The organism is Ferruginibacter sp. (assembly GCF_049840995.1).
In the GTDB taxonomy this organism is placed as follows: Bacteria; Bacteroidota; Bacteroidia; order Chitinophagales; family Chitinophagaceae; genus Ferruginibacter.
This window is the reverse complement of sequence record NZ_JASGIP010000003.1, coordinates 865,074-1,326,446: the sequence shown is the minus strand read 5'-3', so window position 1 is coordinate 1,326,446 and position 461,373 is coordinate 865,074. Positions and strand designations below refer to the sequence as shown.

The following is a 461,373-nucleotide window of genomic DNA, read 5'->3' as shown; positions in this document are numbered from 1 at the left end:
GTAACAATGATCACGAAACGCTCGAACCACATACCGATGTTCACAATGATACTCATGAAGAAAGTAACCGTGATATTCCTTCTTAATTTACGGCTCCAGAATAACTGTGGCGATACCACGTTACAGAACATCATCAGCCAGTAGCTCCATCCATAAGGGCTGAAAAGATTGGCCCTGTTCTGGCTGAATGCATACCATTCGTATTTGTTCTGTCCGTACCATGCAATGAACAACTCGGTAAGGTAAGCGCAACCCACAATACTACCCGTCAATACAATTACCTTGTTCATGGCCTCAATATGGCCCATGGTGATATAATCTTCTAGATATAAAACTTTACGTACCACGATCATCAGTGTTTGCACCATCGCAAACCCGCTGAATACCGCACCCGCCACAAAGTAAGGAGGGAAGATGGTGGTATGCCAGCCCGGAACTACTGAAGTGGCAAAGTCAAAAGATACGATGGTGTGTACCGAAAGTACCAGTGGTGTACTTAAACCTGCCAGTACCAACGATAAAGATTCGTGGCGCTGCCAGTGTTTGGTACTACCCGTCCAGCCGAAAGCCGCAATACCGTACAGCATTTTGCGCAGCTTTGTTTTAGCCCTGTCACGTACAGTAGCCATATCAGGCAATAAACCCGAATACCAGAATAATAAAGAAACAGTGAAATAAGTTGATATCGCAAATACGTCCCACAACAGTGGTGAGTTAAAGTTCACCCATAAAGGTCCACGGCTGTTAGGATAAGGCATTACAAAGAAAGCCATCCATACACGGCCCATGTGCCAGATAGGGAACTGACCGGCGCACATTACCGCAAAAATGGTCATCGCTTCTGCAGCACGGTTCACACCTGTTCTCCATCCCTGGCGGAACAGTAGCAGGATAGCGGAGATCAACGTACCGGCGTGACCGATACCTACCCACCATACGAAGTTGGTGATATCCCAGCCCCAACCGATTGTCTTGTTCAGGTTCCACTGACCGATACCGTAGGTAACCTCGCGGTATACACTGTACACCCCGAATAACAGCAGTCCAACACTGATCCAGAAACCAATATACCAAAGGCGGCTTGGCTTCATTTCAATCGGACGTACTATGTCTTCCGTTACCTGGTGGTAATCTTTGTCACCATCTACCAGTGGTTCCCTGATTTGTGATTCGTACTTTAATAATGACATATCTCTTTATCTAAGCTTTTTGCCGTACCGGTTTTTTGATGCGGCTTTAATTTTGTTTTATGTCGAATGGTTGAATGTCGAATTTCGAATGTTCCTCAGTTTGAAAAATATTCACTATTCGATATTCGCCATCAATTAAGCGTGTTCTTTTACTGCTTGTTTTTCGCCTTCTTTCTTCTCTTCTACCACGGCAGTTACTTCTCTTTCTGTGTTCCTTACTTTTACCATGTAGCTCACATTCGGTAACACGTGCAGTTGCTCCATTACATAGAAAGTACGGTTCTTATCACCTCTTGCTTTGCTTACTTCACTTTCAGGATCGTTCACATTACCAAAAGTGATACAGTCTGAAGGACAAGCCTGTGCACAAGCCACTTTTACGTTGCGGATCAATGTTGGATCCTGTGCTTTTTTAGCATTCAGCTTGCTTTCCTGTAAACGCTGTACGCAGAAAGAACATTTTTCGATCACACCACGGCTACGCACAGTAACATCGGGGTTCAGTACCATCCTGGTAAGATCGTCGTTCATCTGCATTACAGATTCGTTCATATCAACACCCACCAATGGTTGCTGGTTATCAGGGAAGCTGTCTGCACCGGTATAATCCAGCCAGTTAAAACGACGTACTTTATAAGGACAGTTGTTGGCACAATATCTTGTACCGATACAACGGTTATAGGTCATCTGGTTCAAACCTTCGCTGCTGTGGTTGGTTGCTGCAACCGGGCAAACGTTTTCGCAAGGTGCGTTATCGCAGTGCTGGCAAAGCATGGGCTGGAACACCACATCCGGGTTGGTTGGATCTTCGCCGGTAAAATAGCGGTCGATACGCAGCCAGTGCATTTCGTGCGCCCTTTGTACCTGTATCTTGCCTACCACGCTCACGTTATTTTCAGCTGTACAAGCCACTACGCAGGCGCTGCAACCGGTACAGGTATTCAGGTCAATGCTCATACCCCATTTGATACCCGGTTTTTCCTTCATCAGGTCGGGATAAATAGTAGCGTCTTTCCTGAAATCAGTGCTGCCGTTGGCAGTGATATTTAATTTTTCTTCTCTTATTTCTTCTAAAACAGCTTCCGGGTTGGCAACAAAGCTGGAAAGACTGGTTTCGTAGATCACAGGCCTGTTCTCGTTGGAACCGTGTACCTGCGTTTGTGCCAGCGGGTAAGTGTCCGTTGTTTTATCCAGTGTGGCTTTTGAACTGTACAGGTTGCTGACACCATCAAAAGTTACCAAAGGATAAACGTTCTTACCGGCGCCTGCTGCAGACCTTCCGATATTTTCAGAAGTTTTGGTTTTATCAGCACTTTCTCTACCATATCCAACAGCTATTGCAACCGTGTTTTTCTGTACACCTGGGATCAGCAATACCGGTAATTCTACCGATTTACCATTCACGGTGATCTTCACCACAGGTTTTTCAGGATGTACTTCATAAGCATCCGAAGCGCCTTTATCTGTAATTACATCTTTTCCGTACAGTGATTTGTACATTTCTGTACCCATCATTACATAGTTATCCCAGGTTACTTTCGTAATGGGATCAGGTAATTCCTGCAGCCATGGGTTATTGGCCTGGCCGCCGTTACCAATAGATATTTTTTGATACAGCACCACTTCCACATCACCGCCGTTCACTGCTGCAGCTTTTGTTTTGGCTTCTTCCACTTTTGTTGCTACAAACGGAGCACCGGCAGCAGCCACCGCTTCAGCAGGTTCTATCACGCCATCCTGTAATGCTTTATCGTAATTATCAGGCGTAGCCAGTTTGGTACCCCAATAGTTCCTGAAATAAGTTTCGTAATCCGTAGCACCCACGCCTGTAGCTGTGGTACTGGCACCGCCCCATTTTAATAAAGAGGTCTGGAAGGCCCTTGTTTTAAACAGTGGGTTGATGGTCGGTTGCAGTAAGCTGGTATAACCGGTTTTCAATTCTGCATCGCCCCAGCTTTCCAGCCAGTGGTGTGCAGGTATCACGTATTTACAATTCTCGGTGGTTTCGTCCATGCTGGCATTGAATGAAATGCCCACGGCTTTCTTTAAACCATCCGTGAATAGTTTGCTGTCCCTGTAAGTATAAGAAGGGTTTACACCATACACCAGCAATGCCCCTACAGCGCCGCTGTTCAGGTCTTTTACCAGCGTATCCATATCAGCGTCTACACCCTTACGATAGTTGGAAGTAGCTGCCCAGTTGATGGTTTTACCCACAGCGCCGATCGCTTCGTTGATAGCATTTACCACTATCTGTACATTTACATCGTTGCTGCCGCAAACTACCAATGCATTTCCACCGGCAGCTTTTAATTTATCAGCAGCCAGCACAACACCCTTATTTAATTTCTCGTCTTTGAAAGAAGGAGCTGTTCCATTCAGTTTATTCAGGATGGCTACTGCAACCGCACCGGTTTCTGATGGTTTGTGCATATAGCGGTCATCCGCGTTACTACCGGTCATGCTCATCATACTTTCAAAATGAATATGACGGCTGATCTCGGGCTTTTCGCCGCTGATCTTTCTGCCCAGTGAATATTGTTTGCTGAATTCGGTAGGGCTCAACCAGGTACCGAGGAAGTCGGCGCCCAGGCTCACTATTACTTTAGCATTATCGAAGTGGTAAGATGGAATGGCTTTTTTACCATAAGTGGCTTCGTTGGCCAGTATCATACCGCTGTAGCTGATCGCATCGTATTGTACGTGGCGGCTACCGGGATTCTTCGCTAAAAATTCGTTGATTATTTCCTGTGTTGTAGCAGAGTTAACTGTGGCAGTCAATAAAGCGATGGTCTTGCCGGCTATTGCTGCAGCCACCATTTTATCAAACGCATCAAAAGTGGTTACTTCTTTAAACCCGTTGCCATCTTTCTGCATCGGGTAACGCAGGCGGGTGGTATCGTACAGGTCCAGAACGGAAGCCTGTGATTGTGCACTGGTACCGCCTTTGGTAATGCTGGATAGTTCGTTACCTTCTATTTTGATAGGACGGCCATCCCTTTGTTTTACCACTACCGGTATGGCATCGCCGCCATTGATATACGTAGAAGCATAGTAATTGGCAACACCCGGTATCACGTTATCGGGCCTTTGTAAATAAGGCACCGCCTTACGAACGGGCATTTCGCAACTGGCAGCCAAAGTAGCAGCAGCGGTACTAAAGCCCAGGTATTTTAAGAAATCCCTGCGGGGAGTTTTAGCATCCAATATGCCTTTATCATCCAGGTCTGCCAGGGGCAGCAACTCTTCTTTAAATTCTTTTTCGGCAGATTGCTGATAACTTTCTGTTTGGTTGAGTTCTCCGAAACTTTGCCAGTACTTTTTGTTACTCATAGTATTCTAATGTGCAAATGATAATAAATTTTTAAACCGCTCTCCATTTCCCCTTCGGGATTGGGGTTTAATAGTGACATTTCTGACATTCCGTTCCACCAATGTTCTCCACGGTTACGCTGTCCATTTTAGCTTTCCTGATCTCCTTGATATTACCATATTTATCTTTAATGGTATCAGGTTTCAGGTCGTTATGGAATTTTTCGTAAATGCTGTAGAATTTGTTGCCGGTGCCGTTTTCTTTATTGTAGAAATCAACTTTGGTTTCCCTGTGGCAATTGATACACCAGCCCATGCTCAGGTCGGCAAACTGGTACACTTCAGGCATTTCCTGTATGTTGCCATGGCAGGTCTGGCACTGTTGTTTACCCACTTTTACGTGCTGGCTGTGGTTAAAGTACACATGGTCGGGCAGGTTATGGATCTTGGTCCATTCAATTTCGTGTGCGCCATCGGGTTTGCCGTCGCCGTTGTTATCGGGATTGTAAGTTTTGGTAGCGGCGTTAAATCCGGCGTAAGCGTATAATTTTTGTATTTCGGCAGTACCATCTACAGCGGTACCGTCTTCTCTTACCAGTTTATCTTCCCCTTCATAATGGTTAATTCCTTTATGACAGTTCATACAAACATTCACCGAAGGAATGCTGGCCTGTTTGCTATCCTGTGCACCACCATGGCAGTACAAACAGCTGATCTGGTTGGTACCGGCATGCACCTGGTGAGAATAGAAAATGGGTTGTTCCGGCTGGTAGCCTTTCATACGGCCCAGGCCGATAGCTGCATTGGTGAAGAAGTAACCTGAGATGCAGAACAGCACCAGGATACCCACCATTAAATAAGTTTTGTTTTTATAAGCAGGAACCGGTTCACCACGAACCACGCCTTCTTTATCATCGGATAATTTGCGGAGGTTGCTGTTAACCTGTAATAAGATGAATGCTATAAGTGCAAGTACCAGTGTGAGGATTCCGAATAAGAGAGAATTGTCTTCAGTTCCCGGAGTTTTAGTAGGATCAACAACTGTAACCGGGGGAGCATCAGCATAATCAAGAATGGCTTTGATCTCGTCTTTTTTCAGGTTAAACTGCTGCATGTTGGACTTGAACTTTTCTTTCAGTCCTTTAGCATAAGCATCAGTTTCCAGCATCGTGTTCACATTGTTCACCCACCTGTAAGCCCAGTCAGCATCCGGCTCCCTGTCCCTTGCTCCTTTAAGTGCCGGACCGGTAAAGTCCTTGTCCACTTTGTGACAGCTGGCACAATTAGCCTTAAAAAGCGCTTCGCCGTTCTGAGCAAAAATATTACTGGTAGATGAAAGTAGTGCAATGAAGAATAGAGATGCAAATACTTTGTTAAAGATTTTTCTATACCGACTCATACAGTTGTTACGGGGCTAATGTGGAAAAATATCCGGTTTCGGGTGCAAATTTAAGTCACGATGCTGACATAATATCAACATTGTTAAAATTTTTTTTCGCTGATTGGGCGTGGGTTTCAGCCGATTGTACCATATTTTCTACAGCCATTGTCACATATATGTAAACAATATTTAAGGCCCGATTTTTTTCGTTGGGCGTTGTTAATTCACAAAATTTTCCTTCACTTTTGCCAAATGTTTCAAAAACTTAAACAGCGCTGGAAGGTGAACGGGCTCAACCTGGCCCTCATTATCACCACCTTTGCACTGGGCGGCAGCCTTTGTGCCTATGCAGGCCGCAAACTGCTGTTATTAATGGCTATTGATAAGACCACTTTCTGGGGTATTATACTTTATATATTATTAATAACTTTACTATGGCCGCTGGCTGTTCTGCTGGTGAGCATACCCCTGGGCCAGTTTCCCTTTTTTAAAAGATATATTACCCGCATCTTCAGCAGGTTTGGCTCCAAAAAAACGGGCAACAACCCTGCAGGTCCATCTACCAGGATCGCCATTTTTGCCAGCGGCGCCGGCAGCAATGCCAGGCAGGTGATCGACCATTTTTCAGCTTCTTCCACCGTTGAAATTGCATTACTGGTGTGCAATAACCCCCATGCCGGGGCAATTGCCATAGCAAAAGCAGCCGGTATACCGGTATTGCTCATTGAAAAAGAACGTTTTTTAAATGGGGATGCCTACTTGCCCGAGTTAAAGCAATATGACATTGATCTTATAGTGCTTGCTGGTTTTTTATGGAAAGTACCTGCACAACTCATCCGCTGCTATCCGCAAAAAATAGTGAATATACACCCCGCCCTGCTGCCGGCCTATGGCGGCAAAGGCATGTACGGCCATCATGTACACGAGGCTGTTATCCTGCATAAAGAAACCGAAAGCGGTATCACCATTCATTACGTGGATGAGATCTACGATCATGGCGCCATCATCTTCCAGGCCAGGTGCCCGGTTGATGCAGCCGATACTGCCGCCAGCCTTGCCAAAAAAGTGCATGCGCTGGAACACCGGCATTATCCCACCGTAATAGAAGGGCTGATAAAAAAGTAAAAGTGCAGTTAAAACAATGCAGTATTGCTTTTGTATAAATTTGTTGGCGTAATATTATGCCTTTAAAATATCGTTGTTGAGGTCTTCTTTAAAAATATCTTTACTGCTGCTTTGTTGTATCGTACTGGGAAAACTATCCCATGCACAACAGTTTGTGCTCAGCGGTACGGTATACGATTCCTCCAAGATAAATTATGTGCCCGGTGTTACAGTGTCCAATAAAGCAGGCCAGTTCACCATTACAGATTCCATGGGGCGTTACAGCCTTACGGTAACAGAAAAAGATTCTGTCACTTTCATCTTCCGCAATAAAGCCACCCAAAGGTTTTCGGTGCACAGCATACCCGATCCTTCGCGTTTTGATATTTCATTAAGAGTGCCCTACAAAGGCAAGTACAGCACCTTAAAAGAAGTGGTGGTTTTTGGTAAGACCTACAGGGAAGATTCCCTTGAGAACAGGGAAACCTTTGCCAAAGCGTTCAATTACCAAAAGCCCACGGTACGCAGTACCATTTCGCCCGATGGTGTTGCCGGCGCCGACCTGGATGAGATCATCAATATGTTCCGTTTTAAAAGGAATAAGCGCATGAAAGCCTTCCAGGTAAGGCTGGAGCAGGAAGAGCAGGACAAGTATGTAAACTTTCGCTTCAACAAAACACTCGTGAAAAAACTCACCCACCTGGAAGGTACGCAGCTGGATGTTTTTATGGCCCGCTACCGCCCCGGTTATGATTTTGTAAGCAATGCCGGCGAACTGGAACTGAGCCAGTACATACTCAATTGCAGTTATAAATACAAAATAGAATTATTGCAGAACGACGCCAAGCAGTAATAAACCGCCGTTTTCTTTTTATCTCCCCTTATTAAAAATTGGACTGTTTGATTATTTTTATGCAACAGCAGGTTTTCTGCAAGTTCCCATTTTAAAATAAGCTTATGGCCCAGCAACTGCACAACGAATTAAAAAAAGAATTCCAGATCGAACGCATGATCCTTTTCAGCGATGCCATTTTTGCCATTGCTATTACATTGATGGTCATCGAGATCAAAGTGCCCGTGATTGAACAGGATGTTACGGACAAAGCATTGCTGAAAGCGTTGGGCCATCTTGTTTTTAAGTTCACTGGCTTTCTCATCAGCTTTTTTATCATTGGTTTATACTGGACGGTGCACCACCGCATGTTTAGTTTCGTAGAAAATTACAACGGCCGCTTGCTCTGGCTGAATTTATTATTCCTTTTATCTATTGTATTAATGCCTTTCAGCTCGGGCCTGTACGGCGAATACTCCAATCATATCGACGTGGTGGTGCCTTATGCCTTTTATGTTTTTAATATCTGCCTTACCGGTTATTTGAATTACCGTTTGTGGAAATATATCGGCGATCCAAAGCATCAAATTGCCAGCCATGCGCTTACGCCCGACCTGCTATCGATGTCGGTTAAACGCTCTTTAGTTACGCCAGCCATGTTCCTGCTGTCGCTTACTGCCGCCTTCTTTGCATCAGTCAGTTTATGGATACCGGTGCTGGGCAGGTATCTGCCCATGTTCATTCCCGTTATCATGCGCATCATCAAGAAAAAACACGACCGCAAAACAACCCCAACAACATCGGAATAAATAGTAATTTGCAGCGCAAAAACCACCACCATGGAAGCAGAACAATTAACCTTAGGCATTGGCACCCGTTTACAGCACACCCAGTTTGGCCCCGGCGTAATTGTGGGCGTACGCTATGCCACCTACCTCATCTCTTTTATTCATCATGGCATTAAAGAAATAGACAAGACCGATAACAACCTCGACGAGATCATTGCCGAAAATGTAACCGTGGAAGTGGAAACCGTTTCCGCCACCGAAAGATCTTTATTAAAAATTTTACGCCAGTGGAGCGATGTTACCGAACTGGTTCCCCTCGGCGATAAATGGATCGGCGGTACCCTGCTGTTGCAAGCTGCCGATAAAAGTTTAAAGCCAAAAGAAATTCCTATCGACGACTTCTTCCATAAAATTGTGATGCTCCGTGACCGGTTACGGGTACTGGAACAAAACATCAACAGCAATAAAAAACTCAGCGACGAAGAAAAAGTGAATATCCAGCAATACATCACCCGCTGCTATGGCTCACTTACCACTTTTAATGTGTTGTTTAAAAATAAAGAGCATTGGTTTGTGGGGGAGAAGGGTGGGAAGGAGGAGTGATTTTTTCCTCTGCTATCTTTTGTGATCTGGTACAATTTTTTAGACATATCGACCCTTCAAAGTTGAAGAGGTAAAGTGATTTAAGATGGCCTTGCTGATTTCTTAATCCTTATTCCTTTTCTTCTAATATAATTAAACCAATAAACTAATTCCGGTTTTCTCTGCTGCTTATACCATTTACTTTTATTTTTAAATACTTCATATCCTGAAGCATCTCTTTGAGTGAATTGGTACAATAATAAATTAGTTGCGTAAGAAAACGTAGAATCATTTAATAATTTTAACCAGTCATTTTTTTCGAATTTTGCCAGGCTATCAACTACTAATAAAGGTGTATTTGTTAATATTATATTATTGCCACTAACAACAAACTGTTTTTGTTTATCAAATTTACTTGAGATTCTAACCTCAAAATTTATAGAACCTTTCAGGAAAGAAGTGAGCATTTGTCCTTTAGATGGCTGATGAATTGCCAGCATGAAAAATAGCAAAATACTTTTCATACTAAAGCAAGATTACAAATATATTTTGCCATTATTATTACTTTTCTTATCGTTATCATATTTATTTTAGACCAATAAATTATTAATAATTCAATTTTCCAATACTCAATGATCCACATACAAGATACCTGTTAGAAAAATAGATCTTTTTAATCTCATTTGCATTAAGCGAAATATTAAAATTGCCTTTATCATCAGTTTCATAAAGCTGCTTTTTCACAACTAAACGAAGGCTTTCTATATACCCTGCCTTAATTAAGGCAGAGTCTGTAACTTCTCCAATATTTTCACAAATACAAATCTTTGTTTTTAAACTGGAATAATTGCGAATTCTATTGTTGTTACTTACCTTACCTTTTAGATTTATTATATGTGTAGAATCATTATAACAAGCTTCAAAAAAATCGAGCTTAACTGCTCCTTCCACCATATGTTCTGCTCCAATCATATAAGTGATGCTATCAATGGGCGAATATTGTTCATTCCTGAAAATTTTTATCAATTCTGCTTTTTCAATTTTTTTTGACTGCGATTTAACGCTCAATGAAATACAGAATATAATGCTCAAAATAATTATTGAAATATACTTACTCATTTTTTTAATAACTAGTTGTTCTGAATCTTTAAAAAGGTCCATATGGTTGTTGCTATATTTGCACCATTATTCCAAAGCACCCATGAAATCCCACTTATGGTTTTGAAAGGCTTATCTTACTTACATTTAAGGAACCGCATACCAGGTATTTATTAAAAAAATAGATCTTCTCAATTTCACTCACATTAACAGATATATCAAAATTACCCTTATCATCTGTTTCATAGAGTTGGGTGAGTATTTTTAGCGTATCGCTTTCCGGGCGCCAGGCCCTTATACTTTTAAGAAGTTCCTCGTCTTTTACTATGTCAATATTTTCACAAACACATATCCTTGTTTTCTTACTATTTGTACTTTTATGTCCCGCATTGCTGTTAATAATTTTGCCACGAATGGATAGATTATTGCTTGAATCATTGAAACAGCTGGAGAGAATAACGATTTTTATCGCTCCTTCATACATATCGCAATCGAGCCCGACAACGTAATTCATACTGTCACGTGGACTATATTGTTCATTCTTAAATTGTTTTTCTATTTCCCGCTTATTAATTTCTCTGCATTGAGAAATGCTGTTTTCGGAAAAGAAAAACAAAAAGCTTATAATTATTAAAGTATGTTTTTCCGTTTTTCTTTTTGTCTTTATCCATCTTGAAATATTACCTGCTTCTCTTTTGAAGGCGAAGCATTTATTATAACGACACAGAAAATCTGGTTTTAGATATCTCATACTATTTTAGCAAAGCTTTTATATTTAAAGAGCTGGGCAAGATGTGATTTTGAGGATGGTCGTATAAAAAATATATTTTCTCGATATCTTTGGTAGAAAGCTTAAAATCAAAATTCCCTAATGAATCCGTTACATATATTTTCTGATTAAGATGCAAATCTTTATTTGCTAATAAATCACAAGTCCATATTGAAACTGTAATTGGAGAGAGTTTATAGTTTATATCTGAGCTCTTTACATTTCCAATTAAATAAATGCTATCTTTTGCCTTATTTATCAGCACCCTACTAAATTTAATATCGAGAACTTCGAGATAGTACTCCATTTCGATTCCTATATGCATATTTGCACTATCAATATCATAAGTATAACGAACGTATTCTAATGCCCTTTTTACTCTGGCGGGTTTAATTTCTCTAAAATTCTGGCCTTTAGCTATACTATTTAAAAATATAATAAGTAACAATACTAAATTTACCTGTTTCATAATCATTATTAAGATTTAGTAATTTTCGCCAGGGTGATTGCTGGGTTGGTAAAAATTTTGCTCCTGTAATTCTGCTAATTCTCAATCACGCTTTCCGTTACCATAATCATTAAGTGGCTTCAATTATAGCTGTAGGATATTGGTTTCCCTACTGTACTTCTGTCAGCACTATTGGTACATTTCCCATGTCATCTTGCAGCATATAATCGTATTTAAAATTCTATTGCTTAAGCTTTAACCACCCTTTAAATGATCTCAATTTTTTAAATAATAGTGATGTTTTAAACTCTGGGTAATTAAACATTAATGGAGATAAACTGTTGCTGAAAAAATAAATAGGATGCTTTGTAATTAAATGTATCGCTAAAATAAAATCACCTTTGCTTTTAGATTTGCCATAATACTTGGCAAGTTTATACTCCTTATGTTTTTTTATTGTATCAATTGTCCAAAATTCTGTAGATAGATCTCTATTGCTACTCACTTCACAAGCATTTATAATCATCCCCTTAACGTAAATTGTATCAGTTACAATCTTAAAATAAATATTTTTAGACAATTGCATTACACATGAATAGTAATCCAAGGGTAACCCATATCTAACTATGCTATCCTTTTGCATAATAGCATAGTCTAATACTACAGGCGTAAAAAAAGGATTATCGCTTTTTTGCTTTTTTGATTGTGCCATTAAGTTATTACTCAAAAAAAAGAGGGCCACAACTAGTGCTCTTTTCATAAATGCTTTTATTGAATTGGTACAAAGATTTGAGGCAGAATATTACCTGGCTTTTTTCTTTTTATACTTGCATTTCTTGTCAACTTTTCTCTCATTTTTAATTTTACTTGTTTCAATAATTGAATGAAAAATAATTTTTTTCGAAATTTTCAACTCATAAATTATATCTTACCCACCCTTTTGATTGCTGCACTCTTCTAAAAAAAACAGATTTTTTAAACGCAGGATAATCGAATGAGAGAGGGAACATGCTATTGGAAAAAAAGTAGACTGACTTTTCTAACGTAGCTGGTATTTTTAAAATAAAGCTCCCGTCTTTCTTTGATTGCCCATAATATTCCTTTAATTTGAATTCATTTTTTTGTTTTGCAGTGTGTCGAAAGTCCAAAAATAAACTACTAAATCATGTACGTTTATTTTATACTTATAGCCTACGTTGATTTTTCCTTTTATATAAAAGCAATCATTTTGGTATTTGATAGAAATATGGTCAATTAAGTCAACATAAGCTAAATAAAAGCCTTCTCCAGCATCGTTTACTACTGAACTATCAATCTTTCCTAAGTCCAACTTGTGATAGTAAAGATTCTTGTTTGTAAAATAAGAAGGAAATAATTTTTTTTGTGTGTTTTGCCCATAGCTTATAGTATTGATTATGCAAAAAAATATAAGGCAAATTGATTTCATACGGACTTTCTTTTGTTACCTGAATATAAAGTCTATGTTACGGGGTACTGACATTTTTTGTAAAATATTTCCCTTTCATTAGCTTCTACATATGTTCTACTAGGTAAATCTCTGCCCTGTCCTTCTTCATAATCATTTCTTCGAATCTCTATTCCCTTATGCTCGCCAGTTATACGTAGAAGCTATTTATCTCTGAATTACTTGAGTTTACAATAAATATTTCACCCATCCTTTTGATTGCCGTATTTTTCTAAAAATAGCCGACTGCTTGAACGCTGGATAATTAAATACTATCGGCACTAAGCCCTCACTAAAAAAGTAAAGAGGATGTTTTGTATTTACCGGTATTGCTAAAGTAAAATTTCCGTCTGGTAAAGATGTGCTATAATATTTCGCTATTTTATATATCTCCTGTTTAAACTCATCTTCCTTAAAATCTGATCTTTTCTTAATCGTATCTAGTGAGCAAATCGCAGTTGGCAATTTAACTATTAAGTGAGTTTCATTTTTTACTTTTGATTTTATATAAAGAGTATCATCCCTGTATTTGAAATTTGCTTCCTTATTTAACATTAGCCAACCAACATATCGGCCAGCAGCATAATACTCTTCTATTGTTGTATCTTTCCCATATATTGAAAATGTCATATTAGCACCCGGTTTAAAGTAATTCGATAAACGCCCGCTTTTCATGTTTTGACCATTTGCATTTACACAAAATAGCAGGAATGGAATAAGTAAAGTTTTCATAGTTATTGTTTTATAAGTATAGGAATAAGATTTCCTGGATTTTTACTTTTTTTATAAAACTTCCTTTCATCAGCTTTAGACTCCTCATGCGCTCCATCTGCCTGCCTATATCCATAATCTTTACCGTCAATTTCAATCTTTCCTGCCTCATCGATTTCATGGAATACTGCTGCTTCTCTATTCTTGAGTTCTGCTTTATTTGTTTCTGGATTCGTCTCTGACATTTGACCTGATGTAACACTAATTTGAACATCATACCCACCTTTGGGAGCATAATCGTTTCTATTTCCATCAGCTGGATGATTCTGATTTCACTACATTAGTAGCGCCGCCATAGCTCATCGCTGACTCTGTTATGCTTTTTCCTGTTGCTTTTTCTATATGGGTTACTTTTTCGGTAACTTCATACAGTATTTTTTTTGTGTCAGCAACAAGTTTATTTAGCTTATCTAAACCAATGTCTGTTTTTCCATCCAGTTGCTTTTTTGCTCCTGCATAGTCTACCTTTACATGCGTCAGCCCCTTTTTGTCAGTAGAGAAGGAAATAAATTTTCTTAACTCTTTGGGCACCTGGTTTTGCATATCGAGTTTAGCTTGTTTTATATTGCCGCCAAGTATTATATCTTTACCGTCAGGATCTATATATTTAATAGGGTTATTGGCAACATAACTATATGGAGATAAATGAAAGTATTTTTCAGCCAATGGGTCACAAACGTACCATCTTCCTATTTGTGGATCATAAAATCTTGCCCCAAAGTCGTATTCTTCTAACCCGCTACCATCACTAAATTCGTGTGATTGTAACTCTTTTCCGTTTAACCCCTTCTTATTGGCCATAGTATTCGCAGCTTTAGAAGAAATCCCCGCCATCGTCAGTCCAAAAGGATAATAACGTATTTGTGTCAAGGTTGGTGTTTTGCAATTTATTTATAGAGATTAGCAAAACAATATGTTTTATGAATTCCTATTGTGGGTTCCTTTGTTTGCTTAAAGTTGATAATTGGTATGCATTTTAGCAAAAATTGTTGTACTTTTTGTCGTTGTTCTTTTAAGAGGTCAGGAAATTTATAACCGGCACTCTTCTTATTATTATACAATGCGCATTCAATTAATTCTATTCCGCGAATTACTTTGTTTTGGTCTATTAGTACATAAAATTCCACACCGCCTTTAATTTTTCCTTTTAAAATACTATCTGGCAGCTTTAAATATATATTTTTCTGCAATACCTCGTAATCAAATGTTGTATCAAGCTTATTCTTTTCTAATGCCAAATAAGGTAATATTGGCATGTCGCCGTGAGTAGACGTCGATTTTTTTGTTATCTCACGGCTTGCGCTCAAGCATGATTGCAAAATAAAAGCTATCACCAAAATAATGGAGAATAACCGCATAATAGTTTAATTGGTTTTTATGAGTGGATATAATCTTATTAAAGCATTTACTTCATTCTTTGATTTAGTAGATAAATCATTGTAAATGCCCGTCATATTCATTACTGAGCCTTTCTTGAAAGTTTTTACAGCGTTATTATAAGCATCTTGATCAAAAGTTGGCGAGTATAAGGCTTTTTGAAAACTTGCTACGAATTCTCCACCTTTTTTTGCCTGTTGCCCTGCTCTATTAAAAGAACCTAAGGAATGCGAAATGTCTTCGCCATATACTTTATTTAAAACTGCTTGCGCAAATAATTCTGCACCAACCTCACGACTTATATCGTCTTTCCCCTCTCCATTATTTTGCTGATAACCGTGAAATGTATCATGTGAAAAAGCATCTAATTTTTTTGCTTCAGATTTATCACTCATTATAAAACCTGCTTTTATTGTTCCTCCCTTATTGTCTTTATTCGCCGCAAATGCTACTACATCTATTGCTTTCCCTTTATCATTTTTCACAACTTCATTCGTATATGTATAAACGTTTTCAGAACCAGTCAAATTGCTGACAACTTCTTTTCCTACATCACTTTCATTCATCATTCCTAAATATTGAACAACTGCGTTTGCAAATTTATCATCAGTCTTAACTTCTTTTCCGTCTGTTCCATAGAGTTTGCCGTCTTTGTATTGTGCTCTTTGATTGTCCCCGTAGTTTATCCAAATTTCCTGTCCGTTCGGGTCGATAAATAATATAGGATTGTTTGCAGCGTAAGTATAAGGAGTTGTGGAATTGAATTTTTCAGCAAGCGGATCTATTATATTCCATCTTCCAATTTGTGGGTCTTGGAATCTTGAACCATAATCATATTCTTCTAACCCACTACCATCAGAGAACTCTGCAAATTGTAATTCCTTTCCGTTGTATTTGATTTTGTTTGAAGTAATGTTTGCCACTTTCGAACTAATACCACTCATTGTTAACCCAAACGGATAATAATGCGTCTCCTCTAATATCGCCCCCCTTGTATGCACCACCTGCAAATTATCAAAGAACACATTCACGGGTGTTTCATTGCTGCAATAAATGTACACAAACCCATTTTTAGGCACGGTTAAATTCTGCAGATCGGCAGCATGGTCTTTCAACTGACTGTTACTACCCACCATACTTATTTTATAATCCACTGCTTTAAATTGTTCATCAAAAAAGATAATATTAATAAAAGCACGGGGTGCGCTGCTGTTGGTATTGTTTTGGGTAGTTTGTGCATTCATCATACTGTTGATACCACTGGTGCCTACAGCTGTATTGATATCTGCCGGCATAAGGCTGCCGTGTACACTGGTAGCACCTGCCCCCGGACTGCCTAAAAATCCATTCAGCAGGTCGATGATGGGTACAGTATTGTTATAGCTGCTGCCGGGGTTATTGGTAAAATAATAACTTTTTCCATACACATTCAGCCTGTCGCCGGCCATCACCTTTAAGGTCATACCCAATCCAGTTTTGTTACTATTGCTGTTAAGCATATACATATTCTCACTATAGTCGGTAGTGCATATTGAACCGGTTGCACAGCCAGGATTATTATTAGGGATTATATTATTATTGGTATAATTAATATTACTCATACCTGTAATACTGATCTTCGGAACAATTTTGTTAGCATCAATTGTATAAAAGCTATTTTCGGTTGTTACCAATGATGGCTCAAGGGTGGCAGCAGGATAAATATCTTGTTGTTGCTCCTCCGTCAATACCATCCTTACATTCCCTAAATGATCTTTCAGCATATAGTCATATTGCAGGCTGGCAGCTACAGTTATATTATTATTGTCATCTAATACTGCGGGCTTAAACCTTATCCTACCCTCTTCATGAGGGATGAATTGTAATACATCTGTATAATTCTCTTTGGGGTCATAATCGCCACCGGCATTGGTGGTTTTGCTTTCGTACACAAAGCCATTCATATAAGTGGTGGTAACATTCCTGTTGGTACCGGGGCCCGAAGTTTCCGAAACGATCTTCTGCAGTTTATTGCCCGCTGCATCATACACATAGCTGATCGACCTGGCGGCGCCGAATGGCCAACCCGGGGGTGTTTGAAAAGTAATGGTTTCCGGCAGGTTTAAATAATTGTAGCTGATAGAAGCAATGTCTTTATTATTATCTGCATTTAGGTTACCATTATCATCATAACTATAATCCGTTATAGCATCAAACTGTGCCGGCGAGCTGAATGGGGTAAGTGCCGATTTGGTGCCACTTTGCGGGTGATTGGCGCTGGTTTTAAAATCGCCCAAAGCAGTGTTTTCATCATTATTAAAATCAGTTACGCTTTTTAGCTTATTACTACCTGCTATATAAGTGTATTTAAGATTGTCGATCTGTGCGCTTGCATTCAGCTTTAGTCCCCATTGCTGCATTTGCTTAATGTTGCCATTGTCGTCATAAGCAGTGGCCGGGTCTATGGTACCGTCAGACAATAGGCTGCCGTCTCCCATTTTCATATTAAAGTTCAGTCCTGCAGACTGATTGAACGCAGTTCCTGTATATTGTGTAAAATCAGCCTTCAGCAAGCGGTTGGCAGCATCGTAAGCAAAATCGTACCGGCGCTTCTCCCCGTCTCCTTTACTTTTCCATACCATACCTTCTATATTACCATTGTATTGGGGCGTAGTATAGTTTTGGTTGCCGATGATATTATTGTTGGCTTTATCATATCCAAGGTCAAACCCAAAGTAGCTTCCGCCGGTTCCGCCTGAAGCAGGAGGGATATCTTTTGCATAATCACGGTTCATCCCCAACAGCCAGCCGCGGATATTATAATCATACGCAAGTGTTTCCAGGTTATTATTACCCAGTGTTTTTGTTTTTACTTGTCCCAGTGCATTGTATTGATTTTGCACGATCAACTGTTCGGGTTTGTTGATGGCAACACCATTTACAGTACTATTGATCGTTTTCTTTACATTCAATACACGCCCCAACTCATCGTACTGCATTTTGGTTATCACGATATGTTGCTGAGGGTTATCGCCACTTTTCTCCTGTCGCACTACAGTTATTAGTGGCTGGCCTGCCCAGGTATATTGCGTAGTAGCTATATCTGTGCCACCGGAAATGTTGGTGCTTTGTGTTTGTATCACCCTGCCTTTATCATCGTAAAAATTTGCAGTGTATAAATACGTTGCTGCTGTTCCCAATACCTTTATCCTGCTGCCCGTGATCATGCCTTTGATGAGTGATGAAGCTGCGTTTGCCTGCGGGTAAGGCCATGTATTAGAGGCAGTTTGTAAGTAGCTATTGTATGCACTGCTGTAAACTGATGATAAAGGATTGCCATAGTTATTAAGCCAGCTATAATCATTATAAAAAGTATGCGTTAGCTCTTCATTACTGTAAAGGGTAACTGAGGGGTATACACTGCTGTAGTAAGCAGCGCTTAAATGATAATTGTGATTAGAATAATTAGCAGGGTCATAAATCAAGCCTGTAGCTACAGGCCTGTCCAGGTTGTCATATTGCGTATACAGCCATTTTTGCTGGTTGCGCATGTTAGCATCCTGGCTCATTACCAGCCTGTCGCGGTTATCATATACCATCCATACTTCGCCGGCCCCCGGTACTTTTTTAGTTATCATACGGTTGCGCTGGTCGTATTCATATCGGAAGCATTGTTCATCTGCAAGGCCCCCTGCTGCATAATTGAGCACCCATCCGTTTGTATTAAGCGCCTTCACGCCTTCCGGCTGTACTACGCAGCGCAGGTTATCCCAGTTATCATATATATAATAAGTACATAGCCATCCGGGGTAGCCGCTGCCGTTACCATCGTCGGTTGCGGTGCTGCCAAGCTGTACCTTCTTTAAAATCACTTTTCCGTCCTTATCCTTAAATTCAATCACCTGCTTTTTATGTTCATCGGTGGTAATGGTTTTATATAACACATCAGCCGCGTAGGTGGCTACGGTGCTATAAGTTGCAAACACCCCAGGCGTACTATTATCATTTACCGTCCAGATGCGAACAGCATCTGTTACAGTATTAGCAGCATACTTTACCTGTACGTTTCTTCTTGTTGCCACATCAGGATTGCCTTCGCTGCCAACCCAGCTATTACCTGTTGCATAAGTATCGGATACACGATTTAAAGGAGAGGATTCAAAATTGGTTTTACTGTAAAAATAAGTTTCACCCTGCCCTGCCAACTGCGTGTTATAAAAAGATTGCTGCTGCTGAAATGCATCATACTTAAAAAATCCGCTTTGCCTGCTGGCATCATTAGCTGTTGATGCAAAGGGCATAAATTTTAATGACTCACGGCCAAATTCATCATATATAGCCGGCATTACAAAATCAGCTTTCAAATTACCGGAAGTAACCAGCGATCCTTCTTTTGCAACAGTTTGTATGGGTCTGCCAAGGCCATCAAAAAAAGCGGCTGTTTGTTTTACCTCACTGAGTTGCTTACCCGAAATAGTACCCGCATCCGTTTGTGGCGATGTGGCATCCCAGGTACGGATACAGTTTATAGGAGATCCATACCAATAGGAAGATGGCAACACTTGTGCCTGTAGGGCACAGCTTGCAAATATTAAAATGATCCAACAGCAACCGGTTTTGTATTGTAACATACTAAGTGTTTTAAAAGATTAATTTTTGCCGGAGTTTTGCATTTGCTTACTCCGTTCTGAAAGCTTATCCTTAAATTTTCTTGCCTGCTCTTCCATACCGCTCCTGTATATTTTATACTGGTCAACCGTCAATATTTTTTTCATCGCATCTTCCTTTTTTTGCACCGCTTCGTTTATTGATTTCGCTCGGTTTTCGGGTGACAGGTTCGGGCTTATTTTTTGCAGATCCTCTTTAAGGTCATTGTTAACCTTGTTTATCTTATCCACCTGGGCAGTTGTTAACTGCAGGCGGGGAGTGCCTGTTGTTGTCTGGGCTTTAAGTGCAAACAGGCTTACAGAAAAAAGAATGCTTAAAAAAAATGATCTGGCTATTTTCATGGTGTCTTTTTTATTGATTAATAAACAATGGTGTAGCCGGCATTGGCTTGTAAATAAAGATATCGTTCGGTACACTGCCCCGCTGTTTCGCAGCCTGTAGTTAAAATACCGGGATACAATACAATAGCATTTGCATTTACATTAAACGATGGATAAGTGTAAGTATATTGGTTGGTGGCGCAGCTGTATTCCTGTTTTTGAATATTAAAACTGCCTGCAAAATTTACAGGAATGGTACAGCTGTAATCCTGGTAGAATCTTACAACTATATCAGCATAATAATTATAGCAGCCTGTTCCCGGATCATAATAACTGGCTACATTTTCGTATTGAAGTTTTGCATAAGGCAAGCCTGTAACAATACACTGACCGTTTTGGTTGGCATAATTTTGCCCGTTGGAAGCAATATCTGCAAGGGCCATCTGGTTGGCATCTGCAACACTGATGGGTGAATGGTATGAACCTGCGGGTACGCCATAGGTTATACCGGTACCAAAATATCCTGATCCGCAATTGTTCCTTGTAAATGTTTGAGATTGATACGTATTTGAATAGATACCTATACACAGCCCATTTTGATTAGCATAAGCCTGGGCATTGGTATTGATGTCGTTAACAGCTTTGGCATTGGCATCTGCTGCGCTGATCGTTGAATTGTACCTGCCTGGTGGTACCGTATATGTTACATTCGTTCCACTATAACCTGTACCACAATTATTTCTTGCCAGGTTGATACTCTGCAGGTCGTTATAAAATAAACCGGAACAATTTTCGACCTGTCCTGCATAATTGTAACAGATCTTTTTAATGATATTATTGTCCTTATCTCTTATAAGTGTAAGCCGGTTAGCAAAATCATATTCATAATAGATCGTTTTGCCATTGGCATCTGTCTCGCTGGTTACCCCTGTAAGTGGTTTATAGGTGTACGTATAGATCAATGCATCAGCCGGCAGAACAGTACGGAGCGTATTCAGGTGGCTACGTAGTGCAGCATCATTAGCAGGATTATTTAATATTGGTTGATTCAGGTACTGTGCCGCTGTAGTTGCCATTGATCCATAAGGGCTCACAATTTTTACAACTGGTAATGTTGAATTATAACCGTAGATATATGCCTCATGTATATCACCTTCTTTAGATACATCTGTTATATTTCCATATGCATCGTAACTGTTGTAATGCAATCTTATTTCTGCATTATTGTTACCCTTTTTTGTCTGCACAAAGTCAGGCACGATCATTCCATTGGTGCCTGGTACTATAGTATAATTTGTTTTAACTGAATTTAGAAAGCTGGTACCTGCAAAATTTTTCATTTCTATCACCGGCGAAACCATATTTGCCTGTTGCATGTACCAGGCAAAACCATCGGTAGTATTATCAGGCGCATACTGGTAAGTTGTTTTCATCGTTTGCCCATCGCTGCCCGTTACTGTCTTTTCAGTGGGGAATAAATGATTGCTGTTTCCATAAGTATAATTGGTAGTGGCAGCCAGGTATGATGCACCATCAGGGTTATAATGTTTTTCAACAGATTGTGTTAATTGATAGGTTTTTTCTGAAGCCTTTTCATCAGTATATTCAAAGCTTTTTACATAGCCGGGATATATATTACCATTACCATCTGTTATACTGGTGGCTGGGGCTTGTATAAAGTCAAGATTGTAGGGTGCAGAGACCGGGCTGCCGGAAACAGTTTCAGTAAAAGTTTTAACCACATTTACACCTGTTGAAAATTCATTGTTCCGGAATAGACTGTAACTATTATCGGTTTCACTTACTGGCTTATAAACACCGTTGTCATTTTTGAAGGTCTTTTTATAGACCAAAAGCGGTTGATACCTGCCGTTATCTCTCCAATCATTTGTGAAAAAGCGGTTCCAGGTTTCGGGTTGTGGTTCATCGGGCCCGCTAAACAAATATTCATTTTTTCCTGTGTTGGCGGTGGGTGATCCAATGATCTCTGTTACATTGGTATACACTACAGGGGCACCGTTGCTTAAACTTACCGGGGAAAATGAAGAGGACTGAGTTAGGTAACTATTAACTATCAGGCTTTGGTTAGATAGCCCGTTATAGCCATTACCACAATCAACAGTAGGATAGTAGTAAAGATATTTTTGTATATAGCTGAACTGGTCCCAGTTAATACTTTTTACTGTACCCGTTCCATAAATATAGTTTTTCTCAGTAGTGTTATTTACCCAATCATTGTTCACAATTCTTTTTACCCGGAAGCCACCTACATTACCATCTACATAGCCATAAGGATTATTGGAAGCCGGGTAAACCAATCTTCCGTAATTAGGTTCAAATTCAAAACTGGTAGTGCCTCCTGTTGGATATGTGATCTGGTTAAGTAAATAAGCCCTCGCAAAATTATGATCAGGTCTTCTGCTGCCACCATAGGATGATCCCCAGCCTTGTGAAGCAGACATTCCGGGAGAAGGGATCAATTCGGTGGGTATCAACCCTCCGTTAATGCTTCCATTATAATATCCCCAATAATCCTCACTGAAAGTGGGTGTGACACCCATTTTATTATAGGCCGGCAATGCAGTAAAACCCGGGTCATAATTAAAACTATAGTTTTGATCAGTAGTACCGTTGTTTCCTTTAATGGTTACCCCGCTTAGTTTAAGCCTTTGGGCATCGAAATAGGCATTATTGTTCAATACTATTTCTTTAACAAGCTGGTTGTTCAGTTTGTCGTACACTTTTATAGAAGAAAGCCGGTACGGCGCAGTTGACCAATCTGTCCTGTCTGCTGCATATACGAATTCAACAATAGTGGTGGCTGTGATGATCTTATCTAAAAGCGGTTCGTAAGTGGTAATAAAATTTACAGCCTGGTTATTCTCCACAAAATTATTATCTCCGAACAGGCCGCAGATACCTAAAAAATATTCCGGCTTCGCCTGCAGGTGGCGTACGCTGTGACTATAATAACCAAGGGTAAACGTATTTTCTTCTGTACGGTATAAATACTGTATCTGGTCACTACCATCGGCAGTTTCAATACCGGTAATGTACCACGAGGTAGTAGGGTTAACTGCATATCCATTACAATTGGGGTTAGTACTGGATTGAGTGGAACTCACCATGGCTTTGGCAAAGCTGTATTTTACCCCGTTTTCGTCAGTAATTGAAAAAGCTTGTATAGGGGTACTGGATGAATAATTGTTTTTATAATTGGTAATTATAATTGGTTTGTAGGGAGTCTGGATACAATTACCAGAATTAAAATCATACCGGAAAGCGCCGCTGCCACCGGCTGGCAATGAGTAATTGAACCGATCAGATTTTTTATCTCTGAACATAAGATCATTATTGATCGCTGTTCCCATAGTGATCTGATCCGCCCGGTTTTGCGCAAGGGCCAAAGCGTCTGTAAATACCTGTTTAGAAGAATAGGTAGCTTTACCTCCGCAATAATTAGATGATCCAGATAATTCATCGGGCAGGTCCAATACCGTACGGCTCACTATTCCCATACCACTTAATACCCAGCCCAGGCCAACAGGTGTAGAAATATCATTTACCTTAATGCCGGATGCATGATAGCTTAGCGAAAGAGGTACCGATAGTTTGCGGGAAGTAACTGTGTATACGGGTATCTCAATAGAAGGCACTCCTGTACTAATATCTACAGGTATTTCACCATACCTTGCAAATGCAGCAGCCGTTGGAGATGGAGGTGTGATCTTTGGCATCGCATAATCCGGGTTGGGTAATGAAGGTTGTGCATACATCGTTACAGATGACAAAACCAACATCGTAAAAAATAAATACTTGTTTAATACTTTACACATCTTAAAATGTTTTTTAAAAATTATATCCTACTCTAAATACCACCGGCTGGCTCACCGGCACATGCCTCCCCGCCAGCATATCATACAGCAAACTCAGCTTGGTGCCTTTCGTAAATTTTGTTTTGATATTTAGCTTCTTACTCAATCCTATCAACCCGCTTTGCTGCCAGTTATCATATCTTTTCGGCTGATCAATATTTTTAAACGCGGCATTGTAATTCATTTCGTAGCCGCCGCTGATATAGAATTGTTTTTTCAATTGCCAGTCAATAAAGCTGCGCAGGCCTACGCCCTGGTGGCTGAAGCTGATGCGTTGAATGCTGCCAAGCCCAGCCTTATAGCTGGCACCAATACCCGCAATGCCTTTGCTGTTGAGCTTATAGCCCAGGCTCAGCCCGATATCGGCCGTGGTGGGTACCAGGCTGTTGTTCTTGGCAAACTGCAGGTTGCTGCCAAATTCCAGCCTTTGCAAAAAGGTTTTTGTTTTTTGTTCGTTGGGTTTAAAGTCGGGCATTTGCAGGTCGCTGTTACTACCGCCGGCTTTCAGTACTTTGTCTTTTAATTGGGAGAGTTGCGCCTGTGCAGCCTGTATGTTCTGCATGATCTGCGCCTGTGCATTGGGACCACCGGCTGCGATCTGGTTTTGTATCAATGCGGTTACACTGGCACGGGTTTGCAATCCTGCAAGATTGGCCGTAGAGCCTGCTCCACCAGCACCGCCAAACAGTGCTGCCAGCATACTGTTCTGCTGAGAGAATTTTTTAAATGCAGGAATTTTATTCAGCAGCGTAAGCGCAGTTTGTTCTGCCTTCTTTTTATCGTGAAAGAGTTCTTTGTAATTACGGATAGTCTCCACATAATAATATGCTTCCTTATCCATCTTTGCCAGCCATTTGCTGTTGCCTAAATATTTCAAAGATTGGTCGATGAGTTGCTTTTTTCTTTCTTTAATAAAAGCTTCCATCGCCTGCTGTTGCTGTTCATCATCTTCCAGCTCCGCCAGTTTTTTATTGGCCTTGCTTACAGGTTGTACCAGCTTATCATCAATGTTTTGCTTTTGTGTTTCCAGGTATTTAATACTTGTACTTAGCTTATCGCGGTATTCATCATAGCGGGCTCTTTGCGCAGCAATAACCGCTTCCCCCTTTTTATATTTCTCTAATGCTGCAGTAAAGGTTAATTGGTTGGCGCCGAATAATTGTTGTGCAGTGGCAGGGCTTGCTTTTTCTAAAATGGCTTTGATCTTGTTCTCCCACCTGCTGAGTTTGGTGAGTGTCTTTTCTGTTTTGCTCGTAATGCGGTTAGTATAAGTGCTGATCTTTTTATTAGTCTGGTCAATATATTTTACCGGCACCTGTTGCAGGGCCTGCAAAGTGGAGTCTGTTTGTGCATCGCTGGTATAGCAGGCACTTAGCAGCAGTAATAATATAAAGAGCCGGGTACAGCTCATAACAGGAAATTTTATCCGCCTGCAATGCTGCAGCCGGGGTTGATAATTTAATACCGTCCTGTTTTAGTTAGGTTGTATCGTTTTGTATAACCGCTTATAATTGCCGGTATACAAATACCTGCTGTAAATTGCCTTTTTAACAGTTACCCGTAAACGCAATACAATAAAATGGTTTATGTAAAATAAAGGAGAAGGTGCTGTGGTATTATCGGGTACTCATTAACGTGCTGCACTTGGTAGAACAAACCTAAAACAAGTTTTTGAATTCTGCAAAAAAATTATGGCGCATTTTTTATTGGTATAACGGCCCGCAGTTACTATACTGTACTTATACTGTGCTATGTGGCAGCATACGCCGCAGTAAACTACCTTCAGCTTGCAGGCTAAAGCATACTTACTCCGTTGCTGTTCCATACTAACCTTATAGCATACCCGTAGTATCGCCCTGCCATACCCGTAACACCTGCGTAGCATACCCGTTACAACCTTATCAATACCCCGGTCATCCTTCGGTCTCCCTTCGGACGTGGTTCGGACATTATTCGGTCTGACGTCGGTATTGCTGTGCATAAAATATTTACTGCAGCATCGTGCAGCCCCTCCCCTACCCCAACTCTTATTAATTACCCGCAACATCAAAACCATGCCGGTAAGCAGGCCCTCAAAATAACACCCATAGCCCCTTACATTTTAAATATTATAGTTTATATTGCAGTACAAGAGTATGGGTTGCAGTTATTAAACTATATCCCCTGCTGTTGTAAGCAGTTTAAACCTGGCCCGCAGCTGATGCTGTACTGACCTGTTAAGTATTTTAGCAATACTCCATCCTGCTTTATTACCCCTCAAAAAAACAATGCTTTAACCGGCAAAAGCATTTCGTTTAAACCTGATAAGCTAAATATAATTTCTGCATGAAAGTGAGTTTAAGCCAGAAGATCCTGACAGGGTTTATTGCCTGCGCTATTGTGTTGGCCGTAGTGGCATTCTTTTCGTTCCGCAACAGCGAAAGATTTATTGATACCAACAAATGGGTGAACCATACCTACGAAGTGATCGACGAATTCAACCAGGTATTGGCCGCCAGCGTGGATGCCGAAACAGGTGTAAGAGGTTTTGTGATCAGCGGCAATGAAGAATTTCTCAAGCCCTTTAACGATGCACAATTAAGCATCAACAACCACCTGGACAGGGTTAGAAAACTCACGGCCGATAATGCTGCCCAGCAAAAAAATATCGACCTGCTGCAGCAGCAGCTGGCCGTACACCTGAAGTATTTTACCGAACTGATCACTGTACGCAGAACAGATTTTGAAAAAGCCAAACAGATGATCAGTGAAGGGCAGGGCAAAAGGATACAGGATGAGATAAGAAGAATGGTGAACAGCGATAAGGAAGTGGAGAACAATTTATTGGTAGAGCGCAAAAGAACCAGCGAGGAAGATGCCCGCAATTTCAACATGATCTTCCTGCTGCTGCTGGCGGTGATAGCGGTGGTACTCATCAGCGTTTATTTTATCATCAATACCAACCTGCGGGCACTCAGAAAAGCCGAGCAGGAAAGCAGTAATAAGAACTGGCTTTTATCGGGCAGTTTTGAGCTGAACGAAAAAACAAGGGGCGAAAGGGATGCGGTGGAACTATCGCAGGCCGTGATAGAACAGCTGTGCAATTATATCAAAGCACCTATTGGGGCCTTGTATCTTTTTGAGAACGGGCAGCTATTGCTTTCCGGCGCTTATGCGTTCCCGTTCGATAAGAATAATGCACCGGCCATTAAACCCGGCGAGGGCCTTGCGGGCCAGGCCGCAGCAGAAGGAAAGATGATCGTTTTTAATGATGTACCGGCCGATTATACCCGTATCAGTTCGGCATTGGGCAGCGCAACACCCAAAAATATTGTAATGCTGCCGCTGCTACTGGATGATACGGTGAAAGCAGTAGTGGAAATTGGTAAGGTCACCCCATTTTCAGAACTGGATATACAGTTCCTGCAAACGGTGGCAGAAAATTTAGCCATTGTATTGAATGCTGCACAATCCAGGACCAAACTGAAAGAATTGTTGGAAGAAACCCAGCGCCAGGCCGAAGAACTGGAAACGCAACAGGAAGAATTGAAACAATCCAACGAAGAGCTGCAGGAAAAAACAGAGCTGCTGGAAAACTCCGAATCGGAATTAAAAGCACAGCAGGAAGAATTACAGCAAACCAATGAAGAGCTGGAAGAAAAGGCCAACCTGTTGGAAGAACAGAAAGAAAAACTGGAAGTGGCCAAAATGGATATTGAGAACAAAGCAAGAGAGCTGGAAGTTACCGGTAAATACAAATCGGAGTTTTTGGCCAATATGTCGCACGAACTGCGTACGCCTTTGAACAGTATTCTTATCCTGTCGCAATTACTGGCCGAGAACAAGAACCGTTCGCTGGGCGAAAAAGAAGTGGAGTTCTCGAAAAATATTTATAATTCAGGCGCCGACCTGTTAAGCCTGATCAACGAGATTCTTGATCTTTCGAAAGTGGAATCGGGTAAAATGGAGCTGGATGTGTATGAATTTAAACTGGCAGAGATCAGTGCAGAAATGACCGCGATGTTCTCCGAAGTGGCTAAAAACAAATCCATCGATTTTACCATTCAGCATAACGAGCAGGATGCCAACAGCATCAGCTCCGACAAAGAAAGGCTGGAGCAGGTGTTGCGCAATCTTTTATCCAATGCTTTTAAGTTCACCCCCAAGGGTGGCAAAGTAAATTTGAGCATTCAAAAAGTGATACCCGGTACCGTTAGTTTCAGGAACAGTAAACTGAATGCTGTTACCAACATGATCGCTATTGCTGTAAAAGACAATGGTATTGGCATTGCGGCCGATAAGCTCGGCATTGTGTTTGAAGCTTTTCAGCAGGCAGATGGTTCCACCAAAAGAAAATATGGCGGCACCGGTTTGGGGCTTTCTATCAGCCGCGAACTTTCGGGTGCTTTGGGGGGCGAGATACAGGTGGAAAGCCAGGAAGGTACCGGCAGCACTTTTACATTGTACCTGCCGCAGTACTTCAACGCTGCCACTATCACCGAACTGGAACGCTCAGTAGAAGTGAAAGAACGTACCGTTGCCGAAGTAAGCAGGCAGCAACAGGCGGTTGAGAAATTTGCGGTGGAAGAAACCGAAACGGATGACGACCGGTACAGCCTACACGAAAATGACAAGATCATTTTAATAATGGAAGATGATGCCGAATTTTCCCGTATTCTTTTAGATTTTGTAAGAGAAAGGGATTATAAAGGTATTGTGGCCACGCAGGGTAATACCGGGCTCAGTTACGCACGGCATTACAAACCCGATGCGATATTGCTGGATATGAAACTGCCGGTGATGGATGGCTCGGAAGTGCTGAAGCATTTAAAGAATGATCCCGGCCTGCGGCATATTCCGGTGCAGATCATTTCCGGCTACGATAAACGTAAGGAAAGTATGGAGCTAGGCGCTTTTGATTTTATCCGTAAACCCGTGATAAAAGAAGACCTGCGCAGCGCTTTTGATAAGATCGAGGATTTTGTAAATAAGAAATTAAAGAAGCTGTTGATCGTTGAAGACAATGAACTGCAGAATAATGCCATCCGCGAATTAATAGGCAATGGTGATGTAAAAACAAGTTCTGCTTATTCGGGTAAGGAAGCATTTGATATCATGAGCCGGGAGAATTTTGATTGCGTGATCATTGATCTTGGCCTGCCGGATATGCCGGGTTTTGACCTGTTGGAAAAAATAAAAACGGATGAAAAGCTGAATAAAGTGCCCATCATTATCTACACGGGCAAAGATCTTAGCAGGGAAGAAAATTCCCGCCTGATGCGCTTTGCCAATACGGTGGTGCTTAAAACGGTGGATTCGCAGGAACGCCTGCTGGATGAGACCATGCTGTTCCTGCACCGGGTGGAATCGCGGCTGCCAAAGGAAAAACAGCATATCATCCGCAAGCTGCATAAAACGGATGAAGTATTGAAGAACAGGAAGGTATTACTGGTGGATGATGATATACGCAATATCTATTCGCTTACCAATGTGTTGGAAGAGGAAGGCATTGAATGCCTTACTGCCGAGAATGGCAAGATTGCGGTGAAAACACTGATGGAGAATGATGGCATTGAATTGGTACTGATGGATATTATGATGCCGGAGATGGATGGATATGAAGCCACCCGGGAGATCAGGACCATGAAGAAATTTGATAAAGTGCCCATCATTGCATTAACTGCCAAAGCCATGAAGGGCGACCGGGAAAAATGCCTTAATGCAGGCATGTCGGATTATATTGCCAAGCCCGTGAATGTGGACCAGCTTTTATCGCTGATGAGGGTATGGTTGTACCAATAGATAGCAGATTGCTTTTCATTATTTAACGGCTTGTTTAAATGCATGTTGAAAAATGAACTTTGATAATAAAGAATTCAGGGACTTGCTGGAATCCATACGTTTTGTGTATGGATACGACTTTACTGATTATGCCGAAGCTTCGGTAAAGCGGCGCATCACCCAGTTCATGACCACCAGGAAGATACCCGCATTGGAAAAACTGGGCAAGATGATATTGCAGGATGAAAAGATATTTGAAGAGTTCATCCAGGAAGTATCGGTTACCGTTACCGAAATGTTCCGCGATCCCATTTTTTACAAAAGCCTCCGCGATAATGTAATGAAGCGGCTGGCCACTTATCCTTTTATTAAAGTATGGATAGCGGGTTGTGCCACGGGCGAAGAGATCTATTCCATTGCAGTGCTGCTGCAGGAAGAAGGTTTGCTCAACCGCTCTGTTATTTATGCCACCGATATCAACCAGCGTTCTTTGCAGATAGCCAAAGATGCAGTGTATCCCTTGCAGCACATGAAGGCCTATACCGCCAATTATCAAAAAGCCGGTGGCACCCGTTCTTTCTCGGAGTATTATAAAGCCAAATACAATTCGGTGATATTTGATAAATCGTTAAAACAGAATATTGTTTTTTCGGCGCACAACCTTGCGGTGGATAAATCTTTCAACGAATTCCAGCTCATCATCTGCCGCAATGTATTGATCTATTTTAACCAGCAGTTGCAGAATAAAGTGATCGATCTTTTTTACGAAAGCCTCTGCACTTTTGGTTTCCTGGGCCTGGGCAATAAAGAATCCTTATTGTTTTCCGCCAAAAGAAAACACTTTGAAGATGTGGACCGCAAGGAAAAGATATTCATGAAAAAATAAAACATTGAGCGAAGCTGCATCATATAAAGCCATCGTGATCGGTACATCCGCAGGTGGTTTATATGCGTTGATCGCTATTTTAAGAGACCTGCCCGCTACTTTTCCGCTGCCCATCATTGTGGTGCAGCACCGCTCTAAAGATCAGCGGGAGCTGTTGGAAGAAGTGTTGCAAACCAGGTGCAGGCTGGCTATTAAGCAGGCAGACGAAAAGGAAGCAATTGAAGGCGGTGTGGTTTATATTGCCCCGCCCGATTATCACCTGCTGGTGGAAAATGATCATACACTTTCTTTATCAGCCGATGAGCCGGTGCGTTTCAGCCGGCCTTCTATTGATGTATTGTTTGAAACCGCGGCTGCTGCATTTTCGGGTAGCCTTATAGGTATGGTGCTTACCGGCGCCAGTAATGATGGTGCTGCCGGCATCAGCGCTATAAAAAAAGCGGGCGGCCTTACCATTGCGCAGGACCCCAACGAGGCCCTGTTTGCAGTAATGCCTTCGGCAGCTATTGAAACAAAAAACATAACTTTTGTAAAAACCTTGCAGCAGATACACGATTTTCTGCTGCAGCTTACCAATACCTCGTATGAAAAAAAATAACAAACCGGTTATCCTCATTGTGGATGATAAACCCGCCAATATCCTGGCGCTGGAAAGCCTGTTGGCCGATAAGGAAAGAATATTACTGAACGCCACCAGTGGCGAAGCGGCATTGAAGATCATACTGGAAAAAAATATCGACCTTATTATACTGGATGTGCAGATGCCCGATATTGATGGCTTTGAAGTGGCGCAGATATTAAAATCGAACAAGCGCACTAAAAACATCCCCATCATTTTTGCCACTGCCGAAAGCAAGGAGCGGCACATGATGATGAAGGGATATGATGAAGGCGCGGTGGATTATCTTTTTAAACCGCTCGACCCCGAAATTGTAAAAGCAAAAGTAAAAGTGTTGTTGCAGATACAATTGCAACAAAAGGAACTGCTGGAAAAAAATCTTTCTTTACAAAAAAGCGAATTGCTGATCAATAATTCTGCGGATATCATCGGCATTATTGATGCCACCAGTTTTAAAATAGAGGAGATCAATTATGCTTTTACTGCCATACTGGGTTATTCTTCCGAAGAGATAAAAGGAACAGCACTGCCTTTCTTTTTAGCCAATGAAGACAGGGTACTGGTAAATGAACTTGCCAAAGAAAAAAAGGAACGATTGGTTTTTGAAACAAGAATATACTGTAAGGATAGGAGCATTAAATGGCTGCAATGGAACGTAGTGGTAAAAGATGGAAAATGGTTTGCCAATGCCAGGGATATCACCGAAGTAAAACAGGTGGAAACGATCCGTAAATATCTTTCTACCGTAGTAAAACAATCCAGCGATGCCATTTATATTTACGACCGGCAGGGAAAGATCATTTCGTGGAATGACGGCGCAGAAAAAATTTATGGTTACAGCGAACAGGAAGCGCTGCGTATGAATATCCGCAATATCATTCCGCCTTACCTGGAGCATGAAATGGAAGATACCACCAGCAATGTACTTAATGGTATACGGGTGGAAGCCATGGAAAGCAGGCGCATTACCAAACACGGTAAGCTGATAGACGTGGTCTTCTCTGCCGCAATCATTACCGACAGCAACCGGGAGATCACTTCTGTTGCAATCACCGAAAGAGATATCACCGAACAGAAGCTGGCAGATGAACAGATCAAACTGCTGCACGCCAATTTGGAAGCCAATATCCTGCAGCTGGAATCGAGCAATAAAGAGCTGGAATCTTTTTCTTATTCTGTATCGCACGATCTGCGGGCGCCTTTGCGTGCATTGAATGCTTACTCCAGCATTATTGAAACAGATTATATGCAGGAAATGAATGATGAAGCAAGAGAACTAATGAAAAAGATACAGGCCAATACTTTAAAAATGGGCGTGCTGATAGATGACCTGCTGGAGTTTTCGAGGTTAGGGCGCAAGGAAGTGCGGCGCACAAGGATCAATATGCAGGCCATGGCAGAAGGTATACTAAGAGAGATCGAAAAAACAAACCAACACCATGCTGCTATTAAAATAACCGACATGCCCGATGCCAATGCCGACCCTGCATTGATAGAACAGGTGTGGATCAATCTTATTTCCAACGCCATAAAATACTCCGCAAAAAAACAACAACCAGAAATACATATCGGCGCCAATACTTCCATTAACGAAACGGTGTATTTTGTAAAAGATAATGGAGCCGGTTTTGATATGAAATATGTACACAAACTGTTTGGTGTTTTTCAACGCCTGCACGCCGTGGATGAGTTTGAAGGTACCGGCGTGGGCCTTGCTATTGTATACCGCATCATTACCAAACACGGCGGTAAAATATGGGCCGATGCAAAGTCTGGTGAAGGCGCTGCATTTTATTTTACCCTGCCCGGTTAAAATAATTGCACAATAAACCCTGTTCGCCGGTTATTTCCTGCAAATTCATCGGTATAGTTTATTATCTTACAAGGGCTTTCCAATCTCCTGTCAATTCCCTGTCTGCAGCCCGTCAATCATTACAACCCCGTCAATATGCAAAATTTAGCGCCTGTACAATCAAGCGAAAGGGAGATCTTTATGGATGTATTGCGTGGCTTTGCCGTGCTGGGCATTTTTATTGCCAACCTGGGCAGTGGTTTCACTTGGTACAACGAAAGTGCTCATTTAACCGGGCCCATGCTGCTGCCGGAATGGGATCATAAAATGAAGTACCTGCACGAAATGTTCATTGAAGGAAAGTTCTATTCCATCTTCAGCCTTTTATTTGGATGGGGTATAGCATTGCAGGTTAAAAGAGGTATGGACAAAGGAACCGATGCCATACCCACGGTAAAGAGAAGATTGGTGTTCATGCTATTGCTGGGCGCTTTTCATTTACTCATCTGGCCCGGCGATATTGTTTTCTTTTACGCCATGCTGGGTTTTTTATTATTGCCCTTTCGCAAATTCTCCAATAAAACACTGCTTATCATCGGCGGTATACTGATCTTATCACCTATCGTTCTGTATGCTGCCAAAATGCAATGGCCGGTACTGAATGCACCGGCAGGATTTTTATATGATACCGGCGCTAAAGTAGATCATTACCTGAACCATATCAACTCCGAGGAAGATTTTAAAAACCTGCTGCGCCATGGCAGCTGGTGGGATCTTTTTAAAGGCGACCTTGCCGGTTTCTTTATGCGGTATGGCTACCTGTTTTTTGTAAGCAGGATACCCAAGGTACTGGGTATGTTCCTGATAGGCTATGTAGTAGGCCGCTCTGATTTTTATAAAAACATCCTGCAGTATAAAAAAGTATTGTACGGCATTATTGCAGTGGGCCTGGTGGTCGGGCTGCCTGCTAATTATTTTTTGGCCCGTTACATGTCCTGGTACGAAGCTGATTATTATATGCTCAAGCAAAACGGGTTGTATCAAACCATTGCCTATGCATTGGGCGTGGTGCCACTGGCAATGACCTATGTAGCTTTGTTCATGCTGGCTTTTCAAACCGGTACCGGCAAAAAAATATTATCGGTATTTGCGCCCGTGGGCAAAATGGCTTTTTCCAACTATATTTTACAATCCATCACGGGCAATTTTGTTTTCCTGGGCACCGGCCTGGGCTATATGGAAAAAGTAGGGCCTGTGTATTTCACCCTGTTTGGTATTGGTTTTTTTATCATCCAGGTATTACTCAGCACCGCCTGGTTAAAATATTTTAATTACGGCCCATTGGAATGGCTGTGGCGCAGCGCCACTTATAAAAAATGGCAGCCGATGAAAAGAACCACTCAAAACTGATCACTATGCAGGCATCACTAACGATAAAGAATAAACGAATTGAGTCGATCGATCTGCTGCGGGGTATTATCATGATCATTATGGCGCTGGACCATACCCGTGATTTTTTTCATAAAGGCGCTCTCACCGGCGATCCGCTGAATGCTGAAAGCACCACCTCCATCCTGTATTTTACCCGCTGGGTAACACATTTTTGTGCGCCTACTTTTGTGTTCTTGTCAGGGCTTTCGGCCTGGTTGCAGAGTGGCCGTAAATCAAAAAAAGAGCTGAGTTTGTTTTTGATCACCCGTGGGCTCTGGCTGATATTCATTGATCTTACCATCATGTCGTTGGTGTTCAGCGCCGATATTCATTTCAGCATTTTTACTTTGGAAACCTTATGGTCCATTGGTGCAGGCATGATATTACTGGGCATTGTGTTATACCTGCCCTACTCTATGATCCTTGCACTGGGTCTGCTGATAGTTTTTGGTCACAACCTGATGGATTACGGCGAACAAGCCAGGAATGGTGCGGTGCCGCTTTGGTGGAGTTTTTTACACCGGCCCACCTTTCAGCCTTTGTGGGGCGATCACAATCTTTTTATTTTTTATCCATTCCTGCCCTGGGCGGGCCTTACCCTGCTGGGCTATTGCTGTGGCAAGCTGTTTACTGATATGGATTTTGAAAAAAGAAAAAAGATCTTATTAAGTATGGGTATCGGTGCTATTGTATTTTTTGTGGCATTGCGTTTCAGCAACAGTTATGGTAACCCAACTCAATGGGTACCGCAAAAAAATGCACTCCGTACTTTCTTTAGTTTTATGAATGTGCAGAAATATCCGCCTTCCCTGCTTTTTATGTGCGCCACCATTGGCCCCATACTGGTATTTTTAGCGTTCATTAAAAATACCGGCAGTGTATGGGTAAAGCGGGTAAGTGTATATGGCAGGGTGCCGCTGTTTTATTTTATCGTGCATTTTTTTGTGCTGCATGTAGCGGCTATCATCGTGTACCTGCTGCGTGGGCACAGTGTAAGCGAGGGTATGGCGGGCGCACCAGGGGTACCTTTTAAATTTGCTGCGCCGGGAGAAGGTGTGCGCTTACTGGCCGTGTACGGTATATGGATAGTACTGGTATTGCTGATGTACCCTATCTGTAAATGGTACGATGCTTATAAGACCAGCCACAAAGAAAAAAAATGGCTGAGTTATTTATAGGTTGCCTTAACATGCGCTTCGTAAATCATTCCCCCGAAAATCAAAATAGAGTGCTAACTTACAAGCACAAATAAACCGTTTTTGTTATAATGAACAGGAAGCATAAAAATGACCGGGTGGAGTGGAAGCATGTGAAGGATCCTAAAAACCTTTTTTTAATATTACTGGGCACTTCGCTGGCGGTACTGGCCATGAAGGGTTTTATGATACCCAATAGTTTTATGGATGGTGGCATTACCGGAATCTCTATCCTGCTGTACGAGTTATTTCATTTCAATATCAGCTTTCTTGTTATCATCCTCAACGTACTTTTTATTTATTTAGGTTATAAAAGAATTGGTAAAACCTTTGCGGTGCAAACCACCATTGCGGTGATATTGTTATCCATTGGTTTGCTTTTTATCGATATCCCAGCCATTACCAAAGACAAATTACTGATCGCCACTTTTGGTGGCATATTAATGGGTACCGGTGTGGGCCTTGTGATACGTGGCGGCGCAGTGATTGACGGCGCCGAAGTGATCGCTGTATTCACCGGCAGAAAAAGTGGTTTTTCCAACAGCGAGATCATTATGCTCATCAATACCATCATTTTTGCGGTGGCGGCATTTGAGCTGGGTATTGAAACTGCTATGTATTCCATCATTACTTATTTTACGGCCACCCGTGCCATTAATTATGTAGTGGATGGTATTGAAGAATATACGGCCATGAACATCATCTGCTCCCAGCAGGAAGAAGTAAAGAGTTACCTGGTGAATGAACTGGGCAAGGGTATTACCGTGTACAAAGGAGAACGGGGTTACCTGCCCGGCAGTTTTGAGGTAAGAACGGAGGCCGACATTATTGTAACCATTATAACGAGGCTTGAAATAAAACAGATACAGGAAGCTATTATGGAAATAGACCCTAAGGCATTTATTTATGTACAAAGTATAAAAGAAGCTAGCGGCGGCATCTTAAAAGCAAAAGCCCATGCCAAATAAACTGTACATGAAAGATTTTGTGGTGGCACTTTTAAAAGATAATATCCCCACCGGGTATTATTATCACAACCACGAACATACTTTGTATGTACTGGCCAAGGCCATACAGATAGGCAGACACGAGAATTGCAATGAAAAAGAAATAGAACTGATGAGCGCTGCCGCACTATGGCACGACACCGGTTTTATACGCACTTATGCCGGGCACGAAGAAGTAAGCTGCAGTTTTGCAGCAAGATACCTGCCGGAGTTTGGTTTTACAGATGAAGAGATCGCCGTTGTTTGCGGTATGATAAGGGCCACCAAAATTCCGCAATCGCCTAAGAACAAACTGGAAGCCATTGTTGCCGATGCCGACCTCGAATACCTGGGCACCACACTGGCTGCAGACAATGCCGAACTGTTATTTAAAGAATTACAATCCCTTACCCCATCATTATCGAAAGCTGCGTGGAACAGGATGCAGGTAGCGTTTTTACAACAGCATCATTACTTCACCCATTTTTGTAAGCAATACAGGGAACCTGTAAAACAGGCTTACCTGGATGAATTGCTGAAAGCTGGCGAAGAAGTGTAGGGATGGTATTGCAAATACGTCTTAAGCACCTGCAATAAAATAGCAGCGCAAGCTGAAAACCGGCTGCAGTATCGATATCCACCAAAAGCCACTACCCCTTACCGTAAGTATCCCAAATAAAATGGCAGTGAAATTAAAATTATTACTGGCAGGTATCATAGCTGTGGTGCAGTTAAATGCACAGCAATATAAACGTATACACCGCAAAGCCATTGTAGTGGATACCCACAATGATATATTGATGAAAACGGTGGAGAAAGGGATGGTATTTGACCAGGACCTTACCGGTAAAACGCACAGCGACCTGCGCAGGTGGAAAAAGGGCGGACTGGATGTACAGTTGTTTTCCGTGTACTGCGATGGTGATAAAAAAAATGCTTTTGCTTTTGCCAACCGCGAAATGGATAGCCTGGATGCCGTGATAGCACGCAATCCTTCAAAAATTATCAAGGTAAAAAATTATGCTGCGTTGATGGCCGCAGTAAAGCAGCATGCCATTGCTGCTATGTTTGGTGTGGAAGGCGGCCACATGATAGAAGATGATCTTGGTAAACTGGATGCCTTGTACCAGCGGGGCGCCCGCTACCTTACACTTACGCACAATATTGCCCCCTCCTGGGCCAGCAGCGCTGCCGACGAAACCAGCGGGAAAGTATTACCGCATAAAGGCCTTACAGATTTTGGCAAACTAGTAGTGCAGCGCATGAACCAGCTGGGCATGCTGATTGACGTGAGCCATGCAGGTGACCAGACTTTTTGGGATGTAATTAATTTAAGTACCAAGCCCATCATTGCCTCTCACAGTTCCGTATACACGCTGGTGCACAGCAGGCGCAATTTAAAAGACGACCAGATAAAAGCCATTGCTAAAAATGGCGGTGTGATACAGGTGAACTTTAATCCCGGTTTTATCGACAGCAGTGTAAATGCAAAAGAAGCTGCTTTTTTAAAAAGGCACCAGGCCGAGTATGACAATATGATAAAGAACGGCATCGGCGATTTTTATGCCATGGATTCGCTGTATGGTAAATATGTTGCGGAAAGAGACAGTATCCGTCCACCCATGGAAATGCTGATCGATCACATCGATTATATCGTTCGGCTGGTGGGTGCAGATTATGCAGGACTTGGCTCCGACTTTGATGGTATCAACATCACCCCCCTGCAATTGAATGATGTAACCACTTACCCTTTAATAACAAAAGCTTTATTGAAAAGAGGCTACAGCAAAGTAGATATTGATAAAATTTTAGGGGGTAATTTTTTACGGGTATTAAAAGCCAACGAAACACCATAACACTTTTAAAGAGCAGATAAAAAATCAATCATGAAAAAGATCTTAAAAACCATTCCATTCCTGCTGCTTACGGGTAGTTTGTTATTCACTGCCTGCCGTCATTTTGAAAAAATGGCAGGTGACAACTCAAAACCTGCAGACCTTGAGGCAGAGCGTACACAGATCAACACAATGCTCGATTCACTTAACATAGCGGCGGGTAAGGCTGATTACAACAAGTACTTTAGTTATTATGCCGATGATGCCATCTTTACCGGTACTGATGCTACTGAACGTTGGGATAAAAAAGCATTTATGGCCTGGGCCAAACCCATTTTTGATAAAGGCAAGGCCTGGAATTTTACTTCCCTGGAACGCCATATATATTTTGGTAAAGATGGCGGCCTGGCCTGGTTTGATGAAATGCTGAATACGCAAATGAAGGTCTGCCGCGGATCGGGCGTTGTGGTAAAGGAGGGTGATAACTGGAAACTGAAGCAATATATTTTATCCACCACAGTGCCCAATGATCAACTGGATGCGGTGATCAAACTGAAAACGGTGCAGGAAGATTCTATCATCCACACACTGCAAAAAAAATAAGGTGAAAAAAAGCTTTGTAAAAATACCTGTTGCAGCCTTACTGTTATTATTTACAGTACAGGTAAAAGCGCAAAGCTCTTCCGATTATTATGTGCAGGGTAACGGCAACAGGATGGCTGCTGAATGGGAGCCTGCACTGGGCACCCTTATTACCTGGCCGCTGTGTATACCATATAAACTTGCGGTGGAGCTGGCAAAAGATGATCACCTGTATGTATTGGTGGATAATGACAGTACTAAAAAAGATGCCCGGCAATGGTTCCACAAATGGGGCATCAAAGAAAATACAGTCACATTCATATTTGCACGACAGGGTATAGATGCCTGGTGGGTAAGAGACTGGGGGCCCGGCGCCATATTCAATAAAAGTAAAAAAATGCAGCTGGCAGATGGAAAGTATATCTATTCCACACCGGTAAGCAATATGGGTTGCAGCGATACATTGATGTTCCTGTATACAACAACTGACAATAAAATTATCAAAACAGAAACCGACGATAGTTTAACCCTTGCTGTTGGTAAAGGATTGAATATTCCTGTATTGGACCTGCCTTTTATAACCACGGGGGGTAATGTTATCAGCGATGGTTTGGGCAATGCCTTTTCCACCTGCATCTTACTGAATGAAAATAAATTTTATGGTGTGGGGGAAGACCGTTTCTTTAAACTCAACAATGAATTAGCGGGGCTAAGAAACTATCATATCATTTCAAATTTTGAGCACCGCGGTATCCAGCATATCGATTGCTACATGAAACTGCTGGATGAAGAACGTTTACTGGTATGTGAGCCTCCGGCTGATCATGCTTTATACCCGGTTTATCAAAATATCATCGATAATGAATTATCAAAATTAACCAGCGCTTATGGCCGGCCTTACGAAATACTGCGGATCAAAAGCGATCGCTACAAAGGACAGGCATTAGCTGCTTACACCAATTCCATCATCATTAATAAAACCATTTACGTGCCGCTGTTTCACATCAGGCAGGATAGCCTTGCATTAGAAAGATGGCGGGAAGTGATGCCGGGTTATACCATAAAAGGTTTTGAATATGCCTTGGCAGACGAGCCGGTGGTTTCGGAAAAAATAAAAGAGCAGTATAAAGTATATGGCTGGAATAATGGCGATGCATTGCATTGCCGCACCCGGGCAATATGGGATGATGCGATGCTGTTCATGTCTGTAAAAAGAATAGATAAAGAAGTGGATGAAAAGAACAGTAATACGGTACATGCCAGCATCATTGATTACAGTAATAAAGGACTTGTAAAAAATAAAGCGGCCGTACTGTGGAGAATAGCCGGTGAAAAAAACTGGAAGCGGATCGCATTGCAACAGGATGGCAATGAAAATAATTTTTCAGCCACGATCCCTTTTCATAAAAAAGGGGCAGTTGTGGAATATTATGTTACAGCCAGTTCACGATCGGGAAAAACAGCAACCATGCCCCGTACGGCTCCGCTGGGTGTTTATACATTTTCAATAAAGTAAATCTTTTATCATACAAAATGAAAGCAAGATCGATCAGTACAATAAATTAAAGATAATCTTATGACAAAAGTGGCACAACTTGTACAAAATGTAGCGGCAGTACGAAATGAATTTATTGATAGCATTAAAAATATTAATGAGGGACAGGCTGCAACAAAACTATCGACGGAAGAATGGAGCATTATTGATATTACCGAACATTTGTTCTGGGCAGAACAGGGCGCTTTGTTTGGTATGTGGAAGATTTTATATGCCATGCGGGAAGGAAAAGCGGCCAAAACATTTGAATCGGAACACAAGAACTGGACGATAGAAAAACTTATTGAACAAACCTGGAAAGAAAAAGAGATCGTTCCTCCCATGGCAGCACCAAGATTGGGCGGCACTTTGATCTTCTGGCGTTCTTCATTGGCAGGACTGCAGTCATTATTAGAAAAATTTGGTAATGACCTGCAGGAAGATGAGCTGCGTTTACTGGCACACCCCCATCCTATTTCGGGTGATATGGATTTTCAGCAGCGGTTGGAGTTTCTTTCTTTTCATATAAAAAGGCACCAGGCGCAGGTGCAAAACATTATTGATTCTTTTAACGGGCATGCATGAACATTTACCTGGAAAATATAAAAAGATTATTGCAGGATGCAACATTAACTGAAAACGAAAAACAGTTATTGCTGAAAGCCGTAACCGATGCCGATAAGCAGTGGAGCATTACCGATTTTAAACTGGACCGTACCGAAAAAGTAAAAAAGACAACCGCTATTCTTTTGGAAGAGACGATCGAGGAACTGGAGCAGAAGAGAAAAGCAGTGGAAGCACAGAACCGGGAGCTGGAAATTGAATCATCGCTGGAAAGGGTAAGAACCGTGGCCATGGGCATGAGCAAACCGGATGACATGCTGGATGTTTGCAAAACGATTGCTGAACAATTGGCTTTGCTGCATGTAAAAGAGATACGCAATGTTCAAACGGCCATTTTTTATGCGGAAAAGAGCACTTACATCAACTATGAATTTTATGTAAAGCATCATCAGCCGCTGGTAACCGAGGTGAGTTATAAAACGCACGATGTGCAAAAAGAATTTGCAGAGCGGATGATGAAGGGCCTCAATGAATTTTATTCACGTGAGTTTTTCGGTAAAGAAGTACAGGACTGGTATGAGTATCAGAAAACAACCAATGTTTTTCTTGATTCGTACCTGGAGCATGCCGATTCGCTAACTTATTACTGGTTTTCGTTGGGGCCGGTTGCATTGGGTATGTCTACTTATAAACCATTGCAGGAAGAACAACTGAATTTATTCAGGCGGTTTAGAAATGTATTTGAACTTTCCTACCGGCGTTATCTTGATATTGAAAAAGCTGCAGCGCAGGCAAAAGAAGCACAGCTCGAATCCTCACTGGAACGGGTACGTGCACAAGCGTTGGGTATGCGTACCCCGGGCGACCTTCCGGATATTTGTGAAGTATTGTATGCTGAATTACAAACGCTCGGCTTTGCCGAACTGCGCAATACCATGATCAATATTTTTGATGATGATAAAAGGTCTTTTCTGAATTATGATTATGCTCCGCATGCAGGCAAAACCATCAGCAATCTTTTTTATAATACACACCCGGTAATTGAAAAACAGGTACAGCAGGCAAGAAGTGCAGCAGATGCATTTTCCGAAGCTGTTTTTGCAGGCAAAGACCTGGAAGAATGGAAAGCTTTTAGAAAAAAGGGTGGCGAAGCTGATGACCCCAAAGTAGATACTATTGAAGCGTTGTATTATTATTTTTATTCCATCGATACCGGTGTAATTGGTATTTCAACGTATGCTTCTATCCCTGAAGAAAAGCGGGAGGTACTAAAACGCTTCCGCAATGTATTTGATTTTGCGTACCGCCGCTATATTGATGTGGCGCAGGCAGAGGCGCAGGCACGTGAAGCAAGAATTGAAACAGCGCTTGAAAGGGTTCGTGCAGTTGCTATGGCCATGAGGGCTTCGGATGACCTGCTGAGTATCTGCGAAGTATTATTTAAAGAATTGAGTAGTCTTGGTTTTAGTGAACTAAGAAACGCGTTGATAGTTTCTTTCGGAGAAGGAAAAGATCACTTTGATGATTATGATTATGCTGATGCAACAGGTGGAAGTATTACCTATGTACCTTATAACTCCCATCCCATTGTTGAAGGATTTGTAAAAAGGATCAGGTGTACTCCTGGTATGTTTTCAGAATTAGTAGTTGACGAAAGCGAACTCAATAGCTGGAAAGAATACAGGAAAAGAAATGGGCAGCCGGAAGATCCAAGTCTTAACAATTGCTCCTCCTTATACTATTACATGTATTCCATCGGCATCAGCTCTATTGGTATCTCTGCATTCAGGCCACTTGCTAAAGATAAAATAGCAGTTTTAGAAAGGTTTGCCAACGTATTTAAATTGGCTTACCAGCGGTATACTGATATTACATTTGCCGAAGCACAAACAAGAGAAAGCCAAATTCAATTAGCATTGGAACGTGCCCGTGCACAAAGCATGATGATGCAGCATTCTACAGAGCTGGGCGATACTTTGCGTGTGTTTCATCAGCAGTTACAATTGCTGGGCATCAATTCAGCATTTTCTTTTTTGTGGTTGCCTGATGAAGAAAAAGAGCAGCATATATTCTGGGCCATTTGGGAAGAAGATAAAAATGGGGTTACCGATTTTGAAAATAAAGCCATCAAATATCCGCTCGATAGAAATGAACCTGCCACTGCACAATGTTTGATTGACTGGAAAGGCGATGAACCTGTTGTTTCCTATGCAGTGCCACCCGAAGGAGTAAAAAATTATTTTGCCGCATGGCAGGAATTGATTGATGGTGTTGAAAAATTAACGCCGGAGCATTTTAGCAACGGATTATATTATGTGGAAGCCTTTATGAAATATGGTTGCTTTGGTGTGATGTTTGAAAATGATCTTACTGCAGATGAAAAGAAAATATTGGGCCGCTTTGCTGTTGAATTTGAAAGAACGTACACCCGCTTTTTAGACCTCCAAAAAGCAGAAGCACAGGCAAGAGAGGCTTTAATAGAATCCACATTGGAACGAGTTCGTGCCAAAACAATGGCCATGCACAGAACTTCTGAATTGCAGGAGGTGATCCACACCGTTCATAAGGAGTTGCTTATTTTGAACCTTTCGGTTGACGGAGGATCGTTTGTTGTGATTAACGATGATGTTGGGCCGGAGCTGCGTTGCTGGGGGTCGGGTGGTACAGCTAATACATCAGAAGAAGTGTTGGTACCGCATTTTGATATGCCTTTTTGTACAAACCTTATTAAAGGTATTAAAGAAGGGCCAGGATTTTTTACAGAAGAATTTTCTGAAAAGGAAAAAAGAGCATACTTCGTAAAATTATTTGAATGTAAGCCCTGGTCAAATCTTAGTAGTGAACAAAAACATGAGACCCTTTCAGATTCGAATGGGTATACCCGGTCTGTAGCTGTTTCAAAACATACCAGCATTTTTATCATTAACCATCACGGAAGAAAGTTTACTGAAGCTGAAAATGATGTTTTAAAACGTTTTGCTAAAGTATTTGAACAAACCTATACCCGGTTTCTCGATCTGCAAAAAGCAGAAGCGCAGGCCAAAGAAGCACAGATAGAAACTTCGCTGGAAAGAGTGCGGGCCAAAACAATGGCCATGCATAATAGTACTGAACTGGCGACTGTGGTAAACGTATTGTTCCGTGAACTCCGCGATCTGCAAACCGCAGATGAATTGAAGATCATGAGCCGGGGATTTATTACCACTGTTAATGAAGAGGCAAAACTTTTTGAGTTGTGGATCACAGAGATTGATGGCAGCGAAATTAAACAACAATTTGTAATCGCTTTTGATGAACCAACAACAGGCCGGATGATCTATGATGCATGGCTTAACCGCAAACCATATATCATCAGCGATCTCAGCGGAAAAGAGCTGGATCAATGGCTTGATTATCTTGAAAGCCTCAACTTTAAAGTGGCCCCGGGTATCAGGGGCAGCAGAAGGGTGAATTCTTTTATTTATTATTCCAGGGGCTTTATTGGCGTTACTTCTTCCTCCCCGCTTTCAGAGGGTAATATCCAGCTTTTACAACGTTTTGCAAAAGTATTTGAACAAACCTATACCCGTTTTCTTGATCTGCAAAAAGCAGAAGCACAATCAAGGGAAGCACAAATTGAAGCCGCATTGGAACGTGTAAGAAGCCGCACACTCGCCATGCAAAAAAGTGATGAACTGGCAGAAACCGCTGCTGTTTTGTTCCAGCAATTAATAACACTGGGTATGGAACCCAACCGCCTGTATATCGGCATTGTTAATGGTGAAACCAGGGATATGGAAATGTGGGCCACCGATGAAGATGGCAGTGGTGTGGGGAAAAAATTCACCTTTAATGCCGCGGATAACGAGTCTGTAAAAAAATTGTATGATGGGTGGGCAAATAAAATAGGCTCGGTGACTGTTGACATGCAGGGAGCTGAACTTGATAGCTATATCGCCTACCTGCAAAAATTACAAATTCCCCTAACCTATGCCCTTAGTCAAAAGAGAAGAGTACAAAGTGTAGCTTATTTTGATAAAGGCTTTATTGGTATGGCATCCCCTGATGATCAATCGGCAGCCAGCATTAATTTGCTCGAACGTTTTGCAGCAGTATTCAATCTCACTTTCACACGTTTTAACGATCTGAAGATTGCTGAAGCACACGCATTGCAGGCAGAGCAGGATCTTATTGCCATTAAAGAAGCCAAACAAAAAGCAGAAGATACCTTAACAGAATTGCAGGCCACTCAAAAGCAATTGATACAATCCGAAAAAATGGCTTCGCTGGGTGAACTGACTGCAGGCATTGCACATGAAATTCAAAACCCGTTGAACTTTGTAAACAACTTTAGTGAAGTAAGTAAAGAGCTGCTGGATGAAATGAAGGAAGCTGTAGAAAAAGGCGATACAGAAGAAGCCAGAGAAATAATGAACGATGTTATTCAGAATTTAGAAAAAATCAATCATCATGGCAAGCGGGCCGATGCCATAGTAAAGGGGATGCTCCAGCATTCCCGCAGCAGCAGCGGGCAAAAAGAATCGGCAGATATCAATGCTTTGTGTGATGAATATCTACGCCTCGCTTATCATGGCTTACGTGCCAAAGACAAATCATTTAATGCTACACTGAAAACTGATTTTGACCAAAACATCGGCAATATCCATATCATTCCGCAGGATATGGGAAGAGTGATCTTAAATCTTATTACCAATTCGTTTTATGCTGTTGATGAAAAAAAGAAGCTAATAGCTAATGGCCAACAGTCATTAGCTATTTACGAACCAACCGTTGCTGTAAGCACAAAAACAATTAGTGGTAAAGTAGAAATAAAAGTGGCCGATAACGGCAATGGTATTCCGCAAAATATCATTGATAAAATATTTCAACCTTTCTTCACCACTAAGCCAACGGGGCAGGGAACGGGGTTGGGATTATCGTTGGCGTATGATATTGTAAAAGTGCATGGTGGAGAATTGAAAGTAGAAACGAAAGAGAACGAAGGCTCAACATTTATTATTCAATTACCAATTTAAAACAATGCAGTACAAAAAATTGCTTTGGAAATTATTGTTTGCGTTTCTGTGGTGCTTGTCTATACACACTACAACTGCCCAGCAAAGCACTGTAGATTCTATAGTAGTCATATTGAATACAATGCATGTTTCAAAAGGAATTGATACCAATAGGTTGGATGCTTTAATGGTAACGCTTGAAAAAACGACAATAAATGATGCCAACATTTCTGCGTTGGAAAAAGCTGCCGATAATTTAATAAATGGAAATGATGTTTTTTTGATGTACCGGGTAAGGTATAGCATCATGACCAGTTTGATTGCTACCGATAAAAAAAAGGCTATCGATTATGGTAAGTATAATTATGAAACAGTAAAGAAAAGTAAAATACCGAATACCTCATTTATAAGCTATAGTTTTTTAAAGCAGTTAAGATTACCTTATCGCAACTCTAATTTTCTTTCAGAGGGCTTTCAATATTTCAATGAAAAATTAAAAGCATTTAAACTTACTAAAGACTCCGCTGGCCTTGCCAGTTGTTATTATGTATTAGGTGGATTTTACAGAACTACAGGTTTGCTTGACTTTGCTATTTATAACATGAAAAAGTCAATAAGTTATATGGATAGTACAGGAAAAAATGATAAGATGCCTTATCCTTTTGCAAACCCTGTAGGAAAAGGTTTCTGGTTGAATAATATGGGTGTATTGGGTTTATACTATTTACAAAAGGGTGATAATGAAGAAGCACTAAAATATTCGAGAATTGTATTTAATGAGATGGAGAATACCAAAATAACATCGCTTGGTAATACACCTATATACATTGCCCAGGTAAAAATACAGATGAGGCAGTTTGATAGCGTAGAGTATTTTATTAATTATGTGTTTAATTATAAATACAACCTAAATCAGTTTGACTTTATTACCAATGCCTTTCTGGTAAAAGCCCAGTACAAAATTGCTACAGATTCTTTAGCTGCTGCCGAAGCGCTGATTAATAAAGCCTGGCAATTGATTAATGAATATAAAGTAACTGCCAATGCCAGGGCAGGTACTATATCTCCTGATTATTATTTAGCATTGGTAAGATTTAAGCAAAACAAAAAAGCGGAAGCTGTGGCGTTGTTACAAAAAGATATAGAGCGAATTAAAGGTATTCGTTTAGATGTATTGAGAGATTATAAATTAATGGCAACATTGTATGAGCAATTAGGCAATTATGAAAAAGCGGCACAAGCTTATACATCTTATATAAGCTTGCAAGATAGTTTACAGGCCGACCAAAGTAACTACCGCTCTTTAAGTTTTGAAACCGAACAGGAAATGAATGACAAAGAAATTTCCATTACAAAATTGCAGGGTGAAAATAAAATATCCTCCCTCACCCGAAATTTTTCTTTTGGTATTGTAGCGTTGGTGTTACTCTTGGCTGGTGGTGTTTATTATCGTTTTAAAGCAAAACAAAAAGCCAATGCAGCATTAGAAAAAACATTGTCTGATTTAAAAAATACGCAATCGCAATTGATTCAGTCAGAAAAAATGGCTTCGTTGGGTGAACTCACCGCAGGCATTGCACATGAAATTCAAAACCCTTTGAATTTTGTCAATAATTTTTCTGAAGTAAACAGAGAGTTATTGACAGAAATGAATGAAGAAATGGAGAAAGGGAATTATGATGAAGCAAAAGCGATTGCAAAAGATATTACTGATAACGAAGAAAAAATAAATCATCATGGCAAGCGTGCCGATGCCATAGTAAAGGGAATGCTCCAGCATTCCCGCAGCAGCAGCGGCCAAAAAGAACCAACAGATATCAATGTGCTGTGCGATGAATACCTACGCCTCGCCTATCACGGCTTGCGGGCAAAAGATAAATCATTTAATGCTACTTTAAAAACAGATTTTGATACAAGCATTGGTAACATTAATATCATTCCGCAGGATATGGGAAGAGTGATTTTGAATTTAATTACGAATGCGTTTTATGCTGTTGCGGAAAAGAAAAAGTTAATAGCTGGCATCCAACAGCTATCAGCTATATACGACCCAACTGTTTCAGTAAGTACCAAAAAACTCCAGAACAAAGTTGAGATCAGGGTAACAGACAACGGCAATGGCATTCCGCAAAACATCATTGATAAAATATTTCAGCCCTTCTTTACTACTAAGCCAACGGGCCAGGGAACAGGTTTAGGTTTATCGCTGGCCTATGATATTGTAAAAGTACATGGTGGAGAATTAAAGGTGGAGACCAAAGAAGGGGAAGGAACAACATTCATCATTCAATTACCGGGCTAACCTAGCAAAAGGTTGTACGATCAGATATTTTTTTTATGCAAAGACTTTTTATATTGTTTTTTTTCCTGCTGTTGCAACATTCCTCTTTTTCACAAAGCAGGGTGATCGACTCTCTTACTGCATTATTGAATACAGCAAAAGAAGATACTAAAAAGCTGGATATTTATAATGCACTGATCGATGCCTGCGATGCAAAGGATAATCTTTTGTACGCGGATCCCGGTCTTGATATTGCCAATAAGCTTTTTGTAAAAACAAATAACGAAAAAGAAAGAGAAGCGTTGTTTTTTAAAGAACAACAACTGTTATCTTCCATACCGCTGTATTTTAAATACAACGACACTACAGACTGGAAAAAAGTATTTAATTATACCGGTAAACGGTTAAAAGCTATTGAACAAACAGGCAATCAAAAAAGAACTGCTGAATTTCTTTTACAAATAGCCTATATATCGCTGGATCTTAAAAAGGACTCTGCCCTTTTTTTCATTAACATACAAAAGAGCGCCGACATGGCTACAAAGATCAAAGACAGCGCTTTGATAGTAAGCTCCTACAAATATCTCTTTTCGTTCAGCAGGTCGGCAGGAAATTATGCCAAAGCTTTTGAGGTGGTTCAATCTATCATCAGCATTTCAAAGCAGCTTGGCTATTCAAAAGGTGTTACCAGCGGGTTACTTTTCCTGGGGGATCTGTACAGGGACTTTGGCGAATATAACCAGGCAAAAGAAAACTACCAGGCTGCACTGGATATTGCACAACAATCAAAAGATACCAACGGGATCTTTAATGTATTAGCTGCTTTGGGTGGATTTTATTATAAACAACACAACACTGCCAAAGCACTTGAATATTATAATAACCTCATTGAAATATATAAAAAACAAAAAGACCCCGAACATAATATTGGATCGGTTTATAAGTGGATAGGCAAAACTTACACTGATGCGGGTGATTATGTTACTGCACTACAAAATTTTCAGCAAAGCAGGTTGGCGTTTGATTCAGCCGGTGATATTTCTGAAACAGCTGATGTGCTGAATGAAATAGGTTCGATGTATAATAAACAGAAAAATTTTGCACAGGCCCTTGCTTATCATGAACGTACCGTAAAAATTGCGGACTCATTAAAATGGTATACCGGTAAACCCATGTGGTTGTATTTATTGGCGCTGGATCATTATGGATTAAAAAATTATGATAAAGCAAAAGAAATAAATGCCGTGGCGCTTATCAATTTTAAGAAATTCTGGTACGACGCAAAGATCACCAGCGACATGGAGCTGCTGGCATTTCAGATAGATTCAGCAAGAGGCGATTGGTATAGTGCTTTTGGACATTACAAAGAATTTAGTTCACTGAACGAAACCCTTAAAGGAGACGAGATAAAAAAACAGGCGCAAAAGGAAAAGTTTGAAGCTGAAATTGACAAACAAAAACTGGAACAGGAAAAGAAAGATGCTGTTGCCACACGTACAAGAAACCTGCAGTATGCAGTGATCGGTGCATTTTTATTGTTAGGTATATTTCTTTTTTGGGGTTATCAAAGCAAGAACAAGGATAAGCGAAGGATCGAAAAAGCTTATGCCGAACTAAAAGCAACCCAGGCACAATTAATACAAAGTGAGAAGATGGCTTCACTCGGCGAATTAACTGCAGGCATTGCACACGAAATTCAAAACCCATTGAATTTTGTCAATAATTTTAGTGAAGTGAGCAATGAACTGATCGATGAATTGCAGGAAGAAAGGAGTAAGCCGCAAGCCGCAAGGGACGAGGCTTTGGAAACTGATATCTTAAACGACATCAAACAAAACCTGGAAAAGATCAATCATCATGGCAAACGGGCCGATGCCATTGTAAAGGGAATGCTCCAGCATTCCCGCAGCAGCAGCGGCCAAAAAGAACCAACAGGTATCAATGCTTTGTGTGATGAATATCTGCGCCTTGCTTATCATGGCTTGCGGGCAAAAGACAAATCATTTAATGCTACACTGAAAACTGATTTTGACCAAAACATTGGCAATATCAATATCATACCACAGGATATGGGAAGGGTGATCTTAAATCTTATCACCAATTCGTTTTATGCTGTTGCCGAAAAAGGAAAGCTATTAGCTAATAGCCAACAGCTATCAGCTAATTATGAACCGGCTGTTTCTGTAAGTACCAAAAAACTACATGATAAGATTGAGATAAAAGTAAGCGACAACGGCAACGGCATTCCGCAAAACATCATTGATAAAATATTTCAGCCCTTTTTCACTACCAAGCCAACGGGACAGGGAACGGGTCTTGGTTTATCATTGGCCTATGATATTGTAAAAGCACATGGCGGAGAATTGAAAGTGGAAACCAAAGACAAAGAAAGTACAACATTCATTATACAATTACCTTTTAATGTGTAGTATTTTAAAAACAATAATAACACTGGTTTGCACGGCATTGGTTTTATCGAGCCGTGCACAATATACCAACAACGACAGCTTTCAAAAAGCATTGGCAGCGGCACCTCCGCTTCAAAAATTTGATTTGCTTAGAAAACAAATGGAATATCAAATTTTAGAAGTGAATGGTAATACTGATTCTGCTTCATGCATTCAAATGTTAAGCATTGCACAGCAATTAAAAAATGATTCTTTATTAGCTATCAGTTACAATTGGATCGGTGCTTATTTTTCATTTACTAAGGGCGATGATCTGGCCGGTATTGAATATTATTACAAAGCCATTCCACTTGCAGAAAAAGCAAAAGACAAACGACGCATCAGTTCACTATATTTTGATATGGCTTTTGTATATGCCAACAGTAAAAATTATACTGCCGCTTTTGATAACACCATTAAAGGCGGAGAGAATTTACCCGATCCATCATCGCCGCAATACGATTTTATGCTGGTACAGTACCAGCGTAACCTTGCCAATTATTATTTAGCCATAAAAAATGCTGATTCAGCGATATACTATTCCCAATTAGCTTCTGTAACGGCCCAAAGAACAGGCATCAGCAATTTTATTGCATCTGCTACTTTTTTTTCTGGCGCATCTTATGCTTTGGCTAAAGATACCGCGAAGGCAGACAGTATATTTAAAAAAGCCATTCCTTTGATCCCCACCATAAAACTCAATTCATTAAGAACATTGTTCTACACAACTTATATCCAGTTCTTACTAAACACGTCCAACATACAGCAGGCAAAAATATTTGCCCGTCAATTTTTAGAGGTGGGTAATACTTATCAAAACAATCAAATAAAGTTAGAAGGCGCAAGTTTTATGCAGCAAGTGTTTGATTCGTTGCATCAAACAGACAGCGCATATTATTATTCCAAAATGATGGCGAAAATTAATACGGATATTTTTGATGAAGGGAATATGAATAAAATTGAGGCGCTCTCCTTTCATGAAAAATTGCGTAACATAGAGGAAGCAACCAAACAAACAGCTTACAAAAATCAACTTAGGCAATACGCCCTGGCGGCCGGGTTGCTTTTTTTTATATTGATAGGAATATTGCTGTATAGAAATAACAGGCAAAGGAAAAAAACCAATACCATATTGGAAACAACATTGGCCAATTTAAAATCCACACAATCACAACTCATCCAATCCGAAAAAATGGCTTCGCTGGGAGAACTCACTGCAGGCATTGCACACGAAATTCAAAACCCGTTGAATTTTGTAAATAACTTTTCTGAGGTAAACAAAGAGTTATTGACAGAAATGAATGAAGAAATGGAGAAAGGAAATATAGAAGAAGTAAAAGCTATTGCAAAAGATATTAGCGATAACGAAGAAAAGATCAATCATCACGGAAAACGTGCAGATGCTATTGTAAAGGGAATGCTCCAGCATTCCCGCAGCAGCAGCGGTACCAAAGAACCCACGGATATCAATGCGCTGGCAGATGAATACCTGCGCCTTGCTTATCATGGGCTGCGTGCAAAAGACAAATCTTTTAATGCTACTTTAAAAACCGACTTTGATGACAGCATTGGCAACATCAATATTATTCCGCAGGATATGGGAAGGGTGTTGCTGAATTTAATTACCAATGCTTTTCATGCAGTGCAAGGCAAGGCAAGTCTTAAAGACCCTCTTTCCCCGTACGAACCTGTTGTTGCTGTAGCTACAAAAAAAATGTATGATACAATTCAGATCAGGGTAAGCGACAACGGCACCGGTATTCCGCAAGATATCGTCGATAAAATATTTCAGCCTTTCTTTACCACCAAACCTACAGGGCAGGGAACGGGCTTAGGATTATCATTGGCCTATGATATTGTAAAAGCACATGGCGGAGAATTAAAAGTAGAAACAAAGAAAAATGAAGGGTCAACATTTATAATACAAATACCCATCAATTAAAATAAATATGAAACGCCTGGTTAAACTATTGCTGTTTTTATTTTTACCTGTATTGGTGCATGCACAACAGTCACTTGATAGTTTACGAAATGCGTATCTGAATGCAACCAGCGATTCGGCACGCTATACAACCGGCAAATACATATATGATTACTACGAAGAATCCAACAAGGATTCTGCCCTTTATTACGCACAGCAGTCGCTGTTGCTTGCCAGCAGAAACAATGAGATACTTGCCAAAGCTTATTATATGGATAATACTGCCTATCAATTAATTGGATTGGGCAAAGATGCTGAAGCGCTTAAGTACGTACTGGAAGCATTTAATATTGTGGAAGATCCCAAAAATGAAAGACCATTAACATGGATATTATTCTCTACCTCATTTAATGGAAGTCACAGGCTTTTATTACAGGCATACACACATCACATGTTTGCTATATTAATGCGGGAAACACAAAATACAGAGCAGGAGATCTTTCATTACAAAGAAGCCAGGAGGATAGCTTCAGAGATCAGTCACCCGATAAGACAAATGCTTGCTTCTATGAACCTGGGAAGGAGTTATATGACCATTAACAAACTGGATTCTGCCATGATGTACGAAAAAGAAGCCGAGCAAATGAATCTGCAATCCAACTTTAGAAAATACCTCGGACAAATTTATCTCACACTGGGAAATATTTATTTCGAAAAGCATGACCTTTCGCAAACGTTGGAAAATTATTATAAAAGTATGGAAGTGTCTAAAAAAGAAAATAACCTGAATGGATTAAACAACAGTTACTTTTTTCTTGCGAAATATTACCTGGCCGCCGAGAATAAAGATTCGGCACTTTATTATTCTATGCTGAGCCTGAAAACCATTCAGCAACTGGGCGTTGTAAGATGGTTCAGAGTAAACCTGGGAACTGTGTACGAGAACGTGTACCTGTCTTATAAGATGGGTAACCAAACAGACAGTATATTAAAATACCAGGGGCTTACTTTGATTGTTAAAGACAGTTTGTATAAGGCCCGTATCAAAAATCTCTCCGACTTCCAGGCAGTAACGTTGAATGAGCAACTGCGTTTGCAGAATGTAGAAAAAGACAAGATCAATTACCAGAATAAAGTAAAAACCTATTTTTTCCTGGGAGGCATTGCTGTATTATTGTTGCTTGCTATTATCTTTTACAGGAACAACAGGCAAAAACAAAAAGCCAATATTGTATTGCAAAAAACATTGGGCGATCTTAAAGCTACCCAATCCCAACTTATTCAATCCGAAAAAATGGCTTCGCTGGGCGAACTCACTGCAGGCATTGCACACGAAATTCAAAACCCATTGAATTTTGTCAATAATTTTAGTGAAGTGAGTAATGAGTTGATAGACGAATTACAGGAAGAGAGAGGCAAGCCACAAGCTGCAAGGGATGAGTCTTTGCAGGATGATATTCTAAATGATATCAAACAGAATCTTGAAAAAATAAATCACCATGGCAAGCGTGCTGATGCGATTGTAAAGGGCATGCTCCAGCATTCCCGCAGCAGCAGCGGCACCAAAGAGCCTACCGATATCAATGCGCTGGCGGATGAATACCTGCGCCTCGCTTATCATGGCTTGCGGGCAAAAGACAAATCTTTCAATGCTACTTTAAAAACAGACTTTGACAACAGCATTGGCAACATCCATATCATTCCGCAGGATATAGGAAGGGTTTTGTTGAACCTGATCACCAATGCCTTTTATGCAGTTGGAGAAAAGAAAAAGCTAATAGCTGACAATCAACAGCTATCAGCCACATACGATCCCACTGTTTCTGTAAGTACAAAAAAAATGCACGATATTATTGAGATCAGGGTAAGCGACAACGGTACCGGCATTCCGCAAAATATAGTCGATAAAATATTTCAACCCTTTTTTACCACCAAACCCACCGGGCAGGGTACGGGCTTAGGCTTATCGTTGGCTTATGACATTGTAAAGGCACACGGTGGTACATTAAAAATTGAAACGAAGGAGGGTGAGGGAACAACTTTTTTAATACTATTGAATGTATAAGCTGCTATGAAAAAAATACTCATTTTATTTTACCTGTTATGTTCCGGCATCTTCGCTAAAAGCCAGAACACGCAGGAGCAGGTAATAAGGGCAAGACTGGATTCGATCATTTCATTGATCGTAAAAGAAAACAACGAGGAAAATAAAGTGGACCTGGTATTGTCTATCTACACCATATCAATAGATGGTTATCCCGTATTGTTACTGGAAGCCTATAAAAAATTATACTCCTTAAGCCAGGAAAAGAAAGACATCATTTTAGAATCCAGCGCATGGAGCCTTGCAGGGCAGGCCTATCGCTTATCGGGTAGTTATGTAAAGGCATTGGAATGCCATTATAAGGCCATTGGTTTAGCAGAAAAATCGGGCAACATGCGCTTACTGAGTTATGCAAGAAACCAGAACGCACATATTTATAAAGACCGGCAGGAAAATGAAAAAGCCCTTGAGTTGTACCGGCAGGCCAGTTTGTATGATAATAAAACCACGGACCGTTTTCACCACAGCTGGTGGGCCTACATGAATATTGGCGCTGTTTATTTGAATATGGGTATGCTGGATTCTTCATTGTTTTATTCGTTAAAAGCACAGTCGCTGTTGCCGCCGCATAGCAGCGAAACAAGCTATACGTATATACTTGCCAATATTGGCAGTGTGTACAGCCAGCAGGGAAACCTGGTAAAGGCAAGAGAATATTTTTCCAATGCATTACAAAAGGCTGAAGAATTTCAATCGGAACGTTTTATCAGCAATGTATGCCTGGCAATGGCCGAACATTTTAACCGTATACACCAGGTTGATTCCAGCATTTACTTTGCAAAAAGGGCTGTTACGCTGGTACAGGGCAGCATGATCGCTAACCTGGCGCTTAAGCCTGCTAAATTACTGGCAGGGATATACGAAAACAGCAATGCAGACAGTGCGCTTAAATACTGGAAAGTGTATATGGCAGCCAACGACAGCCTTAACAGCATCCGCACCAGCCAGCAAATGATGGTGATGGCTTTTGATGAGGATCAGCGCAAACTGAATATTGAAAGAGAGCAGGCCAGTTACAGGAATACCGTAAGAACCAATTTATTAATAACAGGCCTGGGATTATTTTGTATTGTGGCTTTGATACTGTACCGCAATAACAAACAAAAACAAAAAGCCAATGTGCAACTGGAAAAAACATTGACAGAATTAAAAGCAACCCAACAGCAGTTGGTACATGCAGAAAAAATGGCTTCACTCGGTGAACTTACTGCCGGTATTGCACATGAGATACAAAACCCACTGAATTTCGTCAACAATTTTTCAGAGGTAAGCAATGAGCTGATCGATGAAATGAATACAGAACTCAATAAAGGCGATATAGAAGAAGCAAAAGCCATTGGCAATGATATCAGGCAAAACCTCGAAAAAATAAATCACCATGGCAAGCGGGCCGATGCCATAGTAAAGGGCATGCTCCAGCATTCCCGCACATCTTCCGGCCAGAAAGAGTCCACCGATATCAATGCATTATGCGATGAATATTTAAGGTTGAGTTATCATGGTTTAAGAGCAAAAGATAAAAGCTTTAATGCAACTTTAAAGACAGACTTCGATCCGTCCCTTGGAAAAATAAATATCATTCCGCAGGATATGGGCAGGGTGATCATGAATTTACTGACCAATGCCTTTTACGCTGTTGCTGAAAAGAAAAAGCTGTTAGCTGACAGCCAACAGCTATCCGCTGATTACGAACCTACGGTTTCTATCAGTACCAAAAAGCAACTCAATAAAGTAGTCATAACGGTAACGGATAACGGCAACGGAGTTCCGAAAAACATCATCGATAAGATATTCCAGCCCTTCTTCACTACCAAACCAACCGGCCAGGGAACGGGTTTAGGATTATCGCTGGCTTATGATATAATAAAAGCGCATTCAGGAGAATTACAGCTCGAAACAAAAGAAAAGGAAGGAACCACCTTTATTATTCAATTACCAATAGTGTAAAGCAATGAAGCTGATCATAAAAATATTATGGCTGTTTTTACCTGTGTTTGCAAAAGCCCAATCCGATCCCAGCTGGGGCTATGTAACATTACAACAGGCAGATAGTTTGCGGCATGCCATTACAACCGAAAAAAATGACACTGTCTTAATGGCTGCATACCGGAGCCTGGGTTTTTATTACCAGGATGGCAAGCAGGACAGCTCCGTTTACTTTCACCATTTACAACTTGAGCTTGCAAAAAAATTAGGCCTTAAAATGTGGGAAGCAGATGCTTATTCGCAATTAGGTTATATGTACGAGGAAAATGTTTCAAAGTCGTATGATATGATCCGTGAAGCGATCCGTTTGGCAGATAACGATAAAAACGAAACCAGCAACTGGCATCCCTGGGTATTTTCAAATGCAAAAGATCTTCATGATGCAAGAATTGCCATCCAGGCCATTAACAGCCATGCGTTAGGAAATCTTTATGGCGCAGTAAATGAAGTGGCAAAGCAAAGGCAGGCCTATTATGAAACGATCCGGCTGGGAAAGATGATCAATAATGGAAAGATCGTTTCACTGGGTTATGGAAACCTCTCGGATACTTATAACAATGATTCGGCGATCCTGTTTACAAATGAAGCCATCAATTATTCTGCTGAGGCCGGGTATAAAAAATATGTAGGCAGAAGGATCATGGGATTGGCCAGGCTGTTTTTCTTAAAAGGGGCTATGCCTTCTGTCAAGCAATATGCTTATGCTGCCATCCCTGCCAGCGTTGCAGAAAATGATCTTTTCGGTATCATGCAAGCTTATTATGCATTGTCTTTTGTGTACGGTTCCGAAAACCAAAAAGACTCTGCATTATATTATGCAAAAAAGTCGCTGCAGGTTTCTGATCTTACACAATCGATGAGAGACAGGGTGGTTGTACTTAGAAATATGTCCAATGCATATATACTGTTTCAAAACAAGGACAGTGCTTACAAATATGAAAAGCTATCTAACATACTCAACGACAGCCTGAAGAACCTGAAAATAAAACAACTCAGCGATTATCAAAAGTTTGCTTTTAATGAACAGCTGCGGTTAAAAAAGATAAACGATGATAAAACGGCTGCGGAGAATACACTAAAATTGTATGTTGCCATCGGCGTATTAACCGTTATTGGTATTGTTGCATTGATATTATATAAAAGCAATCGGCAAAAAAATAAAACGAATAAAATACTCGAAAGCACATTGACCGATCTTAAAGCCACGCAAAGCCAGTTGATACAATCCGAAAAAATGGCATCATTGGGCGAACTCACCGCAGGTATTGCACACGAGATACAAAACCCGTTGAACTTCGTTAATAATTTCAGCGAAGTAAGTAACGAGCTGATCGATGAGCTGAAGGAAGAAAGAAGCAAACCTCCAACTGCAAGGGATGAAGGTTTGGAAAATGATATCCTGGATGATATCAGCCAAAATTTGGAAAAAATAAATCATCATGGTAAACGGGCTGATGCTATTGTAAAAGGCATGCTGCAGCATTCCCGCAGCAGCAGCGGGCAAAAAGAGCCCACAGATATCAATGCCTTGTGTGATGAATATTTGCGACTGGCCTATCATGGTTTGCGGGCAAAGGATAATTCTTTCAATGCCACGCTAAAAACTGACTTCGATGCCAGTATCGGCAACATCAATATTGTGCCGCAGGATATGGGCAGGGTGATCCTGAATCTTATTACCAATGCATTTTATTCGGTTGGGGAAAAGAAAAAGCTAACGGCTGACAGTCAACAACTATCGGCTATATACGAGCCAACGGTTTCAGTAAGTACAAAAAAGGTCGGTAGCCAGGTAGAGATAAGAATAAAGGATAACGGTAACGGCATTCCGCAAAATGTTATTGACAAAGTGTTTCAGCCATTTTTTACCACCAAACCCACGGGGCAGGGCACCGGGCTGGGGCTTTCGCTGGCGTATGATATCATTAAAGCACACGGCGGCCAGCTGAAAGTGGAAACTAAAGAAGGGGAATTTGCCGAGTTTATTATTACTTTGCCGGTGTGATGCTAATCTTTGAATTTATATGATCTTACAACCCATACTGGCCATTATACTTTTAAGTAATATCCGCAAATCTTTAAAGGATACGGAGCAGTATGCTAAGTGGAATAAACTTATCATCGGCGCCATTGTGCTGTCGGCCTTTTTTTTATTGGTGTACGCCGGCTTTAAAGATTACCGCGCCATTGGCATCTGGGGATCGCATGCCGTTACAGCGGTATTAGTTTATTTTATTTTTACCCAAAAGGAATTCGGTATTGCCAGGTCTATTTTATACGCTTTTATTCCGTTACTCATTATTGATTTTATAGAAGATACCACCCGGCTGATCGATCCTTCTTTTTACAAAAACTGGGAGGATTATTTTGAAGTAGGTGGCCTTTTTGGTTTTGTGTGGATGATAGCCATGTTGTTCATCGGCAGAAAGCAGAGAAAGGCGCTGGAAAAAGAACGGCAGCTGGCCATTGAAAAAGAAAAAGAATACCAGCTGAGCGAAAAAATAAAGGCCGAACTGGAAGTGCAGGTAAAAGAACGTACGGCCGAACTGCAGCAGCAAAAAGAAGAACTGCAGCAAACACTCAACGAATTAAAATCGGCACAATCGCAACTGGTACATTCGGAAAAAATGGCTTCGCTGGGTGAGCTTACTGCAGGTATTGCACACGAGATACAAAACCCGTTGAACTTTGTGAACAATTTCAGTGAAGTAAGCAATGAGCTGATCGATGAAATGAATGATGCTATCGGTAAAGGCGATACAGAAGAAGTAAAAGCCATTGCCAATGATCTTAAACAGAACCTGGAAAAAATAAATCACCATGGCAAGCGTGCAGATGGTATTGTAAAAGGCATGCTGCAGCACAGCCGCAGCAGCACGGGCCAGAAAGAACCGACCGATATCAATAAGCTGGCCGATGAATATTTCCGCCTGGCTTATCATGGATTGCGTGCAAAGGATAAAACCTTTAATGCCACCATGAAAAGCAATTTTGATGAAGCCGTTGGCAATGTAAATGTTATTCCGCAGGATATGGGCAGGGTTATTTTAAACCTGATCACCAATGCGTTTTATGCAGTTACAGAAAAACAGAAAATAATAAAAGGGAAGGCAGCTGTTGGAGGCTTACCGGCTGCGTATGAGCCAACAGTTACCGTTAGTACTAAAAAGGCAGGCAATAAAACCATCATAACGGTGGCGGATAACGGCAATGGCGTTCCACAAAAGGTACTGGACAAGATATTCCAGCCTTTTTTTACCACCAAGCCTACCGGCGAGGGCACGGGCCTGGGATTGAGCATGAGTTACGATATTGTTACCAAGGGCCACGGCGGCGAGTTGAAAGTGGATACGAAAGAGAACGAAGGCGCTACATTCAGTATTATTATTCCATCATAAACCTTATACTATGCAGGCAAAAAAAATTTTAGTGGTAGACGATGAAACAGATGTGCAGGTATTGTTTGAACAACGTTTTAGAAAAGAGATCCGCAGCGGCGAAATGAATTTTGCCTTTGCATTTTCCGGCGAAGATGCACTGGCTTATCTTACCGAGCACGAGCACGAAGCTGTGCTTATTCTTTCGGACATTAATATGCCGGGCATGAGCGGGTTGGAATTGCTGGGGCATATCAAGCAGAAATACCATAAGCCGCCGCCCGTGGTAATGATGATCACTGCCTATGGAGATGCAGAAAACTACAACAGCGCCAAACAACTGGGTGCAGATGATTTTTTAACCAAGCCTGTTGACTTCACCTTATTAAAAGAAAAACTTAAACCTGTAAACTGATGGCAAAGATACTGGTAGCTGATGATGAGGCCGACCTGGAAGTATTGATCAAACAAAAGTTCCGGCAAAAGATCCGCGACCGGCAATATGAATTCATATTTGCCATTAACGGTAATGATGCGCTGGAAAAAATAAAGGAGCACCCCGATGTGGATATTGTACTCAGTGATATCAACATGCCCGAAATGGATGGCCTTACCTTACTGAGCCGCCTGTCCGAAAACAACCCGCTGATCAAAGCAGTGATCGTTTCTGCCTACGGCGATATGGATAATATACGCACGGCGATGAACCGCGGTGCTTTTGACTTTGTTACCAAGCCCATCAATTTTGAAGACCTTACGGTTACCATGGAAAAAACTTTGAAGCATGTGGAGCAGATAAGGGATACACTCAAGGCTGTAAAAGAAAATAATATCCTGCGCATGTACGTGGATGAGACCGTGCTGAATTTTATGGGCAGCAGGGAATTTGAAACTTCACTAATGGCCAACGAAACCGTGGAAGCTTCGGTGGTGTTCATCGACATCTGCAGCTTTACTTCCATCAGCGAAACCGAAGCGCCTGATACCGTGGTGAAATTATTGAACACGTATTTTGATGTAATGGTAAAAGAGATCATTGCGCAGGGTGGTTATGTAGATAAATTTATTGGCGATGCCATCATGGCGGTGTTCCGTGGCGATTATCATTTAGATCGTGCCATTGATGCCTGCCTTGCTGTAAGGGCGCAGATAGAAAAAATGCCTTCCATAACAATGCACACGGAGTTTTCGCCCAGGGTTTCTGTGGGTATCAATTGCGGCGAAATGATCTCGGGCAATATCGGTTCAGCCAATCTTAAAAGGCTGGATTATACCGTGATCGGCGACACAGTGAACACCGCACAGCGCTTACAGGCCGCTGCCAAAGCCAGCCAGATCATCATCAACGAAACGGCTTACCAAAAAGTAAAAGAATCTTTCAATTGCCAGAAAGTGGGCGAAGTAAGTTTAAAGAACAAGGCCAACCCTGTAAGCATTTACGAAGTAATGGATTGATCATCATTTATAACCAGTAGCCGTTACATGAAAAATACAGTTGTACGGATCTTTAGCAGGTTAACAGCCACTGTTGCACTGTGCAGCGCTGTATTTATTTTGCAGGCACAGTTCACTGCAGAAAAAATAAGAAAAGACCTGCAACAATTATTGCAACGTCCCGCTGTTGAACCCCGCCCCTCTTTTACCACGCTTACAACCGATTCTGTTATTATCGAAAAAGGATCCTTTTACAGCGAAGCTACCGAAAAAGTACCCGTACTTATTTATAAGCCTTTGAACAGTACCGGTAAAAAACTGCCGGTTGTTATCTGCCTGCACGGCACCGGCGGCACTAAAGATGAAGCCACCATCAAGTCATTGCTGTACGAATGCTCTAAACTGGGTTTTATGAGCGTGGCCATTGATGCCCGCTTTCATGGAGAAAGAGTTAGCAAAACTGCCGGCCGCAACTTTTATGTAGAAGCTATTATTAACGCCTGGCATAATGAAGACCCTGCAAAACAAACGCATCCCTTCTTCTTCGATACCGTTTATGACCTGTGGCGATTGGTGGATTACCTGGATACCCGGCCCGATGTGGACAGCAGCCGCATCGGCATGACGGGCATTTCAATGGGGGGTATTGAAACCTGGATGGCTGCTTCGGTAGATACCAGGATCAAGGTAGCCGTTCCCGTTATAAGTGCACAAAGCTTTAAATGGTCGCTGCAAAACGACCGCTGGCAAGGCAGGGCAAAAACCATCTGGGGCGCTCATGTGCAGGCGGCCAAAGACCTGGGCGATACTGGTGTGAACCAGCAGAATGTAAAAGCGGTATGGAATAAAATACTACCGGGCATTTTGGATGAATTTGATTGCCCCTCCATGATACAGCTTTTTGCACCAAGGCCCCTGCTTTTATTGAGCAACGAAAAAGACCAGAACTGCCCCCTGCCCGGTGCACAAATAGCATTTGATGCTGCCAGCAAAGCTTACAATGCCGCGAATGCAGGTAATAAATTCAAGTTCAATATCACGCCCAATGAACCACATCGTTTTTTGCCCAAGCATGCCACATTGCTGTTGGCCTGGTTTAAAGAATGGTTGTAACTATACCGGCTTTTAAAAGAAACTTATGCAATTACAAAAAAGATACTTTTTACAAATATTTTTATGTTTCGTGTTGCCGCTGCAGTTAGTAGCTCAGGATTTTTCGCAGGCAGAAATTGCCAGCTGGCAAAAGCGTGCCAAGCAGGTCAATATCATCCGTGACAATTATGGCGTGCCGCATATTTATGGTAAAACTGATGCGGATGCGGTATTTGGTTTGATGTACGCACAATGCGAGGATGATTTTAAAAGAGTGGAACTGAATTATATTGAAAAGCTGGGGCGTATGGCAGAGGTAAAAGGTAAGGAAGAATTGTACAACGACCTGATGATAAAAATGCTGATCGATACCACCGATGCAGTGAATGATTATAATAAAGCGCCGGCCTGGCTGCAGCATTTATGCAATGCTTTTGCCGATGGTATCAACTTTTATTTGTACAACAATCCCGGCAAAGCTGTTTTACTGAAACGATTTCAACCCTGGTATCCCTTGTTGTGGACCGATGGCAGCATCGGCGCTATTAATACCGCCGGCATCAGTGCTGCAGAATTAAAGAACTTTTATTCCGGCGAGCCGCCGGTTGCTGTAAACAAACCCGATGAAGAAATGCTGACCGGCTCTAATGGTTTTGCCTTTGCACCTAAGATCACCGAATCGGGCCATGCTATTTTATACATCAACCCGCATGTAACTTTTTACTTCAGGCCCGAAGCGCATATGGTAAGCGATGAGGGCTTGAATGTGTATGGCGCTGTAACCTGGGGACAGTTTTTTATTTACCAGGGCTTTAATGAACATTGCGGCTGGATGCATACTTCCAGTGGTGTGGATGCCGCCGACCTGTATGTTGAAAAACTATCCAAACAAAATGATGGTTGGGTGTATGAATACGATAAAAAGAAAAGACCGGTGATCACAAAAGATATATTTATCAATTACAAAATTGGTGATTCCATACTGTCAACAGAACACGTTAAAGCATTGTACACACTTCATGGGCCCATTATGGCTAACCGCAATGGCAAAGTACTAAGCATGCGTGCCGATAACCGCCTGCTGGAAGGACTGGAGCAATGCTGGCTGCGTACCAAGGCCAATAGTTTTAAGGAATTTAAAAATACACTCAGCTTAAGGGGCAATATCTCCAACAACACCGTGTATGCCGATGCCGAAGGCAATATTGCTTACTGGCATGGCAATCGTATACCGGTAAGGGATACCCTGTTTAACTGGAACCAGCCCGTGGATGGTACTATCAAAGCCACCGAATGGAAAGGCTATCATACTATCAGCAGTATTGTACAAAGTATTAACCCCACCAATGGCTGGCTGCAGAATTGTAATTCCACGCCTTATACTGTGGCAGGCGCCGCCAGTCCTAAGCAAAAGAATTATCCTGTATACATGGCGCCGGATGCAGAGAATTTCCGGGGCATTAATGCGGTACAGGTATTGGCAGCAGAAAAAAAGTACACGCTTGATAAAGTGATCAAGGCCGGTTATGATACAAGATTATCTGCATTTGAATTACTGGTACCAGCTTTGATCGATCGTTTTGAAAAAAGTACAGACACCGCATTTGTCAATTGCAAGGATGCCATTGCCGTTTTAAAAAACTGGGATTACCGTTGCGGCGAAAACTCTGTTGCCACTACCCTTGCGGTGGAATGGGGTTATCGTATAGTACCCGTTATCAACCGCATTAAATTCAATACCGATCACAATGTAGGTTTTGTGGAGCAGGTAAAACAATTTATCAGTACTGCATCAGCAAACGATCTGCTGTTGCCTTTTTTACAAACCCTGCGGGAGCTGGAAACCAAATTTGGTTCCTGGCAAATTGCATGGGGACAGGTGAATCGCTTTCAACGCGTCAGCAGTGATATCGATAATAAGTTTGATGATAATAAGGAAAGTATTCCCGTAGGTTTTGCTTCTTCCACCTGGGGCATGTTGCCTTCTTATACCAGCCGCAGTTTTGCAGGCACCAAAAAAAGATATGGTGTTAATGGCAATAGTTTTATCTGTGCCGTGGAGTTTGGAAAGACCGTTAAAGCAAGATCTTTACTGGCCGGTGGCGAAAGCGGCGATGAAAAATCTCCTCACTTCTTCGACCAGGGCGCTATGTATGCCAAAGGTGTTTTTAAAGACGTATGGTTTTACAAGCCCGATGTGGTGCAGCATGCGGAGCGCTGGTACCACCCGGGTGAATGATGCACCGGCCTGTTAAATTATATGCTCTTCCAGTTTATTAAAACTGGATTGCCAGCCTTTGATACAATCTTCGTACATTTCTTCGGGTATGCCTTCATGTTGTAACCACATCTGCGTCTTGCCGTCTACTTCTTCCAGCGTTACCGTTACCAGCAATTCCAGCGGCATTTCAGGCATTTTATAAAAAGTACTTTCTACTATTTTACCTGTGCTGTCGGCAAAGCTGTCGGTGTATACTATCTTGTGCTGCGGTACTATGTCTGTATAAGTTCCGGTACCCCATACATCTGTCCCATCAGGGTTTCGCATGGCATTCAAAAACCTGCCGCCTATTTTAAAATCAATGGTGCAATAGGGGCAACTGAAGCCTTCGGGCCCCCACCATTTAATGAAATACTCGGGTTCGCTCCAGGCCTTCCATACTTTGTACAAGGGCAGATTGAATACCCTGTTGATGGAAATGGTCTTTTGTTCTGCTGCTATTATGCTGTGTGCTGACATGATTGTTGTTTTTAAATGGCAGAAAATAATTGCTTTAAAAAAGCAGCGCATTTATTCCCTATCCGTGCAACGGATGTTTGGGGTGCCGTCCGCATCCTGATGATCCTGGCTTTTCCATCGCTTATTTTTTGTTTCTTTTCCTGCTGCCTGTTTTTTCCGGCAACCAGGTAAACCAATTTGCCACCCTGTTGAATCTCTTCCGGTATTTGTTGTTGTAATTGCATGCTGCGTTCTTTATTATTATTATTATTGGTACTGCAAAGTGTGCGCCAGTATATAAACACATCAAAATCAGCTTTGTTTGCGCAAACTGGGGAAAGATTTACCGGGTTTGCTGCGTGTTTGCGTACGGTTTTTTAAGATGTTTTATTAAATTTATACAAGGTTACCATCCTCCCCCTGATCACTGTTGCTGTACTCCCCACTTATTTAACCAGCTTCACTGCATTTACAGTCATTCAAAATATTTTTATGGCAAAAGAATCCATCTTCGGTGTGTTTGAAAAGATCATCAGCCCTTTTCATCACATGACCATTGCACTTACTTCTATTGCAGCTTTATCGGTGCATGCTTTTTTTACGCAATTGTTCGAACCGCTTACACACATGTATTACAGCGTGCTGCTCACTTTTCCTTTAACGGCTACGCTGCTGGTCATCTTTTTGGTATTGTACAATACCAACTGGAAGAAGGTGGGGTTTTTTCATGTGATATTATCGGTAATGCCTATTGCCCTGCTATTGATGCTGTTTACTTTTATTTCGGAAAAATATGGTTTGGAAAAAATGGGGGCTGAAGGTTTGCACGAAAAGGGCGAAGTGGCAGAGCCGGTTAAAAAAGATACGCCTGTTTATAAGATCGATCCTTTGGCTACGCCTTCTTCAGCCTTTGACCCTACGGGTATCCAGAAATTACTGGCGGCTGATTCGCTGCGGCGGTATAATGAAGCGCATCCTGCATGGTACGAGAAGATCGCTATTACTAAAAGCATTGCTTCGGCTATTGGTTTTTTGTGGGAGCAGGGCAAAACCATGTATGCGAATTATGGGCGCATCCGTTTTATTTCGGGTATACTGGTGGCGCTTTTTTTAGCCTGGTATATACAGGTAAAGGGGATCAATAAATTATCGCGGCCTAAGAATAGTGATAAAGAATAGATCTTTTGTTGAAGGAGCTTCGCTCTTCAAGACGGGAAAGCAGATTATTAAGATGATTATGATTTGATAAGATTTTGATGAAAGAGCTGCGCTCTTCACAGGGAACACGGATTGGACTGATGAAAAGGATTGAATAGGGATCTTGTTAAAATAATAACAGCATCTGGTGATTAGGGTTTGAATGCGTGGCGGATACTTTAAAGTCGTAGCTGCCGATGATCTGGAAGCCGTTTTTGCCATAGAAGTTTACAGCCCGGTTATTTTCTTTCCATACATACAGCCACATGCCTGCCTGCTGCTGTTGCTTTGCCAGGTTGATATTGTACTGCAGTAATGGCTGGCCGAGTTTGTGTTCGAAATAGGTGTTGAGTATATAAATGCGTTCCAGTTTGCAGATATTATTTGCAGTACTGCCGGTAAAGGGATGATCGTATATGATCTTGGAAAAACCCGCGGGTGTTTGGTTGTAATACAGGATATGGTAGATATTGGCGGACTCGTTTAATTCCTCCTGCATTTTTTCTTCGGTGTATTTTTCGGCAATGTAGCTGTTGATATCGGCTTGGGGTGCACTATGGCCGTGCGACTGGAGGAAGGTTTGGATGGCAAGGGGGGATAATACTGCGGCATCATTGAGGGAGGCTTTTTGTATCTGATACATGGGAGGTATTTAGGAACAAAATTAAGAAAGCGGAGGGAAATTGAACCACATAGGCACATAGAGAACATAGGGTTTATAGAGAAGAAAAAAATGTTCAACATTCAATGTTCAACACTCAATTCTCAAGTGTAAAATACACTTGCCTTTAAAAATTGTCTTACTTGAACATTTCTTTCTGCGTATTCTGCGTCATCTGCGGGCTTATTTTGAGTATAATAATCCACGGGTTGTAGTTTTTTGCATACAGATATTTGTAAAATTGCGCTGTTTTTTTCTGGCAGGATTTTAGAATTATGGTTGCTAAAATGTCAATCATGAAAAAGATAATCAGTAACCTGGCCATCTCAATCTTCGTTTTGCTGGGTGTAGGCTTTGGGCTTTCAGGCTGTTACGAAACGCATTATTACCACCAGTACAATCACCACACCAGGGGCTGGTACGAACACCGGCACAGAACCCCTCCTGCTAATGTAAATTTTGAAGTGGATATTGAAACGAGGCGCCACAGGCATTAATAATGAATAATGGGATAATGAATAATTGATAATTAGTAATGGCCTGGTTATAAAAATAGCTGCGGCTTTAACGGGGGTTAGGGTTGCAGCTATTTACTTGTACTTTTTATATTTCTTTTCTGCATCGGCGGCTGCGGTGGTGTTGCCTGCTTTCAGGTAGAGTTTTTCCAGGTTCTTCCAAAAATAAGGTTCTCTTAGTTTTCCAACCCGGTCGGCATAGGTAGCGGCTATTGTTATTACTTTTTGTAATAAAGCGGCATCTTCCATGGCAATAATACTGTCTACCACCGGGTGATCATTATATTTCATCGACTCCAGTAATTCCGATGCGTTGGAATGTAAGGTTAAGCATTGCATGGACCGCTTTAATATGTTACTTCTTATTGCTGCTGTAAAAAACTCATCCGGGTGAAACTGCAGGTACTGGTATATTTTGTACAGATCATTGGACCGGTCGTCAATGCTGCTATCCGCCATTACGGGATCGCCCAATGCTATTAATACATAGGGCATTTTCAGCAACGTGGTATCGTAGCTGTAATTATCCTTGTACAAATGCAGCATATCGGTTGCTATGTTGAATATACTGGTATAATTATCGTGCTTTGCTATTTCCAGGCGTATCAATGCCGAAGCTATAAGATAGCGATTAGGCGAAGTAACCCCCACAGAAAACCGCTGCTGTTTTACATGCGCATATAATGCCTCCGCTTCTTCCCGTTTATCCAGCTGGCAGCATACCAGCATATATATCTTATAATAGTCCAGCGCCACCGTTTCATATTGGGTGTAATTGGTAATATTATGTGTTCCGTTTGCTTTATCGCAGATGATGTAAAAGGTTTCTTTTAAAAGCGCACTGTCCAGCGTGTAAGCTATATTTTTTACCGGCTGTACTATATCGTACAATTGCTGGTAAGAGGGTGCGATACTGTACCAGGCTATATATGCTGCCAGTTGCTCTTTAATATATACGGTACAATACTGGTATTGCAGTTGCGTGGTTTTATCCGTGTTGCCGGCAATCAGCCTGTCCAGTTGCGTGGCTGTTTCTTTAAATATGCCCACCAAGTAATCCTGGTCTGCCTGGCTGATCTTTTTTTTATCTTTTACAATGGCGGCGGTTTTATCTGCCAGCCCTTCCACCACCTCCTGCATTTTTTCACATATCGTTTGTGCGTGTACGTTACTTATCAGCAGCAATGCCACTATGCAGCATACTACCCGTTTTATTATCGCTTTGCTTTTATACAATTTGTTTTCCATCGGTTTATAATATAAAAAACACGGCTATTAAAAATGCAGCAAATACAATTAAAAAATACTGCAGCGACTTTTTGATGGTGGCTTTTAATACCTCTTCCGGCAACTGCTCCCACTGGGCTATCATTTTGAATATAATTCTTTTCGCTGCCAATGGTAAAATTGATGACACCACCTACTACTGCAATGCCAACTAAGCCCAGCACCTGGCCCACGGCTTTGCCGGATATGCCGGTATGCGAGGGTAATTGCCAGGGTATATACTTTCGCCCCAGTATCACCACTACGGCCAATAGCAGCAGCAGCATTACGGCTGTTAACAAAGTACCGTTCAGCCGGGCCTTCATGGGGTCGCGGCCTTTTTGTTTCAGCTCGTACCACTGGCTGCAGTAAATGGTTTGTATCCAGTTCATTAATATATTGATGATCGGCTGTAATGATAGCGATAAAAAAACATCCGGGTGTACCCGTAGCAGGGTATTTTACCCGCTGCTGTAAAGATGCTGTGCCGTGAGTAGGCTTTGTACAGGATACGGCGGTGGTGCAAACGGTGCCCGTTGATATATTGAATTTGCAAAGGCTTTCATTTTTTGTTATTATCTTCATGCCTCTTGATCCCTTTAATAGTTTAAATCCCTTTTAATGAAACAGCTTTTATTTTTTCCGTTCGCCCTTTTATTTTTTTGCTTAAATACCTTTGCCCAAACAAAAGAAGTCCGTTACAAAAATGCCTCCGCCCTGTATGATAAGGGAGATTATGCCAGTTCTATAAGAGAGAATCAATGCCGCATTAAGACTTGATTCCACCAATGCACAGTATCTTTTTTTAAAAGCCAATGCATTGGAAAAATTAAAAGATTACCAGGAAGCATTCAATACTTACACCAAACTGATACAGTTTTATCCTAAAAGTTCTTACGCTTACAGTCAGCGGGGGATACTGCTTACCAGTATACAGGAGCCGGAATACGCCATTAAGGATTTTTCTGAAGCGCTGGGCTTTGAAACGGTGGATACCGTAAGGCTCACCCTGTATATTAACCGCGGCGCCGCTAAGGTGAATATACGGGATTTTCAAGGCGCTTATGATGATTTTTTTGCTGCTTATAAGATCGACTCATTGAATGTAGGTACGCTTAATAACCTGGCGGCCGTTTGTGATGAAGTGGGCAAGGGCGACCAAACACTGGATTACCTGTACCGGATTTTAAAGATCGATCCTACTTTTGTGGGTACTTATGCCAATATTGGTTTTAAATACCAGGAAATGGGCGACTATAAAAAGGCCATTGGTTTTTTTGATAAAGTAATTTCCATGGACCCCAAAGAGGCGCTGAGTTATAACAACCGTGCTTTTAATAAATACAAACTGGGCGACCTGCAGTCTGCACTCACCGATGTAAACACTTCTATTAAATTATACCCCGCTAATTCCTACGCTTTCCGCAACCGGGCACTTATCTATATTGCTATGAAAAAAACCGGGCAGGCCTGCAATGATATCAAAGAAGCGCTGCGCCTCGGTTATACTAAAATGTATGGCGAAGAGGTGGAGGAGCTGCAAACGAAAAACTGTAAGGCTGCGGGGATGTGATAGCTCCGGGTTCTCTTTTAATATATAGACTCTCTTGTAAAAACATGCCTGCACATTGCTGGTACTGCTGCTGGTAATAGGGCTTTGCATAACAGATGCACCAGTGATATATTGGAGTTGCTATAGGGTTGGTACAGGGATGGTATTGGTTTGGTATTGAGTTGCCCTGGCTTAGCGGTAAGTTGCTGTCGGTATCTGCGTATATGCTGCGGCAAGTTCTGTCCCGCATGGGTCCCGTTAGTGTCCCGTAATGGTCCTGTTAATGTCCCGTAAGTGTCCTGTAATGTTCCTGCAATTGTTCCGCGGGGATGGGTGGTGCGGGGGCAGGTTTTTTTGTGTTGTGGCTTGTAGTGTGAAGATAAGGAAAAAAGGTGAGTGGTGAGTAGTGAATGGTGAGTTTGTAATTGGGAGGGTTGTACATTTAAACCACTAAGGCGCGGAGGCAGGAAGGAACACTAAGGGGTCTTTGTACGGCTTTGTGGCTTAGTGCCTTTGTGGTAAAGAAAACCGCTGTTGATACCACATTAGTTTCCGATCATTTTCGTGGCGTCACGAAAATGATAACATTAGTCAAGGGTGCTCAGCGGGAAGTGGAAGATATTGCGCTTACAAGGTATGCCTGCTACCTGGTAGCGCAAAATGGCGATCCCAATTTTAGCCACAAAGACACTAAGGCACGAAGTAACACTAAGTTTTCTTTGTGCAGCTTTGTCCAAAGGACTCCTTAGGAGTGGCTTAGTGCCTTTGTGGTAAAGAAAATCGCTGTTGATACCACTTTTGATCATTTTGTTAACGCCACCGAAATGATCCCTGTTGTAAATATCTTTTTAGCCCTGCTGCAATCTTTCTTTCCGAAAAAACCTCTTTTCTTATACAACCATTTACCCTTTATTTGTTACTATATTTGTAAGCACGCAACACTACTTGTTATGGAAAAAAACAATACACCAGGGCCGCAATGTAAAAACGTCCCGATTGCTATCGGGAAGAAATGATGGGCATTAAGCAGGAAGGCCTTGCCTTTGAACTGGGTGATGACTGGAACCAGCAAAAAGTTTCGCTGCTGGAAGCTAAAGAAGTGATTGATGATAAATTACTGGTGCAGATTGCGGGGTATTTGAAGGTGCCGGTGAAGAGCATTAAGAACTTTGATGAAGAAGCTGCAATAAATATTATCTCTAATACTTTTACCGATTTTAAGGATAATGCAATTGCAAACGCCAATCATTACAATTTTAACCCGCTGGATAAGTTTGTAGAGGCGATGGAGGAGAATAAGAAATTGTATGAAAGGTTGTTGGAGAGTGAGAAGGAGAAGGTGACGTTGTTGGAGCGGATATTAAAAAGTACTAGTTAAAGCAACTACATTCCTTATAGGCTTTAAAATACAAAACTAATGCAAGTAATTTAAGGCATTTTATTTTTTAGCTTTATGTCCTCTTTAACACCTTTAGGATTATTAGAATAGACTTAGATAAAGAGATTTTTATCAAAGGCTGTAGCCGATAATGTCTAAATTGACCAATCTAATTCCCATTGCCTTAGGGTTAACATCAAATTCCACAGATAGCTTACGAATTAAAGTTTTATTATCTCGTTCACTCAATTCATTTATTTTTTTTATCACAAGTTTTCTCGGCATTAGTAAGGCTGCTGCAAAGGCATTTGCTTCTCTTTCCTTTATCAATTCTCCTGTACTAGAGTTGTAATCCCTATTTAATCTACTTTCTTCTTTGTCTATAAATAATGGCGTTTCTTTAGCATGCAAAATATAATGCCCTAATTCATGCCCGATTGTAAAGCGAATCCTTTGGGCGTTATTTGCTTTGTTAACACCTATATGTGCCTTTTTATTCTTGATAGCAAAAAAGCCAGATATATCATCTTCTAAATCTAATGATGTTATCTCCACGCCTAAATATTCAGCACACTTGTAAACATCAATTGGTATATTAAAGCAATTTGAATCTAATAAAATCTTTTCTGCTTTTTCTTCGACATAACTATTGATCATAATTCTACTTTATTAAATTTAGAATTTGTTGTCTGGTTTCGTCATTAATATCAGAGCTTTTAAGATGTTCATTAAATTTATTATCTCCTTCTTCCAGATAGTGATTTAATTCTTGAACTGTTGGAAGCAATGAAAAAATTTCAGATTGATATACTTGTGAGATTTCATATAATAAACTCAATGAAGCTGCCTGTCTACCAGCTTCAATATTGGAGATTGATGATCTACTAATTTTAATTTTTTCAGAAAGATTTACCTGACTATCCTCATTTAATTTTCTAAGATTACATATTTTTCCTCCAATTATTTCATTGAGAATTGAAGTGTTATCAATCATATATGGTTTGTTTATTTATAGTTCCTTAGTAGAATTTTCAATTACCGGGGCAAGGAATACTGCGAATTTGAGTGATTAACTTTGTGATTAATCACAAAGTTAAAAAGTTTTTCACAAAGAAAAGCAACAATGTGGATAAATTGTTTACTTTTATGCGCTATGCTTGTTTTGCAAACATGCTTGTTATTTAAACAATATCATTATATTTGTACTGACACTAGTTCTTTAAATAAAAAACCAAGCAAGGAAAATCCTCACCTGGCTTTTGTTTTAAAAAAGTTAAACAGGTTAGCGCCCTGTTTCCCTAATTTGTTTCTGGAAATTCAAATATAGCGACTCATTTTTAAAACGTAAAGCCTTTACTAAGTTTTTTTGATTTTTCCTCTTGGGTATTCTTAACCTATTTAACTGTATTAAGGCTAAATCAATTCTTCAACAATAATGTAATCAGCAAACTCATAATGCTGAGTTTTTTTCATGTTTAACATGAGTAGGGATTTTATTTTAAAAATTTTAAATTATTAAAAATGTTAGTTGAAAATTCATACAAGTTTATTTTAGATGGAAGGACCATCGAATGGAACAAGTTTATCACAGGAGCTGAAATAAGAAAGGCAGCTTCAATCAATGAAGATTTTTTAATCTTTTTAAAAGTAGAAGGATTGGACGAAGAGATTAAAAATGATGATAAAATTGATTTGGCAAGGTTTGGTATTGAACACTTTTATACAGTAAGTCGTCACCCCACTTTTAAATTGACAATTGACGGAAAAGATTACAAGTGGACAAAGTTCATCACCGGCAAAGAGTTGAGAAAACTTGGAGATATCCCTCCGGATTCTTTAGTCTTTTTGAAAGTGCAGGGAAAAGATGAAGAGATAGCAGACAATGAAAAAGTAGATCTGGCAAGAATAGGCATTGAACACTTTTATTCAAAGCATAAGCAACCTAAATTAGTTGAAATTAAAATCAACAATAAAGGCTACGAAGTAAAGCCAGGGATTTATACTGTTGCAGAATTGAAGAAACAAGGAAATATTCCAGCTACGCATGAGCTTGAACAGCTTGTTGATGGAAAATTGGTGCCGTTGGCCGATGATGCAAAAGTTGAAATTAAAGGATGTGAACAGTTTTTTAGCCACGTAAGAGACGGCGCTTCATCCTAAAATTTACTGCTATGCAATTTCCTCAAGATCAGATTGATGAACTAAAGCAGATTGCCCCTATCCTCAGTTTTATTGAGGATGGGGGTCATTCTTACTTTTTAATTAAGCAACATCAATTACCCGAAGGGTGTAATCCATCGGAAATGGATTTGCTTCTTTGTCCTACTACTCATACAGGTTACAATTCAAGGTTATTTTTTAGTCAAATAGTTACTGGATGCCCTGCTCGCAATTGGAATGGAAACTTACGTTTATTAGATAAAAATTGGGTTGCAATTTCCTGGAATGTCCCAGCAGGATTAAGGTTGGCCGAAACACTTCTTGTTCACTTAAAAGCTTTTAGAAAATGAAAAATCCAAAAATAAAAGTCAGAATACCGAAGGCTATTTATGAGCAAGCTTTTCGAGACCTTTTGAGACCCCACGAATTTGCATTTGAGCGTATTGGTTTCTTTTGCTCTAAGAGTAAACGATTGAAAAACGAAACTATTTTAATAACCATTACAAAGTATTTAATCATAGATGATAAGAATTATATTGAAGATGGTAGTGTTGGTGCTAGAATTAACTCCGCAGCAATAAGATCTGCTATGCAAAGTGCTTTAGATAGCAGTTCTGGGATATTCCATGTACATATGCATGATCATACAGGCAAGCCCGGGTTAAGCTATACAGACAGGAAAGAAATACCTGATGTAATTGATAGCTTTTATAATGTTGTTCCGAATCAGGCTCATGGATTAATAATCCTAAGTCAAAATTCTGCGATAGCAGAAGTAAAACTTCATGAGAAAAGGCATAGAATAATTCCTGAATCAATAAGTATAGTAGGATATCCAATGAAATCAATTTTCCTTTTTCCTATAAAACATGTAAAAAGCAATCTTTATGATAGACAATCTTTTTTAGGCCCAGATTCTCAAATGTTTTTTGAAAACGTAAAAGTAGGTATTGTAGGTTTTGGCGGTGGTGGTTCTCATGTTGGTCAGCAGCTAGCTCATATAGGAATTAAGAATGTTACTGTTTTTGATGATGATAAAATCGAGCATACAAATATGAATCGTCTAATTGGTGGATGGTTTAGTGATATTAAAAACAAGATGCTTAAAACTTCCATAGCAAAAAGGCTTTTCAAAAAAATACTCCCTTCCTCTAATATTAAATGTATAAATGATAAATGGCAAAATAAACCAGAAGATCTGCAAGAATGTGATTTCATAGTTGGTGGTGTTGACACTTTTATTGGGCGTGAACAGTTAGAAGCAGAATGCAGGAGGTATCTAATCCCTTATTTAGATATTGGAATGGATGTTTATCAAATACTTGAAGAAGCGCCATCAATACATGGGCAGGTAATTCTATCAATGCCAGGAATGCCATGTATGAAGTGCATTGGGTTTTTAACGGATGAGAAATTAAAAAAGGAAGCAGCTAAGTATGGCGATGTAGGTGGTCATCCACAAGTTGTTTGGTCAAATGGTGTATTAGCTTCTACAGCCGTAGGTATTTTGATCGATTTAATTACCGGATGGACAAAGCAAAAAGATAGGCTTATTTATCTTTCATACGATGGAAATTCTGGAAGTGTTCAAGACCATGTAAGAATTGGTTTCGTCGAAAAAACTTGTGTGCATTATAATTTGGGAAATACAGGTGAGCCACAATTTATTTCTTTATAAAATTATTTTATAACAATTAAAAAAGGAGGATATAATGGCAGATGATTTAACAAAACGTCGGCCTCAAGATTCAAGTAAAGTTAATGTACATGAACCTTGGGAAGTTAACTGGTGGTGCGGAGAATTAAATTGCACCAAAGCTCAATTAGTAGCGGCAGTTAATGCAGTAGGTGTTTCAGCAGCTGCAGTCAGGAGGTATTTAGGTAAATGATACTTCTGCAATCTTAAACAGCATAGTTGTTACTATGCTGTTTAATTTTTCTCCCTACCTTTGAATTTCGCAAACACACGCAATCATGAAAACTTCCACACTCGAAGATTTTTATAAAGAAGTAGCACCGCATCTTACCGCAGGTATCAATAAGGAGATCGGGCATTTTAATGTGTTCAATATTGCCGATACTATTGCGATGGTAAAAAGCAAAAACCAGATGCCGTATAACCGGCGCAGCTATTATAAAATAAGCCTTATCAAAGGCCGCAATAAGGCGGAGTATGCCGATAAGGTGATAGATATTGAAAAGCATGCGCTGCTGTTTGCCACGCCCAAAGTGCCTTACCACTATGTGCCGCAGGATGATAAACAGGGCGGGGTTTTCTGCATTTTTACCGGTGAGTTTTTAAGCCGCAATATCAGTGGCCTGCAGCTGGATGAACTGCCTATTTTTAAGCCGGGCGGCTACCCGGTGTTCCAGTTAAGTGCCAGGGAAGCGGCGGAGCTGAGCGTGATTTTTGATAAGATGCAAAAAGAAATTGCCGGCGACTATGCTTTTAAGTACGACCTGCTGCGCAACTATGTAATGGAGCTGATACATTATGGGCAAAAGCTGCAGCCTGTGGCCGCCATGCCCAGCACACATACGACTTCGGCCAGGGTAAGTTCGCTGTTTATTGAATTGCTGGAGCGGCAGTTCCCCATCGATTCGCCCCGGCAGCAACTGCAGCTGCGCACAGCCAAAGACTATGCCGGCCGCCTGGCGGTGCATGTAAACCATTTAAATAAGGTACTGAAAGAAACCACGGGCAAAACCACTACTGAATTGATCAGTGCCAGGGTTACACAGGAGGCCAAGATTTTACTAAAGCAAACCGACTGGAATGTATCGGAGATCAGCAGCAGCCTGGGCTTTGAGGAGGTGGCGCATTTTTCTAATTTTTTCAGGAAGCAGAGCGGGGTGGCGCCGGGGGTGTTTAGGGCTTAGAAGAGAGTTGCGGGTTATGAGTTACGGGTTGCGGGTTACGGGTTACGGGTTGAGGGGGGATATTTGAATTTTGCAAAGAAGGGATTGATGAGCGCAACAGTGGGGTGGGATTGTTGTTGCAACTTTGTGTTTGAAATTTAAATTCAAATACACAATGACAACAACTAACAAAATTGCCCTGGTTACCGGTGGCAGCCGTGGGCTGGGCAAAAACATGGCGCTGCAACTGGCGCAAAAGGGCACCGATATTATTATTACCTACAACAGCAATAAAACTGCTGCCGACGAAGTGGTGGCTGCTGTACAGCAACTGGGCCGCAAAGCCGCTGCGTTACAATTAAACACAGGCGATATTAAAAGCTTTGATGCTTTCTGCACGGCGCTTTCCAGCACTTTACAATCTACTTTTAATGCCAGCCGCTTTGATTTTTTGATCAACAATGCCGGCATTGGTATGCACGCTTTAATTGCCGATACCAGCGAGGAGGTTTTTGATGAACTGAACAATATCCATTTTAAAGGCGTGTTCTTTTTAACACAAAAAACGCTGCCGCTGATGAATGATGGCGGCCGCATTATCAATCTTTCCAGCGGACTGGCCAGGTTCAGTATGCCGGGCTTTGCTGCGTATGGCGCTATGAAGGCCGGTATTGAAACATTGACCCGCTATATGGCTAAAGAACTGGGCAGCCGTGGTATTGCAGCCAATGTGGTAGCCCCCGGCGCTATTGAAACCGATTTTGGTGGCGGCCGCGTAAGGGATAATGCCGATATGAATAAAATGGTGGCCAGCATTACCGCACTCGGACGGGCAGGCGTACCCGATGATATCGGCGGCGTGGTAGCATTTTTGTGCAGCGAAGAAGGCAGATGGGTGAATGGGCAGAGGATTGAGGTATCGGGAGGAATGAATTTGTAGGCAGGAGCCCGCAGATAGCGCGGATGACGCAGAAAGGCAAAAAAGAAGAATGCTCAATTTTCAATATTCAACACTCAATGCTCAAGTGGAAAATGCACCCAAATTTATTGGTTCCTTTACTTGAATATTGAACACTGAGCATTGAATATTGAACATTTGTATTTTTCATCAGCGCAATTTGCGTGATCTGCGGGCTACTTCTTTGCGAGGATGAGTGTGGATGGTATATCAGCTAGCCACTCTGCTTTTGATTCCACCAGTTTGCGCCAGCTTTCTTCGCTGATGAGCATGAGGTGCTGGCCCTGTAGAAATGTTTTTTCTATTTTGCCTTCGGTAATGAACTGCACGGCGTTGCCTTTGTTTTTGGCAGCATCGATAGGTATGGGTAGTTTTTTAAAGATGGTTTTTGTATCGGCCACAGTTATGGTGGCGCCATTGTTTACCCGCAGCTTTTCCATGTAGGGCAGCAGCCAGCCATCATTTTCGGACAGGCCCGGCACAAATACCTGCTGCACTTCTTTTAATCCCTTATCTATATACACCCCCACCGGTATATTGGTGCGGGATAATATCATCCGGGTATGCTCATCAAATGGTGCATCTTCAAAAATATTTTCTTTACCAGTTACTTTATCCAGCAGCCACTCGGGGTTGATGATCTTTGCTGTAAAACCGAGTATGCGTCCCAGTAAGCTGCCTTCGTATATAGAGCGGGCCACGCCAATGAGTAACAGATCGAAATGCCCTTCGTTGGCCACTTCCACTATTTCGGTATCCACATCGGCGGCAGCTTTAAAGTAAGGCCTTATAGGCTGGCCGATATTTTTACTTTCATCTATAATGGGTGCAAAACTGTCTTTTTTATATTCATCCACATTGTACAGGTGCAGGTCGTTCACCCGGGCCAGGTGCATGGCTGTTACGCTGGCATTGCCCCTTGTTTTCCTGATAAAGCTTTGCGCCACCCGCAACAGGGCACGTGCCCGCTCGGCATTATTAAAGGAGATCAAAATATTGTATTGCCCTACTGCCTTTATCTTTTTTTCTGCTGCCAGTTTATTGCGGAAGAACCAGCCGATAATATTCAGCGCAGGGCCCGTCATAAAAGTGGTTACCAGTGCCATGATCACCATCATGGCAAACAGTTCGGGTTTTAATACACCCAGGTCGTAACCAATGTTCAGTACCACCAGTTCCATCAGCCCGCGGGTATTCATCAATGCGCCAATGATCAGGCTGTTCTTCCAGTTTTGCCCTACAAACCGTGCCGCCAGTGTACTGCCCAAAAATTTACCGGTTACGGCTACCAGTATGATCAATCCTGTTATCTTCCACAGGTAAATATCATTCAGCAATCCGATTTGCGTACGCAGGCCGGTAAATACAAAAAACAGCGGCAGCAGCAGTACCAGTGCAATATCTTCCACCTTTTCGGTGAACATGCTTCTGAACCTTGCTTCCTGCGGCATGATAGCACCGGCCATAAAGGCGCCAAACAAGGCGTGTATGCCTATTACTTCTGTGGTATAGGCAGAGATGATGAGTGTTAAAAAGAAGAGGGCAATGATACCCTTGCTTAAGTGTTCTTTGGATGTATACAGGTCGCCCACCCGTTTTAAAAATGGGCGAACGATCTTTATCATCAGCAGCACATAAGCCGCCGCCAGTGCAATGGTGTACAATGCGCTTATGAACGAGCCTGCTTTTACAATGGCTATTACGGCTGCCAGTATACACCATGCCGTTATATCGTCGGCCGCTGCGCAGGTAATTACAATAGTGCCCAGCCGGGTTTTATGTATACCCCGCTCCTGTATAATGCGTGCCAGCACCGGGAATGCAGTAATGCTTAATGATATACCGGTGAAGAGTGCAAAGGAGGCAAAGTTGATACCCGCCGGTGCAAAGCCGGGATAAATAAAATAGGCAAGCCCTACGCCCAATGCAAAGGGAATGATGATGCTGGCATGACTGATAACTACAGCTTCGTGCGCTTTATTCTTGAGCACTTTCAGGTCCAGCTCCATACCTATCACAAACATAAAAAGTATCAATCCTATCTGGCTGAGGAATTGCAAATTGCCCAACGATTGCGGTGGAAATAAAAATGCACTGAAGCCCGGGAAATATAAACCTACCAATGAGGGGCCGAGTACTATACCTGCCACTATCTCACCTATCACCGACGGCTGCCCGATCTTTTTACAGATCCATCCAAACAAGCGGGCCACCAGTATAATGGTGATGATCTGCGCCAGCAGCAATGCCAGCGGGTGTTGCAGGTTGTGTACAAGTGCATCCAGGAAGTCGTGCCACCTGCTGGTATTTGCCGAAGGTGTAACCGTCTTTACATTTTTTTGCAATGTTGCACCCAGCAGCAGCCCCCAATAAATGAGCGCCGAAAATCCCCCGATGACGAGGAAATAAAATATGCTGTTCTTTAATTTTTTCATTTTGCTGCTTGCGGAAACAAATTATAAGCCACGTTTGCAACATAATAAAAAATTAATGGACTGCTACCGATTATTTCGGTAATCGTTTGTGAAAATGGAAAATTATGCTGTACAAATGCAATAAAAAAAGATCGTTCACCCTGCAGCTTTGTAAATACATTACCCGGGTGAACGATCGCTGGTTTTTACAATTATATTTTTTCAAATGTCAGGTAGTCTGTTCCGCTGCCGCCGCCACTCACATCTTCCAGTTTTATCAGCGTGCTGGTTTGCTGTGTTACATGCCAGTCGTCGTTGAGTTCGGAAAAAACGGCGGTTGCGCCAAAGCTTAATACCAACTTGAGTGTGTGATCGTCGTTGCCACTGCTCCAGGTACCGGAAATGGTACTGCCGGTTTTAGCAGCAGTTACGGTACCATTGCTGCTGAACTGGAATTCGTAGCCGGTATAGTGATTGGTTTGATCGGTACCATTATCATTATACAGGGTTACTTTCCATTTGCCCTGCACGGCCGCAGCATTCAATGCGCTGGCCTGTGCCGAAACGGAGTTATCATCTTTTTTACAGGATACAAAAATGGACAGGATGAGGATGGATAAAGCGGGAATATTTACAATCTTTTTCATTTTATTTGTTTTTGGCGGATAGGTATATAATGCTGCTGCAAACGCAAACGTTTGGCTCATCACCGGTTAAGGGCATACCATGCAATGGAAGGCACTTACCAACAGTTGCAGTTAACCAACTGTTGCGGTGCAGCATTTAAAATTAAAGCGGGGTTGAAAAGGGCAACCTGGGAGGGTTCCATACAGCGCCATAATAATGAGAAAGGATGGCGGGGTTACTGTAACAGTACAGTTTATCTTGTTGTTCAATAAAGGGTTTTAAGGTAAACTCTTCGGTGCGCTGCAGGATAAACGGCGCCGAAGCGGCGGCGGCTACACTGGTAGCCGATTTAAAGGGCAACTGTTCATCGCGGTCATTATCGTTCTTGTTGCCATCATCAGTTACGTAATGCATCACCAAAAAATCAACAAAGGAAATATTGCCCTGCCGGGCTTTTGTTTCTTTATAATGTTCCAGCAGCACATCCACCTTCAGCAGCTCGTACAGCTCGGCTGTGGATACCAGGTAAATACTGAACAATAAAATGGCGGCTGCTTTTCTCACGCCTGCAAAATAAGCAAATATTGTGCTGGGTTTTGTTAATTAATGGATGAAAGGCTTTACTGCACTGCCATTGGGCGCATCAGTTGCTGAACTCCTGCACCACCATCATTCCTTTTGACTGGCTTACCAGTACTGCAATGCCTGCTTTACCAAAATGGCCATTGAGTATATTGGCACGATGGCCGGGCGAGTTCATCAATCCGTTGTGCGCCGAATCGAGGTTGTAAGAATGTGCCAGGTTCTCGCCTGCACTGGTATAGGTAATACCCAGTTTTTTCATGCGCTGAAAGGGATCGATGCCTTCGGGTGTGTTGTGCGCAAAATATCCTTTGCTGAACATATCGGCTGCATGATTGTAGGCTGCAAGGTATAAAGTGGCGTCGGGCACCAGTGGTTTTAATCCGCGTTTGGTTCTTTCTGCATTTACCATGCTCAGCATTTGTTGTTCCAGTTCATGTACGGGCTGGTAATTATCACTTTTAAATTCGTCGGAGAATACGTAATCTATCTCGTGTGCACCAGATATTTTTTGCGGCTGCGGCGGGTTGAACACCCGGCTCATTTTACTATCCAGCCAGTTGCTGGAGTTTACAATGGATGACAGCAGGAAACTTTTATTTTCTTTTTCGGGTGTGGCAAACCATACAGATGCGGCTAATATATTGGCCATTATCACTGCTATGCCAATGCCGGTTAAAAAGCCCGGTATTATTCCTGTAAGTTTGTTGGCATAAGAATACCTGGCCTCAGGCGGAATGAGTTTTTTAAGACTGGTAAACAGGAACAGCAGTAATAAAAAGCCCAGTAAAAAAACCAGTGCAAATGCCAGTGGCCGCTGCCAGCCTTCTTCTATTAAAAAATACCGGTTGAGCAAAGCGGTAACGGGCTGGTAAAATAATACTGCCATTGTTAATGCGCCGCCCCATTGCAGCAGGCCCAGGAAGCTATTGATAAACCCGCTTTTGTAACCCAGCCAGGTAAACAGCACAATGGTTACGATCAATATTATATCAGCAAAATTCAATTGGTTTGTTTTTAAACAGCTTATAGTAAAAAGCGGAACCCGTTTAAAGGTTCCGCAATAATGTACAATTTTTATCTGCCATCTTTTTTATCCTGGCTCCTTCCTATTCCATATCCAATACCACCGCCCAGTACACCACCGATGACTGCACCCACGGCCCTGTTCTTTTTATTGATGATGGCGCCAGCTATGGCTCCTGCCCCGGCACCTATCACAGTACCTTTTGCAGCTTTGCTCCATCCTTTCTTTTTAGGGGCGCTTGCTACTGCAGGTGCTGCAGCGGTTGCTTTTGCAGGCACGTATACTACTTTGGTAATGGTTTTTGTTTCGGCAGCTTTTTCTTTTGCTTCGTTGGCTGCTTTCCATTTTACAAATTCATTGTAGTCTGCCTGCTCTGTGGCTGATAATACCTGTGTTTGATCCGGTTGTTTGTTTTTGCACGACACCATAATAGTAGCCGCTGCAATAATGAGTAATAAGTGTTTCATGTTTGTAAGTTTTTCAAAATGATAAAATATAATTTCTACTACCCTGTTTACAATACCGTGCCAGCTTTGCCATAAACTGTTAAAGAAATGTATAAACAAAAAGGGGCCTTGAATAAAGATGCATAACCGCTTATAAATCATAAGCGGTTATTATCATTTTAACAAACTGTTGATAGAGTTGTAGCGGGTGTTATTGAGTAGTTGTAAGCTGCATGCCATTGCTGTATGCAGTAATGTCGGGGCGGTACATGCACTGTAATTGTGCTATGCCATTGGTAAATACGCCTTCGTGGGCCACTTTCATTTCGTATTCAATTTGGTGCTTGCCCGAGGGGATAAGATCAATAAAGAATTGTGTGCCTGCATCCCTTACAGAACGGTAAAAGCCAATGCCATCATTGTAATCATAACCACTGCTGTTGTCTATTGGCTCCAGCGCTGCGGCCCGTTTATCGTTGATAAAAACATAGCGCAATGGTTTTGCCGATTGTATGCTGATGACCACTTTTATTTTATCGGCTATTTTTAAACTGCTGCCTGTGGTTATTGGTTCCCAGGCACCGGTACTGCTTAATTTATACCATTGCTTTGTCAGTTCCACCTGGTGGTTCAGGTAGCTTAAATTATTGGCCGCCGTAAAATAGTACCGGTACAGGTTACCCGAAATTGCTGCTTCATTTTCTTTTTTAAGTTGTACGCTTGTTATGTTTGTTGCAGTGGCCGCATAGCCAAAGGTGCTGCCCTGCAGCAGGTCGTCGGATACGGATAGTGCAGCGGTGCCGGTTGTTGCTTTTATTGTTTGCGTGGGGCCGCTCACGGTTTTATTTTCATTGGCCAGTACATTTATTACGGCTGCAGTGGCCTTGGTACTGCTCCAGCTGTGTTCGTTCTTTGCGGTAAGCAGCCATTTAATGATGCCTTTGTTCACCTTGCTGTTATTATCCAGTGCAAATGCTTCGGCCAATAGTGCAATGGTTTCTTCGGCACTATTGGTAAGGTCGTCATCATCGGCCAGTTCTTTCCAGCGCAGGCCGTTTTGTTCATCTTCAATCGCCAGTTGTTCTATCGATTGTAATTGTGCCACTGCATTGCTGTACAGACTATCCTGTTGGTTATTGGCAAATTTGATGGATGCTATTATCAGCAGCGCCCGGTTGTACAGCGATAGGTTCAGGTGCCTGGCGTTGCTTTGTTTGTTCCATTGGCTCAGCAGCATGTTGTGTACCCGTTGCTGCAGGCTGTCTTTTAATGGATACTGCGCAAGCGTATAACTGCGGCTGTAAGCATAGTACAAGCCATTGTACCAGGGATTGTTCTCTTTAAGCGAAGCGGCAAAGGCGGCATCGCAGTAGCCGGACAGTTTATTTAAAAACGGAACGGCTGTGTTATTAAATACTTCGGCCGGGAAGTTTTGTTTTTCTGCATACAGTTTACCCATTCCCTTTAAAACATAACTGGAGATATAGTCGTTGCTTTTGCCATTCTCGAACCAGGTGATACCGCCATCGGCATTCTGCAGTTTTTGCAGCCTGTCCATCAATGTTATTATCATAGCGCCGGCATGGGCCGTGTCCAGCAGGTTGAATAATTTTTTCTGTTGCTGTGCTGTTTGGTTGCCCAGGTTCAGCCAGGGCATTGCTTCCTGGTTCAGCTCATCAGGCAGTTTTTCTATTATGGCATTCTGTTTTTCCACGTACTGCTTTGCCGAGTCGTACGATGTTCGTGTATCCTTATCCGTACGCATCAGTTTATAAGCCGTGGTATAGGCAAATAATTTATTCATGGTTTGCTCGGCACAGTCGTAAGGGTAATTTGCCAGTTCAGGCAGCGAATAGAGTAAGGCCGCCTGCGGTCTGGAAGGCATGGATACGCCTATACCATACATGGCAGCATCGGCAGGCAATGCGGCCAGCTGCAGGCTGGTATCTTTGTGTTGCTTAAAATAAAAGGCCGTATTATCTCTTACAAATACTTTGGGGCTCAGCACCGGTATGGTATGTTCTTCGCCATCGGCAAAGTTTTGTGTGCGTACAGTAATACTGATCTTTAACGGGTTTACCTGCGTGGATGGAACGGTGAGCACAAATGCAGCAGCGGTATTTGCTTTTGCCGCTACTGTAAAATTATTTTGCGTGGCTGCTAATAATTTTGCTGTAATGTCTTCGCCGGTTACGGCGTCTTCTATTTTGCATTGTATCTTACCGCTTGCATTGCTGCTGTCCAGGTTACTGATGCGGCTTTGCAATACCATCTTATCGCCCTGGTACAGCAACCGCGGCATATTGGGTTGTACCATCAGCGGCAATTGTGTATTCAGTTTTCTTTCGGCGTAGGCAAACACTGCATTTTTAGTGTGTGCCAGCAATTTCCAGTTCCATTCCGTTACCGATTCGGGCATAGTGAAATTAAAACTATAATACCCTTTTTTATCGGCGTATATGGCCGGGAAGAAGAAAGCGGTTTCATTGAAATTTTTACGCGGCACTATTACGGGCTCGGGTTCTTTTGGTAAAATCACCGGGCCTTTTGTACTCAATACCAATACACCTGTTGCTCCCCTGGCGCCATACACAGCAGATCCATCAGCGCCTTTCAATATAAGGCCATCAGTAAGGGTCTTCGGGTCCAGTTTTGAAAGATCGCCTTCGTAAATAACACCGTCTACTATTATCAGTGGCTGGCTGTTGGCCAGTAAACCTGCTGTTGAAAAACCTCTTATACGTACACTGCTCATAGCCCCGGTATATTCACTTCTCTTACTGGTGCCATAACCCACTACCACCACCTGGTCCAGCCCCTGTGTGGTAGCAAGGCTGAGGCCGGGCAATTTTTTCAGTACATCTTCCACGCCATCATCATTACTATTGTTTGACCAGTTGTAAATATAATTGTTATCGGGTCCAAAATTTGCAGAAAAAGACCTCGCAAAATATTGTGTATTATTCCTTGTATTCCCAGCATTCCAGTCGCCCATTACATCTTCTTCGCTATAGTCCAGCGGGTTTATCCACCACAAAGGCGCTGTACGTCCTTTTTTTGCTTTCGGGCTATAGGACAGCTGCGGAAAATAAGGCACATTGTAACTATAGCTTTCATTATTGATACTGCTGGTCCAGTCTGCATAAATATACCCCCCACGGTCGTCCTTTTTATTCGGAAAATCCCATTTGTGTTTTTCCAGTTTATCCAGCGATGCGTCGTACATCGTGGTCATCAGTTGTGCTGCGGTATTTACATTTTTTGTTTTGATGGATACGGTAAAGGTTTCTTTACTGCCCGGCGTAAGCTGCTTGCGGTATTTTTCTATAATGATCTCAGGCTGGTCTTTCGGTGGCTCTGGTATATACATGGTTTCCGTGTGGGTAAACAGCTGGTTATTTAGTATATACATTTGCGTTAGTTTCACTTCGCCGGTTATATTGGCGGGCAGCTGCAGGTTGTACTGCTGCAATCCTTTTGCATACAGTTGTTCTTCGTAAACAGAGCGGATCGTTTTTTTCTTACCGCCGGAATAATACAACAGCTGAAAAACAGTATAGGCTTCGCTCCACGAATTGCCGAAATAATATTTTACTTTTTCGCCTGCAGCGGGTGCGTTGTTGGGCAGTTGTGTAAATGACCAGCCGGTGCCGGGCAGTTTATTATTTTGTGCATCAAATACTAAGAAACCCCGTTTCCATTCGCCGGTAATTTTCCCGTTCTCAGTACAGTTTGCTTCTATGGTATAATCGCCTGCAGTCAACAGGTCTTTATCCAGCAGCAGCTTTTCTTTTGCCGCGGTATTGATACTCTTTTCATATACCAGTTCTTTCTTTTCCTGCGGTTCTTCTTTCAGCAGGTTATCATACGGAAATTGTTGCTGCAGGTTGTTCTTATCATACAGCCAGGTATCGGCGCCGGTGAAATCCCTGTTGTTGAACAGTTTTGTTTCTTTGGTAACACGATACACTTTTACACTCACCTTTTTACCTACTTCACCGGCATTATCATCAATAGTGGATACAAGCAGGGCAGCCAGGTTGCTGCGCTCGTAGCTGTTGTTCAATGGTATTTTTATTAAAATGGGCTTAGCCCTTACCGTTATATCAGCGGATTTATCGTACGATTCACCGGTGGCATCAACCGCTTCCACATCCACGTCGTAACCCATACGCCAGCTGTCTTTCGGGCTGATGGACTTTCGCAATACTGCCGTATCATATACAACTATCTGCAGTTCGCCATTGCTGCCGGTAAAGCCGGTGGTGTCGATGATCGTTTCGTGCGATGGCTGGCTGGTAATGGCGGCGGCGGCTGAATCATATTCAAAAAAATCGGCGGCCCGGGTTACGGTATAATTGATCTTTACATTATTTAAAGCGGCACCGGCAAAGGAGCGCAGCTTTACTTTAAACACTATGCTGTCGCCCATTTTCAATTCTTTCTGTGGTTTTTCCACCTGCACTTCGTAAGAGGGCCGCTTATATTCTTCCACCTTAAAGCTGCCGGTATTCATTTCCACATCTATATAATCGGGCTCTATATTCCATTCGCCGGTGGCTGCTGTTTTGGGTATTTTAAATGAACCGGATACGGCGCCATATTCATCCGGGCTTATTTTTACCGAATCCATTTCTTTATCAAATGCATCTTTGATATAGAGCAGTGGTTCTTCTTCCTTCAGTAGTTTTTTAAATACACTGCCCAGCAGTTTGCCCTTCAGGTTCTCTTTATTCATCACCAATGGTTCGCCGGTATTTTTATCTTTAGTGATAAAGATGGCTTTATAAAAAACCGTCTGGCCCGGCCGGTAAATACTCCTGTCGGTATAAATATAAGCAACTGCATTTGTCATATAAAAGTCCACCAGGTCGTCGTATTCATCTTTCGAGTACACGTCATCGTCATCATCGCTGCCATTGGAATGGTATTGTACATTTTCCACCAGTGTATCATTGCCATATACCACAGTAAGATCTTTGTAGTTGGCATCTTTTACTTTAAAAAAGCCCTTGTCGTTCACCGTATATTTTTCTTCGTGGCGGATGTAGGTGCTTGCGCCGTTCTTCCATACCGATTCGTTATAAATGGCCGTTACGGCTGCCCCGCTCAGTGGTTTACCTGTTTTGCGGTGCAGCACATATACCTGTTGTTCATTATTCACTACGGCTATATTGGTAATGTTAAAGTACAGGTTGCTTCTCCATACCGAAGAGTCCTGCAATTGCCTTGGCGAAAGAATGATACAGTAATTGCCCGGCAGCATTGCATCCATAGGGATGTATACATTGTGATAATTACGATCATCCTGCCGGGGCAGTATTATAAAACTGTCTTTTACCAGCGGCATTTTCAGCAGCACATCGGTCCATTGGTTTTTTGTGGGATATGTGCCAAAGCTGGGGTACCTGCCCGAGGGCCTTACGATCCTGTAATAAAAGGTATCGGTATTCTTGAATTTCAGTTCGGCCAAAAAAGTTTCGCCGGGTAAATTGTGCTGTTGCAGGGTGAGTGTAATGTCGGGGTTCTTTATTTTTTCCTCCATTCCTGTCAATATATTTTTCAGGTACACAAAGCTGTCCATCACCTGCCGGTTGGCATTGAATAGTTGCAATGCTTTTACCGGATGATAGCGGTAAGTGGTATCAAAACCCTCCGTAGTGTACGACGCTGTTTGATAATTGTAAACAGGCCTGTTGGATGCGGGAAAATAACGGGCTGCCTGGCTGTTCCACAACAGGCACAACTGGTATACACTATAAGCTTTTACAATATTGTACCGTGAATTTGTCAATTGCTGCAGGTACGATTCGTATAATGGTTCAGCTTCTTTATTTTGCAGCCTTACCAGTTCGTACAGGTACTTGCGCAATATGGTTTCTACAAAATAATAGTTGGGGCGGTTGTTTTGATAATAGCTCAGCCATTCCTTATACAGTTTTATATCCCGCAATGGCCATTCCTGCTGGCTGTTGAGCGTATCCAGTTTTGTAATAAAATCATCTGCCGAAAGGCCCATCCATTTTGCTGCACGGGTGCCATAAGGCAGCTGGTAATAATATTTCCATTTTACCGAAGCCAGTTGTTCTGTTATGGCTATATCGTACAGGCCGGGCTGGTACAAGAACTGCAAAGCGTCGGATGACAACCATAGTGCATCGGCTACTTTATAACTGCTGATCGTTTTTGCGATTGTTTTGGCCGTTTCAAAATGCAGTTGCACCATACTGTCCAGCGAAATATTTTTATAGCTGGCGTAATTGACAGGGATATCCTTCCGGTAATAGGTATTTTGCTGAAAGCGGTTGTAGCGGGTAATAAAATTTTTGAGTCTTGCCGCCTGCATCAAATGCAATGCATACTGCATTTGCGGGTGCTGTGGCTGCTGCAGCAGGCTGTCTATAAATGCGGAGTTCTTAAAATAAAGACTGTCCTCATTCTTCAGGTCATCTATCCTGAGCCGGTAGTTGAGGCAGCGGGCGGCGTGCAGGTACTGGTTGTTCAGCAATGCCTGCAGGTAAAGGCCTGTTACCCTTAGCCGCAGCGTGGTAAGGTTGCTTTTTCTGGCAAGGGAACTGTCGATCTCAAACCATGTTTTTGCGTTCAGTTCTGTCTGGGCATGAATATTTAATGAAAAAAGAATAGCAAGGGAAAGAATTACATACCGTTTTGTAGACATAAGCAGCTCTTTTAAGCCTGATGATGCGTTGCGGTTGTAAAATACACAACTTCTTCGTGTGCCGAAATTTCTTTTCGGCTTTGCTCGAAATGAAATTTCGAGATACCGATCGAAATGAAATTTCGATGTACTGATCGAAATGAAATTTCGATACACTATCGAAAAGAATTTTCGATGCACTACCGAAAAGAATTTTCGGTGCACTAATACTTCGCCTTGCCTTTCAGTACGATCTTCTTCTTTTGTGTCTGCTGCTGAATTTTGGAGAATATGATGCCGTTAAAACTGTTCTCCACTTCTGTTTTATTTCTTTTGGAGAGTTCGGCTTCCACGTAGCTGTTCCTTTTGGCAATAACGGCGTTCAGTTCTTTCTGCAGGCTGTCGCGTAACAGTGTTTTTTGTTTGATCACAATGGCAAGTGAGTCTTTGCTGAGGTTTTTAAATTCATCCGGCAGTTCCTCCTGTTTCAATGAATCAAGGCGTACGTTTTTTGATGCAATGTCGCCCAACAATTCATTTTGCTTTACACTGCTTTTTTTAAGGTTGTAATAACTGTTGTATTCGGCCCTTTGTGCTTTTACGTTTACTTTAGATACCAATGCCGTTTGTTTGCTTTTTATTTTATACGTATTGGCATACGTTTTTGCAGCAGTGCTGCCATAGTAGTAGCGCATATCATCCAGCTTATCGCTGATAAGGGCTATTGCTGAATCGTACGGCGTTTCCACTGTGATATCATTCACGTTCATGTCTACATTTACATAAGCCCCTTCGTTGCAGGCGGCTATTTCCCGCCATACTCTTTCTGCATTTTTATTACTGCCCATCAATATGGTGTTTAAAACAATGTCGCGGCTTTTGGCAATTTTGCAGCTTTCGTAATAGGGTACATCGTTTTTATAATTCATGTGCGGTTCAAAATCGCCCACTAAAAAAATAGCTTTGTAAGTACTGGTATCCTGGTCCCATTTAAATAATTCCACCGCTTCATTCAATCCCTGGTTCACACTTTCGGGGCCGTCGCCGCCGCCTTCTGCTCTTATCTTCATCAGCTCGTTGTATACCATGTCCATACTATCGGTAAGCTGTACACGCTTTGTTATAAAGGCATCGCCCCTGTCGCGGTAAAATACCAGGCCCACTTCAATATCGGGTGTGGTTTGGGTTTGGGTAAGGCTGCTTACTATGCTCCATATCTTATCTTTTGCGGCATGTATCAGCCCGCTCATACTGCCGGTGGCGTCCAGCGCAAATACCACCTGCATTTTGGGCTTTTTTAAATTGTTCGAGTCTACAATGTTTTCTTGTATCTGTGCCCCGGCGCCCAGCGCCAGCAGCAATAACAGGCTTAATAGAGGAAGTTTTGTTTTCACCGTCAGTAAAGTTTTAATAAAACTACTGCTGCTGCCCGTTCTGATCCGGCCTACATGGTGAAACCGCGTTTTGACTTGGTGAGTTTTACATTTTGGCACTTCCCGAAATAAAAAAGTGCTTTGCCCTTATTTAAAAAGGCAAAGCACTCCTGGTTATTTTAAACTTATTGTTTTATGATCTTCTCATTCAGCACAAATGCTTCCGATGTTACCTGCAGGTAATAGACGCCTGCCGCAAGCTTTTCAATGGGTAAAGTAATAACAGTGGTTCCTGCAGCAAACTGTTTATTATCCTGGAATACCAGCCTTCCGCTTTCGTCGGTAATGCGGTATTCTGCCTTTACTGCTTTGGTTACAGCCAGGCTCATGCTGGCGGTTGTTTTAGCAGGGTTAGGATATACGCTGAACAGCACAGCAGCACTGGTATTGCGCAGTTTTAAGATATCGCTGTAGCTGATATTACCATTCTTATCTGTTTGTTTAATGCGGTAATACTGCAGGTCGGTTGCCACGCTGCTTTCTGTAAAGGAATAACTGTGCTCGCCATCTCCACTGCTGTTCACAGTACCGGATGCGGTAAAGTGTATGCCATCGGCCGAACGCTGCACTTCATAGTTCACGATATTCTGCTCCTGCACCCTCCAGCTGATCACCGCCTGTTTTTGTACATTCAATTGCGCCTGCACCAGCAACCACTTAACAGGTAAAGTAGTGGTAGCATTTACGACCATATCATCGGTGCTGGATGCACAAGGGGAGTTGCTGATCGTCCATCTGAATGTGTAATTACCGGGGGTTGTCATACCACTTATTGCGGTAGTAGGCGAAGAGGGTGATGCTATGGTTGCTGTAACAGGACCACCTACCTGCGACCAGGTACCTGTTCCTACGGTAGGTGTATTACCTGTCATGTATGCACGACCAGACAGGTAACTTGCCTGTTGGTCGGCACCGGCATTGGCTGTAGTAGGTGCTGCTGTTACCGCTACAGTTGTAGTAACGGTGGCGGTTACACAGCTGCCCAATGTGTAATTAAGATTGTATGTACCCGCTGCTGCTGCTGTAACACTTGCTATGGAAGGATTTTGTGAAGCACTGCTGAAAGAGTTAGGCCCTGTCCATGCGTAAGTAGCACCTGTAACTGTTGGTGTGCCTGTAAGGTTAAGCGTTGAGCCCACACATACCGGTGAGCCGGAGCCGGCAACCGGCGCACTCAGCGCAGGTAATGTGATGGCTGCTGCAGCCTGGTTTTTTACGCCACCGCCACCCGAAGTGGCGCTGAATGCCAGGTTGGATGTAGTGGTGATACCATTGGCACCACCGGCTACAGAGCTGGCTGCTGCCACAGCTGCATTGGTATAGATCATACCACCGGCACCACCGCCGCCAGGACCATGCTCCGGGTTACCGTCATTTGCTGATCCTGCGTCGGCCTGTGTTGCCCAAGCATTTCCACCACCGCCTCCTATTGCGTTTAATACTAAAGTTGCTATAGAGGCTGTTGTTGTTGCACTGATATAAATTGTTCCCCCGGCGCCACCACCACCACCACCATCATTATCCACGCTGCCGCCTGCAGTGCCATTGGCGCTTATACTACCAGGGTTGGTCATTGTACCTAATTTTATAAAAATAATACCGCCGCCTAACCCACCGCTGGAACTTAAACCACTGGCCAATGCACCGGTACCATCATTGGATGATCCTGCACCGCCGCCGCCGCCCATAATGATGCGGCTGGTTGCTAAAAAACCCGGCGCTACGCCACCATAACCACCTATATTCTGTGCGCTGTTCCATGATCTTCCCCCGCGGCCACCCGAGCCACCATTGGCACCACCGCCACCACCGGCATTTTCGTCGTTATTTGCCGGGTCAGCATCCGTAGCGCCACCGCCGGCATTGCCCGGCGCACCGTTACCATTACTTCCGTTGGGATAGCCTTCCACCGCTGTGTTTACCAGGGCGGTACCGCTAAAAACATACCTTGGTGTACCGCAGATACCTTCGCCTTTTGCGCCATTGGTATTTACAGTGGCATTGGTGCGTATATCTGTATTGGCGCCACCGCCGCCGCCCAACTGGCGACCGCCACCACCACGAAAACCAGCAGCATTTGCACTGATCGTACCCGTGGTATTCATATTTAAAGTACCATTCACGTCCAGGGCAATTATACCGCCACTGGTGCCATTCCATGCACTTGCAATTATACTGGTGGCAGCATTAATAGTAAGATTATTAAAACGTGCCACCCTTACCACCTGGAAGCTTGACTTTCCCTGGGTGGCTGTAGCAGCTGAGGTCGTGTAGGCGTTAGTGGTACCACTGTAAAGTGTTAGTGTACCCCCGGCAACTGCAACAGCGCTGGTTGCCAGCGCAAATTCGTAAGTGCCCGCGGCGGATGTAAGCAGGCCCGAAGCAGGCGCACCTGCTACACCATCTCCATAAGAAGTGGTATTAGTGGAATTAAGTGTTGCATCCTGCATTTGTATTATAAGTACAAGATCCCCTATTGCAATAGGCGTTGTAGAACCGCTTGCTGCACTCAGTGTAATAGATGTGGCACCCGAAGCTATACTTGCACTGCCGGGATAATAGGTATTTAATACCGTATTGGCGGCAGCTACCGTTTGATTGGAAAAAGTACAGCTCTGTGCTTTTGATTGAAGTGAATACAGGAATAGAAATAGTGTTGCCGACGCAACAAGTAAGGTGTGCTTAAACATGTGTAGATTTATTACTATAAGGTGTAGAAAACTGTCGACGCAAAGGTAACAAAAATAATATTTCTGTAATGTATTGGCGTCGCTCTTTTAACCTATAACTTTTCCACTACCTGTTGAAAGCCAAGGATTTTGTAGTATATATACTACAAAAATGCCTGTTTGCGTAGATCACAAACAGGCATTAAGGTTAATTATTATGTTACTTTCTTGCAGATCAGAAGTTGATCCTTGCAGAAAGGTTGATCACCCTTCCATCAATTGGCGCCCATAATTGTTTGAATACCGGGTTTACAGGAGAGCCGGATACGATCGATTCCTTACGGGTTTGCCGGTAGTCGAATAAATTCTCGCAGTTCAATACCAGGGCTACATTTTTTATATCATACCGCATCATTGCTGCTGCGAATAAATAGCCCTGCGTGGTGCTGCCATCATCCAGGTATTGTTTACCGGTATAGGATGCTTCCACACCTGCACGAAAATGCTCTGAGAATTCGTAGGCTATTACTGTGGCAAATTTATTTTTTGCGCTCAGGCTTACATGTGGATGTGTTGCATCATATTTCTGACGGGCATCGGTATACGTATAACCAAAGTACAATTCCAGTTCATCATGCGTGGCGGCTATATAGGTTTCAAAACCTTTTGTATCAAGCGGCTTAGTAGCGCTGGAATAAGTGTAGATGCTATTAGGCAGTACCGTTTCCACCAGCGGGTCTTTGATATTGGTGATATAGAACATCTGGTTTACGGTAAGATGCCAGCCATTGCTTACTGTTTTATAATTGATATCCCAGTTCAATCCTATGGAGCGTTCGGCTTTAATATTGGTTGCAGGATAATACTTCATGTAATCCCGTTCATCCACATCGCCGGAGAATTGTGATGGTATCTTGTAACCATATCCGCCGCCCAGCCTCGATGTAAAGTGATTGCTGATCTTATACAATAAGGAAAGCCGGGGCAAAACAAAATTGCCATATACATTATGATGATCCCAACGCAGGCCTGCTTCTGCAATAAAGCGGGGCGCCAGTTTCCAGTCATCCTGTATAAATACACCTGCAGTATTGTAGCGGTAATTGCTGAACTGTGTGGAGTCGGGTTGTTTTTTAGTAAAGTTCTCACCGGTAAAATTAATACCGGTCACCAGGTCGTGGTGCGGTAGTTTTTTAAAGTAAGACAGTTCGGAATAATACGACAATTGGTTTGCCTTCATCCCAAATACATTGCTGGTAATATCCCGGTTAAAAAAGCTGGTAGTACCTTTTAGTGTAAGCCTGTCTGTTGTATTGAGTTTTGTTTCCAGTTGCCCGTCGATGGTATTTCTTATTGACTTGTTTTGAATAAAGAACTGGTGACTGGCATCTGCTGTATGATGCAGTACCTGCATATCGCCCCCATTCCTGTCTTCGTACATAAGGTTATACCCCAGCGTAATGGTTTGCTTTTGATTGGGATAAATGAATAACCTTGGATGGAAGAACACGGTCTTAAGATCAGGTACATCGCTGTAATTGTCTTTATTTACATCCACCGCCCGTTGATAAGTACCGCCTGCAAATAATGTGTAACCCGCTTTTTTATTACGGTTGCTTAAAAATAAGTTCAGGTTGCTTTCTTTTAAAGTAGACTGGTTGATGGTAATGCTTCTTTCCGGTTTGCCCAGTTGCGGCGATTTGGAAACCAGGTTCAGCATACCCGCAATGGCACCGCCACCGTAAAGTGTGGAAACAGATCCTTTTACGATCTCTATCTGTTTCAGATCGAGCGGTGGTATCTGTAATATGCTGAAGCTGCCGCTGTAGCCGCCAAACAGTGGCAATCCATCCCGTAATATCTGTGAGTATTTGCCGGGCAGGCCCTGTATCCTCGCGTCTGCGTTACCGGTAGTAGCCGATGTTTGCTGAATCTGTATACCGGCCACATCGCCCAGCAGGCTGGCGATATTACCGGGCTTGATGCCATTTTCCTCTCCCACTTCTTCACTGCCCAGCACTTCTACTTTGGTAGGCAGGTCTTCAATGCGGCTGTTGGTACGGGACGAGGTTACGATCACTTCCTCTTCTTTTACTTCTGCTTTTTTTAAAAACACGGTATCCACTGTGCTTGCAGGAATTTGAAATGTTACTGACTGGTTCTCATAGCCAGCCATCGAGAAGTTGATCTTTATTGTGCCTGCTGGAATATTCTGGAATACTACTTTGCCATCCTTATCGGATGCAATTGCTTTAATGCTGTTCTCTATTTTTGCGGATACGCTTTGTAATAGTTCTTTACTGTCGGCATCTTTTACATAACAACTGAAGTTGTATTGCGCAAAAATGTTTGCCGACAGGAATAATAATATAATGGTGCTTACGATCTTCATGGTACAAATTGCTTATTTACTGATCACTAAAACCTGGAAGGTGCCGGGTTTCATTTTAGGTCTTCCTTTCTGTCCTGCTTCCATGGGTTCAAACTCTGCGGTAGGCAGGTACAGCTGGTGCGATGCTGCATCGAGTGTAATAGTACGGGCGCCTTTTTTTGTTACGGCAGTTTCTACTATGGTGAACTTGCCTGCATTTTCTTCGTGCACTACGGTCATGGTTCCTTCGCCGTTGGCGGTATAGATATTTTTTGTTGCTGCATCAAATGCCACACCATCACAATCTGCGCCGATAGTTATTTTATCCACGATCTTTCCTGTTACCGCATCCAGCACTATCAGTAATTTATCGCAGCCTGCAAATAATCTTTTGGTGGTTTTATCCATTGCCAGCCCTGTAGGCCCATCGCCGGGGGCAATGCTCCAGTGCTGCAATACTTTAAATGTTTTGGTATCCACCACCACTATCTCGTTCTTATCTTCTATGTTCACATATAATTTTCCTTCGCCATCGCTTACGGCTGTTTCGGGTTTGCCGCCTACATCCACACTGTCCAGCAGTTTATTATTTACCGGGTCGATGATGCTGAGATTTTTACTGCGTCCATTACAGGTGACCAGTTTTTTAGAATAGGTTTCATAAATGATGGCATCGGGGTTTTGCCCTGTTGGGATCTGCGCCAGCACTTTATTGGTATTCATATCAAACACGGTCACGCTATTCAGGCGGCCATTGCTGGTAAAGCCTTTTTTCTCCTCCACATCAAAGGCAATACCGTGTACGCCGGTGGTGTTCTCAATTACTGCTACAGAGTCACCCGTTTTTTTATTCAGCACATTCACCTGCGTGCCATGACTTACATACAGCCAGTCGTTTATCGGTCCAACGGCAAGATAATCCCAGCCGCCGGCGCTGGCAATATGAAAAGTGTTGGTAACATGATAACCCTGCTGTGCCCTGGTTATAATTGCAGTGAGCGCAACAATAACAATAAGTGTTAGTTTTTTCATTCCTGTTTTTTTATTGGTTTAAAGCGGAAGAATGTTAATCTTTTACTTCTTTTAAAAATTTACCGGCAGCATCAAATATCACATCCATACTGTTCACTTCGGCTTCGTAATTAACGGTGCCGTCGGTCTTGGTGATCTTTGCAGCTTCTTTTATAGTCTTGCCTTTGTAATGTTCTTTTACATAACTCAATACCGTTGCAGGTAATTCAGTTACAGCAATATCCATTTCCACTTCCATTTTAGTGCCATCGGTATTGTACAATACAGAAAGCGTTTTGCCATTTTGCTTAAACCCGGCTTCTATCATACCATCTTCTTTTTCCCATTTAGCTGTAATACCGGGATATTGTTTTGCGAAAGCTTCTTTTACAGCCTGCGGAACTTTTGATGCGGCTATTTTTTGTGCATTGGCCATGGTTGCAATACCTGCAACGCATACAGCAATAAGGATGAGCTTTTTCATTGTATATGGTTTTGTGATGAATGAAAAGCAAACCTAAAAACCGATTCTGAAGCGAATTTGAAGTTGTATGTTATTAAATTATGAACCGGTAAAAAGAATGGTTACTATATGCTGGTTGCCGGCATAATGATAGGTGGCGGTAAAATTATATTGTTCGCAGATCTTTTTTACAATCGATAACCCCAGGCCTAATGATTCCGACTGCACTTTGTCTTTTTTAAATCTTTCAAACAATTGCTGTGGATCGGTGTTTAATGGCTGCCCTGTATTGCTGATCTGCAGCTGCTGTTCATTCAGCGTAATATCGATACTGCCTTTTTCAATATTATGTTTGATGGCATTGGTAATTAAATTGGTTACCAGTACGGCGGCCATGGTTTCGTTCATGTACACCAGTACTGCATCATCGATGTTTTTTGTAAGTGTGATGTGCTTGGCTGCCACCAGTTCTTCATAATTACTCAACTGGTTACTGATGATCTTTGCCAGTGATACCGCCTCTTTACCGGTAAACTGCTGGTTGTCTATCTTGGTTAGCAGCAGCAGGGATTGGTTGAGTTTCGACAGCCGGTTCACTTCGCCCTGTATGGACTGGATATATTGCATTTGTGTTTCGGTAAAATTCTCCGATTGCATCAGTAACTCCAGTTTGGAGTTTACAACGGCCAGTGGTGTTTGAATTTCGTGCGAAGCGTTTTCGGTAAAGCTTTTTAAAGCATCATAATCTTTTATCACCCGGTTACTCATGCTGGTCACCGCTGTGTTGAGTTGTGTGAACTCGTTGATATCGCTGCCGCTTAATTCCATATGCTTCCGATTGCTGAGATTGAACTGCTGCAGTTTTTGTAGTGTATCATTAAAGGGATGCCAAAGTTTGTTCAATACAAACCTGTTGATGATAAAGAGCACCAGCAGCAACAACACTACTATGGCCAGTGTTATCTTTACGATCAACTCTACCATGTCTTCTGTTTCCTGCTGCGACTTTGTGATGGATACTTTGTAATTATTTTCTTTTACCAATATTGAAAAACTGAGTTGCCGGCTCGGTATCATTTCTTCTTCTGCATCATTGTACATGCTGATGCTTTTGATGCTTGCTTTTTCAATTACTTCGGCTGATGGCGTAAAACTGATCTTAAGATCTTTATAGTTGGATGCTTCGGGTAAACTATTGTTGGTCTTTACATAATCTTTTATTTCCTGTTGTTCTATTTTCAGGTCTTTATCCAGCTGGTGAATGAGCACCGATTTTAAAATAAAATAATAACCCAGCCCGCTTACCAGCAGCACCAGCACCGTTGCAGCAATATTTACGCGGTTGTATTTTGCTATCAGCTTCATGCGTCGGTAAATTTGTAACCCATGCCGTATACCGACTTTATGTAATCGGCATCGCCGGCTTCCTGCAGTTTTTTGCGCAGGTTTTTAATATGCGTATAAATAAAATCCAGGTTGCCTTCCATTTCATCGCCCCATAAATGTTGTGCTATAGCATCTTTGGATATCACCCTGCGTTTATTACTGATGAAATATAGCAGCAATTCAAATTCTTTTTTGGTAAGGTCTAATGTTTTGTTGTTGACCGTGGCGGTCTTTGCCTGCACATCTACCGTGATACTGCCAAATTGTATTGTACTGTTGCCATCAAATCTTTTTCTTCGTATAATAGCGGCTATTCTTGCACTCAGCTCGGAAAGATGAAAGGGTTTGGCCAGGTAATCATCGGCGCCCAGTGTAAGCCCGTCCACTTTATCATCAATGGAGTTTTTTGCAGAAATAATGAGCACGCCATCGGTTTTATTATCTGCCCGCAGTTCCTTTAAAATGGCCAGGCCGTTACCACCGGGCAGGGTTATATCCAGTAAGATGCAATCGTAATCGTACAATTCTGTTTTTTCCCTGGCTGTAGCAAAATCAGGGGCCACTTCGCAAATATAATCCTGTGCTTTTAAGTAGGTGGCAATGCTTTCGCTCAGCGCCTTTTCATCTTCTATGATCAGTATCTTCAAGCGTAAAATTTGCAGTAAAATACGAAATGAATTTTGAAGAGAAACTGTAGTAAATGATAAAATAGCCGCTAAACAGATTCTCTTCAGATTTAACCAGTAGGTTTGCAGCAACTTTTAAAGACCCTCATGCAAAAGTACCTGTTAGTCATTTTATTAGTAATTGTTTCCACCGGCCTGTATGCGCAGGATAAGGGTGCCAAAAGCGGCGGTATCTCCATCAATGGCCGGATAATCGATTCTCTTTCTCAAAAACCTGTTGAATATGTTACCATCAGTTTATACAAAAACGGGGATGTAAAACCTGTAAACGGAACTGTTACCAATACGGCAGGGCATTTTTCCGTTACTGCTACCGATAGTGGCAGCTATAAAATAGTGGCTGAATTTATTGGTTACCGCAGTTACACCATCAATAATATTGCGGTGGGCAAAAAAGCGGCGGCCATTAACCTGCCGGATATTCTGCTATTCAAAAATCCGGTTACCATGCAGGCGGTTACGGTAACTTCTTCTGCCGGTTTGATAGAGAACAAGATCGATAAAATGGTTTTTAATGCAGAAAAAGACCTGACCAGCCAGGGCGGCGCTGCTACTGATATTCTTAAAAAAGTGCCGCAGGTAAATGTAGATGTGGATGGCAATGTGGAACTGGCGGGCACCAGCAGTATCCGCTTTTTAATTAACGGTAAACCTTCCACTGCTTTTGGCAGTAATGTTACAGATGTTTTGCAATCCATTCCCGCCAGCCAGGTAAAAAGTATTGAAGTGATCACCAATCCCGGTGCCAAATACGATGCACAGGGTTTGGGTGGTATCATCAATATTATTTTAAAACAAAGCAAGGTAAAGGGTATCAATGGAAATATTTCTTTAACTGCCGGTTCGCTCAACGAAAATGGTTCGCTCAATTTTAATGCACGGAAAGGTGAGCTGGGTTTTAATGCATTTGTAAGTGGCAATGCAAGGCTTACTACTTCCATCTATAATACTTCGCAACGATCATCTGCTGATACTGCAGCTAAAAAGAATTTATCCTTATTGCAGGATGGCAGCAGCCGATATAAAAGACATGGTTCTGAATCGGGCGCCGGCTTTGACTGGACCTATAAAAAGAATAATAATTTTACCGGTTCATTCCGTTATGGCAGTTCTTACAGTGGTGGTATCGGCAGCAGCAGCCAGTTGCAAACCATTAATGATGCAGTCAATGGCGCTCTTCTTTCCAGCATTGCTGCAGCTAATAATACCAGCAGCAGTAACAAGTCGTACAATACAGATGTAAATCTTAGTTACAGAAGAACTTTTGCCAAAGAAGACCAGGAGTTGGAAATTTCCGTCAACTCCAGTTATGAGCATAACAAAACGCTTGCTGAAAATTACCAGCGGCAGCTTCCTTTAGATTCGTTGGTGTATGGCATTAACAGTGCTAACCCCGGTGAGCAAAAAGAAAAAGAATTGCAGGTGGATTATACACAACCTTTAACCGGTGATATGATACTGGGTGTGGGTGGTAAGATCAATCGTACCGAAGTGATCAGTGATGCCGGCATTTACAGTTATAAGACCCTTGATAAAAAATATTTTTATGATACGGCTTTATCCAACAACCTGGATTATAAGCAGGATGTATATGCTTTGTATGGTGAGTTGAGTTTTCCATTAGGCAAGATATTGGACGTAAAGCTTGGCAGCCGTTACGAGCGTACCGAGATCAATTCTTATTATTCCAATGCACAAAAGCAGGTGGGCAAACATGGATACAATACAGTAGTTCCTTCTATCTTTTTTTCCAGGAAGATCAATGATAATGAGACCATCAAACTCAGTTATTCCAAACGCATTGAAAGGCCTGACTATGGCGACCTGAATCCATTTATCAATACTACGGATCCTAAAAATGTGTCTGCAGGTAATCCTTATCTCAAACCCGAAGTAGGGCACCGCTTTGAACTGGGCTATACCCATAATTTTGAAAAGGCCGGCTCATTTATGGTCACTGCTTTTTACCGGAGGAACGAACAGGATATTCAACCCTTTATTGTTTTTTATCCTTCTATCAAGATCGGCGATTCTGTGTATAATAATGTAGCAGTAAGCACCCGGCAGAACATTGGTACAGAAAACAATATGGGCATGAATTTTTTTGTTGATCTCCGGCCCACTTCAAAATTAACGGTGCGTTCCAATCTGTTTGCTTTTAAAAGGCATACCATTAATGCTATTGACCCCGGTTATAATTCCAACAGTTTTAATTACCGTTTTAATATCAATACCGCTTACCAGTTCAGCAATACACTGGCGGGGGAATTTTTTGGCAATTTCAGTTCGGCAAGAAATGAGGCGCAGGGAAAATATCCTTCTTTGATCACGTACAGTATTGCACTGCGTAAACAATTCTGGAATAAAAAAGGCAGCCTTGCTTTTGGCGCCACCAACCCGTTGAGTAAATATGTTGACCAGCGTACTATTTTGTTTGGGCCCAACTTCACTACTAACAGTACACGAAGTATTCCCTTTCGTTCGTTTACGCTCAATTTCAGCTGGAAGTTTGGTAAACTGGAATTCAAGAAAAAGAAAGAAGAAAATAAAGACGCCGGTGCATCAGATAACCTGTAAGGCATCCAAAACATTACTATGAACCTGAAAAAAATATACTGTTGTTTTTTATTGCTGGTAGCAGTAAGATCCAATGCTCAAAACCTGGATATCAACCTGCTGAAAGCGGCCAACCCTTCCGATCCACACAACAATTACTGGAAAGGTATGAGTGGTTCCGCGTATTTTGTAAGTGCGGCTGTACCCGTTTTTATATTAAGTGAAGGCATTATTAAGAACGATGTTTCGCTGAGGCAAAAGGCCCGTAATATTTTCGGTTCTATTTTTATTGAACTGGTGGTTTCTGAATCCATGAAGTCTGCGATCAACCGCAAACGCCCTGCAGAAACTTATCCCGGTGTTATTTTTCCTTATCATGAAGTTACAGGCAGGTCATTTCCATCAGGCCATACTTCACTGGTATTTGCAACAGCGGCCAGTTTATCCATTCAATATAAAAAATGGTACGTGGTGGTGCCGGCTTATGCATGGGCTACCAGTGTAGGCTACTCGAGAATGTACCTGGGTGTACATTATCCTTCTGATGTATTGGGCGGCGCAGCAGTGGGTATTGGCAGCGCCTATTTAAGCCAGTGGCTGAATAAAAAATTATTCCCCGCAAAGAAAACAGTGCAGCAGCGAACTTCTTTTTAAGTTATCCTTTCTGTTCTGCGATCGATTCCTTTATAAATTGCTCGATGGATTTTTCATCGGCCCTGCATTCCATGTGCGCCAGCTCCATCAGTTCAATATCTTCCGGTAATTGAAGACCGTTGGCTGCATATTGCTTTTTTACAATAGCGTACCATTCGTCAAAAGGCATTTCTTTATACATAGCATAGTTGTTGGGTGATACAAATTACCAGCCGCCTCCACCACCTCCTCCACCGCCACCGCCGCTGCTGCCGCCACCAAAAGAGGAACCACCACCCGATGAACTGGAAGGAGGTGTGCTTGCTGATGAAATAGCGCCACTGAAAGAAGATGCAAATGAGGAGCCGATATCATTACTCATGCTGCTGCTGGTAAAGCTGTGGGCAAATGAGGAACTGCTGCCGGGATCGAGTGATGCGGAATCGATGATGTCTTTGAACTTTTGCCCCCATGCAATTTCACAACCTAATGCAATGGCAAAGGGTAAATATTTTTCGTACAGCTCCAGCGATCTTTCCGGCGGGTTCATCATATCAAACCTTTTTTCATCGGCCGTTGCCAAAAACATCCTGAAGCCTTCAATCTTATCCCGCAGCTGTTGCCCTTCGGGACTGTAAGCGGTTAATAGTTTTGAAAATATTCTTAACACCACGATACAAAGTATTGCTCCGATTATAAAATATCCTACCTGCCAAAAATTCCTCATCATAAAGGCCTTGGTTATACCACCAAAAAAGCCCCAGCCTGCAGCCACCAGGCAAACCAATATGGGTAACGCAGTGTACTTACTGTTGAGCGCAAAAAAGCCGCGGTAACTTTTTTCAACCCTGCCGTCTTTGTTTTTATAATTGCTCTCGCAGTAGCGCTGTATAGTGGTATTCAAACCGGCAAGTGTACTGTTGTAAGTTCCTTTTTCTATACTGGTGCCGATAAGGCCTTCTATGTCACTTTCAAATGCTTCGTAATTACTGGTGGCAGGTTTAATGTCTTTATCGCTGCCCATAATATTATACGCATTGTGTTTTATGATCCAGCCTTCCCGCTCCACATCTATTTTGATCACATTTCTAACACCTGCATCCACAATACTTGCAGCGGTTAATTGCTTTTCAAATTTTTGATTGAATATATAACCGAGTGCTGCAGGCGAAAATCCTGCAGGTGGTTGAAACTGCGGGTAGATGGTTCCTTTTTGGGGATCACGACCATACCTGAACCAGAATATAAAACAGAATATCGCACTGAACAATGCAGCAATGGGCAAAAAGAAAACGCCTTTGTTATCCCATATATAGGCTTTCAATTCCTGCCAGCGGGATACACTATTCACTATTCCTTTAGGCCAAGAGCTGGCAATGGTGAGGCCATTAAAAGGGGGCAGTGATTTCGTGGACCTGAACACGATGCTGTTGCTGCCTTCTATAGTGCTGGCAATGATATTGCAATCCGTAGCGCTTTGGCCCTCTTCGCCCGTATAGCATTTACTTGATAATGCTTTTGTACCCTCCGGTAATATCACGGTACATTTTGCAGAATCAATGGCGAATGACCAGCCATTGCCGGTTACATTCCAGTACAGCTCATCAAAATCCTTTAATGATTTTAATTGCCGGTCTGTTTCGTAAGTGATCGTATAAGTATAGTCGCCTTCTTTTAAATACACATCGCTGCTGCCGGTGTACACCAAAATACCATTCTCATGATTTTCAGTATGGTAATTTTCTCTTTGTCCATCTCTCAACACTTCTTTCAATTCAAAAGTGGTATTTTGGAAAAGATGATAACGATTGGTATAATATACAGGGAAGGCTCTTATGATGCCTCTTTTAATGGCATTATTAGGCTCCGTATTCAGGGTACTGTTGCCATACAATGGATTAGTCTGCCCGTTACCGTTATGCACCGATATTTCTTCTTTTACCAGTAATTTCCCGTTTTTTTGTATGCGTACGGTACTGTTGAAAAAAGTAATGCGGTCGCTGTTATCAACAGTAAGATACTGCTTCAGCAACCGGTTCGTTTCAAAGGTTCTTTTTATTTCTTTTGTAAATGCGTTTACATACAGCAATTTATAGGAAGCATAGAGCAGGGTTCCTTTCGGTGCATTTTTTTTAACCTGCAGGTCGGCCGTTTTAAAAGATTGTGTAATGCCGTTCTTACTTAAAGAGATCACGATCGCTTTTACATAAGGATACTTCTGTTCAAAAAGTTCGTGCGGCACCAGGTGATTGGCAAACAGTTGTTCTACAGTGTTGTATAAAAGGGAATCCGTTTCCACATCGCTCAAATACTGCTCCGCCGCCTGCGTATAAAAATATACAGGCGGTTTTGTCTTTTGTGCATTGGCAGCAAAAACAAATATGCAAAGCATCCAAATTATTAAACTCTTACGCATAAGGAGGCGCCGGCTTTTCAGCAGTTAAAAAATATTACCGGCTTAATTATTGAAATTTACTTTGGGCGCCACTCTTGCGGCTTCATCTTCTGCAAAGAACACAGCAGGCTTAAATCCAAAGCTGTTGCCCACTATATTTTTAGGAAATACCGCAAGACTCTGGTTGTATTCCCTCACTGTACCATTATAATAGCGGCGGGCATCATTGATCTTTTCTTCCAGGCGGCCCAGCTCGGCAGAAAGTTGCTGGAACTGTGTATCTGCTTTCAGTTGCGGGTACGATTCTGTTATTGATAACATATTGATCAATGCCTGGCTCAATCCTTTTGAAGCAGTATTCTGTTCTTCCACAGTTGTTGCGGCAGCGCTCTGGTTGCGCCATTTGGTTACTTCTGTAAGCGTTTTGTTTTCATGACCGGCATAACCTTTTACTGTTTCAACCAGGTTGGGTATAAGATCGTTGCGCTGCTGCAGGCAGGTGCCAACACCACTGGAGCCCTCTTGTGTAAGAATGCGTTCTTTAGACAGTTCGTTATAAATACTGATAAGACCAAAAATAACCAGCAGTACGCCCACGCCGATTGCGATCAAAAGAATGGTTGAAACAGACATAATGTAATTGTTGGTTGAAGAAATAAATAATGAGTGAAAATAAAGTTTAATTCTTAAAAACCAAATACGCAATTAGCGGGCAACCCTTTTGGATGAGCGAACGGCAATCGCTTAATAACTCAGTAATTTATATACCGCATCTTCCAGCCTTGAATAAGCCATAAAATTCTTTTCCAGTTCCAGGTTGAAGGGGATCGGCGTATCCAGGCTGGCACAACGCATCACCGGGGCATCTAAGTACTTAAAACAATGCTCGGCTATCCATGCTGCCACTTCGCCGCCAATGCCGCCGGTTAATGTGTCTTCGTGCAGTATCAATACTTTTCCCGTTGCTGCCACTGCTTCTTCAATTGCTTCATAATCCAGGGGCAATAAGGTACGCAGGTCCAGCAGCTCGATACTGATGTCTTTATTTTTATGAGCAAAATCGAGCGCCCAATGCACGGCAGCGCCATAGCTAATGATGGTGATATCATCGCCATGCTGCACCGTTCTCGCCTTGCCTATTTCGATTTCATAATACTCGTCCGGTACGGTACCGCTTACACTACGATACAATGCTTTATGTTCAAAGTATAAAACAGGATTGGGATCGTTGATAGCAGCGATCAATAATCCTTTTGCATCCATCGGTGTAGAGGGATACACTACTTTCAATCCCGGCGTATGCACAAACCACGCTTCGTTACTCTGGCTATGAAAAGGCCCCGCACCCACACCGCCACCGGTTGGCATGCGTATCACCACATCCGCATGCTGTCCCCAGCGGTAATGAATTTTTGCAAGATTATTAATGATCTGGTTAAAGCCTACCGTTACAAAATCAGCGAACTGCATTTCCATCATACTTTTATATCCTTCCAGGCTTAAGCCCAATGCGGCGCCCACAATTGCGCTTTCGCACAAAGGCGTGTTGCGTACCCTTGCTTTGCCAAACTCCTGTACAAAACCTTCGGTTATTTTAAATGCCCCACCGTATTCTGCAATATCCTGGCCCATCAGTACCAGGTTAGGGTGTTGCTGCATGGATTGGTAGAGGGCTTCTTTGATACCGTCGATAAATCGCCGTTCATGAGTTACGGGTTGCGGGTTTGTTGATTGTTTGTTTTCAATCAACAACGATTCATAACCCGTAGCCCGTAACTTATAGACATCTTCCACCTCCTCTTCCGTATCCACTTCCATCGGCGCTGCGTTGTAGGCTATTTGTAATTCGCTTTCAATATGTGCTTTTATTTCCTGTTGAATACTTTCTATATCGGCTGCTGTTAAAATGTTTTCGCTTACAAGATATTCCTCATAGTTTTTTACCGGGTCTTTTTTGGCCCACAATTCAAACAGTTCGGGTGGTACATATTTTACGCCACTGGCTTCTTCGTGTCCCCGCATACGAAAGGTCATACATTCCACCAGGTAAGGTTTTTGATTGGTGATGCAATATTCTCTTATGCCTTTGATCGTATCATACACTTCCAGCAGGTTATTACCATCAATGCGTACACCTTCCATGCCGTATCCTTTGGCTTTATCCACCAGGCTGAAGCAGCGGTATTGTTCATTTACCGGTGTGCTTAATCCATAACCGTTGTTCTCAATAATAAATATCACGGGCAGGTCCCATACCGCAGCTGTATTCAGCGCTTCATGAAAATCACCTTCGCTGGTGCCGCCATCGCCACTGAAGGCCAGCGATACTTTATTTTCCCCTTTTAATTTATGCGCCAGCGCCACACCATCAGCAATAGCCAGTTGCGGGCCCAGGTGAGAGATCATGCCACAGATATGATGTTCCTTATTACCAAAATGAAAACTTCTTTCACGTCCTTTACTATAACCTTCTTTATTGCCCTGCCATTGCATGAACAGTTTGTGTAATGGCATATTACGATTAGTGAACACACCCAGGTTGCGATGCAGCGGCATTATCCATTCATCCTGCTGTAACGCAAGTGTTGCACCTGCGGCAATAGCTTCCTGGCCAATACCACTGAACCATTTGGAAATTTTTCCCTGGCGCAGCAATACCAGCATTTTTTCTTCTATCATTCTTGGTAAAAGAATAGAGCGGTAAAACTGTATGAGCTGTGTATTGGAGAGGTCTTTTTTATCGAACTGCATATCGTTGTTTGAGTAACACAAATGTAAAGATGTGCCCGCAGATGACGCAGATTTCATAGAGGATATTTTAAAACAGGGATTATCCCCGCAGATTACGCGGAGTTCGCAGAAAAAATCAGAAAATGGTTAATGTAGAGACCTAATTTAAATGGCTACATTCAAAAAAAAAATCAGCGCAATCCGCGTCATCTGCGGGACCTGCCTTAATACCCGGATGATCTTTTTTCCTCTTCGGGAAATGCTTTTTTATGCACCAGCGAGTTGAAGAATGAAAGCAGTATGCTGAATAATAAAGCGTGCCAGAAACTTTCCACTTTAAAGCCACCCACAAAATGATCGTCGATCAGAATAATACAGGCGTTTATTACAAACAGGAATAAACCCAGCGTAATGATGGTTGCCGGCAAGGTAAGCAGCACCAGCAATGGTTTAATAAATGCATCCAGGAAGGATAATACCACTGCTACTATCAGTGCAGTGAACATATCCTTGATCTCTATACCCGGTAAAATATAGGCCAGTATAAAAACATTCACCGCACACACCAGTATTTTGATCAGCCATTTTTTCATATTCCTAAATTACAATTAGTTCGTAAAAATCCTCCGGATTCAGGTATTTTTTTGCCAGTTCCCTTATTTCTTCTGCGGGAATGGTTTTTATGGTATTCACGGAATCGTAAAAATATTTTTCATCCAGCCCGTTCAGGATAATATTCTTCCAGCGGCCCATTAACTGGAAAGGCCCATCCAGGTCGCCCAGTATGGTTCCGATCAAATAGTTACGTACCAGCAATAATTCTTCTTCATCCACCAGTTCTTCCCTTAGCAATTTCATTTCTTTATATACTTCTTCCACCGTTGCTTCACTTACATCTTTACCGGCTTCGGTGCTTATCATCCAGGCCGTTTGCTGCAAATGGTTTTGTACATAACTATGTATGCCATAAGTATAGCCTTTGTCTTCGCGTATATTGCTCATCAGCCTGCTGCCGAAATAGCCGCCAAACAAGGTATTCAGCACCATCACCTTCATAAAATCCGGATGATGACGGTCGGGGAAATGCCTTGCTAACCTGATAGCGCCCTGCACACCTTCCGTATCATTCTGTATACGATATTTTTTTTCTGTTGCAGGAGCCATTTCAATTACCGGTAAGGATCCCGTATGTGCTTTTAAGCTAAGTGCGCCAAAGTTTGTATTCAGTTGCTGCTGCAGGTCGGCAGGTAATTTTCCGCTTACAAAAAGCACACAGCTGCCGTTTAAATAATACTGTTTGTAAAATTCTTTCAGCAAACCTGTATTCAATGCGTCAATATCTTCAGGATTGGTATAAGTGCCATAAGGATGTTTTTCGCCGTATAAATAAGCATCTATCAAACGGGCAGCAACAAATTCGCTTTTCTTTAAATTCACACTCAGTCTTTGTTTGCTGTTCTGCTTATAAGTTGCCAGTTCTTCTTCTAAAAAAACCGAATCGGTTATCATTTCTTTAATTACCGGCAACAGTTTATCCATGTGTTTGCTCAGCGATGAAAGACTGATCACAGATGTTTCGTTATAGCAGGCCCTGCTGCAGTGGGCGCCGTAATATTCAAACGATTCGTTTATTTCAAAAGCGGTTTTGGTACTGGTGCCGTTCTTTAATAAAAAATTGGTGGCGCCTGCAACGGCTTTTTGTTTTTCAAAAAAGTTACCGGCATAAAAAACCAGCTCCAGTTGAAATACTTCCTGTGTGCCTGCATCGAGTGTATATACGGGCACTCCATTATCCAGTTCAAAAAAAGTATAAGGTTTTAAAGTAAGATCAAACTCTATTGCATCTTTTATCGGCGGCGCTATTGTTCTGTTCAGCATGGGTGGTAATAATATCTTTTAATTGGCCAGGTAGTATAGTGTGTTGGAGTTGTTGTTGTCAAATATCAGTTTGCATTCGCTACTGATGGCAGCTTCGGTTACGGCCTGGTACAACTGCAGTTCTTTATTGATAAGGTCTGCATCGCCCAGCAATTCGTACATGGCAATGCTGGTGGCTTTGTTCATCACGCTCATGTCTTCAAAAGCCATCATGCTTTCTGTTTTATTCTTTACTTTTTCCAGTTCTTTGGTGGTAACACCTTCGTCCTGCATTTTTTGTATCTCTTCGTTCAACGCAGCTTCTGCCTGCTGCATACTTACGCCTTTTACCAGTTTGCCTTCAATGGTCAGCAACCCGGCATCGGTACTGCCCATGTGATAGCATTCAATATTGCTGAAAAGTTTTTTTTCTTTCACCAGCGACTGGAACAATCTTGATGAGGCGCCTCCGCCCAGTATTTCGCTGATCAGGTCAGCCACATAGTAACGTTTATCCGTACGCGAATATATATGCCAGCATTTATACAGTGCATCCAGCGGTACATTGGCTTTTACTTCCATAGTGCGTGGGGCTGTTTGCTTAGGTTCTACCGGAATATTGCGTACATATTTTTCGCCGGCGGCAATTGGGCCAAACCATTTTTCTGCAAGCGCTTTCACCTGTTCTGTTGTAACATTTCCTGCAACCACCAATATGGCATTGTTGGGCGTATAATGTTTAAAGAAAAACGATTTCACATCCTGCAGGGTGGCATTTTCAATATGGCTCAGTTCTTTACCGATCGTCATCCAGCGGTAGGGGTGCGTGGTATAGGCTAGTTCCCGCATTTTATGCCACACATCACCGTAAGGTTTATTGATGTAATGCTCTTTAAATTCTTCCGATACCACTTTGCGTTGCGTATCCAGGCTTTTTTTACCAAATGCCAGCGACAGCATACGGTCGCTTTCCAGCCAGAAAGCGGTTTCAATATTTTCGGCCGGTAACTGGCAGTAATAGTTGGTAAGATCGTTGGTAGTAAAGGCGTTGTTCTCTCCACCGGCTACCTGCAGCGGCTCATCGTAAGAAGGTATATTGATGCTGCCGCCAAACATCAGGTGTTCAAATAAATGGGCAAAACCGGTCTTTTGGGGGTCTTCGTCCCGGGCGCCTACATCGTACAAAACATTCACCACAGCCATCGGGGTGCTTTTATCTTCATGCACCAGCACTTTTAATCCATTGGGTAATACAAATCTTTCAAATTGAATCATGCTGCAAAGGTAAGCAGGGTGGAACGGTATTTACAAATCCATTATTTTATACTGGCGGGGCGCAGGTTCAGCATTATAAAAGTTTCTCCTCTTTTTACGATCACTTTTATATCATCGTTAGGGGTTTGCAGTATATTCTTATAGGTCATGATGTTGTGCGACAAATTATTATTCACCGAAAACAATTCATCGCCTACTTTGATCTTTGCCTTTGCACCGGGAGAACCTTCGATCACATCGCCAACAATGATCTTACCGTTCTCGTAAAATATACCCAGGCCGGTATAGGCATAATCAAAGTTATCCCTGAAGTGCCCGTTGGGAGAAAGATTGATCTCCCGCTGCGGGTAATTGATCACCATGTTGAAGCGGCGCAACAGGTCGTTGCCGATCAGTCCACCGGTGAAAGGAAAAGAAGTAACATTATACAGGTCTTCGTATAAATGCGTGGGCACCTGCCGGAATTTGTAGGGCCCTATCTTCAACTCTTTTATCACGGTAAGCCGCATTTGCAGTTTACCACCAAAACCCTGCGCCTGTGTAACCACCGGTTTGCGCCTGCTCAGCAATACGGCGCTGTCTTCAGCAAATTGTTCGCTCATTAAAAAACAAAGGCCGGCACCGGTATCAAAATAATAATTGTACCCAATCTTTTTACGGTCTTTAATATCGGCCCATTGTATAGGTAATGCGGTAAACACCGGCCGCAGCGTGGTACTGTTCCTGGGATATTTTATTTTGCCGGGTGTGTACACTTCAATGATACTGCTGTCGAAGTTTACACTCACTATATACCGGCTGAAGAAACTGTACCCGATGATGCCATCCACTTTTTCGCCATACACACTGGTCAGTACCTCGTAATTGTTCACATGAAAATTAAGGTGCTTTATTTCCAGGCCGGTCAGGTGCAGGGATTGATCAAAAACAAACGGCACTTTTCTTATCCCGCCAATGCCGGTAATAGTAGTATCGCTGGCTACAGTATGTATATTGAATTCGGCACAGGTGGATGAATCGAGGGAGATACCGCCGCTGCCTGTATCCAGTATAAAATTAAGACTGTCCGGCAGGTTACCTATCCGGGCCTGTATCACCATTACGCCACCATTGAACTGTTTAAAGGGGAAACTGGTCACCAGCTTTGCTTCGGGCTGGGGCATTGAAAGGATCTCCTGCCCCTTACAAAAAAAAGTGGATAAAAGGCTGTAAGTAAGAGCGAATAATATGCAAAATAATTTTCTCATGCAAGCGCTTGCTAATATACAACCTAATGGATGTACTTTTGTTGTTAATTACACAAAAGGCAGTTATGGAATTGAATGATTTATACCAGAAAGCGCTGGGCTTTGCGTTTCTTTCAGTAGAAGAAGGTATGTACCTGTTTGAGCATGCGCCACTTACAGAATTGATGTATGTGGCAGATGAATTGCGAAAAAAACAGGTGCCGCACGGAAAAGTTACCTGGCAGATAGACCGCAATGTGAACACCACCAACGTGTGCATTGCCAATTGCAAGTTTTGCAATTTTTACCGCATACCCGGTCATGCAGACGCCTATATCACCGATATAGCAACTTATAAAAGAAAGATCGACGAAACGATCAAATACGGTGGCGACCAGCTATTGCTGCAGGGCGGCCATCACCCCGAACTGGGATTGCGTTTTTACGTAGATCTTTTTAAGGAACTGAAGAGCCTGTATCCCAATATTAAACTGCATACGCTGGGCCCGCCGGAAATTGCCCACATCACCAAACTGGAAAAAAGCACTCACCGCGAAGTGCTGGTGGCATTAAAAGAAGCCGGCATGGACAGCCTGCCGGGAGCCGGTGCCGAAATACTGACGGATAGGGTGAGAAGGCTGATCAGCAAGGGCAAATGCGGCGCACAGGAATGGCTGGATATCATGCACGAGGCGCATAAACTAAATATCACCACATCGGCCACCATGATGTTTGGCCACGTGGAAACTTTGCAGGAACGCTTTGAGCACCTGGTAAAATTAAGGGAAGTGCAGAGCCGCAAACCCGAAGAGGCGAAGGGCTTTTTAGCATTCATTCCATGGACCTTCCAGGATGTGGATACATTGCTGGCCAAGATACGTGGCGTGCATAATCTTACTACTGCCGAAGAATACATCCGTATGATCGCCATCAGCCGCATTATGCTGCCGAATGTAAAGAACATACAGGCCAGCTGGCTCACCGTGGGCAAGCAGGTGGCGCAACTCTGTTTAAATGCAGGCGCCAACGATTTCGGCAGCATTATGATAGAGGAAAATGTAGTGAGTGCAGCCGGTGCACCGCATCGCTTTACCAGCACCACTATACAGCAATCCATCAGGGAAGCAGGCTTTGAACCACAGCTGCGCAACCAGCAATACGAATGGAGAAAAATTCCTGAAAGTATTATAGAACAGGTTATAGACTATTAAAAAATATACGATACATGAGCAACAAAGAAGAGCTGGTAAAAACATTGCGCCGCTTTAGAATGATCGCTATTGCAGAAGGCATTTCATTTTTAGTATTACTGCTGGTGGCCATGCCACTGAAATACATGCTGGATATACCCATAGCAGTAAAAGTATGTGGCTGGATACACGGCGCCCTGTTTGTAGCCTTTATTTATTTTGCCTTTGAAGTATTTACATCTTTCAAAAAAAGTTTTGGCTGGCTGGCAAAAGCATTCTTAGCATCCATTCTTCCGTTCGGCACTTTTGTGCTGGACAGGGAATTGAAAATGGAAGAACAGATATTGATCAGGAAATAATTCATCTCCATGGCAGAAGACCTTACCATAATTGAAGGCACCAAGGCCGAAGTATATGATTCGTTGGTGCCGCAGATAAAAGCATTGATCGATGGCGAGCCAGACCTGGTGGCCAACCTGGCCAATATTGCTGCTGCATTAAAAGAGCAGTTTAAATGGTTGTGGGTGGGCTTTTATATGGTAAAGCCGTTGGCAAACGGCGCAGCAGGTGAAGAACTGGTGCTGGGGCCCTTCCAGGGACCGGTGGCGTGTACACGAATTAAAAAAGGCAGGGGTGTATGCGGCAGCGCCTGGCAAAATGCCACTACATTGATAGTGCCTGATGTTGAAAAATTTCCCGGCCATATCGCCTGCAGCAGTTTATCCCGTTCAGAAATTGTAGTGCCGATTTTTAAAGGCGATCAAGTGATCGGTGTACTGGATGTTGACAGTGAACTGCTGGACCAGTTTGATGAAACGGATAAAAGATACCTGGAGGAGATCGTAGCAACTATAGCCCCTGTCCCCTAAAGGGGAACTTAGATTGTTGCTTTATTTTTTTATTACAGCAGCTTAAGAATTGTTATTTTCCAATAATAATAAATAGGCTTCGATCATTGAGCCTCAGTTCCCCCGGAATTTATCCCGATTTTATCGGGAGGGGGCGGAGGGGGTGTGACATCTTTCCAACCCCACAAATATTTACATGCGTACGTACGATACGGGCTCCACTTTTTACTGATCTGCAGCATTTTTTCTTTCATCGCTTTTTTATCAGTGTTGTCGATCTTATATATTTTGCACATGGCCTGCTGTATACCCAGGTCATCCACCGCAAACACATCTTCCCTGCCCAGTGTAAACATCAGTATCATTTCCACCGTCCATTGGCCCACGCCTTTTATTTGTGTAAGGTATTTGATCAGCGCTTCATTGCTCATTTTGTGCAGCATTGCATCAGTAATATTTTCTGCAATAAAAAAATTGCAAACATTCAGCACATAATTGGCCTTGGCATTACTGAGGCCGATGGCCCGCAATGTTTCAAAAGGTGTTGCAACAATTTGCGCTGCAGTAGGGCTCTTACCGCCATAAAGATCCAGGAAGCGCTGCTGAAAAACATCTGCCACCTTAGTGCTCAGTTGCTGGCTCATAATAGAATTGCAGAGGTGCAGGTGAATATTTTTGCGTTTCACCATTACATGCGGATTTTCAGCCGGTAATATCTTTTGTAATTTTTTGTCTTTACTTAAATGGACAATATGCGACATGAAGAAGATTTAGGGGCCTAATTTCAGTATTTTTTTGCATTTGACGCTTATTAAAAGCGGTATTAATAACCATTAAAAATGCCCTCGCAACAGGCCGTTGCGGCAATATTTTAACGGTTCATTAAATTATTTGCCGTTATTTTGCAGCTTCAAAATTAATTATGAAGAAAATAGTACTTGTTGTTGTTGCTTTTGTGTCTGCTGCTGCTGCGATTGCCCAGGACAAAAACAAAACCACCTCTAAAACTGACCTTATAAACCGTGCCGGAGACCATATTATGCTGCAACTGAGCACCGATCACTGGGCCGGTACCTTACCTGATAGTATTAAAGACCATACAAAAGGCTTATCCCGGGGCGCCAATATTTATGTAATGATGAATAAGCCCTTCAAAAACAACCCACAGTTCAGCGCTGCATTTGGTGTGGGTATCGGTTCTACCAATATGTATTTTAAAAATATTAATATAGATGTTAAGTCAACAGCCACCAAGCTGCCCTTTACATCACTCGACTCTACCAGCCACTTTAAAAAATACAAGCTTACTACTGCTTACCTTGAAATTCCTGTGGAATTAAGGTTTGTGAAAGATCCGTCCAGGATGAACAAAAGCCTTAAAGCAGCTATCGGCATTAAAGTAGGTACCTTATTAAGCGTGCATACCAAGGGAAAAACACTGCAGAACAAAAGCGGCAGCACCATTAATTCTTATACTGAAAAAGAATACAACAAACGCTTTTTCAACTCCACCAGGCTGGCAGCCACCGGCCGTGTGGGTTTAGGCAATTATTCTATATTCGGCAGCTACCAGATCACCACCCTGTTAAAGGATGGTGTGGGACCTGAGATCCATCCTTTCGAGATCGGTTTTTGCCTCAGCGGCCTGTAAATACATCACTACCAGGTTTTTGAAAACGACCTGTTAATATACTCAAACCCGATGTTGCAACATCGGGTTTTTTGTTTGAAATAACCTAACTTTGCGCCTCACTCCTTAACATGAGCGACGAAATCAAACATGAGTGCGGATTGGCTTTTATCCGGCTCCGCAAACCTTTCAGTTATTTTCAACAACAATACGGCACAGTATTGTATGGCCTTAACAAGCTGTACCTGCTGATGGAAAAACAACACAACCGTGGCCAGGATGGCGCCGGTATTGCCACTATTAAGCTGAATACAGAGCCGGGTTACCCCTTTATGCACCGTATACGCAGTTGCGCCAACCAGCCTATTGCAGATATTTTCAGCCAGGTGGGTAAAGAGATATCCGAACTGGAAAAATACCAGCCCGATATCAAGAACCATCCCGGGTTGATGAAAGGTAATGTGAGTTTTTTGGGCGAAGTGCTGCTGGGTCATTTAAGGTATGGTACGCAGGGTAAGAACAACGTGGAGTTTTGTCACCCGTTCATTAAAAGGCATACTATCCCTGCAAGGAATTTAGCGCTGGCCGGTAATTTCAACCTCGTAAATACAGAAGAACTTTTTGGCCTCGTGAATATTGATCCGGGAGAGTTTCAGCGCCAGAGTGATTTGGCTGCGATGATGGAAGTTCTCCATCATTTCCTGGTAAAAGCAGATGAAGCAGCGCCGGGCCATATGGATATTGCCAAAGTGCTGAAAAAAGCCGTGCCTTTATTTGATGGTGGTTTTAACTTCAGCGGACTGGTAGGCAATGGCGATGCTTTTGTAATGCGGGATGCACATGGTATACGGCCTTCTTATTATTATATCAACGATGATGTAATTGTTGCAGCCAGTGAAAGGGCCGCTATCAGGACCGCTTTTAATGTGGGCGAGAATGAAGTGCAGGAACTGATGCCGGGCAATGCCATTATTGTAAAAGCAGACGGCAGTTTTTCAATAGAAGAAATCGTGCCGGCCAAAGAAAGAAGGGCCTGTAGCTTTGAACGTATTTATTTCAGTCGTGGCAGTGATGAAAAGATCTACCGCGAAAGGATACAGCTGGGTTATAACCTGAGCAATGTTATTTTAAAAGTGATCAAGTACGATCTGAAGAACACGATCTTTTCTTTTATACCCAATACAGCAGAAACTGCTTTTTATGGTTTATTGAAAGGCGCAGAAGATTACCTGAATAAAATAAAGATAGAACGTATTGCCAGCTGGGGTAAAGATATTGACGAGGAAAAGCTTACCGAAATGATCACCCGTAAAATACGTTTTGAAAAGATCGCTATCAAAGACGTAAAACTGCGTACATTCATTACCGAAGATGCCAGCCGCAACGAAATGGTGCAGCACGTATATGATATTACGTATGGCACAGTTCGCAAGAACGAGGATACGCTTGTAGTAATTGATGATAGTATTGTACGAGGCACCACGTTGAAGGAAAGTATCATCCGTATGCTGGCCCGCCTGCAACCTAAAAAGATCATCATTGTTTCTTCGGCTCCGCAGATACGTTACCCCGATTGTTACGGTATCGATATGAGCAAGCTGGGCGATTTTATTGCCTTCCGTGCTGCTATTGAATTACTGCATGATACCAGGCAGGAACATATTTTAACCGAAACACTGGAAAAGTGTAAGGAGTTGCAGCGCAATAACCAGCTGCATACGCAAAACCTGGTATGTGATATTTACAAACCTTTTTCATTAAAGGAGATCTCCAAAAAGATCGCGGAACTGGTTACACCTAAAGGGCTGGATATTCCGATACAGGTAATTTATCAAACCATCGAAAGCCTGCACGAAGCCTGTCCCACCAATACCGGCGACTGGTATTTTACCGGTAACTATCCCACACCTGGTGGTAACCGTGTTTGTAACAAAGCCTTTATGAATTACATGGAAGGGAAGAATGTGCGGGGGTATTAACGTAAGAATGCGCCTGTGGCGCATTCAGAAAAGCATGCCAAAGGCATGATTACCCAAAAATCTCATTCAGCAAGCCCGCCAGCCTTACACCACCTTTCAACAGCTGGCTGTTCAATGTATCTACGTACTGGAAATTATAATTATAGCTTAATTTCTGATCGGGTTCTTTTATATCGCCATATACTTTATCTGCAATTTTATAGGATTCCACGATCCAGTCGGCTACTGTATTTGCCTGCAGCGCTTTGCGCATTTCTTTGGTGGTAAAGTTGATAGCGGTTGCATATTCTGTATAGCTCAGCTCCTGGAAGTTTACCAGCTGCGTATCCCAAACAGTGTGCAGGTTGCTCGGCGCATTGAACCATAACACTTTTACTTTATTACCACCCTGGTCATCTGCATGACCTACGTGCAAAGGCTGGTGCACATCACCTACAATATGTATCAGCAGGCGCAGGTACAACACTTTTTTAGTATGGTCCAGGTCTTTATTCTTTAACTGTTCGGTCAAAAAATTAATTTTCGTGTAGGCGTCAGTGGCAGTATCACTGGCCAGGTAATTCCGGATGCTGTCTTCAGTCAATCCACCTTTGATATTGATAAAATGCCAGTTGTATAAATAATTATAATTGGGATCAGATTTTATAAAATCGGGCCAGTTGCTCGCCATTGCTACCGATTCGTTGCCCAGTATGTCAAAAATGGCTCTTTTGGTTTTTTTAGTAAGATAGCTGTCTGCGATCTGGCCAACAATACGGTGACCCAACACACCCCATGCCATACTGCTGAAAGGGATATACAACAGTGCACAGCACAATACGATCTTTTTTACCAGTTTTAGTTTCATATAAAGTGTTTAATGGTTAAAGTTATTGGTTATACCTTTTACAACAGGTGCCGTTGATAAAATTTTCAGAAAGATAACCTGTTTTGTTTACTCTGTTATTTCAAATAATAATAATTGCGCTTTTTCAGCCTTTTCAAAATTATTATCGGCAACAAATACCAGTGTTTTATGCCCATTGGGCAATACCGGTCCAAAAGTTACGCCTTCCACATTATCAATATAAATACCCAGGTCGTCCATATTCAGCAACAGCTTTTTTGTGGCAGGCACAAAGCTGCTGTTACCCTTCAGCGAAGCAATATTTTTTATATCCGTGGCATTGTGCAGATCAGTAATAAATACCCTTATGGTGCAGGCAGCACGGCCTGTTGAAAAAGAGCGTTCGATCACTAAAAATTTATCAGTACCTATATTTAAAATATCCGGTATACCATTTATTTTAAAAGCATTGGCGGGGTTTGCAGGATAAGCAACCGGCTCCAGCTTATAAGCATATTGGGCAGTGTTCTTCCTGCTGGCCACATCAAATTTTAAAATGCGGATAAAGGCGTTGTTCTCAGTTATATCAGCTCTTGGCCCATCTTCATACAGGGGTTCCTCTACATTTACAAAAAGTGTTTTGTAATTATTGGCAAAGCTCATGCCTTCCAGCACCCCGTTTTGCCTGGGCCCGTTTTCGGTAGCATGCATTGTTAAATTAGCGGGCAATTCAAAACTGTGTTTAAAACTGCCATCCAGCCCAATGCTTGTAACAGCGGGGTTGGCCAGTATGGTATCTTTTTCCTTTACAATTCTTTCGCCTTCGCTGCTCCAGATCAACTGGTTCAATACCGGGCTATAGCGGATGGCTTCCGGGTCGGGTACATGCAGGCGGTCCTGTTTTTTATTGGGATATACCGTGTTATCGGGTTGCAGCAGGCTCCTGGTATCTGTAAAAACTGCACTGTCGATGCCATGTGGAGTGATGAATATTTTCGCTTTATAAAAACGTGCGGGGTTATTATCGCTCCTGTCGTCGCAGATAAAATAATAGCAATCATTTTTTTTATCATAATCAATACCTGATAAGCCACCCACCACGGTATTTTTATACAAAAGATTATAAGGAATATCATACTCGCCTAAAAACTTTACAGCGCTGATATTTTCTGCCGAAGGCATTACAAAAGACTTTTTGGAAGTACCGCAGGAGATAAGGAATAGAACAGTACAACCAATTAAAGAAGAGAGCCTGAACATGCTTTTTTATTTAGGGTACAAATTTGCTAAAAGAACCGATATCTTTTGTTAATTACCCGTTTATCTGGAAATTATTTTATTTTTATACAAACATGTATTGTGAAAACATTGCTTATTATACGCCATGCAAAAAGCGACCAGGGCTTTTTCGGCAACGACTTTGAGCGCCCACTGAATGATCGGGGCAAAAGAGACGCTCCTGAAATGGCCAAAAGAATACGCAGCCGCAATATTGCGATCGACGCATTTGTATCAAGCCCTGCAGTACGGGCTAAAAAAACAGCCGAGTTTTTTTGCGAAGTGTATAATCAAAAGTTATCGGATATTATTTTCATCAGCAGCCTTTACCATGCACCGGCCCCTGAGTTTTACGAAGTCATCAGGTCGCTGGATGATAAGTATGATACCATCGCCATTTTTGCACACAATCCCGGCATTACTTATTTTGTAAACGAACTGGTGGCCAATACCAGGGTGGATAATATGCCTACTGCTGCGGTATTTGCGATACAGATGCCTTCAGGCCAATGGAAAGATTTTGCAAGCTCCAAAAAAGAATTCCTGTTCTTTGATTATCCCAAGAATAATTAAGCTTATAATTTCTTTTCAAAATATACTGCTGTATCCTGCGGATTATGGTAATAAGCGGGTATTTCGTAAAAGCCATATTTTTTATACAGGTTAATGGCGGGCAGCATGTGATTGAGTGTATCCAGCCGTATGAATTTATAATTACAACGCCGGGCCAGTACAATTGCCTGCTCCAGCAGTTCTTTGCCGATACCTTTATGCTGCTGCGCTGTTTGCACAAACATGCGTTTGAGTTCGGCAATATCAGCAGCATTTCTTCTTAACGCAACACAGGCAATAAAAGCATTATTTTCCCTGCAAAGAATGATGCCACCATCCTTGTCATTATACATTACCGGCAGTTCCTTCAGTTCATCATCAAAATGCTGAAAGCCCAGGTCGATGCCCAGCCATGCAGCATATTCTTTAAACAATTGTGCCGCCGCTTTATATTCTTCTTCTTTAGATGCCAGTATATACTCAATCATTTTTAATGGGTTTATTAGCAAGATAAACTCCCGTAAATATCAATACTGCCGCTGCAATTTTATACAGTTCCAGTTGTTCGTGTAAAAATATCATGGCGATGATGGTTGCAAAAAAAGGTTGTGTGTAAATATAAAAGCCCGCTGCAGAAGCACCCAGCACTTTTATGCCATATACATTGAACAGGTAAGCCAAAAATGTTCCGGTAAATGCTACCAGTGCCATAGTGGTAATATCAACAGCATTAAAGTTGCTCCATTCTATGGCCGTAAACTCATTCCAGCCAAAGGGCAGCACCATCAGCAAGCCCAGGGTAAATATCCAGCGGGTGATCATTACGGGATTGTACTGTTGCATCAATGGCTTTACGATGATGAAATAAATGGTGTAAGAAACCGCATTGATCACGATGAGCAGGTCGCCCCACAACGCTTCATTGCCAGTGGTGCCGCTGCCCCTGGCCAGTATCAATACTACTGCGCCGGTAATGCCCAGCACCAGGCCGGCTATCTTTAATATCCCTAGTCTTTCTTTTAACACCCATGCCGCGATGAACACAATTAAAATAGGCGTGGTAAGCATTAGCAGCGAAGCGTGGATGGGATAGGTCAATGAAAGGCCTTTTAAAAACAATAACTGGTTAATAGCAATGCCCGTTAAGGCGCACCATATAAAACGGGGCCAGTCTTTTTTTTCGATCCGCTTTTCTGCAGGGGCATTTTTTTGTAACGGTCGCAGCAGGTACAGTATCCAGAACAATATAACACTTACGGCTACACGTACTACATTTATACCAAATGGTTTTGCCACCCCGGTACTGGTAAGGTGTTTTACCGCACTCAGGTTAATGGCGAAAAAAAGATTGGTGAACAGCAGTGCTAAATGGGCCGTTGTTTTTTTGTTGATGGGCATAATGATGCTGCAAATGTAGTTCGCCGAAAATTCTTTTCGGCTAAAGCTGAAAAATTTAGCCACGGATTACACAGATTGGCACGGATTTTCAATAACAAAGGTGGGTATTTTGATCCGTGAAAATTCGTGTCATCCGTGGCCAACCTTTCGGTTGTGTGCCGAAAATTCTTTTCGGCGAAAGTGAGCCCGAAATAGAATTTCGGGGCACAAAAAAGCCATTACGCTTTTACACATAATGGCCTTATACTTACTAACCCCTAATAAGTGAAAAAGATCTATGATGCCTGCATCTCTTTTACCTTTTCTCTTATCTTGGTTTCTATTTCTGTAGCCAGTTCCGGGTTGTCCAGCATCAGTTGCTTTACCGATTCTCTTCCCTGGCCTAATTTATCGTTGTTGTAGCTGAACCAGCTGCCGCTTTTTTGTACAATGCCCAGTTCCACACCCATATCAATGATCTCGCCGGTCTTGGAGATACCTTCACCAAAGATGATATCAAATTCTGCCTGGCGGAATGGCGGCGCCACTTTATTTTTTACCACTTTCACTTTTACATGGTTACCTACTGCTTCATCACCATCTTTTATCTGCGTCATGCGGCGAATATCCAACCTTACGGAAGCATAGAACTTCAATGCATTACCACCGGTGGTTGTTTCGGGGTTACCGAACATTACACCGATCTTTTCCCGCAGCTGGTTGATGAATATGCAAACGGTATTTGTTTTATGAATAGTTGCCGTTAATTTTCTTAAAGCCTGGCTCATCAACCTTGCCTGCAGCCCCATTTTGCTGTCGCCCATTTCACCTTCCAGTTCTCCTTTGGGTACCAATGCTGCTACAGAATCTATCACCACTACATCCAGCGCTCCTGAAAGTATCAGGCGGTCTGCAATTTCCAAAGCCTGCTCACCATAATCCGGTTGAGAGATCAGCAGGTTATCTATATCCACGCCCAGTTTTTTTGCATATATGCTGTCGAAAGCATGTTCCGCATCAATGATAGCACACATGCCACCTTTTTTCTGCGCTTCTGCAATTACATGCGTGGCCAGGGTTGTTTTACCACTGCTTTCCGGTCCATAGATCTCGATCACCCTGCCCCTTGGCAAACCGCCAATGCCTAATGCCACATCAAGACCAATAGAGCCCGTGGAGATAACATCTATTTCCAGGTTACTCTTCTCATTCATCATCATTACCGATCCTTTGCCAAAATCTTTATCGATCTTATCAATAGTTAATTTCAGCGCCTTAAATTTTTCTGATTTTTCCAATTTTTCTGTTGCGTTGCTCATGTCTTTTGATTTTATGTTGATGTACCTGATTTTACGATTGTAAATGTAATCGGTGCACCAAAGATAATGACTTTATTTTATCAACACTAATTATTTTAGTATTTTTTTGATAATTTTTTTAGCCGGGTAATTTTCCCGCAGATTACGCGGAATGCGCAGGAATAGAATTGGGCTAAAGCCCAATAGGGTTAGCCACGGATTACACGGATCGACACGGAATTTTTTTGCCTGCGGCAAAAACCATCATTATAAACAGGAAGAATAAATGTAGCTGGTTGGTGTGGTCTGCGGCCAATTTTTTCGCATTTCTGCGCCTTCTGCGAAATCTGCGGGAAATAAAAAAACCCATCCCGGGGAACCGGGACAGGTTGTGTTCAAGCATGAGAAAAATCTACTATTGTAATTTCTCGAGTTTTCAGGTTGGGCTTAAAATACGGGCCTCTACCATAAAATGTATATATAGTTTGTAAAGGGTCTTTCTATTTAATAAAGTTCTCTACAAAGAGAAGTTAGTTTTGTGATGTAAACAATACCACAAAGTGGTAATTTTTTGGGCGAAAATACCGTTTTTTGGTCATTATATGTTTTTTTGTTTTAATACCGGGGCATAATATTAGAATTTATCTATTCGTGTTTGGTTGAATTACACCCGAAGGTTTTGGCCCAAACCAACGTCTAAATACCAGCTGTTTTGCTTAAAAGCACCCGTTTCTCATTGCTATACTTTAATAAAACCCTGACCAATGCATTTTAAAAAACCCTTTGTTATTACCAGCCTTTGCCTGCTGGTATTCCTGTTTCAGCAATGTTCCAAAAAAGATGACGGGACAACAACTACTTCAGAAACGGTTGCAGCGCCTAACCTGCCTGCAACCGCTTTTAATTACATCAACACTTACCCGGCATTTATACAGGCATCTTTAAATGTAAATGATAACACACCTGCAGATAATGCTATTACCAACGATGGCGCCACATTGGGCAGGGTATTGTTTTATGACAAACATTTTTCCAAGAACAATACCATCAGCTGCGGCAGCTGTCATAAACCCGAAAATTCTTTTAGTGATAACGCGGTGTTAAGCAAAGGATTTAATGATGGCCTCACCAGCAGGCATTCGATGGCTTTGCTGAATGTGCGTTTTTACAAATCCGGCAAAATGTTCTGGGACGAAAGAGCGCCTACGCTGGAAAAACAAATATTACAACCCATTCAAAACACGGTGGAAATGGGGCTTACTTTAGCAGAGCTGGAAACCAAGGTGAAATCGTTGAGTTATTATCCTGCCTTATTTCAAAAAGCATTCGGCAGCACACAGATCGATTCTGTAAGGATCGCAAAAGCGGTATCACAGTTCCTGCGCTCTATTGTTACTTTTCAAAGCAAGTACGACCAGGTAAAACAGGGCCTTGCTGCTTTTACTGCCGATGAAGCTGCAGGCGAACAGCTTTTTTTAGCGCCTGCACCCGGCGGTGGCGCGGCATGTGCCGGTTGCCATACACCACCTATGTTCCTCACTTCATCACCGGCGGGACCTTTTGCCTTTCCCGATCCGGATGATGCAGGTATCAATAATCAAAACCGTTTTAAATCGGGCAGCCTGCGCAATATTGCTTTAACGGCCCCTTACTTTCATAACGGTAAGGTATCCACGCTGAATGCGATGCTGAATGGCGGCCCCCCGGGCAGCCCCGCTAATATACCGGCGCATAGTGTTGCTCCTGCAGATGTGGCTAAATTTTTGGCCTTTCTGCAAACACTTACCGACAACAGTGTAACTACTGAGGCAAGGTTTTCTGATCCTTTTAAATAGTGATCAACCCCGCATTAATTTAATGCGGCCCAGGATAAAGTTCTTTCCATTGTTGTAAAAGAAATCATCCAAAAACTGGTTGATGTTAATGGCTGCCAAACCATTGGCGTTGAAGAGTGGCGGCAGTTCGTTCTTCATGTCCTGCTTCAGTTGCTCCAGCCCGTCGGCAGTTTTGCAGCAGTCAATGGCATTGATGAGGCCATCAAAATCGGTGCCCATGCAAATTTGCTTCACTGCTTTTTGCAGATCGATGGAAGCATGCTGGCTGGCCACCCATAAAATGTGCACGATATTATTGAGCAGGAATTTGCGGTGCATCTTTACATACAGCGAAGGATCAAGATCCTCAAAATCCTCGCTGGCCCATACATCCGTATCATCGGGCCATACGGGTAATACAGTGGGGTTAGGGCCTAAAAAGAAATCAGCTTCCATGTGGCTGATATATTCCACATCATGCGGCACTGTTACATTCAGTAATACGTTTTCATCGGCAAAGCCCAGTATGCGCTGGTCGAACGATAGCCCGATGATACCGCCGGATAAGAATATATTGGCAATGTCTTCATCGTATAAATTAATGCTGCTGCAATTATGATAGCAATCACCTGCATGTTTGCTTTTAGGTTTTACATAAGCCACTTCGTACACCAGCCCTTTATCCACCGGTTGTTTCAATAAAAATTTTGCACGGTCTTTTATCGACAACCCCGTGGTACCTGCATGCGTGCAGATAATAGGCTGGCTGAATTTTGTATCATCATTTTCATCTTTGAACCAGCTGTACAGTTCCCATCTTGTTTTCAGGCTCATGTGTTTGATATCGGCCAGTATCTTTTTATCTATCATCAGCTGTATCACTTCGCGGCCCCATTGTGTAATGCCCGTGCGGGTGGGATAAAAATAGGCCGGGTTAATGAACTGTATACCGTGTGCATGATTGCAAAAAGGATTCTGCTGCATGTGGCATACATTAATGGCCACCACCGTATGTGCATCGGTAAAACTGCTGAAGTTGGCCAGGAATTTTTCTTTTGCATCCAGCGCATTGGGATCGTTGAAAAAGCAATGCAGGCCTTCTACTATGATGGCGCCAAAAACAGTGTTATTATCTGCTTCATCAAAATCAGTTGACTTACTTACTATTTTAAATTTTGCTCCGGCAACTTCGGGTACGGCTTCCTGTAACCATCGCAGTTCTTCTGTTATCAATTCAAAACTATGCACGCCCGATGCCAGAACGGCGAGCTGTGTTTTATCTATCAGGTTCACACTGCCTTTGTTCACGATCTTTTTTTCGCTGAGGCCCTGGCCGATCTTCTGTTCCGGCGCATGCAGTATCACCCCTATCAGCTTTACCTGGTTTTGCAGCAGCTGCGTAAGGTTGGATTGTGAGTTGAGTGTTTCGTTGAACAGTTTATTAATGCTGAGGTTGATATCTCTCGATAAAGCAAGTTTGGCATTGATAAAATCCCATGGAGAGGGCTTTTTAGCGGGATCAGAAAACTGGGGCTTCAGCCCGGGATGGCAATGAAAATCGAAGAATGGCATACAGGAATCGTTTTAAGATATTAAATATACTCATTATATTTTGGATTCCTATTTTAAGTTTCTGTTAGGGGTAAAACAAAAAGACCCTTGTTGCCAAAGGTCTTTTGCTCTATTAAAATGAACAATAAGTTAGAACGGTTATAAAGCCAGTTGCTTTTCTTCCATCATTTTGCGCAGGTTCAGCAGTGCGTAGCGCATGCGGCCCAGGGCTGTGTTCACGCTGCAGGTAAGTATGTCTGCGATCTCTTTAAAACGCAGGTTGGCAAAATGGCGCAGTATGATCACTTCCTGCTGTTCTTTGGGCAGCAATGCCAGCATCTGCATAACCGTGCTGTGGCTTTGCCTTTTCATGATGTTTTCTTCTGCATTGCCTTCTTCAAACTGCAATACTTCAAATACATCCCTGCCTTCGATGGTGGCAATGGCGGGCCTTGTTTTTGCCCTTCTGAAATGATCGATGCAGAGGTTATGTGCTATGCGCATGGCCCATTGCACAAATTTGTTCTCTTCGTTGTAACCACCTGATTTTAATTTTTCGATGATCTTGATGAAAACATCCTGGAAAATATCTTCGGCAACATACTTGTCTTTTACCAAAAGATAGATAGAGGTGTAAATGCGGTTCTTGTGGCGTTCAACAAGTAATTCAAGGCCGTTGGAATCGCCGTTGATAAATGCCTGAACGGCTTCCTGGTCAGTTAAAGTAGTAGTGCTTTTCATAATTTTGGATTTTTTTATTTTTAGTTAGGATAACACAAATGTCTGAAAACCTTTTATGGGTTGCTGTAGGCTGGTTGATAGAGTTGTTGTAGCAATACTACTAGAACGTTATCAATAAAAGCGGTACAGGGTTGGGTAAATTTTATCTTAATACGATCTCTTTTTCGTTCATTAATTTTTTAAGGTTGGTAAGGCCAAACTTCATAGTATCCAGCGCTGTGGTAAGGCTGCATTTCATTATCTCGGCTATCTCTTTAAAGCTCAGTCCTGCATAATGGTTCAATGCAATCACTTCCCGCTGTTCGTCCGGCAGCATGGAGATCATACTTTTTATTTTGCTGTGGCTTTCGTAATAATTGGTATTGGGCAATGCCACCGGTACAGAAAAATTAATGGCATCTTCTGCAGTCTCTTTTTCTTCTCCCACTATAAAAGCCAGTTTTGTTTTACGGGTATGTTCAATACACAGCTGGTGTGCTATCTGTGTGGCCCATTGTAAAAAATTTCCTTCTTCGGTTGCTTTACCGGCCATCAGGTTATTGATGATATTAATAAACACATCGCGGAAGATCTCTTCTGCTACATATTTATCCTGCACCATCGAAAAAATTGAACTGTAAATTCTGTCTTTGTAAAGTTCTACCAGGGTTGCCATGGCGCTGGGGTTGCCATTTAGATAGAACTGGATGAGTTTCTCATCAGACATTTCTGTTTGGTATTTCATAGGACTTATGTTTTAAAAACTGGACTTGGATATTTGGTTTGATAAAGATTTATTAAAAATAAGGAAAAATATGTAGGATTCAAACCTTTTATTTATCGAAAGAATTCTATGAGAAAAAAACTTTAAGTATAAAATATGATCTAATTAAGCTGTTGGCAAAATGTAAAAATCTGACAGCATTAATTTTTCTTTATCCCACTCATCTTTTTACAGTTACTGCTGGTATAAAACTAAAACGAAAGCATTCGTTTAATATACATTTTTGCAGCAAAGTAAGCAGTCATGAAAATTTTGATCACTATTTTATTATCGGCAACTGTGTTGTTTGCTGCTGCGCAGGACAATGGGCGGGCCAAGATAACGGCCCTTGTAAACAGTAACCAGCAGGCCGCAGAAAACGCCACCGTGGAATTGCGGAAGGCAAAAGATTCTTCACTGGTAAAAATTGCACTTACAGATAAAAGTGGTGCGGCAGTGTTTGAGCATATCCGCTTTGACCAGTACATTATTAAAGTAAGCGGCGTGAATTTTGTACCGCAATATTCCAAAGCATTTGTATTGTCTGCCGACCTGCAATTGCCTGCAATGAACCTGCAACCGGCAGCTACGCAATTATCAGGCGTTACCGTGAGCAGCCGCAAACCTTTTATTCAAAAATTATCCGACCGTATTGTGGTGAACGTGGAGAACAGCATTGTAAGCGCCGGAAGCAGCGCTATGGATGTGCTGGAGCGTTCGCCGGGTGTGAATGTGGATCAGAATGATAATATCACCCTGCGGGGTAAATCGGGAGTGATTGTAATGGTGGATGGTAAACCTACACCTATGACGGGCAGCGACCTTGCCAATTACCTGAAAGGCCTGCCTTCTTCGGCAATTGAACGCATTGATATCATTACCAATCCTTCGGCAAAATATGATGCAGCGGGTAATTCAGGCATTATTGATATCCGAATGAAAAAAGATCAGCGTTTAGGCGTTAACGGTACCTTTACAACTGGTTATGGACAGGGTGTGTATCCAAAGGCCAATATCGGTTCTACTTTTAATTACCGGAATAAGAAAGTGAATATTTTCGGTAATTATAATTATGCTTACCGTATAGGATTAAATCATTTGTTGCTGGACAGGAATTTTTATGAGAACGGCACGTATAACGGTGGCGACCTGAAGGATAATTATTCCAAATCTCCGGTCAGTTCCAATACGGCCCGGCTGGGTATGGATTTTTTTCCTTCTAAAAAAACCATCATCGGCTTTGTGGTGAATGGTAACTTCAATCATTACACCCGGGATAATGATAACAGTTCTATTGTGCTCAATCCGCAAAAGCAGGCCACCAGTACTTTCAGATCGTATGCCACCAATAACGATCATGCGAATAACAGTGTTGCGAATATCAACTTCAAACATCGTTTCGACAGTACCGGTAAAGAATTGACTGCCGATGCGGATTATGGGGTATACAATTCCACTTCGCTTACTGTGAATGCCACCAGCTATTATAAGCTCGATGGCACATTGCTGCAGCCTGCATATATCCTGGATGGCGATCAGAATGGTAAACTGAGTTTTAAGACCGCTAAAGTGGATTATGTAAATCCCTTGAGCAAAGGCAGTAAATGGGAGACCGGTTTAAAAACCAGTTATGTTTCATCGGATAATGATGCCAAATTTTTTGATGTAAGCAATGGCACTCCGCAGAACGATGTAAACAAGACCAATCATTTTTTATACAAGGAATACAATAATGCAGGTTATATCAACTTCAGTAAGGAGTTTAAGCAATTTGATGTGCAGCTGGGTTTAAGAGGAGAACATACCAAGATCAGCACCGAGCAAAAAGTAGGGAATGTAAAATTTGATTCTTCTTATTTTCAGTTATTCCCCAGTGCATTCTTTAATTATAAGCTGAAAGAAGATCAGACACTCGGTTTATCCGTAAGCCGCCGTATAGACAGGCCGGGTTATTCGCAACTGAATCCCTTTTTATTTTTAATTGATGTTACCACTTATGCTACCGGTAATACTTATTTATTACCGCAGCTTACCTGGTCGTACGAATTGAGTTATACGTTGAAGAATTTAAACTTCAGTGTAAGTTACAGCCACACCAAAGATGATCAGAATATAACACTGGCAAGATTTAAGGAAGTGTTCCCGAATATTCCTTCGGCAGATAATGTTACGGTGCAGATACCGATCAATTTAAAATCGTCTGATTATTTTGGCCTGTCACTTTCCACACCTATCAAGATCACTAAATGGTGGAACATGGTAAACAACGGCAATATCTATTATCAGAAGTATAATGGTAATTTCAGCGGTACTACTTTGAACAATGGTAAGCCGGCAGCTGATATACGCACCAACAATACTTTCACTTTTAAAAAAGGCTGGACGGCTGAACTGAATGCCAACCTGAATACCGGTGGTCAATATGGTTTTATGGTACTCGATCCGCAATGGGGTATTGCTACCGGTGTGCAAAAGCTGATCCTTAAAAACAAGGGTACGCTTCGTTTTAATATCACCGATATTTTCTGGACCAATTTGCCTAAGGCTGTGATCACTTATAACAATTACGTTGAAAAATGGCATGCGTATAGGGAAACGAGGGTCGCCAATCTTACGTTCTCGTATCGTTTTGGTAATAACAAGGTGCAGGCGGCAAGAAGAAGAACAACTGCATCGGAAGAGGAAAGGCAGCGGGCGGGGAATTAAGCCCCTCCGCCCCTAAAGGGGAACTTATTATGGAGAAGATCTGTGCGAAAATGATGTAAAAATTATTGTACTTAAACATTTATTATGAGAATATTATTGATCGTTGCAGTTTGTTTTTCATTGGGTGCTGCTGCACAAACGCCACCGCGGAAAGCAGTTATGGGCATTGTACCTAAGCCGGTAAGCAATGGCATTCTGGTAGACAGCGTTGTAGCCAGTACCACTTCTGCGGCCTTGGGTTTACAGAAGGGTGATATCTTAACCAATGTGAATGGCGCAGCGATCAGCTCAACAGATACTTACAGCAAGGCGGTTGCCGGTATAAGAACAGGCGATAAAGTAACGGTTCAGTATATACGCAATAATAAAACTCTTTCTGCCAATGCCAATGCAGTAATGCGACCCTACGAAAAATCGGATATTGCTGATGTACAATACGATTGGGTGAAATTCCGCAATGGGTATTTAAGGGCGATCACAAGAAAACCCAAAGGCAAAACAGGTCTTCCTGCTATTTTACTGATACCCGGTTATGGTTGCGGCAGCGTGGAGAATTATATGAGCAGTTACAACGGTAAAATATTGACCGAATGGCTGAAGGCAGGCTATGCCGTGGTGACCATTGAGAAATCCGGTTTGGGCGACAGCTATAATTGTGTGCCCTGCAGCGAGGTGGATCTTGCCACCGATATTGAAAGTTTTGATGCCGGTTACAATTACATGGAGCAATTGCCCTTTGTTGATAAAAGCAGGTTGTATATCTGGGGGCATTCCATGGGTGGCATTATTGCGCCTGAAATTGCAAAACGTCATCAACCCAAAGGTGTAATGGTTTTTGGCACCACTTTTCGCCCGTGGAGTGAGTTTTTATTAGAGATGCACCGCATACAAAAACCATTGCTGGAAAAACAAACGTATTTACAGACGGAAGATTTTATGCGTACCATACAAAAGATTTATTATGAATTCTTTATTCTTAAAAAAACAAGGGAAGAATTATTAAAGAACCCGCAATACAAGGATCTTGTTGTAAGCGAACTGGGTTATAAAGAAGGCAGCAATGATATGTGGGGAAGGCACTGGGCTTTCTGGCCGCAGATAGATTCGCTGAACCTGGCGCAGAGCTGGGAAAAAATTAGTTGCCCGGTTTTGATATTGCATGGCGCTGCTGATTATGAATCCTGCAGTATAGTAGAACCGCAACTGATCACAAGAACGGTGAATGAAGGGCACCCCGGCAATGCCACAATGGAAGTGATACCGGAACTGGATCATTTTATGATGAAGAGTAAGAACTGGGAAGAAGCAAGGGACAACTTTAATACACAGCAATATGCCAAGGGCAATTTTAATTATGCTATTGCAGAAGCCACGGTGAACTGGTTAAAGAGTCATTAGGAGTTTAAAGTTATGAGTTGAATGCACTTACCTTATATTACTTTATTTGAAATAGAAGTAAGTATTTCTTTCACTATATCTTTTAAAGATTGCGGGCTTACGATCTCTGCATGATCACCAAAGAGCATGTACCATCTTGCAAAACCATTTAGTGAAGCAGACAAGAATGTCATTTCTATGGTATCGCCCAGGTCTTTTTGCGAAACAAAACCATTGTAATATTTCTGATCGCCGAAATAAGGGATGATATCTTTGTTGATTTGCAGTATCACCGTCTGCAGGTTTTTTTCTTTGGATTCTTTTGATAAGAATGTTTTTAAAGAGGGGTGTTCTTTTTTAAACTGTTCGTCCAAAATGGTGAGCTTATTAATGCTGCTGAATTTAAAAGTGCGGTAATCTTTGCGCAGGCGGCAGTAAGCCACCATATACCAGTTCTCGCCCAGGTAATAAATACCCACCGGTTCCACATCGCGGATGCTTTTTTGTTGATTGTGATTGGCAAAATAATCCAGCTGAATGATATTTTTCTGTGCAATGCTTTGCAACACATGCTGCAGGTGAATGGTATCATTGCTGCGTTTGGGCACATACTGGTTCTCTATCACTTCAATGTGCTGCTCCATATCTTCCAGGTAATCTTTTTCTGTAAGCCGCAATACCGCTTTTATTTTCAGCATGGCCGTGCCGTAATTTTTTTTAGTGGATTCATCGGTTAGTTTCTCCACCAGTTTTTCGGCAGTTAAGAATGCAGTGGCTTCTTCTTTAGTGAACATTACCGGTGGCAGGCGGTAACCCTCCATAATGGAATAACCAATACCAGCCTCGCCTATGATAGGCACACCGGCTTCATCCAGCGCTTTTATATCGCGGTATACGGTGCGCAAACTCAATTGATAAGTGTCGGCTATTTCCTGTGCCTTTACCACCCGTTTGGATTGCAGCTGTACCAGTATGGCAGTAAGGCGGTCGATGCGGTTCATAAAGTTTATTTCGTTTCAAAAATATCACATTCGCTGCTTAGTTCGCTATTATGCTTTAGGGGCGAAAAATATTTTTATGCCTATTCAAAAAAATATGTATAATATGCAGCACAAAACTGCCCTGATAAAAAGTATCGTTATGGAAATACAGATCCTGCGTTCTCTCACGGATGAATACAAACCAAGTCCTGAACTGCTCGCTGCAATAAACACCGCACTCTTTTTACAAAGGCCACTGCTTTTATCCGGTGATCCCGGAACAGGAAAAACGGCCTGTGCCGATTTTGTTGCCCGGCAGTTAAGTTCCTTGTACCCCTATGTTTTTCTTACACCTAAAGCATTGCGCTTCGATACCAAATCCGGGTCGCAGTCCAGCGACCTGTTCTATTCTTACGATGCGGTTTCCCATTTTGGTGATAAAACGAACCGGTCAAAAGAATCATTTATCTCCTTCAACAGTTTTGGTATTGCATTGTTAGGCACCAACAGTTTTAATGCAAGTCTTAACCGTTTTATGAATTATGAAAAAGAAGTGTTCACTAAAAGATCCTGTTTTGGTTCTGTGGTATTGATTGATGAGATCGATAAAGCTCCGAGGGATTTTCCCAATGATCTTTTAGCAGAACTGGAAAGGCCGCCTTTTAAATTCCATATAAAGGAATTACCTGACTTTACGGTGGAGCAGGATACCCGCTTTCCTGTTTTTACCATTATTACCAGTAACAATGAAAAGGGTTTACCCGATGCTTTTTTAAGAAGATGTGTATTTCATCACATCCGTTTCCCTGATACAAAAGAACTTTTAGAAATTGTAAAATCCAATCTTAAAACAGAGAGCCCCTATTTTGAAACGGTGATAGAAAAATTTACCGAGCTGCGTAATAAGAACCTCGTAAAAAAACCTGCAACAGCAGAGCTCATCGACTGGATCGCCTGCCTGCAACAGAAACGCCTTTTAAACAGTAACATGGCCAACTGGAAAGGCGCCGATGATGATTATAAAACAAAGCTTATTGAAACCCTCGGTATCATTACCAAATCGCAGGTGGATTTTGACACGGTAAGAAAAGAGATCAGTGGATAATCTCAACGACATTATAGCCGAAACTATCGCCGATGGTAACGAATCATTACCATTGCGTTCCTTTTTTGCCACACTAAAGGAAAATGGTTTTACGGTAACACCATTACAGGTCATTCATGCCCATAAAATAATCATACAGTATGCAAATTGGGTAAAGAATGAGAATGAACTATGCATGTACCTGGCGCCTGTTTTTGTTACCAGTGAAGATGAACAGGAACTTTTCAAAAAACTTTTTACCCGTCATTTTAAAACAGTACACACTGGAAGGGTCCTCACAAAACCTGCAGCCGTTTCAATTGAAAATAAATTAAAACAACACTGGAAAAAATTCCTCATACTTTATGTAGTGATCGCGTTATTGGTCATACTTTTTATCATCAAAGCTGCGCTGCATGAAAAACATTTTGATCCTGCAAAAATTGAGGTCCTGGTAAGTGATAAAAACGACCCTGCCGCGATACTTGGTGATACAATAGCTTTTCAAACAGCTGTAAATAATAAACTTGAAATTATAACCACTTGCCGGTACAATAAAAGAGTTACAGATCTTGAAACAAAGGTATCTTATGAATGGGGGGACAGTAGCTATGCCGGCAGTCTGCCTTCACATATTTACTCCCGGCCCGGGCAATATAATTTTACTGCTTATATAGATGTACTTTATAAGAACACCAGTTTGAAAAAAGATACGGTACACCGCATCGTAAACGTTTGTTCATCCGGTAATAGTTTAACGGTATTGGTTTCACCCAATATAGATTCTTTGATCGTAAGCAAAAAAATAAGACTGGTTCCTGTTGTTTCTGGCCCCAAAAAGCCCATTAAAATATCATGGCAACTTGATAATACCGAATTTAATTTTGCTGAAAAAAAAGAATTCTTATTTACCAAGGCGGGATTTCATACAGTTACTTGTACAGCATATTATGACAGTATCGTTTCTCCTTGCAACATTCAAAAACACATTGAGCTTAAAGTCCACGATACGGGTTTTAAAAAGCCGACCATTACTCCTGTTGATGCTGCAACAGATCCGCAAGAGGAAGCCACTGTAACTGAGCAATACGATTACAGGTCGCTGGTTCATTTATACAAAGTGTTAGCTGCTATCTTTCTTGTATTATCTGCATTTTTTATTTTTTTATGGTTGAAAGAACTGCAGAAAACAGGAAGGATCAAAACCAAGGTGCTGGATAAATATAAAAAACTGGTCTCCTCATTTACTTCGTCAAAAGCACCTGCGATATTACCTTTTAAGAACAGGAACTATATACCGGTACAGGAATCGGAGATCAATGATATTGCAAAGCTGTTGCGTAAGCGGGTGAAGGATTCCATCAGTTTTATGCATGTGAAAAAGACAATTAACAGGGCAATTGAAAGGGGTGGTTTTTTTGAGCCGGTAAAAGAAGCCCGTACAAGACAAAGCGAATACCTGGTATTGATAGATGAATCGAATGACAACAGCCAGCAGGTAAAATTATTTGAATACCTGGTAGTAATGTTAAAGAAGCAAAATGTACTGGTAGAAAAATATTATTACAAAAAGCACCCGGGGTTCTGTTATAATATTCATGAGCCTAAGGGCATCAGCCTGGAAAAGTTGCATGGAAAATACCAGCGGTATGTTTTATTGATATTAGGGGATGCATATCAATTGATCGATAAAAACACCCATGAAATAGCGGCATCATTTGCTGCACAATTAAATCACTGGCAACATAAAGCGATCATTACACCTGTTTCATTTATCGACTGGCAGAAGACAGAAAGAAGTATTTTATTGCCCCACATCCCGATTGTACCGGCTGATATGGAAGGTTTGATACTACTGGCAGAAATGCTTACAGAAAAAGAGAACGCATTTGATATTATCTCGAGGCTTAACAGGCAGAAAGCTGTTTTTTATTCTGCTGCGGCAATTGATTTTAATAATGTACGGGCATTGGAAAAATATTGCAGCATTCCGGGCTGGGCAAGAAAAAACGAGAATGATGAAACGGTCAATGTGTTGTTTGAGTGGGTTGCTGCATTGGCCATTTATCCAAAACTCCGCTGGGAAATAACACTGGCCATTGGTAAAGACATTTTGGAAAAATATGGGTTGCACCGGCAATTGAATTATACCATTCTTTTACGTATTGCACGCATCAGCTGGATGAAGCAGGGCGTCATACCGGATCAGCTACGTTTGCAATTGTTGCAACAACTTACTCTTGAAAGTGAAAAGACAGCAAGGCAAACCCTCCTGGTTCTTTTAAAAGAAATTCCACAGCAGGAAGTAGAAGGCAGCAGTGATTTTGAAGAAAAAGAAGTGCAACAGGTCATTAATGAATTCAGTTTATATGCACATGATCCTGTTTTGTACAACAGTTACAGCGAATCCAAATTTATTTTTGAAAAACTATGGCATGACAACCTGTTGAAAGATGCTCCTGCCACATTGTACCTGAAAAACGAGCAGCACCAATGGAAGACGCTTATTAATCAACCCGGCGATAACCATAAAGCCAACTATAATGCCAGTGCTGAAGAATACCTGCAGACCAAGGAAAAAGAAGAAACGATTTTAAGTAAAGTATACCTGGCATTGGGTTTAATAAGTATAGTGGTATTGCTCACCTCTCTTGCCGCTTTGCGGGTCTTATACATCTGGCAAAACTTCCTGTAACGGTAAATTCAATTACTAATACTTTTTCAACGTATCCGCATACGTAGTAAAATCTGCAAACTGGCTGTTCCAGGTATTGATGGAAAATTCATAATCCCATGCTTCAATATATCTTGCCCTTATCTCTTTTGCCTGTGCAAACACTTTCGTGTAGTCGCCACCGGGAAAACTGGTAGTATTATCCGACCGGTCGATGACCTGGCAATAAATATCGCCGGGAAAATTTTTTAGCAGTGTAATGATATTCGGTTGATACGTGGTGCCGCCCGATATCCACCACATAGCAGCGCCCACCCGTTGGCCCAATGTATTATCATTCCACAAACTGTTGATGATGGACGAAGCCGGGGTAGAAGAATTAAAAAGATCATGCACTTCAAAGGCCAGTGCTTTTTTACTAAAAGCTGTTGCAAACTTTTTTGCATTCTGAACAGATGCATTGATCCATTTTGTTTCGGTATATCCCGCATTAGTAAAATTGGTTTGATTAAAACCATTCAGGTGGCCTTCAATACCGTTGGCCGTCATCTGCGGAATATATACCAGTACCAGTGATGTATCATTGTTATAATGTTCCGCCAGTTTATCGGCCAGCTTACCAAGATAAGTCAACACGGTATCGCTCCATATCAACGGCAGTTTATATGGTTGGCCCTGGAAGGTATAATCAAAATAAGGTGCATTTTTTTGCGTAATAAGCCAGGCAGGGCTGCCAATGCCGCCAGCGAGTACGCCCAGTGAATATTTTTTATTCTTTGCCTTTATTGCATTTACTTGGTTATCCAGCGCAGTAAAATTAAAATTACCCTCGCTGGTTTCAATATCTTTCCAATAGGCTCTTATTAAAACACCGCGATTGTTATTGTTATTTAAAACTGTGGCGGCAGTACTGCCCGAGGCAGAAAAAACACCGGAAGGCTTTACGGTTGTGGCTGCAGGTGTAACAGGAGATGTATCGCTGGAACTGCCCGAATTTTTTTTACAGGACAGGAAAGAAACAAACAGCAGTAAATAAAGCAGGCGTGGCATAAGCAGTTTTTTTGTAAGACGGTGTTGGCCCGCAAGGGTTTAAACGCCCTGTTATAACGCTTTTGCCGCGGGAATATTTTCCAGCAACACTTCATTGCCCGTCTTATCAAAATAAGTGCAGGTCATTTTGTGGATATCCACCACCCATTTTTCTACACCCGCCGCAGCGCATTGGTTGCAGAAGGTAGGGTAATCGCTTTTACCCTTCTGGTGCTCCTTCAGTTCTTTTTTAAATTGTGTGGCATTGCATTCCGCTTCAATGGTCAAGGTTGCATACTTAGCGGGTGATGTCTCAGAAAAATTATTTTTTCCAAAATACACTGTATGTCCATCTGCTACAAATGTTTCGTAAGCTGTAACGCCCAGCTGTACCAGGTCCTGGATATAAGCCGGGAAATCGGCGCCTGATCTTACTTTTGCGTGTGCTGATTTGATCTGTTCTATTGTAAACATGTATTTATTTTTATACCGTAAAATTAAAGCAGCATTGCGGTATGTAGCTGTAAAAAAATTGATCTACAAACGGGGGTTGGCAGGGCGGCTGGGTTTATCAAAATTATTAGCGCCCCGGGTCTTTAATTTTCTTTTAAAAACTTTATCACCCGCTGTGATATACAATATATTAAAATCGGGGCCGCCAAAATACAGGTTGGATGGCTGCCCTGCCGGTATGGGAATGATGGCATTCACTCTTCCCAACTGGTCCATTACCTGTATACCCATCCTGCTGGCTACAAACACTCTTCCAGCGGTATCACATTTTACACCATCGCTCCAGGCATTATCATCTATATCGGGTGTATGCAGCCAGCCATAGCGTTGCTTATAAGCCAGTGTGCCGTCGGGCATTATCCTGTATATCCAAACCCAATGCGTAGAAGATTCTGTGATATACAATTGCGTTTGATCGGGTGATAGCGTAATGCCATTGGCATATTTCAATCCTTCATCCACCACTATCCTTTCTCCATTGGGGCGAATCAAATATATTTTCGATGGCTTGCTTACACCATCCGGTGCAGTAACATACATATTGCCGTTAATAGCTATCACCAGGTCGTTGCCGGCAATAGTATCGGCTATCACTTTCATTTTTTCATTCTTGTCGTAACTCAAAATTTGTTTTGTCCCTGTGGCTACGGTATACATCATACCATCCGCACCAAAGCAGGTGGCGTCTGCTCTTTTTGAATCCATATTCAGCGCTACCGGTTTACCATCGCTGTTGATCTTATAGGTCTTTGAATTGGGTATATCCTGGAAATACGTGTACCCTTCAGCGTTAGTCGCAATACCTTCGGTAAATTTATACCCTTCGCCTACCAGCTGCCAATCTTCGCCAGGTATTACAAGATCGCTCAAAAACTGGTTCTTTGTTTTACCGCCAGTTACTGCCGCAGGCCAGCCTTTCCACAACCAGCGCATAGCATCGGGAAATACCGCTGTGCCCTGGTTACCATTATGTCCATACTCTCCCCAAATATGGTTTACTTCATAGCCTGCAAAACTCAATGCCCTTTCCATACTTTCGTTGGCCTTCCACCAATCACCTGCATATATGTTCAGATCATTGGCGCCATCCTGTAAAAAAATGCGGATGGGTTTGGGTTCATATTTGCGGACCAGGATGGGATAACGGTCGGCGCCCCGTAAACCGGTATAAGTTCCTATGGCGCTGAATACTCTTGAAAATGCCTCCGGGTGTTCCCACGCTGCAGTAAATGCACAAACAGCACCGCTGCTGCTGCCACCAATCGCCCTATCATTGCCATTTTTAGAAAGATGTATGGCCCGGCCATCACTTGCTTTTTGTCTTTCCACTTCGGGCAATATCTCTGTCAATAAAAACCTGGCATAGGCATCACCCAAACCATCGTATTCAAAGCTGCGGTTAAACCGGTCCTGCGCTGTTGCATTATTATCTGCCAGCACTTTTCCCGGCGTAATAAATACTCCAATTGTTACGGGCATTTCCTTGTTGTAGATCAGGTTATCAAAAACTGTGGGTGCTTTCCATTGAATACCATCCTGGTTTACATACACACAGGCCGGTTGTTCTGGTTTGTATTGTGCCGGAATGTATATCCAGTAATCTCTTGTGGTGCCGGGAAATATTTTGGATTGATTAAAACTGAATTTTAAGATTTCTCCTTTCGGTACACCGGCGTGTTCCACGCTGGCAGAATCGATGGGATATTTTTCGGCGGGTTGTTGTGCGGATAGAGTTGTTGCAAATAAAATGCAGCTGAAAAGAACGAGTTTTTTCATGATCAATCGTTATTGGTGATAAGGTTTATTTACCTGGTAGAAACTGATGAAAACTTCAACAAGTCAATTTTCTATTCTGATAGTTTTTAAAAAATAAAGCGAATTATCCAGAAATTTATCTTTTAAAGAATCTTTTTGTTTTGTCAGCAATTCAAAATTAAATTCTACACTGTTGTTTTTTATATATGTACCTGCCAACACCTTTTTTGAATATTGCAATTTTGTTGAATCATATAAATCGATCAGGAAGATTGAAAAATAATAATCGTCTATTTTTTCAATGGTATCAGATTTTATTTTATAGGAGTTTGCCTCTATTAACAACTCCGCTTTCTTCTTTGCATGCTGTTTTCGAAGATATGCAGTATCGGAGTTTGGGTTAAAAGGATAGACGTAAGCCGAATGCACGATGGTAAAACGTTCAATTGAATCCTTTAGATCAGACCACATCCAACCATTTTCTTCTATAATAGGTAAAGATTTAGGTTGGAATCTATACTTTATTTTATCGCACGGCGAACCACAATCAGAATGATGTGTCCATGAAAAATTGGTATCATAACGCAATGGTAAAGAAATACTAACTGTACCAAAACTGTCTGCAAGTTTAATAACATTGATCTTTGATTTTTCCGGGGGCTGTATTGTAGTGTTCTCGGTTTTTGAAAAATTATTACAACTAATAAAAAGCAGGATCGTAGTTATTGATAGAAGCATTTTCATTGCTCATAAATATACAATTCTCTTTTTTAAATTCATTGTTATAAGATATCTGCACAAAAAAACCGAAACTTTTCAGCTTCGGTTTCAAATATCAATAGTTCCCCTTTAGGGGTTAGGGGTTTAAAACTCCGCACTCTTCGGATACCTCGGGAAAGGAATAACATCTCTTATATTACCCATGCCGGTCACAAACTGCACCAAACGTTCAAAGCCCAAACCAAAACCCGCATGCGGGCAGGCGCCGAATTTACGGGTATCCAAATACCACCATAATTCTTCAGCAGGTATGTGCATTTCTTCCATACGCTTCAGCAATTTGTCCATACGCTCTTCTCTTTGCGAGCCTCCCACAATTTCGCCAATGCCCGGTGCAAGTATATCCATTGCAGCAACAGTTTGCCTGCCCGGTTCGCAATTATCATTCTGGCGCATATAAAACGCTTTGATATCCGCAGGGTAATCTGTTAAGATCACCGGTTTTTTAAAATGCTTCTCCACTAAATATCTTTCATGTTCGCTCTGCAGATCAACACCCCATTTATCTACCAGGTATTGAAATTTTTTCTTCTTATTGTGGTTACTCTCTCTTAAAATTTCAATGGCTTCGGTATAGGTTAAACGCTGAAAATCGTTGTTCACCACAAAATTCAGTTTGTCCATCAAACCAAACTCACTTCTTTCTGTTTGTGGTTTTTGTTTTTCTTCTTCATCCAGGCGCTGCGCCAAAAACTCCAGGTCTTCTTTATTATGTTCCATCGCATGCTGTATCACATACTTGATGAATTCTTCTGCAAGGTTCATATTATCTTCCAGGTCGTTGAACGCCACTTCGGGTTCAATCATCCAGAATTCCGCCAGGTGCCTGGTGGTGTTACTGTTCTCTGCACGGAACGTAGGTCCAAAAGTATAGATATCACTAAAGGCCATCGCTGCCAGTTCGCCTTCCAGCTGGCCACTCACCGTAAGATTGGTGCTGCGGCCAAAAAAATCTTCTTTAAAATTGATCGTGCCATCATCATTTTTTGGTGCGGTGCCATCAACAGGCAGTGTTGTTACCCGAAACATTTCCCCGGCGCCTTCTGCATCACTTGCTGTAATGATGGGTGTGTGTAAATACACAAATCCTTTATCGTTAAAGAATTTATGAATGGCAAATGCCAGTGCATGACGCACACGGAATACCGCACTGAATGTATTGGTACGAAAACGCAGGTGAGCGATCTCTCTTAAAAATTCAAGACTGTGTTTTTTAGGTTGCAGTGGAAATTTTTCCGCATCACTATCGCCCAGTATTTCTATATCGGTTGCTTTCAGTTCTACTTTTTGTCCTTTACCCAATGAAGGAATTATTTCGCCGGTGGCTTTTATGCAGGCGCCGGTGGTAAGGCGTTTCAACAACGCTTCATCAAACTTACCCAGTTCGGCCACTACCTGTATATTATTATTGGTGCTGCCATCATTTAAAGCTATAAACTGGTTGTTGCGGAAGGTACGCACCCATCCCATCACTGTTGCCTGGTAATTGGCTGTATCACTGGCCAATAATTCTTTGATCCTGGTTCTTTTATTAAACATAAATTCTATTTGTGGACTGCAAATATAAGCCAAGAAGAAGTTTTGCCACGGATTACACGAATTTTCACGGAACAGATATTCTTACGATAGAATATGGGTGCATTTTTCATTTGCACAACAGCCCATAAAATTAAAAGCTGATTAAAAAGAATCTGCATTAATCAGTGAAAATCTGTGCAATCCGTGGCCAACCCAAAAAAAATTGCTTTTTCAATAAAAACAACGTAATATTGCGCTGGAATCCAACTGATAAGGTCTATCCAATCGTTTGCTTCATCAGCTACTCATATTCCATCAATTATAAATTCTCAATTTCATTTTTCAGATTTAAGACGGTTTTTGAAGACATTATTTTCAACTTTTTATGTACGATATTTCACAACTGAACGATCTGCTCGTTCCTGAATTGCTTGACATAGCAGATCAACTCACTATTTCTAATGCAAAAAAATTAAATAAGCAGGATTTGATAAACCAGATCCTCGATAAACAATCCCTTATGAGCACAGCAAAAAACGAAGAAGAAAAGCCCAAGCGTAAACGCATTCCCAAAGCTGCTGCCAGTGTGGCCCCTGCTGCGGCTGCAGACAGTCCTGAGCCCAAAAGAGAGGCTGCTCCCAAAGCAAAAAGGCATGAGCCTGTTGAAAAAAAGCAACCGGTAAAAAAAGCGGCTGATGATGAAGAGGAAGAAGAACTGCAACCCATAACGAGTGAGCAAAGCACTATTCCCGCTGCCATTGCACAAATGCTGCAGGCCGAAGATGGTGATATACAATTGCCCGAAATGACACTGGAGGAAGAAAAACCACAGTTCAACAACAGGCAGCACCAGCAAAGAAAAGAACCACCTGCTTTTAATATTGAATTTGATGGCGTGATACTGGGCGAAGGTGTGCTGGAAATGATGCCCGATGGATATGGTTTTTTACGCAGCAGCGATTATAACTACCTTTCTTCTCCCGATGATATTTATGTTTCTCCTTCCCAGATAAAATTATTCGGTTTAAAAACCGGTGATACAGTGTACGGCAGCGTTCGCCCTCCGAAAGAAGGCGAAAAGTATTTTGCCCTGTTAAAAGTGGATACTATCAACGGTAAAAAACCAGAGGAAGTAAGGGACCGTGTTCCTTTCGACTACCTGACACCGTTATTCCCCTTCGAAAAATTAAATCTTTGCACCAAGGCGGATAATTACAGCACCAGGATCATGGACCTGTTTACTCCTATTGGTAAAGGCCAGCGTGGATTGATCGTTGCGCAGCCAAAGACCGGTAAGACCATGTTGTTGAAAGAACTGGCCAATGCCATTGCAGAAAATCACCCGGAATGCTACCTCATGATCGTGCTGGTGGATGAAAGGCCGGAAGAGGTGACCGATATGGAACGTAGTGTACGCGCCGAGGTTATAGCTTCTACTTTTGATGAACCTGCGGAAAAACATGTAAAGGTGAGCACCATTGCTTTGCAAAAAGCAAAACGTTTGGTGGAATGCGGTCATGATGTGGTGATATTACTGGATAGTATTACCCGTTTGGCCAGGGCGCACAATACCGTGGCACCTTCCAGCGGTAAAGTATTGAGTGGTGGTGTGGAAGCCAATGCAATGCAGAAACCAAAACAGTTTTTTGGTGCGGCACGTAAAATTGAAAATGGCGGATCACTGACCATTATTGCCACTGCACTGGTGGATACCGGAAGTAAAATGGACGAAGTGATCTTTGAAGAATTTAAAGGTACCGGTAACATGGAGTTGCAGCTGGAACGTAAATTATCTAACCGCAGGATCTATCCTGCTATCGATATCGTTTCTTCATCTACCAGGCGTGATGACCTGTTGCTGGACAGGGATACCTTCCAGCGTATGTGGATACTGCGTAAACACATGGCAGATATGAACCCCGAAGAAGCGATCAATACTTTATTGAAGAATATGAAGGGTACGAAGGATAATGCGGAGTTCCTGACTTCAATGAATGGATAATTAAAAATTAAGAATTAATAATTGAGCCGTCCCATTTAGTTGGTGACGGCTTTTTCTTTGGTAACTTAGAGTATAATGGCTGTACAGAAATTAACCATAGAAGATTTTTTGTTACTGGCTAAGCAACATCCTGTATTTGATGTACGCAGCCCCGGCGAATATGTTCATGCACATATTCCAAATGCCATCAGCCTGCCTTTATTTACCGATGAAGAAAGAAAAGTAGTGGGCACTGCTTACAAACAACAAAGCAAACAAACCGCCATCAAGATCGGCCTCGATTATTTCGGCACCAAAATGCGCAGTATGGTGGAAGAGGTAGAAAAAATAACGGCGCCTTTTTCAAAAGAAAATAACAAATCAAATGCTTCGGTTCCCCCTTTAGGGGGCGGAGGGGGCACAGTCCTCGTCCACTGCTGGCGCGGCGGCATGCGCAGCGCAGGTGTGGCCTGGTTGCTGGATCTGTATGGATTTAAAGTGTACACACTGGTAGGCGGATACAAAGCCTACCGCAAATGGGTGCTGGCGCAGTTTGAAAAAGAATATGCGTTCAGGATCATTGGCGGCTATACCGGCAGTGGAAAGACAGGCGTGTTACAGCAACTGGCACAAAAGCATACCATTATCGACCTGGAGGCGCTGGCCAATCACAAAGGCTCTGCATTTGGCGGACTGGATGGAGAAAGTCAACCCCGCCAGGAAATGTTTGAGAACCTGCTGGCGCAACAATTGGCTGATGCTTCACCTGAAGGAGGTATTTGGCTGGAAGATGAAAGCCAGCGCATTGGCAACCTGCAGATACCGATGCCATTATGGTATACTATGCGCAAAAGCCCGGTTTATTTCATCGATGTGCCTTTTGAGGAGCGGTTGGACCATATTACTGCCGGGTACGGCCAATACAGCAAGGAAAAGCTGGTAAATGCCATCATCCGCATACAAAAAAGGCTGGGCGGCCTGGATACCAAAAACGCCGTCAATTACCTTTTGGAAGATAATTACCGCGAATGTTTCCGCCTATTACTGTCGTATTACGATAAACAGTACAATAAAGCCCTCGCCAACAGGGAAAATCTTGCAGCTCAACTAAATAAAATAGCCTGTTCGGGCGTTGATACTGTAACCAATACACAAAATATTTTAGCATGCCTTACCGTAACCGCATAAAGTTTGTTTTTTGTTTACTCATCCTTTCGCTGAAACTATCGGCGCAGCAGGATGTGACCGGGCTTTGGACCGGCTTTATGTACAACGATACCACGCAGCAGAATTACCGTTACGAGATTGCCATCAGCGAGAACAAGGGCAAATTATTCGGGTATTCACATACTTACTTTATTGTGGATGACAAACAATACCATGGCGTAAAAAAACTGAAAATAAAAAGAGACGGTGATAAGATCATTACCGAAGATGATGAACTGATCGTAAACAATTATCCCATTCCACCGGCCAAAGGCGTACACCAGGAAAACAGGCTGGTATTGGAAATAAAAGACACCGTGATGATACTGAGCGGGCTTTACAGCACCAACCGCACCAGGGATTACCGGCCACTTACAGGCTATGTGCACGTGGAAAGAAAAAAAGATTACCAGCAAAGCGCACTGGTGCCGCATTTGCAGGAACTGGGCCTTGCAAAAAACCTTACTTTCCTGAACGATGCCGGCACTCCTGCCCCGGCCGAACCTACGCTGGCGGTATTAAAACCCATGCGTTCGGATGAAGAAGAAAAACTGATACAATCGGAAGCCAAAAGACGGGAGCAGGATAATACCATCAGGCCCGCTACTGCCAAAGTGGTGGTTAAGAATGATGTGCCCAAACCTCCTGCCGAAACTGTGGTTGCCAAACCCGTGCCTGCAAAAACAGAACCGCCGGTAGTAAAAGCGCCGCCGGTTAAAACTCCGGAACCTGTTGTTACCAAGCCAGCACCTGTAAAAGCCAGCGAGCCTGTTGCGGTAAGCAAACCGGCACCCGCAAAAACAGAACCACCTGCTGTTGTAAAAGCTACTCCTCCACCGGTTAAAGCACCGGAACCAGCTGCCCCAAAACCTGCCGTGGTTAAACCAGCCATACCGGTCGATCCTACCGCTGCTGTTGATGCCGGTAAACGCAAAGTGGAAAATATACAGGCCCTGTATTTTAAATCGGATAGTTTACAATTGATACTGTATGATAATGGTGAGGTGGATGGTGATACCGTAAGTGTGATCATGAACGGTGAAGTGATAATGCCTAAAGTGGGCCTAAGTACCAATGCGGTTAAAAAAACCATCGACACCAGGGACATCGGCGACAGTATACAGTTAGTGATGTATGCAGAATCGCTGGGAACATTACCGCCCAACACCGGTCTTTTGATCGTGTATGATGGCAACGACCGCTACGAAATAAGGTTCAGCGGCGATATGCAAAAAAGTTCCGGTATAGTTTTTAGAAGAAGAAAGGAGTAGCCACGGATTACACGAATTTTCAGAGATTATTTTATTGAATAAAAGAGGAATCAAATATTGATTCCTCTTGTTTTATCCGTGAAAATCTGTGTAATCCGTGGCAAAAAAAATCTTAAGCCGCAGGCTTATGAAAAACACTTTCCTAACTTAGTGGAATGAATGCTGTTAAACTTACTCAATACTCCCACGGCGCCGGTTGTGGCTGCAAGATATCACCCAAAATTCTCGACGAAATATTAACGAGCAATTTTGCAATGCCCGACAATGATAAACTCATAGTGGGTAATCACAGCAAAGACGATGCAGCCGTATACGACCTGGGCAATGGCAACGCCTTAATTACCACCACCGATTTTTTTATGCCCATTGTAGATGATCCATTTGAGTTTGGCAGGATCGCTTCGGCTAATGCTATCAGTGACGTGTATGCGATGGGTGGCAGGCCAATCGTGGCCATTGCTATTTTGGGCTGGCCCATCAATGTATTGCCGCCTGCAGTGGCACAAAAAGTAATTGAAGGCAGCAGGAGTATTTGTAAAGAAGCAGGTATTCCACTGGCCGGTGGCCACAGCATCGATTCGCCTGAACCAATTTTTGGATTGGCTGTTAATGGATTGGTTTCTGTTGAAAACATCAAACAGAACAACCAGGCCCAAGAAGGCGATGTATTATTTTTAACCAAACCTTTGGGCGTGGGCATTTTAACCACCGCCGAAAAAAAGGGCATTTTAAAAGCAGCACACACCGGCCTTGCCGCCAAACAAATGATGCAGCTGAATAAAGTAGGCGAAACACTGAGTAAACTAAAGGGTGTTACCGCCATGACGGATGTGACTGGTTTTGGTTTGTTAGGGCATTTGGTGGAAATGGCTGAAGGCAGCGGGCTAAGCGCCACTGTTGATTTTAAAAATATACCATTGATCATTGAGGATATTAAAGAGTATGTGGATCAAAAGTCAGTGCCCGGTGGCACCAACCGCAACTGGGATAGTTATGGTGATAAGATCGGCGCCATTACCGATTACCAGAAAGCCATACTGGCCGATCCGCAAACCAGCGGAGGATTACTGGTAGCCGTGAATAAAGATGCAGTTGCCGATGTGCAGGAAATGTTGCGGCAAAATGGTTTGGAAAAATTTACAACACCGATCGGTATTTTACAACAGCAGCAACAAACCATTGTTGCTATTAATTAAGTTTACTTATCGCTTATCAAAACAAATTTATGAGAAGCATTTTTACATTTGTATTACTGGTATTGATTGCAGCAGCAGTCGCATTATCGCTTTGGGTATCGCCTTTTTTCTGGTGGATAGCAGGCTTTTTTATTGCCTTACTTGGAGTAGGTGTATTCGATATGATACAGACAAAGCACAGTGTAATGCGCAACTTCCCCTTACTGGGCAGGGCCCGCTGGCTGATGGAATATTTGCGTCCCAAGCTGTACCAGTATTTTATTGAAAGCGATACGGATGGAAGGCCTATCAACCGTATAGACCGCAGCACTATTTACCAGCGTGCAAAAAAACAAACCGATTCCATGCCTTTTGGTACGCAGCTGGATGTGTATGCCGAAGGTTACGAATGGATGACGCACAGTATTGCACCGCTTAATTTTGATAAGATCAACCACGATCCAAGAGTATTGATCGGTAATAAGGATTGCAAACAACCTTATAGCGCCAGTATTTTTAACGTAAGTGCCATGAGTTTTGGTAGCCTGAGTTATGCCGCTATTGAAGCCTTGAATTCCGGTGCAAAGATCGGCGGCTTTGCACACAATACCGGCGAAGGGGGATTAAGCCCCTATCATTTAAAACATGGCGGCGATATCATCTGGCAGATCGGTACCGGTTATTTTTCTGCCCGTACACCCGAAGGAAATTTTTCGCCCGAGGCATTTGCAAAAAATGCAATCCTGCCACAGGTAAAAATGATCGAATTAAAATTATCGCAGGGTGCTAAACCCGGTCATGGTGGTATTTTACCTGCTGCCAAAAACACACCCGAGATCGCTGCCATCCGTTTGGTAACACCTAACACCACCGTGTACTCGCCGCCGTATCATTCTGCATTCGGTTCTCCCAAAGGTTTAATAGAATTCATTCAAAAGTTGCGGGAGTTGAGTGGTGGCAAGCCCGTGGGTTTTAAATTATGTATCGGCCACAAAAGCGAATTCATTGCCATTTGCAAAGCCATGATCGAACTGGATATTTATCCTGACTTTATCACCGTGGATGGTGGCGAAGGCGGTACAGGCGCCGCACCGCAGGAATTCAGTAATTATGTTGGTGCTCCATTGATGGACGGATTAGCTTTTGTACATAACATGCTGGTGGGCTTCAACATCAGGCAGCATATAAAACTAATTGCCAGCGGAAAAGTATTGAGCGGCTTTCACCTGGTAAGGGCAATGGCACTGGGTGCTGACACCTGCAATTCAGCAAGGGCCATGATGATGGCGCTGGGCTGCATACAGGCTTTGGAATGCAATACCAACAAATGCCCCACCGGTGTGGCCACGCAGGATAAGGGTTTGGTAAAAGGTTTGGTGATAGCCGATAAAAAACAAAGGGTGGCTAACTATCACGAAGACACGATAAAAACTTTTGTGGAATTGCTGGGTGCGGCAGGTATTGCCGACAGCGCCCATCTTACCCGCAGTCATATCTACCGCAGGGTGTTTATGAACGAAGTGCGTACGTTTGAAGATATTTACCCTAGCCTTGAGCCGGGTTGTATGGTAAATGGTAATGTACCGGAAAAATACCAGCACGATGTGCTTAAAGCGTCTCCGGAAAAATGGAACTGATCAGCTATGGATCGCATCGATCTTTGCTGCCAGTTTTTTGTCCTTATCTGTTACCACATCGCCTGCGTCGTGTGTGCTCAGCCATATTTCCACTTTATTATACACATTGGTCCATAAAGGATGATGGTCCATTCTTTCTGCTTCAATGGCAACCCTTGTCATAAATGCAAAGGCTTCAGAAAAATTTTTGAACTCAAATTTTTTATAGAGCGTATTGTTTTTTTCTTCCCACATAACAAATAATTGATAATGATGTAATGAATAATGAATAATTTTTTAAGGCTGAATAACATTACTGTTTTGAAAAGACCTCACAATCGAAAACATTATCCATTATTCATTATTGAATTATTCATTCTAAAAAATAAGGTGTTGCTTGTTCTTGATCTTCTCATTCGTCATTTCATTCACCAACTGCACGCCGGGTAATGAGCGGATGGATTGCATCAATGCCTTTAATTCTTCCGGCAAAACACTTTCTCCCTTCAGCAGCCATAAAAAATCCAGGTGCTTGAATTCGGGTAAAAGATATTCCCCGTCAAACTGGTTGTTGTACAAATAATGCACCAAACAGGTAGAGGGAACCGCATACTCGTAAATAGAGAAAAAATATTTGCGTTGCTTTTTGGTCAACTGTATCTCGAAATCGTTATTTATCCTGAAATCAAAACCCAGTATCTGGTTCAGCTGCCAGCTGAACTGGTAGTCTTTAATAGGAGCAACAATGCCCAGCAACAGGGAATCTTCAAAGAATTCCTGCGCCAGTGTCTCATTGTCGATCTTTAATTTCATATCAGTGCTATACGAACATCTTTTTGTAAAGTAAACTTGTGGGTAAAAGTGGATGTGATCAGATCACCTATGGTCAGGTCTTTTTTAGTCCTGCTCTCATTTTCATTCTCAAGATCAAACCGCATCATCTCTTTAAAATTTTTGAAAGAATACAGTAATTCAAAAAGAGCAAAAGGGAGTATTAATAATTTTATAAGCACTTGTACCAAAAATATTGGAAGATGATTATTCAATTCCCCTTCGCTGTAAAAGTGCTTGTTAAAATCCATACTACTCATATCCACATGGAACTGCATGGAAAATTTTTCGATCAATTCCGCAGCATCATCACCCGTAATTCCTAACCCGTTTTCAATTGTTGTTTTTGAGTTGGTCCCTTTCTCCAGCCAGTAGTTCTCCTCCAGGAAATCCAGTACATCTTTTCTTCTTTGCCTGATCCACCTGTATCTCAGTCGAATTACCTTTTGCATATAAAGGGGGTTTTAAAATACAATATCAAACACCAGCTCTTCCTTACCCCTCATCACTTTTACCTTCGTTGCATCGCCTTTATTGAATTTGCTCAGTGCTTCCATATAAGTTTGTACATCCGAAAATTTATGATCGCCCAACTGTACAATAACATCACCGGTTTTAATGCCCACCTTCTGTGCTGTTTTTCCTTCGCTTACGCCATCCACTCTTACCCCGCCCCCGCTGAAAGTATAATCCGGCATAATGCCCAGGCTTACTTTAAAACTGCTCTTGCCGCTCATGGCCACTTCCCTTGTTTTGGTAAAAGCAAATTTGCCTTTTTTATTGGCCACATCAATCACATTGTACACATACTTTATCACCTGCAACTCACCGGTATAATTGATCTTATCCGCATCATCAGTTGGTTTATGATAATCGCTGTGCGTACCGGTAAAGAAAAAAAGCACCGGTATATCTTTCCTGTAAAATGAAGTATGATCGCTGGGACCCGTACCGCTGCTGTCGAATTTAATAGTAAAGAATTTATCTTTTTCTGTCAGCAGTTGTCCCCACATGGGCGATGTACCATAACCACCAATGCTCAAGCCATGCGTACTGTCGTTCAAACGGCCCACCATATCCATATTGATCATATAATTGGCATTGCCCAGGTCAACTGTGGGATGTTCTGTAAAATATTTACTGCCAAACAAACCCAGCTCTTCTCCCGAAAATGAAACGAACAGGTAATTGTTGTTCTTAAATTTAGATGCTTTTAAAAGTTTACTTAATTCTATCAAAGCCGCGGTACCGCTAGCATTATCATCGGCGCCATTGTGTATCTGCGGAGTAGTGCCTGCATACAGCGAGTTATGGTCTTCTCCATAGCCCAGGTGATCGTAATGAGCACCTAAAATAACAGTGGTCGAGGCGCCATTATCAATATAACCCACCACATTATGCCCCATTCTTTTTTTATCGCTGATATCCACTTTCAGTTTTATATCCAGTGTAGCGGTCTCGTCGTATAAATATTTTTTCTTGATGTTTTGTGTTACATACAATACAGGGATCTTCACCAGTTCGCTTTTAGCCTTTGGTTCAAATTTCAGTTCGTCTTTAATAGTGGAAGTATTGTAAATGATCAATCCTGTGGCACCTTTGCCCGCCACATCATTCACTTTTGTTTTTATAGCATCCGTAAGATCAAAATGCGGGTTGTTCTTATTTTCTTCCAGCTTATCTTTCAGGTCCCAGAACCAAACCGTACCACTTTCGCGTAATGCAATAGACGGAGCGGCTTCCAGCGAAGCATTCGGAGAAAAAATAAAGGGAAAATATTCTTTATCCAGGTCAAGGTCAAAGCCATTAATGATCAAATGCGTAGAGGGATTCACCTGTTTGCCTTCGTTCACTTCAAATTCCTGCATATAAGTGCCGTTATCGCCTTTTGCCTGCAGACCATTTTTTGCAAATTCGCCGCTGATGTATTCGTAAGCCAGTTTTTCGCCATTGGTACCGGTCCTTCTGCCTTCCAGTTTATCATCGGCCAGGTAGCCAATATGAGCCTGCAGACCGGCAACGATCGCTTTATCTGCTTTCTTCAATTTTTGTGCGGGGGCAAGCTGGGCACTTAATAACACAAGCCAAACAAGATGTTTCATGATTATATTTTGGTGAGATGTTGCAAAGGTAATTCAGCAAAGGGCTTGTTGGGTAAATTGAATGTCAAATTTGTTTTAAAAGCCATGTTTCTTATTTCGTAACGATATACCATCTATTGCCATTATTTTTGTGCCGCTGAAAATTTTGACAAAAAAACTAAACATAGCATTGGTTGGTAACCCCAACAGCGGAAAGAGTTCTCTTTTTAATGTGCTTACCGGGCTCAATCAAAAGGTAGGCAACTTTCCCGGGGTTACGGTAGATAAAAAGACCGGTACCAGCACTATTGCTCCCGGCTTTGATGCCAATATCATCGACCTGCCGGGCACTTACAGCCTGTACCCTAAAAGGGCCGATGAGTGGGTGGCCTACAAAGTGCTGCTGAACCAGGACGAACTGGTAAAGCCCGATATGATCGTTCTGGTGGCCGACGCCAGTAACCTCAAACGCAATCTTTTATTCTGTTCACAGATCATCGATCTTAAAGTGCCCGTAGTGGTGGCTTTAACCATGATGGACCTTGCCAAAAGCAAGGGCACACAGATAGATATACCGGGCCTGGAAAGAGAATTGGGTGTAACGATCGTAGCGGTGAACCCAAGAAAAAATAAAGGCATTCCGCAACTTAAAAAAGCCATTGAACTGGCAGCTGAAAAACTGCAGCAGGCAGCACCCAGGGATTTTATTGATATGACTGCCATTGCGGGTGAACCTATTGCAGGGTTGAAAAAGATCTTTCCCGCTGTGAGCAATTACAGGGCCGTCCATTTTTTGATCAACCACGAAAATTTTGAACTGGATGCTGCCACACAAGTGGCGATAGAGCAGGTGGAAAAGGATCATAAGTTCAACCCCACCAAAACGCAGGCGGAAGAGATCATGCAGCGTTACGGCCGCATCAAGCATATCATGCAGCAGACCGTAGTGGAAAGTGACCCGCTGCAAAAATCATTGTTTACCGAAAGGCTGGATAATATTTTAATGCACCGCTACTGGGGTTATATCATTTTACTGGCCGTGCTTTTTCTTTTATTTCAAAGTGTGTTCTGGGTGGCGCAGTACCCGATGGATGGTATTGAATGGGTGTTTGGAAAACTCGGTGGCTTTTTAGGCAGCAGTTTACCCGATACCTGGTGGAGCGATCTTTTAATTAACGGCGTGATAGCAGGTTTGAGTGGTATACTGGTATTTATTCCACAGATAATGATATTGTTTGGCCTCATTACATTATTGGAAGATACCGGTTATATGGCCCGTATCAGTTTTTTAACCGATAAACTGATGCGTAAAGTAGGCCTGAATGGTAAAAGTGTGATGCCTATGATCAGCGGTTTTGCCTGTGCCGTACCGGCCATAATGAGTGCCCGCAATATCGAGAACAAAAAAGAACGTTTACTAACGATCATGGTTACACCGTTAATGAGCTGCAGCGCAAGGCTGCCGGTATATACCATTTTGATCGCATTGATCATTCCTTCCAAATTATACTTTGGCTTTTTAAGTTTACAGGGGCTGGTGATGATGGGATTGTATTTACTGGGTACGGTAATGGCATTGATCGTGGCCTGGGTGTTAAAATGGTTCATCAAAACCACCGAACGCAGTTTTTTTATTTTAGAATTGCCGGTTTACCGTGGACCAAGGTGGAAGAATGCATTGACCACCATGATAGAAAAGGCAAAGATATTTGTGTTTGATGCCGGTAAGGTCATCATGGTCATCAGTTTATTATTGTGGGCTTTAAGCACCTACGGCCCCAAAGCAAAAATGCACGCCGTTACAACCACTTATAATGAACAGGCTGCAGCAAACGAGCAGCTGAAAGAAAATATCATAAAAGAAAAAACGGCTGCTCTTACTACAGCAGCCATCAGTGATACGGCCAGGCTTACAGCTAAATACGACAGTCTTATTGCTAAAAACGATGAACAGGGCAGCCTGATAGAAAAAGAAAGAAAAACCGCTTTACTGCAAAGCTCTTATGCCGGATCGCTGGGCGGTTTTATAGAGCCTGCTATCAGGCCATTGGGCTACGACTGGAAGATCGGTATTGCATTGATCACTTCTTTTGCAGCAAGGGAAGTTTTTGTGGGCACGATGGCAACTTTATACAGTGTTGGCGATGATGCAGATGAAAATAACACTACGCTCCGGCAAAAAATGTCAGCAGCCGTAAGGCCCAACGGCAGCAAGGTATACGATCTTGCCACCGGTTTATCATTACTGGTATTTTATGTACTCGCTATGCAATGTATGAGCACGCTGGCGGTGGTAAAAAGAGAGACCCGCAGCTGGAAATGGCCGGTGATACAATTGTTCTACATGACCGGGCTGGCTTATTTTTTAAGCTGGCTGGTGTATGAAATTGCAAAATAAAACCCCGGTAAACGGGGCCTTATTCATTTAGTTTACCAATCCACCGTATAAGTGATCCTGTTCTTTACCTGCGGATATAATTTTTTATATAACTCATTCAGCACATCTTCCCGTCTTGGATCGCTGATGTAATTTTTATTGTTGATAAGCGCCCAATCCTGGTTGGTCAGGGCCCGGCTGTCGCCGGTATAAGTAGCACGTTCATCCTGCCAGTCGTAACTGGCGGTATAAGTTGTATAGCTGATATTTTTGCGTCTATACGCATCCGTTATATTTACGTCCATTTGCGCACGGGCGGTAAAATAACGGCGGGCAATATTAATGGTGGCATATACAGTTTTATACCTGGGTTTACCGCTGGTGTCTTTACCATCCTGCACCTGCGCACTTACGTTGCGGGTGTTATTGCTCACCGATGGCCTGGGCAGATCCATATTCCTTAATGTCAGGTCGATCACCCAGTCAACTTCCACATTATCGCTCCTGGCTTCCACATCCGTATAAAAATCTGCAGGGTATTGGCTGCTGTACTTTCCTCCCAGTTCTCTCACCAATGTTTGCTGAAAATACTGGTTGCTGTAATTATAACCATAATTACCCCAGCTGGCATTAAAGAAAGAGTTATCCTGTATCGGGTTGATGACCACATTTATTATGGCACTCCGGTAGGCTTCATTCATCTTTGATTTGGCTTCTTTATAACCGGGTACCAGTGCATCTGTTTTTTTGAAATAGCTGTACGCAAGTTTGGCATCGGCCTTATCGCCGCTTTGCAAAAGCGAATTGCCCAGCTGATAATAATCTGCTGCAGCCAGTTCCCTGTTCTCATAAATATCATTCTGGTAATTATCGGCTATCACCAGCAGGCTTGCAGGGGCCGACGCCATGATGGCATCGTACATGCTTTGCAATGTTTCATATTCATTAATGATCTTGTCCCAACGGCCAAGGTCGGTAGCGCTTTTATAGCTGGCGATCCTGTTAAGGTGTATCTGTTTTACCTGGTCGTATACAATGGGCAGGGCCTTGATGGCGTTGGTGTCGGTGCTTTTTTTGTTGAGTGTTTTAATTACATCAAACAAAGTGCGGTCTTCAGTGCTTCTCGATAAAAAATCCTTGCTGGTGCGGCAGGCTGCAAACAATAGTATGGTTACAGCAATTAGTAAAGTTTGTTTCATCTGTTGATTTTATTGATTAAGGTCTATTGTTATTGTAGCGTAAATACAAAGCCGGTGCCACCAGCCAAAACATGATAATTGTTGTAAATATATTAACAAATAATAAGCAGGCCTGATGCAACCATTTTAAAATATTGTTAGCCGGTTATTGACTTTCCGGGCTGTAAACGACTTTTTCAGGCTGCCTATTGCCTATACTGTAGGCCAAAAAAACAGCGAAAAAGAGCAGGATCGGCCCAAAATCCCGCCGTTCAGCCCGCAAAATCTGCCATTTATCCCTTCCTGAAATTTTTCTTAATTCCCCAAAATCGGCTGAAACCCTTTACTGTATTGATTTCTGTGCAAAACAGACTAATTGCCACCGCCAGCTACTGTAAAAAATATGGTATTATGTGTTGCATAGTACTGAAATTGTATTATCTTTGTGATGTGATAGGGAGAAAACCGGTACTATCCCGTTCACAAGATCTTACAACTGCCCCAAAAATCATTTAGCCATGAAAACGGGCAGAGGAACTTAAAGTATAGCCATGATTAAATTATTTATTTCTCAAAACCCTCCGCAAAGCCTTTTTCAAAGAACTGCAGCAAGCGCCGGGTTTAAAAAATTGAAGCCATGAATATTGATAACACAGCAAGCCAGATGCGGAAAGGGGTCCTGGAGTTTTGTATCCTTTCTGTGATCAAGCAGGGGGAAGCCTACCCTTCGGATATCATTGATAAGATGAAGGCGGCCAATTTCAACCTTTTGGAGGGTACGCTTTACCCTTTGCTAACAAGGCTTAAGAACGCCGAATTTTTAACCTACCGCTGGGTAGAAAGCAACAGCGGGCCGCCGCGGAAATATTTTTCGCTTACAGAAAAAGGAGCAGACTTTTATAAAGAGCTGGAAGCTACGTGGAATGAACTTTCCAATGCTGTAAAAGCTGTAACCGAAACCAACCATTTTGACAACAACAACTTCAACACCCCTTAATAAACAAAGAGTATAGCCATGATTTGTTTTTTAAGCCCAATCAACTAACGAAACAAAAAAATTTTAGCCATGAAACAAGTAATCAATATAAATTTCCAGGGAAGGGTGGTACCAATAGAAACCACCGCCTTTGAAATATTAAAAGACTATACCGGCAGCCTGAACCGGCACTTTGCAAACGAAGAGGGTAAAGAAGAGATCATCAATGATATTGAAAGCCGTATCGGCGAGCTTTTCCAGGAAAGACTGACCAAAGGCGCCACCTGTATTACCGATGATGATATCAACGCCATCATCAACAGCATCGGCCGTCCAGAAGATTTTGAACCCATGGAAGATGCGCAAACATCCGGCACTTCATCTTCTTCATCTGCATCATCGTCTTCTTCTTCATCTTCGCACCAGCAGCAACAGGGCAGCAGCACTTTTACAGGGCACAAAAGATTATACCGTAATGAAAACGATAAAGTACTGGGTGGTGTGTGCAGCGGCCTGGCCAACTATTTTAATATTGATGTAGTGGTTGCCAGGATCATTTTTGTGATACTGTTATTCTCTGGTGTTGGGTTTTTAACCTATATCATTATGTGGATAGCAGTACCCAGTACCGCCAGTGCAGAAATTGGCGGCACCAGGAAAAAATTATTCCGCGATCCCGATGAAAAATTACTGGCAGGTGTGTGCAGTGGTATCGGTAATTATTTTGGTATCAATCCATGGATACCAAGGGTATTGTTCCTGTTACCATTTCTTTCTTTTCTTTCCCGCTGGGGGCACTGGGGTGGCTTTTGGGACTTTGGTGATGTGATCCGCTTTACATTCAGCCCTACTTCTTTGATTGTATACATTATTTTATGGATCGTGATACCAGAAGCTTTGACCACTTCGGAAAAACTGGAAATGAAAGGTGAAAAAGTGGATATGAACTCTATCAAGAATTCTGTAATGGAAGAAATGAGGGGTGTGGGTAAAAAAGCAGAAAAATTCAGCAAGGAAGCATCCGGTATGATCAATGAAAAAGCAAAGACCATGGCGGGAGATATGCAGGGGTTTACAAGAAGAAACCGCGGTGGATTGGGTAATGTGATCGCCATGATAGCCAAGATATTTGCTTACTTTATTATCGGCTGCGTATGCTTTGGCCTGGTAATGGGTTTGTTTGGCCTCGGTATTTTCTCTATCGGTGTTTTTCCTTTAAAGGATTATATACTTAAAGGTACCTGGCAAAATTTTTACGCATGGGGTACATTGGTATTATTCATTGCAGTGCCTATCATCGGTATCATTACCTGGTTAATAAGAAGGCTGGCAAAAATGAGGAGCAACAGCAAGATACTGCGCCTTACTTTCGGCAGCTTGTGGACGCTGGGCTGGGTTTGCATCATCATGCTGATCGTTACTGTTACCCGTGATTTTAAATCTTCCAGCCGTTTGGACGAACAGCCTGTTGCGTTAACCAATCCTTCTGTAAGTAAACTGGTGGTTACTTCATCCATGCCATTCACCAAAAAATATTACGGCCGCAACTGGATACGTTTTGAACCTTTCGAAAACCTGGTAGACGATGATACTGCCTATGTAAGGAATGTATATGTTGAGCTGGCAAAATCTGCCACCGACAGTTTCCAGGTAACCATTAAAAAAATGTCAAGGGGATACGATAAGGCAGATGCCAATCACCTCGCAAGCCTGGTACAGTTTGATGTAACACAAAAAGATTCCATCCTGTTACTGGATAAAGGTATCGCCATCAATAAAACTGATAAGTTCCGCAACCAGATGGTGATCATTACAGTGTATGTTCCGGTAGGTAAACAGATACGTGTTAATAAAGGAATCGGATGGCCTGTACACTTTGGATCAAGGAACTGGGATGACGACTGGGATAATGATTATTATGATTCCGAAGAAGATATCAGGTGGCAGAGCGATGTGGATTATATAATGAAAGCGGATGGTCTTTACACCGTTACCGGTAAAAGGGCAGATGGCTGGCACGATAAAGATGAAAAGAAAAAGAATAATAACAAGAACTACCGTTACGATAACGTGGATGATTCTATCCAGCACAGAAGAGATTCTATTGAGAACAGGAAGGAACTGCGCAAAGATTCCATCGAAAGAAATCACCAGCGTATAAAAGATTCGCTGGACAACCAGGAAGAAAGAGAAAAAGCAAAGATCGAGAATGGTAATGCGGTTATTGTTAACGATGCTGAAAGTTTAAGTGCAGTGGTACCGGGATTCAATATTGTTACTAATGTCAACTAAATATTTTTAACAGGTAATACCAAACAACATGAAAGCTTATTATTTTCTTATTGCCGGTTGTTTACTTGCGTTCGCTTCCTGTCATAATCGTAATTATTACAGGCACCACGATAATAATATTTCCATATCTGTGGAAGAATCGGATGATGAATACCAGATGATCGCTTTTTTTGATGAGGACAAAACCAAACAGGTGCAGAGTCGCATTGATGAATACACGGGACACAATGGTATTTTCCGATCGGGAAATGTAGAGATCGACGCCACCACCACGCTGGAAGATAATGTAAGAGTATATATAAGATCCCGCCCGGGAAGATTAAAAATAAAATTTGATAAAGAAGATAATTCAGAGGCTGCGTGTGAAAAAGTAAAAGAGATGTGCGAAGAGATAAAAGAATACTTAACAAACGGGCAGCCTTAAAATAGTTTCGATAGTTGAGTTGAAGTTGAAACACAAAAAGTCCTGCCATTTTTGGCGGGACTCTTTTTTTAAAAACAAAAATCAAGCGCCATGAAAAAGAAACATCCTTTACTGTATGCAATATTATTAGGGTTACTGCTTTCTGTTGCCTGCAACCTGGGCAGTGGTACAAGAGTGGTAAGCGTAAACAACGGTAACGAAACACTTAAAATAGAATACAAAGGTGAGCTGTTCTTTAATACAGCAGGCACTGCCATCGACGAGATATCGCCGGGTGGCCGTGTAAAATACCGCAGGAATGATAAAGAACTGGTTGCCGAACCCGGCGACAGCGGCAATGTAGTGTACAAGATATATTTTGATGATAAGAAGATGAATAATAATGACAGCGCCGTTAAAACTTTTTTTGCAGCTGCCCTGCAGGAGATAGCAGAGAACTACGAAAGATAAACACTGCAAATAAAATTATCTTTATACCATGAAAGATAATTTTTCGCAACAGGCGGCAGCTTATGCTGTTTACAGGCCGCAGTATCCTGCCGAATTGTTTGACTATATAACCGGCTTTGTAAAAGAAAAACAGCATGCCTGGGATTGTGGTACCGGCAATGGGCAAACAGCCAGGGAACTCAGTAAATATTTCAACACGGTCTTTGCAACAGAAATCAGCCAGAAGCAGATTGATAATGCTTATCGCTGCGATAATATCATTTATTCATTGCAGCCGGCTGAAAAAACCGGCCTCGCTGATAAAAGCATTGATCTTGTAACGGTGTCGCAGGCCTTGCACTGGTTTGATTTTGAAAAATTTTATGCCGAAGTTAATCGTGTGGCAAAGCCCGGTGCTGTAATTGCGGTGTGGACCTACAGTTTGTTGCGCATTACTCCCGTTATCGATGCATTGGTGGAAGATTATCATTTTAATACCCTGGGTAATTATTGGGATGCAGAAAGAAAATATGTGGATGATCATTATACCGGTATCCCGTTTCCTTTTGATGAAATAACAACACCTTCTTTTGAAATAAAATTATACTGGACACTGGCAGAACTGGAAGGATATTTTTATACCTGGAGTGCGTTACAAAAGTTTACAGCTGCTAATAATTACAGCCCGGTTGATGCATTGATGGAACAAATAAAAAATGTTTGGGGTGCGGACGAAGAGAAGGCAATCATATTTCCGGTTCATCTTCGGCTAGGCAGGATATAACTAAATTCTTTTGGCAGCTTCGCTGCAAAAGGCAGCCACTCCAAGGGAGTCCTTTGGACAAAGGCTCAAAGTAAAAAAATGCGGTGCACTTTTTGTGTCTTGGCGGCTTTGTGGCTACATTTGCCATCTATTATTAAAATCAATTCACGTTACATGAAGAATACCCCTTTTACACAAAAACATATTGGCCTGGGCGCAAAGATGGTTGAGTTTGCAGGATATAATATGCCCATTTCGTACACCGGTATCAACGATGAGCATGCAGCAGTACGCAATAACGCCGGTGTGTTTGATGTAAGCCATATGGGCGAGTTTATTTTAAAAGGAGCCAATGCGCTGGACCTGATACAGCGTGTTACCAGTAACGATGCTTCCAAATTAACAGCTGGCAAAGCGCAATACAGTTGCCTGCCTAATAAAGAGGGCGGTATCGTGGATGATCTGCTGGTATACTGCCTGGAAGAAAATAACGCTTATATGTTGGTGGTAAATGCCAGCAATATTGAAAAAGACTGGAACTGGATCAGCAGTTTTAATGACAAAGAGGTAGAGATGCACAACATTTCTGATAAGACCTGCCTGCTGGCCATACAGGGCCCGAATGCAACAAAAATTTTGCAGCCCCTTACCAGCATGGATATCATGAACCTGAAATATTACACTTTTACAAAAGGCACTTTTGCTGGTGTTGACAATGTTGTGATCAGCGCAACAGGTTATACCGGTGCCGGTGGTGTGGAAATATATTTTGAAGATGCAGGCGATAATGCCAATAAAATATGGGATGCCATTTTTGAAGCAGGTAAAGCTGCCGGTATCAAACCTATCGGGCTGGGTGCCAGGGATACTTTACGACTGGAAATGGGATTTTGCCTATATGGTAATGATATTGATGATACCACTTCGCCGCTGGAAGCCGGGCTGGGTTGGATCACCAAATTCTCGAAAGAATTTACCAACAGCGCTTATTTTGCCAAACAAAAAACAGATGGTGTTACTAAAAAACTGGTGGGTTTTGAAATGCTGGAAAGAGGTATTGCAAGGCACGATCACGAGATCAAGGATTTTGAAGGTACGGTGATCGGTAAAGTAACATCGGGTACACAATCTCCCTCGCTGGGTAAGGCCATTGGCCTGGGTTATGTAGATGTACAATATGCAGCTATCGACAGCGAGATCTTCATCAGTATAAGGAATACTTTATTGAAAGCCAAAGTGGTAAAAATACCCTTTGTATAGTGAATAATGAATTAATTAATAGTGAATAATTTTTTCGGATCGCAACACGTTTTATTTCTAAAAGATATTGCTGTTGCAGGGCATTATTAATTATTCATTGATCAATTATCCATTATGAGCAAGATCCATTTAACTACATTTATAGCTGCGCCGGTAGAAAGGGTATTTAATTTAAGCCGCAGCATCAGCCTGCATAAAATTTCTACTGCACATACACAGGAAGAAGCGGTAGCCGGTGTAACCACGGGTCTTATCAATATGGGGGAATCGGTAACATGGCGGGCCAAACATCTTTTTAAAAAAAGGATGTTCACTTCCAAAATAACTGCCATGAAGATACCGGATAGCTTTACTGATGAAATGCAGCAGGGGGATTTTAAAAGTTTTAAACACGAGCATCATTTTAAACCGATAGAGAACGGCACGATCATGATTGATGTAATAGAATTTGAAAGTCCGTATGGAAAACTCGGTAGTTTTTTCAATGCAGTTTATTTAAAGCGCTACATCGAAAAAATGCTGTTGAAAAGAAATGAAGTAATAAAAGAATACGCACAAACTGAAAAGTGGAAAGCAATACTGTAACAATGAATAATGCATTAATTAATAATGAATAATTCCTTCAGGCCGAAGAGAGTTTCAGATACAGAAAAAACCTGCTGACTTAAGACATTATTAATTATTCACTATTTCATTATTAATTAAAACACCGATGGAACAAACAAAACCTACTTTATATACCTGTCTCTCTCCTGCTATGCTGCATTTATACGATCTTAAAAATGCCGTGGTGGTGATCATAGATGTATTCAGGGCTACTTCCACCATTGCATCTGTTTTAAAGAATGGCGCCAAATGTATCATCCCGGTTGATACCGTTGCAAAAGCAATTGATATCAGCAAACAGATAGATGCCATTGCAGCAGGCGAAAGAGATGGCCAGATAGCAGAAGGTTTACAACATGGTAATTCTCCATTGGAATACAGCAGGGAATTCATTGAAGGAAAAACTTTAGTACTTACCACCACCAACGGCACCAAGCTGCTGCAGATGGCGCTGGATAATAATGCCGATACCATCATCAGTGGTTCTTTTCCTAATCTTTCATCAGTTTGTAAATACCTGGTAGCACAAAATAAAAATGTAGTGCTGGGCTGTGCCGGCTGGAAGGACCGTTATAATATTGAAGACACTTTATTCGCCGGTGCGGTGATCAGTAAAATAAAAGAACACTTTACCATTCACTGCGACAGTTCTTTCACAGCAGAATTACTGTACGAAAATAATAAAAACGACCTGGCAGGTTTTGCACCCAATCTTACACATTACCACCGCCTGGTAGAACGTTTTGGATTGATTGAAGACATCAACTTTTGTTTAACACCCGATGTGGCAGACGTATTGGTAATATACAAAGACGGCAAACTGGTCACAACCTGATAAATAGCTGCCTTTGTTTATATTTTAACATCTATTTTCCAATAAACTTTGCTTTTTAAGCCAAAAGCTCGGTTATTTTCCGTTACTTTTGCAAATTGCCCTTTTCAGACTGGTTGGTGGTAAAAATCTACATCCCTGCTTATATCTGGAATCCAAAATCGGCAATCCAAAATCGTACATGGCATTATCCCACCTTATCAAATACGTATACAACAATGGTTCTGATGAAGTGATCCGTCGTGGAAAGAAGATCCAGGCAATGGGTTTTGTGGAGTTGGTGGAACACGATCAGCTGATGGGCAGTGTTGTATTCCGCGTTAAAGACGACAGCTACAGTACCTTTTACAAAGTATATATTCAAAAATACGCCGACGCAAAAAGCATCTCTATCCGTTGCGGCTGTCCGTATAACCTGGGCGATATCTGCCGCCACGAAGCGGCCGCTTTATTGCGCCTGCAGGAAATGATCGATAAGAACATGCTGGGCAATGCTGCTATTCGTTATAACCAGCGGCATACTGTTGCCAAAATGAAGCATATCGATCTGAAGATGATCAAATTATTTTCATCGCCGGGTATTTACGAACAGGCAGAAGATATTTTACGCACCACTAAAGCCACCATTTTAAAAGCCGGTGACGAAAGGGTGGAAGCCGAGCTGGAATACGACGGGCAAACCTTCCCGTTAGTGATACAGAAAAATGATGAACGCAATTTTGATACTTCGTGTAAATGCGATGAGGCCGAACACCCGCTTTGCGAACATAAGACTATGCTGTTTCTGCAATTGCTGAACGCTTATGGTCCTTATTATTTCGATACCATCCGCAACTGGGATAAAGAAAAGAATAAATTATTACAGATATACGGCTACAGTTTGGATGATGATCTTACCGGCAAATTTGAATTTACTTATAAAGACGGCAAGCCATTTTTAAAAGTGCTGGACACTTCTATTAAACGGGTGGCCGCACCGGCAGCAAGTGTAAGTGTACCCAAACCTGTGGAAGTGATCGCAAGCCCGGTAGAAGTACCCGAAAAAGAAACAATAGTACAAACACAACCAGAAAAGAAGCTGGGTGTTGTTTTTAATTTTAATGCCAGCAGTTATCCGTATTTTTTGGTGGAAGCCATACAGGGCGACGCAGATGATGATAATAAAAAATACACCGGCAAGGTGGAAAAACTGGATCTTGCAAAATTTGTAAATGCCGAACTGTTCAGCGAAGATGATAAACAACTGCTGCAGCAGGTACGTAAACTACAGGCCACGGAGATCAATAAATACTTAGACCGCAATTCTCCTTTCAGCGGTATATGGGAGAACATCATTCAGAATGAGGGCGACGAATTACCGGAAGAAACAAGGAGCCTGATCGCCGAATATCTTCAACCCAAATTAAGAAAGCTGTTTGAAGAGCAGGCCGCCAATAATTTTATTTTTTACCTCCCGGAAAAAAAGCCTTTTAAAACTGAAAATTTAAAAGAGCTGGAAATAAGTGACCAGTTCATTACACCGGTATTTAAAGTGCTTTCCAAAGGCGATCATTTCGAAATTGCCTGTACAGTAAAAACGCCCGGACAGTCGGTACCGCTTTCAGAAAATGAATGCAGCAGCAGTCTTGTATTTTTATACGACAACACTTTATATCTCTGGCAAAAGCCCGAAGATGTGATGCAGGCAGAGAAATTTGTAAAAGAAGGCAACATACAGTTAAGTAAAGAGAACTGGAGCGAAAAAATGCAGAAGGTGATCATGCCGCTTACAAGGGAATACCATGTGGAGTTTGATAAAAACCTGGTAAGAGAGGTAAAGAGCGGCGAACCCGAAGTAAAACTGCAGTTGCAGGAAAAGGGCGATTACCTCGTGTTTCAACCCATATTTACCTACCAGGGTTTTGAAACCAAGACGACCGATAAAGAAACCATCACTATACCTGATGGTGATAAGATACTGATCGTACACCGCAATAAAGAAGCGGAGGAAGCATTCATAAAAAAACTGGAAGCGCTGCACTCACAATTCATGCGGCCCAGCGAAAGCAACAGCCTGGTGCTGAAAGGTGTGGATGTGTTGCGCAACAACTGGTTCTTTTTATTTGTGGATGCCATGAAGGAAATGAAAGTGCCGGTATATGGTTTTGAAGCGTTGAAGAATTTCAGGTTCAACACCGCAAGGCCCAGCACCCATATTCATGTAAGCAGCGGGCTGGACTGGTTTGATGCCAAAGTGGAAATTGAATTTGGTGAGCAACGGGTAGGCATAGACGATATTAAGAAAGCATTGGTGAATAAGCAGTCTTTTGTACAATTGGGCGATGGCACCCTGGGTATCTTGCCCGACGAGTGGCTGCGCCGTTATTCGTTGCTGTTCAAGGTTGGTGATGATCGCAGCAACCGCCTGCGCTTATCCAAATACCACATGAGTGTGATAGATGAGCTGTACGAGAACAGGGATGAAAGTGAATTGAGTTTTGAACTGGATGAAAAATTTGAACGCCTCCGCGAATTCAAGAATATTCCTGAGATCCCGGCACCGGCACACCTGCAGCCTATCCTGCGGCCTTATCAAACATCGGGCTTTCAGTGGCTCAGTTACCTGAACGATGTAAGCTGGGGCGGCATACTGGCCGATGATATGGGTCTCGGTAAAACCATCCAGGCCCTTACCATGCTGCATCATTACAAAGAATCTACAGGCAGCCTAAAAGCCATTGTTATCTGCCCCACCACGCTTATTTATAACTGGAAGAACGAGGTGGATAAATTCACCCCAACACTCACCTGGCATATACATCATGGCAGCATGCGCAGCCGCAGTGCGGAAGAATTACAAAATTTCAACATCATCATCACCACTTACGGAACTTTAAGGAGTGATATACAATTGTTATTAAAAACCAATTTCGACTACGTTATACTGGATGAAAGCCAGGCTATTAAAAACCCTTCATCAAAAGTTACCAAGGCGGCCTGTTTGCTGAATGCAAAAAATCGTCTATGCATGAGCGGTACCCCGTTGCAGAATAATACGTTTGATATTTTTGCACAGATGAATTTCCTCAATCCAGGCCTGTTGGGCAGCATGGAATTCTTCCGGAATGAATTTGCAACACCTATCGATAAATTCGGTGAACAGGATCAGAAAGATCATCTCCGCAAATTATTATATCCCTTCATCTTACGTCGTACTAAAGAACAGGTGGCCAAAGACCTGCCCGATAAGATAGAGACCATTCTATTTTGTGAAATGGAAAAAGAACAGCGGGATATTTACGAAGCCTACCGCGATACCTATCGCAGCAAGATATTGGGTGAGATCGATCAACAGGGCATCAGCAAATCACAACTCACCATCCTGCAGGGGCTGATGAAACTGCGCCAGATATGCGACAGCCCGGCTATTTTGAACGAAGAAGATAAATATCCGAATCATTCTATCAAGCTGGATGAACTGGCCCGTGAGATCACGGAAAATATCGGTGAGCACAAGGCGCTCATTTTCTCGCAGTTCCTGGGTATGCTGGCATTGATAAAACAAAAGCTGAAAGAACAGGAAATTCCTTTTGAATATTTTGATGGCAGCACTTCTGCCACCGACAGGGAAAAAGCGATCCAGAATTTCCAGAACAACGATGAGTGCCGCGTATTCCTCATCTCGCTGAAAGCGGGTGGTGTGGGTTTGAACTTAACTGCAGCCGATTATGTATACATTGTGGATCCCTGGTGGAACCCCGCCGTGGAGCAACAGGCCATTGACCGTACCCACCGTATCGGGCAAACGAAAAATATTTTTGCCTATCGCATGATCTGTATCGATACCATCGAGGATAAAATATTACAACTACAGGAGCGCAAGCGCAAACTCGCCAGCGAACTGATCGCTGATGATGCCAGCTTTGTGAAGGCGCTTACTAAGGCGGATGTGGAGTATTTGTTTAGTTAGGTTGTATAATTTCTGATATTATTGATGGGGTGGATAAAAATTATCCGCCCCTTTTTATTACAGTGAATTTACTATGCTGAATGGAATAAAAGCACCATAAAATGAAATAAAGTCTCTTTAAAAAATTTTGCACTTCCATTTTTTGAATACACATTACGCATCAAAAAATGAAGCTGCACAGTTTTTTGTTTTACTTTTCATGCGTAATAGTTCTTTTAAATTGTATAGTGTCCTGTACTACAGATAGAAATAATTCCAGAAACCATATCAGGAGGGTTAAGGTAAGCATTATAAATCCGGAGGAGATCTATAATGGAAAAACTTATTCTTTAGATATAGATATTTACATCAACTATTATAAAGAATATGTTGTTTATGAATTGCCTTATCACACACTTAACTGGTTCTCGGATGGAAGCCACACAGACTCTTTGGGCTATGAGTTTTTTATTTGTGAGGAAAGTACGAGAAAAGGTTACTTACTCAAAAATATTGGAGACTCGTTACTTAAAAAAATACCCGGAGATTCTATAATATACAGTAGAGCATATGATGGGGGAAAGGGCGATAAAGATATGCTTGCAGGATTCAAAATTAACTCATTGATCAAAATTGCTGATACTCCATTCGTCACTTACCGTTATGTATTTGATCACCATTTTTATGATTCAGCATATTTTCAGTACGATATATCCTTAAAGGATGTTACATTTTCATTTTCAAGAAAACTGGATAGCGTACAGGATTCTAAATTATCAAAGATAATGCTCTTTATAAAGCATGATAAAGAGTTGGTGCCTCCCGGAATCAAAGAAGATTTTTTTATTGCCCGTTTTGAAATGAAAGATGCAACAAGAGCCGATGAATCTGCATTAAGAAACCTGTTTGAAAGATTTATCAAAAAGGAAAACGAAAACAACCGGTGACAGCGATGCTTATTTAAGAGTTCAACCCAGCTTCATTGACCCGATATCAACTCCCCGGGATCTTTAAAGAGCTGTGTAGCATTAATTTTAAGGCAGATGGCTATTTTCTGCAGGCGGGGTATGCTTACAGTCTGTTTATTATTTTCTATCCTACTGAGGGTGGCTTTGGATATGCCCACCAATGCCGCAAAAGTTACCTGTTTATATCCCCTTAATTCCCTCCATTTGCGGATATTTTCTCCAATAAGCAATTGATCGTTTGGCATACGGTCAGGGTTATACGTAAACCAGTAAGATTAGATAATCCAATTATTGGTTGCATTGCATAAAGTTTATTTGAAATTGCTTTACAGTGAATTTACTATGCAGTGTGAAACAAATACATCATAAAATGAAACTTTGTTTCAGGTATATATTTTGAATTGCCTGTTTTGATTATTTCCTTTACGGAGATAATAATAATTAACGCCTGTAAAATTAAAATGATGAGCACGCTGTTAAAGCTACCAGTATTCGTATCAATTATAGTATTGATCATTGTTAGCTGCAAAAAGATCTCACCTATAGAAAATAGTATTACAGATAATCACTCCGCTTGTGATCCTTCACTCGTTTCACCACAGGAAGTTGAATTCAATAATTATGTATTAATGCAAGCTCCTGTACAGGTTTCTATTACCGCACCTGTCTCTTCCTGCAAGGTTGATACAATAAGGGATCTTATTAGCTATAAGGCAGTCTGGATCGCTAGCGCAGATTGGGACAAAACAACATACAATTACAAACACTATGGGTTTTTCTCTATGCCATAAGCCGGGGTAAATATCAAGATCAAAATAAGCTCTAGACCTTATGAGGACAGCAATAAAAAATCATAGCATAATTGCCTTTTTCTTTATATGCCTTTTCATTGCAATTACTCCTGAATTTTTCTTTTTTTACCTGGCAGCCCTGGTACTTTGTACAAAACTGTTTATTGTAATATGCATCATCGACTTTTTTACCAAAAGTCAATGGAGAAAAAACAGTGGCCTGATACTCGCAGTAATGTTTATTGCAGCCATTATTGCTTTGACAATATTGGGCATTGCAAAATTTTAGCCGGTACTATACTTGCCGCTAGTACACTTTAATTGCCGTGAAGATTATGGAAGGGTTATACCGCTTTGTTGCTACAGGTCAGCAGCATTTATTCAGAACAAGCAGTATTCAGTGTGCATGGTTATGGTGATAACCACGAGGATCGCAAAAACAAGAGGATCTCTATCCAAAGGATCGGATCAGTTGAGCCGGGTTGTAAATAGTAATGCTGTTAAGAAGCAATAAAATTCTTCAACCTCTTAAAGTCCCTGTTTGAGCTTGACTGGAAGAAACTGTTGATCATAACAGTTAACGACTTTACAATTGCAGCGAATGCAGTGGTTTGAGATGATTGGATTGGTTGTTTCATTTTTATCGGATTTAGAACTTAAAGTTACCATTCAATATAACTCCTGTCAAGAGTGGTTTTGCTGATTTACAGGGTCCGGTAATTTCCGAAAGCTTATCGTTATTTTACAAGGGGCGTTTGCCATTTACGCCTGAATTGCTTGCCTTTTTTGTAGTAACGGATAGGATAAACATCGGGGTTCTGGCGCAGTTTGCCAATAATGTTCTTAAATGCCTGCAGCAATGGATTACTGTTCATGGGGTCATTGTTAGGTTTGTTCATAGTATAAAATATTGTCTTGTATGTAACGGGGGTCGTGGAAAAAATATTGCATAAATATTGCCGGAATGTGGAAATAGTTTGTTAAATGGCCCCTTTTCGGGCTTTTAAGCCCCATTATCGACCTGATACTACCCGTAAACCTCTATTTTTGCTACATGAAACTGGCCGCCCTCCTCTTTTCCTTTTACCTGTTATTGCTGCCTGCCCTGCCCTGTATGGACAGGAGCGAATGCAGTGAGGCCCGGCAAACCACCCTTACTGCCGGTTCCGCACACCAGCAGCACCATCACGAGGAAGAAGCCTGCAGCCCTTTGTGCAGCTGCGCCTGCTGCGGCCAGGTACTGGCGCCGGTATGGCCCTTTAAAGCAACAACCTGTAAAGTTCTCTTTCAAAAACAACCCTATTTTAATCCCGATCCTTCTTTTGCCTCTTCTTACAATGGTACTATCTGGCAACCGCCCCGGCTAGGTTAATAAAACGGGCATTAGCAGCCCATAGCTATTTTATTTTCCTTACCAACTCAATCGCATCAATGCAAAAGATATTCTTATTGCTGGGAGCCTGTACAATTATTACGGCTGCCCAGGCACAACATACATTCAGCACAATTATTAAAGAAGCCGGCAGCAATGCGCCGGTTACCAGCGCTACCATTCTTTTAAAAAGCAAACAGGTGGCCACTGTTAGTGACAGCAATGGCTATGCTGTATTAAAAAATATCCCGGGCGGTAAACAAACCATCGTCATCAGCCGTGTGGGATACGAGACCAAACAAGTCCACTTCAATTTTCCATTAAGCGATACCTCGCCCATAGTAATATTGCTGAAGGTTTTGGAAGACGACCTGGAAGAAGTAGTGATACAAAGCACCCGGACCAGCCGCACCATTAAAAACACTCCCACCAGGGTGGAAACCATTGATGGCGAAGAACTCGACGAGAAGAATAATATGCGGCCGGCCAATGTATCAATGCTGCTGCACGAAAGCACGGGCATGCAGGTACAGCAAACATCGGCCACCAGCGGCAATGCCAGCATCCGTGTGCAGGGGCTCGATGGCCGGTACACCCAATTATTAAAAGATGGTTATCCCAACTTCGGCAATTTTGCCAGCGGCTTAAGCGTACTCGAAATTCCGCCGCTCGATCTGAAACAGGTTGAAGTGATCAAGGGCCCGGCTTCTACCTTGTATGGTGGAGGGGCTATTGCCGGCGTGGTGAATTTCATCAGCAAACTGCCGCAGGAAAAATTTGAGGGTGATATGATCTTTAATCAATCGCATATCGGGCAAACCAACCTGGGCGCTTACTTTTCTCAAAAGAAAAACAAACTGGGTTATACTATTTTAGGTTCGCTTAATTTTCAAAAAGCTTACGACGTGGATAAGGATGAGTTTTCGGAAATACCTAAGAGCAACAACTTTACCATTGCACCGGTATTGTTTTATTATCCCAATGCATCCACCAGCATTAAGCTGGGCAACAGTTTTACCCGTGGTACCAATACCGGCGGCGATATGGTGGTGATAAAAAGCGGCGCCAATGCCAACCATGTTTATTTTGAAGAAAATAAAACCACCCGGAATACAAGTACGCTGGAGCTGGATAAAAAGTGGGGTACTGCAATGAGTTTAAAACTCAAGCAGAGCCTCGCTATTTTCGACCGTCATATTACTATTCCAAACTATAATTTTTCCGGTACCAGCACCAATAGTTTTACTGATCTTTCTTTAAGCGCCAACAGGCAAAAACATTTTATCATTGGTGGTATCAATATTGTTTTTGATAAATTTAAACAGGAGAACAGCAGCAGCCTCAATGCACAATCTTTTACTGCCGGTGTTTATTTGCAGGATACCTGGGATGTTACGGATGCTATCAAGATAGAGAGCGGTGTACGTATTGATAATGTGCAATACAAAAATATCAATTACAACAAAAACCAAACTTTTGTATTGCCCAGGGCATCCGTACTTTTTAGAGATCAACAACAAAATAAGTTCGAGGGTAGGTGCAGGATTAGGTTATAAGATACCTACCATTTTTACTGAACAAACTGAGAGTTTGCAATATCAAAATGTGTTAGCGCTGAATAATGTAAAAGCCGAGCAAAGTGTGGGCGGTACGGCCGATGTGAATTATAAAACCAATATAGGCAGCGACCTGGTGTTCAGCATCAATCAAATGTTTTTTTATACCAGCATCAGTAAGCCATTGATATTGCAAACAGATAACCTGGGCAACCGCTTTTTCAGCAATGCAGGTAAAGCTGTTATCAGCAAAGGTTTTGAGACCAATGTAAAACTCATCTTTAAAAAAGACCTGAAATTATTTGCCGGTTATACTTATACCGATGCAAGGGCAACGTATTTAAGCAGTAATTCTTTTTTACCTCTATTGCCCAAGGGCAAACTCAATCTTACTTTGATGTATGAAAAGGAAGATAATTTTAAACTGGGGCTGGAAAGTTATTTTACCGGTGCACAATACCTGTACAATGGCAGCCGCACACCTTCCTATATAGAGATGGGTTTTATGGCGCAAAAGACCTTTGGTAAAGTTTCGCTGTTTGTTAATTTTGAGAACTTTACCGATCAGCGGCAGAGCAAATACAAAACGGTTGTAAATCCACCACATACCAATCCTACATTTGATGATATCTGGAACCATATGGAAGGCTTTGTGGTAAATGGTGGTATCAAGCTGAAGCTTTAACGACACCTTAAGTATAATAACAGTAACTTTGTATCATTAAATCATAATAACATGAACAGGACAAATTGCTGGAAATGTGTTTTACTGATAGCATCTATTTTAGGCATGGCCGGCGCATTTGCTGCGTAAGCTATCATCATATTTTAAAAGAGGCCCGCAATGTTTGCGGGCCTCTTTATTTTAATACTATTGATACAATTGTTCTAGTTAACTGAGAACACCTGTGCTGCTGCACTGTTCTTCAACACCACCAAAAGTTTATTGTCTTTCAGGTAAACCATTTTACGGCTTTCGCCTCTTACTTTTAATCCGTCTGTTGTATGCAGCACTTCGGTAAACGATCCTTTACCATTACCTTTTAATAATAAGATAGATGATGCATCAATATTGCCCACCATTACGGCTGCATCGTTGCTGTTGCCACATACCAGTATATCTTTTATGCCATCTTTATCAAAGTCTTCTATAATTACATCATTGATGTTGGCGAACTGTGCTTTTTCAGGGAAAGGCATAAATCGGAATGCGCCATTGCCTTCATTGATCAGCACACCAGATTCAAAAAAGTTGGTCTTGTATATATCCATTCCTTTCTTTTGTTCTTCGGTAAAAAGTTTATCCAGCGTGGTGCCGGAGTAATCTTTGTAGCGGATGAATTTTTTCCGCATGGATGGCATCTGGTCTATCAGTTGATCGCGGCTGAACAGCGGGTAGCACTTGCCCTGTATATAATAACCCAGTACAGCATCATAACTTCCGTTGCCGTCAAAATCTTTTCCATACACTGTGCAGGGATTATAGTAATTGCCTTTTATTGAACAGTTGGTGCCCCTGTTGCCAATTACAATATCCAGGTCGCCATCGCCGTCTATATCTTCTGTTTTTATACAATACCACCAGCCGGTAAATTCATCCATGCTTATGGTGCTGTCTTTTTGTGTTGCCGGCGAAACAAAACTTACGGTCTGCTGCATCTTTTTAAATACGCCCTCCTGCAGTTTAAAAGAGGTGGGCGCCATCCACTCTCCTGTAACGGTCAGTTCGTTTTTTCCATCGCCATCTATATCGCTCCATACAGCACAGTTTATAATGCCAGCCTTGCTTAATGCTGGCGCCACGGTTTTGGTTACATCAGTAAATATGCCTTTGTTATTCTGCAACAGCATACTGTTTTCTGCCTGCGGAAATTTTCCGGGTAATACATGTCCGCCTACAAACAGGTCAAGATCTCCATCATTATCATAATCCAGCGCTGTTACACTTGATCCATTAAAACCCTCTGCGGGCAATGCTTTGGTGGCTTTTGTAAAATTACCTTTGCCATCGTTGATGTATAACCTGTCCTGGTATAAATTACTGCCGGCATCAAACTCTGCACCACCGCTTACTACGTACAGGTCCAGGTCTTTATCGCCATCTGCATCAAAGAACAGAGCATTCATATCCTCACAGGCTTTATCGGCAGTAAAGGCAGCCTGTCTTTTTTCTGTAAAAGAACCATCAGCGTTTTGTAACATCAGTTTGCCTTCGGTGCCTGCAGAGCCGCCAATATAGATATCCGCCCTGCCATCTCCATTTACATCAGCAGTAGCGTAATAAGGCCCTTTACGGCTGCACCTGTATGGTATCAATGGTTCTCTTTTAAAGTCTATATAGTCATTCTCTACCTGTGTATATTTTAGTTTACCCTGTACCGTTATGTCGTTGAAAATGGTGGGCTTTTTTTCTGCAGCTGTTTCCGGTTGCGCTTTGGCGTCCGACTCTGCAATGGTAAGCACCTGGTTGCTGTTTACATTTTCCAGTATTACTTTTTTAAGCGACGGAAAAGTGATCTCCACTTTTGGTATCACTGTTGCTGCTCCTACGCCAAAGTGTAAAAAGTGTTCGGAGGTTGATAAAAAGCCACGCTGCGGGCTGTAATGCAGCAACTGCAGTTTTCCATTTTCATCCACCAGTTTTACAGTTACGCCATATACTTCTTCTTTGGAAGTAGGTGTTTTTAAAAAACGGAGCCGCAGGTAATTGGATGTAGCGGGGCTGCTTTCCCTGCTGTTATTTTTAAATACAAATGCTTCATCATCCACATTGTTTACGATCAGGTCCAGGTCGCCATCATTATCCAGGTCTGCGTAAGCGGCACCACTGGAAAGGGATGGCGGTTCATCCATCCATACATCGGTATACTTATCAAATTTTAATGTGCCGTTATTATGGTACAGGTAATTTTTGATCTTTACCGAAGGAATACTTTGCAGCCATTGATCCAGGTTCACATTCTGGCCGCGGTTCATGGTATTGATAATGGAATCGAGAATAAAAACTTTGTAATCCCAGTCGGTAATATCCCGTTTGATACCATTGGTTACATAAATATCTTTCCAGCCATCATTATCCAGGTCGGCTATCAAGGGGGTCCAGCTCCATTCTGTTTCGGCTACGCCGGAGTAATTGGCAATTTCGCTGAATGTGCCGTCGCTGTTGCGCAGCTGCAAACTGTTACGTGGGTATTGATAATATAAATTGAACTGCAGCATCAGGTTGAACTTATCATAGTTCTGGTTCAATGCAAATAACTGCTTTTGCCTTTTAGGATCTTCCACTGCCATATCCACTACATATATATCTTCCATGCCATCGTTATTGATATCGCTGATCTCGGAACCCATGGCCGAAAAACTGGTATGGTTGATATACTCCCGGAGCCGTTCGGTAAAAGTGCCGTTCTTATTATTGATGAAACAGTAATCAGGTTTATTAAAATCGTTGGCAACATATATATCCGGCCATCCGTCACCGTTATAATCAAATATGGAAGCGCTTAAACCAAACGCATGCGTGATCAAGCCGGCTTTTTTAGTAACATCCACAAATTTGCCTCCCCTGTTCTCGTACAGCCTGTCGCTCACATATACAGTGGTGGTATCTTCTATATACACCAGCTTGCCGTTTTCCATTCTTGCAGGAATGGTCATTGATTTACTGAAGTCGTCCATGTGATCGATAAAAAAAACATCTTTATCTCCATCATTATCGTAATCGAAAAAATAAGCCTGTATAGTAAAGCTGGCATCATCCAATCCGTATTCTGCTGCTTTATTGGTAAAAGTGAGGTTACCATTGTTGATGTACAGCATTTTTTTGCGCAGCTTGGGATCTTTAAAGCCCGATTTGCAAACAAAAATATCGAGTAGTCCATCATTATTAACGTCCACCATATTCACACCGGTCTTAATGCCATCGCCACCATCCACGCCTGCCGAGGCGGTGATATCACGGAATTTAAAGTTGCCCAGGTTCAGGTATAATTTATTGCGGCCCCTGGTGGAAGAAAAATAAATATCCTGCAGGCCATCATTGTTAATATCACCCACACTTACACCGCCGCCCACATACAGGTTCTCGTACATATACATGAACATGGTGGGGTCTTCAATAATATCGTTGCGGAAGTTAACACCGGTTTGTGAAGAGGGTAAAAGCGTGAACTTTTTTTCCTGCGCAGCTGCAGTAAGGGTAAGCAACTGTAAGCATAGTAAAAAATAAAAGCAGCGGTTTGTTAGCATAATGGTTATTTAATTGCGGCCTGTGGATAAAGCAGGTTGATGATGTATTTGCCAATAGTTCTTCCATGTTGTACACTTATACGGGCAGTTTCGGGATAGTGTATACCGCCATACACACGACTGGTGGACGATTGCAGGGATGCTTCGTAAAACGAATTGAAGTTTCTTGTACCCTGGCCAAAAGGAATTTCAATGCGGTCGGTAAAACTGAAATTATCTCCCAGCAATGAAGTCAGTATTTCTGATGCGGCATTAGATACCACGGAATGCCCGCTGGTAGATTCCGGAAACGGCGGCGTTTGTATAAAAGGGGTCCAGTCACGGTCCACCACACGGTTAATGATCGTTATGGGGCGTATTAGGTTGGTACGGTATTTCTCGTCCCAGCAACTGATAAAAGCATCAAAGATGCCAATGGCTGTAAACGCATATACCTGTGCTGTTTTGGTAAGTGGTATATTTTTTTGCTGGCAGGCCTGTTGTGCTATCAGCACCCAGTGGCCGCCCGGCGATATTTTGTGTATGAAAAAATTAAGGTGACCAATGTTCTTGGATACATTGGGATTATCGTCCCAGTAAAGGGCAGTTGCCTTTTGTGCACTGTCTAAATTTTTACCAATGTTATATTCGTCCATCATGGTTTTATAAAAAACCGATTTCTTATCCATGCTGAACACCAGTTTTTCTTTAGGCGAAAATTGTGCAGCAGTTTTTAAGGTCAATGGCCGGATGGTGTTCCAGTGTGGTTCAAGCCCCTGTGCGTAATCCAGTGGTGTGGGTTGCCAGTCGCCGGGCTTATGGCCAATCACGTAGCGCATCATGCCCCTCGATTTAAGATAATTATCTCTTTTTGTCCAGGCAACAATGCTATCGCCCACAATATGCCCCTGTTGAATAGAGTTTTTTACCAATACGGTATCTGGGCCTTTCATCACAGAATCAATAAATGACTTCCTCCAGTTTTCTATTTTATATTCTGAGCCTACCAGCGCCTGCGCTACGTAAGAGAAAGATATACTGGCTGCAATAAAATTATCAACGGCTACTCCTTTTGCTGCAACGGGTATGGGTTTAAGGCCATTCAGTTTTCCAGCCAGGTCAGGCAGCGATGGATCATCGAGCCGGATACATTCATAAAAAGCGATATTGGGATATACATAGATACGGCTTGCAACAGGCGGGCTGAAGAGGTCTTCCATCACCGTATTTACCAATAATGTATTGAGGTTGTGCAGTACCTGTTCTTTCTGCTGGGCGAAGCTGCCGGTGGTGGTAAACAAAAAAAAGAAGGGCAAAGAGATGCGGATGATCCCTTTACGTAATTTGATAAGGTTCATTAGTAGAAAGTTTGGTAACGCTTTGAACAAATTTAAACTAAAAAGTTGGTGTTTTCTTTTTTTGCGAGTGCCGGTGACTATTGTTTTACAATAAAAAACCGGCGTATTATGTACGCCGGTTATAAATAAATGCTGCTGAACTGTTTATCGTGCCAGCTTTAATTCGTTGATGATATTGGTGGCGCCGCCTAACTTATCAATACACCATAATACATACCGTACATCTACACAGATCGTACGGTTCAGATCTTTATCAAAAGCAATTTTATGGCTCAATGCTTCGTAGTTGCCGTCAAATGCAAGACCGATCAGGTTGCCGTTGGCATCAATTACCGGCGAGCCGGAGTTACCACCCGTGATATCGTTGGTGGTGATAAAAGTTACCACCAGGTCGTTCTTTGCCTTATCTATATATTGACCGAAATCCCTTTTCTTCAACAGCTCTATCTGTTTGGTAGGCAGGTCAAATTCATAATCTCCCGGTACATATTTTTCCAATATACCTTTTGATGTACATACATAATCATAGTGTACGGCATCCCGTGGGTTATAACTTTTTACATTACCAAAGCTTACCCGCATGCTGAAGTTGGCATCGGGATACATTTTTTTAACTTCCGCAGGTTTCATTTCCATAATGCCTTTCATATAAGCCCGGCCCAGTTCATTGTTCTTATTTACAAAGGCTGCGTATAAGGATGCGTACTTGGAAAGATAGTTACCTACGAATGCATTGGCAAAACCAAATGCAGGGTCTGCTTCCAGGTCGGCCGCTGTAGGTGTTGCAGTAAAAGCATTCCATTTGGCGTCGTCCAGTAACATGGTTTTTTCAAATACATTTTTGGCCCAGCTTTTAAACGTCGCTTCTTCTTTAAGGCTGCCGAATGAACCCTTCATGCTTTCGTAATATCCAATAGGGTGCTGGTTCTTATCAATATCGTTATAATACATCATGGCCACAGCTGCCAGTATCTTTTCATCACTCGGCAGGTCTTCACTTTCTAAAAATGCTTTGCGGCCCGCGCTGGCTGCTTCTATTGCTTTCTTCAATTCGGCTGCCGGTGTGTTGGTCTTTTGGAGTTTATCATCCAGCGCTCTTAATGATGTAGCAAATGCGATCAGTGGTGAGCCGGTCACTCCTTCGTTGATATATTGGCGCATTTTGCTGTACGGCGTCCAGGTAGCGTAATTCTTTGCGTAGTCAGCCATTATGTTTTCATACTCCGGTTTGCCTTTTGCCCATGCTTCAAACTGCTGTTCGTATGCAGCTTTCTGTTCCTGTGTATGAAATTTTATCAGCTGCTTTGTTTCGCCGTCAAAAAATTTCCAGTAGTTGGCAACAGTAGCGTAGTTATTGGCCAGTTTTAATTTTACAGCCGGGCTTTTGATCATCTGTTCGTGCATGTATTTCAAACGCATGTCACGCAGGTTTACCAATGAAGGGTTTTCTATTTCATTTTTTAATTTGATGCCGTAGCTGGTCTCATAACGGTTGGTACCGCCTGGATAGCCATAGATCATTGCATAATCTCCATCTTTAATACCCTTGATGCTTACCGGTAAAAAGTGTTTAGGTTTTAAAGGCACATTGTCCTGGCTGTAATCAGCGGGTTTGCCATCTTTGGTAGCATACACACGAAAAATGCTGAAATCGCCGGTATGACGTGGCCACTCCCAGTTATCGGTGTCGCCGCCAAATTTACCCACGCTTTCAGGAGGCGCTCCCACCAGCCTGATATCGCGGTAAGTTTTATACACATACATAATGTACTGGTTGCCCTTGAACATGCTGTAGATCCTCCCACTTAAGCCATTCTCTTTATCCAGCACTTTATCGGTAATAGTTTTATATACATCCTGCAGTTTTTTTACCCTGTCATCCCAGCTCAATCCTTTTACGCCGTCTTCCACATCTTTGGTCACATCTACGATCCTGTCCAGGAACTGCACCGTTAATTCACTTTTTATTTCCTGGCCTTTATTATAAGCATAAAAACCATCAGCCAGGTAATTGTGCTCCACTGTACTGGCATTGGCAATGGCTGCATAGCCGCAATGGTGATTGGTGAAGATGAGGCCCTGGTCGCTCACTATTTCGCCGGTGCAACCGCCACCAAAAATTAAAATAGCGTCTTTAATAGACGATTTGTTGATGGAGTACAATTGTTCTTTGGTGAGTTTTAAACCCCTTTTAACCATATCATTATACACCTGTTCGCCCAGTAACATGGGCAGCCACATGCCTTCGTCGGCACTGGCTTTAAAAAGCGAGGTTGATAATATAACCGCCAGCAAGATCTTTTTCATATCGTTTTTTAGTTTAGAGGAACAAACTTAGTTATTATTTCATTTACAGAACCCCTTGCCCCCATTCATTTACAGCATTTTTAGGTGTATAACCTGCACGGGTTTTGTATTGGTTATTCAGTATATTTGTATACTTAACTTTGCAAGCATAGATGGCCATATTCGAAATTAAACTACCGGCTTCCATAGCCAGGGCACTTAATTTGCCCGTAAGAGATGCCCGTCATCAGCAGTTAAAAGTGCTGAAAAAATTATTAAGAAAAGCAAGGTTTACAGAATTTGGCCAGCGGTACCGCTTTGACGATATTTTACTCAGCCGTCATCCCGGGAAGAAATTTCAGCAACTGGTCCCCACTTACAATTACAATAAAATTTACGATGCCTGGTGGCACAAGGCAAAAGACGGTATACCCGATGTTTGCTGGCCCGGCGTTATCAAATACTTTGCTTTAAGCAGCGGCACCAGCGATGCTACCAGCAAGTTCATTCCTATTACCAAGGAACTGATCAGGAGCAATGTGGTTACCAGTTTTAAACAGTTATTAAGTTTAACCAAGTACCAGCATGTGCCCAAAAGCGCTGTGGGCAAGGGCTGGATGATACTGGGCGGCAGCACACAATTACAAAAAGGGCCTACTTATTATGCCGGCGACCTGAGTGGTATCCAGCAAAAGAATATCCCCTTCTGGTTCCAGGGCCTGGGCCTGTACAAGCCGGGCAAAAAAATTGCCAAGCAAAAAGACTGGGGCAAAAAACTGGAAGAGATCGTGGAGAATGCCCCCAACTGGGATATTGGTTTTATTGTGGGTGTGCCCGCATGGCTGCAGTTGTGCATGGAAAAGATCATTGAAAGATATAAGCTCAATAATATCCACGAGATATGGCCCAATCTTTCTTTTTATGTGCATGGCGGCGTTGCAATGGAGCCCTATCGCAAAGGTTTTGAAAAACTAATGGGTAAGCCTATTACTTATATAGAAACCTACCTGGCCAGTGAAGGTTTTTTAGCTTACCAGAACAGGCAGGATTCCAAAGGGATGCACCTGGCGCTGAACAACAATATCTTTTTTGAATTTGTTCCTTTCGATGATCGCAATTTTGACAGCGAGGGCAATATGGTGGAAGACCCGGAAACATTCATGATACACGAGATAGAAGAGAACAAGGATTATGCTATTTTAATAAGTACCAATGCCGGTGCATGGCGTTATGCCATCGGCGATACTATACGGTTGGTAGACCCGGAAAGAAGCGAGATCATCATTACCGGCAGAACCAAACATTTCTTAAGCCTGGTGGGTGAGCACTTAAGTGTGGATAATATGAACAAGGCCATTGAAATGGTAAGTGAAGAATTGAATATCTCTATTCCTGAATTTACTGTTGCCGGTGTACCACATGGTACCTTTTTTGCGCACCACTGGTTTGTTGCAACCGATGATAAAGTAAATGCACTTACATTAGCCACGCTTATCGACAACAAGTTGAAAGAACTGAATGATGATTATGAAGTGGAACGCAAACACGCTTTGAAACAGGTGGTTGTGGATGTAATGCCCGAAAGCCGCTTTATGGATTTTATGAAAGCAAAAGGCAAGGAAGGCGGCCAACATAAATTTCCCCGTGTATTAAAAGGCAAAATGCTGGAAGACTGGCAGAAGTTCCTGAATGGTGAATTAGTGCATTCACAGGGGCACCTCAAATAATAGCAGTATCGCCTCATTCGATAAAGCCTCAAAATCAATTTCATCCACATTCCATATTGCCAGTCCGTCTTTGGGATGCAATAAACGGTCCTGTACTTCAAATACGCCGTCAATTACAAAAGCATACACGCCGTTGTTTTTATTCTGCAAGCTGTAAGCGCCTTTCTTCCTGCCATTGTACTGGCCAATAAAGCAATGGGCCGGTTGGTGCAGGTCGGCAGGGGCAATAATATTATACAGCTGGTTTTTTTCTGTAAGATCAATATTGAGTTGTCTTGATCCAGCCCTGAACTCCCCCTCATTCTTATTGAGCCATACCTGTATAAAATTCACCAGTTCATCCTTTTCAAAAGGGTTGGTGATGGCATAACGGTATTGATTATGCGCAGAAATGAGTTGTAGTTTTCCTGGTTCGATATAGGTTTCAGTGCCCTCATCATCTGTAAAAAGCAAGGTACCCACCAGCGGAATGATCATTACTTCAGTGTTTTCTTCCAGCTGCATGTGCAGGCTTTTACCGGCAGCAAGGGTATCTTCGTTCAATACCTGCAGGGTACCAAAGGGTTCACGGCTTTCGGCTTTGTAATTACCAAAGTTAAAGGTCATCAGGCTCCGCATCCATTCGCCTTCCAGGTGGCCGCGGTTATCTGCCAGGTATATAATGGCTTGTGATGTATCTTTCATATTATAAGGATGGGTTGATGAATGAATGAATACTGAGCCCGGTTACAGATGGTAACAAGATCGTTTCCACTTCTTTTCCTTCGTTCAGTTCCATTTGCCGGTCGCCAGGGGCAATTAAATAACTGTTATTGAAAACATCTATCAGCGTTAAAGGTTCAGAAATAAAAATAAGCTCTACTTTGTGCTGTTTACTATCCGCCATATCCGACTGCAGGATGCTGAATTTAAAATTCTTAAACGGTATCAAGGTTTTACCGTGCATATCTTCCAGTCCCGGGATGATTTCATTCAACTGCTGGATATAGCCGATGGCCGCCATACTCACGGAAGCGTGTATACGCTTTGTGGCCGGGTTTTGATGCAGTATGTTGGTGAACAAGGTGGCTTTGCTTTGCTGGTTGTAATTGGCTGCCTGCATCTTAAATTCCATCCAGGTATCATCAAATACATATTTATCCCACAACGAGGTGGATCCCTCATCAATGATCTTTTGAAAGCCCAGCCTTATAATTCCTTTTACCATAGTATAAAATTAAACATTGCGGAAGAAAAAGGCCTTAAGTGGAAACTTAAAGCCTTCTCATCATTATACCATAAAACAAAACTAAAAAGCCGCGTTGATCACTTTTGTAAGTGTATATCCTCCCGAAACACTGCCTGTAACCGAGTCGGCCATCTCCTGTGCAAGATCTGTTGAAGGTGTGCCAAATACATTATCATTGGCATTCAGCGTATCAGCAACTCCTTTGGCAGAGTAATAAGAAGATGTAGTGTACACCGTATCACACACATCTTTGGGAAAAGCGATTTGCGTAATGAGCTTGCTTACACCCGATGCGTTATAAACATGCACATGTATATGCGGCGCACGGCCGCTGTACCAGCCCGGGAAAATAGAAGTAAATGAAACAAGCCCATTCGCATCCGTTACCTGCCTGCCTCTTAAAAAGTGATAGGTCGATCCGGTATAATCCGTAGCCTGCATAGAGGTGCCGCCATACTCGGAATAATTGCCCTGCCTGTCGCAATGCCATATATCCACAATGGCGCCGGCAATGGCTGCACAGCTGCCATTGGTATTTTTTACAGTAAGATTAATAGTAAATGGAACGCCGGTCCTGTCTTCCACAATATTGGAACGGACATAGCCCGATGGATTTTTTATGGGAAAAGGCCCTTCCGTTTCTGTAGGCATTACTGTGCAGGAGCTGGTACCACCGCCACTGCTGCCACTGCCGCTGTCTGCAACAGTATCTGTTTTTTTACAGGCTTTCATTAATGGGGCCACTGCTACAAGGCCCAATGCCGTTAAACCATTTTTTAAAAAATCTTTGCGTTCCATAGTAATTGTTTTTGGGTGAAATATGTGGGTTTTTCTTTTGTAAATATGATAGCACAACAGCTTTACAGCACATAGATACTTCAATTTGCAATTTGGTTGGGCGGGGAGAAATAATGTACCGATGAACGGGAATATTGTACCGATTAAACGGGAAAAAGGTCAGTTTCTTAACTTTTCTTTATAGGCTTTTATTACAGCGCTGTAGCTGTTGCTTACGGGTAACTGTACACCATTTACCAGCTCTATATTCTTTTGCTGTAGTGATCTTATTTTATCCAGCGCAACAATATAGCTGCGGTGCACTTGCTGAAATTTTTCGGGAGGTAACTGTTCGGTTATCCTTTTTAATGTTTGCAGGGTCATTACGGGCTTTTCATCCTGCAGGTGGATCTTTACATAATCCTGCATGCTTTCTATGTAAAGTATATTATTGAAAACGATCTTCACCAGTTTATACTCTGCGTATACAAGAAAGGAATCATTATCTGCCGCCTTACTGATGCCTTTAAAGATCACCATCGCTTTTTCCACCGCCTTATCAAAGCGCTCCGGCTGAATGGGTTTTAATAAATAATCCACAGCTTCCAGGTCAAATGCCTGCAATGCAAATTTTTTATGTGCGGTGGTGAATACGATGAGTGGTTTTATTGCAAGGGAAGCGATCAGTTCTATGCCTGTTTTGTCGGGCATATCAATATCTACAAAAAGCAGGTCAACCTTGTGTTGCTGCAAATATTTTTCGGCTTCTATCACATTATCAAATACCTGCTGCAGTAATAAATGCTCATTCTTATACGCATACTTTTTTATCACTTCCAGCGCCAGTGGTTCATCATCTATTGCAATACAGGACAATTTCATGGCTCAGGTATTAATGATTAAATGTACCTCAAAAATATTTCCACTCTCTTCGGTCTTTAAAAAATGTTTACCGGGATAAAGATTTTCCAATCGTTTTTTTACATTGGCAATACCCGTGCCCTGGCGGCTGCTGTTTTTGGTGCTGTTAAAAATACTGTTGCTGCAATTAAATAATATTTCTCTTTCCTTTACTGCGATCCTGATATTTATGGTGCTGCTTTCGTTGTTGCTGATGCCATGTTTAAAAATGTTCTCCACAAAGGGTAATAATATCAGCGGCGCAATGGGAATGTTGCGGCCGGTTGCTCCTGCTTCAAATACAACCGCCGTCTTACTGTTCAACCGTAATTTTTGCAGTTCTATAAAATCGCTGATGCACTGTATCTCGTCGCCCAGCGTAACAAAATCGTTGTTCACTTCGTCGGTTACATAGCGCATGATGTTGGAGAGGCGCATAATACTCTCCGGTGTTTTTTCGCTGTTGGTAAGCGATAGCGAATACAGGTTGTTTAATGTGTTAAATAAAAAATGCGGGTTGATCTGCGCCTTTAAAAAATACAGTTCGGCATTTATTTTGTCCTTTTGTGCAAGGAGGTATTGTTGCTGGGCCTGTTGCCATTGCTTTGCCAGTGGTATCACAAAACTCAGGCCCATGATGATAAAGAAAAGGAATACGCTTACAAAATCCACGTTTCTTTGCCTGCCGCCGGGCATGGGCGCAGGCGCTGCATTTACCGGAGGCTGGTTGGGTGGGGGAGCAAGGCTGATGATATGATCGAATGGTTCCAGGAAGTATACAAATGCCAGCAGCAGGATCAATACCAGGGCGTACAACAGGTATTGCTTTTCGAGATATAAACGGGGAAAAAGAATGTAGGCATTTAAATAAAAGATGCTGATGTACAACAGCGAAAATATCCAGAACCAGCTGTTGGTGGCTACCAGCAGTATGCTTTTATGTTCGGGCCCGTTGCTTAAAAACAATACAGGCAGGCATAAAAAAATAATTATGCCCAGCGCATGAAAAATAAAAAGCTGTTTTTTGCCCGTAGCCATTTGTCAAAATAAGTACTATAAAATTACAATTATATTATTGTGCCGATGAACTGCATAAAAGAACAGATAAATGACCGTTGGTGTTGATAATTAACTTGGGTTTCTTATTTTTATTTAATGATTGATGCATTTGTAAAAGGGCTTGCTATTAGTTTACTGCTGATATTTTCGGTAGGCCCGGTAATATTTACCATCATCAAGCAAAGCGTTAATCATGGCAGGCGCGGGGGTTTTAGTTTTGTAACCGGTGTCTGGCTAAGCGATATCATCTGGGTAGTACTGAGTGTAAGCTTTAGTGAAGCCGTTAAAACCGTATTGAATTTCAAGATACCCATCGGCATTGCCGGTTGCTGTTTTTTAATAGGCATGGGCATTTATTTTGCCTTTTTAAAAAAGATGGAACCCCGCCGTAAACAGGAGCCGGTGGAAATTGCAGGGGACGAAATAACCCCGACGGGCAAAAAAAAGACCAATTACCTCGCCATTTTTACTTCCGGTTTTATCATCAACACACTCAATCCCGGCGTGATCGCATTCTGGATAGGCATTGCCGTTTCACTGGCCACCGATTATAATTTTAACCAGCGCATCCTCATTTTCGTAACCTGCCTGGCGGTGAATATGATGGCAGATGTGGGTAAGGTTTTGGGAGCCGGCAGCCTGGGCAAAAAATTAAGCGACCGGAATATTTTACTCATCAACCGCATATCGGGTTTTTTATACCTGGCTTTTGGCCTGGCCATTATGATCGGTATTATTTACACATTGATAAAAAATTAACAATTAAAATGCTGAAGGGTGCACTGCATTTTTTATTTTGAAAGATGAAGTTTTTATTACCTCTCCTGCTTTTGTGTACAGTTTCCTGTTATTCCCAATCGGCTGATTTTGTTGTTTTAAAAAAACACGGTAAAACCATCCGCAGCATTTATGCCGGCACCAATCTTGATTTTACCACCACCAGCGGGGCTTATATCAACGCTTACATCAATGGTATTAAAAACGATACGCTTTTTATGCAGGAATTCATCATTCATTACCTGCCCACCACCATCGGCACTTACATTATTGATACAGCCGGAAGCTATCATTATAAATTTCATTACAACCAGATCGCGGCCATTGGTCGTGTAAAGAAAAGAGGCTTCGACCGCAAAAGCAGCGGTGCCAGTTTATTTGGCGGCGGTGTGGTGTTGACTGTTGCCAGTGGTGTGGTGTATTTGGTGGACAGGAAAAAGTTCAGCCTCCCTTTAATGCTGGCATCGGCAGGATTAGGCGCATTGGGTTATTTATGGGCTACCAGCGGTAATAATGCTTTGAGCATTGGAAAAAAATACAAGCTGGTGTATATGAACATGAGCAATAACAAGAACTAAACTTTATATTGCAGCTGCAAATTTTAACCCAACAAAAAATTGTCCTGCATTGAAAACCGTTTGGCCTGTTGTAAAAAAGAATCTTCCTGGTTGTTTTTATTATCCATGTATGTTGGTTCCTCTATTTTGTTTTCACCAATTTTTCTGACGCTATTGCCATTAAAGATTTCAAAAACACATTTTTGATCTTTGCGGGTATCATCGCAGTTGCTATCATCGTTTATTTTGCCTGGCTAAGAAAGAATGTGGTTATTAAAAAAGTGGTGAGCACTACCTGGAAGGTTTTTTTCACGCTCTATATTTTTTTCTTTCTCTATTTTTTATGTGGTTATATTTTCAACCCTCCCATTACCCTTACACAAGTGGGCAGTTTGATAGGGGGCAATGGTTTATCCCGTGATTACGTTAGTTATGATGATATGGGCCCTAATATAAAGCTGGCCGTTATTGCAAGCGAGGACCAGTTATTTCCTGATCATGATGGTTTTGATCTGAAGGCGATCAAATTGGCGATGAAATATAACAAGCGCCATCCCGGCAAACCACAGAGAGGCGGCAGCACTATCAGTCAGCAAACAGCAAAAAATATTTTCCTTTTCCAGGGTGGTGGCTTTATACGCAAGGGCCCCGAAGTATTCTTTACTTTCACTATTGAAACGGGATGGAGTAAACGCACTATACTGGAGCGCTATTTAAACATTGCCGAAATGGGGCGTGGGATTTTTGGTGTACAAGCCGCAGCAAAAAAGTATTTTAATAAAGATGCTAAAGATCTAACAAGAATTGAAGCCGCACAAATTGCAGCATGCCTGCCCAATCCCAAAAAATACAGTGTAAAACCGCTCAGCGCTTATGTTGCTGGCAGGGCCAGCGCCATTGTAAGGCAAATGGGATTTTTAGATGGCGACCCGGATGTGCAGGCCATCATCAAATAATGCGGTCGATCGCAGTAATGGCTTTTTGCAATCGTTCATCATAGTTACCGCTGATATCTATCCAGGGCACTTGCTGATTCAATATAATGTCTTTGTAATGATGGTATAATTTTTCTCTCGTAACAAGATCAGGATATTCCCTTAATTCATCCTTTACCCAGGGCAGGTCGATATTACACAACAGGTACAAATCGTATTTACGCTCCACGATCCGGTTCAGTATCCAGTGATGGCATTTTTCAAAAACAAATTCGCACCATACTTTCATTACGTACATGTCCGTATCAATGAAGATCGGGGGGATTGTAGATTTTAGATGGGCGATTGCAGATTGATGAGCAGTTTTATCCCTTGCATTCTCTACAGCCAACTCTTCTGCCGCAACCTGGCCTTGGGCTATATCTAATAAGTTTTCAAATGTATAATCAGTACCGTTCTTTAAAAGATACTCTCTTGCATACTCTTTTACCCACACGGTTTTATAGTGCGCCGCCAATAGCTCACACAGTGTACTCTTGCCAGTACTCTCCGGTCCTATAATTACAACCTTTTTAATCATTGGTTTTAATTCGTGTAATTCGCTTAATCCGTGGCTGCCTTTTTCTTCCACATGGGTTTTGCCTTGATCACTTTTTTATACACCGGGCAATCTTCATCATGTGCACCGGGCAGATAACCGGCGCTCATTAAAAATTCGTTCACAATTTCACCACCCGTAAATTTAAAGGTCTGCTTGAATAATTTCATCCATTCTTCTTTTGTTTTTGGATGATGATGTTCCAGCCAGTTCTTGAAAGACCCAAATTCTTTTTGTAACCTTAAAATCGTTTTTGCATTTTCAATTGCAGCATTCACTTTTAATTTATTGCGGATGATACCGGCATCATTCAGTAAACGTTCAATGTCTTTTTCTTTATATGCCGCTACTTTTTTTATACTGAAGTTGTGATAGGCTTTTCTGAATCCTTCCTGTTTATTCAAAATAGTTTCCCAGCTAAGCCCCGCCTGGTTGATCTCCAGTATCAACCGGCAGAATAATTCATCATCGCTTTCAATAGGAAAGCCGTAATGATTATCGTGGTAAGCTTTGTGTATCGAAAGCCGGTGGTCCTTCATTCCCTTAATTGCTGTACAGTAACTCATGTTCTATTTTTTTATTTCTTTTTTCCAGGTAATATAGCCCATCCAGGCCATCGCTAAAAACAACACGTACATCAGCGTAAACAACATAAAGCCTTTATAAAAGTTTAAAGGAATGGCTACAATATTGCTCACTATCCATGCCAGCCAGTTCTCAATCTTTCTTTTAGCCATCCACCACATGGCGGTTACTGCTGATGCTGATACCAGCGAATCGAGAAAAGGTGTATTGCTGTTGGTATAAAACCGCAATGCAAAATAAAGCACCACCCACGAAATCAAAAAGAAGCCGGTACCAATACCCAGTTCCGTTTTATCGCACCAGCTGATGGGATATTCCAGATCGCTGCCTTTTTTCTTTACCCAGTTATACCAACCATATACGCTCATTGCAAAATAATAAATGTTTAAAGAAGCATCGGCGTACAGGGGTGGATCAGAAATAATAAAATAAACATAAGCCGCCAGCAGCACGCCTACAATACCGGTAGGATACACCAGTACATTATTTTTTCGTGCATACCACACGCTTGCTATCTGTGTAATGGTGCTGCCCCACTCCTGCCAGCGGGTGAGCTTGATATCATTGATGAACTGGTGGTATAGTTGCTGTATATCCAATTATTATTTTACTGATTCGTTAATAGTGTTCGTATAGCGCCGCATTGGCCGTAAATATTTTATCCCCTTGCCCGTTTCAAACCGGGTGCCCACCTGTTGCCATTGTCCCTTACCATCAAAGCGCCATACAATAAAATGCAGGTGCGGAAATAATGTATAGCCCGTTTTACCACTCAGGCCAATGGGCTGGCCCTGCTTTACTGTATCGCCCACATTTACCATTGCACCGTTGTATTGTAAATGCCAGTAGCCCGCTCTTGAACTATCTGCATGCTGTACCACGATCACGTTGCCATAAGGCCGGTATTTTTTATTCCAGCCGCCTTTGTTGCCGTCTTCCTTTACACGTACCACCACACCATCACGTGCGGCGCAAACAGTAGTACCTCTTTTCATTTTAAAATCCAGCGCCGCCCTGTTCTTATGCGAATAGCGGCTGAAATAACCCTGCACCAGCAAATGGGTCTTTCCCGTTTCGTAAGGCAGGCGGTACACAAAACTGGTATCATCTTTAAGAATGCCTTTTTGCAGGTCTCTTAATTGTTTGCGCTGCGGATTGTTACTTACTGCACAGCTGCACAAATAAATAACTGCCGTAAACAAAATAAGGTATAGCCTGTTGCTGTTGATCATCACTTGCTGTAAAGATAAAGCGAAGTACGATCAACCAAACCTGTTAAATTAGCGTATATTGATAAAACCGATTTTCTTTTAACAGGGATATGTTTAAAAAGATAAGCTATATACTCATCCCGCTGCTGTACATTGCTGCAGGCATCAATCATTTTCGTAAACCCGAAGGTTATTACCAAATAATTCCCGCTTATTTACCCAACCCCGTTTTAATAAACGTAGCCGCCGGTATTGCGGAGATCGTGTTGGGCCTGCTGTTCCTGTTTCCTAAAACAAGAACATTGGCGGCTTACGGTATTATAGTGTTGCTTATTGCATTTATTCCGGCGCATATTGTTATGATACAAAATGGATTTTGTTTCAGCAATGGCTGGTGCCTGCCCGTATGGGCAACATGGGTAAGATTATTTCCCCTGCAATTTTTATTGATGTACTGGGCCTGGGTTTGCCGTAAATAATTTTAATCGATCAGTTTATAAATCAAAACCGCATTGCAGTAAAAAAGGTTGGAAGCCCTTTCTGATAAAGATGGATTATTGGGCACGGTAATAATGTTCTGCGGTAATACATAGCCCGGTGTTACATTCACAATAAATCTTTTATAGGCGTATATCAGCGACAGATTCACATCATAACTCAGCAGCGAAAATTTTTTACTGTCTTCGGTTACCAGTTGTTCTGTTGTAGGAAAGAACAGGAAATTATTTTTCTTGTAATAACTCTTTGTAAAATTCTGTGTACCCGCATTGGCAGCAACAGTAGGTGTTATTAAAAAAACATTATTACCCTTTGTTTTTTTAAAGGGGTGGTCGAGTGATGCCGTTGCAAAATAATCGGTGTTGGATGGCGCAAAAGCTGCGCTGGCGCCACTGTTGATATTGATCACCTTATTAAGATAAGATAATGTAAAACCGCCCTGGCCCTGCTGTACAGAACGTACCAGTTCGCTGTTCTGTTTGTAAAAGAACTTATCTGCATACACCGTTCCTGCAATGCCTTTCTTTTTTCCAAAACTATAGGTGGCATTAATGGTGGAAGCCGCATAGCTGAAAGACGCCTGGCTGTTATTAATAAAGATGAGTGATGGAGTTACGGAAAAATGTTTGCCAGCCTGTATCACAACGGTAGGCACCAATGCACTGCTGTTCAAACTATCTGTTCTGCCATAATAATGCAGCCGGGAGGAATACGCTATTGCGGGAGAAACTTTGAATTTACTTTCTTTGGTTGCTGTTGCAGCAGTGTCAGTTACCGGCGTTGTTTGTGCATGGCTTGTAGCGGCACAAAAAACCGTAAGCAATATTGTAAAACCATAGCGGGATAAGATCTTTTTCATAAAGGGAATTTTCGGGATAAGATAACAATGTGGCTGCTGGTGAGCAGCCACATTGTTGTAATTACAGTACACTCAATTTATTTATTGCCTGTTTTTGTTTCTGTAGTTGCTTTTGTGGCAGCTTCTACTTTTACATCACTCTTTGCATCTGCTTTTACTTCTTTAGCTGCACTAGCGGTTTGTTTTGCCTTTTCTGTTACTTCAGCTTTTGTTTCTTTTGCTTTTTCCACCACTACAGTTTTTGCTTTATCTGTTGCTGCATTCGCATCGGCTTTTGGCTGAATGGAAACATTTGCATCCACTGCTGTTGATGATGACTGGCTTGCAGCAGCATTGCTGTTGTTGGCAGCAGCTGCACCATTAGCCTGCGTATTTACATTAACAGATGTACCCGCATTTACACTGGTATTGCCAGCAGATTGTACCGCCGACTTTGTTGCACCGGTAGTAGCTGCAGTTGCCTGTTTTGTTTTTGTAACGGCAGCGCCTGCTACATTCTTTGTAGTAGCCGTGGTGGTTTGCGCAACTGATTTAACTGCATTGGTACTTGCAGTTGTACTTACTGCTGCTTTTGTTGTTGAACTTAAAGCAGTGCTTACTTGTGCGGTTGCAGATAATGAGGTAATAGCTGCAATGGCAACGGATAAAAATTTGATCGTTGTTTTCATAAAAACATTTTAGGTGATTAAATAGTTCACTTCAATATTTTCAAACAACATGCCAAAAAGAAAAAGGATTGTTAAAATAACTAATGCGTATAGCGGGAGCGATTTAATGAGACATTTCTTTTTCTGCAAAGTTTAAAGCAGGTAAATAAATAACTTTTTTATAGCTTAAAACTGGTTTTAATTTTACATGCAGCTGACAAAAAAAACTTTCAACTTTTTTTATCAGCTCACCCTGCGGTACCATTTTCCCGGCCGCAGGTATATAATTCCCCGCCTGGTATTAAATCTTGTTGCAATGTTTTTGCCGTCTTTATCATATACCTGGAAGTGCAGGTGCGGAAAAGCTGTATAACCGGTGTTGCCACTATAGCCTATATGCTGGCCCATTTTAACCGTATCACCAACATTAACGAGTACACCGTCTTTTTTTAAATGCCAGTACATGGCTTCGCTGCCATCTTCCTGTTTTATAATAATGTGATTGCCCTGGCTCATGTATTCATCTTTCAATCCACCCACATCACTGTCTTCTTTTACTGCTGTTACTACACCGCCTCTTGCAGCGCATACCTTGCTGCCCCTTTTCATTTTAAAATCCAGGCTCAGTTCATTCTTGTGGCTCAGCTTACTGTTATAAGCCTGTATCAATAAAAATTTACTGCCCTTGCTGAAAGGTAAATTGTACACCGGGCTGTTATCGGGTTTTACACGGCCGCTTTTAAGGTCGTATATTTCTTTATCTGGAAGTTGTGCTGCAGCGCCGCCTATGGCACTATTAACAATTAAGTAAATTACCAATAAAGCTGTTCTCATGATGGTGAAGTTATTGGGCAAATAATTTTTAATACAATGAATACACCCGCTGCTCAATTGTAATGATCTCTCCATTAGGTTTTTTGATCTTAATATTTTCAAAAGACACAATCGTGCCTGGTGCACATTGCTGAATAAGTTGGTCAATCGGTTGAAGAGGAGCATTTTCAAGTGCTGTTTTAACTGCTTTGGGAAATGCTGCGCCTGCAAAATATACTGTAGCACTTATAAATTCGCATCCTGCTGAAACAAATATCTCTTTTTGTTTTTTAAAAATAGCCGCCTCACACCTGGTAAAATGTACATAGCCATATTGAAAATCAGGCTCAGTTCCCTGCGCTACTTTTCCTACTTTAACAACAAGCCAATTACCATGCATTAATTTAGCCGCAGGGGTTTTCAGCAATGTTCTAAATTCTATAACATCATTTCCCCTGCAGGAATCCAATAACCCTTTCACCGGGGAAAGATCTTCGCTAAATATAGTACGCTCTATCGGAACTTTAAAACTCGGGCCACTGAAGTAAACTACAGCACTAACAAGGCTATATCCCCCGGTAATTTTTAATTGTTGTTGTTGTCTTAATAATGGAGGGGTAACCAATTTTCCTTTCAGGTCGCCCAAACTAATTTCAGGTTGCGTGGTTTCTTTTTGGGGAAGTCGTAGAACAACCTTTTTGCATATCCCTATTGTATCTTTTGTTGTCTTATTTATTGCATAAAAAACCGCACTGTCCTTAGCTGTAAGATAAATTTCTATTTCATAGTTACCCGTTCTTTCATTAAAAGAAACCGATGAAACATCAGAAACAATTTTTGTATCCGTGTCAAATCCTTTGATCTCAACTGTATTGATTATATCGTGATAGAGCGGTACAGTGATCGAAAAGTTTTTTGCTTTTTGTAACTGCTGTGTAATGCCAGCAAATGGAAAAATTAAGATTGGCAAAAAAGACAATATTATGTGCAGGGTTTTCATTATCCTAATATAATAAAAAAGCACTCAAAAATGAGTGCTTCCCAATAAACTAATAAACCAGTTAACCAAATTATTCCGCTTCCGCCACCACTTCCTTTACTTCGGGTATCATTCTTTTCATCATACCTTCAATACCGGCTTTTAATGTAATGGTGGATGATGGGCAACCGCTGCAGCTTCCCTGCATGGCCAGGTTAACCGTTCCGTTTTCGTAACTTTTAAATTGTATAGCGCCACCGTCCATTTCAACAGCAGGCTTTACATAATTCTCCAGCAATTCCTTGATGCGTTTTACCACATCATCGTCATCTGCATTCACTTCATTGCTGTTGGGCGTTTTCATGGTGGCTACTTCATCTTCATTCACTACTGCCTTACCTTCTTCCAGGTAATCTTTCAGGAATTGTTTGATGGTAGGGATCACATCCTGCCAGTCTTCCATATCGCTTGTTTTTGTAAGCGTTACAAAATTGCTGGCTATAAATACGGCTTTAATGAACGGGAAAGTGAATAATTCCTGTGCCAATGGCGATGGGCCAGCGCTTGCTTCGTCTGCAAAATCAATGCTCTTGCCGGGGTATAATAATTTGTTGGCTACAAACTTCATGGTCTCCGGGTTGGGAGTCATTTCGGTGTAGATACTTACAACGGTGTTTCCTGTCTTTATCATAAAATGATATTTTAATACAATACAAATTTAGCCAAAATTGGGCTGTATTGGGGTTAAAAGGGCATATTTTTCGGATTTCGGAAGTGTGTGGCCCGCAGATAGCGCTGAATACGCAGACTATTACAATTAGCTTTATTTTCTGCGAGATCCCCGTTATCTGCGGGAAAATTCTACTCTATGATCCTAAGTTTGGCATAATTCAGCATGATCTTCTTTTCCCCGTTCAGCTCAAAATTTACGGTAGCAATGGGGTTATGGGCCGAGCCTTCCATTTTCATTACTTCGCCAAAGCCAAATTTCTGGTGCTCCACTTTCTGGCCGGCCTGTAAATTACTGGTGTCGCTGGCCACAAAATCGGCCGAAGGCGTATGTTCCACCGTTTTATTGGCGGGCTTGGGTGCTATATAACCAGGAGTGGACGGTTTGCTCGGGGGTGCACCATATTTTTTTTCGGCCTGGGCTGCTGCTGAGGACCGGCCCCATGCATTGCCGCCGCCGCCCATACCGCGGTTCATTCTTTCAAAAGCAACACCGCTGTTGCCTGTATTTCTTACACCGCCGCCGGCATAGCTTTTATCTAGGTATTGTTCCGGTATCTCTTCCAAAAAGCGGCTGCTATCGTTTTGCTGCAGCTGCCCAAAGCGATAGCGTGCATTCGCATACGTTAGCCACAGTTTATGTTTGGCCCTTGTTATGGCCACGTAAAACAAGCGGCGTTCTTCTTCCAGTTCTTCCCGGGTATTAATGCTCATGGCGTTGGGAAAAAGCGTTTCTTCCAGTCCGCCAACAAATACCACCGGGAACTCCAACCCTTTTGCCGCATGTATCGTCATCAGTTTTACCACATCGCTTTCGCCTTTATCGTCATCATCTGCATCGGTCAGTAAAACGATCTGTTGTAAATATCCACCCAGGCTTTTATCGCCCACTTCGCCGTCTTCTTCGTTCATTGGTGTTTCGGTAAACTCTTTTATAGAGTTCAGCAATTCCTGTACGTTCTCGTAACGGGCAAGGCCCTCGGTGGTTTTATCGTTGAATAATTCTTTTACAATATTGGTGCTTTTGCCCACCAGCACGGCTACATCATACGCATTCTTTTTCGTGAGTTCACTTTGAAACATCTGTATCATCGTTACAAAGTTGTCGATAGCTTCCAGCGTACCGGATTTATAACCATACATGGCTGCATTGCGAAAGATATCCCACAATGTCAGGTTGCTTTCATTGGCATATAATACAGCTTTATCCACTGTTGTTTTACCAATGCCACGTACCGGGTAATTGATAATACGCTTCAATGCTTCTTCATCTCTAGGGTTTACCACCACTCTTAAGTAAGCAATAAAATCCTTTACCTCTTTGCGTTGGTAAAAGCTCATGCCGCCATAAATACGATAGGCAATACCCATTCTTCTCAACGCTTCTTCAAAACTTCGGCTCTGTGCATTGGTGCGGTAGAGGATCGCAAAATCTTTATTGAAATAATGATTGCGCAGTTTTTGTTCCTGTATGGTATCGGCCACCGTTTTGCCTTCGTCGTTATCCGTCATGGTACGCACCAGGCGAATCTTTTCCCCTTCACTGTTATCGGTGAATAATCTTTTTTCTATCTGGTTCTTATTATTGGCAATTACTTCGTTGGCCACATGCAGTATGCTTTTGGTACTGCGGTAATTCTGCTCCAGCTTCACCACTTTCACTTCGTCATAATCTTTTTGAAACTGCAGAATATTTTCGATAGTAGCGCCGCGGAAGCTGTAAATACTTTGCGCATCATCACCCACCACGCAAACATTTTCGTGCATGGCGCCCAATAACTTTATGATCTCGTACTGCGCCGTATTCGTATCCTGGTACTCATCTATCATGATGTATTTGAACTTGCGCTGGTATTTGCTTAAACTATCCGGGTTGTTCTTTAAAAGGATATACATTTTAAACAACAGGTCGTCAAAATCCATCGCACCGTTCTTAAAACAACGTTTTACATACGCATCATAAATTTGCCCAATGGCAGGGCGGTTGGCCCTTGCGTCTTCCTGTTGCAGGGCCCAGTCGTTGATATATTCTGCCGGGCCAATCAAAGCGTTTTTAGCCGCCGATATACGGTTGTACACCACGTTGGGCTTATAATGCTTATCATCCAGGTCCATTTCGTTGATCACCGTTTTCACCACGCTTTTGGCATCGTCGGTATCGTAAATCGTAAAGTTGTTGGGGTAGCCGATCTTATTGGCTTCGGCCCTTAATATCCTGGCAAATACACTGTGAAAAGTGCCGATGTATAAATTCCTTGCTTCGGTATTGCCCAGCACTTTTTCCACTCTCTCCTTCATTTCGGCGGCGGCTTTGTTCGTAAACGTAAGCGCCAGTATATTAAAGCTGTCGATATGATGATAGCCCATCAGGTGGGCAATACGTGTGGTAAGCACTTTTGTTTTTCCGCTGCCGGCTCCGGCAATGATCATAATGGGGCCGTCTTTGTGTTCAACCGCTTCCCGCTGGGGACCGTTCAGTTCGTCTAAATATTTGGGCATGGTACAAAGTTACGAAAGGGAAAATTGGGGCGGAGGGGTGTGAGGAAATAAATAAATTTTGTACCCTTTCAACCATTTTCCCCGAGCAGAGAAAATGGTCAGGAAAAAGCTGAATGCAAAATAAATACCTTTATTGCATGGAACATTTATTGTTATTGCACGGTGCCATTGGCACCAAAGACCAGTTATCACCACTGGCCGATGCACTGAAAGATCGATACACCGTTCATACCATCAGCTTCTGTGGTCATGGTGGTGCTCCTTTTGCGGAAGAACCTTTTTCAATGGAGCTGTTTGCAAATGATGTACTGCAATACCTGCAACGCAATAAAATTGAGCAGGTGAATATATTTGGTTACAGCATGGGTGGTTATGTAGCCTTGTATCTTGCCAAACATCATCCACACTTGATCAACAAAGTGATAACGCTTGCCACTAAATTTTACTGGGATGAAAACATTGCTGCCAAAGAAATTAAAATGCTGGATGCAGCAACCATCGAAGAAAAGATACCGGCATTTGCTGCACAGTTACAACAACGACACGGCCTGCAAAACTGGAAACCGCTCTTAGAAAAGACCGCCGCACTTTTAACTTCGCTGGGAAAAAATAATGTGCTTAATGCTGAAGATTACAGCACCATCAATAATCCTGCTTTAGTATTACTGGGCGACAGGGATAAAATGATCACACTCGAAGAAACCATTGCCGTATATACTGCATTGCCCAATGCCCGCATGGGTATGTTGCCCAACACCGCACATCCTATTGAAAAAGTGCATGTGGAACTGTTGTCGTTTTTAATTACACAATTCCTGGGTGGTTAGCAGCAACCATTGGTGTAAAATTTGTTGGGGCAACATGCTGGCTTTTTATCTTAGCAGCATAAAATAAAGCTTTGCAGCACATCGAATTCTTTCATATCGATCATTTTGAGCACAACTACCATCGTGTAAAGCCTGCAAAGGAACTGGAGGGTTTCATCGATTTTTTTTGGGAAACAAAATTTGACGAACTATTGAAAGATCATCCAAAGGGGTTTTCGGATGCGCTGTTTCCCAATATCGGTTATACTTACCTTATCAACCTGGGCACGCCGTTCATCATGCAGGTGGATGAAAAGAAGTTCAGCATGAAGACCGATGGCTTTTTGCCCCGTAATAAAGCCATTGAATGTTATCACCGCAGTGGTAATAAATTATTTGGCATCAAGTTTAAAATATCACCTATTATTTTTAAAACAAAGGTCAACTTTGCCGAGTACCGGGAATATATTTACCCTTTAAGTTACCTGATGGAGCAGCCGGTGATCGACAAGGTAAAAAGAGCCGCTACTTTTGAAGAACGCATTGATATTTTAAACCATTATTTTCTTTCCCTCATTAAAACCTATTCCGGCAGCTGGGAAGCCATCCGCATTGTTTCTGAAATTCTGCAGCATTGTGATACCCATAATGATTTTACCACTTCCATTGAAGATTTTGCTGCACGCTACAACATTTCTGCACGAACCCTGCACCGGTATTTTGAAGCCACTACCAGCCTCAGCAGTAAAAAGGCTTTGCAGGTGTTACGCATCCGCAAGGCCGTGCAGCAGCTGGCGCATGCGCCCCAAAGTTTTCATTTTGAGCAATATGGTTATTACGATTACAGCCATTTTTGCAAACACTTAAAACAATTCTTACAAAAGAATACCATTGCCGGTTTAAAACCACATTTGCAGTTGCTGCAAAAAATGCATGCTTTAAAATAATTTTTTTCCTGCTGACATAGGGCTGTCACTACCCCAAAGTTTCTTTGTATCACAAATCAAAAAAACTTACAACTATGTCACAGATCGCAGCATTTCAAAAAGAACTGGAAAGAGAAGCATTGACCGCACGGAAAATGCTTTCCATTATTCCCAATGACAAATACGATTGGAAACCGCACGAAAAAAGCATGACCATCAAAGCTTTGTCTACTCACCTGGCAGATATTTTTTCCTGGTTCAATATGGTATTGAACAGCAGTGAACTGGATTTTGCTAAAAACCCGTACCAGCCGGATGATATCAATGATACCGCGGCATTAATGAACCTTTTTGAAAAGAAACTGGTGGAAGGCCGCACCGCTCTTGCTAATGGTAAAGACAGTCAGTTGACTGATAACTGGACGCTCCGCAACGGCGAAACCATTTACAGCACCGAGCCTAAGTATGAGGTGATAAGAATGTGTTTCGGGCAGATGATCCATCACCGGGCGCAACTGGGTGTATACCTGCGCCTGCTGAATGTGCCTATTCCCGGCAGTTACGGGCCCAGCGCAGATGATATGAATTTTTAAACCAACCGCAGTCGTTAAAGTATAGCGACTGTGATTTACAAGCCGGAACCTCCGGGTTTCGGTTTGTTTTTTGTTACTTTATTTTGTTGAACTAAAAATCATTGTATGCAACAGCACCTGGTAGTATCTCAATCCGTTAATGTAAAGGCTTCGGTGGAGCAGGTATGGAAAGTATTGACCGAGCCCGCCTTTATTGCAGAATATCTTTTTGGCACCGAAACCGTTACCGACTGGAAAGTGGGCAGCGACATTATTTTCCAGGGCGCTTATGGCGATAATAAAGAATTCTCTTACCGCGATAAAGGCGTTATTCTTGAAAATGTGCCTTATAAAAAACTGAGTTATAGTTATTGGAGTGGCTTTTCGGGATTAGAAGACAAACCGGAGAATTATGCCACCGTAACTTATACCATCGATAAAATTGATGCAGATAACAGCATATTCACCTGGACACAAAAGGGCTATGCCACCGAAGAAGGTTACCAGCATTCGCTCCAGGGTATGACCTCCTTCCTCGAACAAATAAAAACCATTATGGAGCGATAATATGCAGAACGATGATCTGTCGGTGTAAATCATCCTCTTCCTAAAGATCTGCGTTCCCCTGCTCCGCCGCAGGCGGCTCACATTTTATTCATCATATCTCGTATGTATTCCTGTTCAAACCCTCTCTGTAACAGGAAATCCTGCAGCTTTCTTTTTTTAATAAAAATGTTCTTCTCGCTTTTTAAGGTTTTCAGTTTATCATCAAGAAGCTTTTGCAGTGTTGCAAAATAGTCGGTATCATTAATTTGCTGCAGGGCTTTTTTTATACAATAGGCCGATACCTGCTTTTGCTTTAAAGCATGGGCGATCTTTACCTTGCCCCATTTTTTGGTGCGGAAATGCCCGCCTGCAAACTGCGTGGCAAAGCGCTCTTCATTCAGGTAATTCTCTTCTATCAATGTGCTGATGATTCTGTTCCACTTCGGCCTTGTTCAGCCCGAAACCATATAGCTTATCCTTTACATCGCTGTGGCTGCGCTCCTGGTAGCTGCAGTAATGTTTTGCACGGGGTAATGCCTGTAGAGGGGTAAGTTTTGGAGGGTTCATTGCAGTGCAAAAATAGCCAGCTAAACACAAAATGCCGCTTTAATAACAATATTGATTAGTTATTCACAACCCCGTTAATTTTTATTCTCTTCATTACAATCAATCTTTTATCTTTGAAGCTATAATATATACAATTTATGAAGTTTATCGTTTCCTCAGCGGCCTTGCTTAAACAGTTGCAGCAGATCAGTGGTGTTATTAATGCCAACACGGTTTTACCCATCCTGGAAGACTTTTTGTTTGAAATAGAAAAAAATAAACTCACTGTTGTGGCCACCGACCTGGAAACGGTTATGAAAGTGCACCTGGATATTGAAGCGAAAGACAGCGGTAAGGTTTGTATACCTGCCAAGATATTGATGGACTCATTAAAAAATATTCCTGAGCAGCCTTTGACTTTTAATATCGACAAGAATTTTGGCGTAGAGATCACCAGCGATAATGGTAAGTACAAAGTAATGGGCGAAAACCCCGATAACTTTCCTAAAGAACCCGCTGCTGATGATGCCAACAACTTTACCATGACCTCCACAGCACTGGTAACTGCTATCAACAAAGCCATCTTCGCGGTAAGTAATGATGATCTGCGTCCTGCAATGACCGGTGTGTTCTTTGAACTGGATAAAAAAGGCATCACATTCGTGGCCACCGATGCTCACCGTTTGGTGCGCTTTACACGTACAGATGTAAGCTGCCCTAAAAAAGATTCTTTCATCGTTCCTAAAAAGCCATTGAGCCTGCTTAAAGGTTCGTTGCCTGATAATGAAGATGAACTGAGCATCAGCTATAACAGCAATCATCTTTTTGTAAAGCATGGCGGTACCGAACTGGTGTGCCGTTTGATAGATGCCCGTTTCCCTGATTATAAAGTGGTGATACCTGCGGACAATCCTTATAAAATGACCATCAGCAAATCCGATTTTCAAAATGCCCTGCGTCGTGTAAGTGTGTTCAGTAACAAAAGCACTAACCAGGTGGCATTAAGCATCAGCGGCAGCGAACTGCAGCTGGCTGCACAGGATGTGGATTTTAGTTTTGAAGGTAACGAACGCATGGCCTGCCAGTACGATGGTGAAGACCTGCAGATCGCTTTCAACGCTAAATTCCTGATTGAAATGCTGAATGGCGCCGATACACCCGAGGTGAATATGGAATTGAGCACCCCCACCAAGGCCGGTATCATTAAACCAACCGAGCAGGCAGATAACGAACAGTTATTGATGCTGGTAATGCCATTGATGTTGAATAATTAAAACCCTCTCTAAAGGAGTCCTGCGGACCGCCCCTCAAGGGGAACTTTTGCGGAGAGTAAAATAATATTTTTGAAACCGAGGTATAAAACCTCGGTTTTTCATTTTAATACTAACTCCGTAATCCTGCCTTTCTTCTTTTTTATATAGCGGTAAATGATCCATTCTGCAATCAGTAAATTAAGCGTCCAGCCCAGCCACGCAATAATGCGGTAGCGATCCATCGGGTGAATATCGGTGAAGGCTGCCAGCAACACTTTCCAAATCCTTAAACTTATTGCAGATAGTGTGAGCGCAAAACTGCGGATCATAAAAATGCGGTGCTGCGCAAATTGTTTTTTGATGGCTTTGTATAAAGCAAGGGCTGTAAACAATATCCATAATACGGAAAGCATTACAAAACCAATTCTTGAACTAATGCCGCCATTGGCATAAAAGCTCATGAGTAAACCTGCCGGGCCCGTTACCATTAAAATATCAATAACGTATACATAACCGAGTGTGCGGTGAAGTCTGGGCTTTTGTCTTAATAATTTTTTAGAGAACTGTGTAAAGCCTGCCAATAAAACCAGCAGGCTACTGAATACGTGTACAAAAAAAGCAATGCGCCAGGATGTAATGTGAATGTATTGCTGCTTCAGTTGTAAAAACGCTACATCTGTTTGCATAGGGATATAAACATAAATGATCCGCAGCATCAGGAACGAAAAAAATGCCAGTACCAGCAATAGTAAACCCGGTAATATGTTTTTGTGTGTTGCGATCAAAAATTGTATTTTACATAAAATAAGCTACCATGAAAATTAAAGTTCTTTTCCCGGTTTTACTGCTTTGCATTGCAGCATCCTGCAATTCATCCGGGGGTAAAGATAAAAAAAGCGATGCCTCCAATATTGCAGATGCGTTACTTGCACCCACTTTAAAGATACTGGGTTCTTTTGTAGGCGATTTTGGCGATAATAAAATTACACTGCTCATTACCAAAGCAAGCGGCGATACTATTGAAGGCAGGAGCGTGGTAGGCGGCAACGACAGACCCTTCAGCGGCACGTTTAAGAACACCGGCGATGTATACGCCATTACTGCCAGCGAACCCGGCGATGATAAATACGACGGCGTTTTCAACATCAGCATAGATGTTACTAAACCCGATGTAATTACCGGCAGCTGGACACCCAATAAACCCGGCGAAAACCTGGCGGCAAAAAGATTTACCCTGGAACGAAAAGCCTTCCGTTACCTGCAGGATGTAGGCATGTATCCCGATGCCAGTAAAAGATTACTGAAAGAAGCAGACGTGGAAAATTTAATGAAGCCCGAACTGCAGCAGATGCGCAACGAGATATTTGCCCGCCATGGCTATTGCTTTAAAAAGAAAGACCTCCGCGAAGAATTTGAAAATAAAGACTGGTATATCCCCAATACAGTTGATGTAAAAAAAGATCTGACTGAAATAGAAAAGAAAAACATCGCCCTCATTAAAAAATACGAAAAGTATGCCGAGGATTATGGAGATGATTTTGGAAGATAAAAGGAAATAGTATGGCATTTAAACAAATTGCTTCTTTCGATAATTATATGTTGGCTAATATCACCCTCGGCATGCTCGAGGAAAATTATATCAATTGTCATTTAAAAGATGAGAACATTGTTACCATCAATCCTTTGCTGAACCCTGCTGTTGGCGGAATAAAACTGATGGTGGAAGAATCGCAGGCAGAAAGGGCTGTAAGCCTGATAAAAGAAGCCGAAGCCGCTTATCTTAATGAAATTATTTGTCCTTATTGTAAACAAGCGGGTTTAGTTGCCGAAGAAGAGATCAACAATCCGCAAAGCTTCTGGGGTAAATTAAAGAACCAGGTAGCTTACGGTCAAACATCCACTTACAGTAAAAAATACCGTTGCCAACATTGTAAAAGCCTGATGGATGAATTGCCTGCAAGCTTTTAAAATCCTTTAACTATCCACCAATAACCGCACACTCATTCACTATTCTCCGTATCATTTCTTTTTTCCATCTTGCACAGCAAAATAAAAAACCGTGCAAAAATTATTCTTCCTGTTCCTTGTTGCCTGTTCATTAACAGTACAATCGCAATCTGTTTATTATGCTGCTGCAAAAACCGGTATCAGCTTGCGGGAGGCGCCCAATGCCAACGCAAAAGTGCTGGAAAAGATCGCTTATGGCGAAAAGTTGGTAACAGTTGCCGATACCAGTTCTTCCAAACCGATAGTTACCGAAGGCTTCAATGGTTTTTGGTGGAAGGTAAAATACAATAACAAAGAAGGCTACGTGGTAAGCACGTATTTATTAAGCATGGCGCCGCCCAAGGCAGGTGTAAAAACATTGAAGGATTATTTCAAGCAGGTTTCCGCTCCGTTGGGCGCTCCGCTGGTAATAAAAAAATCGGATGCTGCATTGAACGAAATGGGTGAATCATCTATCACCAAGCAATTATTTAAAAACGGTATGGAATGGCATGATGCGCAGGGTTACGAAACCGGCAGTGAAGTATATATGCTGCCCGACTTTACAATAGAACAATGTTTTTTATTACTCCGCATACTCAATCAGTATCCCGGTTTGATCGGCGAAAAAGATGCTTTCCCCACCAAAAAAACAAAAACAACCAGTGCCACCGGCGAAAAGATCATGGATGTTGAAAAAGGAGATAATTTTCCCGGTGAAATTAAAAGAGTAAAGATCAGCAGCTCCGATGCGGTGATCACCGACTTTGAGATCTTTATGCTGGATAACCAGGCGGTTATTTATTATAATGCAGGGGTGTAGTTCATCGAAATTTTATTTCGATCACAGTACATCGAAATTACAATTTCGATATACTACTGCTGTTGTTGCTGCTGCACTTTTTGCATATACCTCCTGAACGAATTGCCATTATCTTCATTGGTAAGCAAGGCCTCATTCACAGCCTGTGGTGTAAGTATGGCAGCTTCTTCGCTGGCCACCAACCCATCTTCGTACGAAACAGAAACGCCCACTTCCAGTGTTTGTTTAGCCGTGCCTTTATAAGTGCCTTTTACAGGTGAGCAATCATTAAAATTTCTGCCAATCGCCAGGCGCACATGCAGGTCGTTCACTATGCAGTTGTTGGTAGGGTCAATACCCAGCCAGCCATAAAAAGGAATATAAGCTTCTACCCAGGCATGCGTAGCACCTACACCACGCAGGCTGTTATCGTGCGGGCACACATAACCACTAACATAACGGGCAGGGATACACAGTAATCGCAACATCACCAGCAGCATGTGTGCAAAATCCTGGCACACGCCGGCTTTCAGCTCCCATATCTCGTCCAGCGTGGTTTCTACGGTAGTAATACCCTTTATGTATTTAAAGTTATTGTATACATATTCGTTCAATTGTTGTACCGCGGTAAACACCGAAACGGTTTTATAAAAACCGGCGTCTGCAATTTTTTTCACCCCAGGTAATGCTTTAAAACTTTCCTGTTTTAAAAAATCAATAAAGGGTACTACAAATTTTATTTCATCCAGGTGTGCCCATTGTGCAGCAGTAGGCTGATCGTCTGTTGGCAGCGGCCTTGGCCTCGTAACAACAGAGATGGTGGAATCGATCCGCATTTCCGTATGCGGTGCAATATTCATGAACGAACCAATTTCATTGCCATAGTAATCCTTGAACACTTCCATAAAAGGTTCGCCGGTAATAAATATTTTCTGGCTCAGTACATCCTGGTAACCATCTTTTAATGGATACAGCATTACCTGGTTGGCGCTGTCCCTCACCGGTTCGGGATAAGTGTACTTAGTGGCGTGGTGTATAATGAATTTGGGCATATGCGATTTTTTGCGTGAGTCGTGAGACGTCAGTCGTGAGTAAAAACCTTCCTGTTAATAGACCCACTCAGGTTTTAGCTGTGTGCAAAATAATTTTCGTTCAATGTATTTCCTATCTGGAAAAGGGCCGATTTTGTTTCTGTTAAAAAATGATGCAGTCCTTCGTATATGATCGCATCCGGTGTAGAGAATTTTATTTTGCTCTGCAACTTGCCGATCATAAAATCCACCTGGTTAAAAGCAACAATACTGCTTTCATTTTTCAACCGGCCAAAATAAGTGTGCAAGCGGTTCACCGAATAGATCACCGAGCGGGGAAAATTTTCATTCAGAATGATCTGCTCCATCACGTTCTTGGCACCAAAACCACTGCGGTAAGTCTTTAAATACAATTCGTACCCGGAAATAGACATCAGCAGGTACTTCCAGTACGTGGTATCCGCCGGTTTATCCAGTTCGTAATTCAGATCGCTGAATTTGATATCCAGTATATCGGCCGATTGTATGGCCCGTTCCAGGAATTTGCCGATATTGATAAAAGAGTTGCCTTCGCCCCTGGCCATGGTAACATCTGTGGTGCCAAAGTATAAAAGCCCTTGCTTAATCAGTGTATCCAGTACCGTTATAGGGTCTTCCCTTTGTAAAAGTTCCACCAGTTTTTCCTGCCGCATAATGTGGTAGAATTCGTTCAGGCACTGCCACATTTCTTTGGTGATATGATCCTGTACACTACGCCCGTTTTCCCGGGCCTGTGTTACAATATTCAATACCGAATTGGGATTGTCCTTATCCGTAACCATAAACTGCAGCACAGCCCTGGTATTATTGGCCAGCGCAGCCGCTTCATCATCTTTTAAAAAAGTAAAGATGCGCAGCACCGGCTTCCACGAAAACTCCTGTATATCATCCTGTGATGAGGCATAGTTGATCTTAAGCATCCTTAAAATACCATCCGCTCTTTCCATGTAGCGGCTCATCCAGTATAAACTATCGGCAACTCTACTTAGCATCTTTTTATTGGGCCCGCAGATTTCGCTGAAGGCGCTGATTGGGTTTTATTTTTACTTAATTATATTTATTGATTCGCTTCTGCGATATCCGCGTAATCTGTGGGTATCACTCCGCTTAATGAGTCCGTAGATTTTACTAAAGACACTGATTGGGTTTTAATTTTAGTTACTTAGTTATGTTTTTTAGATTCGCTTCTGCGATATCCGCGTAATCTGCGGGCATCACTCCGCCAGCACCCAAGTGTCCTTACTGCCGCCACCCTGCGATGAATTCACCACCAGCGAACCTTCCTTCAATGCCACCCTGGTTAAACCTCCGGGCACAATTTCAATACCTCCCGGGCCGCACAAAGCATAAGGCCGCAGGTCAACACGGCGTGCTTTCAGCGTACCATTCATGTAGCAGGGGCTGCTCGATAAACTGATAATGGGCTGCGCAATGAATTCCCTCGGGTTGCTCATCACTTCCTTTTTATACTCCTCAATTTCTTTTTCGGTAGATGCATTGCCCATCAGCATACCATAGCCACCGCTGGCGTTGGTTTTTTTGATCACCATGCGTTCAATATTTTTAAACACATGTTCTCTTTCTTCGTCTTTGCCTAACTGGTAGGTGGGCACATTTTTAAGCAGAGGTTCTTCATTCAAGTAATAGCGTATCATGGCAGGCACAAATGTGTAAATGGCTTTATCATCGGCCACACCATTGCCCACTGCATTTACTATAGCCACATTGCCCTTACGGTAAGCGCTCATTATACCCGCCACACCCAATACGCTGGAAGGATCAAATACCAGCGGATCCAGGAAATCATCATCCACCCTGCGGTAAATAACATCCACCTGCTGCAGGCCCGCCGTGGTCTTCATATACACTTTGTGATTATCCACCACCAGGTCCCTCCCTTCCACCAGCTCCACACCCATCAGCCTTGCCAGCGTGGTATGCTCAAAATAAGCAGAGTTATAGATGCCCGGTGTTAATAATACTATTGTTGGGTTATAGATCTGCCTGGGCGAAAGTGATACCAGGTTGCGGTGCAGTATATTGGGGTATTCCGTAACTGTACGCACATTGTTCTGCGGTAACAGATCCGGGAAAATGCGTTTGGTGATCTCCCTGTTCTCCAGCATATAACTAACGCCACTGGGTGTACGCAGGTTATCTTCCAAAATATAAAAAGAGCCATCGCTGTCCCTTATCAGGTCAATACCCGAAATGTGCACGTAAATATCATAAGGCACAGGAAAGTTATGCATCTCTCTTAAATAATGCGGACAGCTGTAGATCATTTGCGCCGGTATCACACCATCTTTAAGGATGAACTGGTTGCTGTAAATATCCTTTAAAAAAAGGTTCAGCGCTCTCAGCCTTTGCTTGATGCCTTTTTCAATAAAATCCCATTCGGGTGCAGTAATAATGCGGGGAATGATATCAAAGGGGAATATCTTTTCAATACCTTCTCCACTGCTGTATACGGTAAAAGTAATACCCTGGCTCATAAAAAGCCTTTTGGCCAGTTCTTCTTTTTTGTTCAGCTCATCAATGGAAAGTTGCTGCAGAAAGTCCAGTGCCTTTTTATACTGTTCCCTTACAGATGCATCTTTGTACATCTCATCCCAGGTATTGGCATCTACCAAATACGATTGCACCAGTTCGCTTGCTTGCATAACAGTTAGTTAGTTTAATAAAATAAAGGCTTGCAATCGGAAAAATAGTCAGGTATTCAAATATAGGGAATTCAGTTTGTTTTAAAAAGAATTGTCACACCCAAAGGAGTCTCTTATGCACGTGTAATATTTATCTACCTTTGCCTCCCAATAATTTTATCAATGAGAACAATCGCTATGATCCCCGCCCGCTATGCGGCCACCCGCTTTCCGGCAAAGCTGATGCAGTTATTAAAAGATAAAACGGTGATCCGTCATACTTACGACAATACCGTAGCTACCGGCCTGTTTGATGAAGTGATGGTGGTAACCGACAGCAAGATCATTTTTGATGAAATAACACAACATGGCGGTAAGGCCAAAATGAGCATTAAAGAACACGAGAGCGGAAGCGACCGCATTGCCGAAGCCGTGGCTGATATGGACGTGGAAATTGTAGTGAACGTACAGGGCGACGAGCCCTTTGTACAAAAAGAACCCCTGCAAAAACTGCTGGAAACATTTAAAGACCCTGCTGTACAGGTAGCATCGCTGATGCAGGTATTGTACGACGAAAAATTCATTAAAGACCCCAATTACGTAAAAGTGGCCGTGGATAAAAACATGAACTCCTTAATGTTCAGCCGCAGCGTAATACCCTACCAGCGGGATAAAAATGTAGCTGTAACCTATTACGAGCATATCGGCGTATATGCATTCCGTAAGCAGGCGTTGATCAATTTTACCAACTGGCCGATGACGCCACTCGAGGCTGCCGAAAAAGTAGAATGCCTCCGTTACCTGGAGCACGGCGTTCCTTTAAAAATGGTGGTTACAAAATATATGGGTGTGGAGATCGATACGCCCGAGGACCTGGAAAGAGCTGCAGGCCTTTTATAATTGCTGCAATTGCAGCATCAGGGCGCTTACGCTGTCGTTTATTTGTTTTAAAGCAGGTACAAAATTATCAGCGCTGCCCGGTTCACCCATCTTATTGTACAGGTCCAGTTGTTTGCGGCGCCATTGTATATAATTCAGCAACAGGGCCGTTTTCTGTTTCATTTTATCCGGCACATCATAGCGCTGCATTTGCTGCAGGTTAGTTGTTGCCATTGCCAGCATGGGAAAACTGGTTTGGCTGATCTTTACTTTAAGTGCCGCACTATTCAATGCGGTATCCTGTAGCGGCGCCATGGCTTCATCCACCATTTGCGCTACCTCGCCCAGCTTTGTATTAAATTGCTCAACGTCTTTAAAGCCCAGTGTTTCCGCTTCTTTCAGCGCCCGGCTTCTTTGTATTTCGGGCACTTCATTTTGCTGCAGGTAAGCATAGGCGGCACCTGCCGTTATCACCAATACCAGCGATGTGATCCATAATAGCCGCTGGCCCTCTCTTTCTCTCAGCAAAGCAAACACATAGATGTAACCAATTATCAAACCCGCCAGCAAACCACCAATATTGCCTGCATGATCCACGTGGCTTTTAAGACCATAGGCCACATTGTACACCACAAAAATGCCAAAGCTCTGCAGCGCCGGTTGCCTCGTTAATTTGGGGAACAGGCCCATACTCAGCAGCGCCAGCAACACTCCATACAGTCCGAATATAGCGGGGGCAGCTCCGGCGCTGTTTACCAGGCCCTCCTGCCACCACAGGCTTATAATGCTGCCTGCAACACCGGCACTGATATATGCACCGGCCAATTTTACTTTTCCTGTTAAAGGTTCCAGGCACCGACCGGCCATGTACAGACAATACATATTTACACCAAGGTGTATCACACCAAAATGAACAAATATATTACTGGCCAGCCGCCACCAGTCGCCACTTAAAGTAAGCGGGCTGAAATTGCTGCCCCAGTCGATATAAGTGATATTAAGCCCGGCTTTTTCAAAAACAGTTGCACCGTTTAGCAGCATCGCAACAAACACTCCAATATTGGCAGCAATAAGCAGCCAGGTCATTAAAATTTTTGCTGGCGGTACGCGGCGGGCCTCCGCAGTGGCGGTGTTCTTTTGATCTTCTTCAATAGCATTATCAGTGGTAAATTCCCGGAGGATGCTGATGGCCTGTAAATTTTCAGCAATCGTTTTGCGGCCCATCTTTTTTTCGGCCGATTGATAAGCCTTGATAAAGGCAGCTGTATTTTTTTCGTTGACAGTATCCGAACCATTGTCGCCGCTTTCGCTGGCTACGGTCAGCTGTTGTCCGGTCACAGCGATGGTGATCTGTTGTCCGGCCCTCCAGCCACCTGCTGTATTGCCCAAAAGCGTATCGGCTGTAGCGAACTTTACCGGCCAGTTAAGGTTTTGCATAGCCTGGTAACTGGTGGCAAGGGCAGTATCCTTATCTATATCGTGCAGTTCAAAAGAAGCTTCGTGACCCGGCATGCTGTTTATTTGCCGCCAAATTGCTCTATTTTTTCTGTATTGCCAACATCTTTTTTTGAGTGGCCACGGATTACACAGATTAACACGGATTTTTATTCACAACAGCCGCAATAGTATTTCATCTGTGAAAATTCATGTAATCCGTGGCCAAACTTCCTGCCGCAGGCAAAAACCATTCTCTGCGGAATCCGCGTCATCAGCGGGAATATTTTCACTAATTTCGCAGCGGCTTAAATTCACTTTATGGCATTCAGAAATTTTAAGATGGTTGGCTACGTTATTTATGGTCGTGGCAGTTTTAACCAGTTAGACGAGATCATTGCACCACACCGCAAAACAGGCGCTCCCATGGTATTCCTCGTGGATCATTTTTTCCAGGGAAAAGCGCTTGCCAACCGGGTGCCCGTACGTGGTAATGATAAGATCATTTTTGTGGATGTGACCCACGAACCAAAGACCACTTATGTTGACAGTCTTGCCACACAGCTAAAAGACGAGTTTGGAAAAGTGAGCGGTATCATTGGTATCGGGGGTGGCTCGGCAATGGACCTTGCAAAAGCTGTATCATTAATGATGAATAATCCCGGTTCTTCTGCCGACTACCAGGGCTGGGACCTGGTAAAGCAACCGGGTGTTTATAAAGTAGGTATTCCTACACTGAGTGGTACTGGTGCCGAAGTAAGCCGCACCACCGTGCTCACCGGCCCTACAAAAAAGCTGGGCATGAACTCCGACTTTACACCATTCGACCAGATCGTCCTGGATCCTGAATTAACAGCCGATGCACCGGCCAACCAGCGCTTTTATACCGGGATGGATTGCTACATTCATTGCATAGAAAGTTTAACCGGTACCTACCTCAACGAATTCAGCAAAAGCTATGGCGAAAAAGCCCTGCAGCTTTGCCGCGAAGTATATGTGAACAAGACCGGCTGGGATGCTGACAGCGATGATAAACTGATGATGGCTTCCTACGCTGGTGGTATGAGTATTGCTTACAGCCAGGTGGGGGTAGCCCATGCCGTTAGTTACGGTTTAAGTTACCTGCTGGGCACTAAGCATGGTGTGGGCAACTGCATCGTGTTCGACAAACTGGAAGAATACTATCCCGAAGGTGTGCAGGAATTTAAACTGATGGTGGAGAAGAACAACATCGATATACCACAACATATCTGCGCCGGTTTAAGTGATGAAGATTTTGATAAAATGATCAATGTATCATTGGGTATGAAACCCCTTTGGGAAAATGCATTGGGCAAGGATTGGGAAAAGATCATTACCCGGGATAAGCTGAGGGCATTGTATGAGCAGTTGTAGGGTGTAAAGAGGATCACAAGCATATATCTTCCACCTCTCTTAATATTTTGGCAGCTAATTCAAATGAACCGACCTGCACAATTTTACAACGCAGCAAAAGCAAACAACTGGTTTCGCTGGTTTACGGTTTTTTGTCGTATAGCCCTTGCCGTTGGTTTTGTACCGTCGGGTATTGTAAAGATCATGGGCGAACGCTTTACCGGTTTACCCGCCAGTCATCCATTGGGTCATTATTTTGATGCCTTATTTCAAACCGGTTACTATTACACATTTATCGGTGTTGCACAATTATTAATAGCCCTGTTATTGATCATTCCGCGAACGGCGTTGTTGGGTGCTATCCTTTATTTACCCGTTATACTCAATATTTGTGTGCTGGCTTATGCCACACGTTTTGAGGGCACCCGTATCACCACATTGATGCTGCTCGCAAATCTATATTTGCTGTGGTGGGATTATGACCGGTTGAAAATACATCTTGCCATTTAAGCAGCCGGTTACCGAAATACCTGTAACAAAGAAAATATTCAGCAACAAATTCCCCTTCGTGTTTTTTGGTGCTGTGTTGGCAGCTGCAGTTGCAGTAATTGTGATCAACATCTTTATCTTCGAGATACGCCCCGGCAATTCTTATATTGAGTGCACCAATGGATGTAAAGACAGTAAGTATCCTAAAGCAGCTGCAGCATTTTGTAATTGCATTTATAATGAGGCACAGCCACTCGACAGTTGTTTAAAAGAATATGAAAAAGTAAAAGAACGGGAGCAGAAGGATACCCTTGTTACTGCCATCAATAGATAGGCATTTCGTGCTTTTTACTATACTGTACTTATACTATACATATACTGCCACTATACTGTAGTTATACTGTACCCAACCCGGAGTATCTGCAAGGATACTCCTGTATATTACCGTTCATACATTTATCGCACCCCGGTTATCAATTGGCTTTTTACTTTTAATAAAATTATCTTTCTTTAATCATCACCTTTATTAAAACACTGGTATGAAAAATTTTTCCCGCCGCTCTTTTTTACAAACTGCAGGCATCGCTGCCGGCGCAACGGCAGTTGCTGCTGTATTGCCTGCTTTTAAAACAGGTACTGATAAAAAAGATATTCCTTATGATGGTAAAAAACTCAACATTGCCCTGTGTGGCCTGGGCCGCTATGCCGGCTATCTTGCAGATGGTTTGCAGGAATCGAAATACTGCAAATTGGTGGGCCTGGTAACAGGTACACCCGAAAAAGCGGAATCATGGGGAAAGAAATACAATATCCCTGCAAAGAACATTTACAACTATCAGAATTTTGATAGCATCAGCAGCAATAAAGATATTGATGTGGTGTATATCGTATTGCCCAATGCCATGCACAAGGAATATGTTTTACGCACAGCAAAGGCAGGTAAACATGTATTTGTTGAAAAACCCATGGCATTGAACGAACAGGATTGCATTGAAATGACCGAAGCCTGCAAAAAAGCAGGCGTGCAGTTGGCCATTGGTTACCGCCTGCATTTTGAACCGCATCATCTTGAAATAAAAAGAATGGGGCAGGAAAAAGTTTTTGGGCAGGTAAGGCTGATAGAAGTATCACTAGGATATAAAACAAGCGATCCTAAAGAATGGCGCCTCAATAAAGCAATGGCCGGTGGTGGCCCGTTGATGAATATTGGCCTGTACTGTGTGCAGGCAAGCCGTTATGTACTGGGCGAAGAGCCCTTGTCTGTAACCGCACAGTTTGGCCCGGTAACCAACCCCGCATTATTTTCGCAGGTGGAAGAATCCATTACCTGGCAGCTGGATTTTCCAAGTGGTGCGGTAGCTACATCCAGCAGTTCGTACAATTGCCAGGTAGATCGTTTTTTTGCTGCAGCCGATAATGGTTTCTTTGAAATGAGTCCTGCTGTTAGTTACGGGCCCTTCCGGGGAAGATCTACAAACGGCGAAATGAATTTTCCCGATATCAACCAGCAGGCCACGCAATGCGACGAGATAGCAAAATTAATACTGCAGGGAAAACCGTTCCCGGCCCATATTACAGGCGAAGAAGGCATAAAGGACATGAAGATACTCGATGCTATTTACAGGTCGGCATCCACCGGTAAAAAAGTTTCGCTGGTATGATCAGGCGCCCCAGTTTACGGGGATATTATTTTTTGCAGCATAAGCCTTGCCCATACCGATCAGTTTATTATACAGGTCGTTAAAGCCTTTATTGTATTTATCATAAATGGCTTTCGATTGCGCTTCAATTTTATCATTGGCAGCGCCATTATCGTATAGCCCTGCCAGTTGGGTATACTCATTCTTTAAAATAGGCAATATATATTCATACATGGCCTGAGAGGCCTGCAGCATTTCCTTGGTGGATTCGGTTGCAGATAATCCTTTTACTTTTTTCAATCCTTCTTCCGCATTATCTATCATAGCAGCAACCACTTCGGCACGTTTCATACTGGCAGTGCCACCGTTTGCAGTCATTTTTACCGAAGGCGATTGCAACTGGCGAAAAAAACCATCATCTGCAAAACCCACAAAAAGGTTACTGTTCAACACAGCTACATCAAAATATTTTTCAGGTGTGGCCGTATTGCACGAGCTGAAGATGCCAGCAAAAGCAAGCAAAATAAATATACTGTTGATACAATTTTTCATCTTTTATATTTTGCTGCAAGATAAAAACCTGCAGGTCGCAGCATTTTATAAATCTTGCAAAAGGCGGTTCATTTTTAGCGAACGGGCAACCGTATGTTAAGTGTGTGCTAAATGAAATTTGTATAGAAAATATTCTGTAAATTGTTTTTTCAATTCGCCGTATGTTTGAACAGAGTAAAAAATATTTCTCTTATTTATTTAACCCGCTCGATCTGCTGCGTACTAAAAAAGTACTGCAGGTAAATCCCACTGTACCCGCTGCCAGAACAGAGCCGGAAGAAATAAAATTGTTTGTATACGATTTCGATGCTGCCAATGTTGTTACTAAAGAACTGGAAACAGTACCGGAGTGCTTTGGCTATCTCGATACACCCCGTACCACCTGGATGAATGTGGATGGCCTGCGCAAGGCCGATGTAGAAAAGATCTGCAACCACTATGGCATTCATTACCTGATCACCGAAGATATATTAAGTATAGGCCAGCGGCCGAAGATGGACGAAATGGATGGCATCGTGTTCTGCCTGCTCAATATGCTTTACTTCAATGAAAAAGATTCATCCGTAGAGGCAGAGCAGATCAGCATTGTGTTGGGTAAGAATTTCGTGATCAGCTTCCAGGAAGATGCGGCTAAAGATGTATTCAATCCGTTAAGGGAAAAACTGAAAGCTGCCGGCAGTAAGGTAAGGCAGAACAAAGCGGATTTTCTATTCTATTCACTCATCGATATGATAGTGGACAATTACTTTATTGTAATGGAAAAGCTGGGCGAAAAAATAGAAGGACTGGAAGAAGATATTGTACGCAATGCCAACACCCGCAGCCTTTCTAAAATAAATATGCTGCGCAAGGAAATGATATTATTAAAACGCAGTGTGGGCCCGGTAAGGGAACTCGTGAATGGTATACTGCGCAGCGACAGCGAACTGATAGACGACCGCACCGAAAAATATTTTAAGGATGTATACGATCATATCATACAGGCCAATGACCTTGCAGAGAACTACCGCGATATGATGATGAACCTGCATGACCTGTACCTGAGCAATGTGAACCTTAAAATGAACGAGGTGATGAAAGTGATGGCCGTGGTTACCTGTTTACTGGCGCCGGCCACTGTAATAGGCGGCATCTTCGGTATGAACTTTGAAAATATGCGCTGGCTGCATACCAACACCACATTCATAGTTGCAGCATCTTCTATGGTGCTCATCCCACTTTTAATGATCAGGATCTTCCGTAAGCGGGGCTGGTTTTAAAACGTGAGACGTGAATCGTAAGACGTGAGAAAAGAAATACTAACGTCAAAGGCTTTACTCACAATTCACCACTCACTACTCAGCTATTTCTTCTTATAAATTGGCACCGTGCTGCAGGGCTCACCATACATAATGCTCTTGGCAACAGGCCTTAAAATATTGGTGATCTCCACGTAAGCCGATTCAGAAACCGGCAATTCCCCGCAACCTTTTACCACCACTCTTTTATCGGTAAAATCTGCCGGGTTTATCTGGGAAAGATTTTTAAGGAATAATGTTTTTTGTAACAGTTCTTCATTGCCAAATACTACCTGTTTGGCAACAGGCTGTAGGTAACTCGCTGCAAGCATATAGGCCCACATAGGTATAATAGCATCGGCAGAGCAGGTAAGTGCAATGTTTTTATCTGAGTAAGGCGTAAGATCAAGATTTTTCAAAGCCTCCCTGAAATCCTTTTCCTTCAGTATCAAACCCATAAAAAGATAGTCCTTCAGGTCGAACACAGCTGTTGCTTCCTTTGGATAATAATCCTCCAGGTTAAGGGTGATGATACCGCTTTCCGCAACTTTATTGATCATTACATCTTCCATACTGCAAAGTTATACTAATCCGGCAGCGCAGGGCAGGGCCCGCTAAAAAATTCTTTTTCTCGTAAATAAAAAGCCCCACGTTTGTGGGGCTTTAAAATTATAATAACTTAATTATCAATAGTATTTACTGCGGCCATCTTTAATGTTTGCCTGGTTCTTCAAACCTTCAAACCAGCCGGAAGTAGTCTGGCTGCGCAGGTTATCGGTCTGTTGTTTTTTCTGTAAAGCTGCTGCTTCTGGTGTGTCAGCAGGTTTGGTACCAATGCTGTTCACTTTCACTATGTATACACCCAGTCCACCTTCAATTGGAGCAGAAACTTTGGTTTGATTGTCTTTATTAAAGCTGGCGCCGATCACTTTGGCTTCTTCACCAAGGTTAGGCACAGCAAAGCTGTTAAAGGTAATAGAGCTGTCAGCACCCGCATTTACGATCTGTTGTTTATAATCAGCAGCAGCTTTATCCAGTGTTGGGTTAGCGCCCAGCTGCTTAATGATCATTTCTGCTTTTTTATGATTTCTCACAACACCTTGTACCATCTGGCGGGCTGTCTTGGCATCCTGTGTTCCTTCGCTTTGTACCTTTTCCAGCATGGCAACAATAAACTGGTTGCCGATATTGAATGGTTCGCTCACATCACCAACATTGGCTTCAAATGCCCACCTGATCAGTAACCTGGCATCCTGCAGTTCGTAACCTATCATGTAATCATTTTCTTTGATCATAGGAGGTAAACTTTTTTGCAGGCCATTTTTTGCAACATAAGCTTCAAAATCTTTTCCGCCTTTTTGACCGGATAATTTAGTGGCATTTAAATTAGCATTGCTCATGGTAGCTTCACTTGGTGTGATCTCTTTAGCTAAAAAAGCAATTTTATATTTGTTACTGCTGCCTTTCTGGCCCATCGCCTCAATTACGTGGTAACCATACGGAGTTTTTACAATACCTCTTGTGCCTGCAGGTTTATCAAAGGCAAAATCATTAAAGGTCGGCATCATCTGGCCATAAGGGAAGTAATCATAAAAACCGCCTTTGTCCTTGCTGCCCTGGTCGCTGGAGTATTGTTTTGCCAAAGCCGCAAAATCTGCGCCTGCATTAACAGCTGCCAGTATACTGTCGGCTTTGCTTTTTGCAGCGCTGTCGGTATTCACCATCTGGCCACTTTGTGGATCTACAGTTGGTATTAATATATGTCTTGCTTTAGCACTGTCCGGTGTGGTTTTAATAGCCACCACTTTTGCCAGCACATAATCCGTTTTATCCAGGTAAGGTCCGTAAACTGTACCTACCGGTAATTTCGCGATCGTATCGATCATCGAAGTACCTATAGAGGCTTTGGCTTTAAAAGAAGTATCAAAAGGAATAGCTGATGCATTCTTTGCTAAAAAAGCGCTCATATTGGTTTCAGTTTCCATTGCCGATTTTTGAGCGGCTACCAGGTCCTTTGTGCTGGCGCTGTCGGCAGCACTGGGTAACTGGCTAAAGGCAACATAAGAAATGATACGGCCGGCTTCCTGTTTAAATTGGTTTTTATGTTTGGCAACATAACTGTCAATTTCCTGGTCGGTAACATTAATAGTACTATCATTAATAACAGCATAAGGCACCTGTACATAAGTAATGCTGGCAAAATTCTTAGCTTCTGCATTATCTTTTTCCTGCATCCAGCTGGGGTAATAAGCGCTGGCGCTCAGCAGGCCATTGTATTTTGCAAACATATTCTGCATACGCACCTGGTCGGTGATCTGCTTATAATTATCTGCATCATCACCCTTTGCCCTTTTCATTTCGGCCAGTTTCTGTGTTACTTTATCACGATCCAGTTTACCGGTAGCAGAATCGGTAAAAGCACCGTTGCTGCCCTGTAAAAAAGGATTTTCCTGGTCATTACTATAAAATAAGCTGCTCAATTCTTTTGCACTGAAATCAATGCCCAGCTTTTTAGCTTCATCAGAAAATACCACCTGGGTAACAAAGTTGTCCCAAACCTGCTGCCTTATCTGGCCGGCATCTGGTTTCCTGCCATATTGTTGCGATTGCCTGGTGGCAATTTCATCCGCCTGTTTGAATTTCTGTTCAAAATCGGCTCTTTCAAAAGCTTCACCATTAACTTTGCCTACATTGCTGGAAAGAGAATTGAAAAAATTACTGCTTCCCTGCTTGGCATCCATTAATAAAAAGCCAATTAAACTTAAAGCAATCACTGCTATTACAATGGCAGCCCCCTTGTCACGGATTGTCTGAATTACTTGCATATTTTTCCTGTAATTAAAATGGAGGGCAAAAATAGGGGAAAATAAGATATTAACATTTAAATTTTGGCCCTATATAAGGCTAAAATTGAGTATCCACAGGGGTTTTTGGGCTAAAGTGCAGTACTGGCTTGCCTTATTTTATTAACATTGAAAACCCGGGGCGTTTTTAACAAGTCTTTGTTAATAAGCCCGGGTTCATGTTAATAACTGCAGTTTTGTTCAGCAGAAAATCTTTGCAAAATGGGTTTAAAAACTTTTGGAACGGATTTTTAAAATAAGGCTGTGGGCATTTGCCAATTTATACAATGGATATTAACAGTCAAAAAATGAAATAGCTGTTTTTAATTTCCCCCAACATTTTTTATTAACGGCTGTTTATATGTTGGATCGTAAAAAATGATAAAACAGTGCCAGTACTGCTTTATCAAACCATATCAGTTAAATTTTGTATGTTAATTAACTGTGGATGAAGGTGAATAAGTAAAAGGTTTTAATTTTACATCAGCATACAAAATAATTCTTTACACTTATTAACACACATAATAGTAATAGGTGATTATATAAATAATAAGTATTAATACATATTATGACAGATATCAACAGCGCAAAAATAAATTTAGAAGCCACCGGTTTTTTAGATGTGAACATCAACCCGGAGATTGATCTTTTTGCAGAAATTGAAAGATTGAAAAAAGAAAAGAACGCAATTGTACTTGCGCACTATTACCAGGAACCGGATATACAGGATGTGGCGGATTTTATCGGCGATAGTTTGGGGCTGGCCCAGGCCGCAGAAAAAACAGAAGCAGATATGATTGTATTTGCCGGCGTACACTTTATGGCCGAAACAGCCAAGATCCTTAATCCCACCAAAAAAGTATTATTGCCCGATCTTAAAGCAGGTTGTTCATTAAGCGACAGCGCACCACCGGCATTATTTAAATTATTCAGGGAAAAACATCCCGATCACATCGTGATCACCTACATCAATTGCTCCGCAGGTATGAAGGCCCTCAGCGATATCATCTGCACGTCTTCTAATGCCCAAAAGATCATCGAAAGCCTGCCGGCTGACCAGAAGATCATTTTTGCGCCAGACCGCAACCTGGGGGCTTATATCAACAAACAGACGGGTAGAGATATGTTGCTATGGAACGGCGCCTGTATGGTACACGAAATATTCAGCCTGGAAAAGATCACCAAACTGAAAGTACGCCATCCAAAGGCTAAAGTAATTGCACACCCGGAATGTGAGGCACCGGTGCTTGCTGTTGCAGATTATATCGGCAGCACCACCGGCTTATTGAAGTATACGCAAAAAGATGATGCGCAGGAATACATCGTGGTTACAGAAACCGGTATCCTACACCAGATGCAGAAGAATAACCCCGGTAAAACATTTATACCTGCACCCCCCAATAACAGCTGTGCCTGCAACGATTGCCCGCACATGAAACTCAATACACTCGAAAAACTATACCTGTGTATGGAATACGAGTTGCCGGAGATCACTATGGATGAAGCGTTAAGAGTGGCCGCAAAAAAACCGATCGACCGGATGCTGCAGATCAGTGCACAATATGGTTTGTAATGATCATTGTTTCCAGAAAGCAGCGATCCTTGTTTTTACATTGTGGCGGATATTCATGTAAAAAAGGTTGATATCACCAATATGATAATTCTTTTTGGTGAAAAATATTCTTGCCAAACACATTCGGTTTGCTGGTCCATAAAACATTGTGATGGATATTGGCATTTACTGCATGAGGCACCAGTTTATTAAAGTTGAGTAAAATGGCTCCTTCATTTTTTGCAGCAGGAACAAGGAGCGTATCTGTTGTCCAGCTAAGGGGGTTAATAACAACCGCTTTAAAATTTTCTGTAGCAATAAACCTGGGTTCTGTATAACCTCTTTTAAAAGTGCGCCAGCTTACAATACAACCGGTGGATGATGAATCTTTGCACGAAGGAATAGAGGCAAAATAATCTTCCGGTACAGGCAAACCAATAATATAAGCACATACCAATTTATTTTGTAAAGGCTTGTTCTCAAAAAACTCTTTTAAAAGTCTTGCAGCATGTAATGTGCCCTGGCTATGTGATGCAATGATAATGGGTCTTCCGCCATTCAGGTGTTCTAAATAATACACAAAAGCATTTTTAATATCCTCATAGGCAGTATCAAAATACGGTTGCGCAGTTTCCTTATCAATAAAAAAAGCCCTCAAATGAGCTTGACGATAGCGGGGTGCAAACACACGGCATTGTTCATTAAAAACACTGGCCTGGTATAAAATAGAAGAACGGTCTGTTTTTGAATTGATCGTGGCATCATCTATAGCTGCATTCCATTCAACTGCATCGGTACCGGTTAAAGTAGTGGGATGAATAAAGAAAACGTCAACAGTAGAATCAGGTGTATAAGAAGCACGTAAAGGTTTTGGTACGCTGTCCGATGCATCTTTTTTCCAGGGATGCGCTGCCCAGTCATTCAAATTACTGTAATCAGGCTTCCTGTTCACCTTATTAATTGGTTGAACAGCATTGTATGAATAAGTTCTTTTACTGCAGGAGTTGAGTAAAATAAAAATGATACAAAACAAAAAACAGGCAGTAATAATTCGCTTTGAAAAATAAGTTTTGTAAATTTTCATAAACAAATCTACATTCGTAAATCTTAAATGTAAAATATATGGCAATTCCATCAGTAGACCTTGCAGAATTTTTAAGTGGCGATGCCACACGTAAGGCAGCATTTGTACAGGAATTGGGTAAAGCTTATGAGGAAGTAGGCTTTGTAGCAGTAAAAAATCACGGTGTTCCCGACGAACTGATAGCCGACCTGTATAAATATGTACAGGAGTTTTTTTCGCTCCCTTCCGATCAAAAAAGAAAATATGAGATACCCGACCTGGCGGGGCAAAGAGGCTATACCAGCTTTGGTAAAGAACATGCAAAAGGCAGCGATGCACCGGATCTTAAAGAGTTTTTCCAGTATGGCCAAATACCAAGGGATAATTATAAAGAAGAAGAATATCCGCCGAATGTGCAGGTAAAGGAAATCAAGGAATTCAATCCTACATTTGATCATGCGTACCGAGAGTTTGAAAAATCAGGCACCGCATTATTGCAGGCCATTGCATTATACCTGGGCCTGGATGAACACTATTTTGATAATTATGTGTATAACGGCAATTCCATTTTACGCTCCATACATTATCCACCTATTACCAGTGAACCTAAGAGCGCTATCCGTGCAGAACAACACGAAGATATCAACCTGATCACCTTACTGGTAGGCGCTTCTGCAGATGGGTTACAGATCCTTACCAAACAGGGAGACTGGGTAGGTGTAACATCTTTACCTGAACAGATCGTTGTGAATGTAGGCGATATGCTGCAACGCTTAACTAATAATAAATTAAGGAGCACTACACACCGTGTTGTGAATCCTGCAAGGGAACTATGGCATACATCACGCTTTTCAATACCATTTTTCCTGCATCCAAAAAGCAGTATGAGCCTGCAATGCCTGGACGGCTGCATAGATGGGTTGCATCCTAAAGCATATCCTGATGCAACAGCAGGAGAATACCTGGATGAAAGATTAAGAGAAATAGGATTAAAAAAATAAAACACGAAAATATGTCTACAATCAACATCTCGAAGATCATTGCAAGCGCTGCAGTGCTGATCATGCTGGTTTCGTGCGGTGCAAAAAACGCACAGGAATTCAATAACAAACTGGTGGGTGCACAACGAAGTTTGATGAGCGAAGTGAACAAGGCAAAAACAGATTCAATGGATGCTCTTGCTAAACTGAAGCATATACAGGATATTACAAAAACCAAGCTGAAAGAGATCAATGATCTTAAAACTCCCGAAGGTGGTGAAGGTTTTAAAGACGCCATGGTAAAAGATTTTGAAGGCATCGTTGATACCTACGACATTCTTATTAAAATGGTAGAGAAAAAAGATGACGCTACTGAAGTGGAAGCACTAAAAATAAAACTCGATGAAAAGCAGGTGAAAATTGAGGACCTGGATCAGAAAGTAATTGATGAACAAAAGAAGTTTGCTGATAAATATCATATCAAGCTGCAATAGCACTTATATGAATAATTAACGCTTGCGACTTACTCCTGATTTTTTATCTATTTTCATGATGTGAAATTGCTTCGTCATATCCCGTTTTTAAGATCGGTGTTCCTGCATAGTGTAACGGCTTTTGGCGGCCCGCAGGGTCATATGGGTATGATGATGAAAACCTTTGTAGACAGGCGGAGGGATGTAACAAAGGAAGAACTGATGGAATACAATTCGTTCTGTCAATTACTACCGGGAGCCTCTTCCACACAAACGCTCACCCTGATAGGATACAAACGGGGAGGCGTACCCTTAGCTGTTCTTACACTGATCGTTTGGATACTGCCGGCTTGCATACTCATGGGTGGCCTTTCATTTCTCATCACAGGCCTGCACCGCGAAGATCTCAATACCACGCTCTTCCAGTTCATACAACCCATGGCCATTGGCTTCCTGGCTTATGCGGCATTCAAGGCATTTAAGATCTCTGTTAATAATCTCATTACTCAAATAATTATGCTGGTGGCCATGGGTGCCACCTATTTTTTATTTAAAACTCCCTGGGTATTTCCAAGCCTCATTGTTTTGGGAGGATCTGTAACCAATATCAGCAGCAAGCGTATCCCGGAAAAAACAGTCATTAAACCGCGGCATATCCGCTGGACCAATATCTGGGTTTTTGTTTTGATATTTATAATAGCGGGTATATTGAGCGAAACTGCCCGTAAGCAACAATGGCCTAATCGCAAGGCCTATAACTTATTTGAGAACTTTTATCGTTTCGGAAGTTTTGTTTTTGGAGGGGGCGATGTACTGATCCCATTAATGCTGGACCAATATGTGGCACGCCCTAATTCCGAAAGGATCATTCAGAAAAATGACCCTAATATTATCCGTATAGAAAGAGAAGAATTATTGACCGGCGCCGGAATGGTGAGGGCGATCCCCGGGCCCGTTTTTTCCATTGCATCTTTCACTGGTGGAGTAGCCATGAAAAAAGAAGGAAAGGAAATGCAATTGCTGGGATGTATCATTGGATCCATTGCAATATTTTTACCCAGTGCATTATTGGTTTTATTTTTCTTTCCGGTCTGGCAATACCTTAAAAAATATGTCGTCGTATACCGGGCCCTCGAAGGTATCAATGCTGTGGTGGTGGGCATCATGTGGGCAGCCACATTGTACCTCTTAAAAGATGTATCAATTATTTCTTTACGACCGGTGAGTTTTATAAATATCGGTGTTATCAGCGGTACATTTTTAATACTGCAGCTTACTAAAATACCAGCCCCCTTTATTGTATTGTTTTGTTTACTGCTTGGATGGGTGTTCTGATCTTACCCCCTGTAATATGAATTACTTTCAATTTCTTCTTTCACACTATCGGGTACTAAAAAGCGGATCGATTTTTTTTCTTTTATCAAAGCCCGGATAGCCGTACTGGAAATATCGAGCAGGGGAGCATTTAAAATTTCTATAGCAGCGCCAAAAGTTTGCGTGACTTCAAAGCCTGGTCTTTTGTAAATAAAAAAAGTCCTGTCTTTAATCAGTGCTTGGTAGTTCTTCCACTTATCCAGGTTTTGAAAACCATCACTGCCCATGATAATGGAAAAAGCATGATCGGGATATTTTTCTTCCAGGTAAGTGATCGTGTCGATAGTATAAGATGGCTTCGGTAATTTGAACTCCACATTACTTGCCCGCAGCCTGCTTTCACCTTCAATGGCAAGATTCACCAGGTGCAACCGGTGGTATTCATTTAGCAGAGAAGAAGATTGTTTAAAGGGATTTTGGGGAGATACCACGAACCATACCTGGTCCAGCGCAGTATTATTTATAAGATGGTTGGCAATGATGAGGTGGCCAACATGCACCGGGTTAAAAGAACCAAAATATAGACCAATTTTCATTAATTAATTGATAATCAATAATTTATGAGTTATTTTGTTAAAACGGGCAATTCTTCCACCCAAATATTTTCGGCTTCATTCAGGCGAAGGCTTAAAGTATAGCCCGCCACCATAATTGAAATAGGGTCACCTAAAGGAGCCACCTGGTCCACAATTATTTTCTCTCCTGGAACACAGCCCATTTCCATCAGCTTTAAAAAAATATCATCGCTTTCAAAATGCTTGATAACAACAGCCTTTCCTACAGCAACCTCAGATAAACGCCTCTCCATGTATATCGTTTTATGATGCAAAAATATTCATTCGCAATTGTTTAATAATTTCGATTTCAGAAAATGTGCAGAATAATTTATGCAGGCACTTTGCATCGCTATTCTGCAATTCCAAGTAAGGAAGTAAAAACCCCGAGTCACTATGCAGGTACAATTCTTTTTTTTAGTTGATAATATTTCACTTGTTTCCAGGACTGCTCTTAAGCAATATATCCCTGGTATCTTTAAAAAGGAAAAAAAGAAACTGCAAAGCCTTACCTACATCTTTTGCTCCGATGATTATCTACTCGAGATCAACCGCACTCATCTAAAGCACGACTTCTATACTGATATCATCACTTTCGATCTGTCAGAAACTAAGGACAACATCATCGGTGAGATCTATATCAGTACCGACAGAGTGAGGGATAATGCCGCTACGCTGGGTACCAGCATTAAGGAAGAACTCCACCGGGTGATTTTTCACGGCGCCTTGCACCTTTGTGGTTATAAGGATAAAACCCCCAAAGAGGCTAAGACAATGAGAACAGCTGAAGATCGCTGCTTAAAGCTCTACTTCAAGTAGGCTTGTTTCACGACGAACAGTTCCACCATGGAACTGTTCGTCGTGAAACAGTATCTTTGTCGAAAATACCGACATGCCCAACCCAAATAATATAGAAACCCCGGAATCTTTAAACCGGAAGCGGGAAAAGAGAAGGTGGCAAATGGCCCTCCGCCGCTATGTAATAGAAAAGAACCCAAGCAGCGCTTACGCAAAGTATTTCGGCCTTGACATTGAATTTTTCAGGGAATGGATAGCGATTCAGTTTAAAGGAGGCCTTTCATGGGAAAATTTTGCCGAAAAGTGGCAGTTCGATCATATAGTGCCGGTTGCCTACTTCGATTATTCTAAAGAAGAGGACCTCTTTTTATGCTGGAATTTCATCAATATCAGGGTTGAGGCTATAGAGTTTAATATAGAAAAGGGAAACAGGGTGGATGTTATGGCAGTAAGAACCTACTTTGAAGACCTGTATAGCAAAACTAACTACCCATTTTGCTTGAAAATGCTGGAAAAGATAAAGGCCATCGAGGCATCTAATATAGAAAGCAACCCGGAGCTGGAAGGGTTTATCATAAAGAATAGCACCTATTTTGAGCAGTTGGCCAGCTTTGATCAACATGATTTTCGCCGCTTAAATGATGGGGTGTCGTATAAAAACATACTAGCTGAAAAAGAAATTGCCAGAAAATTCGGCGGTTGATTAATCCGCTCTAAACTACCTTTGCAAAATGTTTCCGGAATATGATGTTATAGTGGTAGGCGCAGGCCATGCCGGTTGTGAAGCAGCCGCAGCTGCAGCCAATATGGGCAGTAAAGTGCTGCTGATCACCATGAATATGCAGACCATTGCCCAAATGAGCTGTAATCCTGCTATGGGCGGTATTGCCAAAGGCCAGATTGTGAGGGAAATAGATGCCATGGGTGGCTACAGTGGCATTGTTAGTGATGAAAGTATGATCCAGTTCAGGATGCTGAACAGGAGCAAGGGACCTGCCATGTGGAGCCCGAGAGTGCAAAGCGACCGCATGCTTTTTGCCGCAAAATGGAGGGAAATGCTGGAAAAGACCCCGAATGTGGAGTTTTACCAGGATATGGTGAATGGTTTACTGGAAAAAAATGGCCGTGTTTACGGGGTTGTAACAGGTTTAGGCCACCAGATAAAGGCAAAGTCGGTGGTATTGACCAATGGCACCTTCTTGAACGGCATTATACATATAGGAGAGAAACAATTGGGCGGAGGCCGTATGGCAGAGAAAGCTGCTACAGGTATTACTGAACAATTGGTTGCTATGGGCTTTGAAAGCGACCGACTGAAGACGGGAACACCTCCCAGGATCGACGGCAGAAGCCTGGACTATTCTAAAATGGAAGAACAGAAGGGCGACGATGAGATCGTCGGCTTCAGTTATACTAATACCAATAAGATTAAACCACAGCAGCAAAGAAGTTGCTGGATCACTTATACCAGTCAGGAAGTACACGATATATTAAAGATCGGTTTTGAAAAAAGCCCCATGTTCCAGGGAAGGATACAGGGCACGGGCCCAAGATATTGCCCCAGCATTGAGGACAAGATCAACCGCTTTGCTGAAAGGGACCGCCACCAGCTGTTTGTAGAACCGGAGGGTTTTAATACGGTAGAGATATATGTGAACGGTTTCTCTTCTTCATTACCGGAAGAGGTTCAATATCAAGCACTTAGATTGGTGCCAGGCTTTGAGAACTGCAGGATGTTCCGCCCCGGCTACGCCATTGAATACGATTTTTTCCCACCCACACAGCTCAAATTCAGCCTGGAGACCAAACTGGTGGAGAACCTCTTCTTTGCCGGACAGATCAACGGTACCACCGGGTATGAAGAAGCCGCCTGCCAGGGCCTGATGGCCGGGATAAATGCTCATCAAAAAGCACGGAACCTTGAACCTGTGGTATTAAAGAGAAGTGAAGCCTATATCGGTGTGTTGATAGACGACCTGATCAACAAAGGAACAGACGAACCTTACCGCATGTTCACCAGCAGGGCAGAGTTCCGCACTTTGCTGCGCCAGGATAATGCCGACCTACGGTTGACTGAAAAAAGCTACCGTCTTGGCCTTGCCTCGCAGGAAAGAATGGAAGCGGTGAAACTGAAAAAAGAAAACGTAGAACGCCTGAAAGAAATACTCAATGCCACCAGCCTGGAGCCAACAGAAGCGAATGGATTTTTAGAAAGCGTACAATCATCACCGTTAGTTGTTAAGCAAAAAGCATCGCAGGTAATACTAAGGCCTGGCGTGGGTTTGCAGGATATGATGAAAGGCATTCCATCTTTGCAAACAACATTAGAAGGTTTTGATGCAGCAACCATTGAGCAGGCAGAGATACAGTTAAAGTATGATACTTATATAGAAAAAGAAAAAGAACTGGTGGCGAAAATGAGCCAGCTGGAAGACCTGGTGATACCCGATAATTTTGACTATGAAAAACTGGTATCGTTGGGAACGGAGGCCAAGCAGAAATTTAAAAAGATCAGGCCGCGTACTTTGGGCCAGGCTTCACGCATCAGTGGTGTAAACCCCAGCGATGTGCAGATACTGATGGTGTTCATGGGAAGATAATAAATGCTATAAAATATTTTTCAAAAACAGTCGTTATATACAAAATTTTTAAAATGCAACTAAATTTCAATGTTGAAACACCGAAAGAATTGATCTTTGAAGAAGTGGCAGCTTACCTGCACCAGCAACATTTAAAGATACATAAACAGGATAGCTCAAGACCCTGGGGTGGCTTTTTTGTGATAGAAGAAGATGAAGCAGAAAAATTCATACAATTATACTTTCCGCATCTTACCAAAGAAGAACTGAATATTTCAGGTAAGTTAAGCCCGAAGATATTAGTGGTGGCGCCGAATAAAAGATTGAGCTGGCAATACCATCACCGCCGTGCGGAAATATGGAAACTGATCGGCGGTACTGCCGGTGTGGTTACCAGTGATACCGATGAAGAAAAAGAAACAAAGGATCTGCAGATCGGTGATATCATTCAATTAAAACAGGGTGAACGCCACCGCCTGCTGGGCACAAAAGGTTGGGGCATTATTGCCGAGATCTGGCGCCATACAGATGCCACTAACCCCAGCGATGAAGATGATATTGTAAGGGTGCAGGATGATTTTGGAAGATAGGGGTAGCCACGGATTACACAGATTTTCACGGATAAGATTTCCTCAAAATATTTTAAAGGCAGCTGATTTTATTGGCTGTCTTTTAGTATAGAAAAAATCTGTGTTAATTCGTGTAATCCGAGGCCCGGTTCATTTTAATCCAAGCTTTCTCAATCTTGACCGGATGGCCCCGGCATTTCTGTCCAATTGTTTTATCATTACCGATTCGGAGGTATTGGTGTTGAACATCCGGGTTAATTTATCATCCTGCTCCTGCGTCCAGGGCTTATAACTCTCGTCTCCTTTTGTTCTTACTAATTCAACAGAAAAAGTTTTTCCGATTGTGCTGCCATACTTTGAAATATACTTGCTTTTTTGAGTGGTATCTGCAACCGTACTAACAACCTGCTCTTCTTTTTTAATGACCTTTATAGAGGGGAATTGCAGAAAATCTTTGGGCAATAATTCTTCCGGGATGTGTAAGATATTTTTTGAACGGGTGGCAGCAACATACAATAAATTTATTTCTTCATTGAGCTTGCTCATCTTTTTTGCATCTTTACCCGCTTCCAGTGCCTGTCGTTCTATTTTTTCTTCGGTAATAAAATCCTTCACCAGGTGAACAGTATCGTACTCCATTCCTTTACAACGATGAACAGTGGAGAATATCATATCTGCCTTTGCCTTATCATCACCTTCAATATGTTTTTCCTTTAAATTTTTAATGATGCCGTAAATATCGTTACCATATTTTTTTACAATATCCACCATCATGCTCAACTGGGCATCTTCTGTTTTTTCGATATAATCTTCCAGGTCTTCCATGGTGGCCATCGAACGTATCAGTTCATCTTTTATCTGCGATCGCTTGCCGTTGTGCAGGTTTAAAACATCATAGAGCGAAGCGCCTTCATCTGCATAAGTATATGAATTGATATTGCCTTCAAAATAAATACGGTTGATATTTTTTCTTTCGGTGCTGTATTCGATTGCTTTTAACAACAGGCCCAAATTTGTACGACCGATCACTGCTGTACTTTTAATATCTGCACTTGTACCTAAACCTTTTATGGTTTGCGTTCTTGTTTCGGCAATAGTGTTTTTCCAGGATAATATTTGTGTGGCCAGTTGCGCAATGGGGTCGCCAAAGCGGAAACTGTGGCTAAGATCAAAATCTTTAAAATTTGTTTTTTCCAGCGAATTGACGGCATAGCGCCAGCTGTATATCTGCTGATGTGTATCACCAACAACTACTTTTACTGCCGGTTGTTTTAAAAAAATATCCAGCATGGCCGGTGAAGCATCCTGGCCTTCATCAAACAAAATATAATCGAAAGGAAGGACCGGGTTTTGCAACTGGAATTTCTTTAAATAAAAATCATGCGTGCAATCAATTTCGCCGCTATCCATTTTGGCTAAAAACATTCTTGTCTTTGCCTCTAAATATTTATAAAAATTTTTTACAAATGCTCTTGCCTTGGTATCGGAGATCGTATCCAGGTAATTTACATCCTGCACCTTTGCCTTATCGCTGTTACAAAAAAGCGACACAAATTTATTTACATGATTGGCAATGATGAATTCATGGTGTTTTTCACCGTTGCTTGTCAGCTCCAGCCGCTGCGCCAGTTCGTGTGTTTTGTAGCCCAACGAATTGACCTTGTAATTATATTTTGACACGATTCTTTTATAGGCCAGTGAATGCGCTGTTTCCACCACTACATTGTTAAGTCCCTTTTGTTCAAACTTTTTTATGGCCTCCAATTTTACCGACCTGTTGAAGGCAAGGTATAATATGCGGGAGTTTTTAGGCCTTGTTTTAGCATACTCAATAATGGTGGTTGTTTTACCTGAGCCTGCAACTGCGTTGATCTTGATGTCTCCTTCCGAGCTGATGATCGCTTCCTGTTCTGCTGTTAGTTTCATTTTTCCTCTTTTATTTTTCCTGATGCCAATACCAGTTTTATTTCTCCATAGCTTATACCTTCGGGCAGGTTTTTTATAATGGTTGAGTGACTTTCTGTGCCGTGTATTGCTGCCGCTTCTATTATTAATTGCTGTTTGTTTTCCGGAACCAGTTCATCAATATTTATCGTTCCATCAATAATAAAAGGAACCAAGTGGTTTTCTATAGAACCAACCGTGAGGTTTCTTTCTGCGGCAATTTCTGCAATGCTTTTTCCCTGTTTATACAGATCGTAAGACAATGTTTTAGTATCTGTTTTTGTAACCGCGTTCTTTTCCCGTTGCCCTTTTTCTTTCTCTGCTTTTGAAGGCAATGCGGCCATATTGCTTTCAATACCGTTGCGACTGCAATATTCTTCCACCGCATCTAAAACCTCGTCCCCATATTTCTCTACTTTGGCTTTTCCAAAACCAGCGATCAGCAAAAGATCTTTTTTGGTTAAAGGAAGATAAGTGGCGATCTCTTTCAGAGTTTCCTGCTTTGCAACATAGTAAATGGCCACATTTTCTTCCTGCACTTTTATGTCCCGCCAGCGCTTTAAAGTGTTGTATAGTTCTGTATTGGCAACATCTATACTACTTGTTTTTTTGCTGCTGGCATAACAGCTGATATTGAATTTGGGCTGCGCAAATTTTAATTTATGCTGCAGGAACGTAGTTACCGAAAACGGTTGCTTGCAATACTGCAGGTAATAAACCGTACTGTAAATTGCCAGCGCCAACTGGTTCAGCTGCTCATTGATAAGGTTGGCCGTTTCTTTATGCTCTGTTATCAATGGATGTTTTTTCAGCGCATTCAGATATGCAGAAAATTTAGGTTCAAAATGATTGGCAGCATCGCTGATGCGCTTTTGTGCAGCCACATTATTTTCTATCACCGGTTCTTCTTTCATTATGCCACTTACTACATCGATGAATTTTAAGCCCACAGACTTATCGGCGATAAAGTGTTGTTTGATATTGTCTATCCACTCCATACTTCCGGCATTTAGTTTATCCTGCTGCTGTGTTATTTGATGCTGCAGCAATGTAATGCCCGTACCGGTATCATTAAAGCTGAACAGCTCGCTGATCAACTGCTGGGTAAACACTTGTCTTGCTCCCGTAAAGCGATCGGCTAGCGATCCTTTATGTGTGAGCGATTGCTGGCCTTTGATCACATGATCATTGCTGAACAATGTTGCGGCGGATAATTTAGACAACAGTACAATGCCCTCTAAACTGGTACAGCGGCTTAGCGCCACATATACCTGCCCACTGCTGAAGGAGGCGCCGGCATCTATCATTACTTTTTCAAACGTAAGGCCCTGGCTTTTGTGGATGGTAATAGCCCAGGCCAAACGCAAAGGGTATTGTGTAAATGTGCCCAGGGTTTCCTGCTCCAGTTTGCCATCTGTACGGTTCAATGTATAACGGCTGTTTTCCCAGGTTTCCTTTGCCACTTCAATATCCGTTCCATCGCAATCCACTATAATTTTATCTGCTTCCAGTTTTTTTACCACGCCGATCTTTCCATTAAAATACCTCCTGGATACGGCATCATTTTTTAAGAACATTACCTGTGCACCTTCTTTTAATATCAATGCCGCTTCTGCAGGATAATTGTTCTCCGGGAAATCACTTTCGATAACAGCATTATAAGTAAAGGCCGGCGTTAACAGGCTTTGTATCTTTCTTTCATTAATATCGTTGGCCTGGCGATTGTGCGAGGTGAGAGTGATGTATTTTTCGCCAGGCATTGGAGAGAACAAAGGATCGTAGCGCAGGTGCAGGTCTTCAAAATCATCTGCATCCATTTGATTGTTGCGCACTTTATTCAACAGCCTTACAAAGGAACCTTCTTTTTGCCGGTAAATTTTATCGAGTTCGATCAGCAATGGCATTTGCTCTTTAATGGCCATACTGTCGAAAAAGAAGGGCGTGGTATAATACTCCTGTAAAATGCCCCACTCCTGGTTTTGCGCCACCGGCGGCAACTGGTGCAGGTCGCCTATGCAAAGCAATTGCACACCACCGAACGGCATATCGTAATTGCGGCGGATACTTCTTAATATGGTATCAATCGCATCCATCACATCACACCGCACCATACTGATCTCATCTATTACCAGCAATTCCATTTTGCGCAACAATTGTTGCCGCTGTTTATTATACCTGATGGTGGATAACAGATGTTCTTTATTATTCCTGGTTGGTAAAAAAGGATGAAATGGTAACTGGAACAAACTGTGCAGCGTTACTCCGCCGGCATTAATAGCTGCCACGCCTGTGGGCGCCGCCACTACAATATTTTTAGTGGCATTATCCTTTAAGTATTTTAAAAAAGTTGTTTTACCTGTACCCGCTTTACCGGTAAGGAAAATATTCTCTGATGTTTCTGTTACGAAGCGATAAGCTAAGTCGAATATTTCGTTGCGTTCTATTATTGCCATTTTTTGAAGTTTGCCCGCAGATTACGCAGATATCGCAGAAAAATTATAGATTATTTACTTTTCTAAAGATATTGTTCGCAATATTATCGGAATTAAAGTTAACCAAGATGCCCAATTTTAATCCTGTTAATCTTAAATAAGTTATAGTTTGTTTATGGTGAACTTCAGCAAGTTTTTCTACCGACTTTATTTCAATGATGACCTTATCATTTACAAGCAGATCAATCCTAAACCCGATATCAAATTTGATAGAATTATAAATAACAGGCAAAGGTACTTCCATTGCAACAGTCAACCCCCTTTTCTCTAATTCGTATTTTAAGATATGTTTGTACACATTTTCAAATAAACCAGGGCCTAATTTTTTATGGATTTCAAAAATAGCACCCCTTATTAAATATGATATTTCGTTTCAGACATAATATTTTGATTGACCCGCAACCGCTGAATCCGCAGCATTGTATTTATCTGCGAATTCAGCGAAATCTGCGGGAGTTTAAAAATTAAGCTGCAGGCTTGTGATCCATCATCAATATTTCACTCACCTGTATTTCGGTAACGGATCTTTTGATACCGTCTTTATCGGTATAGCTGCGGTTGATGAGTTTGCCTTCAATGGCGATTTCTTTGCCTTTGGATAAATACTTTTCGGCTATCTCGGCTACTTTGCCCCAGGCCACTACATTGTGCCAGGTGGTTTCGGTGATCTTTTCGCCGGTGCGGCCACGGTAGGTTTCGTTGGTGGCCATACTGAAGCGGGCCAGCTTTTTACCGTTTTCGGTGTTCTTTACTTCTGGTGCGTTGCCCAGGTTACCAATCAATTGAACTTTGTTTTTTAATGCGTACATGTCTTTACGTTTTGTGCCGTGCTGATGTTTTAAAGCCGTGCGGTGATTAATTTATTTCAACCAACCAGGTTATTGTTTTGTTCCGGTTGACATTGCAAAGATGGGGTTGCGAAAAAGCCATAGCCGGAATTTATACTTTTACTTACCTTTATAAGCGTATGTAAACGGGTGCATACTCCAAAAACCTTCTCCTTTTTTTCATCAAACCCTTGCTGGTACTATGTTAAAGGAAAAAGAAGGTAAAACCTGCCTCAGCTGCGGAAAAACTGTAAAAGGCCGCAGCGACAAAAAATTCTGCGATGATTATTGCCGCGCCGCCTACAATAACGACCTCAAAGGCGCCGTTAATAACTATATCCGAAACGTAAATAATGCGCTGGGAAAGAACAGAAGGATCTTAGAAAGCTTGCTGCCTGCGGGAGAAACGACCGCCAAAGCCAGCCAGGACAAACTGGTGGAAAAAGGTTTCCAGTTCAAATACCATACGCAGCTATACCAAACAAAAAACGGCAACACCTATTTTTACTGCTACGAATATGGCTATTTACCGCTGGAGCATAACTGGTATTTAATTGTAAAGAGAGAAGCCGAAAATTAAATTCATTATCCATGTTGCAGGAAACCTTTATTGCACTTGCAGAAAAATATACTACCGATAAAAGAAGAGCAGCAGAATTGTGGAACGAAATAGCCACCAACTACTCCGGTAAAAAAAGATACTATCATACATTACAGCATCTTGAAAATTTATTGCGTTGCCTGCAGGAAGTTAAGCCTGTAATTAAAGACTGGGATACGGTTTTGTTTTCGCTGTATTACCACGATATTATTTACAACCCGCTTAAAACCGTGAATGAAGAAAAAAGTGCGGAGTTTGCCTCCAACCGCATGCAATCGATCGGTATATCTGCAGGGATGATACAAAATTGTGTGCAACAGGTACTGGCCACAAAAAAACACGTTGCATCAACTGACGATGATACCAATTATTTTACCGATGCCGACCTCAGCATTTTAGGACAGGATTGGGAAGTATATGCGGCGTATTACCAAAATGTAAGAAAAGAATATTCTCTCTACCCCGATATTATTTACGTACCCGGCAGAAAAAAAGTACTGGAGCATTTTTTAGAAATGGACCGCATTTTTAAAACCGATCATTTCTTTCATAAATTTGAATTGCAGGCAAAGGAAAACCTGCAAAGAGAACTGGATGCTCTTTAAATATTTAGTACAGGTAAATTAACAATATGCTTACAGCGATACACCCCAAACTGCCCATGCGCAACAAGGCAGCTACAAGGGATTATTATGTCAATCAACTGGGTTTCCGGCAGCTGGGGAGTGTTGATTATGATGGTTATTTAATGCTGGAGAAAGACAATATTCAAATTCATTTTTTTGAATTCAAAGAGTTGGACCCCAAGGAAAATTACGGGCAGGTTTATATACGAACAAATGATATTGACAATCTTTATCAATCCTTATTGAACAATAAAGTAAAAATACACCCCAACGGGCCTTTGCAAACAAAACCCTGGCAGCAAAGAGAATTCAGTTTGCTGGATCCGGATAATAACCTGCTCACCTTTGGGCAGGCGGTATAAAAAAATCCCACGGAAATATTCCGTGGGACGAATAGTATCATAGAGAAAAAACTTATGCCGCCATCTCTCCTACTTTCAAGCGCTTGCTTTTTCTTACCGGCTTTAATGGGTTGTTATCTTCAGGAAAGTCTTCTGCCTGCAGTTCGATCCTTCTTGTAATATCGCTGAGCGAAGTAAGGCGCTGCACCATGTAAGGAATTGTTTCCAACCCTTTTGCAAAATTGGTAACGTAAAAAAAGATACCTACTACATTACCCGCCAGTATTGCCTGCCCGGATGTTTTGTAGGTCAATAATAAACTGGCTCCTAAAACGATCATTACCAAAAACTCCATAAAACCAAAATTCCATGCTTCCTGGTTGGATATTTTTATCTGCCAGCGGCGCAGGTTATTGTAATGTGTGTGCACAGCTTTTTTATCAAAACTGCTGATCACATCCACCTGCTGCTCCAGTTCATCATTCTTAAATTTATTCAGGCGGTTCATTCTTTTACCGTATACATAACTAACGCCCATAACGGGAATGAGTACCAGTAAACAAAGCGTAACAACAGAAGCATCGTAAAAGAACATCAGTATCAATGAACCCAGTAAATTATAAATAGCCTCAATTACATACACCAGGTCAAACTCGAGGAAGTCAACAAATTCTCTTGCCAATGTTGAATGCGCACTTAACTTGCTTACATCAGCTTTATAGGTTCGGCGGCTTAAGAATTTTGTTACCAGTGATACATAAATAGCGGAGTAAGTACGGGTATCGTACATATGGCGCAGGGTACCCACAATTAATGTAATAAAATGTACACCAGAAAGAATTATAAGACCTTTATAACTACCCTTCATCAGGTCGTTAATGGCCCAGCCTAAAAAGAAGGGTCGCAACAGGCCACCGATCATTTCAAGTGAAAATAGTATGTAAGTAAGCACGAGTTGTCCCTTGTGCTTGTTCATTAAGCTTTTTAATATCTGAAAACGTGACATAGGTTTTGGGCGTTTAATCGTTATTTAAATTACTGTCTGCCGTTTTTGAACAAAGGAGGTTTACCCGGCTCCTGAATACAATAAAGCAGTTGCGAGCAGCACGTTTAAAAAGAAACGTGGCACAGCGCCAGAATTTAATGGGCTTGCAATAAGACCGAAAGACGTGGGGTTAGTTTAAAGCGTGGTGATCTTTCTCTCTCGGTAACCGAATTATGGGTAATTCCGGTTATTAAACCACGGCAGTTGGGAGCGCCACAGCGACAATTAAAAGGCTCCATTGTTTCATCCAGGAAGGATGCGTAGTTGAGGGTTAGTTCTTCGCCTTTTTTAATGTTCCTTAAGGCGACAACATTGAGGCCGGAGTAACCGGTATTTGCATTGCAACTGTGATTTTGAGGAGCCCAGCCGCTGGGATTGTCATCCCACAGCAAATATACTTCATTGCTGAGAGGGTAAGCGTATTTTGCAAAAATTTCTTTTTCCTTAACATTCCATTTTTCTTCCACATGCCGGCGGGTAACAATGCGCTGGTTCATTTCTTCTCCCTTGAAAATCACATCGTTAGCTGCAATATCCTGCGTAGCATAAATGCCGTAACCGGCTATGGAATTGCCCTTCATCACATATTTTTTCTGCCGGCGGGCATGCCTCATAATACCTTCTTTTATAATATGATGCAGGAAATTTTCCTGGCCAAAACCATCGTGTTTGAGGATATAATCGGCGCTGCCTTCGTACCCGTCTTTATAAAAAACGGAGCAGGTAAAATTAATTTCGAGGAAGAAGATCTCGTTGTTCTTATCCACCCTGAAATCCAGCCGTGCATAACCCACGCCGCCAAAACTGCGGAAGATCTGCGTGGCGGCATCCTTTAATTTCTTTTCGAGCAACGGATCGTTGCAGGGTATGTTGGCATTGGGATGCAGCTCAGATGTTTTTAAAGCGTAGGTCTTAAACTGGTTGCCTTCGGGAAAAATGTATTCCACAGGCTTAAACACGGTCACTGTTTTACCATCGGCATTTGCTGCCAGCATTACAGTAAATTCTCTTCCGCTGATATATTCTTCCACTAGCAAGGGCCCGTATTCATCAATGATAGAATGTATCTTTTGTTTCAGCTCTTCAAGATTGTGCACTAAACTTTTATCATCCACACCCAGGCTGTCGCCTGCTTTTGCCGGTTTTACAAACAAGGGGTATTTTAAATGGCTGCATTCTTTTTCAATATTTTCTTCATCTTCTATCAGCGCATAAGCCGGTGTGCCGATACCTTCGGTATAGGCCACGTATTTCATCAGTTCTTTAGGAGGATCGTATAATAAAGTGGTGGGCCCTGTGAATGGAAGGTTCAGTAATTCCATTGTATAGATCACATCAATGCTGGGCACTTCCCATTCTAAATAACCTTCGCAGAGGTTAACAAAGATGTCGAAATTCTTTTTCTTTAATTCTTTCAGCTGTTTGTAGGTAGTGAGTTTGTTTAACAGCACATGTGTAAAGTTTGCCTCGGGCATTAAATGCGAAAGATCTCTTGCGGGATCGTAATACTGGTAATCCACACCGGATGTAGAGTAGTCGGGTTGCAACACACAAATATTCAAGCCCCCTCCGCCCCCTAAAGGGGGAACCACAGAACCATTTACTTTAGATCCATTTTTATATTGAGAATGTTCCATTATTATTTGGCTGAAGCTGCGGGTGTTTTTTCTTCTGTACGAACGAATGCATCATTGATGATCTCGGTTACCAGGTCGGCAAAGGTTTTATTGCTCATCCTCAATATAGCGCCAATAGAAGTATAATTTTCATCTTCGCTTAAACCACATTGTGCATTTACTTCCAGCACGTATAGTTTTTTGGTGGCGCTGTCCATTCTTATATCCACCCTCGTGTATCCCTTACCTTTAGTAGCCACATAGGCATCCCAGCTTATTTTTTTTATTGCATCTATCAATGCAGCATCGGGCATTTCGTATTCGTAAAAATTGCCTTCGTTGGGCATGGCATCTTCTTCTTCATAAATTTCCCATAGGCGGTCGAAGGAGAGGAATTTTTCTTTATCGGGCAAAGAGGGATGAAAGATGCGTTCCACCGGTGTGTAGATCTTTGCTTCAGCAGGTTTATCATAACTGCCCACGATCAGTACGGTGAACTCGGGCCCGGTTATGAACGATTCGGCAATGATACCATCGGTGGCCAGATTCCAGCCGCGGTAACCATCGAACATTTTGCCGATCTGTTCGTTCAGTTCGGCTTTATTTTCCACCACGTTCTTTACACCCACGCCCATACTGCCACCGCTTACGGATGGCTTTACAATAATGGGTGTGCCCAGGCGGCCAAATATGCCATTGGTATATTGATCCCGCAGCTTTATCGGTTCCCATTTTGCATTGGGCACCTGGTGCTGATCAAAAGCCTCCTTCATGGGAATTTTAGAAGTGGTGATATTGTAAAAGTATTCGTCGGAGCCGGTGTAGGTGAGGCCTTTTTCTTCGAGCAGTTTTACTACTGAAACGCCGGGTGTTCCGTTGATCTCGTCGCCATCGCAGATGTTGAATACGAGAGGTGTAACAATGCCAGCTTCCTTTTCGGCAACAATGGTATCTATCACAGATGAATAATCATCCATGGTAACCGGTTGCCATTGCCAGTTAATTCCTAATGCAGCAAAAGTTTTGGTGTATTCTTCAATGCTCTGGCTGAAGTCGTAATAGTAATCGATATTAGCGTCATTGGTAACAAGATGCGGTGCCAGCACCCAAACCTTAAGATTTTCAAGAGGAACTATTGGTAAAAAGGAAGAAGATGACGACATATAATTTTTATAATCCTTTATACTGCGGCTTTTGTTCTGCTTGCTGTTTTATAAAATCAGTTAAGCGGTATTTAGCCAATGTTGACTTATCCAGGTGAGCGGCGCCATTGATCAGTTGCAGGCAGCTGCTGGTTTTGCAGTTGCATACAAAGGGCTGGCTCATATCCCATTCTGTACTTGGGTAAAAGAAAGTGAGTTCATCACCCGGTTGCAGCGGTGTTAAGCAAACCAGTTCAAATGTGGTAGTGTCGAAAAACACATTGGGTTCGCAACTGTGGTTGATGTACTGTAAAAATTCAGGCTGCAGTGTGATATGTGTATCCACACCCGTTTGCACCGTTAAATAGGTGGCATACGATTGCGTAACGCCTGCATGAAACTTACTGATGACCTGCCCCGGCTGAATAGCAACAGTGGCATGCAATGATCTTTGGTTGGTTGAAGTGTTTAGCAAAACATCACCAAATGCATGATTGCTGACTACTTCAAAATTTTGGGTAGTAATAGTAGTGGTGTTCATGTGAATTTAGAATGGGTTAGTAAGAAAAAGTTTAATAAAGAAATAATTTTGTTTAATGGGATTATTGATTATAGTAAATGTATAAATACATTGATTAATAAAAAAGATAATTAACCATTATTATTGAATAAGTGGATTAATTGGTTAATAATGTGAATAACCACGGCATTAACATCTGCTTTAGTTTTACTTTTAACAATAAAGCTTATAATGTTATTGAATTAATATGATGGTAAATGATAACGATCCCTCGGCAAACAGTGCATTACTGCTGGAGTTGGTAAAGATGCCGATGCCTTTTGGAAAGTATAAAGGAACCTTGCTTTGCAACCTGCCGGTATCTTACCTGGAATGGTTTAACAGAAAGGGATTTCCCAAGGGAAAACTGGGTGTTTTATTGCAAACGATGTATGAAATAAAACTGAATGGACTGGGCTACCTCCTGGATCCATTAAAAACATAAAGGCATCATGCGATCGGTTTTTACGCTTATACTTTTCATTATTAGTTTACATGGTTTTGCCCAGCAAAGCTTAACCAATATACCGGTACATGATCCTGTGATCATTCAACAGGATAGTGTGTATTATATATTCTGTACAGGTCGTGGTATCAGCGTATGGTCATCCACCGATCTTACAAACTGGAAAAAAGAACAACCGGTATTTGATACATTGCCCTGGGCTGTAAATACTATCAAGGGGTTTACCAATCATATCTGGGCGCCGGATATTTCGTTTTATAATGGGCAATACTACCTGTATTATTCTATATCCGTTTTTGGAAAAAACAGCTCCTGCATTGGCGTTGCCACCAATAAAACATTGCACAGATCATCTCCTGGTTTTAAATGGGTAGATCATGGAAGAGTGCTGCAATCCTATCCTGGTATCACCAACTGGAATGCAATTGATCCCAATGTTGTTGCTGATAACAATGGTGATGCATGGCTGAACTTTGGTTCGTTTTGGGGAGGTATAAAACAAATACCATTAACTAGAGACCGCTTACATGTAAAAGGCGATACGATTAACGTAGCTACTATTGCCAGCCGTAAAACACCCGAAGCAATAAAAGATACCGGTAATAATGCAATAGAGGCGCCCTTTGTTTTTTATAAGAATGGTTACTATTATTTATTTGCTTCTATTGATTATTGCTGCAGGGGTGCAAAGAGCACTTATAAAATGATCGTTGGCCGATCGAAAAACATCAATGGACCTTTTGTGGACAAAACAGGCATTGATATGGACAAAGGCGGTGGTAGCATTTTATTGCGGGGCGACAGTAACTGGTATGGAGTGGGGCATAATGCCGTGGCCAGTTTTGATGGTGTTGATTATATTGTTTTTCATGGATACTCAGCAGCGGATGGTGGCCGATCTAAATTAAGGATAGAAAAACTGCAGTGGCAAGATGGGTGGCCGGTGGTTGCTCATTAAAGAACTGATAACCTATTACAACACATTCCACCAGGGTTTATCGGAATCCTCTTTTTCTCCAGGTTTATTTTCGGTTGGTGATTTTTCTTCTTTTTTAGTAGTAGCCGGCGAAATATTTTTTACTGGCAACGGTAGATTATTATTCTGAATTAATGCAATGATCGACTGTTGAATTTTACCACCTTTAACCGGGTTTACCATTTTTACAAAATTGGCGTAGCCTAAAATACTGTTGGTTAATCCACCATTGCCCCATTTCACGTCGGCTCCATTCTTTGTTTTTAAATGATGCAGTAAAGCACGGAATTCCCTGAGTTTTTTCCTGTTTACATTCAGTTGTTTATTAACTACCACACCCGTTACCTCCTGCTGTGCACCCTTGCGCATGATGCGTATCTTTTCGGGATGTGGAGTAAAACCTTCGTCCTGTAAAATTCTTTTGATACGCCATACCAGCTGTTGCGCATCCACATTTTCGCCCCCGGAAAAAGTAATATCATCAGCATAGCGGGTATAATTACAATTGAGCTTATTGGCCAATCCCTGCAAACGCTTGTCTAACTTAAAACATAAAATATTGGTTATGGCCGGGCTTGTTGGTGCGCCTTGTGGTAATACACGGTTGCCTTTTTGCACAAAATAATTTTTACCATCAATAGCTACCTCATCAGTAACAGCTTCTGTACAAATAAGAGAAAGTATAGTGGCTATTTTTTCGGAATAGCCTAATTGTTGTAATAAACCTTTTACTCTTTTAAAATGAACAAAAGGAAAAAAATCTTTTACATCCATATTTACCACCAACTCTTTGCCTACATGTGGTTGGGCGTTGGTTACAATAGACCTGTTTACAACAAAACCATTGGCGGCAGTATGTAAGGCTACCTTATTAAGTATATGCTCCAATATCCAGTACTGTACTTTTTTGAGCCTGGGCATGGGAGCAGAGATCATTCTTTTGCCCCCCGATTTTTTGGGCATGTAAAATTTTCGGTAGTGACTAACAGTAGATACCTTTCTGTTGAAAGCTAAAAAACGTAATTCCTTTAATTCAATACCTATGGCTACAGCAAGCGCTGTTTCATTGGCAAATACGGGGAGGTTATTTTTTTGTAGCAGCTCTGTTTTGTGCTCCAGGTTGTTTAATCCAAGAGAAACAGCTTCTCCTAAATATATGATCTCCGTATTTTTTTTGTTTTTCCATGCTTCAGCTTTTTCAAAACGGTGCTGTTCTCTTTTCTTCTTATTCTCCTCCCGTTTTAGTTTTGCTTCAGCCATGCGCTTCATGCGCATTTCTTTAAGCACGGCTTCCCTGTTCTGGTATTTTCTTTTTTCTTCCCAGAGTTTATTTAATTCTTTCTGAAGATCGGCTTCTTTTTTTATAAGCAGTTCCGGCACGCTGGGTTCTCCATCCTTTTTGCCCCAAAAGCCAAGGCGTTTCATTTCTTCCAATACAAATTCTTCTTTGGAAGTTTCCCTGATGCGGTCGTAGATCTGTTGACGGGTTAGTCTAATGTCTGCCATAAATGAAGAGAGGGGTCATGCCCATTAACAGAGGGAGAAAAGTAGCGGCTGCCTTCGTGCCCGCCGGCGACCAGATTAATCAACGCCAGGCATACGGGTCCTGTATCAATATTTGGGCACACGGTGCCTGCACTGTAAATATTGATACAGGACCCGTATGCCATAGTAAAGATTACATTTGGTGATGCATGATAAACTCATGTTGCATGAACGACGAAACATCGTTCTTTCCTTTTCAGGAAGCAAGGTGCACACTTTACTTTTTCCCTCTGTCAAAGAACATGAAATGCGGTTAACAAATATAGTTTGCTGTTTTTAAATTTATTGATTTATACTATTTTATTTTTTGTATTCAATCACTTTACAACACCGGCCTGTACCCTTGTTTTATTAAAAGCCTGGCGTATGGCCAGCATGTGTTCGCAAGGGCCCTTGTACAATTTATTTTCTACATAATAACTGCAATCGCAATGTGCGGACTTAATTTTTTCATCTGCATCAATTACCATAGCCGGGTTGAACGTTTTTCTTTTTTCCTTTTACTGTGCCGCTTAGTTGCAGGGTTTTATCGGGCAGCTCCTGTGCAGTAAATTTCACTTCCTGCTTTTCTAAAATTTCTGCGGCCAACTCTTCTTGCGGATTGCTAAAGCGTAATTTATCAAAAGGTAGTGGCTCCCGGCTTAATTCACGCAGGCGATAGAGATTACTGTTAAGATCGTAAATAACCCTGCCCGCCTGTGTATAAGCGCTTAATGCACCAGCCACCTGTGCATTGTCAATGCTTAGATCGGCTGCAATTTTTTGCGAAGTACTTAACCAGTCTTTTTGTAAGGCGCCAAACACTTTTTGTTTGATAGCATCATCAACAGCCAGCCGTGGTGCCAACAGGTCGAAATTGCCAGCGTGGCTCCAGTCGTTGCTGGTCCACCCGCTAAGGCCCAATGTAAAATTCATATCGCCCAGGTCGGCTATATAAAATGCAGGTAAACCTGTGCCCAATAAATGCACGGTGAATTTTTTTGCCACAGGTATCAATCTTTCCAACACCATCAATCGCCTTCTGCCCCATGTTCTTATTTCGTGTTTACTATTACCGGTGTACACGCTTCTTGCGCAAACAATTTCCTTGCCCCATGGTTCTAAAACAATCTTTACCGGATGGCCAGGTTCTAAAATATATCGCAATGAACGTGGGCCTCTTTTTTCTTTGAAGCGGCGCAGTAACAAACAAATGCTGTAAATATCCATCGGGTGCAGGTCGAACTGAATGGTGGGCAAGGTCATAGCGCTGCTTACCTGCAAAAAGCCACGTACCCAGCTTTCCGGCAGATCGATCTTCACTTCTTTGTATTGCTCTTCATCGGTGGTTTGCACAGTAAAGCCCGATGGGTCCACTTTCAATTCCGTTTCTTTATAGTCACGTATCTTTTGAAACTCTTCGTATAACTCTCTTGAATAATCAACATTGGTGGTACCGCATTTATAATCGTCAATAGCGGTGAATACATTATAGTTGCAACCCAGTTTTCCATAAGTACTTTCATCCTGGCTAAAGCATTCAAAAAATAATTCATCGGGGTGAATGGTGATAACAGGATCAAGAACGATCCATGCTTCACGATCGTTACTGTAGAGGTAATTGAAATATTGCTGACGGGCTTTGTAAAACGGACCCATGATCTTATCTTTTTCTGATCTTACCTCTGTAAGCGCAGTTTTGATACTTTCTATTTTTGCATCAGCTACATTTACGTCATATCCATTCATATGTTCTGCTAAAAACAAGGCTTCGTTTTGTGCCACCCATTCTTTATAAGCTGTTTTGTCTTTGGGCTTAAAGCGCAGATCGCTTACCACTACATCGTGCAATGCAGAAATAGCTTCACGAAAAGCAATTTTTTTATTGAGCTTGCCCACAAACCAGGCACTCTCCCGCAAGGTATCCGGTGCAAAGCTCATGGCCGTTTGGTAAGACGAACTGCTGACATTTGTATTTCCTGCAAAACGATAATTAAATAACATACTGATTATTTTTAGCTGGCCTTTGATGCCACACGTATTTCTGTTTCTTTTATTGTTACCGGTGTCGCCACATCATACAAAGCTTTTAACTGCAGTAATATATCTATGCACTTTGCTTTGTCGCCAATGGCTGCTATGGCAGATACATCAGATAAAATATTGCTTACCACCTTTGCTACGGCTTCCGATCTTCTGCCTTCTTCCAATAAAAATTGATAGATCCTGTTTTTGGCCACACGGCTTTTGTTTACCCTTGTTAATACCGACCGGAAATAAAAATCGAGTGACTGGATCTTTTCTGCGTCATCAGTTGCAAAGCGTTGCAGGTAATTGGTAGCAAACAGCTGCATTTTTTCGCTGGGGTGCTGGCTTAGCTTTAATAAGTATTGCACCCCATTTTCGTTAGTAAAGAATTTAGTGATCAGTTCCCTGCCAAATGCCTCTACATCAGGTTTTATAGAATCAGCTAAAGTGATCAGCGTTTCAGGGTTCCAGTCGTTTTCTGCAAACTGCTCCCTGAAATATTGCATTGCAAATTGCCTGCTATCCTGCCATTTGCTTTCCAGCAATTTAATACTGCTTTCCTTTTCGTATTTGATACGGGAAGATTGTTCTTTATAAAATTTCCAACACCATTCCCGCACATTTAAATTTTCGTGCCCACCCAAAGCCACCACCTGGGCAATAGTTAATTGCGATGGGTCGGTATATTTCTCTAAAATAATAACCCCTACGTTTTGCGCAGCACTGTAATTAGAGTATAATAAATTCAACGCCGTTTCTTTATTGGCATTTTGCAGGTAATTGCTCAGCTCATTGCATAGGAGCCTGCTCACATCTGCATGTACACCTTCGGTAGTTTCTTTTCTTAATAAAAACGGCATCAGGTTTTCGGTAGCTTTTATTCCAAAGGCATTTTGCTTAAGCGCCATGCGCTCAATAATGGGAGGTAAACCTTTTCTTACATTTTCATAAGGCGATAAACAGGAGCCAATGATATTATCCTGGTGGCGCAACAAAGCATCGTCGCTCATACTGGTTAACAATCCAATGCCTTCTGCCCTTACCAATTCCTGCTGATGTTGTAATAAACCAAACAAAAATGCCGGGGATAAACTATCAATATCCAGCTGCTGCTTCTGTGCTTTCAGCAATCTTAAACCAAATAAAAGCACCGATGCATTGGGGTGCTGCAGCATATCTGCAACTATACCAATGTTTAACTGTTTTAATTCTTCACCGAATAATTCGAATAAAGTTTCGCCTGCATCCTTTATGATCAATTCGTTGGCTGTTGTTTGTTCTGTATAACTCATCAATTCAGCAATAGATTTGCCCACCACAGTATTTCTTACTTCGGCAGCCAGGGAGTTATTTTTTATAAGTGATTTTGACCAGCTTCTAATTGCCGCATGTTTTGCAAATATCAATGCTGTAATAAAGTGGCTTTGCTGAAAGTAGGTTGAGAGGTATGTTTCTGTCCATTGTTTTCCTTTATTGCGGGCTTCTTCATTAATACTGTTAAGCATAGCCAGGGCAAGGTCATCATCGGGTATAGTATTGGAGTATTTTTCTGCCGCCAGTGTATAACCAAACCTTGCAGGTATTTTAAATGCTGATAACAGTAATTGTTTATAAGCCTCCTTGTCTAATCGATGCTTTATTGTATTGTATTCAGGGTGTATAGTGAGATTTTCTTCTGCAAACTTATGCACCTCGTTCATTTCGGCCTCCATCATCAATTGCAGGTAAGCCTGCGGCATCTTATTCCATAAATGCAGGAACGGCGTACCGTTTGTATTGACAGCTGCAGCAGCCTGCTTAACAGGGGTTGCTTCAACCGGGGGCGCCTCTTTTTTCTTACCAAATAGTTTTTTTATAAAACCACCCAGTCCCCCGCTTTCAGTGGTGGTTGTTTTTTGCTGGCTTGTTGCTACCACCGTATTTTCATTACCGGTGCGCAAACGCCACAAATGATTTGGTTGTAAAATTATATCAGGATTATTGCCGCTTAATACCTGGTGCAAATAAACAGCCTGCGCATTTTCAATAAACCTCGTTTCCATCCTCTCGTAACGCCCTCTTGCATACACATAACTAAACGTAGAATAATGCTCTTTAAAATCTTTGGAAAATTTATAGCTGATCAATAAAGCGGTGGCCAGCTTTACATAATCGTTATCCTCTGTTTTACCTTTTAGCAACAGCTGCCTTAAAACCCTGCCATGAAAATACCAACGGGTTTTTTGCGAATAGGCCAGGCGACTGGTACTCTTTTTAAATTCCTTTTGCGGCTTTACCCATTCTTCTATTTCGGGAATGTATATTTCTTCATCCCCGGCATTTTCAAAAGAAATATTATGACGGAACATTTCTTCTTCTCTTTCAAACCTGGTGGCCAGCAGCCCAACAATTTCATGATCATCCAGCAGCTCTGCCAGTTTGAAAATGGCCCTTATGTGTTTAAAATAATTAGGCCGAAGTGGTATTTGCTCCAATAATTTTTTCAGGCAATTCCGCACCGCTCTTTTTTCTACAGCTATAATATAAAGATCTTCCAACCATTTATAATTGGGCTGTTGCTGCAGTATTCTCAATTGCAGTAATTCATTCAGTGCTGTTTCGCTTTCTGCTTCCACCACTTTTTTTACATCTTCGGGAAGGCGGTTGATATAATAGGTTAACTGCGTTTCTTTTTCAACACCTGTTGAGTGCTTGACCAAGCCAGCCCCCGCAATTTTTGAAATACCTGCCACAGGGTGTGTGTTGTAAATTGACCTTAATGCATCTGCTGCTGCACTGCTGCCATCGTAGCAGCGCACAAGGGCCCAGGCAGCACAGTATTGATGCAATTGGTTTCCGTTGCTGAACAATTTAATGATATACGGTGCCGCTTCTTTTATTTTATACTCGCCGGCCTTCCATATAACCCGGGAAAGTTTCCATTGAAACCTTGCGTTTGCGGCTGTACCATTTACTGCACTGTGCAGTCTTTGCAAAATAGACCTGTTGCGGCTTGGTGGAAGAATATTCCAGCCAGTATTGATGAGCACATTGGTATCTAAAGTAAAAGATGCTCTTAAAGGTGCCACAGGCTCCCCCGACTCTGAAGTGGTGTAGCCCTTACTTAGCTTTTCGGTTTCTATTGTATCATAGATCTTTTCGGCTTCTGCAAGGCCAACGGGTACAGGGGTTTTGCTGCCTTCTTTTAACTGCGCTCCCCTTCTGCCATAGCGAAAATTAACCACGTATTTATCATTGCCCACATCGCACAGATCGATCTCATATACCTTATCAGAATTGCCTTCTTTAAAATAGAGAAAGGATTGTTTTATCAACCGCATAGCTGGTAATTGATTAAAGTAGTAAGTTAAAGAAAAGAAGGAAACAAACTAATTTATAGTGAAAATTTAAAGTGATATTGTTTTCACCGCTGTTTTGGTATGAAGCTTTGGCGAAGTACGACGCCACATGGTCTGACCCCCCGGTCTGACCATGTGATGCGCTGCCGCCAAAGGCGGAAGCAACCAGGGCGCACAGTTTTAAAACCATATAGGCACATAGAAAATACATTTCTTCGCTGTCGCCTTGATTTTTATCAATTACAAACATGCGATACCGTTACCTATGCTCCCTGCAACAAATCATCATCATCCACCACACGGTCAGATACCTGATCAATAAAATGCTGTTGCAATATGGCTTCTCTAACTCTCTTTAAAATGTATGATTCTGTATCGGCCAATCCACCGAGTATTTGGATTCATACATTTTCATGAATATTAAAAAGCCTTCGGTATGGATAGTGCCCGTGGCAGGGTCGGCATAAATGATGGTGGTGTGCAGCCCTGTATTGGCGCCATATACCGCCAGTATCAAAATAGCATGCATGGTGCCAAAAGGTGGGTGGGCGTCAATAGTAACCGAAAGGGGGCCATACCTGTCTATCATTTCGCACCAGCCCTGTATGGTAGGGTTTTGCTGGCGTTCGATGGCAAGGCCCAGGGAATCGTATAAGGCTATTTCCTCTTCTACCCTTATACCATTGGCAGCGCCGGTACTAAACAGGTTTGCATAATGCGGGTAAGGGCTCAGCACTTCTTTTTCGGAAATGAAGGATTGCTGCTTCCAGGAATACATCATGGCCAATACAGTAGCCCAGCAGCAATTGGCCGTAGGCTGTTTTACAATATAAAAATTGCCTTTAACACCACTGCTTACACAGGTATCGGCTGCACAGGGTGGCAGGGCCAATATCTCCTGCTGTATACTACGGGTGTTGCATGAGGCGAGTAGCAGCCAGCTTAATATTGATATTCTTATTTTTTTGCACGGCCTCATCTAGTTTTATAATTGATTTTATCAGGTTGCCGGTGTCCTTAAGCAATTTATATTTTGGCACTGCAGTACTTGCAGTGTCTACCGGGGTATCGGTGGTGCTGGTACCCTTCTCCGTTACAGAGGTTACCTGGGCGGTGATGGTACGCAGCTCGAGCATACGGCGGCTCATCTCTTCAGTAAATGATGCATAACGAAGGCGCAATGAATCATTGCACGGATCGGAGTTGAGCAGGAAAAAATAACTTCTCAGCCCGGTAGAGAAAGTAATATTATCCTGGTTTAATTTTTCCTGCAATTCCTTTACCTGGTTCTTTACATTTACACCAATACCTACTTCGCTTGCTGAGTCTACTATCTTTTGAAGTACATCAGATGTAAACCTTATTTCGGCATTATAATCATTGGCCACAATAGGGAAAGCATTGGAGGCATTTTTGTACCGGTACACCGTTTTGTTTTGGCAGGTAACTTTCTCCTGCTCATCAGGCCTGGAAGGAGAAGTAACCTGGCGTACAATAAAGTAAATGATGATGCCGACTAAAATAACGACTACCCCGTAGATGAGTGCTTTATTTTTCATGATAATAAGGTTTAGCAAATGGATGCCAAATAAAGATTGGAAAAAAACAGCGGATATCCCACAGTAAAAACACGCTTTTTTAAAGAACATGAATGCCGGGGGAGAAAAATAATATTCAGTTTAAATAATGATAATACTGGCGCAAGCCATACCCGGCGCAATAATTCAACAGCCATTTTTTCATTTAAACCATCCACACCGGGAAGCGCAAGAACTGCTTCCTGTTTCTTCCATTCCACTGCCTTTGCTGTTCCAATCCTGCCTAACATAAAATAAACTCATTGCATCTTGTATATTTATGTTCCCTATGTGCCTATGTGGTTTTAATAGTGTGCTCGGTGCCTACGCCGTTTGTCGAAGCCAAGACGGCGGCGAAGAGAACATTTATCTATATTCCCTATGTGCCTATGTGGTTTTAAAAGTGTGCTCCGTGCCTACGCCGTTTGTCAAAGCCAAGACGGCGGCGAAGAGAACATTCATCTATATTCCCTATGTGCCTATGTGGTTTTAAAAGTGTGCTCCGTGCCTACGCCGTTTGTCAAAGCCAAGACGGCGGCGGCAAGGCGGCAGCGCACCACATGGTCAGACCCGGGGTCAGACCATGTGGTGCTCCTCTTCCGGTATTCTCCCCTAAGTGTATATAATTCAATTGTTTATAATACTCCTGCCAACAAATACAAAAAAACTTTCCAAAATACTTGCGCAACCGAATGGCTTCGCATATATTTGCAACCGAACGGCTTCTTAATTTGACCTTTTATGAGACGAGACATTTTCCAGGCCATTGCCGACCCCACCCGCAGGGCCATACTTGTTTTAATTGCAGTGCACGCCATGACGCCCAATGCCATTGCCGAGCACTTCAGCATTACCCGCCAATCTATCTCCAAGCACCTGCGCATTCTATCCGAGTGCGACCTGCTGGCGCAAAAACAGGATGGCAGGGAAATATTTTATGAACTTAAAATTGATAGGATGAACGAAGTAGATACCTGGCTGGAGCAGTTCCGCCAAATCATGCAACAGAAATTTATGCAACTGGATGAAGTATTAAACACACTAAAAAATACAAAACAATGACAAACGATCTGCTATTTGATTTTACGGTTGATAAAGCAGCCAAAACGGTATACATCACACGGGAGTTTGATGCCAACCAGGCGCTGGTATGGGATGCATTTACCAAAGCCGAGCTACTCGATAAATGGGTAGCGCCCAAGCCACTGGTGGCCAAAACAAAATACCAGGACTTTAAAGTGGGTGGCAAAAGATTTTATGCCATGATAATGCCAGATGGGCAGGAGCGCTGGGCAATGCAGGAATACACTTCCATCAGCCCGATAACGAATTTTAAAATGTACAATGCTTTTGCCGATAAGGATGAGAACCTGGAACTACCCGGCTCCGAATGGGATCATAGCTTCAGCGAAAAAGATGGAAGAACAATAGTGCACATCAGCATTTACAACGAATCGCTGGAAAGGCTGGAAAGAATACTGGATGGATTTACACAGGGCATGAAGATGTCGCTTGTAAACCTGGAAAGCCTGTTGGCAGATTTGTCCAATAAATAAACGGGCAAGATAACGATGACGCAAACACGCTATTGGCGGCAACTACATAAAACAATTATAAAAAATAAAAATTACATCAATCATGGCAAGTATCAATCCTTACATTCACTTTAACGGCAATGCCGAAGAAGCATTTACATTTTACAAATCAGTATTCGGTGGATCATTCGGCATGATCGTTCGCTTCAAAGATTTTTCAAGCGCCGAACATCCTATACCCGAAAAAGAAGCCGATAAGATCATGCACATCTCTCTCCCCATTGGTAAAAACAGTGTGCTGATGGGCAGCGACACGCCCGAATTTATGGGCAGGCATAATGAGAACGAGAACAGGAGCAAGATCTCGATCAATGCAGATAGCAGGGAAGAAGCAGATAAAATTTTCAACGGCCTTTCGGCAGGCGGCACAGTTGAAATGCCTATTGGCGATAGCCCCTGGGGTTCTTACTTCGGTATGTTCAGGGATAAATATGGTTTTGAATGGATGGTGAGCTACGAAACACCCAAGAGTTGATCAGCCTGCGCCTGCTTAGATTGGAACGCGGATTTTTAAGATGATTATGATAAGTTATGATTTATCCTGTGCAGATCTTGATCATCATAAAAATCCGCGTTCCCTCTTAAGCGCTGCAAGCGCTTATAAAAACAAAACCCCATCTTACCCAGATGAGGTTTTATCTTACTAAAAATATCCTACTTAGTTACTGATACACTTTTTGCAGCTTCAATAATTACTGCGGCCACTTTTGCGGGTTGAGACATAAATACCACGTGGCTGCCTTTTATCTCTGTTACTTTGGTGTTGGAACGTTTGTACATATTGCGCTGAATATCGGGGGCAATACTTTTATCATCTGTGGCCACAATACCAAAAGCGGGCTTCACTCTCCAGGCAGCATCAGTAATAGGTGTTACAAACCCTTTGGCATAAAAAGCACCCTGGGAGGCATACATAAAGTCGGCTTCTTCCTTGCTGATATCGGCACAAAAACCTGCATGGTATTTATCTTTTGCATAGTATACAATGCCTTTATCATCGGGAGGCAATACACCATTTTCGGGAGCGGGTGGCATGGTCTGCAACCATTGCAATGCAGATTCGCCATTATCGGGTTGAAATGCGGCAATGTATACCAGTGCCGCTACTTTAGGATGGTTGCCGGCCTGGGTAATTACAGCGCCACCCCAGGAGTGACCAACCAATATGGTAGGGCCATCCTGCTTATCCAGCGCCACTTTTACAGCAGCCACATCATCTTCCAGCGATGTTAAAGGGTTTTGCACTACTGTTACATTGTATCCTTTTTTGGTCAACTCGGTATACAGGCCTTTGTATCCTGATCCATCGGCAAAAGCGCCGTGTACCAATACTACGTTTTTAACGGTTTGCGCATTTGCTTCTGTGCTAATGCCGGTTGCAGCAGTAAGTGCGATAGTTGCAGCTACTACGCCGCTTTTCAATTTGTTTTTTAAAGTTTGCTTTTCCATTGTATTTGTTGTTGAAGTTTTTGTTTGAATCAACAGTACAAAATTGCGATGGAAACAGGGGGAGGTTGATGAGCGTATTGCCCGTTTACTTGTAATTATTTCCCTTCTTTTATTACAGGGCGGTTATTGCGGAAATCAACGGGGGATTGGCCGGTATGTTTTTTAAAAAAGTTGGAGAAATAAGCCAGGTCTTCAAAACCCAGCTCGTAAGTAACCTGCTTTACAGGCCGGTCGGTGTAGGAGAGCAGGCGTTTGGCTTCTATCAGTATTCTTTCCTGTATCACCTGCGAAGGGCTTTTGTGGCCATTGCCCGAAAAAAGATTGGAGAGTGTTTTGGGCGATTTGCAAAGCTGCTGCGCATAAAAGCTTACCGAGTGTTCTGTTTTAAAATGCTTTTCTACCAGTAAATGAAATTTGCGGTAAGTATGATACTTTTCTTCCTGCATTTTTTTAACCGGGGCATAGCCGGCCTTTGCCAGCTGGGTAACGTATATGATCAAACGCTTCAGCAGCACCAGCAGTACTTCGTTCTGTATAGTGTCGGTGGTTTTAAATTCTTCCGCAAACATATCCATCAGCAGCTGCAGCTTTTGCTGTGCGCTTTCATCCAATGATATAAATAAGTGTTCGGTGCTACCAAATAAAAAACCCACGCAGCTTACTTCGCTATCATGATCAATAATGCAATAGAACTCCCGGTTAAACTGCCAGGCGATAATATCCTGCGGTTTTTCAAAACTAAACGACTGGTTGAATAATAATGTAAGCAGGCTTTGTGCAGGAAATGCATGATCGGTTCCATCAATAGTAACCGTTTGCGCCTGCCCCGGGTTCCATGCTATGGTAAAATATTTATTAAAGCGGTCGCGGCCAAAGTACTGCCTGTCAAAGCTGTCTTCGGTTTTAAAAAGCAGCAGGTCGCCGCCTGTTTTACTGTCCGTGAATTTAAGTTTCATTGCGCTTTAAGATGCACTAAGATAGTGCATTGTTGGTATGCCGCAGGGATTGCAGTATTGCCATAAAAGCAAAACTCCTGCAATTGCAGGAGTTAATTTCTTGATTGTGGTGTGGTATTCTGGCTTTAAATGGATATCAGTAAAAACAGCAATTGACTGATATTGAATTTTTCGATCTTTAAATGGGATATTGGAAAACTTTTTGGACTTTAACAGGATTTGGATTTGGATTGATAAACATATCAATCAATTGCTGACTCAAAGATGGGGCAAACTTTCCACGCACACAACCGCATTATTGCCCTTTTATTGATGTGTTGTATTTACGCAAACAATGATTTTTCTTCGTAGATCTACGATAATAATTCAGGTAGTAATACGGGTTTTTGTTTCAATAATTGGTCATATATTGCACCCGGTTTTTCATAGGATATTGGATTTTAAACGGGGCAGGATTTCTATCCAGCCCTTCTTTTTTTTATCACGGTAAATAAAAAAGCAGTTATAAAATGATTCATAACTGCCTGGTTTACACATTAAAATATGCTGCTAAAAGAAAAACCCGGTACGTACCGTAAATACGTTCGCTTCATCCGACCTGCCGTAAGCAACATTTAAAGCAATGGTATTGTAAGGGATAAAATAAATGCCGCCGCCGTAACCCGTGTGCAGTTTATTGAAGTCTTCGTTTTTCACCCACACTCTTCCATCATCAAAAAATCCGTACACACCAATAATACCTCTGAAAACATAGCCGTTCAGTTTTAATACCCGACACCTCAATTCTGTATTCTGGTACAGGGTGCTTTTACCGGTAAACCGGGAGCGCCAGTAACCCCGCAGGTAATCCAATCCTCCAATACTGTTGGCCTGGTAAAATGCATAATCACCGATATTGGTGGCAGCTCCTGTGCGGTGTGCAAGGGTCAGTCCCTTTGCTACCGGTATATAAACCGAAATATTGCTGTGCAGGTTTACATGGTCACTTTTAGTTTCTTTTAAGTTGACCAGGTAAGCAGCTGCGGCATGAAAACGAATGCCAAATGAAGGATCTTTCCTGTTAACGATGCGCTTGATAGTATAGGCAATATTGGCGCCGCCGAATTGCTGTGTTGTAAATACTGATGGATCGATACCGGTATTGGGCTGGGTAATGAATTTATTATTCGTTGATTCTATTTTTACAGATTGATAGATCAGTCCGGTCTTCAGTTCTGCTGCTTTCCAACTGCGGCTTACAGATGGGTTAATATAAAAACCCTGCGAACGTACCCTGTAGTAAGCCTTTTCATTGCCGGATAGTTTTGTTTCATTACCGTAGCCATAAAAGTTCAGCACATAGTTGGGCGCTTTGTAATTGGCTACCATATCTATATCCCATTTACCCAGGGCCTGCTTAAAAACACCGGAATAGAAAAAACTAAACGCGGAGGTAAGAGATGCATAATTTATACCGGCTGTTTGCTGCCAACCGAAAGGATACTTATGCCATTGCTGTTTTTTGTAGGAAATACCCAGCCCGATACTGAAACCATCATCCGGGTTGTATCCCGGCTGTATCAATGGTTTCCACCAGTCGTATTTAAAAGCCTTTTTATTGTAATTCGTGTACGAGGTATCGTTAGTTATGGTAGCTTTATATGCATTGGTTGATTGAATGCGGTTATCTGTACTGTCGTATATCCTTGTTCTTTTACCATTGCCGGAACTGCCGGTTTGGTTGAGAAATTCATCCACCCCTGCACCGCCAAATACCCGGAGCAATATTTTATTCTTTGCCTGCCCTTTAAAAACAAAGCGGTCATTGCTGCCCAAACCATATAAATAGATCTCTTTCGTGATAGCATGTGTAAATACGCGGTGGAACAAGGTATCGGTAGCAACAAGATTTTTATTCAGTTGCTGAATAGTGATCGCAATATCATCATCAGTTATTTTATCAATGGTAAACTGTTCGTCCTTATCAGAGCCAGTAATGGTTACTTTTTTATTGATCACTTTATAATAATGCATGCCGAATTGCAGCATATTATCTCTCCGTTGCCGCAGACGTTTTTCAACAAATGCTCCTGAAATAGCAACACTGGATGCCGGCATTTGCAATACTGCTTTATGAATGGCCGAATCAGTGATCAGTGATTGTAAAGCCTGTATGGTATTTACCCAATCTTCTTTTTTAAGTCCATTCATAAATTCTTTATCCAGGCTTGTTGCCGAAAGGTTTACACCGATCACATCGTGTATATGGGCATTCATATTCCGCAGGCTTCTTAATACCCATGGCAACGAGATGAGGAAGAGATTCACTCCATCTGTTTTAGAAAATGCCTGGTCGCGGTCGCGGGCAAAGGGGATATAGGTTGTCTTCCCTTTGTTCTTATACGCAGCCCATGTCCATTGATCGGGATGGCGGTCCCAATCATTCACCAGCATATCGAGTAAGCGGATCTTTAAAAATTCTTTTTGGTCCACCTGTTTATCATTATCCGCCTGCAGCTTTGCAAATAATTTTTCGGAGTTGATAATATCTGTTGCATAATTGGTGAGCGCAGTATTATCCCAACCTTCACCAGAAGGGCGCTCTTCAAAAAGACAAAGCTTATTGGCAAAATCTTTCCGGTATTCGCCCAGTCGGGGATTATCGGGTACAAATACAATCACAGGATTTGTGTGCATGGCGCCCGCACTCGCAGTTAAACTGGCAATTGCCAAAGGCCCGTAAGGATGTGCCGTGGATATCTGGTCATTCACAATATCATGCACGATAGAATTTTTAAATTCATCCGGTATCAGCAGCCGCAGGTCTTTATCAATGGTGCGTAAAAGATATTCTTTGCCTTTTTTATTCAGTAAACGCAGTGATTTGGTCTGGTGTCCGCCGCCTTCTTTGGTGGGTGTTAATCCTCCTGCGGTGGTATCCATATCAAATACAATGAATTGTGCTGGTTGCAACCATTCTTTGCGCCAGTGCCTGCCCCACCAGAACTGTTTAAAACCGGTGGCTTTAAATTGCGGGCCCGCAGGCATGGTAACTGTTTTAATACCTGCAGAATCCTTAATGTTTTGCGCAGCACATTCAGTACCATTCAGCAAAATGATAAAACAGGCGCAAACGCAGCAGATTTTAAAGTATACTGCCCTGTTCAACATATTTTTCCGAAGGCTTTTGTTCATGATAATATAGTGTTGGTCGCTGCAGTAACTAAAGGCTGGCTGGTGGAGTTTTCTAAAGGTGGTGTTGCTTGCGTAATTTTTTTCAGCTGCTTTTTGCTCAATAAATTTAAATAATAATCAGCAATACTGTTCATGCTGCGCCCGAGATACTTATCCAGTTTCTTTTGCCGTGATTTTTTCAGGTTACCTAAATGTATCATTGCATCAGCTGTGAGTTTTTGTTTCAGTTCTTTTTTAATCGCCTTTTTCATTGTTTTAGTTTTATTATACGCTGCTTTTGCAGGTTACTTTTAATTTGGCATTGGTCTCCAAATATGAGCAAAAGAATAGGGAGCGGCAATGCATGAAACGCTTATTTTATTGCACATTTCATTCATCCATGGATTTTACAACTAGGCCTGTTTTATCAATTGTATCTCGCCATGTATCTTTACCTCATCACTTACCACTACATTGCCGGCTTCTGTAACGGCGCCCCATGTTAATCCAAATTCTTTGCGGTTGATCTTACCGCTGATGGTAAAACCTGCTTTTGTTTGCCCATAGCCATCAGTAACAATGCCACCGAATTCCACATTGATCACAACAGGTTTTGTAGTGCCGCCAATGGTAAGGCTGCCGTACAGTTTGCTTTCGCCGCTTAATGTTTCATACTTTGTGCCCAGGAATTTTATCCATTTCTGTTCTGCCGCATTAAAAAAATCAGCTGATCTTAAGTGTTCATCTCTTTGCGCATTGTTGGTATCTACCGAATCTATTTCTGCCGCAAAATCAATGCTATCCACTGTATCAAAAGTATCACCGTCTGTAATAGCCGTTACCGTAAACTTCCGGAAATACCCTGTTACAGTAGTGATCATTAAATGTTTTACTTTAAAAAAGATCTCGCTGTGTGCTGGATCCAGCAGCCATGTTGTTTTTTTCATTTGTTGGTATTTATGTAGTGTATAGTTTTTAGAATTTTAATTGCGCCGTAATACAGGTAAATACAATGTTCTTCCCTGTACCGGCTGTTTTAAGATATTCACCCGCTTTGAACCAGGTGAGTTCGCCACGGAAGTACAAAAAATTATTCGGTGTATAAACAAGATCGGTGGCCAGCTGGTCGCCAATAAATTTATAGGGATTGTTCTTGCCGCTATAGATCAATGCAACACCGGGTGTATAGATACCATCGTTGGTGCTGTACCGCCAGAAAAGATCATAGTCCACATTCATTACTAATTTTTTTTGTAGCTCAAACGATACCGAGGGATGAATATCAAAAAGATTGGCCGGGCCTATTATAGATGCAAGGCCAAAATAACTTCCACGGGGAAAAAGCGGGCTGAAGCTTTGCAGTTTGTTATCGCCGTAATGGGCATCGCCGCTGATGAATTCTGTTTTTAAACCAGGCTCCGGTTTTAACGGGATATGTTTTAATTTATACGAAGTATTAAAAGATAATGTCCAGGCACGAATATCTTTCTCTGCAAATGTGCCGAACTGGTACAATCCTTCAATATCATATTTCAACCTGCTTTTGCTGCTCCATATCCTGCTGCCGATCGAATGACGCAATTCTTCACCCGTACCATCATCAAATGTTGCTTTTGATTTCCAGAGGCCTAAATAATACACATCGATGTTCTGTAAAAAAGAAAAGTTATTCCTTGTTACATAAGCGCCCCAGAATTCAGCGTCTTTATTAAACCCATCGTTGAATATTTCTTTCTTTGCTTTTACATAATGCGTAAAAAAAACATCCAGCTTGTAATTACCACTGGTAAAAATGCTTTTCACGCCATCAAAAGATTGCCGGTTATTGGGCCCATCTCTTACCGCAACCAGTCTTTGAGAACCATAGGAAAGTTCCTGCCGGCCAATACGCAGCAGCCATTTACTTTTTTTGTTTTGTAACAGGTTGGCATCAATAAATGCCTGGTGTGCTTCCAGTGCATCTTCTTCTACCGGGCTGGTATTCGGTCTTCCGTTTGCAAGACTGCTTTGCAACTGTACAAAGGCACGGAAAACTTTTCCGAAATGAACATCAGTATGTAAAAGAAAGCGTGAAAGTATGTAACCATCCTTGTCTCTTGGAGCATCTCCCCAATCCTCATTCCGGATATTGAAATACTGGTACCGTATCTCTCCGCCAAAACTTATATAGCTGTTACCATCTTTTGATAATGCGGTGTACTTGGTTTTTGCATACCAGCTGCTGTCATGCTTAAGATATGTATAATCCTCATCGTAGCGGAGCGATTTAAAAGCCGTTATTTTTTGTGCATAATTACAAATGTATATTACAAGCAGTACAACAATCAATATCAGCTTTTTCATTATTAAAATTTTCGGATGATGATCACCCCCGCAACAATCAATACAATGCCCAGCAGTTTCCAGATATTAACGGGATGCTGTTGTGTAACGAGGATATTAAAATGGTCGAGTAAAACAGATATCGTCATTTGTCCTGCCACCACAAGACCAAATGTCAATGCAGGCCCTATTTTTGGGAATGCCAGTATAATAGCGGTTACATAAAATGCTCCCAGTAAACCGCCCAGCCATGCATAGGCAGGCACCTGCTTTACGCCTGCCCACGAAACATGCTGCTTTGTAATAAAGCTGTACAGTATCACCGTACATGCGCCAATAATAAAAGATATCATTGATGCATGCACAGGGCTTTCAATGGCTTTACCCAATTTAGTGTTCAACCCTGCCTGTATCGGTAAAAATGCTCCGGAGAGTAATGCGATGATGATCCACGTGATTTTCATTGTAGTAATTTTTTGTGGACAATATAATCAAAAGAGTATTTACCGGGACCAACAAAAAGTATCAGCATAAAAACAACACTGTATATAAAGGGTGTATCTTTTACTAAAGCCGCATCATTCCAGTGCAATACAAAATAACCTGTTAGTGTAACCGCCAGCGTTGGTAAGGTAGCCAACCTTGTACACAAGCCTATCAGCACTAAAAAAGGGAAGAAGATATTGGCAGCAATGGCGAATGCGCTGTTAAAAGCTTCCGGCAGGTGCAGTGGGTTGGGAATACTTTCCGCTGCTGCAACACCGATACCCAGTTTTTTAAATCCATGCACAAAGATCATCTCCAGCGATACGGCTATGCGAAAGAACAGCATGGCTGCATTGAATATTCTTTGCGTGGGAAGCGGGCCTGAAAAATTGATAAATAGTTTTTTCATTTTTATTGATTTTGATAACCACCAAAATATTTTACCGGGCTCCAGGAAGGGATCACTTCGGGTTGTGCAGGTGCAAGCTCCTGGTATTTCCCTTCGGCATATACCACTTTACCGTTTACCATTGTCAGTGCAGCATGTATGCTCCTGATATCATCAACGGGAATGGTGAAATAATCCTTGTCCAATATCACCACATCCGCATATTGACCGGTTGTGATCTTTCCTTTAACTGCTTCATCGCCACTGCACCAGGCACTGCCGATGGTATATAGTTGCAATGCTTCAAACCTGGTAAGCACATCTTTTACCGGCCAGAATTGATACCCGCCGATTGTTTTACCCGTAACCGCCCAATGCAAACTCATCCATGGATTGAAGGTGGATATCCTGGTAGCATCGGTTCCCATGCCCACCGGTATTTTCATTGCCAGCATTTTCTTTATGGGTGGCAATTGATGGTCGGGGTGTCCATACATTTTTTTATACAGCTCTCCCTGGTAATACATCCTGAACTGCACTGCAATACCACCACCTAAATTTTTCACTCTTTGCAATTCAGCATCTGTAATCGTTTCGGCATGATCGAAGAACCAGCGCAAACCATTAAAAGGAATTTCTTTATTCACTTTTTCAAAAATGTTCAGCATACGATCGATCGATTCTCCATACGTGGCATGCAGGCGGAATGGCCAGCGGTTCTTCACCAATAATCTGATGATGGGTTCAAGATCTGTTTCCATTTCCGGCGATAATTCAATGCGTGGTTCTAAAAAATTCTCAAAGTCTGCTGCACTCGCTACAATATTTTCACCAGCACCTTCGGCAGTGTAACCATTGGCCACAAACATGTGATCATTTTTATTCAGCGATGTGGTTTTTATCCAGTCTTCGTAATCCTTATACTCCCTGCCTTTTACCTGCGCAAACAAATAGTAAGCAGTACGAAGGGTGAGTTTGCCCTCTTTGGCCAGTTGTAATGCAACACCGTAATCATCAGGATAATTTTGTCCGCCACCTGCCGCATCCACCGCACTCGTTAATCCATATTTATTCAGCTCGTGATAATACTGAATGGTGGAATTCAATCTTTCTTCCCTGGTAAGTTTAGTGGTCAAGCCCAGTGTGCTGTAAATAGCTTTGGGAGTTTGTTTGGCATACAACATACCGGTGGGTACGCCTTTATCATCTAACTCTACAAGACTGCCTTCATATTTTGTATCCTTGTTGTATCCCAATACCTCAATACCTTTTTTATTTACAAATGCTTTTCCATAGAGATAGGTTATAAAAACGGGTTTATCAGGCACTGCTTCATTGATCTCATCGATCGTTGGCTGTCGTTTTTCTTCAAACTGGTATTCGTTCCAGCCGCCCACTACTTTTATCCATACGCCTTCGGGTGTGCGTGCGGCCTGTTCTTTCAGCATCTCCATTGCACGTTTCAGTGTTTTCACGCCATCCCATCTTAACTCTGCATTGTAATTAAGTCCTTCCCGTATAATATGAATATGACTATCGTTCAAACCCGGTACCACAGTTTTGCCAGCAGCATCAATCAGTTTTGTTGTGGCATTTTTATATACAGACAGTATCTTTTCAGAGCTGCCGGCTGCTATTATAATGCCGTCTTTAACCGCCAATGCCTGTACAAACTCTCCCGGCTTATTCATGGTAGCTATTTTACCATTATAGATGATGACATCTGCGTTTTGCTGCGCCTTTACCGTTGTTGCTAATAACCATACAAACGATAACACCAATATTTTTTTCATCGCGTTTTTATTTGATCGCTAAAGCTAAATGGATGAGTGATGTACAACAATTGATAGTGTTTATCAATTGTTGTACATATCATTTACCCTTTCGATAGTTGTTGATTTATTATTTGCTTACAAAAAAATCCAGCAAGCCTTTTTGTACCTGTTCGGTTTGCTCCTGCACTATCCAGTGGCCTGAGCCTGCTATCTTTACTTCCGAAACATTATTGGCCACCAGCCTGCAATGCGTAGCTAAAAAAGGTGCGCTGAAATGTTCGCCACCCATTGCAAGCAATGGCATGGTGAGTTTCTTTTTCATGAACTCGTGATTATCTTTTACATCCTGCGGAAATTCTCCAAACCAATGGAAACAGCCGGTGGTAGAGCCTTTTACAGCAAAGGCCCTGATGAATTCATCGCTTTCTTCTTTGGTAAAAGAATCTTTTACAAATCCTACCTGCGGCCAGAAGTCGGTGAGGAACTCTCTTTCATGCCCTGCAACAATATTGCCTGCAACAGGCCTTGAAAAAAAGCCGAAATGCCATACAGTGGTGGATATCTGTTGCCATACGGGTTCAACACCTGGTATCAATGCATCCAGCAAAGCCATCTTCTTAACTTCATCACCAAATTGTGCTGCGTATGCATAGGCTACCATCAAGCCAATATCATGACCAACCAGGTTGATGCTTTTATAACCCAATTGCTTTACCAGTTCGTGTATATCTGTTGCCATAGTTTTTTTATCATATCCACCGGCAGGTTTATCCGATTCGCCTGATCCACGCAGATCGGGCGCTATCACTGTAAAATGTTTGGATAATTCCGGCAACAGGCGGTTCCACATAAACCAGTTTTGCCCAAAGCCATGCACCAATACCAAAGGCTCGCCTTCACCACCGATCACGTAATGGATATTGATGCCATTTACATTGGCGGTTTGATGTTTAAAATTGGATGGTGGTGCTGCCGGTTTGGCCGCATCTGTTGCTGCAGGAGCAGCTGTAGTAGCGGTATCTTTATTGGCTGCGGTTTTACTATCGGCATTGTTACAGGAGAACATCAATGGTAATGCGCTTGATAGTGAAATGAATAACAGCAATTTTATTGTATTGATCTTTTTGCTGAACGAAATAGTTGTAATACTCATAATTAAATTTTTAAGTAGTTATAGTGTAATTGTTTTGGTGTGTTCTATTTTTCCTTCCTTGCTTTAATGTCTTTATAAGCATTAGGAATATTGAAATTGAAATGAAGCCAGTTGAACAACACATATCCTTTATTGAATTCATCCATTTTTACAGATTGCACGGTTTGCTCCAGCGTCAATCCTTTCGCTACGGCTTCTTCTACATTTTTCTTTAAAGCCTTTACATAATCAATGGTGAATTTTATCCCTGCTTTATTCGTGATCCTTCCATGTCCCGGAATTACAGTTGCATCCGCGGGTAAAAAATCATAGATCTTTTCCAGGTTGGCAGCAGGCTCTAAAAAATAACCATCAAACAACCAGGGGATACAGGGACTTTCTGCAATAAATGGATTACCGGCCCAGAATACTTTTGCAGCGGGCAGCCAGATAAAAAGATCGGCTGGAGATTGTGCAGTACCTGTATTGATAAACTCCACGATCTTTCCTTTACCCATATCGATGGTGAGATTATTGTTTTTAGGAATGGTGATATCTGCAGCACGGTAAACGGTTTGCTCAATGCCCCTGTCTTTTCCAAACAGTGTTATCATGAACTGTTTGATGATCTCGTAATTCTTAGCCAGGTTCTCTTTGGCAAATTCATTCTGGATAATGATCGTAGCTGCCGGCAGTAAATAATTGGAAAAACAATGATCACCATGATCGCTGGTATTTACAGCATACAGGATAGGTTTGTCTGTAATTGAACGTACCAGTTTTATTTCCTGGTCGTACAGGCGTTTTGTTAACATCACTTCAATTAACAACACCCCTTTTTCGCCTACAATGAATCCACCTGTTGTTGCCTGCGGAATTCCCTGCGTGGTTTCTGTTGCTGCAGTGGTTGGCAGGATGGCATACACATCTTCTGCTACTTTTTGCAATTTCAGTTCCACTTTATTGGCATCCCATATCGGCACCTGCGGCGGCAACGGTACCTGTGCAAATGTTGTAATGAACAAGAGCATAGCTCCGCCCGCCAGTAGTATTTTTTTCATAAACAGTTATTTTATGGACTTTTTACGGGGAATTATTTAGCAGTTGCTTTTGCAGCAGCTTCAATTACGTCAGCCACTTCTTTTGCTTTGGGGATGAACAGTACATGGCTGCCTTTCATTTCTGTAACAGTAGCGCCGCCTCTTTTGTACATCATGCGTTCTATATCAGGGTTAATGCTTTTATCATCCGTAGCAACAATAGCGAAAGATGGTTTGGTTTTCCATGCTGCCTGCGATAAAGGCGTTATAAATGCTTTTACGTTTATGGGTGCCTGTGAGGCGTACATGAATTCCGCTTTTTCTTTACTTACATCAGCAGCAAAGCCTGCATGAAATTTATCTTTATCGTACCAGATCAGGCCTTTATCATCAGGAGGCAGGATGCCATTTTCAGGTGCAGGTGGCGCTGTCTTCACCAGGTCGAGCGTAGACTCTCCCACCTGCGGCATAAATGCAGCTACATATACCAGGCTGGATACTTTGCTGTGCATACCTGCCTGTGTGATAACGCTGCCACCCCATGAATGGCCTACTAATACAACAGGACCATCCTGTTTGTCCAGCACTCTTTCAGTAGTTGCCACATCATCTTCTAAAGAGGTCAAAGGATTTTGTACCATGGTTACATGGTAGCCACGACCGGTCAGTATCTTATAAACATTTTCCCAGCCGGAGCCATCGGCAAATGCGCCGTGTACGATAACGATGTTTTTTGTTGTTGCCATTGTTTTGATTTTATTTTTAACAGGTGTAAAGGCGGTGATGGTTGCAAGCGTTGCTGTTGCCAGTAGCAGCAAGCCATTGCGTAAAAGGTTTTTTTGTTTCATTGTTTTGCTTTTAAGTTTGTTGAATAAAAATTTATATACAGGTTCATTGTTTTGTTATCCATTCCAGTATGTAATCCGCGTCTTCCTTCCAGGTGGGCTGTCCTAATACAAAATGGTTGCGCCCTTTGAATTCCTTGTAATCCGTAACAGAACTATTCTTTTTGTACTTTTTATAGTTCGCATAATTCAGCGAAGCAGGAATACTGTGATCAACACTGCCGGAAGTGATCAGTAAGGGCGCATGCGGGTTCTCAAAATTGATCTTAGCTGCTTTTGATATCGTATCCCTCACCACCAGTTTGGATTCGGGGATCGCAAATTTGTAATAGGCTTCTTTCTGTGCATCGCAGTCCATACCATTGGTAAATGCATATTGCCAGTTTTTGAACGACATTAAATAACTCTTTTTTACAGGTGTAAAAAAACCCAACGCTCCCCAGCCGGCTTTAAGAAAAGAGAATTTGAAAGTGATAATGCCTTGTGGTGGCACAGGGTGAATGGCCACGCCACAAACACCCAACCCACGTTGTAATAACAACTGCACGATCAACCCACCTATGGAATGCCCGATAAGAATTGGCTTCTCGGTAAAGCTTTGTGCAATTCGTGCATAGTGCTCCGTTAGTGCGGCCAACCTGTTAGATGCAATGCCTGCATCCGGCTGCCGGTTCCTTAGTTCTTCCGGCGAAGCATCTTTGTGTGGCCAGGCCGGTGCCATTGTTTTGTAGCCTTTGCTTTCAAAATATGTTCTCCATTCATCCCAGCAGTTATTGCCTACAAATGCGCCGGTTATAAATAAAATTGTTTTGGTAGAAGTGATCATGTTGTTTTTGTTTTCTAGGATTTAACCAAGGCTGTGCCAACAATGCAAAAGGTTGTAAACCAATGATTCTGTAAAAACGGATTTTTCCTCGACCACGACATTTCGTGGTATTGTTAAAAAATACTACGATATACAATTGTTATTTATATTGCTGCAAAAAAACACGCTGCCTGAAAACCTTTACCAGTTCGGTTTACAGTAGTTTCAATAAAAACAGCAGGGTTTTTGAAAGATTATAAAGTAATTTGTTTTTATTATACCAAACTAGAAATGGATAGATGATTCGTAAACTGATCTTATTGTATTTTTTCTGCACACTGGTAACAATCTGCCTAGGCCAACCACCAAAGATGGAAACAAAGCAGGATGCACTGAATGCATTAAAACAAAACCTGAGCGATAGTAACCGCCAGTTCACTTACAATTTTTTAAGCTCTTTTTATTTCAAGTATTATGACACCAAAACACTTGACAGTGCTTTCTATTACCTGCGAAAGGCTATTTATTTAGTAGATTCTGCAAATCGCAACAATACCGATATCACCAACGAAAGCCTTAGCCTGCTTGCACAAGCCTATTTGTGGAGTAATGATACTGCTACAGGAAAAAAAATTTTCCGCCAGGTGATCGCCGGTTATCACAATAGCCGCCAGCGATTAAAAGAAGCGAGGGCATGGCGCAGGATGGGAAAAGACTGCTGGTATAGCTATGGCCAGTTTGATGTTTCGGAAATACCTGCCTTTTTTGACAGGGCCGCCGCTCTTTTTGAGCAGGAAAAAAGCTTTGATGAAAAGGCCGAAGCGATGTTTGATAAAATGAATTACCTGGCATCGATCAACATGAAGGCTGCTTCCGAAGAAATAGTGCAACAATTGATCGCACAGGCCAACGCCAATAATTTTGAGAACTTCTCCTATATCTATTATTTGCTGGCGCGGCAAAACAGGTATTCCGGCAGCTTAAATAAGGCGCTGGAATATGCACTGGAAATGATAAAATATATTCCACTGTCTACGAACAAAAAAGCCCTGTCGATTTTTTATGGAGAGCTTGCCGAGATATACCAGGGACTGGGTGATGCAGAGCAGAGTGTGGTATGGTACAAAAAATGTATTGATGAAAGAGAGCGTCTTGGTTTTTCAAGATATATACTCTACAGAACCACTTCGATGATGGTAGTGCAAATGATCATCGCAAAAAAAGAAAAAGAAGCCCTTTTGCTGTTGCAACAATTAGCAAAAAGAAAACCTCCTTTAGCACATGCCGAAAAGGGATCCTTAGCACAAAGCTTCGCTTATTGCTATACTGCATTAAAAGAATATAAACTGGCTGAACCCAAATTCATTGAGATGCTGAATGAGTTCAACCAGGGCGAAACGCAAAACGAGATATTGTATATTGCCCGCTATGATATTGCTAAATTCTACGCCGACCTGGATCAATACACAAAGGCGCAATCATACCTTGAAAATCCTTCTTACAGTCCCGTATCATTGCCGGAATATAAAGATTATTACCTGTTAAGGTTCCGGATAGATTCTGCCAATGGTAAACTGCTTTCGGCCATAAAATATTATCAATTGTACAAAGGCCTGAATGATACCATTTTTAATGAAGCAAAAAGCAGGCAGATCAATGAACTGATGATTAAGTACGAATCGGAGAAAAAAGACAACAATATTAAATCGCTGGAAAAAGAAAGTACGGTGCAGCAGGGTAAATTACTGCAGGCTAATCAAACCCGTAACTGGATACTGGGTGTTGCAATATTATTATTCGTTATTACAGGGTTGCTTATCAATACTGCCCGTATCAGGCGGCAGGCCAATAAAAAACTGCAGTTGCAGCAAAAAGAGATACAGGCACAGAATGATTCACTGCAGCACCTGCTGAAAGAAAAAGACTGGCTGGTAAAAGAAATCCATCACCGGGTAAAAAATAACCTGCACACCATTATCGGTTTGCTGCATACACAATCGGGTTACCTGAAATCTGAAGAAGCTTTATTGGCCATCAATGAAAGCCAGCACCGTATTCAAACCATGTCGCTCATCCACGAAAAATTATTCCAGAGCAATGATCTTTCCACCATCGATATGCCTGCATATATACACGAACTGGTCAATTACCTGAAACATAGTTTTGATACCGGGCAACGCATCCAGTTCCGGTTGGATACTGATGACCTGCAGTTCCGGCTTTCACACACTTTACCACTGGGGCTGATATTGAACGAAGCCATTACCAATGCTATAAAATATGCGTTCCCGTCAAACAGCAATGGTATAATTTCTGTTTCGCTAAAACATATTACAGACCATCAATACCAGCTTTGCATTGCAGATAATGGTAAAGGATTACCGGCAGGCCTGGATGTTGAAAAAAGCGGCACTATGGGTATGAGCCTGATGAAAGGATTGAGTGAAGATATGCATGGCAGCTTTTCTATAAAAAACGACCATGGTACCGTGATAAATATTTTATTTTTATACGACCCGTTCATTATTGAGAACCGTTCTGTTTAAACCTGTTCATATACCTGAAATAACCTGATCATGAAAAAAAGTGTACTGATAGTGGAAGACCAGTTTGTAGAAGCCAATTACCTGCGCTCTATGCTGGAAAAAGCCGGCTATACTGTTACCGGTATTGCCCGCTCTGTAACCACCGCAAAAGAAATGATCAGTAAAGAAAGGCCCAGCCTGGTGTTACTGGATATTTTTTTGTCGGGAAAACTTACCGGCGTTGATCTTGCCAAAGAATTAAAAGAAGAGCATATTGCTTTTATTTATTTATCCGCAAACTCCAACGAAGACGTATTAACGGCGGCCAAAGCCACACAGCCTTATGGCTTTTTGGTAAAACCTTTTCGCGAAAAAGACCTGCTGATCACTTTAGAAATTGCAGAGTACCGGCACGAACAAAGCCAGGACGCCAGGTGGCGAATAGAAATGCAGACGCAGAAAGAGCTGAACAATATCCAGCAGGCGGGTGGAGACTGGATACACAAACTGGTAAGCATGGCCAAAACACTGCAACGTTATGTTCCTTTCGATGTGCTGGCAGTAAAGTTCAGGCAACTGCAGCAGGATCATTTAGCAGGCTTTGCTTTTGTACGCACCGGCTTTGAAGAATACCAGGCCATCGGCATACCGGAGCTTTCCATGATATCGGGTTTAACAGCTGCCAACATAAAAGCACTGCTGCAGCAAACCAAAGATGATCCGGCAGCAGGATATTATAATGGGGATGATTTTAAACAGGTAGCAATGATGCATCCCATGAAAAAACTCTTTGCAAAAAAATTCGACCTGGCTTCTAATCTTGTATTTCCTTTTTTATCATCGGGTAATAATATTTTCACGCTTAGTTTTTTCAGAAAGATACCGGATGGATATAATGCAGAAAAAATGGACTGGCTCTTCAGGTTCCAGCAACCTTTGGCTGCTATCATGAACAGTGTTTCTATCGAAGAGCAGGATAATATTTTCTCCACCATCGAAAAACCTAATCTTGCATTAAAAGAAAATGCTGCGGCAGCTCAACCGGCTTTCAATAATATCATCGGCAATAGTTTTGCAATGCTGAATGTAATGGACCTGATAAACCAGGTGGCAGCAACCGACACTTCCGTATTGCTGTTGGGAGAAAGCGGTACCGGTAAAGAAAAGATCGCCGATTGCATCCACAACCGCTCCTTACGGAAAGGCAGGCCGTTCATTAAAATAAATTGCGCAGCATTGCCGCCCTCCTTAATAGAATCCGAATTGTTTGGGCACGAAAAAGGGGCTTTTACCGGCGCCCTGGAGAAAAAAACGGGTAAGTTTGAACAGGCCCATACCGGCACCATATTTTTAGATGAAGTGGGTGAGCTGCCTTTAGAAATGCAGGTAAAACTGTTGCGGGTGTTGCAGGAAAAAGAAATAGAAAGACTGGGTGCAGCCACCACGATAAAATTAAACATCCGCATTATTGCAGCCACCAACCGCAACCTTGAAAAAGAAGTGGCCACGGGTAAATTCCGCCTGGACCTTTACTACAGGCTCAATGTTTTTCCTATACTACTACCACCATTACGGGAACGGAGAGACGATATAGCTGCCTTAACAACCTACTTTATTGAACAGTTTAACCGAAAAGCGGGCAAAAGAATTACCGGCATTTCCGAAAAAGTGGCACAAAAATTTGCGGCGTACAGCTGGCCGGGCAATATCAGGGAACTGGAGCATTTAATAGAGCGCAGTGTACTGCTATCCAAAGGCAATATGATTGAAGACGTGAACCTGCCCCTGTTCGATCATTTGCTGACAGATGAGCTGCCTTTAGAAGCACCCACAAAAACTATGGAAGAGAACGAACGGCATCACATATTGTCGGTATTAAAAAAAGCCAATGGAAAAATATGGGGCGCCGGCGGTGCAGCAGCCATATTGAATATTCCACCTACCACGCTGGCATCTAAAATGAAGAAACTGGGTATTAAGAGAACGTTCAGTGAATAAAAGAAGCGGAAGTACATGGCCTGACCCCGGGTCTGACCATGTGTGCCGGAAGTTGAAGTGCGTGCGGCGGTTACAAACCGCTGGAATTAATAGACACCAGTCGCCTTGCTTCGCAAGAAGACTGGCGCCAGTGGAGTTTAATCATAGCTGCTTTTTTATGGCCCACCTAGGCACGACCCTTGAACATTTCCATACCCGCAACCTTCTATCTCAGCCAGCACAGCAAATACCTGATCCGGGTATTGAACGCTATTTTATTATTGAAAAATAATTTCTAATTTACTAGAGCTAATGCTATTATTATATGCGCAAAAGAATAATATGTATTCTGCTATCCACCTCATTTATTCTTAGCCTGGCAAATGTAAATGCCCAATTAAGTAATGAGTTTCTGTCATCCTTACCCAAGGAAGCCGGCACTGCTCTTTCCGGCAAAAAAATATTATCTGTAAAGGAAAAAATAACGGTAATCAATAATTTCCGCTCCAGTAATACTATCCCCAAAGAATTCATCCCGGTGTATGACTCTATCGCCGGTTTGCTTTGTATTGATTTTAAAGCAGAAAAAAATCCTCATGCAAAAATAGCAATCGGCATCCGCCTTACTGCCTATTATAATCTTATTGGCGATTATCAAAAAAGCCTTTCTTACACTGATGAAATGCTGGAATTAGCCAGTAAGTATGACACCACCAAAGTACTAAAAGTAGGCCATCAACGGTTAAAAGGCGCACTTTTATCAAAGCTGAGAAGGCAGGAAGAAGCGGTTAATTTTATTAATAAATGTCTTGATGAAGCCAAAGCTGTTAAAGACACCTTTGGCACGGGATTACTTTTTTATGCTTTGGCAGTTACCTATTCCACTATCAATTTGTCGGAAACTACGATACAATTTATAGACAGCAGTTTTTACTATTACGACATTTTAAAAAACAGGCCAGAGGAATATGCGAAAGCATATAGTGAATCTGTAGGTGTAAAGTATATGCAGACTTTTACCCTGTTTGAACAAACCAATGATACTGCCTATTTAAAAAAACTACGGGATATTATTTCATTTGGTCAAAGCAAAAAAATTAACCGGCCCTTTTTTATAGTATACCCAATTATTGAAGCCTATAGCAGGAAACAATACCCGGTGGCAATAGAGCGCTGCGATACCTTTCTTAAAAAAAGCAACCAGGTAAAAATATCTATCAATGATTATATAGCGCTTGTAGTTACAAAATACAAAGCACTAAGCCTGTACCAGATGGGCAAACAAAATGAAGGGGTTCAATTATTAGAAAAACCAATACAGGAGATCATTGATTCGCCTGGTAAAGACGAAGCTGTTATCCGGTTAAGGCTTCCTTTTTTATACAGTACCACCCAGCTATTGCAGGGTTTTTATAAAGCCAATGGTAACTGGCAAAAAGCCTACTATTTTCTTGCCATTCACCAATCTGTAAGCGACACTTTAGACTTTATATCGAACCAGGGAAAAATATTTGAAGCAACGCAGAAATATAATTTCGCAAAAAAAGAAATAAAAGTACAGGAGCTGGAAAAAGACAATGCCATCAAAATAAAAGAAAGAAACTTTGCCCTGTTTGCTACGGCTCTTTCATTGCTGTTCTTACTTGTGATTGTTTCCCTGCTGTATAACAGCTATCGCAGGGTGAAGCTGAAAAATAAAATTGCAGAGCAAGAGGCTCAAAATAAGATAGACCGGTTGAATGTTGCCATTCAAATACAGGTTGCCGAACTGGAAGATAAAAATACGATGGCCAAGCAGGAAGAACAAAAGCGATTGGGTATGGAATTGCACGACAGCCTGGTGGGAGATCTTGCATTTTTAAAATCAAGGATTGAATTCGAGCTGTTAAAAACACAGGAAACTGAAGTTAAAAAAAGCTTGGGCGAGATCAATAAGTATACGATCGATCTTTATGAAAAGATCCGGAATAAAAGCCACGCATGGTACAATACTTCCATGGAGGAATTAGATTCATCCTTCAAAAAAAAGATAGAATTATTAATCGATAGCGGACTTCCGGATGATAAATACCAAAAGAACATTACTATAGATGATTACGCATTGCAGTTATTACCGCTGAATATTAAAATAGAGATCTTGTACATTATAAAAGAAGCTTTGGCAAATATTCTAAAACATGCCAAGGCAAGCCTGGTTGAAATACTTGTGTATGAAGATACTTCGGGCTTTGTTTTAGACATCAATGATAATGGAAAAGGATTTGATACAGGAACTGTAAAAAAAGGTATCGGGCTAAAATCGATAGAAAACAGGGTAAACCAGGTACAGGGAAAACTTGCTATCGAATCAGGAAAAAAAGGTACAGCAATAAGCATTACAATACCCCATGATAACCTTGTTGCTGAAACCTGATCGTTGTAAATATTATATCACTTTGAATATGCTGCCTACTACGTTTGCTTCAAAAGTGAATAAAAGAAGCGGAGGTACATGGTCTGACCCCGGGTCTGACCATGTAGTTGATGATGCAGCAATATGGAGCGGATAGTACACCACATAGGCACATAGAGAACATAGACAAACAGTTCAATCAATTTTGAATTTGTTACTGCCCGAAGCTCATTATACGAAAAATTTCGTAATATTTGCAGGAAGTATAAGATACCGGCTGCTTCAATGCCGGAGCTTGTATTGTTTAGGTTACCTGCGAAAGGATGGAGAAACGCAATCACTTAATAACCGGATGATTTAAATATACATGGAACACTATACATTCCAGATAACAGTTTATAACGCCGCCTGCTTTGCAGCACTGTTTGTAGGGCTCACTTTTGCTTTACAGCTATGGTTTACCAAAAACGCCAACACCCCAGCAAATCGCTTGCTTGCCCTTGCCTTGGTGGCTATGGCCTTATGTATGGTGTGGATATTGCTGATTGACTTTCGCCCGGAAAACCACCTGCCCGGATGGGCCCAATTGCCAACGCAATGGTTGGTCGGCGTAGGCCCTTTTATCTATTTTTTTGTACGTAAAACCGTCCGCCCGGAGAATACATTTCAGCAGAAAGACCTGCTTCATTTCATGCCCGTTTTACTGCAACAGGTGCTAGTGATTTTTATGAAATGGAACCCGGTAACAGCATTATTAGCTTTTCTTTCTGTCAGCATCTATCTGTACCTGTGTTACCGGCTGATAGAACAATTTTACCGGCAACTAACATTTACGGGCATTGACCGGTACCGTTACCAGTTCCTGTGGTTGCAGCGTTTACTGAAACGTTTCGGTTGGCTATGGTTATTGTGGGTGCCATATATAATGGCCGGTTATTTTTATTATCACCAGTTAAGCATCCAGGCTTATTATCCCTTGTATCTTTTTTTAGCAGGAATGGTGATCTGGCTGGCGGCAGTGGTTCAACAAAGAACACAGGTTGATATGCCCCCCTCAAACTTTTCTTCACCTAAGTCTACCATTCCGGCGGAATTGAAGCAAAAGGGTGCAGCATTGAAAAAAACCATGCAGGAAGGCCAATATTACCTGGACCCCGAGCTAAACGTGAGCTCATTGGCAGAACAGCTGGGTATGCCATCCCATGAATTATCCCGGATCATCAACATAGCACTCAAAAAAAACTTCACTGATTTCATCAACGAATTCCGCATCCGGGAAGTAGTGCGTAAAATGGATGACCCGGCTTATGACCGGATGACCCTGCTGGGTATTGCATTTGAATCCGGTTTCAATTCAAAAACCACTTTTAACAGGGTATTCAGGCAAATGACGGGGAAGAGCCCCGTGGAATACAAAGCTTATTTAAAAAAAGAGCGACCATTTTCTAATATGGTACCTTCTTCTGAAGGCCAAACAATAGCCAGGCCGGTAGTTTTACACCGGGAAACTGCAGTTACGCAGTCTCCTGAAAAACTCAACCGAATGACTATGTTGCACATTTATTTTAAAACCGCATGGCGAAACATCCTGCGGGGCATTTCTTTCAGTGCTGTTAACATGACCGGGCTGGCTGCCGGCTTGTGCAGTTTTATCGTTATCCTGCTGTACATGAACTATGAATTGGGCTACGACAAATGGCATCCCGGGCTGGATAAAGTGTACCGCGTTTCATTACGCCAGGATGGGGATTATTTAAAAACCACGCCGGCGGCACTCGCCGGTTTCCTGGCGCAGCAATACCCGAATGCCGAAGCCGCTACCAGCCTGCAATCGGGAGGCGACAATGAATCGCTGCTGACTGCCGGTGAAAACAAAATATACCAGAAAAACATTGTTTCCGTAGACTCCAATTTCTTAAAAGTATTCCCCTATAAACTTGCGGTTGGCAACACAGCTACTGCACTGAACGACCCCCAAACAACCATCCTTACACGGGACCTGGGAAGAAAACTATTCGGAAAAGCTGACCCGCTTGGCAAAACCATCCGGTTAAATGACCGCACCGACCTGGTGGTAACAGGCATACTGGAAGATCAGCCGGGCGCCACCCATCTGCCGGTTGACATGCTGATCCATGATGCCTTTGGCCGCCGTGCAGCTACCTGGGACAATTATTCCAGCCAAACCTATATCCGGCTCAGGCAGCCGGGAAACGATACTGTTATCGAGACATCTATCAACCGGCTCTATTTCAATGAGCGCCTGAAGGACGAAGGAACATCTTTTGAAAACTATACCAAAAGCGGTGCAAAAACCAACCTGTACATTGAAAACGTGCCGCAAATCCATAATTTCCCGAAACACGGCAGCAGTAATTATCCTACCGTAACCGTTTTGTTGCTGCTGGCCATGCTGCTGCTGCTGGCAGGGGTGATTAATTTCAGTAACCTGAGTATTGCCCAATCCATTACCAGGGCCAAGGAGGTGGGAATACATAAACTGATGGGGTCGGGCAGAAAACAACTGATCCTGCAATTCATGCTGGAAGCAGCCTTGCAATGCCTGGTGAGCCTGGTGCTGGCAGTTGGCCTCCTGGCTTTTATACTTCCTTATATCAACCAATTCTTCAATATCCATCTTGGATTTCTGCAAAAAAACCAAATGTGGAAGACGGCCCTTCAGTTAGCGGGCTGCTTATTGCTCACCATCCTGCTTTCGGGATCTTACCCGGCGCTGTACCTGTCAAAATTCAACGCTGTAAAAGTGCTCAAGGGTGATTACTCAACGGGCAGCAAAGGAAAGTTTTTCCGCAACAGCCTCATCGTGGTCCAGTTCATGGTATCTGTATTTTTTATTACCGGCATTATTGTTATCAAAAGCCAGTTGAGCTTTATGCAGGCCAAAGACAAGGGATTTTCTGATGAACAGCTGATACGCATACCAAGCCGGCAGGAAACACGGGAGCAGAATTTTGATAATACCCGCAGCGCATTACTATCGGTGCCGGGTGTACTAAGTGTTGCCAAAACAACCAAGGTACCCGGCGACAATTCCTTTGCTGATACTGCCACTTTTTCTTTCACTAATAATGGTCAATCCCATCGCATGTCGTGGGTTAAAGTGAGCGCCGATTATTTTCAAACGCTGCGGGTGCCGCTAAAAAAAGGAAGGTCTTTTACCGGTGATGTGCAGGATCAACAAACACGTACGGCGATCATCAACGAATCTGCTGCCAGGGAATTAGGCCTGCCCGACCCTGTAGGCCAGGAGCTCTCTTTCCGCGGATGCGACAGCATACCCATCCGGATAATTGGTGTAGTACAGGATTTTAATACCCAGGGATTTGAGACCGCCGTACAACCCGAAGTATTTACCGTCGGCAACCAGGCCTGTATGATGCAGTTCAGCCGTGCTATTGTAGTTAAATTAGAAAGCAGCCATGCGCAGCAATCCATTGCGGGCATTACGCAGGCCTGGAAAAAAATAGAACCAGCTTTCCCTTTCCGCTATTCTTTTGTTGATCAGAATTTTGAGCAATTGTTTATTTCTTATGTACGGCTGGAAAAGATCATTACGTTTTTTGGATCCGTTGCCATCCTGATCTCCGTAATGGGATTATTTGCATTGACCGCTTTCTTTACCCGTAAGCGCACCAAGGAAGTAGGTATAAGAAAAGTATTAGGCGCCAGTGTACTGCAGCTTACACTTTTGCTGAGCAGGGATTTTATACGACTGGTGCTTTTGTCGGTGCTTATCATAACTCCTTTCAGCTGGTGGATGGCGCAGCAATGGTTGCAAAGCTTTGCGTACCGTATTGCTATCAGCTGGTGGATGTTTGCAGCTGCGGGCATTGCTGCCCTGGTCATTGCAATGATAACACTCAGCTTTCAATCCATCAGGGCTGCGTTGACCAACCCTGTGAATAGTTTGCGCACTGAATAGCGTAAAAGTTACCGTTTGCAGCACATGGTCTGACCCCCGGTCTGACCATGTAGTGCATGATGCAGCAATGTGGAGCAAATAGTACACCACATAGGCACATAGAGCACATAGGATACATAGGGTTTGCTATGAGTTTATTAACCGGGAAGCAGTTAAGGCCATTTTGTTTCATCATCGGGTTGTGCACGCTTTAAAAAGCTGTGATAGCGGCATCTTATTTATAGTTCTCATATTTTTTCCTCCGCACCTCTATGTTTGCTATGTGCCTATGTGGTTAAAGGCATTTGTGCTCCGGTTGCTTCCGCCAAAGGCGGCAGTGCATCACATGGTCAGACCGGGAGGTCAGACCATGTGCGTACGCCGTTTGTCATACTTCGACAAAGCTCAGTACCAAGACGGCGGCGAAGGGCCGCTGGTGATTAATAAAAACTATATAATCTTCGTGTAAGCTTTGTGCCTCCGTGTCTTTGTGGTTAAAAGCATAAAAAAAGCAGCTATGAATCATCATAACTGCTTTTTTGTGTGGGCCCACCAGGGCACGATCCTGGGACCCCCTGATTATGAGTCAGGTGCTCTAACCAACTGAGCTATAGGCCCTTTCTGTTTTGCTTACAAGCAAAAAGAAATTATTTTAAAAGATCCTCTACTGGTTAATTAAAGGATGGTTGATTGCAAGAACTATTGCCTCAAATTTTAGTTTGAGGCTGCAAATATAGTTAAAGCTGTTTAATTTTTTGCTTGTTTTAGTAGCAGTTTAAGAAAGATACAGTAACACACCTCTTATAACGGGACAGATCATTATCCGTCCAACTGACTGCTGCTACCTGATCCTCATCATATTATATTTTTTTAAGCATGGTGTTTTCACCCTGTACAAATGCCGTCATAACGCCCTGTTTATAAAAAGCCGGGCAGTGCATTTTTACAGCCTAAATCCACCGTAGAAAAGCTGTTCATCCCCTTCCCTTAATTGTTTTACCTAACTAAACATTCAAGTATGAAGCAGTTTAAACTTCTTTTCGCGGTTCTTTTTTTCCTGGGCAGTTATGCAGTGGCGCAGCCTGTTACCGGCCTGGTAAGTTATTTTAAGTTCAATAATAACCTCAGCAATTCCGGTTCCGGTACACTCAGCGCCACCAGTTCTAATACCTCCTTCAGCACCAATGCTTCAGGATCGGCCAACCTGGCCTTAATGTTTGGCGGTACCACTACTTCCTACGTAAGTATTGTTGACAATGGCAATATGGACTTTTCCGGCGATTTTTCTGTTTGTTTCGGCCTTTATATGACCAATGTTACCATTAACCAGGGCTTCCTGGATAACTGCCTGAACTATGGCGGTTACGGTATCTGGTATTTTAATGCAGATAATACCGTGCGCTTTAATTACAGGAACGCATCTGTGGGCGTACCCGCTTCTTTGCTTAACCAGTGGAGGGTGGTTTGTGCAGTAAAAAACGGCAGCACAATGGAGTTGTATATCGATGGCGTGCTGTTGGGTTCCACCACCATTGGCACACAAACGCTTACCTATCCTTACCCACCCGTATTAGGCCAGATGTATTACAATGGTACGGGGGGTAATTATAACCCTGCGCCCAACGGCACCAAGATAGATGAGCTGCGCTGCTACAACAGGGCATTATCTGCCGCTGAAGTAGCACAGCTGGTGGGCTTTACCCTGCCATTAACGATGGGTGATTTTAGTGCCCTTAAAACCCCTGCAGGTAATAAACTGGAATGGGAAACCTTCAGCGAACAACACACGGCTTATTTTGAAATTGAAAGAAGCAGCAACGGCACCGATTTTACTGCTATTGGTAAAGTAACTGCCAGCGGTAATTCCAGCACCAGGATAGGTTACAGCTTTATGGATAATAATCCGGCAGCAGGCACTAACTATTATCGTTTAAAACAAATGGATATCGACAGCCGCTTTACTTACAGCAACACTGTGGTGGTTAAAAACAACAGCCAGCTGGTATCAATAGAAATATTCCCCAACCCTGTTGCTTCTTTACTGCAGGTGCAATTGCCTGCCACACAAAAAGAACTGGCTAATATACTCATCACAGATGCTGCGGGCAAAACAGTGTATACCAAAAAGCTGCAATTGAGCGAGGGCGTAAACGCATCCAGCATACCGGTCAATAATTTACCATCGGGCACCTATGCGTTTACGCTAGATATAAACGGCGTTAAACAAACCAAAACCTTCATCAAGCAATAACACCCTGTTCCAAAGTAAAAGAAAAGAGCAGGTTCTACACCTGCTCTTTCTTTTTAAAAACAATATTATTATGCCGACCAGCTTACGCCACCATCTTTTTCATCTTTCAGGCTGATGCCTATTGCCGACAGTTGGTTGCGGATCTTATCGCTGGTTACAAAATCTTTTTTAGCCTTTGCTTCTTTCCTGATATCTATCAACAGTTCCATTACGCTGCTGAGTGCATTGTTATTGGCGGCGCCTGTTTGTTGCAAACCAAAAACGTCTTCCAGGTATGCTTTGAATTTTTGCTGCATCAGTGCCAGCGTTGAAGCTGCAATAGCATCGGCTTTTATAATGCCGTCTTTTATAGAATTGATGATGGGCACCAGCTCGAACATACTGGCCAGTACTTTAGCCGTGTTAAAATCATCGTTCATATTCTCATCAAAATCGGCTACCAGCTTATTTACTTTAGCATCCAGCTCCGCATCGGCGGCTTTTTCGGTGGTGCTGCTGAGTTTATTCAGGGTCTCAAAAGCATCCCACAATCTTTTAAGCCCCTTTTCGCTGGCCTGTAATGCTTCGTTGCTGAAATCGAGCGTGCTCCTGTAATGCGTTTGCAGCATAAAAAAGCGTACCGTCATGGGTGCATAGGCTTTTTCCAGCAAAGGGTGATTACCGGTAAACAGTTGTTCCGGTAAAAAGCCATTGCCCAGGCTTTTGCTCATGCGGGTACCGTTCACCGTTAGCATGTTGGTATGCATCCAGTAATTGGCAGGCCCTGTATGATAGCAACCCTGGTTCTGGGCAATCTCGTTGGTATGATGGGTGGCAGCCAGGTCCATACCACCACCGTGTATGTCAAACTTTTTGCCCAGGTATTTTTTACTCATGGCCGAGCACTCAATATGCCAGCCGGGAAATCCCATACCCCAGGGGCTGGGCCATTGCATCAGGTGCTCGGGCTTGGCCTTTATCCATAAGGCAAAATCCAGGCGGCCACGTTTTTCATCCTGCCCGTCCAGGTCGCGGGTGCCTTCTAAAAGATCTTCCAGTTTCCTGTTGGTGAGTATGCCATAATTCTGTTCCTTACTGTACTTCTCCACGTCAAAATAAATGGTGCCGTTCACTTCATAGGCATAACCATTGTCCAGCAACTGTTGGGTCATTTGTATCTGCTCGGCAATATGGCCCGTAGCAGTAGGTTCAATAGAAGGTGGCAGGTTGTTCAGCAACTGCATCACGTGCCGGAAACCCAGCGTGTATTTCTGTACTATCTCCATTGGCTCCACCTGTTGCAGTTTGGCCATTTTGCTGAATTTATCATCGCCTTCATCGCGGTCGCCTTCCAGGTGGCCGGCATCGGTGATGTTGCGCACATAGCGCACTTTATAGCCTAAATAAGTAAGATAGCGGTAGATGATATCGAACGAAATAAAAGTACGGCAGTTGCCCAGGTGCACATCGCTGTACACAGTGGGTCCGCACACATACATGCCCACGTACCCGGGTGTAATGGGGGTGAATAATTCCTTCTCCCTTGATAATGTATTATAGATCTTTAATGCCATTATTGATATTTTGGTCAGCATATACCAATGGTATGGTTTGCTGCGATTTTAAAAGATTGTATTCTGAAAAGCGGGCCGTAACGGCGCAAAGATATTATACTATGCCGCAAGGGCAACACAAAAAATGATATGGGGCAATTACTTTCATCTGCGATGACAAAAATACAGCTATTTTTTAAATTTCACATCGGTCAGTACCGGAAAATGATCACTCAGCTTTTTACTGATCCTTACATACTGTTCCACTTCAAATTGTTGGGCCACAAAAATATTATCAATGCGCAGGGTGGGCGAAATACTGCTGAAAGTGCGGCCAATACCACGGCCTTTTTCTGCAAAAGCGTTTTGCAATCCTTTACCGATCGTGTTATAAGCATAACTGTTGGGTACATCATTAAAATCGCCGCACACAATTACCGGGTAAGGGCTTTTGTTCATTTCTTCTTTGATCCTTTCAGATTGCGTCATTCTTTTTAAGAACCCGATCTTGAGTTTATAGAGAAGTTTTTTGGATTCCTTTACATCTTCCTGCGTTTTCATTTCAGGATTATCGATGAATTTAAGATTGTTGGAACTGAACTTTAATGATTGCAGGTGGATATTGAATACTCGGAATGTATCCCCGTCCTTTACAATATCAGTGTATTGAAAAATGGAATTGTAATCGTAGGGATAATAGCTGATGGTTTGTTTATTGATGATCGGGTATTTTGAAAAAGTGATGATGCCGAAATGATGTTTGCCATCAAAATCCACCTTTGGGTTGTAGGAATAATGATAGTATTTAAAGGATGCTTTCTCCATCATGTCGGGAATATAGTTGATCGCTTCAGGTATACTGTCGCTGCCCACCATTTCCTGGTAGCAGGCAATGTCCGGCTGGTATTCTGCAATAAGGTCCAGCATGGCGGTTTTTGTTTCGGGATGTGTTTTATGTTCCAGTATATCAAAATGCTCCACGTTCCAGCTCATGATGCGCAGGTTTTCGGCCTGTTTTTGCTTTTCAAATGGAGCAGTAAACCGTAAGGGTATGATATGAATGATGGGCTTGAATGCCAGCAGCATGGCAATGATTGAAATAAGCGACCATTTGGGCTTTACAAAAAACCAGAACAGGATAAAAAGGAATAATGCCAGCAGCAGGTAAAAGCAGGCCAGCGTTAAAAAGCCCAGCGGCCACCAGTATTGTGGATTGAAATTACCACCATAGGCGCCCAGCAAAAACAACAACGCTACAATGATGTTGCTGATGATGAAGAATTTTTTTGTTATTCTGCGAAACAGGCCTGGCATTGCATAAAGATAACTCTTTGCATTATTGCAGTAAAACTGTAGTTGTTAAAAGATAATGAACAGGATCAGAGATCTTCTTCGCTGGCTCTTTTTAAAATATTCTTTTCTTCGTCGGTGAGAAAATGATAACCCTGCAGGCTTATTTTATCCAGTATCTCATCAATGCGCTGCTGCGTTACATTAGGTACCTTATTGAAGGGTTTGCGGTTGCCGGTGTTATAAAATACTTTTTCCTTTACCGGATTGCGTTGCGGTACTTTTTTATCGGGGTTAAAAAGATTGGTGATCCAGTCGTACAGGTTCAGCATCCATGCACCCGCATCTTTTCCTCTTCTTAACTGCAGTACATATAAAAAGCCCGCCAGTGCGCCGCCCAAAATAGCAAAGCTATTGGCGTTGGTAAGCGAAAATGCGTAAATAAAATTAATGAGTAGGAACAGTGCGGTCAATATCCATACCGGTATGCCATTGCCGATATTACGGAATATGCGGTACTGGGGCGATAAAGTGGTAACTGCCACCGCAAGGCCCGCCGTGCCGGTTTGTGCACCAAACAAAAAGCCATTGTAACTGTATTGCCTTAACGGCGGCACCAGGTACATTACCAGCATAAAAACCACCGCACCCAGCCAACTGGCGTAAATGTAAATGGGAAAAATATATTTATTGCCCGAAAGGTCCTGCAGTATATATCCGAATGCCCATAGCCACAGCATGGTGCTCAGCATGGTCAGCATCAGCTGAAAGCCCTGCAGGCCGCCCTGCGAGAACATAAAAGTGATCAGCGTCCACGGTCTTTCGCTCAATGCGGTAAGGTTGGAGGGTACACCAAACCATTCAATGGCATCAAATACCGGCGCCTGTTCGCCAATACCCTGGTGGCTGTATAAATAAAACACCCTTGAAATAAGGATCAGGAAAAAGAAAACGATATTAATGGCAAACAAGGCAAAAAGCGCATTGCCCGGTTGCCCGATTGTAAACCTGCGGGTTGTTGTTCTTTTATAATCCTGGTACCGATCCGACTCACCCATGAAAAGCTATTTTATACAGTAAATTTACTAAGAGTTCGTCCAAAAGCGTGTTAAGAGTTAGTAGAAAGTTTTTTTATTGGTCTTGTTCCAGATAATGACAATGATAAAGCCCATTACCAGCCCGCTTAAGTGGGCATAGTGCGCTACATTATCCGCTTTTCCGGGGTGCAGGCCGCCAAAAAGGTCGATGGCTGCATAAATACCCACCATAAATTTTGCTTTTATAGGGAAGGGAACGGGAAAAAGAAAGAATTCGGTATTGGGAAACAGGTAGGCAAAACCTGCCAGTAAGCCCATTACTGCGCCTGATGCACCCACTGTAATGGAATCTGCAACAAACATTTGTGTTATACCTGCAGCCAATCCACAGGCCAGGTAAAATATAAGGAAACGTTTAGGGCCCCATACTCTTTCCAGTGCAGTACCAAACATCCACAAAGCATACATGTTGAAAAGGATATGAAAAAAAACAACATTGCCAGTGATACTATAAGAAGAATGCGCAAACATATAGGTTACCAGCTGGTAGGGTTTGAACTCCCCGCTATCCAAAGGAAAAAGACCAATTTTACTGGTAAGCCAGAAAGAGTAACTGTCGGATTTATCCATCACCACCTGTGCCAGCCAAACCAATACATTTATGATGATCAAGTTTAGCACTATCGGTGTAATGCGCTGGTAACTGTTGCCTGAGTTATATGCCATTGTATAAAGTTAGTTGTAAAAATTTATTTGAGTTTTAAAAGCGCCACGCACTCTATATGGTGCGTATGCGGGAACATATCTACGGGTTGCACCTTTTCCACGGTATATTTTTCGGCCAGCAAAGCTATATCCCTTGCCTGTGTGGCGGTATTGCAGCTTACATACACAATTTTAGGCGCCGCTATTTCTAAAAGTTTGTGCACCAGTTTATCGTGCATGCCTGCCCTGGGTGGGTCGGTAATTACCACATCCGGTTTGCCGTGCTTTGCAAAAAAATCATCGTTGCAGATCTTTATTACATCGCCTGCAAAAAATTCCGCATGGTTGATATTGTTCAGCGCTGCATTTTCCTTTGCATCCACTATCGCTTCTTCTATCACTTCCACCCCAATGATCTTTTTAGCCAGCTTACTTACAAAAATGCCAATGCTGCCGGTGCCGCAATACAGGTCGTACACTGTTTCGCTGCCGGTTAGTTCCGCAAAATCCCTCGTGATGCTGTATAGTTTTTCCGCCTGTTTAGTATTGGTTTGAAAGAATGATTTGGGCGATACTTTAAAAACAAATGCTTCGCTGCCGGTGGATAATTTTTCCAGCGCATAGCCTTTACCGTGATACACCTGCGGGGTAAGATCGTAAATACTGTCGTTCCATTTGGGATTGATGGTATACAGCAGCGTGGTAATGGAAGGCACAGCGCTTAAAATATGATCGAGCAGTTTTTTACGTGGCGCTTCATCTTCGTAATTCAACACCATGTTCACCATCAGTTCGCCGGTAGTGCAGTTGCGTATCACAATATTGCGTAGCCAGCCGGTATGCTGGCGGATATCGTAAAAGGTATAACCATTCTGCAAAGCAAATTCACGCACGGTATTGCGGATGAGGTTGTTCACATCATCCATCAAATAACACTCATCTATGTTGATGATCTTATCAAAAATGCGGGGCGCATGGTAACCCAGTGCGCCGGCAGTATCTGCCGATGCATCTTCGGTACCGATCTCTTCGGGCAGCAGGTAGCGTTTATTGCTGAAGGTGAACTCCAGTTTATTGCGGTAATAGCGGTCGGCATCGGCGCCCACAATGGGGAGTATCTGCGGCAGTTCTACTTTGCCAATGCGACGCAGGTTCTGTTCTGCCTCCTGCTGTTTATATTGTAATTGTTTGCTATAAGGCAGCATCTGCCATTTGCAGCCGCCGCATACGCCAAAGTGTTTGCAAAAGGGCTGTACCCGTTCTTTGGAGTATTCCTTTATTTCCTGCACCCTGCCTTCGGCCCAGTCTTTTTTGTTTTTGGTAATGAAAATATCGGCCACATCACCCGGTACTGCACCCGAAATAAAGATCACTTTTCCATCCTGTTTGGCCAGCGCCTTACCTTCTGCAGCATAATCGCTCACCAGCACATTTTGCAGTATTATTTTACTTTTTTGCTTTTTCACGGCAGCAAAAATACCTTATTAATCGTCAATATCGGTTTGTTAACGATTTGTAATTGTTAAAACTTGCAACTATAGGCCGTTACTGTTTAATCACCGATTTTAAATACATTTGCTATCCTTAAATAATATGAAAAAACTTATCATTTTCCTTACAGGATTAGTTGCCGGCGGCCATTTAATGGCACAGCAGGGTTACCAGGTTACGTTACAGGCGCCCCAGTTTAAAAGTGGCATCACCTATCTTACTTACTATATGGGGGCCAACTTAAATGTGGCCGATTCTGCCGCAGTGAGCAATACAGGCACCGCTGTATTCAAAGGCAATACCAAGTTGCCCGGCGGTATTTACGTGATTGTTTTGCCCGGTAAACGTTTAAGGACCGATTTTTTGATCGACAAAGAACAAAGGATCAGCGTAAAAGTAGATACCACCGACCTGATGAATAAAACTGTGGTAACAGGTTCAAAAGAAAATGCCCTGTATGTGCAGTATCAAAAATATGTTGCGCAAAAAAGCGTACTGCTGGAAAGTGAAAGAAAATCGTATGCCACTTCCATGTCTAAAACAGATTCGCTGCTGCACGAGATGAATTACAACATGTACAATGCAGAGCTGAACACCTACAGGGATAATATCATTAAAACCCAGCCCACCTCCATGATGGCAGTGCTGCTGAAGGCAATGAAAGACCCCGTGGTACCGATACTGATGCCGCAGACAAAAGATGATTCGGTAAAGAATTACAACTACTATAAATCTCATTACTGGGATGGAGTGACTTTTATGGACGAGCGGATCATCCGCACGCCTTTCTTTTTAAGAAGACTGGAGCGTTATTATACCGAAGTGATGCCGCAATCTTCTGACAGCCTTATTAAGGATATCGACTATAAATTGCTGCTGGCAAGAAGCAACCCGGAAATGTATAAGTTTTTACTGAACTGGTTTACGGATGAATACATTAACCCGAAGTATATGGGCCAGGATGCAGTGTTTGTACACCTTTTTGAAAAATATCACAGCAAGGGCGTAAGCAGCTGGCTGAACGAAAAACAAATGGAAACGATCAGCCGCAGGGCCTATATGCTGATGGCTAATCTGATCGGTGAAAAAGCGGCCAACCTGGAAATGATCGACAGTGCCGGCAAATCTGCGGCGCTGTACGACCTGGCTGCTGATTACACCATTGTTTGTTTCTGGGACCCTAATTGCGGCCATTGTAAGGAAGAAGTGCCGAGGCTGGATTCGATATACCAGGCCAGCTGGAAAAGCCATGGTGTAAAGATATATGCGGTACTTACTCCAGATGATAAGGAAAATTCAAAACCGGAATGGGTAAAGTTCATTAAAGAGCATAAACTGGGCGAATGGACCAATGTATATAAGACCAAGGCCATGGAAGATGCAGACTTTGCTGCGCAGAAACCCAGCTTCAGGCAACTATACGATGTAACCTTAACGCCTACACTATACCTGCTGGATAAAAACAAGAATATCATTGGTAAAAAACTTACCATCTTTCAGCTGAACGACCTGCTTGAAGTAAAATGGAAAACCAAACTTTAAAACTTTAACCACTGATGAAAAGAATTTTCCTGCTGTTTGTATGCGCCTTTAATTGCTCTTTGCTTTTTTCCCAAACACTTTTTACCTATGGTAACAGCAGTGTGGATAAGGAAGAGTTTTTAAGAGCTTACAACAAAAACAAAACAGCTGTCGATAACAAAGAAACGGCGCTGAAGGATTACCTTGAACTGTACACGAAATTTAAATTAAAGGTAAAAGCCGCCAAAGATGCCAAGCTGGACACATTACCGCAGTTGCAGAATGACCTGCAGAATTTTCGCAGCCAGATAGAAGAAACTTATCTTAACAACGAAGATGCGCTGAACCAGTTGGTGAACGAAGCTTTTGTACGTGCCCAGAAAGACCTGCACGTGATCCATTTTTTTGTGCCGGTGGATGCCAATGCAGCCCCTGCAGATACCATAAAAGCAGCGAAGGCAATACAGGAAATATACAGTGGCCTTACACCGGGCAATAAAGATTACAATGCGCTGGCTGCTGCTGTTGGTAACAAATATATTGTGGCGGCCAGGTATTCAGACCTTGGTTTCATCACCGTGTTTTCTGTTCCTTATGAATATGAGAATTTGATATATGGTATAAAAGCTGGTGAAGCGAGTAAGCCTTACCGTGCTAAAAATGGCTGGCATGTTTTTAAGGTGATTGAAGAAAGAAAGGGGGTGGGTAAATGGAGAGTAGCACAAATATTACTGGCCGTACCGCCTGGTGGCGATGCTGGTATCAACTCCAGGAGTATTGAACAAAGGGCAGATTCAATTTATAAGCAATTGCAGGCTGGTGCCGATTTTGAAGAGCTGGCTAAAAAATACAGCGATGATAAACTCACCTATACCACCGGTGGTGTGATGCCGGAATTTTCTGTAGGCAAATACGAACAGACCTTTGAGCAGGAAGTATTTAAACTTACCAAAGACGGAGAGATATCAAAGCCATTCCCAACGCAGTATGGTTTTCATATTGTAAAAAGATTGGGCAATACACCGGTGCAGACAGTTAAGACGGATGCGGTTTATATGTACGATCTTAAACAAAAAGTATTGCAGGATAGCAGGGTGAGCATTGCAAAAGATATTTTTACCCGCTCAGTAGAAAAACTGGTGGGCTACAAAAGAAATGTGGCAGTAAAAGATGCCGAACTTTTTCGCTATGCCGACAGCGTGGTGGCTAATCCGGCATTGAATGGTGCCAGGCAGTTCCCGGTAAGTAATAAAATAATATTCAGTTCTTCTAAAGAAAATATCAAGGGCGCAGAATGGCTGAACTTTGTAAGGGAATATAAAACCAATCCCGAGATATATAAAGGAGAAAGCAATACTGCATTGCTGCAAAAATTCATCACTTTAAAATCGAATCGATTATTATAAAACACACCTGGAAGATTATAATCCTGAATTCCGTTACCAGGTAGAAGAATTTAAAGAAGGTAACCTGTTATTTGAAATAATGGAAAGAAAAGTATGGGGCAGTGCTGCAAATGACAGCGTTGGTTTATTAGCCTATTACAACCAGCATAAATCTAAATACCTGTGGGGCGCAAGTGCAGATGTAATTATTTTTAACTGCAACAGTAAAAAAGCCGCTACACAATCACTGGAAGCATTGCAGCAGGGAAAAAGCTGGAAGAAGATAGCAGAAGAAAGTAATACGACCATACAGGCTGATTCCGGAAGATACGAGATAGCGCAACTTGCATTGGAAAGCGGAAGCGAAATTAAAGCCGGTACCGTTACACCTATTGTAGTAAACCCCGCTGATGGCGCTGCAGGATTTATAAAGATCATTAAAGTATACCCTGCTAATGAGCAACGCAGTTTTGATGCAGCAAGGGGATTAGTGATAAATGATTACCAACTTATATTAGAAGAAAAATGGATTGATGAATTGAGAAAAAAATACCCCGTAACAGTAAACGAAGGGGTATTTCAATCCCTTTTGAAGTAGTAAAATATTATTGCCAGTTGCAAAGCCTGCCCGTTAAACCCGTTGGCAGGCTTTTTGCGTATATGCCCTTTGGAACAACTATTCGCTAATCTAAAACTAAGAAAATGAAAAGAATGCTTACAGTGATCGCTGTACTATTTATTGGCTCTAACGTGCATGCGCAACTTGTATATGTACAAGGCGGACTAAACCTGGCAAACATTACTAAAACAAATGATGGACACACGGAAAAGAACAATATCCTTCCCACTTTTAACGCAGGTTTTATGGGAAGATTTGGCTTATCTAAAACAGTAGACCTTGAAAGTGGTGTACTGCTTACCGGTCGCGGCGCAAAAGCTGAATCTTATTTTAATGGGGGTAACGATTACGTTAAATCGAAATTTAATCCGTTATATGTTGAAGTGCCTTTGAACCTGGTGATACTGGCACCGCTTGACAAACAATCCGGCATATTTTTTAATGCGGGTCCTTACATTGCTATTGGTGTTGGTGGTAAATCAAAAACAGATTCCAAGATCGGGCCGGTTACATCTTCTTCCAGCAGCTCCATCAAATTCAGTAATGATGATCCTTTTACATCCCAGCAGGATGATGCAGCGTACGATAAATTAAAGAGATTTGATTTTGGTATCAACCTGGGTGGCGGTTTTCAATTTGAACACCTGCTGCTGAAAGTAAATTATGGTTTGGGGCTGGCTAAAATAAATTCAACAGAAAGCAATAACACCGCTAACGATAAAAATAAGTACCGCACACTGAGTTTTTCAGTAGGTATTCCTTTGGGCAAATAGCGTTTTGTTGTGTTCTCTATAAAAAAATGGTCCGGAATTCCGGACCATTTTTTTATACGTGCTTTTAGTAAGATTTATACCAGTTCTTTCACCACATCCGCAATTATATTCGGGCGGCCCAGTGTGTAATAATGCAATACAGGTACACCGAATTTCTTCAGTTCACGAGATTGCTGTAATAACCATTCGGTACCTACTTTTTCCACTTCTTCATCCGATTTACATTTCAGTATCTCATTGCTTAATGCTGTTGGCAGATCGATATGAAAAACCTTGGGCAGCATGGTTAGCTGCTTTTTGGTGTAAATAGGTTTAAGCCCCGGTATGATAGGTACGTTGATACCCGCTTCGCGGCATGCTTTTACAAAGGCATAATATTTTTCATTATCAAAGAACATTTGTGTCACGATGTAATCAGCACCCATATCTACCTTCTGCTTCAGGTATTTGAGATCACTGTCCATATTGGGTGCTTCAAAATGTTTTTCGGGGTAACCAGCAACACCAATACAGAATTTAGTGTTGGAAGAATTCTTCAAATCTTCTTCCAGGTAAACACCGGCATTTAAATTTACTACCTGTTTTAAAAGATCGCTGGCATAGCGATGGCCGCCGGCTTCTGCTTCAAATGTGCTCTCGTTCTTAGCGGCGTCGCCCCTTAGTACCAGTACATTATCAATGCCCAGGTAGTGCAGGTTGATGAGTGCATCTTCTGTTTCGCTGATATTAAAACCGCCGCAGATAAGGTGTGGTACCGTATCCACGCTGTATTTGTTCATAATGGCGGCACAAATGCTTTCGGTGCCGGGGCGTTTGCGTACTACCACCTTGGTAAAGCTACCGTCGGCATTTTTCTTAAATACATGTTCGCTGCGGTGATAAGTAACATTTATAAAAGATGGTTTAAACTCCATCAAAGGGTCTAAATGTTTGTACAGGGACTGGATGCCTTTTCCTTTTAAAGGAGGCAGGATTTCAAAAGAAACCAGGGTACCTTTTGCCTGGTTGATGTGATCTATAACTTTCATTATTCAAAATATTCTGCAAACATAGTTAAGTATGTATAAAGCACAAACTGCTGTTAAATAAAATATGATATTACCTTATTTATCGCTTTGCGTTATTTTTGCGCAAAACTCAACCATTTGAGCCTTACAATTCAAACAAAGAACCTGGTAAAAATTTACGGCAGCCGCACTGTTGTAAATAATGTTTCCTTTAATGTAAAGCAGGGGGAGATCGTTGGACTGCTTGGGCCCAATGGCGCCGGTAAAACCACATCATTCTACCAGGTGGTGGGTTTGGTAAAGCCGGATGAAGGCGAGGTTTTTTTAAATGATATCAATATCACCAAGCTGCCCATGTACAAAAGGGCGCAAATGGGTATTGGTTATTTGCCGCAGGAAGCCAGTGTGTTCCGTAAATTAAGCGTGGAAGATAATATCAGCGCTGTGCTTGAAATGACGAAGCTGAGCAAGGCCGAACAAAAAGAAAAACTGGAAAGCCTGCTGGACGAATTCCGTTTGCAGAAAGTAAGAAAGAACAATGGTGATACATTGAGCGGTGGTGAAAGAAGAAGAACAGAGATCGCTCGTGCCCTGGCGGTAGATCCTAAATTTATTTTACTGGATGAACCCTTTGCCGGTGTGGACCCGATAGCCGTGGAAGATATACAGGCTATTGTTGCCAAACTGAAGTATAAGAATATCGGCATACTCATAACCGACCACAACGTAAATGAAACACTCAGCATTTGCGACAGGGCTTATTTACTGATCGATGGTAAGATATTTGAACACGGCACTGCAGAAGAACTGGCAGGTAATGAACAGGTACGTCGTTTATATCTGGGAAGAAATTTTGAACTGAAGAGAAAGGATTATTTGCATGATGAAGCTGCGGAAGAAAGCAATAATATGGCTGTTGAGAATAAGCAGGTTGCTTTAGAAAACTTACTGGAACGGTTTATTGCAGATACAGAAAATAAGATACGGGTACTGGATAAGATCGGTTTATATAAATTCAATTTTACCTACGCAGAAGATATAAAGCTGGATGATTATAGCAAATATTATAAAGATATCAGGTCGGCTCTTTTTCAAAAAACAACGCCTGCAGATACAGAGATAAATACACTCATCAACTCACTTCCTCCACTAGAATACTCAGAATTCAAACGCAGCTTTTCATTTTACGATAATTTTTTATTTATCTTATTCTTCTTTGGTTTTATAGGTGTAGGAATTCCTCTTTTAATAGTTTATTTGATATATGGCCCCATCTTTAAACGGGCGAAAGAAAAAATGCTGCATATCCGTTCTGTTTTGAGCGAGATCAATCTTTTGCTTCATGCAAAAAACAATGACTGATCCTGATCATAAAATAAGCAAGACTTACTTTATTTGTTTTTCTTTTTTTATCTTGCTTTTGCATGAAACTCCTCTCTCCCATAATCTCCAAGCTTGCAAGAAACCGTTTCTGGCGTATACAAAACTGGACCAACCACCCGGTAGCTGCACAAAGACAGGTATTGCAGGATATTGTAACAGCGGGGCAGTACACGGAGTTTGGGAGAAAATACAATTTTGCAAAATTATTTACAGTAAAAGAGTTCAAGAAAAAAGTACCCATACAGGAATACAATGATGTAAAGCCTTATATCAACCGCATGATGCAGGGCGAAGAAAATGTTTTATGGAACACCCCTGTAAAATGGTTTGCCAAATCATCGGGTACCACCAGCGATAAAAGCAAGTTCATCCCCATCAGCGAAGAAAGCCTTACGGATAATCATTTTAAAGCCAGTAAGGATGTACTCACCAATTACTACAACAATTTCCCCGGCAGTCATTTGCTTACGGGTAAAAGTTTGGTGGTGGGCGGCTCTCACCAGTTAAGCAAAGTAAATGAAGAGATACAGTTTGGCGACCTGAGCGCTGTGCTGATGCAGAATTCTCCTTTTTGGGGACAATGGTTGCGTACCCCCGAACTAAGCGTGGCTTTATTAGATGAATGGGAAAATAAAATTGAACAACTGGCACAAACCACCGCTAACGAAAATGTAACTTCTCTTGCCGGTGTGCCTACCTGGACGCTTATTTTACTGAAAAGGATACTGGAGATAAAGAATAAACAAACCATTAAAGAAGTATGGCCCAACCTGGAGTTATACATCAATGGTGGTGTATCCTTTGTTCCTTATAAAGAACAATTTGACAGGATATTTGGTGAAAAGATCAATTACCTGGAAATATATAATGCCAGCGAAGGTTTTATTGCAGGCCAGGTAAAACCGGATGATGATGGTTTATTATTATTTACTGAACACGGCATTTTTTACGAATTTATGCCCGTGGAAGAATATGGTAAGGAAAAGCCGCATACTATAGGCTTAAAGGATGTACAACTCAATAAAAACTATGCGCTGGTAATAAGCACCACCGGTGGTTTGTACCGTTACCTGATCGGTGATACAGTGATCTTTACAGCTATCAATCCGTATAAAATAAAAGTAAGCGGCCGTTTAAAACATTACATGAATGCTTTTGGCGAAGAAGTGATCGTTGATAATACCGATAAGGCAATTGCCATTGCCTGCGAAAAGACCAATGCACAGGTTTGTGATTATACGGCTGCGCCGGTTTACTTCAGCGAAAATAATAATGGCGCACACGAATGGCTGATAGAATTTGAAAAAGAACCGGACAATATCACTGCATTTACGTACGAACTGGATAATGCTTTAAAAGACATCAACAGCGACTACGAAGCCAAACGCCATAAAGATATTGCATTGGGCCTGCCCATTGTGCATGTATTGCCTAAAGGAAGTTTTAATGAATGGCTGAAAAGAAAAGGCAAGTTGGGTGGGCAGCATAAAGTGCCGAGATTAAGTAATGAGAGAACGATTCTCGAAGAGATTCTTGCCCTTGAAAACAAATAGAATTATTTTTGCTGGCTATAAAACAAAACACATCAAGATAATAATCCCTTAAATTTTTATACTCATGACTAAATTACTCGAAGGAAAGAATGCTATTGTTACAGGCGCCGCCCGTGGTATTGGCGAAGCCATTGCAATAAAATTTGCAGAACATGGCGCCAATGTCGCTTTTACCTATGTTAGCGACAGCAGTAAAGATAAAGCCACAGCGCTGGAAGCCAAACTGGTTGCGTTAGGTGTAAAAGCAAAAGCCTATCAAAGCAATGCCGGCGATTTTGCTGCCTGCGAAAGTTTTGTAAATGATATGCTGAAAGAATTTGGCAGCGTGGATATCTGCGTGAACAATGCAGGCATCTCGAAAGATAATTTATTGCTGCGCATGAGCCCGGAACAGTTTGAAGAAGTAATAAAAGTAAACCTGAATAGTGTTTTTTATATGACCAAGCAGGTGATAAAGCCGATGATGAAAGCAAGGAACGGCAGTATTATCAATATGAGCAGTATCATTGGCGAAATGGGCAATGCAGGCCAAAGCAGTTATGCAGCCAGTAAAGCAGGCGTGATCGGTTTTACAAAAAGCGTGGCCAAAGAACTGGGCAGCCGTAATATTCGTTGCAACGCTATCGCCCCCGGTTTTGTAGAAACAGATATGACGAGTTATTTAAAAGAAGGTGAAGCTGCGGATAAATACAAAGCAGGTATTCCATTGGGTCGCTTTGCAAGTGCAGAGGATATTGCAAATGTTACTTTGTTTTTGGCCAGCGATCTCAGCAGTTATGTTACAGGTCAAACCATCAGCGCCTGCGGCGGATTGAATATTTAAGCAACATTTGATTGATAAAAAAATCCCGTGAACGAACGTCACGGGATTTTCATTTTGATAGTGAACTAGTGGACGGATTGTACATTCAGTTCGTTTTCTATCTGGTACTTATCTTTAAAACCCCGAAGCTGTAGGTTGATGTTCTTAAGCGGCGCTTTAATATCCCTGAATTCTTTTATTAATTCAAGCACATCAAAGTCGATATAAGTGGTGCTGCCTGCATCAATTACCACGCTGGTATTGGCAGGCATATTATCAAGCGTTTGCCTGATAGCCGCTTTATTTAAAAAAGAAACTTCTTCAGAAAGATGGATCTTGATACCATCACCTTCTTTATGTTTTGCCTGGTGAAAGAAATAAGAGTTCTTAAGATTACCATGTAAAATGGCCCCGAACGCAGCAAAAATGCCGGCACCTACACCGATCACCAATCCCTTTCCGCTAACCGGCGGATAGATCTTGAACAGGTCGATGGCCAGTATAACGATCACGGTTACCGCAAAAGGGATGAACTGGTATTTGCCATTGCTGAACATTAGTTTAAAGAAAGAAGGTTTGGCCAGTTTATACCCGGTAAGCAATAAAATAGCTGCCAGTGCCGATAATGGTATCTTATTAAGCAATACCGGAATTGAAATGATACAGATCAGCAAAAGCAATCCATGTATGATCGCAGAAAGTTTTGATTTGGCACCTGCATTCACATTGGCACTACTTCTTACAATTACACTGGTAATGGGCAAACCGCCGATAAGCCCTGCAGCAGCATTACCAATGCCTTGTGCAAACAGTTCGCGGTTGGTATTGGTAACACGTCTTTGCGGATCGATATTATCAATGGCCTCAATACTCAGCAATGTTTCCAGAGATGCAATGATGGCAATGAATACACCATACATGATCACTTTACCATTTAAAAAACCGCTGAAATCCGGCAAAGTAAAAAAGCCGAAGAACTCACCTGCACTTTTTGCAACCGGTATCTTTACCAGGTGCTCATTATTTACTGCCAGCCTGCTGCCGGTTGCCACCCATACCTGGTTAATGACCACAGCAGCAATTACTGCCACCAATGCGCCCGGCACAAAAGGCAAACGTTTTTTAATAAATGGTTTTTCCCAAAGCAGCATGATGATGATGGAGATGATACAGATGATGGTTACACCCACTTCAATATGCTGTAAAGGCTGCAACAGCTCGTGCATATCTTCACTGCCATAATCTATCAGTTCGGTCAATAAACCTTTTTCATCTTTATCATATCCAAAAGCATGTGGTATCTGCTTTGCAATAATTAATATGCCGATGCTCGTCAACATGCCTTTTATCACACTGCTTGGAATGTAGTTGGCAATGCCGCCCAGTTTTGCAAGGCCCAGTAATACCTGCAGTATGCCCGCCACCAGTACAGCACATAAAAACAATTCGTAATTACCTATAGCTGTAATGGCGCCAAAAACCAATGCTGCCAGGCCTGCTGCCGGTCCGCTTACGCTCAATGCCGAATTGCTGAGTGCGCCAATAACGATACCACCAACAATGCCCGATATTAAACCACTAAAAAGTGGTGCGCCCGATGCCAGTGCAATACCAAGACATAAGGGTAACGCCACTAAAAAAACCACCAGCCCCGAAGGCAGGTCATATTTAAAATTCTTTACGCTGATCTGCATTTGTTGATATTGGTTTTAGATGGTTGCGAGTTTTTTTTGCTCTTTCTTTGCCTTGGTAAGATTTTTAAAGAAATCCACTTCGCCGTTCTCGATATCATACACACCGCCTACCAGGCCGATCTGGCCGGTTGAGAACATTTCTCTTACTATATCACTCTGGTGCAGTATCTCTTCCAGGCTGTTCTCTACATTGGCATAAGCCACTTTATCATTGCATTTGTGTTCTTCGTCGATCAGCATTGCTTTGCTGATGGCGGGTGTAATGCGTTTAAGCAATCCCGTTATATGCCCGTCGGTCACACCTTTTTTAGCGCTTTTAATAGCACCGCATTCGGTATGGCCCAGCACCACCAGTAATTTGGAGCCCACATATTTTACTGCGTATTCAATGCTGGCAATAATGTCATCGTTCACAATATTGCCTGCTATCCTGATGCTGAACAGATCGCCCAGTCCCTGGTCAAAGATCAATTCTACTGATGTGCGGGAATCCATACAGCTTAATATTACTGCAAAGGGATATTGACCGTCCCTTGTCTGGTTGATCACTTCCAGGTGATCGTGATCGCTGTTGAGGTTATTTACAAAGCGTTTGTTTCCTTCAACCAATATTTCGTAGGCCTGTTGGGGCGTTAAATTCTCTAAGAATTCTTTTGAATGCTTTCTCATTGTATAAATAATTGATGGCCCTTTACCGTTGCTGGTAAATTGATGCCGGATGAATAAAATAAATTGTGTAATACTGCAGTGTAACAATGGAATTAAACCTGTTACTGCATAAAAGTGTAGCTGCTTATATTAAGCCGCGTTGGGGGGAGGAACGAGTAATTCGCCATGGAAAGCAGTGTAGCTGTCTGCATTTTCCAGTTTATGGTATAATGATCTTACTGAAAAGAAATGATGATCAACATGGTGTTCGTGCAAAAACTCTTCTGCAAAATTGATGCTGGAAGGCGCTTTTTCTTCTACATTGTTACTGTTGCTGCCGTCTTCATTAGTGCAGTCTTCGCAATCGGCCTTACCGGTATCAGCCACCGTGGACTTTTGCTGTTTAGCCTGTTGCTGCTGGGCAGTAAGCACAAAAGGAGTACTCGCTGTAAGCCATAGTAATGTAAGTATCAAAAAGATGGCCGACAGGTTTTGAAAAAATGTATATGTTTTTCTCCTTTTATTCATTTTAGAGCTGCAAAATACTACAATACTTGCTGGAAACCAAACCAGCCGCCGCTTCGGATAGAAAATTTCTACCCTTTCGGCGGCGCAGCCTACTGCTAAACAACAGTTTTACATGCTGTTAAAAAAACTTTAAATAAAAAATTGGCAGCGCTTTTATTAACCAATAAATATTCCTGCAATAAGTTCACTAAGCATTAATTTTGGGCAAAAGCACTTTCATGAAATCCTACGAATTATTACTGGAAAACAATAAAGACTGGGCTGCCGGCCAGGTAAATGCCGACCCTGAATTTTTTAAGCGTTTATCGTCCCTGCAAACACCTGAATTTTTATGGATCGGTTGCAGCGACAGCCGTGTGCCGGCCGATAAAATTACGGGTACGCAACCTGGTGAGATATTTGTGCACCGCAATATTGCCAATATGGTGGTACACACCGATGTGAACCTGCTGAGTGTACTGGACTATGCAGTAAACCATCTTAAAGTAAGGCATGTGATCGTTTGCGGGCATTATGGATGCGGTGGTGTAAAAGCAGCGATGGGCAACCAGGATTTTAAGCCTGTGTTGAATATGTGGTTAAGAAATATCAAGGATGTATACCATGTTTATAAAGATGAACTGAATGCCATTGGCAATGAAGAGCAGCGCACTGACCGGTTGGTGGAACTGAATGTGATAGAACAGGTAAGCCATCTTGCACAAACCTCCATTATACAGCGTGCCTGGAAGAATGATAACCTGCCACACCTGCACGGTTGGGTATATGGATTAAAAGATGGTCTTATAAAGCCGGTGATGGAAATGGCACCGAATTCATCGATCGATCCTTTGTATCAGTATAATGATCTTTAATAAAAAAACGGGGCAGGCCCCGTTTTTTTATTTTATGCTTTGGCCTTAAATTTTTCGATCGCATTTTTAGTAAAGCTGCTTAGTACCAGGCGGCCGCTGATGGCCGCTCTTTCTTTCAGCAATACATCCCAGTGTTCGGTCCCTTGCCAGAATACTTTTTTCATTTCGGCCATTGCTGCAAGCGAAGAGTTTGATAAAGTATTGGATAAACGTTGTATAGAATCGTCCATATTTTCAATGCTCTCGTGCACTTCGGCAAACATGCCTTTGCGTTTGGCCCAGTCGGCATTGCGCCACATGCTGGCATCAATGGCCAGTGCAGTAAAAGCAGCGGTGCCGATCTTTCTTTCCACAGCCGGGCCCACTACAAAGGGCCCGATACCAACGGCCAGTTCGCTTAGTTTTAATTCGGCCTTATCGGTTGCAATGGCATAATCCACGGCCGATGCAAGGCCCACACCACCGCCCACACATTTACCCTGTATGCGCCCGATAATGAACTTGGGGCATTTGCGCATGGCATTGATCACATTGGCAAAACCACTGAAGAATTTCAACCCTTCTGCTTCTGTAGTAATAGAAGCCAGTTCATCAAAGCTGGCACCGGAACAAAATGTTTTATCACCGGCGCTTTTTAATATGATCACCTTGGTATCATCATGTGTTCCTGCAAAATGAATTTCATGTGCCAGCGCTTCCAGTATCTTCCCCGGCAGCGAATTGCTTTGCGGGTGAAAAAATTCTATCGTATTGATGCCATGTTCTATATGGCTTTTTACATATCCCTGCTGCATAAATATCTTTTATAAAAGTTACTGATTTTTTTTCTTTACCATTGTTAAAATTGTGGCTACGCCGGTAATTTCATCGGTCTCATCCAAAAATTCCACCAGCCATTTAACGATCCCTTTTTCAATATCATCACCTCTTTTAAAATCTTCCGGTTTTTCTATCACCCGTTTATCATTCGGTAATTTTTCTTTGCAGGTAAAACGGATGTACACTTCTGCACCAGGGTAAACCGGTTTGGTAAACCGCAACTCATCAATACCATAGTTCAGCAGAACGGGATTGATCTCGTAACTGTCCACAAACAAACCAGCAGCAATGCTCATGATAAAATAACCATGTGCCACCTGTTGCTCAAACATGGTACCGGTAAAGTCGGTGGTTTTGATATGCGCATAAAAATGATCGCCACTCAGGTCGGCAAACCTATCAATATCTTCACTGGTAATGGTTCTTTTATCTGTAATGATCTGGTCTCCGATCTGTAATTCTTCAAAATATTTTTTAAAAGGATGTTTGCCGGGATCTTTTCCTGCTGCATTGGGCTGGTACACATTGGTAATGGCAGTAATGCTGGTAGGCGAACCCTGCAAAGCTGTTCTTTGCAGGTAATGTTTTACGCCGCGTATGCCGCCCATTTCTTCGCCGCCGCCCGCCCGCCCGGGGCCGCCATGCACCAGTAACGGTAACGGTGAGCCGTGGCCGGTACTCTCTTTAGCACATTCATTATTCAGCACTAAAATTCTTCCATGATGCGAAGCAGCGCCTACAACATATTGACGGGCTGTTTTATGATCGGCAGTAACAATGGTAGAAACAAGGCTTCCTTTGCCCAGTTTACTTAACACAATTGCTTCTTCCATATTTTTATAGGGCATGATGGTACTTACCGGCCCGAATGCTTCTATTTCATGCGCTTCTTTAGCTGCAAAGGGTTTTTCATTCATCAATAAGATGGGAGAAAGGAAGGCGCCTTTCTTTGCATCTGCATCAATCACCTCCACACTATCCAGGCTGCCATATACTATTTGCGAAGAAGCCAACAATTTCTGTACCTGCTGCTTTACTTCACTGCGTTGTGTTTCGCCTGCAAGGCTGCCCATTCTTACTTTATCGTTCAATGGGTTGCCGATAGTTGTTTGCGCAAGAGAAGTGGCAATGGCCTTCCACATGTCTTCCATTTTATTTTCGGGTACAAATATGCGCCGTATGCCGGTACATCGTTGTCCCGCTTTTAATGTCATCTCCCTTCTTACTTCCTTTACAAAAATATCCCACTCTGCTGTGCCCGGCGCTGCATCATCACCCAGTACAATGCAGTTCAGGCTATCGGCCTCCATTGTAAAAGGTGTATTCTCTCTTAAAATATTAGGATTGGCTTTCAGCATTAAACCCGTTGATGCACTGCCTGTAAATGTCACCACATCCTGCGATGTTACATGATCCAGCAGGTCGCCGGCGCTGCCGCAGATAAGTTGCAATGCACCTTCGGGCAATATCTTACTGGCAATGATCTCCCTTACCACGGCTTCGGTTAAATAACTGGTAACGGTCGCAGGTTTTACAATACAGGGTATACCTGCCAGTAAGTTCACCGCAATTTTTTCCAGCATACCCCACACGGGAAAATTGAATGCGTTGATATGAATGGCCACGCCCTCTTTAGGTGTAAGGATATGCGTTCCCATAAAAGTATTGTTCTTACTGAGATTGTGGCTTTCGCCATCTATACAAAAAACATCGTCCGGAAATTTTCTTCGCAAAGAAGCATTGGCAAAAAGATTACCAATACCGCCTTCAATATCCACCCAGCTATCGGCTTTGGTGGCGCCGGTCTGGTAACTGATGGCATAAAATTTATCCAGGTGTTTTCTTAAATGCATAGCCAGCGCCTTCAGCATATTGCCTCTTTCATAAAAGGTCATTTTGCGCAGGGCAGGGTTGCCCACGGTCCTGGCGTATGCAGCTATCGAATTAAAGTCCAGTCCTTTGGTAGTGGCAGCAGCAACTGCTTCGGCAGTAACTGCATTGTATAATAACTGGCCATCGCCATCGCCGGTGATCCAGTTGCCTGTAATATAATTGCCTAATTTGTTCATATTGCAATGCCGTTTGATAAGGCAAATCTACAAATCTAATATGGGATGGATTTTGTAAATTTGAAATAATAAAATTGTAAAGTTATGAGTGTTGCAGAAATGAAATTAGCAGCTATCAATGAAATTAGTAAGTTAAACAATGAAGCTGCGGTAAAAGAAATACTAGAGCATCTAGTTAAAATTTCAAAAGCTGAGAACGCAAAATTTGATACTGAGGCTTTTTTTGAAAAAGCGTCTAAAAAATATGATGATATATTGCAAAAATTAGCGCAGTAATGATTACTAAAGAAGTAATTTTAAAATTACACGAGCTTTCTATTATTAAATATGGAGGTTCTCAGGGAATAAGAGACGAAGGTTTAATGGAAAGTGCAATTTCAAGACCGTACCAAACTTTCGGTGGTGAAGATTTATATCCGACTGAAATAGAAAAGGCCGCTGCAATTGCGGAAAGCATTATCATAAATCATCCTTTTGTAGATGGCAACAAGCGTACAGGCTACTTAGCTATGTTAGCAATCTTAGAAGAGGGTAAATTGGAGCTTTCGCCATCTAATGACACCATCTATTCATTTGTAATTAAAATTTCTACAGGCGAAATAAAATTTGAGCAGATAGTTGAATGGCTTAAACAAAACACTGCATCTTTTTAAATCACACTACCCCAAACTGCCTTCCATGATGCATCAAATGCTTATAATGCAATAACACCCACTCTTCAAAATTCAGCTCGCCAAATACGGGATGTAAAGTTGTTTTATACGGATCGCCTTTAAAATAAGCTATAAAGCCATCAATGCTGTATTGCAGTTTGGCAACTGCTTCTTCCATATTATTGGTACGTACCGGAAGTGGCTCTTCTCCAATTACCGATGTAGGCGCCTTGGTGTTTTCCCTGAATTGTTTATCGCTTAATAAAAATGCCTTCAGCTTGGGCATATGCTCCGAAGGAGAAACCAGTGGAAAATGAATTTTACCAGCCGATACGGCAAAAAAACCTGCTACATGTTCCAGCATTTGCTGCGCATTCATCTTGCCCCAGTTGCCCGCAGTATCAGCTTTTAAACCCTTTACAAGTGGTACAAAGCCGGTTTGAATAAATTCCAGTTTAGCAGCATCCATATCGTTATTTTACACAATGTAAATAAAAAAAGAATCCCGCCGGTTGGCGGGATGTTTAAAAAATATCGTTGTCATTTACATTCTTTCATCTATTTCTTTACAAAGAGAACTAAAGATATCATCAATGGTTCCTTCGCCTTTTACCATTACCACTTTATCAAAATTGCGGTAGTAATCTGCCACCATTTCTGTTTTGTTGCGGTATTCAGTGATCCTTGCCCTTATCACATTTTCGTTGGTATCATCGCTGCGGCCGCTGGTCTCTCCACGTTTCATCAATCTTTTTACCAACTCTTCTTCACCCACATTCAAAGCCAGCATTACAGCAATACCCGTTTTTTTAAGCTCCAGTAATTTATCCAGTGCTTCGGCCTGTGCAGATGTGCGGGGAAAACCATCAAATAAAAACCCTTTGGCGCCGGGATTGGCATCCAGTGCAGAACTGATCATGCCTATCACCACTTCATCGGGTACCAGTTGCCCCTTATCCATAATCTTTTTTGCTTCCACACCCAAAGCTGTCTGGTTAGCAATTTCGCTGCGTAACAGGTCGCCGGTGCTCAGGTGTTTTAACCCGTACCTGGCAATCAGTTTTTCACTTTGTGTTCCCTTACCGCTGCCGGGCGGGCCAAATAATATTAAATTAAACATAGTTATTTGCTAACCTTATGATGTAAGCAAATATAATATACGAACTTTAAATATCCTTTAACAATAGCAAGAAACTGTTGAAAAACTTTAAGACATCGTTTTTTGTATATAATAATGCTTCAATAAAAAGTAAAACTGCAGTTCATGATAAAATTAATTTACATACCATTTCTTTTTATTATGATGGGTTGTAATTTCAATAATAAAACTAAAACAACTAATATGGACAACAACAAGGATAAAAACCCCGTGTATTCAAAAACAGACAGCAGCCAGGTAAATGTAAGCGACAGCGAATGGAAAAAGATATTACCCCGCGACGTATACGATATTGCCCGTGAAAAAGGCACCGAAAGGGCTTTTACCGGTAAATACTGGAACACCTACGAAGTAGGCACTTACTATTGTGCCGTATGCGGTAACCCGCTTTTCCGCAGCAATGGCAAGTTTGAAAGCAGTTGCGGATGGCCCAGCTTTTTTGAACCTGTTACCAAGGGCAGCCTGATATACGCACCCGACAACAGTTATGGAATGAAACGTACCGAAGTAATGTGCGGCAGGTGTAAAAGCCACCTGGGCCATGTATTTGAAGATGGTCCGCCACCAACCGGTTTAAGGTATTGTATCAATGGTACTGTGCTGGATTTTGAAAAGAAAGAAGAAACAAAATAAGATACCGATACAATAATAAAGCCCCTGTAAAAAGCAGGGGCTTTATATTTTAATACAGTGCCAATGGTTTTGTTATACCCCTATTAAAATTTACTTTTGCGGTCAAATAATGTATGTTATGGGGTCAGATAAGTTAAGCCAGCTTGCCGAAACGCTGATAGGTTCTGAAATTGTTAGTTTAGGTGCAGCCATTAAGGAAAAAATAAAACAGGGCAATAAAATTTACAACTATACCATCGGGGATTTCGACGCATCCATATTTCCTATTCCGCAACAGCTGGAAGACGCGATCATCAACTCTTATAACAAACGCAACACTACCTATCCGCCTGCCGATGGCATTGCGGAGTTACGCGAAGCGGTATCTCAATTTATTGCAACAAGGGAAGGTATTGATTATGGTACTAATGAGATTCTGATCGCTGCAGGCGGAAGGCCGCTGATCTATGCGGCCTTCAGGGCTATTGTAGATAAAGGCGATAAAGTGATCTACCCCGTACCCAGCTGGAACAATAATCACTATGTACACTTTACCGAAGGCGAGCATGTGCTGATAGAAAGCAAGCTGGAAAATAATTTTATGCCTACGGCAGAGCAGATAAAGCCGCATATCAAAGGCGCCACATTGCTGGCATTGTGTTCCCCGCTCAACCCAACCGGTACCACATTTACTAAAAAAGAATTAAGCGCTATCTGCGACCTGGTGATCGCTGAGAACGAACAACGCGGTGCGGATGAAAAGAAATTATACCTGCTGTACGACCAGATATACTGGACGCTGACCTTTGGAGATACTGTGCATTACAACCCCGTTTCGCTGAACCCCAAGATGAAAGCTTATACCGTTTTTATTGATGGTATCAGCAAAGCCTTTGCTGCCACCGGTGTAAGGGTGGGCTGGAGCCTGGGCCCGGCGCATGTTATCAACAAAATGAAAGCCATCAACAGTCATGTGGGTGCGTGGGCGCCCATGGCCGAACAGAAAGCAGTGGCGGATTATTTAATACAGGGAGATAAGATTGATACCTATTTTACCGGCTTTAAAGCGGCAATTGAAGAACGCCTGCACAGGATATACAACGGCTTTATACAATTGAAGAAGGAAGGATTTACGGTAGATGCGGTAGCACCACAGGCGGCCATCTATCTTACCATACAAATAAACCTGGTGGGCAAAAAAACCACGGATGGAAAACTGCTGGCAACACAGGCCGATGTAACGGGGTATATCCTGGATGAAGCAAAAATTGCGATCGTACCGTTCTATGCATTTGGAGCAAGCAAGAACAGCAATTGGTACCGGCTAAGCGTGGGTACCTGCAAAACAGAAGAGATTGATGAAATGCTGGAAAAGTTAAAGGCAGCCTTAAGCAAACTGCAATAAGCTTAATTCTTACAATTCAAAAACACAAAGGGTTTTAGTTCTCTCTGGCGAATGATACTGCGGAGTTGTTGTGGAGAATTGGTGATCTTGTACTTGTTGATGTCGATCACTTCGTGGGCTGCAACAATGTTGTCAGGGCTTTCAACCATGTACAAAATACCATGAAGCATTTCTACTTCATGCTCGATTGCTTGGGGAGTCATCAGCTCCTGGTTGAACAATACCAGTAAATCCCGGTTAGAGTTGTTCATAAGTGAAATTGGGTTCTATACTACAATCATTATTACCTCAATAACCTATCATCCCTGTTTTGCTTGGGCAACCACATTGTCCTTTTTTGGCAGAAGAACAACCGGTAACTATCAAACTAACAATCAATGTTAATAGTATTGTGATTTTAAATAGTTTTTTCATCAGCTTAGATTATTAAAGTTAAACTATTTTCACAATAATTTATTGTTTTCTTAAAATGAAATATGAAGGAATTAACATAAGTAGGCAATGCAGGCGGGTGTTGGTGGCACCACTGGACTGGGGGCTGGGGCATGCCACCCGTTGTATTCCAATTATTTACGAGTTAATAAAGCAGGATATTGAGGTGGTAATTGCAGCTGACGGAGGCATAAAAAATTTATTAAAAAAAGAGTTTCCGGATGTGGTTTTTACGGTGCTGGAAGGCTATCAAATCCGCTACAGCAGCCGCGGGGCGTGGTTGCCACTGAAACTTTTTTTACAGTTTCCTGCCTTGATAAAAACAGTTCGTGCAGAAAATAAATGGCTGCATAATATCATTGATGAATATAAAATTGATGCGGTTATTTCCGACAACCGTTTGGGTTTATATACAAAAGCTATTCCCTGTATTTACATTACGCACCAGCTGCAGATCAAAACAGGCAGCAAACTAACGGAATGGTTTACACGAAAGATACACTACCGCTTTATCAATAAATATAATGCCTGCTGGATACCGGATAACAGCACAGGTGATGATCTTGCAGGAGACCTGTCGCACCCGAAAAAAATGCCGCAGGTACCGGTAAAATATTTAGGTCCTTTGTCCCGCTTTGAAAAAAGCAGTGTTGAAAAAAAGATCGACCTTCTTGTTTTATTATCGGGGCCAGAACCACAGCGTACCTTATTTGAAAATATATTGATAGCTCAATTAAAAGATTTTACTGGAACTGCTGTATTGGTAAAAGGTTTACCCGGAGAAGCAAATGAAAAAACACCGCTGTTGTATTCCAATCAAAAACTAACCGTTATCAATCATCTTGATGCAACAGCATTAAACCAGCTGATACAGCAATCACAAATGATCATCAGCAGGAGCGGTTATACCACCATTATGGACCTGGTAAAGCTGCAGCAAAAAGCCATACTGGTGCCTACTCCCGGCCAAACGGAACAGGAATACCTGGCCAATTATTTAATGCAGCGCCATTTATTTTTCAGTGTACCGCAGGCAGATTTTTTATTGCAGGATGCGTTGCAGAAAGCAGCTGCATTTTCTTATACTATTCCCACTATCAACCAGGATAATTACAAAGAAGTGATCCGTGAATTTATAAAAACCACTTTCCCGTTTAGTAACACAGGTAGCGATACCCCCTGATGACCTTTTTAAGATCTCTTGATGCAGAATAGAAGGTGGCATACCATTCATCTGAAAGATAAAGACTTTCCAGCGGCAGGTCATTCACCGATTGCGGCAGCGTGGTGGAAGTGATGATACCTTTTTTTATAGGCGGCAGTTTTGCAGCAGGAGCCGAATAGCCCACCCAGGTTCGTTGACGTGATAAAACCAGCGCCAGGTTTTTAAAGAACTGCAGGCGGTTTTTCTGCAGTATAAGGTGCAGGGGAAAAGTAAGCAGGAAGACGATGCACAAAACAACATCCAGCAGGTTCTTGTTCCGTTTATTGATGGGGTCGTTGATCGTATAGTGATCGTTGATACTTACATATTCACCGCTTATATCCTTATCGTTGCTGCCCACTATGCTGCTGCTGCCCGATGCATGAAATTTATTGTTTACCCCCGCAGGCAGTTGCTGTACAATGGCAATTATTTCTTTAAAACTTAAAATGTCTTCGCAAAAAACGATCTCTTTTACCGGGTACTTTTTGATGAGATGTGGCAGCTGCTGGATACTGCCCAGTGCTTTACTGCTGCTGGTATTGCTGTCGTTTACCCTGCCTAATACTTTTTCAGGCATGCCTGCCCGTTGTATCAGCGCAGTTACACCGGCAAAATCTTTTTCGCCGGCCACCACAATGGTTTGCCGGTAACTATTTTCATCTTCCACACGGCTTAATAAATTCCATTGCAAAAACAACCAGCGCAGCATACTCATAATAACAAAGGCCAGCACAATACCAAACAATAGTATACCCCTCGAAAAGCGCATACTGTCGGGCAACAATGCATAACCACTCAGCAATACCAACCCCGCCATGATGGTGGACCGGTTAAGCTGTGCCTGTTTATAACCTTTATCGTACAAACCAGAATAATACGAGGCAATTAAAAAGATAACTGTAAAGACCGGGAAGGCGATAACAAGCACATTGGGAGAATAGTTCACTTCTTTTTTTACATACATGCTCCAGAAGCCTTTTACACAAAGAAAGCTGGTGAATATAACGGCTGCATCGATCAATGGCAGGCCGATCATTTTTAAAAACTTGCCAATGACAGAGAGAAGTGCCCGCAAAAAAATACCGGTTTGTATCAACAGGTTAAATACACCTGCACGACTACCACTGTAATGCTTTTTTACAAACAGGCTCATGGCGCTGTAGAATATCCGCACATAGTTAAGGCTGCCTTTTTTAGTACTCTCCCCTTTAAAATGTATAATGGTGCTTTGCGCAAAATAAAAATTCCTGTATCCTGCTTTTTGTATGCGGTAACTCAGGTCTACATCTTCGCCGTACATAAAAAAGGTTTCATCAAAACTGCCCGTTTGCTGCAATACGGCAGCAGGTATCATCATAAATGCACCGGCCAGCACATCCACTTCGTGATCTTCATGCTCGGGTAAATGCCCCAGGTGATAGCGTGCAAATGTTTTGGAATGGGGAAAAAGCCTGGTAAGGCCCGATAGTTTATACAACGATGTAAGCGGCGATGGAAAAGCCCGCTTGCTTTCTTTTAAAAATTTACCGGTACCATCTATCATCCGTATGCCCAATGCGCCGGCCTCCGGGTGCTGCTGAAAGAACTGCAGGCAACTTTCAAAACAATCTTCGGGTACAATAGTATCAGGATTTAAAAAAAGAATATGATCGCCTTTTGCAATGGCTACCGCCTGGTTATTGGCTTTTGCAAAGCCTACGTTCACACTGTTCCAGATAAAATTAACAGAAGGAAATTTTGAAGGCAGCAGGTCTTTACTGTTGTCGGTTGAATTATTATCCACCACAATGATCTCCGCATTAATATGCTTAACAGCTTTTAATACCGAATAAAGGCATTGCTCTAAAAAATATTTTACATTGTAGTTTACTATAATGACCGATAAATGCAACAACAGTAAGTTTTAGTATCAAACAGGTAAATTGATCGCATTGCGAATGTAACAATTACTTAAAACATATACCATTAAAGCTTTATTAAAAGGCATTTATACTCAACCATTCTGTATACTTTGTTCGTGCCGTATGATGTTGTCAGGGTCGTATTTGGATTTTATTTTTTGCAGCCGGTTGTAATTACTGCCATAGTACAATGCATCCCAGTTTTTAAAATTGATGTCAGGATAATTCCTGTACTGCGCATGTATACCATTGCCCGTAAAAATTTCCTGTACCTGTTCAAATTGCTTTAATAACCGGGCGCTTTGCTTTTCGGTTTGCCAATAAGTTTGTAATTCCGAAAAATAAGGGAAGGCCCTGTGTGCAAACGCAGCGCCGCTTTCAAATGCTGCATTTTGAATATTGCCGCCCAATGTATTCACCTGGTAGATCATGCCCGGCGTTGCCAGTACGGTGTCGAGCACTTTATCGATATAGTTTTCTATGTCTGCAAAATTCTTATACAATCCTGCTGAAGCATTTTTAAAATACAATGGTTCTTTTTGCCCGTAAAAAACTTTTAATGCAGTAGCCAATGGTTGTGGTTTGGTTTTGGTATTCTTGCCCGAAACTGCACTTAGTTCATTGATCACCTTTTGTACAGCAGCACTATGTTTACCGGCATTGGTCAATAAAATGTATATGGTCTTACCATTCAGCAGGCAGGCCGAAAAGCAATCCACCGGCAATGCTGCTGTTACGCTGAACCATTTTTCAAAGATTGCTTTGGCTTTTGCTATATTTACCTTATAGGTTTTAAAACGAAAACTTTGTAAAGTGGCCGGCGCTTTATAGGTTTTGAATTTTAATTCCGTTACCACGCCGAAATTACCGTTACCGCCACCTTTGCAGGCCCACAGCAGTTCTTTGTCGCTTGCAGAATTGATCACTTTGCCATTACCATCCACCATGGTCACCTCCAGCAGGCTGTCGCAGGTAAGCCCGAATTTGCGGGCCAGCAAGCCATAGCCGCCGCCCAGTACAAGGCCACCAATGCCCACACTGGCGCAGGATCCGCCCGGCAGAATTCTTCCTTTGGGCAAAATGTTATCATATAATTCTGACAAAGTACAGCCGGGTTGTACACTGATCGTTTCTTTATCCACCCAGTTCACTGCTTTCATCTGGCTGAGGTTGATCACCATGCCATTGTTATTGCAGCTAAAGCCTTCCATGCAATGGCCACCGCTTTTTACGGCCACCGGCAAATTATTCTGCCGGGCATACTGCATCGCTTCGGCCACACCTGCAGTGTTTTTGCACAAGGCGATCACCTGCGGATATTTATCAATGCGCTTATTGAATCCTTTGCGCAATTGCTCATATTCCGGTGTGCCTTTTTTGTAATAGAGCACATTATCGCTGCTGTGCCCGCTTGCGGGAAGTAATAAATTTTTTGCAAAACTGTTACCAGGCTTCAGCAGCAGGCCGATATTGCCAAGCAATGCCAGTTTTAAAAAGTGTTTCCGTTGCATAACCAAATCTAAATTCATAAATCCAAATTCCGAAATCGAAGTTATCTTTGTGTGATGATGAAAACCATTCTGCTAAACGCCGTGGAAGCCGGCGGAAAAGAACTACAACGCTTCTTCAACGGCGAATTCAAGATCACCAACAAAGAAGGTATCAACAACCCGGTTACTGAGGCAGATCATGCTGCTGAAAAAGCCATCATTGATATCATTCAGAAAAACTATCCCGATCATTTTATTTTAAGTGAAGAGACCGGTGAGATCGTTACCACCAGCGAATACAAATGGATCATTGATCCTATTGACGGCACTATCAATTTCGCCAATGGCATACCCATTTGCTGTGTAAGTATCGGACTGGAAAAGAATGGTGAGATGATCATGGGCGCTGTTTATGCACCGGTGCTGAACGAGCTGTATTTTGCCGAAAAAGGACAGGGCGCCACACTGAACAGTAAAAAAATAAAAGTGGGCAACAAGGCGGAAGTAATAAAAAGCTGCCTGGTTACCGGTTTCCCGTACACGTACTTAGATGCGCCGAACGGGCCTTTACAAACCTTTGAAAAGCTGATCCGCAAAGGTGTGCCTGTACGCAGGCTGGGCAGTGCCGCTATTGATCTTTGCTGGGTGGCCGCCGGCCGCTTTGATGGGTTTTACGAGCACAAACTCTCTGCATGGGACAGCGCCGCTGGTTTTTTAATGGTGCAGGAAGCTGGTGGTAGGGTAACTGATTTTGAAGGCAATCATTACTCCCCTTATCAACCCCACATCTTAGCAACGAATGGTTTGATACATGATGAAATGCTCGAAATAATCAACGGCAGGAAGGGATTGTAGATTGCAGATTGGCGATTGTAGATTTATTACGTGACGTTGAACCTTGTCTTTTATTGAAATTATTTGTAACAAAATTTTTTTAAAAGATTAATGTATGATCAAATCCGAAATCGACAATCTAAAATCACCAATAAAGGTAGCGGTCAGTAAGTTTGATATCATGAAAAGGCTAAAACGCTGGCTGTAGATACAGGAAAGCTTTGTTTGATCTTTCCTTATTCTGTTGTAAATAAAACTTATATAGCACAAATAGTAAGATGCTCCAGTTCTGCTTCTGCCAATTACAGGGCGGCCTGCAGGGCCAAATCAAAAGCAGACTTTGTAAATAAACTACGGATCGTAGAAGAAGAGTTGGACGAGACCATGCATTTTTATGAATTGCTTGCTGAGTTTAACGAAGATTTTAAAAAAGAATTAAGAGTGTTGTACCGGGAGGCAAATGAGTTACTTGCTATTATTGTAAGATCAATTAATACAACACTGAGAAATATGAACGCCGAAAGAGAAAAGGGTAACAAGCTGAAAGTAAATCCGAAACTGGCAATCTAAAATCTGAAATTGAAATTTATGGAAAGAACTGAAATAGCTTCTCTTGGCGAATTTGGGTTAATAGATCATTTGACTCAGAACAATGAAATCAAAAACGCTTCCACTATTTTAAGTGTGGGAGATGATGGTGCTGTGATCGATCATTTTGGAAGACAAACAGTGATCAGCACCGACCTGTTGCTGGAAGGCATTCATTTCGACCTTGGCTACACGCCATTGAAACACCTGGGTTATAAAAGCGTTGTGGTGAACCTGAGTGATATCTATGCCATGAATGCAACACCTACGCAAATTGTTATCAGCATCGGTATCAGCAATAAATTCAGTGTGGAAGCGCTGGATGAATTTTACGAAGGTGTATATGCAGCCTGTAAAAAATATGAAGTGGACCTGGTAGGTGGCGATACCACTACCAGCCAACGGGGCTTTATCATCAGCATTACCGCTATTGGCGAAGTGGCGCCCGATAGTTATGTAACCCGCAGCGGCGCTAAAGCAAACGATCTTATCTGCGTAAGCGGCGACCTGGGTGGCGCTTTTTTAGGATTGACCATTTTAGAAAGAGAGAAAAAAATATTCGAACAAACCGGCGCCCAACCCGACCTGGAGAACCAGGCCTATATTGTAGGCCGTTTATTAAAGCCCGAGGCAAGAAAAGATGTGATTGAATATTTTGCCGCACAAAATATTATGCCTACCAGTATGATGGACATCAGCGATGGGCTTAGCAGTGAAATGCTGCACATCTGCAAACAAAGCAATGTAGGTTGTGTATTGTACGAAGATAAATTGCCATTGAATGAAGACAGTAAGGCCTTTGCTTATAAGCTGGAGCTGGACCCAACAGCCTGCGCTTTAAGTGGTGGTGAAGATTATGAACTGTTGTTTACCGTATCACAATCTGATTACGAAAAAATAAATGCCAACAACGGCCTGAGCATTATTGGGTATATTACAGACAAGTCTGAAGGGCAACACATCATTACCCGTGGTGGAAACAAGTATGAGTTGGTTGCACAGGGCTGGAATCACCTGAAGAAATGAACCGCTTAACCCTGACCATATATTTATTCTTGCTGGTTGTACTGGGCAGTTGTTCAGCAACCAAAAAAAATTATACTCCTTATAAAAAATACTCCCGGCAAAAGCTGCAGCAGGATTTTACGCTCTTAAGAAATATCCTGGAAAAAAAACATCCCTCTCTTTACTGGTACACAAGCAAAGACAGTATGGATATGTATTTTGACCGCTATTACAATGCCATTGAAGACAGCATGACGGAGCAGCAGTTTGGCTGGAAGATCATTGCCCCGCTAACTGATAAGATACATTGCGGGCATACCAGTTTTGGCATGAGCAAAGCCTATAATAAATGGGTGAACAACAGGATCATTCCTTCCTTTCCCTTGTTCCTGAAGGTATGGAATGATACCATGGTGATAACGGGTAACCTTAACCGAAAAGATTCTGTTTTAAAAAGAGGCATGTTTATTACAGCTATCAATGGCTTAAGTACTACGGCGCTTACCGAAAAGATGTTCACTTATATGACGGAGGATGGCAATGCCAACAATGTGAACTACCTGAGGCTGAGCAATAATTTTCCTTATTACCACCGCAATATTTTTGGCTTGACCAGGGAATACACTGTAACTTACCTGGATGCTAACAACCAGCAGCAAACTATAAAAGTGCCTCTATTCGATCCACCGAGGGATACCAGCAAAAGGCCGAAGAATATTCCACCGCCGCCGCCCTTTTCAAAAAAAGAAAGAAGGCAGCAGATGATGGCGAATACCCGTTCGCTGGCAGTAGACACCGCCAATAACACAGCCGTGATCACACTAAACACTTTTGCAACGGGGAAACTGCGCAAATTCTTTCGCCAAACCTTCCGGTACATCAAAAAAACAGGGATCAAAGATGTGGTGCTCGATATCAGGAGCAATGGGGGTGGCAAGATCAACCTGTCAACACTACTAACGAAATACGTTACACGAAGACCCTTTAAAGTAGCTGATTCTTCATTTGCTGTAGCAAGATCTTTGCACCCTTATTCAAAATACATCAAGGAAAGATTTATCAATAACCTCGGGCTGATATTCCTGACGCATAAAAAGAAGGACGGCATGTATCATTTTGGCATGTGGGAGCGGAAATTATATCATGCCAAACATCACAATCATTTTGATGGTGATCTTTATGTACTTATCAATGGGCAAACGTTTTCTGCCTCTGCATTATTCTGCAATGCCGTTAAAGGCCAACCCGGTATTAAAATAATTGGCGAAGAAGCCGGTGGCGGCTGGTATGGCAATAGCGGTATCATGATACCCGATATTACTTTACCCAATACACATTTAAGGGTGCGCCTCCCATTGTTCCGCCTGGTGCAATACCATCATGTTGCAAAAGATGGCCGCGGCGTAATGCCGGATATTTATATCGGCACCAGCTATGATGCATTGATAAAAGGATACGATAAAAAAATGCAGGTGGTGATGGATATGATAAAAGGTAAAAAGGCCGGCAATAGCCCAACCGGAACAACAAACTAAATATCCGCTTCTACTTCGTGGCCGATACTGGTAAAAAATTCCCTCAGCAGTTCGTAGGTTGTATGATCGGCATTTATATAGTGAAACATTTGGGTTTCCATATAGCTGCAACTTAAACAAACATTCAGCGTTGCTACAATTTCGTGTGCTTTGTTATAAAATACCACAGCATCGCGGTACATTGGCGAACACAGCCACATAGGTATCTCCGTGATCTTAGTGAGCAGTATATCTTTTAACCTTGCAACCTGCGGATCATTAATACTAAAGCGGTTGGTCATTATACAACCGGAGTGAAAATGGCCTTCTTCATTCAGCAGGTATTGAGTTTTTGCCAACTGCTCCAGTTCATCCAACCGCTTTTCTTCTTGTGCTGTAAGATCATCGAATATATTTTTTCTTGTATCCAGCCTGCTGTACTCCAGGTGATTTAGCCGTTTGCGCTCTTCAAATTGCGGGCCCCGTTGAAACGAATAAGTTTCAATATGATCAAATGAAAGATCATTGATAAAATCAATAGAAGAAGTGTAAGTGTATGCTGGCATGTTCAGAAAAGAGATTACAAGATAGTAAAATCATCCGCATCATTCAAAAAAGGGAATTTTGTTCTTACTTCTTCCAGCTTTTCCTTCGATAAAGTGATGGTGTTCACATCTTCTTCATCGGCCATGTGGTAGAGCACCTGGCCCATAGGGTCTATTACCAATGTGTTGCCGCTGTAATGAATATTCTTGGCATCGTCGCCTACGCGGTTCACGCCAATTACATAGCACTGGTTCTCGATGGCCCTTGCACAAAGCAACGTCTTCCATGCATGGCTGCGGCGTTCGGGCCAATTGGCCACATAGATCAATACGTCGTACTCTGATTTGTCCTGAGCGGAGTCGAAGGATTGTCTTGCCCACACCGGAAACCGCAGATCATAACAGATCAGTAAATTGATCTTCCAGCCTTTTACAGATGCGATCAATCTTTTATTGCCGGCACTGTAATGCTGGTCTTCTTCGCCATACGCAAATAAATGGCGTTTATCGTAATACCCGTATTCGCCATTGGGCAGCATCCATACCAGGCGGTTGAAATATTTGTCCTGCTCTTTTATCATCACGCTGCCGGTAAGTACAATATTGTTTTTGTTGCTTACCATCTTCATCCACTCAATTGTTTCGCCCTTCATGGTTTCTGCAAGTGCGGCCGCATTCATACTAAAGCCCGTGGTAAACATTTCCGGTAATATCACGATCTCTGTTTTTTCGGCAATACTGTCGATCTTTTGCTGCAGCTGCTGCATATTACCGGTCTTATCTTCCCAGATCAGGTTGCTTTGTATGGTAGTGATAGTGAGTGTAGACATTACGGTTAATTGTACCCAAATTTAAGCAATATACCGCCTGCGGCGGTATATTTTTGGAACGCAGATTTTTATGATAAGTTATGACCTATCTGTGTAAATCATAACCATCATAAAAATCCGCGTTCCCCTCTAAAGCGCCGCAGGCGCTTTATTAAAAAAGTTGCGTTATCTAAAACGGATCAGCCTGTTCACCGCTTCCTCTAATGTGCTTTCTTTTTTGGCAAAGCAAAAGCGCAGTACTTTATTATCGGTGGGTTGTTTATAAAAAACGGAGACCGGTATGCTGGCCACGCCATACTCTTTGGTGATGCGTATGGCAAGCTCTCTTTCATTTTCATCGCTTAAGCCTTCATAACTGTACAATTGAAAATAACTGCCGTAAGAAGGTAATGCTTTGAATTTCGTTTGTTGCATCAGGCTGGCAAAATAATCTCTTTTCTGTTGTATAAAAGGGCCCAGCTCCAGGTATTTTTCTTTTTGCTGTAAAAACTCTGCCAGTGCAAACTGTACCGTGCTGTTGGTGCTGAAGCAATTGAACTGGTGTATCTTCCTGAACTCACTCATCAATGCTGCAGGTGCCACACAATAACCGATCTTCCAGCCGGTGCAATGGTAAGTTTTGCCGAACGAAAAGCAAACAAAACTTCTTTCCAAAAGATCGGGATACCGCAACATGCTCTGATGCTGCAGCCCGTCAAATATCAAATGCTCATACACTTCATCGCTTAAGATGAAGATGCCGGTATCTTTTACAATGCTCCTCAATTGTGTAATATCATCTTCGCTTAACACGCTGCCGGTAGGATTATGCGGACTGTTAAGCATGATCATTTTTGTTTTGGGAGTGATCTTTTGCTTTACCAGTTCCCAGTCAATTTTATAAGAAGGAAAAGTAAGTGGGATCAAAACCGGTACGGCGCCGTTTATTTCTATCGTGGGAATGTAGCTGTCGTAAGCTGGTTCAAAAACAATTACCTCATCACCGGGTTGTAATACAGTGGTAAGTGCCGTAAAAATGGCGTAGGTACCGCCGGGTGTAATGGTGATCTCTTTTTCAGCATCTACCTTGCAGTTGTATAAAAACCGGATCTTTTCCGCCAGTTGCTCCCGCAACGCTGCCAAGCCATTCATATGCACATACTGGTTGTAACCCTTACGCATAGCTGCGGTAACCAGCCCGGTCAATTCTTCATCCATTGCAAAGTCCGGGAAACCCTGCCCTAAATTAATGGCATTATGCTCGGCCGCGAGCACGCTCATTACTGTAAAAATGGTGGTGCCTGAATTGGGCTGCTTGCTATTAATGATCGGTAACAATTAAAGTTATTTTATTCTAAAATAATTGGCCACGGATTGCACAGATTTTCACAGATATTATCCGTGTTAATTCGTGTAATCCGTGGCTAAACTTTTCGCCACAGGCGAATAATCCTTTTTTCTGCGGGCTATAAGTTCGTGTAATTCGCTTTATTCGTGCAATCAAAGAAATTTATCGCCTTTACTTCTCTTTATCTCTGCCACATATTCCTTGATCTGCTGCTCTTTTTCTTTTTTGCAGATCATCAGCACATCCTTGGTATCTACCACTATAAAATCATCCAGGCCCTGCAGCATCACCAGCTTTTTATTATCGGCATGCACCATATTCCTGGTAGCATCTATCACCACAACATTATCACCCGCCACGGCGTTTTCCAAATAATCTTTTCCAAGATTTTCGTAAGCGCTGCCCCAGGTACCCAGGTCGCTCCAGCCAAATGAAGATGGAATGATATAAACATTATCCGCTTTTTCCATAATGCCGTAATCAATAGAAATATTTACGCATAGCGGGTATATCCTGTCGATGGCTTCTTTTTCAGCAGCTGTATTGAACTTGGTTTTTTCTGCTTCAAATAATTCGTTGAGCTCGGGCAGTAATTTTTCAAAAGCAGTCACAATATTTTTTACCTGCCATACAAATATGCCCGCATTCCATAAAAAGTCGCCGCTGGCAATAAAGGTCTTGGCCAGTTCCAGGTCGGGCTTTTCGGTAAAGGTTTTCACCTTGTACACATTATCGCTTACTGCATGGGGTTCGTATTGAATGTAGCCATAACCGGTATTGGGATGCGTAGGTTTAATACCCAATGTTACCAAGGCTTTGATGTTGGCGGTAAAATTCAATGCATCCAGGCAGATCTTCTCAAAATTTTCCGGCTCCAGGATAATATGATCGGCAGGTGCACAGATCAGGTTGGCTTCGGGATTTAACTGCAGCAATTTATGCGAAACATACGCTACGCAGGGCGCAGTGTTCTTTCGGGATGGTTCGCACAAAATATTCTCTACCGGCATTTCGGGCAATTGTGCTGCCACAATATCTTTATACTGTTCAGAAGTAACCACGTAAATATTCTCTACCGGAACAAATCTTGCAAAACGGTCAAATGTACCCTGTATCAATGTTCTGCCTGTATTTAAAATATCCAAAAACTGCTTGGGATAATCGGTGCGGCTCATGGGCCAAAACCTGCTGCCAATGCCGCCGGCCATTATTGCTACGTAATTGTTTTTATTCATTGTATTACTGCTGATTTTTTTTTAAAATTAGGCTATCTACTATAAAACTAAACTGCCTGTCATCATTTTTTTTAAACGATTCATAACTGTCCGGCATATAATAATCCGGCCGCAGGCCATTGCCCGCATTTTTTTCATCGCCAAAGCTATAGGTAATATGTGCAAATGCAAACTCCAGGCTGATGCCAGAATGCGGCAAAATATATTTTAAAGAATTAAAACCATTGCCCGAAGAAGATCCGCCGGTGGTTTCTTCACCGATCACCTTGCCTCGGCCACTGTTCTTTACCATAGTGGCAAAATACGAGGCCGATGATACCACGCTACTGCCGGTGATCACGTACACATCGCCTTTAAAGCGCAAACTGTCCGGTTCCCAACTGTTCACGAGCGAATCGGGCATATAAAAAAAGTGGTTGCTCATTTTAGAAGAGAACTCTTCCTGCAGCTGATCGTTGATACCCGTTTCATCATCATTAATAAAATTGGTATCCAGGTAGGTTTCATAAGGCACTTTCCTGATCTTGGTACTTACTGCTACGTATTCATTAAAAGGTTGCGTGGCCAGGTAAGAATACAGCAAAAAGCAATTGTATAATTTTCCACCATGGTTTTCCCGCAGGTCGATGATAAGCGAATGGATATTTTTTTTGTGCTGCAGCAACTCAAAACTGTTGTAACAAAAATTTGAAAAAGCGTTCTGCCGCTGCTCACCTTCAAAATGAAATGTGGATAGTTTTAAATAAGCCCATTGTTGCGCATCATTAAAGGTAAGGTCATAGTCCACTTCTGTACGATCGTAATAATATTTGGCATTATTGTTACGGTCGTTCCATTCCGACAGCGTGACCGCCTTTTCTTCCACGATCCTGTTCCTGCCCATTGTGTCTTTTATAACCAGGCTAAAAGCATCTTTTTTTCCATACTGCAGATAATATTCAAAACTAAAATCATCACCGGCAAGGTTCAGCTGCGTATTCCTGTGATGGCCTTCTACTGAATTATATTGTGCCATGCCCTGCAGCAGTTTTTTTACCGGTTGTGTATTAATGTTTTGTATCTCTGTGCCTTCGGGCAGATCGTAGCCCGAAACATTCACCAAAAGCCTGCCTTCCACCCATTTTACAGGATAAGGAAAAAAATAAGCCCGGTCCTGTAAAGTATCGTATACGTAAGCAGGCAGTGTGGCATAAGTATGCGAGCAGCCAATTTCGTTCACAATAAAATTTACCTTGGTAAACAATTCGCCCAACGAAACAGGCGCTTTTATGGACTGCTTTACACTATCGATCAAACTAAAAAATCGTTCTTTTGAAATATACAGGTTCAGTGAGGGATGAGCACTTCTTAAAATATCACTCATGGTTTCCAGGTCGGCCTGTGCATGTGCAATGGGTATCTCTTTAATGGCAGGATCATCCATTGATCTGTCCCTGCAGCCTGCAGCTATAACAATCAGCCATAAAAAAGCAGTTACCCGGTTTCTCATATGATCCCTTCCCTTATAAGGTCGTGCAGGTGAATAATGCCGGCATAGCAATCGTTCTCTGTTACCACCAGCTGGCTGATATCATGTGCCCTTAACAGGTCCAGCGCCTCGGTAGCCAATGCATCGGCAACAATGGTTTTGGGGCTTTTGCTCATAATGTCTTTAGCAGTAAGTTTACCCAGGTCTGCGGTACTTTCCAACATACGGCGCAGATCACCATCGGTAACAATACCCAGCACCTGGTTGCTGCCGTTGATCACAACGGCGGTGCCTAGACGCTTTTTGGTCATCTCCACGATCACTTCTTTCAGCGTTGCTTCGGGTTGTACCGCAGGTTTTTCGTTCTGTACCGAAAGATCGTTTACCCGCAGGTACAGTTTTTTGCCCAGCATGCCGCCGGGGTGGTACCTTGCAAAATCGGCGCTGTTAAAGCCTTTCAGCTCCATCAGGCACACGGCCAGGGCATCGCCCATTACCATTTGTGCCGTGGTACTGGTGGTAGGCGCCAGGTTGTTGGGGCAGGCTTCTTGCTCCACAGTGGTATTTAAAATAATATGACTGTGCTGTGCCAGGTACGAAGGTATTTTGCCCACCATACCAATAATGGTGTTGCCAAAATTTTTTACCAGCGATACCAATACTTTTATCTCCGGGCTGTCACCACTTTTGCTGATGATCATCACCACATCATCCTGCTGTATCATACCCAGGTCGCCATGTATGGCATCGGCAGCGTGCATAAAAAGGGCCGGGGTGCCTGTACTGTTCAGCGTAGCCACTATCTTTTGGGCTACAATGGCGCTTTTGCCAATGCCGCTGATCACCAGCCTGCCCCTTGCTGCTGCAATATCTTCCACCGCTTTAATAAAATCGTTGTTGATAAAGGCTTTCAGGCCGGTTACAGACTGTGCTTCCAGCTCAATGGTACGCTGTGCGGATGCTATGATAGAGGAATGGCTCATTTGGTGGCGCAAACCTACTTTAAATAGGCCATAATGCAAAGGGTTAGGGCACTGCACGTCATGTTTGGGTAATCAAACACCGGCTGGTTTTGTTAAAGGCTTGCATTTTGGATTTTTTTGAGTATCTTAAATGATTATAACGATTATTTATCAGTTATACTATATAAAGGGTTTGATTTTGCAGCCCATGTGCGTTAACTTCGCTGCCCCTTTAAAAAAAACTGTTTTCACTCATAAAACAACACCAGAAATAGTGTGATGGAAAATTGATATGGCTACTACTGTAAAATCTAAAGCTTCAAAACCCAAAGCCGATACAAAGAAAACGACTAAGCCCGCCGGCGATAAAACTGCTGCGCCTGTAAAGCCTGCACAGTACGACCTTACAGCCGAGCTGCAGCAGCATTTTGGCCTGGACAGTTTTCGCGGCCCGCAGGAAGCCATCATCAACAACCTGCTTTCCGGTAAAGATACTTTTGTGATTATGCCCACCGGCGGCGGTAAAAGCCTTTGCTACCAGTTGCCCGCCATCATCAGCGAAGGGGTGGCCATCATCGTTTCTCCTTTGATCGCTTTGATGAAGAACCAGGTGGACCTGGTACGCAGCTACAGCAGCAAAGACCATGTGGCGCATTTTTTAAACAGCACACTGAATAAAGGACAACAGAAAATAGTTAAGGATGACCTGAGTACCGGCCGCACCAAAATGCTGTACGTGGCACCGGAAACCATGACCAAAGAAGAAAATGTTTCCTTTTTTAAAGACCTGAAGATCTCTTTTTTTGCGGTGGATGAGGCCCACTGTATCTCTGAATGGGGCCACGATTTTCGCCCCGAATACAGGCGCCTGCGGGAAATAATGGACATGATAGATGAAAAGATACCCGTGATCGCCCTTACCGCTACAGCTACGCCCAAAGTGCAAAGTGATATTGTAAAGAACCTTGGCCTGCGCAACCCCGAAGTATTCATCTCTTCTTTTAACCGGGCCAACCTGTATTACGAGATCCAGCCTAAAATAAATAAAGATCAGACCAATAAAAGCATTGTGCGCTTTATTCAGCAGCACAAGGGCAAAAGCGGTATCATTTACACGCTCAACCGCAAAACCACCGAAGAACTGGCGCAGATGCTGATGGCCAATGGCATTAAAGCCGTAGCCTACCATGCGGGGCTGGATAGTAAACTGCGTGCCGAACGCCAGGACCAGTTTTTAAATGAAGATGTGGAAGTGATCGTTGCCACCATTGCCTTTGGTATGGGCATCGATAAGCCCGATGTGCGTTTTGTGATACATTACAACATTCCTAAATCGATAGAGAATTATTACCAGGAAACCGGCCGCGCCGGCCGCGATGGCATGGAGGGCAAGTGCATCCTGTATTATTCGCACAAAGATGTGGCCAAGCTGGAGCATTTTATGCGGGATAAACCCCTAAGCGAACGCGAAGTGGGCGCCCAACTGATCAACGAAACCGTGAGCTACGCCGAAAGCAGCGTATGCCGCCGCAAAACCTTGCTGCATTATTTTGGTGAGGATTACGACGACAGCAAAAGCTGTGGCCAGTGTGATAACTGCCTGAACCCCAAAGAAAAAATTGAGGCCAAGGCCGAAACGGTAACTGTGCTGAAAGTGATAAAAGCGCTGGAAGAACGCTTCCCGATAGATTATATACAACTGATACTGGCGGGCAAAGCCACACCGGCGGTAAAAATGTACCGCCACGAAGAGCTGGATGTGTTTGCCAGCGGCAACGATAAAGAACCTCATTTCTGGAACAGCCTGATACGGCAGTTGCTGCTGAGCGGCCTGATAGCCAAGGATATTGTAGAATATGGCCTGCTGAAATTCACCAAAAAAGGTGAAGCCTTCCTGAAAAAGCCTACTTCTTTCAAAATAGTGCTGAATAACTTATTTGAGGATGCCAATGCCGACGATGAGGAAAGCGACCCAACGGCTAGCACCGAAAGCACTATGGACAGCAAGCTGGTGGAAATGCTGAAGGACCTGCGCAAAAAAGTGGCCAAGGAAAAAAACCTGCCGCCTTTTGTAATATTCCTGGAAAGCAGCCTGGAAGACATGGCAACAATGTACCCCACCAGCATGGCCGAACTGGAAAAGATAAGCGGTGTAAGTAAAGGTAAGGCCCTGCGCTATGGCAAGCCCTTTATTGATATGGTAGCTAAATACGTGGAAGAAAATGACATTATACGCCCCGACGATTTTGTGATGAAAAGCGTGGCCAATAGAAATAACAACAAGATCTTCATCATACAGAACATTGATAAAAAGATACCGCTGGAAACCGTGGCCAAGAACCGCGGCCTGCGCATAGACGAGCTGTTGGAAGAAATGGAAACCATTGTAGCCAGCGGCACCAAGCTGAACCTGGACTATGCCATTGACGAAATGGTGGACGAATACGAGCAGGACGAGATCATCGACTATTTTAAAGGCTGCGAAACCTCCTCACTGCAGGTAGCCCAGGAAGAGCTGGCAGACAGCAACTTTAACTGGGAGCAGCTGAAGCTGATGCGGATCAAGTTCCTCTGCGAATACGGCAATTAATTTCGGATTTCAGATTGGCGATTTTAGATTTTTGGTATGAATGATGTAACTTCTAAATCCGAAATCGCCAATCTAAAATCTCAAATCGTCTTCAAACTTTCTTTATTTTGGTGCATTATTTGGGGATAATCCCTTATTTTTGCAACCCCAATTATTAATTATTCATTTTTAATTAGTAATTGATCAGGCGGTGCGGCGGTAGTTTTTCATAACGACGAAGGAGTTATAGAAAAACAACGTCCCGCTGAGGAAACGAAAGCGGGATAGCTTGCAGCAATGGTGCGGTAGCTCAGTTGGTAGAGCAAAGGACTGAAAATCCTTGTGTCGCCGGTTCAATCCCGGCCCACACCACTAGACAGGTAAGGCTTTCAGCGAAAAACTGAAAGCCTTTTTTATTTTGGGTACAACATAGGTACAACAAACAGTATATATGGCGAGACTTGAAAAACTTGCAGTGAACATTTTCGCTGCGTTTTAGAAAATCTCCTTGAACCCTACAAACGGAAATTATCCGATACAACTAACCTTTCATATCCTCCATCAAGAAAAACTTGCTGGAAAATTTCCAGTTTAGTTTCTGGATGAAGCGTTGTATTGTTTTCCCTTTCCATGCTGATGATATACATTTTCCAATCGTCTAATGAAACGCTGTCCTGGTTATCGAATAATAACTTTGCGAGTTCCAGTTCCGGCTCGGAAGCTTTTATCAGTTCTGTCCATTTGTTAAATCCAACCATATCCGCAATGATATGCTGGGCGTTCATTAAGCTAAAATTTTCTTCGTCAATATCAAAGTAAAGTATGACTCCCTCAATATCAAAGTATTTTGGGTCGTACTCGTAATCACCAATTGCTGCATCCGGTGATTTCTTTTTTGTCTGAAAATCCCTGAAAAGGTTTTTTGCCTGGAGTTTGAAAAATTCAGTGTGGGTCATAATATAATCTTTTTATGTTACCCAGACTTCTTATCTAAATATTTTGCGTTCGTAATCTTTGATTAGATAAAAAGCCTGGAAAAAGGTTATATTATCTATTGGCTGATGAAATCTTTGCACGAACGAGCAGGCTTGCCAATAAGCACTTTGATATAAAGGTATAAAATGTACAGAATAAAACAATAGGTTGGTTAATTAAATTCAAGGTGTTACTCAATATTTGTATTTCAAATCCTTGCGTCCCACACCCTCATCACGAACAAAACGGAGTGATTATAACAAAAGAGTTATGATCATTTTTTTGGAACAAAACTGTGGGGATATGTCCCATACAATAAACTTATTATTCCAAATCATCGAGGGTTAATTTCAGTTTTCTTTTCTTCTCGGAGTTTAAAAGCGCCTTCTGGTATTTGTCGACCAAGTATGTTTCAATTTCAATTCTTCCGAAATTAACCTCAATAAAAGCCAGATGTAATTGTTCCTTAAAAAAGTTATCAAGTTTAATCTCGATATCTGCATCAAATTTTTTCTTTGTCTTCTCTACTCCATACCTTTTATTAGCGAATTGACGACGAAAAGTATGGTTAACAGTTCTGCAGATATCATTCATTCTTTCTCGTAGATTTCCTGTTTCTCCGATATAAATTAAATTATCCAGCCCTTCAAACAGGGCATAGATTCCTGGATAGTCCGGCACATGCTGATTTCTCCAAGTAGATGACAATTCAAATTTTATACGACTCTTCGAAAGAAGGTCCTTTTCAGCCGTCTTTAACACTTTGGTTAATTCGCTATTTTCAAGATTGTAATTCATGACGCTGTATCGTTAGACAATTAATCAAACCAGATTAGACTAATGACGAAACCGTAGCTATCAGAATAATAACATTGCTCATGCATTTGTGTACTTGCTGTCCATCCTGGGATAAACCAGCTATCAGGATCAACATCTTCAACACCGGTGTATTTAGCATTGCGCTTGGTAAAATATTCACCTGCTACAGTATTTGAAGGTAGTGGGTTTCCCGGTTTAAAGCGGTATGTCCATTTTGGAAATCCATTACTCCTTGCACGCCATCGCACAATATTATTCTCTGATACAACAACACAGATATCATGTGAGCCTATTTCGACAAACCTTAGTATAGTTGCAAGAATACTGGTTTGAAACTCTTTCGCAATGCCTATGATCGTATCAAATGAAAACTTCTTTGGTCGTGGAATTTTTCTAAAAAGTTTTTCCGGCATGAGAAGGCAGCTTGCAAAATAATCTGCTTCTTCTTCAACAATATCATTATGCTTAAAGTCGTGCAGTGATCCGTGTGGCGCCACATCACCTTTCATCAATGGTATTCGATGTTCGTCTATAATGAGATGGGCCAGTTCGTGTGCAAAACTGAAGCGACCGCGGGGACGATCAGGATTATTGCCTCTGTATGTGTTTAAGTGGATATGAAATTTTTCATCCTCGTCGTAAACCAGCAACCCATCAAAGCTATTATCATACTGATCAATATATACTTCTGCCTCTTCAGCGGCGGCTAATTTTCCCAAATCGGTTATATATCCAGATGAATAATCCTCCGCAATGAGACCCGCCAATTCATTAAGTGTTTTTTTCCTGAGATCCGTCAACATCTTTTTTTCTTTGATCCTGGTTCTTTTTTATTTTGTCTAAAATATTCTGAGGGAGATTTGAATCTCCTTTTCTTGCCGCCATTTTAAACCGCAATGCTTCTTTCTTTTCTTCTTCTGGCAACTGAATGATCTGAGCGTTGCCTTTTCTTCCCAATATTTTTTCAGGATCGATCCGGCTGCCTTCAAGATTGATTTCAACCTCACTATATAACTTTTCAAACCGCAGCAATTCCTTCAACGTTCGTGGAAATATGTAGCCCGTGGAAGCCATCCACTCCGTTATATTATCTGGGGTGATATGTGATTTATTTTGAGCCATAAATTTCTAGGTATTCATTTATTTTTTCGTAAGCCTGATTTTTGTAAACACGGATTGTCGATTGACTAAGACCCAGTTTCTCTTGCAACTGTTTCAGTAAATGTCGGGGCAAATAATGTTCACCCTTGTTAAGCTTGATCTCATAGGGCTTGTAAGTAAGATAGATAATCTTATGTGCAGGTGAAAGCCTTTCTAGTGCATGTTTGATAATTTCATCGATTCTTCTTAGCTCCGCCTTTTTTTCTTCTGGAAGCTCTTCTTCCGCCATATCAATAAACTCTTCAACATCTGGAAATTCCGTGATGATCTTTGCATCTTTAAAGGGATTTTTGAGGGCCGTTTCAAAATTGCTCAAACCTGTCTGAGCAATTTTATAAAGGTAAAGTTCGACACATCTATCACGGTCTCTCAGCTTACATATCTTAGGATTGTATTTTCTATATTTTAAAACCCGACCAAATACATATTCGGTTATTTGATCGCCGACAGTATAATCATAGCCCCTTTTCTCCGCGATAATCCTGCACATCCGTTGCACCCTGTCCCGAAACCTTAAGCAAAAGACAATAAAAGCATTGTCAGCCAGATCTTTATATTCTGGTTGATTACCCCATTTAATGAACTCAATAAGGTCTTCTGTTGGCTCATTCTCCAATTCTTCAATCGTCATCACACAAGCTGTTATTTATATACCTGAAGGCGTTATATCGGTTTCCATGTATTCAAAATGGGAGGTCATGCAATATTAATATGTTGACCCCTTTTTCAGTTCTTTAACCATTATCACACAAGCCCCATTTTATATACCTGAAAGCGTTATATCGGTTCCAAGTATTGCTATTGGAGGCCATCCAAGGTAGCGCCAATATATATAAAAATAATAACCGAACCTACAGTAGAAATACCTGAGGTTCATTTTAAAAATAAAAATTAAAGCACAATGTTATCCTTCGATCAAAACAAACAGTTCCATGAGATCCTGGAAGAACTCTCAAGAAACCTAGACATCACACCCGCTCAATATGAAGCGGCAGTAAAAAGTTATCAATTTGTCGGCGACTGGTTATCAAGACCCGAATCTCCGTTGGCTCCCTATCTCCCTGAAATCGAACCGCAGGGTTCTTTTCTTTTGGGGACTATGACAAGGCCTATTCACGAAGAAGATGATTTAGATGTAGACTTGGTTTGCCGCTTGACCGGCAAACGTGTTACATGGACCCAATACGACGTTAAAAAAATTGTAGGAGATCGGTTAAAGCAACACGATACTCTTAAAAGAATGTTGGATAAAGAAGGCAGAAGGTGTTGGACCCTCCTGCATCGTGATGAAGCAAGGTTCCATCTAGACATCCTTCCTGCCATTGTCAGTTCCGGCTACAAGCTCTTATTTGAACAAAAGTTATATGCAGACAACGTTCAAGATGTCGAAAAATTAGCCATCAGGATCACTGATAACACGATGGCGAATTACCGCACATCAACCGACCTAATTACCTGGCTGAAGAGTAATCCATTTGGTTACGCCCTGTGGTTTAAACTTCGTTGCCAGGTTGAGATGACCAGATTGCTATCATTAAATGAAGCCATTAAACCACTTCCGCCGCAAAAGCAGAAAAAGCTGCCGCTACAGACCATCGTTCAAATCCTGAAAAGGCACAGGGACGTCATGTTCAATGGCGAAGAGGATAAACCAATTTCAATCATCATCACAACGCTTGCTGCTAGAGCGTACAAACAACAAACGAATGTTATTCAGGGGCTGATTGATGTTATCAACACGATGGAGAACTTTATAGAGGAGCGTATAGATGCAAAGGGGCGCAAAATCAAATGGATTGGCAATCCGGTGAACACCGCTGAAAATTTCGCAGATAAGTGGCCTGATGCACCTAACAAGCAGGCGAACTTCTACAAATGGCTCACGAAGGTCAAGAGGGATCTCGCTTATATCACCACGCAGAAGGGTTACGACATTCAGTTAACTATGGCGGAGGTGTTCGGCAAACGTGATGTTAACAAAACCTTCTCAAATATCGCTGACGCTGTTCTCGCACAGCGCGAAAGTGGAACGATGAAGATGGCCGCAGGATCCGGCATCATCGGCTCTCTTGGCCGCACAATTATTGCACCTCACACAAACTTTGGAGCCAATGAATAGGATTTCCCTGCTTCACCAAGAGGGTGCATTAAAATCATATTTCCCCACATCAAGGGTCATCCGAAACGGCGAAAACGAACTGAAATGGGTTGGCGAATTAACGCCAACCCCTCTTAGTCGAACATACCGGGTGAGATTACACTACAAGCGTGGTGAGTTTATAAGGGTTTTTGTGATTGGTGAGAAATTAAAACTGGCTGAAGGAAAGGATAAATTACCGCATGTATACTCAACACCGTTGCAACAGCTCTGCCTTTACTATCCACCGAACAATGAATGGCACCCAGGTAAATTTTACGTCCATACGCTCATCCCTTGGGCAAGCGAATGGCTATTCCATTACGAAACTTGGGTGGCAACAGGTGAATGGCATGGTGGTGGGATTGAACACGATCAAGAACCGATGGTAGATTAATAATAAAAAATAAAATTGAATAACGATGAATAGTCAAAAGAAAATGCAGATCATTATTGCACATTATGGCCTCAACAGAAAGATAACACAAGACGAATGTGAAGCTGTCCTCGAAATGAAGGATGCTGAAAACATATTTGTAGACTTTGAAGCAGGGCAGGCAGAACTCGGTGAACTGTATGATCTGCCTTTCGAAAATATTGCGCTTATGCAGCAACGTAAGTTTGCCGAAATTTTAAAGCCGGTATTGGAAAAGCATCCAAACGCTCACATTGCCTACTTTGGGCTTGTCCCTATTTCCGTGGGATTTCATCTTGGTTACCTAGTTGGCAATACGCATACTTATACCATTTACCAATGGCATCATCAAAGGAACGAATGGTTTTATCAGATCGATCCACCCTCAACGGAGTTCAAATTTAAAATCACCCCACCTATACTGCCTACCGAAACGCAGAAGGGCAAGGGTGATGTCATTATCAGAATTTCGACATCATTCAACATAGATGCGCAATCAACATATCAGGCTGTCAGCAATCCAGCAAACGAATTTAACATCGCGTTAGCAGCGCCACATGTTGATTCATTGTTCAATCAGGATAACATCCAGGCCGTTGTCAAGGAGTTTCAAAATGTGTTGGACGCCTATGCTAATAAGCTGCCTAATCATGATCAAATACATCTTTTCATTTCATCATCTGCTGGCCTTCCCTTTGCTTTAGGAACAAGGATCAATACAAATATTTATCCCTATGTTCAAACCTACCAGTTTGACAGGAAACAAACACCGCCTCATCGTGAAGCAATTTTGGTGTCCAAAGAAGTAAGCGACCGTATCATCTTAACGGACGAGGATCGCAAAGTTGCAGATAAAATCAGAAGTAGCTGGGAAGATCAGTTGCAGGATAAAATCAAACCTTTTATCAAAACAGTTACCGGCATGAAACCTGAAAACTGGCTTCAAAGCATCTGCGAAAATTTAGAAGATTATAAAACCATAGAAAAACATCTCTGTTCTCCATGGAATAAGGTTACAGACCTTAACGGCACTTCCTTAAAGGATGATGCTATTGATCTTACAAAGACCAACGTCGACAATGGGTTTGAATACAATGAAAAAACAAATTCCTGGACACTGGACGATGGGTTCTTATCAGGTTTAAAAAAGAGGTTGGATAAGGATGCCAACACAGACCTGATGCAAGCAGGAAGACTATTTTTCTTTCATGAAGCTTTGCATTACAGCAAAAATGGTCACCGCCTGGTCAGAGAAACCGCAACAGGCATTGGACAGTTTCCGAAGGTTATTGAAGAAGCCGATTACCAAGCGGATGCCTGGGCGCTGTTAAATGAATATCGTTATTGCTGCGTGCATGAACCGCAGAAACTAAAAAATGGACTTAAACAATTTTTCTGCAATGCCATTGATACAGCGGTTGAAACCATGTGGAGCTTTGTGGATAATGGAGCAATTATTAATATGGTTCAGATACGCTCGATGAACAGGTTTCTAAACTGGTATTGGCAATGGATATGTATTGAGGACCTAGACGGCAAAGGAACGTTGGATGAAATTGTCTGCATCCTTTTTAATAAACCCGTCATCGAGTTTGCTGGTGCACCAATGGAATTGAGAGCGCACAGAACATATTTTAGACTGAACAGCAAAGATCAAGCGACGTACCAGTTAGCCGCATTCGTGAAAAACAAGGTGCATCGTTTTGCGCCAACAGCCATTCTCGATATTGTGGATGGATTCAGAAAGCTAAAAGGGCAAATGATCAAGGATGGCCTCAAAAGCTTTCAGGTAAATATAAACTAAACGAACAACTTTTAGTGCAATCCTCACCGATGATTTTGCATAGAGCAAAATCATCGTCATAGACATTGCTTTATTCTATTAGATTTATATTATTGGATTAAAAAATTAATCGCCTTTACTTTTTACGGGGCGAATGAATTAAAAGGCATAGGTCATCATCATAAATCTCACCAGTGCTTTCCATTCCAAACTTTTGAAGAATGTGAATCATGGACGGCTTTCTAGAAGTCGCAAAAAAATTCAAGTGATTTATATGCGGGAAGAATGCTTTAAACAAGCCCTGGCAAAATCCCTTTCTTTCGAATTTGCGGTTCGTTGCAATATATCCAAGTTCATATCTATAATTTAAAGCACCGTCAACTTTTGCCTTCCTGAAAACTTTATCGGTATATGAAGCCAAAGGATTTTTAAAAACAGCAGATGAAATAATTTCGTCGCCTGAAAGCATAAGGCCGACCAATTGTGATCGTGGCAAGCCTATCTCAACGTAATCCTTGTTTACTTCTTCACCTGCTGCAATGTGGTCAATAAGCTTTGACCTTTGAACAGATGAAAGTCCACTTGGTGGTATAATTAGAATTCGCTCACTCATTTTACAAAGCTACATTTAATGCATCATAGTCACTCTATCTAATACAGGTTGATGTTTTTGTTATTCAGTTCATCGTCTCTCCTAAAATTTATCTACTCCTATCATCAATATCATTATTATCTCTCAGTTTTTTTAGCTCAAAAAGTAAAGACTTCATCCTTTCTCTTTCAAACAGTTCTTTTCCAGCGAAAAAACCTTCAAGATAATTATTCTTAAAATGAAAGCTTTTACAAATAGTACTTAATAATACTGGTTTATACTGAGCTAATACATAGCCATTATTAAAAGCCTTTTGATATTCTTTTTCTGTGTCCATAATATTAAAGGTTTAAAAGGTATTTTGAGCATGCTTTTCTATATATTCATTTATAGAATCCAGATCATAAAGTATGATCTTTTTCTCTGGCTGGCTAAACCGTATCTTACCCTGATCGCGAAATTTTTGCAGGGTTGTCTTACTGGTAATACGGAGTTTATGCATGGCCTCCGTGTCCGAAATCCATTTGTCATGGGTTATGCCATTTTTCTCTTTTACTCGCTCTACAACCTCTTCCAGCAGCTTATAGAAGGCTTCATCCTGAAGACATATGACTTCCATATTTTTAATTTTTAGTTTTATTTAATTGAGCCTCCGGCGGCTTATTTTTTTCTTTGCAAGATTGCAATTCACCATGCCCAAATCATAAACGGCATGGTTAAAATTGCATCTTGACGGGGAATCCCCGTACCCCTAAACCGCATTTAACTACCTCTATAATTACATCTCTCACTTCGTTACTAATGCAATGGGTTTAATCAATTTTCCTATTGATCTTGTTATTGATGTATCTATATCATTAACAGCTACGTCTTCTTCAATTGTAGGCAACTGTTCATTAACCTCTCTTTCTAATTCTTCGTTAATGCAATCCTTTAAATGCTCGTTACTTGCCCTGTTCTCTCTTATGGAAAATAATTCATCAAGAGTTTTATTCTTACTATTTGTACCCTTAATTGTATCAGCTTCTGTTTTAATAATGTCTCGCCTGTCCTGTGTCCTGTTCCTGTCACGCAGTTGCTGCAAAAGTTGCAATGAATTATCTGGTATGCTCTGTTTTTGATCAAGTGCGTGTAATTTCTCGTCATCAAATCCTAAACGGCTAAAACGAAATTTCTTTTCATTAAATGTTACGCCTTGAACTCTTCCATTCCTTAGATATACACTATGGCCTGCTGTTTTCAGTTGCTCTAAAAAATGTTCCTTGGACTTTGAGCTTGCATAAATTTTTTCAAGACTTCCCAACAAAGCAAGCTTATCCGTTTGTCTATTCGCTTTTACCTGTTCAATGAGGTTTTCTTTGATTATCTTTTTGCCTTTACCGTGTTCTGGTAAAGAATGAATAAGTTCAGGATACTTCTCTTGCTGATATTTTTGCAATGCCAGCTTAATGGAATGGAATTTTTGTTTGCTGATCCTGCTTGAACGTCCATTAAGTTGCGTACCCGACACAATAAGATGCATGTGAATGTGATCAACACCTTCTTCATGTTTTGTGCCAAGATATAGGTTGTTACTTCCACGTAACTCGATAAATTTCTGTGCCAGGTCTTTTAACATTTCATCTGACACATAAGACTTATCCTTATTTGATATAGATAAAATGGTATGGAAAAGCTTTACCGAATTCTTACGCTTTACTAACCTGTACTTCTCATTTTCCTGGAATTCTTTTATAAAGTTTTTTAGTACCGTTTTCGAGCGAAGGTTGTGTCGTATAATAAATGAAGCCTGTTGCTCTTTTGGCTTTATTCTTTCTTGTGCAGCATCTTCCTGCTCTTTAAAGACATACCGCATTACATAATTTACCAGTTGCCCGGTGCTATCTGACTTACGCGAAAGGCTTTTTAAAATCATAACTATAGCTTTCGTGGTGCGAGGATCGCAAATGTTTTCTTTTCGATCTCTGCTACATCTTCCATCATTTTATGTCCAAGAGATTCTGGTAATATTTTTTTATCAATATAAGCTTGCAGGCTGTTGTAATGCGCATATAGTAATTCTCTTAATTTCCCGATTGCAACCGGATCAGCAATTTGCTTACCGGCAAGTGCGGTTCCTTTTATATATTGTGTTGGACTGGCGTGATACTTTTTAGCCTCGTTGATAACCTGCTTTGCTTCATCATAGTTAAGTAGGATTGTGTACGACTTGTTTTGATGGCGTTTATTTTTCCTCCATTCTCTTCTATAGTTTTTCCAATATTCGTCTTTAGCTCGTTGTATCAGATCACTATCTTCCGTATGGAGAACTCCTTTTTGTTCAAGGAAAGCATACAATAAGTTTATACTTTTTCTTTTCATCTAATCAAGAGGTATAATCGGTGGTTCATCAAATGGTATTTTCTTTATTGCTTGGTATGGTGTGATTTTAGTTCTGTTATTAAAAACAAAATGGTTATAGTATGGGTGCATCTTTTCTTTCAGTGGTAATTCTGCTCCTAAAAAAATGATTGCCTCCTTGCTCATTCTTATTGCAGGTGCCTCCATAAGATGTACCCTTTTCTCTATTCCTTTTTCATTAATTACAATCCGTTGTCCTAATGCTTCCTGTAATTGCAGGCTAGTACCCAACGGTTGACCCTGTAGGTATACTTTGCTGAATGAATTTGTTTTTATTGCATGTGCTTCTGCTGAACTATAGTTCATCTCCAACATACGTTCATCCTGTATCAAGCCCATGCAGCCGCAGCGGTATTTTCTACAGTTGCTATATACTATGCCTAAATTTTGGAAGCGCATTGTAACGAGTTCATCAAGCAGAAAGAAACATGCACATTCATTCTTGTCTGGTATTCGTGAAAGCATTTCCTGAAACAGTGATTCAAACAACAGCGCACTTATGGGCGCTAAGAAATTCACCTGGTTAACAGGGATACAAATAAATAATGCCGTTTTTTCCATTCGCATGCTTGGGATATTAATGGTATTAAAAGCAGTGCATCTTGCTACAGCAGGGTTTTTAAATATTTTAAGCGTGGCAATAGCTGTAGAGATAATGCTTTGTAGCGTTCTGTCGGGTGTTGCTACCAGCGCTTTATAACTACGTAATAATTTTTCATCGACCTTAACAAACAACTTATCTATTTTTTCTGGCTCTGCTGCAAAGGTTTCTATCATAGCAAGTACATTAGCCATCGAGTGATATTGCGGTTCAGCATAAAAAAGTAAGTACTGCATAAATGTTGAAAGCATCATTTCCCCCGCAGTAGACCAAAACTGATCTGATTTGGATTCTACATTAGAGTTTTTTACAAGTATTTGTGCTACCCGTTGTATATCATTTGGTGTTTTACAGGTTGATAATGGATTAAAGCCATCAGAGTTTTCTCCAAAATCAATACAGATAATTTTATACCCTTGGCTAGCAAGATATCCGCTGGTTAATTGAAAAATTTCACCTGATACGTCCATTATCGCTACTGAGTTATTTCCGCGTGAAAGTGTAAAAACAGAGCCTATTAGGACAGTACTTGTTTTTCCTGAACCAGATTGCCCAATGATTAAGGCATTTTTGTAGCTCACTTCTCTTGTAAGCGCTCGCATTCCACCTGTAATTGCAAACCCCATATTAAATGTCGATAAGTGATCTCCTGCGTTTCCAAACGCTGCGTTAAAACTATCTGTGTCTTCTTGCCTGACAGAAAATAGCCCTAACAAAATGATCCCCGCTATAATTATTGCATACATCATTTTCCTGCAAACTTTAAAATTTCATCGCCAATTTTATCAGCCACCCGGCTTATTAATTTAAAGCACCAGCCAAGAAAAAATAAAACAATTCGTAGCAATGCGCCGCTGATCTTTTGTACCCCTATCAACAGAACATTACCAAGTTGTTTAATCATAATTCAACAGGTTTATTTGTGGCCTGTATAATAACCGTAGCGCCACGTTTTTCTAGCATATTTTTATATAGCTGTACTATTAAATTAAAGCGCTGATCATCATCCCGGTCTTGGGGTAAGTAAGAAAACACCACTATAATTTTGTTTAGATTTTCGGGTAGCAGTCCTGTATGTTCAAAGATTCTTTCTATGGAATCTGCATTTGTAATTAAACGTTTCTTAATGCTGCTGTTAAATACACTTAGGATTGATGAATTTTCCTGCAGATTGCTAAACACCCATAATACTTTATGTATGCTTTGTTGTTGATTTAAGCGATTTAATTCTGTACTGATAATTTTAAAGCATTCGGAATGCTTTAGTGTTGCTGTAGTATCTTTTTTTGATACCGGTATTGCAAGTGTTTTTCTTATGGTATCCATAAATTTTAAAATAACCCTCTCGCGGTACATCGGCGCATTATCCTTGTTCTTTCTTTCGCCTGTAGCTGCATCCGGTAAGTATATATCTATAGCTGGTACAAGCATTTTATCTGTAATCTCGGTGTACCTGTAACTCGCTGCCTGGTCTTTATTATTAGCCAGATCAAACAGAGAAAGGGTTGCATTGGCATCAGGTAACAATGTATGGTAATCGGTAACATCACGAACAGTTGTACAGCTTACATAGTAGTCTTTATTTATAGAACTGTTTTTGCAAGAGGTTATTACAATAATATATAGTATCGACAGTATAACTTTCATTTTTTTTGCTTTAAGTGAGTAAATAAATTGTTGAAGTATAATTTAAACTCTTTGCTTATTGATTCACCAAAAAAGGGCGGGCAGGTATTATCAAGCCTGTGTTCAATATTTGAAGATTCATAATAATTTTGTATTTGCTGTGCAAGAGTAATCAATCGGCATTCATTCGAATATGCATATTCTTGTATTACCAATGCTTCTCCCGATGCAGCACTTACGTTCTCTTTAGCAATTTTGATCTTGTTATTAATTACATGGCTTTCCAGTTCAATTTTTTTGCCTTCTGCTACCTTTTCCTTATATAATTTTATCCTTGCTTTTTGCTCATCTGTTTGCCAGTGCTTTAACTCGAAAGCCAACGCAACTAAAAAAGAAATAAAGGATATTAATATAAAGGGTAAGCTGGAGAAGCTGGTAGTTTGATTGCCACTGCTGGTTAAATCAATTTGAGAATTGATAGTTACACTGCCACTATACAGACCGGCGCGCCATACTCCTAACCCGGCTGCAACTGCAAAGGCAAGCGTAATAACTACTGCAAACCTTTTTTTCCAGCTTTTTTTATTAACTGCTTTACTAATAAAATTTGCCCCGAGGTTTACACCGTAGGTACCAGTAAGGCCAATAACAAAAGATAAAAAGAACCTTACTATTAAAGGGAAACCTGCACTTTGTAAAATGGTATAAACCAATATCCCTTCGGCTAAGCCAAACAAAGCAGGTATTATGATCTTAAGTTTGGCAGCAATGTAATTGATACTTCCTCTCAATTCAGCCTGTTCGCTTTTTAAAGAAAGTAATTTTTTTTCTTTTGCATTTTTATCTTTTTCCAAAAGCAAAATATTCTCCGCTTCAGTAGTACGCATCTCTTTAGTGATAGCGATTGCGCTTACCGGCTTAAACAGGCTGTAATTAAAATCAATTGCTTTTTGAATAGCAGCTTTGATCGAACTTACTACCTGTATATTGTAATGACGGGCGCTGGTAGGCTTATTTGCCAGGCCATCTTGCCTCCCTGCAATACCTGCAAGGTCTAACTGTTCCCTTTCTAATTTTTTAAAAAAGGCTTCAAATTCAGGATTTACAAATACCTGTTGATGTTTTAAAAGTTTTGTCTCCATGTTTATTGTTTTAGTAAATAAATAATTTATGACCTTGCCAGTTCTAAAAAAAGATTCCCTTGTTGTCTCCATTTTTAAGTTCAATCAATATTAGGTCACGACCTTTTTTATAAAAATTTAGCTCTTCGTACTCATAAAACTTATCAGGCTCGGATAATGTGCGGTATCTGCCGCCTGGCGCGGATACATATAGTTGGCGGTAACCATTTCTTAGTGCTTCAGCCCTCTCATTTGTTAAAGGGCCTGTACACCACCAGTAATCTTGTTCTTGCATTGAGTTCATAAGTGTTTCTTTTTATAAGATGAGCAATTAGTTATAGTTGCAAGTCCATAAAACGCAAAAAGCCAGACCTACCTTTGGTAGCGCCTGGCTTGAATTGACACGTCAAAAAAACTATTTCCTAATGTAATTTCACCATCTGCCGTATGCTAAACTTTTGACGTGGCGTTGTCTGCTAAACTGGCGCCACAAAAAAAGCCTATCGCAGTAATGCGGTAGGCTTAATTTCTTAAGATCTTAAATGATAATCCGTAAATAAATTTCAAAATTGTTTCCATAAAATCGTTTATGGAAAACAAATAAGCGGCGTGGTTTTAAAATTTCTTCTTACATTTGATTTGTTCGGTAACCGCTTACTCGGTTTCCTTTTGGGAGCTACTGTGTCACCAGTAGCTCTTACTTTATTAATACGTTTATATACCGAAATTAGAGGTAAAAAATCGGTTGCTGCTGTAGTTGAGGATGTTTCTTTTTCTTGCAGTTTTCTTGCATTTGGTTTGCGTTTTATTTGCTTTGAATTTGCAAAAACTCTTTAAGTATTGATTTGTTAGTAGAGTATTTATTAATATATTAGAGAAAGTTTTGCTACATGCATTTTGATAAACAGGCACATATTAACGCTTCCAGGGGTAGATTATCTATAAGGCTTTGTAAGGCTATCGTTGTATTAAGAGAAAAGTATTCTGAGCCTCAAATACGGGAGATAGCAAGCACTAGTTTATCATTTCGTTTATCAAATGATTTATTTAGTAAAATGCAAGGCGCTCACTCTAATGAGGAATATAGAAAATCCGTTGCTGAGCCGAGATATTCTGAGGTATTAACTATTCTTGATGAAAGAATTTTGGAGGAATTTGGATTGGTGTGGGATGGTGAGGATTATGGAAAAATAGAGGCTACTATAAATGATCCGAGAATAGATGCCCTAATCGGAAGGTGGCAATGTTATTCTTGGGATTACAAAGCATCTAATAATCCAGAAAAAATAGAATATATCCATCATTTTAAGGTTGATATTATTTCCAGAAACAAAATCATTTGCAATACACAAAAGGGAGCATTTATTGGAACTAATATTATATCAATTAGTGATAATCGAGTTGCGGTAGAAATTTCAGAGATACGTAGAAAAGTTTTCTTTGTTATAGATATAGGAAATGGCAGTTTTGAATCCTTACTAAAGGAAACAATATTTTATGTGGTTTATGCTGATAGCGCAAGAGATATACCAAAAGCAGGTGTTGCCATATTCCAACGAAGTCAAGAAGAGTATAGTAACCTCATTGTCGGAAGTAAAGATGTTTCTTCAATGGAGCAAAAAGACTTCGTTAGGCAGTTAAGAGGAAAACAAGTAATGGCTGTGAGGGAATAATAAAATAAATATTATTCATCCCCACCATGATTGCCATATCCACCGTCATCATCTCCGTCGCAACAAAACATTGAAATAACTATACTGCCATCTTTTTTTCTATTCCAAGCTGTAGCAAGAGGTAATTTTTTGAAGTCGCTAATCTTTACCGTGTTTACCTGCAGAGACCTGTTTTGCTTATTGTGAGTCTCGAACAATGTTTCATTTTGGTTTATTTTAAAATGAGAATGTACGAGCTGAAGCCCAAATGTTCTGGAATTTTTATATTTACTCATTACTTCAAATACTTCTTCAAACATCTTTAGTTCTATATCTGAAAGTTGCAAAGACTGGTTCATTTTTAATTAATTTTAGACCAGTAAATCTAATACTCTTATTTCAGAAAATGTATAGAAAGTTTTATGTTGCTTTCTAAGTAAAAAGTAGATCTTATTTAATTAACGGGAAGATTATCTGACTATAATTCAATAGAAGTAAGTTCTTTTCCTAATTGATGCATAGCTGTTTCAATCTTTTTTACTTGCGCCGGTCTAGGTTTTTTTAACCCTGTAGCATAATGTTGAAACTGCTTTTGATTTATCCCTGTCATTCGTTCCAAGGCTGCATTAGTAAATATTTTTTTGTAGAAGTTTAAAAAACTTTCTACATCAAACTTAAATACTACTTCGTATTCGCCTTTAAGAATATCGGGTACATTAATATCCTCGTTATATTTTACTAATAACTCTAACCCTTTTAAGGCCGAGTCTTTCGCATCATCAACTGTATCACCTTGTCCATATATACCGGGTACATTCTGGGCATAAGAACTATACGAGTCATCACTTTTTTCTATGATGATTTTAATTTTTTTACTTTTTGTCGACTTTTTGCTATTTCCTGCTTTGTGTTGTGTGTTGTTGTTCATGTGTTTTATTCCTTTCATGTTTAGTGCTCCCTAAAACAGATGGACAATTTCGCATTCCCATCTGCTTTAGTAAGCGACCTGAGATATAATCCTTTTATATCTCGATTCTGGAAAAGGTGCTATTTAAGTCCCATTTCCTTTTTCATTTTCATTTCTAAACCCTTTCCAAGCTCTTTTGGCCCGTGAAAAGGAACGGGGTAACTCTTCCCGTTTTTCTCATAAATGTAATGGCTACCTTCTACCCTCAGTAACGTCCAGCCATTCTTTTTAACTAATCGATGAAACTCCGAACTTTTCATTTGTATCTAATTTTTGATCCATACTTTTATTCCCTCCTGATTTTTATTTGGTTAAGAAAAATTGTGAACCACAAAGGTAGTAAAAATGGTACCTTTTATCCAAATTTATTTTGTTAAAATTTTACTTTGGTACGTTAAAATCCGGTAAAAGAGCCTTCAGCCAAAGAAGCCAGGCAACCCGGCAAACTTGCCCGGTTGAGCGCTGAGCGAGCCGTTAAGCCACGGGAGTGAGGTACGAATGGACGTGGCTGCGAGTGCCACCGGCTGGGGCGGACAGGTTAATGACTGCAAGGAATGTGGACGCACAGTGAGGGGCTGTCATCAAGCATACCGAAGGTATATGCCAGGGTTTGTGACGACAGCCCTTAACGCAGCAGGTGGCCGCCGGCTCGCATAATAATATAGGTAGCGGATGAATGAAAAGATACTGCTGTTATGGTTTATGGTATGGGCAGTTTCTTTTCAGGCATAGTAGCTGCCCTTACAAAAGCATGCTGAGCTGCAAAGTTTATGACAAACTTGTATAAGCAACCCGAAGGGCAAAATAGGTCTTGTGATTCCTTCTAAGTATGTAAAGGATTTCACAAGTCCTGTTTTGGTTTGGCGGAGGCTTTGCCGAGGTATGGTTTTGAAAGTCCTATTTACCGGATTTTCTGTAAATACATTTTGCTCAAGTAAGATCAAAATTAATTGACCTTAGTTGTACCTTTCCTCTATGAATTCTGTGAATTTTCAGGAACTCCTTGACAAACTGCCTCCTGCGGACAGGCAAATAATGATTGACCATTTCGTTAATTACATTCTGGGAAAAAACGATGGCCAAACAGACATTGTTTTTAGGAGAACTGCAAAAATATCAACCCTTGCAACAGAGGAAGAAATGGTAAAAGAAATTGCGGCTGCTTTTGGTCAATCTGAAGATGATATCAGGAGTCAAAATGTTCCCCAAAAGTTAAGAGAAATTACGACAAAATACAAGAGTGCGGAAGCACTTACAACTGATTTTAAGAACTTTCTGACACAGAACAATGCGCGTAAAGATAAATTTGAAGAATTGTTTGATTTAGGAAATTTTTTGGTCGCCACTAACCTTAATTATAAAATTCAAATTCCAGATAAGATTGAAAGTGTTCCGGATTTTATTCTCTTAGATGAAGATAAAAAAATTGGTGTTGAGCATACTAGGATAATGGACAAAGAATCCAAATCTTTAATACAAGAAACAAAAAGTATTTTAAAGCGGGCTGAACATATTTTGCTTGCTAGGGATAACCAACGAAAGCAATTAATTAATATCAGTATTAGTTATTGGTTGATGAATACTGCAAATAAAAGTGTAGTAAACAATAGGTTTAGCATTGCTGAAAAAAATCAGCTTGCAATTACAATTGCTGATTACATCGAGAGTATTCTTTTAAACAAAGAAATTGTAAAGCCGTCATTTATAGATAATGTAAGTGTTTCTGATCGTTCCCTGCATCCTTTGTGTATTGAGATTAATGAGAATTATGTTGGTAAAACCGAATATGAAAGCTTGATTTTACCTGTACTTAGTGCTAAGGAAGAAAAATATGCGTCGTATTCAGAAGATAAAACGCTCACCGAACTATGGTTATTGGTTGTGCTTAATGGTGTAAGCGCACCTTCAAGCTATATACTTTCTAGTGATATATTAAACAATCCCTTTTCATCGCAATTTGATAAAATATTCTTCTTCGATGGGTTTTCACATGAGAGCTTTCTCTTCTATTCAAAAGAAAAAACTGCAACTTAATCTAATAATAAGAATTCTAATTATTGTAAAGGTGTTTTCGGCAGGGCGAAAAAAATTATTCGATTGCGTAGACGGTAAATTCAAATTAGTAGCAATCGAATAGTTTTTTTTGCAAGTCAAAGCCGCAATAAAAGACTTTCATATTAATATCTTTCCCTGCGGCTGCGACAGTCTCAAAAGCCAAATTATCTTTTCACAAATGTTTCCTCGGCTTCACCTGGATGTGGAACACCAGCACCATCAAATACAATGCTTGGCTGAAGAGTGCGTAATGTATCAATAGTTAATTTGGATAAAAAACGCCCTTGGCCTGCCCAGTATAATGAATCCGACAAAGAAAACTGTGCTGCTAATGAAGTTATAAGTGGATCACACAAATTTGCTCCCATATTGGTGGTTGCAATCCATGTATAAGGATTAAACGTTGTTGCGTCATCAAGGTAACAAGGGCTGAAAGTAAAAGTTGTCCATGTAGGATTACCAACCTGGTGACTTCTCGCCGAAATTTTATACCATGCTTTAGGGCCTTTACATAAATACTCAATCTGAGTTGACCAATTGTCCAATACTACAGAAATTGGGTCTGATAAAACACCTGCTGCGTTCTTTGACTGGAACACGAATGTTGTTTTACCCGTGAAAGATGCAATGTAAGTGCCGGAAGCAAGATTTTGCCATACTCCATTTATCGACACATTTGTTCCATCTGTATTGTATGCAATCTTAATTGGATCTCCTGAATACGCTATTGTTTTTTCTGGAGTGGCAGTTATAACTGGTTTTATAACTGCGGGTGGAGTAGAGCTGCCGCCTTCATCTTTAGGTTTTGAGCAGGAAAATAGCAACATAGAGGCCAAAGCGCTCATCACCCCCATGATGGTTAAAGTCTTTTTCATACATACATTTTTTGATTAAGAAGCTTAATGGGAATAAGATCAGACGGTCACTTGTTGTCTATGGGACAAACATAAGGAAAAAAACTATGTAAACCGATGCGTTTACAATAAATTTTTTAAAATACTCACCTTGTGCCAATAAAGTGGCAATGACTAAGGAAGTATTTCAAAAAAAGTTAGGTAAAAACATAGCCCGGTTACGGGAGGAGGCTGGTTTAAGCCAAACTGAATTAGCATTGCGCTGCGATAAAGACCGGCAAAGCCTGAACCGGTTAGAAAAAGGACGAATTAACCCCTCTGCATACTACCTGCTGCAGTTATCTGAAGAATTGGAGGTTCCAGTAAAAGAATTGCTTAATTTTAAGGACTAAATTCTTTTCACCATAAAACTATCATCATGGATATTAAATCCTGTTTAGCATTTTTGATGGCTTATTTGGGGCTGAAGTTTGTAGATAAGTTCGTTGAAGACAATATACCCAATCTTCATTATAAGAGAATTATAAAGACCTGGAACAATATTAAACTGCCTCTTTTTTTAACAGCCTATATTGGTTTTTTATACGTTATTGTAAAAGTATTGGGCAATAAACAAATGGAAAAGAACCTTAACAATGCTTTGTTAGTGGCTGCCCTGGCAATAATTGCTGATAAGGTAATTGGAAAAAATATAAAAGAAGTTTCATTACGAGAATAAAGAATTCTGTTCTTGCCCAAAAGGTTTGCTAAAGGCAATGCTGTTTACATTTATTGCTCTTTCTACATCTTCTTTTAAGGTACCAAATTGCTCTCTCGAATATTCAATAATCTCTTGTTTAAAGGACTGCCTAGTTGGTTGGATCGTATTAGTTGTAGCACTAAATGGTTTAGACGTTGCTCCGTCAATCATAAGTTTTAAATACATTGAATACCTGGGCAGATTAATTAAATCTTCTTCATTGAAAACAGGATATACTTCCTGTGCTAATTGTTTTGCATCTTCTGCACCTACTCTAAATATGATCATGGTACCTACATTCCCAAAGATAGCATACCGGATTTTTTCATTTACCTGCTCAACGTATTGGTGCGCCATAAACAAAGAGAGTTTATACTTTCGTGCTTCGGCTAAAATATCAGCAAAGGATAGTGATACGAAAGAGTGCATTTCATCAACATACAGATAAAACGGTTTACGGTGTTCTTCCTGTTGTGACGCCCGGGCTAATGCAGCCAATTGAATTGCATTTACCAGCATACTGCCAAGCAAGGTACTGGCATCTTCACCTAATTGCCCTTTGGATAAGTTGCAGATAAGTATTTTCTTGTTGTCCATAATTTGCTGTACCTGAAAACTGCTCTTGCTTTGTCCAATAACATTTCGCAGTTTCGTAATAGCTACAAATAATCCTGTTTTATTCAATATCGGACTAATTGCTTCCGATTTTAATTGAGGAGGATATTTATCAAACTCATTGTACCAAAATGATAACAGGTACTGATCAGGGCAATAGGATAATACCTTTCTTCTGAAATCATAATTAGTGAGCAACGGCTGAATATCTAATAACGTTGCTTCGGGATATGTACAAAGGGTAAGAAGAGTAAAACGCAAAATATATTCGAGGCGTGGCCCCCAGGAATCAATCCATATCTTTTTAAAAGTTGCTATTAACCCTGCAACAACCAAATGACATTGATCTTTGGGTATATTGTCTAACGGGTTAAATCCTATAACATATAATTCATCAGCAGGATTAAAATATAGTACATCCGTAAATCTTTCATCAGGTATATAATCCAATATCTTCTCCGCTATATCGCCGTGTGGATCAATTAAACAAATACCGTTACCCCGCTGAATGTCTGAGATAGCCATATTTAATAACAAGGTGCTTTTTCCTGTTCCTGTTTTTCCAATAACATAAATATGATTCAGCCGGTCCGCGTCTTTAATACCAAAAGGTTGTTCGTTGTTTCTAAAGTTTGTTTTACCAATAGGAGTTATATCAGGCATGCAGATACTGTACTGATTGAACTAGTATTTTGTAAGGAAGAAAAATTTGACCATTTGCTCTGCACGCAAATCTCCCTCCATTATATACAGACATTGCATTTGTAATACTGCTTGTCAGTATGAGAAAAACGATAAAACATCTTTTTGAAGAATTCATGTATGAATGTGAATTTGCAAGAAGAATAAAGCCAAAAACCCTGACCGCGTATTCCACTATTTTTAGCCTGTTTATGCGGATAAATCCCGATTGTTCGCTTGATACTATTACCCACCGACATGCAACAGTGTTCTTCAAAACGCTCCATGAACGAAAAAGAATTGTTGGAAAAGGTATTGTGAAGACAGGTGTTAAAAAGTCTACGGTGGCAACCTATTTTATCAAGTTAAATGTATTCTTCGACTGGCTTGCTGCAAGGAAATATATTCAAATAAACCCTCTTAGTGAGATGCGCTATCCATCACCACAATACGACAATAAAAAGTATTTACGTAAGGAAGACATAGAGAAACTTATAACTGGTATTCATTCACTGCATAACAATAATATTCTTGTATTAAAAAGAAATCTTGTTGTTTTTTATATCCTGCTTTTTTGTGGATTAAGGCGAGAAGAATTACTGTTATTACAACTCCGAGATATTGATTTTTCAAGAAAGATTTTAACAGTACGAGGTGGTATTTCAAAATCTAGCAACAGCAGAGATATTCCTCTTCATTCAACTTTGTTAATGCATCTAAAAGATTACCTGGACTCTCGCAGAAGTTATACAACCCCTTTCCTTATTGTTTCAAGTTCACGAGATCAAGGATTATCTGATTTCGGTTTAAAGCATTTTATCGACAATTTGAAAGAACAAGCAGGTGTTGAATTTCACATGCACCAGTTGCGACACACCTTTGCAGTAAACTTCCTTAAGTCAAGTAACAATGTAGTTAAATTAAAACAGCTAATGGGGCATAAAAATATCTCAATGACAGCAATCTATCTAAGATGTATGCCAACAACAGAATTTCGTGGCGACATTGAGAATATGAATATTGATAGCTTTATATAATAGGTATATACTTATTACAGGCCATCTTATTATTACATTAATAACATACTTTCTCATTTTTTCTCCTCTTTTTTATTCAAAAATAGAGAGGAGTAGTCCCAGATAATTGTAAGGATATATTTCCTTCAATTCCAAAATACCATTGTGTGATAACGCTTTTTTATTCATTATGAGTTAAAAAGGTCTATTTATTCCCTTTTAAGGAGACGGTCGCTGGTTCGAATCCAGCTAAGCGCACAAACAAAGGATATTTTAGAAAAACAAGCATTTGGGTGACTACCTCCGCTAGAGATTAGGCCCAGGGGAAATATGGAGTGATTTATCCGTGGAAATACAAATTATCGCAAAGGAGTTCTACGATTATTCAGTTTATTTTAAAGGATATTCCAAACAAACCATTAAACGATATAAGTATGTCATTGACTTGTATTGTAAATTAAGTGGGGTGCAATTTATTACCGATGTCTCAGTAGAAAATGTGCGTTCAATATTTTTTATAGGAAGAACTGAACGAAATTGGACAACTAATACTTCTGTTGTTCATCATAAATCGCTCTTGGTTTTTTTTAGATGGTGCAAGACTAAAGGCTATATGGAATTTAATCCCATTGAAAGTATAGACAGGCCACGTATTGAACAAAAACTTCCCAAAAAGCTTACAAAGCAAGATGCATTGCGTCTGCTCGAAATTGTTTACAATTACCCGTACACGAATAAGTTTTTACGGTACAGAAATCACGCAATATTCTCCACCTTTGTTTTTGCGGGATTGCGAAAAAATGAGCTTTTACATCTTAAGTATGCCGATGTAGACCTAGATAACATGACGTTATTTATCAATCAAGGAAAAGGAGCAAAGGACAGATTTGTACCTATTTCACAAACATTAGCTAAAAGCTTAAGATTCTACCTTGAAGAAAGAAGACGGTGCAATAAGTCATGCCCAGAGTTTTTTACTTCATTTGTACAAAACAAGGGCTTTACCGAAAATGGGCTAAAGCATTTTGTTGATATCATACAACCAATATTTGGAATGCCATTCACTGTACATAAGCTTAGGCACACATTCGCTACTCTTATGCTTGAGGGTGGGTGCGACATATATAGCTTGTCAAAAATGATGGGTCATAGTGATATTAAAGTAACAACCGTGTACCTATATGCAAGTGCAGAGCATTTGAGAAGTCAGATAGTTAAACATCCCATGAATGAATTTTGATTGTGCAACATATTGTGATCTGATTGAAGATTAGTTTATGAAGTTGATGAGTTAGTAAATTAATACTTAGGAGATAAAATGGCGGAAGTACTGAAAACAATTAGCCTTTTACTTGCTCTAGTTAACGCAACATATAAATTTTTGGGACACTCAAAGTCATGAGCATTTAAAATTACAACCGTTTCAAACTCCAGACCTTTTGTAAGCAGTGTTGTACCTATACAGCGACCAAATACTTTCTTCCCTATTTTTCGTACATGGTTTCGTGTTTCGATCATAGATTCTGAAACAGTGAGTGTGCTTGTAGACGATGCCCTAAGGGTACTACATAAAGAGCGCAATAATTCTTTTCTAAAACACCGAATACCTTTTATTTGATTTATAAATTCTAACAAATTGGCGTAATCCGAAAAATTATTTGATACTGTTGCATCCGCAAACATTTTCCGTAACGCATCAGATGTCGATTTCCATTCACCAGTACGCCTTTTAGCACCACTATTATTAAGCCATTTATTAACTTCTACTTTATTAAATAATGATAGTGAAACTTCATAAATCGCATTTCCAATAGTGCTAGAAGCAACATCATCAAATATTTTTGATAGTTTATAAAAGTCTTTATCGTCAATGGATTCAATGAGAATAATAGGAATTTTAAAAGACGCTATGATTTTTTTTCTGGGATGAATACTTGATGATTCGGGATGAATAATCAAAAGGTTTCGATTAGAAAGTAGTTTATTTAAAGATTTATAATATGGCAATGTTGGATTATATAAATCACTAGAAGAAGAAATCTTTATATACTCAACTGAAGGATATGCGGATAAATCAATTGGGTTTTTTAATTCAATATCTGCTCTAATCTTTTTTAGAGCATCCCCTAATGGTTCGTTTATGCCTTTCCACCTCCACGGTTCTTCTAACTTATGAGAATTAGATAGAAAACCACCCATTTGAGCGGCGTCTCCCAAATCAACCATTGGTATTGATCCTCCAAAATTAAAAATACCTTGTAACGGATCGCCAAGTATACGTGTGGGTAAAAGTTTTGCTAAAACCTGAATTAGCTCATGTTGCTTTATCGTGCAATCCTGATATTCATCGACAAATAATCCTGTGTATGTGGTTTTAATCGAATGACTAATAATAGGTGAAGCTATAATTGATTTAGCTTTTTCTAGAATGAAAGAATAATAGATATCAGTATTATCTCGATCTGGCACACTTGCTTTTTTGCAATATGCTTGAACATACTTTTGTGCGTAACCTGCAATTGTTTCAACATGGTATTTTTGGGGACTTAATTTATTCTTTTTAATCTTTTCATTTATGGAAGCTACTCCTGCATGAGTATGTGTTAGAATTAATTGCTTCCCTTCTGTATGTAAAAGACATTCGGTAATAGAGTGAGTTTTACCGTGGCCGGCCGGAGCAATGAGCATGCTTTTATCTACCGATATAAACTGCTTATGATTCATTGTCTATCCAATCAGATAAGTCTGTTAAAAGTTTCTTTATAGGGTTTTCTGTAGCGAGTTCATCAAAGTGTTCGAATATGATATTGCCGAGTCTTTAGAGCTTTATCTTGGCGTTTGAACCATTCTTTATCTTTCTTTGTAGAGGCTTTTGCAATAGCTAAACGAAGCGGTTCGGTATCGGTAGCACCAGCCAGATTACCTGGACACCCACTACCAAATGATGAGGTGACTGATGCCCACATATTTGTTTTGTATTGATCAACTGTTGAAGTATGATCTTCTTCATTTTTAATCAGAGCAGCTAATTCAAAAACTTCTAATATTAATGGAAATGGGAGGTATTTAAAAATTGCCATTTCAAACGAATCTGTATCTGGCCAATCAAATATTTTAACACCGGCGATTCTTAAAGATGGTTTTTTTGAGTGTGGAATAGGAGCGTCTGAATCACAAAACAGTGCTGTTGGAAACCCTGCATTCAAAAATCCTTGTGCATATTCTATCATTGCGTCACCACCACCATCAGCAGTACGCACACCACGAAATGTGGCATTTGGCAATCCTTTTTTAACACGGTAATTATTAAGAGCGCGGCATACGCCAAGTTCAGTTGCTCCTTCTCCGATTAATACTTTTTTGGCAAAAAACGCCTCGGGATTTCTTCTAACTGAACCCTGTATCGCTGGCGATAAATTAAAGAGTTCCTTTGATGTTTTCCGAGCTATATAAATATCTTTAGCTTCTACTTCTACTAATACATCTCGCGAGTGTGTTGTTATGAATATTTGACCATGATTATGTTCTTTAAGTATATGAATTAGATTTTGAACCCTATCTGCTTCTAAGCCTTGTTCAATCTCATCAATTAAGACAATTCCGCCAACTTCGGCTATAGATGCTTGGATAGACATGGAAATAATACGCTTTGAGCCTTTCCCTTTTAACCGAAAGGGTATTAATTGATCGTGTAATCCTACCTTTCCATCTTTGATTACGATGTCTCTAAAATCGATAGTAGTTTTAACTTTAGAGATATCAATCCCGAATTGAGCTGCACTTGCTTTTACCTTTGCAATAACCGAATCAAATTTGTTAAATTCACTCGCATCAATTTTTGTTTTTGCTTCACGCAAAGCATTGATCATTGCATCGTCATTTTCTTCCTCATCTGATTCTTGTTTTAATAATGAGTATAATGGGCTTCCTTTAGTCCAAGAGAAATGCCGCTCTGCATAGTCGGCTACTAAAAATGCATTAAGCTTTGATCTATCATTTGCGGATATTTTCTTTATCCCAATCTCACGCTCCGTAATAACATTCCACTGTGGCTCTAAATCTTTATGTACTTCTAATCTTATTGTGATTGCTGATTTTTCAGCTTCTTCAATTTCTTCCGTTATCTTACCCGTTGCGTCTATACCCCGTAAATACATTCCAAACTTTTCTTCTTCTATAAGACCATCTGGAAGATCTGTTATTGTTGCTTCAATTACAATCGGAGTAGAAATATCACAATTATGAAAATCATTGTCAAAGAATTGAGTACTCCAATTTGTTGAAAGTACCATTGCAATTGCGTCTAGAATCGTGGATTTCCCTGAATCACCCCTTCCAATTAAACAGATAAAATCACTTTTGAAATGCTGTTCAAAATCTCTAATGCCGCGGAAATTTTTGATTACAAGAGAATGAATATGTGGCATATGTTAATGATGGTTCATTGAAGGTAAGAATTTCGTCTAATATTTTTGATCCCCTTAAATATCCCTATCCTATAACATTTATGAAGCGCAATAGCAAATTGCAATTTAAACTCTATTTATCCGGTTCTATATAACTCCCATCTGAATCAAAGGCATCCCAAAACCATCCATTAAATATAAGTTTTATGTCCGGAGTTGCTGTGCCAGGGCCACCTGACCATGATCGAGTTTCTCCTTTCCATTTCAATAGTCCATTGTCTGCATTAGTTGCATAATCCAATTCTGTAACATGAAATGTCATATCGTCTGTAATTTTATCAATTCTATATAGACCGCAATTACTAAATCGCAGATTAGAATCAACAAATTCTTTTTTAATAGCCAAATTATGACTAGTGTTTTTTTCAATTACTGAAGGATAAATTATCCCACCAATCTCTTTACCAGATAATAAATAATTGGCAATCTTTGAGCTATACGGATACGTATTAGGGTCTGTCGAAGAAAAAATATCATGACAAATCTTTTCTACTTCAGATAGAGTTTGATTTTCATTAATTCCAACCATCTGGAAGATTATGTCTTTAATTATAAGCCATTCAGACATTACTATAAATTGCCCTTCGGCCACTCTAGCTTCTCTTATTGTTAAAGGTGTATTTGCAGAAGCATAAAATATTTGTTCGCCTATATCGTTTGCTCTACCAACTTTTATTTTATCAACAGGAGGATAAGATAGATTTAAAATTGTTTTTGGCCGTTCTTCGTGTTTAAAAGTACGTGTTCTATATATTCTTTGTACTGCTCGGATAATTGCACCTTTTCTTTTTAAGCCTTCCGAAAGTTTCCATAACTCCGATAAAAAATCACTTGGAGAAATTTTTTCTTCTTTAATTTTTAATAGTAAGTCCATAGTAGAAAAGGTTGGGTTTTGATGAAAGTATATTTTTGCATTTATCAGTAGTCAAAATAGATAAAAAATCTTAATAATTACTTTTCCCCAGTTTTGTAAAATATTCAAATTTCCCTCCCTTATAAGGCTTTTGATTTTTGTCTAAACTAACTGCATGGAAATTGGTCATTTTCCTAATAAATTAAAAATGTTCAGACGTGCCTGCGGATATTCTCAAAAGAAAGTAGCTAAACTTCTTGGCCTTTCTTGTACAAGCGCACTTTCCCGGTGGGAGCAAGGCTTTAGCTTGCCAAGCATCATGCAATTATTTCGCCTTGCGCATATATATAAAATACAGCCTAATGAACTGTTTGATGAGCTTTGGCAGCAGCTTGGCGAACCTTTTAATTTATTGGCTCAAGATTCGGAGCCAATTAATTCTAGTGAATCTTTTCATCTATGAATACATAGCATCCTGTGTCGCTATGCGACATAAAGCGAAAAGGACATTTCAGTGTCCTTTTCAATTACTATCAAGAAAAAATTATTTAAGTCTTTATTTAAATTTTATTTTTTAGCTCTTATAAAAACGAACGATAACGAATGATAAAAAGAACGATCGCCTAACCAGTATTCAATTATTAATAATCATGAGTCAATTATATGAATCAAGAATATGATCCATATGAAATTAAACTAGCCAATGAAATTGCAGATACGTTGAAAGACAGAGATTCCATAACGCTTCATCTACAATATGTACGAAAATATAAAGAAGAATTTCTTCGAAAAATATTGGCTAAAGTAATGTCAATGGATGAAAGTAAAATCAGGAAAAACAGAGCCGCCCTCTACACGTTTCTAATTAACCAGAGTACCAAGCATGGTGACGTTGGGTATTAGTACGAACACACGGCTCCTTGCGGTGGGTATTATCAAACAGAACTCTTTATTAGATTACTCAATTCATCTACATAAATCGTCCTGGTCGCCTACAAAAGCAATCGATATGATAACAACCAGCTTAGAGCCGTGTGTCCGCAAATATTGTATTACCAGAGTTGTTTTGTCAATACCGTATGTCTATCATCAAACAGAAGCCTACAAACAGCTTATCTATAAAATTCGCGAGTTCTTTGAGGCAAAAGGCGTCCCCGTTTTCGCAGAGACACCGGAAGCGCTCTATCCTTTATACCAGTCGCAACAAAAGAAAACCAAAAAAGAACTTATGAAAGCACTCTGCATAAAATTTCCTCAATTGCTTTACTGCTATCAACGAGAGCTACGTAATAAGAACAAGTACTACACAAAAGTTTTTGAAGCGGTGGCAGTAGCGGCCTTGTATGCTGAAAAATAGAACTTAAGAAAAACAGGATTAGCGTCCTGTTTTTTGATTACAAATGCATTTGAGTAACATGCAAATAATACTTACTTACGGTATAGCATAGATGTAAGTATTCTTAGAAGAAATCGTTCTTCTCATCACTAAAAATATACACATGGAAGACCAAAATAATTCGGTACCTATTGTTGCCGAAATTGAAATTAGGTATACGCCTAAAATAAAACCTTCAGAACGTCCAAAAATCGTTTCTCCCGAGGACGCCTATCTTATTTTGCTGCAAACCTGGGACAAAGCAAAAATTGAGCTTGTAGAGCAATTTAGGGTGATCCTGCTTAATAGAAATCGCCGGGTATTAGGTATCACTACCTTAACTTCTGGAACAAGTACAGGAACGATTGCTGATCCAAAACAGGTATTCGGCCTTGCGCTTAAGGCAAATGCTACTGAAATTATGATTTCACACAATCATCCATCAGGTAGTGTATTACCAAGTAAAAGCGACCAAGAGCTTACCCGTAAAATGAAAATTGTTGGTCAGTTTTTGGAATTAAAAGTAATTGATCACATTATCGTATCTGTCGAAGGTTTTTATTCATTTGCAAAAGAAGGATGTATATAATCCTTCTTTTTTATTGAAACAATATTTGCGCAATACGCAAATACCCCTCTCTTATGTGACTTTGTGTGCTTCTATAAACTGAAAGCAAATATTATTCTTTCACAATTAAATTAATGAATTATGGATTCACAAAACACCTCATCCGAAAAATTGGATGTGTATCAAATGGTAACTGATCGAGTTGTTGAATTACTTGAAGCCGGTACTATTCCCTGGCAAAAACCTTGGTCTGAATCTGGACTTCCGATGAATGTCATCAGCAAACGGCCTTATCGTGGTATTAATCTTTGGTTATTGCTTTCATTAAACTATGAACGTAATTTTTTCTTGACTTGGGATCAATTAAAAAAGGTTGGTGGCTCAGTCAAGCAGGGGCAACATGGGCACATAGTTGTTTTTTGGAAACAGGTTAAAAAGTTTCCTGAAGAATTGGATGAAAACAACAAGCCCAAAATGGTTCCAATGCTTCGTTATTACAAAGTTTTTAACGTGGAGCAATGCCGGGATATTCCTAAAGACTTAGTACCTGAATTGGCTAAAGATGAGATTGATCCTGTGCTTGAATGCGAAGCTATTATTAATGGAATGCCTGATTGCCCGGTAATAAAGTATAAGGAGCAAAAAGCGTATTACCACATAGCACAGGATTACATCAATATGCCCAAAAAGAAAAGCTTTGCGACAAATGGAAGCTATTATTCCACGCTTTTTCACGAGCTGGTGCACAGCACCGGCGCAGAAAAACGTTTGGGTAGAAAATCAATTATTGAAATGGCTGAGTTTGGTAGCGAGCCTTACAGCATTGAAGAATTGATTGCTGAACTTGGTTCGTCATATCTAAATTCATTTACTGGTCTTCTTGAAAAAGAGATCGAAAACTCTGCAGCATATATCGCAGGGTGGTTGGGAAAATTAAAAAATGATAAACGTTTTATTATTCAAGCCAGTGGTCAAGCACAGAGAGCTGTTGATTTCATACTTAACCAAGTGGAAAAAGAATCAAAGGATGATTTGAATGAAGTAATTGAAGAATCTATGGTTAGTTAGTATGTTAAAGCCTGTTTGGATTATATCCTACAGGCTTTTTTCTTTAAATTATTCTATTGAGGAATCAATTTTGAAATTTACAGCGGCTTTTATTATAGCTTTACCAGCATGTATTATAGGGTTTATATTTCTTTTATTATAGAGAGCCCAATTAGCATATTTATGAGTAAGCGTTTCCAATTCTTCTAAATCTTTATTAGTTGCAAATGGAGTTTTTGCAATTGAAGAATCTCCCTGATGTAATAACTGATTTCTTATCTTATAAAATCTTTCAAAATCTACTATGTCATTCTCCCAGCCATCCAACTGTATTTGTTTGGCCCAATTTTCAAATCTTTTCGAAAGTGAAATAGGAAGATGAATACGATTAATAAACAAGGTTAAGTCTTTGTCTTCTTTTTCTTGAGATTTTAGCATTTCCAATAGTTTGGCTTTTGCTATTTTATATTTCTTTTTTTCCTCTCTATCAAAAAGAGGAATTATTGGCTCTAAAGCGGTGAAAAACGACACAAATTTTAAAACGTAGTCTTCTGTTCCCCAAGCTCTAAGAAACCAAGTAAGGCATTCTATTGATTTTTTAAGAGGATCTTTATCTTCTAATTTTAAAGACTCCATTTTTAGACTTAATTTTTCTTTACCGGGAGCTAAAAAATTAATGTCCTTTTTTACTTGTATTGCAAGGCTTGATTCTAAAGAAAATAATTTATTACTTATAAAGACATACTTATGTTCTATATCAAAAATTGGGAGTTTTACAAGTTCAGGGCTTAACCGCAATCCCAACATTCCAGCAGCATAATTTAAAGCAGATATAAGACTTTCTTCATGAACCAGTATTTCTTTATACACTTTTTCTCTTGCTTCCAGATTATGATTAGAAAGCTCCGATGCAATGACATCGTTAACATCAATTAACTTATAAGCTATAACCTCAAAATAAAGTTCTGCTGGATATTTTTCAGAACTGGTATTGGCTAGCTTTTCATTCTCATCATGAAATACATACGTGTTGAGGCTTGTACCATTTCCCAAACGACACATAATTTCAATATCCCGAAAATCCAATGTCCATATAATTTCTTTTGCCTTTTCTATTGTGCAAAATTTTGCATTGTAAAAACGCCCCAACGCAACTTTAATTTTTGCCATAAGTGGAAATTAAAAATTAATAACAGAATCTAAAGCAGAATCTGCATCTTTATGAATGAAGTTTGCCTGATAGCCGATAGTTGTAGTAACCGATGAATGCCTATACAGTTTTTGCAGCATTTGAATTGGTATTTTATCACCCGAAATATTACCGAATGTATGACGTGCAATATGCATTGTTAGTTTTTTATTAATTCCAGCAACCGGCGCAACATTGTTTCTTAAAAATTTATCAAGCCTGCTTGTTGCAAATGCAATTGTTCTTTGAATGATGAATTTGGTCGCATCTTTATCTAACCTTTTTAATTCAGGAAAAATATAATCATTTTTTCCTTCTCTATCCCCTTCATATTGTGCAATGATTTTAATTGCTTTCTCTGGCATTTTTAATGATCCCCCTTTATCATTCTTCCCCATAGAATAATGTAATCTCCCGTCATGTATATCAGACCAACGTAATCTCAATACATCTGATATACGCATTCCTGCAAGGTAAAAAGAGAATAGCCAAAGGTTGCGGGCGTGATGTTCTGTTTGTTTTCCTGTTAGATCAACTGTTTCAAGTTTAGTTACTTCTTCTGGTGATAAGCCCAGTTTAACAGAATCAGGAAACTTTATTTTTATTTTATCCTTGCCAAAGGGATAAAACTTTGAATCTATAATCTCGGCTTTAATTGCCTGGCTAAAAACAGAACGAATTACAACAAGATGGTTTATGGTTGTTCTTTCGCTCAAGCCCGTTCCTCTCAGATAAATTTTAAATTGTTCTAACAATCCTGTCGAAATATCGGCAAATGCAATCTCTCTTTCCTTCAAAAATTCTTTAAAATGTTTTACCCGTGGTTTATCTGCGGTGTAACGGTTATACTTTCCGGCTTTCTTTAAGTTTTCTAAATACAATTCAGCCTGTGGAAAGAAGGTTATAGCCCTTGATGGTTTGATTTTTTGCTTAACTGCATTTGAGGAAACATCCGTTTTTTGTGTTTCCAATTCAAGCGAGCTGTTATTTGCGTCAGCTAATTTTTTAATAAGAAAATTGTTGAGACGTGTAGAGTTAACGTGAGACTTTTTTACACGTTGGTTTAACCCATCCCAATCTGTTTCTTTTATGCTGTGCCCTACGTGAATAAATGACGTTCTCCGGTCTTTAGTTATACGTATTGCTAGAGGATAAGTGTTATCTTTGTTTTGTTTCTTCCTGAGTACAATTTTTACAGTAGCCATAATGTAATTCTCCCTATGTAAAGATACAAATTTTGGTACAACATAGGTACAACAAATGGCGGATTTTTATGGTTTTTTATGTTTCGACTTAAAGTCACAATGCAGTAAAATCAATACTTTTAGCACACATCAATTCAGTTTAAACCATATTTCCAAGGACTGAAAATCCTTGTGTCGCCGGTTCAATCCCGGCCCACACCACGAAAGGACCTCAACAGAAATGTTGGGGTTTTTTATTTTATGCCGTCGTCTGGGTACTGAGCTTTGTCGAAGTACGACCAACAGCGTATACACATGGTCTGACCCCGGGTCTGACCATGTGTATTGCTGCTGCAGGCGGAGACAACCGTACTAATAAAACCACATAGGCACATAGAAAACATAGATGAATACATTAGTATGTCATGTACTGGATACTATAACTATCCTGAAAAATTATTAATTGACAGTTGTACAATTATTCATTACTCCTCACCGCCGCATGGGTTTTTACCAATGGCGTATTGAATCCTTAGCATTTTTCTATATGCCTATGTGGTTCAAATTTCTTCTTCTATAATTTTTACTTATTACCCCAAACAAAATACTGCTGCAGATCGATCAACACAGTAACAATTCAACACAACTATCTTTGCATTGTAATCAATAACGCATGCAACAACTTCTGCAACAGGTAAGGCATTGTACCTTATGCGAAAAACACCTGGAAGCAGGTGTAAACCCAATTATTGCAGCAAGTGCGCAAAGTAAAATTGTAATAATAGGCCAGGCACCCGGCCGCATTGTACATCAAACGGGTATTCCGTGGAATGATAAAAGCGGGGATAATCTTAGAAAATGGCTTGGAGTAAATGCAGGCATATTTTATGACCCGAAAATTTTTGCACTAATGCCGATGGGCTTTTGCTATCCCGGCAAAGGCGCTTCCGGCGACCTGCCGCCCCGGCCCGAATGCGCCCCGCAATGGCACCAAAAATTATTACAAAGTATGAAACAGGTGCAGCTCATCATTTTGGTGGGGCAATATGCACAGCAGTATTATTTAAAAGAAGCCACCAGCCTTACCGATACCGTTAAAAACTTCCGACATTGCCCGGCACCCTATTTTCCCCTGCCGCATCCTTCGCCCAGGAATAATATCTGGCAGGCAAAAAATAAATGGTTCGAAAAAGAAGTGTTGCCGGAGTTGAGGGAAAGAGTGGAGCAGATAATAAAGTAAACCACTAAGGCAGGGAGACACTAAGATTCACCAAGATTATTGGGCGCTACTTCGTGTCCTGGTGCCTTTTTGGTTTACCCAGTCTTCTTTTTTAAGTGATCACGTAAGAAGTACTTCTTCCTCCGCCTACTTCTTTTGCCAGTATCTTTTTGTTCATCAACTCCTGTATATCTCTCAACGCTGTATCCTGCGATGTTTTGGTGATCTTGGCCCATTTAGAGGTGTTGAGCTTTCCTTCAAATCCATCCAGCAATTTATTCAGCATTAACTGCTGCCTTTTGTTTAAAATAGTGCTGGCATGCTGTTCCCAAAACCGCGCCTTCGCAAGTACTCTTTCCAGTGTTTCGCCGGTAGCATCCAATGCCCTGCCCAGGCATTGTAAAAACCAGTTAAGCCAGGCCGTTATGTCCATCGATCCTTTTTGTGTGCTTTCCAATATATCGTAATACGTCGTTCTTTCTTTACGTATCTGTGTACTCATGCTGTAAAAGCGTTGTGCCGATGCATCGGCACGGCTAAGCTGCATATCGGCAATGGCACGGGCAATGCGTCCATTACCATCATCAAACGGGTGGATGGTAACAAACCAAAGATGTGCAATGGCTGCTTTTATAATGCTGTCCATTGTACTGTCTTCATTGAACCAGTTGATAAAATGATTCATTTCATCCGGCAACAATTCTGCATCCGGCGCCTGGTAATGCACTCTTTCTCTGCCTATCGGGCCCGAAACCACCTGCATAGGATCATCTTTTTTATTATTGCGCCAGGCGCCGGTAACTATCCTGTGCATGCCGCTGGTACCGGCAGGAAAAAGGGCTGCCTGCCAGGCATACAATCTTTCTGCCGACAGGCGTTGTTGATATTCCTGGGTGGCATTCAGCATCATCTCCACCACACCTTCTGTATGCCTGTCTGCAGGTACCATACCTGCTATTTCTATACCCAGCCTGCGGGCAATTGACGAACGAACTTCCCCCGAATCCAGCACTTCTCCTTCAATTTCGCTCGATTTCAATACATCCAAAGTAAGGGTTTGCAGGTTGGCTTCGGCCTGTAATTTAAATCCCAGCGCCTCCATGCGGCCCAATACACGCCCTTGCCGGGTACGTATGTCCACCAGCAGGGCCGTAAGCTGCTCCTGGTTCCAGGTAAATTTTGGCCAATGGGGTAATTGATGAATATATGTTGCCATTCTCCGCATATTTTGCGGTGAATATACAAAATATTCACCGCATTTACTCTATTCTCCGTATATTTTGCGGAGAATAAGGTCCATAATCTCCGCATGGATCATAATAAAGCCGGGTTATCAAACCCGGCTCTATACAATAAACTGTTATTTATTTTACCATACATGCACCCTTTTATCTACCGGCAGCCACATTTTATCGCCTTCTTTTATACCAAAGGCGTCGTAAAACTCCTGCATTTGCTGTGGCGGTATCAGCGCCCGGTATTGTGCGGGAGAATGCGGATCGGTGAGTAAAAGGTTGGCCGCAGTTTCTGGCAGAGCAATACCACGCCATACCTGCGCCCAGCTTAAAAAGAAACGCTGGTCGGCAGTAAAGCCATCGATCACGGTATTGTTTTTACCCTGGGGTGTTTTTTTAAAGGCTTCGTAAGCCATGGATAGCCCACCAAAGTCGGCCAGGTTCTCGCCCAGGGTAAGTTTACCATTTACATGCAATGTATCCAGCACCACGGCTGCATCATATTGTTTGGTAACGGCATCGGCCAGTAGTTTGAATTTATCAGCATCATCCTTCGTCCACCAGTCACGCAGGCTGCCATCGGCATCGCTCTGGCGGCCCTGGTCGTCAAAACCGTGCGTCATCTCGTGGCCTATCACGGCTACAATGCCGCCATAGTTCACCGCATCATCTGCTCCAAAATCAAAGAAGGGGAACTGCAATATACCCGCCGGGAAAGTAATGGTATTCTGTATCGGGTTGTAAGAAGCATTTACAGTTGGGGTAGAATAGTTGAACTCGTTGCGGTTGATAGGCTGGCCTAATTTGCTGATGTTATAATTATACGCCCACTTACTGGCATTGCGCACATTATCCAGCAAAGCAGTTTTGCTTATCACTACGCCTTCATATTCTTTCCATTTATCGGGATAAGCGATCTTTTTGGTAATGGCCATCAGTTTGGCGAGTGCCTTGGTCTTGGTTTCTTCGCTCATCCAGCTAAGGCGTTTTATGCGGTCGGCAAATGTTTGCTGCAGGTTGTTCACCATTTCCAGCATGCGCTGTTTGGCCTCGGGTTTAAAGTAGCGGTTCACGTACAGCTGGCCCAGCATATCGCCAATGCTGCCGTCTATTAAAGATGCCATGCGCTGCCATCGGGGTGTTATTTCTTTCTGTCCGCTGATGGCTTTCTGGTAATCGAAATTGGCATTCACAAAATCATTGCTCAGGTAAGGCGCTGCACTTTTCAGTATCTCGAATTTTACCAGTTGTTTCCAGGTATCCAGCGGCATGCTGCTGAGCAAACCATCCAGCGAGTAAATAAAGGATGGTGAACTTACAATAATGTAATCCTGTGCAGGTATGCCCATGGCTGCAAATACAGCCGGCATTTTCAATACATTCAGCTTGGCAGAAAATTCGTCGGGGGTAAATTTATTATAACGTTTCTGGGGATCCCTCATTTCCACACGGCTCAATTGTATTTTGGCAATCGCTGTTTCTGCTTTTAAAATATTATCAGCATACACTGCGGCATTGGCCTCACTGGTACCCGTAAGCGAAAATAATTTAACAATATAATTCTTTAAAGCATTGCGTACTGCCACACTGCGGGGGTCGTCTTTTAAATAATAATCCCTGTCGGGCAAAGTGGTGCCGCCCTGGCCAATATTTACGCGGTATACATTAATATCTTTGGCATCCTGATTCACAAAAGCGCTGAACAGGCCCACTGCAGCGCCTTCTTTACGCAGCTTCAATTGCAGGGCCACCAGGTCGTTAATATTGGTAATGGCATCAACAGCTGCAAGGTCTTTTTTAATGGGTGTGTAGCCCTGTTTTTCCAACCGCAGGCTGTCCATACCACTGGCATAAAAATCGCCGCTCATCTGTTCGGGCCGGGTACGGGTCTTCTTTTTAGCAGCTTCTTCCAGTAATAATTTCAGGTGCTGCGATGCTTCTTCCCGCAGCATATCAAAGCTGCCCCAGCGGGTTTTGGTGCCGGGCATTACGGTCGTCTTCAACCAGCCGCCATTGGCATACTGGTAAAAATTATCGCCGGGTTTTACCGAAAGATCCATGTTGGCCTTATCGATGTATTTTACCTGGGCCATTACAAAAGCTGGTGCCGAAACCAGCAGCAGCGAGAGGAGTTTTTTCATTGTATATTTTTTGTTTTTAAGCATGCCGTGCATGATCGCATTTTTTGCGGGCTACAAGTTAATTGTTTTAGTATTGAACCGGTAAAAAAATGTACCAGCGGTAATGGTTAATAGAGGGGCGATTATGTTCCGCTATTTTAAGGTGCCGGAAAGTAGAGGAGATATCAACTTTTGGCTTAAGCATTTTATAAGGTTCCAATAAAATATAATCACTAATTTAAGCGTAAGAAATATTGGCATTAAACTATCAATGATGATAACACGTACGATCCCCTCGTCGGGAGAACCATTGCCCTTAATTGGTATTGGCACCTGGCAAACATTTGATACAGGCTCCGCCGCATACGCCACATTAACAGCAGTGCTTTCAACAATGCGGCAGGCAGGCGCCACGTTGATCGACAGTTCGCCTATGTATGGCAGGGCAGAGAAAGTGATCGGCGACATCACTGCTGCAATGCCTGCGCAACATGAATTTTTTTACGCCACCAAAGTGTGGACCACCGGTTTAAAGGAAGGGATTGCACAAATGGAATCTTCTATGCAAAAAATGCAGCGCACCACCATGGACCTGGTACAGGTGCACAACCTGTTAGATCTAAAAACGCATTTGCCCCAACTGCGCCGCTGGAAAGAAACCGGTAAGATCCGTTATACCGGCATTACACATTATACCGATGCCAGCCATGAGGAACTTGAAAAAGTATTGATAAAAGAAAAGCCGGATTTTGTACAGTTCAATTATTCCATTACTGCACGCAATGCCGAAAAAAGATTGCTGGATGCTGCCGCCGCAGCCGGTGTGGCCACCATCATCAACCGCCCCTTTGGCGAGGGAAAATTATTCAATGCAGTAAAGGGAAAAGCATTGCCGCCATGGGCTGCAGCAGCAGGGATAGAAAGCTGGGCCGCCTTCTTTTTAAAATACATCATTGCGCACCCGGCAGTTACCTGCGTGATACCCGCTACCGGCAACCCAGTACATGTAGTGGATAATTTAAAAGCCGGCGAAGGCAGTTTGCCGGATATGAAAATGAAAAAAATGATGATCGACTACATTCAAAGCCTGTAATAAAGCGATTACAGTTTATTTCCTTCTTTTGGAAATATAACGGTGGGTTTGTATTTTTTTGCTGCTTCAAAATCCATCAATGCGTAAGAGATCACGATGATGATATCACCTTCGGCGCCTTTGCGAGCTGCGGGCCCGTTAAGGCAAACAATACCACTGCCTCTTTTGCCTTTAATGATATAAGTTTCCAAGCGCTCGCCATTATTTACATTCACCACCTGTATCTTTTCATTTTCTATCATGTTGGCGGCGTCCATCAGGTCTTCATCCAGTGTAAGGCTGCCCACATAGTTCAGGTTGGCTTCGGTTATCACTGCACGGTGTATCTTCGATTTTAATATTTGTATCTGCATAGTGCAAAATTACAAACAATCGCTTCAACAGATGCGGCGCTTTTCTTTATCTTTAAAACCTTTATTTGTATATGCCCGAAAGATCGCCAGATATTAAAGTTGCGGTGGATGCCATAGTTTTTGGTTATTCAAAAAGCGATGGTGTTTCTGTTTTGCTTATCAGGAGAAAATACCCGCCATTTAAGAACAGCTGGGCCATACCGGGCGGTTTTGTGTTGCAGGGCGAAAGCCTGGAAGCGGCCGTTAAACGGGAGCTGATGGAAGAGACCGGCATTACGGTGCATTACCTGGAGCAGCTGTACAGTTTTGGCGAACCCGGTCGCGACCCCCGCCAGCACATTATTTCCATTGCTTATTTTGCCCTGGTAAAAAGCAGTTTATTTCAGCAGCTGAAAGCCAGTACCGATGCTGAAGAAGCACAATGGTTCAGCATTAATAAACTGCCGGCGCTTGCATTTGACCATAAACATATCCTGCAGGTGGCTATTGACAGGGTACGGGCCAAGATCCGCTACCAGCCCATCGGTTTTGAATTGCTGGATAAAAAATTCCCCTTTGCCGATCTTGAAAAATTATACACAGCTTTGCTTGACCGGGATATTGACCGCCGCAATTTCACCAAAAAAATATTGTCGCTGGGTTTATTAGAAGATACGGGCGAGCTGGCAGCAGCTGCAGGCGCAGGCAGGCCAAGCAAGGTTTACCAGTTCAATAAAAAACGTTACCAGCAGTTGCTGAAGGAAGGAATGCATTTCGAGATCTGATCCTGCAAGTCAAAATAAAAATAAATGAAAAGAATCATTGCCCTTATCGGTTGCAGTATGCTGCTGGCGCCTGTATATGCACAAACAAATTTAAAAACTGATTCCCTTACCGTTACCGATGTTAAAACAGGTTTAATGTGGATGAGGTATGATTTTTCTTTTTTGAAAAAGAGATTTTTAAATAACTGGAACGAATGTTTTTCGTGGCAGCAAGCGATCAATAACGAACGATACGCCGGTTTTAATGATTGGCGTGTGCCCTCAATCAGCGAATACAGAACCATCAACCATAGCAAAGCCGACCGTGACCAATACCTCCTTAAATTCTTTGAACTAGACACAACTTGTGTATGGGGTAAGGGTGCCTATTCATTTTGGTCTAAAAACGAAAAGGGCCCGTATAATGCTTCTTACATCAGCTTTATAGACGGCTTTGCCACTTCTGGCGATAAAGAAAAACAGGTAGCCGGTGGCGATTGGGAAGGGATCAGTTTTGGCTTCAGCGTACGCCTGGTACGAGCAATAAAAAAATAATTTGCGTAAATATTACGCAAATTAAAAATTCTCCATATCTTTGTTCCATCAAAAAAATAAATGAAGATGAAAACGATCAATTTGAATACAGGCTCCGGTGTTAAGGTTACCATCTTTCCCGATGGTCAGCCACACGTTAACCTGCAGGATGTACAGGAGGGCGACGAAGTAAAAGTGATCTGCTCTATTACTGACACCAGCAAACTGTTGCAACTGCTGGAACTGTCTGACGCCATTGATAATTTATTTGCCCGGAAAAAAATACTGGTGATCCCTTACCTGATGGCAGCCCGCTACGACCGGCTGATGCAGCACGGCGACAGTATCGACCTGAAAGTGGTTGCCAACCTGGTGAACATGTGTGGTTTTGAAAAAGTATTTCTGTTTGATGTGCATTCCGAAGTTTCTTTATTGCTGATCAAAAACGCTATCGGCATTACGAACGAATCATTGGTAAAAGCGTACGACAAACCGGATGCCGTATTGATATGCCCCGATGCCGGCGCCAGCAAAAAAGTGGGCAAGTACTTTGGGTGGAACAGCAATATTAAAGAGATCGTTTATTGCAGCAAGAACCGCGACCTGGCTACCGGCAAACTCACATTGGAAATTTTGGAACCTGAACAATGCACCAATAAGAACTGTGTGATCATTGATGATATATGCGATGGCGGTGGTACCTTTTTAGCCATTGCCGAAAAGATACAGCCGGCACATATGACGTTGATCGTTACGCACGGTATTTTTTCAAAAGGTTTTGATACGCTGCAAAAATATTTTCAGCAGATCATCGTATCAGACAGTCTGTATAAAACATACGACTCCCCTATTGTAAAAGTACTTAACCATTACCAGTGAAGATCTTTAAATCACCAGAGCCCTTAGTACCTGATGGGTCTTACTCCATATTCCTGGCAGGCAGTATTGATATGGGCACGGCGGCCGATTGGCAAACCGAAGTATGTAATTATTTTACCGGTACTGGTATACATATTTACAATCCCAGGCGGGATGATTGGGACAGCAGCTGGGAGCAGAAGATCGATAACGCCCAATTCAATGAACAGGTAAACTGGGAGTTGAATGCCATGAACAAAGCCGATTGTATCATTATGAATTTTCTACCGGGATCACAATCACCCATCACTTTGCTGGAACTGGGATTACATGCCAATAGCAAAAAACTGGTCGTTTGTTGCCCTGATGCATTTTACAGAAGCGGGAATGTACATATCGTTTGTAAGAATTACAATATCCCGCTTTTTAAACAATTAGATCAATTACTTGAATCAATAAAAAATAGACAATGAAAACAAATCCATTTTTATTAACCGATTATTATAAAGTAGGGCACGTATTTCAGTACCCCGATAAAACAGAACTGGTATACAGCAACCTTACACCACGCAACAGCCGCTTGAAAGATATTGACGAGATGGTTTTCTTTGGCCTGCAATATTTTACTAAAGAATATTTGATCAACTATTTCAATGATAACTTTTTTGCGCAGCCAAAAGCCCAGGTGATCGATGCGTACAAAAGAAGGATCGTGACCTCATTAGGTGCGGCATTGCCTACCTACGGGCACCTGGGAAAATTGCACGACCTGGGTTACTTGCCTATAGAAATAAAGGCCCTGCCCGAAGGCAGTAAAGTACCCATGAAAGTGCCTTGTGTGACCATTGTAAATACCATTCCGGAATTTTACTGGCTCACCAATTTTTTGGAAACCATATTGAGCGCTATCATCTGGCAGCCTTGCACCAGCGCTACTATTGCACATGCCTATAGAAAGCTGCTGAATAAATACGCCGACGAAACCGGCATGCCAAAAGAATTTATTTAATGGCAGGGGCACGACTTTTCTTTTAGAGGTATGAGCTCTTTGGAAACGGCTGTGCTGAGCGGCATGGGTCACCTGTTGAGCTTTAGCGGTACCGATACTATTCCCGCCATTGATGCATTGGAACAATATTACAATGCCAATGCTGATAAAGAACTGATCGGTGGCAGTGTGGCGGCAACAGAGCACAGTGTAATGTGCAGCGGTAGCAAGGATGGGGAGTTGGAAACGTTTAAACGCTTAATTACAAAAGTATACCCTGCAGGCATTGTAAGTATTGTAAGCGATACCTGGGATCTGTGGAAAGTATGCACCGAATACCTGCCTGCATTAAAAGAGGTTATCCTTGCCCGTGAGGGTAAGGTGGTGATACGCCCCGACAGTGGCAACCCCGTAAAGATCATTTGCGGCGACCCCGAAGGCAAGACCGAAGCAGAACGCAAAGGCGTGTTAGAACTGTTGTGGGATGTGTTTGGCGGTACCGTAACAGATAAAGGATATAAACTGCTGGATGGACATATCGGCGCTATTTATGGCGACAGCATTAACCTGGAGAGGGCGCAGGCCATTTGCGAAGGGTTGAAAGCAAAAGGATTTGCCAGCCAGGTGGTATTTGGTATAGGCAGCTATACTTATCAATACAATACCCGCGACACTTTTGGTACTGCTATGAAGGCCACTTACGTGGTGGTGGATGGCGAAGGCAGGGAAATATTTAAAAACCCTGTTACCGATGATGGTACTAAGAGATCGGCCACCGGCTTGTTGTGTGTAAAAAAAGAAAACAACAAATATGTATTGTACGATAAAGTAAGCTGGGAGCAGGAAGCACAAAGTGAATTGAAGACCGTATTTAAAGACGGTAAAATAACAAAGGAATTTACGCTGGCGGAGATAAGGGCTACACTGGCCGGTTAACCCTTTACCGCCCTGGAAATTCCGCAACGATCTGAACAATGAAAACAGAAAAATATAAAGAACAACTATTAAGATTACCCAAAAGCGGCCGTCATATAATCGGCTGCAGGGAAGAAGATAATATCATCGTTTACCAGGCATTCAACCCGCCAATAGCCAATTATGCGGTGGCCAACCAGCGCTTTGGGGGCAATGCCTATAGCTTTAACCGCATGAGCTGGATAAAACCCGGCTTTTTGTGGATGATGTACAGGGCCGGATGGGCTACTAAAGAACAACAGGAGCGTATACTGCGTATCAGCCTGCCCGTTATACATTTTAAAACCATTCTGCAACAGGCTACTTTTTCTTCTTTTAAAAACGAAGTATATGCATCGGAAGAAAGCTGGAAGGCGGAACTGGAGCAAACTGAAGTGCGCCTGCAATGGGATCCCGATCATGATCCTTACGGAAACAAACAGGAATGGAAAGCCATGCAGGTAGGTATGAAGGGTGCAATATTGAAAAGCTTTTGCACAGAGTGGATCACCAGTATTGAAGACATTACCCTTTTTGTAAAAACGGAGTATGAAAAGGTACTTGCGAAAAACACCGATGACTTGAATATTCCTTACGAAGAGGTGATTGCCATAAATGATGATGTGATTGAAAGGAGAATTGGATTGAAATAAATTATACAATCAGGTGAAAAATATTATTTATAAAAATGGAGATGCCACTAACCCTGTAGCAGCAGGCAATAAGATCATTGTACACGTATGCAATGATGTGGGTGGCTGGGGCAAGGGGTTTGTAATGGCCATTTCTTCCAAATGGTCAATGCCTGAAAAAGAATACCGGGCGTGGTACAGATCCAAAACCGGCTTTGCCCTGGGCCAGGCGCAAATAGTACAGGTTGAAGAAGACACCTGGGTAGCTAATATGATCGGGCAAAGAAATATTAATAAAGATGAAAACGGTGATCCTCCTGTGCGGTATGATGCTATTGGGTTGGCTTTGCAAAAGGTGGAAGTATTTGCAACAGAAAAAAATGCTTCTGTACACATGCCAAGGATAGGCTGCGGTTTAGCCGGGGGCAAATGGGAGATGATGGAGCCAATTATTATCAAAACATTATCTGAAAAAGATATTGAAGTAACCGTTTATGATTTTGGATAAATGAAGCACATTGTTGAAATATTAAATGCGGATATAACAAAAATCACTGTGGATGCTATTGTCAACGCCGCCAATAATTCATTGACGGGTGGCGGTGGAGTGGATGGCGCCATTCACCATGCGGCTGGTCCGCAGTTAAGGGAATATTGCATTACACTAAAGGGTTGTGCTACAGGCAAAGCTAAAATTACTCCCGGATTTAATTTACCCGCAAAGTTTGTGATACATGCTGTAGGCCCGGTATGGAATAACGGAACTGGAGATGAGGAAAAATTACTGGCCCTTTGTTATCAAAACAGTTTACAGCTGGCGGTGGAAAATAATATTAAAACGATTGCTTTTCCCTGCATCAGTACGGGTGCCTATCGTTTTCCTTTTGATAAAGCCGCAGCTATTGCCTTAACAACCATTGATGCTTTTTTAAAAAACAATCCGTCAATAGAAAAAGTATACCTGGTGGTGTTTGGAGAAAAGGATCATAAAAATTATGAAAGAATACTGAACCGGTTTTACCCATGAAATTAATTACACTATACCGGCCCGTTGGGCAAACAGAATTAGACCTGGTAAAAGCATCAGGTAATAAAAAATTTCCACCCAGGCTGGAGTGGCAGCCTATTTTTTATCCAGTAATGAACCAGGCTTATGCGGAGCAGATCGCTTTGGAATGGAATGCTCCTGATGAATTCTCTGGCTATGTGGGGCATGTTACGGCATTCGATCTGCCGGCAGATTATTTAAAACAATTTGATGTGCAGAATGTAGGTGGAGAGATACACAACGAATTGTGGGTGCCTGCGGAACAACTGGAAGAATTCAACAGCAATATTGTAGGCGAGATAAGATTGGTAAAGTCTTTTTATGGAGAAAAATTTAAACAGTCATGATCAATAAAATAAAAGGTGCGTTATTTGGATTATCAGTGGGTGATGCCCTTGGTGTTCCGGTGGAATTTAAATCAAGAGAAGATTTGAAAGTTTTTCCTGTTACAAAAATGAAGGGCTATGGAAGCTGGAGCCAACCAGCAGGTACATGGAGTGATGACAGCAGCCTTGCTTTTTGCCTTGCAGAAAGCCTTACCAATGGCTATGATCTCAACGACATTGCGCAGAATTTTATTAAGTGGAAGCGATCAGGTTACTGGGGTGCACATCATAAAGTATTTGATATTGGCAACACCAGCTTTGCTGCAATAAGCAGGTTAGAAAGAGGCATTACGCCGGTTCTTGCGGGGGGAATGGAAGAAGCAGATAATGGCAACGGCTCTTTAATGCGCATAATGCCATTGCTGTTTACTATTAAAGATCTGCCGGTAGAAGAACGATATGAAAAAATAAAAGAGGTGTCCTCTCTAACACATGCACATTTCCGTTCGGTATTTGCTTGTTTCATTTATTTAGAATTTGCACTTCAGCTATTGCAGGATAATACTATTGCTATTGCTTATAATAACATGCAGCATTTGGTAAAAACTTTTGCTGATGCAAATGATTTTAATCTAACAGAAACAGCATTGTTTGCAAGAATTTTAGATGCTGATATCAGAAATGTGAAAGAAGATAAAATATATTCGGGTGGTTATGTGTTGCACACTCTTGAAGCTTCACTTTGGTGTTTATTAAATACTGATAATTATACCGATGCCGTTTTAAAAGCAGTAAACCTTGGCGGAGATACGGATACCACGGCATGTGTTACAGGAGGATTGGCAGGATTATTATATGGATACGATGAAATACTAACGGTATGGACAGATGCTATTGCAAGGAAAAATGATATTGAAGACCTATGCGAACGCCTCTATAAAAAATTACGATCATGAACTACTCTATTAATTGGTTAAAAACACAAATAGAAAACGGCTTTCAACCCGAGTACCTTTTCTTTTGGGGGCACAAACAAAAAGCGCAAGGTATCGTTGATAAATCCTGTTTCAGTCAGTGGTGGCCGGCGCCATTTATGGTAGATGGCATTACTTATGCTACAGCAGAGCATTGGATGATGGCAAAGAAGGCATTGTTGTTTGATGACCAGGAACAATTTCAAAATGTACTTTCAACCAATGATCCTGCCGAAGCGAAGAACTTCGGTCGCTCAGTAAAAAACTTTGATGCGGAAAAATGGAATGCTGTATCCTTCGATCTTGTAACAGCGGGTAATTTTCATAAGTTTTCGCAACATAAAACTTTGAAAGATTTTTTGCTGGTTACAGCAAACAAAATAATTGTGGAGGCCAGCCCTGTAGATTTTATATGGGGTATTGGTTTATCACAAAACGATACAGCCGCAACAGACCCCTTTAAATGGAAGGGCCCTAATCTTTTAGGCTTTGCATTAATGCAAGTGAGGGATAAATTAAAAGAACAATAATGGAACAACAAATAAAACATATCAGCAAGCTTATGAGCCTGGTGCTGCGGCACAAGCCCGAAACCATTGGCCTGCAGCTGAACGAAAACGGCTGGGCCAATGTGGCCGAGCTGGTAGAAAAAATAAACGGGCATGGCCTGGCGGTAGACCGCAGCATTATAGACACGGTGGTGCATACCAACGATAAAAAGCGTTTTGCATTTAATGAAGATGGCACTATGATACGTGCCAGCCAGGGCCATAGCATTGATGTGGCGCTGGAGCTAAAAGCGGTGCCGCCGCCCGATGTGCTGTACCATGGCACTGCCGAAAAAAATGTAGCCAGTATATTGCAACAAGGGTTGAGCAAAATGCAGCGCCAGCATGTGCACCTGAGCCTGCTGCAGGAAACAGCCAGGGCTGTAGGGGCAAGACATGGCAAACCGGTGATACTAACCATTAATGCCAAAGCTATGGCCAATGATGGATTTTTATTTTATCTTTCCGCCAATGGCGTATGGCTGGCCGATGCCGTGCCTGCAAAATACATAAGGGTATGAAACGAACATTGGTAATAGGCGATATACATGGTGGCTTAAGGGCAGTGCACGAAGTGTTTAAAAAAGCAACTGTTACCTCAGCGGATCAACTCATCTTTTTGGGCGATTATGTAGATGGCTGGAGCCAATCGGCAGGCGTGATGGATTATATGATAGCGCTTTCAAAAACCAATGACTGTGTGTTTATAAAGGGCAATCATGATGTATGGTGCGAAGAGTGGCTGTACAATGGCAAAACAAACAGCACCTGGCTGATACATGGCGGGCAGGAAACTATTGACAGCTACGCAGGCTATGACGAAAACAAAAAACTGGAGCACCTGAATTTTTTTGAGCAGATGCCTTATTATTTTATTGATGAAAAGAACAGGCTCTTTATACATGCGGGCTTTACCTCTATGCACGGGCCGCAAAAAGAATTTCACAATTCCAACTTTAGCTGGGACCGTACCCTGTGGGAAATGGCCCTTACTATGGATAAGCGCATTCAAAAAGATTCGCTGCTTTTTCCCAAACGCTTAAAGCTGTTTGAAGAAATATATATCGGGCACACGCCAACGTTATACTACAACGTAACCACCCCCATGCAGGGCTGCAATGTATGGAATATAGATACCGGCGCTGCATTCAGTGGCAGGCTTAGTATTATGGATGTGGATACTAAGGAATATTGGCAAAGCGAACCAGTGCATACTTTATACCCCGGCGAAAAAGGGAGGAATAGAAATTAGCAAAACAGGGGAAAACATAGCGCTTGCTTTTAATTATATCGCTATTGCGCCTGAGATGTGTATTTGCTCAAACTCGCAGAATTAATAAGAATCGATTGCCTTGCAAAAAGACTGAAGTCTGTTGGGTTCCATAATACGATGATCTTCACTAGTGAAATAGCGATTCAAGGCCCAGGTTCCAGCTTGTCTAATTGATGTTCAGAACCGTCCTTGAATCTGAAAATAAAGGACCTACTCGAATTATACCGCTCTGCAAATTGAACTTCTGAAGGACTGGGAATTGGTGGATGGAAAGAAACTGAAACCATTGCCCCCTCGTAAAAAATTAGCCGCATTCCGAATGCACCATCTTCAAGAGGTTTAGTAATTAGGTATTTAAAAATTTGAGGGGAGTTACCTTCCATCTTCAACTCGTGCGCTTCCAATTCAAAGGCTTTTCGATACATTAATTTCCACTTTTCAGCCGTCTCATCCATATAAGTAACAAAGTCTATTATGCAGAAAATACGGCCATCAAAGGGCTTTTTAAAATGATGATAGTACAACCCATGAGCAATATTCTCAAAACACCTTGTCAATCTAGAAAAATCAGGTGTTCCTCGTAAGATTGGAATAGACTTTCCATTCGAATTCTTTACAGTTGTGAGAACAGGATCTTTTAAGAACATATCCATAAAGTTCTCCCTTCTTTCCATCGCCCTCATAACCTTTGTTTGTGTGTGCAAGAAGCCAAGAAAATTGTTTCCTGCATATCCCGAAAGAGCTGCCATTAAGAACTCGTCGTCTTTTGATTTTTTTGTATTGTGCAGATCACAAGACGGGACTGTAATAAGATTTGTCCTGAATTTATTTGTCCCAACATCTTTCTCTTCAGGGAATAGGCAAATTGGCGGCACGTGCTCCTTAGATGTCGCTGGAGCGCCGCAGATATAGCAATACTGATTTTTGAGTTTGTCCTTCTTTTTCATGGCAATTGATTGCTTCAATGTCAAGCCCCACTATTGGCAGCAGTAATTTATTTAGGAGGGTCAACAAAATTCGCAAGTCTTTCTACATCTTCTTGAATCCAGCTTTTATATCTTTCTACTGCAATTTCTATTTCAATCAATTTTTCACTCTTTTCAGCCTTCCATTTCAGTAGCATTTGTTTATGATTTTCAGAAGGAGAAGAGTTTATTTTTTTGTCTAATTCTGAAATTTCAGTTTGGAGTTTGGAGATAAAATCTTGTGCCCTGGATAGTCTTTCTTTATTTCTCTGATGGTTTATCTCGGCATTCTCTTTCGATAAATCAGACTTTTGGAAATCTCTGAGTTTAGCAGACTTATCTTCAACAGTAATATTATGCTCTTCGATTTTTCCCTTGTGAACAAAGTAATTAATCACATCTTGTTCAAACAAAATGCTACGATACCACTTTGTCTCACTAAAAAAAGAAACTGGCTTTTGAGTGTCTTTGTCAATATATGTTCTTTTGTGGCTTTTGCTTATCAAACTTACTTGCTTAATAAACTCTTCCCATTCAATCTTAAAGTCAGTTATTTTGTCATTAATAACTGCCCAATAACTATTAGGCTTAGCGGGTTTGTATTTAAGGGTCATAACAAACAGTTGCCCATAAATATTTTTTTCAACTTTCTGAAAATTATTCTTTGCCTTGTATAGTTTTTTGAAACATAAGTATGCAAAATAAAAGTTATCAAGTTTATCAAGTTCTGATAGTGTTTTTTCTGTAAAATCCTGTTTTAGGAATAGCTTCTTTTCTACACTTTTGTTTAAATTTCCATTAGCAGCATAATAAAGTCTGAAAAATAGATTTCTCTCGATAACTTGGTCTTGCTTTACATAATGATTGAATATTCCATCCCCAAATTCCCCCCTTTTCCGTTCATAAAGTACTCCATATCTTTCGAATAATATCTTTTGAAGCCCAATATGAATATGTTCATTTGAAAACCTATCGGCAGTAATTACTGGAGTTTGTTGGTTGGTTGCGGTTGAGATGTCATCAATTAATTGTAATTTCCGTAAATGATTAGATGAAGTGCCGTTATTATCTATAAGGGTAATGATTTTTAATAACACCTCTTTTCCTTCAAATACTTGTTCAAAATTGCCATCAATATTTTCTTCCAAAATTCTACTTAATGTAAACGATGTCTGTCCTCCATTAATTATTTGGGGGTTTTTAACAGAGAGTTGAGCTTTATTCTTCTGCCCAATTTTTTCGTTTATATATGTTTCGTCGGAGAGCATTGTTATTCCATTATTATACAACGCAAATTCATTCGTTGAGCTTTTTAGAATAGTTTCTCGAATTGAATTATTTACTTTTTGTCCTTCGAAGTCCAAATAGCTTCTGGGATTGAATTTCAAAATTGAGTTTTTGTACTTATAGAGAATCTTAGCAACTTCAAGGGTAGGAACAAAAAGAACTGTAATTTCACATTGACTACTCTTTGTTTGTACTGTGTAACTAATTTTACTTCCAGCATTCTTATTGCTCAGGTCAATAAAAATCTTTAGGTCTGTCGCATTAAAATAAGTTCCAGAAATTACCGGGAAAACTAATTTTTCATAACAATTCTCATAATCTATCACCTGAATTGGATAACCCCCACTTAAATATCTAAGTTTTGTCTGTGATACTCCGTCTAGATTAGCTAACAAAACTACTTGGTACTTATATCTTGCTATATCATCTATCTTTCTAATATCCCTTATTAGTTGCTTAATTTTTCCGTTATATGCATTACCATTTTCATCATTTTCTTCTCCCTCTAGAATTCGATTAATATCCATTACGAGAATTTCTTCCAACTGTATTTTTTTACTCTCGAAATTCTTTTCAGTTGTTCTGAACTTAGATTGTAGGAAACTAATTGTTTTATTATCTGTATTGATATAGTAGCCGTCAATTCCACCATCGTTTGTTCCATCTGTGACGAAGTATTCCCTTGAATTGAAATCCAGAATTCCAAAACTAACCTTGAGGTAAAGATGAATAAAGGCTCTAGCCCTTGCTTGATTTGTACCTTCTATATCTTCTGGTGAAGGATTATACTTTGCGGTATGCAAAGTTGTAGTCTCACTTCGTAGTCTGTCTAAAATATTTAATAATGTGTGATATTTGCTCACAGTCTAGGTTTATTGCTGCCAACAAGTATATTTACGCTATAATGTGCTATTTAAAAACAACAAACAATTTTTTAATTTATTCACTTTAGGTATCCAATCTGTAAAGACACACCCAAATCCTATTTCCCCTCAATCAACCTCTCCAACTTCTCTATCATTTCCCTCTGTGATTGCAACATACGTTCATACAATTCAATCATCTTATCAATAGGGTTGAATGAAGGTTGATAATTAAACACCGACGGATTTGTCATTGTAGCGTTATCATTATTGTTAATCGTGTTGGAGATAACATTTATAGCCTGTTCCTCATCAAAATTCTGTATCGCCTCCACCGGTATTTTTAATGCGGCAGATATTTGCTTCAGAAGCGGTGCATCTATGGTTTGCTTTTGCTCCAGTAGGGATATTTTTTGCTGGTTCCAGTCGTCGCCCAGTTCTATGGCAAGTGCATCCTGCTTTATGCCCAGCATTTCTCTAAAGCGTTTTATGTTGCGGCCTTCGTGTATGGTACGGCTGGTGGTGGCGTTATCGTGGGTCATAGAAAATTATAATTTTTTACAAATAGCAAAATACAAAATATCCACGGCAATATACCTGTAAATTACCAGATACCAGCCCGTTAAATACAGGGTATACCAGTAGCATACATCGGCAGGGTGCCGGTGCTTTGCTGCATAAACACCTACTTATGCTTACCCCTTCAAAAACACGACGGATGACCGTATGCAACAAAGCCTTCGATAGGCAACACAGGCCCTGTACCTTTTTCCCCATCATACAGCTTTGCGGCAAGTGGCTGCACGATAGTGGCTTTAAGGCCGGCCACACTATTGATATTACTTACGGGGATGGTAAGATCATCATCACCAAATCGGCCCAGCAGCGCTTTGAGGTAGAGTAACCACAAAGGCACCAGGGCACGGGGGTGCACAAAGCTTACGTTACTATCCTCTAAAACCTTTAATCATTATCAATTATTCATTATCAATTAACCTTTCGTGTATGTCTAACACCCTTATCCTGGCCCCCTCCCCACCTTGTAACCTGGCGGTGCTTAGGGCAGCACCTCGCCGGGATTAGTGTACAACCATTAGCGCCGGGGTTAAAAACTCCGCAGCCACGGCCCAAAAGCCGGCGCACCAGGTTACAAGCCGGGGGCATCTTTATATCAACGGTGCAACATACCGGTACCAACTCAGTAGCATCCTTATACCATCTCCGTAGCAACTCTATAGTAACCCCGTAGCATACCCGTAGCAACTCTATAGCAACTCTATAGCAACTCCGTAGTAACCCCGTAGCATCCCCGTACCATCCCCGTACCATCCCCGTACTTACTTCGGTGGAAGCCGTTAAAGACTGTTGGCTGCCCTTAGCTATGTCTTATTAAATGGGGTAGGCGTGTGTGTGGGTATGTGCCTATGTTGTTTTATTAGTGCAGGTATGGCTGCTTCCGCCTGTGGCAGCATCGCATTACATGGTCTGACCCCCCGGTCTGACCATGTAATGTGCCGTTTGTTGTACTTCGGCAAAGAAATTAAAAGGCACCGCAACATTGCGGTGCCTTTGTTTAATGTATCACATACTTTACTTCCATTGCTTCCCATAGTTTGGGCACTTCCAGTTTGTCGATCATCTTTTCCACCGCATGCTGCGGTATCATAAACTCCCTGCCTTTATTTTGTGCAGCAAGTTTTGCATAGTTGGTTTCAGTATACACAATGGTTATCCTTGCTTTGTACGGCTCTATAAGGTCTGCCAGTTGTTCCCGCATCTGCAGGGTAATATTGGTGGCATTCCATGCAAAGGGTATGCGCCTGCGCAGGTAATCCTTTGCCTGTTCTTTAGCGGCCTGTATCACACGGCCATTGCCTTTCGTGTCGCCATAACCGATCTTTGCCTTGCGCCGCAGGTCATCCAGCGATATTACCGGCAGTGTGGGATGATGCTTTTTAAGGTAATGATCCTTACCGCTGCCCGCAATGCCCGACATGATGATCACTTCGGTAGTGGTATCGTCAAAGCTTTCCATATCCGGGTGCCTGCCCTCTTTCCGGAAGTACTGGAATTTTGAAACATTGCTGGCAAACTGTTTGGGTTTATCCCAGCAATCGTTTTCCTGCGCCAGTTCTTTAAACAGGCCAATCTTATACAGCAGCTCATCACCATCTGCACATATCCTTCCCAGCACATCTGCTTTTGCAAGCATTGCAAGCAAACTAATATTCACTTCCAGGCTTGCCTTCAGCAATGCCTTTACCGGGTCGGTTTTTTCAAACAGCCATAGGGGCAGGCCATGATAGCGCACCAGCGCCACCACCTGCTCTCTTATAGCAAAAGGTGTATCAAAATCCCTGTACAGTATCTGCCGGGTGGTGGCTGCTCCTTTTTTGGCATGCCCCGGCGATACGATGTTACCAGCTTCATCCGTAACAGTGGTGGATCGCTTTTCAATATCATGCATCAGCGCTGCTGCCCATACTATCTCCTGCTGCTGTGCATCCAGTGCTGCGTATTCTTCCATATTTTGCAGCGCAGCCAACACCATTTGTGTATGTATGGCCACATCACCTTCGGCATGGTACACGGGGCTTTGCGGCACACCGTACATATCGTTTACCCAGCTTAGTTTTTTTAATTGCTCCCAGTTTTTATCTTTTACCAGTGTCCACATCGCTCTCAAATTTTAATGGTGCCCGCTTCCAGTTCCTCGTCCAGTGTTCGTCTGTTTTTACATGTCCCCTACGTACATATTTAAACACATTTTTTTCAAAGTCATCCACGCTGTACTGCTGCAGGTTGCGGGTAACAATACCCTCCCTGCTGCAGGCCTTGCCTGTTTGTACATCTATCGATCCGAACACGCTTTCTTCTTTTACCAGCGACAATAGCTTGCTTTCGAAATTTTTCTGATCCGTTAGATCTGTTGCTTTTTCTATTACAGGCACTGTTGGCAGGTCGAACATAGCAGCGATAAATATTGTTTCATCCCACGATAGCCATTTATCCAGCTCCCTTATGGCAAACACATAATAGTGTTCGTTGATAAGCGGGTATTGTATAGAGTGAATGGCATACAGGTTTTCGCCAAAGATCTCGTAATCTCCCAGGTCGTTTTTTAAAAGGGCCCATCTTTCCCTTAGCTGTCTTGTCCAGGGCGAAGTGGTAGGTGCCGCATGCGACCTTGCAAACACACCGTGCCTGCTGAGGCAGTTATTTTCGCCATCCAGCTTTTCGGTATGCAGTACGGTTTGCAGGGCACTGATGTGCTGCCAATAATCGTAATTGATCCTGTCGTCGCTGCTGGTACCCGGAGAAAAGGGGTAATGAAATGTCCTTCCGTATTTTTTTGATATAGACATAATATAATTTTTAGAATGAAAAATTAAAGCGGCAGCCATCTGCCTCTCATTAATCGGTATTTGATCTAAAAATTACATTGTACTGAAGTTGTATAGGTTGCTGTGTTGCTGATTAATAGTTTGTATTCAATAGCAAAACTGCCGCAAAGATAGTGTTTGTTTTTAATTGTAGGGTGTTAGGCTAATGTGAAGGGGCGGATTGAACAAAATTGTAAAATTAACAGACATCGGGGCTGGGTAAATATTGTTACGCAATGCTGTACACGATTTATGTAAGTATTCATCTATGTTTTCTCTGTGCCTTTGTGGTTTTAAAAATGTGCTCCGGTTGCTTCCGCCAAAGGCAGAAGCACGCCTTATAGTCTTACACTCAGTCAGGCCATAAGGCGTGCATAGAGAATATTTAGATAAAATTCTTCTTTTCATTTATTATAATGCTTTTTGATTGTTATTATTCACACCATTCGCACAATTAGGCTACCCTATTGCTAATATCTCAAATTAGAATTAATTTTCGATAGCTCTTTGATTTCTGATAATTGCACCCAGTTATTAAAGTGTATTCAGTTACACATTCCACTATCAACCGTCCGGGGGTCGGAAAACTTAAAAAACCAGGTAGTAAAGTTTTTTTGTAAAGCACAAAGTATGGGTAAACAATATTGGTACGGGGACAATATTGTCAAAAAACACTTCAATCATTTTATTATGAAAAGCAGCCAAAAAAGGCGCAGAATTATCAGAGACGTACAATCAAAGTTTTATCTAGAATTAAAAAACGATGATCATGCTGCATTTGATGAAGTAACAATCAGGATAAAGTATCGTCCTAAGGAAATGAAAACTTCCAGGAGAAAAAGATGGACCAGGTTACTGAATCCTCAATTGCTGGTAAGTTTAATTTCGGAAAGCATCAAAGCCATGTTCTAAAACCTGGTTTTTTTTATGATCAAAAGTCTACCTAATTTATATTCATTCCTGAAAGTGCCCGAAAATGATCTTAGGTGCATTATCTCAAACCTGTCTGGTCATTATACTTTCGTTAAGCAGCCTAAAACAAAATTTGGCGATTTTCAGCGGGATCATTTTGGAAATATAAAATACAGAGATCTACTAGTTCCAGACCATAGTTTAAAAGTATTGCAGAACCGTATTAGATTGTTGCTTGATACTATTTTTTTGCCAGGTTATATGTACGGTTCTGTGAAAGGAAAAAATAATATACAGAATGCTAAAGAGCATTTAAACAAACAGTATTTTTTTTCTGTTGATCTAAAAAAATTCTTTCCAAATATTAGTCATCACCAGGTAAATACTATGTTTTGCAGCAATGGTTTTTCACATACTGTTGCCCGGATACTTACGCAACTCACTACCTTTAAGGGCTCCCTTCCGCAGGGTGCTTCCACCTCACCTGTTATTGCAAATCTTGTTTTTAAGGAAACCAGCAATAAATTAAATGTATTATCAAAAGAAAATGGTCTGGTTTTTACAACTTTTCTTGATGACTTGACTTTTTCTTCGGATAACGATTTTAAAGCAATTATTCCTGCGATTTTTGAAATAATTAAAAAAGACCAGTTTTATATTGCTTATGAAAAAGTACGTTATCGAAAACAATATAGTGAGATAACAGGGTTATTTGTAAAAGGAGACAAGTTAAAGTTACCCTATCAAATAGAAAATAAAGCAAAGCAAGGCCACTACAACCTCGAAGACTACAAAAGACAGATCGACAAGTTCAACTCGGCTTCAGATTTAAAACAAAAAAGGCCAACATCTCTGTTGACCTTTCCGCTCCCCCTGCTGGACTTGAACCAGCGACCCTCTGATTAACAGTCAGATGCTCTAACCAACTGAGCTAAGGAGGAATTTCCCTTTTTTAGGGACGGCAAAAGTAAGGCATTTTAGGTTTTGTAAAAAAAATATTGGCAACTATTTCAGCCAGCCAAACAGGTTATTTTCGGGCAGGCCTACAAAAACACCATTTTCCCTTATTTCTACCGGGTAGGTTTTAAGGTAATAGCCCTCGCCACTGGTATTGCGGCCATTTTGCAGGCTGAATTTGTAGCGGTGCAGCGGGCACACAATATTGCCCAGGGCATCAATATACCCATCGGCCATAATGCCGCCGGCATGGGGGCATTTTTGGGTGCAGGCAAATAACTGGTCGTTGTGCCGGGCCACGCAAATGGTTTTGCCCGGTACCTGCAGCATGGCAAGGCCGCTGGCCGAAAAATCGATCTCGGCAATGCTGTCGGCAATTTTGTGCCAGGTGTATTTTTTGTTTGTATCCACAGTGAGTGATTGGCCTGAAGGCCAATTGTTTTGCCACGGATTACACGGATTTACACAGATAGATATGCGTTTTAATCAGTGAAAATTCGTGTAATCCGTGGCTTCATTTCAATAAAAGAATTCTACTTTGTAAGGATACCGCACCCGGTACGCATCCCGCACGCCGTTTAAAATGGTTTGGCGCAGGTTATCAATATTGGTACGCTCAAGGGCCGATACAAATACACAGTTGCCCTTGGTTTCGGTTTGCCAGCGTTGCTTCAGGTCGTTCAGTATTTCTTTTTTTACGTCTTCTTCCAGCCACTGGTCAAAGGTTTCGGCCTCGTATTTATCCATTTTATTAAAAATGGTAATGGTGGGTTTTTCTTCCACCTTCAGCTCGGCCAGGGTACGGTTTACCACGTTCAGCTGCTCCTCGTACTGCGGGTGCGATATATCCACCACGTGCAGCAGCACATCGGCTTCGCGTACTTCATCCAGCGTACTTTTAAAACTTTCTACCAGGTGGTGCGGCAGCTTGCGTATAAAACCTACGGTATCGCTCAGTAAAAAAGGCGTTTGCTCAAACACTACTTTGCGGGTGGTGGTATCCAGCGTGGCAAACAGTTTGTTTTCGGCAAATACTTCGCTTTTGCTCAGCAGGTTCATTAAGGTAGATTTACCTACGTTGGTATAGCCCACCAGCGCTACGCGGATAAATTCGCCACGATCTTTTCGCTGTGTAAAAGATTGCTTGTCTATTTCGGCCAGCCGTTTACGTAATAAGCCTATCTTATCTTTTACAATACGACGGTCGGTTTCTATCTCCGTTTCGCCGGGGCCCCTGGTACCCACACCGCCCCCCTGGCGTTCCAGGTGCTTCCACATACCCTTTAGCCTGGGTAATATGTATTGGTACTGTGCCAGCTCCACCTGCGTTTTGGCCTGGGCGGTTTTGGCACGGCCGGCAAATATATCCAGTATCAGGTCGCTGCGGTCAATGGTTTTTACACCCAGTTCTTTTTCTATATTCTGTATCTGCGAGCCGGTAAGTTCATCATCAAATATCACGATGTTGATATCGCCCTTTAATGCGATAAATTGTTTGATCTCTTCCAGCTTGCCCTTGCCCACAAAGGTTTTGCTATCGGGGTGGGGCAGCTTTTGGGTAAAGCGTTTTACTGCAGTGGCCCCGGCTGTTTCGGACAAAAATGCCAGCTCGTCCAGGTATTCGTTTACCTGTATCTCCGTCTGCTCTTTATATACCAGCCCCACCAGTATGGCCCGTTCTTCTTTATTGAATAATTGTTTTTTTTCTATCATGTACACTAATTTTTACCCGACTGTCCGAAATATTTTTTCGGAGCCGCGGATGATGCGTTACTGAATTTTATTTTAGTATTTGCCTGCGGCAAACACATTTTTAGCCACGGATTACACGGAAATACATGGATGAGATGCATTTAAATCAGTGAAAATCCGTGTAATCCGTGGCCAACCCTTCTTTGCGCAGCAAAGACTATCACAAAAATAAAGCGTTCCCGCAACTTAATGCGGGAACGCCTGTATAATTGAATGCGGTTATTTATTTATTTGAAGCGGTGTTGGAACCAGCCACCCATTTCTGCATTTCGGGGCAACTTTTAAATTCATCGTCTACCATTATAAAATAAGTAGGGATCTTTTTAATGAACCAGGCATCCAGTGCATCGTTTCTTTTTTCTTCCAGCGCCCTTTGAGATATCCTGTTATAATCATCCTTCATGTTTTCGCGGTGCGGCTCTGTTTTGGTTTTAAGATAAACGATACGCACGCCTTTTTTACCGGTTTCGTCGGTGTACTCAACAGGTTGTGAGTACTGGCCCACTTTCAGGTCTTTCAGCATTACCACCATATCCTTATCCAGCTGGTCGATGGTTAAAAAACTACCATCCCTTCCCTGCAGCATACCCGCAGTAAACTTGCTGGCATCATCATTACTGTATTTAGATACTGCCTCGCCAAACGACATAGTGCCCGCAATTAATTTAGACCGTACAGAATCCAGTCTTTCCTGGGTTTCTTTGATCTCGATCTTGGTTACCTGTGGTACTTTAAGTATATGCCTTACAATAGCATCGTCGCCGGAGCGGCTCACCATTTGCAAAATATGATACCCGAATTTTGTTTTGAACGGGGTGGATATCTGTCCTTCTTTTAATGAAAATGCTTTGGATAACCAGGTGGGGTCCAGGTTCTTCTGGCTGCGGTTGATCTCGTACTGGCCGCATTTGTCTTTACTGCCCGGGTCTTCGGTGTAATTATTGGCGATGGTACAAAAATCTTTTTTACCACTTTCTATCAGGTCCTTGTATTCTTTCAACTGTTGAAAAGCATATTCTTCCGCATCGCGGCTGGCTTTGGGAAAGATAACGATCTGGCCTATCTCCACTTCACTTTCGTATAAGAACAAACTGTCGGTAGGTATTTTGTTGAAGTATTCCTGCACTTCTTTAGGCGTGATGCGGATATCCTGCACCACTTTATTACGCATGGCCTGCGATAATTTCTGATCGCGGATGCCTTCTTTAAAATCTTCTTTTAACTGGTACACCGATTTGCCTGCAATACGCTCCAGCTCGGATGTAGAACCAAACTGGTTGATGTAATTGCGGATACGGTTGTCGATATCAGTTTCAATATCTTCATCCGTAACGGGCAGAGAGTCTTTTTCGGCCTGTAATACCAGTGCTTTAATACCCATGGCCTGTTCCAGCGTAAGGCAGGCGGCATTTTCGGGTATTTCCACGCCCTGGCGCTGCATATCGGCCAGGCTGTTCTCGATATCGCTTTTTAAAACGATCTTATCTCCAACAACAGCAATGATCTTATCGGCTATTACCTTTTTGGTTTGCGTTGCCACCGGTGGCTGGGCCATGGCCGTGCCAACAATCAGCATTGCAATAAGGTTGAGTAAGTAATTTTTTTTCATCCTGGTGAGTTATATTCAAAAGTAAGGAGCCTTTTAAGAACGGGCTCCTTTAAAATATTATTTAACAAATGTTTCAGGAAGCTGCAAGGGGAAGAGCTGCAAGCTACAAGCGGCAAGGGGAGCAGCTGCAAGGAAATATGTATCCCTTGTGGCTATTCCCCCTGAGGCTTATTATTACAGCGTTCTCTTCACTTCCACTTCTTCAAAGGCTTCTACTATATCGCCTACTTTAATATCGTTATAATTTTTAATGGTTAAACCGCACTCCATGCTGCTGGTAACTTCTTTGGCATCATCGCGGAAGCGTTTCAGGCTCTGCAGTTCGCCGGTAAAGATCACAATACCATCCCTTACCAGGCGGATGCGGTTGTTACGGGCAATTTTACCATCCAATACAAAACAGCCGGCAACGGTTGCTTTGTCGAAACGGTAGGTTTCCCTGATCTCCACGTTGGCCAGTATCTTTTCTTCCACCGTAGGTTCCAGCATACCTTCCATCGCACTTTTGATCTCTTCGATGGCGTTGTAAATGATGGAGTACAGCTTGATCTGTATCGCTTCGTTCTCGGCCAGGCGTGCTGCCTGTATAGATGGACGTACGTTAAAACCAATAATGATGGCATCGGATGCGTTGGCCAGTGTAACATCGCTTTCGCTGATGGCACCCACGGCTTTATGTATCACACGTACTACAATCTCTTCGGTACTTAATTTCTGTAAGCTGTCGCTCAATGCTTCCACCGAACCGTCCACATCACCCTTGATGATCACGTTCAGTTCTTTAAAGTTGCCCAGTGCCAAACGGCGACCGATCTCATCCAGCGTAATATGCTTCTTGGCACGCATACCCTGTTCACGTAATATCTGGCCACGTTTGTAGGCTGTTTCCCTTGCATCGGCTTCATCGGCAAATACTTTAAAGGTTTCACCCGCCTGCGGCGCACCGTTCAAGCCCAGTATCAATACCGGTGTGGAGGGTGGCGCTACATCTATGCGCTGGTTACGCTCGTTGTACATGGCTTTTACTTTACCAAAGTTCTGGCCCGACACGATCATATCGCCCTGGTGCAGGGTTCCGTTCTGTACCAGTATAGTGGCTACATAACCGCGGCCCTTATCCAGCGATGCTTCTATCACGGTTCCGTTGGCGCCTTTTTCAGGATTGGCCTTCAGTTCCAGTATATCTGTTTCCAGTAATATTTTTTCCAGCAACAGGTCAATGTTCAGGCCTTTTCTTGCACTGATCTCCTGGCTTTGGTATTTACCACCCCAGCTTTCCACCAGTATATTCATAGAGGCCAGCTGTTCCTTTATCTTTTCGGGATTGGCACCGTCCTTATCTACTTTGTTGATGGCAAATATCATCGGTACATTGGCAGCCTGCGCATGCGAAATGGCTTCCTTGGTTTGCGGCATCACCGCATCATCGGCAGCCACCACAATTACAGCAATATCGGTAACTTTAGCACCACGGGCCCTCATAGCGGTAAACGCTTCGTGACCCGGTGTATCAAGGAAGGTAATGGCACGGCCATTAGGCAATGTTACCTCGTAAGCACCAATATGCTGGGTGATACCACCGGCCTCACCGGCAATTACATTGGTATTGCGGATATAATCGAGCAGCGATGTTTTACCATGATCTACGTGACCCATGATGGTAACAATAGGCGCCCTTGGCTGCAGGTCTTCTTCATTGTCTTCTTCTTCTTCCGCTTCCAGTTCTGCTGCATCATCCACACCTATAAATTCCACATCGTATCCAAATTCGCTGGCCACCAGTTCAATAACGTCGGCCTCCAGGCGCTGGTTGATAGACACCATGATGCCCAGGCTCATACATTTGCTGATAACATCTGCAAAGCTCACATCCATTAAGTTGGCCAGTTCGCTCACCGAAATAAATTCGGTTACCTGCAGCTTGTTGCTTTCTTCTGCACCGCCGCTTTGTTCGGCCTGTTCATCCCTTTTTGCTTTACGGTATTTCGCTTTCAGGCTCTTGCCTCTGCCACCTGCCCCGGCCAGTTTAGCCTGGGTCTCTCTCAGTTTATCCTGTATTTCTTTTGCGTCAATTACTTTTTCTTCCCTGCGGCCACCCTGCGATGCGCCTGCATTTCCGCGGTTGAATCTTCCGCCACCCTGCTGGTTATTACCATGGCCACCGCCTTGCTGCGGCCTCCTGTTCTGGAAGTTGCCCTGGTTATTACCCTGGCCCTGCTGGCCACCACCGTGGTGCGGACGTTGTTGTCCACCACCTTGCTGGTTGTTGCCATGGTGGCCGCCACCCTGTTGGGGTTGACCGCCTTTTTTCTCGATCGGGATGCGTTTGCGCTTGCGCTTATCATCCGTATCTCTCTTGGGCCTGGTATCATTATCAACAGGCAGTTGAATTTTACCCAGGATCTTTGGACCCGTGAGTTTATCGGCCTGTATATTTTCAATTACAGGAGGCAGGTTTTCTTCCGGCGCCTCAACAACCGGTGGAGTAGTAGGCGGAGTTACCGGTGGTAATTCCTTTTCCACTTCTGCAGCAGGTTTCTTTCCTTTTTTAACTTCGGCGGGTTTGGGTTCCTCGGCCGGTGCTTCTGCTTCTTTTTTCTTGGCGGCTGCTTTTTTAGGCCTTGTTGAAGAGTCGATGGCATCCAGGTCTATCTTGTCCAGTACCTTGGGCGCTTCTATTTCCGGTGCATCTATCTTGGTTACTTCTGTTTTTGCAGGCTCTTCTTTTTTCTCTGCCACCACCACTTCCGGTTCCGCCGGTTTTACAGGTTCAGCGGGTTTTTCCTCTTTGGCTTTTGCCGCTTCCTTCTTTTTTATAGACAGATCTTCTTCGTCTTTTTTCTTTTTCAGTTCCGAAGATCCTTTTGATAATTCTACCTGTTCTGCTTTTTGTTTGGCTGCTTTATCCTGCTGAAACTCCGACTGCAACACACGGTACATAGATTCCGATAGTTTGGAAGTGGGTTTCAGTTCATCGCTGCTGAATCCTTTGGACACAAGAAAATCTACCAGGGTAGACGTACCTATGTTAAATTCTTTGGCCGCAGCCATCAACCTTGGTGTATTTACTTCTGACATTCGTTTGTTTTATGCTACTTTTTAGTTCATTTGTTCATGGTTCATGGCATATAGTTCATGGATAACAACAGTATGCTTTTTATTTAAACATACCGTTAAAATAATTTCACTATGAACTACCAACTATGAACCATCAACTAATTATTCTTTACTGAATTCTTCTTTTAATATCCTTCTTACTTCTTCAATAGTTACTTTTTCCAGGTCGGTCCTTCTTTCCAGTTCTTCGGGGCTAAGGGCCAGCACTGCACGGCCGGTATCGCATCCCACTTTTTTCAAGGCTTCAATTACCCATGGTTCAATCTCATCGGTAAATTCATCCAGGTCAATATCAAATTCTTCTTCTTCGCCCTCGTTATCGCGGAATACATCTATTTCAAAACCGGTCAGTTCGCAGGCCAGTTTAATATTTACGCCCCTGCGGCCAATGGCCAGGGATACCTGGTCGGGTTTTAAGTACACATTGGCGTGTTTGCCTTCCATATCCACATCCATATTGGTTATTTTGGCCGGCGTTAACGAACGCTGTATCAACAACTGCGTGTTGGCGGTCCAGTTAATAACGTCAATATTCTCGTTTTTCAATTCCCTTACAATACCATGTATACGGCTACCTTTCATACCCACACAGGCGCCCACCGGATCGATCCTGTCGTCGTAACTTTCTACGGCCACTTTCGCCCTTTCTCCCGGGTCACGTACAATCTTCTTCACTACGATCAAGCCATCAAATATTTCCGGTACTTCTATTTCCAGTAATTTTTCCAGGAAGGAAGGACTGGTTCTTGAAATGATGATCACCGCCTGGTTATTCTTCAGCTCCACTTTTTTTACCACCCCTCTTACGGTCTCGCCTTTTTTAAAGTAATCGCTTGGTATCTGTTCCGATTTGGGCAGTAGCATTTCATTGCCTTCCTCATCCAGTAACAGCACTTCTTTTTTCCATACCTGGTATACCTCGCCGCTCACGATATCACCCACACGGTCTTCGTATTTTTTAACCAGTATGTTCTTCTTTAAATCGTTGATACGGGCTGCCAGGGTTTGCTTGCCGGCTAAAATTGCACGGCGGCCAAACTCTTTCTGAATGTCCACTTCCTCGTACAGCTCTTCACCCACCTGGTAATCCGGCTCTATTTTAATAGCGTCTTTATATTCAATCTCGGTAAGGGTATTATACAGATCGTCGTCATCCACGATGGTACGGCGACGGAAAATTTCCAAATCACCTTTCTGGTCATTTACGATAACATCAAAACACTCATCACTGCCATACTTTTTTCGTATCAGTGTTTTAAACACATCTTCCATTACTTTCATCAACGTTGGACGATCAATGTTTTCTGCATCTTTAAACTCCTGAAATGAGTCGATTAAGTTAATACTTGCCATAATCCTCGCCGGCGCACTTTTATATCCCAGCCGGTATGGGGTTTTGTTATTGTAATTAGAATTTTATAAGAACTTTAGTTTGTTTTATACTTGCAAAAGGGATGCTGAGTTGCTGCACCACCGCTTTTTTTCCTTTGCCTTCGGTGTACTCAATTGTAATGGTATCATCCGTTACTTCCTTCAGCAATCCTTCTTTTTTTACCTCGTCGTTGGTTACCACTTCCACGCTTCTGCCGATATTCTTTTTATACTGGCGCAGCAATTTCAAAGGTTCGTCTATGCCCGGGCTGGATACCTCCAGCGAAAAATCACCATCGGGGTACATGCCCGTTTCTTCCATGGCTTTATACAGTGCCCGGTTGATCTTGATACATTTTTCAATGCCCAATCCGCCGTCTGCATCCAGGTATATCTTAAAATTATTGGTGGGTTTTATTTTGATAGACACTAAAAAAATATCATCCACCAGCAAAGGTTCAATAAGCCTTTCTATAGTTTGTATCTGAGTATCCGCTGTCATGGTAAAAGAAGAAGGGAACGGTCTCCGTTCCCTTCATTTGCGTCATTGTCCGGTACAAAGATAGGTAATACTACTTGAATTGCCAAAGGATATCTATTATGATCACTGGTAAGGCCGGGGCACCACCTGTAAAGCCGGGCCGCCTTTAAAAAATTTAACAGCCCCGAATGGGCGGGTTCAATAACTTTGTGTTATGAAAGTAATAGTTGAACTGATTTTGTTCTACCTGTTGTACAAATTCATTTTCGATTTCCTGGTGCCCATTTACCACACCACCAAACAGGTAAAGCAGAAGGTGAACGAAATGCAGCAGCACATGAACGAGCAGGCCGGCCGCCAGCAACAGGCCAATCAATATACATCGGCCAACAGGCCATCATCGCCCAAGCCTAAAAGCGATGATTATATTGAGTTTGAAGAAGTTAAATGATCAGGCAAGTCCCAGGTTTTCAATTCTTTCGTGGGGGAGCAACAGGTGTGCCCCTAAGCCTGCCAACCTTGCACCTTCAATATTATTGGGCAGGTCGTCAATAAACAAGGTCTCTTCCGCTTTTATCCCTGCATCCTGCACTACATAGTTGTATGCCGCCACCTCGGGCTTTCGGTGGCCGATCAAATGCGAATAATACGCTTTGGTAAAATAATCATCCAGGCTTTTTTTGCCCGTATCTTTTATGAACATGCTTTCAAAAGCGGTATAGTGAATGCTGTTGGTATTGCTGAACAGGTATAACTGGTATTGCCCGGCCAGTTGCTCTAAATAGGCAAGGCTTGGCAGGCGGAAACTTAAGAACAGTGCATTCCAGGCATCGGTGATCTGCTGATCGGTAAGCGGTGTTTTGCTGATGGCTTTGATACGGCTGCAGAATTCCTCCCCGGTTATCTGCCCGGTTTCCAGCTGTTCAAAAACCACATCCATTTTAAGCGGTGTATAGTTACTTTTAAAATTTGCAAAGCCCAGGTCTTCAAATGCGGCCACGGTTTTATTGTAATCAATATCCAGCAACACATTGCCCAGGTCGAAAATGATATTTTTATACTGCTTCAAAATAAACGGCAGCTGTTTTGAAATGAATTGGCTGCGGCGCAAATATAACCATAGCGCCCGATACAGGGGATATGGTTGGTTGGGACATCAACCATAGCAGCAATTGCGGACATGGCCGGTGGGGACACCGACCACAACACGGCCTTGTGAACGGCCCGGCCATCATGTAGATAAAAACTCCTTCCATGGTTGGTGTCCGCACCAACCATGCGACCATAATGAGTTCTATTATCATATAGATAAAAACTATAGCTTTATCATTTAAATAGATAATACTATTGCGCATTTGGTTTATAAATTCGCCCTCACAACATAATAAAACAAAAACAATTGCAATATGGATAACAATCTCCCTACAGCACAAAATGGTAATGGCGAAAGCAAATGCCCCTTTCATGGCGGCGCTTTCAAACAATCGGCAGGCAATGGCAGCAGGAACCGCGACTGGTGGCCCAACCAGTTAAAACTGAATATTCTCCGCCAGCATTCTACTTTATCCAACCCAATGGATAAAGGATTTGATTATGCAACAGAATTCAAATCGCTGGACCTGGATGCAGTGAAGAAAGATCTTTTTGACCTGATGACCGATTCGCAGGATTGGTGGCCGGCTGATTACGGGCACTATGGGCCTTTCTTTATCCGTATGGCTTGGCACAGTGCGGGCACTTACCGCATCCAGGATGGCCGTGGTGGTGGTGGCGCCGGTATGCAGCGCTTTGCACCATTGAACAGCTGGCCTGATAATGCCAACCTGGATAAAGCACGTTTATTATTATGGCCTATCAAACAGAAATACGGCAGAAAATTATCCTGGGCCGACCTGATGATACTAACGGGTAACTGTGCACTGGAATCGATGGGTTTTAAAACCTTTGGTTTTGGCGGGGGCCGCGAAGATGTGTGGGAACCACAGGAAGATGTATACTGGGGTTCGGAAAAAGAATGGCTGGGCGATAACCGCTACACCGGCGACCGTGAACTGGAAAACCCACTGGCTGCTGTGCAGATGGGGTTGATATATGTAAACCCGGAAGGACCTAACGGTAAGCCGGACCCTGTTGCGGCTGCAAAAGATATCCGCGAAACTTTTGGCCGTATGGCCATGAATGATGAAGAAACCGTGGCATTGATAGCCGGCGGGCACAGCTTTGGTAAAACACATGGCGCTGCCGACCCGGGCAAATATGTTGCTAAAGAACCGGCTGCTGCCGGTATTGAAGAAATGGGACTGGGCTGGGCCAACAGCTATGAAACCGGTAGTGGCTTGCATACCATTACCAGCGGCCTGGAAGGCGCCTGGACCACCACCCCTACCAAATGGAGCAATAACTTTTTTGAGAACCTTTTCGGGTACGAGTGGGAGTTATCTAAAAGCCCGGCCGGCGCTCACCAGTGGAAGCCGGCGAATGGCGGCGGCGAAGGACTGATGCTCGATGCACATGACCCTGCAAAACGCCATGCTCCGTTTATGCTTACTACCGACCTGGCATTAAGGATGGACCCCGATTACGAAAAAATATCCCGCCGCTTTTTAGAAAATCCTGACCAGTTTGCAGATGCTTTTGCACGTGCCTGGTTCAAACTGACGCACCGTGATATGGGCCCCCGTGTACGCTACCTGGGTAAGGAAGTACCAACAGAAGAACTGATATGGCAGGATCCTGTACCGGCCGTTACACATCCATTGATCGATGATAAAGATATTGCTGCGCTCAAAAGCAAATTGCTGGGTTCGGGCTTAACTGTTTCTGAACTCGTATCTACTGCATGGGCATCTGCAGCCACTTTCCGTGGTTCGGATAAGCGTGGCGGTGCCAATGGCGCCCGCATTCGCCTGGCTCCGCAAAAAGACTGGAAGGTGAATAATCCTACACAACTGGCCAAAGCACTTTCGGTACTTACCGATATCCAGAAAGAATTCAACGCTGCACAGTCGGGTGGCAAGCTGGTTTCTCTAGCAGATTTGATCGTATTGGGCGGTACAGCCGCAGTAGAGCAGGCAGCAAAAGCTGCAGGCAGCCCGGTACAGGTGGCATTTGCACCCGGCCGCACCGATGCTTCGCAGGAACAGACCGATGTGGAATCTTTTGCAGTGCTGGAACCTAAGGCTGATGGCTTCCGCAATTTTGTAAAAACGAAGTACGCTGTATCCACCGAAGAAATGTTGCTGGATAAAGCTCAATTGCTCACCTTAACAGCTCCTGAATTAACGGTGCTGGTAGCGGGTATGCGTGCACTGGGTACCAATGCCGATCAATCGCAGAACGGTGTATTCACCAAGCGCCCGGGCACATTGACCAACGACTTTTTAGTGAGCCTGCTGGATGCCAATACCAAATGGACCGCTGTAAGCGATGCTAAAGATGTGTTTGAAGGCCGCGACCGTAAAACAGGCGCTGTTAAAGGCACTGCCACCCGTGTGGACCTGGTGTTTGGCTCTAATTCCGAATTGCGTGCACTCGCAGAAGTATACGCCAGCTCGGATGCGCAACAACAGTTTGTAAAAGACTTTGCAGCTGCCTGGACCAAGGTGATGAACCTGGATCGTTTTGACCTGAAATAAAAAAAATGAAAGACTGATGATAAGAGGTGGCCTTTAAGCCGCCTCTTTTTTGTGTTCATTAAAAGCTGTTTCGTCTCAGCAATACGGCATTACGTCGCATTCACCTGCCAATTTTGTGTATTGTTTGCTGCAATGCCTAATTTAGCCGCATGAAAAGATCAAGGAAATGGCTGGTGGTGCTGCTGCATATTGCTGCATGGGTGCTCCTTTTTTCATTGCCATACCTTTTGCGCCCCTCTTACGATCCCAACGAACATAAGCATACGGAACAAACCGCCAGCGCCACCGCTAATTTTTTTACGGCCCGTGCCACCGACCTGCTGCTGATTGGCTTTTTTTACCTGAATGCCGCCATACTGGTGGTGCAGTTGTTCTACCGTAAAAAATATTTGCTGTACCTGCTGTCGGTATTGGCCTGCTTTGCCATTTTTTCCGGGGTGTCCTTCTTTGTGGTAAAAACATACCAGTTCCCGGGCAGGGTATTTACTTACCGCATGCACCTGCCTTTTTCAACCTTTGTATTTCTTTTTATACTGGCCTGCAGTATTGCCTATAAAACTATTAAGGACAGGATAAGAGCAGATAATCTTTACAAGGAGCGGCAGAATGAGAATCTTAAAACAGAGCTGGCCTTACTGCGTTCGCAGGTAAGCCCGCATTTTATGTTCAATGTGCTGAACAATATGGTGGCGCTGGCACGTAAACAATCCGAACTGCTGGAGCCTTCACTCATCAAATTATCTTCCTTAATGCGCTATATGCTGTACGAAACAGGCGAACAAAAAGTGTCGCTGGAAAAAGAAACAGAGTACCTGCAAAGTTATATCGACCTGCAGCAACAACGTTTTGGAAAGAAGTTAACCGTGAACGTTAGTATATCGCCTGCTGATAAACAATACGAAATTGAGCCCATGCTGCTGATCCCTTTCGTGGAAAATGCTTTTAAGCACGGCACGGGCATGATAGAACAGCCGCAGATCGATATCAGCCTGCAGGCTTTGAACAACCGGTTGAACTTTACCGTAAAAAATAAATACGATGCCGCTTCTTCCGAAATAAAAGATTCGGCCAGCGGTATTGGCTTGGCCAATGTGCAGCGCCGTTTGGAATTGCTGTACCACGATAAGCATGTGCTGAACATCAACGGGGATAATGGTACCTTTAATGTATCACTTCAAATTGAGTTGACCTGATGATACGCTGTATTGCCATAGATGATGAGCCGCTGGCGCTGGAATTATTGCAGGATAATATCAGCAAAGTACCTTTTCTGCAACTGGTGGCCGCCTGCGATAATGCGATGGAAGCATTGCAGGTAATGGAACAGCAACCCGTTGATCTTGTTTTTTTAGATATACAGATGCCCGGCCTTACCGGTCTGCAGCTGATACAGAGCATGACGGTAAAGCCCATGTTCATACTGATAACCGCCTACGAAAAATATGCACTGGAGGGTTTTAATTTATCGGTGGTGGATTACCTGGTAAAACCCGTGGCGCTGGATCGTTTTATAAAAGCCTGTTACAAAGCAAAAGAATTGTTTGAGCTTAAAAGCGCTGCTACAGAAAATGAAAATGTGGCGCCTGCCGAATATTTTTTTGTGAACGTGGAATACAGTCTTGTAAAGATCACCATTGCAGACATTGTGTACATAGAAGGATTGAAGGATTACATCAAGATACATTTAAAAAGTTCTTCCAAGCCCGTGGTTACCCGCATGCCTATGAAGACCATTGAAGAACAATTGCCCGCCAGGCAATTCATCCGCATTCACAAATCCTATATTGTTGCTATTGCCTTTATTACTTCGGTACGCAAAACAAGCGTATTCATCGATACTACCGAACTTCCTGTAAGCGATCACTACCGCGATGCCATTGCTGCCTTAACAGCAAAATGATCCTTTTCGTCTCTTCCTTTATAGTTGACCTGTAACGATAGCGGCATTTTGTCGCAACATTTCCGCTTCTTATCTCTTTTACAAAAATCACCCCCGCCTGCCGTGTTAGTTTTACACCGCAATTAAAAACTGAACACATAAAAATAGCAAAATGAAAAAATTATTATTACTGACTGCAATTGTGGTGGGCTTTGCACCGGTATTTGCACAAATGCCAACGCCTCCGGCAGGTATGAAACCGGGAGGCAATATGGGCAACATGAGCGCTCATATTTATGGTAAATTAACCGACAATGATGGTAAGCCATTGGCACAGGCTTCGGTACTGCTGATGGAAAACAAAATGGATACCGTTACCAAAAAATCAAAACAGCTTTTATATAAATCGGCCCTTACACAGGCCAATGGCGATTTTAGTTTTGAAGATGTGCCACTGAAAGGCAGGTACGTGATCAAGATCAGCAGCGTGGGATATAAAGCCTACGAATCGCAGATCAGTTTCTTCAGCAGGAATACAGATGGCAGCATGGCGCCGCCTTCAACAGATAAAGACCTGGGCAATATCAAATTAACAGCCGATTCAAAAGAGTTGCAGGGTATTACCGTAGTGTCTTCATCGGCGCCATTGATAAAATTAAATGCCGATAAAAAAATATTTAATGTAGAAAAGAATATTATGAGCGCAGGTGGTACGGGTGTTGATGTAATGCGTAATGTGCCTTCCGTTAATGTGGATATAGATGGTAATGTTACTTTGCGTAACAGTGCCCCGCAGTTGCTGGTAGACGGAAGGCCCACCACGCTTTCTTTAGACCAGATACCGGCAGATGCCATTGAAAGCGTGGAAGTGATCACCAATCCCTCGGCCAAGTATGATGCTTCGGGTGGCGGTGCCGGTATTTTAAATATCGTTTTAAAGAAGAATAAAAAAACCGGGTATAATGGTAACCTGCGTGCGGGAGTGGATAAGAGAGGGGCTTTGAATGGCGGCGCCGATTTTAATGTGCGCCAGAACAAGATCAATTTTAGTGTATCCGTTAACGGTAACCAGAACAAGGCCCGCACTACCGGTACTACCGACAGGGTGAGCCAGCTTACAACGCCGCAAACCGTTACTAACCAGGAAAATTACAATAAAACAACCGGTGGCTTTTTGTTTGGAAAAGTGGGGCTGGATTATTTTGCCACCAACAGAACCACGCTTTCTTTATCTGCTATGAAAGTGCATGGTGAGTTCAATCCTTATGAACTGATCGGTATTTCAACAGACAGTTTGTACAACAGCGGTAAAATAAGTTCTTTAAGCCAGCGCTTAAGCACTGGTACCCGGGAATTCAACGGGCAGGGTTTATCTTTCGGTTTTAAACATATTTTTCCTAAACAGGGCGAAGAACTTACTGTAGACGCTAATTATTTTGGTGGAAAGAACAATAATAACTCTTTATACAGCACCAATTACTTCACCAATACAGGCGCTGTAAGTGGTACTGAACTGCAGACTGCGTTGGGTAATGGCAGTGATAAGAATTTTACGATTCAATCGGATTATACTTTGCCTTTGAGCAAAACTGCTAAACTGGAAGCCGGTGTGCGTGCAGCCATCCGCAGCAGGGTGAATGTAAATGATAATTACCTGTACAATGACAGTGCACAGCAATACCTGCTGATACCTTCTGCCACCAGCAATTATAAGAATACCGATAATGTGTATGCTGCTTATGCTACTTACAGCAACAGCATCAAAGATTTCAGTTATAAACTGGGATTGCGTGCAGAAAGTTCAAATTACACCGGTACGTTGACCAGCAGTGGCGAAACTTTTAAGAACAGCTACCCGGTAAGTTTATTCCCTTCTGTATTCTTAAGCCAGAAGCTGAACAACCGGCAGGAGCTGCAGTTGAGTTACAGCCGCCGTATCAACAGGCCCAACTTTTTTCAGCTGATACCTTTTACAGATTATACGGATAAACTGAATATTACCCGAGGTAACCCTAACCTGGTGCCCGAGTTCACACAGTCGCTGGAACTGTCTTATTTAAAAACATTCCAGAAGAACAGTACTTTCTTAGGTTCGCTGTATTATAAACATACCGATAACCTCATTACCCGTTACCTGTCGCAGGAAACAGATGCGGTAAGCGGTAATACAGAACTGATCAACACTTATATCAATGCCAACTCCAGCTATGCAGCCGGTGCAGAGGCAACCGTGATGAATAATCTTACCAAATGGTGGGATATCAGCACCAACCTGAATGTATATAATTCAAAAGTGAATACCAGCAATGTTACCACTACACAGCAGGATGCATTGTGGAGCCTGTTCGGCAAGTTCAACAGTAATTTCAAATTACCTTCTAATTATGCCATACAGTTTACCACCACTTACCAGTCAAAAACCAATTTACCGGTAAGCTCTGGTAACACCATGGGCGGTCCGCCAATGATGCAGAGCCAGAGTTCTTCGCAGGGTTATATCAAACCATCATGGGGTATGGACCTGGCGGTTAAAAAGAGTTTCCTGAAAAATAACGCCGCTTCGGTGTCACTGAGTGTAACAGATATCTTCAGAACCCGTATCAACACCCAGTATTCTTACAGCGATTATTTTACGCAAACATACAGCCGCCTGCGTGACCCACAGATGTTCAAGCTCAACTTTACCTATCGTTTTGGTAAGCTGGATGCGTCGCTCTTTAAACGCAAGAGCAATGGCGGAGACAACAATGCCACCGAAGGCATGCAACAATAAGTGTTCAGGCAAATACCCATAAATTCAGGCAACCGTGATTCTTCATGGTTGCCTTTTTTAATTATGGCGGCGGGCTGCAACCGTCATTTGCTGTCCTGAACCGGCCCTGCTGTATAGTAAATACCTGTAGTTTTGTTCCTGCTCCTAACAAGGCATTACTTCTATATGAAAAGGATCTTCTCCATGGCATTGCTGTTATCATTTTGCATGGCAACAGCTGCAGCAAAAACAATTGCAGATAAAAAATACAATATTGCCGAACACGGCGCTGTTGCCGATGGCACCACACTCAATACAAAAGCTATACAGGCCGTAATTGATGAGTGCGCTAAAAAAGGCGGCACTGTTGTAGTGCCTAAAGGAGAATTTTTGACCGGGTCGCTTTTTCTAAAGCCCGGCGTGAACCTGGAGATACAGGAAGGCGGTGTGCTGAAAGGCTCTACCAATATTGCCGATTATCCCACCGCTATGACCCGGGTGGAAGGCCATTTTGAACCCTGGCCTGCGGCTTTGCTGAATGGTGATAAGGTAGATCATTTGCGTATAACCGGCGCCGGTACCCTGGATGGTAATGGTGCCCCTTTCTGGAAAGAATTTTACGGAAAACGTTCCATTGATAAAAAAACCACCAACCTCAGTGTACCACGTCCACGGCTTACTTTACTGCAGAATTCAAAGGATGTGATCATCAGCGGCATTAATTATAAGAACTCCGGCTTCTGGAACCTGCATTTGTACAAATGCCAGAACCTTACCGTAGAGAATTGCCGTTTTACTGCGCCGGATGGAAAAGTACCGGATGATCATGCACCCAGCTCGGATGGTATTGATGTGGATTGCTGCCAGGATATCACCATCAGCAAATGTTTTTTTTCAGTGGGGGATGATTGTATTGCTTTGAAGGGCACCAAGGGGCCCTTTGCATTACAGGATAAAGACAGCCCGCCGGTAGAACGCATTCATATTTTAGATTGTGTATTTGAAGCAGGCGGCGGTATTGTAACCTGCGGCAGCGAAGCCACTATAGTAAGAGATGTGAATGTGGAACGCTGCATTACCCGCAGGCCAACGGTATTAAGATTAAAACTGCGCCCTGATACACCGCAGCAATACGAGAACATCAGCTTAAAAGATATTACAATGGAAAATGGCGGCGTGCTATTTAACATCGCACCCTGGTCGCAATACTTTGACCTGAAGGGCCAGCAACCACCGAAATCTTTGGTACGCAATATCAGCATCACCAATGTTAAAGGCACGGGCAATAGCTCAATGGGAAAGATAGTAGGCAATCCTGATACGGAATTTGGGGAGATCGTTTTAAAAAATGTAGATGTGCAATTAAAAACCGGCACGTTAGAAACAAGTGATGTGAAAGGATTAAAATTTGAGAACGTGGTGGTAAACGGCGCTGCTATGACTGTACCTGCGCCCACCGTAACACCTAAAGCCACACCTGCACCACAGCAATAATATTTTACCAGGGAATGACCACACTTATTTTGCAGCCCTTACCGGGACTGCTTTTTATTGTAACCTTACCATTATAGGCTTCCACCCGGTTCATGATATTGGAGATGCCAATACCCTTACGCTTAACCGAAGTTTTAAATCCCTTGCCATCATCCATTACCACCACGCTGATGACCTGTGCTGCTGCTTTGATGGAGATATGTACATTCCTGGCATCGGCATGTTTTACAATATTGCTCATCTGCTCCTGCATAATGCGGTAGATATTTAATTTCAGGTCGTCAGAAAGTGTTTCGTTCAAAACTGCATAGCTAAAATCCACGTTGGGTAAACCGCCCTGGCCAAAAGAGCCCAGCATTTTGCGGATCAGTCTTTCCAGGTTGATATTTTTTAACGGTGTAACCTGTTTATGGCTTAATAAACGGATCTCTTCAATGGAAGTATCGATCAGCTCCAGCGGGTATTTGATAAGATCACGAACCGCTTCATTTTTTTTAGCGGCCGAACTTAAAAACATTTTGGTGCTGGCCAGTATCTGGTTGATATTATCGTGCAGCTCCTTGCCGATATAATTCTTTTCTTCTTCCTGCGCTTTAATGATGGCCCTCGATATTTTCTTTTGCTCCTGTATCTTTTGCGCCAATATCCTTTCTTCCATTGTCTTCAGCGATTCTTCGGAGCGTTTGCGCTCGGTAATGTCGCGGATAAATGCGCAGAAAAATTCTGTATTGTTCTTTTTAACGTGGGCCACGGCCAGTTCAATAGGGAATTCTTTACCCGACTGGTGCAATGCGGTCAGCTCAACCACTTTATTCAACACCGGGCCTTCGCCTGTTTTAAGAAAATGATTTACCCCATCGCTGTGCGCTTTGCGATACTGCTCGGGAATAATAAAGCGGGAGAGTTCTTTACCCAATACATCCTGTTCCTTCCAGCCAAACATTCTTTCGGCCTGCGGGTTCCATACAGTTATCAAAGTGTGGGTGTCGATGCAAACAATAGCATCCAGCGAGGCATTCATGATCAGCTTTCTTACTTCCTCACTTTGCTTAATGGCGGATTCGCTTCTTTTCTTTTGCAGGGCTGCTTCAATGGCAGCGGGTAAGCGGGTAAGGCGGTCTTTTAAAATATAATCATCAGCGCCTTTTTTAATAATGCCGGCAGCAAACTCTTCGGATACAGTACCCGTGACCAATATAAAGGGAATGAATAAAGAACGGGTATTGAAAATTTCCAATGCTTCGGTGGCATTGAACTGCGGCAAAGTATTATCCGAAAGGATGAGGTCGGGCGCAAAATTATCCAGGGCATCAACAAATGCATCCCTTGTCATTACCAGGTGGAATATACAGTGGGGCATTTTCTTTAAAAGGAAATGTTGTATGATCTCCGCATCCTGTGGGCTGTCTTCCAGCATCAATATTTTTAACATCCTTTCCATACCGTTTCTCAAAGGTTGGGTCATTCACCCAATGGCATTATACAATAGCAACAATCGGGCACAACCATTAAAGTTGTGTTCAGTCAGTTGTTTAAAGGTTTGTTATTAGCAGTAACGTTTTGCCTGGTTTTGAATTTGCAGCGGGGGTAACTTATTTAAAGTTAAAACAATTTACAGTAAAGAACAACCGTAGAACTACGGATTTTTATAAAAAATAAAACACTTTATATTTTAAACAAACCATTCCTGATGGCATACACTACAATGCCGGCAGTATTTTTCACCATCATTTTTTCCTGTATCTTTTTACGGTAGCCTTCAATGGTGCGTATGCTCAAGCAAAGCTGTGTTGATATTTCGCTGTTGGAAAACTCCTGGCATATCAGGCTGATCACTTCCATTTCTTTTTTAGAGAACTTGGGTCGCAGCGATTCTTTATGAAAGCCGGTATTGCTTTTGGCCAACAGCTGTATCAGTTTATTGGAGGTTTGTTTGCAATAATACATTTCGTGCTTGTGCACGGTCTTAATGGCTTCAATGATCTCGGACTTATGCGCATTCTTTAAAAGATAGCCCTTGGCGCCTGCTTCCATCATATCAATTACCAGGTTATCATCGTTGAACATAGAAAGGGCGATCACGAATATCTGCGGAAAGCGCTGCGTTAAAATTTTTGTGGCTTCAATACCATCCATCCCCGGCATCCTGATATCGGTTAACACTACATCGGGCCGCAGTTTTTCGGTTACGGCAATTAATTCTGTACCGTCCGAAGCTTCGCCTATCAGCTGAATTTCGTTTTGCTTTTTCAGCAGCCCGGCAAAGCCGTCGCGGAATATTTCATGATCGTCTGCAAGAACGATCCTGATAGGAACATACAATGATTTCATAATTCATCAGGTTAAGGTAATGGTATCTCTATAGTGTATATGGTTCCTGCACCAGGTTTCGACTCTACATAAATATCGCCGCCCATCAGTTCGGTACGGCTTAATAAATTACGCAGGCCCAGCCCGGTATTTTCTTTTCTTTCGGTTGAATAATTAAAGCCAATGCCATTATCCTGGCTGTCCAGCACCAGTTTATCGGCGGTAGCTGTAAGCCGGATATTTAAAGTAGTGGCTTTGGCGTGTTTTAATGTATTATGAATGATCTCCTGCACAATACGGTAAAGGTTCACCGATTTTTCGCTGGATAGCTCCGCTACATTATCGTAAGTAAAATTAATGGTAAGGGGTATCTTTTTAGAAAGATTGCTGATGAATTCCTCGATAGCAAAATACACCCCCTTACGTAAAAGCGTACCCGGCATCAGGTCGTTGGAAATTTCGCGGATGCGCTGGATGATCTCATCCAGGTGGGTGCTCGCTTCTTCCAGCATGCGCTGGTCTTCGGCATTGGCATCATCAACGCTGCTTATTTTAAATTTAACGGTAAACAGTAAAGGCCCCAGTTCATCATGCAGGTCGGCGGATACCCGGCCCCGTTCGTTTTCCAGCGTGGTGATCTCTGCCCTGATCTTGGATTTATACAAATCAATATTTCTCCGGTGCTGTTTCAGCATGGAAATGATAAAGAAGATAAGGATACTACCGCCCAGGATACTAATGATCAGGAGGGTAGTGTAAATCGTTGTTTGGTGGGCATCCATAAAACAGCTAATGCGTATGCAAAAATTGTAAATAAATTGATATACTGCACAATGTTGAAAACATAAAACATGAATGTTCTATTGGATTTCAGGAACTCCTCACCTGCATGGGTTCCGTAAAGCCAAAAGGCTTCTACAAAAATATTGAAGGTGTAAAAAAGAATAAAAGTCACACAAATTATAAAAACCGGGTTGGTTACAATAGATTTTCTTTCTCTTGCCAGCAACATATTGATCACCGAAATACTCATCAACACAATAATAAAAGAATAAAGAATAGTAAAATAAGAATTATTGAGGGTGAATTTTGAAATTACAATGCTTTCAAATATCCACTCTGCACAAAAAACACAGCACAATAGGATATATAACCAGTGTGTGTTAGCAAATAATTTCCATCGGTAAAACTGCCAGGTAATGAGCAGGGATTCCAGTAAGATATAAATATTGCTGTTTACAACATTATTTTGAAAAAAATAGGAGCACAAAAGGCTGATGGTTTCGTTGGCCAGCCCTAACCATAAGCAGTAAATAAAAGGATAATAAGCCGGGTTGATTCTTTTTAAATCTTACCCAGCTTATTATTACCGGAATGATAATACTAAAACTAAAAAGTACTCTAATAAAATAACTTATCTGGTTATTCATCGGGGATAAATATATCGACAATTATTCATTAAGAGGTGACGGTGGCGGACAATCGAGCGGACAACGTTGCCCGTTCTCAACTATCTGATCACCGGGATCGCCGGGTGCACTGGTCATTAAAGGCAGCATATCATCGCCTTTTTCATTAATGCCTACCGCAATAATGTGTACATTCAATTTGTCATCCATACCCAGGTAAAAGCGCAGGCCGGTGCAGCCGCCCTCGCCCAGTAAATAATCAAACGCTTTGCGGTCAAAGGTTTCGCAAATCGGCAGAATGTTCTGGCCTACCAGTTCGGGTTTTAAAATCGAATCTCTTTCTTTACGGTAAAGGCTCGTCATTGCCACTGCTTGTGGTAATGAAATGAAGTTAAATCCATCGGGGGAAACTGAATTGCTCATAAGATTTCAATTTTTAGTGATTTATTAGGTTAACAGGATAAAAATCCGTGAAAACTGCAAGAAAAACATGCGTAGTAATACGGTATTTACTGCGTAAAAAGCGAAAAAAAATAAGGTAAGTGCGCTATTACCAATCCGGCCGTAATGAATAAACTTTATGTACTGATTTCAAAACTCCGGATGTCTATGAAAGGAAAACTTATTTTGAGAAAATGGGCTGATTTTTTTGGCAAAAAGAGTATTGATAACAGTGAGCCCGTTGTTAATCCGGATATACAGTTATGGGAGGAAGATTACCTGGTAAGGAAAATTCAAAACAAATACGTTGACGTGCCGGAAGAATCGATCCGCAGTGCAGTTAAGGCATGTTACCTGGTGTTCCGGGAGCCGCAATCGGGCGAAAAACTGGTGCAGTGCGTGATATCGAGGATAAGGAATAAAGACTAGCAATATTTGCGTTGTATAATTGGTTTCTAATTGATCCGTGCCTTTATGGCGAGAAATTTAGGGTTGAACCGGTTAGTTGGTAACACTGATCCCTCTTCCCTATATAACCCAGAGCATCCATCGGTTTACGGGTTACCGTTTATGATGGAACAATTATTTGAACAACTTAGATGCGGCCGAACAACCGCATCTATTTTTTTTCGTTAACTTACCACTTATTACAACATATCAAAAGTGGTTTCATGAAAAAATATCTTATTGCGCTTGCTTCCGTATTCATCCTGTCTTGCTTTTTAACCCCCACATTTGCACAGCAAAAACAACTCACCAAGCACCAGGTTAAAAAATGGTACCGCAAAAAAGCCTGGCTAGGCGGGGCCAATGCCCAACCACATTCCTCCATCAATAAACAGGAACTGGCAAGGCAGTACCAGCTGAACAAAGCCTACTGGGATAAAGCCTTTGCATTTATAAAAGAACACGACCTGGTAACACTGGCCAAAGGAAAATACCCTATTGATGGCGACAATGTTTTTGCATCCATTACCGAAGACCCGTCGAAGGATTTTGATAAAACCACCTGGGAATCGCACCGCAAATACATTGATCTGCAATATATCATTACCGGCGAAGAAAAGATGGGCGTATGGCCGGTGGCAAAAGCTACCGTAATAAAAGAATACGACGATAAAAAAGACGTGGCCAACTATACCGCCGAAGGAAAATTTTATGTGGGTACACCCACCACATTCTTTCTCTTCTTTCCCACCGATGCACACCGCCCCAATATTACCCCTGGTGGCAATAAAGTGGTAAAAAAACTGGTGATCAAGATACGCTACGCCGATTGATGGCTGAAAAGCAAACCACCCTTACTGTTAAGGGCCCAAAGGCCATATGCGCCAAAAAGCGTACCTTTGCGGCCTCTATATGAACCATTGCTCCACGATAGTATTCTTAACCGCCCATTTTGCATGGATGTACCGTGGCCTTAACTGCATGCCCGATTATTGATCTGCCGGTACTATTTCCTCCTTTGCTTTTACTACATTATTAACGAAAATATTTTGTATGAATAGTACATTACAGGTATCCGTAACATCCGAAGTGGGTACTTTAAAGCGCTTGCTGGTACACAGCCCCGATAGTGGCCTGGGCAAAGTGGTGCCATCCAAAGCGCAGGACTGGTTGTTTGAAGATATTGTGCATTTAGAAACCATCCGCAAATGCGAATATGATTATTATACCAAGATCCTTTTATATTTTTTAGATGCTGATAAAATAAAAGGTAAACTGCCTGCTATTGATGCGGCGGAAAATAAACGGGCTTTTTATAAACCGGAAAACGACGGCTTTCACAAAAGCGATAAAGTAATAGAATTACAATGGCTGCTGGCCGATATACTGGAAGATGCCAATCTTAAAGCCGAACTGGTGGCATCGGTATGCGCTATTGAAGGCTGTACTTATCTTACCAAAGATGAACTGTGCAGTTATTCATCCAAAGAGCTGGCCAAGACATTTGTATCGGGCACCTCTGTAAAAAAAGAACTGCTGTTTGCGCCCATACCCAATTTTATTTTTACAAGAGATATCGGCATTACCATTAATAATTATGTACTGCTGAACAAGCCAGCCAAAAAAGCACGTACCAGGGAAGCGCTGCTGGCAAAATATATTTTTTTTAAGCATCCCCTGTTTGCGGATTATAAAAACAATATCATTGAACTGAGCGACAGCCAGCACAGCTTTTTATTGCCCAAAGAAGAGGATGAGAAAAAAGTAACACTGGAGGGTGGCGACATCATGGTGATCAGCAAAAAACACTTACTGGTAGGCGTAAGCGAAAGAACCACGCTGGAAGCCGCGGTAAAGATCACCAATACCATGTTCGATATGAACATTGTAGAAAAAGTGACCATCATAAAAATTCCCAAGAAGCGGGATTATATGCATATCGACACCGTATTTACGCAGGTAAAACGCGATGTATGGGTAATGCTGGGCAACTTCAGCCGCAAGGCTATTAAGCAGGAAGATGCCAGTGATATAGAACGTCTGCTGGAAGTAAAAAAGGAAGAGAAGATAAAGATCATGCAGTTTCATAAAAATGCGCCGGATGCACCGGTACATTTTGAAAGCCTGGAAGACCTGCTGATCGATATCAGCAAAACAGACCTTAACTGCAGCGGTGAAGTAAAGATCATCTTCAGCGGCAACAACGAATTTCCTTACAGCGCCCGGGAGCAATGGACCGACAGCTGTAATTTACTGGCATTAAAAGAAGGCGTGGTATTAGGTTACGACCGCAACGATAAAACCACCGAAGCCTTTGCACAAAACGGCTTTAACGTGATACATGTAAAAGAATTGATAGCGCAACTGGAAAGCGGCAGCACCCAAGTGGAAGCTATTACCGATACGTTGATACTGATGCCCTCGGCAGAGCTATCCCGTGCAAGAGGAGGATTTCATTGTATGAGTATGCCCCTGCTAAGGGATGAACTGTAAGAAATGGCGAATTGGCAAATGGTGAATGTGCGAATATCGAATTGGCGAATGTTTTTAGTTTCGAAGAATCTATAAATTTACAAAGTCAAAAACATTCGATATTCGCAAATTCGATATTTCACTGTAGCAATTAAAAAATAAATTCACAACCACCTTAACCTCACTCTCATCTCACCACTCACTACTCACTATATGCAAAACACCTCCCACCTCCTCATGATCCGCCCGGTTAAGTTTGCGTACAACGCAGAAACCGCGGTGAACAATAGTTTTCAAACAGCTTCCAACGACGATAAAGTGCAGCAGAAAGCACTGGAAGAATTTGACAGCTTTGTAGAAAAACTGCGTGCTAAAGGAGTAGACGTGACTGTGGTACAGGATACAGCGGAGCCGTATACACCGGATTCTATCTTTCCCAACAACTGGATCTCTTTTCACGAAGGAGGTACGGTATTTCTGTATCCCATGTTTGCGGTAAACCGGCGATTGGAAAGAAAGCAAACCGTGATGGATGCCATCGATCAGAAATTTACCATTAATAAAACCATCGACTTCAGCACCCGGGAACAGGATCATATTTTTTTAGAAGGCACCGGCAGTATGGTGCTGGACCGGGATAATAAAATTGCTTACGCCTGCATTTCTCCCCGTACGGATAAGCACCTGCTGGAAGAATTTTGCGCAGCAGCAAATTATACCGCCATGGCATTTACCGCCAACGATCAAAACGGTGATGCTATTTACCATACCAATGTAATGATGTGTGTGGCCGATAAATACGTGGTGATATGTCTGGAAAGCATTACCGATATAACAGAAAGAAAAGAAGTAATAACAGCAATTGAAAAAACGGGCAAAGAAATAATTGACATTACGCTGCTACAGATGAACCAGTTTGCAGGCAATATGTTGCAGGTGATGAATAAAGAACAGCAACCCTTTTTAGTAATGAGCACGCAGGCTTACGAAAGTTTAACCGCAGCACAGGTATCGGCTATTGAAAAATACAATCCCATCCTCCACAGCAATATCAAAACCATCGAAACCAATGGCGGCGGCAGTGCGAGGTGTATGATGGCGGAGGTATTCCTGGATCCCAAATAAGAAAATATCGAATGTGCGAATGTTCAATGGCGAATGTGCGGATGTCGAACTTGCGAATATTATTAAGGCAGAAGCATCTATTGTATATCCAAATTTAAAAACATTCGATATTTGCCATTCGCACATTCGACATCCCCCGCGACATTCGATATTCGCAAATTCGACATCTAAATAACTATTTCAACACCTTCTTCAGCACCTCCACACTCTCCCTCATTTCCCGCTCATTCAGCGAAGCAAAACCCATGCGTAATGAATTGTAATTAACAGGGCCGGTATTATAGAAACTACCATCGCCCATAAAAAGGCCCATTGCCGAAGCTTTCTGTGATACCACCTGCAATGGATTTTTTTTATGAAAACTGGCCCACAGTGCCATACCGCCCGCAGGCTTTTGAAAACGTATGCGGTTACCCAGCTCCTGCTCCAATAAAGAACAGAACATATCCCGTCGTTCATGATACAGCTTTAAAGATTTTTTTAAATGTTTTTGCATATCCCCGCTTTCAAATAAAGCAGCCAATGCTTCTTCCATCAGGTTATCGCCGCGGATATCGATCAGTCTTCTAACCTGCAATGCAGCCTGGATAAAATTTTGGGGCGCCACCATATATCCTGTTTTAACAGTAGTGGCAAAAGATTTACCGATAGAACCAATATAAATAACATTACCGTCATGATCGGCGCTGGCCAACGGCAGAATGGGGCTGCTGTTGTAATGATAATCATAATCGTAATCATCTTCAATAACGGGGAAATTGTACGCACGTATCAATTGCAGCAGCTTCATCCTGCGCTGGGCACTTAGTGTAACCGTGGTAGGGTGGTGGTGGTGCGGAACAACATATAATAAGCCCGGCTTTTTCTTTTTACATATTTTTTCAATAGCATCCACATCAATCCCGTTCTCATCCACAGCAACACGAACTAACCGGGCGCCGCAATTTAAAAAAAGCATATTGGCCAAACCATAATTGGGTTCGCCCACAATAACGGTGGTGCCGGGTTTAATGATCATCCTGGCAACAATGTATATCGCCATTTGTGCACCGCGGGTTACCAGCATATTGTTTTCCGAAATATTCAACCCTCTCGTTTCGGATAAAAATTTTGCCAAAGCCATTCGTAAACTGGCAGCGCCGGCCAGTTCGCCATACACAATTTTTCTTTGCACCGCCGGTATGCGGAACAAGCGGTTATATTCCTTCAGCAACATTTCCACCGGGGCGATCCTTGCATCCGGAAAACCATCATTGATGATAAAACGATGTTCTGCAGCAGGCGCCGCCGCCGCAGACGATATGGATACGCCCGAAAAACCAAATGGTGTATCTCCATGGTAAGGAGGTTTTTTTATGAGCGCTTTAAACGACCGGGGTTTAATTTCAGGAAGATCTTTTGATACCGTAACACCTTTTCTTAACGTGCTGCTGATCCAGTCCTGCGCAGACAATTCTTCATAAGCCGCCACGATGGTTTTACGGTGTACCGATAATATTTCGGCCATCTGCCTGCTCGACGGCAAGGCTGTGCCCGGTTTTATAATGCCCTCATGAATAAGGCTGATAAGCTGGTTGGCAATTTGCTGGTACACCGGTGCAGGCAATAGCCGGTTGATGGTAATAAGTTCTTTAAATGGTAACAACTGGACTACCAGTTATTTTAAAACTGGACTATAAAGATAGTCCAACAGCTATTTAATTTTGCTATGCAAACCGAAAAAATAACAACTTAAAAAATAGAAAAATGGAAACAAGATTTAAAATGGCAACAGTGGAGCCAGCCGGTTACAAAGCAATGCTTACCCTGGACAGTTACGTAGTGAACAATCCCTTGCCGCAACTGCAGAAGGAAATGATACGCATAAGGGCATCGCAAATAAATGGCTGTGCTTATTGCGTGAATATGCACACCGATGATGCCCGCAAACATGGTGAGAATGACCGCCGGATGCACCTGATGAGCGTATGGAGAGAAGCCGGCGATATATTTACGGAAGAAGAACAATTGATACTGGCCATTACCGAAGAAGTCACACTCATCAGCCAGCACGGATTAAGCGATGCGCTGTACGAAAAAGCCATCACACTAATGGGCAAAGAAAAAACAGCACAAGTCATCATGGCTATTATCACCATCAATGCCTGGAACCGCATCGGCGTATCCCTTAAAATGCACCCGGAATTGTAAAATATATCTTTTCCACCAGGACCTTTATTAAATAATAATAAGACCTTGTTTCTTAGGAGTAGAGGACAAATGTTGAAGCTACAGCAGTACAAAAGCCCATTAGAACTGCTTGGCGGAAAAGGGATGTAATCTTTTCCACCTTGACTTTTTTGTTACTTTTTTTGTCAAGAAAAAAAGTAAGCAGATACTGGATGACCAAAAGAGATAACAGAAAAAGCTTTTCTTGCCGATTTAGTGTTTTCATTATCTATCATTCAATTAAATATGGAATTACAGCAAAACCATTTATGAAAAGATCACAGCAATACGCACAATTATTTTTACGCCTATCAATAGGTATCGGCTACCTTGTACCTGCACTGGACAGGCTGGGCCTATGGGGCAAAAATGGCGAACCACAAATATCCTGGGGCGACTGGCAACACTTTATAAAATACGCCGGCGAAGTAATGAGCTTTATTCCCGCCTCATTGGTAAATCCATTTGCTGTAACAGCAACCATAGCTGAAATTATTTTTGGTATACTATTGCTTGCCGGCAAGTGGACAAAGTGTGCCGCCACCGGAAGCGGGATATTGGCATTATTATTTGCTTTGTCAATGGCTTTATCATTTGGCATAGTATCGCCCTTAAGTTATTCCGTATTCACCGTAAGCGCAGCAAGTTTTTTACTGGCAACAATCGATCAATATAAATGGAGCCTCGATAATATTAACAAGTAACAATTAAAATAACATTCGCCATTTCATATTCGCACATTCTATATCACATCTAAACAAATAGCATCATGAATCACTACAAAACATTCTTATCCCTGCACCATGCACCCACGCCTTTACTGCTGGGCAACAGCTGGGATGCAGGCTCTGCAAAACTGCTGGCGCAAAATGGCTTTAAAGCCATTGCTACCTCCAGCGCAGCCGTAGCACAATCTTACGGTTACGAAGACGGAGAAAAAATGCCCTTTGAATTATTATTGCAAACAGTAAAAAGGATACAGCAAAATATTGCACTGCCTTTATCGGTAGATATGGAACATGGTTTCAGCAATACCACGGAGGGGATAGTGGAAAATATACAGCAACTGCACCAACTGGGTGTGGTGGGCATCAATTTAGAAGACTCGGTACAGCAAAAATTAGAACCGGCGGAAACTTTTGCTAAAAGAATGGAGATAGTTGCGAACAAGCTGATGCAAAAAAACATCCCGCTCTTTATTAATGCACGAACAGATGCATTTTTATTACAGCAGCCCGATGCATTACAAACAACATTACAGCGCATTCAACTTTATCAAACAACAGGTGTTAACGGCATCTTTGTACCCTTTATAAAACAAGAGCAGGATATAGCAGCCGTAACAGCAGCCACTACATTACCTGTAAACATCTTACCTGTACCTGGGTTGCCCAATATCGAACAATTAACAGTACTCGGTGTAAAACGCATCAGCCTGGGCAGCAGCCTGTACAATGCCTTTAAAAGAACAACAACCAATACAATACAAAGCATTATGGAGCAGCAAACGTTTGAGGCGCTGTTTTAAAAACTTCGAATGTGCGAATATGAAATGTCGAATGTTTTTAGTGTTAAAAGTTTTATAGAACTACCAAGGTTAAGAACATTCGATATTCGCCATTCGCAAATTCCACATTTTAAAGGGCCTTTCAAACTTAAGAGTAGAGAACAAATGCTGAAGCCACAGTAGTACAAAAGTCCATTAGTGCTGCCTGGCAGAAAAGGGATGTAATCTTTTCTGCCTTGACTTTTTTGTTACTTTTTTTGTCAAGAAAAAAAGTAAACAGGAAGTTGAAAGTTAAAAGAAGCTCTTGTCTCAAAATAACCCTCATCCTCAACATTTCCCCATTCGCAAATTCGACATTGCTTTCATCGGAAGTTTCCCGAAACCGTATAACACACCTTATCATTGATCCTCAAAAACTCTTCACCATTAATTTTACGCAGGCGCCGCCGGCTCATGCGGTCCAGTAATCTTCCCTTACTATCGAAATACTGTGGCTGATTAAAATAGGCGAGGATATAATATTTTTTATAAGAGAAGGGCGCCTTTAAAGCTACGGGCTTCATCGACATAAAAACCAGGTTGCTCTTTTTACCATCTACATAGTAATCCAGGTTCCTGATCCAGGTGCTGCGGATAGATTGCATCATTTGCATCAGTTTAATAACCTTGTTGGCATTTAAGTGATAAGCCGTAAGTGTATCGGCCAGGCGGGGCTCATAAGCTTCAAAATCGTAAATGTATTTAAGCGAATCGGTAAAGATCTCCAGCGACACCGATTTAAAATTTTTAGAAGTAAAGGCGATGGCAAAATCCTGCTCGCGGGAAAGCTGGCGGAAAGTTTCTTCTATCTTGTCCAGCGTTTTTTCGTTCTCGTAATAGTACTTGGTGCTGATATGCCGGGGCGAGCACGCAAACAACAAAGCTGCACAACATACAATTACGATATAACGGAGCTTACAATACACGGTATCAGTTTTTAGTAAAATGAGTAATGCCAAACACAATACGCTTTAAAAACTTGGGGGTTAACTGCATCAGCGTTTTACCACCATAATCCCAGTACACGAGCGTGATCAGGTCATCCTGCCGGTAAATTTTTTCGGCCACAATAAAATGCGTGGGCACTTTCAGTTTTATTTTTTCGTGTTTCTTTTTATGTACAATGCGGTTATTGATGTACAATACCACTTTACCCGACTGCAACCTGGTGCTGATATAATCATACAGGTCGCTGATAGAGGGGCGTATAAGATCGGTACCGCGGGGATGCACTTTAAAATGCAACAGGCTCCGCACCATGCGGTTGAACTTGGCATAATTTACCGAAGCCCAGAAGCGGTCCTCATCGCCGGGATCGTATTTGCGGTTAAAAAAATTAAGGTAGCCTTTAAAATGATCGGCCAGGGTTAAAAACCACAGCTGGTCTGCCGGGTGAATATCCAGCATGCCTTTAAAGCGCATGCGGCCTGCCTGTTTCTTAACAGGCTCCGAAGGGTCAAAATCGCTGTTGCCAAAATGCGCCCGGCCATCGCGGTACAATTGCAGCATTACTTTGGCATAACCTAGCGGGTCATCCTGCAGCAGTAAATAACTCAACGCACCATAGCCGCAAAAGTTAGTACCATTACCGGCATATATCACCAGCGGGTGCTCCACGTTCTCTTTTATATTCTGCAAAAAAGCGGCAGGCCTTACATTGGGCCAGTAAGCGCTGGGTTCTAAATTTTTAAAGCTATCAATAAAAGCCACCGCCTGTTGCGCAGTAGAAGTAGCAGGATCGTTGGTATTGTACCTGGTGCCGGCAATAGCAAAAAGCCCGGTACAAAAACAAAGAAGCAATAATAAAAATCTTTTAGCTGGCTGCATGGTGGCGCTACAAAACCTGTTTATCAAAATAAAGATAACCAATAAATAAAAAGCAAAATTATATTCAAGCCTTCGGCTTGTTTTTTGCCACGGATTACACGGATTTTCACAGATAAATACAATCAATCCGTGTTAATTCGTGTAATCCGTGGCCACCCCTTTTTGCCAAAGGCAAAAACCCTTGTGTCTTCGTGCCTTCGTGGCTACTCTTTTGCCGCAGGCAAAATAGCCTAATATCTTCCTGGTTATAAAATACTAACAGGTATTGTGCCAGAGTTTTAAATTTGTTACAATAAACAATCGCATGCCAACATATAAAAAAATAAACCCCTTCTCCAAACAAAACAACGATACCGGCTTTGCCACCACCAGCGATGTGGGTGGCCGCTTTATTAATAAAGATGGTACTTATAACCTGGTAAAAGTGGGTATGCCCTTCCGCAAAAGGTTCAGCATTTTTCACAATATGCTCAACCTGCCGCAGTGGAAATTCATACTGGTCATCTTTATCTTCTTTATCGGTATCAATATCATCTTCACCACTATTTATTTTATAATAGGCGCCGGCCAGCTGGAAGGATTGACCACCGGCAGCAGCTGGAAAACCTTTCGCGAAATATTTTATTTCAGTACACAAACATTTACCACGGTGGGTTACGGCCATGTAAATCCATCGGGCGATGCCAGTAATGTAGTGGCGGCAATAGAAGCGCTTACCGGTTTTTTATCATTGGCCATCGCTACGGGTTTGATATACGGCCGTTTCAGCAAACCCAAAAGCTACCTGCAGTTCAGCGACGAGGCGCTCATTAGTCCGTATAAAGAAGGCAAGGCATTGATGTTTCGCTTTGCAGCGTATAAAGACAAGCACACACTCACCGACCTGGAAATAAGAGTGAACACCGGCCTGCTGGTGGTGGAAAACGAAAAGCCGCCGGCGTATAAATATTTTAGTTTGAGTTTAGAAAGAACCCGGGTGGAAACCATGCCCATGAGCTGGACGGTGGTGCATGCCATAGATGAGAACAGCCCCTTTTATGGATTTACAGAAGAAGATATGCGCACTGCCGATGTGGAACTGTATGTAATGCTGCGGGGCTTTGATGATGTGTTCAGCAATTATGTGCAGCAGCGCACCTCGTATACCTACAGCGAAATAATTTTCAACCGCAAATTTGAACCCATGTACCACGAAAGCGATGATGGCAAAACCACGATACTGGAACTGCATAAGTTGAATAGGCATAATGAAGCGGGGTGAATATCGAATTTGCGAATGTCGAATGGATAAATATGCTTAGCCCGGAGGGTTTAATGCTTATTCAAAAATAAAAACATTCGAAGTTCCACATTCGCACATTCGATATTATTTAAGTTTTGCCTCTGGCACCCCTTGAAAACTCATCTTTACCGGCAATATAAATCCCTTATCATCAAAATACATCTGCTCAATACAGGTGGCCCTGTTATTGGCGGCGGTTTCGCCCAGCGGGCGGCGGTGGTAAACTATGTACCAAACATCTTTTTTAGCATTGTGCATTACCGAGTGGTGGCCGGCACCGGTGGCAATGGCCGAATCCTGCTGCAGCACCCTGCCCACTCTTTCAAAAGGCCCAAAGGGGCTATCGGCAATGGCGTAAGCCACCGCATAGTCGGGGCCCGTCCAGCCGCCCTCGCTCCACATAAAGTAGTATTTGTTGTTGCGTATAAACATCATGGGCCCTTCCACATAGCCCTTCGGCGTAATTTCTTTGTACATAGTACCATCACTGAAAGGGATAACCGCAGTAAAGTCGCTCTTTAATTTGGCAATATTGCAATGCTGCCAGCCGCCGTAAATAATATAGTATTGCCCGTCTTTATCTTTAAAAACAAACTGGTCGATAGGCTGTGCACCGTTGTAAAATTTATCTATCAGCGGTTTGCCCAGGTAATCTTTAAAAGGCCCTTCGGGCTTATCGGCCACGGCCACACCAATGCCGCCCTTTTCATTATCGTTCTGAATATCGTTGGCGGCAAAAAAGAAATAATACTTTTTATCTTTTTGCACAATGGCAGGCGCCCACATGGCACGGTGCGCCCATTTTACAGCAGCAGTATCCAGTATACGGTGATGGGTATCCCAATGCACCAGGTCTTTAGAAGAAAAGGCATCAAAAAAAACCTGTTTATTGTATTTATCCGAAAAAGTGGGATAGATCCAGTACTGGTTATTAAAGATAGCCGCCTCCGGGTCGGCATACCAGCCCTTAAGTACAGGGTTACCCGAAGTAGCGGTTTGCGCATGGGCGCTTACAATAAAAGCCAATAAAAAAAGGGAGCAGGTAAAATGTTTCATGCATGTAATTTATAAATGGCGGGGCACGATAAAAAATAAATCTGCCACCGGCAGGCAATATGAAGCAGTTAATAAAGCGTTGCATACCGGCCAACAAAGCATTAATAGCAATAATACCGGCAGCGGTACTATTTTAACCAAAAAGGCTGCAAATTCATTGGTTTCATTTTGCCTGTTTAAGCCAAAAAATCAACTTTTTACCCTCCGGCACCTTAAAAAAACCTCAAAAACACGCAAAATATAAATATTATTAAAATAAATATCTGAAAAGGAGAACATTAAACAGGCAATACACTGCGTTAATATACCAGTACAGGCAGGCCATTAATATTTACCAGGTAACAAAAAACGGAAAATGGCCAAAACAGGGTAAAAAAAAGCGTTTTTTTAAATGGGCATCATAAAAAAAATCGGCTGAAACCCTTTACCAGCCTGCATCGGGCAAAAAAAATGATGGTTAACCATCATAAAACCAGCTTTAAGATGGTTATAAATTTAAAAACGCCCAGATTACTTTTGTGTAAGTAAAGTGAGCGTTTTTATTTTATTCAACAAGCAGGCAATCGTTAAAGCGGAACAAATATAGGGAGAAGTTGAATACAAAGCTCATTTAGTTAAATAATTATTAAGATTTTCATATAGCAAGCAATCGTTAAAGCCGCTCTATTTCCATAGGGGGGCTCTTTTTTTTATGGGAAGTCCCATCGGTTCTGACAAGGGTCTTTTATTCCGCAACAATATTTTACTTATTCCGATTCTTTTTAAGCGGCAGCAACAATGTTCAATGCTCAATATTCAATAATCAACTCTCAAGTATAAAATGCAGCTTCATTTAATACCTTCTTTCCTTGAATATTGAACATTAATAATTGAACATTGAACATTCTCCTCTATGTGCCCTCTGTGCCTATGTGGTTCAACTTTACTTCGTGTTCTTTATCCCTCTGTGTGCATTCTCCTCCTTGAATATTGAACATTGCTCATTGAACATTGAACATTTGCATTTATTCTCTACTTTAGTTCCTCAAACGCATATATGAAATTACCCACGCTCTTCCTGTACTTAACGCTCACCATCATGCACAGCAAAGCACAAACCAACCCCTATCCCGTGTACACCGGTACCGACCTGGGCCTTACCTATACCCCCCAACAATCTACCTTTAAAATATGGGCCCCCACTGCCACGCAGGCCCAATTAAAAATATACAATGTACCACTCGGCGGCACCGCCCTGCAAACCATCGATCTGCAAAAAACAGGCAATGGTACGTGGACGGCTACACTAAAAGGCAACCAGGCAGGCTTGTACTATACCTTTTGTATACAGTACCAGGGCGCCTGGCTAAGCGAAGTGCCCGACCCCTATGCCAAAGCCGTAGGCATCAATGGCAAGCGGGCCATGGTGATAGACCTTAAGCAAACTAACCCCACCGGGTGGACGAACGATAAACAGCCCCCACTAAAGCACCCCACCGACGCCATTATATACGAGCTGCACATACGGGATGCCAGCATAGCTGTTAATAGTGGAATTACCCACAAAGGCAAATTTTTAGGACTAACTGAAACCGGCACTAAAAACCCGGCCGGCCAAAGCACGGGGCTGGATCATATAAAGGAGCTGGGCGTAACCCATGTACACTTATTACCTTTTTTCGATTTTAACTCCATAGACGAAACAAATACCGCAAAGCCGCAGTACAACTGGGGCTACGACCCTTTAAATTACAATGCTCCTGAAGGCAGCTTCGCCACTAATACTACCGATCTCGCCAAGGGCGAGACTAATCCCGCCCCAGGCGGGACAGGCGGCACTATAAGAATAAAAGAACTAAAACAACTGGTACAGGCCTTTCACAAAAAAGGGCTGGCCGTGGTAATGGATGTAGTGTACAATCATACCGGCCTTACGGAGCAAAGCAGCTTTAACCAGCTGGTGCCCGGCTATTATTACCGCCATACTAACAATGGTAAGCTAAGCAATGCCACCGCCTGTGGCAACGAAACAGCCAGCGAGCAGCCCATGATGCGCAAGTTTATGATAGAATCGGTATTGTACTGGGCCAGGGAGTACCATATAGATGGCTTTAGGTTCGACCTGATGGGTGTGCACGATATTGAAACCATGAATATGATAAGCGCAGCGTTGCATAAACAAAACCCCGGCATACTGCTGTATGGCGAGGGGTGGACGGCCGGTGCCAGCCCCCTGCCCGATAGCCTGCGGGCCCTTAAGCAAAATGCAGCAAAGCTAAAGGGCATAGCCGTATTTAGCGATGATATAAGGGACGGTATTAAAGGCAGCGTGTTTGAAGCGGCCGACTGTGGCTTTGCCAGTGGCGATACCAGCAAGGCCGAAAGCATAAAGTTTGGCATTGTGGCCGCCACGCATCACCCGCAGATAGATTACAAAAAAGTAAACTACAGCAAAGCCCCCTATGCCAGCAGCCCCGCCAGCGTAATTACCTACGCCGAATGCCACGATAATAATACCCTGTGGGATAAGCTGGCCATAAGCGCCCCCAAGGCCACTGTTGAAGAACGTACCCAAATGCACAAACTGGCCTTATCCATCGTGCTTACCAGCCAGGGCATCAGCTTTCTCCATGCCGGTACCGAGTTCCTCCGCAGCAAGCAGGGGGTGGAAAACAGCTACAATGCAGGCGATAGCATTAATGCAATAGACTGGAATTTGAAGAGCACCAACAAAGCCGTATTTGAATATGTGCAGGCATTGATTGCGATGCGCAAGGCGCACCCGGCTTTTAGGATGAGTACGGCGGAGCAGGTGCGGAACAATATTAAATTTTTGGAAACAGTTACAGGCGTGATTGGGTACGAGATAAATGGGGCAGCAGTGGGGGATAAGTGGAAGACAATACATGTGTTTTACAATGGCACCGATAGCGAGCAATATATATCGCTTAGTCTTCGCTATGAGTTTACGCCAGCTGTGTTAAACAATGCATTTGCAAATGGTACATTCATTAACGCTGAGCTGATACAACCGCATAGTTGTATTGTGTTGTATAAGAAATAACTATTTTAAAAAATTTACGGCAACTACGCAAATGGTAACAGGTAGTAACACGGAATTTTAAAAAAAAGAAGCAATAGCCAGCTTAACAATTGCAAAAAGAAAGCATTACTTGTATATTTGGCCGGTACAATAATACCCTGATAAATTTCGCTTAAACCCTTATCTTAGTTTGCTTATGAAAAAGTACTACCTGCACAATGGCACCCAGCAAGAGGGCCCATTTGATTTTGAAGAATTAAAGTTAAAAAATCTTACTGGTAATACGCCTGTTTGGTTTGAAGGACTAAGCGAATGGACCACTATTGAAAATGTTGAAGAATTAAAAAGTATCATTGTCGTTACTCCTCCGCCTTTTGCAGCAAAAACAGCGGCTCCGCCACCAATTCAAGAACCAATAGTACAGGAAGAATATCCAGGGAATAATCAGCAAAAGAATAATGCCACACTCCGCAAACTATTAATGCTGGCAGGGTTAATTGTTATTGTACTTATTGGCATATTTGTTTACAATCAAATACTGCATAAAGATGCAGAACATACCCAGGATGTAATAAAGAATTTAGACGAAGAAGCTAAAAAAGAAGAAGAGCAGAAAAAGGCAGCTGTTAAGAGCAACATTAGTACCTACATTACTGCTGAAAACAATGAATATTTTAGCCCTACACTAGGGGGTATTAAAAATTTAAAAGTTACAGTAAGCAATAAAACCGATTATTTAATTGATAAAGTAAAAGTAAATATTAAGTATATAAAGCTAAGCGGAGAAGTGTGGGATACAAAACTTATTGAATTTAATTTATTAGAACCTAACACAAAACTTACTAAACAAATAGAAGATACCGAAAGAGGAACAAAAGTACAGCTGGAGATTGTTGAAATTAAATCCAGTGTGCTTGGGCTTTAGCCAAAAATGTAAAATTAACAATTGAATTTCTTATAGAACGCAAACCTTTCCTAATGAAAAAATTAACCTTTTGGAGCATTATTGAAAAAACTTTAGAAACAGCGAATGAACCACTTTCTCCCAAAGAGATTTGGGAAAAGGCAAATAGTTATAAAATAACTGAAGGGTTTGTGAGTGTAGGCAAAACACCTTGGGCAACTATAGCAGCATATATTTATACAGACATTAATAGAGGGGGAAGCTCGTCGCTTTTTATCCAAACCAGTGAAAGACCTGCTCAGTTTTTTCTCCGCAGTAAAATTAATCAAATCGACATTCAAAAGGTTGCAGAAAAAAAAGAAACCGAAATAATAAATAAAGAAGCTAACATAGCCAAACAATTTCATGAAAGAGACTTACATACGCTTTTGGTAGCATTTGCAAATTCACATACACATTTTAAAGCTTATTTAAAAACAATTTTTCATGAACAATCAAGCAAAGGAACAAAAGGGTTAAACGAATGGCTACATCCTGATTTGGTTGGTGTGTATTTCCCATTTAAGGATTATAAAAGTGAAATATTGGAGATTCAAAATCATTTGTCTATAAGTACAATAAAAATAGGTAATTATATTCTTGTTTAACCCAAAAGTTATCCTTATATTTGTAGTGTCAAAAAGTTAATTAAATCATGGCAACTACAAAAGACCTTTCAAAATTCAACAATTTAGTTCAATTAATGCAATACTTTTCTGACGAAAAAGTTTGCTTAGAACACCTTAAACAATGGCGTTGGAAAGATGGAGCATATTGCCCTCATTGTGGTTGCAGGAAAGTTTATGCTTTCACTGATGGTAAAAGATATAAATGTTCTGACTGTCGGAAACAATTTACTGCTAAAGTTGGTAGCATATTTGAAAACACTAAAATTCCTTTACAAAAATGGTTTGTTGCTATATATTTAATCAGTTCTCATAAAAAAGGAATTTCATCTTTACAGCTTGCAAAGGATTTAGGTATTACACAAAAAAATGCGTGGTTCCTTTTACATCGTTTACGCCATGCAAGTAACACTGCTGCTTTCAATTCACCATTAAGCAACACAGTTGAAGCGGACGAAACTTACATTGGTGGTAAAGAAAAGAACAAACATAAAAGCAAGAAAACCGAAGGAACACAAGGTCGCAGTACATTGACAAAAACACCGGTGCTGGCTGTTGTCGAAAGAAAAGGTTTTGTAAAGGCTGTGGCATCTAATAGCGTTGATGGCAGGGCAATAGGTCAGTTCATAACTAATAACGTTGTATTGGGTAGTAATTTAATGACTGATGAATATAGAATTTACCAGTCGGTAAAATGGCTTTATAAGCATAACTTTGTAAAACATGGAGACGGGCAATATGTTGACGGTAATTGCCATACTAATACAATAGAAGGGTTCTTTTCATTGTTAAAACGTGGTATTGTTGGTATCTATCACTTTGTAAGTGCGAAGCATTTGAATAACTATTTGAATGAATTTACATTTAGATACAACAGTAAAGATTTTTCGGAAGAAAGCAGGTTTAATTTACTGCTTAGTGCTACAGATAACAAGCGCTTGACTTATCAAACTTTAATAGCAAATAACAATGGCTAAGAAAAAATACGAAGAACCCTTTAAACTGGATATGCCGTTTGAAGAAGCAATGCAAAGATTTGTCAATGTTAATACAAGGGATTTAACCGCTGAAACAAATCCTGTACAGCCGGATAGCGGTGCTGCGCCATTTTTAAAATGGGTTGGTGGCAAGCGAAGCATTATTAAAGAACTTACAGGACGTATGCCAGCAACATATAACAATTACTTTGAACCGTTCATTGGTGGCGGGGCGTTATTTTTTGAAATAAAACCAACAAAAGGGCATCTGTCAGATGCAAACTTAGACTTAATTATTACATATAAAGTAGTTCAAAAGGATGTTGAAAAGTTAATAGAGGCACTAAAAAAACACCAGCGTTTACATTGTGAGGAATATTATTACAGAGTAAGAAGCAGGCATGATTTGGACGATCCTGTAGAAGTTGCAGCAAGAATGATTTATCTGAACAAAACATGCTTTAACGGTTTGTGGCGGGTTAATAAGAAAGGTGAATTTAATGTTCCAATGGGCAAGTATGCAAATCCAGGAATATGTCAAGAGGATAATTTGCGGGCTTGTAGTAAGGCTTTAAAAAATACAATCATCGAGTATAAAGACTACGAAAAAATTGAACCAAAAGAGGGTGATTTCTGCTATTTTGATCCGCCTTACCATCCCATAAATGATACTTCATTTACAGCTTATTCTATGTCAGATTTTACAGAGAAGGATCAACAAAACTTAGCTGACTTTTGCAAGACATTACACAGGAACGGGGTAAAAATCATGCTTTCTAATAGCAACACTGAATTTATACGAAACCTATACCGTGGAAATATTTTCAATATTAATATCGTAAATGCCCCAAGAAATGTAAATTGTAAGCCAAACGGAAGGAACTCCGTAGAAGAAGTGCTTATAACTAACTACTAATGACAATTGACACATCGGGCAAATCGGCGAACTACACAGGTTCGACGCTGGAAAAATTCATAGGCGATAGACTAATTGAACGCAAATATCAATTTATTGATAGAGGCAAGTTTACTGCTGCTATGTATCTTGAACAGCCCATTTACACAAAACAAATGCATTTGGGGAATAGTATTTATGAAACACCTATGTATGGTGATTTCGTGCTTTACCATCCTGAAAAATGGAAAGACGGATTAATAATTGAAAGCAAGTGGCAACAGTCTGGCGGTTCAGTAGATGAAAAGTTCCCCTATTTTGTCCTTAATATCCAACAAAGACACCCGCATAAAACTGTGGTATTACTGGACGGTGGTGGCTATAAGAAACAAGCTGAAAAGTGGTTACGTGGGCAGGTAGGCAACAACCTTATCCATGTGTTTAATATGGGGGAATTTCAAAAATGGGCAAACAAAGGACACATTTAGCTACCTTTGCATTATGAATAATTCAATATGTAAAGCTGAACATCGTTATTTAGATGTGTTGGCGACACTACCAGACAGCCAAAGCCCCGAGGAGGGCAGGCACAAATGCGCAGGATGCGCATATGAGAAGGGATTGGAAGATGGAAGGCAAGGAAATCCAAGCTACGTGAATGTAGATGATTTACCTTTTAGCCAAGCGGGAACGGGAAGACATAAGAGCTGCACTGCTGCTTATGAGTTGGGATATGACACAGGCCAATCCGCTGTTTAAGAAACGAAAAGCCGCTACTGAAAATTAGCGGCTTTTCTATTTAGGGTTAAAGTTGAATATAGTTACCTAAAAATATTTTCCTTTGAAGTAAAAATAAACTTAAATTTTTCAAATCTTAGACAGTACTACTTTCAAACTGTTTCAAACTCTAACTGGGCAAATGAGGGTTATTTAGTAGTGCTGCATATTGATGAAGATCCGGCGTTAATGGATGAAATTCGGAGATTAAATAATGCATTTGGCATTGGCTTAATAAAAATCAATTGTGAAAGTATCTTTGAAAGTGAAATATTATTTCCGTCAAACGATAATCAAGAAATAGATTGGGATACCGTAAATCGACTTGCTTCTGAGAATGGTAATTTTAGTGATTTTTTAAATGAACTAACTGAAGACATTAAACTTAAAAAAGTTAAAAGTAAATACGATGCAATATTAAATCCTGATCAATTGGAAAAATATATTCAGGAAAAAAATATCAGATGACCTATTTAAGACACAATTAGCAAAGGAATAACTAAGACATCACCTCCAATTAGGATAATCAATTAGGTGAATTAGTTCTTCCAAAACAATTCTCAAATCATTTTTTTGCTTATCTAAATCTATTTTTTTAGCGACATAACGTCTGTTATGTGCACTCATATCTCCCATCTTTTTTAAACCTGGTAAGCAACCTTTTGCATTGCGTCCTATATTCCATTTACTTTCTTTAGTAAAGTTGTCAATGAGATCACTTAGGTAAAAAAAATTCCCTGCGCTATTTTTTATTTTTTCGGCTATTCCGTGGCGTTCGAAAGTTTCGATAATCAATACTTCCAATAACTTTCTAGTCATAACCGAACAGGCATCATAAAGACCGTAATCGTAACAACTCGCTGCTTGTGTAGCAATAGCTTCTAAATATCCTCTTGTATTTTTGAATAGTTCCAATGGAAAATAATCATCACTCGGTGTGATAGGCTTAGGAGTACCAATAATTTTATCAATCTCTACCTGCCTGCTTCTTTCCAAGTGATATAGCCCATTTTGGAAAATCAACTTAGGCGTTTTACCTTTTGCTTTTTTGGCATTTGTAATCAAATATTGAGAAGTGTTTGAATATTTGGGTATTTTTAAGACATCAAAATATTCATCAATATCTTTAGCTTTAGCACCTTCTTTCCCTCTTACTTTGGTATGATAATAAATAAAATAATCAATCTTGTTTGCCGGAGAATGTTTGTCAAAGTCGGATATTTTATAAATAAAATTGTCTAAAGTCATGTCCATATTTAATCCTTTTTATCCCAAAACTTAATTTTATTGGTTCCAGCATCGGTAATAGATATATTGCCTTTTCCTATTGATTCTATCCACCCTTTTCTTCTTTTTGTATTTTGAATACTTGTCGCTAAGTCTTCTGGAATTCTAATATTTAGCTCATGATAGCATGTATAAAGATGATTGGCTGTTAAGGGAGTGGTTTTAAGAATTTCTTGCATGTAATAAACAAATAGTAAATTGTTTTCGTTATCGTTATTTACTTTGAACTTTTTATAAAAATTTTCTAGACTATCCTTTCCATCAGGATAAAAATTTATGTTAGAAAGCCTTTTTAATCCGCTTGATCCGCTGGCTGACTTTTTTGTAACCTGTTTTTTTTCTCCTTCAACTTCTTCTTTTTTTCCTTTGGCTTTTTTAGTTCCGACTTTTGTACCAGGCTGCGAAGTCAGTTTTCCTGTAATTATCTCCTTTGCTGTATTAATTCCATTATCAGTCAATCTGAATTCGTCATTTTTTATAGTCTTAATTAATTTGGGGAATAGGCTATTCCATTTATTTGAGAAATTACTCATTCTTGAGCCGGCACTACGAGCTTCCTTGTATTTATTTAAAACAACTTCCTTATTGAAATTATTTTTGCCGCACTCGCTAATGTAAAATGCATAAATGAGAATCCAGTGTGTTTCCGAACAGTCTAATGATCTTTCTGCATCATCGATATGCATGATTTCTGAATCTTCTATTTTAGAAGAATTAAGTGTGGTAGTTGCATCCTTTGGGTTAGTGTCTTGGGTAAGGGTATTTGTTTGGTCATGAGTAATATGTTCTTCTTCATGAGTATAATTTTCAACTCCAGAGGAAATACCGTTTAATTTTGAAGCTACTTTTAAAGTATAGGTATCTCTTAACATATTAGTCAACTCTTTACCAATATTATCACTAAATGAAGCTTCAATACTCCTTTCCCCTGTTTTCTCATGTATGCGAATTGTATTCATAGATGCGCTTGCAACTATTGTATTTGCTTCTTTTGGTGTACCACAATAAATGCAGCCTATGTAGTCCTTTTCTAGAAGTCCGCCGCATGCTTTGCATTTGAATTGCGTAAGACAGCCACTACAGAAAAAACCAGTCTGCGGCAAAGGCTTAGCACAATTGCTGCAATTTGTATGTGTAATTGATTCCATAAAAAATTATTAGTAAAGCTTCTTCATTTTGATGTTATCGTGTCAATGTTTTAATTAAATCTGCACCATATTTCAATCCGGGAGAAGTTAAAGTCCAACCAACATCTTTTGAACCGGCCAATTTATTACCAACTGCTTTTATGTATACTGCATGATTTGCGGCACTGTAACAGCCCGATTTAACGCATAGAGATCTTGCAGACTTATCATCAAATTTTGATTCATTTGATACAAGCAAATTCGCAAGTCCTTGTAAAATATAGGCATTAATCGTTTTGGCTTTTTGATCTTTGCCAGGCATTTCTGATGTAATAACTTCCGCATTCCCATCAGCAACATGAAATATTTGTTGCAGATCTTCAACTGAAATATGATTTTGTTTCATCCATATTTTGGCATGGCTTGAGAAATTATTCTCTACGACATCAATTTCTTCGTCTATCTTCTTATCCGGTTTAGAATAAATAGTTGATTCTCCTAAAAGCAACATTGAGGCTTGAACTATTCTTTGTCTTTCTGTCGAATCAAATGGTTCGAGTAGATCAACCAACTGAGCGGTTATTTCTGTTATTTTCGGCTTCTCCATATTTTAAATTTTTATCAAATATAGAGCATTTTTTATTAGCATATATTGATTTTTTTACTACAAAAGGTATTTTTTATTTACTTACTTATAAATTGATGTAAATTATTAGTTTATAAACAATTTATCAGCAAAAAAATTTTACAAATATGTTCTATATCCATATTTAAACTTTTAGTATATCCTTACTGGCCACATTAAATCTAAAATATTTATTCAATTAATTTAAAAACAATTACTTGCATTTTATATTAAGTAAAATTTATTGTGTCTGTCTAATTGTAAAACTATTTTTTATATTGCATTATTGAATATATGCCATATTAAAATGGGTAATATTGATAAAATATGGCCGTATGACCTTTTTTTATAACTCCTTTAAGTATGGCAAAAAGCCTACATCAGCAGAACGACAAGGAATTCAGTAAATAATAAGGATATTCTTATGATTTATTGAAGATTGTAACCGTATTTTGATCTCATACAATCATTTATTGGAAGGCGACGATAGTGAAATCTCTCTTTTTATATTGAATTTTGTCAGAAAATACATTTAGATTTCAAGAATCGGGTAAGTCGTCGGAGATATTATTCAATTTTTGTAATGGCCAACGATTAAGATGAAGAGCTAAACCAAGAAATAGCTAATAAAATACGCTGATAGCTGAATATTATATCAGTGTATTGAAAATAGTACCTAGATTCTTGTCGTCATCAATCATAAATTGGAAGAGGATGATAGTGGAAATTCCATTTTATATTGAATTTTGCCAGCAAATACATTTAGATTTCAAGAATCGGGTAAACCCTTGGAGATATTATTCAATTTTTGTAATGGCCAACGATTAAGATGAAGAGCTAAACCAAGAAATAGCAAATAAAATTCGGTGATGGCTGAATATTATATAAGGATAGTGTAAAGACAACGGGATTTTGTCGTTGTTAATCATAAATTGGAAGGAGGGGGTAGTGAAATTCTTATTTTTAAATTGATACTTATTTATGAATCCATGTATGTCTCAAAGAGTAATTAAAGATCTGGAGATAGTGTTCCATTTTTTGTAACTGCGAATGTCTATCGGAAAAATCTGAACTATCGCCTCCACAGACTGCTCTCAGTATCTTTTCACTTTCCACCCACCAACCTCTCCAGCAACTTTATCCTCTCATCCTTCTCTTTCAACAACCCCTCATACAACTTCTTCAACTCTTCCAACTTAACCAATTCATTGGCATTCTCATTAAAAGTTGAATGATGATGTATAGATGCAGCAGCAGTATCGCTAAATGTACCAGAAATTATATTCACCGCCGCTTCCTCATCAAAATTCTTTATCGCTTCCACCGGTACTTTCAAATATGCTGCAATCTGTTCCAGCAGTTTATCATCTATCACTTCCTTGCCTTCCAGCTGCGATACCTTTTTCTGCGTCCAGTCATCGCCCAGTTCCATAGCCAGGCCTTCCTGCTTTATCTGCAGCATTTTTTCCCGATAGCAATCGGGGCGTTTTACATTGCGGCCCTGGTGTACACAACGTATCTCCCTTCCACAAATACAGCCCCCGAACGTTTATCCGTACCCGATAATTTTATCAGCCCTTTTTGCCTTGCCATACCATTTTTTTAGTATCTTCATCAGTAAGATCAGCTATACAAGAAATGGTGGCACATCTCCCATAATAACCGGGTCCCACCGGAACATCAACAGAACACTCACGGGACATTTACAAGACACTAACAGGATATTTGCGGGACACTCACGGCCCCATTGTGGTGCCATCTTTGGGCGCACATGGTGGAAGGATTGCTGTCAACTCTGGGCAATACCCATGCAACCCCGTTCCACATGGTCTGACCCCCCGGTCTGACCATGTGCCCACAGCAACAAATCCTCACCCATCATAATAATCCGTGTTCCCCAAAAATCCGCCGCAGGCGGCTATTATCTATGTTCCCTATATGCCTATGTGGTTTTATTACTGCGTTGTGGTTGCTATCGCTTTTGGCGGCAGCGTACGCACATGGTCAGACCGGGGTCAGACCATGTGGTGCAGCTTTCCTTCGTTCAGCCCTAACCTTGGTCTTCATTCAAACTTTAGTAATAAAAAGAATCTCACAACGCAGTGTGAGATCTTTGTCTATATGTTCTATTATATTTATGGAATGTAACCTTATTGAGCCACAGGCCTTGCAACCTTACTCTCTGCAGTGGCGCTCTTCCTTATAACAGCAGCTGTGCCTTTACCATAAGGGCAGTAGTAGTTAATAGCATCCTGTGCACCGGCATAGCTAAGGTCGTACTCCACTACGGTGCCCCTTGTTACCACATCGGCGCTGTAATTGTAAAAGTTGCGGGTGCCATAGCCACCAAAGTTGCCATACATTACATCACCATCGTAAGTACGCAAGCCATCCAGGTTGCGGATGATGGTGTAGCCATAATTGGTTTCCACTACATAATATCCGCAGGCATTACTGCTGTACACCACATCGCCCCGCTCCTGCGAAAGCCAGTAACCACTGTCGTCGGCATAAATTCTTTCTTTGGTACAACTGGTAAAAAGTAAAGCTGTAATAACAGCTACGATCGATAAGGTAAAAATCTTTTTCATGATAATAGTTTTTTAAAAATGAATAATTATATCCATTAGATGGCAAACAGCGGGCTAGGTTTTCTTAAGAATTGTTAAAATAAAAAAAGGGTGTCCGCCTGACACACCCAAACGAACCGTTCATCCCCGTACTTGGCAGGCTTATACTATGCAGCATTTGCTTGCTGGTAAGCAAGGTTGATGATAGAACATTGCTCAACTACTTAAGTAAATACTGCTATGTATCCTCTGTGCCTATGAGGTTTAATGCTGTGTTGCAGTTGTTATTGCCTTTGGTGGCAGTGCCTCACATGGTCAGACCAGGGGGTCAGACCATGTGTTCCTGTTCCCTCTGTGCCTATGTGGTTTTAATGTGTGGTTGTATTTGCTATCACATTTGGTGGCAGCGCTTCACATGGTCTGACCCCCTGGTCTGACCATGTGTTCCTGTTCCCTTTGCGCCTATGTGGTTTATTTATATGGTGCATCTTCTCTTCTTCTCAACCAGGTAGTAAGCACTTCCACCAAAAATGTTTTACATTTGAAGTGTACCTGTAAGCCCATCATTAAGTACTCAACCAACCATACCATGCATCCGCGTTACTACCTGCTGCTCATTGTTACACTACTGTTTGCTGCCTGCAATTTAAAAACAGCCACACCGCTGCCACAGCTACAACCCTATACAGCATCGGCCAGCGATAGTATATATAGCAACATACGCCCGCAGGTGCAGCGCTTTACCATAAATGCCGAAGTGGCCAAAACCATTACAGCAGCCGGCGGCACCAGCATATTATTTCCGGCACAGTGTTTTTTAAATGCAGCGGGCGAAGTGGTAAAAGGCAATGTGCAGGTAGAAGTGGTGGAAGCAATGGCATTAAAAGATTTTATCAGCAGCGGGCTTGCCACGGTTGCCAACGGGCAGCTGCTGCAATCGAACGGGATGATGTACATCAATGCCACTGCCAATGGCGAACAATTGCGGCTGGATACCACCAATGCGCTAACAGTAACCATGCCCACCATGGGTAAGCCCAACGGCTTTAAAATGTTTACCGGCAATGGTACCAACTGGCAGGCAGATAGCAGCATGACCGCAGACCCGGATTATGCATTTACACTGCCGCTGAATGTATTGTATCCAAAAGGTAATCAATCACTATTTTATTGCATTAGCGGTAATACTGATGGAACAGATAAATACTATTGCCTGGATACAACGGTAATGAATTTAACCGATAAAAAATATGAAAATACCGTTATTGCCACAATGGAGTTTGAAAACAGGTATTACAGCCTGTTGTGTATGACGTATTGGATGAGTTATATTCAAAAAGGTATTGAGTCTTTTAAAGAAGACCACTGCGGAAATGGTAATTTTGATCTGTCGCTTTATAAAGAATACCTCGACTATCCCAACCGCTCCTTTAAAGAAACCGACTCGGTGGTAAAGACGCTTTATCTCAATTATTTTAAAAAAAATAAAGCAAAGCTGGAAGCCTTTTGCGAATCTGTAAATAAGGAAATGCGGCAATATTATAGCAACTGGACAGATACTAATTACGAGTTTGATTTCCGCAAGCAATCGCTGGAGCAGCAATACATGAACTGTGCAGAGGGTTTTCCATTTAGAAAAACAAGAGAAATAAAACATTTCGATACGAAAGGAGTGAACCTGGATGATGCAGGGGCATTTGAACAATTGCAACAAAAAGGGGTGGCCGTAAAAGACATCAATGAAATGCTGCGGTATAATTTTCTTCGTAACCAAATGATCAAATACCTGCAAAGCATTAATGAGGCAAGAGCAGCAAAAGAAAAAATAGAAACACTGTATAATTCAACGGTATTCTCTGTAAGCAAAATGGGATGGATCAATTGCGACCGTTTTTATGACGACCCCAATGCAGGCAAAGCAGAAATAATAGTTTCCGGCAATGCCGCTACGCCATTAAAATTTATAGATTGCTCCCTTGTAATACCATCATTAAATGTGCGCCTGTCGGCCTGGCAAAATACCAATGGCAGCTATACTTTTACACAAAAGGATGGCCGTTACATTAAACTCCCCATCGGTATGCCGGCCGTAGTGGTAGGCACCTCCCTGCAAAATAACCAGCTGTACTTTGCCGCACAAAAAATTACCATTAAAGATGGCATTACTGTTACCCTGCCCATGAAACAAATAACCAGCGCCAGCCTGCCCGATTCATTACAGGCGGTTGTTAAAAAATAACACAGCAAAGCAATATTCTTTACACAGTATGAATGAGTTATTCTTCTTCATACTGCTCTGCCAATCCATCTTACCTTCAACCTTCAACTCTCAACTTTGAACTCTCCACTTCCACTCACCTTCCCCCCACCGTTAAGCTCTTGGCCACCACCGGCACCACGTTAATAACGGGGTTGGTTTGCTCCAGGTTGGTAACTGTGTACACCGCCACCACTTCCAGTTCAACAGGGCTGATGATCTCTAAAAAGCCGATCTTCAATTGATCATCGGCGCCGGCCTTCTTCAGCATTTCGGTTATCTTACAGCAATCGTCCATAGTGGCATTAAAAGGTTTCAGTGTAACCAGCTCTGCACCTACAGGCCCCTGTATCTTGGGTTCACGGGCAATGGCTTCGTTCTTAACCACTACAGGTGTAAAAGCTTTGGCAATACGTACTTCTTTAGTACCAAAGTTTAAAATGTTGATCTCGGTAGAATAAAGACCGCGGCTTACAATAGCGCCCTCGCATTCATTTTCAAACTTGTTTTTTTGAATACCGCATACAAACTTTACATTGTATACAAAATATTTTCTTTTAGTTAAAGCCAGCTGCTTCAGCATATCAGGTGTGGGCATAAAATAAAATTTAAAATGAGTAATGATTTTTTAGGCAGCTAAAGTACACAGCTCAAAGACCCCTGTCAATACCACAAAGCGGGGTATTTTGGTAAGAGTGATACAGAGAAGCGAGGAAAGGTTGAACCACATAGGCACATAGCATACATAGAATGCCGGAGAAGTATTGGGAGTATGTACCACAGCTTCATAAAAGTATTTCTATGTTTCCTCTGTGCCTATGTGGTTTATTACTATCTGCGTGTTATCTTCCTTGAGTATTGAACATTGCACATTGAAAATTGAGTGTTTTCTTCTATGCGCCTATATGGTTTATTGCTCCTCTGCGTATTTGCATGAAAACTCTTTATGGTAATAAAAAAACCCGCCTCTTAAAGCGGGTTAATAAATAATTACTTATCTCAGTGCCGTGCGTATTGTGCCGCCGGGGTCGGCAGTTTTGGTAATGGTAAAATCAATAGCATACCGCACAAAATCATTCAGCGACATATTTTTTAAAGCCGACACGATAGCTGCCTGCCGGTGCAGTTCCGAAGGGATACGCACATTAAAACTTCCCTTGTAAGTTTTATCCGGCTCTTTACCCAGTTCCATACAGGTATCCAGGTAATCGTCTACCGCTTCTTTAAAAGCCCGCTTCAGTTCTCTTACGCTCGTGCCCTCAAAACTCACCAGGTCGTTGATACCAATTATTTTGCCAATAAATACTTCATCGGCTGCAGCATAATGTATGCTTGCAAAATAATCTTTGTATTGTAAGATGTCATTCATCTTTTATCTTTCCTTTTTCTTTCAGATGTTCAATCACATCCTTTAATTGATATGCTTTTAAAATGGCTGAAGGGTGTGGCTTATGCAAACTGATGATATTCTTTCCGGCATCAGCAAACTTCCTTCTCGATCCACCGGTCTTTCCTTTTTTCAGCTCTGTATAACCAAAATAATTTAAAACCTTCAATAGTTCATCCCACGTAAAATCTGCAGGGGCCGGTGTGGCCAATAATCTTTCAATTAACTTTTGAACTTGCGACATTGCGGATGCGTACAATATTCTTTTAACGGGTTCACGATCTTATGATGTTGGTTTACGATCCGGTTTGCAACTAAAATTCAGTTGCAATTTACAATCCTTAACCGAGTACTCAAAATATTTCTATGTGCCCGCTGTACCTATGTGGTTTTAATGCTGCGTAGTGTTTGCTATCGCCTTTGGCGGCAGCGTACGCACATGGTCAGACCGGGAGGTCAGACCATGTGTTCCAAAAATCCGCCGCAGGCGGTAATGATCTATGTTTTCTCTGTGCCTCTGTGGTTCACTTCTCCACTGTGGTCTTTGCGCCCCCGCCTTTGAACTTTCAATCTTCAACTTTTAACTTTGAACCTTTTCTTCCCTCTTTTTTCTTATCTTCATCATGCTTGCAAAAAACGATTGCAACCCCTGCTCATTCCAAAGCTTTTAATAAACCAATTATGTCCACTCCAAAAAAGATCGGCCGCCGCAGTTTTGTAAAAAACAGCTTTAAAGCAGGCGCCATCAGCACCCTATCCCTCAGCGGATTTCCGGTAATAGTGCCTGCCACAGTTTTTGGTAAAAATTCCCCCAGCAACCGCATCAATATCGGCGCCATAGGCGTGGGCCGTATATCGCGGGAGCACGATATGGCCGAAACACTTAAGTACGATAAAGCAAGGATAATGGCGGTGTGTGATGTGGATAGTAAAAGATTAGGCGAAGGCAAACAATATGTAAACGATTTTTATACAAAAAAAACCGGCGCTGCTTACGATGGGGTAACCATGTACAGCGATCACCGGGAGCTGTTGCTCAATAAAGATATAGATGCAGTGATCATCAGCACACCCGATCACTCGCATGCGTATTTAGGTATACATGCCGTGGAAGCAGGTAAAGATGTGTATTTACAAAAGCCGGCATCACTCACCATAGCCGAAGGCAGGGCATTGAGCAATGCAGTGCATCGCACCGGCCGCATATTGCAGATAGGCAGCCAGCAACGCTCCTGGGCACAGTTCAGGTACGCGGCAGAGTTAGTACGCAATGGCCGCATAGGCGAATTAAAAACCGTGTACGTAGGCCTGCCCGGCGACCCGGCAGGTAATGAAGAACCCGAAATGCCAGTACCCAAAAATTTAAATTACGATGCCTGGTTAGGCTCCACACCTTATGTGTACTATACCGAAAAAAGAGTGCACCCGCAAAATGATTACAGCAGGCCCGGCTGGCTGCGTATGGAGCAGTTTGGCGCCGGCATGATAACCGGCTGGGGCGCCCACCATGTAGACAGTGCACACTGGGCCATGGACACCGAGTACACCGGCCCGGTGGAAGTATGGGGACAGGCCAGCTTTCCGCAAAGCGGCTTATGGGATGTGCACGGCCTGTTTAAAACAGAAGCCCTGTATGCCAATGGCGTAAAAATGATCATCAGCAACGAGATACCCAACGGGATAAAATTTGAAGGCACCAAGGGCTGGATATTTGTAACCCGGGGCAACTACCGGGCAAGCGCAACCGACCCGGTACAAAACACCGAAAACGCCAAAGCACTCACCGCCAGCGACGAAAAGATCATTACATCGGTGATAGGCCCCAACGAGATACAACTGTATAAAAGCACTGAACAGCACGGTAACTGGCTGGATTGTATACAAAGCAGGTTGCAGCCCATATCGCCGGTAGAAGTGGGCCACCGTTCCTGCTCCACCTGTTTGATACACCACATTGCCATGAAGCTGAAACGCAAAGTGTACTGGGACCCGATGAACGAACGCTTTATAAACGATGATGCCGCTAATAGTATGCTGAACCGGCCGCACCGTTATCCATACCAAATAAAAGGACTGGAATAAATTTCCCGCAGATTTCGCAAATAGCTCAGAAAAGACAATTTCATCAGCGTCATCTGCGCAATCTGTGGGCCATCAAATCATAAAAAAATAAATCAACTGGAATAAAATTTCCCGCAGATTACGCTGACTTCGCAGAAGGCATTTTATCAGCGTCATCCGCGCAATCTGCGGGCCATCTAAATCATTAAAATAAATCGCATGAGCCAATCAAACTCCAACCGCCGTAAGTTTTTAAAGAATGCTTCCCTGTTATCAGGCGCTTACCTATTATCCGGCTTACAGAATAAAGTAAGATCGGAAACAGTTATGCCGGTACAGCCGCAACCCATCATTGCCAACCGAATAAAATTTGCCGTCATCAATATCGATCACCCGCATATTTATGGCATGACGGATGCTATCAAACGCGGTGGCGGCGAGCTGGTAGCCCTCTTTACCACCCAGGCCGACCAGGCAGCTGCTTTTTTAAAAACCTACCCCGAAGCAAAGATGGCCAAAAGCGAGAACGAGATATTGGAAGATCCCGCTATACAACTGGTATTAAGCTCGGGCATACCCGACGAAAGAGCGCCGCTGGGTATAAGGGTAATGGAGCATGGCAAAGATTATTTAACCGATAAGCCGGGCATCATCACGCTGGATCAACTGGCAGCGGTTAAAAAAATGCAGCACAAAACAAAGCGCATCTACTCCATCATGTACAGTGAGCGCTTTGAAAATAAAGCGACTGAAAAAGCCAGTAAGCTGGTAAAAGAAGGCGCTATCGGGCAGGTGATACAAACAGTGAACCTGGCACCGCACCGCATCAACAATGGCGTGGGTAAAACCGGCCTTGCAGTAAGGCCCGACTGGTTTTGGGATAAAAAAAGATTCGGCGGCATACTCACCGATATCGGCTCACATCAATTCGACCAGTATTTACATTTTACCGGCTCTACCGAAGCACAGGTGCTGATGTCGCAAACTGGTAACGTGCACCATCCTGATAAACCTTTGTTTGAAGACTTTGGTGATGTGATGCTGAGTGGCAATGGTGGTACCGGTTATATACGGGTGGATTGGTTTACACCCGACGGGCTGGATACCTGGGGAGATGGAAGGCTGACCATTTTAGGCACCGACGGTTTTATAGAAGTAAGAAAGAACACGGACATTGCCTCCGGCTTAAAAGGCGGCAATCATTTATATATGGCCAATAAAAAAGAAATGGTGCACATCGATTGTAACAATGAGATATTGCCCTTTGGCCCGATGCTGGTAGATGATGTGCTGAACAGGACCGAAACCGCCATGTCGCAAAAGCACTGTTTCCTCGCCACCGAACTGGCCCTCAAGGCACAAAAAAATGCGAAGACACTTTCGTTAAAGAAATGACGCAAGCATAAAAAACAAATGTTCAATATTCAATTTTCAACACTCAATGTTCAAGTGATGGTCTTTACTTGAAGATTGAACATTGAGCGTTGAGTATTGAACATTTGCCTCTCATCTTAAAGACTCGAATTATTAATTGTTCATTATCAATTATTAATTATATACTCGGCAGCTTGTACCCATTATGATAGCCTGCCGTAAGATATTTTTTATTGATCGCTTTTTCTGTAAACCGCCCGTTTGCTTTATCCCAATATAATTTTTCTCCCGAGCGGAAGGCAATGTTCCCCATCTGGCTTAAAGTGGCAATATCCGCCGCCGCAGTAATAGGGCAGTGCAGCAACTCTTTTTTACGGGAACGGATAACCGAAAAAAAGTTTTCCATGTGCAGGTTCAAACCGTTATCCACCGAAGGCTTACGTACAACGGTAACTTTATTGGGGCTGCGGCTCTCTTCAAATACTTCCCAGCCGCCACGGTCCAGCTCCAGCGTACCATTATTGCCGATAAAAGCAATGCCATGCTCCTTGCGGAACAAACCATTCTCGATACCAATAGCATGATCCCACAATAAATTAAAATGATCGAACTGGTAACTCACACCCTGTGTATCGGGTGTTTCCTGCGGACTGGTGGGGTCGGCAAAATTGCCACCCACGGCACTAACGGAAACGGGTACCGTAGCTTTCATACCCAGTAAAGCATAATCCAGTAAATGCACACCCCAGTCGGTCATCAGGCCACCGGCATAATCCCAAAACCAGCGCCAGGTAAAATGAAAACGGTTGCTGTTGAAAGGCCGTTGCTGTGCTGGTCCCAGCCACATATTATAATCCACGCCTTCGGGTACAGGGCCATTGGGTACAAAAGACAAAGGTTTTTTCCAGCCCAGGTAGCACCACACTTTTACGGTGCGTATATTACCCAGTTGCCCCGTGGCAATAAAATCCACCGCATCTTTAAAATGCTGCTGGCTGCGCTGCCACTGCCCGGCCTGCACTACGCGGTCGTAGTGCTGCTGTGCAGCCATCATAATGCGGCATTCGGTAATGGAGTTGCCCACCGGTTTTTCAATATACACATCCTTGCCCGCCTTGCAGGCATCCACCATTTGCATACAATGCCAGTGATCGGGCGTGCCGATGATCACGGCATCCACATCTTTCATGTCCAGCAGCTGCCGGTAGTCTTTAAAGATTTTGATATTGGCAGTGGCAATATTTTGTTTGGCCAGCTCGGCCAGCCTGCGGTTGATCACGTTCTGGTCCACATCGCACAGGGCTACAATATTTACACCCGGCACTTTAATGGCCGCCATCGCATCGCTCCAACCCATGCCGTTAATGCCTATCACACCAATATTAATTTGATCAGACGGCGCTATACGGTTTTTAAAAAAAGCAAATACCGAATTATCTAAAGAAGAAGCAATAAATGCACCGGTAGTAAGTGCAGCAGCCTGTTTAAGAAAAACTTTACGCGAAGCCATAGCAAGTGTTTTATCGTAAAAGAAAATGTATCACTAATTACGAATTTATTTTGAACCAACCAAGAACCGTGAGTGGTGAGTGGTCAGTAGTGAGTAGCGTCTCAAAAATATCCGTGTCAATCTGTATAATCCGTGGCAAACCCATTTGCCGCAGGCAAATCTCCTGTTTCTTCTCTGCGCCCTCCGCGTAATCTGCGGGCCAACTTTTGCAGATAATATTTTTCACTTACTGTAACTTACAGCCTCAATACAGCATATGAATATTTTAGGAAATCTTGTATGGCTTTTATTCGGCGGCTTAATGGCAGCGCTGGGATATTTATTTGGTGGGATGATCTTATGCATTACCATAGTAGGAATTCCCTGGGGATTGCAATGTTTTAAAATTGCAGGCCTTGTATTATGGCCATTCGGTAAAAAAGTAGTGAGCGACAGCAGCAACAGTGGTTGCTTATCCGTATTGTTCAATATCATCTGGCTGCTTTGCGGCGGCCTGTATACCGCTATGGTGCATGTGGTAATGGGACTTTTATTATCCATTACCATTATTGGTATTCCCTGGGGCAGGCAGCATTTTAAATTAATAGAAATATCTATGATGCCTTTTGGTAAAAAGATCATCTATCGCTGACAACAGGCTAAAACAAACGAAGGCATCAGGCGGCTTCCTTTGTTTTAAAAGAATCTTTCAATCCCTCTGCGCCCTCCGCGTAATCTGCTCCAAAGGAGTCCTACGGACGGGCCATTTCTCTGCTGCCTCTTGTTATCTTTGCACAAACCTTTTCCGTGGACAATAATTTTGAATTACCGGTAAGCCACCTGGGTAAAGAATACCTCTTTCCTGCAAGCCTGCTCACTTTTGGTTACACCTATAAAATAGCCGTACAGGTATTTGAGACCAACATCAATTTTGAACCCGATGAAGAAGGCAACTTTCGTGCAGTGGTGCAACCGGAAGATATGAAACACAATACCGCCATTACAGCAGGCTTACTGCAAGCCATAGCCGAAACACTGCAGGAGTTGCTGCGCTGATCATTTCTTTACCCTGATAGTACCATTGTAATTGATACCCGAACGGTTGGTCATGATAATATTCAGGTTGGCAGAACCAGATGAAAATATCGTAAAGTTCATCGCCTGCACTTCGGAATTATCTTTTGGTTTAATGGTGATCTCCCATTGTTTTTCTTTAGCCTGCTGCTTATCAATAGTAAAATTTGCCGAAGTAAAATCCAATGGGCTTTTACCGGTATACGCCGCACCGCCTGAATAAGCCTTGCCGTAATAAGGTAAATACACCAGCAGTTTATCGCCGCTGAAACTGACGGTATAACCATCGCCGCTCACATTCCTGTTAGTACCAAATTGCGGCATTACATCGTTGGCCCAAAAGATCCATTTACTGCTGTCTATAGCACCGGCCACCTGTTCGGGAGTGGCGGCTGCGGTTAATTGTTTGCCTGAATTACAGGAGCTGGTGCTTACAGCCAGCAACAACAAAAAAGCCAGGCTGTAAAAAGGGTTGCATATCTTTTTCATAAAAATCTGTTTGATAAAAAAAGATGCACAATAAACGGGCCAGCAGGCGCTGCTGACAGTGAGCAGGACCTATTTTACCAAACTATTAAAAGCAGTATATTTCGTTTAAAATACAAACATGAAAAAAGCCGCTATAATAATTTGTATTGCTGCTGTGGTATTGATGGGCTATGGGTACTGGGGCGCTTTTACTGCCGCCGGCAATAAAGTATATGACGAAATGGACGGCAATTATCCCTTTTTTATACTGTTGGGTGGCTTTATTTTATTGCTCATTGCATTGGGCATGTTCTTACTGGGCCGTCGCAAGGCCGGCAAATAATTACCACACAATTGTTCAGAGCTGCCGTTAACAAGGTACAGCTTGCGCCGCCCGGCATCCTGCTATATCTTTCCGCCAATTAAAAAACATAGTTATGATGAAGATGAATACAGGCGCATGGATCGGCATAATCGGCGGTATCCTTGGCGGGGCCATCGGCATTGCATGCGTCATCGCATTTGCGGGCAGTATCGGCTTATACATTGCCGCAGGAATGATCCTGCTATTTGTTGGTATGGGATACCTGTTCTATAAATTACTGTTTCAGCAAATGATACTGGCGGCAAGATTGCAAAAGGTGGGCATACCTGCTAAAGCATTGATAAAAGATATACAGGATACCAACGTTACCATTAATAATAACCCGCAGATAAAACTGGTACTGGAATTAAAGAACAGCTTCGGGCAAACTTATGCAGCAGCAGTGCGTACGGTCATCAGCAGGTTTCAGCCATTGATGTACCAAATCGGTATGACGGTGCCGGTACTGGTAGACCCTGCAGATGAAAATAAAATGGTGCTGGATACCACTGCACGGGCAACCAATACTGCAACAACATCATTCGCTGCAAAAAATGTTTCGGCATTGGGGCAGGATATGATGAAAGAGCAGCAGGAAGGCGACAGCATCAGGCTGATGGGCAGGGCGGCCAAAGCCATCATTAAAAAATATACCTGGCTGGGCATTTATGTAAACGGCAACAACCCTTATTCCGAAATGGTACTGGAAGTATTGCCTGCAGATGCACCTGCATTTGAAGCCACTGTAAAAGCAGCTATTGCAGAACAGTCCGTATCAAAATACCAACCGGGGCAGGAAATATTTGTGAAGTACGATACGATGGATAATAAAAAAGTAGCGATAGAACATTCATAACAACATACTGCAGTTGCTTAAATTTTTTACACTGCAGTAAAGAAGAATATCTATATTGCCTGCAAGAAATTTACAGCAGCTATCATGCACGCACTTCAACAGGTCCGCAAAAAATTTACCCGTGCCGCTTTTTTAATTGGCAACGGGCCCAACCTGGGCGCCGGTATTTTTCCATCGTGGAAAGATCTGCTGGTAGCTGCATCTGATAAAGGATTCCGCTTTGCACCCGAAGGGCTTACCAATACTGAAGTGTACGACCTGGTGGAGCTGCATTCAAAAGATGCCAAAAAAGTAAAACAAAGGGTGGCACAAAAACTCCGGTTAACAGCCTCCATGAATATTGATGTGCATCGAAGGCTGATGAATTATGCCGCAACAACCAACTCGCCCGTGCTCACCACCAATTTTGATGCTGCACTGGAAACAGCGGTGAATGCGGAAATATTTCATATCAACTCAAAAGACTTTACAAGATTTTATCCCTGGAAAACCTATTATGGATTTGAACAACACCAGCTGCCCACCGATGGCTTCGGCATCTGGAAGATACACGGCGATATACAATACAAAGACAGCATCCGCCTGGGCCTTACCGATTATATGGGCAGCGCCGAAAGGGCCCGTAAAATGATCCATAAAGGAGATGACCGTTTATTCAGGGAAAGAAAGACCAGTAACTGGGGCGGCTATCAAACCTGGCTGCATATCTGGTTCAACATGCCCATCATTATAGCAGGGCTTGGCTTTGATACCGACGAAGTATTTTTAAGATGGCTGCTGATAGAAAGAAAGCGGTACATGAATTTGAGGAAGCAACCAATGAATGTTTGGTATATCTGCAAAGACGAACCCAAACCATCAGTAAAGAATTTATTGTACAGCCTGGGTGTGCAGTTTAAAATAGTAGATAATTATGCAGCGATATATGGGTAAAGTGTACCGAAAATTCTTTTCGGTTCATCGAAATTTTATTTCGATGTCGATCAGCCGAAATAAAATTTCGGCGTACTTAGCACTCTGCTTCATCCCCGCACTTTCACCAGCACAAACCATCACCGGCAAACTCTCCGCCCCGCTACTCAACGAAATTTCAGGCGCCGCATTTTCGCAGCTCAATAAAAATATTTTGTACGTACACAATGACAGTGGCGACTCCAGCCGTTTTTTCTCCATCAACACTGCCGGCGAATTATTGACCACGCATGTTTTTACTGCAAGGCCCAATAGCAAACTGGGTGTGCTGGATTGCGAAGACATTGCTGTTGGCCCCGGACCTGTAAAAGGCGAAAGCTATATTTACCTGGCAGATATCGGCGACAATTTTCACTTCCGGCCATCGGTGCAGGTATACCGTTTTAAAGAACCTGCAACGATGCAATCAAGGGATACACTTAAGCCAACCGTATTAAATCTTACCTATCCCAAAGGGCCCCGCGATGCAGAGACGATCATGATAGATCCCAAAGAAAAAATGATCTATATCATTTCCAAAAGAGAAGACACAGTGGGTATATACAGGTGCCCTTTGAATTTTAATAACAACAGCAATATAGTATTGCAGGATTGCGGTAAGATATTTTTTGAAGGCAAGGGAAAAGAAAAATGGATCGTGGCAGGCGATATCAGCAGCGATGGTAATAGTGTATTAATAAAATCGGTGAGCAAAGTATATTACTGGCAACGTAATGGTAATGAACCCTTGTATAAAACATTGCAGCGAACACCTGCAATACAAAGCCGCTTTACCTCGCACGGGCAGGAAGAAAGTATTGCATTTGCACCCGATGGTAAAGGCTATTATGTAATGGCCGAAGGAAAAGGCACGGGCATTTATTACTATACAATAGAAAAATAAATGATCCCCGCATTATGCGGGGATCACAGTATAAAGATCATTTACTTTTTTTACCGCCATGTAAAAAAGCATACGCCAGTGTAACACTAAAGGTGCTGCCTTTAATGGAATTGGCATTGGTACTACCCTTATCAATATGACCTAACCCTGCCGCATACCTTAAACCAATACCCAGGCCGGGAGCGCCCTTGGTTAAAGTATAGCCTGCACCGCCACACCAGCTGAACAATACTGACTGCGTATTCTTTTTAAAATCGTAATTGCCGTTGGTATACTTGCCTTTTGCAGAAAGTGTAAAACCGATCTGCGGTCCTGTTTCAAGATAAAAACCCACCGGCGACCTGTACTGCGCCAGCACCGGCACATTGATGCGGTTAATGGTAACCACACCGGTTATTTTGTTGGTACCACTCATGTATTCTTCTTCTGTTCCTTCGCCCGAGAACATGACCTCTTCCTGTACAGCAAACTGCTTTGCAAAACCCTGGTTGGCAAAAAGGCCTGCACAGAAAAACGTATGAGAACTGGTACTATAAATATTATTACTATAGCGCTCCTTGGAAAAATTTGCACCTGCTTTTACACCGGAGCTGAGTTGTGCTTTTACCTGCAATACAATGATACCTGCTGCAAGCAGCAATGCTGTTTTTTTAATGTTCATAATGGTTGTTTTGATAATAAATGGATTGCTTTGCCGGCAATAGGCAGCTGTATTTCAGCCATACAAAAATTCAAATTATCATACAGTACGACAATACCTATTTTGTAGTAGTGCAGGCTGCAACGTTATCAATTATCAAAACAGCTATAAAGCGCTTATACTTTTATATGGCCTTCCACCGAGTCATCAATTGTTTTGCCCATGGCTGCACCCACCAGCCTTTTTATAATACCAATGGCCATATTATGTTTGGTATCCCAGTAATAGCCTTCCCACGGATTGATGGTGATAACAGATATTCTCGGATCATCTTCACCTCCGGTAAACCATGTTTTAAACAAAGGGCTCCACAATTCTTTTATCAGCGTTTTATCCTGGCTGATGCTGGCAGTACCATACAGGTTCAAAAAATCGGCATAGCTCGATCCCTGGAAAAGCAATTGCACAAACGGATCTTCCAATATCTCCTGGTTATGGCTGCTGTCGATAGCGCTTAAAAATAAAAGATTACCGCGTTCATCTACCTTTTGTAAGGTCATGGGCCTTGCACTAAAACTTTCGTGTGTTTTTATTTTGGTGCAGAAAAAGCAGGTGCCCGCTTTATCCGTTAGCTCCTTTATTTTTTTAATGGCTTCCTTGCCGATCAGATCTTCATGATTGTCTTCGGCCTGTTGTTGATTAATGCTGTTCATAAGTAAATATTTTTAGAAACAAAATTCAAATACTGCACCAGTATGTACACAGTTGTATTAATAAATGAAGAACAATGACTTGTTATTGAACAGGTAATTTATTGTAGAAATAGTTCCCTTAAATAAAGAGGGGCTGGATGGAAATCCTGCCCCGTTATATCCAATATTCTATGAAAAACCGAGTTGAAGTGACCTGTATTATTATAACAGGCCACTAATTATTTTTTATTTAAAACGTATATTATAAGTTGCTGCCACACCTACCGTCTGCACATCAATAAAACCGGAGTTGCGGAATACCTGGTTATAAAAAGCAAACAAGTTCCAGTTGTAATTATGATAACCCGCCTGTGGCTTTAAATACAAACCACCATCGGAGTTATTGGTATTGGTTAAAAAAGTGTATCCAACATCAGCGCCTGCAAAAAAACCTTTGTAAGCTGGATAATAACGGAGCAGTAAACCCACAGGCACTGTACCAAAACTATTGTACTCTCCCTTAGGAAAGAAGTGTGTATAACCACTGGCTACACCAATACCAAAATTACGGGTGGCCATCCATTGTGCATCCAGGTCCACACCTGCGGCCACACTGCTGTAAGTGGAAATATCACCAACGGGTACCCCAACATTTACACCCGCCTTAAGCCATGAATTTTTTGAAGTGATCTCTTCATTCTGCTGTGCCGCCAGTTTATTGCCTAGCAACAGAACTGCTGCAACTATTATTATTTTTTTCATAACATCAATTTTACTGTATTTATTTTTCAAAGCACATGCCAGTAATTTTTTTAAAGGAGATACAACAGCTTAAATACGGGCATTTACTGTAATAGCAGTATAATATATTTGTGAAACAGTTGTAAAGTGTGTATATAAAAAAGGTCGTGTACAAATAACCGTGTAAATAACGAAACAAAGCGTGTAGATTTTTCCCTTGAAGCAGAGCAGTGTATATAAAAAAAGAGGGCTGGATAGAAATCCTGCCCCGTTTTAAAATCCAATATCCTATGAAAAACCGAGTTGCGGAAGCTGAATGAACCAGCATTCCAATTATATTATTACCTTCCGGTGAATGAGCTTGTTTTTTCTTTATCCCCTGATCTATCTCCCCGTTTGATGATGTAAAGTTGCATCAATAATTCTGTAGTTCCTATACTAAACTAATAAATGGCTGTTTCTATTTAGTAAATGGTAAAAAATGCCGCAAACATGCCATAACACTACCTTTCCCGGCTATTGCCCCTTACCAAAACAATTAATATATACGGTAAGGACCGGTAGATGGATTTAGTTTTGTAAAAAAATCTTTCTTTTTTACAAAACCGCTGTTAACTGCTGAAAATCAATGCAAAAACCTACTGGCACAGTTTGATGGTATCGGTGGTTTTGGTACTGATCTGTAATTTATTTACCCTGCCGGCCTTGTTGTAGTACAATATCAAAATGCCATACTTGGTTTGAAAAGCATCCCAGCTGGCATCCTTTATCTGCGGGTTGCCCAGCCACTTAAAAAGACTGTTACGTGCAGCACCCATCAATGGAAGACTTAATGTGCCTTTGAACTTTTCACCGATCTCGATATAATTACTGCCGGTATAAAAACTGATATCCTTATCCTTATAAAAAACACCATTACAGTTAACACTGCCATCCGCCACCTCGCTGGTACTGCAGGGAAAGGCTGTTTTAATAGCTTCGGAAGATGATTTGGGAGAGAATTCAGCATTGACCGTTCCTTCCAGTACATCAACAGTAAATGCACGGCAAACGGGTGTTGTTTTTAACTGTGCAGACAAGGCCTGCATACAAATGATACCTGTAATAAGGAGCAAAACGTTTTTCATATTGGTTGATTTTAATTGGTGAAGCGGAATAATTTTATTTACTATTATCAGTGCGGAATAAAAGCACTGTCGGAATACATGTTCTTATTAAAGAGATAATATTTACCATCATTGTAATTGCGCCAGTAGCGTTTTCCATTCAGATCGTAATACAGCCTGCCGTCAAAACTTTTACTGGCGGCTTTATCATTTACCGTAATTACTTTGGGCAATGGGGCCGCAGGCTTTTTTACCACGGGCTTTTTTGCAGCAGTATTATTGGCGGTGGAAGAACTGCTTTCGGGAACGTGTTTTTTATTGCAGGCGGCTATTAAAATAAGCAGTGCTGAGAATAGGATCACCAGTTTTTTGTTTGGCATTGGTTTTTTAAGAAGGAGTATTTCAATTTCTTTACCAAAAATTGTTAAAATGAGGTCTGTATGACGGTTTATACCCCTGTCACGGGCGGTAAATTGCCCGGGGAAATACCATTCCCACCTGTTTCAAACGTTTGCATCAGCCCGATTGCCGCCACCGGCTAAATAAGGGTTGCATAAGAAATATAAAACTGTATTTTACAATAGCTCGTTGTACGCAATTTCCGCATAGTGTTTCTTTAACCCCCTTAAACCTGTTTATGAAAAAGCGCATCATAAAAACTATTGCCTTTGTGCTGGGGGCTGTTTTTTGTTTGCAGGGAGCAAAGGCACAACTGAAAGTGTACGGCCAGGTAAAAGCCGATGATGATAAACCCATTGCAGGCGCCAATGTACTGCTGCTGCATACCAAAGATTCTTCGCTGGCAAAAGGTACCGTAACACTGGTCTCCGGTAATTTTATGCTGGACAATATTCCACCGGGCCAATACCTCCTCAGCATTTCTTTTGCAGGATTTAAAACGTTTTATAAAAACAGCATTGGCATCAGTAATAAAGATGTAGATGCAGGCAGCTGTAAACTGGTAAAAGATGCGGTGGAGTTATCGGCCGTAACCACGGTATCCCGCAAGCCCATGTTTGAACAAAAGATCGACCGCATGGTGATCAATGTAAAGAACAGTATTACATCTGCCGGGGGTACGGCACTGGAAGTATTGGAAAAATCGCCGGGCGTAATGGTCAACAGGCAAACCAATGCCATCTCTATGAACGGAAAGGATGGTGTGGTGGTGATGATCAATGGAAAGATTAGTCGCATGCCTGCCGATGCGGTGATACAGATGCTCTCGGGCATGAACGCTTCCAATATAGAACGCATAGAACTCATCACCACGCCGCCTGCTAATTTTGATGCAGAGGGCAATGCAGGCTTTATCAATATTGTGCTGGTATCCAATCCCAATAAGGGATTGAATGGTTCTTACTCATTAACCATGGGCTATGGCAATGGTTATTCGCCCGCAGGTGCCGTTAACTTCAATTACCGCAATAAAAAAATAAACCTGTTTGGTGATTATGCCTTTACCTGGCAAAACCCGGAGCAGGACTGGAATTTCTTTCACCGCCTCAGCAACCAGGGCGTTATTACCGATAACAATACCGATACCAGGCGGCATACACAAACCGGTGAGCATATTGCCCACCTGGGCCTGGATATACAGCTATCGCCCAAAACCATTATCGGCGGTATCATTGGCGGCTACGACAGTAAATGGACGATGACTGCCAACAACACACTATCGGTGGTAAAGAATAATGTACCCGATACCAGTGTTTATATTGTGAATGAAGAACTGAACCAATGGAAACATTTTATGGCCAATATCAACTTTTCGCACCAAATAAAAGAAGGCGAAAATATTACTGCCGACCTGGATTACCTGTATTACAAGGATAATAACCCCAACACCTACACGAACCAGTATTTTAATGGCAACGGTACAGCATTGGGCCAGGAATATACCCGCAGCAGTAAGCTAACGCCCTTTACCATTTGGGTAGGCAAAGTGGACTACAACAAAAAGATCAATGAAAAACTGCATGCAGAAGCCGGTGTAAAACTGGCGCTATCAGAATTTACCAACGATGTGGCCGTGGAAACATTGAAGCAAAGCAACTGGGTGGCCGACAGCAGCCTTACCTCCAAATACAGTTTAAAAGAAGATATTGCTGCGGCTTATACTGCATTCAGTATTACCGCATCTGCTAAAACCAGTATTAAACTGGGCCTGCGTTACGAGTACACCAGCTCCAACCTGGGCAGTATCAAACAAAAAAATATCATCGACCGTAAGTATGGCCGTTTCTTTCCCAGCATTTTTGTAACGCAAAAGGTCGACGATAATAATTCGTTCAACTTTTCATACAGCCGGCGCATTACACGCCCTACGTTCAGGGATATGGCGCCCTTTGTGATCTTTATCGATCCCTACACTTTCTTTTCGGGCAACAGCGGTTTGCAACCTGCCTTCTCCAATGTTTTTAAAGTGGATTATATGCTGAAGAGTTTTGTATTCTCTGTTTCCTATACCAAAGAAAATGAAACGATCGCTAACTTTCAACCCAAGATCTCTAAAGACAATAAGCAGATCTATGCAGCAGAAAATTTAGATAATATCAAAACACTCAACCTGAGTATATCATTGCCCTTTACTGTAACTAAATGGTGGAACATGCAGAATAACCTGCAGGGCACCTGGCAGCAATTGAATGCGGTGTATGACAAAGGCCCCTTCCGGGTGGAGCAAAAGAATTTTGGATTCAACAGTTCGCAGAATTTTACGCTGCCCCGCAATTACAGCATGGAGCTGTCGGGCTTTTATCAATCCAAAGGATTGTTTGGCGCTGCAGTAACCAAGTCCATGGCATTGGTGAATTTTGGCGTGCAGAAAAAATTCAAAGACAATAAAAGCAAACTGAGGGCAGCGGTGGACAATATTTTTAACGGCTACAAACTAAGGGCCGTAACCGATATCCCTTCGGAAAATGTATATAATACCGTTTATCTCACTTTCAGTTTCCGTACTTATAAGCTTACCTATACCTACAACTTTGGTAATAACAAATTAAAAGATAAACGCAACCGTGGTACTGCTTCGGATGAGGAGCAGGGAAGGGTGAAGTAGCGTGAGTGGTGAGTTGTGAATAGTGAGTAGGATAATTATATATAATACAGCCTTCACTCACCACTGACAACTCACTACTGACAGATTTTCTCAACTCTTTTAAATTCTTTATTTTTATAGTTGTTTTTCACGATTGCCTGTCATGAAAATGTTGCCAGCATAAATAATGGCAGCAATTGTTGTACTAAAAGATAAAAATGACAGCAGAACACCAACGGCTGAAAGTTAACAGCGAAAAATCGATACCACTGGAACAATGGGGTCCCTACCTGAGCGAAAGGCAATGGGGCACCGTAAGGGAAGACTATGGCAATTACGGCGATGCATGGGGTTATCTCCCCTTTGATCAATCACACTACAGGGCTTACCGCTGGGGCGAAGATGGAATAGCCGGCATATCAGATTATTTTCAGAACCTATGCTTTGCCGTTACCTTATGGAATGGTAAGGACAAGATATTGAAAGAACGCTTATTCGGTGTAGGCAATTATGATGGTAATCATGGCGAGGATGTAAAAGAACTGTATTATTACCTGGATAATATTCCGACGCACTATTACATGGAATATCTGTACAAGTACCCGCAGAATGAATTTCCCTACGAAGACCTTTTATTCACCAACCGCCACCGCACCAAGCTGGAGCCGGAATACGAGATACTGGACACGGGTGTTTTTAAGAACGACGAGTACTTTGATGTAAAAGTTACGTATGCCAAGCAAAACCCCTGCGACATTTATATTAAAATAGACATCACCAACCGCAGCAGTAAAGAGGCGCCACTAACAGTATTGCCTACACTATGGTTTTACAACCGCTGGGTATTTACACCAGATGAACCCAAACCTAACATCAGCTATGTAGATAAAACATCGGTGCTGGCGCAGCATCACCGGCTGGGCAATTATTATTTTTATTTCCAGGCACCTACAGACAGATTGTTTACCGAGAACGAGACCAACTATAATAAAGTGAACGGCGCTGCCAATACATCGCCTTTTACCAAAGATGCGTTTCATGACGCCGTGATCAATAACAACCGGGCGAAGCTGCGCAATAAAAATGAAGGCACTAAGTTTTCGCCGGTATACGAACTGTCAGTAAAAGCGGGTGAAACCAAAACCATTTACTGCAGGCTTACACAAAGGGCCGATGATAAACCTTTTTCACTCGGCTTTGAAAAAGTATTTGCCGTGCGCAAGCAGGAAGCAGATGATTTTTACGATACCATATTGCCCGGCGATACTACGCCCGATCTTAGAAATATACAACGCAGGGCGCTCGCAGGTTTATTATGGAGCAAACAATACTATCACTTTGATGTGGAGCGATGGCTGACCACCAGCGATGGTATTACCCCTGTAAACAGCGGCAAGCAGAACGGCCGCAATACCGACTGGACACATTTAAAGAACCAGGATGTGATTGCCATGCCCGATAAATGGGAATACCCCTGGTATGCCGCATGGGACCTCGCCTTTCATTGTATATCGCTGGCCATGGTGGATGTGGTATTTGCAAAGCACCAGCTGCAACTGGTAATGCGGGAGTGGTACATGAAACCCGATGGACAGTTGCCCGCATACGAATGGAATTTCAGTGATGTGAATCCCCCCGTGCAGGCATGGGCGGCCATGGAAATTTACCGGGTGGAAAAAGAAACCTATGGCGAAGGCGATGTGGTATTTTTAAAAAGGGTATTCCAGAAACTGCTCATCAATTTTACCTGGTGGATCAACCGTAAGGACCGCAACGGTAACAATATTTTTGAAGGCGGTTTCCTTGGTCTGGATAATATCGGTGTGTTCAACCGCAGTCATCATTTTACCAACGAAATGCAATTGGAACAGGCCGATGGTACCAGCTGGATGGGCATGTATGCGCTGAATATGATGGATATGGCGCTGGAAATTTCCCGCCATGATGTGGCATTTGAAGATACGGCCACTAAATTCTTTGAACATTTTGTATTGATATCCGAATCGCTGAACAGCCACGCCATGTGGAATGACGATGATAAATTCTTTTATGATACATTGTGTATTGCAGGCGCAGATCCATTACCACTTCGTATACAGAGCATCGTTGGGTTAACCAGTTTGTTTGCAGTAAGCACCATTGATAAAGAGATATTCGATAAGCTGAAAGATTTTAAGAAACGTATCAACTGGTTTGAGAATTACCGGAAAAAGAACAACCGCTTTTGGCCCAATGAAGAGCGGGGAGATGGAGAAGAAATATTGATATCATTGGTGCAGAAAGACCGTTTGATATTTTTACTGAACCGCTTACTGCACGAAGAAGAGTTTTTATCCGGCGGAGGCATCAGGGCCTTATCAAAATACCACGAGGCCAATCCTTACTCGGTAAGCATCGATGGCGTTAAATATACCATTCAATACGATCCCGGCGATTCCACCAGCAACCTGTTTGGCGGCAATAGTAACTGGCGCGGCCCGGTGTGGATGCCCATCAATTACCTCATCATCCGGTCTATAAGAAAGTACGGCGAGTTTTATGGAGATCACTTACAGGTGGAGTGCCCCGTAGGCTCCGGTAATATGATGAACCTGGTGGAAGTTGCAGAACTACTTACCCAGCGGGTGATCAGCCTGTTTGCAAAAGACGAAAAGGGAGAAAGAAAATCTTACGGCAGCTACAACTGGTTTTACAAAAAGCCCGGTAATGAAGACCTGCTGCTTTTTTACGAATATTTTCATGGCGATAGCGGTGCCGGCCTTGGCGCCAGCCACCAAACCGGCTGGACTTCCCTGGTGGCCGACCTGGTAGGCGGTAAGGAAGTACCCAAGGAAGAATGGGATGCGGCGACTCAAATTATTAAAGACGACGACGAAGAGGAGTAAGCAACTGCTCCTTATTTTCCTCACCGGCGGGTAAATTTATCGGCAATAAGCCGCAAAAATGCGGGTATTTTCACTGCACTACGTATAACAATTTCTGGCACTATTTTTTGTGTTCTACAAATGTTAAACGATGTGTTATGAAAGCAAAACTAACTGTAAGCCTGGCGGCCTTACTACTGCTGGCTGCCTGCAATTCAAAAAATAAAGACGAAAAAACTACTCCACAACAGAATAATTACAGCGTAAAGGAAGATGTACGTTCGGATGGTCGCTTTGTAAGAGAGATGACTGCCATCAACACGGCATCTATACAACTGGGCAAGCTGATGCAGAAAAATGCATCGCAGCCAGAAACAAAAAGTATTGCAAGAATGGTGATCAACGATCATGGGCAGGCGGGCAACGACCTGACCAATCTTGCCAAAGAATCGGAAGTGATCATCCCCGACAAGATCATTTTACCGGAGCAAAAGCAGTATAAGATCCTTCTGACAAAAAGCGGGGATGAATTTGATGAAGCAAGTCTTGCAGCATTAACACAGGTACAGCAATCGGCCATCACTAAAATAGAGAACGAAATGAATTACGGCCAGAATATTTTGTTGAAAAAATGGGCCGGTGAAGTACTATCACAATTCCGCTTTCATTTGGAAATGACACAACAGGTAAAAGATGCATTGAAGAATAAGATGGCAGGATTATAAGCACACGTACATCTACATAAATAATAAGGCCCCGTAATGGGGCTTTGTTTATTGGTACCATATACAATGCAGCATCCCTTTTCTTTACCCTTGCATCCTTTACATTTATTCTTTCTACCTTCGGCAGCAGAAACAGCGCATGAACAATCACGAATTAAGAACGGTAAATGTAACCCGCTATGTAACACCCCTGCGGGAAGGCGGCTCCCTGCCGGCCATTGCAGAAGCGGACGACGGATTTTTGTATGTACTCAAATTCCGTGGAGCGGGTCAGGGTGTAAAAGCATTGATAGCCGACCTGGTAGGCGGAGAGATAGCCCGTGCGCTGGGTTTTAAAGTGCCCGAAATTGTATTTGCCAATCTTGACAGTGCATTTGGCAGAACCGAACCCGACGAAGAGATACAGGAACTGCTGCGCAAAAGCGAAGGGCTGAACCTGGCTGTGCATTACCTGGCCGGGGCCATCAGTTTTGATGCGGCAGTAGGTACGCCCACTACATTACTGGCATCGCAGGTGGTTTGGCTGGATGCACTGCTGACCAATGTAGACCGCACTGCCCGCAACACCAATATGCTGACCTGGAAAAAAGAATTGTGGCTGATAGATCATGGTGCTGCATTGTACTTTCATCATTCCGGCGGCGATTGGAAAGAGCAGGCGCAAAGACCTTTTGCACAAATAAAAGATCATGTATTGCTGCCCTATGCCAGCGAACTGGATGCGGTAGATAGTGCATTTAAAACCATTCTTACCAATGAAAGGCTGGAAGAAATTGTTGATCTGATACCAACAGAATGGTTGCAGGAAAATACCTTTGATGTAAGCGCCGAAGCAATGCGAAACATTTATTTACAGTTTTTAATAACCAGGATACAGTCATCATCCATATTTGTAAAACAAGCACAGGATGCAGGAGCAACACTTATTTGAATACGCAGTGATACGCATTGTGCCACGGGTGGAAAGAGAAGAATTCCTCAACGTGGGGGTGGTACTGTATTGCAAAAAAGAACAGTTCTTACAAACCCTGTTCACTATAGATGAAGAAAGACTGCGTGCATTTGCCGGCTACCTGGATATGAAAGCGCTGTACGAACATTTATGTGCATTTGAAAAAATAAGCAAAGGTGATGTATCGGCAGGTGAGATAGCAAAACTGGACATGCCATCCCGCTTTCGCTGGTTGACGGCTGCGAGAAGTACTATTGTGCAATCATCTAAAGTACATCCCGGTTTATGCAGCAATGCCCTGGAAACATTACAGCGCCTGCATGCACAACTGGTGCTGCCACCACCCAGCGAACATTGAAGAAATGAATATAGAAAAGTCTATCCAGCCTTAGGCTGGATAGACTTTTTTAATTGCGCGGCTTAGTTGATCACTATTTCCTTTTTCTCCACTTCCTTACCTTGTATAACGGGCAGGGTTACCTGCAAAACACCATCCACATACTTGGCCGAAATGGCAGCGGTGTCGATGCTTTTGTCGAGTGTGAAAGTGCGGGTAAAACCGCCCCGGCTGTATTCCCTTACGATCCATTCAGGACGGGGAAAACCTTCCGGCGGTGTGTAAGAAACGGTGAGCTCATTTCCACTTACATCCAAATGAAAATGTTCTTTAATGCGGCCGGGAGCAAATACCAGCATTTCAAAACTGTTGTCGGTTTTGTAAACGTTTACTGCAGCCCTTTGCATAGAGCGGATGAATCCCGCCCTGGCGGAATTTCCGTAATGATTGCCTTTTGCGGCGCATGACTGATTGTAGTGCATGTTGTTTGTTTTTAAATTAAAAAAAATAATCACAACAACATCGCATAAAAATGATGCCGGCCCTTTTTCCTGCAAAATTGGCACGAACTATGCGATTTAATCATCATGTTTTAAGATATGTTGCAACGTTAGCACAAGCTTTAACAATTTATCCATCTTTTTAAAAGTTGATTGCGGCTAACTTTGCAACGCAATAAAGATCTATTAATTAAACCTCCTAAAAACTGTATCATGAATAAGTATGTTGTAGCCGGCATTGCAGTAACGGTATCATTGTTTTCCTGTGTTAGTTCTAAAAAATTTAAAAATGCGCAGGCAGCCGCCGATCTAAAGATCAGCCAGCTGCAAACAGATAATACCAATTGCAACGACGCTAAAAATGAATTGCTGCGCCAGAAGGCAGGACTTGAAACGGATAACAGCAATTTGAACAAACAGATTGCCGACCTGAACAAACAGGTGGATTTTCTAAAACAAAACAACACCACGGTGCTGAAACAATTGCAGGACCTTTCGGTAGTATCATCTGCACAGGCAGAGAATATTAAAAAATCGCTGGATAATATTGGCTCCAAGGATGCTTATATACAGGACCTGCAGGCATCGCTTGCACGTAAAGATTCATTGAACCTGGCGCTGGTGATGAACCTGAAAGGCGCTGTAGGCAATATGCAGGACGAAGACATTAATATTAAAGTAGAGAAAGGTGTGGTGTACATCGATATCTCCGATAAACTGTTATTCAAAAGCGGCAAGTACGAAGTAACCGCACAGGCAAAACAAGTACTGGGTAAAGTAGCAGCAGTATTAAAAAATCAACCGGGTATTGAATTTATGGTGGAAGGACACACCGATAATATTCCTTACTCCAATGGTGTACTGACCGATAACTGGGACCTGAGTGTAAAACGTGCCACCGAAGTGGTACGCATACTGCAAAAGCAATACGGACTTGACCCTGCAAAAATGGCTGCTGCCGGAAGGGGTGAATATAACCCGGTGGTGGATAACACTACAGCTGATAACCGGGCCACTAACCGCCGCACAAGAATTGTGATATTACCGCAACTCGACCAGTTCTTTAAACTACTGGAACCTAAAAAATAAATGAATCATCAAGCCCTGCACCTTTCAGCAGGGCTTTTTTATGCTCCATCAATAATCACTATCAGCAGTTACAAAAAAGCCCTACATTTAAGCAAACTATTTATTATGAGAACAGCACTGCTATTTTTATGCCTTTGCATCTTCAATAAAAATTTTGCGCAGGAACTTACCTCGGGCGGTAAGTTAAAACCGGAGCAGGCCATTATGGATATCCGGCATTACACCATCAACCTGGCGGTGGATTTTGATAAGCAAAGCATCAGCGGCTTTACCGTTATCGACTTTGTATTATCGCAACCAACACCGGTATTGCTTTTCGACCTGATGAATGATATGAAAGTGGACAAGATATGGGTGAACGGAAAAGAAGCGCCCTTTACACATACCAATGCATTGATCACCATTACACCGGCTACTGCAGTAGCAGCAGGTAAAACATCGGTAAAAGTACAGTACGGCGGCAAGCCGCATGTAGCCACCCGTCCACCATGGGAAGATGGTTTTACCTGGACAAAAGATACACTGGGTCATCCCTGGATGTCCATTACTGCCGAAGCTGCAGGCGGACAATTATTTTATCCCTGTAAAAATCACCCGAGCGATGAACCGAACGAAGGTGCAGATCTGATCATTACTGTACCTAAAGGCCTGGTGGTGGCTGGTCCGGGTTTATTGCAAAAAGTAACCAAGCAAAAAAACACTGCTACCTTTTACTGGAAAACAAAGTACACCATCAATAATTACAGCATTCTTTTTAACGTGGGCGATTATGCAGTGGTAACTAAAACATACACTACTGTAAATGGCAATAAAGTACCCATGGAATTTTATGTGTTGAAAGCAGATGAAGCAAAAGCGGCGCACCACCTGGATGTGCTGGCGCAGATAGCATCAGTCCGTGAAAAATATTTTGGCGAATATCCATGGGTGCAGGAAAAGATAGCCATTGCTGAAACACCGCATCTCGGCATGGAGCATCAAACCATGAATGCCTACGGCAATAAATTCCGCTACGAAAAAATTGGCGGTGTAGATAACGACTGGCTGATGAACCACGAATTTGGCCACGAATGGTTTGGCAATAAAGTAACGGTGAAAGACTGGGCCGATTACTGGATACAGGAAGGCATTTGTAGCTATGGCGATGCACTGTACACCCGGGAGATGGGTGGCGAGCAGGCCTATATCGATCATTTTAAACAAACAGCTTTTGGTATAGAAAATAAAAAACCGGTGGTACAGGGTAAAGATATTGATGAAGAATCGGCTTATATTGGCGATATCTACAGCAAGGGTGCCTTCTTTATGCACACGCTGCGTTATGTAATTGGCGATGACGTTTTTTTTCCTGCATTGAAACAACTTTCCACCGCATCGCAATACACCTACGATAACCTGGTAAGCACTGATGATGTGGAACAACTGTTCAGCAAAGCATCAGGCAAAAACCTGCAACCCTTATTCAACTTTTACCTGCGCACCACGCAAAAGCTGGAAGTGCATGTAACTACATTAAGGCAAAACAAATACAGGCTGGTGCTGGACAACATAGATATGGAACTGCCTGTGGATATTGTAACCGATAAGGGCGTGCAAAAAATGACGCTCTCTAAAAAGCCCATCACTATCACCAGCGCTACCCTGCCACAGGTGGACCCGGATATGTATTATTTGAAGAAAGTAATCCTGGAATAAGTTTTATAATTATTCTCTCCGCTGCCGCCGTCTTGGCTTCGACAAACGGCGTATGGGCAATACATGGTCTGACCCCCCGGTCTGACCATGTGATGCATTGCCACCGCAGGCGGAGGCAACTGAACTATTAAAACCACATAGGCACATAGGATACATAGGCCAAGCCGTTTCTTCGCACACGCCTTGGTTTTGATTAATAGCGAATATGCGGAACCGGTAACTATTCTTTTCTGCAACAGATCATAATACCATCAGCAACACCTACGCCAAAAAAAAGCCGCCGCAGGCGCCTATTAACTCTGTTCTCTATGTGCCTATGTGGTGCACCTTTTCCTCCGTTGTTTGGGTACTCAGCTTTGTCGAAATACAACAAACGGCATATGTACATGGTCTGACCCCCCGGTCTGACCATGTACATATGCTGCCAAACCTGGGAGCAATCCCCCCGCCTTGCACCAACTCATTTTGTGAACACCTAAACTATCATGCAACATTTATCCTATCAGCTTGTCTCTACTAATTATAGTATAGCAATTTTAATATAGCCATTAAACAACTGAATTAAAAAATGAAAAACATTTTATTGCCTTTTTTGTGCGTAACCCTATGCACAACAGCCTTTTCGCAGGCAACACTCAAGGGAAAACTGATAGACAGTACCGCCAAAACACCGCTTTCTTTAGCCACCGTAACTGTTTTTAAAGCAGCCGATACAGCCATTATTACTTACCGGTTAAGCAACCCCGATGGTGATTTTAAAATTCCGGGATTACCATTTGATGTAAAATGCAGGGTGGTAGTATCGTTTAGCGGGTACCTTGGATACAGGAAAGAATTTACCGTTAGCAGCGATCAGCCTGTTGTAGACCTTGGCAATGTTTACCTGTCGCCCGTTTCCTCCACAATGCAGGAAGTGGTGGTATATGCCGAAAGGCCACCGGTTGTAATTAAAAAGGATACGGTTGAATTCAATGCATCTGCTTTTAAAACATTACCCAATGCACTGGTAGAAGACCTGTTGAAAAAATTACCGGGTGTACAGGTAGATAAAGACGGCAATATCATGGTGAATGGAAAACCTGTGAACAGGATATTGGTGGATGGTAAAACATTTTTTGGTGACGACCCCAAGATGGCTACCCGCAATTTACCCTCGCAGGTGATAGATAAAGTGCAGGTAATGGATGATAAAGAAGAGATGCTGCGCAATGGAGATGATAATGCGAACAATGTAGGCAAGGTGATCAACCTTACATTAAAAAAGCGGATCAAGAAAAGCATGTTTGGCAAAGCTTATGCCGGTGGTGGTGGCGGGCCGCAGGGTGGCCGGTACGAAGTGGGCGCTATAGCAAATGTGTTCAGGGATACACTGCAGGTAAGTGTAATGGGCTATTCCAATAATCTTAACCGCCCGGGCTTTAGTGTAACTGATATGCGGCAAACAATGGGTATCAGCCGTTCTATCGAAACGATGGGAGGCAACTCTAACAATAATAACAACACCAGCAATTTCGGTTCTTCCTTCAGCATTAATGATATCAATTTTGGAGGAGAATCACGCAACGGCGGTATCACAAAAAGCGATGGTATAGGCATCAACATCAATCATTCGCCCAGCAATAAGCGCTCTATCTATGGACAATATTTTTATGGACGTGTGCATACCGATGTGCAGAATGAGAACAGGACCGAGATCTATAAAGAGGATACTGTGATCAGTAATTTTTCAAACCAGCGCTATACCGAGATCGGTAATTCGCATGTGTTTGGGGCCGGCGCCAATTTAAAGCCCGACTCTACCATCAATCTCATCATTGGCTTAAACTATGTGATATCCCGTACCACATCCGAAAAAAATGATGTGAGAAGCGGCGTCAATAATTTTTTGGGCAACTTAAATAATGGGCTTGTAAATAATACGGGTGATCTGAAAGCCAATATGTATAGCCACAACATCATGTTCACCAAACTATCCAGGAGCAAAAAAGGGCGGCGATTGAATATTACGCATTACATGGGATGGAACAAAAGAGACCGGGATGATTATACCAATGCCGACATTGCCTACCTGCAGCCTTTTAGCAAAGATACCGCTTACCAGCAATTGCGTAACGAATGGATACCAACGTGGACGGCTAACCTGGCCGGTAATTACAGCGAACCACTGATCAAAAACTTTTTCTTCAGGCTGGGTGCACGATACGATTTTGAAAAACTGGACGACAGGGTGGGCACGTTTGCAAATAACACCAGTAACCCTATCAAAGACCTGAGCAGCAGGTTTACGAGGGAAAGTAACAAGTACAGCGTTTCTGGCGGAATTGAATACCGGTACAAAAACTTTACTTTCCGCCCAGGTATACGTTATCAATCGCAAAAATTTGATAACAATATCTACTCCTTAAACCAGTCAATTGTACAGGAGCAGCGCAATGTACTGCCACAGTTTGATTTTGTATATAAAAAATTATCGCTTTCGTACAACAGGGATGTAGTGTTACCTTATTACACTTACCTGGTACCAATATTGAACAACAGCAACCCTTATATGACAAGATTGGGTAACCCTAATCTTAAACCGGCATTGCAAGACAGGGTACGTATTACATTGAACGCTTACAGCCCTAAAAGCACTTTGGGTGTATGGTCGTGGTTTGAAGCCTCGCAATCGAAAAATGTGATCGTGGATAGTATAGCGTTGGACCAGGGCGGTATACAAACCATATATCCTGTAAATGCAAATGGGTATAAGCGTGTGGCCACTAATTTTGGATTGTACCAGAATAAAAGGAATGCAAAGAATTTTATGATCCCCTGGAATTTTGGCACCTGGACGGAATATGTTCAAAATTATTTTTACTATAATGGCGTTAAGAGCCTGCAAAACAGGTTGAATTGTAATTTCTGGAGTGGCATTGGATTTAATTGGGATGATAAGCTGGAGCTGAACCAGGAGTATTCTTTTAGTTACCGCTTTGTAAAGAATAGTAATGCTGGTTTTGAAAATATCAAAACATATAGTCAAACGGTTGGCACAGAGGTAATAGTGCGTTATATAAAACATGTAATATTCGATACCAGGTTGCGCCTGATCTCCAACGATATGTTTGATGATCCGTCATTGAAAAAAATATACCTGTGGAATGCTGCGGTAAATTTTACGTTCTTTAAAGATGAAAGAGCAGTATTGCGCATAAGCGCCAACGATATATTGAACCAGGGTAAAAATGTGTACATGTCGCCCAATCAAAACACCGCCTTCTTTTCCAAAGGCGATGTGCTGGCGCAGTATTTTCTGTCAACCTTTACTTATAACCTAAGGCCCGCAGGCGCAAAGAGAGCGGCAGCAGGAGGAAAGTGGTCGTTGTTTTAAGCCGAAAAAAAAATAATTAAGAATTTGTCGTTCTGGCAGTGCCTCACATAGTCTGACACCGGGTCTGACCATGTGAGGCACTGCCGCCAAAGGCGGAAGCAACCGGAGCACACACTTTTAAAACTACATAGGCACATAGGGTACATAGAAAACACATTTCTTCGCAATCGCTTGGACTTTGACCAACTGCGAACATGTGGTACCGTTACTTATGTCCCCTGCAACAGATCATCATCATCATCCACCACATGGTCAGACTGAGGGTCAGACCATGTGATGCAAAAAGCCGCCGCAGGCGGCTATAAACTATGTTCCCTATGTTCCTATGTGGTGTATCATCCACATGGTCTGACCCCGGGTCTGACCATGTACCACTGCGCCTATATGGTGCACCCTTCCCCGCTTACAATGGTTTAACAATTAAACTATTGTATAAATTGTAACTTGTGTTGCAACATCAATTACAAACCATTCATGAAGAAGATCCTGATCGCAGCCTTTCTCCTGTCACAGTTTACCGCATACAGCCAATATAAATACAAAGTAATAGCCTACTACACCGGCAATGCCGATAATATAAACCAATACCCGCTGGCCAAGCTAACGCATGTGATATACAGTTTTTTAAAGCTGCAGCACGATACACTCACCTTCAGGGATAGTGCACAGCAGGCCACCGTGCAGCAACTGGTGGCATTAAAGCAGCAATACCCGCAATTGAAAATAATGGTATCGGTAGGTGGCTGGGGCGGCTGCGGCCCCTGCTCGGGCCTGTTTGATACAGCGGCCACCCGCAACAATTTTGTACAAACAGCGGCGCAACTATTAAAAGATTATGATATCGACGGGCTGGACCTGGATTGGGAGTACCCTACCATAGAAGGCTACCCCGGCCACCAGTTTCTGCCGCAGGATAAAAATAATTTTACGCTATTGGTAAAGCAGTTGCGGGCAGCTATAGGAAAAGATAAGTTATTGAGTTTTGCAGCGGGCGGCTTTACACAATACCTGCAGGAGTCCATCGACTGGGATGCAGTAACACCGCAAATGGATTTCATCAACCTGATGACCTACGACCTGGTGGGCGGCTACAGCAAAGTAACGGGGCATCACACACCACTGAATGATTATATGCCCAACCAGCAATCGCTGGAAAAATGTACCAACTGGCTGCTGGATAAAAAAGTACCGGCCAGTAAACTCATTGCCGGCGCTGCATTTTACGGCAGGGTATGGCAAAATGTGGCTGATACCAATCATGGCCTGTACCAAAGCGGCGAATTTTTGCAGGGCGTATCCTACAAAAATTTTGATACCTACTTCAGCGATACCAGCGGCTTTAAATACTATTGGGATAAAAAAGCAAAAGCGCCGTATCAATACAATAAAGAAAAAAAACTGTTTGCCACATTTGATGACCCGGAATCTATCAATGCTAAGGCAAAATTTGTGCGCCGTAAAAAAATGGGCGGCATCATGTTTTGGGAATTATCGGACGACCGGTACACCGAAGGCCTGGTAGATGCGGTAGAAAAGAATTTGAACGAATAAAAAAAATGCGGCCAAGTGGCCGCATTTTTTTTATGATAGCACTACACTTTATTCTGTAATGGTTATTTCTACGCCGTCGTTCCAGTTTTTATATTCGGGCGTATAATACAAATACGTGTTGCTGGCTTTACCTTTATACGTGCCCGGTACATCGGCTTTAAGATCGAGGAAGATGTTTTTTGTTTCACCGCTTGCAAAGCCCATCCAGTAAAACACCAGGTAATTATCAAATATCTCGTAATAGGCCACCTGGTTCTTTTCCATGATCTCCTTTAGCTGCCAGGGCTGTACAGAAAGGCCGGCAGGTATACCAATTTTAGCAATGGCCATGGGCTGCAGGTTGTTCTTTATATTGGTAACTGCAATATCCATGCGTACGGTTTCGCCGAGTTTTGTTTCGGTGTTCTTTAATACAGTGTTCAGTTTTAATTCCGCTTTATCACTATTAGGCGGAGTAAAAGTATTGTACGCCACTTCCAGGTTGTAAGGGATGGCATTGCCTTTTTGTACATAGTTTACGGTAAAGCTGTTGCTGCCTTCCTGCAGATTGGCTATTACCGCTTTATCGGCATCCACCACTTTATTGTTGAGTGTAAAGTTGATGGGCCCGTCTTCAGTTACTTTACCCATCAGCTTAGTATATTCCACCAGTGCCTTTAATGCCAGCACGGTAGACTGCGTGGATCCGTAACCGTAATAGCTCTTCTCTTTTAATATTCTTGAAATAAGATCGGCTATCTTACCCAGTGGCGGTGCATCGCCCTTCATCAATGCCATGGCATACAGCGAGCAGGTTTCCACTCTTAAAGAAGCATCCCTTGAATTCACCACACTGGTTTCAGCATTAAAATTCACTTTCTGATATTGCTGATCCAGTTGCTCCATCAGTGTTTTAAATGAAGCCATGTCCTTCATGTTAGAAGCTGCAATGGCCATCATCGCCAGCTGGTAACCATCCTTACTTTCGATGGCTTTTTTTACAGCAGTAGTGTATTCTTTTTCTATTTCTTTGCCCACGCCTGCCTGCGTAAGTGCATACACAATATAAGTGTTGGCAATTTTAGCAGGTACGGATGCAAACTGGTCGTAACCACGGTTGATCACACTGAAAGTGCCATCACCGTCCCTGCGGCCCAGCAAAAATTTCTTTGTGCGTTCCAGCATTTGTTTATCTACATCCACCAGGCCCTGCATATCGGTAAATTCCATCAGGCCATAGGCGGTCAGCGCTTCGTGTGGCGGCGTGTGGCCAAACCATTCAAAACCATTTTGCGCCGTTTCAAAACCTATCAGGCGTTTATAGCCTCTTTCAATATAATCCAATGCCTTTTGCTCAATAGCGGGGTTGGACTTGCCGGATTCCCGCAAATATTTCAATACATAAATATTAGGATAAGTGCTGGAAGAAGTTTGTTCAAAACAACCATAAGGCTCCCGCAGCATCGATTCAATACCATCCATCAACTGGCCTTCCAGGTTTTTAAATAACCGCAGGTTGCTCTTTAGTGAACCGGGTATCATTTTATTGATAGTGAACTGGTGCTGCGCATTTTTATTGCCGGAAAATGTTTCCACTACCGGGAAGCCCTTTTCTACCGCCGACACCGGCAACGTGATCGCTTCTTTTTCATTGGGCCCGCTTACAATAAATTGAATGGTGCCTTTTAAGGCCGCAGTGGCTTCTGCGGGTACCAGTAACCGTAAGGAACTGTCTGCGCTTACTGTAACAGAATTACTGTACGTGCCGTTTTTAAAATTACCAGGAAACAATACGCTTACAGTAAACTGTTTGCTTTCGCCACTGTTGTTCTTAATTACCAGCGGCAGCAAAGCCTTATCACCCACGGTAAGATAAGGCGGTATCTTGGCATCTACCTGCAGCGCATTCTGTACACTATAAGTAGTTTCTGTTCTGCCTACTTTACCATTATATGCAATGCCTTCTGCAACTGCCCTGAAGGTGGTGGAAGCATCCGAATTATAGAATGATACCGATGCAGTACCATCCTTACCGGTTTGTATGGTAGGGTTCCAGTAAATGGTTTCCCTGAAGTCGGATCTTTCCGCCACATCCGTAGTAACATACACCGGCGCATAAAATTTGCGGGCAACAGCATATACCATATTGCCTGTATACACCGGTTTGGAAGTATAAAAATATTTAGGGGTAAAATTAAAACCCAGCTTGTCGTAGTATGTTTTTTTAAGCGTGATCACAACTAGTCCATTGGCCGCACGGCTGCCATACAGCGATGTGGCGGCTGCATCTTTCAATACCGTTACATCATCAATATCGTTGGCGCTGATGCTGTTTACCTGCAGCTGCTCCATCGGTATACCATTTACCACAAATAAAGGGCCCGATATAAATGAACTACCCATACCGCGGATACTGATCTTTAAGCCATCAGCGGGATTGGCATTGGAAGTAACCTGTATGCCTGCCACCCTGCCGGCCAGCGCATTGCCCCAATCTTTTACATCCTTTAATTCGTCCATGCTGATGATTGATACAGAACTTGTCATAGACCGGTATGCTCTTTTTACACCAAAAGCGCCTGTTACCACCACTTCTTTTAACTCAGCTCTTGGCCCCTGCACCAGGTTAAATAATTGTTCCTGCTCCTT

The 461,373-nt window shown here is 41.9% G+C and carries 412 protein-coding genes, 3 tRNA genes and 2 pseudogenes (2 of these 417 running past the window's edge); 201 read left to right on the top strand and 216 right to left on the bottom strand.

Translation table 11 applies throughout. The annotated features are described in order from the left end of the window. The 3 genes from nrfD to QM738_RS07485 form a co-directional block, all read right to left on the bottom strand. Positions 1 to 1,190, bottom strand: the 5' portion of a protein-coding gene (gene nrfD, locus QM738_RS07495; protein WP_462276063.1) for an NrfD/PsrC family molybdoenzyme membrane anchor subunit. It extends 286 nt beyond the left edge of the window; the window shows 1,190 of its 1,476 coding nt (coding positions 1-1,190); the start codon lies at positions 1,188 to 1,190; its stop codon lies off the left edge, out of view. 135 nt (positions 1,191 to 1,325) lie between these two features. Then, on the bottom strand, positions 1,326 to 4,523 hold the full coding sequence (locus QM738_RS07490; RefSeq protein WP_462276062.1) for a TAT-variant-translocated molybdopterin oxidoreductase: 3,198 nt from the start codon (positions 4,521 to 4,523) through the stop codon (positions 1,326 to 1,328). A 67-nt stretch (positions 4,524 to 4,590) separates the two neighbouring features. Next, positions 4,591 to 5,901: a c-type cytochrome gene (locus tag QM738_RS07485; RefSeq protein ID WP_462276061.1), complete on the bottom strand. Its 1,311-nt coding sequence runs from the start codon at positions 5,899 to 5,901 to the stop codon at positions 4,591 to 4,593. 234 nt (positions 5,902 to 6,135) lie between these two features. On the opposite strand from QM738_RS07485, the gene purN reads away from it, so the two are divergent. The 4 genes from purN (at position 6,136) to QM738_RS07465 (ending at position 9,210) form a co-directional block, all read left to right on the top strand. After that, positions 6,136 to 7,008: a phosphoribosylglycinamide formyltransferase gene (gene purN / locus QM738_RS07480; RefSeq protein WP_462276060.1), complete on the top strand. Its 873-nt coding sequence runs from the start codon at positions 6,136 to 6,138 to the stop codon at positions 7,006 to 7,008. Between the two features lie 76 nt (positions 7,009 to 7,084). Next, entirely contained in the window at positions 7,085 to 7,840 is a 756-nt protein-coding gene (locus QM738_RS07475) for a peptidase associated/transthyretin-like domain-containing protein (RefSeq protein WP_462276059.1), read from the top strand. 104 nt (positions 7,841 to 7,944) lie between these two features. Further along, on the top strand, positions 7,945 to 8,628 hold the full coding sequence (locus tag QM738_RS07470; RefSeq protein WP_462276058.1) for a TMEM175 family protein: 684 nt from the start codon (positions 7,945 to 7,947) through the stop codon (positions 8,626 to 8,628). Positions 8,629 to 8,658: 30 nt separating this feature from the next. Further along, positions 8,659 to 9,210, top strand: coding sequence for a hypothetical protein (locus tag QM738_RS07465; RefSeq protein ID WP_462276057.1), 552 nt, complete (start codon positions 8,659 to 8,661; stop codon positions 9,208 to 9,210). Between the two features lie 80 nt (positions 9,211 to 9,290). On the opposite strand, the gene QM738_RS07460 is transcribed toward QM738_RS07465, so the two are convergent. The 13 genes from QM738_RS07460 to QM738_RS07400 all read right to left on the bottom strand — a co-directional run bounded on the left by QM738_RS07460 (position 9,291) and on the right by QM738_RS07400 (position 25,370). Next, complete coding sequence (locus tag QM738_RS07460) at positions 9,291 to 9,713, bottom strand: hypothetical protein (protein WP_462276056.1); 423 nt, start codon at positions 9,711 to 9,713, stop codon at positions 9,291 to 9,293. An 82-nt stretch (positions 9,714 to 9,795) separates the two neighbouring features. Next, on the bottom strand, positions 9,796 to 10,308 hold the full coding sequence (locus QM738_RS07455; protein ID WP_462276055.1) for a hypothetical protein: 513 nt from the start codon (positions 10,306 to 10,308) through the stop codon (positions 9,796 to 9,798). Between the two features lie 94 nt (positions 10,309 to 10,402). Further along, complete coding sequence (locus tag QM738_RS07450; RefSeq protein WP_462276054.1) at positions 10,403 to 11,038, bottom strand: hypothetical protein; 636 nt, start codon at positions 11,036 to 11,038, stop codon at positions 10,403 to 10,405. 1 nt (position 11,039) lies between these two features. Beyond that, the gene (locus QM738_RS07445) at positions 11,040 to 11,525 is read right to left on the bottom strand and encodes a hypothetical protein (RefSeq protein WP_462276053.1); all 486 of its coding nucleotides are present in this window, start codon (positions 11,523 to 11,525) and stop codon (positions 11,040 to 11,042) included. Between the two features lie 220 nt (positions 11,526 to 11,745). Beyond that, on the bottom strand, positions 11,746 to 12,264 hold the full coding sequence (locus QM738_RS07440) for a hypothetical protein (protein ID WP_462276052.1): 519 nt from the start codon (positions 12,262 to 12,264) through the stop codon (positions 11,746 to 11,748). An 894-nt stretch (positions 12,265 to 13,158) separates the two neighbouring features. Next, positions 13,159 to 13,701, bottom strand: a complete 543-nt coding sequence (locus tag QM738_RS07435; RefSeq protein WP_462276051.1) for a hypothetical protein — start codon at positions 13,699 to 13,701, stop codon at positions 13,159 to 13,161. Between the two features lie 2 nt (positions 13,702 to 13,703). Further along, a complete protein-coding gene (locus tag QM738_RS07430) occupies positions 13,704 to 13,925 on the bottom strand; it encodes a hypothetical protein (RefSeq protein ID WP_462276050.1) in 222 nt (73 codons plus the stop codon). Between the two features lie 67 nt (positions 13,926 to 13,992). Continuing rightward, positions 13,993 to 14,610 carry an RHS repeat domain-containing protein gene (locus QM738_RS07425; protein WP_462276049.1) on the bottom strand — a complete coding sequence of 206 codons (618 nt, stop codon included), beginning with the start codon at positions 14,608 to 14,610 and terminating at the stop codon, positions 13,993 to 13,995. 17 nt (positions 14,611 to 14,627) lie between these two features. Then, complete coding sequence (locus tag QM738_RS07420; protein WP_462276048.1) at positions 14,628 to 15,098, bottom strand: hypothetical protein; 471 nt, start codon at positions 15,096 to 15,098, stop codon at positions 14,628 to 14,630. Positions 15,099 to 15,104: 6 nt separating this feature from the next. Then, positions 15,105 to 19,727, bottom strand: coding sequence for a DUF6443 domain-containing protein (locus tag QM738_RS07415; RefSeq protein ID WP_462276047.1), 4,623 nt, complete (start codon positions 19,725 to 19,727; stop codon positions 15,105 to 15,107). Between the two features lie 18 nt (positions 19,728 to 19,745). After that, on the bottom strand, positions 19,746 to 20,105 hold the full coding sequence (locus QM738_RS07410) for a hypothetical protein (RefSeq protein ID WP_462276046.1): 360 nt from the start codon (positions 20,103 to 20,105) through the stop codon (positions 19,746 to 19,748). Positions 20,106 to 20,122: 17 nt separating this feature from the next. Next, entirely contained in the window at positions 20,123 to 23,920 is a 3,798-nt protein-coding gene (locus QM738_RS07405) for a DUF5977 domain-containing protein (RefSeq protein WP_462276045.1), read from the bottom strand. Between the two features lie 13 nt (positions 23,921 to 23,933). Next, on the bottom strand, positions 23,934 to 25,370 hold the full coding sequence (locus tag QM738_RS07400; protein ID WP_462276044.1) for a hypothetical protein: 1,437 nt from the start codon (positions 25,368 to 25,370) through the stop codon (positions 23,934 to 23,936). A gap of 914 nt (positions 25,371 to 26,284) precedes the next feature. Here QM738_RS07400 and QM738_RS07395 point away from each other — a divergent pair. From QM738_RS07395 to QM738_RS07280, 24 genes are all read left to right on the top strand, one after another. Beyond that, a complete protein-coding gene (locus QM738_RS07395; protein ID WP_462276043.1) occupies positions 26,285 to 29,740 on the top strand; it encodes a response regulator in 3,456 nt (1,151 codons plus the stop codon). 52 nt (positions 29,741 to 29,792) lie between these two features. Continuing rightward, on the top strand, positions 29,793 to 30,605 hold the full coding sequence (locus QM738_RS07390) for a CheR family methyltransferase (protein ID WP_462276042.1): 813 nt from the start codon (positions 29,793 to 29,795) through the stop codon (positions 30,603 to 30,605). A gap of 4 nt (positions 30,606 to 30,609) precedes the next feature. Further along, positions 30,610 to 31,203 (top strand): chemotaxis protein CheB, encoded by a 594-nt coding sequence (locus QM738_RS07385; protein WP_462276041.1) that lies wholly within the window; start codon positions 30,610 to 30,612, stop codon positions 31,201 to 31,203. Beyond that, positions 31,190 to 33,037: a hybrid sensor histidine kinase/response regulator gene (locus QM738_RS07380; protein ID WP_462276040.1), complete on the top strand. Its 1,848-nt coding sequence runs from the start codon at positions 31,190 to 31,192 to the stop codon at positions 33,035 to 33,037. Before QM738_RS07385 ends, QM738_RS07380 begins: the two co-directional genes overlap by 14 nt. Before the next feature lie 135 nt (positions 33,038 to 33,172). Beyond that, complete coding sequence (locus tag QM738_RS07375) at positions 33,173 to 34,426, top strand: DUF418 domain-containing protein (protein WP_462276039.1); 1,254 nt, start codon at positions 33,173 to 33,175, stop codon at positions 34,424 to 34,426. Beyond that, positions 34,393 to 35,625 carry a DUF1624 domain-containing protein gene (locus tag QM738_RS07370; RefSeq protein WP_462276038.1) on the top strand — a complete coding sequence of 411 codons (1,233 nt, stop codon included), beginning with the start codon at positions 34,393 to 34,395 and terminating at the stop codon, positions 35,623 to 35,625. Before QM738_RS07375 ends, QM738_RS07370 begins: the two co-directional genes overlap by 34 nt. An 89-nt stretch (positions 35,626 to 35,714) precedes the next feature. Then, on the top strand, positions 35,715 to 36,611 hold the full coding sequence (locus tag QM738_RS07365; RefSeq protein ID WP_462276037.1) for a YitT family protein: 897 nt from the start codon (positions 35,715 to 35,717) through the stop codon (positions 36,609 to 36,611). Beyond that, positions 36,601 to 37,188 (top strand): HD domain-containing protein, encoded by a 588-nt coding sequence (locus QM738_RS07360; protein ID WP_462276036.1) that lies wholly within the window; start codon positions 36,601 to 36,603, stop codon positions 37,186 to 37,188. The genes QM738_RS07365 and QM738_RS07360 overlap by 11 nt, the downstream gene beginning before the upstream one ends. Positions 37,189 to 37,309: 121 nt before the next feature. Further along, positions 37,310 to 38,485, top strand: coding sequence for a dipeptidase (locus QM738_RS07355; protein WP_462276035.1), 1,176 nt, complete (start codon positions 37,310 to 37,312; stop codon positions 38,483 to 38,485). Between the two features lie 30 nt (positions 38,486 to 38,515). Next, a complete protein-coding gene (locus tag QM738_RS07350; protein WP_462276034.1) occupies positions 38,516 to 39,067 on the top strand; it encodes a nuclear transport factor 2 family protein in 552 nt (183 codons plus the stop codon). 1 nt (position 39,068) lies between these two features. After that, positions 39,069 to 40,562: an agmatine deiminase family protein gene (locus QM738_RS07345; protein WP_462276033.1), complete on the top strand. Its 1,494-nt coding sequence runs from the start codon at positions 39,069 to 39,071 to the stop codon at positions 40,560 to 40,562. 60 nt (positions 40,563 to 40,622) lie between these two features. After that, the gene (locus QM738_RS07340; RefSeq protein ID WP_462276032.1) at positions 40,623 to 41,165 is read left to right on the top strand and encodes a DinB family protein; all 543 of its coding nucleotides are present in this window, start codon (positions 40,623 to 40,625) and stop codon (positions 41,163 to 41,165) included. After that, complete coding sequence (locus QM738_RS07335; protein WP_462276031.1) at positions 41,162 to 46,159, top strand: sensor histidine kinase; 4,998 nt, start codon at positions 41,162 to 41,164, stop codon at positions 46,157 to 46,159. The genes QM738_RS07340 and QM738_RS07335 overlap by 4 nt, the downstream gene beginning before the upstream one ends. A gap of 4 nt (positions 46,160 to 46,163) precedes the next feature. After that, a complete protein-coding gene (locus QM738_RS07330) occupies positions 46,164 to 48,440 on the top strand; it encodes an ATP-binding protein (protein WP_462276030.1) in 2,277 nt (758 codons plus the stop codon). Between the two features lie 35 nt (positions 48,441 to 48,475). Then, positions 48,476 to 50,848 (top strand): tetratricopeptide repeat protein, encoded by a 2,373-nt coding sequence (locus QM738_RS07325; RefSeq protein WP_462276029.1) that lies wholly within the window; start codon positions 48,476 to 48,478, stop codon positions 50,846 to 50,848. Then, positions 50,841 to 52,808: a sensor histidine kinase gene (locus QM738_RS07320; RefSeq protein WP_462276028.1), complete on the top strand. Its 1,968-nt coding sequence runs from the start codon at positions 50,841 to 50,843 to the stop codon at positions 52,806 to 52,808. Before QM738_RS07325 ends, QM738_RS07320 begins: the two co-directional genes overlap by 8 nt. 7 nt (positions 52,809 to 52,815) lie before the next feature. Then, on the top strand, positions 52,816 to 54,852 hold the full coding sequence (locus tag QM738_RS07315; RefSeq protein WP_462276027.1) for a sensor histidine kinase: 2,037 nt from the start codon (positions 52,816 to 52,818) through the stop codon (positions 54,850 to 54,852). Between the two features lie 6 nt (positions 54,853 to 54,858). After that, positions 54,859 to 56,838: a tetratricopeptide repeat-containing sensor histidine kinase gene (locus tag QM738_RS07310; protein ID WP_462276026.1), complete on the top strand. Its 1,980-nt coding sequence runs from the start codon at positions 54,859 to 54,861 to the stop codon at positions 56,836 to 56,838. 4 nt (positions 56,839 to 56,842) lie between these two features. Continuing rightward, on the top strand, positions 56,843 to 58,882 hold the full coding sequence (locus QM738_RS07305; protein WP_462276025.1) for a sensor histidine kinase: 2,040 nt from the start codon (positions 56,843 to 56,845) through the stop codon (positions 58,880 to 58,882). A gap of 19 nt (positions 58,883 to 58,901) precedes the next feature. Then, the gene (locus QM738_RS07300; protein ID WP_462276024.1) at positions 58,902 to 60,275 is read left to right on the top strand and encodes a sensor histidine kinase; all 1,374 of its coding nucleotides are present in this window, start codon (positions 58,902 to 58,904) and stop codon (positions 60,273 to 60,275) included. A gap of 10 nt (positions 60,276 to 60,285) precedes the next feature. Then, positions 60,286 to 60,669, top strand: coding sequence for a response regulator (locus QM738_RS07295; protein ID WP_462276023.1), 384 nt, complete (start codon positions 60,286 to 60,288; stop codon positions 60,667 to 60,669). Further along, a complete protein-coding gene (locus tag QM738_RS07290) occupies positions 60,669 to 61,709 on the top strand; it encodes an adenylate/guanylate cyclase domain-containing protein (RefSeq protein WP_462276022.1) in 1,041 nt (346 codons plus the stop codon). Before QM738_RS07295 ends, QM738_RS07290 begins: the two co-directional genes overlap by 1 nt. 27 nt (positions 61,710 to 61,736) lie before the next feature. Further along, positions 61,737 to 62,801: an alpha/beta hydrolase family protein gene (locus tag QM738_RS07285; RefSeq protein ID WP_462276021.1), complete on the top strand. Its 1,065-nt coding sequence runs from the start codon at positions 61,737 to 61,739 to the stop codon at positions 62,799 to 62,801. 25 nt (positions 62,802 to 62,826) lie between these two features. Next, positions 62,827 to 65,019, top strand: a complete 2,193-nt coding sequence (locus QM738_RS07280) for a penicillin acylase family protein (RefSeq protein WP_462276020.1) — start codon at positions 62,827 to 62,829, stop codon at positions 65,017 to 65,019. A 12-nt stretch (positions 65,020 to 65,031) separates the two neighbouring features. Here QM738_RS07280 and QM738_RS07275 read toward each other — a convergent pair whose 3' ends face one another. After that, complete coding sequence (locus QM738_RS07275) at positions 65,032 to 65,520, bottom strand: SRPBCC family protein (protein WP_462276019.1); 489 nt, start codon at positions 65,518 to 65,520, stop codon at positions 65,032 to 65,034. 11 nt (positions 65,521 to 65,531) lie between these two features. After that, entirely contained in the window at positions 65,532 to 65,804 is a 273-nt protein-coding gene (locus QM738_RS07270; RefSeq protein ID WP_462276018.1) for a hypothetical protein, read from the bottom strand. A gap of 187 nt (positions 65,805 to 65,991) precedes the next feature. Between QM738_RS07270 and QM738_RS07265 the strand changes: the two genes are divergently transcribed. Continuing rightward, positions 65,992 to 66,678: a hypothetical protein gene (locus QM738_RS07265; protein WP_462276017.1), complete on the top strand. Its 687-nt coding sequence runs from the start codon at positions 65,992 to 65,994 to the stop codon at positions 66,676 to 66,678. Between the two features lie 145 nt (positions 66,679 to 66,823). Here the strand turns inward: QM738_RS07265 and QM738_RS07260 are convergent, their stop codons facing one another. Continuing rightward, positions 66,824 to 67,339, bottom strand: coding sequence for a GNAT family N-acetyltransferase (locus QM738_RS07260; protein WP_462276016.1), 516 nt, complete (start codon positions 67,337 to 67,339; stop codon positions 66,824 to 66,826). A 314-nt stretch (positions 67,340 to 67,653) separates the two neighbouring features. On the opposite strand from QM738_RS07260, the gene QM738_RS07255 reads away from it, so the two are divergent. Further along, positions 67,654 to 67,854 (top strand): hypothetical protein, encoded by a 201-nt coding sequence (locus QM738_RS07255; RefSeq protein WP_462276015.1) that lies wholly within the window; start codon positions 67,654 to 67,656, stop codon positions 67,852 to 67,854. Between the two features lie 93 nt (positions 67,855 to 67,947). On the opposite strand, the gene QM738_RS07250 is transcribed toward QM738_RS07255, so the two are convergent. Continuing rightward, entirely contained in the window at positions 67,948 to 69,120 is a 1,173-nt protein-coding gene (locus QM738_RS07250) for a hypothetical protein (protein ID WP_462276014.1), read from the bottom strand. Beyond that, complete coding sequence (locus QM738_RS07245; protein WP_462276013.1) at positions 69,087 to 69,530, bottom strand: hypothetical protein; 444 nt, start codon at positions 69,528 to 69,530, stop codon at positions 69,087 to 69,089. Before QM738_RS07245 ends, QM738_RS07250 begins: the two co-directional genes overlap by 34 nt. A gap of 229 nt (positions 69,531 to 69,759) precedes the next feature. Here QM738_RS07245 and QM738_RS07240 point away from each other — a divergent pair, with 229 nt between their 5' ends. The 3 genes from QM738_RS07240 (at position 69,760) to QM738_RS07230 (ending at position 72,068) form a co-directional block, all read left to right on the top strand. Beyond that, a complete protein-coding gene (locus tag QM738_RS07240; protein WP_462276012.1) occupies positions 69,760 to 69,918 on the top strand; it encodes a hypothetical protein in 159 nt (52 codons plus the stop codon). Beyond that, positions 69,896 to 70,711 (top strand): tetratricopeptide repeat protein, encoded by an 816-nt coding sequence (locus tag QM738_RS07235; RefSeq protein WP_462276704.1) that lies wholly within the window; start codon positions 69,896 to 69,898, stop codon positions 70,709 to 70,711. Before QM738_RS07240 ends, QM738_RS07235 begins: the two co-directional genes overlap by 23 nt. A 991-nt stretch (positions 70,712 to 71,702) precedes the next feature. Beyond that, the gene (locus QM738_RS07230; RefSeq protein WP_462276011.1) at positions 71,703 to 72,068 is read left to right on the top strand and encodes an XRE family transcriptional regulator; all 366 of its coding nucleotides are present in this window, start codon (positions 71,703 to 71,705) and stop codon (positions 72,066 to 72,068) included. 132 nt (positions 72,069 to 72,200) lie between these two features. Here QM738_RS07230 and QM738_RS07225 read toward each other — a convergent pair whose 3' ends face one another. Together QM738_RS07225 and QM738_RS07220 are read right to left on the bottom strand one after the other, a co-directional pair. Beyond that, the gene (locus QM738_RS07225; RefSeq protein ID WP_462276010.1) at positions 72,201 to 72,725 is read right to left on the bottom strand and encodes an ImmA/IrrE family metallo-endopeptidase; all 525 of its coding nucleotides are present in this window, start codon (positions 72,723 to 72,725) and stop codon (positions 72,201 to 72,203) included. Positions 72,726 to 72,729: 4 nt separating this feature from the next. After that, the gene (locus QM738_RS07220; RefSeq protein ID WP_462276009.1) at positions 72,730 to 73,062 is read right to left on the bottom strand and encodes a helix-turn-helix transcriptional regulator; all 333 of its coding nucleotides are present in this window, start codon (positions 73,060 to 73,062) and stop codon (positions 72,730 to 72,732) included. Between the two features lie 527 nt (positions 73,063 to 73,589). Between QM738_RS07220 and QM738_RS07215 the strand changes: the two genes are divergently transcribed. The 6 genes from QM738_RS07215 (at position 73,590) to QM738_RS07190 (ending at position 78,027) form a co-directional block, all read left to right on the top strand. Beyond that, on the top strand, positions 73,590 to 74,228 hold the full coding sequence (locus tag QM738_RS07215) for a multiubiquitin domain-containing protein (RefSeq protein WP_462276008.1): 639 nt from the start codon (positions 73,590 to 73,592) through the stop codon (positions 74,226 to 74,228). Positions 74,229 to 74,239: 11 nt separating this feature from the next. Further along, the gene (locus tag QM738_RS07210) at positions 74,240 to 74,578 is read left to right on the top strand and encodes a hypothetical protein (protein WP_462276007.1); all 339 of its coding nucleotides are present in this window, start codon (positions 74,240 to 74,242) and stop codon (positions 74,576 to 74,578) included. Continuing rightward, positions 74,575 to 75,906 carry a ThiF family adenylyltransferase gene (locus QM738_RS07205; RefSeq protein ID WP_462276006.1) on the top strand — a complete coding sequence of 444 codons (1,332 nt, stop codon included), beginning with the start codon at positions 74,575 to 74,577 and terminating at the stop codon, positions 75,904 to 75,906. Before QM738_RS07210 ends, QM738_RS07205 begins: the two co-directional genes overlap by 4 nt. A 34-nt stretch (positions 75,907 to 75,940) precedes the next feature. Beyond that, positions 75,941 to 76,117, top strand: coding sequence for a DUF3606 domain-containing protein (locus QM738_RS07200; RefSeq protein WP_462276005.1), 177 nt, complete (start codon positions 75,941 to 75,943; stop codon positions 76,115 to 76,117). 85 nt (positions 76,118 to 76,202) lie between these two features. Continuing rightward, on the top strand, positions 76,203 to 77,108 hold the full coding sequence (locus QM738_RS07195; protein ID WP_462276004.1) for a helix-turn-helix domain-containing protein: 906 nt from the start codon (positions 76,203 to 76,205) through the stop codon (positions 77,106 to 77,108). Between the two features lie 154 nt (positions 77,109 to 77,262). After that, entirely contained in the window at positions 77,263 to 78,027 is a 765-nt protein-coding gene (locus QM738_RS07190; protein WP_462276003.1) for an SDR family NAD(P)-dependent oxidoreductase, read from the top strand. Between the two features lie 194 nt (positions 78,028 to 78,221). Here QM738_RS07190 and QM738_RS07185 read toward each other — a convergent pair whose 3' ends face one another. The 13 genes from QM738_RS07185 to QM738_RS07125 form a co-directional block, all read right to left on the bottom strand. Then, positions 78,222 to 80,480 carry a cation:proton antiporter domain-containing protein gene (locus QM738_RS07185; RefSeq protein ID WP_462276002.1) on the bottom strand — a complete coding sequence of 753 codons (2,259 nt, stop codon included), beginning with the start codon at positions 80,478 to 80,480 and terminating at the stop codon, positions 78,222 to 78,224. 191 nt (positions 80,481 to 80,671) lie between these two features. Beyond that, on the bottom strand, positions 80,672 to 81,106 hold the full coding sequence (locus QM738_RS07180) for a lipocalin-like domain-containing protein (protein ID WP_462276001.1): 435 nt from the start codon (positions 81,104 to 81,106) through the stop codon (positions 80,672 to 80,674). Positions 81,107 to 81,248: 142 nt separating this feature from the next. Beyond that, on the bottom strand, positions 81,249 to 81,650 hold the full coding sequence (locus QM738_RS07175; RefSeq protein WP_462276000.1) for a hypothetical protein: 402 nt from the start codon (positions 81,648 to 81,650) through the stop codon (positions 81,249 to 81,251). Between the two features lie 79 nt (positions 81,651 to 81,729). Then, complete coding sequence (locus QM738_RS07170) at positions 81,730 to 82,674, bottom strand: CvpA family protein (protein ID WP_462275999.1); 945 nt, start codon at positions 82,672 to 82,674, stop codon at positions 81,730 to 81,732. Positions 82,675 to 82,745: 71 nt separating this feature from the next. Continuing rightward, entirely contained in the window at positions 82,746 to 83,162 is a 417-nt protein-coding gene (locus tag QM738_RS07165; RefSeq protein WP_462275998.1) for a YMGG-like glycine zipper-containing protein, read from the bottom strand. Between the two features lie 190 nt (positions 83,163 to 83,352). Further along, positions 83,353 to 89,820 (bottom strand): alpha-2-macroglobulin family protein, encoded by a 6,468-nt coding sequence (locus QM738_RS07160; RefSeq protein WP_462275997.1) that lies wholly within the window; start codon positions 89,818 to 89,820, stop codon positions 83,353 to 83,355. A gap of 203 nt (positions 89,821 to 90,023) precedes the next feature. After that, the gene (locus QM738_RS07155) at positions 90,024 to 91,193 is read right to left on the bottom strand and encodes a vWA domain-containing protein (protein WP_462275996.1); all 1,170 of its coding nucleotides are present in this window, start codon (positions 91,191 to 91,193) and stop codon (positions 90,024 to 90,026) included. A 164-nt stretch (positions 91,194 to 91,357) separates the two neighbouring features. Continuing rightward, a complete protein-coding gene (locus QM738_RS07150) occupies positions 91,358 to 93,922 on the bottom strand; it encodes a T9SS type A sorting domain-containing protein (protein WP_462275995.1) in 2,565 nt (854 codons plus the stop codon). Between the two features lie 214 nt (positions 93,923 to 94,136). Continuing rightward, positions 94,137 to 96,293 carry a TonB-dependent receptor gene (locus QM738_RS07145; RefSeq protein WP_462275994.1) on the bottom strand — a complete coding sequence of 719 codons (2,157 nt, stop codon included), beginning with the start codon at positions 96,291 to 96,293 and terminating at the stop codon, positions 94,137 to 94,139. Positions 96,294 to 96,305: 12 nt separating this feature from the next. Next, positions 96,306 to 97,304: a YncE family protein gene (locus tag QM738_RS07140; RefSeq protein WP_462275993.1), complete on the bottom strand. Its 999-nt coding sequence runs from the start codon at positions 97,302 to 97,304 to the stop codon at positions 96,306 to 96,308. 34 nt (positions 97,305 to 97,338) lie between these two features. Beyond that, the gene (locus QM738_RS07135) at positions 97,339 to 97,767 is read right to left on the bottom strand and encodes a PepSY-like domain-containing protein (protein WP_462275992.1); all 429 of its coding nucleotides are present in this window, start codon (positions 97,765 to 97,767) and stop codon (positions 97,339 to 97,341) included. A 78-nt stretch (positions 97,768 to 97,845) separates the two neighbouring features. Continuing rightward, positions 97,846 to 99,111, bottom strand: coding sequence for a sensor histidine kinase (locus QM738_RS07130; RefSeq protein ID WP_462275991.1), 1,266 nt, complete (start codon positions 99,109 to 99,111; stop codon positions 97,846 to 97,848). Then, positions 99,108 to 99,779 (bottom strand): response regulator transcription factor, encoded by a 672-nt coding sequence (locus QM738_RS07125; RefSeq protein WP_462275990.1) that lies wholly within the window; start codon positions 99,777 to 99,779, stop codon positions 99,108 to 99,110. The genes QM738_RS07130 and QM738_RS07125 overlap by 4 nt, the downstream gene beginning before the upstream one ends. A gap of 126 nt (positions 99,780 to 99,905) precedes the next feature. Here QM738_RS07125 and QM738_RS07120 point away from each other — a divergent pair, with 126 nt between their 5' ends. Together QM738_RS07120 and QM738_RS07115 are read left to right on the top strand one after the other, a co-directional pair. Continuing rightward, positions 99,906 to 102,395 (top strand): TonB-dependent receptor domain-containing protein, encoded by a 2,490-nt coding sequence (locus QM738_RS07120; RefSeq protein WP_462275989.1) that lies wholly within the window; start codon positions 99,906 to 99,908, stop codon positions 102,393 to 102,395. A gap of 18 nt (positions 102,396 to 102,413) precedes the next feature. Further along, entirely contained in the window at positions 102,414 to 103,028 is a 615-nt protein-coding gene (locus tag QM738_RS07115; RefSeq protein WP_462275988.1) for a phosphatase PAP2 family protein, read from the top strand. A 1-nt stretch (position 103,029) separates the two neighbouring features. On the opposite strand, the gene QM738_RS07110 is transcribed toward QM738_RS07115, so the two are convergent. The 8 genes from QM738_RS07110 to QM738_RS07075 all read right to left on the bottom strand — a co-directional run bounded on the left by QM738_RS07110 (position 103,030) and on the right by QM738_RS07075 (position 112,511). Beyond that, positions 103,030 to 103,209: a hypothetical protein gene (locus QM738_RS07110; protein WP_462275987.1), complete on the bottom strand. Its 180-nt coding sequence runs from the start codon at positions 103,207 to 103,209 to the stop codon at positions 103,030 to 103,032. Positions 103,210 to 103,233: 24 nt separating this feature from the next. Beyond that, the gene (locus QM738_RS07105; protein WP_462275986.1) at positions 103,234 to 105,399 is read right to left on the bottom strand and encodes a DUF2207 domain-containing protein; all 2,166 of its coding nucleotides are present in this window, start codon (positions 105,397 to 105,399) and stop codon (positions 103,234 to 103,236) included. Positions 105,400 to 105,465: 66 nt separating this feature from the next. Next, positions 105,466 to 106,035 carry a LemA family protein gene (locus QM738_RS07100; protein ID WP_462275985.1) on the bottom strand — a complete coding sequence of 190 codons (570 nt, stop codon included), beginning with the start codon at positions 106,033 to 106,035 and terminating at the stop codon, positions 105,466 to 105,468. A gap of 111 nt (positions 106,036 to 106,146) precedes the next feature. Continuing rightward, on the bottom strand, positions 106,147 to 108,153 hold the full coding sequence (locus tag QM738_RS07095; RefSeq protein WP_462276703.1) for an alpha-ketoacid dehydrogenase subunit alpha/beta: 2,007 nt from the start codon (positions 108,151 to 108,153) through the stop codon (positions 106,147 to 106,149). A gap of 203 nt (positions 108,154 to 108,356) precedes the next feature. Further along, positions 108,357 to 108,725, bottom strand: a complete 369-nt coding sequence (locus QM738_RS07090) for a phage holin family protein (protein ID WP_462275984.1) — start codon at positions 108,723 to 108,725, stop codon at positions 108,357 to 108,359. 4 nt (positions 108,726 to 108,729) lie between these two features. Beyond that, complete coding sequence (locus QM738_RS07085) at positions 108,730 to 110,010, bottom strand: M16 family metallopeptidase (RefSeq protein WP_462275983.1); 1,281 nt, start codon at positions 110,008 to 110,010, stop codon at positions 108,730 to 108,732. 18 nt (positions 110,011 to 110,028) lie between these two features. After that, a complete protein-coding gene (locus QM738_RS07080; protein ID WP_462275982.1) occupies positions 110,029 to 111,264 on the bottom strand; it encodes a M16 family metallopeptidase in 1,236 nt (411 codons plus the stop codon). 41 nt (positions 111,265 to 111,305) lie between these two features. Next, complete coding sequence (locus QM738_RS07075) at positions 111,306 to 112,511, bottom strand: aspartyl protease family protein (RefSeq protein ID WP_462275981.1); 1,206 nt, start codon at positions 112,509 to 112,511, stop codon at positions 111,306 to 111,308. A 65-nt stretch (positions 112,512 to 112,576) separates the two neighbouring features. Between QM738_RS07075 and mqnC the strand changes: the two genes are divergently transcribed. From mqnC to QM738_RS07060, 3 genes are read left to right on the top strand one after another with little or no spacing between them, the layout of a single operon-like run. Next, positions 112,577 to 113,701 carry a cyclic dehypoxanthinyl futalosine synthase gene (gene mqnC / locus QM738_RS07070; protein WP_462275980.1) on the top strand — a complete coding sequence of 375 codons (1,125 nt, stop codon included), beginning with the start codon at positions 112,577 to 112,579 and terminating at the stop codon, positions 113,699 to 113,701. Between the two features lie 14 nt (positions 113,702 to 113,715). After that, positions 113,716 to 114,039: a DUF3817 domain-containing protein gene (locus QM738_RS07065; protein ID WP_462275979.1), complete on the top strand. Its 324-nt coding sequence runs from the start codon at positions 113,716 to 113,718 to the stop codon at positions 114,037 to 114,039. A gap of 9 nt (positions 114,040 to 114,048) precedes the next feature. Further along, complete coding sequence (locus QM738_RS07060; protein ID WP_462275978.1) at positions 114,049 to 114,549, top strand: GAF domain-containing protein; 501 nt, start codon at positions 114,049 to 114,051, stop codon at positions 114,547 to 114,549. An 83-nt stretch (positions 114,550 to 114,632) separates the two neighbouring features. Here QM738_RS07060 and QM738_RS07055 read toward each other — a convergent pair whose 3' ends face one another. Beyond that, on the bottom strand, positions 114,633 to 115,289 hold the full coding sequence (locus QM738_RS07055) for a DNA-3-methyladenine glycosylase family protein (RefSeq protein WP_462275977.1): 657 nt from the start codon (positions 115,287 to 115,289) through the stop codon (positions 114,633 to 114,635). A gap of 161 nt (positions 115,290 to 115,450) precedes the next feature. Between QM738_RS07055 and QM738_RS07050 the strand changes: the two genes are divergently transcribed. Next, on the top strand, positions 115,451 to 116,179 hold the full coding sequence (locus QM738_RS07050; RefSeq protein ID WP_462275976.1) for an outer membrane beta-barrel protein: 729 nt from the start codon (positions 115,451 to 115,453) through the stop codon (positions 116,177 to 116,179). A gap of 110 nt (positions 116,180 to 116,289) precedes the next feature. Beyond that, positions 116,290 to 118,137 carry an amidophosphoribosyltransferase gene (locus QM738_RS07045; protein WP_462275975.1) on the top strand — a complete coding sequence of 616 codons (1,848 nt, stop codon included), beginning with the start codon at positions 116,290 to 116,292 and terminating at the stop codon, positions 118,135 to 118,137. Between the two features lie 49 nt (positions 118,138 to 118,186). Here QM738_RS07045 and QM738_RS07040 read toward each other — a convergent pair whose 3' ends face one another. Together QM738_RS07040 and QM738_RS07035 are read right to left on the bottom strand one after the other, a co-directional pair. Then, positions 118,187 to 118,984, bottom strand: a complete 798-nt coding sequence (locus QM738_RS07040) for a S1/P1 nuclease (RefSeq protein WP_462275974.1) — start codon at positions 118,982 to 118,984, stop codon at positions 118,187 to 118,189. Between the two features lie 87 nt (positions 118,985 to 119,071). After that, positions 119,072 to 120,223, bottom strand: coding sequence for an esterase-like activity of phytase family protein (locus QM738_RS07035; protein WP_462275973.1), 1,152 nt, complete (start codon positions 120,221 to 120,223; stop codon positions 119,072 to 119,074). A gap of 99 nt (positions 120,224 to 120,322) precedes the next feature. Between QM738_RS07035 and QM738_RS07030 the strand changes: the two genes are divergently transcribed. Continuing rightward, positions 120,323 to 120,814, top strand: coding sequence for a SixA phosphatase family protein (locus QM738_RS07030; RefSeq protein WP_462275972.1), 492 nt, complete (start codon positions 120,323 to 120,325; stop codon positions 120,812 to 120,814). 2 nt (positions 120,815 to 120,816) lie between these two features. On the opposite strand, the gene QM738_RS07025 is transcribed toward QM738_RS07030, so the two are convergent. From QM738_RS07025 to recA, 3 genes are all read right to left on the bottom strand, one after another. Then, a complete protein-coding gene (locus QM738_RS07025) occupies positions 120,817 to 121,281 on the bottom strand; it encodes a GNAT family N-acetyltransferase (protein WP_462275971.1) in 465 nt (154 codons plus the stop codon). Further along, positions 121,274 to 122,191, bottom strand: a complete 918-nt coding sequence (locus QM738_RS07020) for a DMT family transporter (protein ID WP_462275970.1) — start codon at positions 122,189 to 122,191, stop codon at positions 121,274 to 121,276. Before QM738_RS07020 ends, QM738_RS07025 begins: the two co-directional genes overlap by 8 nt. A gap of 275 nt (positions 122,192 to 122,466) precedes the next feature. After that, positions 122,467 to 123,489, bottom strand: coding sequence for a recombinase RecA (gene recA, locus QM738_RS07015; protein WP_462275969.1), 1,023 nt, complete (start codon positions 123,487 to 123,489; stop codon positions 122,467 to 122,469). A gap of 743 nt (positions 123,490 to 124,232) precedes the next feature. On the opposite strand from recA, the gene QM738_RS07010 reads away from it, so the two are divergent. Beyond that, positions 124,233 to 125,303: a cytochrome-c peroxidase gene (locus QM738_RS07010; protein WP_462275968.1), complete on the top strand. Its 1,071-nt coding sequence runs from the start codon at positions 124,233 to 124,235 to the stop codon at positions 125,301 to 125,303. Positions 125,304 to 125,306: 3 nt separating this feature from the next. Here the strand turns inward: QM738_RS07010 and QM738_RS07005 are convergent, their stop codons facing one another. The 3 genes from QM738_RS07005 to QM738_RS06995 all read right to left on the bottom strand — a co-directional run bounded on the left by QM738_RS07005 (position 125,307) and on the right by QM738_RS06995 (position 128,298). After that, entirely contained in the window at positions 125,307 to 126,854 is a 1,548-nt protein-coding gene (locus QM738_RS07005; protein WP_462275967.1) for a membrane dipeptidase, read from the bottom strand. A 138-nt stretch (positions 126,855 to 126,992) separates the two neighbouring features. Continuing rightward, on the bottom strand, positions 126,993 to 127,574 hold the full coding sequence (locus QM738_RS07000; protein ID WP_462275966.1) for an RNA polymerase sigma factor: 582 nt from the start codon (positions 127,572 to 127,574) through the stop codon (positions 126,993 to 126,995). 142 nt (positions 127,575 to 127,716) lie between these two features. Then, positions 127,717 to 128,298: an RNA polymerase sigma factor gene (locus tag QM738_RS06995; RefSeq protein WP_462275965.1), complete on the bottom strand. Its 582-nt coding sequence runs from the start codon at positions 128,296 to 128,298 to the stop codon at positions 127,717 to 127,719. A gap of 282 nt (positions 128,299 to 128,580) precedes the next feature. Between QM738_RS06995 and QM738_RS06990 the strand changes: the two genes are divergently transcribed. Beyond that, on the top strand, positions 128,581 to 131,022 hold the full coding sequence (locus QM738_RS06990) for a TonB-dependent receptor domain-containing protein (protein WP_462275964.1): 2,442 nt from the start codon (positions 128,581 to 128,583) through the stop codon (positions 131,020 to 131,022). 84 nt (positions 131,023 to 131,106) lie between these two features. Beyond that, complete coding sequence (locus QM738_RS06985; protein WP_462275963.1) at positions 131,107 to 132,420, top strand: alpha/beta hydrolase family protein; 1,314 nt, start codon at positions 131,107 to 131,109, stop codon at positions 132,418 to 132,420. Between the two features lie 32 nt (positions 132,421 to 132,452). On the opposite strand, the gene QM738_RS06980 is transcribed toward QM738_RS06985, so the two are convergent. Continuing rightward, positions 132,453 to 133,400 (bottom strand): helix-turn-helix transcriptional regulator, encoded by a 948-nt coding sequence (locus tag QM738_RS06980; protein ID WP_462275962.1) that lies wholly within the window; start codon positions 133,398 to 133,400, stop codon positions 132,453 to 132,455. 139 nt (positions 133,401 to 133,539) lie between these two features. Between QM738_RS06980 and QM738_RS06975 the strand changes: the two genes are divergently transcribed. Together QM738_RS06975 and QM738_RS06970 are read left to right on the top strand one after the other, a co-directional pair. Next, positions 133,540 to 134,484 carry an AAA family ATPase gene (locus tag QM738_RS06975; protein ID WP_462275961.1) on the top strand — a complete coding sequence of 315 codons (945 nt, stop codon included), beginning with the start codon at positions 133,540 to 133,542 and terminating at the stop codon, positions 134,482 to 134,484. Then, a complete protein-coding gene (locus tag QM738_RS06970) occupies positions 134,477 to 137,158 on the top strand; it encodes a hypothetical protein (RefSeq protein ID WP_462275960.1) in 2,682 nt (893 codons plus the stop codon). The genes QM738_RS06975 and QM738_RS06970 overlap by 8 nt, the downstream gene beginning before the upstream one ends. A 15-nt stretch (positions 137,159 to 137,173) precedes the next feature. On the opposite strand, the gene QM738_RS06965 is transcribed toward QM738_RS06970, so the two are convergent. From QM738_RS06965 to asnS, 5 genes are all read right to left on the bottom strand, one after another. Then, positions 137,174 to 138,187 carry a beta-galactosidase gene (locus QM738_RS06965; protein WP_462275959.1) on the bottom strand — a complete coding sequence of 338 codons (1,014 nt, stop codon included), beginning with the start codon at positions 138,185 to 138,187 and terminating at the stop codon, positions 137,174 to 137,176. 51 nt (positions 138,188 to 138,238) lie between these two features. Next, positions 138,239 to 138,640: a DUF1398 domain-containing protein gene (locus tag QM738_RS06960; RefSeq protein ID WP_462275958.1), complete on the bottom strand. Its 402-nt coding sequence runs from the start codon at positions 138,638 to 138,640 to the stop codon at positions 138,239 to 138,241. A gap of 63 nt (positions 138,641 to 138,703) precedes the next feature. Further along, positions 138,704 to 140,455 (bottom strand): SMP-30/gluconolactonase/LRE family protein, encoded by a 1,752-nt coding sequence (locus tag QM738_RS06955; RefSeq protein ID WP_462275957.1) that lies wholly within the window; start codon positions 140,453 to 140,455, stop codon positions 138,704 to 138,706. 63 nt (positions 140,456 to 140,518) lie between these two features. Further along, positions 140,519 to 141,178: a hypothetical protein gene (locus QM738_RS06950; RefSeq protein ID WP_462275956.1), complete on the bottom strand. Its 660-nt coding sequence runs from the start codon at positions 141,176 to 141,178 to the stop codon at positions 140,519 to 140,521. Between the two features lie 120 nt (positions 141,179 to 141,298). Then, positions 141,299 to 142,753: an asparagine--tRNA ligase gene (gene asnS / locus QM738_RS06945; protein ID WP_462275955.1), complete on the bottom strand. Its 1,455-nt coding sequence runs from the start codon at positions 142,751 to 142,753 to the stop codon at positions 141,299 to 141,301. Positions 142,754 to 143,117: 364 nt separating this feature from the next. On the opposite strand from asnS, the gene rho reads away from it, so the two are divergent. The 5 genes from rho to QM738_RS06920 all read left to right on the top strand — a co-directional run bounded on the left by rho (position 143,118) and on the right by QM738_RS06920 (position 150,002). Then, positions 143,118 to 144,734, top strand: coding sequence for a transcription termination factor Rho (gene rho / locus QM738_RS06940; RefSeq protein WP_462275954.1), 1,617 nt, complete (start codon positions 143,118 to 143,120; stop codon positions 144,732 to 144,734). 75 nt (positions 144,735 to 144,809) lie between these two features. Beyond that, complete coding sequence (mnmH, locus tag QM738_RS06935; RefSeq protein ID WP_462275953.1) at positions 144,810 to 145,901, top strand: tRNA 2-selenouridine(34) synthase MnmH; 1,092 nt, start codon at positions 144,810 to 144,812, stop codon at positions 145,899 to 145,901. Beyond that, positions 145,880 to 147,190, top strand: coding sequence for a hypothetical protein (locus QM738_RS06930; protein ID WP_462275952.1), 1,311 nt, complete (start codon positions 145,880 to 145,882; stop codon positions 147,188 to 147,190). Before mnmH ends, QM738_RS06930 begins: the two co-directional genes overlap by 22 nt. Before the next feature lie 155 nt (positions 147,191 to 147,345). Beyond that, complete coding sequence (gene selD / locus QM738_RS06925) at positions 147,346 to 148,386, top strand: selenide, water dikinase SelD (protein ID WP_462275951.1); 1,041 nt, start codon at positions 147,346 to 147,348, stop codon at positions 148,384 to 148,386. A 29-nt stretch (positions 148,387 to 148,415) separates the two neighbouring features. Next, entirely contained in the window at positions 148,416 to 150,002 is a 1,587-nt protein-coding gene (locus QM738_RS06920) for an FMN-binding glutamate synthase family protein (RefSeq protein ID WP_462275950.1), read from the top strand. Here QM738_RS06920 and QM738_RS06915 read toward each other — a convergent pair whose 3' ends face one another. The 4 genes from QM738_RS06915 to QM738_RS06900 form a co-directional block, all read right to left on the bottom strand. Beyond that, positions 150,003 to 150,236 (bottom strand): 4a-hydroxytetrahydrobiopterin dehydratase, encoded by a 234-nt coding sequence (locus QM738_RS06915; RefSeq protein ID WP_462275949.1) that lies wholly within the window; start codon positions 150,234 to 150,236, stop codon positions 150,003 to 150,005. It lies immediately after the preceding gene. Positions 150,237 to 150,359: 123 nt separating this feature from the next. Next, a complete protein-coding gene (locus tag QM738_RS06910) occupies positions 150,360 to 150,794 on the bottom strand; it encodes an IPExxxVDY family protein (RefSeq protein WP_462275948.1) in 435 nt (144 codons plus the stop codon). Further along, entirely contained in the window at positions 150,791 to 151,264 is a 474-nt protein-coding gene (locus QM738_RS06905) for a hypothetical protein (RefSeq protein WP_462275947.1), read from the bottom strand. The genes QM738_RS06910 and QM738_RS06905 overlap by 4 nt, the downstream gene beginning before the upstream one ends. A gap of 12 nt (positions 151,265 to 151,276) precedes the next feature. Next, a complete protein-coding gene (locus QM738_RS06900) occupies positions 151,277 to 152,914 on the bottom strand; it encodes a M28 family peptidase (protein WP_462275946.1) in 1,638 nt (545 codons plus the stop codon). A gap of 145 nt (positions 152,915 to 153,059) precedes the next feature. Here QM738_RS06900 and feoB point away from each other — a divergent pair, with 145 nt between their 5' ends. Beyond that, positions 153,060 to 155,291 (top strand): ferrous iron transport protein B, encoded by a 2,232-nt coding sequence (gene feoB / locus QM738_RS06895; RefSeq protein ID WP_462275945.1) that lies wholly within the window; start codon positions 153,060 to 153,062, stop codon positions 155,289 to 155,291. Between the two features lie 32 nt (positions 155,292 to 155,323). Here the strand turns inward: feoB and QM738_RS06890 are convergent, their stop codons facing one another. After that, positions 155,324 to 156,469 carry a hypothetical protein gene (locus QM738_RS06890; RefSeq protein ID WP_462275944.1) on the bottom strand — a complete coding sequence of 382 codons (1,146 nt, stop codon included), beginning with the start codon at positions 156,467 to 156,469 and terminating at the stop codon, positions 155,324 to 155,326. 616 nt (positions 156,470 to 157,085) lie between these two features. On the opposite strand from QM738_RS06890, the gene QM738_RS06885 reads away from it, so the two are divergent. From QM738_RS06885 to QM738_RS06840, 10 genes are all read left to right on the top strand, one after another. Then, positions 157,086 to 157,445 (top strand): PadR family transcriptional regulator, encoded by a 360-nt coding sequence (locus QM738_RS06885; protein WP_462275943.1) that lies wholly within the window; start codon positions 157,086 to 157,088, stop codon positions 157,443 to 157,445. Positions 157,446 to 157,514: 69 nt separating this feature from the next. Continuing rightward, a complete protein-coding gene (locus QM738_RS06880; RefSeq protein ID WP_462275942.1) occupies positions 157,515 to 159,716 on the top strand; it encodes a PspC domain-containing protein in 2,202 nt (733 codons plus the stop codon). Between the two features lie 28 nt (positions 159,717 to 159,744). Next, positions 159,745 to 160,140, top strand: a complete 396-nt coding sequence (locus QM738_RS06875) for a hypothetical protein (protein WP_462275941.1) — start codon at positions 159,745 to 159,747, stop codon at positions 160,138 to 160,140. A 90-nt stretch (positions 160,141 to 160,230) separates the two neighbouring features. Beyond that, the gene (locus tag QM738_RS06870) at positions 160,231 to 160,590 is read left to right on the top strand and encodes a hypothetical protein (RefSeq protein ID WP_462275940.1); all 360 of its coding nucleotides are present in this window, start codon (positions 160,231 to 160,233) and stop codon (positions 160,588 to 160,590) included. A gap of 28 nt (positions 160,591 to 160,618) precedes the next feature. Beyond that, the gene (locus tag QM738_RS06865; protein WP_462275939.1) at positions 160,619 to 161,353 is read left to right on the top strand and encodes a class I SAM-dependent methyltransferase; all 735 of its coding nucleotides are present in this window, start codon (positions 160,619 to 160,621) and stop codon (positions 161,351 to 161,353) included. A gap of 153 nt (positions 161,354 to 161,506) precedes the next feature. Beyond that, positions 161,507 to 162,592: a glycine cleavage system aminomethyltransferase GcvT gene (gene gcvT, locus QM738_RS06860; protein WP_462275938.1), complete on the top strand. Its 1,086-nt coding sequence runs from the start codon at positions 161,507 to 161,509 to the stop codon at positions 162,590 to 162,592. 114 nt (positions 162,593 to 162,706) lie between these two features. Further along, entirely contained in the window at positions 162,707 to 163,177 is a 471-nt protein-coding gene (locus QM738_RS06855) for an SRPBCC family protein (RefSeq protein ID WP_462275937.1), read from the top strand. Between the two features lie 127 nt (positions 163,178 to 163,304). Continuing rightward, entirely contained in the window at positions 163,305 to 164,033 is a 729-nt protein-coding gene (locus QM738_RS06850) for a 2-phosphosulfolactate phosphatase (protein WP_462275936.1), read from the top strand. A 178-nt stretch (positions 164,034 to 164,211) separates the two neighbouring features. Then, positions 164,212 to 167,979: a DEAD/DEAH box helicase gene (locus tag QM738_RS06845; protein WP_462275935.1), complete on the top strand. Its 3,768-nt coding sequence runs from the start codon at positions 164,212 to 164,214 to the stop codon at positions 167,977 to 167,979. Positions 167,980 to 168,206: 227 nt separating this feature from the next. Next, on the top strand, positions 168,207 to 168,905 hold the full coding sequence (locus tag QM738_RS06840; RefSeq protein WP_462275934.1) for a hypothetical protein: 699 nt from the start codon (positions 168,207 to 168,209) through the stop codon (positions 168,903 to 168,905). A gap of 32 nt (positions 168,906 to 168,937) precedes the next feature. Here QM738_RS06840 and QM738_RS06835 read toward each other — a convergent pair whose 3' ends face one another. The 3 genes from QM738_RS06835 to QM738_RS06825 all read right to left on the bottom strand — a co-directional run bounded on the left by QM738_RS06835 (position 168,938) and on the right by QM738_RS06825 (position 170,616). Continuing rightward, positions 168,938 to 169,171 carry a helix-turn-helix domain-containing protein gene (locus tag QM738_RS06835; RefSeq protein WP_462275933.1) on the bottom strand — a complete coding sequence of 78 codons (234 nt, stop codon included), beginning with the start codon at positions 169,169 to 169,171 and terminating at the stop codon, positions 168,938 to 168,940. 1,046 nt (positions 169,172 to 170,217) lie between these two features. After that, on the bottom strand, positions 170,218 to 170,355 hold the full coding sequence (locus tag QM738_RS06830) for a hypothetical protein (RefSeq protein ID WP_462275932.1): 138 nt from the start codon (positions 170,353 to 170,355) through the stop codon (positions 170,218 to 170,220). 99 nt (positions 170,356 to 170,454) lie between these two features. Then, positions 170,455 to 170,616, bottom strand: a complete 162-nt coding sequence (locus QM738_RS06825; protein ID WP_462275931.1) for a hypothetical protein — start codon at positions 170,614 to 170,616, stop codon at positions 170,455 to 170,457. A gap of 155 nt (positions 170,617 to 170,771) precedes the next feature. On the opposite strand from QM738_RS06825, the gene QM738_RS06820 reads away from it, so the two are divergent. From QM738_RS06820 to QM738_RS06810, 3 genes are read left to right on the top strand one after another with little or no spacing between them, the layout of a single operon-like run. Then, positions 170,772 to 171,089, top strand: coding sequence for a DUF6660 family protein (locus QM738_RS06820; protein WP_462275930.1), 318 nt, complete (start codon positions 170,772 to 170,774; stop codon positions 171,087 to 171,089). A gap of 59 nt (positions 171,090 to 171,148) precedes the next feature. Further along, positions 171,149 to 172,645 (top strand): TonB-dependent receptor, encoded by a 1,497-nt coding sequence (locus QM738_RS06815; protein ID WP_462275929.1) that lies wholly within the window; start codon positions 171,149 to 171,151, stop codon positions 172,643 to 172,645. 34 nt (positions 172,646 to 172,679) lie between these two features. Beyond that, positions 172,680 to 173,330: a hypothetical protein gene (locus QM738_RS06810; protein WP_462275928.1), complete on the top strand. Its 651-nt coding sequence runs from the start codon at positions 172,680 to 172,682 to the stop codon at positions 173,328 to 173,330. A 203-nt stretch (positions 173,331 to 173,533) separates the two neighbouring features. Here the strand turns inward: QM738_RS06810 and QM738_RS06805 are convergent, their stop codons facing one another. The 3 genes from QM738_RS06805 to QM738_RS06795 all read right to left on the bottom strand — a co-directional run bounded on the left by QM738_RS06805 (position 173,534) and on the right by QM738_RS06795 (position 180,537). Continuing rightward, a complete protein-coding gene (locus QM738_RS06805) occupies positions 173,534 to 176,893 on the bottom strand; it encodes a VCBS repeat-containing protein (protein ID WP_462275927.1) in 3,360 nt (1,119 codons plus the stop codon). A 5-nt stretch (positions 176,894 to 176,898) separates the two neighbouring features. Beyond that, the gene (locus QM738_RS06800; protein WP_462275926.1) at positions 176,899 to 178,230 is read right to left on the bottom strand and encodes a vanadium-dependent haloperoxidase; all 1,332 of its coding nucleotides are present in this window, start codon (positions 178,228 to 178,230) and stop codon (positions 176,899 to 176,901) included. A gap of 144 nt (positions 178,231 to 178,374) precedes the next feature. Next, entirely contained in the window at positions 178,375 to 180,537 is a 2,163-nt protein-coding gene (locus tag QM738_RS06795) for a S46 family peptidase (RefSeq protein WP_462275925.1), read from the bottom strand. Between the two features lie 152 nt (positions 180,538 to 180,689). On the opposite strand from QM738_RS06795, the gene QM738_RS06790 reads away from it, so the two are divergent. Continuing rightward, a complete protein-coding gene (locus QM738_RS06790; protein ID WP_462275924.1) occupies positions 180,690 to 182,243 on the top strand; it encodes a GH3 family acyl-acid amido synthetase in 1,554 nt (517 codons plus the stop codon). On the opposite strand, the gene QM738_RS06785 is transcribed toward QM738_RS06790, so the two are convergent. The 5 genes from QM738_RS06785 to QM738_RS06765 all read right to left on the bottom strand — a co-directional run bounded on the left by QM738_RS06785 (position 182,223) and on the right by QM738_RS06765 (position 186,186). Beyond that, positions 182,223 to 182,927 (bottom strand): pirin family protein, encoded by a 705-nt coding sequence (locus QM738_RS06785; RefSeq protein WP_462275923.1) that lies wholly within the window; start codon positions 182,925 to 182,927, stop codon positions 182,223 to 182,225. The two genes, QM738_RS06790 and QM738_RS06785, sit on opposite strands and share 21 nt — an antisense overlap. A 1-nt stretch (position 182,928) precedes the next feature. Next, on the bottom strand, positions 182,929 to 183,450 hold the full coding sequence (locus QM738_RS06780) for a hypothetical protein (protein ID WP_462275922.1): 522 nt from the start codon (positions 183,448 to 183,450) through the stop codon (positions 182,929 to 182,931). An 81-nt stretch (positions 183,451 to 183,531) separates the two neighbouring features. Beyond that, positions 183,532 to 184,269, bottom strand: coding sequence for a dioxygenase family protein (locus QM738_RS06775; protein WP_462275921.1), 738 nt, complete (start codon positions 184,267 to 184,269; stop codon positions 183,532 to 183,534). A gap of 159 nt (positions 184,270 to 184,428) precedes the next feature. Further along, on the bottom strand, positions 184,429 to 185,130 hold the full coding sequence (locus QM738_RS06770) for a LytR/AlgR family response regulator transcription factor (RefSeq protein ID WP_462275920.1): 702 nt from the start codon (positions 185,128 to 185,130) through the stop codon (positions 184,429 to 184,431). 3 nt (positions 185,131 to 185,133) lie between these two features. Next, entirely contained in the window at positions 185,134 to 186,186 is a 1,053-nt protein-coding gene (locus QM738_RS06765) for a sensor histidine kinase (protein WP_462275919.1), read from the bottom strand. 117 nt (positions 186,187 to 186,303) lie between these two features. Between QM738_RS06765 and QM738_RS06760 the strand changes: the two genes are divergently transcribed. The 3 genes from QM738_RS06760 (at position 186,304) to mtgA (ending at position 188,497) form a co-directional block, all read left to right on the top strand. Further along, a complete protein-coding gene (locus tag QM738_RS06760) occupies positions 186,304 to 186,966 on the top strand; it encodes a LysE family translocator (protein ID WP_462275918.1) in 663 nt (220 codons plus the stop codon). Positions 186,967 to 187,010: 44 nt separating this feature from the next. Then, positions 187,011 to 187,562, top strand: coding sequence for a hypothetical protein (locus tag QM738_RS06755; protein WP_462275917.1), 552 nt, complete (start codon positions 187,011 to 187,013; stop codon positions 187,560 to 187,562). A 182-nt stretch (positions 187,563 to 187,744) separates the two neighbouring features. Further along, positions 187,745 to 188,497, top strand: a complete 753-nt coding sequence (gene mtgA / locus QM738_RS06750; RefSeq protein ID WP_462275916.1) for a monofunctional biosynthetic peptidoglycan transglycosylase — start codon at positions 187,745 to 187,747, stop codon at positions 188,495 to 188,497. Here mtgA and QM738_RS06745 read toward each other — a convergent pair. From QM738_RS06745 to QM738_RS06730, 4 genes are read right to left on the bottom strand one after another with little or no spacing between them, the layout of a single operon-like run. Further along, positions 188,490 to 189,056, bottom strand: coding sequence for an AAA family ATPase (locus QM738_RS06745; RefSeq protein WP_462275915.1), 567 nt, complete (start codon positions 189,054 to 189,056; stop codon positions 188,490 to 188,492). The genes mtgA and QM738_RS06745 overlap by 8 nt on opposite strands. A 23-nt stretch (positions 189,057 to 189,079) precedes the next feature. Continuing rightward, positions 189,080 to 189,640: a DNA-3-methyladenine glycosylase I gene (locus QM738_RS06740; protein WP_462275914.1), complete on the bottom strand. Its 561-nt coding sequence runs from the start codon at positions 189,638 to 189,640 to the stop codon at positions 189,080 to 189,082. Between the two features lie 3 nt (positions 189,641 to 189,643). After that, positions 189,644 to 190,258 carry a nicotinamide riboside transporter PnuC gene (gene pnuC / locus QM738_RS06735; RefSeq protein ID WP_462275913.1) on the bottom strand — a complete coding sequence of 205 codons (615 nt, stop codon included), beginning with the start codon at positions 190,256 to 190,258 and terminating at the stop codon, positions 189,644 to 189,646. Between the two features lie 3 nt (positions 190,259 to 190,261). Continuing rightward, positions 190,262 to 190,891: a M23 family metallopeptidase gene (locus QM738_RS06730; RefSeq protein ID WP_462275912.1), complete on the bottom strand. Its 630-nt coding sequence runs from the start codon at positions 190,889 to 190,891 to the stop codon at positions 190,262 to 190,264. Positions 190,892 to 190,980: 89 nt separating this feature from the next. On the opposite strand from QM738_RS06730, the gene QM738_RS06725 reads away from it, so the two are divergent. Further along, complete coding sequence (locus QM738_RS06725; RefSeq protein WP_462275911.1) at positions 190,981 to 191,349, top strand: DoxX family protein; 369 nt, start codon at positions 190,981 to 190,983, stop codon at positions 191,347 to 191,349. A gap of 2 nt (positions 191,350 to 191,351) precedes the next feature. Here the strand turns inward: QM738_RS06725 and QM738_RS06720 are convergent, their stop codons facing one another. The 6 genes from QM738_RS06720 to QM738_RS06695 all read right to left on the bottom strand — a co-directional run bounded on the left by QM738_RS06720 (position 191,352) and on the right by QM738_RS06695 (position 197,894). Further along, on the bottom strand, positions 191,352 to 192,227 hold the full coding sequence (locus tag QM738_RS06720; RefSeq protein ID WP_462275910.1) for a hypothetical protein: 876 nt from the start codon (positions 192,225 to 192,227) through the stop codon (positions 191,352 to 191,354). Positions 192,228 to 192,304: 77 nt separating this feature from the next. Continuing rightward, on the bottom strand, positions 192,305 to 192,895 hold the full coding sequence (locus tag QM738_RS06715; protein ID WP_462275909.1) for a hypothetical protein: 591 nt from the start codon (positions 192,893 to 192,895) through the stop codon (positions 192,305 to 192,307). Positions 192,896 to 193,117: 222 nt separating this feature from the next. Next, the gene (locus tag QM738_RS06710; protein WP_462275908.1) at positions 193,118 to 193,708 is read right to left on the bottom strand and encodes a M23 family metallopeptidase; all 591 of its coding nucleotides are present in this window, start codon (positions 193,706 to 193,708) and stop codon (positions 193,118 to 193,120) included. Between the two features lie 28 nt (positions 193,709 to 193,736). Beyond that, positions 193,737 to 194,687 (bottom strand): hypothetical protein, encoded by a 951-nt coding sequence (locus QM738_RS06705; protein WP_462275907.1) that lies wholly within the window; start codon positions 194,685 to 194,687, stop codon positions 193,737 to 193,739. A 70-nt stretch (positions 194,688 to 194,757) separates the two neighbouring features. Next, the gene (locus QM738_RS06700) at positions 194,758 to 195,357 is read right to left on the bottom strand and encodes a NifU family protein (RefSeq protein ID WP_462275906.1); all 600 of its coding nucleotides are present in this window, start codon (positions 195,355 to 195,357) and stop codon (positions 194,758 to 194,760) included. Between the two features lie 170 nt (positions 195,358 to 195,527). Beyond that, a complete protein-coding gene (locus QM738_RS06695; protein ID WP_462275905.1) occupies positions 195,528 to 197,894 on the bottom strand; it encodes an ATP-dependent helicase in 2,367 nt (788 codons plus the stop codon). Positions 197,895 to 198,031: 137 nt separating this feature from the next. Here QM738_RS06695 and QM738_RS06690 point away from each other — a divergent pair, with 137 nt between their 5' ends. The 4 genes from QM738_RS06690 to QM738_RS06675 all read left to right on the top strand — a co-directional run bounded on the left by QM738_RS06690 (position 198,032) and on the right by QM738_RS06675 (position 200,765). After that, positions 198,032 to 198,721, top strand: a complete 690-nt coding sequence (locus tag QM738_RS06690; protein WP_462275904.1) for an alpha/beta fold hydrolase — start codon at positions 198,032 to 198,034, stop codon at positions 198,719 to 198,721. A 71-nt stretch (positions 198,722 to 198,792) separates the two neighbouring features. Next, positions 198,793 to 199,647 carry a helix-turn-helix transcriptional regulator gene (locus QM738_RS06685; RefSeq protein WP_462275903.1) on the top strand — a complete coding sequence of 285 codons (855 nt, stop codon included), beginning with the start codon at positions 198,793 to 198,795 and terminating at the stop codon, positions 199,645 to 199,647. Positions 199,648 to 199,721: 74 nt separating this feature from the next. Beyond that, positions 199,722 to 200,219: a DinB family protein gene (locus QM738_RS06680; protein WP_462275902.1), complete on the top strand. Its 498-nt coding sequence runs from the start codon at positions 199,722 to 199,724 to the stop codon at positions 200,217 to 200,219. 105 nt (positions 200,220 to 200,324) lie between these two features. Beyond that, complete coding sequence (locus QM738_RS06675) at positions 200,325 to 200,765, top strand: SRPBCC domain-containing protein (RefSeq protein WP_462275901.1); 441 nt, start codon at positions 200,325 to 200,327, stop codon at positions 200,763 to 200,765. Positions 200,766 to 200,842: 77 nt separating this feature from the next. Here QM738_RS06675 and QM738_RS06670 read toward each other — a convergent pair whose 3' ends face one another. Together QM738_RS06670 and QM738_RS06665 are read right to left on the bottom strand one after the other, a co-directional pair. Then, complete coding sequence (locus tag QM738_RS06670) at positions 200,843 to 201,163, bottom strand: regulatory protein RecX (protein ID WP_462275900.1); 321 nt, start codon at positions 201,161 to 201,163, stop codon at positions 200,843 to 200,845. Next, positions 201,138 to 201,311, bottom strand: a complete 174-nt coding sequence (locus tag QM738_RS06665) for a hypothetical protein (protein ID WP_462275899.1) — start codon at positions 201,309 to 201,311, stop codon at positions 201,138 to 201,140. Before QM738_RS06665 ends, QM738_RS06670 begins: the two co-directional genes overlap by 26 nt. Positions 201,312 to 201,448: 137 nt before the next feature. Here QM738_RS06665 and dnaN point away from each other — a divergent pair, with 137 nt between their 5' ends. Next, on the top strand, positions 201,449 to 202,564 hold the full coding sequence (gene dnaN / locus QM738_RS06660) for a DNA polymerase III subunit beta (protein WP_462275898.1): 1,116 nt from the start codon (positions 201,449 to 201,451) through the stop codon (positions 202,562 to 202,564). A 98-nt stretch (positions 202,565 to 202,662) separates the two neighbouring features. Here dnaN and QM738_RS06655 read toward each other — a convergent pair whose 3' ends face one another. Continuing rightward, complete coding sequence (locus QM738_RS06655; RefSeq protein ID WP_462275897.1) at positions 202,663 to 203,328, bottom strand: DUF2306 domain-containing protein; 666 nt, start codon at positions 203,326 to 203,328, stop codon at positions 202,663 to 202,665. Between the two features lie 29 nt (positions 203,329 to 203,357). On the opposite strand from QM738_RS06655, the gene QM738_RS06650 reads away from it, so the two are divergent. From QM738_RS06650 to QM738_RS06640, 3 genes are all read left to right on the top strand, one after another. Next, positions 203,358 to 204,092: a YARHG domain-containing protein gene (locus QM738_RS06650; protein WP_462275896.1), complete on the top strand. Its 735-nt coding sequence runs from the start codon at positions 203,358 to 203,360 to the stop codon at positions 204,090 to 204,092. Between the two features lie 11 nt (positions 204,093 to 204,103). Next, complete coding sequence (locus QM738_RS06645) at positions 204,104 to 204,511, top strand: putative signal transducing protein (protein ID WP_462275895.1); 408 nt, start codon at positions 204,104 to 204,106, stop codon at positions 204,509 to 204,511. A 91-nt stretch (positions 204,512 to 204,602) separates the two neighbouring features. Then, complete coding sequence (locus tag QM738_RS06640) at positions 204,603 to 205,352, top strand: SH3 domain-containing protein (protein ID WP_462275894.1); 750 nt, start codon at positions 204,603 to 204,605, stop codon at positions 205,350 to 205,352. A 53-nt stretch (positions 205,353 to 205,405) separates the two neighbouring features. On the opposite strand, the gene QM738_RS06635 is transcribed toward QM738_RS06640, so the two are convergent. From QM738_RS06635 to QM738_RS06625, 3 genes are all read right to left on the bottom strand, one after another. Then, positions 205,406 to 206,383 carry a transglutaminase family protein gene (locus QM738_RS06635; RefSeq protein WP_462275893.1) on the bottom strand — a complete coding sequence of 326 codons (978 nt, stop codon included), beginning with the start codon at positions 206,381 to 206,383 and terminating at the stop codon, positions 205,406 to 205,408. 74 nt (positions 206,384 to 206,457) lie between these two features. Continuing rightward, positions 206,458 to 207,393, bottom strand: a complete 936-nt coding sequence (locus QM738_RS06630; protein ID WP_462275892.1) for an alpha-E domain-containing protein — start codon at positions 207,391 to 207,393, stop codon at positions 206,458 to 206,460. Positions 207,394 to 207,615: 222 nt separating this feature from the next. Next, on the bottom strand, positions 207,616 to 209,064 hold the full coding sequence (locus tag QM738_RS06625; protein WP_462275891.1) for a circularly permuted type 2 ATP-grasp protein: 1,449 nt from the start codon (positions 209,062 to 209,064) through the stop codon (positions 207,616 to 207,618). Between the two features lie 162 nt (positions 209,065 to 209,226). Between QM738_RS06625 and kdsB the strand changes: the two genes are divergently transcribed. Beyond that, positions 209,227 to 209,943, top strand: coding sequence for a 3-deoxy-manno-octulosonate cytidylyltransferase (gene kdsB / locus QM738_RS06620; RefSeq protein WP_462275890.1), 717 nt, complete (start codon positions 209,227 to 209,229; stop codon positions 209,941 to 209,943). Here kdsB and QM738_RS06615 read toward each other — a convergent pair. Beyond that, positions 209,938 to 211,434 carry a rhomboid family intramembrane serine protease gene (locus tag QM738_RS06615; RefSeq protein WP_462275889.1) on the bottom strand — a complete coding sequence of 499 codons (1,497 nt, stop codon included), beginning with the start codon at positions 211,432 to 211,434 and terminating at the stop codon, positions 209,938 to 209,940. The genes kdsB and QM738_RS06615 overlap by 6 nt on opposite strands. A 243-nt stretch (positions 211,435 to 211,677) precedes the next feature. Here QM738_RS06615 and QM738_RS06610 point away from each other — a divergent pair, with 243 nt between their 5' ends. The 4 genes from QM738_RS06610 to QM738_RS06595 all read left to right on the top strand — a co-directional run bounded on the left by QM738_RS06610 (position 211,678) and on the right by QM738_RS06595 (position 214,880). Beyond that, entirely contained in the window at positions 211,678 to 212,751 is a 1,074-nt protein-coding gene (locus QM738_RS06610) for an iron-containing alcohol dehydrogenase family protein (protein ID WP_462275888.1), read from the top strand. A 63-nt stretch (positions 212,752 to 212,814) separates the two neighbouring features. Next, positions 212,815 to 213,240: a hypothetical protein gene (locus QM738_RS06605; RefSeq protein WP_462275887.1), complete on the top strand. Its 426-nt coding sequence runs from the start codon at positions 212,815 to 212,817 to the stop codon at positions 213,238 to 213,240. Beyond that, positions 213,230 to 213,553, top strand: a complete 324-nt coding sequence (locus QM738_RS06600) for a hypothetical protein (protein WP_462275886.1) — start codon at positions 213,230 to 213,232, stop codon at positions 213,551 to 213,553. The genes QM738_RS06605 and QM738_RS06600 overlap by 11 nt, the downstream gene beginning before the upstream one ends. 205 nt (positions 213,554 to 213,758) lie before the next feature. Further along, the gene (locus QM738_RS06595; protein WP_462275885.1) at positions 213,759 to 214,880 is read left to right on the top strand and encodes a Gfo/Idh/MocA family protein; all 1,122 of its coding nucleotides are present in this window, start codon (positions 213,759 to 213,761) and stop codon (positions 214,878 to 214,880) included. On the opposite strand, the gene QM738_RS06590 is transcribed toward QM738_RS06595, so the two are convergent. Beyond that, positions 214,881 to 215,411, bottom strand: a complete 531-nt coding sequence (locus QM738_RS06590) for a hypothetical protein (protein ID WP_462275884.1) — start codon at positions 215,409 to 215,411, stop codon at positions 214,881 to 214,883. 161 nt (positions 215,412 to 215,572) lie between these two features. Between QM738_RS06590 and corA the strand changes: the two genes are divergently transcribed. Then, positions 215,573 to 216,670 (top strand): magnesium/cobalt transporter CorA, encoded by a 1,098-nt coding sequence (gene corA, locus QM738_RS06585; RefSeq protein WP_462275883.1) that lies wholly within the window; start codon positions 215,573 to 215,575, stop codon positions 216,668 to 216,670. 83 nt (positions 216,671 to 216,753) lie between these two features. Here the strand turns inward: corA and QM738_RS06580 are convergent, their stop codons facing one another. Together QM738_RS06580 and QM738_RS06575 are read right to left on the bottom strand one after the other, a co-directional pair. Next, the gene (locus QM738_RS06580) at positions 216,754 to 217,260 is read right to left on the bottom strand and encodes a DUF2480 family protein (protein ID WP_462275882.1); all 507 of its coding nucleotides are present in this window, start codon (positions 217,258 to 217,260) and stop codon (positions 216,754 to 216,756) included. A 114-nt stretch (positions 217,261 to 217,374) separates the two neighbouring features. Beyond that, complete coding sequence (locus QM738_RS06575) at positions 217,375 to 219,513, bottom strand: peptidylprolyl isomerase (RefSeq protein ID WP_462275881.1); 2,139 nt, start codon at positions 219,511 to 219,513, stop codon at positions 217,375 to 217,377. 586 nt (positions 219,514 to 220,099) lie between these two features. Between QM738_RS06575 and nadA the strand changes: the two genes are divergently transcribed. Then, a complete protein-coding gene (nadA, locus tag QM738_RS06570) occupies positions 220,100 to 221,104 on the top strand; it encodes a quinolinate synthase NadA (protein WP_462275880.1) in 1,005 nt (334 codons plus the stop codon). Between the two features lie 73 nt (positions 221,105 to 221,177). Here the strand turns inward: nadA and QM738_RS06565 are convergent, their stop codons facing one another. Further along, complete coding sequence (locus QM738_RS06565) at positions 221,178 to 222,035, bottom strand: DUF3089 domain-containing protein (protein ID WP_462275879.1); 858 nt, start codon at positions 222,033 to 222,035, stop codon at positions 221,178 to 221,180. Positions 222,036 to 222,205: 170 nt separating this feature from the next. Here QM738_RS06565 and QM738_RS06560 point away from each other — a divergent pair, with 170 nt between their 5' ends. The 3 genes from QM738_RS06560 to QM738_RS06550 are packed head-to-tail and all read left to right on the top strand — an operon-like array spanning position 222,206 to position 224,934. After that, positions 222,206 to 223,147 (top strand): isopenicillin N synthase family dioxygenase, encoded by a 942-nt coding sequence (locus QM738_RS06560; RefSeq protein ID WP_462275878.1) that lies wholly within the window; start codon positions 222,206 to 222,208, stop codon positions 223,145 to 223,147. An 11-nt stretch (positions 223,148 to 223,158) separates the two neighbouring features. Beyond that, complete coding sequence (locus QM738_RS06555; RefSeq protein WP_462275877.1) at positions 223,159 to 223,620, top strand: hypothetical protein; 462 nt, start codon at positions 223,159 to 223,161, stop codon at positions 223,618 to 223,620. Positions 223,621 to 223,680: 60 nt separating this feature from the next. Further along, positions 223,681 to 224,934: a chromate transporter gene (locus QM738_RS06550; RefSeq protein ID WP_462275876.1), complete on the top strand. Its 1,254-nt coding sequence runs from the start codon at positions 223,681 to 223,683 to the stop codon at positions 224,932 to 224,934. Between the two features lie 2 nt (positions 224,935 to 224,936). Here QM738_RS06550 and nadD read toward each other — a convergent pair whose 3' ends face one another. Together nadD and QM738_RS06540 are read right to left on the bottom strand one after the other, a co-directional pair. Beyond that, the gene (nadD, locus tag QM738_RS06545) at positions 224,937 to 225,509 is read right to left on the bottom strand and encodes a nicotinate (nicotinamide) nucleotide adenylyltransferase (protein ID WP_462275875.1); all 573 of its coding nucleotides are present in this window, start codon (positions 225,507 to 225,509) and stop codon (positions 224,937 to 224,939) included. A gap of 29 nt (positions 225,510 to 225,538) precedes the next feature. Next, on the bottom strand, positions 225,539 to 225,781 hold the full coding sequence (locus QM738_RS06540; protein ID WP_462275874.1) for a FeoA family protein: 243 nt from the start codon (positions 225,779 to 225,781) through the stop codon (positions 225,539 to 225,541). Between the two features lie 142 nt (positions 225,782 to 225,923). Here QM738_RS06540 and ybeY point away from each other — a divergent pair, with 142 nt between their 5' ends. The 4 genes from ybeY to QM738_RS06520 all read left to right on the top strand — a co-directional run bounded on the left by ybeY (position 225,924) and on the right by QM738_RS06520 (position 229,494). Next, entirely contained in the window at positions 225,924 to 226,346 is a 423-nt protein-coding gene (gene ybeY, locus QM738_RS06535; protein ID WP_462275873.1) for an rRNA maturation RNase YbeY, read from the top strand. Between the two features lie 73 nt (positions 226,347 to 226,419). After that, positions 226,420 to 227,028 (top strand): hypothetical protein, encoded by a 609-nt coding sequence (locus tag QM738_RS06530; RefSeq protein ID WP_462275872.1) that lies wholly within the window; start codon positions 226,420 to 226,422, stop codon positions 227,026 to 227,028. Between the two features lie 28 nt (positions 227,029 to 227,056). Further along, the gene (gene mnmG / locus QM738_RS06525; RefSeq protein WP_462275871.1) at positions 227,057 to 228,925 is read left to right on the top strand and encodes a tRNA uridine-5-carboxymethylaminomethyl(34) synthesis enzyme MnmG; all 1,869 of its coding nucleotides are present in this window, start codon (positions 227,057 to 227,059) and stop codon (positions 228,923 to 228,925) included. Between the two features lie 53 nt (positions 228,926 to 228,978). Continuing rightward, the gene (locus QM738_RS06520; RefSeq protein ID WP_462275870.1) at positions 228,979 to 229,494 is read left to right on the top strand and encodes a cupin domain-containing protein; all 516 of its coding nucleotides are present in this window, start codon (positions 228,979 to 228,981) and stop codon (positions 229,492 to 229,494) included. A 129-nt stretch (positions 229,495 to 229,623) separates the two neighbouring features. On the opposite strand, the gene QM738_RS06515 is transcribed toward QM738_RS06520, so the two are convergent. The 4 genes from QM738_RS06515 to QM738_RS06500 form a co-directional block, all read right to left on the bottom strand. Further along, positions 229,624 to 231,399, bottom strand: a complete 1,776-nt coding sequence (locus QM738_RS06515; protein ID WP_462275869.1) for a UvrD-helicase domain-containing protein — start codon at positions 231,397 to 231,399, stop codon at positions 229,624 to 229,626. Then, complete coding sequence (locus tag QM738_RS06510) at positions 231,396 to 233,870, bottom strand: helix-turn-helix domain-containing protein (RefSeq protein ID WP_462275868.1); 2,475 nt, start codon at positions 233,868 to 233,870, stop codon at positions 231,396 to 231,398. The genes QM738_RS06515 and QM738_RS06510 overlap by 4 nt, the downstream gene beginning before the upstream one ends. Before the next feature lie 43 nt (positions 233,871 to 233,913). Continuing rightward, positions 233,914 to 234,276: a GxxExxY protein gene (locus QM738_RS06505; RefSeq protein WP_462276702.1), complete on the bottom strand. Its 363-nt coding sequence runs from the start codon at positions 234,274 to 234,276 to the stop codon at positions 233,914 to 233,916. 97 nt (positions 234,277 to 234,373) lie between these two features. Continuing rightward, on the bottom strand, positions 234,374 to 234,718 hold the full coding sequence (locus QM738_RS06500; protein ID WP_462275867.1) for a single-stranded DNA-binding protein: 345 nt from the start codon (positions 234,716 to 234,718) through the stop codon (positions 234,374 to 234,376). A 220-nt stretch (positions 234,719 to 234,938) separates the two neighbouring features. Here QM738_RS06500 and QM738_RS06495 point away from each other — a divergent pair, with 220 nt between their 5' ends. The 3 genes from QM738_RS06495 to QM738_RS06485 are packed head-to-tail and all read left to right on the top strand — an operon-like array spanning position 234,939 to position 236,325. Continuing rightward, positions 234,939 to 235,316, top strand: a complete 378-nt coding sequence (locus QM738_RS06495) for a hypothetical protein (protein ID WP_462275866.1) — start codon at positions 234,939 to 234,941, stop codon at positions 235,314 to 235,316. Positions 235,317 to 235,327: 11 nt separating this feature from the next. Beyond that, positions 235,328 to 235,942, top strand: a complete 615-nt coding sequence (locus QM738_RS06490) for an HD domain-containing protein (protein WP_462275865.1) — start codon at positions 235,328 to 235,330, stop codon at positions 235,940 to 235,942. A 26-nt stretch (positions 235,943 to 235,968) separates the two neighbouring features. Then, on the top strand, positions 235,969 to 236,325 hold the full coding sequence (locus QM738_RS06485) for a bleomycin resistance protein (protein ID WP_462275864.1): 357 nt from the start codon (positions 235,969 to 235,971) through the stop codon (positions 236,323 to 236,325). 52 nt (positions 236,326 to 236,377) lie between these two features. Here the strand turns inward: QM738_RS06485 and QM738_RS06480 are convergent, their stop codons facing one another. The 4 genes from QM738_RS06480 to QM738_RS06465 all read right to left on the bottom strand — a co-directional run bounded on the left by QM738_RS06480 (position 236,378) and on the right by QM738_RS06465 (position 240,648). Continuing rightward, positions 236,378 to 237,280: an ABC transporter six-transmembrane domain-containing protein gene (locus QM738_RS06480; RefSeq protein WP_462275863.1), complete on the bottom strand. Its 903-nt coding sequence runs from the start codon at positions 237,278 to 237,280 to the stop codon at positions 236,378 to 236,380. Between the two features lie 164 nt (positions 237,281 to 237,444). Continuing rightward, positions 237,445 to 238,986, bottom strand: a complete 1,542-nt coding sequence (locus QM738_RS06475) for an SET domain-containing protein-lysine N-methyltransferase (protein ID WP_462275862.1) — start codon at positions 238,984 to 238,986, stop codon at positions 237,445 to 237,447. A 2-nt stretch (positions 238,987 to 238,988) separates the two neighbouring features. Continuing rightward, the gene (locus QM738_RS06470; RefSeq protein ID WP_462275861.1) at positions 238,989 to 240,128 is read right to left on the bottom strand and encodes a D-alanine--D-alanine ligase family protein; all 1,140 of its coding nucleotides are present in this window, start codon (positions 240,126 to 240,128) and stop codon (positions 238,989 to 238,991) included. A gap of 7 nt (positions 240,129 to 240,135) precedes the next feature. Beyond that, complete coding sequence (locus QM738_RS06465; RefSeq protein ID WP_462275860.1) at positions 240,136 to 240,648, bottom strand: SET domain-containing protein-lysine N-methyltransferase; 513 nt, start codon at positions 240,646 to 240,648, stop codon at positions 240,136 to 240,138. A gap of 226 nt (positions 240,649 to 240,874) precedes the next feature. Here QM738_RS06465 and QM738_RS06460 point away from each other — a divergent pair, with 226 nt between their 5' ends. Then, positions 240,875 to 241,111: a DUF3820 family protein gene (locus QM738_RS06460; protein WP_462275859.1), complete on the top strand. Its 237-nt coding sequence runs from the start codon at positions 240,875 to 240,877 to the stop codon at positions 241,109 to 241,111. Positions 241,112 to 241,118: 7 nt separating this feature from the next. Beyond that, positions 241,119 to 242,090, top strand: coding sequence for a family 43 glycosylhydrolase (locus QM738_RS06455; protein ID WP_462275858.1), 972 nt, complete (start codon positions 241,119 to 241,121; stop codon positions 242,088 to 242,090). A 15-nt stretch (positions 242,091 to 242,105) separates the two neighbouring features. Here QM738_RS06455 and QM738_RS06450 read toward each other — a convergent pair whose 3' ends face one another. From QM738_RS06450 to QM738_RS06415, 8 genes are all read right to left on the bottom strand, one after another. Next, positions 242,106 to 243,614 (bottom strand): reverse transcriptase family protein, encoded by a 1,509-nt coding sequence (locus tag QM738_RS06450; RefSeq protein WP_462275857.1) that lies wholly within the window; start codon positions 243,612 to 243,614, stop codon positions 242,106 to 242,108. A 356-nt stretch (positions 243,615 to 243,970) separates the two neighbouring features. Continuing rightward, positions 243,971 to 244,123, bottom strand: a complete 153-nt coding sequence (locus QM738_RS06445) for an SWIM zinc finger family protein (protein ID WP_462275856.1) — start codon at positions 244,121 to 244,123, stop codon at positions 243,971 to 243,973. Then, the gene (locus QM738_RS06440) at positions 244,113 to 245,636 is read right to left on the bottom strand and encodes an SWIM zinc finger family protein (protein WP_462275855.1); all 1,524 of its coding nucleotides are present in this window, start codon (positions 245,634 to 245,636) and stop codon (positions 244,113 to 244,115) included. Before QM738_RS06440 ends, QM738_RS06445 begins: the two co-directional genes overlap by 11 nt. A gap of 11 nt (positions 245,637 to 245,647) precedes the next feature. After that, entirely contained in the window at positions 245,648 to 248,980 is a 3,333-nt protein-coding gene (locus tag QM738_RS06435) for a hypothetical protein (protein ID WP_462275854.1), read from the bottom strand. Positions 248,981 to 248,993: 13 nt separating this feature from the next. Beyond that, a complete protein-coding gene (locus QM738_RS06430; RefSeq protein ID WP_462275853.1) occupies positions 248,994 to 249,248 on the bottom strand; it encodes a hypothetical protein in 255 nt (84 codons plus the stop codon). Between the two features lie 105 nt (positions 249,249 to 249,353). Next, the gene (locus tag QM738_RS06425; protein WP_462275852.1) at positions 249,354 to 249,890 is read right to left on the bottom strand and encodes a papain-like cysteine protease family protein; all 537 of its coding nucleotides are present in this window, start codon (positions 249,888 to 249,890) and stop codon (positions 249,354 to 249,356) included. 16 nt (positions 249,891 to 249,906) lie between these two features. After that, positions 249,907 to 250,557 (bottom strand): hypothetical protein, encoded by a 651-nt coding sequence (locus QM738_RS06420; protein ID WP_462275851.1) that lies wholly within the window; start codon positions 250,555 to 250,557, stop codon positions 249,907 to 249,909. Between the two features lie 11 nt (positions 250,558 to 250,568). Continuing rightward, on the bottom strand, positions 250,569 to 250,796 hold the full coding sequence (locus QM738_RS06415) for a hypothetical protein (RefSeq protein WP_462275850.1): 228 nt from the start codon (positions 250,794 to 250,796) through the stop codon (positions 250,569 to 250,571). 520 nt (positions 250,797 to 251,316) lie between these two features. Here QM738_RS06415 and QM738_RS06410 point away from each other — a divergent pair. The 3 genes from QM738_RS06410 (at position 251,317) to QM738_RS06400 (ending at position 252,645) form a co-directional block, all read left to right on the top strand. Continuing rightward, positions 251,317 to 251,637 carry an ArsR/SmtB family transcription factor gene (locus QM738_RS06410; RefSeq protein WP_462275849.1) on the top strand — a complete coding sequence of 107 codons (321 nt, stop codon included), beginning with the start codon at positions 251,317 to 251,319 and terminating at the stop codon, positions 251,635 to 251,637. Beyond that, positions 251,634 to 252,131: an SRPBCC family protein gene (locus tag QM738_RS06405; protein ID WP_462275848.1), complete on the top strand. Its 498-nt coding sequence runs from the start codon at positions 251,634 to 251,636 to the stop codon at positions 252,129 to 252,131. The genes QM738_RS06410 and QM738_RS06405 overlap by 4 nt, the downstream gene beginning before the upstream one ends. Positions 252,132 to 252,213: 82 nt before the next feature. Further along, positions 252,214 to 252,645: a VOC family protein gene (locus QM738_RS06400; RefSeq protein ID WP_462275847.1), complete on the top strand. Its 432-nt coding sequence runs from the start codon at positions 252,214 to 252,216 to the stop codon at positions 252,643 to 252,645. A gap of 179 nt (positions 252,646 to 252,824) precedes the next feature. Here QM738_RS06400 and QM738_RS06395 read toward each other — a convergent pair whose 3' ends face one another. From QM738_RS06395 to QM738_RS06335, 13 genes are all read right to left on the bottom strand, one after another. Beyond that, positions 252,825 to 253,619, bottom strand: coding sequence for an alpha/beta hydrolase (locus QM738_RS06395; protein ID WP_462275846.1), 795 nt, complete (start codon positions 253,617 to 253,619; stop codon positions 252,825 to 252,827). A 95-nt stretch (positions 253,620 to 253,714) separates the two neighbouring features. Further along, positions 253,715 to 254,575 (bottom strand): helix-turn-helix domain-containing protein, encoded by an 861-nt coding sequence (locus tag QM738_RS06390; protein WP_462275845.1) that lies wholly within the window; start codon positions 254,573 to 254,575, stop codon positions 253,715 to 253,717. Positions 254,576 to 255,124: 549 nt separating this feature from the next. Next, the gene (locus QM738_RS06385; RefSeq protein WP_462275844.1) at positions 255,125 to 257,749 is read right to left on the bottom strand and encodes a BamA/TamA family outer membrane protein; all 2,625 of its coding nucleotides are present in this window, start codon (positions 257,747 to 257,749) and stop codon (positions 255,125 to 255,127) included. Continuing rightward, positions 257,746 to 258,000, bottom strand: coding sequence for a hypothetical protein (locus tag QM738_RS06380; RefSeq protein ID WP_462275843.1), 255 nt, complete (start codon positions 257,998 to 258,000; stop codon positions 257,746 to 257,748). Before QM738_RS06380 ends, QM738_RS06385 begins: the two co-directional genes overlap by 4 nt. 141 nt (positions 258,001 to 258,141) lie before the next feature. Continuing rightward, positions 258,142 to 258,675, bottom strand: a complete 534-nt coding sequence (locus tag QM738_RS06375; RefSeq protein ID WP_462275842.1) for a YceI family protein — start codon at positions 258,673 to 258,675, stop codon at positions 258,142 to 258,144. Between the two features lie 28 nt (positions 258,676 to 258,703). Next, positions 258,704 to 260,071 (bottom strand): alginate export family protein, encoded by a 1,368-nt coding sequence (locus tag QM738_RS06370; protein WP_462275841.1) that lies wholly within the window; start codon positions 260,069 to 260,071, stop codon positions 258,704 to 258,706. A 2-nt stretch (positions 260,072 to 260,073) separates the two neighbouring features. Next, positions 260,074 to 260,514 carry a DMT family transporter gene (locus tag QM738_RS06365; protein WP_462275840.1) on the bottom strand — a complete coding sequence of 147 codons (441 nt, stop codon included), beginning with the start codon at positions 260,512 to 260,514 and terminating at the stop codon, positions 260,074 to 260,076. Next, positions 260,511 to 260,945, bottom strand: coding sequence for a DoxX family protein (locus QM738_RS06360; protein ID WP_462275839.1), 435 nt, complete (start codon positions 260,943 to 260,945; stop codon positions 260,511 to 260,513). Before QM738_RS06360 ends, QM738_RS06365 begins: the two co-directional genes overlap by 4 nt. A gap of 2 nt (positions 260,946 to 260,947) precedes the next feature. Then, positions 260,948 to 262,717: an amidohydrolase gene (locus QM738_RS06355; RefSeq protein ID WP_462275838.1), complete on the bottom strand. Its 1,770-nt coding sequence runs from the start codon at positions 262,715 to 262,717 to the stop codon at positions 260,948 to 260,950. Between the two features lie 109 nt (positions 262,718 to 262,826). Next, entirely contained in the window at positions 262,827 to 263,852 is a 1,026-nt protein-coding gene (locus QM738_RS06350; RefSeq protein ID WP_462275837.1) for an alpha/beta fold hydrolase, read from the bottom strand. Between the two features lie 44 nt (positions 263,853 to 263,896). Further along, the gene (locus tag QM738_RS06345) at positions 263,897 to 264,892 is read right to left on the bottom strand and encodes an MBL fold metallo-hydrolase (RefSeq protein ID WP_462275836.1); all 996 of its coding nucleotides are present in this window, start codon (positions 264,890 to 264,892) and stop codon (positions 263,897 to 263,899) included. 32 nt (positions 264,893 to 264,924) lie between these two features. Next, entirely contained in the window at positions 264,925 to 265,719 is a 795-nt protein-coding gene (locus tag QM738_RS06340) for an alpha/beta hydrolase (protein ID WP_462275835.1), read from the bottom strand. Positions 265,720 to 265,762: 43 nt separating this feature from the next. After that, complete coding sequence (locus QM738_RS06335) at positions 265,763 to 266,542, bottom strand: alpha/beta hydrolase (protein WP_462275834.1); 780 nt, start codon at positions 266,540 to 266,542, stop codon at positions 265,763 to 265,765. 350 nt (positions 266,543 to 266,892) lie between these two features. On the opposite strand from QM738_RS06335, the gene QM738_RS06330 reads away from it, so the two are divergent. From QM738_RS06330 to QM738_RS06315, 4 genes are all read left to right on the top strand, one after another. Further along, positions 266,893 to 269,067 carry a tetratricopeptide repeat-containing sensor histidine kinase gene (locus QM738_RS06330; RefSeq protein WP_462275833.1) on the top strand — a complete coding sequence of 725 codons (2,175 nt, stop codon included), beginning with the start codon at positions 266,893 to 266,895 and terminating at the stop codon, positions 269,065 to 269,067. Positions 269,068 to 269,097: 30 nt separating this feature from the next. After that, positions 269,098 to 271,044, top strand: a complete 1,947-nt coding sequence (locus QM738_RS06325; protein ID WP_462275832.1) for a sigma 54-interacting transcriptional regulator — start codon at positions 269,098 to 269,100, stop codon at positions 271,042 to 271,044. A gap of 304 nt (positions 271,045 to 271,348) precedes the next feature. Next, positions 271,349 to 273,436, top strand: coding sequence for a sensor histidine kinase (locus QM738_RS06320; protein WP_462275831.1), 2,088 nt, complete (start codon positions 271,349 to 271,351; stop codon positions 273,434 to 273,436). 346 nt (positions 273,437 to 273,782) lie between these two features. Next, positions 273,783 to 277,358, top strand: a complete 3,576-nt coding sequence (locus QM738_RS06315; protein ID WP_462275830.1) for an ABC transporter permease — start codon at positions 273,783 to 273,785, stop codon at positions 277,356 to 277,358. Between the two features lie 523 nt (positions 277,359 to 277,881). Here the strand turns inward: QM738_RS06315 and QM738_RS06310 are convergent. Then, positions 277,882 to 277,955, bottom strand: a tRNA-Ile gene (locus tag QM738_RS06310). 400 nt (positions 277,956 to 278,355) lie between these two features. Here QM738_RS06310 and QM738_RS06305 point away from each other — a divergent pair. Then, positions 278,356 to 279,588, top strand: coding sequence for a LamG-like jellyroll fold domain-containing protein (locus tag QM738_RS06305; protein ID WP_462275829.1), 1,233 nt, complete (start codon positions 278,356 to 278,358; stop codon positions 279,586 to 279,588). A 68-nt stretch (positions 279,589 to 279,656) separates the two neighbouring features. Here the strand turns inward: QM738_RS06305 and cysS are convergent, their stop codons facing one another. The 5 genes from cysS to rlmD form a co-directional block, all read right to left on the bottom strand. Beyond that, a complete protein-coding gene (cysS, locus tag QM738_RS06300) occupies positions 279,657 to 281,141 on the bottom strand; it encodes a cysteine--tRNA ligase (RefSeq protein ID WP_462275828.1) in 1,485 nt (494 codons plus the stop codon). Positions 281,142 to 281,309: 168 nt separating this feature from the next. Beyond that, positions 281,310 to 282,434, bottom strand: coding sequence for an endonuclease/exonuclease/phosphatase family protein (locus QM738_RS06295; protein WP_462275827.1), 1,125 nt, complete (start codon positions 282,432 to 282,434; stop codon positions 281,310 to 281,312). A gap of 65 nt (positions 282,435 to 282,499) precedes the next feature. Beyond that, positions 282,500 to 283,468: a rhomboid family intramembrane serine protease gene (locus tag QM738_RS06290; protein ID WP_462275826.1), complete on the bottom strand. Its 969-nt coding sequence runs from the start codon at positions 283,466 to 283,468 to the stop codon at positions 282,500 to 282,502. Between the two features lie 57 nt (positions 283,469 to 283,525). Further along, positions 283,526 to 284,173, bottom strand: coding sequence for a rhomboid family intramembrane serine protease (locus QM738_RS06285; protein ID WP_462275825.1), 648 nt, complete (start codon positions 284,171 to 284,173; stop codon positions 283,526 to 283,528). A 23-nt stretch (positions 284,174 to 284,196) separates the two neighbouring features. Further along, on the bottom strand, positions 284,197 to 285,618 hold the full coding sequence (gene rlmD, locus QM738_RS06280) for a 23S rRNA (uracil(1939)-C(5))-methyltransferase RlmD (RefSeq protein ID WP_462275824.1): 1,422 nt from the start codon (positions 285,616 to 285,618) through the stop codon (positions 284,197 to 284,199). A 127-nt stretch (positions 285,619 to 285,745) separates the two neighbouring features. On the opposite strand from rlmD, the gene QM738_RS06275 reads away from it, so the two are divergent. From QM738_RS06275 to QM738_RS06260, 4 genes are all read left to right on the top strand, one after another. After that, positions 285,746 to 287,185, top strand: a complete 1,440-nt coding sequence (locus QM738_RS06275) for a redoxin domain-containing protein (protein ID WP_462275823.1) — start codon at positions 285,746 to 285,748, stop codon at positions 287,183 to 287,185. A 14-nt stretch (positions 287,186 to 287,199) separates the two neighbouring features. Next, the gene (locus QM738_RS06270; RefSeq protein WP_462275822.1) at positions 287,200 to 288,570 is read left to right on the top strand and encodes a peptidylprolyl isomerase; all 1,371 of its coding nucleotides are present in this window, start codon (positions 287,200 to 287,202) and stop codon (positions 288,568 to 288,570) included. A 79-nt stretch (positions 288,571 to 288,649) separates the two neighbouring features. Then, complete coding sequence (locus QM738_RS06265; RefSeq protein WP_462275821.1) at positions 288,650 to 289,147, top strand: peptidylprolyl isomerase; 498 nt, start codon at positions 288,650 to 288,652, stop codon at positions 289,145 to 289,147. Between the two features lie 104 nt (positions 289,148 to 289,251). After that, complete coding sequence (locus QM738_RS06260) at positions 289,252 to 289,941, top strand: porin family protein (protein WP_462275820.1); 690 nt, start codon at positions 289,252 to 289,254, stop codon at positions 289,939 to 289,941. A 74-nt stretch (positions 289,942 to 290,015) separates the two neighbouring features. Here the strand turns inward: QM738_RS06260 and metF are convergent, their stop codons facing one another. Next, positions 290,016 to 290,969, bottom strand: a complete 954-nt coding sequence (gene metF, locus QM738_RS06255) for a methylenetetrahydrofolate reductase [NAD(P)H] (protein ID WP_462275819.1) — start codon at positions 290,967 to 290,969, stop codon at positions 290,016 to 290,018. Positions 290,970 to 291,086: 117 nt separating this feature from the next. Here metF and lptB point away from each other — a divergent pair, with 117 nt between their 5' ends. The 3 genes from lptB (at position 291,087) to fabG (ending at position 294,707) form a co-directional block, all read left to right on the top strand. Further along, entirely contained in the window at positions 291,087 to 292,310 is a 1,224-nt protein-coding gene (lptB, locus tag QM738_RS06250) for an LPS export ABC transporter ATP-binding protein (RefSeq protein WP_462275818.1), read from the top strand. 62 nt (positions 292,311 to 292,372) lie between these two features. Then, positions 292,373 to 293,884, top strand: a complete 1,512-nt coding sequence (locus QM738_RS06245) for a GH3 auxin-responsive promoter family protein (RefSeq protein WP_462275817.1) — start codon at positions 292,373 to 292,375, stop codon at positions 293,882 to 293,884. Positions 293,885 to 293,948: 64 nt separating this feature from the next. Beyond that, positions 293,949 to 294,707 carry a 3-oxoacyl-[acyl-carrier-protein] reductase gene (gene fabG, locus QM738_RS06240; protein ID WP_462275816.1) on the top strand — a complete coding sequence of 253 codons (759 nt, stop codon included), beginning with the start codon at positions 293,949 to 293,951 and terminating at the stop codon, positions 294,705 to 294,707. A gap of 65 nt (positions 294,708 to 294,772) precedes the next feature. Here fabG and QM738_RS06235 read toward each other — a convergent pair whose 3' ends face one another. From QM738_RS06235 to QM738_RS06225, 3 genes are all read right to left on the bottom strand, one after another. Then, the gene (locus QM738_RS06235) at positions 294,773 to 296,380 is read right to left on the bottom strand and encodes a SulP family inorganic anion transporter (protein ID WP_462275815.1); all 1,608 of its coding nucleotides are present in this window, start codon (positions 296,378 to 296,380) and stop codon (positions 294,773 to 294,775) included. A 15-nt stretch (positions 296,381 to 296,395) separates the two neighbouring features. After that, positions 296,396 to 297,049, bottom strand: coding sequence for a carbonic anhydrase (locus QM738_RS06230; RefSeq protein ID WP_462275814.1), 654 nt, complete (start codon positions 297,047 to 297,049; stop codon positions 296,396 to 296,398). A 129-nt stretch (positions 297,050 to 297,178) separates the two neighbouring features. Next, positions 297,179 to 297,556 carry a hypothetical protein gene (locus tag QM738_RS06225; protein WP_462275813.1) on the bottom strand — a complete coding sequence of 126 codons (378 nt, stop codon included), beginning with the start codon at positions 297,554 to 297,556 and terminating at the stop codon, positions 297,179 to 297,181. Positions 297,557 to 297,774: 218 nt separating this feature from the next. Here QM738_RS06225 and QM738_RS06220 point away from each other — a divergent pair, with 218 nt between their 5' ends. Further along, entirely contained in the window at positions 297,775 to 298,410 is a 636-nt protein-coding gene (locus QM738_RS06220) for a carbonic anhydrase (protein ID WP_462275812.1), read from the top strand. Between the two features lie 32 nt (positions 298,411 to 298,442). On the opposite strand, the gene QM738_RS06215 is transcribed toward QM738_RS06220, so the two are convergent. Both QM738_RS06215 and paaZ read right to left on the bottom strand, forming a co-directional pair. Beyond that, positions 298,443 to 299,204: an enoyl-CoA hydratase/isomerase family protein gene (locus QM738_RS06215; protein WP_462275811.1), complete on the bottom strand. Its 762-nt coding sequence runs from the start codon at positions 299,202 to 299,204 to the stop codon at positions 298,443 to 298,445. A gap of 18 nt (positions 299,205 to 299,222) precedes the next feature. Beyond that, entirely contained in the window at positions 299,223 to 301,298 is a 2,076-nt protein-coding gene (gene paaZ / locus QM738_RS06210; RefSeq protein WP_462275810.1) for a phenylacetic acid degradation bifunctional protein PaaZ, read from the bottom strand. An 84-nt stretch (positions 301,299 to 301,382) separates the two neighbouring features. Between paaZ and QM738_RS06205 the strand changes: the two genes are divergently transcribed. After that, positions 301,383 to 301,574, top strand: coding sequence for a hypothetical protein (locus QM738_RS06205; protein WP_462275809.1), 192 nt, complete (start codon positions 301,383 to 301,385; stop codon positions 301,572 to 301,574). After that, on the top strand, positions 301,574 to 301,951 hold the full coding sequence (locus tag QM738_RS06200; protein WP_462275808.1) for a type II toxin-antitoxin system death-on-curing family toxin: 378 nt from the start codon (positions 301,574 to 301,576) through the stop codon (positions 301,949 to 301,951). Before QM738_RS06205 ends, QM738_RS06200 begins: the two co-directional genes overlap by 1 nt. A 1-nt stretch (position 301,952) precedes the next feature. Here QM738_RS06200 and QM738_RS06195 read toward each other — a convergent pair whose 3' ends face one another. Both QM738_RS06195 and QM738_RS06190 read right to left on the bottom strand, forming a co-directional pair. Further along, a complete protein-coding gene (locus tag QM738_RS06195) occupies positions 301,953 to 302,420 on the bottom strand; it encodes a DUF1569 domain-containing protein (protein ID WP_462275807.1) in 468 nt (155 codons plus the stop codon). A 75-nt stretch (positions 302,421 to 302,495) separates the two neighbouring features. Next, complete coding sequence (locus QM738_RS06190) at positions 302,496 to 303,071, bottom strand: adenylate kinase (RefSeq protein ID WP_462275806.1); 576 nt, start codon at positions 303,069 to 303,071, stop codon at positions 302,496 to 302,498. Between the two features lie 144 nt (positions 303,072 to 303,215). Here QM738_RS06190 and msrB point away from each other — a divergent pair, with 144 nt between their 5' ends. Beyond that, positions 303,216 to 303,743, top strand: coding sequence for a peptide-methionine (R)-S-oxide reductase MsrB (gene msrB / locus QM738_RS06185; protein WP_462275805.1), 528 nt, complete (start codon positions 303,216 to 303,218; stop codon positions 303,741 to 303,743). A 118-nt stretch (positions 303,744 to 303,861) separates the two neighbouring features. Beyond that, positions 303,862 to 305,127 (top strand): pyridoxal phosphate-dependent aminotransferase, encoded by a 1,266-nt coding sequence (locus tag QM738_RS06180; RefSeq protein ID WP_462275804.1) that lies wholly within the window; start codon positions 303,862 to 303,864, stop codon positions 305,125 to 305,127. A 2-nt stretch (positions 305,128 to 305,129) separates the two neighbouring features. Here QM738_RS06180 and QM738_RS06175 read toward each other — a convergent pair whose 3' ends face one another. Beyond that, positions 305,130 to 305,330: a hypothetical protein gene (locus QM738_RS06175; RefSeq protein WP_462275803.1), complete on the bottom strand. Its 201-nt coding sequence runs from the start codon at positions 305,328 to 305,330 to the stop codon at positions 305,130 to 305,132. Between the two features lie 266 nt (positions 305,331 to 305,596). Between QM738_RS06175 and QM738_RS06170 the strand changes: the two genes are divergently transcribed. Beyond that, the gene (locus tag QM738_RS06170; protein WP_462275802.1) at positions 305,597 to 306,742 is read left to right on the top strand and encodes a glycosyltransferase; all 1,146 of its coding nucleotides are present in this window, start codon (positions 305,597 to 305,599) and stop codon (positions 306,740 to 306,742) included. Here QM738_RS06170 and QM738_RS06165 read toward each other — a convergent pair. Both QM738_RS06165 and QM738_RS06160 read right to left on the bottom strand, forming a co-directional pair. Beyond that, a complete protein-coding gene (locus tag QM738_RS06165; RefSeq protein WP_462275801.1) occupies positions 306,714 to 308,660 on the bottom strand; it encodes a glycosyltransferase in 1,947 nt (648 codons plus the stop codon). The two genes, QM738_RS06170 and QM738_RS06165, sit on opposite strands and share 29 nt — an antisense overlap. A 99-nt stretch (positions 308,661 to 308,759) precedes the next feature. After that, complete coding sequence (locus QM738_RS06160) at positions 308,760 to 310,178, bottom strand: FAD-binding oxidoreductase (protein WP_462275800.1); 1,419 nt, start codon at positions 310,176 to 310,178, stop codon at positions 308,760 to 308,762. A 54-nt stretch (positions 310,179 to 310,232) separates the two neighbouring features. Here QM738_RS06160 and QM738_RS06155 point away from each other — a divergent pair, with 54 nt between their 5' ends. The 4 genes and pseudogenes from QM738_RS06155 (at position 310,233) to QM738_RS06140 (ending at position 314,119) form a co-directional block, all read left to right on the top strand. Next, positions 310,233 to 311,012 (top strand): inositol monophosphatase family protein, encoded by a 780-nt coding sequence (locus tag QM738_RS06155; protein WP_462275799.1) that lies wholly within the window; start codon positions 310,233 to 310,235, stop codon positions 311,010 to 311,012. A gap of 174 nt (positions 311,013 to 311,186) precedes the next feature. After that, a pseudogene (locus tag QM738_RS06150) lies at positions 311,187 to 311,561 on the top strand (four helix bundle protein); the annotation flags it as partial. An 18-nt stretch (positions 311,562 to 311,579) separates the two neighbouring features. After that, positions 311,580 to 312,605, top strand: a complete 1,026-nt coding sequence (gene thiL / locus QM738_RS06145; protein WP_462275798.1) for a thiamine-phosphate kinase — start codon at positions 311,580 to 311,582, stop codon at positions 312,603 to 312,605. Continuing rightward, positions 312,602 to 314,119: a S41 family peptidase gene (locus tag QM738_RS06140; RefSeq protein ID WP_462275797.1), complete on the top strand. Its 1,518-nt coding sequence runs from the start codon at positions 312,602 to 312,604 to the stop codon at positions 314,117 to 314,119. The genes thiL and QM738_RS06140 overlap by 4 nt, the downstream gene beginning before the upstream one ends. Here QM738_RS06140 and QM738_RS06135 read toward each other — a convergent pair. The 6 genes from QM738_RS06135 to QM738_RS06110 form a co-directional block, all read right to left on the bottom strand. Beyond that, positions 314,116 to 314,664, bottom strand: coding sequence for a hypothetical protein (locus QM738_RS06135; protein ID WP_462275796.1), 549 nt, complete (start codon positions 314,662 to 314,664; stop codon positions 314,116 to 314,118). The genes QM738_RS06140 and QM738_RS06135 overlap by 4 nt on opposite strands. A gap of 14 nt (positions 314,665 to 314,678) precedes the next feature. Beyond that, positions 314,679 to 315,473, bottom strand: coding sequence for an amidohydrolase (locus tag QM738_RS06130; protein WP_462275795.1), 795 nt, complete (start codon positions 315,471 to 315,473; stop codon positions 314,679 to 314,681). Positions 315,474 to 315,638: 165 nt separating this feature from the next. Next, entirely contained in the window at positions 315,639 to 316,790 is a 1,152-nt protein-coding gene (locus QM738_RS06125) for a methionine aminotransferase (RefSeq protein ID WP_462275794.1), read from the bottom strand. A gap of 162 nt (positions 316,791 to 316,952) precedes the next feature. Further along, positions 316,953 to 318,035, bottom strand: coding sequence for a mannose-1-phosphate guanylyltransferase (locus QM738_RS06120; RefSeq protein WP_462275793.1), 1,083 nt, complete (start codon positions 318,033 to 318,035; stop codon positions 316,953 to 316,955). A gap of 4 nt (positions 318,036 to 318,039) precedes the next feature. Then, positions 318,040 to 319,524, bottom strand: a complete 1,485-nt coding sequence (locus tag QM738_RS06115) for a S41 family peptidase (protein ID WP_462275792.1) — start codon at positions 319,522 to 319,524, stop codon at positions 318,040 to 318,042. Beyond that, positions 319,521 to 320,486, bottom strand: a complete 966-nt coding sequence (locus tag QM738_RS06110) for a KpsF/GutQ family sugar-phosphate isomerase (protein ID WP_462275791.1) — start codon at positions 320,484 to 320,486, stop codon at positions 319,521 to 319,523. Before QM738_RS06110 ends, QM738_RS06115 begins: the two co-directional genes overlap by 4 nt. A gap of 271 nt (positions 320,487 to 320,757) precedes the next feature. On the opposite strand from QM738_RS06110, the gene recQ reads away from it, so the two are divergent. Both recQ and QM738_RS06100 read left to right on the top strand, forming a co-directional pair. After that, positions 320,758 to 323,055: a DNA helicase RecQ gene (gene recQ / locus QM738_RS06105; RefSeq protein ID WP_462275790.1), complete on the top strand. Its 2,298-nt coding sequence runs from the start codon at positions 320,758 to 320,760 to the stop codon at positions 323,053 to 323,055. A gap of 278 nt (positions 323,056 to 323,333) precedes the next feature. Beyond that, positions 323,334 to 323,406: transfer RNA gene (locus tag QM738_RS06100), tRNA-Phe, on the top strand. A gap of 143 nt (positions 323,407 to 323,549) precedes the next feature. Here the strand turns inward: QM738_RS06100 and QM738_RS06095 are convergent. The 5 genes from QM738_RS06095 to QM738_RS06075 all read right to left on the bottom strand — a co-directional run bounded on the left by QM738_RS06095 (position 323,550) and on the right by QM738_RS06075 (position 326,623). Then, a complete protein-coding gene (locus tag QM738_RS06095; protein WP_462275789.1) occupies positions 323,550 to 323,990 on the bottom strand; it encodes a hypothetical protein in 441 nt (146 codons plus the stop codon). A 343-nt stretch (positions 323,991 to 324,333) separates the two neighbouring features. Next, positions 324,334 to 324,807 (bottom strand): GIY-YIG nuclease family protein, encoded by a 474-nt coding sequence (locus QM738_RS06090; protein ID WP_462275788.1) that lies wholly within the window; start codon positions 324,805 to 324,807, stop codon positions 324,334 to 324,336. Positions 324,808 to 324,827: 20 nt separating this feature from the next. Continuing rightward, positions 324,828 to 325,631 carry an ImmA/IrrE family metallo-endopeptidase gene (locus QM738_RS06085; protein WP_462275787.1) on the bottom strand — a complete coding sequence of 268 codons (804 nt, stop codon included), beginning with the start codon at positions 325,629 to 325,631 and terminating at the stop codon, positions 324,828 to 324,830. Continuing rightward, positions 325,600 to 325,950 (bottom strand): hypothetical protein, encoded by a 351-nt coding sequence (locus QM738_RS06080; RefSeq protein WP_462275786.1) that lies wholly within the window; start codon positions 325,948 to 325,950, stop codon positions 325,600 to 325,602. Before QM738_RS06080 ends, QM738_RS06085 begins: the two co-directional genes overlap by 32 nt. Then, entirely contained in the window at positions 325,937 to 326,623 is a 687-nt protein-coding gene (locus tag QM738_RS06075; protein WP_462275785.1) for an RNA polymerase sigma factor, read from the bottom strand. The genes QM738_RS06080 and QM738_RS06075 overlap by 14 nt, the downstream gene beginning before the upstream one ends. A 267-nt stretch (positions 326,624 to 326,890) precedes the next feature. Here QM738_RS06075 and QM738_RS06070 point away from each other — a divergent pair, with 267 nt between their 5' ends. The 3 genes from QM738_RS06070 to QM738_RS06060 are packed head-to-tail and all read left to right on the top strand — an operon-like array spanning position 326,891 to position 330,345. Continuing rightward, on the top strand, positions 326,891 to 328,108 hold the full coding sequence (locus QM738_RS06070) for a nucleotidyltransferase domain-containing protein (RefSeq protein WP_462275784.1): 1,218 nt from the start codon (positions 326,891 to 326,893) through the stop codon (positions 328,106 to 328,108). Then, complete coding sequence (locus QM738_RS06065; RefSeq protein ID WP_462275783.1) at positions 328,101 to 328,523, top strand: hypothetical protein; 423 nt, start codon at positions 328,101 to 328,103, stop codon at positions 328,521 to 328,523. The genes QM738_RS06070 and QM738_RS06065 overlap by 8 nt, the downstream gene beginning before the upstream one ends. Positions 328,524 to 328,548: 25 nt before the next feature. Continuing rightward, a complete protein-coding gene (locus QM738_RS06060; protein WP_462275782.1) occupies positions 328,549 to 330,345 on the top strand; it encodes an SAVED domain-containing protein in 1,797 nt (598 codons plus the stop codon). A gap of 115 nt (positions 330,346 to 330,460) precedes the next feature. Here the strand turns inward: QM738_RS06060 and QM738_RS06055 are convergent, their stop codons facing one another. The 10 genes from QM738_RS06055 to QM738_RS06010 form a co-directional block, all read right to left on the bottom strand. Then, positions 330,461 to 330,937 (bottom strand): hypothetical protein, encoded by a 477-nt coding sequence (locus QM738_RS06055; RefSeq protein ID WP_462275781.1) that lies wholly within the window; start codon positions 330,935 to 330,937, stop codon positions 330,461 to 330,463. Positions 330,938 to 331,025: 88 nt separating this feature from the next. After that, complete coding sequence (locus tag QM738_RS06050; protein ID WP_462275780.1) at positions 331,026 to 331,253, bottom strand: hypothetical protein; 228 nt, start codon at positions 331,251 to 331,253, stop codon at positions 331,026 to 331,028. Positions 331,254 to 331,265: 12 nt separating this feature from the next. Next, the gene (locus tag QM738_RS06045; protein ID WP_462275779.1) at positions 331,266 to 331,535 is read right to left on the bottom strand and encodes a helix-turn-helix domain-containing protein; all 270 of its coding nucleotides are present in this window, start codon (positions 331,533 to 331,535) and stop codon (positions 331,266 to 331,268) included. A gap of 168 nt (positions 331,536 to 331,703) precedes the next feature. Then, complete coding sequence (locus QM738_RS06040; RefSeq protein WP_462275778.1) at positions 331,704 to 332,831, bottom strand: relaxase/mobilization nuclease domain-containing protein; 1,128 nt, start codon at positions 332,829 to 332,831, stop codon at positions 331,704 to 331,706. Between the two features lie 2 nt (positions 332,832 to 332,833). Beyond that, positions 332,834 to 333,277 carry a hypothetical protein gene (locus QM738_RS06035; RefSeq protein ID WP_462275777.1) on the bottom strand — a complete coding sequence of 148 codons (444 nt, stop codon included), beginning with the start codon at positions 333,275 to 333,277 and terminating at the stop codon, positions 332,834 to 332,836. After that, a complete protein-coding gene (locus QM738_RS06030; protein WP_462275776.1) occupies positions 333,278 to 334,666 on the bottom strand; it encodes a type IV secretory system conjugative DNA transfer family protein in 1,389 nt (462 codons plus the stop codon). Continuing rightward, positions 334,663 to 334,821, bottom strand: coding sequence for a hypothetical protein (locus QM738_RS06025; RefSeq protein ID WP_462275775.1), 159 nt, complete (start codon positions 334,819 to 334,821; stop codon positions 334,663 to 334,665). The genes QM738_RS06030 and QM738_RS06025 overlap by 4 nt, the downstream gene beginning before the upstream one ends. Next, positions 334,818 to 335,564 carry a hypothetical protein gene (locus QM738_RS06020; RefSeq protein WP_462275774.1) on the bottom strand — a complete coding sequence of 249 codons (747 nt, stop codon included), beginning with the start codon at positions 335,562 to 335,564 and terminating at the stop codon, positions 334,818 to 334,820. The genes QM738_RS06025 and QM738_RS06020 overlap by 4 nt, the downstream gene beginning before the upstream one ends. Continuing rightward, positions 335,561 to 336,769 carry a hypothetical protein gene (locus QM738_RS06015; protein WP_462275773.1) on the bottom strand — a complete coding sequence of 403 codons (1,209 nt, stop codon included), beginning with the start codon at positions 336,767 to 336,769 and terminating at the stop codon, positions 335,561 to 335,563. Before QM738_RS06015 ends, QM738_RS06020 begins: the two co-directional genes overlap by 4 nt. Further along, on the bottom strand, positions 336,729 to 336,968 hold the full coding sequence (locus tag QM738_RS06010; protein WP_462275772.1) for a hypothetical protein: 240 nt from the start codon (positions 336,966 to 336,968) through the stop codon (positions 336,729 to 336,731). The genes QM738_RS06015 and QM738_RS06010 overlap by 41 nt, the downstream gene beginning before the upstream one ends. A gap of 305 nt (positions 336,969 to 337,273) precedes the next feature. Here QM738_RS06010 and QM738_RS06005 point away from each other — a divergent pair, with 305 nt between their 5' ends. Both QM738_RS06005 and QM738_RS06000 read left to right on the top strand, forming a co-directional pair. After that, positions 337,274 to 337,501 (top strand): hypothetical protein, encoded by a 228-nt coding sequence (locus QM738_RS06005; protein ID WP_462275771.1) that lies wholly within the window; start codon positions 337,274 to 337,276, stop codon positions 337,499 to 337,501. Positions 337,502 to 337,554: 53 nt separating this feature from the next. Further along, positions 337,555 to 338,337 carry a hypothetical protein gene (locus QM738_RS06000; protein WP_462275770.1) on the top strand — a complete coding sequence of 261 codons (783 nt, stop codon included), beginning with the start codon at positions 337,555 to 337,557 and terminating at the stop codon, positions 338,335 to 338,337. Positions 338,338 to 338,348: 11 nt separating this feature from the next. Here the strand turns inward: QM738_RS06000 and QM738_RS05995 are convergent, their stop codons facing one another. The 3 genes from QM738_RS05995 to QM738_RS05985 form a co-directional block, all read right to left on the bottom strand. Continuing rightward, positions 338,349 to 338,675: a hypothetical protein gene (locus tag QM738_RS05995; protein WP_462275769.1), complete on the bottom strand. Its 327-nt coding sequence runs from the start codon at positions 338,673 to 338,675 to the stop codon at positions 338,349 to 338,351. A 119-nt stretch (positions 338,676 to 338,794) separates the two neighbouring features. After that, the gene (locus tag QM738_RS05990) at positions 338,795 to 339,262 is read right to left on the bottom strand and encodes a hypothetical protein (protein ID WP_462275768.1); all 468 of its coding nucleotides are present in this window, start codon (positions 339,260 to 339,262) and stop codon (positions 338,795 to 338,797) included. Between the two features lie 101 nt (positions 339,263 to 339,363). After that, entirely contained in the window at positions 339,364 to 339,543 is a 180-nt protein-coding gene (locus QM738_RS05985) for a type II toxin-antitoxin system HicA family toxin (protein WP_462275767.1), read from the bottom strand. 715 nt (positions 339,544 to 340,258) lie between these two features. Between QM738_RS05985 and QM738_RS05980 the strand changes: the two genes are divergently transcribed. Beyond that, positions 340,259 to 341,317, top strand: coding sequence for a hypothetical protein (locus tag QM738_RS05980; protein ID WP_462275766.1), 1,059 nt, complete (start codon positions 340,259 to 340,261; stop codon positions 341,315 to 341,317). A 185-nt stretch (positions 341,318 to 341,502) separates the two neighbouring features. Here QM738_RS05980 and QM738_RS05975 read toward each other — a convergent pair whose 3' ends face one another. After that, complete coding sequence (locus tag QM738_RS05975) at positions 341,503 to 342,213, bottom strand: hypothetical protein (RefSeq protein WP_462275765.1); 711 nt, start codon at positions 342,211 to 342,213, stop codon at positions 341,503 to 341,505. A 149-nt stretch (positions 342,214 to 342,362) separates the two neighbouring features. Between QM738_RS05975 and QM738_RS05970 the strand changes: the two genes are divergently transcribed. Continuing rightward, the gene (locus QM738_RS05970; RefSeq protein ID WP_462275764.1) at positions 342,363 to 342,584 is read left to right on the top strand and encodes a helix-turn-helix domain-containing protein; all 222 of its coding nucleotides are present in this window, start codon (positions 342,363 to 342,365) and stop codon (positions 342,582 to 342,584) included. 26 nt (positions 342,585 to 342,610) lie between these two features. After that, the gene (locus tag QM738_RS05965) at positions 342,611 to 342,910 is read left to right on the top strand and encodes a hypothetical protein (protein WP_462275763.1); all 300 of its coding nucleotides are present in this window, start codon (positions 342,611 to 342,613) and stop codon (positions 342,908 to 342,910) included. On the opposite strand, the gene QM738_RS05960 is transcribed toward QM738_RS05965, so the two are convergent. Then, complete coding sequence (locus QM738_RS05960; protein ID WP_462275762.1) at positions 342,899 to 344,209, bottom strand: type IV secretory system conjugative DNA transfer family protein; 1,311 nt, start codon at positions 344,207 to 344,209, stop codon at positions 342,899 to 342,901. The two genes, QM738_RS05965 and QM738_RS05960, sit on opposite strands and share 12 nt — an antisense overlap. Positions 344,210 to 344,328: 119 nt before the next feature. Here QM738_RS05960 and QM738_RS05955 point away from each other — a divergent pair, with 119 nt between their 5' ends. Both QM738_RS05955 and QM738_RS05950 read left to right on the top strand, forming a co-directional pair. Further along, complete coding sequence (locus QM738_RS05955; protein ID WP_462275761.1) at positions 344,329 to 345,264, top strand: tyrosine-type recombinase/integrase; 936 nt, start codon at positions 344,329 to 344,331, stop codon at positions 345,262 to 345,264. Between the two features lie 325 nt (positions 345,265 to 345,589). Next, positions 345,590 to 346,483 (top strand): tyrosine-type recombinase/integrase, encoded by an 894-nt coding sequence (locus tag QM738_RS05950; RefSeq protein WP_462275760.1) that lies wholly within the window; start codon positions 345,590 to 345,592, stop codon positions 346,481 to 346,483. Positions 346,484 to 346,542: 59 nt separating this feature from the next. Here the strand turns inward: QM738_RS05950 and QM738_RS05945 are convergent, their stop codons facing one another. The 3 genes from QM738_RS05945 to QM738_RS05935 all read right to left on the bottom strand — a co-directional run bounded on the left by QM738_RS05945 (position 346,543) and on the right by QM738_RS05935 (position 350,583). After that, positions 346,543 to 347,967: a UvrD-helicase domain-containing protein gene (locus tag QM738_RS05945; protein WP_462275759.1), complete on the bottom strand. Its 1,425-nt coding sequence runs from the start codon at positions 347,965 to 347,967 to the stop codon at positions 346,543 to 346,545. Between the two features lie 62 nt (positions 347,968 to 348,029). Beyond that, complete coding sequence (locus QM738_RS05940; protein WP_462275758.1) at positions 348,030 to 349,670, bottom strand: ATP-dependent nuclease; 1,641 nt, start codon at positions 349,668 to 349,670, stop codon at positions 348,030 to 348,032. Positions 349,671 to 349,782: 112 nt separating this feature from the next. Further along, positions 349,783 to 350,583: an RES family NAD+ phosphorylase gene (locus QM738_RS05935; protein ID WP_462275757.1), complete on the bottom strand. Its 801-nt coding sequence runs from the start codon at positions 350,581 to 350,583 to the stop codon at positions 349,783 to 349,785. A gap of 154 nt (positions 350,584 to 350,737) precedes the next feature. Between QM738_RS05935 and QM738_RS05930 the strand changes: the two genes are divergently transcribed. The 4 genes from QM738_RS05930 (at position 350,738) to QM738_RS05915 (ending at position 353,573) form a co-directional block, all read left to right on the top strand. Further along, positions 350,738 to 351,025, top strand: coding sequence for a helix-turn-helix domain-containing protein (locus QM738_RS05930; protein ID WP_462275756.1), 288 nt, complete (start codon positions 350,738 to 350,740; stop codon positions 351,023 to 351,025). A 546-nt stretch (positions 351,026 to 351,571) separates the two neighbouring features. Further along, positions 351,572 to 351,919, top strand: a complete 348-nt coding sequence (locus QM738_RS05925) for a hypothetical protein (RefSeq protein ID WP_462275755.1) — start codon at positions 351,572 to 351,574, stop codon at positions 351,917 to 351,919. A gap of 142 nt (positions 351,920 to 352,061) precedes the next feature. Further along, complete coding sequence (locus QM738_RS05920; protein WP_462275754.1) at positions 352,062 to 352,526, top strand: JAB domain-containing protein; 465 nt, start codon at positions 352,062 to 352,064, stop codon at positions 352,524 to 352,526. A gap of 120 nt (positions 352,527 to 352,646) precedes the next feature. Further along, positions 352,647 to 353,573 carry an ArdC family protein gene (locus QM738_RS05915; RefSeq protein ID WP_462275753.1) on the top strand — a complete coding sequence of 309 codons (927 nt, stop codon included), beginning with the start codon at positions 352,647 to 352,649 and terminating at the stop codon, positions 353,571 to 353,573. A gap of 48 nt (positions 353,574 to 353,621) precedes the next feature. Here the strand turns inward: QM738_RS05915 and QM738_RS05910 are convergent, their stop codons facing one another. Beyond that, on the bottom strand, positions 353,622 to 354,722 hold the full coding sequence (locus QM738_RS05910) for a hypothetical protein (protein WP_462275752.1): 1,101 nt from the start codon (positions 354,720 to 354,722) through the stop codon (positions 353,622 to 353,624). A gap of 9 nt (positions 354,723 to 354,731) precedes the next feature. Beyond that, complete coding sequence (locus QM738_RS05905; RefSeq protein WP_462275751.1) at positions 354,732 to 355,946, bottom strand: phage integrase SAM-like domain-containing protein; 1,215 nt, start codon at positions 355,944 to 355,946, stop codon at positions 354,732 to 354,734. A gap of 652 nt (positions 355,947 to 356,598) precedes the next feature. Here QM738_RS05905 and QM738_RS05900 point away from each other — a divergent pair. Beyond that, positions 356,599 to 357,165, top strand: coding sequence for a uracil-DNA glycosylase family protein (locus QM738_RS05900; protein WP_462275750.1), 567 nt, complete (start codon positions 356,599 to 356,601; stop codon positions 357,163 to 357,165). Between the two features lie 91 nt (positions 357,166 to 357,256). Here QM738_RS05900 and QM738_RS05895 read toward each other — a convergent pair whose 3' ends face one another. Further along, a complete protein-coding gene (locus QM738_RS05895; RefSeq protein ID WP_462275749.1) occupies positions 357,257 to 358,360 on the bottom strand; it encodes a Fic family protein in 1,104 nt (367 codons plus the stop codon). Between the two features lie 153 nt (positions 358,361 to 358,513). Further along, the gene (locus QM738_RS05890; protein WP_462275748.1) at positions 358,514 to 360,520 is read right to left on the bottom strand and encodes a M13 family metallopeptidase; all 2,007 of its coding nucleotides are present in this window, start codon (positions 360,518 to 360,520) and stop codon (positions 358,514 to 358,516) included. 250 nt (positions 360,521 to 360,770) lie between these two features. On the opposite strand from QM738_RS05890, the gene QM738_RS05885 reads away from it, so the two are divergent. Further along, positions 360,771 to 361,592: an aldo/keto reductase gene (locus tag QM738_RS05885; protein ID WP_462275747.1), complete on the top strand. Its 822-nt coding sequence runs from the start codon at positions 360,771 to 360,773 to the stop codon at positions 361,590 to 361,592. 8 nt (positions 361,593 to 361,600) lie between these two features. On the opposite strand, the gene panD is transcribed toward QM738_RS05885, so the two are convergent. Beyond that, the gene (gene panD / locus QM738_RS05880) at positions 361,601 to 361,945 is read right to left on the bottom strand and encodes an aspartate 1-decarboxylase (protein WP_462275746.1); all 345 of its coding nucleotides are present in this window, start codon (positions 361,943 to 361,945) and stop codon (positions 361,601 to 361,603) included. Positions 361,946 to 362,016: 71 nt separating this feature from the next. Between panD and QM738_RS05875 the strand changes: the two genes are divergently transcribed. The 14 genes and pseudogenes from QM738_RS05875 (at position 362,017) to QM738_RS05810 (ending at position 370,802) form a co-directional block, all read left to right on the top strand. After that, positions 362,017 to 362,709, top strand: a complete 693-nt coding sequence (locus tag QM738_RS05875) for an NUDIX hydrolase (RefSeq protein ID WP_462275745.1) — start codon at positions 362,017 to 362,019, stop codon at positions 362,707 to 362,709. A gap of 24 nt (positions 362,710 to 362,733) precedes the next feature. Further along, on the top strand, positions 362,734 to 363,243 hold the full coding sequence (locus QM738_RS05870; protein ID WP_462275744.1) for an Lcl C-terminal domain-containing protein: 510 nt from the start codon (positions 362,734 to 362,736) through the stop codon (positions 363,241 to 363,243). 66 nt (positions 363,244 to 363,309) lie between these two features. Further along, positions 363,310 to 364,101, top strand: a complete 792-nt coding sequence (locus QM738_RS05865; RefSeq protein ID WP_462275743.1) for a ribose-phosphate pyrophosphokinase-like domain-containing protein — start codon at positions 363,310 to 363,312, stop codon at positions 364,099 to 364,101. Then, positions 364,098 to 364,553: a nucleoside 2-deoxyribosyltransferase domain-containing protein gene (locus QM738_RS05860; RefSeq protein WP_462275742.1), complete on the top strand. Its 456-nt coding sequence runs from the start codon at positions 364,098 to 364,100 to the stop codon at positions 364,551 to 364,553. Before QM738_RS05865 ends, QM738_RS05860 begins: the two co-directional genes overlap by 4 nt. Then, a complete protein-coding gene (locus tag QM738_RS05855) occupies positions 364,550 to 365,089 on the top strand; it encodes a nicotinamide phosphoribosyltransferase domain-containing protein (RefSeq protein WP_462275741.1) in 540 nt (179 codons plus the stop codon). Before QM738_RS05860 ends, QM738_RS05855 begins: the two co-directional genes overlap by 4 nt. Positions 365,090 to 365,107: 18 nt before the next feature. Continuing rightward, positions 365,108 to 366,004: pseudogene (locus QM738_RS05850) on the top strand (hypothetical protein); the annotation flags it as partial. A gap of 38 nt (positions 366,005 to 366,042) precedes the next feature. Continuing rightward, positions 366,043 to 366,675, top strand: coding sequence for a DUF4291 domain-containing protein (locus tag QM738_RS05845; RefSeq protein WP_462275740.1), 633 nt, complete (start codon positions 366,043 to 366,045; stop codon positions 366,673 to 366,675). A 13-nt stretch (positions 366,676 to 366,688) separates the two neighbouring features. After that, complete coding sequence (locus tag QM738_RS05840) at positions 366,689 to 367,162, top strand: macro domain-containing protein (RefSeq protein WP_462275739.1); 474 nt, start codon at positions 366,689 to 366,691, stop codon at positions 367,160 to 367,162. Next, positions 367,163 to 367,681: an O-acetyl-ADP-ribose deacetylase gene (locus tag QM738_RS05835; RefSeq protein ID WP_462275738.1), complete on the top strand. Its 519-nt coding sequence runs from the start codon at positions 367,163 to 367,165 to the stop codon at positions 367,679 to 367,681. Further along, on the top strand, positions 367,678 to 368,049 hold the full coding sequence (locus QM738_RS05830; RefSeq protein ID WP_462275737.1) for an ADP-ribosylation/crystallin J1: 372 nt from the start codon (positions 367,678 to 367,680) through the stop codon (positions 368,047 to 368,049). The genes QM738_RS05835 and QM738_RS05830 overlap by 4 nt, the downstream gene beginning before the upstream one ends. Then, positions 368,046 to 368,984 carry an ADP-ribosylglycohydrolase family protein gene (locus QM738_RS05825; protein ID WP_462275736.1) on the top strand — a complete coding sequence of 313 codons (939 nt, stop codon included), beginning with the start codon at positions 368,046 to 368,048 and terminating at the stop codon, positions 368,982 to 368,984. The genes QM738_RS05830 and QM738_RS05825 overlap by 4 nt, the downstream gene beginning before the upstream one ends. Then, complete coding sequence (locus tag QM738_RS05820) at positions 368,981 to 369,532, top strand: NADAR family protein (protein ID WP_462275735.1); 552 nt, start codon at positions 368,981 to 368,983, stop codon at positions 369,530 to 369,532. The genes QM738_RS05825 and QM738_RS05820 overlap by 4 nt, the downstream gene beginning before the upstream one ends. Further along, positions 369,532 to 370,071: an RNA 2'-phosphotransferase gene (locus QM738_RS05815; protein WP_462275734.1), complete on the top strand. Its 540-nt coding sequence runs from the start codon at positions 369,532 to 369,534 to the stop codon at positions 370,069 to 370,071. Before QM738_RS05820 ends, QM738_RS05815 begins: the two co-directional genes overlap by 1 nt. Further along, on the top strand, positions 370,068 to 370,802 hold the full coding sequence (locus QM738_RS05810; protein WP_462275733.1) for a metallophosphoesterase family protein: 735 nt from the start codon (positions 370,068 to 370,070) through the stop codon (positions 370,800 to 370,802). The genes QM738_RS05815 and QM738_RS05810 overlap by 4 nt, the downstream gene beginning before the upstream one ends. Before the next feature lie 164 nt (positions 370,803 to 370,966). On the opposite strand, the gene QM738_RS05805 is transcribed toward QM738_RS05810, so the two are convergent. The 3 genes from QM738_RS05805 to QM738_RS05795 form a co-directional block, all read right to left on the bottom strand. Continuing rightward, positions 370,967 to 371,770 carry a hypothetical protein gene (locus tag QM738_RS05805; RefSeq protein WP_462275732.1) on the bottom strand — a complete coding sequence of 268 codons (804 nt, stop codon included), beginning with the start codon at positions 371,768 to 371,770 and terminating at the stop codon, positions 370,967 to 370,969. Positions 371,771 to 371,817: 47 nt separating this feature from the next. Continuing rightward, the gene (locus QM738_RS05800) at positions 371,818 to 373,938 is read right to left on the bottom strand and encodes an AIPR family protein (protein WP_462275731.1); all 2,121 of its coding nucleotides are present in this window, start codon (positions 373,936 to 373,938) and stop codon (positions 371,818 to 371,820) included. A 119-nt stretch (positions 373,939 to 374,057) separates the two neighbouring features. Beyond that, positions 374,058 to 374,480, bottom strand: coding sequence for a helix-turn-helix transcriptional regulator (locus QM738_RS05795; protein ID WP_462275730.1), 423 nt, complete (start codon positions 374,478 to 374,480; stop codon positions 374,058 to 374,060). 149 nt (positions 374,481 to 374,629) lie between these two features. Here QM738_RS05795 and QM738_RS05790 point away from each other — a divergent pair, with 149 nt between their 5' ends. Then, a complete protein-coding gene (locus QM738_RS05790) occupies positions 374,630 to 374,842 on the top strand; it encodes a SymE family type I addiction module toxin (protein ID WP_462275729.1) in 213 nt (70 codons plus the stop codon). Between the two features lie 669 nt (positions 374,843 to 375,511). Here QM738_RS05790 and QM738_RS05785 read toward each other — a convergent pair. Together QM738_RS05785 and QM738_RS05780 are read right to left on the bottom strand one after the other, a co-directional pair. Beyond that, positions 375,512 to 376,615 carry an AAA family ATPase gene (locus QM738_RS05785; protein WP_462276701.1) on the bottom strand — a complete coding sequence of 368 codons (1,104 nt, stop codon included), beginning with the start codon at positions 376,613 to 376,615 and terminating at the stop codon, positions 375,512 to 375,514. After that, on the bottom strand, positions 376,593 to 377,303 hold the full coding sequence (locus QM738_RS05780; protein ID WP_462275728.1) for an RNA ligase family protein: 711 nt from the start codon (positions 377,301 to 377,303) through the stop codon (positions 376,593 to 376,595). Before QM738_RS05780 ends, QM738_RS05785 begins: the two co-directional genes overlap by 23 nt. Before the next feature lie 945 nt (positions 377,304 to 378,248). Here QM738_RS05780 and QM738_RS05775 point away from each other — a divergent pair. Further along, entirely contained in the window at positions 378,249 to 379,139 is an 891-nt protein-coding gene (locus QM738_RS05775; protein WP_462276700.1) for a reverse transcriptase family protein, read from the top strand. On the opposite strand, the gene QM738_RS05770 is transcribed toward QM738_RS05775, so the two are convergent. From QM738_RS05770 to QM738_RS05740, 7 genes are all read right to left on the bottom strand, one after another. Continuing rightward, a tRNA-Asn gene (locus tag QM738_RS05770) sits at positions 379,101 to 379,174 on the bottom strand. The genes QM738_RS05775 and QM738_RS05770 overlap by 39 nt on opposite strands. A gap of 64 nt (positions 379,175 to 379,238) precedes the next feature. Next, on the bottom strand, positions 379,239 to 379,601 hold the full coding sequence (locus QM738_RS05765) for a Rieske (2Fe-2S) protein (RefSeq protein ID WP_462275727.1): 363 nt from the start codon (positions 379,599 to 379,601) through the stop codon (positions 379,239 to 379,241). Positions 379,602 to 379,709: 108 nt separating this feature from the next. After that, positions 379,710 to 380,903: a GTPase HflX gene (gene hflX, locus QM738_RS05760; RefSeq protein ID WP_462275726.1), complete on the bottom strand. Its 1,194-nt coding sequence runs from the start codon at positions 380,901 to 380,903 to the stop codon at positions 379,710 to 379,712. A gap of 262 nt (positions 380,904 to 381,165) precedes the next feature. After that, positions 381,166 to 382,551 carry a peptidylprolyl isomerase gene (locus tag QM738_RS05755; protein ID WP_462275725.1) on the bottom strand — a complete coding sequence of 462 codons (1,386 nt, stop codon included), beginning with the start codon at positions 382,549 to 382,551 and terminating at the stop codon, positions 381,166 to 381,168. Positions 382,552 to 382,725: 174 nt separating this feature from the next. After that, the gene (infB, locus tag QM738_RS05750; protein WP_462275724.1) at positions 382,726 to 385,629 is read right to left on the bottom strand and encodes a translation initiation factor IF-2; all 2,904 of its coding nucleotides are present in this window, start codon (positions 385,627 to 385,629) and stop codon (positions 382,726 to 382,728) included. 141 nt (positions 385,630 to 385,770) lie between these two features. Then, positions 385,771 to 387,021 (bottom strand): transcription termination factor NusA, encoded by a 1,251-nt coding sequence (gene nusA / locus QM738_RS05745; RefSeq protein WP_462275723.1) that lies wholly within the window; start codon positions 387,019 to 387,021, stop codon positions 385,771 to 385,773. A gap of 55 nt (positions 387,022 to 387,076) precedes the next feature. Beyond that, positions 387,077 to 387,541, bottom strand: a complete 465-nt coding sequence (locus QM738_RS05740; protein WP_462275722.1) for a ribosome maturation factor — start codon at positions 387,539 to 387,541, stop codon at positions 387,077 to 387,079. 193 nt (positions 387,542 to 387,734) lie between these two features. Between QM738_RS05740 and QM738_RS05735 the strand changes: the two genes are divergently transcribed. Next, positions 387,735 to 387,971, top strand: coding sequence for a hypothetical protein (locus QM738_RS05735; protein WP_462275721.1), 237 nt, complete (start codon positions 387,735 to 387,737; stop codon positions 387,969 to 387,971). On the opposite strand, the gene QM738_RS05730 is transcribed toward QM738_RS05735, so the two are convergent. Continuing rightward, entirely contained in the window at positions 387,972 to 388,589 is a 618-nt protein-coding gene (locus QM738_RS05730) for an HAD family hydrolase (RefSeq protein ID WP_462275720.1), read from the bottom strand. A gap of 337 nt (positions 388,590 to 388,926) precedes the next feature. Between QM738_RS05730 and katG the strand changes: the two genes are divergently transcribed. The 5 genes from katG (at position 388,927) to QM738_RS05705 (ending at position 397,280) form a co-directional block, all read left to right on the top strand. Then, on the top strand, positions 388,927 to 391,155 hold the full coding sequence (katG, locus tag QM738_RS05725; protein WP_462275719.1) for a catalase/peroxidase HPI: 2,229 nt from the start codon (positions 388,927 to 388,929) through the stop codon (positions 391,153 to 391,155). 149 nt (positions 391,156 to 391,304) lie between these two features. Further along, the gene (locus tag QM738_RS05720; protein ID WP_462275718.1) at positions 391,305 to 392,348 is read left to right on the top strand and encodes a sensor histidine kinase; all 1,044 of its coding nucleotides are present in this window, start codon (positions 391,305 to 391,307) and stop codon (positions 392,346 to 392,348) included. Beyond that, the gene (locus tag QM738_RS05715; protein WP_462275717.1) at positions 392,348 to 393,055 is read left to right on the top strand and encodes a LytR/AlgR family response regulator transcription factor; all 708 of its coding nucleotides are present in this window, start codon (positions 392,348 to 392,350) and stop codon (positions 393,053 to 393,055) included. Before QM738_RS05720 ends, QM738_RS05715 begins: the two co-directional genes overlap by 1 nt. Before the next feature lie 151 nt (positions 393,056 to 393,206). Further along, entirely contained in the window at positions 393,207 to 395,807 is a 2,601-nt protein-coding gene (locus tag QM738_RS05710) for an outer membrane beta-barrel protein (protein WP_462275716.1), read from the top strand. A gap of 165 nt (positions 395,808 to 395,972) precedes the next feature. Further along, positions 395,973 to 397,280, top strand: coding sequence for a glycoside hydrolase family 28 protein (locus QM738_RS05705; RefSeq protein WP_462275715.1), 1,308 nt, complete (start codon positions 395,973 to 395,975; stop codon positions 397,278 to 397,280). A gap of 4 nt (positions 397,281 to 397,284) precedes the next feature. Here the strand turns inward: QM738_RS05705 and QM738_RS05700 are convergent, their stop codons facing one another. The 4 genes from QM738_RS05700 to QM738_RS05685 form a co-directional block, all read right to left on the bottom strand. Beyond that, positions 397,285 to 398,721 carry a PAS domain S-box protein gene (locus QM738_RS05700; RefSeq protein WP_462275714.1) on the bottom strand — a complete coding sequence of 479 codons (1,437 nt, stop codon included), beginning with the start codon at positions 398,719 to 398,721 and terminating at the stop codon, positions 397,285 to 397,287. A gap of 224 nt (positions 398,722 to 398,945) precedes the next feature. Continuing rightward, complete coding sequence (locus QM738_RS05695; RefSeq protein WP_462275713.1) at positions 398,946 to 399,611, bottom strand: response regulator; 666 nt, start codon at positions 399,609 to 399,611, stop codon at positions 398,946 to 398,948. Between the two features lie 11 nt (positions 399,612 to 399,622). After that, the gene (locus QM738_RS05690; RefSeq protein WP_462275712.1) at positions 399,623 to 400,372 is read right to left on the bottom strand and encodes a sensor histidine kinase; all 750 of its coding nucleotides are present in this window, start codon (positions 400,370 to 400,372) and stop codon (positions 399,623 to 399,625) included. A 669-nt stretch (positions 400,373 to 401,041) separates the two neighbouring features. Next, positions 401,042 to 401,422 carry a hypothetical protein gene (locus tag QM738_RS05685; protein WP_462275711.1) on the bottom strand — a complete coding sequence of 127 codons (381 nt, stop codon included), beginning with the start codon at positions 401,420 to 401,422 and terminating at the stop codon, positions 401,042 to 401,044. Positions 401,423 to 401,608: 186 nt separating this feature from the next. Between QM738_RS05685 and QM738_RS05680 the strand changes: the two genes are divergently transcribed. The 4 genes from QM738_RS05680 (at position 401,609) to ctlX (ending at position 405,484) form a co-directional block, all read left to right on the top strand. Continuing rightward, positions 401,609 to 401,869 (top strand): hypothetical protein, encoded by a 261-nt coding sequence (locus QM738_RS05680; protein ID WP_462275710.1) that lies wholly within the window; start codon positions 401,609 to 401,611, stop codon positions 401,867 to 401,869. 242 nt (positions 401,870 to 402,111) lie between these two features. Further along, positions 402,112 to 402,720 (top strand): NanQ anomerase/TabA/YiaL family protein, encoded by a 609-nt coding sequence (locus tag QM738_RS05675; RefSeq protein ID WP_462275709.1) that lies wholly within the window; start codon positions 402,112 to 402,114, stop codon positions 402,718 to 402,720. 220 nt (positions 402,721 to 402,940) lie between these two features. Further along, entirely contained in the window at positions 402,941 to 404,380 is a 1,440-nt protein-coding gene (locus QM738_RS05670) for an arginine deiminase family protein (protein WP_462275708.1), read from the top strand. A 216-nt stretch (positions 404,381 to 404,596) separates the two neighbouring features. After that, entirely contained in the window at positions 404,597 to 405,484 is an 888-nt protein-coding gene (gene ctlX / locus QM738_RS05665) for a citrulline utilization hydrolase CtlX (RefSeq protein ID WP_462275707.1), read from the top strand. A gap of 175 nt (positions 405,485 to 405,659) precedes the next feature. On the opposite strand, the gene QM738_RS05660 is transcribed toward ctlX, so the two are convergent. Next, positions 405,660 to 407,129: an aminotransferase-like domain-containing protein gene (locus QM738_RS05660; RefSeq protein ID WP_462275706.1), complete on the bottom strand. Its 1,470-nt coding sequence runs from the start codon at positions 407,127 to 407,129 to the stop codon at positions 405,660 to 405,662. A gap of 101 nt (positions 407,130 to 407,230) precedes the next feature. On the opposite strand from QM738_RS05660, the gene QM738_RS05655 reads away from it, so the two are divergent. The 3 genes from QM738_RS05655 to QM738_RS05645 all read left to right on the top strand — a co-directional run bounded on the left by QM738_RS05655 (position 407,231) and on the right by QM738_RS05645 (position 409,220). Then, positions 407,231 to 407,674, top strand: coding sequence for a carboxymuconolactone decarboxylase family protein (locus QM738_RS05655; RefSeq protein WP_462275705.1), 444 nt, complete (start codon positions 407,231 to 407,233; stop codon positions 407,672 to 407,674). 287 nt (positions 407,675 to 407,961) lie between these two features. Beyond that, positions 407,962 to 408,396 (top strand): hypothetical protein, encoded by a 435-nt coding sequence (locus tag QM738_RS05650; RefSeq protein WP_462275704.1) that lies wholly within the window; start codon positions 407,962 to 407,964, stop codon positions 408,394 to 408,396. A gap of 65 nt (positions 408,397 to 408,461) precedes the next feature. Then, a complete protein-coding gene (locus tag QM738_RS05645; RefSeq protein WP_462275703.1) occupies positions 408,462 to 409,220 on the top strand; it encodes an isocitrate lyase/PEP mutase family protein in 759 nt (252 codons plus the stop codon). 341 nt (positions 409,221 to 409,561) lie between these two features. Here QM738_RS05645 and QM738_RS05640 read toward each other — a convergent pair whose 3' ends face one another. Next, positions 409,562 to 410,197: a hypothetical protein gene (locus QM738_RS05640; protein WP_462275702.1), complete on the bottom strand. Its 636-nt coding sequence runs from the start codon at positions 410,195 to 410,197 to the stop codon at positions 409,562 to 409,564. Beyond that, a complete protein-coding gene (locus tag QM738_RS05635; protein ID WP_462275701.1) occupies positions 410,169 to 411,038 on the bottom strand; it encodes a hypothetical protein in 870 nt (289 codons plus the stop codon). Before QM738_RS05635 ends, QM738_RS05640 begins: the two co-directional genes overlap by 29 nt. 331 nt (positions 411,039 to 411,369) lie before the next feature. Between QM738_RS05635 and QM738_RS05630 the strand changes: the two genes are divergently transcribed. After that, positions 411,370 to 412,326, top strand: coding sequence for an ion channel (locus QM738_RS05630; protein WP_462275700.1), 957 nt, complete (start codon positions 411,370 to 411,372; stop codon positions 412,324 to 412,326). A gap of 105 nt (positions 412,327 to 412,431) precedes the next feature. On the opposite strand, the gene QM738_RS05625 is transcribed toward QM738_RS05630, so the two are convergent. Further along, positions 412,432 to 413,403: a glycoside hydrolase family 43 protein gene (locus QM738_RS05625; RefSeq protein ID WP_462275699.1), complete on the bottom strand. Its 972-nt coding sequence runs from the start codon at positions 413,401 to 413,403 to the stop codon at positions 412,432 to 412,434. A 1,036-nt stretch (positions 413,404 to 414,439) separates the two neighbouring features. Here QM738_RS05625 and pulA point away from each other — a divergent pair. From pulA to QM738_RS05590, 7 genes are all read left to right on the top strand, one after another. Then, the gene (gene pulA / locus QM738_RS05620) at positions 414,440 to 416,446 is read left to right on the top strand and encodes a type I pullulanase (protein ID WP_462275698.1); all 2,007 of its coding nucleotides are present in this window, start codon (positions 414,440 to 414,442) and stop codon (positions 416,444 to 416,446) included. Positions 416,447 to 416,621: 175 nt separating this feature from the next. Beyond that, complete coding sequence (locus tag QM738_RS05615; protein WP_462275697.1) at positions 416,622 to 417,350, top strand: DUF4339 domain-containing protein; 729 nt, start codon at positions 416,622 to 416,624, stop codon at positions 417,348 to 417,350. Between the two features lie 53 nt (positions 417,351 to 417,403). Then, positions 417,404 to 417,976: an HTH domain-containing protein gene (locus tag QM738_RS05610; protein ID WP_462275696.1), complete on the top strand. Its 573-nt coding sequence runs from the start codon at positions 417,404 to 417,406 to the stop codon at positions 417,974 to 417,976. Positions 417,977 to 418,023: 47 nt separating this feature from the next. Next, positions 418,024 to 418,971: an IS1595 family transposase gene (locus QM738_RS05605; RefSeq protein ID WP_462275695.1), complete on the top strand. Its 948-nt coding sequence runs from the start codon at positions 418,024 to 418,026 to the stop codon at positions 418,969 to 418,971. Then, a complete protein-coding gene (locus tag QM738_RS05600; protein ID WP_462275694.1) occupies positions 418,964 to 419,887 on the top strand; it encodes a DNA adenine methylase in 924 nt (307 codons plus the stop codon). The genes QM738_RS05605 and QM738_RS05600 overlap by 8 nt, the downstream gene beginning before the upstream one ends. Next, positions 419,887 to 420,354, top strand: a complete 468-nt coding sequence (locus tag QM738_RS05595) for a PD-(D/E)XK nuclease superfamily protein (RefSeq protein WP_462275693.1) — start codon at positions 419,887 to 419,889, stop codon at positions 420,352 to 420,354. The genes QM738_RS05600 and QM738_RS05595 overlap by 1 nt, the downstream gene beginning before the upstream one ends. Before the next feature lie 448 nt (positions 420,355 to 420,802). Further along, positions 420,803 to 421,111, top strand: coding sequence for a hypothetical protein (locus tag QM738_RS05590; protein WP_462275692.1), 309 nt, complete (start codon positions 420,803 to 420,805; stop codon positions 421,109 to 421,111). A 39-nt stretch (positions 421,112 to 421,150) separates the two neighbouring features. On the opposite strand, the gene QM738_RS05585 is transcribed toward QM738_RS05590, so the two are convergent. The 5 genes from QM738_RS05585 to QM738_RS05565 form a co-directional block, all read right to left on the bottom strand. Beyond that, the gene (locus tag QM738_RS05585) at positions 421,151 to 421,897 is read right to left on the bottom strand and encodes a hypothetical protein (protein WP_462275691.1); all 747 of its coding nucleotides are present in this window, start codon (positions 421,895 to 421,897) and stop codon (positions 421,151 to 421,153) included. A 2-nt stretch (positions 421,898 to 421,899) separates the two neighbouring features. Then, a complete protein-coding gene (locus tag QM738_RS05580) occupies positions 421,900 to 423,078 on the bottom strand; it encodes a hypothetical protein (RefSeq protein WP_462275690.1) in 1,179 nt (392 codons plus the stop codon). A 34-nt stretch (positions 423,079 to 423,112) separates the two neighbouring features. Next, on the bottom strand, positions 423,113 to 423,664 hold the full coding sequence (locus QM738_RS05575) for a hypothetical protein (RefSeq protein ID WP_462275689.1): 552 nt from the start codon (positions 423,662 to 423,664) through the stop codon (positions 423,113 to 423,115). Between the two features lie 1,123 nt (positions 423,665 to 424,787). Continuing rightward, on the bottom strand, positions 424,788 to 425,144 hold the full coding sequence (locus tag QM738_RS05570; protein WP_462275688.1) for an XRE family transcriptional regulator: 357 nt from the start codon (positions 425,142 to 425,144) through the stop codon (positions 424,788 to 424,790). A gap of 688 nt (positions 425,145 to 425,832) precedes the next feature. Continuing rightward, complete coding sequence (locus tag QM738_RS05565; protein WP_462275687.1) at positions 425,833 to 426,273, bottom strand: hypothetical protein; 441 nt, start codon at positions 426,271 to 426,273, stop codon at positions 425,833 to 425,835. Between the two features lie 520 nt (positions 426,274 to 426,793). Here QM738_RS05565 and QM738_RS05560 point away from each other — a divergent pair. Next, on the top strand, positions 426,794 to 428,491 hold the full coding sequence (locus QM738_RS05560) for a hypothetical protein (RefSeq protein WP_462275686.1): 1,698 nt from the start codon (positions 426,794 to 426,796) through the stop codon (positions 428,489 to 428,491). A 115-nt stretch (positions 428,492 to 428,606) separates the two neighbouring features. Here the strand turns inward: QM738_RS05560 and QM738_RS05555 are convergent, their stop codons facing one another. The 3 genes from QM738_RS05555 to QM738_RS05545 all read right to left on the bottom strand — a co-directional run bounded on the left by QM738_RS05555 (position 428,607) and on the right by QM738_RS05545 (position 430,140). Continuing rightward, entirely contained in the window at positions 428,607 to 429,107 is a 501-nt protein-coding gene (locus QM738_RS05555) for a hypothetical protein (RefSeq protein WP_462275685.1), read from the bottom strand. Between the two features lie 396 nt (positions 429,108 to 429,503). Continuing rightward, the gene (locus QM738_RS05550; protein ID WP_462275684.1) at positions 429,504 to 429,878 is read right to left on the bottom strand and encodes a type II toxin-antitoxin system HicB family antitoxin; all 375 of its coding nucleotides are present in this window, start codon (positions 429,876 to 429,878) and stop codon (positions 429,504 to 429,506) included. Further along, positions 429,871 to 430,140, bottom strand: a complete 270-nt coding sequence (locus QM738_RS05545; RefSeq protein ID WP_462275683.1) for a type II toxin-antitoxin system HicA family toxin — start codon at positions 430,138 to 430,140, stop codon at positions 429,871 to 429,873. The genes QM738_RS05550 and QM738_RS05545 overlap by 8 nt, the downstream gene beginning before the upstream one ends. A gap of 437 nt (positions 430,141 to 430,577) precedes the next feature. Between QM738_RS05545 and QM738_RS05540 the strand changes: the two genes are divergently transcribed. Further along, positions 430,578 to 431,978 (top strand): Gfo/Idh/MocA family protein, encoded by a 1,401-nt coding sequence (locus tag QM738_RS05540; RefSeq protein ID WP_462275682.1) that lies wholly within the window; start codon positions 430,578 to 430,580, stop codon positions 431,976 to 431,978. Positions 431,979 to 432,176: 198 nt separating this feature from the next. Beyond that, the gene (locus tag QM738_RS05535) at positions 432,177 to 433,352 is read left to right on the top strand and encodes a Gfo/Idh/MocA family protein (protein ID WP_462275681.1); all 1,176 of its coding nucleotides are present in this window, start codon (positions 432,177 to 432,179) and stop codon (positions 433,350 to 433,352) included. A 157-nt stretch (positions 433,353 to 433,509) separates the two neighbouring features. On the opposite strand, the gene QM738_RS05530 is transcribed toward QM738_RS05535, so the two are convergent. Beyond that, positions 433,510 to 434,841, bottom strand: coding sequence for a Gfo/Idh/MocA family protein (locus QM738_RS05530; RefSeq protein ID WP_462275680.1), 1,332 nt, complete (start codon positions 434,839 to 434,841; stop codon positions 433,510 to 433,512). A gap of 256 nt (positions 434,842 to 435,097) precedes the next feature. On the opposite strand from QM738_RS05530, the gene QM738_RS05525 reads away from it, so the two are divergent. Together QM738_RS05525 and QM738_RS05520 are read left to right on the top strand one after the other, a co-directional pair. Next, entirely contained in the window at positions 435,098 to 435,472 is a 375-nt protein-coding gene (locus QM738_RS05525) for a YccF domain-containing protein (RefSeq protein ID WP_462275679.1), read from the top strand. A gap of 155 nt (positions 435,473 to 435,627) precedes the next feature. Then, complete coding sequence (locus QM738_RS05520) at positions 435,628 to 435,876, top strand: hypothetical protein (protein WP_462275678.1); 249 nt, start codon at positions 435,628 to 435,630, stop codon at positions 435,874 to 435,876. On the opposite strand, the gene QM738_RS05515 is transcribed toward QM738_RS05520, so the two are convergent. Beyond that, positions 435,877 to 436,383, bottom strand: coding sequence for a DUF4251 domain-containing protein (locus QM738_RS05515; RefSeq protein WP_462275677.1), 507 nt, complete (start codon positions 436,381 to 436,383; stop codon positions 435,877 to 435,879). A 118-nt stretch (positions 436,384 to 436,501) separates the two neighbouring features. Between QM738_RS05515 and QM738_RS05510 the strand changes: the two genes are divergently transcribed. From QM738_RS05510 to QM738_RS05495, 4 genes are all read left to right on the top strand, one after another. Continuing rightward, positions 436,502 to 436,705, top strand: a complete 204-nt coding sequence (locus QM738_RS05510) for a hypothetical protein (RefSeq protein ID WP_462275676.1) — start codon at positions 436,502 to 436,504, stop codon at positions 436,703 to 436,705. Positions 436,706 to 436,799: 94 nt separating this feature from the next. Continuing rightward, positions 436,800 to 437,582 (top strand): DUF3592 domain-containing protein, encoded by a 783-nt coding sequence (locus QM738_RS05505; protein ID WP_462275675.1) that lies wholly within the window; start codon positions 436,800 to 436,802, stop codon positions 437,580 to 437,582. Positions 437,583 to 437,666: 84 nt separating this feature from the next. Further along, on the top strand, positions 437,667 to 438,515 hold the full coding sequence (locus QM738_RS05500) for an SIR2 family protein (RefSeq protein ID WP_462275674.1): 849 nt from the start codon (positions 437,667 to 437,669) through the stop codon (positions 438,513 to 438,515). A gap of 43 nt (positions 438,516 to 438,558) precedes the next feature. Further along, complete coding sequence (locus QM738_RS05495; protein WP_462275673.1) at positions 438,559 to 439,437, top strand: hypothetical protein; 879 nt, start codon at positions 438,559 to 438,561, stop codon at positions 439,435 to 439,437. A gap of 37 nt (positions 439,438 to 439,474) precedes the next feature. On the opposite strand, the gene QM738_RS05490 is transcribed toward QM738_RS05495, so the two are convergent. The 5 genes from QM738_RS05490 to QM738_RS05470 all read right to left on the bottom strand — a co-directional run bounded on the left by QM738_RS05490 (position 439,475) and on the right by QM738_RS05470 (position 442,996). Beyond that, entirely contained in the window at positions 439,475 to 440,098 is a 624-nt protein-coding gene (locus tag QM738_RS05490; protein ID WP_462275672.1) for a porin family protein, read from the bottom strand. A gap of 155 nt (positions 440,099 to 440,253) precedes the next feature. Further along, positions 440,254 to 440,790 carry a pyridoxamine 5'-phosphate oxidase family protein gene (locus tag QM738_RS05485; RefSeq protein ID WP_462275671.1) on the bottom strand — a complete coding sequence of 179 codons (537 nt, stop codon included), beginning with the start codon at positions 440,788 to 440,790 and terminating at the stop codon, positions 440,254 to 440,256. 225 nt (positions 440,791 to 441,015) lie between these two features. Then, positions 441,016 to 441,531 carry a hypothetical protein gene (locus QM738_RS05480; RefSeq protein WP_462275670.1) on the bottom strand — a complete coding sequence of 172 codons (516 nt, stop codon included), beginning with the start codon at positions 441,529 to 441,531 and terminating at the stop codon, positions 441,016 to 441,018. Positions 441,532 to 442,148: 617 nt separating this feature from the next. After that, the gene (locus QM738_RS05475; protein ID WP_462275669.1) at positions 442,149 to 442,637 is read right to left on the bottom strand and encodes a hypothetical protein; all 489 of its coding nucleotides are present in this window, start codon (positions 442,635 to 442,637) and stop codon (positions 442,149 to 442,151) included. A gap of 47 nt (positions 442,638 to 442,684) precedes the next feature. Further along, positions 442,685 to 442,996 carry a hypothetical protein gene (locus QM738_RS05470; RefSeq protein WP_462275668.1) on the bottom strand — a complete coding sequence of 104 codons (312 nt, stop codon included), beginning with the start codon at positions 442,994 to 442,996 and terminating at the stop codon, positions 442,685 to 442,687. A gap of 257 nt (positions 442,997 to 443,253) precedes the next feature. On the opposite strand from QM738_RS05470, the gene QM738_RS05465 reads away from it, so the two are divergent. From QM738_RS05465 to QM738_RS05445, 5 genes are all read left to right on the top strand, one after another. Further along, the gene (locus tag QM738_RS05465; RefSeq protein ID WP_462275667.1) at positions 443,254 to 445,680 is read left to right on the top strand and encodes an outer membrane beta-barrel protein; all 2,427 of its coding nucleotides are present in this window, start codon (positions 443,254 to 443,256) and stop codon (positions 445,678 to 445,680) included. Positions 445,681 to 445,877: 197 nt separating this feature from the next. Then, positions 445,878 to 448,544, top strand: coding sequence for an MGH1-like glycoside hydrolase domain-containing protein (locus tag QM738_RS05460; protein ID WP_462275666.1), 2,667 nt, complete (start codon positions 445,878 to 445,880; stop codon positions 448,542 to 448,544). A 137-nt stretch (positions 448,545 to 448,681) separates the two neighbouring features. Beyond that, a complete protein-coding gene (locus tag QM738_RS05455) occupies positions 448,682 to 449,248 on the top strand; it encodes a DUF4142 domain-containing protein (RefSeq protein WP_462275665.1) in 567 nt (188 codons plus the stop codon). Positions 449,249 to 449,387: 139 nt separating this feature from the next. Beyond that, entirely contained in the window at positions 449,388 to 450,179 is a 792-nt protein-coding gene (locus tag QM738_RS05450) for a HipA family kinase (protein WP_462275664.1), read from the top strand. Further along, positions 450,157 to 450,558, top strand: coding sequence for a DUF3037 domain-containing protein (locus tag QM738_RS05445; protein ID WP_462275663.1), 402 nt, complete (start codon positions 450,157 to 450,159; stop codon positions 450,556 to 450,558). The genes QM738_RS05450 and QM738_RS05445 overlap by 23 nt, the downstream gene beginning before the upstream one ends. A gap of 62 nt (positions 450,559 to 450,620) precedes the next feature. On the opposite strand, the gene QM738_RS05440 is transcribed toward QM738_RS05445, so the two are convergent. After that, positions 450,621 to 451,019, bottom strand: a complete 399-nt coding sequence (locus tag QM738_RS05440; RefSeq protein ID WP_462275662.1) for an Hsp20/alpha crystallin family protein — start codon at positions 451,017 to 451,019, stop codon at positions 450,621 to 450,623. 231 nt (positions 451,020 to 451,250) lie between these two features. On the opposite strand from QM738_RS05440, the gene QM738_RS05435 reads away from it, so the two are divergent. From QM738_RS05435 to QM738_RS05420, 4 genes are all read left to right on the top strand, one after another. After that, positions 451,251 to 452,126: an OmpA/MotB family protein gene (locus tag QM738_RS05435; RefSeq protein WP_462275661.1), complete on the top strand. Its 876-nt coding sequence runs from the start codon at positions 451,251 to 451,253 to the stop codon at positions 452,124 to 452,126. A 105-nt stretch (positions 452,127 to 452,231) separates the two neighbouring features. Further along, positions 452,232 to 453,821, top strand: a complete 1,590-nt coding sequence (locus QM738_RS05430; RefSeq protein ID WP_462275660.1) for a M1 family metallopeptidase — start codon at positions 452,232 to 452,234, stop codon at positions 453,819 to 453,821. Positions 453,822 to 454,389: 568 nt separating this feature from the next. After that, a complete protein-coding gene (locus QM738_RS05425) occupies positions 454,390 to 457,194 on the top strand; it encodes an outer membrane beta-barrel protein (RefSeq protein ID WP_462275659.1) in 2,805 nt (934 codons plus the stop codon). Between the two features lie 474 nt (positions 457,195 to 457,668). Then, entirely contained in the window at positions 457,669 to 458,745 is a 1,077-nt protein-coding gene (locus QM738_RS05420) for a glycoside hydrolase family 18 protein (protein ID WP_462275658.1), read from the top strand. Between the two features lie 48 nt (positions 458,746 to 458,793). On the opposite strand, the gene QM738_RS05415 is transcribed toward QM738_RS05420, so the two are convergent. Next, on the bottom strand, positions 458,794 to 461,373 hold the 3' portion of the coding sequence (locus QM738_RS05415; RefSeq protein ID WP_462275657.1) for a TonB-dependent receptor plug domain-containing protein. Its footprint extends 1,938 nt past the window's final position; the window shows 2,580 of its 4,518 coding nt (coding positions 1,939-4,518); the start codon falls outside the window, past its right edge — the gene reads right to left on this strand; its stop codon occupies positions 458,794 to 458,796.

Excerpts from the sequence above, each read along its gene's own strand:
- QM738_RS06515 (WP_462275869.1), bottom strand. The coding sequence starts at position 231,399 with ATGAAACTAACAGCAGAACAGGAAGCGATCATCAGCTCGGAAGGAGAC.
- QM738_RS06885 (WP_462275943.1), top strand. The coding sequence starts at position 157,086 with ATGAATATTGATAACACAGCAAGCCAGATGCGGAAAGGGGTCCTGGAG.
- QM738_RS05685 (WP_462275711.1), bottom strand. The coding sequence starts at position 401,422 with ATGAGCAATTCAGTTTCCCCCGATGGATTTAACTTCATTTCATTACCA.
- dnaN (WP_462275898.1), top strand. The coding sequence starts at position 201,449 with ATGAAGTTTATCGTTTCCTCAGCGGCCTTGCTTAAACAGTTGCAGCAG.
- infB (WP_462275724.1), bottom strand. The coding sequence starts at position 385,629 with ATGTCAGAAGTAAATACACCAAGGTTGATGGCTGCGGCCAAAGAATTT.
- QM738_RS05565 (WP_462275687.1), bottom strand. The coding sequence starts at position 426,273 with ATGAAAAAGATTTTTACCTTATCGATCGTAGCTGTTATTACAGCTTTA.
- QM738_RS06050 (WP_462275780.1), bottom strand. The coding sequence starts at position 331,253 with ATGGACACAGAAAAAGAATATCAAAAGGCTTTTAATAATGGCTATGTA.
- QM738_RS05935 (WP_462275757.1), bottom strand. The coding sequence starts at position 350,583 with ATGGACTTACTATTAAAAATTAAAGAAGAAAAAATTTCTCCAAGTGAT.
- QM738_RS07005 (WP_462275967.1), bottom strand. The coding sequence starts at position 126,854 with ATGCCATTCTTCGATTTTCATTGCCATCCCGGGCTGAAGCCCCAGTTT.
- QM738_RS05795 (WP_462275730.1), bottom strand. The coding sequence starts at position 374,480 with ATGACCCACGATAACGCCACCACCAGCCGTACCATACACGAAGGCCGC.
- QM738_RS06800 (WP_462275926.1), bottom strand. The coding sequence starts at position 178,230 with ATGAACCTTATCAAATTACGTAAAGGGATCATCCGCATCTCTTTGCCC.
- QM738_RS06395 (WP_462275846.1), bottom strand. The coding sequence starts at position 253,619 with ATGGAAAAGCAAACTTTAAAAAACAAATTGAAAAGCGGCGTAGTAGCT.
- QM738_RS06470 (WP_462275861.1), bottom strand. The coding sequence starts at position 240,128 with ATGTCGTCATCTTCTTCCTTTTTACCAATAGTTCCTCTTGAAAATCTT.
- QM738_RS06740 (WP_462275914.1), bottom strand. The coding sequence starts at position 189,640 with ATGAGTTACTGTACAGCAATTAAGGGAATGAAGGACCACCGGCTTTCG.
- QM738_RS06595 (WP_462275885.1), top strand. The coding sequence starts at position 213,759 with ATGAAAAATTTTTCCCGCCGCTCTTTTTTACAAACTGCAGGCATCGCT.
- rho (WP_462275954.1), top strand. The coding sequence starts at position 143,118 with ATGTACGATATTTCACAACTGAACGATCTGCTCGTTCCTGAATTGCTT.
- QM738_RS07330 (WP_462276030.1), top strand. The coding sequence starts at position 46,164 with ATGCAGTACAAAAAATTGCTTTGGAAATTATTGTTTGCGTTTCTGTGG.
- QM738_RS07050 (WP_462275976.1), top strand. The coding sequence starts at position 115,451 with ATGAAGAAAATAGTACTTGTTGTTGTTGCTTTTGTGTCTGCTGCTGCT.
- QM738_RS06495 (WP_462275866.1), top strand. The coding sequence starts at position 234,939 with ATGTTAAAGGAAAAAGAAGGTAAAACCTGCCTCAGCTGCGGAAAAACT.
- QM738_RS07065 (WP_462275979.1), top strand. The coding sequence starts at position 113,716 with ATGAGCAACAAAGAAGAGCTGGTAAAAACATTGCGCCGCTTTAGAATG.
- QM738_RS07440 (WP_462276052.1), bottom strand. The coding sequence starts at position 12,264 with ATGAAAAGAGCACTAGTTGTGGCCCTCTTTTTTTTGAGTAATAACTTA.
- QM738_RS07060 (WP_462275978.1), top strand. The coding sequence starts at position 114,049 with ATGGCAGAAGACCTTACCATAATTGAAGGCACCAAGGCCGAAGTATAT.
- QM738_RS05835 (WP_462275738.1), top strand. The coding sequence starts at position 367,163 with ATGAAGCACATTGTTGAAATATTAAATGCGGATATAACAAAAATCACT.
- QM738_RS05785 (WP_462276701.1), bottom strand. The coding sequence starts at position 376,615 with ATGTGGACACTGGTAAAAGATAAAAACTGGGAGCAATTAAAAAAACTA.
- QM738_RS05965 (WP_462275763.1), top strand. The coding sequence starts at position 342,611 with ATGGATATTAAATCCTGTTTAGCATTTTTGATGGCTTATTTGGGGCTG.
- QM738_RS06295 (WP_462275827.1), bottom strand. The coding sequence starts at position 282,434 with ATGCCAGGCCTGTTTCGCAGAATAACAAAAAAATTCTTCATCATCAGC.
- QM738_RS06045 (WP_462275779.1), bottom strand. The coding sequence starts at position 331,535 with ATGGAAGTCATATGTCTTCAGGATGAAGCCTTCTATAAGCTGCTGGAA.
- QM738_RS05825 (WP_462275736.1), top strand. The coding sequence starts at position 368,046 with ATGATCAATAAAATAAAAGGTGCGTTATTTGGATTATCAGTGGGTGAT.
- asnS (WP_462275955.1), bottom strand. The coding sequence starts at position 142,753 with ATGTTTAATAAAAGAACCAGGATCAAAGAATTATTGGCCAGTGATACA.
- QM738_RS05815 (WP_462275734.1), top strand. The coding sequence starts at position 369,532 with ATGGAACAACAAATAAAACATATCAGCAAGCTTATGAGCCTGGTGCTG.
- QM738_RS05720 (WP_462275718.1), top strand. The coding sequence starts at position 391,305 with ATGAAAAGATCAAGGAAATGGCTGGTGGTGCTGCTGCATATTGCTGCA.
- QM738_RS07490 (WP_462276062.1), bottom strand. The coding sequence starts at position 4,523 with ATGAGTAACAAAAAGTACTGGCAAAGTTTCGGAGAACTCAACCAAACA.
- QM738_RS05540 (WP_462275682.1), top strand. The coding sequence starts at position 430,578 with ATGTCCACTCCAAAAAAGATCGGCCGCCGCAGTTTTGTAAAAAACAGC.
- QM738_RS05645 (WP_462275703.1), top strand. The coding sequence starts at position 408,462 with ATGAATCACTACAAAACATTCTTATCCCTGCACCATGCACCCACGCCT.
- QM738_RS06665 (WP_462275899.1), bottom strand. The coding sequence starts at position 201,311 with ATGAACCCTCCAAAACTTACCCCTCTACAGGCATTACCCCGTGCAAAA.
- QM738_RS06780 (WP_462275922.1), bottom strand. The coding sequence starts at position 183,450 with ATGGTAAAAGGAATTATAAGGCTGGGCTTTCAAAAGATCATTGATGAG.
- ybeY (WP_462275873.1), top strand. The coding sequence starts at position 225,924 with ATGCAGGTACAATTCTTTTTTTTAGTTGATAATATTTCACTTGTTTCC.
- QM738_RS06190 (WP_462275806.1), bottom strand. The coding sequence starts at position 303,071 with ATGTTTAATTTAATATTATTTGGCCCGCCCGGCAGCGGTAAGGGAACA.
- QM738_RS06795 (WP_462275925.1), bottom strand. The coding sequence starts at position 180,537 with ATGAAAAAGATCTTGCTGGCGGTTATATTATCAACCTCGCTTTTTAAA.
- QM738_RS06575 (WP_462275881.1), bottom strand. The coding sequence starts at position 219,513 with ATGCAAGTAATTCAGACAATCCGTGACAAGGGGGCTGCCATTGTAATA.
- QM738_RS06160 (WP_462275800.1), bottom strand. The coding sequence starts at position 310,178 with ATGCAACGGAAACACTTTTTAAAACTGGCATTGCTTGGCAATATCGGC.
- QM738_RS05930 (WP_462275756.1), top strand. The coding sequence starts at position 350,738 with ATGGAAATTGGTCATTTTCCTAATAAATTAAAAATGTTCAGACGTGCC.
- QM738_RS06040 (WP_462275778.1), bottom strand. The coding sequence starts at position 332,831 with ATGATTTTAAAAAGCCTTTCGCGTAAGTCAGATAGCACCGGGCAACTG.
- QM738_RS05920 (WP_462275754.1), top strand. The coding sequence starts at position 352,062 with ATGGAAGACCAAAATAATTCGGTACCTATTGTTGCCGAAATTGAAATT.
- QM738_RS05490 (WP_462275672.1), bottom strand. The coding sequence starts at position 440,098 with ATGAACATTAAAAAAACAGCATTGCTGCTTGCAGCAGGTATCATTGTA.
- QM738_RS05925 (WP_462275755.1), top strand. The coding sequence starts at position 351,572 with ATGATAACAACCAGCTTAGAGCCGTGTGTCCGCAAATATTGTATTACC.
- QM738_RS06305 (WP_462275829.1), top strand. The coding sequence starts at position 278,356 with ATGAAGCAGTTTAAACTTCTTTTCGCGGTTCTTTTTTTCCTGGGCAGT.
- QM738_RS06890 (WP_462275944.1), bottom strand. The coding sequence starts at position 156,469 with ATGAAACAAACTTTACTAATTGCTGTAACCATACTATTGTTTGCAGCC.
- QM738_RS06365 (WP_462275840.1), bottom strand. The coding sequence starts at position 260,514 with ATGAAAATCACGTGGATCATCATCGCATTACTCTCCGGAGCATTTTTA.
- pulA (WP_462275698.1), top strand. The coding sequence starts at position 414,440 with ATGAAATTACCCACGCTCTTCCTGTACTTAACGCTCACCATCATGCAC.
- QM738_RS06155 (WP_462275799.1), top strand. The coding sequence starts at position 310,233 with ATGATGAAAACCATTCTGCTAAACGCCGTGGAAGCCGGCGGAAAAGAA.
- QM738_RS05890 (WP_462275748.1), bottom strand. The coding sequence starts at position 360,520 with ATGAAAAAACTCCTCTCGCTGCTGCTGGTTTCGGCACCAGCTTTTGTA.
- QM738_RS06275 (WP_462275823.1), top strand. The coding sequence starts at position 285,746 with ATGAAAAAACTTATCATTTTCCTTACAGGATTAGTTGCCGGCGGCCAT.
- QM738_RS06605 (WP_462275887.1), top strand. The coding sequence starts at position 212,815 with ATGAACCGACCTGCACAATTTTACAACGCAGCAAAAGCAAACAACTGG.
- QM738_RS05515 (WP_462275677.1), bottom strand. The coding sequence starts at position 436,383 with ATGAAAAAGATATGCAACCCTTTTTACAGCCTGGCTTTTTTGTTGTTG.
- QM738_RS07390 (WP_462276042.1), top strand. The coding sequence starts at position 29,793 with ATGAACTTTGATAATAAAGAATTCAGGGACTTGCTGGAATCCATACGT.
- QM738_RS07275 (WP_462276019.1), bottom strand. The coding sequence starts at position 65,520 with ATGTCAGCACACAGCATAATAGCAGCAGAACAAAAGACCATTTCCATC.
- QM738_RS07375 (WP_462276039.1), top strand. The coding sequence starts at position 33,173 with ATGCAAAATTTAGCGCCTGTACAATCAAGCGAAAGGGAGATCTTTATG.
- QM738_RS07045 (WP_462275975.1), top strand. The coding sequence starts at position 116,290 with ATGAGCGACGAAATCAAACATGAGTGCGGATTGGCTTTTATCCGGCTC.
- QM738_RS07290 (WP_462276022.1), top strand. The coding sequence starts at position 60,669 with ATGGCAAAGATACTGGTAGCTGATGATGAGGCCGACCTGGAAGTATTG.
- QM738_RS07225 (WP_462276010.1), bottom strand. The coding sequence starts at position 72,725 with ATGATCAATAGTTATGTCGAAGAAAAAGCAGAAAAGATTTTATTAGAT.
- QM738_RS06370 (WP_462275841.1), bottom strand. The coding sequence starts at position 260,071 with ATGAAAAAGCTGATATTGATTGTTGTACTGCTTGTAATATACATTTGT.
- QM738_RS07115 (WP_462275988.1), top strand. The coding sequence starts at position 102,414 with ATGAACCTGAAAAAAATATACTGTTGTTTTTTATTGCTGGTAGCAGTA.
- QM738_RS07185 (WP_462276002.1), bottom strand. The coding sequence starts at position 80,480 with ATGAAAAAATTAAAGAACAGCATATTTTATTTCCTCGTCATCGGGGGA.
- QM738_RS06610 (WP_462275888.1), top strand. The coding sequence starts at position 211,678 with ATGGCATTCAGAAATTTTAAGATGGTTGGCTACGTTATTTATGGTCGT.
- QM738_RS05530 (WP_462275680.1), bottom strand. The coding sequence starts at position 434,841 with ATGGCTTCGCGTAAAGTTTTTCTTAAACAGGCTGCTGCACTTACTACC.
- corA (WP_462275883.1), top strand. The coding sequence starts at position 215,573 with ATGTTTGAACAGAGTAAAAAATATTTCTCTTATTTATTTAACCCGCTC.
- QM738_RS06205 (WP_462275809.1), top strand. The coding sequence starts at position 301,383 with ATGAGTGTTGCAGAAATGAAATTAGCAGCTATCAATGAAATTAGTAAG.
- katG (WP_462275719.1), top strand. The coding sequence starts at position 388,927 with ATGGATAACAATCTCCCTACAGCACAAAATGGTAATGGCGAAAGCAAA.
- QM738_RS06500 (WP_462275867.1), bottom strand. The coding sequence starts at position 234,718 with ATGTACGCATTAAAAAACAAAGTTCAATTGATTGGTAACCTGGGCAAC.
- QM738_RS05485 (WP_462275671.1), bottom strand. The coding sequence starts at position 440,790 with ATGAACAGCATTAATCAACAACAGGCCGAAGACAATCATGAAGATCTG.
- QM738_RS06630 (WP_462275892.1), bottom strand. The coding sequence starts at position 207,393 with ATGCTAAGTAGAGTTGCCGATAGTTTATACTGGATGAGCCGCTACATG.
- QM738_RS05670 (WP_462275708.1), top strand. The coding sequence starts at position 402,941 with ATGAATAGTACATTACAGGTATCCGTAACATCCGAAGTGGGTACTTTA.
- QM738_RS07380 (WP_462276040.1), top strand. The coding sequence starts at position 31,190 with ATGAAAAAAAATAACAAACCGGTTATCCTCATTGTGGATGATAAACCC.
- QM738_RS06010 (WP_462275772.1), bottom strand. The coding sequence starts at position 336,968 with ATGAACTCAATGCAAGAACAAGATTACTGGTGGTGTACAGGCCCTTTA.
- QM738_RS05790 (WP_462275729.1), top strand. The coding sequence starts at position 374,630 with ATGCTTACCCCTTCAAAAACACGACGGATGACCGTATGCAACAAAGCC.
- QM738_RS07145 (WP_462275994.1), bottom strand. The coding sequence starts at position 96,293 with ATGAAGATCGTAAGCACCATTATATTATTATTCCTGTCGGCAAACATT.
- QM738_RS05870 (WP_462275744.1), top strand. The coding sequence starts at position 362,734 with ATGAAAAGAATCATTGCCCTTATCGGTTGCAGTATGCTGCTGGCGCCT.
- QM738_RS05505 (WP_462275675.1), top strand. The coding sequence starts at position 436,800 with ATGATGAAGATGAATACAGGCGCATGGATCGGCATAATCGGCGGTATC.
- QM738_RS06380 (WP_462275843.1), bottom strand. The coding sequence starts at position 258,000 with ATGAAAAAGGCGATTAAAAAAGAACTGAAACAAAAACTCACAGCTGAT.
- QM738_RS07415 (WP_462276047.1), bottom strand. The coding sequence starts at position 19,727 with ATGTTACAATACAAAACCGGTTGCTGTTGGATCATTTTAATATTTGCA.
- QM738_RS05550 (WP_462275684.1), bottom strand. The coding sequence starts at position 429,878 with ATGAATGACATCTTACAATACAAAGATTATTTTGCAAGCATACATTAT.
- QM738_RS05695 (WP_462275713.1), bottom strand. The coding sequence starts at position 399,611 with ATGAAATCATTGTATGTTCCTATCAGGATCGTTCTTGCAGACGATCAT.
- QM738_RS06315 (WP_462275830.1), top strand. The coding sequence starts at position 273,783 with ATGGAACACTATACATTCCAGATAACAGTTTATAACGCCGCCTGCTTT.
- QM738_RS06350 (WP_462275837.1), bottom strand. The coding sequence starts at position 263,852 with ATGAGTATTACAACTATTTCGTTCAGCAAAAAGATCAATACAATAAAA.
- QM738_RS05910 (WP_462275752.1), bottom strand. The coding sequence starts at position 354,722 with ATGGCAAAAATTAAAGTTGCGTTGGGGCGTTTTTACAATGCAAAATTT.
- QM738_RS05610 (WP_462275696.1), top strand. The coding sequence starts at position 417,404 with ATGAAAAAATTAACCTTTTGGAGCATTATTGAAAAAACTTTAGAAACA.
- QM738_RS05980 (WP_462275766.1), top strand. The coding sequence starts at position 340,259 with ATGAATTCTGTGAATTTTCAGGAACTCCTTGACAAACTGCCTCCTGCG.
- QM738_RS07110 (WP_462275987.1), bottom strand. The coding sequence starts at position 103,209 with ATGTATAAAGAAATGCCTTTTGACGAATGGTACGCTATTGTAAAAAAG.
- QM738_RS05875 (WP_462275745.1), top strand. The coding sequence starts at position 362,017 with ATGCCCGAAAGATCGCCAGATATTAAAGTTGCGGTGGATGCCATAGTT.
- QM738_RS07315 (WP_462276027.1), top strand. The coding sequence starts at position 52,816 with ATGAAACGCCTGGTTAAACTATTGCTGTTTTTATTTTTACCTGTATTG.
- QM738_RS06625 (WP_462275891.1), bottom strand. The coding sequence starts at position 209,064 with ATGCAAGCAAGCGAACTGGTGCAATCGTATTTGGTAGATGCCAATACC.
- QM738_RS06715 (WP_462275909.1), bottom strand. The coding sequence starts at position 192,895 with ATGAAAACAACGATCAAATTTTTATCCGTTGCCATTGCAGCTATTACC.
- mnmG (WP_462275871.1), top strand. The coding sequence starts at position 227,057 with ATGTTTCCGGAATATGATGTTATAGTGGTAGGCGCAGGCCATGCCGGT.
- QM738_RS06465 (WP_462275860.1), bottom strand. The coding sequence starts at position 240,648 with ATGAACACCACTACTATTACTACCCAAAATTTTGAAGTAGTCAGCAAT.
- QM738_RS07200 (WP_462276005.1), top strand. The coding sequence starts at position 75,941 with ATGGCAGATGATTTAACAAAACGTCGGCCTCAAGATTCAAGTAAAGTT.
- QM738_RS06985 (WP_462275963.1), top strand. The coding sequence starts at position 131,107 with ATGAGAATATTATTGATCGTTGCAGTTTGTTTTTCATTGGGTGCTGCT.
- QM738_RS06825 (WP_462275931.1), bottom strand. The coding sequence starts at position 170,616 with ATGAACAAACCTAACAATGACCCCATGAACAGTAATCCATTGCTGCAG.
- QM738_RS06990 (WP_462275964.1), top strand. The coding sequence starts at position 128,581 with ATGAAAATTTTGATCACTATTTTATTATCGGCAACTGTGTTGTTTGCT.
- QM738_RS07455 (WP_462276055.1), bottom strand. The coding sequence starts at position 10,308 with ATGAGTAAGTATATTTCAATAATTATTTTGAGCATTATATTCTGTATT.
- QM738_RS07055 (WP_462275977.1), bottom strand. The coding sequence starts at position 115,289 with ATGTCGCATATTGTCCATTTAAGTAAAGACAAAAAATTACAAAAGATA.
- QM738_RS06375 (WP_462275842.1), bottom strand. The coding sequence starts at position 258,675 with ATGAAAAAAACAACATGGCTGCTGGATCCAGCACACAGCGAGATCTTT.
- QM738_RS06960 (WP_462275958.1), bottom strand. The coding sequence starts at position 138,640 with ATGTTTACAATAGAACAGATCAAATCAGCACACGCAAAAGTAAGATCA.
- QM738_RS05495 (WP_462275673.1), top strand. The coding sequence starts at position 438,559 with ATGTCGATCAGCCGAAATAAAATTTCGGCGTACTTAGCACTCTGCTTC.
- QM738_RS06235 (WP_462275815.1), bottom strand. The coding sequence starts at position 296,380 with ATGCAGATCAGCGTAAAGAATTTTAAATATGACCTGCCTTCGGGGCTG.
- QM738_RS07265 (WP_462276017.1), top strand. The coding sequence starts at position 65,992 with ATGGCAAAAGAATCCATCTTCGGTGTGTTTGAAAAGATCATCAGCCCT.
- QM738_RS07280 (WP_462276020.1), top strand. The coding sequence starts at position 62,827 with ATGCAATTACAAAAAAGATACTTTTTACAAATATTTTTATGTTTCGTG.
- QM738_RS06170 (WP_462275802.1), top strand. The coding sequence starts at position 305,597 with ATGAAATATGAAGGAATTAACATAAGTAGGCAATGCAGGCGGGTGTTG.
- QM738_RS05710 (WP_462275716.1), top strand. The coding sequence starts at position 393,207 with ATGAAAAAATTATTATTACTGACTGCAATTGTGGTGGGCTTTGCACCG.
- QM738_RS07465 (WP_462276057.1), top strand. The coding sequence starts at position 8,659 with ATGGAAGCAGAACAATTAACCTTAGGCATTGGCACCCGTTTACAGCAC.
- mnmH (WP_462275953.1), top strand. The coding sequence starts at position 144,810 with ATGGCTGTACAGAAATTAACCATAGAAGATTTTTTGTTACTGGCTAAG.
- QM738_RS05615 (WP_462275697.1), top strand. The coding sequence starts at position 416,622 with ATGAAAAAGTACTACCTGCACAATGGCACCCAGCAAGAGGGCCCATTT.
- QM738_RS06530 (WP_462275872.1), top strand. The coding sequence starts at position 226,420 with ATGCCCAACCCAAATAATATAGAAACCCCGGAATCTTTAAACCGGAAG.
- QM738_RS05675 (WP_462275709.1), top strand. The coding sequence starts at position 402,112 with ATGAAAAAATATCTTATTGCGCTTGCTTCCGTATTCATCCTGTCTTGC.
- QM738_RS06725 (WP_462275911.1), top strand. The coding sequence starts at position 190,981 with ATGTTTAAAAAGATAAGCTATATACTCATCCCGCTGCTGTACATTGCT.
- QM738_RS06340 (WP_462275835.1), bottom strand. The coding sequence starts at position 265,719 with ATGAAACAAAAAAACCTTTTACGCAATGGCTTGCTGCTACTGGCAACA.
- QM738_RS06680 (WP_462275902.1), top strand. The coding sequence starts at position 199,722 with ATGTCACAGATCGCAGCATTTCAAAAAGAACTGGAAAGAGAAGCATTG.
- QM738_RS06230 (WP_462275814.1), bottom strand. The coding sequence starts at position 297,049 with ATGAGAAAGCATTCAAAAGAATTCTTAGAGAATTTAACGCCCCAACAG.
- QM738_RS07305 (WP_462276025.1), top strand. The coding sequence starts at position 56,843 with ATGAAGCTGATCATAAAAATATTATGGCTGTTTTTACCTGTGTTTGCA.
- QM738_RS07285 (WP_462276021.1), top strand. The coding sequence starts at position 61,737 with ATGAAAAATACAGTTGTACGGATCTTTAGCAGGTTAACAGCCACTGTT.
- panD (WP_462275746.1), bottom strand. The coding sequence starts at position 361,945 with ATGCAGATACAAATATTAAAATCGAAGATACACCGTGCAGTGATAACC.
- QM738_RS06490 (WP_462275865.1), top strand. The coding sequence starts at position 235,328 with ATGTTGCAGGAAACCTTTATTGCACTTGCAGAAAAATATACTACCGAT.
- QM738_RS06900 (WP_462275946.1), bottom strand. The coding sequence starts at position 152,914 with ATGAAACATCTTGTTTGGCTTGTGTTATTAAGTGCCCAGCTTGCCCCC.
- QM738_RS07220 (WP_462276009.1), bottom strand. The coding sequence starts at position 73,062 with ATGATTGATAACACTTCAATTCTCAATGAAATAATTGGAGGAAAAATA.
- QM738_RS07400 (WP_462276044.1), bottom strand. The coding sequence starts at position 25,370 with ATGAGCTGTACCCGGCTCTTTATATTATTACTGCTGCTAAGTGCCTGC.
- QM738_RS06995 (WP_462275965.1), bottom strand. The coding sequence starts at position 128,298 with ATGAAATACCAAACAGAAATGTCTGATGAGAAACTCATCCAGTTCTAT.
- paaZ (WP_462275810.1), bottom strand. The coding sequence starts at position 301,298 with ATGAACAAATTAGGCAATTATATTACAGGCAACTGGATCACCGGCGAT.
- QM738_RS07335 (WP_462276031.1), top strand. The coding sequence starts at position 41,162 with ATGAACATTTACCTGGAAAATATAAAAAGATTATTGCAGGATGCAACA.
- QM738_RS06390 (WP_462275845.1), bottom strand. The coding sequence starts at position 254,575 with ATGAAACTTAAATTCACGGACAGTAAAACAGGCGGCGACCTGCTGCTT.
- QM738_RS06690 (WP_462275904.1), top strand. The coding sequence starts at position 198,032 with ATGGAACATTTATTGTTATTGCACGGTGCCATTGGCACCAAAGACCAG.
- QM738_RS06910 (WP_462275948.1), bottom strand. The coding sequence starts at position 150,794 with ATGAAATTAAAGATCGACAATGAGACACTGGCGCAGGAATTCTTTGAA.
- QM738_RS06055 (WP_462275781.1), bottom strand. The coding sequence starts at position 330,937 with ATGAGTGAGCGAATTCTAATTATACCACCAAGTGGACTTTCATCTGTT.
- mqnC (WP_462275980.1), top strand. The coding sequence starts at position 112,577 with ATGGAATTGAATGATTTATACCAGAAAGCGCTGGGCTTTGCGTTTCTT.
- purN (WP_462276060.1), top strand. The coding sequence starts at position 6,136 with ATGTTTCAAAAACTTAAACAGCGCTGGAAGGTGAACGGGCTCAACCTG.
- QM738_RS05625 (WP_462275699.1), bottom strand. The coding sequence starts at position 413,403 with ATGAAACATTTTACCTGCTCCCTTTTTTTATTGGCTTTTATTGTAAGC.
- QM738_RS06225 (WP_462275813.1), bottom strand. The coding sequence starts at position 297,556 with ATGAATAAAAGGAGAAAAACATATACATTTTTTCAAAACCTGTCGGCC.
- QM738_RS06175 (WP_462275803.1), bottom strand. The coding sequence starts at position 305,330 with ATGACTCCCCAAGCAATCGAGCATGAAGTAGAAATGCTTCATGGTATT.
- QM738_RS07020 (WP_462275970.1), bottom strand. The coding sequence starts at position 122,191 with ATGCCCATCAACAAAAAAACAACGGCCCATTTAGCACTGCTGTTCACC.
- QM738_RS05525 (WP_462275679.1), top strand. The coding sequence starts at position 435,098 with ATGAATATTTTAGGAAATCTTGTATGGCTTTTATTCGGCGGCTTAATG.
- QM738_RS06580 (WP_462275882.1), bottom strand. The coding sequence starts at position 217,260 with ATGGAAGATGTAATGATCAATAAAGTTGCGGAAAGCGGTATCATCACC.
- QM738_RS05425 (WP_462275659.1), top strand. The coding sequence starts at position 454,390 with ATGAAAAACATTTTATTGCCTTTTTTGTGCGTAACCCTATGCACAACA.
- QM738_RS05545 (WP_462275683.1), bottom strand. The coding sequence starts at position 430,140 with ATGTCGCAAGTTCAAAAGTTAATTGAAAGATTATTGGCCACACCGGCC.
- QM738_RS07295 (WP_462276023.1), top strand. The coding sequence starts at position 60,286 with ATGCAGGCAAAAAAAATTTTAGTGGTAGACGATGAAACAGATGTGCAG.
- QM738_RS06705 (WP_462275907.1), bottom strand. The coding sequence starts at position 194,687 with ATGAAAACCCTGCACATAATATTGTCTTTTTTGCCAATCTTAATTTTT.
- QM738_RS06325 (WP_462275832.1), top strand. The coding sequence starts at position 269,098 with ATGAAAAAAAGTGTACTGATAGTGGAAGACCAGTTTGTAGAAGCCAAT.
- QM738_RS06400 (WP_462275847.1), top strand. The coding sequence starts at position 252,214 with ATGGCAAGTATCAATCCTTACATTCACTTTAACGGCAATGCCGAAGAA.
- QM738_RS05580 (WP_462275690.1), bottom strand. The coding sequence starts at position 423,078 with ATGGAATCAATTACACATACAAATTGCAGCAATTGTGCTAAGCCTTTG.
- QM738_RS06385 (WP_462275844.1), bottom strand. The coding sequence starts at position 257,749 with ATGAACAAAAGCCTTCGGAAAAATATGTTGAACAGGGCAGTATACTTT.
- QM738_RS07210 (WP_462276007.1), top strand. The coding sequence starts at position 74,240 with ATGCAATTTCCTCAAGATCAGATTGATGAACTAAAGCAGATTGCCCCT.
- QM738_RS05775 (WP_462276700.1), top strand. The coding sequence starts at position 378,249 with ATGATCAAAAGTCTACCTAATTTATATTCATTCCTGAAAGTGCCCGAA.
- QM738_RS06420 (WP_462275851.1), bottom strand. The coding sequence starts at position 250,557 with ATGAAAAATAAAGCACTCATCTACGGGGTAGTCGTTATTTTAGTCGGC.
- QM738_RS07365 (WP_462276037.1), top strand. The coding sequence starts at position 35,715 with ATGAACAGGAAGCATAAAAATGACCGGGTGGAGTGGAAGCATGTGAAG.
- msrB (WP_462275805.1), top strand. The coding sequence starts at position 303,216 with ATGATAAAATTAATTTACATACCATTTCTTTTTATTATGATGGGTTGT.
- QM738_RS07470 (WP_462276058.1), top strand. The coding sequence starts at position 7,945 with ATGGCCCAGCAACTGCACAACGAATTAAAAAAAGAATTCCAGATCGAA.
- QM738_RS05820 (WP_462275735.1), top strand. The coding sequence starts at position 368,981 with ATGAACTACTCTATTAATTGGTTAAAAACACAAATAGAAAACGGCTTT.
- QM738_RS06955 (WP_462275957.1), bottom strand. The coding sequence starts at position 140,455 with ATGAAAAAACTCGTTCTTTTCAGCTGCATTTTATTTGCAACAACTCTA.
- QM738_RS07370 (WP_462276038.1), top strand. The coding sequence starts at position 34,393 with ATGGCAGCCGATGAAAAGAACCACTCAAAACTGATCACTATGCAGGCA.
- QM738_RS05900 (WP_462275750.1), top strand. The coding sequence starts at position 356,599 with ATGCAACAACTTCTGCAACAGGTAAGGCATTGTACCTTATGCGAAAAA.
- QM738_RS06485 (WP_462275864.1), top strand. The coding sequence starts at position 235,969 with ATGCTTACAGCGATACACCCCAAACTGCCCATGCGCAACAAGGCAGCT.
- gcvT (WP_462275938.1), top strand. The coding sequence starts at position 161,507 with ATGAAGAATACCCCTTTTACACAAAAACATATTGGCCTGGGCGCAAAG.
- QM738_RS07205 (WP_462276006.1), top strand. The coding sequence starts at position 74,575 with ATGAAAAATCCAAAAATAAAAGTCAGAATACCGAAGGCTATTTATGAG.
- QM738_RS06675 (WP_462275901.1), top strand. The coding sequence starts at position 200,325 with ATGCAACAGCACCTGGTAGTATCTCAATCCGTTAATGTAAAGGCTTCG.
- QM738_RS07420 (WP_462276048.1), bottom strand. The coding sequence starts at position 15,098 with ATGCGGTTATTCTCCATTATTTTGGTGATAGCTTTTATTTTGCAATCA.
- QM738_RS07325 (WP_462276029.1), top strand. The coding sequence starts at position 48,476 with ATGCAAAGACTTTTTATATTGTTTTTTTTCCTGCTGTTGCAACATTCC.
- QM738_RS06720 (WP_462275910.1), bottom strand. The coding sequence starts at position 192,227 with ATGAAAAAGATCTTATCCCGCTATGGTTTTACAATATTGCTTACGGTT.
- QM738_RS05465 (WP_462275667.1), top strand. The coding sequence starts at position 443,254 with ATGAAAAAGCGCATCATAAAAACTATTGCCTTTGTGCTGGGGGCTGTT.
- QM738_RS05865 (WP_462275743.1), top strand. The coding sequence starts at position 363,310 with ATGAAAACGATCAATTTGAATACAGGCTCCGGTGTTAAGGTTACCATC.
- QM738_RS05915 (WP_462275753.1), top strand. The coding sequence starts at position 352,647 with ATGGATTCACAAAACACCTCATCCGAAAAATTGGATGTGTATCAAATG.
- QM738_RS06090 (WP_462275788.1), bottom strand. The coding sequence starts at position 324,807 with ATGAATTACAATCTTGAAAATAGCGAATTAACCAAAGTGTTAAAGACG.
- QM738_RS05630 (WP_462275700.1), top strand. The coding sequence starts at position 411,370 with ATGCCAACATATAAAAAAATAAACCCCTTCTCCAAACAAAACAACGAT.
- QM738_RS07450 (WP_462276054.1), bottom strand. The coding sequence starts at position 11,038 with ATGAGATATCTAAAACCAGATTTTCTGTGTCGTTATAATAAATGCTTC.
- selD (WP_462275951.1), top strand. The coding sequence starts at position 147,346 with ATGAATGCTGTTAAACTTACTCAATACTCCCACGGCGCCGGTTGTGGC.
- QM738_RS07245 (WP_462276013.1), bottom strand. The coding sequence starts at position 69,530 with ATGAACTGGATACAAACCATTTACTGCAGCCAGTGGTACGAGCTGAAA.
- QM738_RS05705 (WP_462275715.1), top strand. The coding sequence starts at position 395,973 with ATGAAAAGGATCTTCTCCATGGCATTGCTGTTATCATTTTGCATGGCA.
- QM738_RS05715 (WP_462275717.1), top strand. The coding sequence starts at position 392,348 with ATGATACGCTGTATTGCCATAGATGATGAGCCGCTGGCGCTGGAATTA.
- QM738_RS06450 (WP_462275857.1), bottom strand. The coding sequence starts at position 243,614 with ATGGCAGACATTAGACTAACCCGTCAACAGATCTACGACCGCATCAGG.
- QM738_RS05995 (WP_462275769.1), bottom strand. The coding sequence starts at position 338,675 with ATGAACCAGTCTTTGCAACTTTCAGATATAGAACTAAAGATGTTTGAA.
- QM738_RS07445 (WP_462276053.1), bottom strand. The coding sequence starts at position 11,525 with ATGAAACAGGTAAATTTAGTATTGTTACTTATTATATTTTTAAATAGT.
- QM738_RS05780 (WP_462275728.1), bottom strand. The coding sequence starts at position 377,303 with ATGTCTATATCAAAAAAATACGGAAGGACATTTCATTACCCCTTTTCT.
- QM738_RS06260 (WP_462275820.1), top strand. The coding sequence starts at position 289,252 with ATGAAAAGAATGCTTACAGTGATCGCTGTACTATTTATTGGCTCTAAC.
- QM738_RS05985 (WP_462275767.1), bottom strand. The coding sequence starts at position 339,543 with ATGAAAAGTTCGGAGTTTCATCGATTAGTTAAAAAGAATGGCTGGACG.
- QM738_RS06290 (WP_462275826.1), bottom strand. The coding sequence starts at position 283,468 with ATGGGTGAGTCGGATCGGTACCAGGATTATAAAAGAACAACAACCCGC.
- QM738_RS07230 (WP_462276011.1), top strand. The coding sequence starts at position 71,703 with ATGATGGGCATTAAGCAGGAAGGCCTTGCCTTTGAACTGGGTGATGAC.
- QM738_RS06700 (WP_462275906.1), bottom strand. The coding sequence starts at position 195,357 with ATGATAAAGACAGGAAACACCGTTGTAAGTATCTACACCGAAATGACT.
- QM738_RS06635 (WP_462275893.1), bottom strand. The coding sequence starts at position 206,383 with ATGCCCAAATTCATTATACACCACGCCACTAAGTACACTTATCCCGAA.
- QM738_RS05475 (WP_462275669.1), bottom strand. The coding sequence starts at position 442,637 with ATGAAAAACGTTTTGCTCCTTATTACAGGTATCATTTGTATGCAGGCC.
- thiL (WP_462275798.1), top strand. The coding sequence starts at position 311,580 with ATGGAAAGAACTGAAATAGCTTCTCTTGGCGAATTTGGGTTAATAGAT.
- QM738_RS05480 (WP_462275670.1), bottom strand. The coding sequence starts at position 441,531 with ATGAAAAAAATAATAATAGTTGCAGCAGTTCTGTTGCTAGGCAATAAA.
- QM738_RS05755 (WP_462275725.1), bottom strand. The coding sequence starts at position 382,551 with ATGAAAAAAAATTACTTACTCAACCTTATTGCAATGCTGATTGTTGGC.
- QM738_RS07460 (WP_462276056.1), bottom strand. The coding sequence starts at position 9,713 with ATGAAAAGTATTTTGCTATTTTTCATGCTGGCAATTCATCAGCCATCT.
- QM738_RS06215 (WP_462275811.1), bottom strand. The coding sequence starts at position 299,204 with ATGCAGCAGGGATATGTAAAAAGCCATATAGAACATGGCATCAATACG.
- QM738_RS07160 (WP_462275997.1), bottom strand. The coding sequence starts at position 89,820 with ATGTCTACAAAACGGTATGTAATTCTTTCCCTTGCTATTCTTTTTTCA.
- QM738_RS06695 (WP_462275905.1), bottom strand. The coding sequence starts at position 197,894 with ATGCCCAAATATTTAGACGAACTGAACGGTCCCCAGCGGGAAGCGGTT.
- QM738_RS05460 (WP_462275666.1), top strand. The coding sequence starts at position 445,878 with ATGACAGCAGAACACCAACGGCTGAAAGTTAACAGCGAAAAATCGATA.
- QM738_RS07190 (WP_462276003.1), top strand. The coding sequence starts at position 77,263 with ATGACAACAACTAACAAAATTGCCCTGGTTACCGGTGGCAGCCGTGGG.
- QM738_RS07340 (WP_462276032.1), top strand. The coding sequence starts at position 40,623 with ATGACAAAAGTGGCACAACTTGTACAAAATGTAGCGGCAGTACGAAAT.
- QM738_RS06440 (WP_462275855.1), bottom strand. The coding sequence starts at position 245,636 with ATGTTATTTAATTATCGTTTTGCAGGAAATACAAATGTCAGCAGTTCG.
- QM738_RS07040 (WP_462275974.1), bottom strand. The coding sequence starts at position 118,984 with ATGAAACTAAAACTGGTAAAAAAGATCGTATTGTGCTGTGCACTGTTG.
- QM738_RS06875 (WP_462275941.1), top strand. The coding sequence starts at position 159,745 with ATGAAAGCTTATTATTTTCTTATTGCCGGTTGTTTACTTGCGTTCGCT.
- QM738_RS07260 (WP_462276016.1), bottom strand. The coding sequence starts at position 67,339 with ATGTATCAGATACAAAAAGCCTCCCTCAATGATGCCGCAGTATTATCC.
- QM738_RS06180 (WP_462275804.1), top strand. The coding sequence starts at position 303,862 with ATGGGGTCAGATAAGTTAAGCCAGCTTGCCGAAACGCTGATAGGTTCT.
- QM738_RS06645 (WP_462275895.1), top strand. The coding sequence starts at position 204,104 with ATGGCATTTAAACAAATTGCTTCTTTCGATAATTATATGTTGGCTAAT.
- QM738_RS05895 (WP_462275749.1), bottom strand. The coding sequence starts at position 358,360 with ATGGCAACATATATTCATCAATTACCCCATTGGCCAAAATTTACCTGG.
- QM738_RS05700 (WP_462275714.1), bottom strand. The coding sequence starts at position 398,721 with ATGGAAAGGATGTTAAAAATATTGATGCTGGAAGACAGCCCACAGGAT.
- QM738_RS05430 (WP_462275660.1), top strand. The coding sequence starts at position 452,232 with ATGAGAACAGCACTGCTATTTTTATGCCTTTGCATCTTCAATAAAAAT.
- QM738_RS06755 (WP_462275917.1), top strand. The coding sequence starts at position 187,011 with ATGAAGTTTTTATTACCTCTCCTGCTTTTGTGTACAGTTTCCTGTTAT.
- nusA (WP_462275723.1), bottom strand. The coding sequence starts at position 387,021 with ATGGCAAGTATTAACTTAATCGACTCATTTCAGGAGTTTAAAGATGCA.
- QM738_RS06815 (WP_462275929.1), top strand. The coding sequence starts at position 171,149 with ATGCAAAAGATATTCTTATTGCTGGGAGCCTGTACAATTATTACGGCT.
- QM738_RS06765 (WP_462275919.1), bottom strand. The coding sequence starts at position 186,186 with ATGGCTACGGGCAAAAAACAGCTTTTTATTTTTCATGCGCTGGGCATA.
- QM738_RS07085 (WP_462275983.1), bottom strand. The coding sequence starts at position 110,010 with ATGCTGAACAGAACAATAGCGCCGCCGATAAAAGATGCAATAGAGTTT.
- QM738_RS07310 (WP_462276026.1), top strand. The coding sequence starts at position 54,859 with ATGAAAAAAATACTCATTTTATTTTACCTGTTATGTTCCGGCATCTTC.
- QM738_RS05445 (WP_462275663.1), top strand. The coding sequence starts at position 450,157 with ATGCAGGAGCAACACTTATTTGAATACGCAGTGATACGCATTGTGCCA.
- QM738_RS06220 (WP_462275812.1), top strand. The coding sequence starts at position 297,775 with ATGAAATCCTACGAATTATTACTGGAAAACAATAAAGACTGGGCTGCC.
- QM738_RS05990 (WP_462275768.1), bottom strand. The coding sequence starts at position 339,262 with ATGAAAGGAATAAAACACATGAACAACAACACACAACACAAAGCAGGA.
- QM738_RS07320 (WP_462276028.1), top strand. The coding sequence starts at position 50,841 with ATGTGTAGTATTTTAAAAACAATAATAACACTGGTTTGCACGGCATTG.
- QM738_RS07010 (WP_462275968.1), top strand. The coding sequence starts at position 124,233 with ATGCATTTTAAAAAACCCTTTGTTATTACCAGCCTTTGCCTGCTGGTA.
- QM738_RS06405 (WP_462275848.1), top strand. The coding sequence starts at position 251,634 with ATGACAAACGATCTGCTATTTGATTTTACGGTTGATAAAGCAGCCAAA.
- QM738_RS06140 (WP_462275797.1), top strand. The coding sequence starts at position 312,602 with ATGAACCGCTTAACCCTGACCATATATTTATTCTTGCTGGTTGTACTG.
- QM738_RS05600 (WP_462275694.1), top strand. The coding sequence starts at position 418,964 with ATGGCTAAGAAAAAATACGAAGAACCCTTTAAACTGGATATGCCGTTT.
- QM738_RS06115 (WP_462275792.1), bottom strand. The coding sequence starts at position 319,524 with ATGAGAAACCGGGTAACTGCTTTTTTATGGCTGATTGTTATAGCTGCA.
- QM738_RS05595 (WP_462275693.1), top strand. The coding sequence starts at position 419,887 with ATGACAATTGACACATCGGGCAAATCGGCGAACTACACAGGTTCGACG.
- QM738_RS07150 (WP_462275995.1), bottom strand. The coding sequence starts at position 93,922 with ATGTTTAAGCACACCTTACTTGTTGCGTCGGCAACACTATTTCTATTC.
- QM738_RS05605 (WP_462275695.1), top strand. The coding sequence starts at position 418,024 with ATGGCAACTACAAAAGACCTTTCAAAATTCAACAATTTAGTTCAATTA.
- QM738_RS06480 (WP_462275863.1), bottom strand. The coding sequence starts at position 237,280 with ATGAACAAGCACAAGGGACAACTCGTGCTTACTTACATACTATTTTCA.
- kdsB (WP_462275890.1), top strand. The coding sequence starts at position 209,227 with ATGAGAACAATCGCTATGATCCCCGCCCGCTATGCGGCCACCCGCTTT.
- QM738_RS06070 (WP_462275784.1), top strand. The coding sequence starts at position 326,891 with ATGTTATCCTTCGATCAAAACAAACAGTTCCATGAGATCCTGGAAGAA.
- QM738_RS05440 (WP_462275662.1), bottom strand. The coding sequence starts at position 451,019 with ATGCACTACAATCAGTCATGCGCCGCAAAAGGCAATCATTACGGAAAT.
- QM738_RS06555 (WP_462275877.1), top strand. The coding sequence starts at position 223,159 with ATGTCTACAATCAACATCTCGAAGATCATTGCAAGCGCTGCAGTGCTG.
- QM738_RS06510 (WP_462275868.1), bottom strand. The coding sequence starts at position 233,870 with ATGGCAATAATAGAACGCAACGAAATATTCGACTTAGCTTATCGCTTC.
- QM738_RS06775 (WP_462275921.1), bottom strand. The coding sequence starts at position 184,269 with ATGGAACGCAAAGATTTTTTAAAAAATGGTTTAACGGCATTGGGCCTT.
- QM738_RS06520 (WP_462275870.1), top strand. The coding sequence starts at position 228,979 with ATGCAACTAAATTTCAATGTTGAAACACCGAAAGAATTGATCTTTGAA.
- QM738_RS07410 (WP_462276046.1), bottom strand. The coding sequence starts at position 20,105 with ATGAAAATAGCCAGATCATTTTTTTTAAGCATTCTTTTTTCTGTAAGC.
- QM738_RS06270 (WP_462275822.1), top strand. The coding sequence starts at position 287,200 with ATGAAAAGAATTTTCCTGCTGTTTGTATGCGCCTTTAATTGCTCTTTG.
- QM738_RS07100 (WP_462275985.1), bottom strand. The coding sequence starts at position 106,035 with ATGTCTGTTTCAACCATTCTTTTGATCGCAATCGGCGTGGGCGTACTG.
- QM738_RS06085 (WP_462275787.1), bottom strand. The coding sequence starts at position 325,631 with ATGTTGACGGATCTCAGGAAAAAAACACTTAATGAATTGGCGGGTCTC.
- QM738_RS07105 (WP_462275986.1), bottom strand. The coding sequence starts at position 105,399 with ATGCTTTGCATATTTGTTTTTGCTGCCAATGCACAAAAGACAAAACCG.
- QM738_RS05650 (WP_462275704.1), top strand. The coding sequence starts at position 407,962 with ATGAAAAGATCACAGCAATACGCACAATTATTTTTACGCCTATCAATA.
- recQ (WP_462275790.1), top strand. The coding sequence starts at position 320,758 with ATGGCTACTACTGTAAAATCTAAAGCTTCAAAACCCAAAGCCGATACA.
- QM738_RS06850 (WP_462275936.1), top strand. The coding sequence starts at position 163,305 with ATGGAACAAACAAAACCTACTTTATATACCTGTCTCTCTCCTGCTATG.
- QM738_RS05970 (WP_462275764.1), top strand. The coding sequence starts at position 342,363 with ATGACTAAGGAAGTATTTCAAAAAAAGTTAGGTAAAAACATAGCCCGG.
- QM738_RS06920 (WP_462275950.1), top strand. The coding sequence starts at position 148,416 with ATGAGAAGCATTTTTACATTTGTATTACTGGTATTGATTGCAGCAGCA.
- QM738_RS06360 (WP_462275839.1), bottom strand. The coding sequence starts at position 260,945 with ATGAAAAAACTATTTATCAATTTTTCAGGCCCGCTTCCCACGCAAAGA.
- QM738_RS07255 (WP_462276015.1), top strand. The coding sequence starts at position 67,654 with ATGAAAAAGATAATCAGTAACCTGGCCATCTCAATCTTCGTTTTGCTG.
- QM738_RS06095 (WP_462275789.1), bottom strand. The coding sequence starts at position 323,990 with ATGACCCACACTGAATTTTTCAAACTCCAGGCAAAAAACCTTTTCAGG.
- nadA (WP_462275880.1), top strand. The coding sequence starts at position 220,100 with ATGACAGATATCAACAGCGCAAAAATAAATTTAGAAGCCACCGGTTTT.
- QM738_RS07035 (WP_462275973.1), bottom strand. The coding sequence starts at position 120,223 with ATGTTCAGGCTCTCTTCTTTAATTGGTTGTACTGTTCTATTCCTTATC.
- QM738_RS06025 (WP_462275775.1), bottom strand. The coding sequence starts at position 334,821 with ATGATTAAACAACTTGGTAATGTTCTGTTGATAGGGGTACAAAAGATC.
- QM738_RS06410 (WP_462275849.1), top strand. The coding sequence starts at position 251,317 with ATGAGACGAGACATTTTCCAGGCCATTGCCGACCCCACCCGCAGGGCC.
- QM738_RS06930 (WP_462275952.1), top strand. The coding sequence starts at position 145,880 with ATGCCTTACCGTAACCGCATAAAGTTTGTTTTTTGTTTACTCATCCTT.
- QM738_RS07360 (WP_462276036.1), top strand. The coding sequence starts at position 36,601 with ATGCCAAATAAACTGTACATGAAAGATTTTGTGGTGGCACTTTTAAAA.
- QM738_RS06445 (WP_462275856.1), bottom strand. The coding sequence starts at position 244,123 with ATGGTAATTGATGCAGATGAAAAAATTAAGTCCGCACATTGCGATTGC.
- QM738_RS06060 (WP_462275782.1), top strand. The coding sequence starts at position 328,549 with ATGAATAGTCAAAAGAAAATGCAGATCATTATTGCACATTATGGCCTC.
- QM738_RS06865 (WP_462275939.1), top strand. The coding sequence starts at position 160,619 with ATGAAAGATAATTTTTCGCAACAGGCGGCAGCTTATGCTGTTTACAGG.
- QM738_RS07090 (WP_462275984.1), bottom strand. The coding sequence starts at position 108,725 with ATGAAAAAATGGCTGATCAAAATACTGGTGTGTGCGGTGAATGTTTTT.
- QM738_RS05975 (WP_462275765.1), bottom strand. The coding sequence starts at position 342,213 with ATGAAAAAGACTTTAACCATCATGGGGGTGATGAGCGCTTTGGCCTCT.
- QM738_RS05810 (WP_462275733.1), top strand. The coding sequence starts at position 370,068 with ATGAAACGAACATTGGTAATAGGCGATATACATGGTGGCTTAAGGGCA.
- QM738_RS06950 (WP_462275956.1), bottom strand. The coding sequence starts at position 141,178 with ATGAAAATGCTTCTATCAATAACTACGATCCTGCTTTTTATTAGTTGT.
- QM738_RS07025 (WP_462275971.1), bottom strand. The coding sequence starts at position 121,281 with ATGATTGAGTATATACTGGCATCTAAAGAAGAAGAATATAAAGCGGCG.
- QM738_RS06540 (WP_462275874.1), bottom strand. The coding sequence starts at position 225,781 with ATGGAGAGGCGTTTATCTGAGGTTGCTGTAGGAAAGGCTGTTGTTATC.
- QM738_RS06435 (WP_462275854.1), bottom strand. The coding sequence starts at position 248,980 with ATGCGGTTGATAAAACAATCCTTTCTCTATTTTAAAGAAGGCAATTCT.
- ctlX (WP_462275707.1), top strand. The coding sequence starts at position 404,597 with ATGATCCGCCCGGTTAAGTTTGCGTACAACGCAGAAACCGCGGTGAAC.
- QM738_RS05470 (WP_462275668.1), bottom strand. The coding sequence starts at position 442,996 with ATGCCAAACAAAAAACTGGTGATCCTATTCTCAGCACTGCTTATTTTA.
- QM738_RS07405 (WP_462276045.1), bottom strand. The coding sequence starts at position 23,920 with ATGTGTAAAGTATTAAACAAGTATTTATTTTTTACGATGTTGGTTTTG.
- QM738_RS06030 (WP_462275776.1), bottom strand. The coding sequence starts at position 334,666 with ATGATGTATGCAATAATTATAGCGGGGATCATTTTGTTAGGGCTATTT.
- QM738_RS05555 (WP_462275685.1), bottom strand. The coding sequence starts at position 429,107 with ATGCCCACACCTGATATGCTGAAGCAGCTGGCTTTAACTAAAAGAAAA.
- QM738_RS06285 (WP_462275825.1), bottom strand. The coding sequence starts at position 284,173 with ATGGCATATAACTCAGGCAACAGTTACCAGCGCATTACACCGATAGTG.
- QM738_RS05575 (WP_462275689.1), bottom strand. The coding sequence starts at position 423,664 with ATGGAGAAGCCGAAAATAACAGAAATAACCGCTCAGTTGGTTGATCTA.
- QM738_RS07485 (WP_462276061.1), bottom strand. The coding sequence starts at position 5,901 with ATGAGTCGGTATAGAAAAATCTTTAACAAAGTATTTGCATCTCTATTC.
- QM738_RS06130 (WP_462275795.1), bottom strand. The coding sequence starts at position 315,473 with ATGTCTACACTCACTATCACTACCATACAAAGCAACCTGATCTGGGAA.
- QM738_RS06195 (WP_462275807.1), bottom strand. The coding sequence starts at position 302,420 with ATGGATGCTGCTAAACTGGAATTTATTCAAACCGGCTTTGTACCACTT.
- QM738_RS06330 (WP_462275833.1), top strand. The coding sequence starts at position 266,893 with ATGGAAACAAAGCAGGATGCACTGAATGCATTAAAACAAAACCTGAGC.
- QM738_RS06335 (WP_462275834.1), bottom strand. The coding sequence starts at position 266,542 with ATGATCACTTCTACCAAAACAATTTTATTTATAACCGGCGCATTTGTA.
- QM738_RS07250 (WP_462276014.1), bottom strand. The coding sequence starts at position 69,120 with ATGGAAAACAAATTGTATAAAAGCAAAGCGATAATAAAACGGGTAGTA.
- QM738_RS06730 (WP_462275912.1), bottom strand. The coding sequence starts at position 190,891 with ATGATCAACAGCAACAGGCTATACCTTATTTTGTTTACGGCAGTTATT.
- QM738_RS06760 (WP_462275918.1), top strand. The coding sequence starts at position 186,304 with ATGATTGATGCATTTGTAAAAGGGCTTGCTATTAGTTTACTGCTGATA.
- QM738_RS06975 (WP_462275961.1), top strand. The coding sequence starts at position 133,540 with ATGGAAATACAGATCCTGCGTTCTCTCACGGATGAATACAAACCAAGT.
- QM738_RS06710 (WP_462275908.1), bottom strand. The coding sequence starts at position 193,708 with ATGAGAACAGCTTTATTGGTAATTTACTTAATTGTTAATAGTGCCATA.
- metF (WP_462275819.1), bottom strand. The coding sequence starts at position 290,969 with ATGAAAGTTATAGATCACATCAACCAGGCAAAAGGTACCCTGGTTTCT.
- QM738_RS05885 (WP_462275747.1), top strand. The coding sequence starts at position 360,771 with ATGATGATAACACGTACGATCCCCTCGTCGGGAGAACCATTGCCCTTA.
- QM738_RS06320 (WP_462275831.1), top strand. The coding sequence starts at position 271,349 with ATGCGCAAAAGAATAATATGTATTCTGCTATCCACCTCATTTATTCTT.
- QM738_RS06460 (WP_462275859.1), top strand. The coding sequence starts at position 240,875 with ATGATGGTAAATGATAACGATCCCTCGGCAAACAGTGCATTACTGCTG.
- QM738_RS05585 (WP_462275691.1), bottom strand. The coding sequence starts at position 421,897 with ATGGACATGACTTTAGACAATTTTATTTATAAAATATCCGACTTTGAC.
- cysS (WP_462275828.1), bottom strand. The coding sequence starts at position 281,141 with ATGGCATTAAAGATCTATAATACATTATCAAGGGAGAAGGAATTATTC.
- QM738_RS05655 (WP_462275705.1), top strand. The coding sequence starts at position 407,231 with ATGGAAACAAGATTTAAAATGGCAACAGTGGAGCCAGCCGGTTACAAA.
- QM738_RS06080 (WP_462275786.1), bottom strand. The coding sequence starts at position 325,950 with ATGGCTCAAAATAAATCACATATCACCCCAGATAATATAACGGAGTGG.
- QM738_RS07135 (WP_462275992.1), bottom strand. The coding sequence starts at position 97,767 with ATGAAAAAGCTCATCCTTATTGCTGTATGCGTTGCAGGTATTGCAACC.
- QM738_RS05435 (WP_462275661.1), top strand. The coding sequence starts at position 451,251 with ATGAATAAGTATGTTGTAGCCGGCATTGCAGTAACGGTATCATTGTTT.
- QM738_RS06135 (WP_462275796.1), bottom strand. The coding sequence starts at position 314,664 with ATGCCAGCATACACTTACACTTCTTCTATTGATTTTATCAATGATCTT.
- QM738_RS07355 (WP_462276035.1), top strand. The coding sequence starts at position 37,310 with ATGGCAGTGAAATTAAAATTATTACTGGCAGGTATCATAGCTGTGGTG.
- QM738_RS06200 (WP_462275808.1), top strand. The coding sequence starts at position 301,574 with ATGATTACTAAAGAAGTAATTTTAAAATTACACGAGCTTTCTATTATT.
- QM738_RS05500 (WP_462275674.1), top strand. The coding sequence starts at position 437,667 with ATGCACGCACTTCAACAGGTCCGCAAAAAATTTACCCGTGCCGCTTTT.
- QM738_RS07080 (WP_462275982.1), bottom strand. The coding sequence starts at position 111,264 with ATGATTCAATTTGAAAGATTTGTATTACCCAATGGATTAAAAGTGCTG.
- QM738_RS06745 (WP_462275915.1), bottom strand. The coding sequence starts at position 189,056 with ATGATTAAAAAGGTTGTAATTATAGGACCGGAGAGTACTGGCAAGAGT.
- QM738_RS06835 (WP_462275933.1), bottom strand. The coding sequence starts at position 169,171 with ATGCCAAACGATCAATTGCTTATTGGAGAAAATATCCGCAAATGGAGG.
- QM738_RS05570 (WP_462275688.1), bottom strand. The coding sequence starts at position 425,144 with ATGCTGCAGATAAAGCAGGAAGGCCTGGCTATGGAACTGGGCGATGAC.
- QM738_RS06820 (WP_462275930.1), top strand. The coding sequence starts at position 170,772 with ATGAAACTGGCCGCCCTCCTCTTTTCCTTTTACCTGTTATTGCTGCCT.
- QM738_RS06965 (WP_462275959.1), bottom strand. The coding sequence starts at position 138,187 with ATGCCACGCCTGCTTTATTTACTGCTGTTTGTTTCTTTCCTGTCCTGT.
- QM738_RS05450 (WP_462275664.1), top strand. The coding sequence starts at position 449,388 with ATGAACAATCACGAATTAAGAACGGTAAATGTAACCCGCTATGTAACA.
- QM738_RS06560 (WP_462275878.1), top strand. The coding sequence starts at position 222,206 with ATGGCAATTCCATCAGTAGACCTTGCAGAATTTTTAAGTGGCGATGCC.
- QM738_RS07435 (WP_462276051.1), bottom strand. The coding sequence starts at position 13,701 with ATGAAAACTTTACTTATTCCATTCCTGCTATTTTGTGTAAATGCAAAT.
- QM738_RS06120 (WP_462275793.1), bottom strand. The coding sequence starts at position 318,035 with ATGAATAAAAACAATTACGTAGCAATAATGGCCGGCGGCATTGGCAGC.
- QM738_RS06870 (WP_462275940.1), top strand. The coding sequence starts at position 160,231 with ATGAAAAAGAAACATCCTTTACTGTATGCAATATTATTAGGGTTACTG.
- QM738_RS06650 (WP_462275896.1), top strand. The coding sequence starts at position 203,358 with ATGAAAATTAAAGTTCTTTTCCCGGTTTTACTGCTTTGCATTGCAGCA.
- QM738_RS05420 (WP_462275658.1), top strand. The coding sequence starts at position 457,669 with ATGAAGAAGATCCTGATCGCAGCCTTTCTCCTGTCACAGTTTACCGCA.
- QM738_RS07180 (WP_462276001.1), bottom strand. The coding sequence starts at position 81,106 with ATGAAAAAGATTGTAAATATTCCCGCTTTATCCATCCTCATCCTGTCC.
- QM738_RS06830 (WP_462275932.1), bottom strand. The coding sequence starts at position 170,355 with ATGAAACAACCAATCCAATCATCTCAAACCACTGCATTCGCTGCAATT.
- QM738_RS07130 (WP_462275991.1), bottom strand. The coding sequence starts at position 99,111 with ATGAAGCTGATAGCAAAATACAACCGCGTAAATATTGCTGCAACGGTG.
- QM738_RS06065 (WP_462275783.1), top strand. The coding sequence starts at position 328,101 with ATGAATAGGATTTCCCTGCTTCACCAAGAGGGTGCATTAAAATCATAT.
- QM738_RS07240 (WP_462276012.1), top strand. The coding sequence starts at position 69,760 with ATGAAACAGCTTTTATTTTTTCCGTTCGCCCTTTTATTTTTTTGCTTA.
- QM738_RS07000 (WP_462275966.1), bottom strand. The coding sequence starts at position 127,574 with ATGAAAAGCACTACTACTTTAACTGACCAGGAAGCCGTTCAGGCATTT.
- QM738_RS06475 (WP_462275862.1), bottom strand. The coding sequence starts at position 238,986 with ATGGAACATTCTCAATATAAAAATGGATCTAAAGTAAATGGTTCTGTG.
- QM738_RS07095 (WP_462276703.1), bottom strand. The coding sequence starts at position 108,153 with ATGCAGTTCGATAAAAAAGACCTCTCCAATACACAGCTCATACAGTTT.
- QM738_RS07195 (WP_462276004.1), top strand. The coding sequence starts at position 76,203 with ATGAAAACTTCCACACTCGAAGATTTTTATAAAGAAGTAGCACCGCAT.
- QM738_RS06905 (WP_462275947.1), bottom strand. The coding sequence starts at position 151,264 with ATGCAAAAGGTAATTCGACTGAGATACAGGTGGATCAGGCAAAGAAGA.
- QM738_RS06915 (WP_462275949.1), bottom strand. The coding sequence starts at position 150,236 with ATGTGGGAAGAAAAAAACAATACGCTCTATAAAAAATTTGAGTTCAAA.
- QM738_RS07430 (WP_462276050.1), bottom strand. The coding sequence starts at position 13,925 with ATGTCAGAGACGAATCCAGAAACAAATAAAGCAGAACTCAAGAATAGA.
- QM738_RS05960 (WP_462275762.1), bottom strand. The coding sequence starts at position 344,209 with ATGCCTGATATAACTCCTATTGGTAAAACAAACTTTAGAAACAACGAA.
- QM738_RS06980 (WP_462275962.1), bottom strand. The coding sequence starts at position 133,400 with ATGAACCGCATCGACCGCCTTACTGCCATACTGGTACAGCTGCAATCC.
- QM738_RS05845 (WP_462275740.1), top strand. The coding sequence starts at position 366,043 with ATGAAAACAGAAAAATATAAAGAACAACTATTAAGATTACCCAAAAGC.
- QM738_RS07300 (WP_462276024.1), top strand. The coding sequence starts at position 58,902 with ATGATCTTACAACCCATACTGGCCATTATACTTTTAAGTAATATCCGC.
- QM738_RS06430 (WP_462275853.1), bottom strand. The coding sequence starts at position 249,248 with ATGTTTGTAATTGATAAAAATCAAGGCGACAGCGAAGAAATGTATTTT.
- QM738_RS06035 (WP_462275777.1), bottom strand. The coding sequence starts at position 333,277 with ATGAAAAGAAAAAGTATAAACTTATTGTATGCTTTCCTTGAACAAAAA.
- QM738_RS05535 (WP_462275681.1), top strand. The coding sequence starts at position 432,177 with ATGAGCCAATCAAACTCCAACCGCCGTAAGTTTTTAAAGAATGCTTCC.
- QM738_RS05455 (WP_462275665.1), top strand. The coding sequence starts at position 448,682 with ATGAAAGCAAAACTAACTGTAAGCCTGGCGGCCTTACTACTGCTGGCT.
- QM738_RS06110 (WP_462275791.1), bottom strand. The coding sequence starts at position 320,486 with ATGAGCCATTCCTCTATCATAGCATCCGCACAGCGTACCATTGAGCTG.
- QM738_RS05945 (WP_462275759.1), bottom strand. The coding sequence starts at position 347,967 with ATGAATCATAAGCAGTTTATATCGGTAGATAAAAGCATGCTCATTGCT.
- QM738_RS05680 (WP_462275710.1), top strand. The coding sequence starts at position 401,609 with ATGAAAGGAAAACTTATTTTGAGAAAATGGGCTGATTTTTTTGGCAAA.
- QM738_RS07350 (WP_462276034.1), top strand. The coding sequence starts at position 38,516 with ATGAAAAAGATCTTAAAAACCATTCCATTCCTGCTGCTTACGGGTAGT.
- QM738_RS06615 (WP_462275889.1), bottom strand. The coding sequence starts at position 211,434 with ATGCCGGGTCACGAAGCTTCTTTTGAACTGCACGATATAGATAAGGAT.
- QM738_RS07120 (WP_462275989.1), top strand. The coding sequence starts at position 99,906 with ATGCAAAAGTACCTGTTAGTCATTTTATTAGTAATTGTTTCCACCGGC.
- QM738_RS07215 (WP_462276008.1), top strand. The coding sequence starts at position 73,590 with ATGTTAGTTGAAAATTCATACAAGTTTATTTTAGATGGAAGGACCATC.
- QM738_RS05955 (WP_462275761.1), top strand. The coding sequence starts at position 344,329 with ATGAGAAAAACGATAAAACATCTTTTTGAAGAATTCATGTATGAATGT.
- QM738_RS05690 (WP_462275712.1), bottom strand. The coding sequence starts at position 400,372 with ATGGATGCCCACCAAACAACGATTTACACTACCCTCCTGATCATTAGT.
- QM738_RS07395 (WP_462276043.1), top strand. The coding sequence starts at position 26,285 with ATGAAAGTGAGTTTAAGCCAGAAGATCCTGACAGGGTTTATTGCCTGC.
- QM738_RS07140 (WP_462275993.1), bottom strand. The coding sequence starts at position 97,304 with ATGAAAAAACTAACACTTATTGTTATTGTTGCGCTCACTGCAATTATA.
- QM738_RS06805 (WP_462275927.1), bottom strand. The coding sequence starts at position 176,893 with ATGCTAACAAACCGCTGCTTTTATTTTTTACTATGCTTACAGTTGCTT.
- QM738_RS05735 (WP_462275721.1), top strand. The coding sequence starts at position 387,735 with ATGAAAGTAATAGTTGAACTGATTTTGTTCTACCTGTTGTACAAATTC.
- QM738_RS06590 (WP_462275884.1), bottom strand. The coding sequence starts at position 215,411 with ATGAAAAATTGTATCAACAGTATATTTATTTTGCTTGCTTTTGCTGGC.
- QM738_RS06245 (WP_462275817.1), top strand. The coding sequence starts at position 292,373 with ATGAAACTCCTCTCTCCCATAATCTCCAAGCTTGCAAGAAACCGTTTC.
- QM738_RS06020 (WP_462275774.1), bottom strand. The coding sequence starts at position 335,564 with ATGAAAGTTATACTGTCGATACTATATATTATTGTAATAACCTCTTGC.
- QM738_RS06455 (WP_462275858.1), top strand. The coding sequence starts at position 241,119 with ATGCGATCGGTTTTTACGCTTATACTTTTCATTATTAGTTTACATGGT.
- QM738_RS06355 (WP_462275838.1), bottom strand. The coding sequence starts at position 262,717 with ATGAAAAAAATATTGGTGTTATCGTTTGTATGGTTATTAGCAACAACG.
- QM738_RS06845 (WP_462275935.1), top strand. The coding sequence starts at position 164,212 with ATGGCATTATCCCACCTTATCAAATACGTATACAACAATGGTTCTGAT.
- QM738_RS06880 (WP_462275942.1), top strand. The coding sequence starts at position 157,515 with ATGAAACAAGTAATCAATATAAATTTCCAGGGAAGGGTGGTACCAATA.
- QM738_RS05830 (WP_462275737.1), top strand. The coding sequence starts at position 367,678 with ATGAAATTAATTACACTATACCGGCCCGTTGGGCAAACAGAATTAGAC.
- QM738_RS05905 (WP_462275751.1), bottom strand. The coding sequence starts at position 355,946 with ATGGCTACTGTAAAAATTGTACTCAGGAAGAAACAAAACAAAGATAAC.
- QM738_RS06785 (WP_462275923.1), bottom strand. The coding sequence starts at position 182,927 with ATGAAAGATACATCACAAGCCATTATATACCTGGCAGATAACCGCGGC.
- QM738_RS05855 (WP_462275741.1), top strand. The coding sequence starts at position 364,550 with ATGAAAACAAATCCATTTTTATTAACCGATTATTATAAAGTAGGGCAC.
- fabG (WP_462275816.1), top strand. The coding sequence starts at position 293,949 with ATGACTAAATTACTCGAAGGAAAGAATGCTATTGTTACAGGCGCCGCC.
- nadD (WP_462275875.1), bottom strand. The coding sequence starts at position 225,509 with ATGAAAATTGGTCTATATTTTGGTTCTTTTAACCCGGTGCATGTTGGC.
- QM738_RS06855 (WP_462275937.1), top strand. The coding sequence starts at position 162,707 with ATGAGCAAGATCCATTTAACTACATTTATAGCTGCGCCGGTAGAAAGG.
- recA (WP_462275969.1), bottom strand. The coding sequence starts at position 123,489 with ATGAGCAACGCAACAGAAAAATTGGAAAAATCAGAAAAATTTAAGGCG.
- QM738_RS06770 (WP_462275920.1), bottom strand. The coding sequence starts at position 185,130 with ATGAAATTGTCCTGTATTGCAATAGATGATGAACCACTGGCGCTGGAA.
- QM738_RS06265 (WP_462275821.1), top strand. The coding sequence starts at position 288,650 with ATGGAAAGAAAAGTATGGGGCAGTGCTGCAAATGACAGCGTTGGTTTA.
- hflX (WP_462275726.1), bottom strand. The coding sequence starts at position 380,903 with ATGATAGAAAAAAAACAATTATTCAATAAAGAAGAACGGGCCATACTG.
- QM738_RS05805 (WP_462275732.1), bottom strand. The coding sequence starts at position 371,770 with ATGAAAAAGAAGGACAAACTCAAAAATCAGTATTGCTATATCTGCGGC.
- QM738_RS05740 (WP_462275722.1), bottom strand. The coding sequence starts at position 387,541 with ATGACAGCGGATACTCAGATACAAACTATAGAAAGGCTTATTGAACCT.
- QM738_RS05510 (WP_462275676.1), top strand. The coding sequence starts at position 436,502 with ATGAAAAAAGCCGCTATAATAATTTGTATTGCTGCTGTGGTATTGATG.
- QM738_RS06000 (WP_462275770.1), top strand. The coding sequence starts at position 337,555 with ATGCATTTTGATAAACAGGCACATATTAACGCTTCCAGGGGTAGATTA.
- QM738_RS06790 (WP_462275924.1), top strand. The coding sequence starts at position 180,690 with ATGGCCATATTCGAAATTAAACTACCGGCTTCCATAGCCAGGGCACTT.
- QM738_RS06345 (WP_462275836.1), bottom strand. The coding sequence starts at position 264,892 with ATGAAAAAAATACTACTGGCGGGCGGAGCTATGCTCTTGTTCATTACA.
- QM738_RS05940 (WP_462275758.1), bottom strand. The coding sequence starts at position 349,670 with ATGCCACATATTCATTCTCTTGTAATCAAAAATTTCCGCGGCATTAGA.
- QM738_RS07075 (WP_462275981.1), bottom strand. The coding sequence starts at position 112,511 with ATGAGAAAATTATTTTGCATATTATTCGCTCTTACTTACAGCCTTTTA.
- QM738_RS07165 (WP_462275998.1), bottom strand. The coding sequence starts at position 83,162 with ATGAAACACTTATTACTCATTATTGCAGCGGCTACTATTATGGTGTCG.